Origin of the sequence: Asanoa hainanensis (assembly GCF_900188485.1) — a bacterium.
Classification (GTDB): domain Bacteria; phylum Actinomycetota; class Actinomycetes; order Mycobacteriales; family Micromonosporaceae; genus Asanoa; species Asanoa hainanensis.
Map to the genome: position 1 here is coordinate 1 of NZ_FZPH01000007.1, position 408,304 is coordinate 408,304.

Consider the following 408,304-nt stretch of genomic DNA (forward strand, 5'->3'; position numbering starts at 1 on the left):
GGCGACGCCGAGGACGTCCAGCACAGCTTGATGCAGCGCCTGCATGACGCCTTGCTCGACCCATTCGGTGAACCGGCGATGCGCGGTCGCCCGGGAGATCGGGAACGACTCCGGCAACGCGTCCCACGCGCAGCCGGTCTGCAACACGTACGCGATCGCCGCTACCGCAACCCGATCATCGATCCGCCGCCGCCCGCCACCCTGATGCCTTTGCGGGTGCTCGGGCAGCAGCGGCTGCACCAGATGCCACAACGACTCCGGGCAGTACTTCTCCACATCACTCACGCTCGTACAACGAATGATGTTGGACTACAACAACCCCAAATGAGACGCGGTCTAAGCTCTTGCCCCATGCGAATGATCGTCTCGTTGTGGGGCAAGGGGATCGGCGTCCTGGCGGTGCTCGCGATCGCGGGGTGTGCATCGCCGGCACCGGCGGCCCCGCCGCCCGCGGACCTGGCTGTCGTGGGAGCGCCGCAGGTCCACTTCGTGGACGCCGACCACGGCTTCGCGCTGGCGTCGTCGTGCGCGGACGAGTGCGGGGTGTGGCTGGCGAACACCTCCGACGGGGGTACGACCTGGCAGTCGCACCAGGTGCCGGGCCTGCGGTATCCGAGCGGCGAGGACCCTCGGGTCATGCTGCGGGTGCTCGACGGGTCTCGGGTGGCGCTGGACGGCTATGACGGTGACCGGCGCTGGTTCACGGCCGACGCCGGCGCCACCTGGACCGAGCCGCCCGTGCGCCCGGACGGCGTCGTCCAGAGCATCCCCGCGGGCGGCCTGGCGCAGGTCGAGAGCAACGCCGGCGCCCCGATCGGGATCGTCGTGCTGCTGCCCGACGGCCGATCGGCGCGCCTGGCCACCCCGCCGATCGCACCGTTGACCGAACTGATGACCGACGTGACGGTCGGCGCCGACGGCAGCGCCTGGGTCGAGGGCAGCGACGACGACCGGTCGTGGCTGTTCGTCAGCCGCGACCGGGGCCGGTCGTGGCGCGAGGTCCCGCTGCCCGCGGCGGCGGCCGAGCCGGGCCGCCCGCAGCGCACGACCGGCCGCCTCGCCGTCGCCGACGGCCGCACCGCCTTCCTCGTGGACGGGTCCGGCTACCGGTTGTGGCGCACCACGGACGACGGGCGGCGGTGGGAGCCGCTGAAGGCGCCGATCGCCAAGCCGACCGAGGACGTCGGGCTGACGGCCAGCCCCGAGGCCGATGGCGGGCTCACCGTCTTCGACGTGCTGACCGGCCGGAGCTTCACGCTGCGGGGGAACGCCTTCGTGCCCGCCGCGCAGCAGCGTCCCGCCGTCCGCGTCGGCGCCCGTTTCCTGGCCGGCAGCGGCGCGAGCGGCCGGGAGCAGCCGTACGTCCACTCGGCCGACCGGCAGACCTGGACCGAGCTGCGTTTCTGAGTCAGCGGGCCGCGGCCGCGATCATCATGACCAGGCCGGCGCCGGTCACCGCCGCGCTGACGAGCAGGAACGCCGGGTTGTGGGTGCTCCACCAGCGGATGCGGGGCTGGACGCAGCCCGGCACCTCCTCGATGCGCACGACCCGCAGCGCGAACACGTTGAGCGTCGCGGTCAGGATGCCGAGCGCGCCGATCCCGGCCACCGTCTCGGCGACCTGCGCGAACGTCGTCGGCTCCATCACCGCATCACACCGCGTGGCGCCGTCGTCTCCTGTCTCAACTTGAGACACCCGGGCGAGCGGGTCGGCCGACCGTCGAAACATTCTTTCGGAGACCTACGTACGTCTATTTGATCGTCAGAAAACAGCAGGTCAAGATGCCTGTCTATTGCTAAAAGCGCTTTCGTGGGTCATCGTCTTGGCTAGCTCCGTCCCCCTCTGCAAGGAAGGACCGACGACGTGACTATCCGACCCACCCCTCGCAGGCTCCTGGCAGTTGCCGCCGTCGTGGTGCTGACGCTGGGATTCCAGCCAGCTTCGCCGGCGTACGCCGCGGTGGACGGCATGACCGTCAACTTCTCGCTCTTCGGCGGAACGCCGACCTATCGCGCCTCCGGCTTCATCTACGGCGTGTCGACGAACGCGTCAGCGCCGTCGGTGTCGACCACCGACCAGATCAAGGTGAAGACGATGCGCGCCGGCGGGTCGCAGATCGGCTGTCCCAACGGCGGCTGGGTCAACGGATCCTATGGTCCGCGGTGGGACTTCATGCGGGCCTACTACAACCGGGCGCAGCGCACCGGCGCGCGCGTCGAAATGATCATCGCGGGGCTGTGGGGCTCCGACGGCGTCTGCAACGTCCCCCGGTGGCCCGGCGACAACGGCAACTGGACCGACTACACCAACTTCATCAACCGGATCATCGCCGATGTCCGGGCCGCCGGGATGACCGGGTCGAACGTGCGCTGGGACATGTGGAACGAGCCGAACATCTTCTTCTGGGGTCGCGGCCAGGCCCAGTACCTGGAGATGGTCCGGCGCGGCACCCAGCAGATCCGGGCGGCCCTCCCGGGCGCGGTGATCGTCGGCCCGAGCTGCGCCTGCTCGCCGAACAACAGCTGGTTCGCCACGTACCTCGACTATGTCAGGGCCAACAACGTCGTCCCGAACATCCTGAGCTGGCACGCTCTGCCGGGCGATCCGGCCGTCGACGCCGCGAACGCCAGCAGCATGCTCGCCGCCCGGGGGATGAGCGTCCAGGGCTACTCCGTCAACGAGTACGGTGCGTTCGGCGCCGAGCAGCAACCCGGTCCGTCGGCCTGGTACATCGCCCGCCTGGAGCGGTGCAACTGCGACGGCGCACGGGCCAACTGGGGCATGGTCGGCCAGACTCCCTCGCTCTACGACACGCTGGGCTGGCTCACCACGTCCAACGCCGGCCAGCCCATGGGCCAGTGGTGGGTCTACAAGCGCTACGCCGACCAGTCCGGCCAGCGCACCAACATCACCGCGGGCTCGTCGCACGACGGCATCGTCTTCCAGGACTCCGGCAGCCGGCGGTCGCTGGCCGTCTTCGGCGCCCGGGCCGGCGGCGCGCAGGGTGCCATCGACATCCGCTACACCAACATCCCGTCGTGGCTGCCCACCAACGGGTCGGTGAACGTCCTGGTCGAACGGATGCCGTCGACGAACGCCGCCGTCAGCGCGCCGACCGTGGTCTCCAACAGCCGGTTCGCGGTCAGCGGGAACTCCATCCTGGTGCCCGTGAACTGGACCAACGCCAACGACGCGTACGCCGTCACGCTCACACCGTAGGCCCGGAGGTGGCACGACCCGTGGTCCGTGGCCCGGTGGACTCGCGGACCACGAGTCGCGTCGGATGGCGGATCACCCCGCTGGTGGCCTCGCCGCCGAGGGCGTCGAACAGGTGCTTGGCGGCGGCGGCGCCGATGTCCTGCAGGTTCGTGTCGATGGTGGTCAGCGGTGGGTTGCTCTGGGCCGAGAACGCCTCCCAGTTGTCGTAGCCGACCAGGGCGACGTCGTCGGGGATGCGCACACCCATCTGGTTCAGGGTGTCCGTCACGCCCACCGCCAGCTGGTCGCTGCCGCAGAAGATGGCGTCGAGCCCGGGGTGCGCGGCGAGCAGGGTGCGGGCGGCGTGCCGGGCCCACCGTTGGGTCCAGTCACCGAACATGGCCCCGCCGACGATCGGTTGCCCGGCCCGCTCCAGCACCTCACCCAGCGCGCTTGCCCGTTCGCGGGCCGCGCGGTAGGTCGGCTCGCCGGTGATGTGCCCGATCGCCTGGCGGCCCTGCGCCAGCAGGTGCTCGGCCGCCAACGTCGCGCCATGGCGGTCGTCCGAGATGATGGACAGGTCGTCGGGGTTGTCCGACTCGCCGTAGGCGTAGACCACCGGCACCGCGACCTCGTCGACGAGCGACGGTCGTAGGTCGTTGGACTCACCCACCACGATCAACCCGTCGACGGACCGCGCGAGCAGCGTGCGCAGGTAGTGCCGGCGGCGGATCGCGTCACCCCGCGCGTCGCACAGCAGCACCGACATCATCTCGTTGCCGACGGTGTTCTCGACGCCCAGCAGGATCGGGATCGAGAACCGGCCACCGAGCTCGTCGGTGAGCAGCCCGATCGTGCCGGTCCGGCCGGACATCAGTCCTCGAGCCAGGACGTTGGGCTGGAACGCCAGCACCTCCGCCGCCTTCAGCACCCGCTCCCGCGTGGCCGGCGCGACCTCGGCCCGCTCGTTGAGTGCCTTCGAAGCCGTGGCCGTGGACACCCCGGCCAACCGCGCCACGTCACTCAAGGTCGCCGAACGCCCGCTCTGCCTAGCCACCGAAAGCCTTTCCTGTCATGCCGTCGCCCCCCATGGCAGGTCGGCCGCAGTCTACCGCCCGATCCTTGACAGCACTGGCCGACATCGATAAATTCCCGAAAGGCCTTTCGGCTTTGGGTTTCTGCACTCTACCAGGCGAAACAGTCGGCGCTCGATGGGCGCCGAAACCCCCGCGACGGCAAGGAAGCGAAGCACGCATGGCGACTGAGCTCCACCCGATGGCCGACCACCCGACAGATGTCAGCACCGCCGCCGCCGGACCTGGTCCGGCGAGCCCGACCGGCCGAGCGACGGGCCTGCGGCCGCTCGGGCTGGACGCCGTGCGGCTGGACCCGGCCGGTCTGCTCGGCCGGTGGCAGCTCCGCAACGCGACGGCGACGCTGCCCCACTGCGTGCGACAGCTCGACGAGAGCGGCGCGCTGGACAACCTGCGACGTGCCATCGGAGAGGTCGACGGAGCACACGTCGGCATGCGGTTCAGCGACTCGGACGTCTACAAGACGCTGGAGGCCGCGGCCTGGCAACTGGGCCGCGATCCGGGCGACCACGCGGCCCGCGAGTTCATCCGTTCGACGTCCGCGTTACTGGCCCGCGCCCAGGAAGCGGACGGTTACCTCAACTCGTACGTGCAGTCCGACCCGAGCCGCTCGCGGTGGGAGGACCTCGAGGAGGGCCACGAGCTCTACTGCGCGGGCCACCTGATCCAGGCCGCTGTCGCGGTCGTGCGTGCCGGTGCCGGCTCCGATCTGCTCGCGGTCGCCGGGCGGGCGGCCGACCTCGCGGTCGAGGTGTTCGGGGCCGGTGGAAGGGACGCTGTCTGCGGTCACCCCGAGATCGAGACCGCGCTCGTCGAGCTCTACCGCGCCACCGGCCGGCAACGCTACCTGGACCTGGCCAAGCGCTTCGTCGACCTGCGCGGCCAGGGCCTGCTCGGTGAGAACGAGAGATTCGGCCGGGCGTACTTCCAGGACGAGGTCCCGGTGCGATCCGCCACCGAAGTCACGGGCCACGCCGTGCGCCAGCTGTATCTGCTCGCCGGCGTCGTCGACGTCGCCGTCGAGACCGGTGACCAGCAGCTGCTCGACGCCGCCGAACGGTTGTGGGAGTCGGCGTTCCAGACGAAGACCTACCTCACCGGCGGGCAGGGCTCACGACACTGGGGCGAGTCCTTCGGCGATCCCTACGAGCTGCCGCCCGACCGCGCGTACGCCGAGACCTGTGCCGCCATCGCCAGCTTCCAGTGGAACTGGCGGCTGCTACTGGCGACCGGCGCCCGTCGGTACGCCGACGAGATGGAGCGCGCGCTCTACAACGCGATCGCCGTCGCCGTGTCCGCGGACGGCGAGAGCTTCTTCTACTCCAATCCACTCCAGTTGCGCACCGGCCACGACGGATCGCACGAGGACGCGCCTTCGCAACGGCTTTCCTGGTACTCCTGTGCCTGCTGCCCGCCCAACCTGGCCCGCCTCATCGCCTCGCTGCAGTCCTATGTGGCCACCGAAGACGCCGGCGGCACCCAGCTGCACCTCTACAGCGCCGGCAGCGTCCGCACCAGCCACGGACAGATCGATGTCGACACCCGCTACCCGTGGCAGGGCCACCTGCGGCTCACGGTCCGCTCGACCCGGTCGGAGCCGTGGACGCTCGCGCTGCGGGTTCCCGGCTGGTGCACAGCGGTCACCGTCTCCGTCGACGGCGAGCCCGTCGACCCGGCGACGGTCGATCGGGCGATGGCGGAGGGCTACCTTCGCCTCACCCGATCCTGGCAAGGATCCAGCACCGTCATCGTCGACCTGCCCATGCCGGTCCGGCTGGTCGGTGCCCATCCGAAGGTCGACGCGGTGCGGGGATGCGTCGCCCTGGTCCGGGGGCCGATCGTCCACAGCATCGAACAGGCCGATCTGCCCCCGGAAAGCTGTCTGGAAGACGTCGCTCTCGACGTCAGCGCGCCGATCACCGTCACCGACTCCGGCGAAGGAACGCTCGTGCCCGTCACGGTGACAGCGCAGGGACTCCTGCCAACCGCGGCCGGATCATCCGAGCTGTACGGCGCCTACCCCGTTCCGCCCGCCCCGCTGACGCGCCTGCGGCTCGTCGCGATTCCCTACTTCCTCTGGGGCAACCGGGAGCCCGGGCCCATGCGGGTCTGGATTCCCACCGTGCCGGCGCCATCCACCACAGGAACCCCGCTCAGTGAATCGAAGGAGAAGTCATGAGAGGCATTGCAGCGCCGCGATGCTGGTCGGGTGGTCGACGAGCGATTGCCGCCGTCGTCGCCGTCGGCCTCGCGGTCGTCCTCGCGGCATGCGGCTCCAGCGACACCGACACGACGGTGCAGGCTCCACCTGACGGAGTCGACGACGGCTCAGAGCTCACGCTGTGGACGCGCGCACCCCTCGAGAAGCAGGCCAAGCTGCTGGTCGAGGCATACAACGCCAGCCACAAGAACCAGGTCAAGCTCACGGTCGTGCCCAACGACGACTACGTGGCCAAGGTCGGCGCGGCGGCGGGGTCGAGCAGCCTGCCCGACCTGTTCGCCGCCGACATCGTGTACGTGCCCAACTGGGTGAAGCAGGGCCTGTTCAAGGACATCAGCGCCAACATCAACGGGTTGTCGTTCAAGGACTCGATCAACAAGGGCCACCTGGCCGCGGGCACCGACGGCGGCAAGGAGTACGTGCTTCCGTTCGTCCTGGACCTGTCGATGCTCTTCTGGAACAAGGCGCTGTTCAAGGAGGCCGGGCTCGACCCGGAGAAGGCACCGTCCACACTCGCCGAGTACGCCGCGGCCGCGAAGGCCGTCCAGGGCCTGAACAAGTCCGGCGTGTACGGCACCGCGACCGGCCTGAACTGCGGCGGCTGCCTGGTGTTCACCTGGTTCCCGTCGTTCTGGGCCGACGGCCAGGACGTGACGAACGCGGAAGGGACGGCCTCGCTGCTGACCAGCGACACCGCGAAGAAGGTGTTCGGGACGTGGCAGGACCTGTGGAAGTCGGGAGCGGTGCTGCCGTCGTCCCGGGACGAGGCCGGTCCGACGTGGACAGCGGGCTTCACCCAGGGCAAGGTCGGGCTCATGTTCTACCCGGCCACGTTGCTCTCCTCCACACCGTTCGACGTCGGGGTGGCCGGCATTCCCGGCGCCGCAGGGGGAGCCTCGACGTTCGTCGGTGGTGACGGCATCGGCATCTCCAAGGACTCCGCGAAGTCCGACCAGGCCTGGAACTTCCTGAACTGGATGATGACCGAGAAGGCCCAGGTGGAGGTGCTGGCCAAGAACAACGACGTGGTCTCCCGGTCCGACCTGGCCGACAACCTCTACGCGGCCAAGGACCCGCGCCTGGTGACGATCAACAAGGTGGCCGCCGACGGCCGGACGCCGGTCTCGCTGAACTTCCAGCAGGCCTACAACGCGACCAACAGCCCCTGGTTGAGCCTCGTCCGCGACTGCGTGCTGGAAAGCTGCGCGAACCTCCAGAAGAACAACGACCAGGTGTCAGCGGTTCTCGGTCAGTAGTGGTCGGGTGGGCCGGCGCGCGACGGGCGCCGGCCCATCCCTGTGCGATGCGTGGAGGAGACGTGGTGACGAAGGTCCGGCGTAACCGCGACGCCGCGGCGGGTTGGCTCTTCGCGAGCCCGACAGCCGTGTTCGTCGTTCTGCTGTTCGCCCTTCCGCTGGTGCTGGTGTTCAAGATGTCCGCGTCCAGGTGGCCGCTGCTGGCCGGCGACCAGGGCGTCAACTTCCCGGACAACTACGTGAAGGCCGTCGAGAACCGGTTCTTCGTCGACTCGATCGTCTTCACGCTGAAGTACACGTTCCTCGCCACGGTCCTCCTGCTGGCCCTCGGGCTCGGACTGGCCCTGCTGGTGCAGGAGTCCTCCCGCTGGCGCAACCTGCTGCGCGTGTCGTTCCTGATTCCGAGCGCGCTCGGTCTCGCGTCGGCGAGCCTGCTCTTCTACGTGCTGTACTCGCCGCTGGCCGGTCCGCTGGCGCCGGTCATGGAAGACCTCGGCATCAGCTTCCTCGGCACGCCCAACATGGCCCTGGGCTCGACCCTCTTCCTGATCGTGTGGCGCTACGCCGGCTTCTACATGCTGCTCATGCTGGTCGGCCTGCAGAGCGTTCCCAGCGAGGTGTACGAGGCCGCACACCTCGACGGGGCAACCCGGTGGCAACAGTTCCGACGGGTCACGCTGCCGCTGCTGCGACCGACGCTGGCCCTCACCACCGTGCTGTGCGTGACAGGCTCACTGCTGGCCTTCGAACAGTTCTACATCCTCACCAAGGGCGGCCCCGACAACAGCACCGTCTCCGTCGTCCAACTCATCTACACGGTGGCCTTCCAGGGCCAGAACGACCTCGGTGTCGCGGCGGCGCTGTCCGTGATCGCGCTGTTCGCCCTGGTGGTCATCAACGTCGCGCAGCTGCGCGCCTTCCGATACGAGGGAACCTGACATGCGGCCTACGATCGCCGGCGTCGTCCTGCGGATGCCCTACTGGGTGTTCACCGCCAGCCTCGCCGCCATCTTCGTGTTCCCGCTGGCCTGGACGGCCGTCTCCTCGGTCTCGCCGCACGCCGGCACCAACCAGGTCGACGGTTGGGGCTTCGGCAACTACGTGACCCTCGCCCAGTACCAGGCCGGCGTCTGGCGCTACCTGTTCAACTCGGCGTTCGTCTCCCTGCTCACGGTGGCGTTGACGCTGCTGGTCTCGCTGCTCGGCGGGTACGCCTTCGCCCGCTTCCGCTTCCCCGGGCGGAACCTGCTCTTCGTCGCGACCCTGGCCATCCTCATGGTGCCGTACGCGACGCTGCTGATCCCGCTCTACGTCCTGCTCGACTATGTCGGGCTGACGAACTCGCTGGTCGGCGTCGCCCTGGTCCTGACGATGTTCCAACTGCCCTTCGCGACGTTCATGATGCGGATCTCGTTCGAGGCGATACCCCGGGAGCTGGACGAGGCCGCCCGGGTCGACGGGTGCTCGCCCTTCCACGTGCTGCGGCAGGTGCTGCTCCCGTCGGTCAAACCCGGCCTGATCACCGTCGGGCTGTTCGCGTTCCTGGCCGCGTGGAACGATTTCATGGCCCCGCTGATCCTCGTCAACGACTCCGACCGGGTCACCCTGCCACTGGCCGTCGCGAACCTGCGCGGCCAGGTTCAAGGGGTGGTCGACTACGGCGCGACCGAGGCCGGCGTGGTCGTCCTCGCCCTGCCCTGCGCGATCCTCTTCCTGATCCTGCAACGCCACTACGTGCGCGGCTTCATGTCCGGCGCGATCAAGGGCTGAGGCGCACAAATGGCAGGCGACGAGCGGCAAACTCACCTAACCTCTCGGCGTGCTGGGTCTGTTCGAAAACTCTGTTGATCCTTTTCCTGCCACCTCCGAGGGCGCGCCGGCCAGCACCGTCGGTCGCTTCCTGCTGACCGAGTTTCGGCCGCTGCGGCCCGTCGTGGTCGGCGCCGTCGCCACCACCCTGCTGTGTGCGGCCATCGAGGTCTGGCTCATCTGGTACGCCGGTGCGCTGGTCGACGCCCTCGCCGCCGGCAGCCCGCGCACGCTGTGGGCCGAGCACGGCACCGAGCTGATCGCCGTCGTGGTGCTGGTGCTGCTGGTCCGCCCCGCGGTCAACCTGGTCGGCGAGGCGCTCGACGACATCGCGTTCCGGGCCAACGCCCGGCCCCTGGCGCGTTGGCGGGCGCACCGGCACGTGTCGCGCCAGTCCGTCGGCTGGTTCCGCGACGACCTGGCCGGGCGCATCGCCACCTGGGTCCGCGACGGCGGTGACGCCGCCAGCACCGCGGCGTACTGCGTCGTGCACACGCTCGTGTTCGTCGTGGCGTACATCGTCGGCTCGGTGTGGCTGATGTCCGCGATCGACGTGCGGCTGCTGCTGCCCCTGGGCGCCTGGATCGTCGCGTACGCGTTGCTGATGCGCTGGGCCGTCCCGCGCTACCGGCAGGCGTCCGCGCGCCTGCAGGACGCCGAGTCGGACCTGACGGGCCTGCTGGTCGACGCGTACGCGAACGTCGACACCCTCGCCCTGCTCGGCGGGCCGGACGCCCGCGTCGGGCACGACCGTGAGGTGTTCGCCCGGGCCCGGCGCGCCCACCTGGCCGTGCAGCGGGTCGAGGTCACGGTCAACGCGAGCATGATGGCGCTCGGCAGCGCGCTGCTGTGCGGGCTGGTCGGCTACGGGATCGTCCTCTGGCAGACCGACGCGGCGCCGCTGGGTCTGGTCGCGGCCGCGCTGGCGCTCAGCTTCCGGATCACCGCGATGGCCGAGTGGCTGCTCGACGCCGTCTCGTCGCTGTTCGGGTCGGTCGGTGCGCTGCGGCGGGCGTTGAAAACCGTCGCGGCGCCGCTCGCGGTCGCGGACAAACCCGGTGCGACCGACCTGCGGGTACGCGGCGGCGCGATCAGCTTCGCCGAGGTCAGCCACCACTACGGCCGTGGCGCGGGCGGCCTCGACCGGCTGAGCCTGGACGTCGCGGCGGGGGAGCGGGTCGGCGTCGTCGGCCGATCCGGTGCGGGCAAGTCCACACTGGTCGGTCTGCTGCTGCGGTTCCACGACGCGGAGTCCGGCACGATCACGATCGACGGCACCGACATCACGGACGTGACGCAGGAGAGCCTGCGCGGCCAGATCGCCATGGTCGCCCAGGAGGCCACCTTGCTGCACCGGTCGGTCCGGGAGAACATCGCCGGGCCCGGCGCCGTCGACGACACCCGGATCGAGGCGGCGCTGCGCCGGGCGTCCGCCGACGGATTCGTCGCCACCCTGCGGGACGCGGACGGCCGCACCGGCCTGGACGCCCACGTCGGCGAGCGCGGCGTGCGCCTGTCCGGCGGCCAGCGGCAACGGATCGCGGTGGCCCGGGCGTTCTACCGCGACGCCCCGATCCTGGTCCTGGACGAGGCGACGTCCGCCCTGGACTCCGAGGCGGAGGCCGCCATCCACGACACCATCGGCGAGGTGATGACCGGCCGCACGGTGATCGCCATCGCCCACCGCCTGTCCACCATCGCCCACCTGGACCGCATCGTGGTCCTCGACGCGGGCCGGATCATCGAGCAGGGCGCCCACGCCGACCTGCTCGACCAGGGCGGGCTGTACGCGGACCTGTGGTCACGCCAGTCCGGCGGCTTCCTGGCCGCCAGCCCAGACCCAGACGCGCGGCCAGCCATGGGCCGGTGACGCGCACCGGGACCCGATGGGGCTTAACCTAGGTTTGACCACGGCAACGCCGCCGAACGTCCTCGGGAGACCACATGCGAATCAGCGATGTGCTCCGCGTCAAAGGCAGCACCGTCATCACCGTCACCCCTGATACAACTGTCCGGGACCTGCTCGCGGTGCTGGCCGACCATCGCATCGGCGCGGTGGTGGTCTCGCGGGACGGCGCCACCGTCGACGGCATCGCCAGCGAGCGCGACATCGTACGTGCGTTGGCAGCGCAGGGCGACGCGGTGTTGGCCGGGCCGGTGGCGGCGATCCAGACGACCGACGTCCACTCGTTGGGCACCGACGCCAGGCTGGAAGACGTGATGCGCCTGATGACCGACCGCCGCATCCGGCACCTGCCGGTGATGCACGAGAGCCGCCTGGTCGGCATCGTCACCATCGGTGACGTCGTCAAGAGCCGGATCGACGAGCTGGAGTCCGACCAGGCCGCTCTGACCCACTACATCGCCGGCGACCGCTGACCCGACGCCCGCCGCCTGGTCCGCCCGTCCAGATGGGAGGCGAGCCAGGGGCCGGTGACGCTGTGCGGGTCGGCGGCGATCTCAGACGGGGTGCCGCGTGCGATGATGCGGCCGCCGTCCGGGCCGCCGCTCGGGCCCATGTCGATCACGTGGTCGGCCGCGGCCAGGATGTCCAGGTCGTGGTCGATCACGACGATCGTCGCGCCGTCGGCGAGGAGGCGGTCGAAGACGCCGACGAGGGTACGGATGTCGACCGGGTGCAGCCCCGTCGACGGCTCGTCGAGCACGTACAGCACGTCGTGTTGGCTGCTGCGCAGCCGGGCCGCGATGCGCAGCCGCTGCGACTCGCCGCCGGACAGCGACGGGGTCGGCTCGCCGAGGCGCAGGTAGCCCAGGCCGACGTCGACGATCGGGCGCAGCGGACGGGCGATCGTCGGCACGTCGGCGTAGCGGTCGAGGGCCTCCCGCACCGTCAGCTGCAGCACGTCCGCGATGGTGAGCCCGTCCACGCGTACCGCCAAGGTCTCGGGGTTGAACCGCGCCCCGTGGCAGGTCGGGCATTCGACGTTGATGTCGGGCAGGTATTGCACGTCCAGGTCGATCGAGCCGATCCCGCGGCAGGTCGGGCACTGGCCCGCCTTGGTGTTGAACGAGAAGTGGCCGGCGGCCAGGCCCGAGTGGGCGCCGAAGTAGGCCCGGATGGCGTCGAAGGCACCCGAGTACGTGCTGGGCGTCGACCGGGCGTTCAGGCCGATCGGGGTCGCGTCGATCTCGACGACCTGCCGGATCGAGCCGAGCGAGAGCGACTTGACGTGCTCCGGCAGGTCCTTGTCGGCCAACCGGGCGCGGGCCGCCGGGATCAGGCTGTCCAGCACCAGCGCGGTCTTGCCGGCGCCGGACGGGCCGGCCAGGGCCGTCAACCGGTTGACGGGGAAGCCGGCGGTCACGTTGCGCAGGTTGTAGAGCCGCCGCACGGCGATCGTGGCCCGCTCGCGGGGCAGCGGGCGCGGCGGGCGGTCGACGGCGGGCCCGCCGGACAGGAACGGCCCGACGATGGACCGGCGGCTCTTCTGGATCTGGTCGGGTGTGCCCTCGGCGACGATCGCACCGCCGAGGCGGCCGGCGCCCGGGCCGAGCTCGATGACCCAGTCCGCCGACCGGATCAGGTCGAGGTCGTGCTCGACGATGACGACGGTGTTGCCGTTGCCCGCCAACGCCGCGATCGTCTTGCGTAGACCCTCCACATTGCTCGGATGCAGGCCGACGGACGGCTCGTCCAGGACGTACAACATGCCGGTGGTGTTGGCCCGTACCGTCGAGGTCAGCTCGATCCGTTGCCGTTCGCCGGTCGACAGCGTGGCGCCGGCCCGGTCCAGGCCCAGGTAGCCCAGGCCCAGGTCGAGCAGCGGGCCGATCGCGCCGAGCAGCTCGCCGATCAGCCCGGTGGTGAGCCGGTCGAGCTCGGGCGGCATCAGCGGCGGCAGGTCGTGCGCGAACGCGACCAGGTGGTCGAGGTCCAGGGCGCTGATCTGGGCCAGGTTGCGGCCGTTGAGCGTGGAGCGCAACGCCTCCGGGCGCAGCCGGGCGCCGTGGCAGACGGGGCACGTGTGCGAGACGAGATATTTGCTCTTCTCCGACTTCTGGGCCGCGGTGATCGCGTTGTCGTAGGTGACGTTGAGCCGCACCGTGCGCCTGTTGCGTCCGGAGAGGACCACCGGCTGCTTGACCGGCTTCCCGTGCAGCACCTGGTCCTTCTCCTTGCGGGTCAGCTTGTTGTACGGCACGTCGAGGCGCACCCCGAGCTCGCCGGCCGCGTACATGGACAGCCGGCGGCCGCCGACGTTCCACGGCAGGACGGCGCCTTCCGCGATCGTCTTGGTCGGGTCGGGGACCAGAGTCTCCGGGTCGACGTCGTACCGGGTGCCGATGCCGTTGCAGCCCGGGCAGGCCCCGATCGAGTTGAACGCGAACGACTCCGCGCCCGGCGCCTCGAACCGCTCGCCGCCGACCGGGCACACGATCTCCATCGCCTGCGTGGCCACCGACGGCGGCACCGGATGGCCGTTCGGGCAGCGGTGCGTGCCGAGCCTCGACATGATCAGCCGCAGCACGTTGAGCACCTCGCTCATCGTGCCCACGGTGCTGCGCCGCCCCGGCGTCGGCGGGCGCTGCCGCAACGCGAGCGCGGGCGGCAGGTGGTCGATCCGGTCGACGTCGGGCCGCTGGTCCTGGGTGAGCCGGCGCCGGCTGTAGGTGCTCAGGCCTTCCAGGAAGCGGTGCAGGCCCTCGGCGTACAGCGTGCCCATCGCCAGGGAGGTCTTGCCCGACCCGGACACTCCGGCGATAACCACCGTGCGCCACAGGGGCACGTCGACGTCGAGGTCGCGCAGGGTGTTGTGCCGGACGCCCCGGGCCTGGATGGCGCGGGGAAGCGTATCCGGCGGCGGTGCGATCTTCATAGCTCCGGTCTAGCCGAATCCGGCCTGCGGCGCGGGAAAACCGCGACGCTACTGGCAGTGATGGTTGCCGATGAAGGGTTCCCTGAGATCACCTTACTGTGATAGACCGACTTCATTGCGTTACTTGTCGAACTGATCAAAGGAGCCGGCATGGGTACGCCTCTGCGCCGTCGCACGATCCTGGCCGCCGGTGCTGGTGCCGCCGCGGGTCTGTCCCTGCCCGCTCTGGCGGCTGACGCGGCCACCAGTGTTCGCTTCGAGCTCAACGCGGAGGTTCTCGACGGCGGGGAGCAGGTCACGTCCGTCACGCTCGACACGTCCCGCCTCGGCCACGTCGACCCTTCCTCGGTGTCGGCGGCGACCTTCAGCGTGCACGCCAAGGCGACCAGCCCCATTGCTCTCGCGGCCGGCGACCAGATCTTCAGCGTGTACGACCTGGACCGCACCGTGACGGCTGCCCGGGTCGACCGCCGCGGCGACATCGTGCTCGAGCTCAGCCACGGGGAGGGTCAGCTCGGCGGCGGGACACTGGGCTACATCCTGAGCCGGGGCCGCAACGTCCAGCTCGACCTCGTCTACACCATCACCCAGAACGCACCTCTCGTCGTACGCGGTCGCAAGCCCTTGCTTATCTCGTCGTTCGTGCAGGGGCGACTGGTCAACCCCGAGGTGGACGCGTTCAGCTACCACACGTCCGGGTCGGGCATGAAGTACCGGCTGTTCTCGCCGTCCGACTGTCGCGGGCGGCGGCCGCTGGTCGTGTGGCTGCACGGCGGGGGAGAGGGCGCGTCGCTGCCGGACAACTACTACGACAACGAGACCACGTTGCGGGCCAACCGCGGCGCGCTCGGCTTCGCCACACCCGAGGCCCAACGGATCTTCTCCGGCGCGTACGTCGTGGCGCCGCAGAGCACGTCGTTCTGGCTCGAGGACGGCCCCCGCTTCGCGCCGCTCATCCAGGAGATCGTCCGCGAGGTGTCCCGGCGGCATGACGTCGACCGCGACCGGATCCACGTCGTCGGGTGCAGCAACGGCGGATACATGGCTTTGAAGATGACCGCTCTGTATCCTTCGCTCTTCGCCACGTCCGTGCCGATCTGCGGCGTCGTCACGTCCCTGCAACCGGGCGGGCCGACGATGGTCACCGACGCCGAGCTCGTCGCCATCGACACCCCGACCTGGCTGGTCGCCTCGCGCGACGACACGACGGTGCCACCGGAGCTCAACACCGTCCACGCGCACGAGCTGATCCCAGGCTCGATCATGTCGCTGTACGACACCGTGACGTGGGACGGCTACCGGTTCCCGGGTCACTGGTCGTGGATCTACGTCGCCCGCAACGACCCTCAGCACGACGGGACACGCGTGTGGCAGTGGATGGCCCGCCATCGACGATGAGGGTTGCGGGCATGCCCGACGCTGACGGGTATGGAGCTGGGGTCGACCGTCGGGTACGTGGCTGACCTGCCGCAGGAGCGGCTGGGCCTCGGCGGTGGCCGGCTCCTGCTCGTCGGCCTGCTCCCCGCGCCCCTGGTCGGCCTCGACGCCTCGATGTGGTGGTCGCTGCTGACGCTCGAGTCGGCCCTCGCGTGCTGGTTCGTGCGCCCGGTCGGCGTCGTCGGGTCCGCCCTGCCGCTCCCGGTCTCGTTGTTGATCTCGGGTGGCTCGCTGGCGGTCGGGTCGGCGACAGCCTGGCTGGTCAACCCGTCGATCGTCGCGCGGACGTTCGTGGTGCTCGGTGTCGTCGTCGGTGTTGTGGCGCTGCGCCGCACGGTTATCGATCGGCGGCGCGCCGATCGTGACGACGGAGGAACGGTTCGGCTTCTCGCTTCACGGCGGACCACAGTGGAGCATGGTGGTGCGCGGGCGTGGTGTCCCTGGCTCGCTGGTCGCGCTGGGGCAGCCTGACCCGGTCAGCGAGGCGATCCTGGCCGGCGTCGGCGAAAGCCAGCTCGGCCCGGCTCGCGAGGCGCTGCGGGCCTGGGGCACGGTGGCGTTCGGTCCGCTGTCGGTGTGCGACTACGGGTTGGTCACCCCCGGCGGGCGGGTCGCCTGGTCCGAGCTGGTGCGCGTGCGGCTGGACGCGTGGCCGACGGGTCGGTTCTACGCTCCGCACACCGAACGGGAGACGCGGGTGGTCCGCATCGTCTTCGAGGTCTGCACGGTCGCGGACTTCGACGGTCGTCCGCCGACGCCGAACAGCTTCGACCTGCCGCACCTGACGGACATCGACGTGGTGCGGCGGGTCGCCGTCCTGGCGGACGGGCGGTTGGAGAACGCCGAGATCGTCAGCGCCGACTGGCAGCTCCCCAACCTGCCCACGTTGCTGCGGCTACTGCGCGAGCGCCACAAGCTGGCGTGACGCGCCGAACCAGCGGGTGAGCTGCTCGTCCAGGCCCCGCTGGTCGTCTCCGATCCAGGCGACGTGGCCGTCGGGGCGCAGCAGGACGCACCGTTCCCCGGTGGGGTCTGCTACGTGGTCGACCCGGTCCGACCAGCCGCCGACGGTGAGGCGTCCGGTGCGGTCGAGCAGCAGGCCGCGGCCGGCGTGCAGGAGGTCGTAGAGGCGGCCCTGTTTCACGTCGAGGTCGGGGAGGCGGCGGCCGAGCAGGTCGGGGCCTTGGCCGAAGTCGTACCGGATGTCGATCGCGGTGATCTTCTCGATCAGGCGACGGTTCACCTCGTCGATGTCCATCAGCTCGGTCAGCAGCCGGCGCACGGCCCGCGGGCCGGGCTCGGTGGACAGCAGCTCGATCTGGGCGCGGGTGTTGTCGAGCACGTCCGCGGCGACGGGGTGGCGTTCGGCCTCGTACGTGTCCAGCAGGGTCTCCGGCGCCCAGCCGCGGACCTGCGCGGCGAGTTTCCAGCCGAGGTTGACGGCGTCCTGGACGCCGAGGTTGAGGCCCTGCCCGCCGATGGGTGGGTGGATGTGTGCCGCGTCGCCGGCGAGCAGGACTCTTTTGAGCCGATAACGCTCAGCGATCCGGGTTGCGTCGCCGAACCGGGACAGCCAGCGCGGGTCGTGGACGCCGAAATCGGTGCCGGCGACTTTGCGCAACTGGCGTGTGAAGTCTGCCAGCGTGGGTGGTTCGGCGCGGTCGCTGACGCCCGCGGCCGGGACGATGACGCGATAGACGCCGGTGCCGACGGGACTGATGCTGAAACGCCGGTCGGTCGCACGCAGCTCTCGTGCCGCGGCGGCGATCTCCTCGTCGGGAACACCCACGGCCAGCTCGCCCATCAGCGTGTCGTTGCGGGACGGCTCGCCGGGGAAGCCGACGCCGAGCAGTTTGCGCACGGTGCTGCGGGCGCCGTCGCAGCCGACGAGATAACGCGTCGTGGTTTGTTCACCGTCGGCGAGCGTGACGGTCACGCCGTCGGCGTCCTGCGCGAGGTCGACGACCGCGGCACCGCGGCGGACCTGTGCGCCCAGGGCGATCGCGTGCTCCTCGAGGAGTCCCACGATGACCGGCTGCGGGATGCCCAACAGGTAGGCGTGCGCGGAGTCCAGGCCAGCGGGCGCGGGCTTGTCGATGGCGGCGAAGAACCCGGCGGCCGGACGCCGCCGGCCGTGCGGGAGGACGCGGTCCAGCAGCCCGCGCATTGCCAGGATCTCGAGACTGCGGATGTGCAGGCCCACGATGCGGGCGTACGAGGTGGGCTCGGTCAAGCGCTCCAGCACGAGAACCCGCACGTCGTGCAGCCGCAACTCGGCGGCCAACATCGCGCCGGTCGGTCCACACCCAGAAATGATCACGTCAAACATTCGGTGTTGCCTTTCGGGAGTGCCAGTGGCGCTCCCGGTGACACCTAAGCGCGTCGCCCGGAGAGCACCCACATCGGTCCAGCGTTCATGGGGTCTCACCTCCTAGGGCGGCGTCACGGTCGGTTGGAAGCTACAAGCCGGATTGGCCCCGCGTCCAGTCGTTAAAGGCTGTCGAAACCCGCCAGGCGGCTCCGACGTTGCGGTGAAGGCGCCGACCGGCGGCGCCGGGTTCCGAGGGAGACCAACGATGGCCAAGATCGTGCTGGACGTGTCGATGTCGCTGGACGGCTTCACCACGGGCCCAAACGTCCGCGCGGCCGAACCGATGGGCGACGGCGGCGAGCGCCTCCACGAGTGGATGGCCGGGACGAACGCGGTCGACGCCACGGCCCGCGACGCGATCAACGACAATGTGGGCGCCACCCTGATGGGCCGACACACCTTCGACCTGGGCCTGGTCAACTGGGGCGGCACCCCGTGGCCGGGCGTCCCCAGCTTCGTGGTCACCCACCGCACCCGCGAAGACCTGACGGGCGACAACGGCGGAGTGTTCGCCTTCGACGACAACCTGGAGTCCGCCGCAGCCCGCGCCAAACAGGCCGCAGGGGACAAACACGTCCTGGTGATGGGCGCGGACATCGCCGGCCAACTCCTGAAGGCAGGCCTGCTGGACGAGGTGCACCTGCACCTGATCCCCATCCTGCTGGGCGACGGGACGCCGCTGTTCCGCGGCGAGCAAGGCAACCTGATCCCGGACGGCACCCCGGTCACCGGAACGGCAACGCACCTGCGTTTCCGGCCGTCGCCCAAGTGACCGTCGCGCGCCTTTGCTCTGCACCCATATCCGCAACACCCCCGCTGACCTGCGGTGCGTATATGGGTGCAGAGCAAAGCCCCGTGGAGTGGTGGTCCGGCGGCCCCGTGCTCGCGGGACGCTCGACTCAGGTGAAGCGCCGTGTCGCCGCCGATGATCCGTGTTGAGGAGCCCTCAGCACGTGGTGTCGCCGGCGTTCAGGCCCTTGCCCACGTGAGGGCCGCGTCGAGGTCGGCGGCCTGGGGGAACGATGACTGGGTGCCCGCGCGGGCGACGCTGGAGCTCGCGCATGCGCAGCCCAGTCGGGCGGCGGCCGTGGGGGAGAGGCCCGCGGCCAGGCCGTAGGAGAAGGCGCCCACGAAGGCGTCGCCGGCGCCGGTGGTGTCGATCGCCGTTGTCGCTGGTGGGGTGATTCGGACGACCCGTCCCGAGCCGTCCGCGACCGCCGCGCCCGCCTCGCCCAGCGTCGCCACGACCTTGACGCCGTAGCGGGCGGCCAGGTCCGTGATCGCCGTGTCCGTCGGGGTCGAGCCTGCCAGCGACTCGAACTCGACCTCGTTGGGCATCAGCCAGTCGGTGACCGACAGCAGGTCGGGGCTGATGTCCGCCGCCGGTGCCGGGTTCAGCACCGTCAGCGCGCCGCGTTCCTTGGCCGCGCGGAAGCCCGCCGCGGTCACCGCCTGCGGAACCTCGAACTGCCCGACCACCACGTCGACTCGGGGGATCGACGAGACCGCCGATGTGGCCTGGCCTTCGGTCAGCAACGCGTTCGCTCCCGGGACCACCACGATGCGGTTGTCTCCGCCCGCCTCCACCCAGATCGGGGCCACGCCGCTGCTCGCCGCGGACGTCCGCGTCACGTAGGTGGTGTCGATTCCAGCCGCGCGGAAGTTGTCGAGGGTCATGTCGCCGAAGACGTCTGTGCCGACGCAGGCGACCATCCAGACCTCGGCACCGAGGCGGCCGGCCATCACCGCCTGGTTCGCGCCTTTTCCGCCGAAACCCAGGGCGAAGCGGTCGCCGAGCAGCGTCTCGCCTGTGTCCGGAATGCGCGGCAGGTAGGAGATCATGTCCATCATCGTGCTGCCGATGACCACGATGCGCGCCCGCTCGAGACCGGTCATGCCGCGCGGGCCCCCAATTGTTTCAAGATCTTTCACGTCTGCTTGACGGGATGCTCGCACGGATCTACGGTCCAGTGCAATCGATACCAGGGTTCGATTCCAGGGGGCTGTGACCTGCTATGTCCGAGGCGACGATCGGTGACGTGGCTCGGCGGGCCGGCGTCTCCACGACGACGGTCTCGCGGTTCCTGGCCGGTCAACCCGTCCGCGCGGAGGAGTCGATCCGCGCTGCCGTCCAGGACCTCGCCTACCGCCCGAGCCCGGTGGCGCGCAGCCTGCGCTCCGGTCGTACCCGGTCGATCGCCGTTGTCGTCCCCGACGTCACCAACCCGTTCTTCGCCGCCGTGGTGAAGGGCGCCGAAGCGGTGGCGCGGCAGGACGACTACCACCTGTTCCTCTCCAACACCGACGAGGACGTCGACCGGGAAGCCGCCGTCCTCGCGGACCTGGTCGGCCGCGTCGACGGGGCGATCCTGGCGCCGACGGTCGAGTCGGACGAGGCCCCGCTGCGCGCGCAACAGGCCGGCCTGCCGATCGTCTTCCTCGACCGCGAGATCGGCGGGACGGGAACCGACCTGTTCGACGCGGTCCTGGTCGACAACGCCGGCGGCAGCCGCCGAGCCGCCGAGCATCTCTTGGACCTGGGCCACCGCCGGATCGCCATCGTCAACGGCACCGTCAACTCGACCCCCGGCCGGCAACGCCGCGAGGCGTTCCTCGACGCGTTGCGACAGAGCGAAACCGCGCAGGTGTACGAGGAGGTCGGCGACTTCCGGGAGCAGGGCGGCTACCAGGCGGTCATGCGCCTGCTCGCTCTCGAACACCCGCCGACGGCCCTGTTCGTCACCAACAACCTGATGACCATCGGCGCGCTGCGCGCCCTGCACGACCTCGGCATCAGCGTGCCCGACCAGCTCTCCGTCATCGGCTTCGACGACCTCGACCTCGCGGCGCTGCTGATGCCGCCGCTGACCGTCGTCGACCGCCCGATGGAAGAGCAGGGCGCGCTGGCCATGCGGCTGCTGCTGCGCCGCCTGCGCGAGAGCGGCGACGTGACGGCCCGCCGCATCGTGCTGGAAACGAACCTGCTGATACGTGGCTCCACCGGCCCCAACCGACGTACGACCTGATTGGACACTGATGACCTCTCGCCGTGATTTCCTTTCTGTGACCGCGAAACTCCTCGGTGGCGGCGCGCTCATGGCCGTGTCCGGCGGGGCACTGGCCGCCTGTGGCGACGACGACGACGCGAAAAGCGCCAGCGGCGGCGTCAGCCCGGTCACCTTCCAGCTCGGCTGGCTCGCCAACGTCGAGAACATGGGCATCTACGTCGCCGACGACGGCGGCTACTACACCAAGGAAGGCCTGAAGACGACCGTCGTGCCCGGCGGCCCGTCGGTGTCCGTCGGCCCCCTCGTCGCCAGCGGCAAGGCGTTCGTCGGCCTCGACTCCGTCGACACGATCGCCCGGGCCCGCAAGGAAGGCGCCCCGCTCAAGATCGTCGGTGCCACCCTGCAGAAGAACCCGTCCGCCGTGGTGTCCCTGGCCAAGAGCCCCATCCGTACGCCGCAGGACCTGGTCGGCAAGCGCCTCGGTGTGCAGCAGTCCGGCACCGAGATCTACAACGCGTTCTTCAAGGCCAACGGCGTCGACCCCAAGTCCGTCACGTACGTGCCGGTGCAGTTCGACCCGGCCCCGCTGGTCAACGGCGAGGTCGACGCGTTCGCCTCGTTCCTGACCTCCCAGCCGATCCAGCTCAAGCGCCAGGGCGTCGACACGGAAGCCTTCCTGCTCGCGGACTTCGGCTACGGGCTGTGGGCCGACGCGTTCGTCGTCAGTGAGGCCACGCTCGCCGACAAGGAGCAGCGGGCCCGGCTGGTCAACCTGATGCGCGCCAGCGTCAAGGGCTGGCAGGACGCCGTCGCCGACCCCGCGAAGGGGGTCAAGCTCGCGGTCGAGAAGTACGGCAAGAGCCTGCAGCTCAACGCCGACGAGCAGCTGTTGACCGCGCAGTCGTTCGTGCCGCTGATCCAGACGCCGGAGACGAAGACCAACGGCCTGCTCACGATGTCGAAGGCCGGCATCGACGCCAACATCGCGACGATGGCGGCCGTCGGCATCACCGCGACCGCCGACGAGCTGTTCGACACCACGATCCTGGCGGACGTGTTCGCCGGAAAGCCGACGGTGTAAGGCATGGCGACCGAAGGATTCGACCCCTGGACCCAGGTCCGGACCCTGCATGACCTGCCGGCCGACGAGGTCATCTCCGCGTTCCAGAAGGCGATCCGGCGCGGCGAGCTCGAAGAGGCGATCCTGCTCGCGCACGAGATGTACGTGACCAGCGCCGAGCTCGAGGAGTGCCTCTGGCACCGGCTGCAGGTCATCTCGGTCGAGGACGTCGGCTCCGGGACCTTCCAGGAGCCGGTCATCGTCGACGCGGTCTACCGCATGCACGAGCGCGTACCCCGCCCGCGCGGCGACCGTTTCCTGTTCGCCGTGCACGCCATCCGCCTGCTGGCCGGCGGCACCAAGGACCGCACGTCCGACGAGCTCGCGAACTGGGCCGCCGGCGTGCGAAGGCTCCCGGTCATCCCCGACCACGCGCTGGACATGCACACCCGCCGCGGCCAGGAAATGGGCCGGGACCTGCTGCACTTCCTGCAGGAGGGCGCGCTGGTGCACAACGAGCTCCCGGGCCGGGACACCACGTACCGCGACTGGCTGCTCGCCGCGGCGGCAAAGGAGCGGGAATGACCGCGGTCGTGGCGACCGAGCAGGGTTTCGTCGCCACCAACGTCAGCAAGTCGTTCCGGCTCGGCCGCTCTAGCGTCCTGGCCCTCGACGGGGTCGACCTGACCACCACCAACGGGTCGTTCACCGCCCTGCTGGGCCCGTCCGGCTGCGGCAAATCCACCCTGCTGCGGATCTTCGCGGGCCTGGAGAGCGCCACCTCCGGTCAGGTGCTCGTCCACGGTCAGGACCCGGACAAGCTCCGCCGTGAGCACCGCGTCGGCGTCGCCTTCCAGGACTCGGCGCTGTTGCCGTGGCGCAGCGTCGAGTCCAACATCCGGCTCCCGCACCAGATCGCCGGCCGCAAGGCGGATCCGGCCGAGATCGCCGACCTGGTCAAGCTGGTCGGGCTCGGCGGCTTCGAGAAGGCGCGGCCGGGCCAGCTCTCCGGCGGCATGCGGCAGCGCGTGGCCATCGCCCGTACGCTGGCGATCAATCCTGACGTCCTGATGCTCGACGAGCCGTTCGGCGCCCTGGACGAGATGACCCGGCAGCGGCTCAACCTCGAGCTGCAGCGGATCTGGATGGAGCGCGCGACCACCACCCTGCTGGTGACGCACTCGATCGCCGAGGCCGTCTTCCTGTCCGACCGCGTCGTCGTCATGGCGCAGCGACCGGGTCGCGTGCTGTCCACTGTCGACATCGACCTGCCGCGGCCGCGTACCCCCGAGATCCTGCGCAGCCCCGAGTTCCACGCCCTCTGCGACGAGCTCGGCGAGCTGCTCTTCACGCAGGAACCGCCGCAGTGAAACGCGTCGTGCCCGCGGTCGTCGGGCTGGGCCTCGTGGTCGGCGTCTGGTTCGCGCTCGCCGCCTTCCTCACCGACCTGCGCGTCATCCCGTCGCCGGTCGACGTCGTCGGCCAGCTCTGGGACGACCGCTCCGCCCACCTGTCGAACACCGCGGTCACCCTGCGCGAGGCGATGGTCGGCTACCTGTGGGGCAACCTCGCGGCGATCCTGCTCGCGGTGCTGTTCGTCCGCGTGCCGGCCGTCGAACGGGTGCTGCTGCGCCTGGCGATCGCCAGCTACTGCGTGCCGCTCGTGGCCATCGCGCCGATCCTGGTCGTGGTGCTGCCCGGCGACGCGCCGAAGGAGGCCCTGGCGGCGCTGTCCGTGTTCTTCACGACCCTCGTCGCCACCGTCGTCGGGCTGCGCTCCAGCGACGCGACGGCGGTCAACCTCGTCCACGCGTACGGGGGATCGGCCTGGCAGACGCTCTGGATCGTGCGGATCCGCGCGGCGCTGCCGAGCCTGTTCGCGGGCCTGCGCATCGCCGCCCCGGCCGCGCTGCTCGGCGCCATCATCGGCGAGTACCTCGGTGCCAGCCGCGGCCTCGGTGTCGCCCTCGTGCAGGCTCAGTCGTCGTTCGAGGTCGACCGCACGTGGGGGATCGCGTTGGTGATCTCGGCGGTCGCCAGTCTGCTCTACGCGGTCACGGCGCTCGTGGCCCGGCTGGCGACACCGTGGGCGGGCCGGCTGCTGGACGTCGGTGTGGGGGACGGTGCGGCGCCACGGTCGAGCCGCCTTCTTCGGGCGCTCGAAACCACCGGTTTCCTCGTGCTGACCGTCGCCGTCACCATCGCCGGCTGGTACGCGCTGCTGCGGCTGTTCGACCTCAACGGCTACTTCGCCAAGACACCCGCCGACGTGTGGGCCTACGTCTTCTCGGATTCGGAGGCCGCCGCCCATCGTGACGAGCTCTTCGCGGCGCTCAAGGTGACGATGGTGGACGCCGCCGTCGGCTACCTCGTCGGCACCGTCGTCGCCGTGCTCATGGCGATCGTCGTCGTGACCGTCCGCGCGGTCGAGCAGACGATGATGCCGGTGGCGATCGTGCTGCGCTCGGTGCCGCTGGTGGCCATGGCCCCGCTGATCGCCCTCGTCTTCGGCCGCGGCCTGCTCGGCGTGACGGTGATCGTCGCCCTGGTCGTCTTCTTCCCGACCCTGGTCAACCTGTCGGTTGGGCTGCGGGCGGCCCCGGCGCCCGCGTGCGAGGTGGTCACCTCGATGGGCGGCTCGCCGTTCCACGCGGTGACCAAGGTCCGCATCCAGTACGCGCTGCCGGCACTGTTCGCCTCGGCCCGCATCGCGGTGCCCGCCGCGATCGGCGGTGCCACGCTGGCCGAATGGCTGGCCACCGGCAAGGGTCTGGGCAGCCTGCTCGTCGTCGCCTACAGCGGCTCGCGGTTCGGCACCCTGTGGGCCGGGGCGGTGCTCGTGGTGGTGGTTTCGGTGGCCCTCTACGCGCTGATCGGCGCCGTCGAACGCCCGGTCCTGCGCCGGTATTCGCCCCAATATTCGACCCGCTGATTCGCAGGTTCGAGACGAAAAAAGTGTTATCCGGTTTGGCGGTTTAAGGAACTCTTAGATCGCTTTCGGGTGCGGGAACGCAGCGCCTAACCTACCGACGACCTTGGCTTTCGTGCTTTCTGGGAAGTGAACGCGTTGTCGATCGTACGCAACAAGTGGGGCATCACGGCCGGCCTCGCCGCCGCCGTGGTGGTGGTCGGGGCCGCGGCCGTTTATCTGTCCGGCGGTGACACCGAACCGAAGCCGACGAACGTGAGCAACGCCGCCGGGTACCTCGGTGCGGAGTCCTCGCCCTCGTCGCCGTCGTTGTCGGCTGCTTCCGCTCAGCCCTCCGCCACTGCCAGCGCTCGGGCGGGCGCGGGTGCGAAGCCGTCGACGCCGGCCGACCAACCGCCTCCGATCCCCAAGGCCGGCTGGATCCCGGTCGACCGGGCGGCCTGGAACGCGCAGGTGGCCGCGTACAACGCGCTCAAAATCGATCCTGTCCCTGCCGGGGTGGGCAACCTGGCGGAGTTCCGCGCGGACTGCACCTACAGCCACCGGCTGCCGGACGACCCGATCGTCGCGCCGGGCCTGCCGGGTGCCTCGCACATGCACTCGTTCGTGGGCAACAAGGCCGTCAAGGCCAGCACGGTGGCCTCCGACCTGACGAAGTTCACCGCCACGACGTGCAAGCCGGTCCAGGACCACTCGGCCTACTGGGTGCCGACCCTCTACGACAACGCGACCAACAAGCCGGTCGAGACGACGGGCTTCCGGGTGTACTACCGCGCGCTGTCGAAGGACTCGAAGGGCCAGATGCCGATGCCCAGCGGCCTGCGCATGATCAGCGGGGACGCCAAGAAGAAGAAGCCGACCCCGCGCGGCGCCCAGGGCCAGTTCTACTGCGCCTTCTACGGCCCCGGCGACCTGGACGGCATCGCTCGCAGCACGAACGGCAACTGGCCCATCTGCGGCGGCAACGCCACGCTGCACTTCATGATGCAGTTCCCGGACTGCTGGGACGGCAAGAACCTGGACAGCCCGAACCACAAGGACCATGTCGCGTACGGGTCGGGCAACGCGTGCCCCAGCAGCCACCCGGTCAAGATCCCGGCGATCACGTTCGACATCCAGTACGGCGTCAAGGGCACACCGGCCGGCTACTACCTCTCCTCGGACAAGGAAGGCAAGAGCGCCTCCTCGATGCACGGCGACGCCTTCGTGATGTGGGACGTGGCGACAATGAACAAGCGCACAAAGAACTGCGTCTTCCAGCGCCGCACGTGCGACAACAACGGCTACCAGAAGTAGGGGTCAGCGAGCGAGGGCGCGCTCCAGCTGGGCCTTGGTCATCGTCGAGCGGCCCTTGATGTTGCGCTGCCTGGCCTCGTTGTAGAGCTGCTCCTTGGTGCGGCCCTGTGCGCCGGTGTGCGACCGCTTGCCGCCGCGGTGACCGGAGGAGACGTCCTGGACGGAGGAGCGGCTGGCGGTGCGGGACTCGCCGGCCCGCGCGCGTTCCTTGTTGACGGTGCGGGCGGCGATCTCCTCCGCCAGCCCCTCGGACACGCCGCGCTTCTTGACGCTGGACTTGATGTGCTTGTACTGCCGTTCGCGTTTGGCGTTCGATCCTGCGGGCATGGCGCTCTCCTTCGGTATCGGGAGGATCAGAGGATGGGTTTGCCGCCGGTGACGGGGACGACGGCGCCGGAGATGTAGCTGGCCTCGTCGGAGGCGAGCAGCACGTAGACCGGTGCGAGCTCGGCCGGCTGACCGGGCCGGCCCAGCGGGGTGTTCTTGCCGAAATCGGCGACCTGCTCGGGTGGCATGGTCGACGGGATCAGCGGTGTCCAGATCGGCCCGGGAGCGACGGCGTTGACGCGGATCCCGCGGTCGCCGAGCAGCTGCGCCAGGCCGGCGGTGAAGTTCGCGATCGCGCCCTTGGTCGTCGCGTACGGCAGCAGGGTGGGCTTGGGCGCGTCGTAGTTGATCGAGCTGGTGTTGATGATCGACGCGCCGGCGCCCAGGTGCGGCAACGCGGCTTGGACGAGGCGGAACATGGCGGTGATGTTGACGTCGAACGTGTGCTGCCACTCTTCGTCGGTGACCTCTTCGACGCTCTCGTGGGTCATCTGGAAGGCGGCGTTGTTGACCAGGACGTCGATGCCGCCCAGTTCCGCCACGGCCCGGTCGACGACGGTGCGGCAGTGTTGGCGGTCGGCCAGGTCACCGGGTACGAGCACCGCCGTGCGGCCGGCCTCCTCGACGAGCTTCGCGGTGGCCCGGGCGTCGTCGTCCTCGTCGAGGTAGGCGATCAGGACGTCGGCGCCCTCCCGGGCGAACGCGATCGCGGCGGCGCGGCCGATGCCGCTGTCGCCGCCGGTGATGACCGCCCGCTTGCCGGTCAGTCGTCCGTGGCCGCGGTAGCTGTCCTCGCCGTGGTCGGGCTTGCTGCGCATCGCACCGAGCGTGCCGGGCGGCTGCTGCTGCGGCTCGTGCTCCTGGTCGGTCACGGTGCCGGTCCCCTTTCACGGTGTTAAACCCTGTCCTGCCTGGGTTTCCCCGACCGGCGACGCCGAAACGCGGCCGTCAGTCCTCGTGCGGCCAGGGCGAGGAGGCCACCACGACGCCGTAGAGGACGTGGTCACCGAGCAATGCGAGCACCTCGGCCGGGTGCACCCGGCGGCTCTGGGGGAGGCCGAACACGGGGGCGATCACGAACTGGAAGCCGGTCCAGAACACCAGTCCGTAGACCGGCCCGGCCAGGGGATGCCGGCGAAGGCGGCGGGGGAGCAGTCCGAACATCGCGCCGCCGAGTGCGCCGTAGGACCAGTGCATCGCTTCGACGAGGGCCGCCCGACGCTCGACCGGGACTCGGTAGAAGACGGCGGGCGCGCCCTCGCGCAAGATCGACTCTGGTGGTGTCTGGCCGACCAGATTCAGCGCCGTCGTCATCCGCCGCAGCCCGGACATGGCCATCGCGGCGATCACGCCTCGCGCGGCACCCCGAGTCGCCCTCGTCTGCCAACCCACGCCGCGTCCTCCTGCCGCCGTACGCGCGTACCACCTGAAAGCGTACGTCCGTCGTAAATCGGTCAGGGGCGTTTCTCAGCCTTCGACCCCGGTGGCCGTGTGTGCCGAGCCGACAGGCTTGGACTCCGGCGAGCCGCGCTGGCGCAGATAGATGGAGAGCACCGCCATCGAGGCGACCGCCAGCAGCTCGGACTGCCAGTTCTGCAGGGTGCGGTTCCAGAAGTCGGGCTCGCCGAGGTAGCGACCCCAGGAGACGGTGTCCTCCAGCTTGCTGAGCTGCTGTTCGTTGAACGCGGCCACGCCGGCGATCGACTGGGCCAGCCACGACGCGAGGAAGATGCCGCCCATCACGAGACCGAGCGAGTTGGAGAAGACCGCCCGACGGAAACCGGGGGCTTGTGCCCACTTCGGGGCATCGGGTCCCGCGTGCTCGCCGACCTTCTGGTCCTTGTCGGATTCGCGCCCGGCGTCGAGCAGCGGCTTGGACTCGGGAGAGCCTTTCTGGACGAGCCAGACGGTGAGGAAGATGTAGAGGAAGAACTGGAGATATTCGGACTGCCAGTTCTCCGACACGTCGACTCCGAAGCTGGCCGACGTGACGTACCGGCCGATCGAGATCGGCTCCAGGCCCTCCGCCACCTGCTCCTGATTGAACTGCGCGTGGCCGGCGAACGCCTGCCCGACCAGGACGACCAGGAACAGCCCGAAGAACGTCAGGCCGAGCGAGTTCTCCCGCAGGAAGCGCCTCATCGATGCAGCACCCCCAACACGATGATGTACGCGAGCCCCAGCGTCACGACCACCAGCAGGATCGTGAACAGCCCACGCATCTCACACCCCCTGCACGGAGCAGTCGTACGGGCGCTCGCCCCGCGGCTGGCAGCCGGCCGCGACGACCCGCCACCCACCGCGGAAGACGGCCAGGAACACCGTGTCGGTGTCGAGCCGCACCTGTGCCCATTGCCCGTACACGTCGGTGGTGGTCACCCGTCCCGGTGCCGGCAGCTCTTGGTCGAGGACGGCCTCGGCGCATGGGCGGTCGGCCGCCTTCTCCAGATCAGCGAGCGTCTCCGGCGCCAGCGTCGCGCATGCGGCAGCGCCATCGCTCGCCGCGACCGCGTCGAGCAGCCGCACCGCCACCGCCGCCGCAGCGTCCTCGCGGCCGCCAGGGCCACCACAACCTGCCACCGCGAGCGCCGTGAGCACGACGCCGGCGGCCATCGCCCATCGCTTCACGAACCTAGTCTTCCCACCCGCGCCGAACCTCAAGCGACGCCACGCAGGCCTCAGGCCGCAACGGCGTCGTCGAATCAGTCAATGTGGAGGTAGCACGGCGACGTGCTCGTAGAACTGGCGGATCTGTTGGACGACCGACTCCAGCGCGTCGAAGTCCAGCGGCTTGGTGACGAACGCGCTCGCGTGTTCCTCGTACATTGTCGAGATGTCGCGGATGTCGTCCGATGTGGTCAGGATGATCACCGGGATCGACTGCAGGGCCGGGTCACTCTTGAGCTGGACGAGCGTCTGGCGCCCGTCCATCCGCGGCATGTTGAGGTCCAGCAGGATGATGTCCGGGCGATCATCGGTCGCGTCGGAGTTTCCGTGCAGGAATGCCAGCGCGGCCTCGCCGTCCGCGACGCGGTGCAACGTCACCGGTCCCGGAACGGCTTCGAGCGCCTCGCGGATCATCATGGCGTCACCGTCGTCGTCCTCGACTATCAAGATCTGCAATGCGTCGCGTGTCATCACCCCTCCTGCTCACTACGCGCCTTCATCTTCGAGGTAGCGGCGAAGCTTGGCCAGCGCTCGGGTGATCAGCCGGGACACGTGCATCTGTGAGATGCCCACCTGGTCGGCGATCTGTGCCTGGGTGAGGTTGCCGTGGAAACGCAGGATCACGATCCGGCGCTCTCGGTCGTCGAGGATGCCGAGGGCGGGTCCGAGGACGAGCCGGTTCTCGGCGAGCTCGAACTCCGGGTCGTCGCCACCGAGGAGCTCCCCGAGCTCCGTCGCGTCGCCGCCGTCTCCGATCGGTGTGGACAGCGAGCTCGCGCGGTAGGCGCGGGCGCCTTCGAGTCCATCGAGGACGTCGTCCTCGGAGACGCCGAGGTGTGCGGCGACGTCGGCCACGGTCGGCGAGCGTCCGAGCGCCTGGGTCAGGACCGTCTCCGCGGTCGTGATCGCCAGGCGCAGTTCCTGGAGGCGCCGTGGCACCCGGACCGACCAGGTGCGATCGCGGAAGTGACGCTTCAGCTCACCGATGATGGTGGGGATGGCGAAGCCCGCGAAGTCGATGCCGCGGTCGGGTTCGAAGCGGTCGATGGCCTTGACCAGGCCGAGCGACGCGGTCTGCACCAGGTCGTCGGTGGGTTCGCCTCGGCCCGTGTAGCGCTGGGCGAGGTGGCGGGCCAGCGGGAGCCACGCTTCGATCGCCTTTTCGCGTGCCCGGCGCCGCCCGTGGTGGTCGACAGGCAGGGCGAAGTACGCGTCCAGCAGGTCGGCCGCGGTCGACGTGCGGCGCTCAGCGACGGTGGTGTCCATCGTGCTCCCAACCGGATCGTCCTCGGCACTTACTTGTCTGGCGGCAACCATAGCCGAATGGTCGGCCCGGTGACTAGCCGAAAGTATGATGTCGCGCTGGTGGTTCGAGCCGGCGCGGTCGGGTAAAGCAGCCACACCTACCACGACGACCCGCAGCAGGAGAGTCTCGATTGATGTTCGACGGCTTCGAGTTGGACCGCGTGCACCTCGACGAGGTCACCCTGCGGGTGAGGTACGGCGGGGCCGGCACGCCGGTCGTGCTCCTGCATGGACATCCGCGCACGCACACGACCTGGCACGAGGTCGCACCCAGACTCGCTGAACATCATGTCGTGGTGACGCCCGACCTGCGCGGTTACGGCCGGTCCACGCTGCCGCCCGACCGCCCGGACCATGCGCAGTCGAGCAAACGCGCGATGGCCGGCGACGTCGTGCGGTTGATGACCCACCTCGGTCACGACCGGTTCGCCGTCGTCGGACACGACCGCGGCGCCCTGGTCGCGTACCGGGCGGCGCTGGACCACCCCGACCGGGTCTCGCACCTGGTGGTGATGGACGGGCTGCCCGTCGTCGAACATCTCGAGCGCACCGACGCCACCTTCGCGCGCGCCTGGTGGCACTGGTGGTTCCTCGGACAGACCGACAAGCCCGCCGAACGCGTGATCAACGCGGATCCCGACGCCTGGTACCGCACCCCCGACCCGGCCGACATGGGCGAGGGCAACCATGCCGACGTGTGGGCGGCCCTGCGGAACCCGGCGGTCGTGCACGGGATGTGCGAGGACTACCGGGCCGGCCTGGGCATCGACCGCGACCACGACGAGGCCGACCGGGCCGCGGGCCGGCGGATCGCGTGCCCGACCCTGCTGTTGGAGTCCGCCGACGACGACCTCGACATCCACGGCGACCCGGCGGCGATCTGGGCACCCTGGCTCACCGGCCCGCTCAGCCACCGTGTCATCAACTCCGGCCACCACCAGGCCGAGCAGGCTCCCGCTTCAGTAGCCGACGCGCTGCTCGACTTCCTTTCCGCGGTCAACGCATGGTGAGGTTCGCGACGTCCACGCTGATCGGCATGAACGAGCGGTCCGGTGTGCGGTCTTCGTTGCGTACGAAGATCTCGTGTTTCGTGGTGATTGACGCTCCGTCGACGGTGGTGCGCTCGGGCTGGTAGTGAGCCGTCGGCGCTCCGCCGTTGAGGTCCGGCTCGTAGTCGAGGCGGACCAGGTCGCCGGCGTCGTCGAAGTAGTAGAGCTGCGTGGTGCTGTGCACGTCGATGGTGCTCGGGAAGGTGACCCGCAGGACCTGCCAACGCTCGCCGTCCTCCTCCCACGGCTCGGCTTCGGTGACCTCGACACCGGCGTACGTGAAGACGAACGTCTCGATCAGATAGAGCCACGTCGCGTACGCCTGGAAATAGCAGGCCTGTGGCAGGCTCCACTGGCTTTCGACGGTGAAGCCGGCGAAGGTGGCCCTCGGGTGCTCGAGCCGGGCGACCGTGCCGTCCGGCTCGGTCACGGTGACCACATCGGACGCTTTGTCGAACTCGACGGCGCGGCCGGACGGCTGCGTCAGCTTGATGTGCTGGCGGTGCACGTCCGCCACGACATGATCGGTAGTGGCGAGCTCCGCGACACCTTTGAGGGTCCAGAACGGCCCACCGTACGTGACGTCGGCCTCGACGGTCGTCGCCAGACGCCAGCGCGCTACGCCGTGCGTCCGGTGAATCTGCTCGGTCAACATGTGACTGCTCCTTTCCGGCGAACCGGCGCATGAGAAACGTTCTCCCCACGCGTCACACGCGGTGGTCGGCGCCTGTTCCGATCACCTACCCCTTTCGCGACCGTTCAGACGGCGGGAACTGATCGGGGTCCATGGGCGACCAAACGGTGGCGCGCCAGCCGGCGCCACGCCACCTTGGAGGCCTCTTGTCCACCACGACCGACCTCACCGAACCGGGCGCGCCGAAGTCGTCGGCGACCGATCCGGGCCGCGCCGCCGCCAGCCGCCCGCGCACCATCGGTCCGCTGGTGCTTCGCCTGCACTTCTACGCCGGGATCCTCGTCGCGCCCTTCCTGGTGGTGGCCGCGCTGACCGGGCTGGCATTCGTCTTCAGCCCGCAGCTCGACCAGGTCGTCTACGCCCACGAGCTGCGGGTCGATCCGACGGGGACGGCCCGTCCGCTGGCCGAGCAGGTGACCGCCGCCCGCGCGGCGCACCCCGCCGGGGATCTCGCCACCGTCATTCCGCCGCTGGCCGCGACCGACACCACCAAGGTGGTGTTCAACCTGCCGGAACTGGGCGAGAAGCAGCACACGGTGTACGTGAGCCCGTACACCAACGAGGTCCGTGGCACCCTGACCACCTGGTTCGGCTCCACACCGTTGCAGACCTGGCTCGACGACCTGCACCGCCACTTGCATCTCGGGGTGGTGGGCCGGCACTATTCGGAGCTGGCCGCGAGCTGGTTGTGGCTGGTCGCGCTCGGCGGGCTGTTCCTGTGGCTGCGCCGCCAGTGGACCGGCCGCCGCAAGCTGCGCCGCACGGTGCTGCCGGATCTGGCCGCTCGAAAGGGCGTCCGGCGGACCCGGGGCTGGCACGCCGCGACCGGGGTGTGGCTGGTCGTCGGGCTGCTGGCGCTGTCGGCGACCGGTCTGACCTGGTCTCGCTATGCGGGCGCCAACTTCGACGTCGTGCAGGAGGCGTGGGGCGGACCGCGGCCGACGCTCGACACGGCCGTGCCCGCCGGCGGTGACTCCGGCGGCGGCCACCACGGCGGTGCCGCGTCGTCCGGTGGCGAGGTCGCCATCGCCGACGTCGACCAGGTCACGATCCTGGCGCGCGATGCCGGCCTGACCGGGCCGATCCAGGTCACTCCGCCGGCCGAGCCCGGCGCCGCGTGGGTGGTGGCGCAGAACGACCTGGCGTGGCCGACGCGGCAGGACAGCGCCGCCGTCGACCCGGTGGCCGGCGCGGTGGTCGCGCGGACGTACTTCGCGGAATGGCCCCTCATGCAGAAGCTGTCGAGCTGGGGCGTGTCCCTCCACATGGGATACTTGTTCGGGTTGCTCAACCAGATTCTGCTGGCCGCGCTCGCCCTGGGCCTGTTGTGCGTGATCGTCTGGGGCTACCGGATGTGGTGGCAACGGCGGCCCACCCGGGCCGACCGGGCGGCACTGCTCGGTGCGGCGCCGGCCCGGGGAGCGTGGCGGCAGGCGCATCCGATGGCCGTCGTGGTGATCCTGGCGATCGCCGCCGCGGTCGGTTGGGCTTTGCCGATGCTGGGCATCAGCCTTGCCGTGTTCCTGGTGGTCGACCTGGCCGTCGGGGCGGTGCGCCGCGGGCGCACCGGTCGCGTGATACCGACCTCGCCCGCGCCGGCGCAGCCCTGAACCCGAAGCCGGCCGCCCTGCTCCTAGTTGGCGGCCGGCTTCGTCGGATCAGCTCGCCCGGGCGCCGGATCGCCGCCAGGCCAGCACGGCGAAGATCAGGGCAACGGCCGCGAGCACCAGGGCGGCCATGCCCGCCACGGTCCCGGCGGACGAGTCGTCGCTGTTGTCGGCGGACGACGCGAGGTTGACGTTGGCGTTGGCGTTGGCGTTGGCCGTGCCGGCTTTGGCGAGCTTGAGGACCGGGGCCGGGTGCTCGACCTCCGTACCGTCGGTGGTCGGCTCGTCGATCCACCGCACGACCTCGTTGTTCGAGTAGGTCTGCAGCGCCTTGAAGACGATCTGATCGACCTCGGGCAGCGGCCCGGCCGACACCTCGAACTCCTGGAACTGGCCGGGCTTGACCTCGTTGCCGGCCGCCGCCGTCCACGTGATCTTCGTGATCGCCTCGGTGATGTCCTGTCCGTGCGCCTTCAACGGCGTCGGGAGCGTGGACTTCTCGGTCGTGGCCGTCCAGCCGGGCGTCGGGCGCACCGACACCGACGCGATCGCCGTCTCCGGCGGGATGTTCACCTCCACCTTGACGGTCGAGGCGTTGTCACGCTCGTTCGGCACCCGGAAGGCGAGCTTGGCATAACCGCCCTGCGTCGCACTGGCCGCGTTCACCGTCACGTGCGCCGACGCGGGCCCGATCCCGAACCCGACCGCGCCCGCGATTCCCACCAGCGCGGCCACGCCAAGCCCTGCCACCGTCCGCCTTGCTCGCATTGCCCACTCCTGTCGAAAGCGCCGCCGATCAGCGACGGCGACCACGTGCCCATCGATGAAGTGGTCGTCGGCGGCGGCCCGCGAGTTCCCGGGGTGGTCCACCCTCGGGCGATCGCGGTACGCCCTGGCGCGAATCACCGATTAGGACGATGGAACACGGTCGGCGGGAGGCCGCTTTCGGCAGAAGAGGGCCGATCGGCCGGGCCCTGGAGAAGGAGTGGCAGCTTCTCCTCGCTGAGTCCGAGCGACCGCTGGAAATGTCGTAGGGGTGCGGCATGATCCTGGCATGACGGGAGCCGGGGATCTGCTCGCTGGGGTCGACGAGGTTGGTTGGGGCCGGATGCGCCACGCGTACGGTCCGGCGGCCGACGTGCCTGATCTGCTGCGCGGCCTTGTCGCCGCCGATCCCGCCTCGCGCGAGGACGCGCTCGATGCGCTATATGCGGGAGTCCACCATCAGGGCGACGTGTACGCCTGCACGGTCGCGGTGATCCCGTTCCTGTTGCGGATCGCCGGCGATCCGGGCCGGCCGGGTCGCGCCGAGGTGGTCGAACTGCTCGCCAGCATCGGCGGCTCGGACGATCCCGAGGCACACACCGGGCACTACCGGCAGGCCAGGCAGGCGGTGTCCGATGCCTATCCGCTGTGGTCGATGCTGGTCCACGATCCCGACCCGCAGGTCCGCGCCGCCGTGCCGGCCGTGCTGCCCGTCCGCACCGAGCAGGCGACCGACCGCGTCGGTCTGTTGCGGGGTCGGTTCGCGGTGGAGCAGGACCCGCGCGTACGGGTCGCGATGGTCGACGGCGTGGCGACGCTCGCCCGACAGGGGACCGCCGCGCCGGCACTGGGGGAGTGGCTGGCCGACCTCGTCGCCCATGATCATGATGCACAGGTGCGGATCGCCGCGCTCACCGCGCTGCAGTGGGTGCCGGGGCAGGCCGCGTTGTCGACGGTGGGGGTGCGGGCCGCGCTCGACCTGATCGACGCTGTCTACCAACAGGGCACGCCGGTCGTGGAGCCAGCCGGGTTCACCACCGACACCCTCGTCGGCTCACTGCGTCGGCTGCGCGAGCACGCGGCCGTCGGCCGCCAGGCCCCGGAAGCGGGCCGTCAGGTGCGCGCGATCAGCGACGGCCTGGGCGACCGGGTGGAAGACCGCGTCGCTCTACTGTCCACACTGCTGACCTCGCCGGACTGGGAACGCCGCACCGACGCCATGTTCCCGGCGAGCGGCCTCATCAAGGAATGGCGTGGGTCCTTCGCGCCACTGGTGGCCCTGATCGGCGGCCAGCTGAGCGACGACCACCCCGAGCTGCGGTCGCGGGCCACGCAGGTGCTGGAGAACCTGGGCGAGTCCGCCCGTCCCGCGGCCGACTCGCTGTTCGCCGCCCTGTCGCGATCCTCGCCCGAGGCGCACCACTCGGCGACGGACCACGAGTTGTCGTGGGTGGTGGAGTGGACGCACGGGCTGCCCACGGTCGGCTCGGCCTTGAAGACCCTGGCCAAAGCCGGCGACGTGCGGGCGTTGCCGATGCTGCGGTGGGCGCTCGAACGCCGGCAGCTGCCCCGCGATGTCGGGCAGCTCATCGGCGGCTTCGGCACGCGGGCCGGCGACCTGTTGCCGATCATCCGCCGTCGCCTCCGCCGGCTCCGCCACGACGAGCGGCGCGACAACCTCGCGTACGCGGTCGCCGCGATGGGCCCGGCCGCCGCGGCCGCGGTGCCCGACCTGATGAAACTGCCGCCCAGCACGGCGGTGATCAAGGCGTTCGCCGCCATCGGCCCGCCAGCGGCGCCGGCCATGGGCTGGCTCCGCCAACAGGTCGCGGCGGCCGACAGCTCGATCGCGTGCGCCGCCGCCGAAGCGTTGCATGCCGTCGGCGGCGACGCGAATGCGGCGTTGGCCGTCTACGAGCGGCTTCTCGCGGGAGATGAGTACGACCAGCGCGACGCCGCCGACGGACTCGGGCGGCTGGGACCCGCGGCAGCCGCGCACGCGGGCCAGCTACGCAAGCTCCTGCGTCGCAAAGACCCCCACGGCTGGCTACGGCTGGCTGTGGCGCGGGCGCTGTGGCAGGTCGCCGGCGAGACGTCGACCGTCATACCGGTCCTGGAGCGGGTCTGGGACGCCAACCCCCACACCCGCACGGCGATCGCCGCCGTGTGGTCGAGCATGGGTCCGGCCGCCGAGGTCGCCAAACCGCTGCTGGAGGCCGAGCTAGCCCGGTCCCGCCGGCACAACGCCGACACGGGCGGCGCCAGCTCGACGCAGGTCGTCGACGACGAAGACCTGCTGCGCGCCTGCCGAGCGGCCTTGACGTCCATCGGGGCTTAAGCCCGAGGCACGTGGCTCGACCGGCTGTTCCCACGGGCACGTCTCACGCCCGGTCCGAATCACCGACCACATCGGCGATGTCCGTGGTTCGTCCGCGTGCGGATCAGCGCTCCTCGCGGAACTCGACGTGCCGGCGTACGACCGGGTCGTACTTGCGCAGCACCAGGCGGTCCGGGTTGTTGCGGCGGTTCTTGCGGGTCACGTAGGTGTAGCCCGTGCCCGCGGTGCTGCGCAGTTTGATCACTGGGCGGATGTCGGAGCTCTTCGCCATCAGATCTTCGTGCCCTTCGCGCGCAGCCGGGCGACGACCGCGTCGATGCCGTCCCGGTCGATGATTTTGAGAGCCGTCGTGCTCACGTTGAGCCGGATCGTGGTGCCGTCGGCGAGCCGGAACCGGCGCCTCTGGATGTTGGGGTTCCAGCGGCGGCGGGTGCGGCGGTGGGAGTGGGACACGGCGTTGCCGAAGCTCGGCTTGGCGCCGGTGACATCACAGACGTTGGACATGCGACTGACTTTACAATGAAAACCGTTTTCAACAAGATGGGAGGGTCACACCCGAACAGATCGGCGAGGTACCTCGAATGGCTGTGCCCAAGCGGCGCCTGTCCCGCTCCAACACCCGTCACCGTCACGCCCAGTGGAAGGCGACCACCCCGACCGTCGTCGACTGCCCATGCCCGCGCCGGGAAAAGGTGCAGCCGCACCGAGCCTGCACCCACTGCGGCCTCTACCGCGGCCGCCAGGTCACGGAGCCCAAGTGACGGCCCGGGGCGCGCACGTGTCCAGCCACGGACACGGTGTGCAAGCGCCTGGTCAGGGAGCAGGGGTGGCGGCGCCAGTGCGCAAGCTGCCCGTCACCGTGCTCTCTGGGTTTCTCGGTGCCGGGAAGACCACGTTGCTCAACCACCTTCTGGCCAACCGGGATGGGCAGCGCGTGGCGGTCATCGTCAACGACATGAGCGAGATCAACATTGACGCGGCGCTCGTGCGTGATGGTGGGCAGCTTTCGCGTACCGAAGAGCGTCTCGTCGAGATGACCAACGGTTGCATCTGCTGCACCCTGCGCGACGATCTGCTCGACGAGGTGGCCCGGCTCGCCCGTGACGGGCGCTTCGACTATCTGCTCATCGAGTCCAGCGGCATTTCCGAGCCGATGCCCGTGGCCGCCACCTTCGCGTTCGGGGTCGACGACGAGAATGTCCTGGCCGACATCGCCGAGCTCGACACCATGGCGACCGTAGTCGACGCACCCAGTCTCATCGCCCAGATCCGTGCGGGCGAGACCCTACAGAACCGTGGGCTGTCGGCCTACGAAGGCGACGAACGTACCATCGCGGACCTGCTCGTCGACCAGGTCGAGTTCGCCGACGTCATCGTCGTCAACAAGACCGACCTCGTGGCCGCCGACGAGCTGGAACGGGTCGAAGCGTTGCTCACCCGGCTCAACCCGCGGGCCCGCCAGGTCCGCGCGACGTTCGGCCAGGTGCCGCCGGACGCGCTCCTGCACACCGGCGCCTTCGACATGGAGGCCGCCGAGCTCGCCCCCGGATGGATCGCTGAGCTCAACGGCGAACACATACCCGAGACCATCGAGTACGGCATCAGCAGCGTCCTCTTCCAAGCCGAGGAACCGTTTCACCCGCAGCGGCTCTGGAGCCTCATCGAGAGCGCCGTCACCCGGTACGGCGTACTCCGGTCCAAAGGTTTCCTCTGGCTCGCCACCCGCCCGGGCATCCAGGCGCTGTGGTCGCAGGCCGGCCCGAACGCCCAGTTCGAGCCCGCCGCGATCCCGGTCGCCGCGTCCGGCATCTGGCCACCGGACCCGGCCGAACGCGCGGCGCTGGAGCGGGACTGGCACCCGACGTTCGGCGACCGCCGCCAGGAGCTCGTCTTCATCGGCGTCGACCTGCCGGCCGACGAGCTGCGCGAGGAACTGCGCCGGTGCCTGCTGACCGCGGACGAGCTCGCCGGGGGCGAGGACTCCTGGGGAGCCTTTCCGGACCCGTTTCCGCAATGGGACGAAGAAACCTCGTGAGCACGACGACGACCGGGCCGCTGGTGGTCATGGTGTTCGGGTTCCGGCCCGACGTCTGCTCCGCCGTGGCCGAGACGCTGCGGGACCGCCCAAAGCCCACCCGCGTGGTGCACTACGAGGCGTCCGGACACGGGAAGGTCGTGCGCGACCTGCGCACCCTGGCCAGCCGCCCGACCGACCCCGACGTGATCGCGGTCCTGCCACCGTCCTTCGAGCCGGATCAGCTTCGCGCGGCCTGGCCGGCGACCGGGGCCGCCCGACTCGGCACGATGGTCACCGCGGTCGCGGCCGACTGGCTCCTCGACGGGCTGACCAACGACGACCCGCTACGCTCCGTCGGCCTGCACCAGGGTGCCGACGACGACCGGTCGATCGGCGACGTGGTCGCACGACAGATCGAGCAGGCCGACGTGGTGGTCACCGCCGAGAAACCGGCCGACGCATGGGAATCCGAGCAGGCACAGGCCGTCCTGCACCGGATCGCGCCGTGGTCGGGCCACCTCGACGCCGACGACCCTCGCCTGGCCGCGCTGCTCGTCAAGGCGGGACACCAGCGCGACCCGTTGCCCGCGACCAGCCGAGGGCTGAGCGGCATGTCGGTCGGCGCTCACGAACCGCTGCCCGAGCACGGTGTGACGTCGTGCGTCTTCAAAGCCCGCCGCCCGTTCCACCCGGGCCGGCTCCACGACGCGCTCGACGACCTCACCGACCAGGTCCTGCGCGCCCGCGGCCACTTCTGGCTCGCCAGCCGACCGGACCTGGTGCTGTCGTGGGAGTCCACGGCCACGCTGACGATCGGCCCGGTCAGCGGCTGGCTGGCGGACCTGCCCGACGAGCACTGGCCCGACGTCGACCCGCAGCGGCGCCTGTTCGCCGCGTTCGACTGGGATCCGTACTACGGCGACCGCCACCACCACCTGGCGTTCGTCGGTCTGGACATGGACCCGGTCGGCATCCACCGCACGCTGGCCGGCTGCCTGCTCACCGACGAGGAGCTGTCCCGCGGCGAGGACGGCTGGCGGCAGCTGCCGGATCCGTTCGCCCGGGCGTACCCGAAACCGGCGCCCACCGTGGTGGGCGCCGGTCAGGGTCGCAGGTCAGGGCCGTTGGCCCACGGTGTCGACGATGGCGACGCGAAGGACGGCCGAGGAGCCCTTGCCCGCCCAGACGCCGAGGTACGCGAGGGTGTCGGGATCGAAGAAGATTCCACCTGACTTGCCGTCGGTCGACCACATGACCTGGATCGCCGGCCGGTCTGCGGGGTCGAGGCCGTCCCGGACGACGCGCAGCCCGGGAATCCTGGCCGCGGCCTCGAACAGCGCGGCCCTCGACTGTGGACGCACGTAGCGGCCGTTCATGAGGTACAGGATGTCCTTGCCCATGGAGTTGGCGTCGCCGTTCGGGTTCAGGTACGCGAACATCGCGTCGGGATCGGTTGGCAGATCAGGGTTGTACGCCGGTTCGGGCGTACACGACTCGGATCCGATCACCTCGTCGCCCTTCATCACGGCGCGCTTGCCGTCCCGGCAACCGGGAAGCACGCCCTTGTCGGTGCCGTCGGCGCGCTGGACCAGGCCGTCGCGGGTCCCGTCCACCGACAGCCAGGTCTCCGCGCCGTCCCCACTCCGCTGGTAGACGAACTGGTTGCCGCGTGGCTCGACGTCCGGAAGCGTGAGCGTTGCCGCTGCCGCGTCGCGGAGCACCTGCGCGGCCTCCGCCTCCGACGTGGGGCCACCCACAGTGTCGGGTGCCAGCACCACCACCGCCGCGATCGCGGCGGCGAGGGCCGCGGTGGTCCAGATCGCCGGTGCGAAGCGCCGGCGGGCCGCCGGCTTCCCGCCGCCCATCGCCTCGTCCAGTGTGGAGCGTGCGGCGGCGAGCTCGTCGAGGCTTCGCAGCGACGTGTCCGGCATCAGCTCGCGCACCATTCGCATGTCATCCATCAGCTGCTCTCCTCTTCGAGATCGGTCGTGAGATCTGATCCACCCAGCGCCTCGCGGACCTTTCGGCGCGCCCGGTTCAACCGGGATCGAACGGTGCCAACCGGGATGCCCAGCGCCGCCGCGACCTCCTCGTAGGTCAGCTGTTCCCAGGCGACGAGCAGCAGCGCGTCGCGGTCCGCCGACGACAGCGTGGCCAACGCCGTGTGCAACTCCTGCCGCGTGGCCTGGGCGGTCGCGATCGCCGCGACCCGGTCGGCGTGACACGACTCGTCCGGAGCGGGGCCCATCACCTGGTGCAACCGGAACTGCCGCACCTCGTCCCGCCGGTGTTGCGCGACCAGATTCGTGGCGATCCCGTACAGCCATGGCCGCGCGTCGCGCCGTTCCCGGTCGTACCGGTCGCGTTTGCGGAACGCGACCAGGAAGGTCTCGGCCGTCAGGTCCTCGGCGACCGCTGTGCCCAACCGCCGCGCGAGATACCGGTGGATGTAGGGGGCGTGTCGATCGAAGATCACGCCGAACTGTTCGGGAATCCGTAGCGACCGCTCGATGACGCCGGCGTCATCGGCTGGTTCCGGTGCGTGCTGTTCCGTACGACTCATGCAGGGCCCTTCACGGCGTGGATGTCTAGCACCTATCCGTTGCTCGGGGCGAAGAGGTTCACGCGCGGCGGCGGACGCAAGATCGACATGGTCTCTTCCATCAACCCCGCCCTGGTGTTCATCGGCTCGTTTCCCGCGCCCACCTAGCGTGCGGCAATGGCTATCGCGCGACGATCGCGTCTCGTACTCGTGGGCAGTGTGTTCGTGGTCGGGCTCGCGCTCATCTACCCCGCGAAGTGGCTGATCCATCCCTGGGCCGCGCCGTGGAAACCCGGCCTGGTCGGCTACTGGCAGGGCGAGGTCGCCTACGGGCCGGGCGACAACCGCACCATGGTCCTGCGCCTCAAGGACGGCGTCGGCGGTGGCGACGAAAGCTCGGAGATCGGCGGCAGCGCCACGGTGTGCGGCTCAGGGCAGCCGGTGACGTACGCGATCTCCGGCTACGCGAACGACTACCGGGGCACCAGCTTCTTCCTCAACGCCGAAATTCCGACCAACGGCGTTGGCCTCTTCCTGGGCCGGCTCGACGGCTCCTGGGACGGCCACGACTCCCTCGCCATGTCGACCGCGCTGCTGAAGATCGACGCGGACGGCACCGCCAGCCGCGTGACCTCGGGAGACGCCAGCTTCCAATTGCGTCGGGCCAGCGAGGCGGACTTCGCCGCGGCCTGCGACTCGTAGCGCCGAGTCGCCGCCTGTTCCGACGGCGCTGACCGAGAACGCTCGGAAAGCGAGGGAACCTTCCGGCCGCCGTGTTCGTCGCCTCTGTGAAGGCCACGAGCACGAGATTGGACGGCGTCCTTGAGCGATCGAGAGCTCATCCGCGACCTGTACGTCGCCAGCTACCAGCGGCTGGTGCTGCAGCTCTACCCGGTGACCGGCGACCTCGGCGAGGCACAGGACGTCGTGCAGGAGGCGTTCGTCAAGCTGCTCGCCTCGCCCAGCCAGATCTCGGCGCTGGCCAATCCCGAGGCGTGGCTGCGCACCGTGGCCGTGAATCTCGCCCGCACCCGGCGCCGGCGCGGGAAAGTCCTGCAGCGCCTGCTCGGTCGCGTCGAGGCCGCGTCCACAGACGTGCCCGGCGCCTCCCCGGATCACGTCGCCCTGATGGCGGCACTGCGCACCCTGCCCGCCGGGCAACGCGAGGCGATCGCCCTGCACTACCTCGCCGACCTGCCGATCACCGAGGTCGCCGAGCTGCTGAAGGTCTCGGTCGGCACCGTCAAGTCGCGGCTTTCGCGGGGCCGCGCGGCGCTCGCGTTGACGTTCGGCGAGCCCGGCACCGACCACACACCCGAAATCGTCTGGAACTCATGGAGGAGCGCCGACCATGCCTGAGGTGCACCACCACTACGACCGCACCGCGGTGGCCGAGCGCATCACCCAGCCGTCCTTCGACGAGCTGGTGGACCGCAGCCGGCACCGTGTCAACCGTACGCGGAAGGCCCGGTTGGCCGGGGTCGCTGTGCTGTTCCTGCTGACCGCCGCGCCACTGCTGACCCTGCCCGGCGGGGACGCATCGAACACGCTGGTCGTACCCCCGTCCGCGTCCTTGCCGGCATGGGACGCCTTCGACATCATCGTCGAGTTCTCCGACACCCGTTACGGCGTGGCGCAGTACCCGGCCGAGACGTGTGGACAGGGCTGGCTGTCGGTCACGCAGGACGGTGGGAAGACCTGGAGCGAACTGCGCCCGCACCCCAGCATCCCCACGCCCTCGAAGGGGCCGGAAGCCAACGGCGCCTGTGTGCGACCTACCGCGACGCTGGCCGCTCCCGGCACCTTGATCATGGGGGCTACCGCCGGGCCGGCGTTCATCAGCCACGACAGCGGCCAGAGTTGGCGCGAGTACCAACCCCAGGTCCGGGTCGCGGACTCGGTGCCGGACGGCATCGTGCCGCGGTGGCCCTGCGACGAGCGACAATGCAAAGAACAAGGCCTCGGCTGGTACGACCCGGCGACCGGCGACTGGATGGTCCTGAAGAACCAACCCCCGGGCACGGAGTACGTCAGCGTGTCCGTGGCCTTCGACGGCAGCATCTGGGTGGACGGCTCCGGCCCGGACGGCTCAGGCGAGTTCCAGATCGCCGCCAGCCGCGACCGCGGCCACAGCTGGACGGACCGCACACCCGCGGAAGACATCGACTGGCTCGGCCACGCGGGCCTGCTCACCGCGTACGACGCCGACACCGCCTACCTCTATCCGACCGAGCGTGATGGGTTCTCGCTGTACCGCACCACGGACGGCGGCCAGACCTGGCAGCCGATGCCCGCCGCCCAGCAGTTCACGGACATCGTGTTCGTGTGGCCGAACCGGCAGGGCGGCCTGACTCTCGCGGACCGCGCCCACCAGCAGCACCTGAGCACGGACGGCGGCAAGAGCTTTGTACCCGTCAGCCTGCCGGTGTGGGGGGCGACGCCGATCACCGGAGGCCTGCAAGGATGGCCGATCGACGTGGCCGCCGCCGACCCGGTCGACCTGTACCTCAGCGAAGACGGCCTGACCTGGCAGCCGGTCGAGGTTCCCTACTACCAACGGCCCTGACCGGCGGTACGGTCTTGAGCCATGGCTGATCATGTGACGATCCCCGGTGTGCCGTTTCCGCTCGTGCCCTCGAACGCCGAGCACTGGCGGGTCGACGAGGCGACCGGCGCCGTCACCGTCGAGGCGCAGCCGCACACCGACATGTTCATCGACCCGGGCGACACGGCCGTCAGCGCCGAGTCGCTGCTCAACGCCGCCACGCTGCTCGGGCAGCCGCCGAAGGGCGACTTCCAGTTCAGTGCGCGGGTCACCGCGGACTTCAAGTCGACGTTCGATGCCGGTGTGCTGCTGCTGTGGCTCGACGAGCGGCACTGGGCCAAGCTGTGCTTCGAGTTCTCGCCGGCCGCCGAGCCGATGATCGTGTCCGTCGTCTGCCGGGGCGTCTCCGACGACGCGAACGCGTTCGTCGTGGCCGGCCGGTCGGTGTGGCTGCGGGTCTCGCGCCTGGACCGGGTGTACGCGTACCACGCCTCACTCGACGGCAAGGCGTGGCAGCTGATCCGCGTGTTCGCCCTCGACGGCGACACATCGGGCGACCGGATCGGCCTCGAGGGCCAGTCACCGACAGGCGACGGATGCGGCGCGACGTTCGAGGAGATCCGCTTCGTACCCGAACGCCTCACCGACCTCCGTAACGGTTCCTGACTTTCAGAAGGCCCGGCCGATCTTCCGGCGCCGGGCCACGGTCAGAACGCCATGCCGATACGAGGCCGCCGGGCTCGGGTCGGAACGGTCGCCGATCTCCGTGGTGGTTCTTGACGGTCAGAGGGTCTTGGTGAGCCCGCCGTCGATCACGACGTCGCTGCCGGTCATCCAGGCCGCGGCCGGGCTGGCGAGGAAGACCACCAGCTGGGCGATCTCGTCGGCGGTGCCGAACCGGCCGAGTTTGATTCCGCCCAGGCCGTCGGCCATCGCGCGCATCGCGCCGTCGGTGTCGGTGCCGATGGCCGTCGCGAGCTGGTCGGCGAGGGCGCCGGGTGCGGTCCAGAACGGGGTCAGTACCGGGCCGGGTGAGACCGTGTTGACCCGGATGCCCTGCGGCGCGAACTCGGCCGACAGCGACTTGCCGAGGTTGGCCAGTGCGGCCTTCGTGGCGGCGTAGTCCACGACGCTCGGGTCCGGCAGCGCGGCGTTGATCGGGCCGACGTTGACGATCCCGCCGCCGCCGCCGCCGCGGGCGAGCAGGGCGGGCACGGCCGCGCGGGTGGCGCGTACCGCCGAGAGCAGGTTGAGCTCGACCGCACGCGACCAGTCCGCGTCGGTCACCGACAGGAAGCCCCCGAACCGGGGGCCACCGCCGGCGAGCCCGCCCATGTTGTTGACGAGCACGTCGAGGCCGCCGAACCGCTCGGTGGCGACGGCCACGAGGCGACCCGGACCGTCCGGAGTGGACAGGTCGACGTCGACGGTCGCCAGGGCCTCCGGTCCCGCGAGCCGGGCCAGGTCGGTGCTGGCCGCGCGGCTGCCGGCGACCACCTGCGCGCCCGCGTCGAGCAGCCGGCGGGTGACGGCGGCGCCGATGCCTTTGCCCGCGCCGGTGACGACGGCGACCTTGCCGGTGAAGTTCATGGGTTCTCCTGGGGTTTGTTGACCGTTCGGTCAAGTAAATGGGCAGGCTGAAGCCGTACCCGATGGGGATCAAGGTTCAGGGGTGGAGCTGCGCCAACGTCGCCTCGAGGCCGCGGATCAGGGTGCCGCGGTCGGTGCCGCCGGCCGCCAGCACCCGCAGGCCCTGGATCACGGCGACGGCCATCGCCGCCCAGCCGGTCAGATCGACGGTGTCGGACACCCGGCCGGCCGCGCGGCTGCGCTGGGCGGCCTCCAGCAGGGCGGTCTCCAGGCCGGCGAAGGCCGCAGTGACCCGGGTGCGCACCGCCGCATCCTCGGTGGCCCGCTCGGTGGCCGCCGCGACCAGCAGGCAACCCTCGGGCTGGTCGACGCAACTGCCATCGATCAGGGGCAGGATCGCGTCGCGCAGCGCGGTCCGCACGTCGGTGCTGGTGTCGAGCGCCTCGACGAGCGGGACGAAGAAGTGCTCGCGGTAGCGGTCGAGCGCGGCCAGATAGAGCTTCTGCTTGTCACCGAAGGCCAGGTAGAGGGACTGTCGCCCGACCCCGGTGGCCTCGGTCAGGTCCGAGAGCGAGGTGCCGTCGTAGCCACGCTCCCAGAACGTGTGCATCGCCGCGTCCAACGCATGGTCGGCGTCGAACTCCCTGTTCCGTCCCATGCCGCGACCGTAACAGCTTTCTTGACCGCCCAGTCAACTAATGTGACGCGGCAGTCAGTCGGCGTGCGGCAACCACGACCAGCCCGGTGGCCAGCAGGGTCACGACGAGCATCACGACGAAGCCGCTCCAGCGGCCCGGAGCGCTCAGGCCGTTCAGGAAGCCAGACACCGTCATGGCGACCGAGGCCAGCCACACCAGGGCGACCAGGGCGAGCAATGCGCGCTTCATCGCCGGAGCCTAACGTTCGTCGATGGTGTAGTCCCGGGTGCGGTAGCTGTGGTTGCCGTAGCACCGGCTCGGATGGCGATCTCGTTCTCGAACGGGTCGCCGGGTTGCAGGCGCCCGTCGTCGATCGCCGCACGCAGCTGTTCGGCGAGCTGGTGATAGAGCGGCACGGGCGCTTGACCGTCACATTGACCAAAGTGCACGCTACGGCCATGCGCATCGGCCTGGTAGGGGTGGGAAGGATCGGCGCCTTCCACGCCCACACGCTGGCGTCCCTCGACACCGTCGACGAGCTCGTGGTCACCGACGCGAACCTCGCCGCGGCCGGTGCACTGGGCTCCGAGCTCGGCGTCGCGGTCGCCGACTCCGTGACGGCGCTGCTGGGCGCCGGCATCGACGGGCTCGTGATCGCGGCCGCCACGCCCGCGCACGCGGCGCTGCTGTCCGAAGGGGTCGCCGCCGGCATCCCCACGTTCTGCGAGAAGCCGGTCGCCGCCACCCTCTCCGAGACCCTCGCTCTGACGGCCCTCGTCGAGCGCAGCGGGGTGCCCGTCCAGATCGGATTCCAGCGCCGGTTCGACGCCGGCTACCGGCGGGTCCAGGCGGCCGTGCGCGCCGGCGAGCTCGGCTTCGTCCACACCATCCGGGCCAACACCCACGACCAAGCGCCGCCGGCCGCGGCCTACATCGCCACCTCCGGCGGCATCTTCCGCGACTGCTCGGTGCACGACTTCGACGTCGTACGGTTCGTCACCGGGCGTGAGGTCGCCACCGTGTATGCCACGGGCGCCAACCAGGGCGCCGACTTCTTCACCGCGGCCGGCGACGTCGACACCGGGGGAGCACTGCTCACCCTGGACAACGGCACGATCGTGCTGGTCTCCGCTACCCGCTACAACGGCGCCGGCCACGATGTGCGCCTCGAGGTGCTCGGCGAGAAGGGGTCGCTCGGCGTCGGCCTCGACCGGTCGCTGGCCCTCGACTCGGCCGAGCCCGGCGTCGACTTCCCACCAGGTCCGCGGCACTGGTCCTTCATGGACAGATTCCAGCCCGCCTACCGGGCCGAGCTGGCGGCGTTCGTCGACGTCGCCCGCGGTGCCGCACCGTCGCCGTGCACCGTCCGCGACGCCCTGGAGGCCTTCCAGGTGGCGGAGGCATGCGAGCAGTCCCGGGCCTCCGGTCGCCCGATCGCGCTGGCCGAGATCGCCGCCGCATGAACCTCCCCAGCCGATCCCGCCCCGATGACGCGACCGACCCGGTGCGGGTGGGTGTGGTCGGTGTCGGTGTGATGGGCGCCGACCACGCTCGCCGGATCGCCCATCGGGTCACGGATGCGGTGTTGGCGGGGGTCTGCGACCCGGTTCCGGGGCGGGCGTCGGCGGCTGTTCCCGGGGCGCGGGTGTTCGCGTCACCCGAAGAGCTGATCTCGTCGCCGGAAGTCGACGCGGTGCTGATCGCCTCTCCGGGCGCCGCACACGAGGAGCAGGTGCTGGCCTGCCTGGCGGCTGGCAAGTATGTGCTGTGCGAGAAGCCGCTGACACTCACCGTGTCGTCGGCCCGGCGTCTGGTCGCGGCCGAGGCCGCTGGCGGGCGACCGCTGGTCCAGGTGGGGTTCATGCGGCGCTTCGACCCGGCGTACACGCGGCTGCATGGCTTGTTGCCGTCGGTGGGTCGGCTCCTGGTGGTGCACAACGTCCATCGCAACGTGTCGGCGCCGGCGTCGTTCACCTCCGAGATGATCGTGCGGGACTCGCTGGTGCACGAGGTGGACGTGTGCCGGTGGCTGTTCGCGGACGAGATCGCGACGGTGCGCGTGCTGTCTCCGACGCCCTCCGGCTTGGCTCCGGTGGGTGTCCAGGACCCGCAGGTGGCCATCTTCGAGATGGCGGGCGGCGGCATCGCGACCACTGGGGTGTTCGTCAACAGCCAGGTGGGGTACGAGGTGCGGTGCGAGGCGGTAGGTGAGACGGATTCGCTGTTCGTGCCCGCGGTCCGGCCGCTCGCCGCCTCGTTTCTGACCCGCTTCGCGTCGGCGTACGACATCGAGGTCCAAGCCTGGGTCTCGGCCTGTCGGCGGGGCGTCGTGGTCGGTCCGCGCCTCCAGGATGGACTCGCGGCCACCGCGGCGACCGAGGCAGGCGTACGGTCGTTGCGGAACGGCGGCAAGCCGGTCGCCGTCAGTGACGTCTTCTGAGGTGCGCGATGGACGAGCCGACGCAGGCCCTGCTCGCTGAGCTGTACGCCGACGGTGTGCACCACGACGCGGCGGAGCCGGACCGCCTGCTGCGCCGCCGTAACCTCGAGCCGGACACGGCCGCGCTGCTGGCGCAGCTGGTCAGGATCGCTGGGGCGCGGCGGGTGGTCGAGATCGGTACCTCGAACGGGTACTCCACCATCTGGCTGGCGCTCGCGGCCCGGGATGTCGGTGGGCGGGTGGTCAGCGTCGACACGCAAGAGTGGCCCGGGGTACGCCAGAACCTACGCCGCGCCGGAGTGTCGGTGGAGCTGCGCCTGCTGGAGGCCGGCGCCTATCTGGCCGACCGGCCGTCGGGCAGCGTCGACCTGCTCTTCCTGGACGCGGAGCGGGTCGAATACGCGAGCTGGTGGCCACATCCGCTGCGGGTGCTGCGGGCCGGGGGAGTACTGGCGGTCGACAACGTCCTGTCCCACCCGACCGAGGTAGCCGACTTCCTGGCGCTGGTGTCCGCGGACCCGCGCTGCCGCTCGGCGACCGTCCCGGTGGGGAAGGGCCTGTCGGTCACGTGGCGAGGCCACTGAGGTCTCGCACGCAGTGCTCGGTGGCCTCTTCGCGCCAGTGTGGATCGCCGGCATCGCGCGGCTGATCGATCGGGCCGGTCGCCTACGGTCCCGGGCGGGTCTCGCCGGCGCGGCCACGGGTTCGGCCCGTCGACCGATTCGAGGTGGCGTGCCCGGCCGTTCTGGTCGCGCGCGTTCGTGCCGGCCGGCGCGTCGCGGCTACCTGTCCGCTGAACGGGGTGCCGCCGTGCTCCGTCGGGTGACGAGAGTCGGCGTGACCGAGAAGAAGACCGAGCGTTCACGCCGGCGTTCGATCCGCTCGAGCAGTAGACGAGCGGCATTGCCACCCATCAACCGGCCGTCCTGGTCGACGCTGGTCAGTGAGATGGGGTCGAGGGCGGCCAGGGTGGTGTTGTCATAGCTGGCCACGGAGATGTCGTGCGGCACGGTAAGTCCGGCTTCGTAGATGGCCTTGAGCACGCCGATGGCGGCGACATCCGCGCCCGCGAAAATGGCAGTCGGCCGGATGGGGCGACTCAGGAGCTCTCGGGCGCCGGCGTAGCCGCCCTCCTCGCTGTACGCGGTCGAGACCACGGTGATCTCGTCGTCGAGGCCGCGACCGCGCATCGCCTGCCGGTAGCCCTCGGCACGCACGGTGTGCGGCATCGTGGTCGGTCGGCCGCGGCCGCTTTCCTTGTGCACGATGTGGGCGATCCGGCGGTGGCCGAGGTCGGCCAGGTGGTCGACGATCAGCGCGGCGCCCGTGGTGTCGTCGTCGACCACCGAGTCGTGGTGCGCTGACTTGCCGTGTCGGCCGATGACGACGGTGGGCACGGTGCGTGCCGTGCCGTCGAGCTGCGTCCGCGGGATCTCAGGGGAGATCAGGATAAGGCCGTCCATGCGACGGTCGATCATGGCTTCGGTGATCCGGGCCTGGCTGTCGGGCTCCACGCCGCCGGGGCCCAGCAGCACCTGGTAGTCGGTCTCCCGGAGCTCCGCCGTGATGCCCTCGACGATCTCCGGGAAGAACGGGTTGCTGAGGTCGGAGAGCATCACGCCGATGGTGTAGGTCTGGCCGCGCATGCCACGGGCGGCGTTCTGGGGCCGATACCCGAGGTCGGAGATCGCTTCGTGGACCCGGGCCTGCATGGCGGGGCTAAACCCTGAATTCGGGGTCCAAAAGTGCTTCGTGCTGAAACGTTTCATACCTAGTGGAAGGGTAGTGCGTTGAGCGACACGACGAAGGATGGGTCGAGCGTGGACAGTGCCATCTCCCGCCGAGGGGTGCTGCGGGGAGTCGCGGCGGCGGGTGCGTTGGTGGTTGCCGGCCGGGCCATCGGATCCGACCCGGCCAGTGCGGCGGGGCCGTCCGCGCAGGTCGGAACTGCCTCGAGCACCAAGCCCCGGCTTTCGCGCGGGTGCTGGAGAGCAAGTACGTCGACCCGGACCGCATCTTCAGCGGCGAGGTGCGCTGGTGGCTCGGCGATGCGGCGCACACCGACGAGACCCTGCTGGAGCAGATCCAAGCCATGTACGACGGAGGGTTCCGCGGCGTGGAGCTCTGCATGCAGAACGACGCGGGCGCGCCCGACGCCCTCTACGCGTACGGCTCCGCGATGTGGGCCCACAAGTGGAACTTGATGATGAACAAGCTCCTCGACCTGGGCATGAGCGTCCACCTCACCTCCGGCACCCACTGGGCGACCTCCAACGTGCCGGGCCTGGACCCGGACAGCCAGGCAGCCATGCAGAACCTGACCCTGGGTACGAGCACGGTGGACGCGGGCCAGGTCCTGACCGCCTTGCCGGCGCCCCCGGCGAACGCGCGGCGCACCGGAGCGCGATTCGTCACCGCGTACGCGTACAAGGTGGTCTCTGGAAATGCGGTCGATGCCGCGACCCGGGTCGACCTGCCGGTCACGCAGGGCGCGGACGTGTGGACGCAGACCTTGAACTGGACGGTGCCCGCCGACGGGACCTACCGGGTCTTCGCGATCTGGACCCAGGGTACGTATCAGGCGTCGACCCCGGCGGCGGAGCCGAGCTACGCCACCAACTACTTCGACGTGCGCGGCGTGGCGGCGCTCAGGGAGTTCTGGGAGGAGCACTACCTGGCCGATCCCGCGCTGCGGCGCAAGATCCTGCACGGCGACGTGCAGCTGTTCATGGACTCGCTCGAGATCACCCCCGGCTCGTCCGGAATCACGTGGTGGGCCGAGGACATGGCCGCGGAGTTCCGCAGGCGCAAGGGCTACGACATCATGCCCTTCGTTTTCCTCATGTCGGGCCTGCCTCAGGTCAACGCCGTCTACAACGCGTACATCGATCGCGCCAAGGGGACCTACGACCTCGCCGGTGAGGCGAGTCGGCGCGAGGGGATCATCAACGACTTCCTCGATGTGCTCACCGACCTGTTGGTGGAGCGGATGCTGACGCCGCTGAAGGAGTGGCTCAACTCCGTGGGCATCGAGACCCGGGCCCAGATCTCGTACGGCCGCTCCTTCGAGATCTCCGAGCCGATCATGGCCGTGGACTATCCGGAAGCGGAGAACTTCAACCAGTACAACCAGGTCGACATCTTCCGGCTCTGGACGGGCGGTGCCAAGCTCACGAACAAGGTGCTCTCCAGCGAGTCGGGAGCCCAACTGCCGCAGTACGCGACGCGCCAGCTGCTGGCACGTGTGGGCCGCGGAGTTCGCGTACGGCGACTTCAACTGGCCGGGGTGGAGCCGCAACTTCTTCCACCCCGGCACGCGGCACCCCAGTGCGCGCGACTACGACGAGTACAACGCGCACCTGGGTCGCGTCCAGCGGCTGATGCAGACCGGCAAGGCACGGTCCGACGTCGGCTTCATCCACAACAACTGGAACCAGGGCATGGCCTTCCGGGCGGAGAACAACGGAAGCAACCCCGTGGTCTCGCAGATGAACTGGCAGCAGGCGCACCTGGGCGTCTACTACCGCTCCACCGAGTTGCAGGACAACGGCTACACGTACGACTACTTCAGCCCCGCGTTCCTGTTCGACGACGGTGTCTCCTTCGACCACCGGACCAGGACCATCGAGCCGGCCGGCTACCGGGCGATCGTTCTTTACCAGGATTGGCTGGACGTCGCCGGCGCCAAGAAGCTCCTGGACTGGGCCAGGAAGGGCCTCAAGGTCGGCATCCTGGGCAATGCCGCCTCCCGGACGCCGTTCAACGACGGCAAGGACGCGGAGCTGAAGAAGACCGTCGACGCGTTGAAGAAGCTGCACACCGTCCGGACCGCGACCGTGTTCGACCCGATCGACGACTACTTCAGCGCCACTCCCGGCGGCTACCACGACAACGTCATGGCCAAGCTGCAGGAACTCGGCGTGTATCCGTACGTCGCGTACGCGAAAGAGAACCAGCAACTGCTCACCCAGACCCGCCAGGACGAGGACGGCAACCGGTACGTCTACAACTACGACAACGGCTCCTACCGCGACCAGAGCCTTCGCCCGGAGGTCGTCTCCGCACCCAACCCCGGCACGAATATCAAGACCGACATCAAGATGGACGGCGAGTTCATCCCGTACGCCATCGATGCGTGGACGGGCGAGGTGACCCAGCTCGCGCACTACACGTGGTCGCAGGGCCGCACTGTGGTTCCTATCGACCTCGACTACAACAACATCGCGCTGCTGGCGTTCGAGAAGGCGAAGCACGCACAGGTGCACATCGTCTCCACGGACGCCGACTCGGCGTACGCGGTCCCCGACGCGGTGGTCGTCCGCGCCATCGCCAGCGGGAAGGTGACGACGAAGCTGAGCAACGGCAAGCAGTACCGGAGCTCGGTCACCGTGCCAGCGGCCTACGACATCACCGGCTGGGAGCTGACGGTCGAATCCTGGCGGCCGAACACCACCGAGCGGGACCTGGTCCGCACCGGGACCATCGGTGAGCTCACGACCGTGAACCGGCTGACGTCGACTGTCAAGACGCCCATCAGCGTCCAGCTCGACACGCTGACCACCTGGAACAACATCCCGACCGTCGGCAGGGCGCTCTCCGGCACCGGTCACTACGAGGCCAGCTTCACCTGGGACGCCCGCAAGGCCGACGGCGCCTACCTGGACTTCGGCGACCAGCTGAACGAGACCATGAAGGTCTGGATCAACGGCAAGAAGGTCGGGGGCCGGGTGTCGACGAACCCGACCAAGGCGAAGAAGGACGTCGGCGGCGTGGGCAAGCCCACCATCGACGACGGCACCGGCCGCCAGGTCCCGCTGGTGGGCAAGGACGAGTACACGGGTGGTGTGAGCCTGACCAAGCCGGTCGTCGACGTGAGCCCGTATCTCAGGCACGGCGCCAACCGGATCGTCATCGACTACAGCTCGACGCTGCAGAATCTCCAACTCGACCGGGGTGTGCTGCCCGAGCAGGTGACGCTGCGGAACTGGTGGGAGAACGACCAGGTCTACCTGGAGTACGGGCCGAAGCAGGCGAAGATCGTGCCCTTCGTCGAGGTGAAGTACTCCGGTAGGCGCTGAGGAGCGCCTTTCTCCGGTCTCTGCCCCGCCGCCCACCAGGACGGCGGGGCACCCCTAGCCCTCGTGGTCCGGCAGCGCGGCGGTGACGTCGAGCTCGATCAGCTGGCCGGGGAAGCCGAGCCGGGAGACGCCGAGCAGGGTGCTGGCGGAGGTGAACGCGGGGGCGAGCGGGGAGTCGAGCAGGCGGCGCCAAACGTCACCGAGACTGCGGTCGGCGTCGTCGGTCACGTAGATGACGGTCCGCACGACGTCTTTCGGGGTGGCGTGGACGCTCGCGAGTACAGCTCGGGTGTTGGCGACGACCTGATCGACCTGGGCAAACACATCGCCACCCCCGACAAGATCGCCGGCCTTGTCGAGCGGACACTGCCCAGCGAGATAAGCGGTCCGCCGGGCGTCGGCGACAGTGACATGGTGATAACCGGGCGTATGGTGCAAACCGTCAGGATTCAACCGGATGATCGTCATGCCAGGCAGTCTGACCGGTACGCAAGTGACACGCGACCGGTATTGCCCCCCGAGCCGCCGCCCCCAACCTGTCGTGTACAGTTTCGCCCGTGCGTCCCGCTAAACTGGGCCGCGCAAGCAAGTCCGGGTGGCGGAATGGCAGACGCGCTAGCTTGAGGTGCTAGTGCCCGTATAGGGCGTGGGGGTTCAAGTCCCCCCTCGGACACATATCAAAGACACCATCGATCGCCGGGGATATCACCTCGGCGATCATCGTTTCTGGGCCTGGCTGGTAGGCCATCCGCAGGCCGATCCGGGAGTACAGCTCGGCTTTGTCGCGTGGGTCCGCGCCGCGGAGCAGTGCGAGCAGATTCCGGAAGGCGTCGGCGATGGCGTCGCGCTGATCTTCGGTCATGCGCTGCGGTGGCGCGTCGGTCGCTGCGAGCCTTGCCTGAGCGCTGGCCTTGATCGCGCTGGTTTCTTTGATCCAGCCGGCGATGAGAACCGGGTCGCCGCCAGCGTCGAGTGCCTCGCGGTAGCGACCGATCTTGGTGTCGCACTCTTCGACGGCCTGGCGTAGGCGGACGGTTTCCCCGCTCGGGTCGTAGGCGGCGAGTGCGGCTCGGTATTGGGCGTCGGCGACTCGACGGAGGTTGGTCGTCAACGGACGTCCGCCGAGTTCCTCTGCGAGGAAGCGGTCGATGGGCTCTGCTACTGCATCCTCGCGGAGATAGAGCAACGGAGGGTGGCTGATCTGTCGCTGGCCGACGATCTCTTCATCGCCGAAGACTCTCACCAGCGCATCTATGGCAACCGCACCGTTCTGGGCCGGTACGGCATCAGGATCGTCGGCCGCTCGCAGCGGCTCACCCTCAACTACCGGACCACCGCGCAGAACCTGCGCTACGCGATGACGGTGCTGGACGGCGCCGACTACGTCGACATCGAGGAGCAACCCGAGGCAACCGGCTATCGGTCGGCGCGCTCGGGCCCGGCGCCGGCCGTAAAAACCGCGGATTCACTCGTCGCTGAGCTCGACATGATCGCTGACCGCCTCCGGGGGTGGCTCGACGACGGCGCGGCACCGGAGACGATCGCTGTGCTTGTGCACGACAGGTTCCAGCGTGAGCGCGTCGTCAACGCGCTCAACGAGCGTGCCATCCAGGCACGCGCGGTCGAACGCGATCGGCCGAGTGAGGGTCGGGTGCTCGTCATGACCATGCACAGGGCCAAAGGCATCGAGTTCGCAAAAGTCGTGCTCGCCGACGTCGGTTTCCGATCGGCAGCCGAACAGGTCAGACTTGATGGGCTGGACAACATCGAGCGACAAGATGTCGAGCTGCGCTCCCGTTCATTGGTTACGTTGCCGCGACACGTGCTCGTGACGAACTCGTCGTGGTTCAGCGGCGATCGCATGCTCCAAGCTGACCCATGAGCACGAGGTTCACCTAGATCGCGATCGACTGTGCCACAGCTACAGATTTGGGGCGCGCAGCAAGTGACCCCGTTCGATAGAGTCAGGCATGCCGTTTGACGAAGCCGGATCCTTCGCCGAACGAGTCGAGACGATGCGCGAGATCGAACGCGGCGAGCGGCAGTACGCCGACGGCAGCCCCGCGCTCCAGGCCACCGCGTACTATCTCGACCATCTGCTGGCTGATGCGGTCGCCAGGGCTCGGGCAGCGAGCGATCTCCCCCGCCGCAAGGTCGAGGTGCTGATCAGCCTCTGCGGCTTCGCGGCGACTCCGACTGTGCTCACCTACGAGCTGCTCCGGCCGAGCCGGCTCGTCGTGATCACCTCCCGGGACGCGCCGGACAGTGTGGACCTTATCGGCCAGCGGCTGGTCGGGCCGGATCGGCTGCGGCACCAGGACTTCCGGCACCTGCCGGTGGATGCCAGTGACCCACTCGACATGTACCAGCAGATCGCCCGCGAGCTGGTCGGGCGCGACGGACGGCATGCGGTCATCGACATCACCGGTGGCCGGAAGGTGATGAGCGCCGCCGCAGCGTTGGCTGCTTGGCAGCTCAACCTTGGGCTGACCTACATCGAGAACCAGTTCGACCCGGTGACCCGGCAGCTTAGGCACGGCGAGGTCCGACTGATCTCACTGGACAATCCGACCACGCTGTTTGGCGAGCAGGAGCTCGCCAGGGCACTAGAGACGTTCCGTTCCGGCGCGTTCGAGGCAGCCCGGCGCCGCTACGACGAGATCGCCGAACGGATCGCGGTGCCTGGCCGGGCCCGGCTGATGCGTGCCCTCGCCGAGCTGTACCGGACCTGGTGCGACCTCGACCTCGCCGCGCTGCCGAAAGCGGTCGCCGAGGTCGAGCAGAGCCTGCGACAGGGCCGTCGGCACATCCGACCGGACACATTGACGACGATCGACCGGCAGCTCTCCTTCGTCCGCCGGTTGGCGGACGGCGAGGCCACCGCCTTCGTGGTCTGCTTCTACGTGCTCGGGTTGCACTACCAGCAGCTCGGCCGGCATGACTTCGCGGCGCTACTGTTTTACCGAACAGTGGAGGCTTGCCTAACCAGTCGGTTGCGGCACCACTATCCGGGATTCGACCCGGATGACTGCGACTGGTCCCGCCTCGGTGATCCCGCCAACGTGCGGGCCGGGTTCACGGCGGTGTCCCGCTCGCTCGTACCGCCCGCCTCATCCAGTCTGCCCAACAAACTGACCCTATTCGCGGCCGCCATCCTGCTCGCTTCGCTCGACGACGAACTGGCCCGGCGCAGTGGGCTGGTCGACCCACGACGGCTGTGTGAGCTGCGTGACCGAACCTGGGCTCGGAACAAGTCGGTTCTGGCGCATGGGACCGAGCCGATCGCGGCCGAGCACACGGAGTCGCTCCGGAAGGAGGCGTCGGAGCTCCTCTCCGCGTACTGGGCGCTGCACGGCGACGGGAACGATGTCGACGAGCTTTGCGTCGAACTCCGCTTCCTCCGCGACGACCGGTGAAGGAGCCGGGATGGTGCAACTACGGGTTCCGGAGTCGTGGGCCGACGAGTACTGCCGAGCTGCCGAGCCCGATTTGTTCGCGCCGAGCGAAGCAGAGCAAAGCGAAGTGTGCATGTCGTACCCGCAACGAGCCCGCTGGCTCGCCGAGCACGACCTCGAAGACATCCGGGCCGACCTCGCCGCAGGTCTCCTTATCGATGAGCTGACCGGAAGAGACGGCCGCTACTACCGGCTCACCGGTACCAGGTTGGAGGTCTACGCCCAGTCGCGCCGTGCGCGGGACAGCGGGGTGCCCCAGGCGTACATCACGTCGGTGAGGCCATCGCGCGGGCTGGGTCGCACCGAGACGGTCCGGCCTCGACAGGTCCGCCTGGCCCCGGTCTGGGACGAGGAGTACTGCTACCTCCCTGATCTGCTGGAGACGTTCAACGAGGGACTGCGGATCCTCCAACAACGACGCCTCACGCGGGAGGCGGCTCGCCGCGAACTGCACCGCATCGCCGTTCCGGCGCAGCCCCGAGGCGACCTGCACGCGCGAGTCCGGCGCCGTTACCAGCCGCTGTCGCAGCTCCTGGATTTGCTGGAGCAGCGCAGCACCCACGAGGGAACGGTGCGCGCGGGTGCGACCGTGGTCGGCGAAGGTCGCCTCGCGGGGCAGCCGGTACTCTGGCTCCGGCTCGACCGGCCGGTCACCTTTGCCGAGGGGCGCACAGTGACGCTGCGAGCGGGCGGCCAGTGCGTGGCGGTGCCGAACACCGCGGAGGCGACCGCTGAGCTACGACTGCTCTCAGTCGAAATCGATGGCGATGCCCTGATGCTCGCCGTTGCCGCACCCAGGACGCGGATAGTGCCGCAGACCTCGTTGCAGGTGGAGCAACAGGGCCGCTTCGCCCTCGGCAAGCACCGCGCCGCGCTGAGCCAGTTTCTGGGCGAGCAGGTCGAGGGCAACTGGGAGCATCTCGCATTACTGCTCTCCGAGCCGGTTCGGCTTCCTGCGGTGCAGATCCCGCAGCTGCCGGCATACTTTGACGATCGGCTCAGCTGCGAGCAGCGGGCGGCGGTAGATGGCGCTGTCGGTTCCCCGCACGTCTTCCACGTGCAGGGCCCGCCTGGCACCGGCAAAACTACCGTAATCACCGAGGTCGTCCGTCAACTGGTTGATCGGGGCGAACGGGTGCTGCTGCTCGCACCGATGCACGTGGCCGTCGACGAGGTGCTTCGCCGGCTCGCCGACCAACCGGGGATCCTCGCCCTGCGGATCTCCTGGGACGAGTCCCGGGTCGCCGAGGAACTCCGCCGGTACCTCCCGAGCGAGGTCAGCCGGACGTACCTGCGACAGACGCGCCGGCCCGCGACCTCGCAGGCCGGACGCTGGCGCGCCGAGGCTGACCGGTTCCGGGAGCAGCGCGACGCGGTGGAGGCGTTTCTCGCCGCCGACGGCCGGCGGCGGACCGCCGCCGAGCGCCTACAGTCGGCGGAGCGGGAGCGCGGTGCTTGGCGAGAACGACTCAGCGCTGACCTGACTGGCAGCCGGGCCGACGAAGTCGAAGCGACCAGCGCATTGGACCGCCTGACCGCGGCGCTGCCCACGGCGATCACCCGGACCGAGGTGCTGCGCGCGCAGCTCGAGGCCATCCCGCTGAGACGGCGGCTCTGGTCGCGTATTCGGGTCTTCCTCGACTCTCCCGACCTCGCCGCGCGGCTCGGCGAGGCCTACCGGGCGAGCGAGGCAGAACGTCGCCGGCTGGACCACGACATGCGCTCCTGGACCGAGCGGCGGAAGGCGGCACAGACCCGGACCGCCACCATTGAGGCGAAGCGGATTGCCGGGGAGCAGAAACGCGGCGCCGAGGTGAACCGCAGGCGGGCCGACACCGCGACGACTCGCGCCGACGCCGAGCGTGCCGGAGAGCGGGTACGCACGTTGACCGGCCAAGACCCGGTCGGCCGACCCGAACCCGAGGTTCGCCGGTGGCGGGAGCGGTTCGACGCCGAGCTGACCCGGCGCGAGCAGCGGATCGGGCTGGAACGGCGGTGGTTTGAGCTGTCCGGGCTAGCCGAAGGCGTGCCGGAGTCGCTGGCGGACCAGGTCGACGCCGACCTCCGCCGGTCGGCGAACCTGATCTGCTGCACCACCACGGGCGTGAATCGCGATCTCGGCGATGCCGACTTCGACACGTTGATCGTGGACGAGGCGAGCCGGGTGGTGGACAGCGAGTTCCTGATTGGCGCAGTCCGGGCGCGTCGCTGGATACTGGTCGGCGATGAGCACCAGCTGCCGCCGTATGTAGAGCCGATCGACGAACACCACCTGCACGCGCTCGCCGCGTTGCACATGGTCGGCAGAGGCGTCGCCAGCGACCTGGCGGCCGCGGTCGAGCACCTGGCCGCGATCTGGACCGAGGATGAGGAGCTGCACCGGTTCCGCACCGACACCGTGTTGGCAACCGCGGAGCGGCTGCGTGAGTCGGGCAGCTGGCAGGAGCGGTACGAGCGCACCTTCGAGACCGCCTGGGCTCGGCTGCGCCGGGACGGCGGGGACGGCGAACGTACCCTGCTGAAGGCGATGCGCGACCACCTCGTACGGAGTCTCTTCGAGGTTTCGGTCGCCACTTTGCCGACGGCGGCACGACAACGGTTGCGGGTGCAACGTCGGATGATCGAGCCGATCGCGTCGCTAGTGTCGGGCCCGGTCTACGGCGGTGACTATTTGACCCCAGACCGGCCGGAGGTGACACCGTTGCTGTACGGCGGCACCAACACTCCGGTGGTAATGGTGGACACGTCGGTTTACGGCGGCCGGGCGAAGGAGCGCACCGCTGGCAGCGGGTTCGTCAACGAACTCGAGGCGGACCTGATCACGCAGATGTGCCGTTCGTGGGAAACGCGGCTGCGGCGCTCGGGCGGGGACCCGGTCACGGTCAGCGTGCTGACGTTTTACCGACGACAGGCCGCCGAGATCAGGGATCGGCTCGGCGGGCCTACGTTCGGCGACTTCCGCGCCCTCAACTTCCAGGTCGTCGACGCGATCGACAAGATCCAGGGCCAGGAGAGCGACCTCGTTTTCCTGTCGTTTTGCCGAGCCTTCGTCGGCCGCGGTAGACCGTCGTCCCGGTACGGCCGATGGCTACAGGACATCCGCCGGCTCAACGTCGCCTGCACCCGGGCTCGCCGGGGACTGGTGCTGGTGGGGCACGCACCGACGCTACGCGGATTGAACGGTGTACGCGAGGCGGAGGAGTTCTACCGCAACCTGTTCACGCTCCTCGACGCGCGGTCCGACATGGAGATTGCGAAGGGCGTCGGGTGACCCCACGGGATGGCGGTCGAGTGATCGTGGCAGGCATCGCATGATCGAGTTCGTGCCGACGGATCCGCCCGCCGAGCCGGCGCCGGGGACGGTCGCCGTCCTGCCCGAGGTGCTGGTGCCGATCCGCTGGTGGCGCGGGGTGTCCTTTGAACGGGCCGCCCCGGTGCAGATGACACCGTTGGAGAGGTTCGTACTGGAGCTGGCGATGACCACCGGCCGGGCCGATCCGGTTGAATTCCTCGAGATAACCAACCTGCCCGGGGCGACGCTGCTGCCGGTAGCCGCACGCCGGCTGTTGGCCGCCGGCGCGTTGGCCCGGGACGGCGACGGCTATCGGCCTCTCTCGCCCGGTGCCGACCGGGCCGCCCGGACCCGCACGGTCTACCGGAAGCGGCAGGTGAGCCTGGACGTGGTACTTCTGCCGCGCACCAACGACCTGCTCGTGCTCGACCCTCGCACCTCCGGGCTGCGCACGGTCGAACGGCTCCGCTTCCGCTCGGCCGGAAAGTTCCCTGTACCGCACCCGCTGGCAAGTAGCACCCTCACTGACGAACTGCGCGCGCGGCTGGCGGCCGGCACGGTCGCCGGCATAGGCGAGGAAAACACCTGGGTGAAGGAGCTCGCGGCCCGTCCGCTGAAGATCAGCGATGACGGCTGGTGTCCGGTGTACCGGTGTCGAGGCGAGCTGTGGACCGACGGCGACCAGTACCGGCCGGCACTCACTCTGCCCGGAGCCGGGAGTCGCGATCCGGTGAGCCTCGGCCTGCCCGGTGCAACCGGGCTCGCTGAATACTGGATGGGGCTGGTCAACGCGCTCGACGACCCGGCCACCCAGGCCCGGGCATGGGACAGTCTGCTTGGTCGGCCGGAGCGGCTCGCACCTCAGACGGAGCGGACCGGCCCGGGACGGTGGCGATCCCGCATCTCCGGGGCGATCGCCGTACGCCTCGCTGAGCTGGGTCGGAACCTCGCACTGCCGCTCGGGTTGACCGGCAGCTGCGAAGACGCCGTGGTCGCGGTGGCGATCGAGCTGGTCGGTGGGGACCGGACCGCCGAAGCGCTGATCCAGATGGATCGGCGGATCACAGCCGCCAGTGAGCCAGGCGCCGACGTCATAGACCTGCCTAACAGCCCCGAACTGCGCGACCGGGCCTGGCGGCTTGGATTCCCCGGTCTGGTCTATGCGCTGCGACAGGCGGAGGACTTCCGTTATGCCTGACGGTGACCGGCGGCGAGAGGAGCTGGATCTGGGAGCGGTCACCGCGCCGGAGGGGTACTTCCTGCTGCGGCAGGCACCAGGTCGGCCGTTCCTCGACGCGCCCGACACCGATCAGGAATACCGGCACCGCTTCACCTACAGGGATTCAACCAACTCAATCCGTCGCACGGCGATCGAGCTGATCCAGGACGCCCGGCACAAGATTTTCCTCGCGAGCTTTCGGATCGGCGACCGGGAGTTACTGGAGGCGCTCTTCGCCGCCGTCGACCGACTCCGCGGCGGGGTGTACGTCATCACCTCCTGGACGGAGCAGTCGCTCACGCGCGACCTGTCCACTCTGGAGGATATCGACGAGGTCGACGTGCAGGCCCAGAAGAAGCGGTTCGACGAGCTGACCCGGCGAGGGATAGCACTACGCGGGCACGAGGGTTGCCACGCCAAGTTCCTGGTTGTCGACGACACGGTGGCGCTGGTATCCAGCGCCAACCTGGAGACCAGCGCCCTGGTCGACACGAAGCGGAAGCGGGCGACTGGGGAGAATGGGGTGGTGATCGGCGATCCGGCCGAGGTCGACCGGCTGGCCCGGTTCTTCACCCGGCTCTGGTTCGCCGGATGCACGTGGGAAGCGCTGCCCGGTGCCGAGTACGCGCTGCACCGCCGCACTCCGGTGCCAAGTCCGGTCGTCGTGGCACCGCCTGCCGGTGGACCGGGCGTGATCTGGACGTATGACACCGAGGACGCAGACGGGCCGCATCAGGAGCGGGGTATCCTCGCGGCACTGCACGACGTGATCGGTCGGGCCCGACGGGAACTGTTGCTCGCTACGTTCAGCCTCGTCGGGATCCGCGACCGGCCGGAGTTACTGCTCGAGCCGCTGCGCCGGGCCATGGCAGCGCACGCCCTCGACGTACGCCTGCTAGTCCGCGCCCGGAACAACATGCCGGGGCACCGGGCTGATACGGCGGCGCTGGCCGAGTTGGGCGTAACGATCCACGGCGATTCGGGCACTCACGCCAAGGGTGTGATCGCCGACGGCCGGTATGGGGCGCTATTCTCGGCGAACTTCGACGCTGTGCACGGGGTGTACTCCGGGGTCGAGGTCGGTACCCGGCTCGACGGCCGGCCCGCACTGGCCGAAGCCCGTCGGTACTTTCGGCACGCTATGGAGCATGCCGACCTGATGTTCGCTCCCGCACCGACGCAGCGCGAGCTCGACCACGGGCTTGGCTCCCGGTGGCGGCGCCCCTGGCCACACGGCGAACGGCTGACGGTGATGGCGGCGGAGGCCGACTGGCGCCGGCTTGTCGACGCGGCAGGCAATGGTCCGGTGCTGTGGGAGGAGGGCCCGGAACTCAGGCTGTTCGTCAGGGACGTAGTCGCTACTCTCCGACCCGCCCGATCGGCACAGTTTCAGCTTACTCTCGCGGATTGCCGACCTGACGCGGCCGCCCGCATGCGGGACTGGTGCGCCGACCGTCCCGCGGCCCGCACCTCCCGGCCGATGCGGGGCTGCTGCCCAGCTATACTTACTCGGATCAGTTGATCCGGCTTTGCTCAAGCGTGACCGCAGCAGCTGCACCCATCAGGTTTGCCTGTACTCCGGCTCCACGCGCGGCGACATCCCGGTCGAGCTGTTCACCGAATAGATCGACGCTTGTGCGCCCACCACCGCCCGCAGTCGTTTGGCCGCTCTCATGCGGAGCAGGGTTTCGTGGGCGAACTCGCAGGCTAGTGCGTGCTCGTACACCGCCCGCGGTACGTCGGACGTTGTGTCCAACCGGACCACCGAACCCGCGGGCCGCCAGCGGTGGAACACCGGATCCCCGGTCAGCGCGGCCAGGACCGCGAGCAGCGACGTGTCCAGGCGCATCGAGTGGACCGCACGGCGGTACTCCGGCCAGGTCAGGCACATCGCGAACGGGATGTTCATCAGGCACAGCGCGGTTTGGATGTCCAGCCGCAGCAGCCTCCGCCGGTGCGGCTCGGGGTCGATCGCTGGGACCTCGAGCATGTCGAAGTCCAGCGTCGCCACGGGATCCAGGCGCTGGCCGCGCAGCGCGGTCAACACCTCGTACACGTTGATGTCATGGATGATCACCGCTCGGTCGCCGAGGCCCGCCAGCGTCGTCGGGCGCAGGGTGACCAGGTCGTGGCCGCGCGGGAAGGTGTTGCGGAGCACGAAGTTCAACAGGTTCGTCTCCACCACGAAGTGCCGGACCAGCAGCGTCACCGCGCCCGGGTCGACGAACCGGCGTAGGAACCACACGCACAGCGCGTCCATCAGGCCGTGCGCCGACAGCCGGACCGGCACCAGCCATCGGATGAGCCCGACGCCGGCGACCGCGATTCGCGAGGCCACCCGTACCCATGGATAGAGCCACCGACGTGACCACCGTTGCTGATCCGCGACGACCAGCCGCAGCGTCGCCGGGTCGAGCGGCACCGTCGGGTCGGCGAGGACGGTGTCCCACACCATCCGCTCGGGGTCAGTCATGGTCGATCTCCGCGAGCTGGAAGGCGTAGAGCCGGGCCACGACACGGGCGGTCCGCACGATCGCGGCACGTGCTGTCGGGTCGGCCGCGGCCAGCCGCAGCGCTTCGTGCAGCATCGCTATGTGCTCGTCGTCGGCTGCGCCGTGGTAGGTCAGGAACCTCGTCTGGTCCTCGCGTAGCCCCAGATCGTCGCGCAGCCGTTGCGCCCAGCCGGTCGCCTTGCGGGAGCCGAGGCCTTCGATGACGAACATCGCGCCCAGCAGGTCGACCGGGTCGGGGAGGCTGGCCTGCTGGAACATGTACGCCGAGAGCGCCTCGGACCCGACGTTCTTCGGCGCCGACCGGATCCGCTCCAGCTCTCCGCCGCAGGCGACGAAGTCCTGCTCCAGCAGCAGAAAGTCCCGGTGCTCCTCGGCCGCGTGCCGGATGGCGGCTGAGCGCAGCTCGAACCAGGGCGCGGAGAAGTTCGACGCGGCGCGAGAGATCCACCGGCCGCCCTCGATCACCTGCTGGCGTAGGTGGACCAACAGCTTGCGGTAATCCTCGAGGGTGGCGTTGCCCGACTCGATTCTGGCCACGATGGGTACGTCGTGCAGTGCGCGTTCGAAGTCCGCCCATACCTGGGCCAACTCGCCGAGCAGCGCGGTCTCGGCGGAAGCGACGGGTGACCGCGGCGAGGCCGCCGCTGGTCTCGGAAGCGTCGAGTCGGTTGTCTCCGGTGCGACGCAGGTCAGCTGCGCGAACGCGAACGAGAAGCGGCCGGACTCCGGCACGATGAGCAGGACCCGCTCGCCAGGCTTGAACCGACCGGACTCCCAGCACTCCGCGAGAGCGACGTAAATGCTGGCCGCACCGGTGTTGCCGGCACTGGCCAGGTTGCTGAACCAGCGTGACTCGTCGATCATCATCCCGGCACCGCGGAGCAGATCGAAGATCCGGCCACGGAAGTGTTCGGCGCTGAAGTGGCACAGCACATGGTCGATGCCGGCCGGGTCCAGCTGGCCGCTCTCGACCAGCGCCGCGAACTCGGTCAGTCCGGCTGGGAACAACCGCGGCAGCAGGCGTACGTCCTGGCGCAGCCGAAGCATCCCGGCCGCGTCGGCCGTCGCGGCGGTCGGCTGGTCCCACCACGTGTTGCCCGTGCTGGGGCCGTCGCCGGCCGCCCCGGCCACCATGCACACCGGATGCTCGTGCGCATGGGAGACAAGCCGTACCCAGTCCACGCGCAACGACGGACGGTCGGGGCGGGGCCGCGGCTCGACGAGCACCGCGCCGGCGCCGTCGGAGAGCGTCCAGCGCAGGAACTCCGCGTCGAACGCCGGCCGGTCGGCGTATCGGCTCTGCCGCAGCGCCCGGCTGACCAGCTCGCTGCCGGCCGCGACCGCCGCGTCGTGTTCGCCCAGCCGGACCGCACGGACCGCCGCGTTCAGGGCCGCCATTCCGGAGGCACAGACCCCGCCGGCGGACAGCAGCTCCATCGACCCACCACCGACCCGCCCGTGCACCATCGACGCGAAACCGGGAACCAGGAGGTCGCCTTGGCTGGTTCCGGTCGCCAGCAAGCCGATGTCGGAGACGGTCAGCCCGCGGTCCTTTATGGTCCGACCGACCGCCTCGGCGGCGAGCTCCTCGTTGAGCATCGTCGGCTGGCCGGCCGAGTCGAGAGCGAAATGCCGGGTGCGGATGCCGTTGGCGGCAAGGATCCGGGCACGCATGGCCGCGGCAGAGCCGGTGGTTGCCGCGGCGCCGAGCCGTACGGCGATCTCGTTGTTGTCCAGCGGGTTGCCTGGCAGGTATGCGGCACAGGCCGTGACGTATGCCGTTCGCGTGACAGAAGGGGTTGGCATGCGGCCATTACGCCACGCTGCCGCGGTACGCCTCATGCGCCGCGGCACTCACCGGCCCTGGTATCGAATACTCACGCGTCGGCGTAGCTCACCGCTAATTTAGTGGACATCTGATCTGGGAGGCGCACCGTGATCGTCGACGATGTACATCCGGCCTGGCTGCCGGAGGCGGCGTTCCGGGCGATCGGTCTCCGGCGGGTGCGGGTGGACGGAGACGGCCCCCTCGTCGAGACCGTGCGTGCCGAGCTGGTCGGCGCCGGGGCCACCCTCGCGGAGCCCGCGGACCTGGTGCTGGCGCTGACCGGCTCGCTCGGAGAAGAGGGCTTCGCCATCACCCGCCGCGAGGGTGTCACGGTGGTGCGGGCGGGTGGCCAGGCTGGTCTGTTGTACGGGTTCTTCGAGGTCGTACGGATGGGTGAAGCGGCGTTCACCGGCGAGTGGGCGCAGCGGCGGTACGCGCCGGCGATGCGGCGGAGGATGCTCGACCACTGGGACAACGTCGACGTCCACCCCGTGATGGGGCAGGTGGAGCGCGGCTACGCCGGAGGTTCGCTCTTCTGGCACAACGGCGTCCCGCGCGACCTGGCCCGGGTCCGGTCGTACGCGCGGCTGCTGGCCTCCGTCGGGATCAACGCGGTCGCGATCAACAACGTCAACGTGCACCGGACCGAGGCGCACCTGCTCACCGACCGGCTCGGTGAGGTGGCCGCGGTCGCGGCCGCCATGCGGCCGTACGGCATCCGCGTCCACCTCTCGGTCAGCTTCGCGGCGCCGGTCACGCTCGGTGGGCTGGCCACGGCGGATCCGCTCGACGGGAAGGTGCGCGACTGGTGGGCAGGGACGACCTGCGAGGTGTACGAGACGATCCCCGACTTCGGCGGCTACGTGGTCAAGGCGGACTCCGAAGGGCAACCTGGCCCGTTCGGGTACGGGCGCAGCCACGTCGACGGTGCGAACATGCTCGCCGGTGCGTTGGCCCCGTTCGGCGGTGTGGTGCATTGGCGGGCCTTCGTCTACAACCACCGCCAGGACTGGCGGGACCGCTCGACGGATCGGGCGCGCGCGGCGTACGAGACCTTCGCACCGCTCGACGGCCAGTTCCGGGACAACGTGGTCCTCCAGGTGAAGCACGGCCCGATGGACTTCCAGGCGCGCGAGCCGGTCTCGCCGGTCATCGCCGCGATGCCGGCCACCAGCGTGGCGGTCGAGCTCCAGGTGACCCAGGAATACACCGGCCAGCAGCGGCACGCCTGCTATCTCGGTCCGATGTGGAGCGAAGTCCTGCGGTTCCCGCTGGCCGGTGAGGCGGACGTCGCCACCCTGGCCGACGAGCTCGTCGGCGTCTCCAACGTCGGCGCGGATCCATTCTGGACGGGCCATCCACTGGCCCAGTCGAACCTCTACGCGTTCGGCCGCCTCGCCTGGGATCCGGCGGCGGACCCCCTGCGCATCCTGGACGAGTGGATCGACCTCACCTTCGGCCCGGCCGTGGACCGGGCGGCGCTGCATGAGATCCTCGACGACTCGTGGCAGGTGTACGAGTCGTACACGGCTCCGCTCGGCGTGGGGTGGATGGTGTCTCCGGGTCACCACTACGGCCCGGACGTGGACGGGTACGAGTACTCGCCGTGGGGCACCTACCACTTCGCCGACCGGGACGGCATCGGTGTCGACCGCACCCGCGCCACGGGCACCGGCTTCGCCGGACAGTACCCGCAGCCGTGGTCGCAGGTGTTCGAGTCGCTCGATCGCTGCCCGGACGAGCTGCTCCTCTTCTTCCACCACGTGCCGTACGGCCACGTCCTGCGCAGCGGCTCCACCGTGATCCAGCACATCTACGACACGCACATCGCGGGCGCCGAGCGGGCGGTGGCGATGCGCGCGGCGTGGGAGCGGCTCGCCGGGCAGGTCGCGCCGGACCTCGACGAACGGGTCCGCGAACGCCTCGACGAGCAGGTCCGTTCGGCGGCGCAGTGGCGTGACCAGATCAACACGTACTTCCTCCGCAAGTCCGGAGTGCCGGACACCGAGGGCCGGCACATCTACGGCTGACGGAGCACCATCACGCCACGCGCGTCCAGCCGAGTTGGCTGCCCGATGTGCACGTGGGTGCCGGTGAGCAGGTCGACTCCGCCGGCCCGCGCGATCACCTCGACCGGGTCGGAGCGGTGGTTGAGCACGAAGAGCAGCCGGGTTCCGTCCCGGGTGACCCGTAGGGCGGTCTCCAGGTCGGGCACGTCCGGGTACGGGCCGCCGAGGTTGTGTCGGTCGAGCACCTGCCGGACCACCCAGCCGACGCCGACCTCGTCCAGCCCGGCGGCCACGTACCAGCCGTACCCCTGGCCGAAGGCGTTGCGCGTCACGGCCGGCGTGCCCGTGTAGAAGTCCGCCTCGTAGGTGCCGAGCACGTCGGCGCCCTGCGGGATCACCAGCTCGAAGAGCAGCCGCGCGTCGACGACGGGTCCGTTGTCGAGCCGCACCGGGTTGACGAACTCGGGGCCGCGCGCGTCCCACTCGTCGACGCGGATGCCCATCAGCGGGCCGAGCGGGCCGGGCACGTCCGTGAGGAAGGCGTTGTCGTCCTCGTCCACCCGTCCGGAGAGGAAGGTCGTCACCACCGACCCGCCCCGGCCGGCGACCTCCTCGAGCCGCTCCGCCAGGTCGCCCTTGACCATGTGCAGCGCCGGGGCGAAAACGACGTCGTAGCGGGAGAGGTCCGCGTCGACCGGCACCACGTCGATGTCGGCGCCGGCGTCCCACAGCGCCCGGTGGTAAGCGAGCACGACCTGCTGGTAGCGGACCAGCCGGGACGGCCCGTCGGAAATCTCCAGCGCCCACCAGCTGTCCCAGTCGAACAGAACCGCGACCTTCGCCGGGGTACGCGCTCCGAGCGTGACTCCGCCGAGCTTTTCGAGCTCCGCGCCGAGTTCGGCGACCTCGCGGAAGACCCGGGTGTCTGAGCGTCCGGCGTGGCCGACCACCGCTCCGTGGTATTTCTCGCAGGCACCTCGGGAGGCGCGCAGCTGGAAGAAGAGCACCGCGTCCGCCCCGTGCGCCACCGCCTGCCAGCTCCACAGGCGCATCAGGCCCGGGCGCTTGAGCGGGTTGACGTCGCGGGACGCGGTGTAGCTCGGTGTCTGCTCCATCAGCCAGAACGGCTGGCCGTCCTTGAGTCCGCGCATCAGGTCGTGGGTGAACGCCATCCGCGCCTGCGACGTGTCGTCCGGCGGATAGTTGTCCCACGAGGCGAAGTCGAGGTGCGCCGCCCAGCGGTGGTAGTCGATCGGCCGGTACATTCCCATGAAGTTGGTGGTGACCGGAGTGGTCGGGTCGGCCTCCCGAATCGCCGCCTTCTCGTCCCGGAAGTTGGCGAGCATGGCATCCGACATGAAACGCAGGTAGTCGAGCGTGATGCCCTGGAAAGCGGTGTGGTCCGGGCCGCGCCAGTGCTCGGTGAGCGCCGACGGCGGCTCTATCTCGTCCCAGCCGGTGAACGTGTGTGACCAGAACGTGGTGTTCCACGCCGCGTTCAGGCGCTCCAGAGTGGAATACCGCGCGCCGAGCCAGTCGCGGAAGGCGGCGGCGCAGAGGTCGCAGTAGCAGGCACCGCCGTACTCGTTGCCCACGTGCCACGCGATGATCGCGGGGTTTCCCGCATACCGCCGTGCGACCTGGCGTGCCATCTCGGTGGAGAGCTGGCGGAAGACCGGTGAGCTGGGGCAGGCGTTGTGGCGCTGCCCGTACCGGTGGCGTCGTCCCTCGAAGTCGGTGCGGTTGACCTCTGGATGTGCCTTCGCCAGCCAGGGCGGCAGCGCGCCGGTGCCGGTGGCCAGGCAGATGCGCCGCCCTTCCGCGGCTACCCGCTCGACGATCCGGTCGAGGGTGGTGAAGTCGTACTCGTCCGCGCTCGGCTGGGTCCGTGCCCAGGTGAAGACGCCGACGGTGACCGTGTCGATCCGGGCGGCGTCGAAAAGCCGGTGGTCCTGCTTCCAGACCTCCTCCGGCCATTGCTCGGGGTTGTAGTCCCCACCGTACGGAATTCTCATGCGGTGAACTCCGCCGTGATCGTCGTGATCATCGGACGGGCGGTGAGCAGGAGCACCAGCGCGAAGACCGAGGCGAGCAGGAGGGTGATGACCTCGGAGGTGACGGCGGTGAGGAGGATCGCCAGCCCCGTCAGGCAGGCGGTGCCGATCGTGACGCCGGGTGTGCGGGCCAGGAACAGCAGCGCGAGCCGGGCGACGTCGACCGTGCGGAAAGCGAACAGCGACGTGATCACAAGAGCGTTGGCCAGCCAGAGCGTGACCCCGACGCCGACGGCGACGAGCAGCGCCGCCCACCAGGCGGGCACGTTCGCCGCGCGGAAGTTGGTGAGGTTGAGCCCGATGACGGCGAGCCACACCAGGCCCGGAAGCCAGACCTTGAGGCTGCCGGCGAAGTTGAGCCGGTAGCCGCGCCAGAACGCCGCCGCGGGACGCAGGTCGGTGATGTCGTCACGGCGGTGGCGCAGCGCGTACAGGGCGGCGGAGACGGCAGGACCCAGCGGCAGGGCGCACGCGGCGGCGAGCGGGACGTTGCTGCCGTCGGCGCGCAGCAGCAGGAGCGGTACGAGGCCGGGCAACGCGGTGAGCAGAAGCAGCAGCTCGACGGCGAGCAGCGTGTAGACCAGCGACGCGACCTGGGAGAGGGGTCCGGTGCCGAACCTGCGGCTCTGGCTGGCGAGCTCGGTCATTCAGGGTCCTTTCCTGCGCGGGGGTAGCCCGGCCGCGCCCGGTTTGACGGGCGCGGCCGGACGCTCATCTCAGCCGTGCTCCTTCTTGTACCGGTCGTAGGCCTTCTGCTGCAGTTCCATGTACTGGTCCATGTTCTTGGACCTCAACTCGCCCAGGTACGCGTCCCAGTCGGTGAGGGGGCGCTGGCCGAGGATGAAACGGAGCGTCTGCTGGTCGACGTAATCCCGCAGCGTGGTCTCCCAGAGGGTCGCCTGCTCGCGCTCCTCGTCGGTGAACGGTGCCGGCGGCGGGACGACCCACGGGGCTCGGGGCCGAGCGTTCAGGACCTTCTGGTACTCCTGTTCCTCGGGCGAGAAGAAGGCCTGCACCAGCTCGGGGTTGCCGCCGTAGGCGAAGACGCCGTTGTAGAAGCCGAAGTCCTTCTGCAGGTGCTTGGTCGCCTTGGGGTGCAGGCCGGCGACGTTGATGTCGTCGACGATCTGCGCCTTGCCCGAGGCGTCCTTGGTGAAGGTCGTGCCCTCGACACCGAGCTTCGCGAACTCCTGACCGGTGTCCGAGTAGAACAGCCAGTCGATGAACTGCATCATCGCCACGAAGTTCTTGTTGTCCTTGGCCTTCGTCGAGATCATCACGCCGTTCTCCAGGCGGCTGGAGGGGTTCACCTCACCAGCCGGCCCGATCGGCAGCGGGATCTTCTTCATCTGGGCCTTCGGATTCTTCGCCAGGTCCGGCCGGTAGTCGTTCACGAGGGCCTGGGCGTTACCGGTGATCACGAAGGACTTGTCCGTGGCGATCTTCGAACGCGCCTGGTCGTCGGTCTGGGTGAAGCTTTCGGGGTCTAGCAGCTTCTCCGAGACGAGCTTGTTGAGGAAGGTGACCCATTCCTTCCAGTTGTCGCTTGCCGCGGTGTAGACGTACTTGCCGGCGCTGGCATCCCAGATGGCGTGGTTGAATCCCCAGCCGCCGGGAGCACCGTAGGAGGAGCCGAGGATGTTCCAGAGGTTGCCGGTCGGCTTCGGCTGGCTGTAGCGGTCGGTCATGGGGTAGAGGTTCGGGTACTTCGCCTTCATCGCCTTGAGCATCGCGTAGACGTCGTCCCAGGTCTTCGGCTCCGACAGGCCCAGCTCCTGGAGGACGTCGGTGCGGACGACCAGCGAGTAGTCCTGCCACGCCTTCTCGTGCAGGCCAGGCAGCAGGTAGTACTTGCCGTCCGACTGCCGGATCGCGTCGATCTCGGGCCCGAGGCTCCACTTCTCCATCTTGTCCTTGAAGTTGGGCATGAGATCGATGTAGTCGCTGACCGGCAGGATGGCGCCGGAGGAGACGAACGCGTTCTCGTCCGGGTGGTACGTCTTCGGAATGATCAGCGGAGCGTCGCCGGCACTGATCAACACGCTGCGTTTCTGGTTGTAGTCGCTCCCGGGCACCTCGACCTGCTCGAGGGTGACGTTCGTGCGCTTCTTCAGCTCGTCCCAGAAAAGCCAGTCCTTCTTCGCTGGGTAGTTCGCGTTGTTGAGGAGAAGTGTCGAGAAGGAGACCGGCTCGGTGGCCTTGAACTGGTCGCCGACCTTGTAGCTTTCCATGGCGCCGGCCCGGTTGGCGGAAATCTCCTCGGTGGGGTCGCTGTCGTCACCACTGCAGGCGACCAGACCCAGCATGACAGCGAGCGCGCTGGTAGCGGCGACCACCGCGCGGCGGCGGGATCGTAGGAACATAACACCGTCCTTTCTGGATGATGGGGGTTTCCGTTGCGCCACGGGGGTTCGGGGCTATCCCTTCACCGCGCCGAGCGTGATGCCGGAGACGAAGTACCGTTGGATGAAGGGATAGATGGTCAGGATGGGCAGAGTGGTGAGCACGATGGTCACGGACTTGATGGTGGCGTCGACCTGTGCCTCGTCCGACTCCGCGATGGCGCCCGACATCTCGGCACCGGTCGACCCGGCGATGAGGTTGCGCAGGTAGACCGTCACCGGGAAGAGCTCCTGCCGGTCCATGTAGAGGAACGCGGAGAACCACGAGTTCCAGAAAGAGACGGCATAGAAGAGCACCATCGTGGCGACGATCGCCTTCGACAGTGGCAGCACGATGCGCAGCAGGACGCCGTACGTGTTGAGACCGTCGACCGCGGCGGCCTCCTCCAGCTCGGCGGGGAGGCTCTCGAAGAACGCCTTCATGACCAGGAGGTTGAAGACGCTGATGGCGTTCGGCAGGGCGATGGCCCACACCGAGTTCTTCAGGCCCAGGTTGGTCACCAGGATGTAGTTGGGAATCAGGCCGCCGTTGAAGAACATCGTGAAGACCGCGACGGCGACGAGGAACGTGCGGCCCTTGAGGTGCTTCTTCGACAGCACGTAGGCGTAGGTCGTCGTGAGGACCAGAGCGACGCCGGTCGCGACGATGGTGTAGAACACGGTGTTCCCGTAGTTCCGCCAGAACATCGGGTCGGAGGTCACGTGTCCGTACGCCTGGAGGTTGAAGCCCTTCGGGAGCAGGTTCACCTGGCCCGAGATGATGTACGCCTGGTCGCTCATCGACCGCGCCACGATGTTGACGAACGGATAGAGCGTGACCAGCACGACGCCGGTCAGGATGATCGCATTGACCACCACGAAAGCGCGGTAACCCCGGGTGGGCCGGATGCCGGTCACCACAGGCTCGTCCCGACCGTGCGACGGGAGATCAGGTTCGCGGAGAGCACGAGGGTCAGCCCGATGATGGACTCGAAGAGCCCGATCGCCGCCGCGTAGCTGAGGTTGCCGGAGACGATGCCGACGCGGTACACGTAGGTCGAGATGACGTCGGCGGTCTCGTAGGTCAGCGGGTTGTAGATCAGCAGGATCTTCTCGAAGCCGACCGCCATGAACGTGCCGATGTTGAGGATCAGCAGCGTCACCATCGTGGGGCGGATGCCGGGAAGCGTCACGTGCCACGTCTGTCGCCACCGGCTCGCGCCGTCGATCCGTGCCGCCTCGTACAGATCCTGGTCGATGGTCGTCAGCGCGGCGAGGTAGAGGATGGTGCCCCAGCCGACGGTCTGCCACGCCTCGGACGAGACGTAGATGGCGCGGAACCACTCGGGTCGCTGGAGGAACGCGGAGGGTTCACCGCCGACCGCGCTGACCAGCTGGTTGATGACGCCGTCGATGGACAGCATCTGCATGATCATGCCCGCGACGATCACGATCGAGAGAAAGTGCGGCAGGTACGACACCGACTGGACGAACCGCTTGAGTGAGCGGGTGCGGACCTCGTTGAGCAGCAGCGCCAGCACGATCGGCAGCGGGAAGCAGACCAGCAGCGTCAGCCCGCCGAGGATCAGCGTGTTGTTGAAGACGCTCCAGAACGTCGGGTCGCCCAGGAACATCTTCACGTAGCGCAGGCCGACCCAGTATTCGCCGAAGATGCCTCCGCCCGGGCGGAACCGTCGGAACGCGATGACGTTTCCGATCATCGGCAGGTACCGGAAGATCACGAAGAACAGCAGCGGGAGGATCGCGAGCGAGTAGAGCTGCCAGTCCTTGCGGATCGCCCGCCGCCAGCTCCGGCGTCCTTTCCGGACCGTGCGGCCGGCCGGCGGCAGCGGCGGGTCGGCGAAGGTCGTCGGTGGTGGATCCAGAATCCGCGGGGCACTCATGAGCCACCTTCCTTCTCGCGCCGTCCTGCCGAGGAAGTGAGCGCTCGAAAGTTTCGTAACAACCCCGATACATCTGGCGGCAACTTAGGCTTCGGCGCCGATCGATGTCAAGAGTATCGATTTCAATGCTCAAGTTGACTATTGTCGGGCGGGACATGCTTGGACCTCGGTGTCCGCGGTCTTGGCGACGCTGTCCAGGGACGGGCCGGCTATGGCAGAGGCTGCCGAAACTTCCGAGAGGTGCTGGTGAGTTTCGATGGCCGTTCCCCGTCGGGTCACCGAGCCCGGTTCCGCCACGATCGCGATGATCGCCGATGAGGTCGGCGTCTCGGTCACGACCGTGTCCAAGGTTCTCAACGGGCGTGTGGACGTCGCACCCGAGACGCGTGCGCGGGTCGAGGAGAGCCTGGAACGCCACCGCTACCGGCGCAGAGCCAGCCGGCAGCCGACCACCCCGCGGCAGATCGACCTGGTCTTCCACGAGCTCGACGCGGCCTGGGCCATCGAGATCATCAAGGGTGTCGAGGCGGTCGCGACCAGCGCCAAGGTCGACATCGTCCTGTCCCAACTCGACGGTGCGCACAGCCCCTCGCCGCAATGGCTGGACAGTCTGCTGTCCCGACGGCCGCTCGGGCTGCTGCTCGTGCTCTGCCACCTCGCGCAGACCCAGCAGCGGCAGCTTCAGCGGCGGCGGATCCCGTTCGTGGTGATCGACACCGACAGCGCGACCTCCGCGTCGGTGCCGACCGTCGGCTCCAACAACTGGAACGGTGGGCTCCTCGCCGCCCGACACCTGCTGGAGCTCGGCCACCGCCGGATCGCTGTGATCTCCGGCCCGCAGGACGTGCTCTGCAGCCGGGCCCGGGTCGCCGGGTTCCGCTCGGCGCACGACGAGGTCGGGGTGGCCGTCGATCCGGAGCTCGTGCGCTACGGCAACTTCGCCGCGTACAGCGGCAACGACCACGGCTTGGAGCTGCTCCGGCGTCCTGACCGTCCGACGGCCGTCTTCGCCGGTTCGGACATCCAGGCCATGGGGGTGCTGCGGGCCGCACGCCAGCTCGGGCTGGACGTACCCCGTGACCTCTCCGTCGTCGGGTACGACAACCTGCCGGTGGCGACGTGGATCGGGCCGGCGCTGACCACCGTCAACCAGCCGCTGCGAGAGATGGCCGGAACCGCTACGCGGATGCTGCTCGAGCTGGCCCGTGGCGAGGAGCCGGCCACCAGCCGGATCGACCTGGTGACGGAGCTGGTCGTCCGGGAGAGCACGGCCGCGGCTCCGGGAGCGCGATGATGGCGCTCTTCGACCTGCCCCTGGACCAGCTGGAGCGTTACGCGCCGGACGTGCGCGAGCCACCCGACTTCGACGCCTTCTGGCGCTCCACCGTGGAGGCTGCCGCGGCCTGGCCCGTCCTGGTCGACCTTCGGCCATTCGAGCACGAGTTGTCGCTCGTGGACTCCTGGGACCTGACGTTCGCGGGCTACGGCGGTGACCCGGTTCGCGCCTGGTACACCCGACCGGCCGGGGTGGCTGATCCGATCCCCGCGGTCGTGGAGTTCCTTGGCTACGGGCGCGGCCGAGGGCTGCCGCACGAGCGGCTGCTCTGGCCCGTGGCCGGGTACGCCCACGTGCTGATGGACTCCCGGGGGCAGGGAGGCCAGTACGGCACTGGAGGCGACACCCCCGACCCGCACGGCGACGCGCTCGGCGGTCCTGGTCCGGTGACGCGAGGGCTGCTCGATCCGCGCGACTACTACTACCGCCGGCTGATAACCGACGGGGTGCGGGCGGTGGAGGCCGTTCGCTCCCTGCCCGGCGTCGACGCCAGCCGCGTGGCGGTCACCGGCAACAGCCAGGGCGGAGGGCTCGCGCTCGCGGTCGCCGGTCTGGCGCCCGACCTTGCCGCCCTGCTCACGACCGCACCGCTCATGTGCCACATCCAGCGTGCGATCGACATCACGGACGCCGGGCCGTACGGGGAGATCGTCAGGTTCCTCGCCGTGCATCGCGAGGCCGAAGAGGCCGCCCGGCACACTCTGTCCTACGTGGATGGAGTGGCCTTCGCCCGCCGGGCCACGGCGCCGGCACATTTCGGGGTCGGGTTGCGGGACACCATCTGCCCGCCCAGCACGATCTACGCCGCCTACAACCATTACGGAGGCGACGACCGTACGCTCTGGGCGTATCCGTTCAACCACCACGAAGGTGGAGAGGCCGTGCACGTTCGTCGGCAGCTCAGGTAGCTCCGCGATCACCTGAAGGAACCGACCGCCTCGGCCAGGTGGTCCGACGGCCATGCTGGCGGGTCGGCGCCGTAGGGCACCAGGCGGTCGGCAGCGGGCAGGGTCAGGTTGGTGAACGTGACCGCCGGAGCGAGGAAGGTCACGGCACCATAGGTGGTGTCGACGGAGAGCGTCTCCGCCGGGTAGGTGTCGGTTTCTGGGACCTCGTCCTGGGTCGCGACATCGAGCAGGCCGAGCTCCTGGACCCACATCACACTGCGGGTCAACGACAGCTTCACCTGGTACGAGCCGCCCTCCGTTGCCCGCAGTAGCAGGGCCGCCATCATTCCGGCGGCGGCGCAGTACCCGGTGATCAGATCCGCCACGTAGAAGACGGGCGAGAACTTCGGCGGGCCGCCCTGGCCTTCCTCCAGCGCGAACCCCGAGGTCACCTGCCCGTTCTGGTCGAACCCGGGACGGCGCGCCCACGGGCCGTCGTGGCCGTAGGCGTTGGCGGACATGTAGACCATCCCGCGTTCGCTGGCGGCGGCCAGTGCTTGCGGCTCCAGGCCGAACCGCTCGATCACCGCGGGGCGGTACGTGCAGGCGAACACGTCGGCCGTCGCGGCGAGCCCGCGCATCGCCGCCAGGTCGTCGTCGGAACGCAGGTCGAGGTACGCGTCGTACTTGCCGGCGTCGACGCCGAGGTGCTGCGCGAGCGAGTCGGCGAACCACGGCGAGCTGATGTGGAGCACGTCGGCGCCGTACTCCGCGAGCGTCCGGGCACTGCGGGGGCCCGCCAACACGTGGGTGAAGTCGAGCACCCGTACGCCATCCAGGGGTGAGGTCGGGTTTTCCGCGAAGGGGACCGGGTCGCCGTCGGCGAGCTTGACGATCTCGATCTGTGGCACCGCCGCGAGTGCCTGCCCCTGCGGGTGGGCGAGCCACTCCGCGCGGGTCCGGGCCCGGCAGGCGGGAAGTCCAGCGTCCGAGAGCGCCTGCACCAGATCGTCCGCGGCCCAGGTGGCGACCTCGCGGGCGAAGGACGTCTTGTTGTTGCCGCAGTCGAAGAAGTTGAGATAGCCGTTGAGCAGCTCCTGGTACGGCGGCCCGGCCTCGAGCATCACATGGTGGCCGTCGCGGGTCGGGAAGACGCCGTTGACCTGCACGAACTCGGCTCCGACATTGCTGGGGTAGCCGGCCTGCTCGACGAAGTGGGTCGGGTGCAGATGATGCAGCCCGTGGACGACGTCCATCGAGATGTCGGTGGGCTCGCCGCCGCGGTGCTCCCAGATCGCCGCGCCCGCGGCGGCGATCAACAGGTGGGCGGTGCAGGACGCCTCGGCGAGTCGGTGCGGCGAGCGGATGACCGGATCCGACCCGAAAATGGTCGCCTCACCACTGAACCGCCCGGCCAGTCCGACCTGCGCCATGAGGTCTGCCAGCGGCCCCAACTCACCGCGCCGAAGACGGCGCGCGTCCATTCCCATGACCTCCACCATTCTTCACCAATTGCGGCCGATCTGGAGCGCGGATCCGTGGTCCACGCCCCACGCCTGCGCACCATCGGCCTCTTGCGCGACATGGCGCTCGCTACACCGGCTGCGCACGTCCATTCTCCGCAGGCGTCCGAAAAGCCGTCATAAAGCGATCTCCAAGACGATGAGCGGCAACGCCGACCTGGCGGAACCGTCGCGCGCGAGCTGTCCCGTGGACCCGTGGCACATCGATCATTCGCGGAGGACACGTGGGCTGGGGGGAAGGTCATGCACGTAGTTCGGTTCAGTACCGCTGATGTGCCAGAAGACGTTCGGCTTGCCACGTGGCACGAGATGACCGCGACCGCTCTGATCGGCTCAACGGTCGCGGAGGACGATTTCTCGGCTGCGGTCGAGTTGCTCGATCTCGGGGGGTGTGCGGCTGTCGAAGATCAGCTATCCGCCGTTGCGGGCCGAGCGGTCAGCCAGGCGCATTCGCCGGTCGGATCCCGGCTGGTTCTACCTGACGGTCCCTTCGGGGGAACCGTTGGCGGTCGACCACGCCGGCGGGCAGCACGCTGCCGGGCCGGGTCAGTTCGCGATGGTCGATACGTCGTTGCCTGTTGTGGTGGCGGACCGCGAGCCCGTTCAGCAGTTGATCATCCAGGTCTTGCGTACCGAGTTGCCGTTGCGTCATGCCCAGCTGCGTCCGGGGCTGGCTCGGGGGTTTCCCGTTGGTGGTGGGTGGGGGGCTTTGCTGGTCGGTACGGCGGCGCAGATCATGGAGTCGGCGGATCAGTACTCGCCGGACGACGCCAAGGGCCTGGCGCAGGTTCTCGTTGATCTGGTGGTCTCGGTTCTGGCGCAGTTCGATGCCGCGTCAGACGCACAGCATCGCTTGCTCCACCTCAAAGCCCTGGACTTCATCGAGAACCACTTGACCGACCCGGGCTTGACGCCGGAGGGCGTCGCGGCGGCGCAGTCGGTCTCGCTGCGGTACCTGCAGATGCTGTTCCGTGAACAGGGTTGGACGATCGCCGGTCTGATCAGGCAACGCCGGCTCGAGCGTTGCCGGCGCGAGCTGTGTGAGGACACCTTCCGGCGCCGTTCGGTCGCGGCAATCGGCGCTCGCTGGGGGTTCGGAGACGCTGCGGCGTTCAGTCGCGCATTCAAGCGGGCGTTCGGCACCCCGCCGGGTGAGTACCGGCAGCGGCACGCCACACGGTGAAGTGTGCGGTGCGCTCGGAGTCAACCTCTGTGCGCTCCTGGCCAATGACGCCATGCGGGTGCCGCCCGGAGGATGAAGCTCGATCTTATCCGCGCTCGCGCAGGGAGAAACAATGCAAAAAGTGGTACGGGGACTCCGCCGAATCGGCGTCGGGCTTGCGATGCGACCTACCACTTCATCGACATCCTGATCGACGCGCATTTCGGCTGCGAGGTCGAGTATCGACTGGTCGACGTCCGCAACCAGAACGTCGTCGACTACTACCGCGCGGCAACGACCGCGCTCGGTCGGTCTACGGCCTTTACAGCTGGTACCGCCTGGACGTCACCGCGTACGGCGGTTGCGGCGGATACTTCAAGATCGACGACGACATCGCGTTGCCGTAACGACGAGCGAGGGGTGGATGATGCGTAGAAAAGCACTCGCGGTCGCGGCTGCGATCGGCGTGCTGGCAACCACACTCATGGCGACGCCGGCGCTGGCTGTCAACAACGCGTACTGCCAGATCGGCAGCTGGTCCTGTGTCTCGGCATCGATTCCGGTAAACGCCAACCATGAACTCGGGTACCAAGTGCGCGCTGTCCGCGGGATCCTGTGCTACTACGTGGTCCGGGATGTCGGCAACGGTGTTGCGGTCGCATCGGGCTCGACCACGACCATCGTGGGCTGGAACACGATCCCGGGCCTCTACCTCGAACTGGCGGGCCGCGCCGAGTCATGAACCCGGAGTGGCCCGCCAGCCCGGTTCTAGAGAGCGAAGCCGATTCCTTGGTTGTCGCCGGTGACGAGGGCGGTCCGTCGAAGCTCTTGACTCTGTCGGGTTGGCCCAACCTGGTTGATACTGGTGCTCCACGAATACCGCCGGCATTCCCTGAACGGGGTATATAGGTGATCGACAGAGGCCTGGTGATCGGGGACGTGCGCCAGGCGGCTCGCTGGTGGGCGGCGAACGGAAGCTGCGCGATGCCAGACCGCGATGCTCTGGAAGCGGCAGTCGATGCGTCCCTGTCAATGCTCGAGGGTGAGGCGGCGCCGGCCGACGAGCAACGGGCACGGTTTTGTGTCGTCACCAAGGGTCCGCATCTGCGGAACGAACAGGCGCTGGCATGCCTGATGGCACGGCTCACCGCCTTCGGTGTCCATGTTCGTCTGCTGCGCCGGATTGTTGGCACGGGTGACGCGATCGTGCAGGCTCTGTATCCGCTTGCCGTTCGCTACTTCGACCACCGACCCACGACACCCGCGCAATGGGATCTTCTCGCCCACCGGTTTGACACCGCCGAGTTCAAAAAGATCTTCGGTCGCCGTTATGATCCCGATCTCGTCATTCCCGCCTCGACCGCTATCCGCGAGAATCGGCTGACTGCTGGAGATCTGACCGCGATATGGGAGACTGGGCGAGATCCCATCCACCGCGCCACCTTGGTCGCGCGGTACGGCGCAACCGTGGCGCCGTTCGTTCTCCAAGGCGCCGACTCCTACGGGTGGTTTCGTGGCCCCCTTCCACTAGGAATCAGTCGTATCGCGTCCTCTATGACAGCATTCGCGCTGCGCCATGAACGACTCTACGGCGGGGAGCCGGTCATCCTCATGAACGGCCACGTTCCGGCGCTGGCCCATCTGTTCGCGCCTGCGGCGTGGGTTCTTGACCTTGGGATCGCGCGACACGGCGCACAGATCGACGCGGTCAGGTCGGCCATCGCCGGTGCCGACGGCCGGCCGGAGCGGTGCCTGGCCGGCTCGATTCGCCGTGACGCCATCGACGGTCGGCTACCGCTGGCATCGCCTGATCCGGTGACGTCCCGCAACAACCTTCTCCACTGCAGCGACGGGTTGCTCATCGGCGCCATCGAGACGCGGGCCTTGGTTCCAGAACAGGCTGACCGCGGCGACCTGCTGACCGAGGAACTCGACCGAGCGGGGCTGACCCGCGCTGAGATCGAGCGCATCGTCCTCCAGGACCCACGAGTCCGGCCACGTCACCCGGACGGTCACCTCAGCGACGTGACCCGGGGCGTCGATCTCGACCGTTGTGTCGCCGAGATCTTGACAGCGGTTCCTCCGATCTTCGGCGTCGAAAACGGTTACGCCGACGGCCTCGAGTTCGATGTGTTCGACAGAGCCATCAGCGCGGCCTTGACCGCGACAACAACGGTCGTCGGCGCCGCGAGGCCAGAACCCGCGCCGGTCACCGTGCCAGTCAGGCACACCGGACGCGACGCGGAGCTGGGGCGCAGGGCCATCGCGGACGGCACCGTCGCGGCACTGGTGCCGGCGGGCGGTACGGGCGGCCGATTCGGCGGCTACGGCGTTCCGGAAGCGGATCCGGCCCGCCAGAAAGCACTGCGACGCGCTTTCCTGGTGTCAGAGCGGCAGTGTTCCAGTCTGGACATTCGGCTGGCGAACCTGCGGTACTGGGCTGACGGAGAACGAGATCGCCTGCCCGTGGCGGTGATGGCCTCGCCGACGAGTGAGACCGCTCTTCGTCAGTGGCGGGACAGGTTGGACGAGCCGTTCCGAAAATCGCTGCGCATCTTCACGCAACACGGCGTCTACCGCATCGACCGGTCCCTGGCCGCTGACGTCCCGCGTCGTCGATGGGTCGACGCGGTGCTCAGGGATTCGGCCGGCCGCCCCTGTCTGAAACCGGGCGGCACCCTGAACCTGTGGTCTTGCTTCATTCTCGCGGGCCTGCTCGACGCATGGGAGCAACGCGGGATCGACTTTCTCGCGTCAGCCAACGGCGATGACGCGGCCTACCGGTTGAACCCGGCCGCCATCGGCTACTTGGCCCGCCATCCAGGTGTGGACTGCGTCCTGGTCGGCATTCCGTGGGGGTATACGGCCACGATCCGGCGTCGGGGCAGGGAGTTACCCATCCGCGGCGACCTGTCAGGGTGGACGATGGACGAGGCCGGACTCCCGGTCGACGAACCCGTACCCGATGCCGCACGACGCTTCGACGCCGGTGGTGCCATCTGCCACGAGATCGGACACTCGGGAGAGCCGTGCCTGCGGATAGGGCAGCCGCCACACCCGCCCCAGACCTTGTTCAACACAAGCCAGCTGTATGTGCGACTGTCCGCCGTGCGTCGTGCCATCGAGCGAACGGGCACGACTGACCCGCTGGGCGCCGTCCGCCGGCTCGTGGCCGGCCAGTCGTTCGCCATCGAGAACAAGACCGTTGTCGTGGATGGCGAGACGGTCGACGCCCGGCAGATCCACCAACCGCTCCACGGAATTCTGTCGTGGTTCGACCGGTGTGACGTACTTACCACGACCCGCCGGATCGGGCCGACGAGTTGGGGAAGTTATGCGCCGCTGAAGGAACCGACCGACCAGCACTTTGTCCAGTTGCTGCTGAACCAGCTGCAGGCCCACGGTGACTCCCTTGTCTTCGCAGACTAAGAAAGATCATTAGTTAGGTCTGGCGCAGGCGCTTCAGGGCGAGCACGCTGGTTTGCAGGCAGAGCCCGTACGCGCAGAAGAAGAAGCGTTCGAAGCCCAAGCCAAGACGGCCGGTGTCGCGCGTCTCGGACATCTCGATGAAGTTGTTCGCGTCGGCCCACACCAGCGGACGGTAGGACGCCGTCTCCTGGGGCAGGTGCTCGTCGCCCTTCTCCAGCCAGACGACCGCGTTGAACATCGTCAGTTTCTCGACGCGCGGCTGGCCGTCGCTGGTTTCGCCGATCACGCTGATGCCCTGCGAGGCGGCCAGCGACTGGATCCGGAACCTTATTTCGCCTCGTTCCTGGCGGTCGGCCAAGCCAAGTTTGCGGCTGAACAGCGTGGCCACCTCGTCGTGCAGGTCAGAGCGCCGGGAAACCGCGGTGTGTCGACGGAGGCGGAGCGCCCAAATCCACCGATGCGCGATGGCTGGGTGTATTCGGCGCGTCGGAACACTGGCCACGTTCTGGTGGTAACGGTTGGACTCGGGATCGCGCACACCGACAACGATCTCGGGTGTGGTCGCGGCGCTGCGCAGTATGGTGAGCGCCAGGACCGGCTTGTAGATGCCCAGCGGCCGGAACGCCCCCGGCAGCAGACGGCCACCACCCCATGTGTCCGCCCGCGGCCGGGACCGAGACCTGGACCTGGACCTGGACCACAGATGGTCGAGCACCATCATCGCTTCGCCACCTCTAATCTCTGCATCAATTCAGTCAGGAAGCCGCTTTCCAGGGCCGTCACAAGAAAGGTGTTGAGGCGGCCCTGCGCGGCGAACTCGGCGATGTCCTCGATGCCAACCGCCTCGCTGTCGGCCGCGTTGGACAGCACGTCCAGTTCCGGCTCAGGACCGGAAGTTTCGAGCGTGAGGACGAACAGGGAGGGTACGACAGCGGCGCGGTTCGTTCCGTCCGAACCGGGCTTGCGGATCAGCCGAAGCTCCGGCGGCAGCGGTACGCGTTTCAGCCTCGTGTTCGTCACGTCGAGTCCGAACATCTTGAGCTCACGCGCGGCGGCAAGCTGTGAGGCGAGTTCGGGAATGACGCCGTCGTTGGCGGTCAGGTAATCGTTGATGTCCAGGGTGGCGGCCAACGCGCTGCGGGTAGAACGCATCCTGTCCGGCTCATTGCCGCGCTCAAGTGCTCGGGCCGTCCGGATGTCCGTGTCGTCGACATTGTTGCTGAAGAGCGACAGCAGCCCGTGGTCGTGCCGCGAACTCGGTCGCTTGTACATGATCACGCGGTTGCCGACGCCGTAGTGTTTCCGCGGGCAGAGCGCGATGGCCATGACGAGAGACACCGCGATGCCCTCGTCACCGGCCACGTCATCTTCTTCGTCCGTGCCGACCGCGAAGTAGCGGGTGAACTTGGCATCGGTCGAACCGCTGTCGAAGCGGCACAACGCCTCGTTGGTCCGCAGCGGCTCAATGTCCTCCAGCAGGTAGTCGATGTGGGCCTTCATCTGCTCGTTGGTCACGTTCGAATCGGTGATCATGGCTGGCACCCATGCTCCGTGGATGCCGCCCTTGGTTTGCACCGCCGGCCACAAGATCGATTGAGTTCCGGTATGTGTACTTGCCACGACGGCGCAACCGGTCACGCGATCCGATTCGTACACCTGGAGGTTGCCGGCCGGACCGGCTTCGCCGCCCTGTAGATCGACGAGGTGCTTGATTTGATACTCGTAGTAGCCCCACAGCGGATTGCCGCCGTACAGCTGCTGCTCCCGATCGGCGCTCGGAAAGACGATCTTAATCTCGCGGGCGTCGAGCCGCATGGCGTCGCGACCGGCGTCGTAGATCATGCTGAAGACGTCGAGATCGTCGGCGACTACGATGCTCACCGACGTCAACGTCGGCGTTTCTCGCAGCAGGCTGCTCACCACAGTGTCGCGCAGGCTTTCCGTGTTACCGGCCGCCTTGTGTAGTCGGCGGACCAGCCCGGCCAGCTCAGTCAGGTTCAGAATCCGATCGAGCTCATCGGCCTCGTCGACGGTGACGTCGAGTTCACCCTTCTCGAGCCGGATGATCCGGTAGCGGTTTTGGCCCAGCGCGGACCCGAGCTGAGCCTGGCTAAGGCCACGGTCACGTCGGGCCTTCCGAATGAGATCACGAATTTGCGCGCGGAGCTCGTGCGCGCGGTCGGCAGGGACGACAGGCCCTACTCCAGTATCGGGCATCCCGGGCTCCTCAAAGGAGGGGTGTGCACATGTGCGGATCATCCCGCACACCGGCCATCGTAGACTATCCGCGCGCGTCGGCGCACTGCAACGGCCCGCACACATAGACCGTGAAACGAATCTCATGAGTAGTGTTCACGTCTTTTCACGCATGTTGTGCGCAGCCGCGAAAAAGTTGACTCAATGTGCGGACCGGCGCACACTCAGTTCTAAACGAGGCACTCGTGCCGCACACTTACTCGCAAACCCGTAAATCATCCGGAGGCAAAGCAAGCACCAGGACCGAGGCGGTGATCATGATGACGCAAGAGCTGATCACCTACCTTCCTTATGCCTTGCCTGTGATCGCCAGCCTCCTCGGGCTTGGCCTGCCTCGACTCCTACGGGAGGTACGCGGCCTCATCTTCGCCCGCACCGTTAGTCGTCTGGGTCGAGCCGCGACCGAGAACCCGAACTGGAGCGAGGAGCGGTTCGAGCTTGTGCTCCGGCTGATCCGCGATGTGGACCGCAACTCTTCCTCGCCGCACTCCGCCTCGGACGATCGGTCTGGCGAGTCGAGCCCACCGAGCCGCGGCAACCGGCGAAGCGATAAGTAGGCTCTCCTGGGTGAGCACCGCGGTGATCGACGCGGACGTGGTTCTCGACGACGTCCTGCGCGCCAGCGAACATTGGCGCTTGGCCGGCAGGCCAACGTCGGACGACCACCAGCTGCGGTCGGTCGTGGAAGGGGCCCTAGCCGGCGACGTCGACCCGGACGACCCCCAGCGGACGCGCTTCTGCATGGTCACGAAGGGCCCGCACCTGCTCGGCCCTGTCTCATTGGCGTGTGTCGAGGCTCGGCTTCGCGCCTTCGGCGTCACCGTCCATGGCCGGTATGAGATCAGCGGGCGTGGTGCCGACGTCGCAGCAGCGCTGTACCCGCGCGCCACCCGCTACTTCCGGCACGGCCCGACCCTGCCCGCGCTGTGGGATCGGCTAGCTCACAGATTCGACACTGACGAGTTCGCGGAGATCTTCGGCGTCCGCTACGACACATCGTTGGTCGTCCCCGCCGCGCAGGCGATCGCCGATAACGGCCTGAGGGCAGACGACTTCGTGGCGCTTTGGGAGCTCGGCCGGGCGCCGATCACCCGCGCGGACCTGACCGAACGTTACGGCGTCGCCGCAGCCAATTTCGTGCTGCCGAGCGAGGACCGCTACGAGTGGTTCCGGGGGGACCTGCCCCTCGGCATCTCCCGGGTCGCATCCGGTATGACCGCGTTCGCCATGCGCGACGAACGCCTCTACGACGGCTCTCCCGTGATCGTCGTCAACGGCCATGTGCCGGGACTGTCCGCCCTCTTCGAGCCAGCCGCCTGGCTCTTCGAGCTGGGTATCGATGGCGATAACACGCGGATTGCCGACGTACGCCGGATGCTCGCGGGCGAGGACAGCGTTCCTGCCAAGTGCGCGCAGGGATCGCTGCGCCGCGACGGCGTCGATGGGAACCTGCCTCTGGCCAGTAGGTCCATCGTGAACTCCCGACACAACCTCGTGCATTGCAGCGACGGGCTTGTCGCCGCGCTCTCCGAGCTGCGCGCGATCCGACCGGGGCCAGCCGGATCAGATCGGCTCACTGTTGAGCTCGCTGAGGCCGGTCTTACCCAGTCGGAGATCACCACCTTGGTCGCAGCCGACCCGCACGTAGTGGCCGATCAGTCGACGGGTCATTTGTCCGACGTCACCGCCGGACTCAGCCTGCGGGACACCGTCGATATCGTCTTGCGTCTAGTGCCGCCGGTCTTCGGGGCAACTAACGGCTACGCGGACGGCGTCGACCTCCCGATGCTCGACGCGGCCTTCACTGACGGTCCGCCCAGCGCGCGGCCAGGGCCGCCGGTGGACATCGCCGCACCAGCCGAAGCTGATGTCGCAGCCGGCCGGGCAGCACTCGTCGCGGGCACCGTCGGCATGCTGACCCCGGCCGGCGGTACGGGTGGACGATTCGGTGGCTATCACTTGCCGGAGATCGATCCGAACCGACAGAAGGTGCTGGCGCGGCTTTTCAGAGTCGAGGCACGCTCGCTGTCCGCGCTCGATATCAGGCTGGCCAACTCACGCTTTCTGGGAGCGGAGAACGGCCACCGGCCTCCGCTAGCGGTGCTCGGCTCGGAGACCTCCGCAGCCGGATTACGCGACTGGCGGGACGGCCTCGACCAAGCCGACCGGGTGGCCGTGGACCTGTTCTGGCAACACGGGATCTACCGGCTCGACCGAACGCTGGCTGAGGCCGCGCCTGGCCGCTCGTGGACGAACGCAATCTTGCGCGACCGCGCGGGCCGACCGAGTCGCAAGCCCCACGGCAGCATGGGCCTGTTCTCAGCGCTGCTGATTTCCGACCTGTTCGAACGGTGGGAGCGCGTCGGCGTCGAATATCTCGCGGTGGCCAACGCCTACGACGTGCTGTTCCGGGTCGACCCGGCGGTGGTTGGCTACCTGGCCAACCGGCCGGCGACGGACGCCGTGATCGTCACCATGCCATGGGCGTGGTCGGCGACGCTTCCGCGTCCAGACGGTCACCTCGCCGTGCGCGGCGATGACGAGGGCTGGCTGATGGACGAGCATGGCCGCGTCCTCAGCGACACGGTGCCGCACGACGCGCGACACTACGACGTAGGCGGTGCGGTGACGACCCACGACGGCCGGTTGTGGATCGGCGAACGGGAGCGACCAGCCGGCTCGCGGTACAACACCAACCAACTCTACGTGCGGGTCTCGGCGCTTCGTCGCTTGATCGACAGCACGGGTACCGGCGACCGCGTGCAAGCCGTTCGCCGCCTCATCGCCGGGTTGCCGGCCCGGCTGGAGGACAAGACCGTCGTAGTCGACGGCGTGCCACGGCAGGCACGGCAGTTGAGCCAGCCGCTGCACGGTCTGCTGACCTTGATGTCACGATGCGCTGTCGTGCGAAGCACACGGATCGGACCCGGCCGGGGCGGCTACGCACCGCTGAAGCAGCCAGCGGATGTGCGCTTCGCCCAGCTGGAACTCGATCGCCGGCAGGCCGAAGGGGATGCACTTTCGCTACCCGGCCGCTGACGTCAACCATCGGCCGGCGTCGCGCCTCGGGAGCCGGCCGCGACCCCGTCAGGGGCCGCGGCCCGGCTCGCTAGCTCATCAGTGGCGCGGAAGGATGGCCTTGGCTGTTCGGTAGTTCCGGCGGTGGCCGCCGGGCCGGTAGTCGTCCTCGACGTTGCCGGCCGCGTCGACCGAGAACCAGTTGATCGTCGTGCCGGCCCGCACGGTCAGCGTCTCCGCGCCCTCTCGGATGCCGGCCGAGCCGTAGAGCGTCGACGAGTACGTCGGCGCGCTGCGGTCGAGGGTGTAGTAGACCGCCGCCGGCTCGTTCGTTTCGAACGTGACGCTGACCATGCCGTGCGTCGGGCTGGGGGAGACCTTCAGTTTGCTCTTCGGGCTGCGGCGGTCCTTGTCGAAGTCGCGGGCCACGCGGAACAGCTCGACCAGGCCGTTCGAGAACTCCATCGTCTCGTCGTGGGCTTCCACCCACTCCGGCTGGAACGAGGTGCCGACTTCGAAGTTCCACGCGTAGATGTCGTACTTGTACCAGAGCATGTCGCCCGAGTTGCCGGCCGCCGAGTAGAGGACGTCGGAGATCGGGCCCGTGCGGGCCGGCGTCACGGCCAGGTTGCGGTGCCGTTTGATCGACGTCAGGATGCGCGACGAGGCGCTCCAGAAGTACGACTCCTCGGCCAGCGTCGGGCGCGGTGCGGAGATCCGGCCCGGCACCGCGTACGCGCCCGGCGACCACATGAAGTAGTTGCCAGACGAGTGCAGGTTCATCGCGAACTTGATGTTCGGGCGGGCGGCCAGCCAGTCGAGGTTCTTGTTCTCCGGCTCCGAGAGCTCGCTCGGCCCGGAGAACGTGTCGCTCGTGCAGCTCGCCGACGCGCCGGAGTAGCCGTCGAACCGGCTGTATTCGGTGTAGTTGCGGTTGTTGTCGACGCCCCACGAGTCGCGCGCGAGGAAGTCCGCCGACCCGGTCGGCGCGCAGTGGTTGGTCATGTTGCGGCGCTGCGAGTTGTCGTCGTAGAACGCGTAGTGGCCGCCGTCCGGGTTGATCGACGGTGCGATCCAGATGTCGAGGTTGTCCAGGAGCTCCCGCGTACGCCAGTCGTGCTTGTAGTTGCGTAGCAGGCGTTCGGCGGTCTCGATCGTGACCAGTGGCGGCACCCACTCGCGGGCATGCTCCTGCGCGTACGCGAGCACGCCCAGTTTCGAACCGTTGCGATGCTTGCCGATCCGGATCGCGTAGACCGGATGCGGTTCGCGGGACACGCTCGCCGGCGCGGTCAGGTCGTCGGTCAGCAACGTGCGCGCCGCGGGCGCGACCACGCCCGCACCGGTGTTGCCCCGATAGGTGTACGCCTGGATGAGCCCGCTGGCGCCCGGGCTGGCGTTCAGCGCGGCCACGACCTCGGCCGCCGTGCTGGTCACCGCGCCGGCGGTGTCGGAGGCCAGGGTCACCTGGATATCGGTGCCCGTCACGCTTACCGACAGCGGACGGCCGGCGCCGCCGGGATCGACGATCTCGATCGCGATGGAGTTGCCGCCCTCGTGGCCCCACGCCAGCGAGTCGACCGCGACGCGGCTGGCGCTCGCGGAACCGAACACGGCCTGCGCCTTGCGGCGATAACCGTTTGTCTTGTACGGCAGTTCGACGATCTCCGCCAGCTTCGGGTGTTCGGCGGCGATCGCCTTGATGCGGTCGTACAACTCCGTGGGGGTCAGATAGCTGGTGATGAAGTCCTTCTGATAGCCCGGTCCCTCCGGATCGTGGCCCGGCGTCGGCAGCCACTCCTTCACCTTGGCGACGGCGATGCCGCCCGTCGGGCTGGTGATCCGGATGTAGTCGGGTCGGGCGGTGACCTGCGCGGCGCCGCGGTGGTAGAGGTAGACGCCGGCGTCGACGAAGCGGGAGATGGTCTGCGTGCCGCCCGAACCGATCGCCGTGCCCTTGCCACTGTCGCGTTCCACGGTGAGCGTGTCGGTGGCCGTCTGGCCCTGGGCCCATTTCGCCTCGACCGAGAGCACCATGGTGGTGCCCTGCGTGTAGTAGTCGGCGCGGATGATCTTGACGTCGGAGGCGGTCGCCGTCCGGCCGGTGGCGGACGCCGAGAACTCCTCGTTGGCCGCGACGTGGCCGGCGATAGTCGCCTCGCGCTCGGCGAGGCGGGCCTTCGCGTCGGCCGGGGTGTAGATCACGTTGCCCAGGGTGAAGCCCATGGCGGTCAGGGTCGCGCCCTCGTTCGGTGAGATGACCGCGTGGACGACGAGCCGATCGTCGACGAGGTTCACCTGGTGGTCGAGGTCGACGCCGGTCGCGACCAGCCGGTCCAACTCGTCACGATCGGGAAGCACGACCTCGATGACGCTGGACTGCTCGCCCGCGACATGGCCGAGGTCGATGTCGGGGGCGGCGGCGGAGTCGTTGGGCGCCGCCTCCGACCGGCTGACCAACGCGCCTGTTGCGACGGCCCCGGCGGCCCCGGCGGCCGCGGCTAGAACGTTTCGACGGGTGAAGCCGTTGGTACCAAGATGCGGCATACTCGCCACCTCTCTGTGGCAGGCAAACGGACATCCGGTCGCGCCGATCGACCAGCTTCGACATAGGGTAGCGGCAATGCACGATGCGTAGTTCCACATTGGATGGTGCACAGGCCGCCTAGAAGGAACCGTTTCTAGGCGAACACGAAACAGCGGAGCCACAGGTACGGGGTTGACACGGCGACGGTGACCACCGCGACGACGAGCCCGTACTTCGTGAAGTCCCAGAAGGTGATCGGCCGGCCCGCGCGTTCGGCGAGCCCGAGGACCACGACGTTCGCGGAGGCGCCGATGGCCGTGGCGTTGCCGCCGAGGTCCGCGCCGAGCGCGAGTGCCCACCACAGCACGTGCGACTGTGGCGTGTTCCCGTTGGCGTGGACCAGATCGGCGACCACGGGACTCATCGTCGCCACGTACGGGATGTTGTCGACGACCGCGGACAGGATCGCCGAGCCCCACAGGATGACCATGCTCGCGAGGAGCAGCCGGTCCTCGACGGCGCCGGCGATCGCGTCGGACAGCTCGCCGATGACGCCGGTGTTCACCAGTGCGCCGACCATCACGAACAGGCCCGCGAAGAACGCCAGTGTCGGCCATTCGACGTCCTTGGCGACCTCGGTCGCACCGCCACGAGCAGCACGACGAGCGGCGCGAGATGGACGAGGAGGTCCAGGTAGGTCAGGCCGCCGCGGCTACCGATGATGATGTTCGGCGGGTCGCCGACGAGCGTCGAGGTGCCGCCGATGTTGCTGGCCATCGCTTCGGCGATGAGGAACGGCGCCACGGGCACCTCGAGGCGCTCGCAGACGAGGAACGTCACCGGGGCGATCAGCAGCACCGTGGTGACGTTGTCGAGCATCGCGGAGGCCGCCGCGGTGACGACCACCAGGACGACCATGAGCCGGAACGGCCGGCCGCGGGCGCGTTTGACGGACCAGATGGCCACGTACTCGAACGCGCCGGTCCGTTTGAGCACCGCCACCACGAGCATCATCCCGAGCAGCAGGAAGATGACGTCCCAGTCGATGCCCGACTCCGCCGAGAAGAACGCGTGGTCCGCGTCGGTGGCGCCGACCAGGAGCATGAGCACCGCGCCGCCGAGCGCGGCCGCGACGCGATGGATCTCTCCGTGGCGATCAGGGCGTAGGCGACGGCGAAGATGCCGATCGCCGCGTACGCGGTCGGGCTCACAGGCGCCGTTTGTCCCTCGGGCGCCGGAAGGCCGACGCGCTGTGGTAGCGCACGACCGTGCCGTCGGGCGCGGTCTCGCAGCTGTAGTGCTTGAGGAAGTCCCACATCAGCGGCGACTCCTCGGGCATCGTGTTGTGCGAGCGGTAGACGTTGCGCGTCAGCTTGAGCACGGCGACGTCCGTGTCCGGTTGGTGCCAGGTCCACGTGCGGAAGCGGTCGTGCCAGCCGCTGCGCTCACCGGCCGCGTTGTCCACATCGTATAGATCGAGACCGTTGGCCGCGAGGTGGTAGCGCGCCCAGCTGTCGAGCGCGTTGTCGGTGCCGTCCCACAGGTCGCCGGCGAGGAAGCCGAGGTCGCCGTACCCGTACAGGTGGTAGTTGGGGATCATCCGGCCGCTGGCCGGATGTTCGGCGCCGTCGCGGAGCTGGCGGTAGAAGGCGTGTGAGTCGCGGTGGCTGACCGACACGGAGGTGTTGCTGTACTGCTCGCAGACGGTGACGAGGACGAAGCCCTCGCGCTCGGCGACCTTCCACCACTGCGCGGCGTCGAAGAACACCTTGTCGGTCTGGCTGTTGCCGGGCCAGACGAACACGACCGGCGCCCGGTCCCGTTCGAAGAACTGGTTCCCGTACGCGAAGAAGTTCTCGTAGCGGGTGTAGCGGGTCAGGAAGTCGACGATCTGCCGTGTCGTGGTGCGGCCGTACGCGGGAAGCCGCCGGTCCTGGACGGCCACCTGGGCGATCGGTCCGGCATACGACGTCATCCAGCGGTCGGAGTCGCGGCGCTGGGTCCAGACGGTGCCGAGTGTGCCGTCGTGGCGGGCCCGGGTGCCGGCGTCGTTGGCGGCCTTCCAGTAGGCGAGGCTCGCCCCGGTGGTGCTCCGGTTCGGGTGGACGTACCAGGTCGGCAGCACGGTCTGCGCGCACCGGATCAGCGTGAACCCGGGCGGGAACTCGACGGGGGTGTAACCGTCGGTGCGCCCGTCGAACTCCCGGTCCGCATAGGACGCGAGGTAGGCCGCGTCGAGGCCGGTCGAGTCGAGGTACACCTGGGCGATGACCTGCAGGGGGTTGGCGACCGCCCACGCCTCCAGGGCCGGGGCGCCGCCGCCGTACCCGACGAGTGTAGTAGGACCGGATGGGCGTCTCGGGGGAGAGGTAGACCTTGGCCGTCCTGGCTGTGCCGGCGACGTCGAACGACTTCGTCCAGTAGCCGCTCATCTCGCGGGGCAGCTTGTTGGCGCGCGAGTAGTCGTAGGCCGGGAACGGCCGGCCGTCGAGCGGGCCCGGCTCGCCGATCCCTCGTGGTGGGTGGGCGGCCGCCGGCTGGCCTACCACAGTGGAGGTCACCGCGAGTGCGGCCGTTCCTTGGAGCAGTCTGGGCCGGTCGACTGTGCCCATCGCGACCTCATCCATAGAGTGGATCTGATGAACTGCTAGGCAGACCATAGCCATCTGCGGATCGGGTAACAACCGCTCCTTGGTCCATTCAGGCGATAAAGCGACCGCTCCGTGGACCGCCGACTTAACTAACTATCTGGTACGTTCACATCCGTCGCCGGGCACCACGGCGGTGCTCGCCCACCGGTGGGAGGCACGGTTCGCATGGCGTACGACATCGGTCACCATCCCTCGATCGCCACGGTCTGCCTCTCGGGCACGCTGGAGGACAAGCTCGCCGCGGCGGCGGCCGCCCGCTTCCGTGGTGTCGAGATCTTCGCGAGCGACCTCGTCGCGTCCGCCTGGTCGCCGGAGCGGGTGCGCCAGGAGTGCGCCCGGCGCGGGCTGTCGATCGATCTCTACCAGCCGTTCCGGGACTTCGAAGCGGTCCCGCCGGACGTGCTGGCCGCCAACCTCCGCCGCGCCGAGCGCACCTTCGACGTGCTGGAGCGGCTCGGCGCCACGACCCTGCTGGTCTGCTCGACGGTGTCGCCGGACGCGGTCGACGACGACGACCTCGCGGCCGAGCAGCTGCACGAGCTGGCCGAGCGGGCGCACCGGCGCGGGCTGCGCATCGCGTACGAGGCCCTGGCGTGGGGCCGGTTCGTCAGGACGTACGCGCACGCCTGGCGGATCGTCCGGCGAGCCGGCCACCCCGCGCTGGGCCTCTGCCTCGATAGCTTCCACGTGCTCTCGGGCGCCGACGACCCGGCCGGCATCCGCGTCGTGCCGGGTGACCGGATCTTCCACGTGCAGCTCGCGGACGCGCCGCGGATGACCGCGGACGTCGTCGAGTGGAGCCGCCACCACCGGCTGTTTCCCGGTCTCGGCGCGTTCGACCTCGCCGGTTTCGTCGGCCACGTGCTGAGCACGGGCTACGCCGGGCCGCTCTCGCTCGAGGTGTTCAACGACGTCTACCGCCAGGCCGATCCCCGGCATGCGGCCATCGACGGCATGCGCTCGCTGCTCGCGTTGCAGGAGGCGGTGGGTGACGCGGCGCCGCCGGCGGTCCGGGACCGGGTGCGCCCGGTCGAGCTGCCGTCGGCGCCGGCGCTCGGCGGGCACGTGTTCACCGAGCTCGCCGTCGACGAGCAGTCCGGCCCGGTGGTCGGGCGCGCGCTGTCCGCGCTCGGGTTCGCCCACACGCGCCAGCACCGGTCGAAGCCGGTGGAGCTGTGGGAGCAGGGCCGCGCACGGGTGCTGCTGAACTTCGCACCACACAGCCGGGTGGCGCCCGGCACCGCGGCCATCTGCGCTCTCGGCCTGGAGAGCGCCGACCCGATGCGGTCCGCCCGCCGCGCGCAGCGCCTGCTCGCGCCGGTGCTGCCGCGGCTGCGCCAGCCCGAGGAGGCCGAGCTGGTCTCGGTCGCCGCGCCCGACGGCACCGCCGTCTTCCTCGTCGGCGCCGGGCCCGGCAGCGACAACTGGCTGCACGACTTCGCGCCGACCGAGACGACCGGGACGACCGGGACCACCGGGACGACCGCACCGGGCGACGGCCGGATCACGGCGACGGACCACGTCTCGCTCACCGACTCGGTCGACGACTTCGACGAGACGACACTGTTCTACCGGGCGGTGCTCGGCCTGCGGGCCGGAGAGGCCACCGAGATCGCGGCACCGTTCGGGCTCATCCGCGGTCGCACCGCGGGCGACATCGCCGGCCTGGTCACGATCGCCCTGAACACCGCGCCGCTGCGCCGCGGCGACTGGGCGCCGGCGATACCGAGCCCGCAGTACGTAGCGTTCCGGACCGAGGACGCCGTCGCGAGCGCGAAGGCGATGCGGGCGTTCGGCGCCCCCGTCCTGAGGATCCCCGACAACTACTACGCCGACCTCGACGCCCGGCTCGACCTGCCGCCTGACCTGCTCGCCGACCTGCGCGCGCACTCGATCCTCTACGACCGCGACGAGACCGGTGCCTACCTGCACTTCTACACGGAGATGCTCGGCTCGCGGCTCTTCTTCGCCGTCGTCCAGCGGGTCGCGGGCTACCGAGGTCTCGGCGACCCGGGCAGCGCCCCGGTCCGCATGGCGGCGCACCGTGAACGCCGGCTGCTGGCGCTGCGGGACACCCCGCAGGCGCCCGAGCGGCACGACTACTCGCTGGCGCACCTGACCGCGCTGAGCCTCTCCCCGCCGGAGCTGGTCGACGCGGCCGCCGCGGCCGGCTACCGCTACGTGGGCCTGCGGCTGACCCGGGTCACGCCGCAGGAGCCGCACTATCCACTCGCGACGGACCCAGCGCTGATGCGGTCCACCAAGGCCCGGCTGGCCGCCACCGGCATCGAGGTCCTCGACATCGAGCTGGCCCGGATCAGCCCCGAGGAGGACCCGCGCGACTTCCAGCGGTTCCTGGAGACCGGCGCGGAGCTCGGCGCCCGCCACGTCATCGCGCAGCTGCCCGACCCGGACCGCGCGCGCAAGGTCGACCGGTTCACCCGGCTGTGCGAGCTGGCGCGGCCGCTGGGTCTGACGGTCGACCTCGAGTTCCCGTCCTGGACTGAGACGCCGGACCTGCGCGAGGCGGTGCGGGTGCTCCGCGGAGCCGACCAGCCCAACGCCGGGATCCTGGTCGACCTGCTGCACTTCGCCCGGTCCGGGTCCAGCATCGCCGACCTGCGCGCGCTGCCGCCGCAGTGGTTCCACTTCGTGCACGTGTGCGACGCCCCGCCGGGCGTGCCGGTGACCGACGAGGAGCTCATCCACACGGCCCGCTTCGAGCGGCTGTTCCCGGGCGAGGGCGGCATCGACGTCCGGGGCATCCTGGCCGCGTTGCCACCGGGACTGCCGTTCGCCCTGGAGATCCCGCGCGCGACGCTGGTCGCCCAGGTGGGTGCGCAGGAGCACGCCCGCCGGGCGGTGGCGGCCGCCCGCGACTACCTCGACACCCCGTTGCCCGCGCCGGCCGCCGCCTAGCGGCCCGCGGCCAGGAGCTCGGTGGAGTGGCCGAGCATCGACTCCGCGTCGGCGGGCCGGCCGGTGAACAGCTCGAACGCCGCCACCGCCTGGAAGACGCTCATGCCTCCGCCGTGCAGGGTCGGTGCGCCGGCCGCCCGTGCGGCGCGCAGCAGGGGTGTGTCGATCGGGCGGTAGACGATGTCCGCCACCCACAGGTCGGGGCGCAGGTCGCTGACCGCGACCGGCGAGCCGGGGTGGTGCGCCATCCCGACCGGGGTGGCGTTGACCAGGCCGTCGGCCGCGGCCAGCAGGTCCGACAGCCGGGCATGTCCCGCGGCGGTGACGCGCTCGGCGCCGAACTCCCGGGCCAGCGTCTCCACGAGCGGGCCGGTCCGCGTGGCGTCCGTGTCGACGAGCGTGAGACGCCCGATGCCGAGGACCAGCAGCGCATGCGCCACGGCCGCACCGGCACCGCCCGCGCCGAGTTGCACGACCCGGTCGCGGGCGGCATCCGGGAAGGAACGGGCGAAGCTGAGCCGGAACCCGGAGGCATCGGTGTTGAAGCCGCGCGTCGCGTCGTCGTCGAACACCACGGTGTTGACGGCGCCGAGGACGGCCGCCTCGCCGCACAGCTCGTCCAGATGACCCACGACCTGCTGCTTGAACGGATGGGTGACGTTGAGCCCGCGGTAACCGAGCCGCCGGGCCCAGCGCAGCAGATCCGGCAGGTCCGCGTCGGCCAGGCCCCGGTGCTGGCTGTCGATGGTGGTGTAGAGCAGGCGGATGCCCTGCCGGTCGCCCTCGCGCTGGTGCAGCAGCGGGGCATGCGACTGCTGGATGCCGGCACCGACGAGTCCGATCAGGACAGACGTCACGCTACCTCCTGTAGGAAAGAGGGCCGACGTCGCCGCCGGCCCTCCCTGAACGGTGTCGCGGTCAGCTCGCGGTGGCCCGGATGCTCTTGTAGAGCTCGAGGTCGGCACCCTTGTAGTAGGTGTTGAAGTAGGCCTCGGCCTTGGCGATGAACGCCGCCCGGTCGACCTGGTCGATCTCCACGACGGTCCGGCCGGATTCGGCGCGCCAGCCGTCGAGCACCTTCTCGGTCTCGTCGTCGACGCACTTGCGGTTCTCGGCGCGGATATCGTGGATCGCCTTGAAGAGGGCGTCCTTCTGGGCCTGGCTCATCTTGTCGAGGGTCTTGTCGGACACGACCACGTAGTGGGTGCCCACCTGGTGGTTGGTCAGGCTGGCCACCTTCAGGATCTCGTCGAACTTCTGGGCGTGCGTGGCCACGACCGGGTTCTCCTGGCCCTGCGCCACACCCTGCTGCAGCGCGAGGTAGAGCTCCTCGAGCGCGATGGCCACCGCGTTCGCGCCGAGCGCCTTGGCGTTGGCCAGGAACTGGGGCGTGTTCGGGAAGCGGATCTTCAGGCTGGCCAGGTCCTCGGGCTTACGGATGGGCGCTGTCGTGGTGAAGGTCCGCATGCCGAAGTACCACGCGTCGACGATCGTCGTGTCGGTCGCGGCGTTGAACTCGGTGAAGAACTCCTTGCCGTTGGAGTCGACCCACTTGAAGAAGTGGTCGATGTCGTTGAACGCGTACGCGGCGTCCAACACGCCGATCTTCGGGAAGGCGGTGGACATCGCCGAGCCGCCCTGCAGGTCGATGTCGATGTCGCCGGCCTGGACGCCGGCGAACCGCTCGGCGTCGGGGCCGAGCTGGCTGTTCGGGAACAGGTCCAGGGTCAGGTTGAGGTTCTGCCCTTCGACCCGCTCCTTGAGCAGCTTCATCCCGCAGTAGAAGTTCGGCTGGCTCTCCGGCTGCGAGCTGCCGATCTTGATGGTCAGCTGGGGGTTCTCGCCGGCTGTCGGCGCGGTGTTGTTCTGTGTCGTGCAGGCGGTGGCGAGAGCGACGGGCAGGGCTAGGGCGAGCGCGGCGGCGGTCCGGCGCCAGCCGACGAAGGGTCGATGCATGGGTCTACCTCTCTTGTCAGGACAGCGACCGCTACGGGGATCAGAAACCGAGCACTCCGGGGAGCCAGAGGGCGAGCTGCGGGAAGGCGGTGATCAGGACCAGGACCGTGACCAGGGGTACGAGGAACGGCGCGACGCCGCGGAAGACCTGGTCGACCGGGCGGCCGGTGACGGAGCTGGTGATGTAGAGGACGCTGCCGACCGGCGGGGTCAGCAGCCCGATCATCAGGTTGATGATCATCACGACGCCGAAGTAGATCGGGTCGATGCCCAGGTCGGTGGCGATCGGCAGGAGCACCGGCACCGTGACCAGGATGACCGCGGTGGCGTCGATCAGGGAGCCGAGCACCAGCAGGATGAGGTTCACGAGGATCATGAAAACCAGGGGGCTGTCGGAGACCGACGTGAGGAACTCGGCGACGTCCCGTGACACGTGGGCCCGGGTCAGGATGAGGCCCAGCAGCGCGGCGGCGCCCAGGATGAGCGCGATGCCGCCCGTGATGACCGCCGTCTCGCGCAGCGACTGCAGCAGCACGCGCAGGTTGATCGCGCGGTAGAACAGGCCGAGCACGAGCATGAACAGCACGGCGACGGACGCCGCTTCGGTCGGCGTGAAGGTGCCGGACAGGATGCCGCCGAGCAGGATGACCGGCGTCAGGCCTGGGCCGATGGCGCCGACCGCGGCCCGCGCGAACCGGCCGCGGTCGAACGGCACGGTGGTCAGATCGCGGCGGCGGGCCGTCCAGAAGAAGATGTAGACGCAGAGCCCCGAGGCCATGATGAACGCCGGTGTCACCGAGGCGGCGAAGAGCGCGCCGGTCGACACCGTCGCCGTCGCGGCGTAGATCACCGCCGGGATGCTCGGCGGCATCACCGGGCTGATCAGCGACGACGACGCCGTCAGGCCGGCCGCGAAGCTGAACGGGTAGCCCGCCTTGACCATCTGCGGGATCTGCATCTTGCCCAGGCCGGCCACGTCGGCGAGGGCGGAGCCGCTCATCCAGGAGAACCCGACCGCGGAGCCGACGTTGACGTACGCGAGGTTGCCGCGCACCCGCCCCAGCGCCGCGAGGCAGAACTCGTAGAGGCGGTCGGCGATGCCCAGCCGGTTGGCCATCACGCCGACCAGGATGAACAGCGGCACGGCGAGCAGCGGGAAGCTGTTGAGCCCGTCGAACGTGGTCTTGAGCGCGAACCCGCTGGACGTGCCGTCCGCCAGCGCCCACCAGAGGCTGGGCCCGAGGAACGCCAGCCCGACCGGCACCCGGATCAACAGGAGGAGGGCGATCACGACGCCGACCATCCAGAGCTCGAGGATCATCGTGCCTCCGCCGCGTTGAACACCACGTCGTCCCGGCCGGCGTAGAAGATGCGGACCACCGCCCGCACCGTGCCGGAGGCGAAGCCGAGCAGGGGGAACGCGTACATGAGCCAGATCGGGATGCCGAGCGCGGCGGTCCGCCGGGTCGGATAGGCCCGGATCAGCTCGAACGCCTCCCAGACCAGCAGCGCGCAGATCACCGCGGTGCACATGGCCGACACCGCGCGGACCACGACGAGCGCCCGCCCTTTGGCGATGTAGTCGATGATCTGGATGGTGATGTGGCCGTTGTTGCCGATCAGGTAGCCGACCATGATGAAGGTGAGGGCGATCAACGAGTAGCCGGCCAACTCGCTCACTCCCGGCCAGTTCAGTGCCGGCACGAAGCGGCTGACCACCTGCCACAGCACGCTGACGAAGATGACGACCAGTGCGACGCAGGCGATGGCCAGCTCGACCGAGGCCCAGACCCGCAGCACCGCCGGCTCACGCCGCCGCGACACCGCGGTGCCGTCGGCCGTCATCGGCTTTCCCTCGTGCGATGCGTGCACACGACGGCCTCACTCTCCAATAGGGACGATGCGAGCCGCGGGGTGTGCGACGGAACGAGGGAGAGGCGGCTCGCGATGCGAGGGGTAGTGGACCACCAGACGGACCATTCGGACCATCTTGTGGACTGGCTGTAACCTACGTGGCAACCCCGTCTGTGGCAAGGCATTGAGTCCTGACCGTTACGCATGCGTGAAAAGCCCGGTGCGGATCGGCGTGCGGCCGGTGCACCGCTGGTCGGTGCGGTCGGTACCATGACGCGGAGCGCGAGGAGGGTGTGTCCAGGTGGAGGCGGCAGATCAGCAAGGTGTCCGCAGCGTGCAACGCGCCTTGGACATCCTCGGGCTGCTGACCCCCGAGCGTCCGGCCATCTCGATCCGGGAGATCGTGGACGCCACGGGCCTGGCGAAGACGACCGTGCTCCGCATGGTCTCCACGTTGGAGCAAAGTGGACTGCTCTGGGCGACGCCCGGCGGCTACATGGCGGGGCCGGGCCTGTGGCGGTGGGCGCACCTGGCGCAGCGCAGCTGGGAGCTGCCGCCCGACACGCAGCGGGTGATGCGGGAGCTGGCGGCGCGCCGCCGCGAGACCGTCAACGTCTACGTCGCACGTGACATCTACCGGGTCTGCATCGCCCAGCAGGAGGGGCCGCAGCCGCTGCGGCACGTGGTCCACGTCGGCGACGAGCTGCCCATGTGGGCCGGCGCGTCGGCGAAGATCCTGCTGCGCGACGCGTCGCCCGCGTTGCTCGACCGCGTCGCCAAGAGCTCGCCCTACGGCGCCGGCCACGTCAAGCGGCTGCGGGAGTGGATCGACGAGGCCGCGGTCCGGGGCTACGCCGAGAGCCATGGCGAGCGTGAGGAGGGCCTGTCCGCGGTCGCGGCGCCCATCCTGGGCCAGTCCGGCGGCGTCATCGCGGCGCTCGGGCTCAGCGGGCCGACGATCCGCTTCACGGAGGATCGCGTGGCCGAGTTCGCCGCCGACCTCAAGCAGGTCGCCCGTGAGCTGTCCGAACGGGGCTTCGCCCACCCGTTCGGCGACGGTCGCTGACCGCCGGAACCCTTCGTGCACGACGGTCACCTCCCGTGTGCGGTCGGCGCTTGTTATACGAACTGGTACGTTAGTTAGCCACTCTGGCACCATCAAGTCAAGAGTCGATGCGGAGGATGCGATGGCAGGACCGCGGACCGCGGACGCCCCGGAGCGGGTACGCGACAGCGCCCGTACCCGTGCGGAGATTCTCGACGTCGCGACGGCCGAGTTCGCCGCCAACGGCTACGACGGTTCCCGGGTCGACGAGATCGCGGCGCTGACCCGCACGACCAAACGCATGATCTACTACCACTTCGGCGGCAAGAAGCAGCTCTACATCGCGGTGCTCGAGCGGGCGTACGCGCGGATCAGGGCCGCCGAACGCCAGGTCGACCTCGAGGACCTGAACCCGGTCGACGCGGTGCGCCGGGTCGCGGAGGTCACCTTCGACCATCACGGCGCGCACCCGGAGTTCATCCGGCTGGTCTCCATCGAGAACATCCACAACGCCGAGCACGTCAAGGAACTGGTCGAGATGGTCGACCTCGGCGGGCCGATCGTCGCCCTGCTGGAGGACATCCTGCGCCGCGGCCGGCAGGAGCGGCTGTTCCACGCCGACGCCGACGCCGTCGACGTCCACATGATGATCAGCGCGTTCTGCGTGTTCCGGGTGGCCAACCGCCACACGTTCGGCACCATCTTCGGCCGCGACCTGGTCGACCCGACCCGCACCGACCACTACCGGGCGATGTGCGGCGACCTGATCGTCCGCTACCTGACCGCCGACCCGACGTCCACCCAGCCGCCGGCACGCGACGAGCGGTAGACCGCCTCGACGAGCTCGAGCGACCGCAGCGCGTCAGCCCCCGTGACCGCCGGCTCGCGGTCGTCCCGCAGCGCGGCGACGAAGTCCCGGATCTGCTCCGCGTGGTACGGCGCGAGGTGGTCGTGGATCTCGCCGAGCGGCAGGTCGCTCATCGCCGGCCCGGCGGCGGGGCCGACGAGCACCCGGTCGCCGTCCACGGTGGAGACGTCGGTGAACGCGACGCCTTCCGGGAACTCGGACAGGCCCATCGTGCGCCCGGCCGCGTCGCTCACCCAGACCTGCGCGCCGAGCCCGGGCCGGAAGGTGGTGCCCGCCTGGACGGTCGCGATGGCGCCCGAGGCGAACTCGACCACCGCCGCGGCGGTGTCCTCCACCTCGATCACGCCCCGCAGGGCGAGGGTGCCGTAGCGGCCGCACACGCGCCGGGCCGGGCCCAGGTACCACTGCAGCAGGTCCAGGTGGTGGATCGCCTGCGTCATCAGCACGCCGCCGCCCTCGGTCGACCAGCGGCCGCGCCACGGCTCGGCGTAGTACGCGGCGTCGCGGTTGAACCGGGCGACCACGCCGCCGGCGATCGGCACGCCCAACCGGCCGTCGTCGAGCGCGGCGCGGATCGCGCGTGCCGCGGGCCAGAACCGGCGCTGGAAGACCACGCCGAACCGGATGCCGGCGGCGGCGGTGGCCGCGACCATCCGCCGCGCCTCGTCGACCGTCGTCGCGACGGGCTTCTCGCAGAGCACGTGGACGCCGTGCCGGGCGGCGGCCAGCACGCCGACCTCGTGCGCGCCGTGCGGGGTGCAAATGGTGACCGCGTCGAGCCCGGCGGCCAGCATCGCGTCGACGTCGATGTACGCGCGAGAGACACCGTGCTCGGCGGCGAACACGCGGGCCCGGGCCAGGTCGAGGTCGGCGACGGCGGCGACCTCCACGCCCGGGATAGCGCGCAGCGCGCTGACATGGTTGCGGGCGATCTTCCCGCAGCCGGCGATGCCCACCCTCACGGCGGCCCACCGTCGCGCAGCGCGCGGACGCCGCGCATGCCCAGCTCGTAGCCGGTGGCACCGAGGCCCGCGACGAAGCCGTCGGCGGCGCGTGCCGTGACCAGGTCGCTGTGGTACACCGGGTCACGGGCGAACACGTTGGTCAGGTGCACCTCCACGACCGGTTGCCCGATCATCTTCAGCGCGTCGAGCACGGCGACCGAGCGGGTCGACAACCCGGCCGGGTTGATCAGCACCGCCGCGTCCTCGTCGAACGCCCGGTGCAGCCAGTCGACGAGCTGGCCCTCGTGGTTGGACTGGCCGAAGAACAGGTCGAAGCGCAGCTCCGCGGCCAGCGCCCGGCAGCGCTTCTCGATCTCGGCGAGCGTGACCCGGCCGTAGACGTGCGGCTCGCGGCGGCCGAGCATGTCCAGATTGGGGCCGTTGAGGACGAACAACCGCTCCGCCACTAGAACACTTCGATCTTCCCGGTCGACCGCGGGCTACCCGGGTCGTTGAAGAAGTACTCACCGGCCTTCGTGAAGGTATGGGCGAACGACTGCCCGGGTGCCAACCGCACGTCGAAGAGGCCCTCGAAGAACTGCGTCACGCCCCGCTCGCCGGCGTTCCCGGCGTGGTTGACGAACGTCACGGTCGTGCCGACCTGCACCCGCAGGTGGGTGGGTGCCATGCTGCTGACCCCGAACGACTCGGTGGCGCTGACTCCGCCGCTCGCGCTCCAGGTGCGGCCGATCACCACGGTGTCCGCGACCGCGGCGCCCTCGACCGGGCCGCCCGAGACCGGCCGGCGGATCACCGGCGGCGGGGGAGTGGGCGCCGGACCGAGGTCGCCGCCGACCTCGAAGGACCAGAGGAAGTCGCCGCGCGGCGCGGAGTTGCCGAACGGGATGCTGGTGCCCCCGGCGTAGACGGCGAGGTACTGCTTGCGCCCGACCCGGTACATGATCGGGCTGGAGCTGATCGCGGCGCCGGTCTGGAAGCGCCACAGCTCGCGGCTGGTGCGCGCGTCCAGGGCCAGCAGGTTGCCGTCCGGTTGCCCGATGAACAGCAGGTCGCTGGCGGTGGTCAGGATCCCGTTGCCGTGCGCGAGCGAGTACGGCGTCCGGCGCTTCCACGCGACCCGGTTCGTGCTGACGTCGACGCCGACGATCGCGCCGGTCTGGTACTCGCCGGGCGGCCGGAGCCCGTTGCTGCTCTCGGTCAGCGAGTGCGCGGCCGCGACGTACCCGAACCCGGTGTAGACCATTCCGGTGCGGTGGCTGAACGACATGTGCGACCAGTCCGCGCCGCCGCCGTGACCCGGGATCGACAGGATCGGCACGTCCCAGTGCGGGTCGTAGAGCGCACCCCGCACGTAGTTGGGCACCGCCCGGTTGGGATCGCCCGGCACGGACGTGCCCAGCGGCTGGTCGACCACCCGCTGCTCGGTCCACCCGCCCTGCACCGGGAACGGCTGTGTCGGCCAGGTCTTCTGCCGCGGCTCCTGCGGCACCGGCCGCTCGACGATCCCGAGCGGGGCCGTGCCGTCGACCCGGTCGAGCACGAAGAACATGCCGGACTTGCTGCCGTACACGACGACCTTGCGCAACCGCCCCCGGATCCGGACGTCCGCGAGCACCGGCGCCATCACGTTGTCCATGTCCCAGATGTCGTGGTGGATGGACTGGAAGTGCCACCGCCGTTCGCCGGTACGCAGGTCGAGCGCCACGATCGAGTTGGCGAACAGGTTCTGGCCGCCGCGGGCCGAGCCGTCCTGCGACGAGTTGTTGCCCCGCGCGTTGCCGAACGTCCAGTAGGTCAGGCCCAGCTCGGGATCGACGGCCGGGTGGATCCACGGTGTGGCGCCACCGTCCATCCAGGACTCGTCTTCCCACGTGTCGTTGGCGAACTCGCCGGGGCCGGGCGTGCCCCAGAAGTGCCAGAGCACGTCGCCGTTGCGGGCGTCGAGCGCGATCGCGGCGCCGCGCGGGCCGTCGTTCGTGCCGCAGAACAACATGCCGCCGTGGTAGACGACGGCGACCTTCTCGATGTTGCCGAAGCCCTCGACCTGGCGCTCCCAGGCGACCTGCCCGGTCTCCTGGTGCAGGGCGATGACGTAGTTCTCGTTCGACTTGGTGAACACGTAGCCGCCGCCGACCGCGACACCGCGCCGGGTCAGGCTCCCGCGCACCTGGTCGTAGCGCCATTTCGTCAGACCTGTGGCCCCGTCGACGGCGACGACGTTGCCCAAAGCCGACTCGATGTAGAGGACGCCGTCGACGGCGACGGCTGTGCTCTGGCTGTTGCCCGACGTCAGGCCGCCCTCGATGCGGTTGACCCAGGCGCCCCGCAGTCGGCGGACGTTGCCGTGGTGGATGTCGTCCAGCGACGTGTAGTTCTGGTTGCCGAGGTTGCCGCCGACCTTCGGGAAGTCCCGGTCGCCCGGTGTGTCGAAGCGCGCGAGGTCGGCGGCCGCCGGTGGGCGGTGTCCGCCGGCCGCGGCCGGCGCGGCGACGGCGGGGGCGGCAGCGGCGGCCACCGCCGACGCCGCGGCGCCCTTGAGCACGGTTCTGCGGTCGATGTGTGCCACTGCCGCTCCTCCTCCTGGCCGCGCGTCGGCGTCCTACTCGAATACGCCCTGGTAGATGTCCTTGATGTTCCAGTGACCGGGGGTCGGCACCGGTTCGTTGACCATGGGTACGTCCAGCACGGCCGGCCGGCGGGCGGCCAGGGCGGCGCGCAACGCCTCCCCGAAGCCGGCGGCGCTGTCGACGGAGTAGCCGTCGGCGCCGCAGGCCCGGCCGTAGGCGGCGAAGTCGGGGCTGTAGGGCTGGCCGTCCGGCCCGGCGAAGTCGCAGCCGAAGCTGCGCCCGAAGTTGGCCGCCTGCAGGTCGGAGATGGTGCCGTGGGACCGGTTGTTCATGACCACGAACAGCACCGGGGCGTTCTGCTCGACCGCCATCGGGACGGCCGGCAGCTGCGCGCCCATGCCGCCGTCACCGATCAGCGCGACCACGGTGCGGTCGGGCTGGGCGATCTGCACGCCGACGGCGGCGGCGGGGCCGAAGCCCATCGTGGACGCGCCTCCCGGCGTGATGAACCGGCCGTCGTCGGGCAGCTCGTAGCACTGCGCGACGCCGTTCTTGTTCCAGCCGACGTCCGTGACCAGCACGGCGTCGGGCGGCAGGATCGCCCGCAGGTCGGTCAGGATCCGCTCCGGGCGCAGCGGGAACTGTTCGCTGGCACCCCGTTCGCGGCTCTCCGTGAACAGGGTGCGGCGGGTGGCGCCGATGGTCTCGCGCAGGCCCGGACGCCGCGTCGGCGCGGGTTGCCGCTCCACGACGGCGCGCTCGATGGCCTGGACGGCGTCCGCGACGTCGGCGACCGCACCGACAGTGACGGGGAAGTTGCGGCCGATCTCGGCCGGGTCGATGTCGATCTGGACGAGCCGGGCGGGCGGGAACTGCCACGTGTAGCGGCGGTCCCAGGAGCTGGCGTCGGTCTCGGCGAAGCGGGTGGCCAGAGCCAGCACCACGTCGGCCTCGCGGGTGTAGCGGTTGGTCAGCTCCAGCCCCCAGAACCCGGGCATGCCGAGCAGCAGCGGGTGGCTGTCGGGCAGCGTGCCCTTGGCCATCAGGGAATGGGCGACGGGAATGTCGAGGTGTTCGACGAGCCGGCGCAGCGCGTCCAGGCCCGGCCCGCGGCGCAGGCCGCCGCCGAGGTAGACCAGCGGGCGCTGCCCGCCGATCAGCAGGTCGGCGATCCGCCCGGCGACGTCGGCCGGCAGCCCCGGGCGTTCCGGCACCGCCAGCGGGTACGCCGCCGCCGGCACCGGCCGGGAGAAGTGGTCCATCGGGACGCTGAGCAGGACGGCACCCGGACGGCCGGCCGTCGCGGTCCAGAACGCGCGCTCGGTGTAGCGTGCGAGGTCCTCGGCGCGGTGCACCTGCCACGCCCGCTTGACGAACGGGCGGTAGATCGCGGTCTGGTCGGCGTCGGCGTGGAGGTTGACCTCCTGGTGCGGGTGCCGTCCGTGGTAGTAGGACGGGATGTCGCCCGCGATAACGACCAGCGGGACGGAGTCCATGGCGGCGGTCAGCACGCCCGTCACGGCGTTCGTCAGCCCGGGCCCGACGTGCACCAGCAACACGCCGGGCCGGCCGGTCGCGCGGGCGTAGCCGTCGGCGGCGTGCGCCGCCGCCTGCTCGTGCCGGGCGATGACGAACCTGATCCGGCTGCGCCCCATCGCGTCCAGCAGCGCGATGTTCGTGTGTCCACAAAGGCCGAAGACCGTGTCCACGCCGTACGACTCGAGTTGCGCGACCATCGCCTCCGCGGCGGTCTGGTCGAGGCTCATGCGATGCCTTCCTGGTCGCCGAAGAGGGACATGCCGCGCAGCAGCAGCGTCTTGACGCTCGTGTAGTCGTCGATCATCCAGCGGGGCGACTCCCGGCCGAACCCGGAGTCCTTGACGCCGCCGAAGGGCACGTGGTCGAGCCGGAAGTTCGACGAGCCGTTGACCACCAGGCCGCCGACCTCCAGCTCGCGCCAGGCCGTCAGGATCCGGCGGACGTCGTACGTGAACAGGCCGGCCTGCAGGCCGTAGCGGCTGTCGTTGCACACCGCGAGCACGTCGTCGAAGTCGTCGTAGGGCAGGACGCTGACGGCCGCGCCGAACACCTCGTCGCGCACCAGCCGGGCGTCGGGCGGCGGTGCCGCCACCACGGTCGGCAGCACGGTCGCGCCGTCGCGCCGCCCGCCGGTGGTGATGGTCGCGCCGGCGGCCGCCGCCTCCCGTGCCCACGCCACCACGCGCTCGGCCGCGTCGTCGTCGACCATCGACCCGACGTCGGTGCCGGGCGCGAGCGGGTCGCCGACGCTGAGCCGCTCCACCTCGCGGGTGAACGCCTCGACGAACTGGTCGTAGCGGGCCCGTTCGACGTAGACGCGCTGCACGGAGATGCAGCTCTGACCGGAGTTGCTGTAGCCGGTGGCCGCGCAGAGGCGGGCGGCGGCCGCGATGTCGGCGTCGCCGCAGACGATCGTCGCGGCGTTGCCGCCCAGCTCCAGCACGAGCCGCTTCGCCCCGGCCGCGCGGGCCACGGCCGCGCCCGTGGCGGCGCTGCCGGTGAAGCTGACGACGCCGACCTCCGGAGCGGCGCACAGGGCGGCGCCCACGTCGCCGCCACCGTGCAGCACCTGCACCGCCTCCGGCGGCAGGCCGCAGTCGAGCAGCAGCGCCACCACGGCGGCGGAGGCGGCCGGGGCTTGCAGCGGCGGCTTGACCAGGGTCGTGTTGCCGGCCGCGAAGGACGCGGCGAGCTTGTGCGCGAGCAGGTTCGCCGGAGCGTTGAACGGGGTGATCGACAGCGCGACGCCGACCGGCGCGCGGTGCGTCAGCGCGGTGTTGCCGACGCCGCGGGCCCAGCCGGCGACCGGCAGCACCTCGCCGCCGATGCGCCGGGCCTCGGCACCGGCGACCGCGAACGTGTCGGCCACCCGGTCGATCTCGCCGCGGCCGTCCTTGACGGGCTTGCCGAGCTCCAGCGCCAGCAGGCGGGCCAGCTCGTCGCGGCGCCCGTGCACAGCGTCGGCGGCGCGTTCGAGCACCGCGGCACGGGCCGCCGGCGACATCCGGGCGACCGCCTTGGCACCGCGTCTCGCGTACGCCAGGGCGTCCCGGACGTCGTCGTCGCCGGCCTGCGTCGCCGTGCTGACGACGGTGCGCGTCCACGGGCCGACGCGGTCAGCGGTCGGCCCGCCGGTGCGCCACTGTCCAGCCACGAGACACCCGACCGGCTCCATCCCGCTCCTCAGGTCGTACCACCAAGCGGCCCTTCTGGACCGTCCTGCGGACTACGTGTAACGTACGGGCGGCGGGGGTCCCTGGCAATAGCCGGTTCTGAATCCAATACGGCGACCGGCTTTCGGGCGCAAACCTCGTCGACGACCGAGAGGCGACGCATGGATGATCGACCGCTGCGTGGAATCCGGATCCTGGACCTGACAAACGTGCTGGCCGGCCCGTACTGCAGCTACCACCTGATGCTGCTGGGTGCCGAGGTCGTCAAGGTCGAGAAGCCGGGCCACGGCGACCTGGCGCGCAACCTCGGCCCCGACCCCAGCCTCAACGAGGCCGGCATCGGCGCCTCGTTCCTCGCGCAGAACGCGGGGAAGAAGTCGGTCGAGCTCGACCTGAAGGTCCCGGGCGACCGGGCGGCCTTCGAGGACCTGCTGCGGGAGTCGGACGTGCTGCTCGAGAACTTCCGGGCCGGCGTGCTCGCCCGCATCGGCTACGGGTGGGACGTCCTGCGCGAGCTGAACCCGCGCCTGGTCTACTGCGCGATCTCCGGCTTCGGCCAGACCGGTCCGATGAGCCAGGCGCCGGCGTACGACCAGATCATCCAGGGTCTGTCCGGGATGATGAGCATCACCGGCACGCCGGACACCGCACCGCTGCGGGTCGGGTTCCCCGTCTCCGACTCGGTCGGCGGGTTGGTCGCGGCGATGGCCATCTGCGCCGCCCTCGCGGGGCGGGCTCGCACGGGCGCGGGCGTGTTCCTCGACGTGTCCATGTTGGAGGCATCGCTGTCGGCGATGGGCTGGGCGGCGTCCAACTATCTGGTCAGCGGCATCGCGCCCGAGCCGATGGGTGACCAGAACGCGACCGCCGCGCCGTCGGGAACCTTCGACACCGCGGCCGGCCCGCTCAACATCGCCGCCAACCGGCAGGAGCAGTTCGAGATCCTGTGCCGCCTGGTCGACCGGGCGGACCTGGTCACCGACCCCCGGTTCGTCGACCGCGAGGCCCGCAAGGCGCACCGGGCCGCCCTGAACCAGGAGCTGACCGCGGCGCTGCGGCGGCGGACCGCGGTGGAGTGGGAAGAGCTGCTCTCGGGCGCCGGGGTGCCGGCGGCCCGGGTGCTGACCGTCCCGCAGGCCGTGGAGCTGGAGCAGTTGCGGGTCCGCGGCTTCTTCACCGAGCTGCCGTTCCCGGGACATCCGGAGCGCACGCTACGGGTCAGCGGCAACGGCGTGCTGGTCAACGGCGCGCCGCTGCGCCCGACGGCACCGCCGCCGCTGCTGGGCGAGCACAACCCGGTGCCGACGCGATGAGCGAGCCGACCGTCCAGGACGTCGCCGACTGGTGGGCCACGGCCGTGTCGCGGGTCGAGCCCGACGTCATCGAGCTGCGCGGGCGGCCCATCCAGGAGCTGATCGGCACGACGAGCTTCGTCGGCGTCATCTGGCTGCTGCTGCGCGGCGCACTGCCGACGGACGGGCAGCAGCGGCTCCTCGAAGCCGCCCTGGTCAGCTCGGTGGACCACGGCCCGCACGCCCCGTCGATCGCGATCGCCCGCATGGCGGTCACCTGTGGCATCGGGCTCAACGGCGCGATCGCCAGCGGGGTCAACACCTTGGGCGACGTGCACGGCGGCGCGGGCGAGCAGTGCATGGAGCTGCTCGCCGAGGTGCACCGGCGCGGGCCGGACCTCGACGCCGCCACCGCGGCGGTCGTCGCGGAGTGGCGGGACCGGGTCCGGTACCTGCCCGGCTTCGGACATCGGTTCCACCGCGTCGACCCCCGCCGGGACCCATTGCTGGGCCTCGTCCGGGAGTCGGTCTCCGCCGGCGTCGTCGACGGCGCGTACCTGCGCGCCGCCGAGGCGGTCGAGCGGAACCTGGCCGCCGGCCGAACCCGGCCGGTGCCGATCAATGTGGACGGACTGACCGCGGTCGTCTACGGCGAGCTGGGCTTCGCCCCGCCGCTGGCCCGCGGGCTGTTCGTCCTGAGCCGCAGCGTCGGCATCCTCGCCCACGCCTGGGAGGAGGCCGGCCAGGGGCGGCGCAACAAAGGCCCGATGCCACCGTCGGTCCTGCCGAAGTTCCTGACGACCTAGGAGCAGCCCATGCCCGTACGGCGTAACACGGTGTTCGCCGCGGCCCTCGGCGCCACGCTGACCGCCGCCGTTCTGCTCGCCGGCACGTCCCTGCCCAGCTCGGCCGACCGTTCCGCGCCCCGGCCGAAGGACAGCGGCGCGCAGCACCTCGGCGATCCCGACTACGGGGTCTGCCGCGGCACCGATCCCGAGTGCTACCACGACTGGGGCAACTTCGACCCGGCCAACGACGGCTACCGCATCCTGGTCTACAGCCGCACGGCCGGTCCCCGGCACGCCCACCTCGGCCCGGCGCTGCCGCCCGGCCTCAACCCGCCCCTGACCGCCGCCCACGCGGCGCAGAGCGCCCTGGTGAAACTGGGGGCAGACAACGGTTTCGCCGTCGACTGGACCGAGGACGTCACCCAGCTCTCGTCGCCGTCGCGGCTGTTCCGCTACAACGCGGTCGTCTTCATGAGCACGACCCGCGACACCCTCGACGACCCGGCGCAGACGGCACTGCGCCAGTACATCCGCGGGGGAGGTGGTTTCGTCGGCATCCACAACGCGTTCGGCACCGAGTACAACTGGGAGTGGTACGAGGGCCTGCTCGGCGGTGCGAACTACTACGACCACGGCCGCAACCAGCCGGGCGTCGTGGAGACGGTGAACCGCCGCGACGCCTCGACGGCCGGCCTGCCGGCCCGCTGGGAGTTCGCCGACGAGTGGTACAACCTGGTGCCGTTCCCGAGCCGGGTGCGGGTGCTGGCCAAGGTCGACGAGGCGACGCTGCCCGACGGCGCGCGCGGCGGCAGCGGCCATCCGGGCCACGGGCGGGACCATCCGGTGTCCTGGTGCCAGTACTACGACGGCGGTCGCTCCTGGGTGACCACGCTGGGCCACGCTGTCGAGGCCTGGACCGACACACCGATGCCGGGCGACGAGCACTTCACCCGGCACGTGCTGGGCGGCATCGAGTCCGCGATGGGACGCCGTCCGTTCTGCCGCTGACCGCCGCGCCTTCCTTGCCCACCGGGCAAAGGCTCCAGAAGCAGTCCGCCGACCCCGATCGCCCGCGTACCGTGGCCGGGTAACGGTCTGGTAGTTCGGGGTCGGCGATGCGGAAGACGGTTCGCGGTCTTGACGAGTTCGACGCTGTCCTGGCCGATGGGCTGGTCGAGCCGGTGTTCCAGCCCATCGTCGCGCTCGCCGACGGACGTCCGGTGGGGTTCGAAGCATTGTCGCGAGGGCCGAAAGGGGACCTCCACGAGGCCTCGGCCCTCTTCGCGGCCGCGGCCGAAGCCGGGCGGGGACCCGAGCTGGACCGGATGTGCGTACGCATCGCTGCCGAGTCCTTTCGGGCCTCCGACATTTCTGATCTTGCCTTGTTCGTCAACATCAACCCGGAGACGCTGGCCTTCGGACTACCCGGTGACCTGACCCGCTCGTACGCGGAGCTCGCACAGGGACGCGACGTCGTCATCGAGGTGACGGAGCAGTCCGTGATGCGCCAACCCTCCCAACTGCTGAAGGCCGTGCGCGACTCCCGGCTGTTGAACGTGTGGATCGCTCTCGACGACGTCGGCGTGGAGCCGGCCGGGGTGGCCGCCATGCCCCTGGTCAACCCGGACATCGTCAAGCTCGACCGGTCCGTCGTCCACACAGCCGCACCGTCACACATCGTCGACGCGGTCCTCGAGGAGGCGCGCGGCCAAGGCACACAGGTGCTCGCCGAAGGCATCGAACGACCGGAACACGTGGCGGTGGCGCGCTCGTTGGGTGCCACCCTCGGACAGGGCTGGCTCTTCGGGCGTCCAGGACCGTTGCCGCGTCACGTCCAGCGGTCGACGCAACCGCTGACCCGCGTCGGATCCCGCGCGATGTCGACCACCACCCCGTTCGAACTGCTCTCGATGATCTCCGAGGTACGAGCTGTGTCAACGGCACAGTTCGCGGGGCGGGCCGCACAGGTCGAGAGTCACGCGGCCCAGGCCGGAGGGCCGGGCGTCTTCGCCGTCAACGTCGGAGACGACACCTACGGCGAGGCGCACCGCCGCTACGACTACCTGACCTCGCACGACCTCGACGTGGTGTGTTTCGGCGGCCGCCTGCCGGTCCACGTCGCCGGTCGCTTCCGCTGTGTCCCGGTGGCCGACACGGACCCGCTACGCCGCGAGCGCGGCGTCCTGTTCGTCGGCGTCCGCGACGGCAGCGGCGTCGTCGCGCGCCGCGCCGCCCACCTCGGAGACGGCAGCGTGCACACGGTCGTCAGCGACCAGGCCGACCACGTCATCAAAGCCATGCTGACGCTCATCCCGCGATACACCGCATAAGACGCGCGTGTCAGTGCCTGTCGGCGTCGATATCCCGCTCGTGGTTGCGAACGAGTGTCTCGATCAGCTGGTCGGACAACGGATGTGCTTCTTCGACGCGGTGAAATAAACGAGTGCCCGCTTCTTGTATTTCAGGGCCGGCATGCCGTAGTAAATGGCTTCTTCGGCGTCGGGCACGAGCCTCTTGACCAGTGCGCGGATCCGTTCGAGTTCCGCACGCCGCGGTGCATCGACGTCTCTGAGATATTCGTCAATGGTCTTCGGCTTGCTAGTCATGGCTCGCACGCTACACGTTTCAAGCACCAGAACCCGTTCAGGCTGACCGGCCCTTGGGGCGTCCACCTGGTTGCCGGTGTTCCTCCGCGAACAGGTCGTGCAGGAGTTGGATGGCTACCGAGCCTTCGCCGACGGCTGAGGCGACTCGTTTGACCGAGCCGTGGCGGATGTCGCCGGCGGCGAACACCGCCGGCATGCTGGTCTCCAGGAACATCCGGGTGCGGTTCAGTGGCCACGGATGGGCGTCGGTCACGTTCTGTCCAGTTCGGACGAAGCCTCGGTCGTCGCGCTCGATCTCCGGCGGTAGCCAGTCCGTCGACGGCTTCGCGCCGATCATCAGGAACAGGCCGGCGGCTTCGACGGTCTCCTGTGTGCCCTTCGCGTTGTCCCGCAGGACGAGGTGGTCCAGTGCTCCGTCGCCGCCTCCGCCGACGACTTCGGTGCGCAGGCGGACCGAGACGTTCGGCGTCGCTTCGACCTCGCGTACGAGATAGTGCGACATGCCCGCGGTGAGGGAGTCGGCTCGTACGACCAGAGTGACTGTCTTGGCGTAGCGGGACAGGTAGATGGCGGCCTGGCCGGCCGAGTTGGCGCCGCCGAGCACGAAGACGTCGCGGCCCGCCATGGCCGGCGCCTCCGAGGTGGGACCGCCGTAGAAGACGCCGGCGCCGTTGAGGGCTTCGAGCTCCGCGACGCCGATCCTGCGATAGGTGGCTCCCATCGTCAGGAGGACCGCCCGGGCGTGTACGTCGCCGCTGTCGGACAGCGTGACGGCCAGCCGGTCGCCGTCGCGGCGCAGGTTGGTCGCCACCTGCATGAACGCGAAGTTCGCTCCGAAGATCCAGGCCTGGTCGTACGCGCGTTGCGCCAGTCGCCGGCCGCTGACCCCGCGCGGAAACCCGAGGTAGTTGCGGATCATCGAGCTGGAGGTCGCCTGCCCGCCGACCCCGCCCTCGTCGACGACCAACGTGCTGAAGCCCTCCGAGGCGCCGTAGACGGCCGCGGACAGGCCCGCCGGGCCGGCGCCGACGATGAGCAGGTCGTAGTCGATCCGCGCGGGGTTCACCGCTGACCCGGCGGCCAGGGCGATCTCGGCGTTGCTGGGGTTCGTCAGCGCCTTCCCGTTGGGAAAGATGACGACGGGGAGCTGGTCACCACGGCCTTCGAGCAACACCCGACCCTCGTCGGAGTCGGCCAGGCAGAACGAGTGGGGGAGCGCGCAACTGACCAGTGCCTTGCGCAGCTCGTACGCACGCCCGGACCACGACTCGCCGACGATGTGCACCATGTACGGCAGCGTGCGCCGCGCCTCCGCCCAGCCGAGCAGCAGCGCCGAGACCTCCTGGTGGAATGCCTCGTCCGGTGGCGCTGACGGCCTGAGCAGGTAGTGGTCGATGAGGCCACGAGCCATCGATTCGAAGATCAGCTTCCCGATCGAGGGTTTGCCCCAGTCGCCCCACGCGATCACCAGGCCGCGCTTGGCCTGCGGATGCAGCCGGCGCGCCGCCTCCAGCACCGGAATCCCGGTCGTGCTGGAGAGCCGCTGACCCGACAGCACCAGCGCGATCTCCTCACCGGAGACGGCAAGCTCCTCCAGACGGGCGTACGCCTCGTCTGCCGAAGGCAGCGCCACGACGCGGTAGTGCCGCTCGTATCGATCCCGCAACTCCCGCTCGAGATCGAGCAGCGCGGCCAGATCGTCGTCCACCGCGACAAGCACCGGCAAAGTCACAAATCCAGAATATTGTCCTTTCAGCCACTGGTCAGGTTGTCCGGCAGTACCGCCGCAGGCCGTGCTGTGCGATCACCACCGAGACCACCGCGAGCGCGGTCAGCAGGCCGAGCCGGAGCACGACCGCGCCGCCGAGCGAGCCGTCGAACCCGGCCCGGCATGCCTCGACCGCCCAGTTCACCGGGTTCACGGCGACCCCGGTGGCGACCCAGTCCGGCACCAGGTTGGCCGGCATGAACGCGGTGGACAGGAACGACAACGGCATCACGATGAAGTTGACCATGGCGATGAGCGATTCCTCGCGGCGCACCAGCATGGCCACGGCGTGCGAGAGCGCGGCGAACGCCGCCGAGATCGCCGACAGCGCCCAGAGCGCCGCCAACGCACCGACGAGTCCGCCGTGGAAGCGGGCGCCGAGCCCGTAGCCGATGGCCAGCAGGATCGCCGTGGGGATCAGTCCGCTGACGACCTGCTGGGCCAGCGGCCCGACGATCAGCGCCGGACGCCGCACCGGCGAGGCCAGCAGGCGGTCCAGCGTGCCGCGTTCCATGTCGCCCAGCAACGTCAGCCCGTTCCAGCTGCTGGCCAGCAACGCGGTCATCACGATCAGGCCCGGGAGGAAGAACTGGGCGTAGTTCTCCTCGGCGAACCCAGGCAGGTCGGTGATGCTGTGGAAGGTCGCGCTGAACAGCAGCAGCCACAGGAACGGCTGGACGAGGTTGATCGCCACGAGCCAGGGCTGCCGCGCGACCTGGAGTAGGTGACGGCGGGCGATGGCGGCCGAGTGACCGATCAGCTCCGTCATGGCAGACCTCCGATGGTCGGCCCGACGGCGGCCGATGCGGTCTCGTACCTGCGTCCCGTGTGTCGCAGGTAAACGTCGTCCAGCGATGGCCGTGCCACCGTCACGGAGACGACGGCGATCCCCGCGCGGGCGAGGCTGTCCAGCACCACGGGCACGGCGGCGCCGCCGTCGTCGGCCCGCGCGTGCAGCCTGGTGCCGTCGACGGTGATCTCGCTGACGCCGCCCAGGCCGGACAGGGCGTCGCCGACGACGCCGTCGCGCGGCGCACGGGTCAGCTCGATGCGCAGGGTGTCGCCCCGCAACTGCTGCTTGAGCTGCTCCGGCGAGCCCGTCGTGACGATCCGTCCCCGGTCGATGATGGCCACCTGGTTGGCCAGCTCGTCGGCCTCCTCCAGATAATGGGTGGTGAGCAGGATGGTCAACCCGTCCCGCCGCACCAGGTCGGCCAGGTCGGCCCAGAGCCGCTGGCGGATGTCCGGATCGAGCCCGGTCGTCGGCTCGTCGAGGAACAGGATGCGCGGCCGGTGCACGATTCCCATGGCGATGTCGATCCGGCGCTTCATGCCACCGGAGCACGTCCCGGCCTGGACGGCGGCGACCTCGGCCAGTCCCAGCCGCGCCAGCACGTCGTCCGTGCGGCCGGCCAGCTCCCGGGAGCGCAACCCGTACATGCGGCCCTGGAGCATGACGTTCTCCCGCACCGTGGCGGTGGGGACGGCGCTGAGTTTCTGGCCGACGAGGCCGATCCGGCGGCGGACCTCGCGCGGGGTGCGGGTCACGTCGTAGCCGGCCACCAGCGCCTCGCCGGCATCCGGCCGGGACAGCGTCGACAGGATCCGGACGGCCGTGGACTTGCCCGCGCCGTTCGGGCCGAGGAGCCCGAAGAGTGTGCCTTCGCGAACGTCGAAGCTGAGGCCGTCCAGGGCGCGGACCCCCGACCGGTAGGTCTTCACCAGGTCGCGGGCGGAGATGATGGGGCCGGTCATGACGCCGCCGCACCGAGCAGCTCCGTGGCGAGCGTCCGCCCGAGCCAGCCGGTGGCCGCGCCGAGGAAGTCGTGACCGCCGGGCAGCATTCGAAGGGTGAACTCACGGCTGGTCTGGTCGCGCCACATCAACAGGTCGCCGAGGTCCACCGTGGTGTCCTCGTTCGCCCCGATCGCGGTGATCGGCAGGTCCAGCCGGGCGCCGGGCTCGTACTCCCACGTCTCGAAGGTCTCGAAGTCCGCCCGTACGCCGGGCTCGAACATGGCGAACAGCGACGCGTCGGCCAGGATCAGCTCCGGGGTCACCCCGGACCGGCGCAGGTAGTCCACGAGCGTGTCGTGGTCCTGGTTGTGCATCCACCGATCCGGCGCGACGACCCGGGGGCCCGGAGACGCCACGGCGATCAGCCGCACCGGCGGGCGGCCGCGGTCGACCAGTTCGCTGGCCACCGCGTACGCGCTGATGGCTCCGGAGCAGTAGCCGAGCAGGGCCACCGGCAGGTCGTCCAGCTGCTCCAAACCCTGGACGATCTCGGCCACGATCTCGTCCATCCGGTGCAGCGCCGGCTCGCGGCGGCGGGACTCGCGGCCGGGCAGCCGCACGGCGCACAGGTCGACGCGGGGTGGCAGCTCCGGCGACAGCGGCCGGAACGTGGCCGTGCCACCGCCGGCGTGCGGGACGCAGACCAGCCGGACCGCCGCCGACCGCGGCTGGCCCAGGCGGACGATCGCGTTCTGCGACAGGGTGGTGGTCATACCTGTTCGCTCTCCATCTCCCGGCGCAGGCTGAGCGGCCGCATGTCGGTCCAGACCCGCGCGATGTGGTCCAGACACTCTTGCTTGGGCCCCGCCGGACCGGTCGCCGTCCAGCCGTCCGGTGCCGGGCGATCCGCCGGCCAGATGGAGTACTGCTCCTCGTGGTTGACCACCACCTGGTAGGTGCGGTCCTCGTCGTCGAACATTCACTCACCTCTTCGGTACTGTTGCCCGTCCACGCAGACGAGCCGGAACTCGCAGGTGTAGCGCTGACCCACCCCGTCGGTCAGCCACAGGTCCGCTGGCCCGGGAAGCATCTCCGTCACCGTCACGACTCCCTCGGGCGTCCGCTCCCGCGACCGCCGGAGTTTGGCGAACACCGCGTCGACGCCCGCCGCGTCGGCGAGGTCGACGTACATCGGCTTCGGCTCGCCCGGGATGACCCAGAAGGTGTGGTCCGGTAGGCCCGTCGTCGCGGCGACGTCCCGCATCAGCGCCAGCACCTGTTCCAGACGCGCCTGGCGCGGCGCGGCGAACCGGTCCAGCGGCACCGACCACCGCTCCCGGCTCACCACCAGACGGTCGACCCGCACCCGGGGTCGGTGCGACGCCGGTTCGAGCAGGCTGAACCGGTTGAACGCGGCCAGTCCGAGATAGTCGTCGAGGATCTCCACCAGTGGTGTCGCCTCATCCGTCACCGCGGACCTGACCAGGAGTCGGCCGTCCTCGTCATGGACCCGCAACCCGCCGGCGGCCACCGTCCGCGCCCGCCGCGGCGCGTACGACGGCTCCGTCCCGATCCCCAGGTAGGTGTAGCCGGGGGAGTGGTACGCCTCGGGTGGCGAGGTCTGCGAGGTCACGATGCGGTCGCTCATCTGGTAGAGCGGCACCCATCGGTGCGGCATGTCGGTGTCGATCCACCGGCGCAGCGCCGCCTGGTCCGGATGCGCGTCGTAGAAGCTGAGCTGGTCCACCGCGTTGATGCTGGGATGCAGCTCGCCGAGCACCGCCAGATAGCGACCGGCCCGCAGGTCGTCCACCGTGGAGGCGGCGAGCATCACGTCCGGGCTGTGCCAGCGGGCCGAGGGCCAGCCGGGGCCGGCGGCGGGAAACGCCTGCCGGACGGGCCCGGCCAGGTCAGCCGCGGTCAGGTGGACAGCGGTGTCGCCGGTGCCGGGATCGAGCAGTGCGGTCCACCGGCGCCGCAGGTCCGCCACGGCGTCGTCGACCGGACCCGGGACGGTCCCGGCGAGCATCGGCGCCAGTCGCGACAGCAACAGGGTCAGTGGGTAGCCGTCGCGGGCCTGCCGGGGCTCGGCCCGCAGCACGGCCGCAGCCGCGGTCAGGTACCCGGCGGCGACTCGGGTCGTGAACCACCGCGCGCTGTGCAGCAGGAGCTCCAGCGCCGGGCCCAGCTCGGCCAGGACGTCGACGCCGACCTCGGGGCGCGGGTCCCCCACACAGTCCTCGAACGCGACCGTCCGGGCCGCGTAGTACTCGGCCTCGCGCCGGTGGGCCGGCCGCTCGGTGAGCCGGCTGAACGTGTCGTCCAAGGCGGCGAGGGCGGCGGCGAGCGGGGCGGGGTCACCCAGCGCGTCCGCGACGGCCTCGCCCGCGCTGACCAGCGTGCCGAGCTCACCCAGCGCGGCCTCCCGCCGCTGGGTGTCGGCCACCCGGGCGAGCTGTGCGGCGAGCTGCCGTTCGGGCCGGCGGCCCTGGGTGACGTGGAAGCCCTTGGTGAGCAGCCCCATCGCCTGCAGCACGCGGATCTCGGCGACCACCTCCTCGGTCGTCTCCGGGCCGGCGCACTCGGCGGCGAGCTCGCTCACCGTGGCGAAGCCGTCGACCGCGGCGAGGACGCGCTGGCGGACGGGGGAGAGCGTCAGGCGGGAACCGTCGGCGAGGTGGGCGCCGTCCGCATCGAGGGCGACCACCGGGGCGACCGTCGGCACCGCCCAGGGGCGCAGGCCGTGCCGCTCCACCAGCGCGTCCGCGACCGCTTGCAGCGCCCAGATCTCGAAGAAGACCGGTCCGCGGTCGACCGGCTCGACAACGCCGATCTTCGTCGCGTGCTCGGTCCAGGTGCCCCAGGACAGTGGTCCGAAGAAGCCGATCGAGTCGTTCTTGGCGCAGTAGCGGGTCCGGTAGCCGGCGACGGTGCGCTCGACGCGGCGCTCCGGCGGGCGGTCGGCCAGCCGGCGCAGCCGTTCCGCGACAGGCGGGTTCTGCCAGGTGAGCGCTTCCAGGAACAGCGGTTCGTGGGTGATGTCGGGCCGAGCCGCCCAGTCGAACGGCAGGCCGGCCCGCCGAAAGCACAGGGACCGCCAGACCGAGAACTCGCCGGAGCCGATCGCGATCAGGTGCTCGGCGGTCACCGGCGATCCGTTTCCCGGGCCAGGTCCCGCACCAGACTCCAGATGGCGGCGATCCCGTCCGGCGAGTCGCCGGCCGCTCCCGCGGGCGCCACCGCGATCTCGTCGACGCCGGCCGAGCGGTACTCGACCAGCCGTTGGGCGATCTCGTCCGTCCCGAACGCGGACAGCGCCGAGACCATGGCGTCGTCCGGCCGGCCGGCGGCCACGGCGGCGCCGAACCCGCTGCGCTCGAACAGCCGGCGGTACGTCGCCACCCGCAGATAGGAGGAGAGCCGCCGGGCGAACAGCCGCCGGTCGGCCGCCGGGTCCGGGCCGTCGGCCGCCTGCAGCATGGCCACCACCCGGAAGCCGGCCGGTCGGCCACCGCGCCGCTGCCAGCCACGCCGCAGCGCCGGCATGGCCTGCTCGGCCACGTACCGCGGGTCGCACATCCACAGGATCGCGCCGTCGGCCTGCTCACCGGCCAGCTCCAGCATCCGCGGTCCGAAGGCGCCCAGGTAGACCGGCAGGTCGGCGCGTCGGTGCCCGGTGTAGGCCGCCCGGCCGCTGTGCCAGCGACCGTCGACGCTGACCTCACCGTCCTGGATGAGCGAGGTGACGATGGTCAGGTACTCGCGGGTCGCCGGCAGCGCCGGCATGGGTTCACCGCCGACCATCCAGTCGCCGACCCCGCGGTGCCCGAGGCCGAGCCCCAGCACCAACCGCCCGCCGGCGAGCTCGTCGGCGGTCAGCGTGGCCTGCGCCATCACCACCGGCGGTCGGCTGTACATCGGCAGGATCGCGGTGCCGACCGTGACGCGATCCGTCGCCATGGCGATCGCGACCTGCAGGGTGCCCATGTCGAGCTGGTTCGGCAGCTGTGGCAGCCACACGCCGTGCATGCCGTGCTTCTCCGCCGAGGCGGCCATGGCCACGATTCCGCGGGTGGTGCCGGCGGAGCCGTCGACGACCGCGCTCACCGCCAGCCCGGCACCGCTGTCCCGCTCAGCCATCGGCGCGCGGCCCCATCGTCCGCAGGGAATCCTCGGCCTGTTGGTCGGACAGCCCCGACACCTTCTCGACCAGCGCCTGCTCGATGACCGTGGCCAGAGTGCGGACGTCCCGGGCGTCGAACAACGTCGCCGCCGACATCTCCACCGAGAACCACTGGCTGATGCGCGACACGAGCTGGACAGCGAACAGCGAGTTGCCACCGAGGTCGAAGAAGTCGTCGTCGATGCCGACCTGGCCGACGCCGAGCCCTTCGGACCACAGCCGGGTCAGTTCCCGTTCCAGGTCGGACGTCGGCTCCGCGTAGGGAGTGCTGAGGGTCCGGGCCGCTTCCGGGAGGCCGCCGCCCGCGTCGAGCTGCTCGGTCAGGGCCGTCCTGGTGATCCGGCTGGTCCGGTCGATCCGGTTGTCCAGGCCTTCGGGGCACCAGATCACCTGCGGGCCGGCCGCCGCCCCGAGGACGAGCCGTAACGCCTCCTCGCCCTGCTCCGGCCGGACGGCGTCCGGCGCGGCCTCCGCGGGCGTCGTGGCCGCCGCGGTGACCGCCAGGTCGTCGGGCACCCGGACCAGGCTGAACTGGTCGATCGCGATCAGCTCGCGGCCGCTGTCGTCGACGATGCTGATGTCGCTGGTGGTGACCTCGCCCCGGGTGTCGTCCAGGTGCCGGATCACGGCGTGGACCCGCCCCGGCAGCGGAGCCCGGACCGTCACCCGCGCGTAGGTGAACGGCAGGTAGCTGCCTTCGCCGGCGATGGTCTGCCCGATCGCCACACAGCAGTCCAGCACGGCGGGGTGCAGGTAGTAGTCGTCGAGGTCGGCGCGGAACTCCGCCGGCAGGTCGATGGTGACCAGGTCGAGGCCCGGGCCGACCCGCCGTTCCCGGATGCCGGACCAGCGCGGCCCGAACGAGATCAACCCGAACAGGCCGTCGATCACCGGTACGGCGTCCGGTGTCGACTCCGACCGGAGCCGGGCGAGGTCGCGGCGGACGGCTTCGCCAGGTGGCGCCGCACCCACCTGGCAGCGTGCGTACTCGACGCCGTCGCTGCCGCGCATGGTGACGTCGTACCGGCCGTCGCCGCGGTGCCGCAGCTCGAGGAAGGCTCGCAGGCCGGGCACGGCCGTCAGCGGTCGCAGGAACGCGAGCTCCGTCAGCTCCGCCTCCTCGTGCCCGGTGAGCGCGGCGTGCGCCGCCCGGACGAGTTCGACGGTGCCCGTGCCGGGCATCGTCGGGACACCGGAGAAGCGGTGCTCGCCCAGCACCCACAGGGCATGGCCCAGCTCGACCTCGAAACGGGTCAGCTCGGTGTCGTCGACGCGGCCGCGGAGCATGGGATGCGTGGTCGGCGTGCTCGTGGCCGCCTCCGCGGTGCCGCCCCAGGCGACCCGCGCCGCCTCCGCGGTGCCGCCCCAGGCGACCCGCGCCAGCACCGCCGGGGCCTCGACCTCCTGCGCCATTCCGACCTCGGCGAACGGCGGCCAGTTGATCGCCACCGTGTGTCGTCCCTCCGCCCAGCGGGCCTGCGCGAACGCGTCGAGGACGGCGTTGGCGCCGACGTAGTCACCCAGGCCGAAGTCGGCCGACAGCACGGCGATGGAGGAGTACAGCACCATGAGCTCGGGCGCGAACACCCGGTCCAGCAGATAGGTGCCGTGCACCTTGGGCGCCAGCACGGCGTCCGCGTCGGCGCGGGTGCGGGTCTCCAGCATGCCGCCGCCCGCCACCGCGGCCAGGTGGAAGACACCGTGCACCGGGCCGAACGTGCGCAGGATCCGCTCGTGCGCGGCCCGCATCTGCTGCTCGTCGGTGATGTCGGCGGCCAGCACCAGCACCTGCCCGCCGGCCGCCTCGGCCGCCTGCACGCCACGGATCCGTCGCGCGACCGCGGAGTCCGGTGTCTCGGCGAGCACGGTGGGCCACTCGAACCGCTCCGGCAGGCCGGTGCGTCCGATGAGGACGATGCGGGCCGACGCCAGGTGCGCCAGCTGCCGGGCCAGCAGCAACCCGAGGCCGCCGAGGCCGCCGGTGACGACGTAGACGCCACCGTTCCGCAGGCTCGCCGGCACCCCGTCGGGCGCGGCCAGGTCGATCCCCGCGTACGACCAGGCCCACCGCTTGCGGCTCCGGTAGGCGACCTGCTCGCCGGTGCCGGCGCTGATCTCGGCGTACAGCTGCCCCGCCGCCCGGTCCGGTGGACTCGTGGGGTCGATGTCGATGCTCCGGCAGGTGACCGACCGCATCTCCTTGCCGGCCAGCTTCACGACGCCGAGCACGGCGGACTTCGCCGGCTCGATCCGGCCGTCCCCGGCCACGTCCTGCATCCGGGTCGACACCACCACCAGGTCGAGCGGAACACCGGGCATCCGGCGGGCCGCCCCCTGGAGCACCCGCAGCACGCTGTGGAATCCGCGATCGAGCCACGCTCCGGCGTAGTCGGCCTCGCCGATATCGGCCGGCCGATCGCCGGCGAGCAGGGCGTGCACGACCGTGAGCCGGTCCCAGCCACCGGCCGCGAGCTCGGTCATGGCGGCGAACACCTGGTCCTCGGTCTCCGCCGCGACCAGCTTCGCACCGGACCGCTCGGCCAGCTCACCGAGCCGGGTCAGGACCGGGTCACCGGGCTGGGCGAGGGTGATCCAGATGCCGTCGACGGCCTTGGCGGCGGGCGCCGGCGTCTCGTTCCACAGTGGAGTGGTGTACGGCGCGGTGACGCGGATGACGTCCGCTGCCGGTGTGTCGTCCGGGTCGATCCAGTACCGCTCGCGCTGGTAAGGGTATTCGGGCAGCGGCACCAGCCGGCGCGACTCGCCGGCCCAGAATCGCGACCAGTCCACGGGGACGCCTTCGGCCCACGCCCGGCCGACCGCGGCCAGCATCGTCTCGACGTCGGAGTGCTGCTGGCGTGGGTGGCGCATCACCCCGACGGCCACCGCAGCCCGGTCGTGCGCGGTGACGTAGCCCGTCAACGTGCGACCCGGACCCACTTCCAGCAGCGCCCGGTCACCGTCGCCGGTCAGCAGGCGCAGCGTGTCCGAGAACCGCACGCACTCGCGCAGGTGGCCGACCCAGTACCGGGGATCGGTGGCCTCCTCGTCCGCGATCCAGGTGCCGGTGCGGTTGGACACGAACGGGATGGCCGGTGGCCGGGGCGCGGCGGCCCGCACGGCCTCGGCGAACTCATCGAGGATCGGGTCCATCATCCGCGAGTGGAACGCGTGCGACGTGTGCAGCGCCCGGCACGCGATGCCCTGCAGGGTCAGCTCGTCCTCGAGCCGGCGGACGTCCTCGGTCGGGCCTGACACCACGCAGACGCCGGGGGTGTTGACGGCGGCGATGTCGACGGTTCCGTCGAGGTACGGTCGCAGCAGCTCCTCCGACAGCGGGACGGCCATCATCGTCCCGCTCTCCAGCCGCTGCATCAACGCACCGCGCTCGGCCACCAGGCGCAGCGCGTCGTCCCGGGAGAACACCCCCGCGAGGGTGGCCGCGACGTATTCGCCGATGCTGTGTCCGGCCATCGCGGTCGGCTCGACTCCCAGCGCCATCAACGTGCGCGCCAACGCGTACTCGATGGCGAAGAGCATCGGCTGGGCGTGACAGGTCTGTCTCTGGGTGTCGGCGTCCGCCTCGAACAGCAGGTCCAGCAGGTCCAACCCGTGCGACTCCCGCAGCACCGCCGCGCAGGCGTCCAGCTCCGTGCGGAACACGGGGTCCACCGCGTACAGCTCCCGCCCCATGCCGGGGTGCTGCGCACCCTGACCAGGAAACAGGAACGTGGCGGTCCGGCCGGCGGCGGCGGTGAACGACGGCGCGCCGGTGCCGAGTCGCTCGACGGCCGCGCCCTGGTCTCCTGCGACGACGAACCGGCGTACGGGTAGGGCGGCCCGGCCCTTGGTCAGGGTGTGTGCCACATCCGCCAGCACGTGTGCGCCCTCGGCCAGGTGCCGGCTCAGGTCGTCGGTCGCCTGGTCCAGCGCGGCCGAGGTCTGGGCAGACAGGGTCAGCAACTGCGCGGGACGGCGAGCGGCTGCCGGAGCCGGCGCCGGTGGCGCCTGTTCCAGGATGACGTTGGCGTTGGTGCCGCCGATGCCGAAGGAGCTGACCGCCGCGCGCCGCGCGCGACCGTCCTCCTCCCATGTGGACAGTTGCTGGTTGACGTAGAACGGGCTCCGCTCGAAGTCGATCCGTGGGTTGGGCCGGGTGAAGTTGATGACCGGGGCGAGGAGCCCGTCGCGGACCGTGCAGACAGCGTTGATCAGGCCGGTCGCGCCAGCCGCCGCGCCGAGGTGCCCGACGTTGGCCTTCACCGAGGCGATGGCGCAGTAGCCGGTGCGGTCCGTGTGCGCGGCGAACGCGTCGCCGAGCGCGCCGACCTCGATCGGGTCGCCGACCAGCGTGCCGGTGCCGTGCGCCTCGACGTAGCCGATGGTGTCCGGGTCGACGCCGGCGTCCGCCAGCGCGGCGTTCACCACGGCCACCTGACCGCGCCGGCTGGGCGCGAAGAAGCCGTTCTTGTCGTTGCCGTCGTTGTTGACGGCCGAACCGCGGATCACCGCGTGGATGGTGTTGCCGTCGGCGAGGGCGGCGTCCAGCGGCTTGAGGACCAAGGCGGCGCACCCGCTGCCGAACACGGTGCCGCGCGCGTCGGCGTCGAACGGGCGCACGTGACCGTCCGGCGAGAAGATCCCGCCCTCCTTGTACACGTAGCCGTTGACCTCTGGTATCCCGATCTCCACGCCGCCGGCGAGCGCCACCTCGCACTCGCCGGAGCGCAGCGCCCGGACGGCCGAGTGCACCGCCACCAGCGAGGTGGAACAGGCGGTCACCATGCTCACCGCGGGCCCGGTCAGGCCCAGGCGGTACGCCACACCGGTGGCGAGATAGTCCGTGTGGTTGTTGATGATCGCCATCAGGTTGCCGGTGGCACGCATCAACGCCTTGTTGCGATTGACGTTCTGCGCCAGGTAGTCGTTGTCCTTGGCGCCCGCGTACACGCCGATCCGCACGGCCGGGTCGCCGGGCACCACCGCGGCGTGCTGGAGCGCGGCATGGCAGGACTCCAGGAAGACCCGGAACTGCGGATCGAGCAGCTGTGCCTCGCGGGCGTTGAGACCGAACAGCGCCGCGTCGAACTGGTCGATGTTCCCGATGACCGGAGCCGCCGGAACGTAGTCGGGATCGGTGCGGTGGACGTCCTCGACCCCGTTGGCCCGCAGCTCCTCCTCGTCGAAGAAGGAGATTGACTCGACGCCGTCGAGCATGTTGTGCCGAAAGCCGTCGACTGTGGACGATCCCGGGAAACGGCCCGCCATGCCGACGATCGCGATCGGCTGTCCCTGCAGAGGCATGCGGCCATGCTGGTACCGGGCCGACGAGGCCAACAAGGCCGGCCGGCGTTGATGGCGACAACTCGCCACACCCTTGGCGAACGCCTGGCCGGCTTGCATCCTGGCGGGGTGATGGCCGGACTGCGGCAACCGATCGCGCCGACTCCGGTGTCGGAGCTGGGAATCACCCTGCGCGGGTCCCGGCATCGGTTGCTGCTCAAGCACGAATGCCACAACCCGTCCGGCTCGGTCAAGGACCGCACGGCGATCGGCCTGCTGCGCGCGCTCGACCGGGCGCGACCGCTGCGGCCGGGCACGACGGTCGTCGAGTCCACCTCGGGGAACCTGGGCATCGCACTGGCGACCCAGCTGGCCCGCCTGGACTGCCATCTCATCGCGGTCATCGACCCGAAGACGCCACTGGTCACCAGGCAGACGTTGCTCGCGGCAGGAGCGTCGATCCGCCTGGTGGACGAACCGGACGGGCAGGGCGGTTACCTGATGAACCGGTTGTCGACCGTACGGGAGCTGTGTCGGCGCAACCCCCGGTATCGCTGGACGAACCAGTACGAGAACCCGGCCAACCCGGACATCCACGCGCAGACCACGGCGCCGGAGATCCTCCGGCAGGGCGGCCCGGACCTCGACGCGGTGTACGTCGCCGTCTCCACCGGCGGAACGATCGCCGGCATCGCGCGGCACATCCGGCCACGCAACGGCGGCGTGCGGCTGATCGCCGTGGACGCCGACCCCTCCCTGGCGACGGCTGGCCCCGACCTGGGCGGCCAACCGGCCGGCGGCTCACCGCGGGCCAGGGCGGTGCCGGGGATCGGCGCGAGCCGGCGGTCGTCGTTCCTGGTGGCCGACAGCTTCGACAGACGCGCCACGGTGCGCGACCCCGACGCCATCGCGATGTGCCGCATCCTGCGCGCGGACACCGGCGTCGGGGTCGGCGGGTCGACGGGGTTCGTCCTGCGGGCCTGCGTGGCCGACCTGGCCGGCGCCGAGCCGTTCCGGTTGCCGCTGTGTCTTTCACCGGACGACGCGAGCAAGTACGAGGACACCGTCTACGACGATCGGTGGCTCGACCACGTGGGCCTGACCGACAGCGTGGGCCGGGCGGTCGACCGGCTCCGCGCCGACGGCCTGACCATCGAGCTCGTCCACGGCCCGACTTCCTGGCGGGGCGCAGCTGACGGTTCTCCCGTGCTCAGGTCACTGTCGTGAACCGGGTCGTCGCGCGCCGTCGACCGGGTTCGTCACGTGGCGACCTGCAGCGGGAACCGTGGCGGCGAGATGCCGAGTGTCCGATACAAGGTGTGCGCCTCGGCGAGCAACCGTTCCGCGGCCGGGTCACGGGACCGCTCGGCGGCGACGGCCAGTGCGAGGAGCGTGCGGGCGCGCAGCACCGGAACCTCGTTCTCGCTCCAGAACAGCAGGGCCCGGTGGAGCCGCTCGGGCCCACCGTCGAGGCCGTAGCGGACCGCCAGCTCGCCGTGGGAGAGCTCGGTGAGCGCGAGCCCCCAGTCGTACCCGCGGCTGGCGAACATCTTCCGCGCGGCGGCGTAGGTCCGCTCGGCCTCGGCGGCCCGGGCCGGGTCCTCGGCGAGAACCTCACCCAGCACGCGGAGGCTCTGCGCGGCCCCGATCAGGTCGCCGATCCGCTCGAACAGCGTCGCGGAGCGGCGCGCCGCCAGCTCGGCCTCCGCCAACCTGCCGACCGCTCGCAGCGCGCCGGCCAGCCCACGGGAGGTCTGCCCGATGAGATACGGATCGCCGGCCTGTTCGGCGAGCTCGGCCGCCTCGGTGCTGTGCCGGACCGCCCCTTCGCCCTCGCCGCGCTGCCGCAACAGGAAGGACAGGTTGCCCAGCGTGATGACCAGTGCCCCGGCCAGACCGAGCCGCCGTAGCGACCCGGCGGCGACGTGCAGTTCCGTCACAGCCTCGTCGAGGTGGCCGGTCAGGCTGTACCTGAAGCCCAGCTCCTTGCGGGCCAGGGCTGTCCCCACCGGGTCGGCGAGCCGCTCGGCGAGCTGCCACGACTCCCGCAGGGCCGCTTCGGCGGCCGCCCAGTCGTCGAGTTCGACCAGGCAGCTGCCCAGCCCGCGCAGCATGGCGACGACACCGTGGTCGTCCCCGGCGGCCCGACACGCGTCCAGGGCGGCCCGCATCGTGCGATGCCAGTCGTCGTAGTAGCCGCGCAGTTGGAAGAACTCGGCGCAGCCGCCGGCCAGGTCGCGCGCCACGCCGGCGAGGCCGGCGGCGGCGGTGGTCGCGATCAGCACGGCGAGGCAGTCCCGTTCGGCCTCGAACCAGTCGACGGGATGTCCGGTCACGATGTCGACCGTCCGCGGGTCCACCGCCGCCTCGGCCTCCGCACCGCCGTCCAGATAGAGGCGCTCGCAGCAGGCGTGTGCCCCGGCGTGCCTCAGCAACCCCAACCAGCCCCGCGCGACGCGCCGCAGGGCGCTGGTCCAGACGGCGTCGGGAATCTCCGCCTCCCGGCACTCGCGTGCGAACAACCGGGTCATCTCGTGGTAGCGGTAACGCGGCTGGTGGACCCGGTCAGGCCCGGCCGGCTCCAGCAGCCGCGCGTCGAGCAGTTCGTCGAGGACGGCTGCGGCCTCCGCGGGCGACGTGTCCAACAGCGACGCGACGACCCACTCCGGGAAGGACCGGACACCGAGCGCGCCCAGCAGGGCGAACGCGCGTGCCGCGGGCGGCGTGAGCTGGCGATGGGCCATCTGCAGGGTCGGACGCACGGCGAGGTCACCGTGGCGCAGCTCGTCGAGCCGTCGCCGCTCGTCCGCGAGCCGTTCGGCCAGTCTGCCGATCTGCCAGTCGGGCCGCGCGGCCAGCCGCGCCGCGGCGATCCGGACGGCCAGCGGAAGGTTGCCGCACGCGGCGACGAGCTCGGCCGCCGATTCCGGCTCGAGCTGGACCCGCTGTGTGCCGGCCACCTTGCCGAGCAGCTCGATGGCCGCGGAGGTGGGCAGCGGTGGCAGGTCGACCGCCGCCGCCCCCGGCAGCCCGGTCAGCGGCAGCCGGCTGGTCACCAGGACGGCCGCTCCCTCCGCCGGCAGCAGTGGGGTCACCTGGTGGTGGCCGAGGGCGTCGTCGAGGACCAGCAGCACCCGTCGCCCGGCGACCCGGGCCCGGAATGCCGCGGCGCGCGCATCCAGCCCGTTGGGGACCGCTGCGGCGTCCACGCCCAGCATCTGCAGGAGCTGGGCCAGCGCGTCGGCGGGGTCGACCGCTGTCTCGCCCCTCCGGCCGAGCACCACGTAGAGCTGGCCGTCCGGGAACCGGGAGGCCAGACGGTGACCGGCGTGCACGGCGAGCGCGCTCTTGCCGACTCCGGGCGGGCCGGAGATCACCGCCAGGCGTGGCCCGGCCGCGTCGGGGTCGAGGATGTGGTCGAGCACGGCGAACTCCGCGTCCCGGCCGACGAAGTCGGCCGGGTCCGCCGGTAGCTGACGGATCTGCCCGTCGGGCGCGGGCGGGCGATCCGGTCGCACCACCCGGTTGCTCCAGAAGAGCGTCTGCCCGGACGCCACGAACTCGAGCCTGGCGTTTCCCTCCAGCCGCAGCGCTCCCGCGAGTCGGTCCAACGTGTCTGGTCGGGGGCTGCGTCCCCGGCCTCGCTCCATGTCACCGATCGACCGGGGGCTGATCCCGGCCTGCTCGGCGAGTGCCTCCTGGGTGAGTCGCTGTGCTAAGCGATGTTGGCGCAGTAGCTCGCCGAACCCGACTGCCACGTTCTCGCACTCTACGCCGCCGACCGCTGTCACACCGTCCCCGACGGGCCGCGGCGTCGATCGAATCCGCATTGGACGTCCGCTCAACGTCCGCCTCAATGTCCGCCTCAACGGCCTGTTCGGATGGATGATCGTTGGCTGTCATTGGTTTCGCCGGTCCAGGCGGTTGCCCAGGTTCGAAAGGATCCGCGTGTCCGAGGCAGAGTTGTCCCACGACCATGATCATTGCGCCCCGCGGCTGCTTCCCGACCATTTGCGACCGATCCTGGCCGCGCTGCTCAGTGGAGCGACCGATACCGCGGCGAGTCACCGACTCAACGTCTCGCCCCGGACCTTCACCCGCCGGATCACCGAGCTGCTCGACTACTTCGACGTCCAGACGCGGTTCCAGGCGGGTGTGAAGATCGGTCTGTCAGGCATCACCGAAGAGCTCGAGAGCGCGCGCAAGACCGACCCGCGGCAACCGCCGTTCGGCGTGGTCCCACCGAGGTAGCACTCTCCTACCCGGCCAGCAGCGGCGCTCCGGCGTCGACCTGGGCGAGGAACCGCAGGATCTCGGCGTTCACCGCGTCGGGCCGCTCCAGGAAACCGAAGTGCCCGAGGCCGGCGAGCTCCACCCAGCCACAGTGCGGAATCACCTCGTGGACCTCGGCACCGAAGGCGGGGGGCGAGATCAGGTCCAGCGCGAACGCGATGACCAGGCATGGCCGGCGGATGCCGGCGAGCACCTGCCGCCGGTCAGGAATAGCGGTCAGCTCGTACTGTGCGGCCGGGCCCGGTCCGCTGACCGGGAACCGCTTCAGCAGCTCCATCCAGTCGCTCACGCGTCGGTCGTCACCGAGCGTCAGCGGCCCGAAGAGCTGGCCGAGGTGCGCGACGACCTCGGCATCGGTGACCGGGCCGGCGGCGCGGGCCCGCGCCGCCAGCGCCCGGGCCAGGGACCGTCGGTAGTGGTCGGTGCGTGCCCTGGTCCCGAGGAGGACCGCGGAACGGACCAGCTCGGGGCGGGCCGCCGCGAGCTCCTGCGCCACGAACGCGCCGAGCGAGGCGCCGACCACGTGACAGGGGCCCTGGCCGAGATCCTCGATCAGCTGGGCGGCGTCGGCCACCACGTCGGCGAGCCGGTACGGCCCCTGCGGTGCGGGGGAGGGTGCCAGGCCGCGGTGGTTGGCCACGACCACCCGGTATCCCGCCGAGACGAGCGCGGGCACCTGGTGGGCGTTCCACACCTCGCCGCGGGTCGCCGCGGGTGGCAGGAGCACTACCGGCACACCGGTGCCGTTGGACTGCCGGGAAAGCACGACGGGAGCCGGATCGTCGGTACGCACGCAGCGAGCCAATCGCCGGGTCCGACAACGGTCAAGCGGCTGACGAGTTCTCGCCAACCTGGCCCGCAGGCGTTGTTCGGGTGCTCGGCTCGCGGCGAGGCTGTCTGCCGTGCACGTCACCTCGATCATCGACCTCGACGACCGGGACCTGGACTACCTGGTGCGTCGCTCGGCCTGGTACGCCGACCCCGACACGAACCAGCACCGCCCACTGCTCGGCTGTGTGGTGGGCAGCTACTTCCGGGCCACCTCGACCCGCACCAGAACCGCGTTCGCCAGCGCGGCCCTGCGCCTGGGCGCCGGGCACATCGCGTACGGGCCGAACGACCTTCAGCTCAACACCGGCGAGTCCATGTCGGACACGGCGCGGGTGTTCGGGTCCATGTTGGATGCCCTGGTCGTGCGGACCGCCGGCGACCCGCTGGAGTTGCGGACCCTGACCGAACAGGGTCGCATGTCGGTCGTCAACGCGATGACCGCCGACGAGCATCCCACCCAGGCGATCGCCGACCTGTCCACGATGCTGTGCCACTTCGGACGGATCGCCGGGCTCCGGGTGCTCTACCTGGGCGAGGGCAACAACACCGCGGTGGCCCTGGCGTACGCCCTGACCCACTACCCGGGCGTCGAGCTGTGCCTTGCCACACCGCCGGGCTACGGGTTGCCGCCGGAGGTCTCGGCCCGGGCCAAGGCGATCGCCGCCGAGCACGGCGCCACCTTCGTCGAGTGCGCCCACCCGGATGCCGCGATCGACGGCGCGGACGTCGTCTACACCACGCGTTGGCAGACCACCGGGACGACCAAGCCCGATCCGGACTGGCGCCAGGCGTTCGCGCCGTTCCAGGTCGGCGACGCGGTGATGCGGCGCAACCCGGGTGCGGCGTTCATGCACGACCTGCCGGCGCATCGGGGCGAGGAGGTGACCGCCTCGGTGCTCGACGGGCCGGACAGCATCGCGTTCCGGCAGGCCGAGCAGAAGATGCACAGCGCCAAGGCGGTGCTCGAGTGGTGCCTGCGCGGCCGAACGGCTGACCTCCCATGACGACGGACGGCGGCCCCGGCGGCCGCGCGACGGCCGAGGCGTTGTTGGTGGAGTTGGTGGGTCGGCGGGTGGTGGGGTCGCCGGGTGGGGTGGCGGTGTGTGGTGTGGATGGTGTGTTGACGTTTGAGCAGTTGCATGAGCGGGCGGGGTTGTTGGCGGGTCGGTTGGTGGGTTTGGGGGTGGGGCGGGGTTCGGTGGTGGGTGTGGTGATGGGTCGTGGGGTGGGTTTGGTGGTGGGGTTGTTGGGGGTTTTGTATGCGGGGGCGGCGTATGTGCCGGTGGATGTGGGTGATCCGGTGGTGCGGCGTCGGGAGCGTTTGGTGGCGGCGGGTGTGGGGGTGGTGGTTGCTGATGATGTGGCGGGTGTGGAGTCGGTTGTTGCGGGTTTAGGGATTGTGGTGGTGGGTGTTGATGGGGGTGGTGGTTCGGTTTTTGTGGGGAGGCCGGGGCCGTTGGATTTGGCGTATGTGATGTTTACGTCGGGGTCGACGGGTGGTCCGAAGGGGGTGATGGTTTCTCATGGGGCGGTGGCGAGTTTTTTGGGTTGGTTGGCTCGTTGTCATCCTTTGGGGCCGGGGGATCGGGTGGTGTTGAAGACTCCGTTTACGTTTGATGTGTCGGTTCCGGAGTTGTTTTGGCCGTTGGTGTGTGGTGCGACGGTGGTGGTGGCGCCGCCGGGGGTGCATCGGGAGCCGGTGGCGTTGGCGGCGTTTATGGGTGAGTTTGGTGTGACGCACGCGAATTTTGTGCCGTCGATGTTGGATGCGTTTTTGGAGTTGGTGCCGTCGGTGCCGGCTGGTTTGCGGCATGTGTTCGCGGCGGGTGAGGTGTTGCGGCCGGGGACGGTGGAGCGGTTTCGGCGGCGGTGTGGTGCGCGTTTGTACAACTTTTATGGTCCGACGGAGTCGACGGTTTATGCGTCGGGGTTCGCGGTGGGTGAGCGGGTTCCGGTGGGGGGTGTGCCGATCGGTGGTCCGGTGGGTGAGGTGCGGGCGTATGTGTTGGACGGGGATTTGTGTCCGGTGCCTGATGGTGTGGTGGGTGGTTTGTTTTTGGGTGGTCCGCAGTTGGCGCGGGGGTATGTGGGTCAGCCGGGTTTGACGGCGGGGGTTTTTGTTCCGGATCCGTTTGGTGGGGGTGGTGGTCGGCTTTATTGGACGGGGGATTTGGCGTGTGTGAATGGTGATGGTTTGTTGGAGTTTGCTGGTCGTGTTGATGATCAGGTGAAGATTGGTGGGGTGCGGGTTGATCCTGGTGAGATTGAGGGGGTGTTGTTGGGTTATTCGGGTGTGGTTGGTGCGGTGGTGACCGTTGCGGGTGATCAGCGGTTGGTGGCGCATGTGGTGTTGGCTGATGGTGTGGTTGTGTCGGGTGTGGAGTTACGGCGTTTTGTGGCGGGGTGTTTGCCGGCGTTGTTGGTTCCTGCTCATGTGTTCGTGTTGGGTGAGTTCCCGTTGACGTCCAGCGGCAAAATCGACCGGCGGGCCTTGCCGATGCCGGAGGCCGAGTCGCCGACGGAATACCTGGCTCCCCGCAACGCGCGGGAAGAGCTCATCGCCGAGGTGTGGCGGCGCGAGCTGCGCTGTGGCCCGGTCGGTGTGGACCAGGACTTCCTCGCCCTCGGCGGGAACTCGTTGGCCGCCATGCGGATCGCTGTCAGGCTGGCCAAGGACCACGGCCTCAAGGTCTCGGTGGCCCACGTGCTGCAGTTCCGCACCGTCGCCGCCCTGGCCGCGACGCTGGGATCGACCGACGACGCCCCGCCCGCCGCGACACCCGAGGAGGACCGGACCCGGGCGGTCCGCTCCAACGTGATGTCCACCCTGGCGTCCGCCGCCGATGCCAGCCTGGTCTGGTTCCGGCGTTCGGGCGAGTCGACTCCGCTGTTCTGCGTCCACCCGGGCGGTGGCAGCGCGCACTGGTACCAGCACCTCACCGACCAGCTGCCGGCCTCCGTGCCGGTGGCCGGATTCCAGCACCCGGGGCTGCTCGACCCCGTGGACGCGGCCTGTGGCACCGAACACCTCGCCGCCCGGTACGTCGACGAGCTGCGGGCCACCCGGCCGAGCGGACCGTACCGCCTGTTCGGCTGGTGTGGCGGTGCGCCGATCGCCTGGGAGATGGCCATCCGCCTGCGGCGCCTCGGAGCCGACGTCACGCTGGTCCTGCTCGACCCGATGCTGCAGGTCGCCGGCCTCACTGTGGACGGTGGGGAGAACCTACGGGTGCTCACCGCCTGCGACACCGCGTACCGGCGGCTCGCCGTGGAGACGTCGCCGGACCGGGTCGCGTCGTTGCGGGCCGAGATCGCGGAACTGTTGCCGATGATCGTCGCGGAGCCGCACCACGCGCACCTCGACGATCCTGATCTCGACGAGGTCTGGCCGGTCGCGGTGCGCAGCTGGCGGCGCCAGATCGAGGCGCGGATACCGTACCGGTACGCCGCCTACGACGGTGCCGTCCACCTGGTGGCCAGCGACGAGCTCGTCGGCGGCTTCCACGAGGCTCTCGCCGGACTCACCTTCGACGACTACGTGCAGCGGTGGCGGCATCTCACCTCGGCCGAGGTCACCGTGCGCCGCGTGAGCGGTGGAAACCTCACGGCGATGCTGCCGCCCCACGTGAGCGAGCTGGCGGGGCACCTGGTGGACATCTTCCCCGACGAGCCGTGACGGCCTCCCTGTTCGCGGTCAGCGACCTGCATGTCTCCCACCCGGAGAACAGAGCGGTCGTGGACCGCCTGCGCCCCGAATCGGACGGTGACTGGCTCATCGTGGCGGGCGACGTCGGCGAGATCTTCGGTGACGTCGAGGCGACCCTGCGCCTGCTGCGTCGCCGCTTCCAGACCGTGATCTGGGCGCCGGGCAACCACGAACTGTGGACGCACAACAGCGATCCGGTCAGGCTGCGGGGCGTGGCCCGGTACGACGCGCTGGTGCGGATGTGCCGCGACAACGGGATCGTCACCCCGGAGGACGAGTATCCGGTCTGGCGCGGGGCCGGCGGTCCGGCGATCGTGACACCGTTGTTCCAGCTCTACGACTACTCCTTCGCCGCACCCGGCACGACGACCAAGGAGGATTCGCTGCGGCGGGCGTACGAGGTCGGAGTGGTGTGCACCGACGAGGTGCTGCTGCACCCGGACCCGTACCCCGACCGCGAGTCGTGGTGCCGCGCCCGCCTGGAGCACACCGAACGCCGGCTCGCGGCCACGGATCCCGCGCTGCCCACCGTGCTCGTCAGCCACTGGCCGCTGGTGCGGGCGCCCACGGAGGTGATGTGGTACCCGGAGTTCGCGCAATGGTGCGGCACCGTCGGCACCCGCGACTGGCACGTCCGGTTCCGCGCTGCCGTGGCCGTCTACGGGCATCTGCACATCCCGCGGACCACCCACCACGACGGCGTCCGGTTCGAGGAGGTGTCGCTCGGCTACCCCCGCGAGTGGCGCGAGCGGGGCACCGTCCCGCGGCCGATGCGGCGCGTCTTCGAGGCGGCCCCGTGATCGAGCGGCTACTGCCCTCGTCGGTCTCGTCGGCCGAAGCGTTCGCCGACGTGCCGGGCGAGCCCGTCCACCCGGGGGAGCAGGACCTGGTCCGGGACGCGGCGGCGATCCGGCGCGGCGAGTTCGTTACGGCGCGACGCTGCGCGCGGGAAGCGTTGGCCCGCCTCGGCTACCCGCCCGCGGCGATCCGGCCGGGGCCCCGCCGCGAGCCGCGCTGGCCCGACGGTGCGGTCGGCAGCATCACCCACTGCGCCGGCTACCGGGCGGCCGCGGTGGCGCGCGCGGTCGACCTCGCCGGTGTCGGCATCGACGCCGAACCGCACGGGCCGCTACCGGACGGCGTGGCCGACGTGGTCGCCGGCCCGGACGAGCTGGCCATGCTCGCCCGCGCGCGGCCGGGGACGCACTGGGACCGGGTGCTGTTCAGCGCCAAGGAGTCGATCTACAAGGTCTGGTACCCGCTGACCGGCCGCTGGCTCGGCTTCGAGGACGTACACCTGGCCATCGACCCGGTGACCAGCACCTTCCGCGGGCGGATACTGATCGACGGCACCCGTGCCGATGGCGGGCCGCCCCTCACCGAGCTGCACGGCAGCTACCTGATCGAGCACGGTCTCGTCCTGACCGCGGTGGCCGTGTCGTGCGGGGCACTATCGACATTGGGCGCCCGGGTGGAGTTCCAGGCATCCCATAGGCGGGAGTAGGTGCCCTGCGCCGCTACGAGGTCCTCGTGGGTGCCCGCCTCGATGATCCGGCCGTGCTCCATCACCACGATGTGGTCGCAGGCGGCGGCTTGGGAGAGGCGGTGGGCGATCACGAGGCCGGTACGGCCGGCCAGTGCGGCCTCGGCCGCCCGGTCGAGGAGGCCGGCGTGGGTGGAGCCGGCCTCGGCGGTCGCCTCGTCGAGGATCGCCAGATCCGGGTTGGCGAGCAGCAGCCGGGCGAGAGCGAGCTGTTGTGCCTGGGCGTCGGTGAGGGGATGCCCGCCGGTGCCGACGATGGTGTCCAGCCCGTCGGGGGCCTGGTCGAGGATGCCGGTGGCCTCGAGTGCCACATCGAGGTCGTGGTCGGTGGCCGCGGGTGCGGCCAAGGTGAGGTTGTCGCGCAGCGTGCCGGCGAACACGTGGACTTCCTGGGTGATGACCGCGGTGCGGTCGGGGCTCGCCACCGTTCCCGTCGAGGGCGGGTGGATGCCGGCGATCACGGCGGCGAGCGTGGTCTTGCCGGCCCCGGAGGCGCCGACGACCGCGACGTGCTGACCGGCGGGGATGTCCAGGGTGATCCCGTCGAGCACGAGCGGGCCGTCGCCGTACCGGAACGCGACGTCGCGGACGCGTACAGCGGCGCCCGTCTGCCTTTGCTCGTCCGCGGCGCCCATCGTGGCAACCCCGATCATGCGGCTCAGGGAGGCCAGGGCCGACTGCAGGGTGTCGATCACGAACATCAGCTGGTTGACCGGCCCGAGCAGGCGCAGGACGAGCAGCATGGCGGTGGTGGCTCCGCCGACCGTGGAGGCCCCGCGGTCGACGAGGAAGAAGCCGACGACCAGCACGGCCGCCAGGCTCAGGCATTCGCCGAGGTTCAGGCGGGTGTTGAACATGCTCTGCACCGCGCGGGCCCGCAGCCCCTGCACCGCGACCGCCCACGAGTTCGTCATCACGGCCTGGTGCCGCCGCGGGGCGAGTCCGAAGCCGCGCACGGTGGCCCAGCCGCGCTGGGACTCGACGATCTGCTGCGCGCGGGCGCTCATCGCCGCACGCTCGGCGCGGTACACCGCCGGCCCGGTGCGCAGATACCAGCGCAGGGCGAGCACGTAGACGGGCAGCACGACGGCGAACGCGACCGCATACGGCCATTCCAGTGCCGCGAGCCCGCCCAGCGACACGACGATGGTGAACACGGCGACCGTGACGGCCGGGAGCACCGTGGGGGCGGCGTCCGCCACGGCGGTCACGTCGTCGCTGCTCCGGGAGATCAGGTCGCCGGTGCCGGCGCGTTCGACGACGTGCTGCGGGAGTGCCAGGCCACGCTCGACGAGGCGTTCGCGCAGCGCGGCCAGGATGTGGTTGAAGACGCGCGTCGCGAGGACGATGGTCGCCGCGGTGCCGGCGGCGCCGAGGACCGCCGAGGCCAACATGGTCGCGGTGAGCGTCAGCACGGTGCCGAGATCGGCGGTGCCGGCCTGCACGCGTTCGACGAGGAGGCCGATCACCACGGGGACGACCAGGTCGACGGCGGTGCTGGCGAGTCCCACCACGGCGACGGCGGCGAGCCGGAGCCGATGCCCGCGGCTGAGCCGCCATATCTCTCGGGCCGCCTCCCGCCGGTTCGCCACGGGAAGCGTCATCTCGCGTCCGTCCGTTCGAGTACGGGCGTGTCCGCGAGCAGGTCGACGATCCGGTCGCAGCAGCCCAGCAGCGCCGGGGACGAGGTGATCAGCAGCGTCGAGCGCCCCGCGCGGAAGGTGCGCAACCGTCCTGCGATCGTCTGCTCGGTGACCGAGTCGACCGCGGTCGTCGGCTCGTGCAGCACCAGCACCGGCGCGTCGGTCGCCAGGGCCCGCGCGAGGGCGATGCGCTGGCGCTGGCCGCCGGAGAGCCGGTTGCCGTTCTCGCCGACCGGGGCGTCGAGATCGGCCGCGAAGTCGGCGCAGGCCGCCGCGCGCGCCGCGGCCCTCAACCGCTCAGGCGAACCGCCGATGTTGTCGCGGATCGTGCCGGTGAACAGCGTCACCCGGTGCGGCGCGACGGTGACCCGCGAGTGGTACTCAGCCGGGCGCACGTCGAGGCGCACCTCGATGCCGTTGTTCCTCACCACCAGAGGTCCCTCGTCCCGCTGCCTCCAGTCCGTCGAGCGCAACCGCCGACATGCTGCTTCCCGCGGAGGTCCTGGGCCGCGACTGGATCGCCATGGATTCGGCGGAGGTCCCACCATGGCCGTGGGTTCAGCCGGACTGCCCGACCTATCGTGACGCCGACTACGCCGCCCAATCTCATCGACTCCACGCGAGCCAACGCCGGTACACCAACGCGGCCACGGACCAGTCGGCGTTGAACATCGTCGAAACCTACGAGCCAGGCTGGGCGGCACGAGCGATGGCCGACCTACATCGCGTGCTGCGCACCTGCAGGAGCTACCAGGCTTCGGGAGCCGACATCTCGCTCAGGGCGGTGCCGACGACCAACGTCTGCGACGAGACAGTCACCGTGCATGGGCAGCTTCGCCGCCCGGGCAAGCCCCCGTCCACCGCGTACTTCGTCATCGTGCGCTGCGGCGATCAGGTCACCACGCTGGAGATCCCGTCGCTCGACGACACCGACCCCGCTGCGCACGACCTCGGCCGCCGATTGGCCGCGCGAATCCGGAACCGGCGTGGGCGGCCGCCGCGGCCGACGGCGAGATCGCACCTGCCAGCAGGCTCCCCGACCTCGTGGGCTGATATTTTGGCGAGCTGATGACGCAACGATTCGGTGACCGAGCCAGATTCTGTGTGGAGATCGGCGAGATCACGCCGCCCAGCATGCGCACCGTCGATCTATGGGCCGGCGGCAAGTGGCTCACCACAGACGACAACACGGTCTTTCTTCCCGTCTTCATCAATTTCCTACGGTCTACGGCAGCCCAGGTGGATCGCCGCGACGTCAGCCCGTGCCCGTTCCCGGAACGTTCGCCAGAGGAGATTTTCCGGCTGCTCTACGCGGACGACGAGACGGACTTCCGGGAGCAGTTCTGGCTGTTGCACTGGGGGGAGACCGTTGACAACGTGACGAGCTACGTCTATCTCGACGGTGACGACCTGGTGATCGTGTTCAGCTTCTGGCGAGCCGACCGTCCAATACCCGAGGACTTGGGCAAGGTTTTCGTTGCCAGAATCCCGCCGGACGAGTTCGTGGTCGTCCTCGAGCAAGCAGCTGATCTGTTGGATCAGACCACAGGGGTTTTCTGACTGAGTGCGCAGCGCCAGCGTCCATGCGAAGGGATGTAGACCTCGCTGATCCACTCGTCAGCCACGTACGGCACGTCGTCCCAGGCGCCAGAGCTCGCCTTGCGCGCCGTGAGGAGAACCGCGTCACCGGCGCGCACCGCGCGGTCGGTGCCGACCACGACCATGGTGTGATGGGTCAGCCGGCCCGACGCGATCCAGCCGATGATGTCGGACTTGGGCGTGGCGCCGTTCGGGCCTACGTAGACCCAGTCATCCGTCATGAAGCTCGCGACCAGGGGCGCGTCGTTACTGATCAGCGCCTCGTCCCACGCCGCCGAGATAGCGCGCACTTCGTCTTCGAGTGTCATCGTCCCTCGGCTGGCTGCCCCACGCTCCTCCTCGTCGCTGATCAACTGTGTCGGGTTGGCCGGTAGGTCAGCACCTGCGTGTCGCCGTCGAAGGTCTGGGCGTCGAGCAATTCGAGGTCGAAGTCGTCCGCCCCGTCGAAGACCCGGTCCACGCCAGTCTTCCCGGAGATCACCGGGAAGACCGTCACCTCGATGGTGTCGATCAGGCCGGCGTTCAGCAGCGTCCGGTTGAGCGTCAGACTGCCGTGGGACCGCAGCGGCAGCTGAGATTCGGCCTTCAGGCGCGTGACTACCTCGACCGGATCGCCGGACTCGATGGTCGTGTCCTGCCATTCGAGTGGCTCGGTCAGCCGGTTGGAGAGCACCGTGACGGGGGAGTCGAACATGCGCGTGATCCACCCGTCGAACTGGCTGCGGTCGAAGGCGGGGTTCAGGAACGGCGCGTTCGACAGGTAGGTCTTGGCGCCGAGCACCATGCGCAGCGGGTCGCGGTAGCCGGCGGCGCGATGCGCCAGGAACTCGGGGCCTTGCTTGCCCCAGTAGCCGCCCCAGTCCCCGTCGTGATTGGCGAAGCCGTCGAGCGTGGAAAAGATGTCGAAGGTGTACGTGGCGGTCACGGTGTCTCCTAGCGTGAAGGTGGTCGCGTCGAGCCTTGTGGTGGCGGCCTCAGCCTTGCTGCGAACGCCCCCGCCCGGTCGGATGAGCCGGTTGCGCCCGCATCACGCCCGCCGTGGGTCCTGGCCGGCCTCTTTGACCAGCCGGTCGCCGGGTTCGATCTGCTTCCACAGGTCTCTGGAGACCCTGATCTTCTCCTCCCGCCCGTCGTCGTAGCGGACTGTCACCCGCCGGTACAGATTTGACCCATCCAGCAGGCCTCGGGACTTCGCCGTCACCACGGCGTTCCATGCGTGTTCGCTGCTCATCTGGTCTCCGTCGTCGATCCGATAGGACCTCGACACGAAGGTTATCACCGATAAGCATCGACTGTGTGTCGGTAGGCTTCAGGCATGCCCCACCCTCGGCGCACGGACCGCCGCGCGATCGTGTCAGCAGCTATCGAGGTTCTGAACGACCGAGGCCTTGACGGTTTGTCCCTGCACGTGATCGCCGGGCGCCTGGGAATCCAGCAGCCGGCCCTGTATCACCACTTTGGGAACAAGGCAGAGCTGATGACCGCGGTCGCGGACGAGGTACTTGACCGGTGGCACACTGACCGGACTCCCGCCGCCGGCGAGCGCTGGCATGACTTCCTGGTCCGCAACGCCCGTAGCCTGCGGCACGCGATGCTCTCCGTGCGCGATGGGGCACGGCTGATCGCATCAGGCGGGCCCAGAACGCCGAGTATTGACAACGCGATCGCGCAGATCGGATTGCTGGAACGTAGCGGCTTCACTGGCCCCGACGCGATCCTGGCCTTCATCGCGGTGTCCCGATACACCATCGGCGCCGCCCTCGAACAGCAGACCGCCCGCGACGGCGGAGCCATCATCGTGCCTACCGAACCGGCCCATGCAGGGGCCGCTCACGTCGCGGAGATCGGAGCGAAAGTCACCGCGCTCGGGCCGGATCATGAGTTCGAGGTCGGCTTGTCGGCCCTGGTTCACGGTCTCGGTGGTCTAATCGGCAACCCGACATCAGAGACGGCCAGAGGCAAGGCCGACGCCAGCACCAGCCGATGACCACCCTCAACTGGAGCAACAAGCCGAATCAGGGTCAAGAATGTGAACGGGATCCCGCCTCGATTGCGGCTGGATGGCCGCCACGGTAGCGTGCGTTCACGTTGGTGAACTGAAGTCCGTAACCTGGATGCGCGGGAGAGGTGGCGCCATGCCTAACATCACCGTCGAGTTGCTGGCGGGGCGGTCCGTGGAGCAGCGTCGGGCCTTCGCTCAGGCTGTGACCGCGCACGCGGTCGAGATTCTTGGTGCTCGTCCGCAGGACGTTCGCATGGTGTTCAACGAGATCACTCCGGACATCGTGGCCAACGGGGGAGTGCTGGCCAGCGAGGACCCGAGTCGCGCCGCCGTCGTGGCGGCGTTCGACAAGGGCTAGCGCGTCGCCGACAGGCGGGCCTTGACGCTCAGCAGGGTCTCGATGATGAAGTCCTCGCGGCCCTGGTCGAGGCGGCTGATCGGGACCGCGACACTCACCGCGTCCGCAGACCGCTGCGAGAACGGCAGCGCGACGCCGAAGCACCGCACGCCCAGGCAGGACTCCTCGCTCTCTTCCGCGTACCCCAGCTGACCGGCCTTGTCGATGATCGCCAGCAGGGCGTTCCGGTCGGTGATCGTCTGGGTGGTGACCGGCTTGATCTGGTGGGGGATCAGCGGGTCGCGGACGTCTTCCGGCAGTTCGGCGAGCATCGCCCGGCCCAGGGCCGTCATGTACGCGGGCAGGCGGCGCCCGACGGCCGAGTACATCCGCAGCGGGTGCTTGGACTCCCGCTTCGCCGTGTAGATGATCTCGGCGCCTTCCAGGCGTCCCAGGTGGACGGTCTCTTCGGTCGCCGTCGCGATCTCGTCCATGACCGACCTGGCCTGCGAGAGCACCGGGTCGCCGTCGAGGTAGGCGGAGCTGACCGTCAGGGTGTGCACGCCCAGCCGGTAGACGCTGCCGGTCTGGTCGGTGTCCAGCCAGCCGCGGGCGCACATCGTGCGCAGCAGCGCGTGCAGGCTGCTCTTCGGGATGCCGAGGCGGGTCGCCAGCTGCAGCTGGGTGCCGGGGCCGTTGGCGGCGATGTCGTCCAGGAGGTCCAGGACGCGTGCGGCCGACTTGACCTGCGAGGTGGCGGAGCCGCCGCCGGCCGTCTTGTCCGTGTCCACCCAGACCTCCTCATCGACAGTGGCGCGCCTCAAGCATGCGCTCATCGCGCCGTGAGCGGTACCAGACTCAACCACAGTTCACATACGGGGACCAACTTCAAGCTCTTGACCTGTGATCCGAGCCATAGGTATCGTCCCGATTGGTTCACGTAGCTGAACGCGGTTCACAAACGAGGAGCGAAGTTGATCGAAGTGAGGTACTCCGCATCGCCGTCCGCCGTGGAGACGGCGACGAATGCCGACCTGCGAAAGAACTTCCTCGTGGAGCAGCTGTTCGCCACCGGCGAGGTCCGGGGGGTGTACACCCACGACGACCGGCTGGTCATCGGCGCCGCGGTGCCCGGCACCGACCAGCTCGAGCTGCCGGCCTGGGACGACGTGCTCGGCGCGACCTCGCACCTGGCCCGCCGCGAGCTCGGCATCATCAACGTCGGCCAGCCCGGCCACGTGCTGGTCAACAACGAGAAGTTCGAGCTGCGCCACCTCGACGGCCTGTTCGTCGGCCGCGGCAACGAGGTCACCTTCGCCGGTCCCGACGCGCAGTTCTACTTCGTCAGCGCCCCCGCGCACGCCACCTACCCGACGACCCTGCTGAGCCGGGCGTCGATCGAGCCGGTCAAGCTCGGCACACCGCAGGGCGCCAACGAACGCAGCCTCTACCGGTACGCCTGGGGTCAGGAGCTCCAGACCGCGGTGCTGCAGTTCGGCGTCACCGTCATCGCCGACGGCTCGGTCTGGAACACCCTCCCGCCGCACCTGCACGACCGGCGCACCGAGGTCTACCTCTACGTCGACCTCGACGAGAAGGAACGCGTCTTCCACCTGATGGGCCAGCCCGGCGCCGCCCGCCACCTGGTCGTGCGCAACCGCGAGGCGGTCATCTCACCGCCGTGGTCCATCCACTCCGGAGTCGGCACCGGCTCGTACGCGTTCATCTGGGCGATGGGCGGCGAGAACAACGACTACACCGACCTGACCCCGGTCGCGCTGGAGGAGTTGTGAGCGACCCGTTCGACCTGCACGGCCGCCGCGCCCTGGTCACCGGCGCCGGCCGCGGCCTCGGGCACGCCATCGCGGTCGGACTCGCCCGAGCCGGAGCCGACCTGGTCCTGCTCGGCCGCAAAGGAAGCCAAGAGCAGACCCGAGACGAGATCACAGACCTCGGCCGCGATGTACGGGTCGTCGACCTCGACGTCAGCGACCACGACGCCATAGAACGGGTCGCCGACGAGGTGACCGAAAGCGTCGACATCCTGGTCAACAACGCCGGCGTCATCGACCGCGCCGACGCCGCCGACGTCACCCGCCAGGCCTGGCACCGCGTCGTCGACGTCAACCTCCACGCCGCGTTCTTCCTCTGCCAGGAGTTCGGCCGCCCGATGGCAGAACGCGGCCACGGGAAAATCGTCAACGTCGCCAGCCTGCTCTCCTTCCAGGGCGGCATCCGCGTCGCCGCCTACACCGCCAGCAAGCACGCCGTCGCCGGCATCACCAAAGCGTTGGCCAACGAGTGGGGTCCGCGCGGCGTCCAGGTCAACGCCATCGCACCCGGCTACATGGCCACCGACAACACCACCGCGCTGCGCGCCGACCCCGACCGGTCCCGCGCCATCCTCGAGCGCATCCCCGCCGGCCGCTGGGGGACCGCCGCCGACATCGCCGGCGCGGCCGTCTTCCTGAGCTCCGCCGCCGCCGACTACGTCAACGGCCACGTCCTGGTCGTCGACGGGGGGTGGCTGGCCCGCTGACCCCGCACTATCGTCCCCTACGAAGAATTGAGGATCGACCATGAATGTCACCCCTCGTTCCGCCGCCGCCATCCTGAGCCTGTCGCTGGCCGCCGCCGTCCTCGCCGGTTGCAGCGAGCAGGCCGGCGGAGGCAACGGCACCGCGGCCGCCGGAGAAGCAACCTGCGAGCCGTCCAAGGTCCGGCTGGTCGGCCAGGTCCGCAACGAGTCGAACCCGTACGAGGCCTCGTGGCTGGCCGGCGGCGACGAGTTCGCCAAGTCCGTCGGCCTGACCCAGGAACGCCTCACGTACGACGGTGACTCCACCAAGCAGCAGGAGCAGATCAGCCAGATCCTCGCCGGCGACACCAAGTGCCTGGTCATGAACGTGCTCCCCAACGGCGACTCGGACACCCCGCCGATCGTCAAGGGCGCCGACCAGGCCGGCGCGTACCTGGTCACGCAGTGGAACAAGCCCGCCGACCTCAAGCCCGCCGACTACAAGACCTGGCTGAGCCACATCACCTACAACGGCGTCGAGTCCGGCCAGCAGATCGGCGACGCGCTCGCCACCGCGATCGGCGGCACCGGCGGCATCATCGCCCTGCAGGGTGTGCTCGACACCGCCGCCGCCAAGGACCGGTTCGTCGGCCTGCAGAACTCCCTCAAGAAGAACCCCGGCGTCACCCTGCTCGACCAGCAGGCCGCCAACTTCTCCCGCGCCGAGGCGCTCACCGTCACCAAGACCCTGCTGACCAAGCACGGCGACCACGTCAAGGGCATCTGGGCCGCCAACGACGACATGGCCCTCGGCGCCCTCGAAGCGCTGCAGCAGGCGGGCAAGGCCGGCAAGGTCGCGGTCGTCGGCATCGACGCCGTCCCCGACGCCGTCACCGCCGTCAAGAACGGCACCATGACCGCCACCGTCTCCAGCGACGGCTCGTGGCAGGGCGGCATCGGCCTGGCGATCGGCTTCTGCGCCGCCACCGGCAAGCTCAAGGTCGAGGACATCGCCGCCGCCAACCGGGCGTTCTTCGCCGAGCAGTTCCTCATCACCAAGGACAACGCCGGCGAGTTCGCGGCGCCGAAGACGAACCCGGCCGACTTCGAGTGCGGCAACGTCTTCAACCGTGTGGCCGGGCCCCTGACGTGACCATGACGTCCGAGGTCGTCACCGCGCCTCGCCGCCAGTCCCGGCGAGGCGCGGCGTTCCGCGACGCCGGCCCACCGGTCGCGCTGATCGTCATCTTCGCGATCTTCTCGGCCCTGAGCCCGCAGTTCCGCAGCACCGACAACGTCCAGAACATCGTCGACGCGGCCGCCGTGCTCGCCGTCGTCACCTGCGGCATCACGTTCGTGCTGATGATGGGCTCGATCGACCTGTCCGCGGCCGGCGTGATGGGCGCCTGCGCCCTGACCGTGTCGCTGCTGGTGGCCAACAATCGCAACGACAACGGCTTCGGGCTGCTCGGCATCGCGGTCGCCGTCCTGCTCGGCTGCGCGTTCGGCGCCCTGAGCGGCCTGGCCCTAGTGCTGCTGAAGGTGCCCTCGTTCATGGCCACCCTCGGGATGTCGGCCGTCGGGCTCGGCGTCGCCACCCTGATGTTCGCCGGCGTGCAGCCCAACATCACCGACACGATGGTCAAGGGCCTGGCGATCGAGCGGTTCCTCGGGTTCTCGTACCTCACCTGGATCGCCGCCGTCTGTGTCCTGCTCGGCTGGCTGATCCAGCGCTACACCCGCCTCGGCCGCTACGCCTACGCCATCGGCGGCGCCGAGGAGGTCCTCGCGCTCTCCGGCGTCAAGGTCAAGCCGTACAAGGTCGCGGTCTTCGCCCTCGCCGGCGCCTTCTACGGCCTCGGCGGCGTCATGGTGACCAGCCAGCTCGGCGCCGGCCTCGTCCAGGCCGGCGACGGCTACGACTTCTCCGCCATCACCGCCGCTGTCGTCGGCGGCACCCTGCTCACCGGCGGACGCGGCGGCATCCCGCACTCCGCCGTCGGCGTCCTGCTCGTCATGGTCCTCACCAACGGCCTCGTCCAGGTCGGCGTCAGCCCGTACTGGCAGGGCGGGGTCGAGGGCCTGATCGTGGTCGCCGCCGTCGCCGCGGCCGTCATCCCCCAACGTCGACGAAACCAGGTGGTCAAGTGAACGCCTTGGAGGTACGCGGCCTCGTCAAGCACTACCCGGGCGTCACAGCCCTCGACGGCGTCGACCTCGCGGTGAGACCCAACGAAGTCCTCGGCCTGGCAGGGGAGAACGGCGCCGGCAAGTCCACATTGCTCAAAGCCCTCGTCGGCCTCGTCACCCCCGACGCCGGTACGATCCACGTGCGCGGCGAGCAGGTCAAGCTGCGCAGCGTCGTCGACGCCGCCAACCACGGCATCGGGATGGTCTTCCAGGAACAGTCCCTGGTGCCCAACCTGACCGCCGCCGAGAACATCGTGCTCGGCAGCGAAGGCCCCGCCGTGCGCCGGGGCATCTACCGCTGGGACGTCATGCGCCGCCTCGCCCAGGAGCAGCTCGACAAGATCGGCTCACCGATCGACCCGCTCGCGCGCACCGACTCGCTCTCCTTCGCCGACCGGCAGATGGTCGAGATCGCCAAGGTGCTGCGGATCGAGGAGCGCAGCCAGCACCCGCCGGTCGTCATCCTGGACGAGCCGACCTCGGTCCTGGAGTCCAAGGAGATCGAGACGCTGTTCGCGCAGATCCGAAGGCTGCGTGAGTTCGCCACCGTCATCTTCGTCTCCCACCGGCTCGACGAGGTGCTCGACGTCTGCGACCGGGTGTGCGTCCTGCGCGGCGGAAAGTCCGTCGGGGAGGTCGCCGCGGCCGGGGCGGTCCCGCGCGAACTGCACCGGATGATGATCGGGTCCACCGGATCCGACGACCACTACCACGGCAGCGCCGCCACCACGGTCGTCGAAGAGCAGCCCCGGCTGTCCGTACGCGGGCTGTCCGGTGCTTCATTCCATGACATCAGCTTCGACGTCGCACCCGGTGAGATCGTCGGGATCGTCGGCGTCCACGGCTCCGGCCGCGAAGACGTCTGCCGCGCCCTGTTCGGCGCCGAACCGACCACCGCCGGCGAGATCCGGATGGACGGCACGAGGATCGACCTGCCCAGCACCCGGGCCGCCTGCGCCGCCGGCATCGGCTACGTGCCCGCCGAACGCAAGACCGAGGGCATGGTCGGCGCCCTGTCCGTCGCCGAGAACATGACCCTGGCCAAACAGCAGGCCCGCTGCGCCGGACCGTTCGTGGCGCCCAAGAAGCAGGCCACCCTCGTCGACTCGTGGATCCGCCGGCTCTCCATCCGCACCCCGGGCCGCGACACCCCGATCCAGCGCCTGTCAGGCGGCAACCAGCAGAAGGTGATCCTGGCCCGCTGGCTGGTCGCCGGCGACATCCGGCTGCTCCTGCTGGACCACCCGACCCGCGGCCTGGACGTCGGCGTCCGCTCCGAGGTGTACCGGCTGATGCGCGAGCTCGCCGCCACCGGAGTCGCCACCGTGTTGCTCGGCGACAGCCTCGAAGAGGCCGTCGGCATGGCCGACCGCATCCTGGTCATGAACGACGGCCGGGTCGCCACCGAGGTGCCCTGCCCCACCGGCGCCAAGCCGACCCCACTGGACCTGGTCAAGGAGATGGTGTGAGCACCGCCGTCGCAATGAAGCCCGCCCAGCGGCTCACCGGGTTCATGCCGCTGATCGCCCTGGCGGCCCTCGTCGCCGCCCTCACCATCGCCGACCCGGACTTCCTGACCCAGCGCAGCCTGATCGCGGTGGCACGCACCGCCGCCCCGCTGATCGTGCTGGCCGCCGGGGCGACGCTGGTCGTGCTCTGCGGCGGCATCGACCTGTCCATCGCCGCGCTGGCGTCGCTGTCGACCGTCTTCCTGGCCCTGTGGCTGCCGAACCTCGGTGGCCTGGCCACCCCGGCGGTCATCGCGGTCGCGGCGGCGATCGGCGCGGTGCAGGGCGTCGCGCACGTGCTGCTGCGGATCCCGTCGTTCATCGTCACCCTGGGCGGCATGGCCATCCTGTCCGCGGTCGCCCTCGTGGTCTCCGGCGCCGGCACGGTGCGGGTCGTCGACGACTCGCCGGTCCACTGGCTCGACCTGTATCTCGGCGGCTACGTGCCGATGTCCGCCGCCACGGCCCTGATCGTCGTCGCCGTGATCGCCGTGGTCCTGCGCGTCACCCCGCTGCGGAGCTGGATCTCCGCCACCGGCTACTCCGAGTCGGCCGCGCGGCTCGCCGGTACACCCGTCGACCTGGTCAAGATCGGCGCGTTCTGCGTCTCGGGTGCCTGCGCCGGCCTCGCCGCCGTCATGCTGGTCTCGCGGCAGTTCAGCGGCGGCCCCACGATGGCCGACAACCTGCTGCTGCCGGCGGTCGCGGCGATCGTGGTCGGCGGCACCGCCATCACCGGCGGCCACGGCAGCGTGTGGCGCAGCCTCGCCGGCGCGCTCGTCGTGACCCTGCTGCGGGTGGGCCTGCCGATCGTCGGCGTGCCCTCGGCGTACGAGCAGATCCTGTACGGCGCCATCATCGTCGTCGCGGTCGCGCTCACCCTGGACCGCTCGAAAGTGTCGATCGTCAAATGACCCTCTATGGAAGGCAACCATGACTCTCCTGCCCGCCGTCAGCGCGTTCCTGTCCTCGCCCAAGCAGCTGCTGATCGACGGTGAGTGGGTCGACGCGAAGGACGGCCGCACCTTCGCCACGATCAACCCGTCGACTGAGCAGGACCTGGTGCAGGTCGCGTACGCGTCGAGCGTCGACGTGGACCGGGCGGTCTCGGCGGCCCGCGCCGCGTTCGAGCCCTGGTCCCGGACGACCCCGCGCGAGCGCTCGCACCTGCTGTGGCGCATCGGCGACCTGGTCGACGCCCACGCCGACGAGTTCGCCCAACTGGAGGCCCTCGACAACGGCAAGCGGGTCGAGGCGGCCCGCGACGGCGACATCGCCATCGCCGCCGAGCTGTTCCGCTACTTCGCCGGCTGGGCGACGAAGATGGAGGGCACCTCCATCCCGATGTCCGTGCCGGGCCGCGAGTTCCACGCGTACACCCGCCGCGAGCCGGTCGGGGTCGTCGCCGGCATCGTGCCGTGGAACTTCCCGCTGCTGATGGCCTGCTTCAAGATCGTCCCGGCGATCACCGCGGGCAACACCGTCATCCTCAAGCCGGCCGAGCAGACGCCGCTGACCGCGCTGCGCCTCGGCCAGCTGCTGCTGGAGGCGGGCGTGCCGGCCGGCGTCGTCAACGTGCTGCCCGGCTTCGGCGACACCGGCGCCGCCCTGGTCGAGCACCACGGTGTCGACAAGGTCGCCTTCACCGGCAGCACCGAGGTCGGCAAGAAGATCGCCGCGGCGGCCGCCGGGAACCTGAAGAAGGTCTCCCTCGAGCTGGGGGGCAAGGCCCCCAACATCATCTTCAACGACGCGGACATCGAGGCGGCGATCGCCGGCGCGGTGCTGGGCGGCTACTTCAACGAGGGGCAGTGCTGCGTCAACGGCTCGCGCCTGTACGTGCAGCGCGGCGTCTTCGACGAGGTCGTCGCGGGGGTGGCCGCAGCCGCCGCCGCGATCAAGGTGGGCGACGGCTTCGACCCCACCTCGCAGATGGGTCCGCTGGTCTCGCAGGAGCAGCACGAGAAGGTGCTCGGCTACATCCGCGGCGCGGTCCGCGACGGCGCCGTGCTGACCGCCGGAAGCGCCGACCGGGTGGGGGAGCGCGGCTTCTTCGTGCAGCCGACGCTGATCACCGGCGTCCACGAGGAGATGGCGGTGCAGACCGACGAGATCTTCGGCCCGGTGGTGACCGCGATCCCGTTCGACACCGAGGACGAGGTCGTCGCGGCCGCGAACAACACGGTGTATGGCCTCGCGGCGGGCGTCTGGTCGACCAACATCGGCACGGCGCACCGGGTCGGCGCCCGGCTGCGGGCCGGCACGGTGTGGCTGAACACGTGGCACGCCGACGACGTCACCCTGCCGCGCGGTGGCTTCAAGCAGTCGGGGTGGGGCCGCGAGCTCGGCTCGTTCGGGTTGGACGACTACACCGAGCTGAAGACCGTCATCGCCGAGCTGCGATGACCATGATGGCGATCACGATTCACATATAGGAACCTGTCGCACTTAAGTTCAGAAATATAGACAGAGTTCTTCGCGTTGGGTTAACCTTCGGCCGGTGGCAGTGTCCGTCCTCACTGCCACGTCAGCCGAACCTCAAGGGGATCTCTGATGAAAGTGCCCCGCAGGTCTGCCCGTCCCCTCACCGCGGCCCTTGTGGCCCTGATGCTCGTGGCCGCCCCCGCCACGGCCAACGCCGTACCCCGGGCCGCCGCCCTCGTCGACGACGGCCGCCTCAACGTCCTGCTGTTCTACAAGCCCAACTTCCACGCCTCGAACGTGCAGGCCCGCCAGGCCGTGCGCGACCTGGCCGCCCAGCTCGGCACCCAGTACAACCAGCCCGTCGAGATCCAGGAGACCGACGACCCCGCGGTCTTCAACACCGCCAACCTCGCCGCACGCGACACCGTCGTCTTCGCCCAGACCGGCGGCGTGCTGTTCAACGCCGCCCAGCGCACCGCGCTGGAGTCCTACATCCGCGCCGGCGGCGGCTTCATGGGCCTGCACTACACCGGGTGGTCGGTCGGAGAGAGCGAGCACGACGTCAACCCGTTCTACGCCCGGCTCGTCGGCGCCGCCTCCGAAGGACACCCCGAGGACCCCGGCGTACGCCCGGGCCGCGTGTTCGTCCGGGACGCCGCCCACCCGCTCACCCAGGGCGTGACCGCCTCCCTGACCCGCAGCGACGAGTGGTACGACTGGGTGGTCAACCCGGCGCCCAACGTCCGGACCCTGATCGAGGCCGACGAGTCGTCGTACGGCGGCGGCCGCCAAGGCACCTCCCACCCCGTCACCTGGTGCCAGAAGATCGACTCCGGTCGGTCCTGGTACACCTCGATGGGCCACGAGGGCACCGCCTACTCCGAGTCCTACATGCGCGCCCAGATGAAGAACGGCCTCGCGTACGCCGCCGGGCTCCTGCCCGCCGACTGCACGCCGCCCGTCAAGGACCGGGCCGGCGCCTGGAGCGGCGTCACCCCGTGGCCGCTGGTGCCGATCAACATGTCGCTGACCTCCGACGGCAAGGTCCAGTCGTTCGGCAGCGTCGGCGGCTGGAGCACCGACACCACGCCGTACGACTGGACCGGCGACAGCTCGCTCACCCAGGGCGGCCAGATGGAGGTCGACATCTGGGACCCTGCCCAGCCGCGCAACCTCTCGAACCTGCGCGCGGGCATCCTGCCGAACACCACGTACACCGACCTGTTCTGCGCCATGCAGGTGCAGAACCCGCACGACCACTCCACGATGACCGTCGGCGGTGACGACGGCCTGGGCGGCAACGCCCCGAACGACGCCGCGATCGGCGTCACCAGCTACACGACCAACAACGGGCTGCAGAACAAGGCGCCCATGAACTACCCCCGGTGGTACCCGACCGGCACCACGATGCCCAACGGCGACATCGTCGTGCAGGGCGGCAGCCTGCGCGGCGGCCCGGGTGGCCCCGGTGTGCTCACCCCGGAGATCTACACGCCGCAGTCGGGCTCCGGCTGGAAGACGCTCGACGGCGCCCGCAGCCCCGCCGCGTACGGCGACGGCGGCTCCGACCACGCCGGGCAGGACGAGAACCGTTGGTGGTACCCGCGGGCGTTCGTCGCCCCCGGCAGCGGAACCCTGTTCAACATCACCGGCACGCAGATGTACGAGCTCAACCCCGCCGGCACCGGCGCCATCACGCTGCGGGGCACGCTGCCCGCCGCGATCGCCAACCAGGGCGCCAACGGCAACCCGGTCGGTGCCACCTCCACCGCCACCATGTACCGCCCGGGCAAGATCCTGCAGGTCGGCGGCGGCTGGTGGGGCAACGGCGGCGGCCCCGACGGCGCCCGCGCCGGCTTCACCGTCGACATCACCGGCGGCACCGCCAGCCCGGTCATCACCGCGACCCGGCCGATGAAGTACCAGCGCCACTGGGCGACCTCGACGCTCCTGCCCGACGGCGACGTGCTCGTCACCGGCGGCGGCCGCGAGAACAACGGCAACGGTGGGTACGTCACCAACGCCGAGATCTGGGACCCGGACGCCGGGAACTGGACCGAGGTCGCCGTGCCGTACGAGCACGCCCGGCTCTACCACTCCACGGCGCTGTTGCTGCCCGACGGTCGCGTGATGATGGGCGGCGGCGGCACCCCCGGCCCGCGCAACTACACCGACGTCGAGTACTACTCGCCGACGTACCTCTTCAACGGCGACCAGCTCGCCCCGCGCCCGGCGATCACCACCGCGCCGGCCACCATCGGCTACAACGGCACGTTCCCGATCACCGCGTCCGGCACCGTCTCGCGGGTCACCCTGGTCCGCAACGGCTCGGTCACGCACGGCTTCAACAACGACCAGAACTTCCAGGACCTGGCGTTCAGCCAGTCCGGCAGCACCGTGACTATCACCGCACCGGTCAACGGCAACTACGCGCCTCCCGGCTCGTACATGCTGTTCGTCTGGGATTCTGCTGGCACCCCGTCGGTTGCGAAGATCATCAAGATCGACCCGGCGGTCAAGCTGACCCAGCTCAACCCGCGGGTCGTCGACCAGTTCGAGTACCCGCGCCTGCCCGCGGAATGGCGCACCGCGAACCCGCCCGCGACCGTCGACGTGCCCGCCGGCAACACCCGGATGTCACCGTGGACGGTCGACAGCCAGGTCCAGCTCGTCCGCGGCACCGTCTCCGGCCAGGGCGGCCTCGGGCTCACCGGCTACCAGCTCGGCCTCGGCAGCGCCGGCAACATCCGGCGTACGCTCAGCTCGCTGACACCGGGGACCACGTACCGCGTGTCGTTGCGGTATGCCCGGGACAGCCGAGTCTCGGGGACCGGTGCGGCGAGCGCGAACCTGACGGTCGCCAACCTCAACGCCACCCTCATCGCGACGACGGCCCTGCCGTCGACGGGCGCCTACGGCACGTACGTCGGCACCTTCACGGCTGCGACGGCCACGCAGACGCTCACCCTGCGCGGCACCGGCGGCGCCATGATGATCGACGACCTGGTCGTCGGCGACGACGCGCCGCCGACACCCGTCGGTGTCCCGGCCCGCTACGAGTTCGAGGAGGGCACGGGCACCACGGCCGCCAACACCGGCGGCGCGGGCGGGCCGGGCGCCGCCATCCTGACCGGCACCACCGGCTGGTCGACCAACGGCGTCATCGGCAAGGCGGTCAACCTGCCCGGCGGCAGCACCGCTAACGCGGTGGACCTGCCCGACAACCTGTTGCAGAACGCGGCGAACTTCACCACCGCGCTCTGGGTGCGCCCCGACACCAAGAGCAACTGGACCGGCCTGTTCCACATTGGAGACGGGCTCGGCTCGGCCGGAAGCTACTTCCAGCTCCAGATGCAGACCCAGGCGTCCGGGAGCACCGGCCTGGCCGCGACGTTCAAGGCCAAGACCGGCCCCGAGGAACGCGTGTACGCGAGCCCCGCCCAGGACGTCGTCGCCAACCAGTGGAACCACGTGGCGTTCACCCGCCAGGGCTCGATCGGCACGCTGTACCTCAACGGCGTGGCGATCGCGAGCCGGTCCGACCTGACGGTCGACATGACCGGCATCGGCCCGACGGCCAACAACTGGCTGGGCCGCAACGGCTACGGCGACGCGGCCTTTGACGGCCTGATCGACGACGTACGCGTCTACACGTCCACATTGACCGGTACGGCCGTGGCGGCGATGTACAACGAGGGCAACGCGGTTCGGTACAGGTTCGACGAGAACACCGGCACCACCGCGGCGAACTCGGGCACGAAGACGTCTCTCGGCGCGGCCACGCTGCCGGCGACGGTGACCTGGGCCGGCGGCCAGAGCGGCAGCGCGGTGAACCTGCCGGGCGGCGCCGCGACCTCGGGCAACGAGGTCAGGCTGCCGAACAACATCCAGGCCGGCCTGACCAACCAGTTCACCGTGTCGTTCTGGGCGCGCCCGGACGCGCTCCCGAACTGGGTGCCGCTGCTGCAGATCGGCAGCAGCACCGACACGTTCTTCCTGCTGCAGTCGGCCACGAACGGCGGCACCACCGGTTTCGGGGCCACCTTCAAGGCGGCGGGAGTGGCGGCGCAGGAGCGCCTGCTGCTCGGCGCCGGCAGAGACCTGCCGCTGGGCCAGTGGACCCACGTGGTGTTCACGATGAACGGCTCGACCGCAAAGATCTACTTCAACGGAGTCCTGCAAGCCACCCGCTCCGACTTCCCGATCGGCATGGGCAACGTCGGCGTGGGCGGCACGACCACAGCCAACTTCCTCGGCGGAACGAGTTGGGGAGACCCGCGCTTCGACGGGTTGATCGACGACTTCCGCCTGTACGCCTACGAGCTCAGCGCAGACCACGTGACCCAGGTGTACGCGGGTCGCCGCTAGCCGACGAGCCGACGTGGGCCCCGGGAACGCCCCCGGGGCCCACGTCGCGTCGTGTCCACCCTTAGCCGCGGGAGCAGGTCGGTGTCCGAGAAGATCTGCGTGCTCGGGGTTTCTGTCCGCAAAAAAAAGCTGACCATCGATGGCTTCGTGTGAACGTAGTTCGTCGAGGTGGTGCAGGATGTCTCTGGTGATCGTTCGTGCTTCGTTGGCCGCCGTGGAGGTTCTCGAGGAAGCGATTCGGCGCTTCGTCGGAGTCGCCTCGGGCGCTGCCCGGTTTGTGCGGTCGCCGGGGACCGTCGCGTTCATCGCTGTGGACGGTCACGAGGTTCAGGGCTGGTGCTGGGGATATGTGTTGGCCAGGCCGGACGGGGCCAGCATGCTTTACCTGCACAACCTTGAGGTGGCCGAGTCCCATCGGCGCCGTGGTATCGGCCGTCGGCTGTTGCGCTCGTTCATGGAGGCTGGCGCGCAGCTCGGCGCTGGCAAGATGTTCCTCATTACAGGCGAAGGAAATGCGCCGCGCGCAGCCTCTACGAGTCGATGGGGGCAGGCTTGGCAGCCCAGGGTCCGACCGTGAACTACTGGTTCGTCTTGCCGCCGACTTCCTCCGGACCTGGTGACGCTTCTTCGGGAGAAGAGTCATCGAGCGGGTGACACGCGCTTGCGGAGCAGGGCGAAGCCGGCTCGACCATAGATTCGTCGTTGACCATGTGATTCGGGTTGGCGCTGCCCTCGACCGGTCCGGAGCCCAATGGCCGGACTGAGTCCAGCGGGTCACGGCGTCGAAACTAGTGGAGGCTGTTGGGGTGCCGGCAGATCCAACCAGTGATCTGCCGTCGACAACGATCTCGGCGTCGTCCGGAGGTCTGGCCACGAGCGGTGCATTGATGGGGCCAGGCCTCGTCTGGGTGTCGGGCTGTGCCTGCCAGCCAATACTCCGGTTGGGTATTGGGTGCTGTCGCCTCGGCGCAGATGATCAAGCTCCGGCATCGGCAACTTGAAGCCCCGCAGCGGTTGGGGGAGTCGCCTTCGGCTGGTGTTGGAGCCCGCACCGATGCGCCTTTCGCGGCGTATACGAATCGTATACACTGGGTTGGTGCCGTACCACTGGTTGGCCGTGACTCTGGCCGCGCTGCGGGGCGTTGAGCCTTATGAGGTGCTGCAGGCTTTGGGATCTGATCGACGGCTCCCTGTCTCTGCTGTCGGTCTAGGTCCCAAGGTGCTCGGAATATTCGCGCGGACCGGTGCGGGTCGTCCGCTGGTGGTGACGGTCCGGCGCGGCGACGGCTTCGACTGGTGGATTCTGGGCGCTCGCGACATGACTGACGATGAGTTCGCCACGTTTGAGGCATGGGAGGCAAACCAATGAACGACGAGCGTGAGATCCCGCACCGGGACCTAGCCGAGAGTGAGGAACTAGCCAATGCCGTCGCGGCCGGCGACGTTGCGTTCGACCTGTCGGCGCCGACGCCCGAGCTGCCGCCGCGACTCACTGATGAGCCAATGGTTGTCATCTCCGCGCGGGTACCAACCTCTACGTACGTTCGGATCCGCGACGAAGCAACTGCCCGCGGCGTTGCGCCTTCTGTTGTCGTCCGGGAGTGGTTGGAACTCCAGCAGGCCGATCGGGAGCCTGATCGAATGGTGCGGCTGGGCGACTTGCGGCGAGCCATCGCACATCTTGAGGACGCAGCCGCGTAGACGCGGCATTGGCTTTGTGGCGATCGCGGTGGCGCCAGGCGGCTGTGTCGATCTTGGGATTCTGAGTGGTGGTATCGCTGCGGCGGTGCGCCTCGACCATGTGACCCACCAAGAGATGCCTGCGAGCGAACTGTGAGTGTTGAGATCGACGGTGCGGCGGTCGTTACGCCTCATGTCTCGGCGCCCTTCCGGTGATGACCGTTTCCCTCCGGCATCGAACTCCGCCAGCCGAAGCGGTTGCTCGATCGCCGGCATGCACCTGGGAGCCGAATGCAAGCCACGTCGTTAGCGCACGTCAGATGGTGTCGCTCCAGGTGCGGGTGTTGTCCTCCAGCCACCGGTCGATCGACGGGTTGTCGTAGATCGAGGTGCCGTTCGCGACGATTCTGACGCCCGCCAAACGCCAGCCGCCGTTCGAGCCGTCCGGGGACTTGTCGACGCGTACCGCGGTCAGGTCCCCCAGGCGTAGGCCCGGGCCCGGGTCCAGAACGAAGGTGTCGGTGTTGCCGCGTTCGAAGTCGTCGCGGCCCGGGTTGTCCAGGTCCCAGCTTCGGCCGCCCAGGGTGAGGGTGATGTCGTCGTCCGTGCCCGCCCAGGAGACGTCGCCGGTGGTGATGCGGACCTCGAGCTCGTTGACCAGGTCCGTGGCGGAGACGCAGCCGATCCAGACGCGGGTGTCGTCCTCGAGCCATCGGTCGATCGACGGCTGGTCGCAGACGAGGGTTCCCTCGTGCCAGAGCCGCAGGCCGGCCAGGCGCCACCCGCCGTTGCTCCCGTCCGGGCCCTTGCGGATCAACACCCGGCTGATGGCCTCGCGCGTGACGTCCGGCGCCCAGAGCGCGTAGCCCTCGCGGTTGTCGCGCTCGCGGTCGTCGTGGGAAGCGGTGTCCAGTTCGAACTCCCGGTCGCCGATGTCGAGCCAGACGTCGTCGTCCGTGCCGGCCCAGTCGACGTCGCCGGTGGTGAGCTCGACGAACAGGGTGGACCAGCCGATCTGGCCCCGCGTGTACGCGCAGATCCGGCGGTCGTTGCCGCCCATCATGCAGCTCTGCTGGGGTCGCGCGCACGAACCGCAGTTGCCGTTGGGGATCTGGTCGCAGCCGTGCAGCGAGTCGCATGTGGAGCATGGTGTGCCGCTGCCCGTGTACTCGTCGGCCGCGCCGAACAGGTGGGCCACCTCGTGCGCGGCGATGCGGTCGATGGAGGAGCGGCCCCAGTTTCCCCAGTCGTTGTGGTCGGCCAGGACCACTCGGCCGCTGCCGGCGTACGCGTGCCAGCAGTTCGCGTACGGCGTCACGAAGATGACCAGGGCGTGCGCGGAGTCGTTCGCCACCCGCATGTCCTCGCGATAGCGGCCGACCGACGCCCACTCCGCCGCGTACACCGTGCCGTTGAACGTGACCTGGCCCATCGCCGGGTCCCGCCAGCCCGCCTCCAGCGCGGTCGACACGCCGTCGTCGCCGCACACGTCCTCGTCGCCGTTGGGGGCGCCGATGCGGGTGAACTGCAGGTCGTACACCCACGACAGGTCACCGCCGGGATGCGCGGCGGCGAGCCAGTTCAGGCCGTCGAGGATCTCCTGGCAGACCTCGTCGCGCTCCGAGTCGTCGAACCGCGGGCCGTCCGGGTCGGCCGACTCGACGAAGACCAGGCCGACGGAGATCTCCCCGGTCATCTCCCAGCAGGTGGCCTCCGCCTGAAAGAACCGGTGCAGGAGGGCGGCGAGGAACTCCGGGTCGATGCGCAGGAACAGGCGGCGGTACGTCGGTCCGAGCCGCCACGCGATGCGGGCCAGATGGTAGGCGGCGGTGGGATCGTCGAGCCGCTCGGCCAGCAGCCGCTCGTAGCGCTGGAACGTCTGGCCGACGAACGGCTCGGGTCGGCCTCCCCGCTCCGGCTCGTCGGGCCGATCCGGAAAGGCCCGGCGCCCGGTCCGCTGCTCGTAGTCGGCCACGAACGCGTCGAGCTCGTCCTGCTCCACCGGGGAGTACGGCGCCGGGAAGTCCGACCGAGGATCGCCCCAGGACCGCCCTAGCCGGGTACGGTCCCGCCGCAGCTCCCGATATCCGGCGGTGAACCGGACGTTCCACTGGCGCACAACCGTCCGCTGTTCGTCGGTGAGGCGCTCGAGGTGCTCGGCCTTCATCGCGGTGCGCAACACGTCGGCGAAGGCACCCCGTACCCGGGCGATCTGCTCGGTGGTCGCGACGACCTCCACGGCGACGCGGCCGTACTGGGCGACGACCGTGATGCCCGCCTCGCGCAACTGCCGGGCGGCGTCGCGGCGCGCCGCTGTCGACGACTGGGCGAGCAGGAGCAGGTAGGGCGTAGCCCGCCGGTTGCCGACTGGTTCGGACATGGTCGCCGCCCTTCAGACCTGGTCCGGCGGCAAGCTCCGGAACCGGAACGTGTAGAGGTCGAAGTCGTCGTTGTCGAACGTCTCGTTGTCGTTGTCGGCCACGACGAGGTAGAGCACACCGGAGGGATGCACGACGATGCCTTCGATCTCGTCGCCGCGCCCCGGGAAGTCCCACTCCCGCCCAGGACCGAACCGCCGCCCGGTCAGGACGCTGTAGGCGTACACGAAGTTGTTCCAGGGGCCGTCGCCCAGCGACCGGGTGACGTACGCGCGCCCGTTGACGGAGAACGCGAAGCCCTGCACGCCCTGGGCCTCCGGCTCGCCGCCCGGTGTCCGCAGGAGAAGGTCGGCTAACGGGCGCCGCGGCATAAGAATCGGCCGACCCCAGTCGGCCGGCCGGGCGAGCCGGTCGCGGAACCCCGCCACGTCGTACGCCTCGAGCCGACCGGGCACGGTCACGCTCGGCACGTAGAGGAGCCCGTTCCACGGGTGGACGGCGCATCCGGACTCGCCTGAGGTGTCCGCGAGTCGCGCGCGACCGACGACGCGCAGGTCGGGGGAGAGGCCAAAAATCTGATGCGGTGGCTCGTGGCTCTCGTGGCGGATCGGCGCGTAGACGACGCCTCCGGCGTGCCCGAGGTCACCGATATGGTCGAACTCGTCGGGCAGCCCGGCCTCGTCCAGGAGATCGTCGATGTGGCGGCTGGCGCCGTGCACGACCCGGGTGGGCCCGAACGGGTCGGCGGCGACGATGCGGACGCCGCGGACGGTGAACTGGCTGGACAGCACCCAGCGTTCCCCGCCCACGTACGCGAGTCCCTGCGGATCCTCGACCTCGAACGACTCGAACGTGTGCGGGTCGTCCGGCTCCAGATCGGCGGTGGACGGGTCGGGCAGGTTCGCGGCCCGCAGCAGCTCCCGAAGCCCGGTCGGGCGCACGGGGAACGCGTCGCGGATGCCGCCCGATCCGTCGACGCCGAGGCGCCGCAGGCTCTGTTGCAACGAGAACATGTCAGTGCAGGGTGACCAGGATGGGGACGAGACCCGTCCCGGCCGACAGCGCGCCCAACGCCTTTCCCACCGTCGCACCGAACGCGCGCGCGGGATCGGTCGCCTTCATGGCGTGCCCCCGGGTCTGCGACGACGTCAGCAGGTCGCCGACGTCGATCGCGCCGTATCCGGCGTCGACCTTGCAGTAGGCCCGGCCGGTCAGCGCCAGCGCGGGTCGGCGGTCCGCCCCGTGACGGGCGCCCAGCACGACTCCCGGCCGCAGCCCGCCGGCGCCGGAGAGCACACCGGCGACCCGCCGGTCGTACCCTGCGGCGCACGGTTCGAGCAGGCCAGCCGGACCGATGGACATGACGTCTCCCGGCCCGGCCGGTAGGCGTCCATCCACATCGAACTCCTCGGCGCAGTCGCCGCCGAGCAGCCGGATGTCGCCGCTCGCACCGTCCAGGTGGATCGTCGGTTGGCCGTCGGACCCGAAGAGTCGCAGGTCCGCCTCCGCCCCGTTGCCGCCGAGGCTCGGACCCAGGTCGAGCAGGGAATGGGCGGCGTCGAACCGGAAGACCGTGACGCCCTCGAGGTTCGTGACGGTCACCAGTTGCCGGCCGCCATCGATGGCGATCCTCGTCTCGCCGTCGTCACCGCGCAGCCGGAGGTCGCCTTCGTTGCCAAGGCCGCCGATGTCGAGAACGGCGAACCGCGAGTCGAAGCGGAAGACCTCCCGGCCCTGCCCATCGACGACGGTGACGACCCCAGAGAACTGTTCGGACATGCCGACACACCTCCCGGCCCATTTGTCTCCTTCGCACGGTAGGCCTGGCGGTGCGTGGTGGGTGGACCCGTGTCGCCAACCCGACCGGGCTCACTCCCGCGGCACCGACAGTTCCCGGCGTGAGCTGATGTCGAGCTTCCGGAAGATCTTGCGGAGGTGGTAGTCGACCGTGTTCGGGCTGATGAACAGCTCTGCCGCCACCTCGCGGTTGGACGCGCCCGTCGCGACCCGGCGGGCGACCTCGCGCTCCTCGTGGGTCAGCTCGCGCCTCTGCGCGAAACGGTCGGTCGTGTCGTGGCAGGCCAAGGTGTTGCGCAGTTCACGCCGGGAGGCGACCCCCAGCCGGCGGAACACCCCGCGGAGGTGGTGTTTGACCGTATGGGCGCTGATGACCAGCCGCGTGGCGACCTCGACGTTGGTGGAGCCCGCCGCCACCAGCAGGGCGATCTCCGCCTGTCGTGGGGTCAGGACGCGGACGGCTGCGGCGCAGGCCATGGTGCTCCTCGGGGCGAGGGGTCGGGTCTTGACGACCATCCGACCGCCCCGCCGTGCACGACGAGTGCAGAGCGAGTGCGCGCCTACGATCCGCCGAGCAGCAGGCTCAGCCGGGCCCGGACATAGGCGACCATGTCGCGGTATCCCTCGGCCTGCTCGATGCCGGAGACCTCGACGAGCTCGTGGAAGCCGTTGCCCGCGATCAGGCTCTCGAACCGCTGGCACCCCCGCTCCGCGCGAAACCGGTCACCCAGCTCGAACGCGGCCCGCGCGAGCACCGCCGCGACGGCACACCGGGGAGCGTTCGTCTCGGAGACGCCTTCGGCCAGCCCCCACTCCGCGACCCGCACCGCCTCCTGGAGCCGGCCGAGCCTGAAGGAGGACTCCGCGACGAGCTGTGCGTAGGAGATCTTCAGGTGGTCGAGGTGCTCGGCCACCGCGATGGCCAGCCCTTCGTTCGCGACCCGGGCGCCATCCTCGAACCGATCGGACCCCAGGCGCGCGTCGGCGAGGGTCAGCAGCGAGACGGCGAGCAACTCCTGGCGCCCGGTCTGGCGGGCCAGGCCCACCGAGCGTTCACCGTAGGCGTTGGCGGCGTCGTGGTCGCCGCGCGCCGACGACAGCGTGGCGAGGTTCCGCAGCACGTCGGCCTGCCCGGCGAGCTCTCCGGCGCCTTCGAAGATGGCCAGCGCGCGACGCAGGTAGCCGTCGGCCTGCGGGGCGTCGACCTCACCGACGGTCCGCAGCAGCTCGGCCTCGACGAGCGGCTCGCTGACCAGGTCGAGGATCGCGAGGACGGTCCGGGTCCGGCCCGCGGGTATGGCGGTGCTGCCCGGCGCAGACGCCGCGAGGACCATGGTGGCCGCCTCGCGCGGCAGGTCGTGGGCGAGGGCCAGATCGATCGTCGCCCACAGCGCGGTCCGTTCCCGGGCGTACCAGGCGGCCGCCTGCGGGACGCTGTCGAACGACTCGGGTGTCACGTCCGGCGGCGGCTCGTCGACGCTGCCGACCGGCTGTCGGTGGTGTCGGGCGTACGCGGCGCGGGCGGAGTGCAGGTAGTGCGAGATGAGACGCCGTTCACACGCCGGTCGTTCGTGGGCCTCGTCGAGCAGCTCACCGCCGTAGGCACGCAGCAGGTCGTGGAGGGCGTACCGCCCGGGCTGCGACTCGTCGAGCAGATTCGCGGTCACCAGCTCCGTGAGCGGTGGGCGAATGCGTCCGACTCCGGCGACGCTGGCCGCCGACTCCCGCGAGATCAGTGGACCCGGATGGGCGGCCAGGGCACGAAACGCCCGCGCCGTCCGCGGATCGAGGGCGTGGTACGACCACGAGAACACCGACCGGACATCGTCCGACGAGTCCACACTGGACAAGACGTCGAGAGCGGATGGCGCCGAGACGTCGCTCAACGACAGGGCCGGATTCAGCGCTACCCGGGCCGCGACGATCGCCAGCGCGAGGGGCAGGCCGGCACAGAGCGCGATGACCCTGTCCAGCGCGTCCGGGTCCGTGTTGGCGCGGCGGGCGCCGAGGCGGTTGACCAACAGCTGCCGGGACTCCGCCTCGGTCAGCCGGTCGACCTGCAGGTACCGTGCGCCCTCCCGGGTGACCAGGCTTGTCATCCGGTCGCGGCTGGTCACGATGACCAGACAGCCGGGGGAGGCCGGCAGCAGCGGGCGGACCTGGTCGGAGTCGCGGGCGTTGTCCAGCAGGACGAGGACACGGCGACCGGAGAGGCGACTGCGGTAGCGGGCCGCCTGCGCGTCGACGGTCTCCTGCGGCGACGAGACCGCCGGCTCGCCCAGCGACGCGAGCAGGCTGGCGAGCGCGTCCTGCGGTGACATGACCCGCCCGTCCGGATCCAGGCCCCGCAGGTTCAGGAACAACTGGCCATCGGGAAACCTGTCGGCGATCTGGTGGGCCCAGTGCACGGCGAGGGCGGTCTTGCCGATGCCACCCATGCCGCCGAGCACGGTGATCCCGCCGGTCGCGGCGGTCGCGTCGTCGAGCGCGGCGGCCACGTCGTCTCGTCTGACGAAGCCCGCGACCGGCGCCGGCAGCTGCGCGGGGCGGGGCGCGTCTGACTGCACCCCGCCGCCGGCGAGCAGGTCCCGGTAGGCCTCCCGCAGCTCCGGCCCCGGATCCACCCCCAGCTCCTCGGCGAGCCGGTCGCGGGCCCGCTCGAAGACCCGCACCCCTTCGGCGCGGTGACCGGTGGCCACGTACGCGCGCACCAGGCACGCCTGCAGCGCCTCATCCAGCGGCGCCGCGGCGGCCACGCTCAGCAGGGGAGTCACCACGGCGCCGGCCATCCCGTGGGCGATCCCGGCTTCGCTGGCCGCGAGCGCCACCGCGAGCCGCTCGCGTTCGACCGCGACGAAATCGGGTGAGCTGCGCGCACTGATCGGCAGGTCGGTGAACGCGGGGCTGCGGCCGAGCTCCAGCGCGGTCAGGTACTCGCGCACACCGGCCACGACATCCCCGCCGGCGAGGGCCGCGCGTGCCCGCCGGACCAGCTCGCGATGCATGGCCAGGTCGGACTCCTCGGTCGCGAGGGTCAGCCGGTAGCCCGTACCGGCCGGTAGGAGGTATCGACCGGTTTCGCGTACGTCCAGGTCCGGGTCGAAGATCCGCCGGATGTGCCCGACGTGCCGGTGGATCTGGTTGGCCGCGCTGGCCGGCGGTCGCTCGTCCCACAGGCCGTCGACGATGCTCTCGAGGCTGACCGCGTCACCGCCGGCGGCGAGGAGCTTGGCCAGAATGATCCGCTGGCGGACCGGGCCAAGATCGACTTCCGCGCCGTCCTTGCGGCAGCCAAGACCGCCGAAGACCTTGAACTCGCAGCGGGACCGCGGCGCCTCCGCAGGCCTGCCGTCGGGCGTTTTCACCATTGCCATCCTAGTGACGGAAGGGCAGCGCCTTCGCAGGTCAACAAACACAGGGGACTACGTGACTCGGGCGATTCGGCAGAGGGGTTTAGGTCCGTACCTTCGGCGAGGTTCCAGAACGGAACGCAAGCCCGAGGAGTGCGCATGCCCCACGTCACCGTCGGCTCGGCGGGAGCCGACCCGATCGAGATCTACTACGAAGACCACGGCAGCGGTACGCCCGTCGTGCTCAGTCACGGCTACCCGCTCAGCGGGCGGGCCTGGGAGAAGCAGGTCTCGGCTCTGCTCGCGGCCGGCTATCGCGTCATCACCTACGACCGGCGTGGTTGGGGCGACTCCAGCCAGCCCGCCACCGGGTACGACTACAACACGTTCGCCGCCGACCTGGACGTGCTGCTCGCGAAACTGGACGTCCGCGACGCCATCCTCGTGGGTCATTCGATGGGCACCGGCGACGTCGTGCGGTACCTGGGTCGCTACGGCACCGGGCGGGTCGCCAAGGCCGTCCTGCTCTCGCCGATCCCGCCGTTCCTGCTGAAGACCGACGACAACCCGGAAGGCGCACCGCAGGCCCTGTTCGACGGGTTCATCGCGGCCGCGACGGCGGACCGGTACGTGTGGCTCAAGGGCTTCCTGGAGAACTTCTACAACTTCGACGTCTACGGCGGTTCGCTGGTCAGCGACGAGGCGTTCCGGGCCAGCTGGAACGAGGCCGTGGCCGGATCTCCCATCGCCGCGGTGGCCTGCATCCCGACCTGGCTCACCGACTTCCGTCAAGACCTGTCGGCGATCGACGTGCCGGTGCTCGTGATCCAGGGTGACCAGGACCGGGTCCTGCCCATCGGCGTGACCGGCCAGCGCCTTTCCGCCTTCCTCAAGGACGCGCGCCTGCTCGTCATCGAAGGCGGCCCGCACGCCATCGCCTGGACCCACTCCGACCAGGTCAACGGCGCCCTGCTCGACTTTTTCCAGCAGTGAAAGGAAACACCGTGAAAGCCTCTCTCCGGCGCCGTCTGATCTTCGCAGGCGTCGCCATCGGTGCCCTCACCATCGGTGGCATCGGCACCGCACAGGCCTCGACGAGTCACACCCACCCCGCACCGGCCAAGCCGACCGTCGTGCTGGTGCACGGTGCCTGGGCGGACGGGTCCAGCTGGGACAAGGTGACCGCCAGGCTCCAGCACGACGGCTACCGCGTGGTCGCGCCGCCGACCCTGCTCACGGGCGTGGACACGGACGCCAAGAACCTCCGCTCGTACCTGAGCACCATCAGCGGGCCGATCGTCCTCGTCGGACACTCGTACGGTGGCATGGTCATCACGAACGCCGCGACCGGCAACAGCAACGTCAAGGCCCTCGTGTACGTCGACGCGTACATCCCGGACCAGGGCGACACCGTGAAGTCGTTGACCGGGGCCGTTCCGGGCTCGGTCTTCGCGGCCGACCCGACCACCCTCTTCGACTTCGTCGGGATCCCGGACAACGCGCAAGCCGCGAACCTCTACGTCAAGCCGTCGGTCTTCGCCAACGCGTTCGCCGACAAGAGCATCTCCGCCAAGGACGTGGCGGTGCTGGTCGCCCGGCAGCGTCCGCTGGCGTCGAACGCCCTGGACGAGGCGTCCGGCGAACCGGCCTGGCGCGCGATTCCCTCGTGGTCGGTGGTCGGCAAGAAGGACGCCATCATCCCGGCCGCGGAGCAGATCGCGATGTCCAAGCGGGCCAAGGCCCACACGGTCGAGCTCAACGCTCCGCACCTGTCCCTGGTCACCGACCCGGGCGCCGTCACCAACCAGATCGAAGCGGCCGCCACGGCGACCGACTGACCGCGACGGTGGCCGCGTGGGCTCTGCCCACGCGGCCACCTTGTCGGATCTCAGATCGACCGGGCCGCCTCGATGATGACCGCGGTGACGTCGTCGGGGTGCGAGATCAGGCCAAGGTGCCCGGCGTCGATCCGGGTGATCGTGGCCCCCGCCCGCTTCATCATCATCTCCTGGCCGGCCGGCGGGATGACCAGGTCCTCGGTGCCGATCACCGCCCAGGAGGGGATCGTCTTCCACGCCGGCTCGCCGGACGGCTCCATCAGCGCGTTGGTCGCGAGGGCGCTCTGGGACACCGCCAGCACCGCCCCCTGCGCCCGGGGCAGGTCGTTGGCGAAGCCGGTGATGAACACCTCCGGCAGGACGTACGAGTCGACCGCACCCTGCGGAGCACCGGGGAACGGCACCAGCTTGAAGACGCTCGTGGGGTCGGTCAGGGCCGGCTCGAGGATCGAGCCCGAGCCGGCGGTGAGCGCCGCCAGGGTCTCCCCTTGGTCTGGGGCGAAGGCGTCGACGAACACGAGCGCCTTGACGTTGGGGTTGCCGGTCGCGGCGTTGCTCGCGACAAAACCGCCGTACGAGTGGGCGGCCAGCACGATCGGGCCCTCGATCGTGGACAGAAAGTCCTTCAGGTAGCCGACGTCGACCGACGGCCCCCGGTTGGGTTGCGGCGCGACCTGGACCTCGTACCCGCGTGCCTGGAGATTGGCGACCTCCTGACTCCAGCTCGAGCCGTCCGCCCAGGCGCCGTGCACCAGGACGATGGTCGGCTTGGTGCCCTGATCGTCACTTGGCGGTCGCAGCCCACCGTCGGCGAGCGCATTCGGGGTGGCTGAGCCGACCGCCGTGAGCAGCATGGCGGCGGCGAACGTTGCGGCGATGATCTTCGGCCGACGTAGCGAGATGCCGAGCATGTATCTCTCCTCGTTGGTCAGAGGTCTTCGAACGCGGGCAGGTGGGTCTGGCCGCAACGTGACCAAGCCGAGGCCGCAACCGGTCGGGAGCAGCATCGAGCGGCACGCGGGCCTGCGGCGGCGGGTCCGGTGCCGCGATGGGTTCCCTTTCTTTGGTCGCCTGAGCCTCACCGTACTGGCGCGCAACAGGCCTCCAGGACAGAAGCAGAGAATCACTCAGGTTCCACGCGGCTAGGCTTGGACGCACGTCGATGGAAGACCTTGCCCGCGTAGGGAACGTCGTGGACGACACCTACCACCACGTCACGAAGACGGTGGTGCCCCGGCCGGCGCTGGAGCTTCCGGACGCCTACCTGAAGTGGTACGACCTGCACCGCCCGGACCAGCAGATCCGCGCCGACGTGGACGGCGAGGCGCGCACCTTCCTCGCCGCCGAGGCCGCGACGGGCCGGCTTCTCCGGCGACCTCGGCTTCGTCGTCGACCACCTCGCAGGCGAGCACATCCACCTGCTGCTGGTCTTCACGTGGCGCAACAACAACGAGATGTGGGAGTCGGCGTACTACAAGGACCTGCGCGAGCAGCTCCCGTTCCAGCTGATTCCACAGGGGACCCACCGCGCGACGATCTGCGTCTGGGAGTTCGGAGCCGTCGCGCACGAACACCTGGCCTGGACGACATACCTGCGCTCGAACCGCGACGAGCAGGCCAAACAGGCGTACATCGAGGATCGGTACGCCGGCCAGATCTAGCCGCGGCGCGGCAACAGGACGGCGTCCGGTGCTTCCGGTGTGGCGGAGTCGAGAGCGGTCAGGGTGGTCGGTGGGGCGCAGGTGAATGCGCGAGGTCGCAACACCGGTACGGCGACCCGGACTAGTTTCGAAGGAGGCGCCCGCTGCAGCCAGGCCGGGAGGGGGGCGCGTCGTGGCGACCTCGCATGCCTTGCGTGTGCAGATTCTGGGGCCGCTGCGGCTCTGGCGTGATGGTGTCGAGCAGGACGTCGGGCCGCGGCAGCAGGCCTATCTGCTGGCGTTGCTGCTCGCCATGGAAGGCCACCCCATCAGCACGGCCGAGCTGGTCGACCTGATCTGGGAGCATGATCCGCCCAACAGCGCCACCAGCGTCATCCAGAAGTACGTCAGCGTGCTGCGCCGGATGTTCGAGCCCGCGCTGCCGGCCCGCCTGGCCGGCTCGTTCCTGCACCGCCGCGGCGACGGCTACCTGTTCGTCGCCGGCGACGGCATGCTCGACCTGGTCACCTTCCGCCAGCTCGTCGACGCCGCCCGGACCGCGGACGGCGAGGGACGACACGCCGCCGCCCTCGACCACTACGTCGAAGCCCTCGGCCTGTGGCACGGGTCCGCCGGGGAAGGGTTGACCCACGGGCCGACGGCGATCCCGGTCTTCGCCGGCCTGGACGACGAGTTCTTCGCCGCGTGCGTCGCCGCCGCCGAACTGGCGGTGTCGACGGGCCAGCCGGAGCGGGCGCTGCCGGCCCTGCACCGTGCCGCGACCATGAGCCCGTTGCACGAACCCGTGCAGGCCAGCCTGATCGTCAGCCTCGGGGCCGCCGGGCAGCAGGCCGAGGCACTGTCGGTGTTCCGCACGGTGCGCGCCCGCCTCGCCGACGAGCTCGGCATCGACCCGGGCCCCGCCCTGCGCACCGCGCACCAGCGGGTGCTGCGTCAGGACGACACCCCGGCGATCGAGGAGGCCGACGGGGGAGTGGTCGGCCGGTTCGACGAGCTCGCCGCCCTCCGGCAGGCGGTCCAGGTGGGCTTCGCCGGCGGCACGGGGCTGGCCATCGTCGAGGGCGCGCCCGGCGTCGGCAAGACCCGCCTGCTGGAGGAGGCCACCGCCGACGCGGGTCGGCACGGTGCGCTCGTCGCGTGGGGCCGCTGCCTCGAAGGCGACGGCACGCCATCGCTGTGGCCGTGGGAGCAGGTGCTCGGCACGGTCCTGGACGCGCTGCCGCAAGCGGCGCACCAGCAGTGGCTGGCCGGCGACCTCGGCCGCCTGCTGCGGGCCCGCGGCGGCGCCGTCAGCCGCCCGGAGCCGGACCGCGGCGCCCAGTTCCGCCTCTTCGAACAGGTCACCGCGGCGGTCGGCCAGGTCGCGGCGCGGCGGACGCTGGTGCTCGTGATCGACGACCTCCAGTGGGCCGACGTCGCGTCGCTGCGCCTGTTCGCCCACCTCGCGGCGCGACTGCCCGCCCACACCGTCCTCATCGGAGCGTTGCGGGACCGCGCCCCGGTGCACGGGGCCGAGGTCGGAGCGATGCTCGCCGCGAGCAGTCGCCTGCCCGGCCATCGCCGGCTGTGGCTCGGCCCGCTCGACCAGGTCGAGGTCGCCGAACTGGTGCGCGGCGAGACCGGGCAGGAGCCGAGCCCCGGGGCCGCCGCGGGCATCCACACGCGTACCGCCGGGAACCCGTTCTTCGTGCGCGAGCTCTCCCGGCTGCTCGCCGACAGCGGCGACCTCACCGAGGAGGCCGTCGCGCGGGCCGGGGTTCCGGCCTCGGTCCGCGACGTCGTCCGGGCGCGGATGACCGGGCTCGACGAGGGCGCGACCGGGCTGCTCCAGCTCGCCGCCGTCATCGGCCGCACCGTCGACCTCGGGGTCCTCGCCTCGGCCGCCGACCTCGCCGGCCAGACCTGCCTCGACCGGCTCGAGCCCCTGGACGGAGCCGGCCTGCTGGAGCCCGCTCCCGGAGACCCGCGCTCGTTCCGCTTCCCGCACGACCTGGTGCGCGACACGGTCCGCGCGACCACGCCGCCGCGGCAGGCGACCCGGCTGCACGTGCGGGTGGCGGACGCGCTCGACCGCAACGACGCCGAGGCTCTCGCCTATCACCTCTGGGAGGCCGGCCCGCTCGTCGACCCCGCCCGCACCGCGAGCGCGCTGATCCGCGCCGGCGAGGCCGCCACGGCCAAGCTCGCCTTCGAGGCTGCCGAGCGCCACCTGCGCACGGCCGTCGACGTCGCGCGGACAGCGGGCCTGGCCGAGCTGGAGCTCGCCGCCCTGTCGCAGCTGGCGACCGCCGTCTGGATGCGGGTCGGTCCCGTCGGCTCGGCCCCCGAGGTGCTGCAGCGCGCCGCCGACCTGGCCCGCAGCCTCGGCCGCGAGCGGGACGCCGCCGACTTCCTGTTCTCCCGCTGCGTCGGGGCCTCGCACGGGCTCGACGTCGAATACAGCGGCCTGCTGGCGCGTCGACTGCTCGACGAGGGCGAGGCCTCGACCGACCCGGTCGTCCGCGCGTACGGCCTGATCGCCTGGGGCATCCACCAGTGGGACATCGGTGCGATCGGCGAGGCGTTCCGCTGCCTGCGCCGGTACGACCGCGCCGTCTTCGACCGCGACCGGCAGCAGCTGCGGCAGTTGGGGCACGCGATGCAGGCGGTGACGACGGCGATGCACGGCGACCTCGACGCGGCGCGCGCCCAGTTCGACGTGCTCGTAGCCGAAGCCGGCGACGACCCGTACTCCGTCGCGGCCGCGGCCCACTTCAGCGCCATGGCCGCGGCGACGGCCGGCGACCCGGGCTGGCTGCTGCGCGTGACACCACGCGGGCTCTCGATGACCTCCGAAAGCCGCATGGTCCATTTCCACACGTACCTGCGGCTCGGCCGATACTGGGCGCAAGCAATGACGGGCGGCGACGCCCGGGGTGGGCTCGCCACCGAGGCCGAACGCCTTCTCGACGCCATGCTGCTGGACCCGCCACGATCGGGTCTGGCCCTGCACACCGCGCTGATCGGCGAGATGCACCTGGTCGAAGGCCGACCCACCCAGGCCCAGGCCACCCTCGACCGGGCCGACAGCCTCATCGACAAGTACGGCCAGCGTTCGGCCAAAGGCCTGGTGCTGCTGTTGCGGGCGCGACTCGCGCACGCCCAGGGGAAGCCGATGCGCAGCGCCGCGGAGCGGGCCCACGCGCTGTCCACCGCGCAGGAGGCGCACCTGTTCGCGCACCGCGCCCGGGATCTATTGGCAATCAACCAGCGGTAAAGACGGTCGCCATACGTTCGCCGGGACGTCGAGACTCCGGGAGCGCAGCATGCCAATCGCGACCATCGACCCGACCACGGGCCAAACCGTGAAGACCTTCGAGGCGTACGACGCGGCAGAGGTGCGGCGGCGGTTGGACCGGGCCGTCGACGCCGCCGCGACGCTGCGGGAGACGCCGATCGCCCAGCGCGCCGACTGGATGCGCGCCGCGGCCGACATCGTGGAGAACGACCTGGACCGGTTGGCCCGCATGCTCACCCAGGAGATGGGCAAGCCGATCACACAGGCGCGGGCCGAGGTGCACAAGTGCGTACGCGCCATGCGGTTCGAGGCCGACCACGTCGAGGAACTGCTCGCCGACCAGCCGTTGGCGGAGCCCGACGCCGTCGGTGCCTCGCAGGCGTGGACGACGTGGCAGCCGCTCGGTGTGGTCCTCGCCGTGATGCCGTGGAACTTCGCCCTGTGGCAGGTGATGCGGTTCGCGGCGCCCGCGCTGCTGGCCGGCAACGCCGGACTGCTCAAGCACGCCTCCAACGTCCCCCAGGCGGCGCTGTACCTCGACTCGCTCTTCGAACGGGCCGGCTTCCCGCCAGGCTCCTTCCAGGCGCTGCTGATCCCGTCGTCGCAGGTCGCTGGCCTCATCCAGGACGACCGGATCGCCGCCGTGACGATCACCGGGTCGGAGCCGGCGGGCCGCTCGGTGGCGGAGACGGCCGGCAAGGCCATCAAGAAGTCGGTGCTGGAGCTCGGCGGCTCGGACCCGTTCATCGTCATGCCCGGCGTCGACCTCGACACCGCGTCGAGCACGGCCGTGCGCGCCCGCGTCCAGAACAACGGCCAGTCCTGCATCGCCGCCAAGCGCTTCGTCGTCCACACGGACATCTACGACGACTTCGTCGACCAGTTCACCGCGAAGATGGCCGACCTCGTCGTCGGCGACCCGATGGACGAGGCCACCGACGTCGGACCGCTGGCCACCGAGTCCGGACGCCGCGACCTGGCCGAGCTCGTCGACGACGCGACCGCCAAGGGCGCCGACGTGCTGGTCGGCGGCAACGTGGGGGACGGGCCAGGCTGGTTCTACCCGCCGACCGCGCTCGCCGGGCTCACCGACGACATGCGCATCGTGACCGAGGAGGCGTTCGGTCCGGTGGCCGCGATCTACCGGGTTTCGGACCGGGACGAGGCGGTACGCGTCGCGAACCAGACCAGTTTCGGGCTCAGCTCGGCGGTCTGGTCGCCGGACGCCGACGAGCAGGCCTGGTTCGTGCGCGAGCTCGACGCCGGCGCCGTGTTCGTCAACGGGATGTCGGAGTCCTCGGCCGAGCTGCCGTTCGGCGGCGTCAAGGCGTCCGGGTACGGGCGCGAGATGGGCACGGCAGGCATCCACGAGTTCTGCAACCTCAAGGCCGTCTGGAAGGCCTGAGGGCCCGTGAGCGCCTCGCCGTCGGTGGACGCCGCCCCGCTCGGCCTCGCGGCGTTCGGGACCACCGTGTTCATGCTCAGCTTCTTCACGGTGGGGTTCCACACGGCGTTGCTGCCGACCGCGTTCGGGGCGGCGTTCTTCTTCGGCGGGCTGGCACAGCTCATCGCCGGGATCGTCGAGTTCCGGCGGGGCAGCACGTTCGGCGGGACGGCCTTCACCTCGTACGGCGCGTTCTGGATCGCTTTCGCCTTCTTCGGGCTGCTGATCCGCCCGACGCTGCCGGAGGCCGAACGGCACATCGCGGACGGCCTGGTGAACCTGCCCTGGGCGGTGCTGACGCTGTATTTCGCGGTGGCCACGCTGCGCATCAGCGGAGTGCTGGTCGTGCTGTTCAGCACGACGACGATAACCCTGGCCCTCGTCACCGCCGCGAACTTCACGGAGTCGCGCGTGCTGTTGGCGGCCGGCGGCGCGATGGGCTTCGTCAGCGCCCTGATCGCCTGGTACGGCTCGTTCGCCGGGCTGGTCAACGGCACCTGGGGCCGGCACATCGTCCCGATCTTCCCGGACCCCGGCAGACGACTCGCGAGATTCGGCCACGGGCGACCACGGATCCACTCGATCACGTCGTCGGCCGGCGAACGCGAACTCGACAGCTGATTTTGGACAGCAACCGATTGGGAGGGAACGCAATGCCGAAGAAGATGAAGGCCGCATTCATCTGGAAGTTCGACGAGCCGCTCCGGTTCGACGAGGTCGACGTCCCCGAGCCCAAGCCTGACGAGCTGCTGCTCAAGGTCGGCGCCTGTGGGATGTGCCGCAGCGACTACCAGCAGATGCACGGCTACTTCGAGGCGGCGCTGCCGACCGAGCTGCCGATCATCCCGGGCCATGAGATCGCCGGCCACATCGTGGACAAGGGCGAGCTCGTGCCCGACGGCGCGGGGCTCGACGAGGGCGACCTCGTCGCGGTCGATCCCGGCTGGGGTGACGGCACCTGCGAGCAGTGCCGCAAGGGCAACACGCAGCTGTGCACCGGAAGCGGCCGCTGGGTCGGGTTCGGCCCGCCCGGAGGCTACGCCGAGTACGTCGCCGTGCCGTACCAGCACGCTGTCACCGTGCACCCCGGCGACGGGCAGGGCCCGGAGTTCTTCGCTCCGCTGACCGACGCGGGCGCCACCCCGTACCGGGGCATCAAGAAGCTCGTCGAGCGGGGCAACTTCACCGCGGGCCACACGGTGGTCGTCACGGGCATCGGCGGGCTGGGCAGCTACGCCGTGCAGTACGCACGGCTGTTCAGCGGCGGCGCGGACGTCGTGGCCTTCTCCCGCACGCAGGACAAGCTCGATCTCGCCCTGAAGTACGGGGCCGACCATGTCGTCAACACCCGGGACGCCACGCCCGACGACGTGCAGGCGCAGCTCGAGAAGCTGACCGGCCGCCGCCGCGTCGACGCGATCCTCGACTGCTCGGGCGCGCAGGCGTCGATCGACATCGCGTACCGGATCCTGAACTCGGGCTCGGACGTGGCGCAGGTCGGTCTGATGTCCAGCAACGCCACGTTCCCGGTGAACCTGGTGGTCGGCACCGAGCTGACCTGGCACGGGTCGTTCTGGAGCAACCACCAGGACATCGCCGAGGTGTTGGCCCTGGCCGCCGCCGGCAAGATCCACAACACCGTCACACCGGTCAAGTTCGAGGACGTCAACGAGAACCTGGAAAAGGTCGCCCGCGGAGACGTCGTCGGCCGCCAGGTGATCGTCTTCTGAGGCGGGGCTCATGGAACTGAGCAAGAAGTACAACGGTCACTGTGCCTGCGGTGCGGTGAGCTACGGGTTCGACACCGAGCCGACCTTCATCGCCAACTGCCACTGCACGAACTGCGGCTCGCGGGTCTACACCGACAACCTGAAGGACTTCCCGGGGACCGTCTTCGTGCAGGAAGGCACCCTGGACCGGCTCGACGAGTGGATCCCACCCAACGCCGAGATCTTCACCTGGAGCCGGCAGGGGTGGGTACGGCCGCTCGACGTGCCGCAGTACGACCACCGCCCGCCGGCTTAGCCCTACCGGCCGTACCAGGTCGCGACGGCGAAGGGTGGGACCACCAGGGTGTTCGTGCTGGTGTCCACGATCGCGATGTCTACGGTCGTGGCCCCCAGAGTGACCACGTACAGCCGGGTGCCGTCCGGGCTCAAGGCCAGGCTCGAGGGGCGCTCGCCGACCTTGATCGGTGGGCCGAGGGCGGCGCCGGTGGCCCCGTCCGCGGCGGTGACGGTGTCCGCGTTCTCGCAGGCGACGTAGACGTGGTTGGTGAGCCGGCCGGCGGCGACGGCGATCGGCTTCGTGCCACAGGCCGGTCGGAACTGGCGGATGACCGTGCCGCGACGGGGATCGATGGTCGAGATCGTGTCGGACCCGTGGTTCGCCACGTAGAGGCGGGTGCCGTCGCGGCTCGTCGCGATCGCGCGGGGGTCGTCACCGACGCCCACGTAGTCGTTGAGCGTCTTGCCGGTGGCGGTGTCGATGGTGACGACGTACCCCGTGCGGACCGCTACGTACAGGCGGGTGCCGTCCGGGCTCATGACCATGTCCTGCGGGGCGTCGTGCAGCGTGATGGCCTTGCCGACCGCGTCTTCGTGCGGGTCGGCCGGCCAGATCGCGGAGGCGCCGGGGTCCGCGACGTACAGCCGGCGCCCGTCGTCGCTGATCGCCATCCGGCGGTGCGTGTCGGCGCTCGCGGTCGGGGCTGGGAGCTCGAAGCCGCCGATGCCCATCGGGTTCGCGCCGAGTTGGAAGATGTTGACGACACCGTAGTTGTCGACCGCGACGTACATCTGCTTGCCGTCCGGGCTGACGATCCCGTGACCGGCCCCGGCCACGAACCAGAACGGGTCGCTGGCGACGCGGGTCTGCGCGTCGACGGCCACGACGGCGCCCCGCCAGCCCGGGTTGTCGCCGCTCGCCAGGTGGTAGTTGACGGTGACGTAGAGCCACTGGCCGTCCGGACTGACGACCACGCCGGGACGCGCGTACGGGTAGGCCGGGTGCGGTGCCGCGCCGGCGTTCGACTGCTGGCGGCCGGCGGAGTAGACCACGATCGCTCTGATTCCGATGGCCAGCACGACCACGGCCAAGGCGGCGGCCACGTACCGCCATCGCACCGTGAACCTGGGCCCCCGTGGTGTGTCAGGCGGGGGCGCGTCCTGCGGTGGGGCTGGCGGCGCGATCCCGGCGAGGTCGGCCAGTCGGGACAGGAACTGGGGACCGGGCAGGCTGCCCGTCGTGACGTCCTCGTAGTGGACGTCGGCGAGGCTGAAGAACGGTCGACCGGACCTCAGGAGCGGCAGGATCTCCTTGCCGGCGGCGCGGGCGTGGAGGATCTCCCGGCCGACCCACTCCGACTTGCTGGCTGCGGGCGTCATCACCACGACGACAGCGGAGCACGCGTCGAGTTGCTCCTCGATGGTCCGCGTCCACCGCTGCCCCGAGACGATCTCCCGGTCCATCCAGGCCGGTATCCCGGCCTCGGCCAGGTTTTCGACCAATCGTTGGGCGTACTCCCTGCCGTCGGTCTGGCTGTAACAGACGAAGACGGCGCCTGGCTTCACCGGGCCGCCCGCCCCGGTCGCCGACGTTCGGCGCGGTTTGACCTCGATCGGCTGGCTGGCCCACCACGCGAACGGGCCGGCCAGCAAGGGAGCGGCCGCCAGCGCCACGGACAACGCGGTCGCCCGGTCCAAGCCGCCCCACGCGCCGGCGATCCAGAGCACAACGACGAACCCGGCGGCCGTCACGCCCAGCGCGATCAGCCACCGCACCAACCGCCGCACCGGCACGCGCGACCTCCCCGCTTCCGCGAAGTATCGCTCCACACCACCACACCGCGGCGCGCGGCGGTATCCGTGGACCGGTCGGGCTGCCGACACCAGCCAGCACGGTCACCCGTCGGCGCGCCGCGATGGCATGCTCGGTCCATGTCGAAATCGTTGCGGGACGCCTTGGCCGGCCTGGACGGCGTCGTCGAAGCTCGGTCGGCGTTCAAGGACGAGACGGCGTACTGGGTCAACGGCAAGGAGATCGCCCACTTCGAGGGTGAGCGGGCGATCGACATCCGGCTGACGAGGGCGGGCATCCGCGATCGGCGGCAGGAGCTGCGGGCGGATCCACGCGTGCGGCTGCGCCCGACCGCATCCGACTGGCTGACCGTCGAGTTCGCCGCGGCCGACGAGGAGTTCGTCGTCGCGCTGGTGGAGGCGGCCGCCGCGGTCCACCGTGCGCCGACCGGCACGATCGCCGAGCCGCCACCGACCGGCAGCGACCTGGCCCGGCGTCGACGATTCCATTGAGCAGCTGCTCAGGAGAGAGCTGTCGTGGGGTGGTCCGCCCGGGTTCCCTCGTCGGCCGGGGCTTTCCGGCGGGTGACCAGGTAGCCGAAGCCCGCCGCGGTGAAGAACATGACGATGCCGTAGACGGCCGCCGGGATGGCGATGCGGGTGTTGTCGAGCAGGGCCGGGCTGACCGCGATGGCGATCGCGAGCGTGCTGTTGTGGATGCCGATCTCCATGCCGGCGGCGATCGACTCGGGCTTGCCCATGCCGGCCAGCCGCGGCGCGCCGTACCCGATGGCCAGGCTGATCAGGTTGAAGACCAGGACGACGGCGCCGACGGCGAGGAAGTAGTCCGCGAGATTCGCGCGCTCGTTGAGGATGGCGCCGGTGATGACCGCGACCAGCACGACCGCCGAGACGATTTTGACCGGCTTCGCGAGGCGGTCGGCGAACCGGGTGAAGCGGGAGCGGATCAGCATGCCGAGCGCGACGGGGATCAGCACGATGGCGAAGACCTGCAGGACCTTGTCGACCTGGAGGCCGACCGACTGGCTGTCGGGTTGGAAGTAGCCCGTCGACAGGTTGACGACCACCGGAAGCGTCACGACCGCGAGGACCGAGTTGACGGCGGTCAGCGTGATGTTCACGGCGACGTGGCCGCCGAAGAGGTGGCTGTAGAGGTTCGCGGTCGTGCCGCCGGGTGAGGCGGCCAGCAGCATCATGCCGACGGCCAGGTCTGGTTCCAGACCGAAGGCGAGCACCAGCCCGAAGCAGACCCCGGGCAGGACGACGACCTGGCAGACAAGGGCGATGAGCATGAGCAAGGGGTACGTCGCGATGCGCCGGAAGTCCGCGATCGACAGCCCGAGCCCGAGGCCGAGCATGATGATCGCCAGCGCGATCGGAAGTCCGACGGTGGTCAGCCAGGAATCCATGCACGGGATTTTGATCGACAGGTACGTCGCGCGATATCCACTGGATCGACGATTCTCGTTGACCGCGCCCGGCCCGATCTTTCGTCGGGCCGGGCGCGATCAGCGGGCGCTACGCCACGAAGCGGGCCCGGCGCCGGCGGCCGATCACGTAGCCCGCGCCACCGAGGAGCAGCAGCGCACCACCGATGCCGGTGACCAGCGCGGTGTTGGCACCGGTCACGGGCAGCCCGCCGCCGTCGCCGTCGCCGTCGCCCGGGGCGTCCGGGTCACCGGGGGGAGCGGTGGTGGGAGCGGTCGTGGGCGCGACGGTCGGTGTCGGTGTGGGCTGAGCCGCGCAGTCGAGCTCACGTGCGTCCCACAGGCCCTCGTTCAGGTAGGCCAGGTAGGCGTAGAAGGACCCGTCGCCGGCGAGCACCTGCTGCGCGGCCGCCTTCACGTTGGGCCCGGCGTCCGGCAACGTCCGGGTCACCGCGAGCCGCAGATCCGCCCGCCAGGCTTTCTGCATGTCCGCCTTGAGGAAGGCCCGCAGGTCGTCCTCGTCGCCGTCCAGCCGTTCCTGCAGCGCGTCAGGCAGGATGACCAGGGAGTCCGCCTTGGCCGCGGCCTGGAGCTGGTTGGCCAACACGCGAATCTCCACAGTGGTCGCCGTGTCCAGGTCGATGGTGACGAGCTCACGGAGGTCCGTGTACACCTTGCGCTCGACCGTCTGACAGTTCGCGTCGAGCCCCGGGCTCGGCGGTCTGTGCCACCGCCGGCGCCGCCGGAATCAAGAAGGCCAGCGCCACCAGGACGCCGGCCGCAATCTTCAAACGCATATGGGTCTTCCTCCCCGTTGCACGCCAAAACACAGGGGATCCTAGCGTCAGCGGGCGCTTTCCCGCTGCCCTCCACAAAGGAGGGACACTCGCCTCGGCCGAGCGTCAACATGCCGGTCGGGGTCTTTACATTGTGGCCAAGTCGCGCGCAACCGTGATGTTGATCACGCTGGGCTGCCAGCAGGGGGTATCGAAATGCACCGATGTGACGGGTCGTCGGCATCCGGGGCATTGACCCTAGTCTCTCGATGGCGTTCGCGACGTAGAAGCTGGGGAGGAGGAACGGCCGTCGTGTCGCCAACCTCGAAGTCCTTCTGTCAAAGGAATCCGCGATGCGAATCCTCAGGAGTCTGACTGTCGCCCTGCTGGTGACGGTGGGCTTGTTGTCCTCCCCGGCGGTGGTGCAGGCCTCCGCCAAGGCTGCCATTCCGCAGAACTACATCCAGAACTTCAGCGAAACCATCAACATTGGTGTCATCCACAATTTTGACTTGAACTACACGCATGGAAACTATGACACGCTGCTCGGGCCGGGTCACAGAACAACTGAGTTCTGGAACAACGCTGAGGGCTTCTACATCGGCCCGGGTTGGTGTGCGCGCCTCTACATGTTTGACCCCTACGAAAACTCCTGGGTATACGACTGGTACATCAATGGACCCACCATCCGCAGCGTCGTCCCGAACTACAGCTGGGGTGTCGCTCCCGTCCGCTGTTCGTCGTGACCGCTTTCGAGTGATGCTTGACCACGGTAGGAGTCCGTCATCGTGGTGACGGATTCTTACCGTGCATAGAGACGCACGATCCAGCCGAACGCACCGGACGTCCGGGTCAGCGGATCCGGGTGTACTCGTCCGCGTCTGTTTCGCTGACGACGCTCAGGGAGTCGCCGACGCATAGGCGACGGTGTTGCCGCCGCCTGGGTCTCGCCGCCTGGCGCCGCGGGTTCCGCGCCCAGGCTGGGGATGACCGTGCTGGCCGCCGCTGCCAGCAGGGCAACCGCCAACCCCGCCACGAGTACGGTGCGCCTGCGTGGCCGCCGGGTCGGCTTCGGCGCGGGCGCCGGGTCCGCCGGTGGGGCCTCCCATAGGCTGCCCTCCGCGACCACGAGCTCGGGCTGCTCCACGAGCGTCGGCGCGACGCCGAACGCCCGGTGCAGCGTGGTCGTGACCGCCGGCATCCGGGTCGACCTGCCGGCCAGGTAGATCGCCTGGACCTCGGCCAGGACGATCCCGGCGGTGGCGACGGCCGCGCGGGTGGCCTCGACGGTACGCGCCAGGATCGGGGCCGTCAGCTCGTCCAGCTCTTCGCGGCCGAGCGTCGCGTCCACGTCCAGCAGCGGCACCGTGACGAGCGTCGACGTGCTGCGGGAGAGCATCTCCTTGGTCGCCCGCACGTTGTCCCAGAGCTGCCGGCTGGCCCGACGGTCCACGGTGGATGACGGTGCGACCAGTCGGGCCTAGCTCGCCGGATCGGCCAGCCCCACGGTCTCGCCGAGCCGGGCGACCAGGGCCGCGTCGATGTCGAGGCCGCCGCAGTCTGTGCGCCCGTCGCTGGCCAGCGTCTCGAAGCCGGTGTCGCCGCGCCGGACGACCGAGGCGTCGAAGGTGCCCGCGCCCAGGTCGTAGACCGCCGCACAGCGACCCGGCGCCAGCCGCTGACCCGCGAAGTGCTGGGCGGCGGCGACGGGCTCCGGCACCAGGTCCACGGCGGGCAGCACCCGTTCGGCAGCGGCCGCAGCGTCTGGCGCCGTTCGGCTCCCCAGGCCGCCGGGTACGTCACCGTCGTCGCCGTGATCGGCGCTTCGGAGATCCGCGCCGCCTCGTCGCGTACCCGGGACAGGGTCGCCGCGATCAGCTCCTCGACCGTGAGCTCGCGCTCGCCCAGCAGCACCGTGCCGTCGTCGATGCGCCGCTTGGGGAAGGGCTCGAACGCCGCCGGCATCGCCAGCCCGGTGTGCAGCGCGTCGCGCCCGACCAGCAGCCGACCGGCCGGATCGACGCAGACGGCCGACGGCAGCAGCGGCGAGCCGTCGAAGAGCACGGCGCGGGGGCTGCGTCCGTCCGACACCAACACGGCCACGGTGTTCGACGTGCCGTAGTCGATGCCCAGTCGCACCCGCTCCGCACCCACGCACAAACCCTACGGGGTCACGTTCTGTAAGGACTCTTTACGATAGCTGGCTTCCGCGCCTACCATCAACGGACGTTGATCGCTTGCCCGGAGCACGGAGGTCTGACATGCGGACGCCGAACACGACCGGGGGTACGCGAACCAGACGGCGGCTCGGATCGATCGCGCTGGTCGTCACCCTCGCGATCCAGGCGGCCGGTCAGGTGGCCACCCCGGCGCTGGCGGACACCTCACCGGTCACCGCGTCGCAGCTCGTGCCGGTCCCGGCCAACATGGAGGCCGTACCCGGGGAGACCTTCGTCGTCGGGCCGACCACCAGGATCGTGGGCGCCGAGGAGACGCGGGCGGTCGCGGACGCGCTCGCCGCGACCATGCGGGCCTCGACCGGCTATCCGCTGCCCGTGTCGGCGGCCGCGCCGCAACCCGGTGACATCGCGCTGAGCCTGACCGACGCCGCCGACGCCGCGGACCTCGGTGACGAGGGCTACCGGCTCGACGTCTCGAGCACCGGCATCCGCATCGAGGCGCGGCGGCCGGCCGGGCTCTTCTACGGCATGCACACCCTGCGCCAGCTGCTCCCGCCCTGGATCGACAGCCCGACCGTGCGGCCCGGCCCGTGGACGGTGTCCGGCGTAAGGATCACCGACACGCCCCGGTACGCGTACCGCGGCATGATGCTCGACATCGCCCGGCACTTCCAGCCGCCGGCGGTGGTCAAGCGGGTCATCGACCAGGCGTCCGCGTACAAGCTGAATGTCTTGCACCTGCACGTCAGCGACGATCAAGGGTTCCGGATCGCGATCAACGGCCGGCCCGAGCTCACGACCATCGGCGGCCAGTTCTCGATCAACAACGACCCGGGCGGGTTCTGGACCCAGGCCGAGTACGTCGACGTCGTCAACTACGCGGCCGCGCGCTTCATGACCGTCATCCCGGAGGTGGACTCGCCGGGACACACCAACGCGATTGTCATGTCGTACGCGGGGCCCGAGGCGAACCCGGTGCTGCCCGACGTCAACTGCACCCGCAACAACCCACCACAGTGGAACCTGACCGGAGCGGTCGGCTACAGCGCGCTGTGCCCCGAGAGCCCCAACACCTGGGCGATCCTGACCGACATCGTCAACCAGCTCAGCGCGATGACACCCGGACCCTACTACCACCTCGGTGGTGACGAGGTGCCGACGTCCACACTGTCCAGTGCCCGCTACGTCAGCTTCGTCGACCAGGAAGCACAGATCGTCAAGGCGCAGAACAAGGTCGTCATGGGCTGGGCCGAGATCTCACAGGCGAACTTCGGCCAACCTGACTCGCCAGCTGCCGTCGCCCAGTTCTGGAACAACGGGAACCCGGCCGGCTCCGGCGGCGACACAGCCCGGCGGGCCGTGCAGAAGGGTATGAAGGTCGTGATGTCGCCGGCCAACCACACGTACCTGGACATGCAACAGTTCGTCGGCAGCCCCCTCGGGCTCAGCTGGGCCGGCCGCCTGGACGTCTCGCAGTTCTACAACTGGTCCGGCACCAGCAGCGACCCGGCGACCTACATCCCGGCCCGCACCACCGGCGGCGTCACCCTGCCGGCGGTGACCGACGCGGACATCCTCGGCGTCGAGGCGGCGTTGTGGTCCGAGACCCTGCGCACCGTCGACGACATCGGTTTCCAGATGTTCCCGCGCCTGCCGGCGACCGCGGAGATCGGCTGGTCGCCGCAGGTCCACCCCGACCGCAACCTGGCGTCGTTCGTCAGCCGCGTGGCCGGGCACGGACTGCGGTGGCAGCTGCAGGGCCAGAACTTCTACCCGTCACCGCAGGTGCCGTGGGGCATCGACGTGGCGGCGCCGTCCCGCGCTGTCGACGTGCGGACCGTCGCGGGCGAGATCGCCTCCGTGTCGGCTCCGGGCGCGATGCTGGAGCAGGTCTCCGCGACGGTCGACTGGGGTGACGGCACGAGCTCGCCGGCGACCCTGAGCGGCACGGCGGGCACGAACAAGACCGCCAACGGCATCTACTCGGCTACGGGGAGCCACACGTACGGGCGCAACGGCGTCTACCAGGCGACGATCACGGCCACCCGGCCGACCGGCACCGCGACCGCGGGGTTCACGGTCGTCGTGGACACCTGCACCGCGACGGTCACGGGCACCCACCCCGGCCCGCTGGTCGTGGGCGCCGGGGTCACCTGCCTGGCCCCGGGTGCCACGGTGTCCGGGCCGGTGACTGTCCGGACGGGCGGCTCGCTGATCGCCACGGGCGCCTCGATCCAGGGCCCGGTGAGCGCGGCCGGCGCGACCTTGGTCGAGCTGATCGGCGGCTCGGTCAGCGGACCGGTCAGCCTCACGGGCACCACCGGCGAGATCGAGGTCGAGGGGGTACGGATCAGCGGCCCACTCACCGTGACCGGCGCGAACGTCGCGGCGGCACCCGTGCTCGCCGGCAACACCGTCAACGGTCCACTGTCCTGCGCGGGCAACACCCCCGCCCCGGTCAACAACGGCCAGCCGAACACGGTCCGAGGGCCCGCGACCGGGCAATGCAAGGGTCTCTGACCCGGTCGTACGATTCCGCGATGCGCCTGTCAGTCAAGGAGCGTGACGGGTTCCGGGTGCTCCTGCTCGGTCCGGAGGGATGGACCGAGCAGGCCGCGGCCCGCTACGCCGCCGACGGCTGTGACGGTGTGGTCCTGACGGGGCGCCCGACGGATCGACCGTTGCGGGATCTGGACTTCGTGCGGTCGCTTCAGGGGTTACGGTCGTTCGCGGTCGGGGCGACGCCGGTCAAAGACGTGTCCGCGTTGTTCGACAAGCCGGAGCTGGAAGACGTCGGGTTCGGGCTCAACGTCCCTCACCTCCGCGGGATCGGGCGGTTGACCCGGCTGCGGGCGTTCGCCGGCCCCTTCCGCCCGGGCATCGAGGAGCTGGCGGGCGTCCGCGGCCTGGAGACGCTCTCGATCGAGGAGTGGCCCAGGAACACCCACCTCGACGTGATCGGCCGTCATCCCACGGTGACGCGGTTGTGGCTGCACCTGCGGCGCGGCGCCGACCTCGCCGGCTCGTTAACCATGGCGTTTCCCGCCTTGACGAGTTTGTCGCTCTACTTCGGACGCCTGGCCGAACCCGACGGCCTGCGGGGTCTGCATGGGCTGCGGGAGCTGCGGTTCGCTGGCACCAAGGTCGCCGACCTCGGTTTCGTCGCCGGTCTCCCTGAGCTGCGCTCGCTGGAACTGGACGGCAGCGGTGACGTCGCGAGCGTGCGCCCGCTGGCCGACCACCCGCGACTCGAAGAGCTGTTCGTCATCGGTGACACGACGATCGTCGACGGTGACCTCGACCCGCTGCTTCGGCTGCCCGCGGTGCGGGTGCTGGCCGTCGAACGCGGACGCTCCCACTACAACCGCTCGCTGGTCTCCGTACGAAGATGATCGTAATCGGCGGCGGTAGCCGGCGCAGTGTGAGTCTGGGCCCTTGCGGACCGTTAGTACGGTGCCGGATGATGACCAACGCAGAAGGTGGTGGTCACGGGCTGTGAGCGGATTCGACGTTCAGATCGCTCAACTGCGGAGTGCGGCCAAGGCGGCCGGGTCCGCCGCCGACCAGGCCAGGGTCGTGGAGCCCGGCACCGGCCTCGAAGCGATCGCGACGGCGTTGCCGGGCGGGGTCGCGGCCGCGAGCGCGCCTGCGCTGGCGTCGACGTTCAACCAGCGCGGGCAGGCGTGGGCCGGCGAGATCGACACGTGGAGCGAGCGGGTCACCGCGAACGCGGACGCGTACGCCGCGAATGAGGACGATGCGAAGGCGGCTTTCGGGGGATGACTGTCGGCTACGACGACGTGCGCAAGTGGGACGCTGCGGCGCTCGACAAGTCCGCCGACGGGCTGCGGGGCCGGCGGGACAAGCTCGTCGGGCTGCAGGACGAGCTCGACGACGCCCGCAGGCTGCCTGATTGGAAGGGCGTCGCGGGGGAGGGTGCGCGTAACTCGCTCGGAGTGACGCGTAACAACGCCGAGGTGCTCGTCGCCGAGCTGTCCGCGGTCGAAAAAGCGCTGCGCACCGCGTCGGACGACGTGACCCCCCTCAAGAGCCGGGTCGCCAACAACGACTCTCTCGCCGCGACCTACCAGTTCAGCATCGCCGCCGACGGCTCCATCGTGGACATCAAGCCTCCCGACCCGCCGCCACGCTCGCGGTTCGAGGCCGAGGAGCGCCTTGAGGCCCAGCGCTACCGCCAGGGCATCGCCCGGCAGCTGCAGCAGGAGACCAAGGCGATCCTCACCGCGGCCACCAACATCGACGACGCCCTGGCCCAGGTGATGCGGCTCGCGCAGGACCGCAAGATCAGCGACCACGACGCGACCACCCTGGCCGGCGCCCGCAAGGGTGGGGAGCTCGACGCCGGGGTGTCCGAGATGGAGGAGGCGCTGCGCGACGCCGGGCTGCTGACCGGGCCCGCCGCGTCCGGTCACTACCGGCAATGGCTCGAGAACGCCGTGCTGCGGGGCGTACCGGTCGAGACGATCGTGAAGATGGCCGCCGACCACCACATCAAGCCGGAGGACTTCGCGATCCTCGACCGGCTGGAGGAGATCCGCGAGGACGAGGACCACAACGGGATCTACAAGTCGTACTTCCTCATGCCCACCGACATCAGCGGCGACGACGCGGCCAAGGCCGTGCGGATGACCTACATCCTGAACGCGGGCACCGACTACGGCACCGAGGGCGAGGCGACCGACTTCGCGCCGACCCCGTACGGGTCCGACGAGCTGCGGCGCATCACCGAGCGGCAGCAGGCGAACGACTGGAGCTACGACGACGACGTGGGGTTCGTGCACGACAACGGTGGGCGGCTGGTCACCACGCCGAACGGGATGATGATGGGCCTGGGCGGCAACCTGATCCAGGACCAGTTCAGCCAGCGCGGCGGTACGACCTGGGGCGACACGTTCATGCTGAACATCGACGACACGAAGGATCCCGCGCAGCAGCTCCGCGATGTGGCGTCGTCTGGCACCTCCTGGTACGAAGAGGACGGCCAGACGAAGCAAGGCACGCTGGACATGGACCGGCTGCTGCACCACGAGGAGCGCCACTCCCAGCAATGGGCGCAGGAGGGCTACACCGGCTTCCTCGCCTCGTACGTGTGGGAGTCGGTCACCGGCGGCAACGAGACCGAGGAAGACGCGGGGCTTTCCGATGGCGGATATCGCTAGATGGCTGCGCGTCGCCTGCGCCGCGATCCTGGTGGCGGGGGCGACGGCAGCCTGTGACACCAAGTCGCAGTTCGCGCCCTCGCTGCCGGTGGAGGCCGGGTTCCGCGTCGACGACGGCGTCCTGAAGCTGTGGACGGGCACCCCGTGCGAGGGCGTCGTCGGCCTGAGGTTGATCTTCGACACCGGCACGCAGCAGACCACCGAGCAGGCGTGGACCGCGCCGAAGCCGGGCGTGCTGGTGGAGCGCATGGACCTGCTGGGAGGTGCGCCGGACACCGGCGGACTCCAGGTCCAGAAACCGCTGCCCGCGGACTACGACTGGACCAAGGCGGAGTCCCTCAACTTCTCCGTCGACGGCCCGAAGGCGTTCGGTGCCCGGATCGACGTCGCCCAGGTGCTGCGCGAGTCCGCCGAGCACCCGTCCGGCAGCTACCTGTTCGGCGAACGCGGCTGGATGGACGAGTCGGACGTGCGACGCGAGAACACGAAGTCGTTCCTGACGGTCTGCACCCCGGACCCCGGGTGATGGCCGTCCTCCGCTACCTCGTGCTCGGCGCGTTCGCCTGCACCACCGCGGTGATCGCGCTGCTCGTCGTCGTGGCGGTGCTCAGCGCCACCGGCGCGTCGTCCGATCCGCACGGGTACGCGATGATCGGCGGAATCCTGTTCGCGGCGGTCCTGACACCGGTCGCGGTCGCGCTGTGGCTGCTGCACCGGTCGATGCGACGACGCGGCCGTTGAACGTCCCGGAACGAGCAGGACCTTCCCCGACGGGTTGACTACCAGTCCAGCGCGGCGGCCAGGAACGGTGCGTGGTCGGGCGCCGCCTTGCGGGCCGCCAACGTCGTCGTGGCGCTCACGCCGACCGGGATCCGGAACGGTGCCGTGCCGCCTTGCTCGATCGTCGCGGCCACCGCGTCGGCGACGTCCTCGACCGAGACCGGGCTGGCGCGAAACGGTCCGATCTTGTCCAGCAGGGGTCGGTAGGGGCTGTCCTCGTCGAGGTACACCTTGGCGAGCTCCGCACCGCCGGAGGTCACCCCGGGCGGCTGCACCACGTGCACGGACACGCCGAAGTGGCCGGCCTCGATGGCGATGGCCTCCGCGAACGCCTCCAGCGCGTGCTTGGTCGCGCCGTAGGCGCCGATCAGCGGAATGACCAGCCGACCCTGGATGCTCGACATGAAGACGAGCTGCCCCGATCCGCGCTCGCGCATCTGCGGCAGCACAGCCTGGGCGACCCGTAGGGCACCGAACGCGTTCAGCTCGAACAACTCCCGCAACGCGTCGAGGGGAATCGACTCGAGCGGGGCCCGTACGGTCGCGCCGGCGTTGCTGAGCAGCACGTCGACGCGGCCGGCCTGGGCGATCGCGGCGTCCACCGAGTCCTGGTCGGTGACGTCGAGCCGCAGCTTCACCGCGGCGGGAAGGTCGTCGAGAGTGGACAGATCGCGGGCCGTCGCGATGACCTCGTGGCCACCGGCGGCCAGTGCGATCGCGCTGCCCCTGCCGATGCCACGCGATGCTCCGGTGATCAGTACCCGTGCCATGGATTGTGGTCCTTTCCTGGTGGCGCAGCCCGGGAGGGCGGCCTGTTTTCCGTAACTATGTATGACGACCGGCATAGTTCGCCGGCATGCGAAAGGCCGCCGACGGCGGGTGTCAGTGACGCGAGCCGCCGGCCGCGAGACTGACCAGGGCGGCTCGCACGGCGTCGAACGGAGTCGGGCTCCGCAGGGCGCGGGCGGTGACCAACGCGCCCTCGACGCCGGCGATCACCGCGTCGGCCAGCACGCGCGCCTCGGGCTGGTCGAGGCCGAGCACGATGAAGTGGAACGCGAGCCGGTCGATCATCTGCGCGAACGCGCGCCGACTCGTCTCGCCCATCTCGGCGGAGTCGCGAGCGGCCCCGTCGACCACCAGCGGCGCGATGCCGCAGCCGCGGGCATAGTCGCTGGCGACCATCCCGTCGCGGGCCAGCCCGAGATAGCGCTCGACCAGCTCGCCGGCCGAGCGGGCCTGTTCGGCGGCCTGGTCGATGACGACGACCTGGTCGTGGGCGTGCGCCTCGGCGGCCGCCATCGCCAACTGTGCCTTGCCGCCGGGAAAGTGGAAGTACACCGAGCCGCGTGGTGCCTCGCTGAGCGCGAGCACATCGGAGAAGGCCGTCGCCTCGTAGCCCCGCTGCCGGATGAGCTGCTTGGCCGCCTCGACCATCTTGTGCTTGGCGTCCGACCGACGAGCCACGGTCCCACCCCGCCTTCCCTCGTGCTGAGCACCTCGTCCCGAGTATGTATGCCGGCCGGCATAGTCGCAAAGTGACGGGCACCATAGGCCGTGGTTCAATGCTCGGCATGATCCTGCGGCGTGCCCTGGCCGTCCTCCTGCTGCTGGTCGCCCTCGTGGCGCTGGCCGTCTCGCGCGCCTCCCACTACAGCGACGACCTCTCGGACTCCGCGAAGTCCGGTATCGCTGTCGGTGCCGCGGTGTGCGTCCTGGCCGCGGTGCGGTTCTGGCTGCGCAAGGCCCCGGAGCAGTAAAAGGGTCAGCCGAACAGGGCCGCCTGGACGTCGGCGTAGAAGGTCGCCGGGTCGCCGGCGAGGGCGGCCTTGACCTTCGCGGTGACCGGGTCGCCGATGACTTCGAGTTGGCCCGCCTCGAGACCGTCCAGGGCCAGGGCCACCACGGTGGCCGGCGGGAGCTTCGGGATGTCGTACGCGGCCATCATGTCGGTGTCGGCTATCGCCAGGGCCAGCGCGGTGACCTGGGTCTTCTGCTCGGCGAGCTCGACCCGCACGCCGTTGGTCAGGGACCACTGCGCCGCCTTGGCCGCCGCGTAGCCGTTGCTGTGCGCCCCGTAGACGTACCAGGACAGCGCCGAGATCACGTTGAGGATCGCGCCGCCGGCCAGCCGCGGCGCGAAAGCCCGCGTCACGTTGAGGGTGCCCCAGAAGTGCGTGTCGAACTCGCGGCGCACGTTGTCGAGGCTGTCGCCCAGCAGCGGCGCCGGGGTCGAGATACCGGCGTTGTTGATCAGGATGTCCAGCTCGCCGACCTCGGCGGCGGCCGCCTCGATGGAGGCCGCGTCGGTGATGTCCAGCCGCAACGGGATGACGCCGGGCGTGGAGACGAGCTCGGGGCGGCGGGCGGTGGCGTACACGGTGGTGGCGCCGCGGGCGACGAGGGCCTCGACGAACGCCTTGCCCAGGCCGCGGTTGGCGCCGGTGACGAGTGCGGTGGCTCCGGTGATCTGCATGCGGTTACGCTAAAACCTGACGCTGACGTCAGAGGCAAAGGTGCGAGACGGGGGTCACATGCGGATCGGCGATCTGGCGGCGCGGGCCGCGGTGAGTGTCCGGGCCCTGCGCTACTACGAGGAGCAGGGGCTGCTGGCCTCGACCCGCAGCGTTAGCGGGCAACGGCTTTACACCGAGACCGCGGTGGAGCGGGTCACACTGATCCAGTCGCTGTACGGCGCCGGGCTCTCCAGCAGGACGATCGCCGACCTGTTGCCGTGTGTCGACGCCCAGGTCAGCACGCCGGAGTCGCGGGCCGTGCTGGCGGCCGAGCGCGAGCGCATCGACCGCCAGATCGCCGAGTTGACGCTGACCCGGGCCAAGCTCGACGCCATCATCGAGCAGACCTCGCGCCCGCATCCGCGGTGTGACTACGTCACGGAGCCGGGACCCGCTCGAACCGCACCCGGCTCAGGAAGCCCGGCAGGTCGCTGAGCACGTAGAGCTCGCCGCGCGCGTCCGTGCCGATCGCGCTCGGCTGGGTGGGGAAGTAGCCGATGACCGCGGACTCGTAGCCGCCCTGGGGCTTGGGGCGCACGGCGAAGACCCGGGTCGAGCAGTAGTCGGCCGCGACGTACGTGCCGCGTGCGTCGGGCGTGCGGGACCCTCGGTACACCACGCCGCCGGTCACCGCGCAGTTGTCGTTGTAGTGGTCGTACTCGAAGACCGGGTCGGTGTACCGTCCGCCCGGCCGGCACTGCTGCGGGTCGAACACCGGGGTGCCCTCGCGGCACGACCAGCCGAGGTTCGCCCCACCCTGCCACGGGCGGATGTGGTTGACCTCCTCGACCAGGCCCTGGCCGACGTCACCGATCCACAGCGAGCCGTCGGCCTGGTCGACCGAGAACCGCCACGGGTTGCGCAACCCGTAGAGCCAGATCTCCGGCCGGGCGCCCGGCGTACGCACGAACGGGTTGTCGGCGGGCACGCAGTAGGGCTTCAGGCCGCAGCCGCGGTTGACGTCGATCCGCAGGATCTTGCCGAGCAGGGTGCCGAGGTTCTGACCGGCTTTGAACGGGTCGTACGCGTGCCCGCCGTCGCCCAGGGACCAGTAGAGGTAGCCGTCGCGGCCGAACGCCACCTGCCCGCCGTTGTGGTTGCCGTACTCGGCGTGCTCCTGGGTCAGCAGCACCTGGAGCCGCTCGGGTGCGCCGAGCCGCACGCGGGCCAGGGTCAGCGCGCCGGCCGGCAGGCTCGTGTACGCCACGTACAGCATCCCGGTCCACGCGAAGTTCGGTGCGGGGGTGATGCCGAGCAGGCCGCGCTCGTTGTCGGAGGTGTCGATCCGGGCGGTCAGGTCGAGGACCGGCTCGGCCGCCAAACCGGTGTCGGGGTGGTAGGCGCGGACGGTGCCGTCCTTCTCCGCGATCAGCATCCGGCCGTCCGGGAGCCCGGTGATCGCGATGGGCCGCTGCAGGCCGTACGCCACCTGTTCGGACACGACCGTCAGCTCGGTCAGCGGCACGGCGCGGGCGGGGGACGCGGCGCCGGCCGCTGACAGTGACAGGGACGCGGAGAGGACCAGAACAAGCAGGCTGGCCAGCAGGGTGACCGGGCGGCGACGCCGTCGCGACATGGTGGCTCCTCGATGCGGAGTGGGTGTGGGAGCGTTCCCACCATACATCGATTCTCGCCAATATCAAGGGTGGTGTCAGCCGTTGGCCGCCAGGAAGTCCGAGTAGAAGAGGCCGAGGCCGATCGCCACACAGACGCCGGCCACGATCCAGAACCGGATCACGATGTTGATCTCGCTCCAGCCGCCGAGCTCGAAGTGGTGGTGCAACGGCACCATCCGGAAGACCCGTCTGCCGGTGGTCCGGAAGGAGACGATCTGGATCACCCAGGTGGTCGTGATCAGGACGAAGAGCCCGCCGATGATGATCGCGAGCAGCGTCGTACGGGTCGCGACCGCGAGCCCGCCGATCAGGCCGCCGAGCCCCAGCGCGCCCACGTCACCCATGAAGATCCGCGCCGGGGACGTGTTCCACCACAGGAACCCCAGACAGGCCGCGGACCCCGCAGCGGCGATCATGGCGATCTCCAGCGGATCCCGGACCTGGTAGCAGTACTCGTTCGCCCGGGCGTACGTGTCGTCGGCGCACCAGTGCCGGTACTGCCAGTAGCCGATGATCGCGTACGCGCCGAGCACCAGGGTCGACGCCCCCGTGGCCAGGCCGTCGAGGCCGTCGGTGAGGTTCACGCCGTTCGACATCGCCGTGATCACGAAGACGAACACGAGCACCGAGCCGACCTTGCCGACGTCGAGCCAGCTGATGTCACGGAACAGCGAGATGTGCTCGCTGGCCACGGTCTGACCGTTGGAGCTGGCCACGTAGAGCGCGGCGACGCCGAACCCACCGGCGACGAGCGCCTGGCCGAGCAGCTTGCCCCTGGCGGACAGCCCGTCGGAGTTGCGGCGGCGCACCTTGAGGAAGTCGTCGAAGAAGCCGACCACGCCGCAGAAGACGAACAGCCCGAGCAGGACCAGGGCCGTCATCGTCGGCCCCCGCTGCGCGATCTGCCGCTCGGGCAGGGTGGTCAGGGCGAGGTGCCCGGCGACGTACGCGAAGACGGTCGCGATGATGAACGCGACGCCCCCCATCGTCGGGGTGCCCTTCTTGCCCTGGTTGCTGGCGAGCCCGATGGACCGGATCGGCTGGCCGGCCTTGAGCGCGGTGAACACCCGAATCGCCACGGGCGTGCCGAACAACGAGATGAGAAACGCGACCGCGGCCGCGGCGATGACCGCCTTCACGACCGGGCCGCTTCCTGAGCCGCCCGCTCGACCATCGCCCAGTACGACTCCCGGGCCGCCGGATCGATCGGCTCCTCGTACTCGGGCGCCACCCCGGTGCGTCCGTCGAGCTGCTCACGCAGGATGTCGGCGTGCCCGGCATGCCGGGTCGTCTCCTGGAGCACGTGGACGACGATGGTGAACAGCGTGACGTCAGGCCGCGACCACCACGGCACGTGGCCGGGCGCGTCGACCGGAAGCTCGTCGATCGTCGCGTCCGCGTGCGCACAGGCACGCTGGTAGAAGTCGACGACCTGCGCGCGGGTCTCGCCGGGGGTCACCCACAGGTCGCTGCCGTCCGCGTCCTGCCAGCGCCCCAACGACTGCGGGAAGGGGCGGCCGAAGACCTCACCGAAATACCAGGCCTCCAGGGTCGCCAGGTGCTTGACCAGGCCGAGGAGGTTGGTCCCGGTCGCGGTCAGCGGACGCCGCACGTCGTACTCGGACAGGCCGTCAAGCTTCCAGACCAGCGTCTGACGCATCGACCGGAGCCGGTCGTGCAGATGGTCCTTCGGGAGATCATCGATCACGGGACCCGAGCTTGCCATCTGGCACCAAGTGGATCAGCAGTGGCCCTCACTTCGAACCGGCACGGCGCCCTCCGGAGGGAGAGCGCCGTGCCGGTGACCGTTATCGCCAGGGTTCGAAGTAGGCGACCGTCGTCATGTCGACCTCGACTCCCGTGTCGAAGCTGCCGGCCGTCGTGCTCTGGCCGGTCACGTACATCCGGACGCCGTCCTTGCCCGCCGCCATTGCGATCGCGTGCGCGCTGTCGGACGCGCCGACCAGGCCCTCGTACCTGCCCAGCCACCGTTGCCGGCCGGTGGCCGTGTCGTACGCGATCGTCACGTAGTCCGTGCCGGCGTCGCTGTCGGCGCTGGTGCCGGTGATCACGACCTTGCTGCCGTCCGGCGTGACCGCGATGCCCCACGAGGTGTCGTCGTAGTGGGCCTTGCCGTCGTACCGCTGTGTCCACAGTCGACGCCCGCTGGACTGGTCGTAGGCGATCGTCGTCAGGTCGAACCGGGTGCCGTCGCCTTCGGTGTTGCCGGTCACGTAGACCCGACCGCCGGCAACCGTGATGGCGTACGGGTTGTCGGTCGCGTGACCCGGTCCGTCGTAGGAGTCCGTCCACCGCACGGCGCCAGTGCGCGTGTCGTACGCCACCGTCGTGAGGTCGACCGACTGGACACTGCTGGCGCCGGTCACGACCAGCGACCGGCCGTCGGCCGTCACTGCCATCGCGGACGGCATGTCATACCCGTGCGTCGCGCCGTCGTACCGGGCCACCCACTTCTGCTTGCCGGTGGCCGTGTCGTAGGCGACCGTGCCCCAGTCGTAGCCGGTCGCCTCCGTGCCCGGGCTCTGGCCGCCGACGAACACCGTCCTGCCGTCCGGGGCCAGGGCGATCATCCGCGCGTCGTCGGTCGCCTTGCCCGGGCCGTCGTAGCGGCTGACCCAGGCCTGCTTGCCGGTGGCGGCGTCGTACGAGGCCGTGAAGAAGTCGTCGATGCCGCCTTCCGCGAGGGTCGTCATGCCGGTGACGTAGACGTGCCGGCCGTCGCGGCTCACCACGACCGCGTTGGACCAGGCCGTGAACGCTTCCGGACCGGTGTACCGCGCCTCCCACCGCTTCGCGCCCGTCGCCGTGTCGTACGCGATGGTGACCGCGTCGTTGCCGGTGTTGTCCGCCGCGGTGACACCGGTGACGTACAGCGTGCGCCCGTCCGGGCTCAGCTTGGTGTCGTTGGGCTCGGCGTAGGTTCCCGCCGGGCCTCCATAGTGGGCGGTCCACAGCTCCTTGCCGGACTTCGGGTCGTAGGCGACCGTCTGGATGCTCAGCGTGTACTGCCCCGGCACCGCCCCGTAGTTGACGCCGGTCACGTATACCCGCTTGCCGCCCGGGTCGGCGACGACCTGCTCTCCGGAGTCCTGCACGCCGGCGACACCGTAGTCCGCGGTCCACGCCTCCGCTACCGGGCGCACCACTAACGGGATCCGCACCTGGTGCTTGCCGTCGCTCCACGTGAGCTGGCCGGACACGTACGCGTTCGTCGGTGCCGTCGTGTGGGTGAGCGTCACTGTGAACGACCCGGTCTGGCCGGGCCGCAGCGTGAGCCGCTTCGGCGACACCTTCACCGACACCCCGGCAAGACCGGAGACCGACGGGGTGTACGTCGCCTTCGCGCGACCGACGTTCGTCACCGACCGGGTCACCTTGCGGGTGCCCGCGAGCCGACCGACGGCGACCGACGGCGTGTTCAGGTCGGCCGTCTTCCCCTTCTTCGCCACGGCGGCGCAGGCACTCGCCGACACGCCCTTCGTGGTGCCGCACAGGAAGGCGGTCCAGTCGTCGGCGCCGCTGTCGTACACCAGGCCCGGGTCCACGGCACTGTTCGGCACCACGTGGCCGGCGCCCTGCGCGAACGGTGCCGCCGGCCCGCCCAGCAGGTCGCGGCCGGTCGTCATCAGCGCCGACTTGACCGCCATCGGCGACCAGTCCGGGTGCCGCTGCATGAGCAGGGCCGCGAGCCCGGCCACGTGCGGCGCCGACATCGACGTGCCGCTCATCAGGTTGAAGTCCAGGCCGCCCTGGCCCGGGGGAGCGACCGCGGCGAGGATGTCCTGACCGGGCGCCGCCAGGTCGGGCTTGAGCAGGTCGCCGCCCGCCGCCGTGGACGGTCCGCGGGAGGAGAAGTCGGCGATGTACGGCGCCGGCGCGTCGTACGCGATCGTCGCCGCCGAGATGGTGGCCGTGGCGTCGGACCCGGCGGCATAGGCACGGATCGCGGCCAGGTTCGCGGCCGGCAGGTGCACCGACGGCACGGAGTGGACGTCGGCGACGATCCCGTCGTCGGCCGGGTCCGTGTTGACCAGGATCATGCCGACGCCGCCGGCCTGCTTGACGGCCAGGCTCTTGTTGACGCGCGGGTTGTTGCCCCGCTCGCAGACGACGATCTTGCCGGCCACCTTGGCGGGGTCGAGCACCGCCTTGCCGCCGTTGTCGACCGCCGCGTAACACAGCTTCACCAGGAAGTCGCTGGCCTTCGGCAGCCCGATCGTGGCCGCGCTGGCATACACCAGCGGCGCCGGGCCCGCCGAGGTGCTCGCGAGCGAGGCACCGGTGTGCGCGACGCCGTTGCCCAGGGTCGCGGCGGCCGTCGTGGCCCGGTTGTGGGTGTCGGCGGCGACCGTCGTCACCCACGGCGACGGGTGCGCGACCGTCGTGGCCGCCGGGCCGCTGTTGCCGGCGGAGGCCGAGACGAACACGCCCGCCTTCGCCGCGGCGAGGAACGCGACCTCCATCGGATCGAGCAGGTCCGACGTCGTCCCCGACACGGAGAAGTTGAGCACGTCGACACCGTCGGCGACGGCCTGGTCGATGGCGGCCACGATGTCGGAGGTGGAGCCCGACGCGGTCGAGCCGTCCTGCGCCGACCACAGCGCCTTGTAGGCGGCGATCCGGGCGCGCGGCGCCATGCCCGTTATCTTGCCGAGCACCGACATCGGCCCGGTGGCCGCCACGCCGTGGTTCCCGCCCGCGGTCGAGGCCGTGTGGGTGCCGTGCCCGTTGTAGTCACGGGGCGAGAGGAACTCCCACGGAAGCTGGCTCTTGACGCCCGCGTCGCCGCCCCACGAGGCGTTGAAGTGCCGCGCGGCCACGATCTTCCCGGCGCAGTCGCCCGCGTCCCACGAGTCGTCGGTCGTCGTCTCGCACGTGCCGTGGAAGTCGGTCAGCGGCGCGTACGCCTTGCCGCCCGCGTCCGGGTTGGCGAAGCTGGCGCTGTCCGGCCAGATGCCGGAGTCGATGACGCCGATGACCAGGCCCTCGCCCGCGTCCTCGGGGCCCTGGAGCTGGTCCCACAGCCCGCCCGGCTGGTCCAGGCCGAGGAAGCCGGCCGTCGAGGAGGTCTGCGTGGTGACCTTCCGGTCCGCGGTGACGGCGACGACGTCGGGCAGCGCGCGCAGCTTCGCCGCCTGGGCCTTGGTCAGGTCCGCCGAGAACCCGTCGAACGAGTAGACGTACGCGCCGCGCTTCTTCGCGCCCACCGTCCGTGCGACCCGGTCCTGCTGGCCCAGCACGTGGTCGGCGTACCGCGTCACGTCCGACGACCGGGGGTTGACCTTCCTGCCGTGACCCGGCCTGGTCGCCGCCATCCCGGCCACACCGCCGTCATAGGCGACGACCGGATCCAGGGCCAGCTGGACGATGTAGGTCTGCTGCTGGTCACCGGCGGGTTCGGCCAGGGCAGGCGCACCGGGCACCTGCACGACCAGTGCGACCGCGACAGCGGCCGGCAGCCACCATCGCGCCCTTGAGAACGTGGACACCACTCACCTCCGCGTACGAGTTCCGCTGACGCTACGGATGGCCGCACGGGGAACCATCCGTACCGCACACGGAAAAATGGCGGTAACCTTTGGCCGACCAGGGTGAGTACGGAGGTTGATGCATGACCTCGGGAAAGCTGGTCGGCCGGTCCGCGGAGCTCGACCTGTTGCGGGCGGCGACCGCCGCCACACCGTCCGTGGCGCTGGTCGAGGGCGAGGCCGGGATCGGCAAGAGCCGCCTGGTCCGCGAGCTGCTGACCGTGCCGTCGGGTCGTCGAGTCCTGATCGGACAGTGCGAGCAGCTGCAGGAGCCGCTGCCGCTCTCGCCGTTGCTGGACGCGTTTCGGCAGGCCGGACCCGCGCTCGGCGGGTCACTGAACCCGCTGACCGGCGCGCTGGCCCCGCTGCTCCCGGAGCTCGCCGCGCACCTGCCGGCGCCACCGCCGGCCCTCGCCGACCCGGGCGCCGACCGGCACCGCGTCTTCCGGGCGGCCGTTGCCCTGCTGGGGGAGCTGGGCCCGCTGCTGCTGGTGCTCGAGGACGTGCACTGGGCCGACACCGTCACGTTCGACTTCCTGGCGTTCCTCGCCGCGCACCTGCCACCGGACCTGGCGCTGGTCATCACCGCGCGCACCGAGGCTGGCCGGCTGCCGATCCGCGAGGCGCTGGCCCGCGCCCCGTCCGGTGCCGCCCGCGTCGTCGGCCTGCACCCGTTGCGCCCGCCGGAGGTGGCGCAGCTGGCCGGCGAGATCCTCGACGCGGCGCCTGCGCCCGCCTTCGCCGACCGGCTCTACGAGAAGACCGGTGGCATCCCGTTCGTGGTCGAGGAGGTGCTCCGCACGTACCTGGAAGCCGGGCGCCCCGACACGCTCGACGACCTCGCCGTGCCGACGGCGCTGCGCGACGTGGTCCTGCACCGCCTGTTCTCCCTCGACGACGACGCCCGCGAGATCGTCGAGGCCGCCGCGGTCGTCGGTCGCTCGACCGACGACCGGCTGCTCGCCGAGGTGACCGGGCGGGACGCCGCCACCATCGCGCGGGCGCTCGCCGGCGCGCAGGGCGTCGGTCTCCTGCAGGAGGACGGGTTCCGGCACGCGTTGGCCCGGCAGGTCGTCTACGAGTCGGTGCCCGCCGCGCGCCGGCGGTGGCTGCACCTGCGCACCGGTCGCGCGCTCGAGTCGACGGGCCGCTCGGCCCGGCTCGCCCACCACTACCTGCGGGCCGGACACCACGCCGAGATGGCGACCCATGCGGAGGCGGCCGCCGAGACCGCGTTCGCGCACGGCAACGACGCCACCGCCGCCCGGTTCCTGCTGACGGCGCTCGGTGCGGACGGGGTGCCGCAGGAGACCCGGGTCCGGTTGGCGGTCAAGCTCGGCCGGGCCGCCGTCGACGGACTGGCCCACGCCGAGGCCCTGCCGATCGTCGCCCGGCTGCTGGCCACCGAGCGGTTGCCCGCCGCGGTACGCGGTGAGCTGCGGTTCGCGCACGGCCGACTGCTGCGCCAGTCCGGTGACGCCCGTGCGGGCCATCTGGAGATCGAACGCGCCGCCCGGGACCTGGCCGGCGCGCCCGCGCTGCTCGGCCGGGCGCTCGCCGTCCTGGCGGCGCCGGAGACGGTCACCGACCGGCACGTCCGCGAGCACCTGGCCCGCTGCGACGAGGCCGCCGAAGCGGCGCGCCGCAGCGGCGACCCGAGCGTCGACCTCGCCGTGCGGATCACCCGGTCGGGGCTGCTGCTGGAGCTGGGGCAGCCGGCGGGCTGGCCCCTGGTTTTCGACCTGCTCGACGGGGACGACCTGCGGTCGGCTCCCCGGGAGCACGCCCGCGCGTGCCTCAACTGGGCGCAGGGCGCGCTGCACGCCGGCCGGCTGGACCACGCGGAGGCGTTGCTGGCCAGCGGGCGGCGGGTCGCGGACCAGGTCGAATACCTGCGGATCGCCGTGGTCCTCGACCTCGTGACCGCCCTCGTCGACCACGCCGCCGGCCGGTGGGACGGGCTGCTGGACCGGGCGCGGCTGATGGCCGAGGCGCACACGGCGTTCGGCGCCGCGTCCCTGGACTCACGGCTGTTGCTGGGCGCCCTGCTCGCGGCGATCGGACCCGCGGAGGAGGCGGCCGACTGCTTCAGCGACGTGATCGCGGTCGCGGAACGGGTCGGCGCCGCGTGGCCGCTGATCTCGGCCCGGACGGCGCTGGCCCGGTTGCTGCTGACCCTGGACGACGCCGGCGCCGCGGCCGACCACGCCAGGGCCGCGATCACCCAGGTGCGGGCCAAGGGCATCTGGGTCTGGGGCGCGGAGGCGGTGCTGTGCCTCGTCGACGCGGTGGGGCACACCGACGAGGCTTCGACAGTGGTCGCCGAGCTCGCGGCCGGCCTGATGGGGACCGACGCACCGCGCGCCCGGTCCGCGTTGCTGGCCGCGCAAGCGGTGCTGGCCCCCGGTGACGCCGACGGGCTGCTCGTCGCGGCCCGCGCGGTCGCGGGCGACGCGGGACTGGTCTACGACCAGGCGCGGGCCACCGAGCGGCTCGGGAGCCTGCGGGGCGTGGCCGGCGGGGAAGACCTGGAGTCCGCCCTGCGCCTGTACGGCGCCCTGCACGCCACCCGCGACATCGCCCGCGTCTGCCGCACGATGCGCCTGCACAACGTGCCGATCCCGTACCCCTGGCGGGGTGGTCGACCCGCGTTGGGCCAGACGCTGTCGGCACAGGAGCACCGGGTGGCGGTGCTGGCGGCCGCGGGCCGGACGAACCAGGAGATCGCGACGGAGCTGTTCCTGTCCCGGCGCACGGTCGAGAGCCACGTCTCCAGCGCGCTGCGCAAGCTCGGCCGCACGTCCCGCAAGGACCTGACGGACGATCAGTTGTCGCGGTAGATGGCGTAGCCGCCGGTGCCGCGGTGTTTGGCCTCGTACATGGCCAGGTCGGCGCGGGCTACGAGCTCGGCGGGCTCGGGTCCGTCGGTGCCGCACAGCGCGACGCCGACGCTGACGCCGACCCGCAGCGCGTGCTCGCTGACCCGCATCGGCTCGGCCAGGGCGGCGACGATGCGCCGGGCCACGGCGGCGGCGTCCTGCGGTCCGTCCACCCTGGACAGCATCACCGCGAACTCGTCGCCGCCGAAGCGGGACGCCGTGTCGCCCGCGCGTAGCTGCGCGGTGATCCGGTCCGCGGTCAGGGTGAGCAGCTCGTCGCCGGCGGCGTGCCCGAGCGAGTCGTTGATGTCCTTGAACCGGTCGAGGTCCAGGAACAGCACCGCCAGCGTGTGGCCGTCGCGCTCCGCGACCGCGAGCTGCGTTGCGAGCTGTTCGAGGAACAGCCCGCGGCTGGCCAGCCCGGTCAGCGGGTCGTGGCGCGCCTGGCGCATGCGCACCAGCGTGTTGGCGTCGGTGAGGGCCAGGCTGACGTTCTCCGCGAACGCGCTCAGGATCTGTTCGTCGGCGGGGGAGTAGCGGCGGGCGGGGTCGCAGGAGGCCACAACGAGGGCGCCGGTCAGCACGCCGCTGTCGTGCACCGGGGCCGCCATCGAGTTGTGGACCACGCCCGGCACGAGGAGTTTGAGCATTCGGGACTGCAGGTCCTGGCCGTGCCGCACCGCCACCCGGTCGGTGACCATCGCCTCGCCCGCCGAGGACGTGGCGGTGAGGTCGACGACGGGCCGGTCGGCCGGGTCGATGGGCCGGGTGCCCGCCGCCGCCGCCAACCGGGCGCGGCCGGAGTCGGGGTCGTCGCGTACCCACAGCAGCCCGATCTGGTCGCCGAGCAGGTCGCGGGCGCCGGCGGTGATGGTGTCGAGGATGTGCTGGAGGTCCTCACGGTGGGAGATCGCGCGCTGGATCGCCGACAGGTGCTCCAGCAGCCGCTGGCGTTCCTGCAACGACTCGCGGATGGCGTGCTCGGCGACCAGGGTCCGCAGCATCGTCAGGGTCAGCTCCAGGACCCGGGCCATTCCGCGTACGAGGTTCTGCTCCTCGACCTGGAACGGTGCGCCGTAGCGGGCCAGCACCAGGTGTCCGGGGTGGCTACCGGCCCAGGACGCGGTCACCGCGGGACAGTCGCCCAGCCCGGGAACGTACAGGTCGGACTGCTGTCTTTGGGTCATCGCGACGATCTCGTCGTGCGGGACGGTGCCGGGCGGAAACCCGATCGACGCCACCACCTTTCCGTCGATGACCGCGGCGGCGACCTCCGCCTCCAGCGCCTGCGCAGAGCGCTCGACCGCGTTCTGCACGGCGGTGGTCTCGTCGGGCGACGAGGACACCACGGCCAGCAGCTCCACGAGCTGCTGGATATAGAGGGAATCCGCGGACCCGGCCATGTCAGCTCAGTGCCAGCAGGGCGAGCGTCTGGTTGTGGAACCCGTCGATCCCGTGGTTGCGGGCGATCTCGCCGTACGTGTAGAAGCCGGCGAACGGCTTCGTGCCGGCCCACTGCCGCAGCCGGTCGCACTCGCGCCGGATGCCGTCGTCGCCGAGCACGGCGCGCGACGCGGCGCAGCTGAACGTGAGCATGCCGACGGGCTCGTTGCCGCCGAGCCGATCCAGGGTGTCCCGGCAGACCGCGTCCACCGACTCCAAGATGGACTGCTCGTCGCCGGTCATCACCCACGTCAGGCCGCCCGGGTCGATCGCACCGCCGCCGCCGATGGTCCGGCCCTCGAGGTCGACCTCGGTGGAGAGGTTGCGGGCCTCGACGCCGCTGCGCCGCTGCACGCCGAGCGGACGGGGCAGCACGAAGGCGGTGAACTCCGACGCGTCCGTGTACGCCTCCGGCGGTGCGTTCAGCCGTTCCAGGTAGACGTCCAGCGCCGGCCGGTCGTCGAGGGTCAGCACGCGCCCGTCGGCGGCGCGGGTGACGATCATCGGCTGGCCGACGGTGCGGTACCCGTGGCCGACCCCCACCGCGATCGGCGCCTCGGAGGCGATGGCCACGCCGATCACCGCGTCGGTGAGCACGCGCCCGTCCTTGAACAGGTACGCGCCGTTCATCCGCCAGCCGTCGGCCGCGGCCCCGCCGAACAGCGGAGTGCCCGCACCCAGCGCGCGATAGCTGCCGCGCACGATGCTCTCCTGGTCGCGGACCAGGCCGTCGGTGAGCAGCATCAGCACCCGGTGCGGCTGCCGGACCTCGTCCATGCAGGCCGCGACCTCGTATCCCGCCTCGGCCTGGCGACCGGAGACGTGCTCGGCGGTGCGGGTGGCGATCTCCACCCCGGTCCCGCCGATCGCGGCCACGGTGACCGTGCCGTCGGCGGGCCCGTCGACACAGATCTCCCCGTGCGTGGTGCACCCGATGGCGGGCACGCCGGGCGCGGCCCGCGCGATGCCGGCCAGGACCGCGTCGATGTCGTGGGTGATGGCCGCGAAGACGATCAACAGCTTCGGGTCGGGTCCGGTGCGCGCCGCACGCACGGCCGTGGCCGCCGCCTCGGTCGAGTCGGCCAGCGCGCTGCGGCCGACGCCCAACCAGCGCCGGTTATGAACCTTCTCGCCCAAGATTCCACCTTACCGCCCGTTTTAAGGCTTCTTGGTAGACATCGGTTCCCGGTTAACACCGTACTACCAGGCATTTCGCCGCCGGCCAGGCTGAACCGCACGGCAGCGCGCGGCCGGTGCGGTAGGTCACGGCGAGATAACTGTGGGATACATGGACGCCAATGATCATTAGCATCGATGCCTGACCGGACGATCTCGTTCGGAGTTAGGTGGAGGTTGGATGACCGTTCGGAGGAGGATGGCCCGGCCCGTCGCGGCGGCGGGTGCATTGGCCATCATCGCGAGCCTCGCCACGGGCCTACCCTCGGCGGCGCAAGCCGCCCCCATGTCCGGCGCGCCGATCACCCACGACGAGAACCCGCGGGTTCCCGAAGGGGCGGCGTGGACGCAGGCGTACTTCCCGTCCTCGGACGGCAGCGGCGTCGAGCTGCATGCCGACATCCTGCGACCGGCACACCTGCCGGCGCGGGCCAGGACCCCGGTGATCCTGTCGGTGGGTCCGTACTTCTCGCACGCCGGCGAGACGTCACCGGGCGGGTTCGACCAGGTCGGGCCGTCGGGCCGCTTCCAGGACCTGATCGACGGCGCCCGGCTCATGGAACGCGGCTACACCTTCGTGATGGTCGACCTGCGGGGGTTCGGCGGCAGCACGGGGTGTCTGGACTTCCTCGGCCCCGGCGAGCAGGCCGACATCAAGGCGGCTGTGCAGTGGTCCGCGCGCCAGCCGTGGTCGACCGGCAAGGTCGGCATGTACGGCAAGTCGTACGACGCCAACACCGGGCTCGCGGCCAACGTGCTCAAGCTCAAGGACCTGCGGGCGATCGTCGCCCAGGAGCCGACCTGGGACAGGTACAACTACCTGTTCAGCAACGGCGTGCCGCGCTCCAACGCCACCAGCAGCCCGCGCAGCTACTACTCGATCGCGACGATGCCGCAGCTCGTCGACGACAGCGACCGCTACAAGGCGAACGCGGACTACGAGAAGACCCACCCCGAATGTCAGATCAACAACAGCACCGACACCCAGGATCCCGACCCGACCTCGGCATTCTGGCGGGCCCGTGACTTCGCCTCCCGCGCGGCCGGCACCCGTACACCGTTGTTCGTCACGTCGGGCTTCATCGAGGACAACACCAAGCCCGAGGACATGCAGCAGTACCTGAAGAACCACCACGGCCCGGAGCGCGGCTGGCTCGGCCAGTGGGAGCACGTCCGCGGCAACGAGACCGACAGCAACGGTCAGCTCAAGATGGGCCGGGCCGGCTGGTTCGACGAGGTGATGCGCTTCTACGACGAGCACCTGCGCGGCATCAAGCCGAAGGTGAAGGACCCGGCGTTCTCCGTCGAGGACAGCCTCGGCGACTGGCGGGCCCAGCCGACGTGGCCGGTGACGCACGACTCGTACACGGCGCGGTTGTCGCCCGGGCAGTATGTCGACGACGGCGGCCAGGCGACGCAGCGGACCGCCGAGACCCAACCCCCGGGCTGGGACATCGAGTACGCCGGCGCTGGTGCTCCGACCAGCACGCCGCTCGCCGCCGCCGAGCCGGGCAACAGCTACTGGACCTTCTCCACACCCGCGGCCAAGCAGGTGCGCCTGACCGGCACGCCGGAGATCGCGCTCAAGACCAGGGGCGAGGGCAATGTCTGGGTACGGCTGTGGGACGTCGCGCCGGACGGCACGGCGACGATGTTCAACGAGATGGTCGCGGCGCTGAACGACCGGTCGACCTCGTTCCCCCTGAAGGCGAACGACTGGACGTTCGAGCCGGGCCACCAGCTCGGTGTCCAAATTGGAACCATCACCTCCCGCGGCTGGCGGCCGGTTCCCTCGGGTCAGACGGTCACAGTGACCGACGCCCGGCTCGACCTGGAGGTGCAGGACCCGCGGTTCGACTCGCCCACCCAGGGCGACCGCTCGCCGTTCCTGGACCGCTACGTGACCGCGAACACCGTGACGCTGGACGCGGTCGGCGCACCGACGTTCCCGCTGCGCGTCTCCAAGAAGCACTGACGCCCGACCCTACGCGCGGTTCACCCGCGAACCCTCCGACGGCGCCGCGTAGGCGGTGGGGACGCAGGGAGTGGCCCAGGTGGACCGCGCGGTAGGGCGGCGGCAGGTGTAGGTGAGCGCGGGCGGCAGGTTGCGCCACACCGAAGCGCTCGCGATCACCTCGTCGAAGGTGCCGTGCAGGAGGCGGCGCAGGCCGCGGGCGCCGGCGAGCGGCAGCGCGTGCAGATACGCGAACGTCGCGAACCCGGCGCCCGGGGCGAGCACCTGGGCGACCGCCGTGATGATCCGTTGCTGCGTCGCGGCCGGAAACAGCGACCACGGCAGGCCACTGACCACGGCGTCGACGCTGTCCACGCCACGCGCCCACAGGATGGCGCGCAGGTCCGCCGCGTCAGCGACCACGACCTCCAGATCGGGCCGACGCGCGCTCAGCCGATCAGCCAGCAGCGGGTCGATCTCGATCGCCAGGTGGCGAGAGCCGGGCGGCAGCCGCTCACCGATGGCATCGCTGACCGCGCCGGTGCCGGCACCGAGTTCCACGACGGTCGAAACGTGCGTCCGGGGCACGATCTGGGCCAGCCGGCGACACAGCCGCGGGCCGCTCGGCGCGATCGCGCCGATCGACCGTGGGTTGCGGCTCGCGGCGTCGAGGAAGGCCAGCAGGTCAGGTGGTGTGGTCACGGCGACCAGCCTCTGCGGCGCCGGGCGCCGTGACGTCCGCCACGAAGCCCGTCCCGCCGGCCCGCCGCACGAGCGCCCTCCTACCGAAGGAGGAACCGGGCACCCAGCGTGGCGTTCTAGGGTCGGCGGGTGCCACCCCCCACCGCACCGTCGCGCCGCGGACTCTGGCTGCGCCTGGTCCCGACCGCCCTGGCGGTCAGCTACCTGCCGCTGGCGGACCAGCCCGGCAACCCCGTCGACGGCTGGGCGTGGGCCTTCGGCCTCGGCGCCGCCGCCCTGTTCGCGTTCGGCCGCCGGATCCCGCTCACGATGGTGCTCTGTCTGGCATCCCTCCTGGTCGTCTGCGACCGGATCGGCACCCACGCCGACGTGGTGGTGATCCTGGCGACGTTCGGAGCGTTGATCGATCTGGCGCTGCGGCGCGACCGCCGTTGGATTGCCGTCGGCGCGATCGCCGCCGGGGTCGGCTTGTTCGTCAGCTTCGTCGACGTGCCCCTGGCACCGCTGCAGCCACCGTTCTTCTTCGTCGTCACCGGCGTGATCGCCAGCCTGATCGGCGCGCCGATCCTCCTCGGTCTGCACTTGAAAGCCGCCCGCCTCGCCACCGCCGAAGCCCAACAGCGCGCGATCGAGCTCGAACAACGACAAGAATCCGAGAAAGCGATGGTACGAGCGACCGAGCGCACCGCCATCGCCCGCGAGCTGCACGACATCGTCGTCCACCACGTCGCCTCGATCGTGCTGCGCGTCGGGGTGGCCCGCCACCTCGACCCGCGCGCGGATCCGGAGACGGCCGCGGCCCTGGACGACGTGCACGCCACCGGCACCGCCGCCCTCGCCGACCTGCGCCGCCTGGTCGCGGTGCTGCGTGACCCCGCGACCCTCGACGAGGAGGCCCACGCTCCGCTGCTCGACCCCGGCGACCTGCCCGACCTGCTGCACCAGGCCGTCGCCCGCAGCCGCAACGCCGGCCTGTCCCTCGACGCCTCGGTGGACCCGACGGTCGCCAGACTCGACGCGGTGCGGGGCCTGGCGCTGCTGCGGGTGGTCCAGGAAGGGCTGACCAACGTGCTCAAGCACGCCGGACCGCGGGCGACCGCCATGGTCACGGTATCGGCCACCGCGGACGGCGCCGTCCGGATCGACATCGCCGACGACGGTCACCCCGCGGCCGCGCGGCCGGCCTCGGGTGGGCACGGCCTGCTCGGCCTGCGCGAGCGGATCGACCTGCTCGGCGGACAGTTCGACGCGGGACCCGCCGCGTCCGGCTGGCGGGTCCAGGCGGTCCTGCCGGCGCCGACCACGGGGTCGGCGTGACCATCCGCCTCCTGCTCGTCGACGACCAGCGCCTGGTGCGGGCCGGCCTGCGCGCGCTGTGCGCCGCCGAACCCGACATCGAGATCGTCGGAGAGGCGGTCGACGGCCGGGACGCGGTCCACCTCGCCGATCGGCTCGCGCCCGACGTCATCCTGATGGACCTGCGCATGCCGAGGATGGACGGGATCGAGGCGACGACGGAGATCCTGCGCCGGCGCCCGCACGCGCGCATCACCGTGCTGACCACGTTCGACGACGACGACCACCTCTACCCGGCGTTGGCCGCCGGCGCCTGCGGCTTCCTGGTCAAGGACGCCACCCCGGACGAACTGCTCGACGGCATCCGCCGCGCCGCCCGCGACGAGAACCCGTTCAGCCCGACGGTGCTGCGGCGGCTGGTCACCCAGGCGATGTCCGCACGCACCACGCCCGTCTCGGTCCCGGCGCTGACGGGACGCGAACGCGACGTGCTGCGCCTGCTCGGCGAGGGTCTGTCCAATGCGGACATCGGAGAGCGGTTGCACCTCGGTGTCACCACGGTCAAGACCCATGTCGGCAACCTGATGACCAAGACAGGGTACGCAAACCGGGTCCAGCTCGCCGTGTTCGCCGTGCGCGCCGGACTCGTCGACGAGCCGGCCTAGAGGTAGAGACCCGTGGCGACCGGCTCGCGCTCCTCGGTCAGGCCGTAGCCGTCGCGCAGGGCGTAGAGCTCGGCCAGGGTGGCGCCGTCCGCCGGCACCCCGGCCGAGGTGCCGAGCCAGGCGGTGGCCTCGCCGAACGGCAGCGCCGGCACCTCGATGCGGGCCAGGCACCGACCGGGCCGCACGACCGCCGGGTGCAGGCGGGCGAGGTCCTCGTTGGTGGTGATCGCCACCAGCACCTTGCGGCCCTGACCGAGCAGGCCGTCGGTGAGGTTGAGCAGCCGCGAGAGCGCCTGGCCGGTGTTGTGCTTGGCCTCGCCGCGGATCAGCTCGTCGCAGTCTTCGAGCAGCAGCAGCCGCCACTTGTCGTGCCGCTTGTCGGGGCACCGGCAGTCACCGGAGCTGCTCAGGGCGACCTCCATCAGGTAGGCCGGGTTGGTGAACAGCGCCTCCGGGTCGAGCACGCAGTCGAACTGGCACCACTCGTGCCACTCGCGCGCCAGCGCCCGCAGCACCGTGGTCTTGCCGGTGCCGGGCGGGCCGTGCAGCAGCAACAGCCGGCCGTGCACGGACTCGCGGTCGACCTTCATGAGCCGGTCGAAGCTCGCCGCGGCCGCACCGGCGTAGTTGGCACGCAGGTCGGCCCACGAACCCGCCGTGATCGGTCGCGGGTGCCGCTGCGGGCCCTGCGTCCCGGCGTACCAGAAGCCCATCTGCACCGACTCTTCCACCGGCGCCGGCTCCTCGGTCATCCCGTCGACGGCACGCTCCATGATCTCGGCGGCCAATGCGGCCGTGACCGCGGTGACCGAGACCTGGGCGCCCTTGTTGCGCGGCCAGTGCACGGACCGCAGCGTCCAGCCGTCACCGGCGGCGAGGCGGGCGTGCTCGGTCGCGCTGGTGCTCTCGCGCAGCGCGGTGACGCCGGCGGGAAGCAGCGTGGCGTCGGGACGCACGTCGGTCAGGTCACGCGTCGTCGCGTGCGGCTGATGACCGGCGACGAACGCGGTGAGCGCGAGCGCGTCGATGACGTCACGAGGGGAGTCGGAGTCGTCGACGGTGAGCACGACGGGCAGCACCGACTCCGGCGCGACGCCGGGGGCGCCGAGCTCGAACGGAACCTGCCGTGGGATCTGCACACCTCAATGATCACCGCTGAATCCGTTTGTGGGTAGCGATTTTCCGGCGGCCCGACGCCCCGCCGCGACCTCGGAGAACTCATAAATTAATAATTAATATTGACTTGCGGTCGTAACAAGATGGAAGATCTTCGAATCCGTCCCTCGTTCGGCAGCGAAGGAACTCGATGTGAATCGATTTGTGCTCACTGCTCTGCTTGCTGTCACGGCCGCGCAGCTCACCGTGCCGGCGGCTGCGCAGGCCGCCGGTCCACCAACGACAGCGGCGCCCCTGCAGGCGACGCCCTACATGGGCTGGAACACCTACTACGGTCCTCGGTGGCGATCCCACCGAGGCTGAGGTCAAGGCCAACGCCGACTTCCTGGTCAGCAGCGGGCTGCGCGACGTCGGCTACCGCTACGTCTGGATCGACGGCAACTGGGCCGCGCCCACCCCGCGCAGCGACAGCGGCGACCTCGTCGCCAACCCCGCGCAGTTCCCCAACGGGCTCGCGCCGCTCGTCGACTACATCCACGCCAAGGGCCTCAAGGCCGGCATCTACACCGACGCCGGACCGTACATCCCGGGCAAGTGTGGGCTCGGCAGCGGCGGCGGATACTACCAGCGCGACGCCGACCAGTTCGCCGCCTGGGAGTTCGACGCCGTGAAGGTCGACTATCTCTGCGGCATCGCGGCGGACCTCGACCCGAAGACCGTCTACACCGAGTTCGCGGAGGCGCTGCGGCACAACGCCAGCGGCCGGCCCATGGTGTTCAACCTCTGCAACCCCGTGACGTCGCCGGACTGGGGCAACTATCCCGAGTCGCAGCAGTCGACGTACTCCTGGTCCTACGCCCCGGCGATCGCGCAGTCCTGGCGCACGTACACCGATGTCGGTTTCCTCGGTGACATCAAGTTCAAGGACGTGCTGCGCAACTACGACGCGAACGCGCGGCATCCCGAGGTGGCCGGGCCCGGGTACTTCAACGACCCGGACTACCTCGGGCCGCAGCTCGGGATGAGCGACGAGGAGTTCCGCACGCAGATGACGCTCTGGTCGGTGGCCGCCGCGCCCCTGGTGATCGGAAGCGACCTGCGCACGCTCAGCAAGTCCTCATTGGACATTCTCGCCGACCGCGACGTGATCGCCATCAACCAGGACCGCGCCGGCGTGCAGGCCGTGCGGGTCGGTCCCGCCGGCACGACCGAGACCTGGGTCAAGCGCCTTGCCAACGGTGACCGGGCCGTCGTGCTGCTCAACCGGGGCGACACCCCGCGGACGCTGACGGTCGACGCGAAGGCGACCGGCCTCGACGGTGGAAGGCTCACCCTCCAGAACGCGTGGACCGACCAGGTCACCGAGAGCTCCGGCACGATCAGCGCGGCCGTCGCCGCACACGGCGCGGCGCTGTTCCGCGTCAGCCGCGCCCACGGCCTGCCGGGCATCCCGCACGTGACGGCCAGCCTTCCGACGTTGCCGGCCACGGCGTCGGTGGTCGCCGGTGGCGAGACCGTACGGGTCGAGGTCGCGGTGCGGAACGACGGCACGCTGCCGGTGCTCACGCCGGCCGTGCGGCTCGCGGCGCCGGACGGTTGGACGGTCCAGGCCCAGGGCCGGGCGCCGAAACTGCTGGCGCCGAAGAGCAGCACCACGTTCGTCTTCGCGGTGACGCTCGCGGCCGACGCCCCGGCTGGCACCAGCCAGTTGACCGCGACCACGTCGTACACGGTGATCGGGCATGGAAAGCTGAGCCAGACGACCGCGACCGGCGTGGTGGTCGCGCCGGCGGCCCCGGACGGCGAGGTCGTGCTGTCGCACCACGCGTGGATCAGCGCCACCAGTGGGTGGATGAGCCCGACCGTCGACCTGAGCGTCGGTGGCTGGTCGCCGATCAGCATGCTCGGCCAGGTCTACCCGACCGGGATCGGGGTGGCTTCGCCGTCGACGGTCCGCTACTACCTCGGCGCAGCGTGCACCCGCCTCGCCGCGGTCGTCGGCCTGGACGACGCGGTTCGCAACGTCCGACCCGAGGGCGCCACGTCGACGTTCCAGGTGGTCGGGGACGGCCGGGTCCTGTTCGACAGCGGCGTGCTGACGCGTGACGACCTGCGCCAGGTCGACGTCGACCTGACCGGCGTCCGGGTTCTCGACCTCGTGGTCGGCGACGCGGGCGACGGCGGCTACAACGACCGCGCGAACTGGGCCAGCCCGAACGCGTCCTGCTGAGCGGGCCAGTCGCACCCAGGTGGGCGGTTCGGCACCTGGGTGCGACGACCGGCCCGCGGCGCCGGTAGGCTTTGCACCGGTGTGCCGGGAAGCCTGGTCGGCGATCGAAACCGTATGCCGGCCGGCGGGGGCACAAAGATGAACTTCTCCACGTTCCTGCGCCGGGTCTCGGAAGGCGGCCGTCGTCCGCGCACGGACCGCACGCTGCGTTTCGACCGCCGGCTCCGGACCGTCCTGGTCACCGAGACACGCGGTGCGGCGGTGCTGCTGGTCGCGACCGTGCTGGCCCTCGTCTGGGCGAACATCCCGGGCGGCGGGTACGAGACGGTCTGGCACACCGAGATATCGATCGGGTTCGGGCATGCCGCGATCACCGAAGACCTCCGTCATTGGGTCAACGACGCGTTGATGGTGTTCTTCTTTCTCCTCGCCGGCATGGAAATCCGCCGGGAGTTGAGTCTGGGTGCGTTGCGCGACCGCCGGGCAGCCATCGTTCCGATCGTGGCCGCGATCGGCGGGATGGCAGTCCCTGCGGTCATCTACGCCACGGTCACGATCGGTAACCCGGCCCAGAACGCCTGGGGCATGGCGATGGCCACCGATATCGCCTTCGCGCTCGGCGTGCTGGCGCTCGTCGGCCCGCGATGTCCCGAGAACGTACGCGTCTTCCTTCTCACCCTCGCAGTCGTCGACGACATCGGCGCGATCCTCGTCATCGCGATCGTCTACACCGAGGCCGTGCACGTCGTCGCGCTGCTCGTCGCGGTCGCGTTGATCGCGGTTGCCGTGGCGATGCGAGCGGCCGGAGTCTGGCGCGCGACACCGTACTTCATCGTGGGTGTGGCGCTGTGGGTCGCCACGTACGAGTCCGGTCTGCATCCGACGATCGTCGGGGTCGTCTTCGGCCTGCTCACCCCGGCCTTCCTGGCCCGCACCGCGGACCTCGACCGGCTCGACCGCATCATGAAGCGCCTGCGTCGCGAGCCGGGGCCGGAGGCCGCAAGAGCGCTGTCGATCGCGGCGCAGGGCTCGGTGTCCGCCAACGACCGCCTGCAGTACCTGCTGCGTCCGTGGACCAGTTTCGTGATCGTGCCGTTGTTCGCCCTGGCCAACGCCGGTGTGGCGCTGAGCCCGGAGTTGTTGGCGCGCGCGGTGACCTCACCCGTGACGCTGGGTGTGTTCTTCGGACTCGTCGTGGGCAAGACGGTCGGCATCTGGGGCGCGTCGGCCGCGGTGGTCGGTGCGCGACTCGGCCGGTTGCCGGCCGGTGTGCGCCTCGGGCAGGTGCTGCCGGTCAGCGCCGTGGCTGGAATCGGCTTCACCGTGTCGCTGTTCATCGCCGAGCTCGCGATCTCCGATGACCGGACCCGTGACGAGGCCACCATCGGCATTCTGGCGGCAGCGGTCGCCGCGACCGCGCTCGGCTGGCTGCTGTTCCGCCTGCCGAGCCGCCGGCGTCGTGACCGCGAACCGACTGAGCTGCGACCGGGCACCCAGCCCACCGGGGAACATGGCAGGGGCCCGGCGGGCGCCCCCGTCGAGCTGGTGCAGTTCGGCGACTACCAGTGCCCGTACTGCCGCGAAGCCGCTCCCGTCGTCGCGGCGCTGGTCGCTCGGCACCCCGACCAGCTGCGCTACGTGTGGCGGCATCTGCCGCTGGAGGACGTGCATCCTTATGCGCGGCGTGCCGCCCAGGCCGCCGAGGCGGCCGCCGTCCAGGACGCGTTCTGGCCGATGCACGACCGGCTGTTGTCCGCGGACGACCTATCGGACGAGGCCTTGATCGAGCTGGCCCGCGCGGCCGGACTGGATGTCCGACAGTTCGCGTCTGACCTCGACACTGCCATTGTGTCGGCGGAGGTCGACGCCGACGTCCGCAGTGCGGCCGACAGCGGCGCCGACGGGACCCCGACGTTCTTCCTCAACGGCGTCCGCGTCGACGGGACTCTCGACGACGTGACCGCGGCGGTCGAACGGTCCCTCGACACCGAGACCCCGTGAGTCGGGCGGCAGGGTCCGGCTAGGCGGGCGCGGGGAGCGCGCCCAGGGCGCGGCCGGCCGCGCGGGCCGCGCCCAGCGCGCCGGTGTGCATCTCCGCGGCCTGCTCGGTGAACGGCTCCAGGGCGGGGTTGACGCCGACGAGGGTGAACTCCCGCTCGACCACGGACAGGTCGGCGCCCCAGCAGTCGGCGAGGATGCGACGCAGGTACGGGGTCGAGTGGTCCCAGCCCTCGCGCGGCGTGCCGCCACCATAGGCACCGCCGCGGACCGTGGCCAGCACGACCGGCTTGCCAGCCAGGAATGGTGTGCCGTTCGCTCGTGGGTCGGTGCAGACGAGGTCGATGTAGGTCTTGAAGTGTTGGGAGACGCCGTAGTTGTAGAGCGGCACGGCGAACAGGATCGCGTCCGCCGCCAGCAGCTCGTCCACCAGCATCGCGGCGAGGGTCACCGCCATCCGATGCTCCTCTGTCCGCTCGTTCGGTGGGGTCATGCCCGCCATGACGGCCGCGGCCCAGGCGGTGGACGGCAGGGCGTCGACGCCGATGTGACGGCGCGCGACCGGGTCGCCCGGGTGGGCGGCGAGCCACTCCTCCTCGACGATGTCCGCGATCTCGCGGCTCGCAGAGCCGTGCGTGCGGATGCTGGCGTCCAGCCGGAACAGGGTCACGATCACTCCTTCAGAAGGTTCAAGCTTGAAGTCGAGGCTACCTGGCTGACTTCAAGCTTGAACCGACTGCGGTGTGTGTTTCACTTCACGGTTGAAGCCGGGTCATAAGCTGCGGGTGTGCGCGACGAACCGCAGTGGCTGACCGACAGCGAGCGCGACGCCTGGCTGGCGCTGGCCAAGCTCATCTTCAACCTGCCCGCGGCGCTGGACGCCCAGTTGCTGCGGGACAGCGAGCTGACCCTGTTCGACTACTTCGTGCTCAGCAACCTGTCGATGGCGCCGGGCCGAGCGTTGCGGCTCAGCGAACTGGCCGCCCGCAACGGCAGCTCCCTGTCCCGTCAGTCGAACGTAGTCAAGCGCCTCGAACAGCGGAACCTGCTGCGTCGTGAGCCCGACCCGGCCAGTCCCCGCTACACCAGGGCAGTGCTGACCGATGCGGGGTGGGACGTCGTGGTGGCCGCGGCGCCGGGCCACGTCGCGGCGGTGCGCCGGCTTGTCATCGACGGGCTCACCGCACAGCAGGTCGAGGTTCTGCGCGACGTCGCGTGCCATGTCACGCAGCGAATCGAGGCGGCCGCACCACGCTGAGACTTCCCTGGCCAACGAGGTCACGGTGAAAGCGAACCTCGTGCCGTCCCCGTTCCCGTGTTCCCGCGCCCCTTGTCGCCTCGATCCGCCTCGCGGACGTGGTGGTGTCCTGACCTGGATCAGCCAGCATGCGTACGACTCTGGCGCAGGCCAGGGCCAGCCAGGATCGCGAGCCCCTCCGGCCCGATGTCGTGGCCGTCGTCGCACACCAGCCGCGCGTGCGCGGGTGCCTGGCAGCCGCGATGGACGGCTTGGACCGGCGGCCCCTCGGGGTCGGCGGACCAGGCGTCGCCCCAGTCCCGCAGGGCTGTGATCACCGGGAGCAAGGCTCGCCCTTTGGCGGTCAGCTGGTACTCGTATCTCGTGCGCTGGCCGGCGTCCTGGTACGGCACGCGTTCCATGAGGCCGGCCGCGGTCAGGTCCTTGAGCCGGGCCGCGACGGCCGGCTCGCCGATTCCCGCACGGCGCGCGATGTCGTCGAACCGGCGCGCGCCGAAGAACGCCTCGCGGATGACGAGAATGGCTGAGCGGGTGCCGATGATCGCGAACGTCCGCGCGATGGAGCAGTTCTCCATCGACCAGGCGTCTCGATCCTCGAGCAGATCGTTCGTCACGTGAAGCCCCTACCGGTCGAGATTCGTTCAGCGAAGGAAAGCCAGCACCTCGCGGCCGAAGTCCTCGGCGTGCTGGAACAGGAAGCCGTGGCCCGCGTCGCCGTAGATCACGAGCTTGGTGTTGGGCAGCTTCTGCGACATTGCCCAACTGCCCCACGCGTCGATCATCACGTCGTGCGCGCCGTTGGCGACCAGGATCGGCTGGGTGAGTTCCTCGACGCGGTCCCAGTACCCGCCGAAGGTCGCGATGGCCCGGATCTGTCCTGCGAGGGTCTCCGGGCTCACGCCAGCCTTGGCTTCCGCGAGCCGGGTGTCGAGCCGGCGCAGCGACGCCAGGCCGGACTCGCGGCCGGCGTCGTCGGCCGGGAAGAACAGGTAGAGAAAGTCTTCGTCGACGTTGTCGGGCTTGCTGGCGACCTCCCAGGTCCGCGCGCTCATCCGCGGCATGTCGGGCACGGGGCCGCCCGGCGCGCTGCCGGCGACGACCAGGCGCCGGACGAGTTTCGGCCGGCTGAGCGCGACGCCCTGGGACACGTATCCGCCCATCGACCAGCCCAGCAGGTCGACCTCGTTCAGGCCGAGCCCGTCGAGGAAGTCGGTGACGCCGTCCACCAGGTCGTCGACGGAGGTCGCCGGTATGCCCGTGGAGGAGCCCAGGCCGCGGTTGTCGAAGACGATGACGTCGCGCTCGGCTGCGAGGACGTCCAGCAGGGCCGGGTCCCAGTGGTCGATGGTGCCGCGGAAGCGCATGACCAGGACGAGCGGAACCCCGCCGGCCGGACCCTGGCGCCGGTACGCGTAGGTGGCGCTGTCGGTGGTGACGAACTGTGTGTGTGTCTGGTCCGCGACGTATGTCGTGGTCATCGGCCGGATCCTCTCAGGCTCGGTCAGCGCGGCGGGGCTGACTTCTGTTAACCGAAGCTAGCACTGGCGGGGCGCCCCGAAGCTGTGACAAGGACCCCATCGGCTGGAGCGGGAGAGATAACTGTCCGAGATGGACAATCAGGACCGGCGCCGCGGGCTCATCTGGTCCGAGTGTCGAAGGCGTCCCGCGCCTGCTGGATCTCGGGAGCGTTGCGCTCGGCCCACCACGCGAGGCCCAGCACCACATCGAGCAGGCTCAGCCCGCGGGGCGTCAGGGCGTAGTCGACCCGGATGGGTCGGGCGTCGTGGACGGTCCTGGTCACAATGCCGTCGCGCTCCAATGCGTGCAGCGTCGCGCTCAGCATGCGCTGGGTGATGGGCTCGCAGAGGCGGCGCAACTCGTTGAACCGCTTCGTCGTGTCGCCGAGCTGGCAGATGACGACGACCGACCATTTGTCGCCGACGCGTTCGAGAACGTCGCGCACGAGCTCGCGGCCGCGTCCACACAGCTCGGGCGCACCGTGCGCATCCATCGCGCCAGTATACAACGAATACCTGGTACGGAACTGGCAGGTATCGCCAGGTATACCAGGTCATGTCGAAGTGCCTTCTTGTCGACCTTGTCTGGACGAAGCAGTATTCGCCTCGCGGCCGTCCTGGCCACACCTTCTGATCTAGAACCATCCAGGGAGCAGTCATGTCCGAGCGCTTCGCGGCCAAAGTCATCGTGGTCACCGGCGCCACCTCCGGCATGGGGCGGGCGGTAGCCGAGCGTGTCGCATCGGAGGGTGCGAAGGTCGTCCTCGCCGCTCGTGGCAAGGAGTCCGGCGAGGAGCTGGCCGAGCTCCTACCCGACGCGATCTTCGTGCCGACCGATGTCACCGTAGAGGCCGACGTGGCTTCCCTGGTGCATCAAGCGGTCCAGAAATACGGTCGAATCGACGGCGTCTTCAACAACGTCGGCGCGGCCACGGCGATGGGCCCGCTCCCGACCGTCAGCGACGAGGACTGGAACGCCGAGTTGTCGCTGAACCTCAGCAGCGTCTTCTACGGCCTCAAACACGAGATCCCCGCGCTCGTGGCGAGTGGGGGCGGTGCCATCGTCAACAACGCCTCCAACCTCGGCGTGGTCGGGGCTGCGGGCATGGCGGCGTACAGCGCCGCCAAACACGGCGTCGTCGGGCTGACCCGCTCGGCGGCCTTGGAGCACGCGGCCAGCGGCATCCGCGTCAACGCGCTGGTGACCGGGGGCGTGGACACGCCACTGCTGCGCCGCAACATGAGCGGCGTATCGCCCGAGGAAGCGATCCGCTTCGCCGGCGGGATGCATCCGGTCGGCCGGATCGCAGCGCCTCAGGAGATTGCCGCCTTCGTCGCTTTCCTGCTCAGTGACGATGCGACGTTCATCACCGGTGCGGCGCTCGCCATCGACGGCGGACTCACCGCCGCCTGAGCGTGCTCGACAACGGACGGCCCGTCGCGGCGACGTAGAGCCCGCCGCCGATGATGGCGCCGATGACCCAGGCGAAACCGCTCAGGTCGGCCAGCGCGGGCGTCCAGACGGTGGCCACCGAGAACACCGCGGCGACGGCGAACGCGGCCAGGGCGCGGATGTTCCAGCCCGACCGGTAGTGGTAGCGGCCGGCCGGATCCATGCTGTAGAGGTCGGCGACCACGAGCTCGCGCCGGCGCACCACGTAGTAGTCGGCCACCAGGATCCCGTACAGCGGGGCCAGGACCGCGCCGAGCGTATCGACGAACTTGGGCAGGCCGATCTCGCTGATCGCGGCCACCCACAACGCGCCGATGACGAACCCGAAGACCGCGGTCAGGTAGCCGCCGCGCTGGAAGCTGATCCGTTGCGGTGCGAGGTTCGACAGGTCGTACGCCGGCGGGATGAAGTTGGCCACCAGGTTGATCCCGATCGTGGCGACCACGAAGGTCAGCGCCGCGATCACGGTCAACGCCGTGTTGCCGACCTGGCCGACAATGTCGGCGGGGTTGGTCAGGGGCTCACCCTGGCCGTCCTGGTAGACGACGTACGCGCCGGCGGTGATGAACAGCGAGAGGAACGTGAAGAACGCGAGGCTCACCGGCAGCCCGGTGAAGTTGCCGATGCGCATGCCGCGTTGGGTACGGGAGAAACGCGAGAAGTCGCCGAAGTTGATGATGACCGCGGCGAAGTAGGCGATCATCGTGCCCACGACGCTGAGGAAGGCGCTGACGGTGCCCCAGCCGCGCACGTCGTCGTTGCTGAACAGCCCGGAGACCGCGGGCAGGAGCCGGTCGCCGGCCTGCACCCAGATCGCGACCAGCAGCAGCACCATGACGACGTAGACCGCCGGCCCGGCCACGTTGAGAAACTTCTCGATCCAGGAGATGCCGCGGATGAAGAGCACGACCTGGATGACGGCGACGATGACGTACGACAGCCAGTCGACGGCCGTCATGCCCAGCACCGTGGCGCCGCCCGGCGAGCCCAGCACCGCGTTGAGCGCCAGCGCGACCGCGGTGGAGGCAAAGTAGGTCTGTGCGCCGTACCAGAAGATCGCGACGATCCCGCGGACCAGCGCCGGAAACATGGCGCCGCGGACGCCGACGCCGCTGCGGGCCATGACCGCGTAGGGAATCCCGTACTTGACGCTCGGCTCGCCGGTGAGGTTGACGAGCCAGTTGACGAAGAGCCCCGCCACGATGATCGCCGCGAACACCCACCAACCGTTGATGCCCGCGGTGATGAACAGGCTCGCGGCCAGGGTGTAGCCGGCGAGGCTCTGCACGTCGTTGGTCCAGACGTTGAAGATCTCGAACCAGCCCCAGCGGCGTTTCTCGAGGGGGAGCGGGGCGAGGCCCGCGTTGTAGAGCGAGGGGTGTGGATCGGATCCGACGGCCAGCGCGTCGGTGGTGGTATCGGCCGACATCGCGATCACCTCCGCGGGAGACGACGGGCACTCAGGATCGCGGTTGGAGATTGCTCGACTTCGATGGCATGGTTAACCCTGTGTTTCCGCGTGGGCGCCGAGGATGACGGGACATTCGTGGTCGTCGTCGGGCAGTGCTCCGTCCGCGACGGCGGTAACGGTGAGGTCGGTCAAGGTGGCCGCGCCGGTCAGCACGGTGCCGAAGGCGACGTCCGCCGCGTCGCGTCCGGTGGAGACGCGCAGGAGGCTCGACCGCGGCGCCAGCCGGGTCGCGTCCCAGACCAGCCATGCGCCGTCGACGGCGGTCTCGGCGACAAGATGGAAGTCCATCGGAGAAAGACCTGGCGCGTACACCGCGACCACCCGCGCCGGCACGTCCACCGCCCGGCACAGGGCGACCGTCAGGTGCGCGTAGTCGCGGCACACGCCGCGCCCGGCGAGCAGGGTGTCGACCGCGTCGGTGGTGGGCCCGCTGGCCGCGCCGTCGTAGACGAGCGAGTCGTGCACCTCGGCCACGATTCGCTGGACGGTGGCGAGGTCTCCGCCGCCGCGGAACCGCGCGGCATAGCCGGTGAGCCGGTCCGACGGGCAGTAGCGGCTGGGGAGGACCGCCTGGATGCGGTCGCGGAGGTTGGGCGCCGGGGCGGCCGCGCCCGTGCCGTTTCGTTCCATCGTGTACGTGAGCAGCAGCCGACCCGCACGCGCGGAAACCAGCTGGGTCGGGCCGTTCAGTGGGTCATCGGTCTCGGCGATCGAGGCGACCTCGACCGCGGTGCCGTCGACGGTGGCGGAGAGGCTCTCCTGTTCGGCGGAGCCGGCGACCGCGACCTGGACGGCGATCGTGGCGGTCTCGGTGACGTCATAGGCCAGGATGGCCGTTGCCGCGTTCACCGCCACAGTGTGGCCGCCGCACGTTTCCAACTCGGTCCTCGGGCGGGTGCAAAGCTCGGGAAGTATGGCGGTTCCGGGCCGGACGTGGCGACCCCATCCCGTCGTTTTCATTGATCGACGGCAATAGTTGTCGAACTTCATTGATCTGTTGAGGCCCCACCTGGACGATCACCCGCGTTGGTGCCACCACCGAAACGGGGAGGTAGTTGTGGCCTTGCGCAGCTCGGATCACCGGGCACCGCCGGAAAGCTGGCCGTCGCGCGTTCGTCGGCGCCGGTCGCGATGCTGACCGGTCCGCTGTCGGTGCCGGTCGGCACCGGGCCGATCCGCAACGGCTCGTTCACCACGTTCGCCCTCACCGACCGGGTCAGCCTCGAGGTGAACACCGGGTCGGGCAACCTGCTCATCCGCAGCGCCGACCTGATGCTGCCGGGGATCGCGGAGAACCTCGTGGTCGGTGCGGCGTACAACAGCCTGTTCACCGGCAGCGACCTGGCGGTGGGCTCGCTCGGCCACGGCTGGCGTACCCGGACCGGCGTCGACGTCAAGCTCGTCAAGCACACTGGATGGAAGCTCACCGAGCACGAGAGCGGCCGGGAGCTCTACTTCACCTCGGCCGGCCTGCTCGACCGCACGCTCGACCGCAACGACAACGTGACGGACTACAGCTACGACGGCAGTGCACGGCTCACCTCCGTCAAGTCCGACCGTGGCGCGACCGCCGCACGGACCGCGACGGTCCACTATGGCTCCCACGGGTTCATCTCCAAGATCGAGCAGTCCTCCGAGGGTGACTACCGCCGCGTCGAGTACGCCTACGACGGCAACGGCAACCTGACGGAGATCTGCTCGCTCAACCAGAACGACGTGCGCTTCGAGTACGACTCGCAGCACCGGATCACGAAGATCACCAGCGCGATCAGCACCACCGACGTCGGCGCGGTCACCCGGATCGGCTACGACAGCGGCCACCGCGTGGTCTCGGTCTCCCGGGTCATCGACGAGACGGTCGACCCGAACGCGAGTGCGGTCACCCGGTGGGCCTACCCCTCCGCGACGCAGACGCTGATCGCCGACGCGAACACCAACTACTCGCAGCCGGTGACCTCGGTGCCGCGGTCGACGTTCACCATCAACGCCGACAAGCGGGTGACCAACGCGGTGGATCCGGAGGGCAAGAGGCGCAGCAAGTCGTACACCCCGTACTTCGACGTGGCTACGGCGACGAACGGGACCGGCGGGTTGACCACGAACGCGTACGGCGCGAACGGCGGGCAGTCCTTGACCACGTCCACCGGCCCGACCGGCTTCGACACGAGCTACACCTATGCCAACGCCGCGACGCCATCGAACCCGACAGCCAACTACCAGCCGTCGTCCTTTTCGGACTCACAGGGCAACACCAGCACCTACACCTACAACGGCGCCGGCAACCGGCTGTCCGCCACCGATGCGTTGGCAGCGGAGGCCAAGGTCGAGTACAACAGCGACGGCACCGTCAAGTCGTCGACCGACCCCGGCAACGGCACCAACAAGACGCTCTACGCGTACAACGGCGACAAGCAGCTGACCACGATCACGCCGCCGACCGGCACGACGCTGGGTGTGCGTACGTTCACGTACGACCAGTTCGGCCGTCTCCACGAGGCCTACGACGGTGCCGGCCGGATGAGCCACTACGACTACGACTACGAGGACCGGGCTACCAAGATCACGTACTCGGACGGCACGCCCGCGGTCGAGTACCGCTACACCCCGGGCGGCAACATCGTCCGACGCATCGACGCCACCGGGACCGCGTCCTTCAGCTTCGACCGGCTCAACCGGATGGTGGTACGACAGGGATCGCAGACGTACACCTACGACCCGGTCGGTAACCTGAAGACGCTGACCGACCAGCGCGGAACCTCGACCTACAGCTACAACACCCGAAATCTGCTCACGTCGCTCGTGGCCGCGAACGGCACCTACACGCTCGGCTACGACGACGAGGGCCGGCGCACCTCCACGACGCTGAAGGTCGCCGGTGCCACCGTCGCCCAGACCAGCAACACGTTCGACTTGTCCGGGCGGCTGATCCGCACGACCAGCAAGCGCTGGCAGGGCGGCACGGAGTCCATCGTGTACGACTCGTCCTCCTGCTACGCCAAGCGCGTCGGTAGCAACCCGTGCTCGACGGCCAAGCCCGACGACACCGGGCTGCGGCAGTGGCAGACCGACCACCATCGCGCCGGCGCCGTCAGCGTCTACACCTACGACAACGGCAACCGGCTGACCAAGGCGACCAACGTCGAGGGCCAGACCTACGACTACGAGTACGACGCGAACGGCAACCGCAAGACCGCCAAGGTAAACGGAACCACGACACAGTCGTTGACCTTCAACGCCGCCAACCAGATCACCAGCTCCGGATACGCCTACGACGCGGTCGGCAACCAGACCGCGGGCTCGACCGTCCGCACGCCCGTCTACAACGCGGCCGGCCAGCTGACGAGCGCCAAGGACACCGCCGCCAACACGGTCAGCTTCAAGTACGCCGGACCCAACCAGAACGAGCTCGGTTACCGCAGCACGCAGACGTTCCAGGGCCGCTACTTCTACGGCCTCAACGACGCGAACGGCCTTCCGATGCTGCAGTACTACACCGTTCCCAGCTCGTACGCGAAACACTACGTCGAGCGCGACCAGCAAGGCACGGCGCTGGGCTTCCGGGCCGAGACCAACGGCACCGTACACCACTACTTCTACGTGTTCGACGCCCTCGGCTCGGTCGTGGCGCTCGTCAAGCACGACGGCACCGTCGCCGGAACCTACCGCTACGACCCGTACGGCAAAGCCACCGCGACCGGCACCAGTGACGAGGTCCGCGAGAACGCGATCGGGTTCGCCGGCGGCCTGCGCTCGGACGACCAGGTGAAATTCGGCCGGCGTTGGTACGACCCCAACACAGGCCGCTTCACCCAGCAGGACAACCTCAGCTTCGTGGGCAACCCCGCGGAGGGCAACTGCTACGCGTACGCGGCGTGCAATCCGGCCACCTACGTCGACCCCACTGGCCAGTGCTCGACGAGCTCGATCCTCGGTGCCGTCAGCGCGATCGTCTCCGGCGGCAGCGCGGCGATCGGCACCTGGATGCTGGCCGGCGTCGTCACGGTGCCGTTCACGGCCGGCGCCGTGCTGATCGTCGGAGGCGCCCTCGGTGCCCTCCTCGGCGTCGGTAGTTTGATCTACTGCGCACTCGGCGACTGATGCGTACACGCTGGACCGCGATCTGGATCTTGGCATCGCTCAGCGTTGTCGCAGCCGTGGCGACGACGGTGAGTTCGGTGCCACCCTGGACCAAGGTTCTCGTCGGAGCGGTCGCCCTCGGGTTCCTGACGCTGGCGATCACCTCGACGAAGAAGTCCTAGCAGCTGGGTGCGGCCGCTCCTCGCGGCCGCACCCACTGTCGGCCTGTGGATCGGAGTCGGAACGACATGACCAACAGCTTCCTCATCGCGTTGCGGGGATACGACATCGGCCAGGTGGACGACGCGCTGGCCATGGCCGACCAGGCCCTGGCCTCCGGGTCCGAGTCCGCGAGAGCGGAGGCTGGGCGCACGCTGCGGTCGCTCTCGTTCCGCACGCGCCTGCGTGGCTACGCCCGACACCAGGTCGACCGTGCCGTCCGCGACCGGCTGGCAGCGCTGGACCGCGGTTGACGATTCAGCGTCCCGCACGCCAGCAGCTTCGCGCTGTTCCCGCTCGGCATCGGCGTCCTCCGCGAGGAAGTGGAACAGCGTCGCCTCACCGGCGCCACAGCCGTCGTCAGCGGCATGATGGCGACCGGCTCCGGCCTGGTCCTGGTGCAGCCACCGGTGGCGGCATGACGACGATGCGACGCGGGTGGCCCGGCCGGGTGGGTCCTGACCGGTCCCGCGCCGCGGTGCGCGTGCAACCAGGATCTCGATGACTGCCTGGTGTCGTGGTCCCACGACGGCCACCGCCGAACGGGGCTCATGATCGTGTGTGGCTCATCGAGGAGCGACACCCCCGATCGCATGATCAGGTGTGTCTGGTCGAGTTGCCGGACGGCGTGTCGACCAGATCAGCCACACCCGATCAACGACTACAACGCCGGTCTCCCAGATGCCGCACACCGGATCACGGCCAGCCCCGGCATCCGCCGAACCGGCCCCGTTTCATCGGCGTCCCCGAACCGCGGTGCCGCTGCCGAACGCGGTCAGCGTGCTCGCGGCGGACACCGATCGACCTCGGACCTACTCGTCTAGAGCAGATGGGGTACGAGCGCCCGCCGGTCGGCCGGGTAGTCCGGGAAGCGCTCGCGGTACCAGGCGTGGTGGTCGAACGCCCTCGGCGCGAGGTTGGCGGTCGTGTAGACGGCGAACGCCAACCCCGCCGGGGACCAGGTCGCCAGCGCCCACCCGAACCACTGCACGATCTCGCCGCTGTAGTTCGGGCTGCTGACCCAGCGGAACGCGCCCCCGTACGGGATGCGGTAGCCGGTCTCGCCGGGGGCGCGCAGCCGGCGCAAGGTGCGGTCCGAGCGCATGTGGACGACCAGCCCGGCGAAGAAGAGCACCGCTCCGGCGAGGAAGCGCGGATCGCTCAGCCAACTGGTGGCGTAGCCGCCGAGCTCGGCGATCCACCACGCGTTGACGGTCGCGTTGAGCAGGTTGAACGCCAACGCGAGCGCCACGACCAGCCACGGCATCCGGGTGCCCGGCCGCATCAACGCCGGATAGACGAACGCCCGGTACACGTAGTGGCAGAGCCACATCGCGAGCAGCACCAGCGGAACGAGGTCCGCCCGGTGCGCCCCGAACGCGAACACGGCAGCGAAGACGACCACCGAGGGCGACTCCATCACGAGCCAGCCGACGCGGGCGGGCACCGTCGGACCCCAACCGCCGCGCCGGTAACGCCCGTACGGCGCCCGGATCCACAAGAGAGCCACGACGGTCACGGCGGCGAGCCCGAACTCCAGCGCCACCAACGCGCCGTACCACCCGAAGCTGTTCATGACATCGAAGTCTACGAAGCGTCGTTGTACGAAGGACATGCCACGACGAAAGGGATCCGCGACATGACCGACGCCGAGCTGCCGGACAACTGGGGTCGTTGGGGTGCCGACGACGAGCTCGGGACGCTCAACCTCATCACCGACGAGGTACGCGCGAAGGCCGCCGCCGAGGTGCGGGTCGGGCGGTGGGTGTCGCTGGCCCAGCCAGTCACGCCCAACCCCATGGTCAGCGGCCCGTTCGCGCCGACGACCGTGGACGTCTCGCCCGTGCAGCAGCTGGTGTCGCACACCGGCGTCGGGGTGGCCGCCGATCTGATGCTGGTCACGAACCACCACGTGAAGTCCACGCACATCGACGCGCTCGCGCACTGGTCGCAGGACGGTCAGGTCTATCCCGGTCGGCCGCGGGCCCAGGTCGTGACCGCCGAGGGTGTGACGCACGCGTCGACGGCCGCGTTCGCCGCCGGGATCGTGACCCGCGGTGTCCTGCTCGACCTGGCCGTGGGCGGGCCGCTCGCACCCGCGTACGCGGTGGGCTCCCACGACCTCGACCAGGCCGAGAAGCGCCAGGGCGGCCAGGTGGATCCCGGCGACGCGCTGGTCGTGCGGCTCGGCTGGCCCGCCACCGCGACACCCGGCACGCCGACGCCGGGCATCACGGTCGACGCGCTGCGCTGGATGCACCGCCGCGGCGTCGCCCTCTTCGCCGGCGACCGGGGCGACGCGTCCCCACCGCTCGGCCCGGACGGCCCCATGCCCCTGCACGCGGTGGGCCTGGGCCGGATGGCGATGCCACTGGTCGACGGGGTCCACCTCGACGACCTGGCGGCCCTGTGCGCGGAGCTGGAGCGCTACACCTTCCTGCTCACGATCGCCCCGCCGCGCATCCACGGGCTGACAGGTGTCCCGGTGAACCCCGTCGCGCTGTTCTGAGAGCCGCTCAGGGCAGGTCGATCGGGCGGAGCACCCGGTCGATGCCGTGGGCGATCTGCCGGTTGCCCTTGTTCACGTCGAACCTGACGACGCGCGGGTCGCGGTCGGTGCGGTTCGTGTCGACGAGCCTGACCCGCTTCCACCACCAGCCGTACACGTCGACCTTGATCGTGGAGCCCGCCGCGGTCGTCAACACGGCGCCGTCCGCCTTCAGCGCGGCCTTGCGGGTGATCGTGGCGCCGGGCACCACGTGGTAGAGCAGCACCGCCTCGACCGTGTCGATCCCCAGCCCGGCCACCGCGGTGAACGACGCGCGCTCGCTCGGTAGCCGCTTGGCGTGTTGCAGGTCGGCGACCAGCGTCTGGAACGCGCGGTCGTTCGGGATGAACGCGGTCAGCGCCGTGCTGCCGTCGGTGAGCACGCCGACCGCGCTGGCGGGCTTGGCCTCCAGGACCGCCAGCACCGCGGCCGTCAGGATGTCGTAGTCGCCGCCGTTGCGGTCGAACCCGCTGGTGTCGGCGGTCAACACCGCGGCGAGTGACCGGGTGCCCACCTTCCCATGGGCGTCAGCGGGAGCGGCGACCAGTGCGGACGTGACGATCGCCGCCGCGGCGACGGCGACGGTTCGGAGCAACCTCATCGTCGTGAGTCCTTTCGAAGTACGGGGCGGTGGCTTCGCTGCCACCACCCGGTACTTCGGCCGGATCGGCCGCCCTGGATGCAGCTAATAGGTCAGCGTTCCGCGCAGCAGGCTGCGGCCGGAGTGGGCGGCGTCGCCGTCGTGGGGCTCGTCGCTGATGTCGACCAGGCGGTAGCGGTTCAGGTCGATGCCGGGCGGCACCGTGAGCACCACGTCCGGCTTGTCGGACAGGTTGCCGACCGCGACCATCTTCGTCAGGTCGTCCGGGTCGATCAGCCACACCTCGTGGAAGCCGGTGGTCAGCGGTAGGTTCCGCACGTCGACGCGCATCTCGCCGGCCGCCAGCACCCGCACGCTGCCACCCGCCGCCGCGGGCACGGACGGCAGGGGCGACAGCGTCGCCCGGGCGGTGACCCGCTCCGGCGGGGCGCGGTGCGCCAACCGGTCGACCACGACCGTTCCGGCGACCGCGAGCACAGCTGCCGCCGCCGCGGCGAGCACCGGCAGCAGCCAGCGCGGCCGTGGCCGGGAGCGTCGCTCGGGAACGGCCGGAACGGGAGCCTGGCCGATGCCGACCTCGATCGACTGCCAGATCCGCTCGGGCGGCGGTGGCAGGTCCCGCAGGTCCTGGCTTTCGGTGCCCAGGTCGGCGACGGTACGCAACGCGTAAAGCTCGTGGCGGCAGACCGCGCACTCGGCCAGGTGGTCGAAGTCCAACGGGCTTTCGGTCTCCTCAGAGAGTGCGAGAAGGACCAGCCGATCGGGATCCAGATGTTGCACCGTCCACCTCCCAACGGCGTCGCAGGTTCGCCAGTCCACGGCGAATGTGGCTCTTGACCGTACCGAGCGGAAGCCCCGTGACGGCCGCGATCTGTGGATGGGTCAGGTCGTCGAAGAACGCCAGTTCCAGCGTGCGTCGCTGCTCGGCGGGCAGCCGGCCCAGCTCGTCGGCCACCACCAGCCGGTCGACGATCCGCTCCGGGAGCTCGGCCTCGTCGGGCGTGACGAGCTGGGCACGGACCGTCTGGGTGACCCGCTCGTCGCGGGCGGTCGACCGGATCCGGTCGATGGCCTTGCGCCGGGCGATCCCGAGCAGCCAGCCCAGCAGCGTGCCACGTCTCGGGTCGAACGTGTCGCGCCCCGCCCACGCGGCCACGAACGTCAACTGCGTGACGTCCTCGGCGTCGGCGAGGCTGCTCAGCAGGCGTTGCGCCAGGTAGAGCACGGCGGCGCCGTGCCGCTCGTACGCCGTGCGCAGCGCCTTCTCGTCACCGTCGCGCAGGCGCTCGGCCAGCTCGTCGTCGGAAATCATCGACCTCCTCCCGGCAGCGCTTCTCTCTACTGTTCGCTCCGCGGACCCGCGCCGGATGCGGCGACTTTTGACCCGCGCGGACCGCATCCACGGGCGACGGCCAGGACGAAGACCCGGGTGTACGGAATTCACGACGATCTGTTCGAGGTGTTTCCATGCGTATCCTGCACCTTCGCCGCGCCGCCGTGGTCGGCGCGGTAGCCCTGGTCGTGCTCGGACTGTCCGGCCCGGCGTTCGCCAGGGCGAACTCGCAAGTGTTCGTGGTGCACGGCATTCCCGGGCAGCCGGTGGACGTCTACGTCAACGGCGAGAAGGCCCTCCCGGACTTCCAGCCGGGCAAGGTCGCCGGTCCGCTGAGCCTGCCGGCCGGGCAGTACGACATCGCGCTGACCAAGCCCGGCGAGCCCATCGCCGACGCGCTCCTGACCGTCGACAACGCCGACGTGCCCGGCGACGCGAACATCAGCCTCGTCGCCCACCTGAGCGCGGACGGCGAGCCCGTGTTGACCCCGTTCGTCAACGACATCGCCAAGCTGGGCGCCGGCAAGGCCCGCGTCATCGTGCGGCACACCGCGGCCGCGCCGGCGGTCGACGTGCGCGCCGGCGGGCAGCCCGTCTTCGAGGACCTCACGAACCCGAACGAGGCCAAGGCGGACCTCGACGCCGGCACGGTGTCCGCCGACGTCGTGCTCGCGGGCACGTCGACCCGGGTGCTGGGCCCGGCGGACCTGAACCTCAAGGAGGGCACAGCGACCATCGTGTACGCGGTGGGCTCCGCCGACGACCAGACGCTCGGTCTCGTCTCGCAGACGATCGCCGGGCTGCACTCCGCGCCGGGCGCGGTGCCCAGCGGTGACGGCGGCGGCGCCGACCGAGGCGTGCCGTTGCCGTGGTACGCCGTCGGTGGCGCCGGCATCCTGCTTCTGCTGCTCGGCCTCGCGCGGTTGGCGACGGGCCGCCGGTGAGGGGAGGCGTTGGCGCGTCCCGGCCTGTGCCGGGGCGCGCCCTGCTCCTGCTGGCGGTCGGCGCGGTCCTCACCGGGTCCGCCGGCGTGGCGGCCTGCCAGGCCGAACCGCCCGGCGACTTCGGCCGGCCGACCGCGGTCGCGCCCGCCCCGTCCGTCCCGACCGTGTCCACACAGGATGGTTCGATGCCCGGTATGGACAAAGTGGACGCACCGACTCGCCTGACCGTCCCCGCGTTGAAGCTGAAGGCGACCGTCAACGCCGTCGGCGTCGACGCGGACACCGGCGACTTCGCGGTGCCACCGAGCGTCGACGCGGTCGGCTGGTACCGCTACGGCCCGGGATTCTCGGCGACGGCCGGCTCGATCGTCGTCGCCGGGCACGTCGACAGCGCCGCCGAGGGCCAGGGTGCGTTCTTCCGGCTGGGCTCGCTCGAGGCCGGCGACGAGGTCACCCTCACCGGACCGGACGGGCGGAGCCGGGCGTTCCGGGTGACGTCCCGCGAGCGGTACCGCAAGACAGCGATCCCGCTGGAGAGGTACTTCGCCCGCGAAGGCCCCGTGCGACTCACGCTCATCACGTGTGGCGGCCCGTTCGACTCACGCACCCGGCACTATCGCGACAACGTGGTCGTCACCGCCGTGCCCCGTACCTGAAATCGACGTCTCGGCCATCCTCAGCCTCTAGCCTCGGCTGAGGGGGTGTGTGCGGCGATGTCCGAGCAACCGATGATCCTCACTCCGGATCAGCGGTTGCGGGTGTTCGTCAGCTCGTCGATGACCGAACTGGCCGCCGAGCGTGCGGCCGTGAGCGCCGCGGTGAGCCGAATGCGGCTGGTCCCGGTGATGTTCGAGCAGGGCGCCCGACCGCACCCGCCACGCGACCTCTACCGGGCCTACCTCGCGCAGAGCCAGATCTTCGTCGGCGTGTACGGCGAAAGCTACGGCTGGACCGCGCCGGGCGCCGACCGTTCCGGCCTGGCGGACGAGTTCGACCTGGCCCGCACCCTTCCGCGCCTGATCTACGTCAAGGAGCCGTCGCCCGGCCGGGACCCCCGGCTCGAAAGGCTGCTGGCGGCGATCCGGTCCACCGGGCACGTCACCTACCGCCGCTTCGGCACCGCTGACGAGCTCCGCGCGTACGTCGAGGAGGACCTGGCGCTGCTGCTCTCCGAGCGATTCCTGCCAAGTCCGTACGTCGCCTGGCCGGAGGCGACGGGCGGTGTCCCGGTGGCGCTCACCCCGCTGGTCGGCCGCGCCGACGACCTGGTCGCCGTCGAGGCGCTGCTGACCGACGAGCACGTTCCGCTGGTCACCCTCGTCGGCCCGGGCGGGATCGGTAAGACCCGGCTGGCCATGGCGTCCGCCGACCGGGTGGCGGAGCGGTTCCCGGACGGCGCCCGCTACGTCGACCTGTCCACTGTGTCCGATCCGGAGCTGGTGGGCGAGGCGCTCGCCCGTGGCCTGGGCGTGCGCACCTCGGGCAGCGTGCCACCGGTGGCGGACATCGCCTCGTGGCTGCGCTCCAAGCGCCTGCTGATGGTCGTCGACAACTTCGAACAGGTCACCGACGCCGCACCCACAGTCGGGCAGCTCCTGCGCGCGGCGCCCGGGCTGACGGCGCTGGTGACCAGCCGGGCACCGCTGCGGGTCGCCGGCGAGTGGGTCTACGCGGTCCCGCCGCTGCCGACCGTCGCCGACGACCAGGCGAACTCGCCGGCCGCACAGCTGTTCGCCCAACGGGCGCGGGCCGTCTCGGCCAGCTTCACGCTCACCCCGGCCAACTCCGCCGCGGTCGACGAGATCGCGCGTCGACTCGACGGGCTGCCGCTGGCCATCGAGCTCGCCGCGGCGCGGACCGTGCTGCTGCCGCCCGCCGAGATCCTCGACCGGCTCGGCGACCGGCTCGGCCTGCTGACCACCGGCGCGCGCGACGTGCCCGACCGGCACCGGACCCTGCGCGACACCATCGCGTGGAGCTACCACCTCCTCGGCGCCGACGAACGCGACCTCTTCGACCGGTTCGCCGTCTTCGCCGGCACCTGCGACCTCGCCGCGATCGAGGCGGTCGCCGGACCGCGCCCCGACCCGTTCGCCGGTGTCGAGGCGCTGGTCGAGTCGAGCCTGCTCGTCCAACGACCCAGCCCGGACGGCGAGGCCCGGTTCGCGATGCTCGACACCATCCGGGCCTTCGCGCGCGAGAGACTGCGGGACAGCGGCGACTGGCCGGCGGTGTCCGCCGCGCACGCCCGCCACTACCTTGAACTCACCGAGGAGTTCGCGCCGCGGCTCAACACCTCCGCCGCACCGCGGCTGCTGCGCCGGCTGGAGCTCGAACACGACAACGTGGTCGCGGCTATCGACTGGTTCCACGCCCACGACGACCCCGTCGCCGTGCTGGAGATCATGTGGGCGACCTGGCTCTTCTGGTGGCGCAGCGGGCACGTGGAGCAGGGCGACCGGTACATGTCCCAGGTGCTCGACCGCGCCGACCTCCTCGACGACGTGCAGATCGGCATGGCGCTGATGCTGGCCGGCGGCGTCGCGTTGGTGTCCGGCCAGTCCGAACGGGCCGAACGCATGCTGGAGCCGGCGCTGCCGCGGCTTCGGGCGAGCGGCAACGGACCACTCGCGGCCCTCGCCGCGGTGACGATCGCCCAGCTCGCGCTCGAACACGGCGACGAGCAGCGCGCCGACCGCTACCTGCGCGAATGCGGCGAGCTCGCCGCAGGGGCCGGCGACGGCTGGGAGGCGAGCCTGTTCTACAGCCGACTCGCGCTGATCGCCCTGCGCCGCGGCCGGCTGGGCGACGCGCGCGACAACCTGCGTGCGGCCCGCGAGCGGTCGGGCACGGACCAGCTCGCGATGGTCGTCGCCGAGTACCTGTCGGCGATCTGCGCGGTCGCCGAGGGCAGGCTCGACGAGACCCGGCGGCACCTCCTCGACGGCCTGTCGGTCACCGTGGCGGCTGGCGACGAGGGCGGCCTCGGTACCTTCCTCGCCGCGGTCGCCGACCTAGACACCCGCACCGGGGACCTCGAACGGGCGGTGCGGCTCGCGGCGGCGGCGCAGGCCCTGCACACGCCGTCGAACGAGATGTGGATGCGCGGGTTCGTCTCACCGTGGCCCGTCACCGGCCTCGACGCGGACACCGTGCGTGCGCGGCTGGGCCCGGCCACCTACGACGCTGCCTGGCAGACCGGCGCAAGGCTCAGCATGGCGGACGCGGCAGCGGACGCCTTCGGGTCGTCGCCCGAAGCGGCCTGAACCTGGTGGCCGAGAGCCGTCATGGCCGGTCCTTGGCGTTGGTGCTGAGGAAGACGATGTCGAGCTCGCGGAGCCGGTCCGGGTCGGCGTCGAGTTCGATGCTGGTGATCTTCCCGTCCGTGACCGTGAACGTGAAGACGGCCTTCGGCAGGCCGCGGTGCGCGTAGACGGCCGCCGGAACGCCGTCGACCAGGGCCGGCCGGGCCGCCTGCGCGCGTCCGGCGAAGAACGCCGCCACGGCCTCGGCGCCGCGGACCTCGCCGGTCGCCGCGTCCGGGTCCAGGAGCGCGAGCAGCGCGTCGAAGTCGCCGCTGCGGGAGGCGGCCAGGAAGGCGGCGATGACCTCGCGCTTGCGGGAGTGTGCGGCGTCGGTCGCGGCGGCCGCCGTCTGCACCCGGCGCCGGGCGCGGCTGGCCAGTTGCCGCGCCGCCATGGGTGAGCGGTCGATGATGGTGCCGATCTCGCCGAACGACACCGCGAACACGTCGTGCAGGACGAACGCGAGCCGTTCGGCCGGGGTCAGGGTGTCCAGCACGACCAGCAGCGCGACCCCGACCGAGTCGGCGAGCAGCGCCTCGTCCTGCGGGTCGACGGAAACGTGGTCGGCCGGCTCGGGTGGCAGCGCTCCGGCCGGTTCCTCCCGGCGGGCCTTGCGGGACTCGAGCATGTTCAGGCACACCCGGGCGACGATCGTGGTGAGCCAGCCGGCCGGGTTCTCGATCTGCTCGGTGTCGGCCCGGCTGACCCGCAGCCAGGCCTCCTGCACCGCGTCCTCGGCGTCGCTGGGGGAGCGCAGCATCCGGAGCGCCACCGCGTGCAAGCGGTCGCGGTGCTCGGCGAACTGCTCGCTCAGAAAGTCCTGTTGGATCATCGGTCACATTCCTCCGTCGGGGCCTGTCATACCGAATGACCGGCGAAACCACGCCGGTGTGACGGAGGAGAGAAACATGTTGAGTGCCATCATGCTCGGTGTCGAGGACCTGGACCGGGCCAAGACCTTCTACGCTGACGGTCTGGGCTTCAAGATCGACAAGGATACCCGCGGCTTCGTCTCGTTCGACCTGGGCGAGGGATCGCCGCAACTCGCGCTCTACCCATGGGACGCGGCGGCGAAGGATGCCGGCGTACCGCCGGAGGGTTCCGGGTTCCGGGGTGCCTCGTTCCACCTCAATCCTGACTCCCGGGACGTGGTGGACCAGACCATCCGCGCCGCGGTCGCCGCCGGTGGCAGCGTGGTCCGGGAGGCGGCCGAGGCCCGGTGGGGCGGATACTTCGGCTACTTCAGCGACCCGGACGGGTACCTATGGAAGATCACCACCTACGCCACCGCCTAAGGAGCAACCCGTGAAGTTCCGTACCCTCGTCGAGCCGCCCGAGCCCATGCGGGGCCTGGAAGTGCCGCCCGCGGTGGTGGAGGCGCTCGGCGGGGGCGCGCGGCCGCCGGTGACGATCACCGTCAACGGGCACACCTGGCGGAGCCGGGTCGCCATCATGCGCGGGCGGCACCTGCTCGGCCTGAGCAGCGCCAACCGCACGGCCGCGGGCGTCGCGGTCGGTGACGAGGTCGAGGTGGACCTCGTGCTCGACACCGAGCCGCGCGTCGCCGTCGAGCCCGCGGACCTCACCGCGGCGCTGGACGCCGACCCGGCCGCCCGCGCCGCGTACGACAAGCTCACCTCCAGCCAGCAGCGTGAGCACGTGCGGGCCATCGAGAGCGCGAAGAAGCCCGAGACCCGCCAGCGCCGCATCGAGAAGGCCATCGCCACCCTGCGGGGCTGACCTACCGATCAGGGGGTACGAAGACGAGCTTTTCCCGCAGCCGCAGCTTGCCGGCGGTCGTCGTGCAGCGCATGTCGGCACCCATCTCCCGGTACGGCGTGACGAAGCCGTCGCGCAGCAGCGGCACCACGAGCCGGCGGTCGCGGACCACGGTGAGGACCACGAGCCCCAGGTAGACCACCGACAGCACCACCAGCTCGCGGCCCCGCCACGACGAGGGCACCGCGGCGCTCAGCACGAACTGGGCCACGAACAGGCCGAACAGCAGCAGCGCGGACCGTACGCTCAGCGTGCGCCCGATCAGCAGCGTGACCGCGAGCAGTGACTGGGCCGCGGTGAGCAGCAGCTCCTCGCGCTGGGTGGCCTCGATCGGCAGCCCGGACCAGCCGCCGCTGGCTACGGCGAACACGATCGGCAGCGAGCCGACCAGCAGCGTCCACTGGTTGACCTTCGAGGAGATGAGCGCGCCCAACGCGTCCGTGGTGTGCAGCCGCCAGGCGTACAGGCCCGCGACCAGCAGCTCGGGTGCCTCCGAGGCCAGCGGCGCCAGCCATTGCACCAGGAGGAACTCGCTGATCCCGAACTCCGCGCCGGTGGCCACCAGCGACTCGGCGAAGTGCTCGGCGGTGAGCAGGATGACCGCGGCCGCCCCGACGAACATCGCCACGACCGTCAGGCGGCGCGGGCGGCGCGGCAACCCGCCGACCCACGCCGCCGGGCCGATCAGGTCCGGCTCGCCGGCCGGGGCGCGGGAGATCCGCCAGCTGTAGACCACGAAGATCGACAGCAGCACCGCGGTGTCGACCAGCGACAGCGTCCGCTTGAACGGCAGCACCAGGCAGTACAGCGAGGCCACCGCCAGGAACGCGATGGCGACCGAGTCCGGCCGGCCGACGGTGACCCGGCTCGCCGTCGCCGGCGGCTCCCCGCGGGCGCGCATGCGGCGCCAGGCGATCAGCACCACCAGGGCCCAGCCGACACCGACCAGGATCCGGTTGGCGCCGGTCATGTTGGCCAGGGCCAGCGAGCAGTTCGAGGTCTCCTCACCGGGCGCCAGGCACGACGGACCGTACGCGGCGACCGCCTCACCACCGCGGGCGGTGAACACGAAGTCCACGGCGTACTCGGGCAGCACCGCGATCAGGGCCAGCAGCGCGACCGCCAGCCCGGCGGAGATGTCGACCTGGGCCGCCTCCGCCGCCCACGCCAGCAGGAACGCCGCACCCACGATCGCGAGTCCATAGACGACGGCCGCCACCGGTGGGGCCGGATGCAGCCCGGCGACCGCGACCACCACACCGGGGACCGCCAAGAGCACGGCGACCAAGCCGGCGACGGGTGGCCGGCGCCCGGTACCAGCGGACATGCTCACGACCTTAGGGTGGGGCCGGGATCTTGGCGAGGTTCCCGTCCATTTGGGCGAAATGTCCGCAATACTTGGTGGGATGCAGCCTATCGTCAGCAGTCCGCTCAACCAGACGCTCGGCGAGCTCAACGACGCCGTCCGCCAGCTACCGGCCGCCGCCGAGCATTCCGCGCCGGCCAGGTTGCGCCGGGAGGCCATCGCGCTGGCAGACGTCATCCACCGCGACGGGGAAAGCGCGCACACGGACGAAGCGAATCGCCTGCTACGAAGGATCCGTGGTTATCTCGTGGACGCGGCGAAGGACCCGGCCGCCAGCTGAACCCGTCGGTCCCGAATGACGTCGGTGTTTCGGGTACGCCGGTGGAGTGAAACGATTACCTGATGACGGTTGTGGAGCGACGCGGCCTGGTGGTCAACGTGCGGCCGGAACGGCGCGAGGAGTACCTCGCACTGCATCGGGCGGTCTGGCCTCAGGTGGAGGAGACCCTGCGCCGGGCGCACGTCACGAACTACACGATCTTCGTGCTCGACGACACGCTGTTCGCCTACTACGAGTACGTCGGCTCGGACCACGACGCCGACATGGCGCTGGTCGCCCAGGACCCGGTGACACGAGAGTGGTGGACCCACACGGACCCGTGCCAGACCCCGTTCGGCGGCGACGGGACACGGGACGGCGGGTGGCGCGCGGCGGAGGAGGCCTGGCACCTCGACTGAGGAACATTCTTGTCGTACCCCTCGGTCAGAATGACCCTCGTGCGTGAGGTGACGGACGACGAGCGCCGGGCCCGGCTGGGCGTGCGGCACGCGCTGGCGGGGTCGGCCCGGGTGCGCTCGCCCGAAGACGCCGCACGCGCGGTGGTGTGCCTGCACGCGACCGAGCCACCGAGCGTGCACCTGTCATGTTGGGCGCGGGTTGGCGACGTGACCGTCGACGACGTCGAGGGGGCGCTCTACCAGGCCCGCTCGCTCGTGCGGCAGCTCTCGATGCGCGAGACGCTGTTCGTCTTTCCCCGCGACCTCGTGCCGGCGGTGTGGGGGAGCGCGGCGGCCCGGGTGGCCGCCGTCCACCGCAAGCGGCTCCTCAAGGACCTCGCGCGGTGGGGGCCGGCCGGGCATGACGTCGACTGGCTCGCGGGCGTGGAGCAGGCGGTGCTGGCCCACCTCGCCGACGGTGTGCCGCGCTCGTCGAAGCAGGTGCGCGAGCAGGTTCCCGAGGCGGGGGGCGTCATCGTCCAGGCGCCCGACAAGTCCTGGGGTGGGCCGGTCGCGATCGCGCCGAAGGTGCTCACCCAGCTCAGTCTCGACGGGGCGCCTGGTGGCTGGGTGCCACCAAATCCGTCGTGCGGGAGGCGCTGGACGATCTCGGCGCCGTGCGGGTGTCCTTGAGCGACGGCGCGGTCGGCTTTCTGCGCCCCGACGATCTTGACCCGGTTGCCGCTCCCGAGCCGTGGGTCGCGTTGCTTCCGCTGCTCGACCCGACCGTGATGGGCTGGAAGGGGCGGGCGTTCTACCTCGGCCCGCACGCACTCCAGTTGTTCGACAGCGCCGGCAACGCCGGGACCACCGCCTGGATCGACGGGCGGGTGGTCGGTGCGTGGGTGCAGAACCCGGCCGGGGTGGTGGAGCTACGGCTCCTCGAGGAGGTCCCGCCGGCGGCGCACGCGTTGTTGCGGGCCGAAGCGCGGCGCCTGACCGAGTGGCTGGGCGGCCAGCGGGTCTTCACCGTCTACCCGTCGCCGGCCATGGTCAACGACAGTATGTAGTAGACACTGATGACCCGTCTGTGTAGCGTCAACGACGACGTGTAGTAGACGGGAGTCAGCGATGCGGCGACGGGCGAACTCTCTCGCGTCCCTGCCGGGTCGGGCCGGGCACCAGGTCGAAGACCGGCTCGGGGTCGCGACGCCGCTGCGGGCGATCCTCAACAAGGTCTTCCCCGACCACTGGTCGTTCCTGCTGGGCGAGATCGCGCTGTTCTCGTTCATCGTCCTGCTGCTGACCGGCACGTTCCTGTCGCTGTTCTTCGACCCGTCGATGCGCGAGGTCGTCTACGACGGCAGCTACACCCCGCTGCGCGGGGTGCACATGTCCGCCGCGTACGCCTCCTCGCTCGACCTGTCCTTCGACGTGCGCGGCGGCCTGGTCATGCGGCAGTTGCACCACTGGTCGGCGTTGCTGTTCATGGCGGCGATCGTCGTGCACATGCTGCGGATCTTCTTCACCGGCGCGTTCCGCAAGCCCCGCGAGATCAACTGGATCATCGGCTCGCTGCTGTTCTGGATCGGCTTCCTGGCCGGCTTCACCGGCTACTCCCTGCCGGACGACGCACTGTCGGGCACCGGCCTGCGGATCGCCTCGGGCATCCTGCTGTCGATCCCGGTGATCGGCACCTGGGTGACCTCGTCCCTGTTCGGCGGCGAGTTCCCCGGCGACCTGATCATCGGCCGGTTCTTCATCCTGCACGTCCTGCTGATCCCCGCGCTGCTGGTCGCGCTGATCGCGGTCCACGTCGGCCTGGTGTTCAAGCAGAAGCACACCCAGTGGCCGGGCCCGGGACGCACCAACTCCAATGTGGTCGGCGAGCGGATGTTCCCCCGGTACGCGATCAAACAGGCGGGCTTCTTCGTCATGGTCGCCGGCGTCATCGCCCTGCTGGCCGGGCTGCTCCAGATCAACCCCATCTGGCTGTTCGGCCCGTACGAGTCGGCGGTCGTATCCGCGGCGTCGCAGCCGGACTGGTACGTGATGGTGCTGGACGGCGCGATCCGCCTGATGCCGGCCTGGGAGATCACCCTCCCCATCGGAGACGGCTACGTCATCCCGCCGATGTTCTGGCCCGCCGTCGTCCTGCCGGGACTGCTCACGACCCTGCCGATGGCGTACCCGTTCATCGAGGCGAGGCTGCGCCGCGACAACCTGGCGCACAACCTGCTGCAGCGCCCGCGCGACGTCCCGGCCCGCACGGCACTGGGCGCGATGGCCGTGGCCTTCTTCCTGGTGCTGACCCTCTCGGGTGGCAACGACGTGATCGCCGACAAGTTCCAGATCAGCCTCAACGCCCTGACCTGGGCCGGCCGCATCGGCATGCTCATCGCGCCGCCGATCGCCTACTGGGTGACCTACCGGATCTGCCTGGGCCTGCAACAACACGACCGCGAGGTGCTGACCCACGGAGTCGAGACGGGCATCATCCGGCGCCTGCCGGACGGCCGGTTCGTCGAGATCCACCAACCACTGGGCGCCGGCCACGCGTACGCCGGCTGGGTCGTACCCAAGAAGATGAACCGGCTCGGCGCCCTCGGGCCGGCCCTCAAGGGCTTCTTCCGGCCCTTGGAACGACCGGCCGAGGCCCCGGTCTCACCGGGCCACCCACCCGTCGACGCACCCAGGGAGCGGCAGGAGATCAAGGGCGGAGCAGGACTTTGATCGCCTCGCGGGTGTCCATGGCCCGGTAGCCGTCGGCGGCCCGCTCCAGCGGCAGTTCGAGGTCGAAGACCTTGCCCGGGTCGATGCGGCGGTGCCAGATCCGGTCCATCAGGTCCGGCAGGAACCGGCGGACGGGTGCCGGGCCGCCGTGCAGGTGCACGTGGGAGAAGAACAGCTCGTCGCCGGGCAGCTGCACGTCGTGGGCGACGCCGACGTAGCCGACGTGGCCGCCCGGGCGGGTGGCGCGGATGGCCTGCATCATCGACTCCTGGGTGCCGACGGCCTCGATGACCGAGTGCGCGCCGAGGCCGCCGGTCAGGTCCTTGATCCGGGCCACGCCGTCGGCACCGCGTTCGGCGACGAGGTCGGTGGCCCCGTACTCCAGGGCGAGCTTCTGCCGGTCGCCGTGGCGGCTCATCGCGATGATGCGCTCGGCGCCAAGCTCGCGGGCGGCGAGCACGCCGAGCAACCCGACGGCGCCGTCGCCGACCACGGCCACGGTCTTCCCGGGGCGGACCTGCGCGGCGACGGCGGCGAACCAGCCGGTGCCGAGCACGTCGGAGGCGGCCAGGAAGCTCGGGATCAGGTCCGCGTCCGGGACCTGCGGGGTCGCGACCAGGGTGCCGTCGGCCAGCGGCACGCGCAGCCGCTGCGCCTGGGCGCCCTCGCCGCCGACGCCCTCGCGGTGTACGCACGAGCTCTGGTAGCCGGCCCGGCAGATGGCGCAGGTGTTGTCGGAGGCGAAGAACGAGCCGACCACGAACTGGCCCGGCTTGACCGTCGTGACCTCGGCGCCGACCTCTTCGACGATGCCGGCGTACTCGTGGCCCATCGGCGAGGGGCCGTTGATCGGCTCGGCGCCCCGGTAGGGCCAGAGGTCCGAGCCGCAGACACAGGTCGCGGACAGGCGAATGACCGCGTCCGTCGGCTTGGTGATCCGGGGGTCGGGCCGGTCCACGACCCGAACGTCACCGGGGGCGTACATGACCGCTCCGCGCACGATCGTCTCCTTGCTCTGGGTGAGACACCCAGGAAACGCCCATGCGGGTGCCAACGGGAGTCCCTGCTCTGACGGGTACTGACAGGGATCCCCTCCCGGTTCGTGGCGGCCGTAGTGTCGATGGCATGGACAACCGCGCCGAGGTCCGCGAGTTCCTGATCTCGCGGCGGGCGAAGCTCACCCCCGACCAGACGGGTCTGCCCGACATCGGCAGCCGCCGGGTCCCCGGGCTGCGCCGCGGCGAGGTCGCGGCCCTGGCTGGGGTGAGCGTGGAGTACTACACCAAGCTCGAACGCGGGGCGCTGGCCGGAGCGTCGGCGTCCGTCCTCGACGCGATCGCCCGGGCGCTGCAGCTCGACGACGCGGAACGTGCCCACTTGTTCGACCTCGCCCGCGCCGCGGACGGCACCAGCGCTCTCGCCCGGCCCGCGCGGCGCACGACGAGAGGCTGGACACCGCGGCCGGCGTTGCAATGGGCGTTGGACGCCTACGCCGCCGGCCCGGCGATCGTGCGCAACGGCCGGATGGACCTGCTCGCCGCCAACCACCTCGGGCGGGCGATGCACTCGTCCATGTACGAGAGCGATCCGGGCCGCACGCCGAACTTCGCCCGCTACACGTTCCTCGACAGCGACGCCCGCCGCTTCTACCCGGACTGGGAGCGCGCGGCCGACATCGCCGTGTCGATCCTGCGCATCGAGGCCGGCCGTGACCCGCACGACCGGGGCATGCACGACCTGGTCGGTGAACTGTCGACCCGCAGCGACGAGTTCCGCCGCCGCTGGAGCGCCCACAACGTGCGCCTGCACGGCGCCGGCACCAAGCACTTCCACCATCGGGCTGTCGGTGACCTGACGCTGGCGTACGAGAGTCTGGAGCTGGTCTCCGAACCGGGCCTGAACCTGACCCTGTACTCGGCCGAGCCCGGCTCGCCGACCGAGTCCGCCCTCGCCCTGCTCGCCTCGTGGGCCGCCACGCAGGACGCCGACGAGGCCCGCCGAACGGAGCTACCGACATGAAGATCACCCGCAGCTCCATAGCCACGGCCAAAGGCCCGACCGACTGGTTCACCGGCGACGTCTACATCGACGCGATCGCCGCCGCCCCGGCACCGTCGCGGCTGCGCGCGAACCTGGTCCACTTCATGCCGGGCGCCCGCACCCACTGGCACCGACACCCCCTGAGCCAAACCGTCTTCGTCACGGAGGGAATCGGCCGCTGCCAACGCCGCGGCGGCCCGATCGAGACCATCCATCCGGGCGACCGCGTCCTGTTCGAAGCGAACGAGGAACACTGGCACGGCGCCGCCCCCGACCGCCTCATGGTCCACATAGCCATCAACGAAGCCGACGACGACCATCCCGTCGTCCACTGGCTCGACCCGGTAACCGACGAGGAATACACCGCAGGCTGAGGGGTCTGTGCTTCGAAGACGGGCAGAATTCGGGTGTGTCGGGACGGCGGTTCCCATGGCTGAGGGTGGCGGTTTTCGCCACGTTCATCGTCTGTGGTGCGCTCGTCCTTGTCCTTGGAGATCTTGAGGCGCTGGACAAGTGGCTTGGGATCACGGGACTGAGTACGGCGGCCCTGGGCGGTTGGGTGCTCAAGGGCATCCAGGAGTGGCGAGCCGGAAGCGATCTGCCGGACGCTCGTCAGCTGGAGGTCGCGGCGGCCGACCTGGCCACCGCGGTGCACCGCACGTGGAGTCGAGAGGCCGTCAATCGGGGGTTGACTTCGCCGTTGCCGATCGCGGTGCGGATGCGGGCCGCCGATCCGCGCATCGCGGCACACCCCGCCCAATGGCACGAGCCGGTCGGCGCGCCGATGACAGCGGACGTCGCCGGTGCCACGCTCGCGGGAACAGTTGCCGACGTGGTTGGCCTGTATCGGCGAGTGGCGACCGGGCGGTTGGTCATCGTTGGTGAACCCGGCGGTGGCAAAAGCGGTGCGGCGGTCTTGTTATTGCTTTCACTGAGCGCCAGCCGCAGCGGGGACTCCCTGATCCCGGTCTGGCTGCCGCTCGCGTCGTGGGACCCGGCGGCCAGCACCGTAGAGGCGTGGATGGTCGGCCAGCTCATCACGAGCTATGGCACGCCACCGAGCGCGGCCGCGGAGCTTGTCGCGCAGGGCAGAGTCCTGCCGGTCCTCGACGGTCTCGACGAGATACCACAGATCCATCGGGCAGCGGCCGTGACCGGCCTGGGCGGCCTCGGCACCGCACCGCTCGTGCTGACCTGCCGCACCGAGGAGTACATCGCCGCTGTCGCTGCGGGTGTCCTCGCCGCGGCGGCGGTAGTCGAGGTGGTGCCGGTGGGCGTCGACGTCATGGTTGCCTACCTGACCCAGTCCGGGTCCGCCGACACCGCCCGCTGGGACCGGTTGATCGCCGCGTTGCGTGCCGGCCCACCCAGCCCGTGTTCGCAGACACTGAGCAGTCCGCTCATGCTGAGCCTCGCCCGCGTCGTGTACCAAGCTCCGACGTCCGACCCGAGCGAGCTTCTCGACTGTTCGACCGCGGAGCAGGTCGAGGACCGGCTTCTGGACGGGCTCGTCCCCGCCGTCTACGGCCGTGACGCCGACGACACGCCACCTGACCGGGCCAGCCGATGGCTGTCCTTCTTCGCCGATCGGCTGGCCCTCATAGGACCTGGCGTCATCGCCTGGTGGCGCCTGCCGCAATGCCTGGCCGACCGGCACCTGCGCAGCATCGCTGGTCTCGGGTACGGGTTGGCAGCAGGGCTTTGGGCCACGGTGGCCTTCGCATGGCTGGGCCCGTTCGCGCTGTTCGGCCCGGCGTGCATCGTGGTCGGACCCATCGTCGGCCTGCTGGCGGCACGCCTGCGCACGGAACTCCCGGGTGTGCCCCGGCCTGCGTTGTGGCGTGTCCCCAACAGGCGAGATCTGGTCGGTGGACTTCGGTCAGGGGCGCGGACCGGGATTGTCGTTGGCCCTGCTTGTGGCCTGGGCCTGGGAGTCCTCGGACTGACCTATCAACTGGAGTCCTTCCGGCTCGAGGACGACACCGCACTGGCAGTCGTGCGCTACCTGCTGTGGATCATTTGGTACTCGATCCTCATTGGTCTCTCCGTCGCCGTGGTGAGAGGGCTCACCCTTGCCCTGGCCGGACAGCCACGCGACAGCGTCACACCACTGTCATCGCATCAGGCCGATCGACGGGCCGGCCGCCAGACGGCGATCATCCTCGGCCTCGCCATGCTGTTGATCCTAGAGTTGGCACTCCTCGCAACCGATCCGTCAATGGACAGTGTCCTCTTCGGGCTCGTTGTCGGGCTGCCGATCGCTCTGGGAATCGTTGTCTGGGTCCAGCTGAGAGGATCGGCGCACGCGTGGTTCGCGGTCGCGGCGATGCTCCTCGTTCGCCAGGGGCTGCTTCCGAAGCGGCCGCTGCTGTTCCTCGAGGATGCCTACCGGCGTGGCGTGCTGCGCAAGGTCGGGGCGGTGTACGAGTTCCGCCATTCCCGTCTCGCCGAGCGCCTCCGGACCACCGGTCAAGACATCGCCGAGGTCAGACCACCGTCGCCGCGGCCTTGAGGATCACCTCCGTGACCGCGGTGAGGGTCGCCGGCAGGTCCGCGACGAACGCCTCGTGGAACAGGTCCACGTCGATCGACAGCTCGCCCAGCACCTCGCCGCCGGGTCCCACCGGGTAGTCCGACTGCCGCAGCGCCGTCGGGAGGACGCTGTCCCGCGAGCCCGCCTCGATCTGCTGCAACGTCTCGCCCTCGTCCGGGGCGAACGCGGCGACGTAGACCAGCCCGACGACGTTGTCCGCCAGCGCGGCCGCGTTGGTGATCGCCGCGCCGCCGTACGAGTGGCCGACCGCCAGGACGGGCCCCGGCACCTGGTGGAAGTCGACGCGACCCCTGGTGCTGGTCGTCGACGACCTGCACTGGCTCGACCGCCACAGCGCGGACGTGCTCAGCTTCGTCGTACGCAGGCTCGGCGGCAGCAACGCCGGTTTCCTCGCGGCGGCGCGGACCGCCACGATCGACGGCTTCGCACCCGCGGGTATCGCCCGCACGAACTGTCCACATTGGCCCCGGAGGCGGCGCGAGCTGCGCGAACGGTTCCCGAGCGTCGCACCCAAGGGTCGGGCAGCGGCTGCTGGACGAAGCCCAACGGAACCCGCTCGCCCTCCTGGAGCTGCCGCCGGTGCTGACCGGAGAGCAACGCGCCGCCTGGGAGGGTCGTCTGGGTGAGGTTGACCCCTGACTTGTTGGTCACGACGCCACCGACCATCACCACGCCGGTGATCATCAGCTGGTGGGCGTCGCCCGAGTGGCTGCTGACGAGCTCGGCCAGCCCGATCGTGCCGGCTGGGAGCCGGTCGACCTCGCCCAGGTGGCGCGGGACGTGCTCGACGCGCGGGTTTCCGATGGCATCCGCGTCGACGCCACGCTCGAACCGGCTGTCGTGCACGGCGATCCCCGCCTCCTCGCCAGCCTGGTGGCTAACCTGGTCGACAACGCCCTTCGGCACAACAGTGGGCCGCACGTACCGCTGGCGGAGATCTCCCGTCTCTTCCAACCGTTCCAACGTCGGCCGGCCGGACAGGTCGACGGGCACGGGCTCGGGTTGGCCATCGTCCGGACCATCGCCACCGCGCACAGGGCCACGCTGTCGGCGACCGCCCGCACGGAAGGCGGCCTCACGGTAGCGGTCGCCTTCGGCCCGTGTCACCGCCCGATGACATGACGAGCTGCTTACACGCGGCTCGCCAGTGCCGGATCGGGCGTCGGCGCGGATACGGGAACGCGCAGCGCCAGCCCGAGCCAGGCGATGGTGGCGCCCGCCAGCACGTGCAGCACCGGTGGCAACAGCGAGTCCTCCGGCAGGCGGGCGGCGAGCGCGAACAGCGGCAGCACGACCACGTAGCCCCAGGCCGGCACGCGCGGCAGTAGCTTGGCGCGGATCATCGAGATTCCGAACAGCACCGTGCCGATGATGAAGATCGCCACCGAGGCCAGCAGGGCGGCCCTGGTCGGGCCGGGCACCACCAGGTCCGGGTCGAGGAAGAAGACGGCGAGGTTCAACGTGTACGCGGCCCCGCCGAACAGGCCCAGGCCGATGACGTTGACCGCGTACCCGATCGTGGCCAGGCGAGTGCCGCGTTGGGTGACGAACACCGCCGTGAGTAGTGGGACGGCTAGTGCCGGCGAGATCCCCAGGAGGACACTCGTCGCGGCGGTCTCACCCGTGAACGCCTCGATGGCACCGGGGACAGCGATGAACACACCACACAGGGCGCCGCTGACGGCGCCGAAACGTTGAAGGAAATCCATGGCCCGACGGTAGGAACGCGCCCGCACCTCGGGTAAGTGCCGGCAGGCACGTGCCGTCCGGCCTATCGATCCGCGGCGTCCCGCGCCGTAGCCTGCGAGGTGTGTCCCCGTCGCGGCCCGTCCCGTGGGTGTCCACCGCGCTCTACGGCGCGGTGCTGGTCGGCGGCCTGTACGCGTGGATCGCCGGCATCGGCGCCACCCAGCCGATCGTGTTCGTCGCCGCGCTCGGCGCCCTGTTCGCGCTGGACCTCGCCGAGCTCCGCCGCTATCCCGTTCGCACCCCCGCCGGGCCGGCCGCCACGCTGCTCGCCGTGCGGCTGGCCCTCATCCTCGCCGTCACCGCCGCGGACGGGTCCGGCCTCGCCCGCGCACTGTTCGTCCTGCTCCCGTTCACGGCCTACTTCGCCTACGGCCGTGCGGTCAGCATCGCGGTCGCCCTGGGCTGCGTCGCGCTCGTCGTCGTGACCTTCCACCTGACGATCCCGCACTGGTACGCCGAGGCAGAGCCGGTCTCGGACCTCCTGATGTTCAGCGTCGGTCTCGTGCTGACCATCGCCATGGCCTCGGTCGCGGTCGCGGAGCAGCGCGGCCGGGCCCGGGTCGCGGACCTGTCCGCGGCAGCCGAACGCAACCGGGTCGCCCGCGACATCCACGATGGACTCGGCCACCACCTCACCGCGATCACCCTGTTGCTGGAGAAGGCCGAGACCTTCCGCGACCTGGACCCGCCGGCCGCCGACCGCGCGGTCCAGGAGGCGCGGCAGTCCGCCCGACGCGCGCTGCAGGACGTGCGGGAGTCGGTGCGCGCGCTGCGTCCCGGTGGACCGCCGTTCCACCTCTCGACCGCCCTCACCGACCTGGCCGGCCAGGTCGACGACGGCCGAACGGCCGTCCGCGTCGACGTCACCGGCGACGAACGGCGATATGACACCGAGGCCCTGATCGCCCTGTACCGGGCCGCGCAGGAGGGAATCACCAACTCCCGCCGGCACGCCGGCGCCAACCTCATCTCGGTGAACGTCGCCCTCGGCGCCGCGTCCGCGCGGCTCGTCGTCGCCGACGACGGGTGCGGCTTTCCGGCGTCACGCGAGGGCTTCGGCCTGACCGGCATGCGCGAACGGGTCCAGTTGGCCGGCGGCAGTGTGGCCATCTCCAGCGGCCCGGGCGCCGGCACCACGCTGACGGTGACCGTCCCGTCGCGGACGCCGCGATGAGCGACGCCGTGCGGGTCCTGGTCGTCGACGACCAGCAGCTGATCCGGGAGAGCATCGCCTCCCTGCTGGAGGTCCAGCCGGGCATCGTCGTGCTGGGCACCGCGGCCGACGGCCGCGACGCCGTCGAGAAGACCCTCGCCCTCGCGCCCGACGTGGTCCTCATGGACGTGCGAATGCCCACAATGGACGGCGTCGAGGCGGCCGCCATCCTGCACCGCCGCGCACCCACCTGCCGCGTGGTCATGCTCACCACCTTCGACGACGAGGAGTACGTGGTCGAAGCCCTGCGCGCCGGCGCCACCGGCTACCTGCTGAAAGACCTACCCGCCAAGGACCTGGCCGACGCCGTGCGCCTCGCACACGCGGGCGTCGTCCAGTTCGACCGGGCCGCCGCCGCCCGGCTGGCATCGGCCCTGTCCCGCCCGATCCGATCGGCGGCGCCGGACCCGGCCCGACACTCGCTGACCGCCCGCGAGCTCGACGTGCTCCGGCTACTGGCCGGCGGCGCGACCAACCGCGAGATCGCCCAGCGGCTCTACCTGAGCGAGGGCACGGTCAAGAACCACATCTCCCGGGTGCTCACCCGGCTCGGCCTACGCGACCGCACCCAGGCCGCGATCTACGCGCGCGACAACGGGCTGCTCTGACCTTCGCCGGCTAGGCGGTCCATCCGAGCCAGGCGTCGCCGGCCGACACGACCGCGAACCAGACGACGACGGCAACGAGCGGGACGACCAGGGTCCAGGGTGGGCGGGTCCGTAGCAGAGCGATCGCGACCGCGAGCAGGCCCGCCCAGATGACGACGAGAACGCCTACCGCCCACGCCGGCATGACCAGCCCGCTGACCACGTAGAAGAACAAGACCACGACGTGCGCGACGATGCCGACCCACGCCAGGAAGCGCCCGACGAGGCTCGGCCGGACGGCCTGACCCGATGGATCCCTCATCCGCCCAGTGTGGATGAGCGCGACCCGGGGTCCGGGGCCAGGACGATGTCGAAACGTACCCGTGACCAGGGTTGGCCGTTCAGGTCTCGGCCGTCGGGGGTGGGGGTGGTCGCCGGCTGGGGTTCGAAGTCCTTGACCAGCGAGTCTCGGACGCCGAAGACGCTGTCGCTGGTCAGGAGGGCGTCGCCGCGGACGAAGATGTGGGTCACCAATGTCCGGCACTCGGGGGCTTCGACCAGGAAGTGCAGGTGCGAGGCGCGCATCGGGGAGCGGCCCGTCGCGGACAGGAGGCGGCCGACCGGGCCGTCGTGGGGGATCGGGTACGGGGTCGGCTGGATCGCCCAGAAGCGGTAGGTGCCGTCGGTGTCCGTGTGCAGGTGACCGCGGGCGGCGACCCGGTCGTCGCCGTACTGCACGTCGTAGAAGCCCTCGTCGTCCGCTTCCCAGACCTCGATCCGGGCGTTCGGCACCGGCTTGCCGGCGGCGTCGCGGACCGTTCCCTCGACCAGGCACGGTTGGCCGCTGGCGCTGCCCGCGATGTCGCCGCCGTGCGGGATGTGGGGGGAGCCCTCCACGAAGAACGGGCCGAAGACCGTCGCCTCCGTCGCGTCGCCGTACGCCTGGTTGTTGACCGTCACCGTTTGCATCGACGCGCCCAGCACGTCCGAGAGCAGGATGAACTCCTGCCGTCGGTCGTCCGTCATGTGGCCGGTGGCGGTCAGGAACTGGATCGCCTGTTGCCACTCCTGCTCGGTGAGCCGGACCTCTCGGACGAACGCGTGCAGGTGCCGGGTGAGTGCCTGCATCAGGTGCCGCAGGCGCGGATCCGGGGTGTCGTCGAACGACGCTACGACCCGGTCGACCAGCTGGGCCTCGCGGCTCTCCTGCTCCGTGCTCATCGCTGCTCCTGTCCCGCCCACGCGTGACGCAGTAGTTCGTGCAGGTTCGCGGCCGTGACCGCGGTCGGGTTGTCCGGCGGCACGACCGGCAGGATCGCCTCGACCGCCGCCGGGATGTCGGTCTCCTGGAAGCCGTAGTCCCGCAGGGCGGTAGGTGCGTCGACCGAGGAACGCAGCCGGCGCAGGCCGTCCACCGCGGACGACGCGTCAAAAGCGGACGCCACGCGCTGCGCGACCGCGGGCACCGACGGGGCGTTGAAGGCGAGGACGTGCGGCAGCACCACCGCGTGGGTCTGGGCGTGCGGCAGGTTGAACCTGCCGCCGAGCACGTGGCAGATCTTGTGGTGCAGGCCCGAGCCCGCCGACGCGAACGCCACCGCCGACAGGTACGCGCCGTACAACGCCTGCTCCCGGCCCTCGATGCCGGTCGGATCTCGCACCACCTGGGGCAGACCCGATCGCATGGCGCGGATGCCTTCCAGGGCGAGCGCCTGGTTGATCGGGTCCGCTCGCGGCGCCCACATCGAGTCGACGCAGTGCGCGACGGCGTTCAGCCCCGAGGCGACGCTCAGGTCCACCGGGAGCGTCAGCGTCAGCGCCGCGTCGTAGACGACTGTTCGCGGCAGGACCCGTCCGTCAGATCCGGTGGTCTTTCGCCCGCCCGAAGTCAGGCCCCACACATCCGTGGCCTCCGAACCGGCGTACGTGGTCGGGACCGCGACGATCGGCAGCCCGCTGGTCAAGGCGACCGCCTTGGCCAGGCCGGTCGTCGACCCGCCGCCGACGCTGACGAGGACGTCCACGCCGTGCGCCGAGGCCGTGGCGCGGGCCCGCTCGGCGACCTCCACCGGGACGTGCATCGCCACCTCGCGGTAGTGGATCGCCCCCGGAAGGACGTCGAGCTCGTCGCCGATCACCATGGGCTCGCTGCCGAGCCGGGCCACCTCGGCCGCGAGCTGCCCGAGCGACCCCGCGCCGAAGACCACGCGCTGCGGCAGCGTCTCGTGCGTGAAGCTGATGCTCATGCGTCGCCGGACCGCCCGAGAATCGAGGCGAGACCAGAACGCAGCGCGGTGTACGGGTCGGCCGCCAGCGCCATCGACCGCCACCCGATGTGCTTGTCCGGACGCACCAGGATCGCTCCGTCCTCGGCCACCTCGCGCACCCGCGCCCAGTCGAAGTACAGGTCGGTCGCCGCGCGGCCGGGGCCGATGACCACCGCCTCCAACGGTACGCCGAGCTCCTGGCCGACCTTCGCCGCCGCTCCGACCCACGGCTCACCGGCGATCCCGGTGAACAGGGTGAACCGGGTCAGCGGAGCCAGGTCCAGGGTGGACACCCGGTGACGGGCGTCGCCGACCCAGACGTGCGGCAGCTTGGCGCCCGGCACCGTCGACGGCTCGAAGTAGAGCTCGGCGTCCCGACTCGGCGCGGGGCGCGAGCTGCCGTCGGGCACCACCGCCGTCGAGGCGTAGAACTGGCCGAGCTCGACGCCGTGCGCGTTGAACTCGTAGTGCTTGAGCTCCATCGCCGACACCAGGGCGGCTCGCTTCGCGGCACCCGCCGGGGTGTTGGCCTTGCGTTCCTCGATCCGCGCGGCCATCTCCGCCTCGTCCTCGGCGTCGAGCAGGCCGAGCACCTCGAAGAACTGCACGAACTCGCGGCTGGACTTGTTGGCCCGCTTGACGATCTGCTGGGCCACCGGCGCGCGCTCGGCGGTGAAAGTGTCCAACAAGGATGGTGCGGCCTGACCGCGCAGGACCGCCGCGAGCTTCCAGGCCAGGTTGTACGAGTCCTGGATCGAGGTGTTCGAGCCGAGCCCGTTGGACGGCGGGTGCCGATGGACGGCGTCGCCGACGCAGAACACCCGTCCGGAGTGCAGGCGCGTCGCGTACATCTCGTTGTTGCCCCACAACGACGTCCCGGTGATCTCGACCTCGAGGTCGGGCAACCCGACGAGGTTCCGCACGATGGCGGTGGCCGCGGCGTCGTCGACCACCGGCGGCTCGTTGATGTCGTAGCCCCAGACGATCAGCCACTCGTTCCACGGCCGCACCGTGCGCACCAACCCGGCGCCGATCCCGCCGACGTTCGACCCCGGCTGGATGACCCAGTAGAGGATCGACGGGCGGTGTCCCACGTACGCGGCCAGGTCCGCCTTGAAGGTGATGTTCATCGACCCGGCGATGTCCATCGCGCCTTCCATCGGCAGGTCGAGATCGGCGGCCACCTGCGAGCGGGCACCGTCGGCGCCGACGAGGTACTTGGCGCGGATCGAGTAGACCTGGCCGGTCAGGCGGTCCCGCACGGTCACGTCGACGCCGTCGGCGTCCTGCTGATGCGAGACGTACTCGGTCGAGAACCTGGCCTGGGTGCCGCGCTGGGTCGCGTTGCGTACCAGGATGGGTTCCAGATAGGTCTGCGGGATGTCGACCGGCAGGCAGGGGGAGGCGAGCTGGTAGTCGCCGCGCCGGCCGGGATGGGTTCCCCAGGTGAGGATCCGGCCGATCTCCTCGCCGGCGATCGACGTGCAGAAGACCGTGTCGCCCATCAGGTGGTGCGGCGTGGCGTCGGCGAGGACCTGGTCCTCGATGCCCGTGTCCCGGAAGACCTCCATCGCACGCTGGTTCGTGATGTGCGAGCGCGGGGTGTTGGCCGTCCACCGGTACTTCGTGATCATGATGTTCGGGATGCCCAGAGTGGACAGCAGCAGCGCCGCTCCCGCCCCCGCCGGACCCGATCCCACGACCAGGACGTCGGTGGTCACCGCCGGCCCGCCAGCCACATCTGTCATTCGCTCAGTGTCGAGAACGGACCCGGTGCCGAGGCAAGCGTCAGGGCCGTAACTGGGCGGAAAAACGACGGTGTGGCGGAATCCGGAAACTACCGCGCGCGCCGCAGGTCCGTGGCCCGCATCCCGAAGTGCGCCCGGAAGGCCTGCGAGAAGTAGGCCGCCGAGCCGAATCCACAGCGCGACGCCACGTCGGCAACCGTGGCCTGTGGACACGTGACGAGCAGCGTGCGGGCGCGTTCGAGCCGCTTGGCCAACACGTACTGCGGCAGGCTCGGGCCGGCGGCGGCGAAGGCCCGCGACAGGTGCCGCTCGCTGATCCCGATGCCGGCGGCGACCCGCGACGCGCTCAGCCCTGGGTCGGTCAGGTGGTCCTCGATGAACGCGCGCGCGTTGGCCAGGTGCGCCGTGCCCGGGTCGACCGCGGTGCGTCCGGTCATGCTGGCGAGCAGCTGGAGCACGGTCGCCTCGTCCACCGGCTCGTCCCCGTCGGGACGCAGGGCGCGGTCGACCAGCCGCGCGAAGGTCCGGGCCGCGATGTCGCCGTGCGCGAAGTCCCGCACCAGGGGCGCCGGAAGCGCGTCGAGCCCGGTCACCTCCCGGAACGTCGACCGTGGCACCTTGACCGCCAGCTCCTCCAGCCCGTGCGAGAAGCCGCGCATGAACGGGCGGTCCGCGTCGCAGAGGAGCGCCTGGCCCGGACGCAGGGTGAGCACGCCGCCGTCGTGGTAGAAGAACGCCTCACCGACCAGGGTCAGGTAGACCGCGATCGAGTCGGTGGGGCTCCGGCGGATCACCTCCGCCGGCCGTTCGACGACGTGGGAGCTGCCGCGTACGCGGGCCAGGTGCATCCGGTCGAGCTGGAGGTTGAGCTCGGTCCCGTCGAACGGCGTCTCGCTGAGCAGGTGACAGCGCAGCCCGATCAGCGCGGTGCGGTTGTGGTCCTCCCACAGCCCGACCCGCTGGCCGGGAGGCAGCTCAGCCGTGCTGAAGCGCGACATGCGCCGGGGCTGCGTCACGGTCCACCCCCGTCCATGGGTCGGCAGTCACGAATATTAACCCCTGACGGAATCGCGCAGCCCGGTCTTTCCGCTCGTGGATGTTGGCTACGGTGACCCGATGCCACCTTTGTTCGTCATCGCGGACATCCACGGCCACCGGGAGGAGCTGGTTTCGGCTCTGCGAGCGGCCGGGCTGGTCGACGGTGCTGGTCGATGGGCCGGAGGAGATGCCCGGCTGTGGCTGTTGGGCGACTATGTCGACCGCGGCCCCGACGGTCTGGGGGTCATCGACGACATCCGCGCGCTGGAGTCGGCAGCGGCGGCCGCGGGCGGGGAGGTGCGGGCGCTGCTCGGCAACCACGAGGCGCAGTTGCTCGCCGCGCATCGGTTCGGTGCCGCACCCGTACCCGGTTGGGACGATCCTGACGGTTTTCGCGGCGGATGGGCCCGGTTCGGCGGAAGGGAGGCGGACCTGCGCCGCCTGACCCCCGACCACATCTCCTGGATCGCGCGGCTGCCCGCCGTCGCCCTCGTCGACGGCCATCTGCTGGTGCACTCGGACACGCTCGGCTACCTGGAGTTCGGCTCGACGATCGCACAGATCAACGCCGCCGTGGGTACGGCGTTGCGGAGCACCGACGTGGCCAGCTGGTTGACGTTCTGCGGGCGGCTCAGCGGCCGGAACGCGTTCCGCGACGCCGACCCGACGCCCGCGGTCTCACGACTGCTGAGCACGCTCGGCGGCGACGTGATCGTGCACGGCCACAGCACGCTCACGAAGCATTTCGGGGTCCAGGAGGTCAAGGAAGGCCTGTGGTACGCCGACAAGCGGGTACTCGCCATCGACGGGGGCGTGTACGAGGGCGGCCGGCTCCTGCTCACGCGGTTGATCTCCCCCGTGCGGGGGAGCGGGATGGCTCTCGGAGGTGAGTTCCGGGCCGCTGGGGCCGCCTATTGTCGATCGCATGGCCACCGCTGTCTTGTCCTCGTCCGCTCCACATAGGACCGCGTTGGACCGTTGGGTCGTCCTGCGCCTGACGCGTCCGTGGTTCTGGCCCCTGAGCTGGGCGGGTGCGTACTTCGGCATGGTGGTCGCGACCGGAGACCCGGTGCCCGCCCGCGAGGCCGTGCCGGCGACCGTCGCGGCCGCCGTCGTCCTCGGCCCGCTGGTGTGGGCGTGGGTGTTCGCCCTCAACGACCTGCACGATCTGCCCAGCGACCGGCGCAACCCCCGCAAAGCCACCGCACCCCTGGTGACCGGCGAGCTCACCCCGGCGGACCTGCGTCGCTGCGCCCGCTGGTCGGCCGTCGCCGCCATCACGCTGGCGACCGTGGCGGGCTCGACGTTCTTCGTGGGCACCGTCATCGTGCTTGTCTTCGGCTGGCTGTACAGCGTGCCGCCGATCCGGCTCAAGACCCGCCCTGGTGCGGACGTGGCCGTCAACGCGATCGTCGTGGGGGTGGTCGGTCCGCTCGGCGGCTGGTCGCTGTCTCGTCCGGTCCTGGACTACCCACCCGTCCTGGCGGTCCTGGGTCTGCTGCTGGCCGCCGCCCTCTACCTGCCCACCACCGTCATCGACCACGTCGCCGACCGCACGGCCGGCTACACGACGGCGGCGGTGCGGTGGACCGCGGCCGCGTGCTACCGCGCCGGCCTGGGGTTGTGGGTGGCGGCGAACGCTCTCTGGCTGGCGTGCTGCCACCTGGACGTGTTCGTGGACCGCGACTCGTGGCTGCTCCAGACGGTCGCGGCGCCGCTGCTGGTGCTGGTGTACGCGGCCGTGGCCCGCCGGCCGTCGATACCGCGGCTCGCGGTTGTCGCGATCGCGTTCGCGATCCCAGCCGCGGACTTCCTGCTCGCCTACAGCCTCGCCTGACCTGGTCATTGCTTTGTCAGAGGCTGCGGGCGGTGATGTTGCCGAGTGAGGTGGTGGCGCGGATGTCGAGTGCGGCGGTGCCGTCGTTGCGCAGGGCGTTGCTGATGCGGCCGGAGGCGGTGCTGGCGTCCAGCGTGGCCGAGACGCCGGGTGCGGCGCCGATGGTGATGTCGCCCATCTGGGTGGTGAGCACGACCGTGCCGCGTGCCGCTTCGGTGATTCGGATGTCGCCGCGCGGGGTGCTGATCTGGGCGGGGCCGCCGAGCCGGCCGATCTGCACGTCGCCGTCGACCGCGGTCAGGTGCAGGCTGGCGGTTTCGTCGATGGTGATCTGGCGGTAGGCGCCGTCGAAGGTGACGTCGCCGAGGCGGCCGGTGCCGCGGACCTCGCAGGCGCCGGTCTTGGCGTCGACGCGGGAGCCGGCGGGCAGCTCGACGGTGATGTCGACGGAGCCCTTGGAGCCGATCAGTTTGTGGTGGGTGGTGGAGTCGGTGATGCGCAGGACGCCGTCGTGGTAGTCGACGGTGGTGCGCTGCGCGGCCTGGACGTCGTGGCTCTTGGCCGCGTTGACGGGCTGGACCCGCACGGTGGTGACGGCCTGGTCGGCGGCGATGAGCTGGACGCGTCCGGCGGGGATCTCGAGGATGGCGGCGATCGGGGCGGGGGTTGCGAAGTTCTGCTCGTTTGTCATGCGTCGACTATCGGCACCGGTGCTGCCACGGCCCCGCCACGGACCTGACACCACCCCTGACACGCTCCCCCGCGCGGGGGAGGCGATTCCCGCTGTGCGGGGAAGGCCGCACCCCGGCGGCTTGGGACGGTGACAACGTCAGAAGCGTGCCACCAACTCGGCCCGGGAGAGAACCACGATGACCAGCAGCACCCGCCGGCGCAACCTCCTGGACCTGACCTCGCAGGAATGGAGCAGGCCCGAGCGCCGACGCCGTTCCCGAAAGGCCTGGTTGGTCGCAGTCGGCGGCCTGGCCCTCAGCGGCCTGGGCTTCGCGCTTCTCCTCGCGGCCCGCGCCGACCCGGAGGGGTTCAGGTCGGACGCTGGCCGATGAGCGCGTCGTATTCAGCGACCGGCCAGGGAACCGTGAAGTACTGCCGTTCGACCGCCCGTCGCACCAGGCGCTTCAGATCCTCGCCGCCGATCTGGAGGAGCCGGAAGTGCGCCGGGTCGCCTTGGCGCACGTTCTCGACGATGTAGATCCAGAAATCAGGATTGGTGTCCGCCTCAGCCCGCTGCCGGGACTCGAGCCACAGATCCTGCCCGCGGGCCGACGCTCCGCAGGCCTTGACCTCGATGGTGCGACCGCTGCTGGCGACATCGGCCGGGGCCCCGGTGCCGCGAGTGTCTTCGGCGGGGCGTCCGTGGTCGGCCTCCCACCGCAGCACGAACGCCACCGCCGCGTCCTCGATCGCCCGATTTCCACTGAGCCGCGAAGGTCCGGTCATGGCTGCCACCATTCGCTGGAGTAGGTGCCGTCCTGATCGAGAAGGACGACGTGGATGTTCGCGGCGTGGCGACCGGTGCGGGTGCGGGCGGCGAGGTCGCGGTAACGGTCGTGGGCCGGCAGCACCATCAGTGACTCGCGCTCGGGATGGCTGTCCAACAGCAGCATCGCCTTGAACAGGGCCTGGCTGAACCAGTGCCCCGCCTGCGTGCTGGGCTGGGTCCGTTTCGCCTCGGCGGCGCGACGCGGGTCCGCGTAGGTGTCGGACGGCCAGCCCTTCACCTCCGCACCCAACGCCCGGCCCGGCGCCTCGGCGAGCAGGTCGACGCCGCGGGCTTTCGTGGCGGTGTCGGCCATGGCGGTGACCGACCAACCGCTGCGTTGGAGGAGGTTGGCGAACACCTGCTGCACGGCGCCTTCCCACGGCCAGCCGGTGCTCGCGTGCCGCTCCACGGGTGCGACAGCCGGCGGAGCGGGTCGCCCGCTGCCACTCACGATCTCGAACCCGAGCGCCCGCAGGTGCCGCAACGCGATGTGACTGGTGAACTCGGTGCGGTCCAACCCGAGCGCGCGCTCGAACGCCTGCTGGACCGGGTACACGATGCCGGCGACGCGCACCCCGTGCTTACGCACAGCTTCCGGCGCGACATCACGCAGCCGCGCCGTGACCGTCGCGGCGTCCAGGTCGCGAGCGAGCCCGTTGAGCACGAACCGCACCAGCCGCCCTCCCCGCCCGCGAAGTCTGTGGTCGCCCACCGTATGACCGGGAAGCCGCCAACGACACCGGATGACCAGCCAGACAACGGCAACGATCAACCATCGACGGCGGTGAGGTCGTTCAGTCCCACCAGAAGTTCCACACTCGCGCTTCGAGCACCTGCTTGGCGTACGGGCCGATGGCGCCCGGTCCCTGGTAGATGTTGTCCGGGCAGAAGGCGAGGTGTTCCGCCGAGATCACCAGCGCCTCCTCGATGGTCCGCGGCGGCGCGGCGATGCTCAGGGTGAGGGTGTCGAAGCCGAGACCGATCGCGCGGGCGCCGAAGCGGCTCTCCCAGCTGCACAGCACGGCGCATAGCTGCGCGGTGTTGTTCGTGTGGTTCGCCGGTCCGTGCCAGCCGCACGCGGCCAGGGTGTCGCTGCCGCGTGGGGCTGGCACGAACCCGATGCGCAGCCAGGGCTGCCGGTGCAGGAGCGCGTCGGCGGCGCGGTCGGCTTCGTCGTCCGGGTCGGCGATCAGCGCGCCGGCGGGTGCGAGACCTGGCCAGCCCTTGTCCGGCGCACCGACCGCAAAGAGGTGGGCCAGCACGGTCTCGGCGTCGTAATCGTCCGGTGCGGACGTCTCCGGCTGCCCCAGCTCGCCGGACTCCCACGGCCGCTGCCCGTCGCGGTCAAGGCTGTCGAGCAGCAGCGGCCACAGCCCGGACCTGTGGTGGTCGGCGCGCGCTGCCGCCCACGAGCCGGGCGTCGCGGGCGCGTCGCTGATCCACATGGCCTCCGCACCCCCGTCACGGTTTGGCTGTCGAAGTTTGGTCACGGCTAGAGGCTAAACCGAGCCACCGACAGAAACGGCGGCTACGGGCGCACCCCCGAATCCGGCGGCTTGCCCGGCGAGACCGGGTCGGGGTCGGCCGCCGGTTTGACCGGACGTTCGCCCGACTCCAGCGGGCCCGGTTCCGATGTCGGCGTTTTGAGTGGCTGGACCGGCGTGGCGTCCGGGTCCAGCGACGGGTCGATGAGGCGCTCACCCGACTCCGGCGCGATGTAGACCTCCGAGTCCGGGTGCGGGGACCACTCCGGGTCCGAGCCAGGGGGATCGGCCGCTGGGGGCTCGGGGCTCGCGGGTGATTCGACGATCTCGACCTCGACGTGGGATGGCGGCTGGTATTCCTCCGGGAACGTCGGGCTGCGCAACGTGTCCGGGACATCGGTCGGGCGCACGCCCGAATCCGGGCTCGGCTCCGGCCTCACCGGGGCTTCCGGCGCGGTCGGGTTCTGCGCCGGGACCTCGGTCGGCACCTGGGTGCCCGGTGACTCCACGATGTCGACCCGCACCGGGCGTTCCGGTGGTTGCTCGACCGGGAACTCGGGGCTGCGCACCGTGTCCGGGATGCCATCGGCGGCACTGACCGTGCGTGCCTCGGCGCCTTCCATCGCGCCCGATGCGGCCGCCTCCGCGCCGCCGACTCCGGCACGGGCGGCCAGGCCCTCGGCCAGTCCCGCTCCGCCGGCGACCATCAGGCCGAGCTGCGGTACGTCCATCGCCAGGTCGGTGAACGCGCTCGCCAGCTTGGCGGTGGCGTCGGGGGCGTTGCGGACCTCAGGATCGATCGCGTACGTCATGGCCATCGCCTCGGCGTCCACGATGCGCTCGGCCATGCCGCCGACTCCCTTGGCCAGGCCGACCACCTCCCGGACCGGTTCCTTGAGCGCGTCGACGGCCTTGTCCTGGGCGCCGGGGGCGGTCGGGTCCATCGCGTACGCGACCAGGTCATGCGCGTTCCGGCCCGGCTGCAGGGCCGACGAGACGAGCCCCTCGGCAAGCTCCTTGCCGCGGTGGCCCAGGTTGTCCATCACGGCCGCCTGCATCGGGTGCTCCGTGCGGTCGGGGTTGACCGCCGCGTCCAGACCCTCGAAGACCGCGCCGCCCGGACGCAGCGTCTCCCGGACCGCGTGGTCGGCCCCGTCGACCGCCTCGAACACGCCACCGCCCGGCTTGACGGTCGCCGACGCGGCCGCGACGCCTTCCTTCGCCACGTCCTCGACCTTCGTGACGCCCTGCGCCACGGCGTCGGCCCCGCGAGTGGCGGCCTGCTCAACGGTCACCGCGCCGTGGGCGACGGTCTCCTGCACTTTTGCCGCGCCGTCGGCAACGGTCTGTTGGACCTTCGCCGCGCCGTCGGCGACGGTCTGCTCCATCCTGCCCGCGGCGTCTGCGACGGCTTGCTGCGCCTTGGCGGCTCCGTCGCTCAGGGTTTCGTGGACCGTCGCCGCGACCCCCGTCACGGCGTCCCCGGCCTTCACCGTGCCCTGGACGACGGTGTCGGCGGCCTTCCCGGCACCGGTCGCGACCGCGTCGTAGGCGTGGCTCACCGCACCGGCCATCGCGTCGCGCCCCGCCCCGACCTGCGCTTGCACGGCGGCCACCAGCCCGGCCGCAGTGTCGCGTGGGTGGGCCAGCATCTCGCCGAGCGGCCGGGACGCGGCCTCCTTCGGCACCTCCGGCGGAGGCACCTCTGGCCGGCGCTCCGGCGTACCAGGCGGCACCGGCTCCGGTGGCTTGGGTTGTTCGGGCGGTGGCGGCGGGCGTTGGTCGACGGCCATCAGGGCTCAGCCTTCCGTGTCTCGGTGGACGTGCGTTACCAGGACGTGGGTGGGCATCAGCCCGCCCGCGCTTCGGCGGCCCGACGGCGGCGGGCCTGCGGCACGAGAAACTGGGTGGCGAACCCGCACTCGGAGAACCCGTCGATCGCCTCGGCGAGCCGCCCATCCCACGCCTCGTCCGCGGGCGTCCCGCCGACAACGGCCTCCACCGTGGACGGACGCCGGGTTCCCAGCCCGATGGCGTCCAACCGACGTTGGTCGGCGAGCGCCGCCTGCCACCAGCCGGCCACAGCCGTGTGCTGCTCGACTCGGGTCCGCCCAGGGATCCGTCGGCGCAGCCAGGTCTCCCACTCACCGGTCGCCGGATCAGGCCCGGACCCGGCGGCCGGCGACGACTCGGCCGCGATGCCAAGAGCCAGCTCGACAAAGACCCGCAACCACCGCAGATGGTCGGCGAGGTACGCGAAGCCGTCCGAAGCACACAGGTCGGAAGCGCCACCCACGACCGCGCGCATGACGGTCACGCAATGCAGCGCGAGACCGGTCGCCGACACCTGGGGATGCAACTGCCCCGAGCGCACCGCGACGGCATCGTCGACGGCGTGGCCGAGCGCGCAGTCCAACAGCCGGGCATCCAGCCCGGCCAACGACCGCACCAGCGAAGGGTCCGGCACCGGTGGTCGCTGGCCGACCAGGTGCGCCAGCACGGTCAGCTCCGCCCACAACGCCAGCCACGGCCGCTCCGCCAGCAGGTGCTGCGCCTCGCGCATCTGGCGCAGCGTGCAGACAGCGGAGCGGCAGTCGAGGCCGCACGTCTCGCTGCGCGGGGAGACGATCGCGTCGACTCCGGCAGCGGCGAGCGGCCCCTCCTCGGACCCGGTGCCGTCGGGCATCCGGACCAGCAGCGGGCGGTCCATGCCGTCGGTGAACACGGCCGCGGTCCCCGGGCGCAGCGACACCACGTGCCGGGACTGCTGCTCGTCGAGGTTCATCGTGGCACCGACGGCCGCGCGGTCGTCGCGGGCCGGCAACCGGTGCACGATCTTCACGGCGGTGTTCTTGATGACGTCCGGGATGAGCTTGCCGGGGATCTGCTCGGCGATGATCAGCCCCTCGCCGTGCGCGCGGACCTCCGCGAGCATCCCCGCGAACAGCTCGACCGCGTGCTGGGCCGGCCCCGAAGCGCCGTCGGAGGCGCGGCGCAGCAACCGATGCGCCTCCTCGATGACGGTGAGGTGCGAGAGCGGTAGCTGCGCACCGCCGTGCCGCTTCGACCGGACCCGCAGGTGCTCCGAGAGCCGAATCAGCACCGCACCCATCAGGAACGCCTTGTCCGCGTCGTCGCCGACGTTCTCGATCTCCAGGACCACGTTGCGCTCGCGCAGCAGGCGGAAGTCGAGCCGGTGCCCGCCCTCGAAGAAGCGGCCCGTCGTGCCGAGCCGCAGGCTGGCCAGGCGTACCTTGATGAAGCCGCTCACGTCCGCGGACGCCTCGGCGCCGTAGCCGATGTCGGTGACCACGCTCGCCGCGATGCGTTGCAGGTCGCCCAGCGTCGGATAGCGCGGCGGGCGGTCGCGCGGCACCGGCTCACCCAACGCCAGGTCCCAGCCGAGCTCCTCGTACCCCCGGGTCAGGGCGGTCGCGATCACCTGCGGAAACGGCTCGGCCGACTGGAAGACCGCCAGGAACAGCGCCCGCAGCAGGTCCAGGTGGGTCTGCAACGGGAAGCCGGGCTCGGGCTCGAGCGGGTTGAAGCCCGCCGGCGGCTGCGCGGGGTCACCCGGGCGGATCACGATCACGTCCCGGCCGTACGGGGCCAGCCGAGCGGCCATCCGCGCGTACTCGGCCTTGGCGGGCTCGACGGCCAGCCACGGCAGGCCGATCCGGGCCGCCTCGGTCAGCATGTGCCGCACGGTCTGCGACTTGCCGGAGCCGGTCGCGCCGCAGACGAACGTGTGCCGGTTGAGGGTGTCGCGATCCAGCGTCAGCGGGCTGCTGGGCAACGACGCCTGGTCGAGCACCGCACCCAGCGACAGCTCGAAGTCAGCGGGGGACCCTTCCGGCGTGACGTCGAACGTGTGGGGCTCGACGAGCCGCAACCCGGGCAGCTCGCGCGCCGGCGGCCGGGCCAGGGCCGCGAGCACCTCGGTGGTCGCGACCGGGGCCTCGTACGCGCGGGCGGCCGAGATCCCCGTGCCCGGCCCGGCGGGCGCGACGACGTACGGCAGCCCGTCGAGCTCGGTGACCGCGCACAGCCCGGCCGCGAGCGTCGCGACCCGCGACGGTGACCCGCCGACCAGCACCGACACCCGCCAGCAATCGCCGGCCTGCGCTCGGCTGAGCTCGCGGTGCCGGGCCTGCAGCCGCTCCAGCCTGATCCGCCGGGCCTCGCCGACCTCCCCACGCGTCAACGGCAGGATCTGGTTGACGAGCAGGTCCAGCTCGGGCTGGACGACCTGCGGCGCGAGCGGCTCGGCCAGCACCAGCCACGCGAACGGGGCGTCCAGGTGCGCCACGTGCCGGTCGAACCCGCCGCGACGGGCCGGCTCCCAGAGCGCGTCCGGCCGCACCGCGCACGGCACCCACGCGTCGAACCGGTCGAGCAGCCCCGCGGCCTCCGTGGCGGACAGGTCCGCGGCGACCGCCCCGGGCGGGAACAGCACCTGGCGCCGCCCCGGCCGGTCCGAAAATAACGAAGGCGGAAAGCCCGGCCTGCCCCCGACGAGGAAGCGCAGCTGCCGCTCGCCCGGCGCACGCAACCACACCGCACACAGCTCGCCGCCCGCTCCGAGCAGAGCGGGATGGGCACCACCGAGCGCGGCGATCAGGGCCCCGGGGAGGCCGTCGTCGGGCCGCGGCAACTCGACGAGCTGATGGAACTGGTAGTCCGGCCAGATCGACACTGAAAAAATCCCCTTCAGCCGAGCAGCGCGATGCCCGGGTTGCCGTCCGCGAGCAGGACCCGCCGCCCGGACGTGGAGTTGTCGACCAGGATGAACGCCGTCTCCGGCATGCCGAGGATCTGCTGCGGATCGACCAGGAACTCGTGCACCCGGCCGAACGTCGTGGACGTGCCGACGTTGTCCGCGCTGGTCCAGTTGCGGGTGCCGGTCCAGGTCTGCCCGCGGCTGTCGGTGAGGTTCCGCTTCTTGCGCAGGCCCGTGCTGACGCCGTCGCTGTGCGAGGTGTTGACGTTGAAGCTGTCCCCGCCGCCGTCGGTGAAGGTCTTGCCGACTTGTTGCGTCACCTGGTTGATGACGAACTTGTGGCCCTTGCCGACGAAGTCCGCGGCGACGGCCGCGTCGCGGTGGTTGTACATCTTCATGATGCACACGGCGCCGCCGGTGCCGGCGCTGCGCTCCAGGTCGCCCTGCGGCTGGTCGATCATCAGCACGAGCCGGACCCCGGCTCGCCGGGCGTGGTCGGAGAGCCGGTTGAGAGTACGGGCACCGAGGTGGTCGGCGCCGCAGATGACCAGCACCCCCGTGATCCGATCGCCGTCGACGGCCGCCTGCGCGACCTGGGTCAGCAGCCGGTCGAGCAGTTCCTTGCGGTCGTCGAGGCCACCGGGCGTGGCGACCACGTCAAGGTGGGCACTGGTCCACAAAGGAGCGCCGGGAGAGAACCCGGCGAGGATCTCCAGCTGGTTCACGATGAACCGCAACTGCCGCGCCGTCCATTCGTTCTGGTCGAGGTCACCGATGTGCCCGGCGAGCCGGCTCACCTCGGCGTCGCTGAGCACAGCGCCCGCGGGACTGCCCTGCCGCAGCACCCGGACCCCGGCGGCGAGCCGGTCGAACGTGACCGGACCCTCCAGGGACGACAGCACCCACCGCAGCACGTCTACCGCCAATGCCCGCTCCTGCCGAAGGTCCGCCCCGTCCACCAGGGCATGCGCGAGACAGTCGGCCAGGGCGGACGGCCCGACGCCGTCGAGCAGGTCGGCGGCGGCACCGGCGGCCAGATCGAGGCGGTTGGTACGCAGCCCGTGCGCGCGGGCCACCCCGAGCAGCCCGCCGGCGACCTCCTGGCCGGTGAGGTCCAGGACAGTGACCCGGCTGCCGGCGGCCAGCAACGACGTGCCGAACGTGAGCAGCAGGCTCGCCCAGCCGTGCCGGCGCGGATCCCCACCGAACACGTCGACGCGGGCCGGATCCGAGATCGGCCCGGCCGGATACCAGCGCGGGCCGTTGGCGAGCTCGGCGGCGATCCGCGCCGCCTCCGCGGTCTGCGCGCGATGCTGCGCCACCGCCTCCCGCCACTCCCGCTGGGCCTGGTTGTGCCGTTCGCGCTCGGCGGCCCGCAGCGCCAGGTACGGCTGCTCGAAGTGGCGGATGGCGGCGCTGGCCCGGCGGACGCCGTTGAGCGCCCGCAGGACGCCGATGCCCAGCAGCGCGGCGACGACGAGCACGGCGATCGGGAAGATCTCGCTGGCCTCGGAGCCGCCGTACTCGGAGACGGTCTCCTCGAGGGTGAACTGGTAGGTGGAGAACAGGACCACGGCGGCGACCGCGACCACCAGCCGGCGGACCATCGTGGTCACGGCCTTCGACCGCTCGGCGTGCAGAGCGGATGCGTCCGGGCGGGGCGACTCGACCCACGGTGCCGGCTGTGCCGGCATGGGCGGCGCCACCGCCGCGACCGGCACGGGTGCCGCCTCCCAGCCCCACCGTGCCGGCGGGGCGAACAGCCGGACCGCGAGCTCGGCCGGCCAGACCCGCTCCTCCTGGCGGTAGCTGGCGGCCGCGCTGCGACCGGCGGAGACGGCGTCCTCGCGCCGACCGCCGCCGCGCTCGGTCGCGGCGGCGGCGGATGCGGCGGCGGCGACCTCGTCGACGTCGCCACTGATCAGGGTGTCGGAAAAATAGCGCTGCCAGTCCATCGCAACCCCGTCGTCGGCATCGGTTGACACCGGTACGGAGGAGCGAGGAGCCCCGCTGATACAGAGAAACAGGGCGGCGGCCGCAAGAGGCGCGGCCGCCGCCCCGAGGGAGCTAGCTGACAGTCACCCGCGCCTTGAGCGAGGCCATCGTCTCCGGGGTGTTGGCCACCCCGGGAGTGGCGTTGCCGGCGTCCGCGTACCCGTTGGCGGTCCCGAAGTTCTCGGCACCGACCCGGGCCACGCAGTGGCAGTCGCCGGAGATGTTCATAGTCGGGACGTTGAAGCCGCTGACGGTCACGACCGGGTCCTGCCGGCCCAGCTCCGAAGCGGCGTACGTCTGGCTGATGGTCTGTGATTGCCCGGGCCACAACGTCACGTAGTTGTCGCTGTAGCTGGCCGGCCGGACCTGACTGTCGCCGGGGCCGGGGCTGGACCCGTGCCCCCGGTGCACGTCGACCCGCACCATGAACGCCACGGTGCCGGAGGTGTTCGTCAGCGTGACGTCGGTGGCGGTGTCCTGCCCGTCGGACAGACCGGCTTGGCGATGCGTGACGGCGGTCGCCCGGATCGTCGTCGAGGGCAGCAACCCGTTGGCGGGGTCGGACGACGGGCTCTGCAGGTTGCGCAGGTCCCCATAGGTGGCGAGGTTCGGATAGGCGCTACCGGTGTACGTCGGAACGTCGTTGACGGTCGACAGCCAGTAGACGTTGCGGTCCACGACGTGCCCGCCCCGCTTGAGCAGCAGCTCCAGGAAGTAGGTCCGCTGCGGCTTGCCGTCGACGTCCGGCAGCGTCGGGTTCGGCACGGTCAGGAGCTGGTTCATGACGCCCTGGCTGGGCATCGTGATGCCGGACGCGCTCTGGGTGGTCAACACGGTGCCGCGCATGTCATAGGTCCGCGCGGTCACCGACAGCCCGCTCTGCGTCTGACCGGTCAAGTTGGACACACCGATGGTGCGGTTGCCCGGGTCGGCCTCCGGCGCCGGGTGGGCGTAGTAGACGTGCAGCGACTCGTTGGCCTTCTTGGCACCGAAGAACGTGCCCGCCTGGTCGAAGTCGTACCCGTAGAGGTTCCAGAGCAGGCTCGGCATCGGCTTGTTCATCATCCAGTAGACGAGGCCGGTCGACGGCGAGTCGGTCCTGGTCGAGTGGTCGAGGTACGCCTCGAACTGCGCCCGTACCGTCTCGTAGTTGATGGCCTGGGCCTTGCGGACGAAGTCGTCGACACTCGGGTTGTCGCTGTAGAGGCCCGTGGCGCCGGGCGGGTTGGTCGGGCACGTGACCGGGGTGGCCGTCCAGGTGCCGTATCGCTGGCAGATCGCGGTCGCGAGCACGCCGACGTGCTGGAAGCTCGAATAGCTCGTGCCGCTGGACTGCTCGCCGCGCCCCGAGTTGAACTGCGCCAGGTTCGGCGAGGTGACCAGGGCGGTCTGGTCGGCAGGCGTCATGAACCGGTCGAGCGAGTCCTTCGTCGGGATCGTCGACCCGGGGCTGGACTCGGTCTGGAACGCCCAGGCGCCGCCGCGGTTGACGAACTCACCACTGGTGCACGGGTCGTTCCCGGTGCGGCCTTTACAGTTCGAGCTGTAGGCGTAGCTCGGCGGGAACCAGTTGTACGGCCCTTCCTTCATCCCGGACGGTCCGAGGGTCGGAGTCGACTTGTACTCGGCCGAGGCCATCACGGGAACGGAGAAGTCGGTCTCGGCGAAGCCGCGCAGCACGCCGGCCTCCTGGCTGGCCGACGGCACGTTGTCGCTCCAGCTGTAGAAGACGACGCTGGGGTGACTGCGCTGCTGACGGCCGAGGGCCACCGCGGTGCGGTAGTTGGTCTCCTCGTCCTTCGCCGTCCACCGCGAGCCCTCCTCCCAGTAGTTGCAGCACAGGAACCCGCCGTAGATGAGCAGCCCGGCGCGGTCCATCTGCTCGTAGAAGTCGTCCGGCTGGTCGTCGCCCTCCAGCCGCAGACCGTTGAGGCCCATCGACTTGATGAGCTGGACCTGGTCGGCGATGTTCTCGCGTGAGTACCGCAGGAACATGTCCTGGTCCATCATCCCGCCGCCGCGGAAGACGAACGGCTTGCCGTTGACGGCGAACCACCGCGAGCCGTCGTACGCCTGGCTGCCGGGGGAGGAGAGCCAGGAGGTGATGGTGCGGATCCCGAACGTCTGGCTGTCGGAGTCCGAGACCTGCCGGTCGCGCGAGACGTTCATCGCGAGGGTGTAGAGGGGCTGGTCGCCCATCTGGTACGGCCACCACACCTGCGGGTGCCGCACGTGCAGGGCGGAGTCGGTGCCTGGGTCGAAGACGACGGCGCGTGACTCGCCGGCGCCCAGGGTGATCGTCTTGCGCAGGTTGATGGGGTGCTTGCCCCGCGGGTCGGTGATGGTCGCGTTGACCGTGGCGGTCCGCGACTTGCGGGACGTGTTGGTCACGGTGCCCTTGACCGTCAGGTCGGAGCTGCTCAGGTCGGCGGCGTTGGCCTGCACGACGTGCGCGTCGTCGAGGCGGAACGTGTCGGAGACATGCAGCCGGACCGGGTACTTGATGCCGGTGTTCTGGTCGCGGGCGGCCTGGGTCCAGTCGTTGAAGTCCTGGGTCAACATCTCCCCGGGTACGTTCGGGTAGATCTGGAACGCCAGCGCGTTCGGGCTGTTGCCCTTGACCAGGTCGGTGATGTCGAACGTGTACTCGGGCTCGGAGCCCTGGATGACGTCCTTGGTGGCGAGCTGGACGCCGTTGACCCACAGGTCGGCCTGACCCATGATCCCGCGCACCTCGAGCACCACGTTCCGGTCGCCACCGGGCCGGGGATGCGCGCTGAACTCGGTCCGGAACCACCACGGGTGGTTGTACTGGTCGTTCGGTGCGCCGTGCGCGTCGGGTTGGGGTCCCTGGCAGGTGGTGAGGTTCTGCGAGTAGAAGATGTTGTTCGCGCCGCACTGGTCATCCGGCGGGATGTTCTGCAGTTGCGCGGCCACGACGCTGCCCACCGCGTGCGCGTCGTTGGTGCGCACCGACAGCCAGCCGCGCGGGGAGTAGGCGCGCCGGGAGATCAGGTCGCCGGTGTCGGGGGTGGCGGTGCTGCTCTGCACCTGCCATTGCCCGGCGAGGTCCACTGTCGACTCGACACCGGCGGGAGAGGCGCTGCTGGGGGTGGCGGGGACGGATGCGAGAAGCGAGCTGACCAGGAGTACGGGTAGGGCCGCTGCGACGTTTCTGAATCTGCGGTTCATGGGGGGTTGCCTCCTCGGCACAATCAACGCATTTCGGAACCGACGGACCGTGCTCCCTCCTCTCCGGGCCCTCGCAGGCCCGCGGTGATCAAACGGCTTCGACGGCCAGGGCCAGTGCGCCCAGCAGGGGTGCGTCGTCGATGAAGGTGGCCGGCACCAGCTCCGGCGGGAACGGGACCGCCCGGGGGAGCAGGGCGGCGACGCGGGGCAGGATGCGCTCGGCGGCGCCCATCATCCCGCCGCCGATCACCACCCGCGCCGGGTCGAGGGTGATGCACAGGTTGGCCACGGCCTGCGCCAGCGTCCGCAGCGCGCTGTCGATGAGCGCGTCCACCCGCGGGTCGCCGGCGATGGTGAACAGCTCCGCGGCGGCCACCGGGCGGCCCACCAGCGCGGAACCCTGGCTGGCCAGCGCGCTGCCGGACACCAGCTCCTCCAGCGGCGCGTCACCGTCGGCGTAGCAGCCGTCGCGGGCGGGGTCGAGCAGGTAGCCGATCTCGCCGGCGGCGCCGTGCGCGCCGCGCACCACCCGGCCGTCGACCACCAGCGCCGCCGCCAGTCCCGTGCCCAGGTTGAGGTAGACACCGACGTCCACGCCGCGCAGCGCACCCCAGCGCAGCTCGGCCGCCGCGGCGGCGTTGACGTCGTTGTCGATGACGACCGGGGTGTCGCCGTACTCGTCGCGCAGCAGCCGGGGCAGCTCCATGCCCTCCCAGCCGGGCACGTTGGGCGCAAGCCGGATCCGGTCGTCGCGGACGACGCCTATGGTGGACACACCGACGGCGAGCGGTGCGGCGGCCAGCCCCCGAGCTGCCTGCAACGACCGCCGCACCACCTCCTCCGCGCTCCCGGTCGTCGGGATCCTCAGCCGGTCCGAGGAGACCACGGGCGACCATCCTGGATCCGCCGTGGCCAGCGCGACCTTCGTGCCGCCGAAGTCGATGCCGAGAACCTTCACTGCTCACTGCCCCGACGCGACAGCGAGTCGATGGCCACGGCGGCCGCCAGCACGACGGCGGTGACCATGAAGCGGATCGACGAGTCCACATTGAGCAGCAGCATCCCGTTGGTGATCGACTGGATCACCAGGATGCCGAGCAGGGCCGCGTACGGACGGCCCCGGCCGCCGAACAGCGACACCCCGCCGATGACCGCGGCGGCGATGGCCATCAGCAGGGTGTCGCTGCCCCCCGAGCTCTGGTTGACCGCGGCGAGTCGGCTGGCCGCGAGCAGACCGCCGAACGCGGCCAGGGTCGAGGCCAGCACGAACGCGACGATCCGCAGCCGGGTGACCGGGATGCCGGCGCGCCGCGCCGCCTCAGCGTTGCCGCCGATCGCGTAGATCCATTGCCCGAACACGGTGTTGCGCAGCACCAGGTCGAGGGCCACGACCAGGGTGCCGAAGATGACCAGCAGCAGGGGTACGCCGCGGTCGGCACTGAGCACGAGCACGGCGGCGCCGAGCAGCACCGCGAGCCCGGCCACGCGCAGGACCGTCCGGCTCAACGCGGGCAGGGGCAGGTCGGCGCGGCGGCGCCACCGCCGGTTGAGCACGGCGCTGGTCGCCACGGCGCCGACGATGAGCACCACGATCAGCCAGCTCGCCCAGGGCGGCAGCCAGGTGTCGCTGAGCTTGGCGATCGCCCCGTCGAACGGCAGGTTGATGGTGCCGCCGCGGCCCAGGACGTACAGCAGCAGTCCCTGCCAGCCGATCAGGCCGGCGAGGGTCACCACGAACGACGGCATGCGCAGCTGCGTGAACATCAGCCCGTGCACGAGGCCGATGACCGCGCCCAGGGCGAGGGCGACGACGACGGCGAGCAGGGCGGACTGGCCGTGCCGGACGTGCACGATGGCCAGGACCGCCGCGCACAGCCCGCTGACCGACCCGGCGGACAGGTCGATCTCGCCGAGCAGGAGCACCATGATGATGCCCAGCGAGATGGTCCCGGTCGCGGCGAGCTGCAGGGCGAGGTTGGAGAGGTTCTCGGCGGACAGGAACTGCTCGTTGAGCGAGCCGAACACGATCGCGATGACGACCAGCCCGCCCACGACCGGCCAGCTGCCGACGCCGCCGGGCCGCGCGGGCCCGTCCGTCGTGCGGCCCGGCCAACGGATCGCTTTGGTCAACGTGGTCACGCGGCGGCTCCGGTGATCGCGGCCACGATGGCCTCCGGGCTGGTCTCGGCGGTGCGGAACTCGCCGGCGTTGCGGCCGAGCCGCAGCACGACCGTGCGGTCGCTCACGGCGCGGACGTCGGCGAGGTTGTGGGAGATGACGAGGACGGCCAGGCCGCGGTCGCGCAGGCGCCGGATCAGGTCCAGCACCTGCGCGGTCTGCTCGACCCCGAGCGCGGCGGTGGGCTCGTCGAGGATGACCAGCCACGGCTCGCCCACCAGCGCGCGGGCGATGGCGACGGACTGCCGCTGGCCGCCGGAGAGCATCGCCACCGGCACGGCGATGTCCTGGATCCGGACGTCCAGCGAGGACAGTAGTGTCCGCGCCGACCGTTCCATCTCGATCTTGCGGAGCAGCGACCAGCGGCGCCGTTCCGAGCCGAGGAACAGGTTGCCGATCACGTTGAGGTTCTCGCACAGCGCGAGGTCCTGGTAGACCGTGGAGATGCCGAGGCTCCTGGCCTGGTGCGGGTTGTTGATCTGCACGGGCACCCCGTCGCGTTCGAGCTGTCCCTCGTCCGCGGTCACCGCGCCGGAGATCACCTTGATCAGGGTGGACTTGCCGGCGCCGTTGTCGCCGACCAGCGCGACGACCTCGCCCGCGCTCAGGTCCAGGTCGACCGCGTCGAGCGCCCGCACCGCACCGAACCGTTTTGACACGCCTCGCGCCGCGAACATCTACTGGATTCCCGCCTTGGCGCAGGCGGCGGCGACGGCGCCCGTACAGATCTCGCTGGCCTTGTAGAACCCGTCCTTCACGATCGTGTCCTTGATCTTGTCAGCGGTCACCGCGATCGGGTCCAGCAGGAACGACGGGATGTCGGCCGCCCCGTTGTTGACCTTGGTGGTGGCCGCGGCCTGCTCGCCCTTGGCCAGTCCGACCGCCAGCTCGGCGGACTTCTCGGCCTCGCTGCGGATGTCCAGGTAGATGGTCATGTACTGCTCGCCGGTCAGGATCCGCTGCACGGCGGCCAGCTCGGCGTCCTGCCCGGTGATCGGCGGCAGGGTGGTGTAGCCGGCCCGCTTCATCGCGGCGATCGCGCCGCCGGCCATGCCGTCGTTGGCCGAGAGCACGCCGACGATGTTGTCCCGGCCGAGGGCCGTGATCGCCTGCTCCATCTGCTGCTGCGCCTTGTCCGGGCTCCAGTCCGGGGTGTCGAACTCGCGTCCGATCTGGACCTTGCCGTCGAGGATGTTGTGGGCGCCGGTCTTGTAGTCCGCCGAGCTCGGGTCCGTCGGCGCACCGTTGATCATCACGATCTTGCCCTTGTCGGCGGTGCCCTTGGCGGTCAGGGCGTCCAGCAGCGCCTGCCCCTGCGCCTCGCCGACCCGCACGTTGTTGAAGGACACGTAGTAGTCGTAGGAGATGTCGGAGATCAGCCGGTCGTACGCGATGACCGGCACCCGCTTCTGCTTGGCCTGGTTGACCAGGGAGGCGGCGGCCTTGGCGTCGACGGCGTCGAGCACCAGCACGTCGACGCCCTGGGCGAGCGCGGCCTCGACCTGCTGCTGCTGCTTGCCGGCGTCCTGGTCGGCGTTGTTGTAGAGCAGCTTGCACGTCGGGCACAGCGCCTTGACCTTGGCCTCGAACAGCGGCCGGTCGAACGCCTCGTAGCGGGTGGTCTTGGACTCGGGCAGGAACAGCCCGATCGTCGGTGCGTCTTCGGCTTTGGTGCCCGAGTCGGAGCCGGAGTCCGACCCGCTGCCGCAGCCCGCGGTCGTCAGCGCGGTCACCAGCGCGGTCGTCAATAGGACACGGAACAACGTGGGTCTCATGGCGTACCTCTCGTCGGAGGTTCAGGCCAGCAGGATGCGCCCCGCCCGACACATTTGGCAAGGTCCCTAACGAAATTTGTATTGGACCTTTACGAACGCGTGTGAGACCGTGAGCCGATGCCGACCGACCACCAGACCGCGAGCACGACCAGCATGTTGCGGGTCATGAACGAGCGGGCGGTGTTCGGCGAGATCTTCCGGCTCGGCCCGGTCTCGCGGCCTGAGCTCGCCCAGGCCACCGGCCTGTCCAAGCCGACCATCTCGGTCGCCCTGGCCAACCTCGGCCGCGCCGGCCTCGTCCGCGAGGTCGGCCTGCGCGCCGGACCCGCTGGCCGGTCCGCGCTGCTCTACGAGGTCCGCCCGGAGGCCGGCTGGGTGCTCGCCGTCGATATCGGACGGTCCTTCGTGCGGCTCGTCCTGGCCGACCTGGCGGGCACGATCGCCGCCCGCGTCGACGACCCGTCCGGCAGCCGCAACCCGGCGGACCTGCTCGCCCAGCTGACGGGGCTGGCCGACGATCTGACCGCGCGGGTCGGGATCGGGCGCGCCGACGTCACCCTGACCGTCTTCGGCACCCCCGGCATCCACGACAAGGACACCGGCGCGCTGCACCTCGCGCCCAACCTGCCCGGCTGGTCGCTGCCGGGCGCCGTCGACCGGCTCTCGGCGGTGTCCCCGTCGCCGTACCTCGTGGAGAACGACACCGACCTGGCCGCGGTCGGCGAGGCGACCTACGGCCTGGGCCGGGACGTCGCGCACTTCGCCTACGTGTCGATCGGCACCGGCACCGGCATGGGCATCGTGATCGACGGCAAGCTCTACCGCGGCGCCCGGGGCTGCGCCGGCGAGATCTCCTACCTCCCGATCGGCGAGGGCGACCCGCTGCAGGACGACCCGGCCGCCGCCCGTCGGGGGATGTTCGAGACGGTGGCCTCCGCCGACGGCATCGTCGCGGCGGCCCGGCGGCTGGGCTGGGCGGGGGCGACCAGCGCCAAGGAGGTCTTCGACGCCGCCCGGGCCGGCGAGCCGCTCGCCCGCCGCGCGGTGGAGGTCGAGGTCAACCACGTCGCGCACGCGCTGGCGGCGGTGACCGCGGTGCTCGACCTGGAGCTCATCGTGCTCGGCGGCGGCGTCGGGGTGCAGGGCGGCGACCTGCTGCTCGGCCCGGTCCAGGAGCGCCTGCCCCACCTGGTGGCGCTGGCGCCCCCGCGGATCGAGGTCTCGACGCTCGGCGCCGACGCCGTGCTCATGGGCGCGGTCGCCGTCGGCCTCACCGAGGCACGCGACCTGGTTCTCGCCCGAACCGTCGCGGCCACGCCCTAAGAACGAGAAGGCCCCAGCGCCTGGCTGGTGGCCTTCTCCAGAATCCGACAGTCGTTTTACGTCGAAGCGATTTCTCTTACGAGCCATTTCAACACGGAATACCACGACCTTAAGTGCTGCCGGTCCGATCAGCGTACGCCCGGGCGGCCGCCGCCACCTGTCACGTTCAGGACACCCCGAACGCCACCACCAGGTACGCGTGCCGCACGTCCGCGGCGACCAGTTCCGTCCACGGTGCTGAGTCGTCGCGCTTGAACTGCAGCGTCCACTCGCCGACCAGCGGCGGGCGGGGCTGGGCGGTGACGTCCAGGTGCGCGTGCGGCAGGTCGCCGTACGCCGCCTCGCGGGCGGCCGGCGCGTCCGCCGATGGCGCCGCGCCGGGCAGGTCGACCCGGGTGTCGAAGGCGCCGTCGTACGGAGTGTCGATCACGAGGTCGACACCGGTGACGCGCAGCGTCGTCGTGGCCGACCGCACCTGTGCCCAGAAGGGGAGCTGGTCGACCCGCACCGAGAAGGTCAGCGCCTGCTCGTCGCCCTCGTCGGGATGGAACAGCCGCGCCCACTCGGTGGCGAACTCCTCGTCGAGCACCAGCAACTGGATCCCGCGTCGCGGCAGCGCGGCGTCGGCGTTGGCCCGGGCGAGGTCGGCGAGCTCGACGCTGCCGGCGGTCGCCGTGTAGTCCAGCCGCAGCACGAGGTCGTCGACCGACGCCAGGCTGAACTGGTTGTTCTCCCGCGGCAGGCTGATCGACCACTCGCTGACCGCACCGGCACCCTCGAACGGCCGGTAGCGCTCGTCGGCGAACCGCAGGTCGAGCACCCCGGAGTCGTCGACGCCCTGGCTGGTGGCCACCGACGCGGTCAGCACGGGGTTGCGGGCGAAGCGCGTGTCGCCGGCCACCAGCGGATCGCCGTAGCCGCCGACGGTGGAGTCGGTGAGCCGCACGCCGTTGTTGGTCATCGACAGCGTGCAGTTGACCGACGTGTAGGGCCCGGTCACCGCCGAGACCGTGACCGCGACCGAGGTGAGCCGGCGCCGGATGTGGCCGGGGTGGTCGAGGTCGAAGAGCCACTCCGGCAGCGTGACGGTGCACGCGCCCGTGGTCGTCAGCGCCAGCAGGGCCAGTGGGTCGAACTGGGCCAGCGACACGTGCTTGGTGAGCTCGAACTCGCGCCGGTGCCGGTCGAGGTACGCGGCCTCCATCCGGCGCACGTCGTTGCCGAGCCGGTCGGCCGCCAGCAGCCCCTTCTTGAGGCTGTCCCAGTATCCGAACTGGACGAACGTGTCCGTGGTGGCGAGCTCGAACTGGAAGCTGCTCTCCGCGCGCCGGGCCATGTCGTACGCGAGCTGGTAGCTCTGGAAGTACACGGTGGACAGTTGCTTGATGGCCCAGTCGTAGAGCTGCTGGTTGGTGTACCGGGCCGACAGGTACTCGTCGACGGCCTGCGCCTGGGTGATCGCCAGGTCGTGGTTCTCGAGCTCCTTCTCGGCCATCAGGTAGCGGATCCGCGCGGCCTCGATCTGCACGGTGAGCTGGTCGCGTTCGGCCTGCGCGATGTCCTTCTGGAAGGCGTTGGCGGCGTCCTGCCGGGTGAACGAGCCCTGCGCGTCGAGCATCATGCCGGCCTGGTGCAGGATCCCGGCCAGGCTGTCGAACATGCCGGCGAAGTTGTGGCTGGACTCGCCCACGTTCTTCCCGCCGTACTTCACCGTGACCTCCGGCGACCCGCCGAACCCGGAGACGCCGACCTCGAACTCGGGCACGAGCGGCGCGACGCCGGACACGGCGGCCAGCACGGCCGCGACGGCCTGCGACACGATGCCCAGGCCGTGGCTGATCGCGCCGCTGATCTCCCACGCGTTCATCCGCGGGATCGACCCGTAGTAGGTGATCCGCTTGTCGACCGTGGCGATGCCCTTCTCCAGGGCCGCCCAGCTCTGCTGCGCCTCGTCTACCGCCTGCGCGCGGACCTGCCGCACCGCCTGCTGCAGGCTCACCTCCTGGGCCGAGCGCAGCATCGCCAGTCCCTCGGCGTCGTACCGTTCCAACAGCATGAGCATCCGGTCACCGAGCGCGCGCACGTCCACGCACAGCTCGACGGCCTTCGCCGCGAGCGTCCGGAACCGGTACTGGCTCAGCTCGACGCTGCTCGGGCTCAGCACGCTGGACAGGTCGACGCCGGCCGCGGCCGCCTTGACCAGGGCCGCCGGGTCGATCGGCGGCTCGAACAGCGGTAGCTGCCGCACGACGCCCTCGATGTTCATGCAGTGGCGCACCTTGAAGAGCCGGTCGGCCACGGTGTCCCAGTACCCGAGCAGGTCGGTGTTGGCCGGGATGCGGAAGTAGAGCAGGTCGAGCTGCGGTAGGGCCTCCGCGTCGGGACCGGCCGGGGTGACCGCCAGCGGCGGGCCGACGACGTTCTCCATCAGCACCTCGACCCGCTTGTTGCCGAACGGGTCCAGCGCGCCGTCGGCGACCAGCTCCCGGTAGGAGCGGTCGGCCCGCTCCGGCGCCGGCACCTTGACCGGTCGCTTGCCGAGCAGCTCCTGCGCCAGCACGTAGAGCAGTGTCGCCTCGTTGATCAGCTCCATGGTGTCGCCGCGGAAGAGCTGGTCGGCCCACGCGATCAGGTTGTCGAGGTACGCCATCAGGACCGACTTCTGGTACGCGACGGGCCGCGTACGCGCGATCAGATGGGGTTGGAAGGGGTTGTTCTTCCACGCCCGCAGCTGGTCCAGGTTGGCGCCGATGTCGCCGAGCAGCTCCTCGATGCGCTGCGTGCGGTAGTCCTCGGCGTTCTGGTCGAAGAACGGCTTGGTGATCCAGTAGCGCTGCGGCGCGTCCACGGCCGTGGTGTTCGTCGGGTCGAAGATCCGGTGGAACCAGTCCATCGCCTCCTGGAAGCGCTGGTTCTGGCTCAGCTTCGTGGCGACCAGCATCGGCGCGTGGAAGAAGATCTCCCAGTTGTAGAGGGCGTACGCGCCGTATGGGCTGAAGTCGACGGTGTCGGCCGCGGCGGACTCGTCGACGGCGCTGCGGCTCGACGGCCCGTACGTCCCGGCGAACGCGAACGTGTTGACCGGGGGATAGCCGGCCGGAGCGGTCTGGATGAGCCGGTTGAGCAGCCCGTCGAGCCCGCCGCGGTTCAGCTCGCGGATGAACAGCGCCGTGTACGGGTGGTAGAACGGATACCAGCGGTAGGTGAGCTGCCCCGCCCCCTGCAGCACCGCCGTCCACTCCGGACGCACGAAGTGCGCGCGTGCCGAGTCCTGGTAGAAGACCGGGCCCCGGTCGGCGGCGGTGTCGAACTGCGGCCGGTGCGGCGAGACGACCAGCTCGAAGGGCGCCTTGGCCCGACCCAGCAGGTTGACCGTCCGCCCTGACTCCAGTACGCCGAACTGGTCGAGGTTGGGCGAGGCGGTGTTGTTGACCAGCCGCGTGTTCGCGAAGTGCATGCCGTTGGGCAGGGTCAGCCGGCCGGCGATGTCGGCCGCGCGGGTCAGCGCCCCGATCGCCCGGCCGTCCTCGCCGAAGCTGTCGTGCACATAGCGGTACGAGGTGGTCGGCACCAGCCTCGTGGACGCGATACCCTCCGCGCCCAGCACGTGGTACTGACCGTGCAACGGCTTGAGTCGCAGGCCGACCACGTCGCCGTCGAACACGAACGACGAGGAGTGCCACGGCAGGGCGGTCTCGTTGAACCGGAACGCGGTCACGAAGGCCCGGGTGTCGGTGTACGGGTCGTAGAACTTCGTGTTGTTGAACTCCGGCGACGTCGACAGGTAGACGTCGAGCCAGAGCTGGTTCTCGGCCTCCCGGTAGCGCGGCTTGAGCAGGTACGACGAGCGCGGCCGCTGCCACGGGTGGATGAGCTTGTGGGGAGCGAGCCGCCGCGACGTCCAGCCGCCGTCGCGCCGCACGCTCCAGGCGAGCTGGATCTCCAGTTGCCGGGGCGGCTCGGGGCTGTCGGTCGGCGCGGACGACGCCTTCGCGGGCGGCTGCTTGGCCACCTTCTGCGGTTTCTCGGTGAACGTGAGCCAGAACAGGTGCAGCCGCCGGTTGTAGACGACGGGCACAACGTGGTCGCCGGTGATGTCCAGGTCGATCTGCTCCCAGGGCGTCCAGGTGGCGTACGACAGGTCGAAGGTCCGGTAGAAGTACTGTGCCGGCTCGACGCGGCCGCGCGCGATGACGTGCAGGATGTTCGTCGCCGGGGGCAGCGCACCGGTCGGGTCCACGTCGGCGATCTCGTGGTAGCTGCCGACGACGGTCAGCCGGGACACCTCGTGCACCTTCTGCAGGTAGTGCAGGAACGCCGCTTCACAGTTCGCGGTGGTGATCTCGTTCTGCAGGATCTCGTTCTCCAGCTCGACGAAGAACGGGCTCTTGTCGTCGCGGAGCTCCGGCAGGATCCAGTTCTCCGGATACAGGAAGACCTTCCGGTTGGCCTCCCAGAGCCGGTAGCTCTTCATCCACTTCCACTGGCTCCACGCGTCCAGCGACACCTCGTCGGCCCGCTGTTCCGTGCTGACCACGACGAACGCCGACTCGAGGTTGAGCAGGCAGCGCTGCACGAACATCTGCACCGCGCCGATCGCCTGTTTGATCCGGGAGGTCAGCTGGCACGCCGCCATCTCGGTGTCGATCAGGAACCAGCGCATCAGGTCGGCGGCGTCCCGCCAGTGCCGCGGGTTGGCCCACTCGGCCCCGTCCACCGTGATGGTCGCCGGAACCGTGCGCATCGAGTGCTCGACCAGGTAGGCGGCGAGCGCGTCGCGTTTGCGCTCCCGCAGCGCGTCCTGCAACGGGGTGACCGTGGTCAGCCAGGCGTCGTCGGTGTACCGCGCCCGGGCCGCCTGGCGGATCTCCTGCGCGGCGCGGGTGCGCGCCCCGGCGGCGGTGGTGTCGCGGTCGGCCCAGGCGACGGCGGTGGCCGCCGCGACCCCGAGCCGCTGGAGGTGGCCGAACGCGGTGGACAGCCGGCGCCAGACGTCCATGTCCCGGTAGCCGGCGCGGTTGGCGCCGTCGAGCGCGGCCAGGTCGGTCACGCTCCAGCGGGTCAACGCCGACACCGCGGTGCGCACCTCGTCCACCGTGGACGTGTTCGTGCGGGCGAGGTCGAAGATGCCGGTGAGGGTGACCCCTTCCGGTTCCGGGTGGCGGGCCCGCAGGCTGACCCACGCGGCCAGGTTGCGCCAGGCGCCGAACAGCGGCGCGGCCGGCGGCGCCGCGACGGGCAGGTCGTTGACGTCCAGTCCTGCGTACGCGGTGGCGTGGTCGACGAGCCAGGTGAGCACGGTGGGGTCGTCGCCGGCCCGCAGCCGGGTGACCAGCAGCGTGGTTTTGTGCAGCAGGCGCCACGAGGCGAAGATGTCCGGGAAGGTCGCCTCGGTCACGGCGTCGACGTAGGCGTCGTCCGCGTCGCGGGCCGTCAGCGCCGGGTCGGCGAGGTGGGTGAGCACGGCCGTGCCGTCCACCGCCAACCTCGCGACCAGCGTCGAGGCCACCGCGTCGAGGATCCCGAACGTCGACGCGACCTGGGCGGCGATCTGGCCGTCGCGCTGGTCGTCGGGCGTGCTGCGTAGGCTCTCCCGCAGCCCTTCCACCTGTTGGGTAATCACGTCGTCGCGCGGCCCGGCGGCGGCGTCCGGGCGGTGGTTGAGCAGGTAGTCCAGCTCGGGCACGGTGGCGCCGGCCGCGACCAGGTCGTCGTACCGCTCGATCAGGGCGGCCGTCGCGGCGGGTGAGGCGAACGGGTCGGGCACGTCGCCGGCGACCAGGTCGACCAGCGTCAGGGCGTCGGCGATCGGGACGCCCAGCCCGGCGGCGAGGCCGACCAGGCGCAGCGGCACCGACAGGTTCGGCACCGTCAGCAGGGCGCCGGTGCGGGCCAGCAGCAGGAGCAGGTCGGCCTCGGTCACGCCGAAGCCGGCACAAAGCGCGGGGTGGTGTGCCGACAGCGGCTCCGTGCCGGGCAGCGGCAGCGCGAACGCCGGGTCGACGGGGTTGACCACGGCCGGGTTCTGGAACCGCGTCTCGTAGAGGGACGGGTAGACGACGGTGGCGTCGTCGGGCGCGGCGCGGGTCTCGGTGTTGACGTCGGCGTAGAGCACGAGCGCGGACTCGAACGTCAGGGCGAGGCGCTCCGTGACCCGCCGGAAGTGGTAGAGCGCGACGAGCGCGGAGGCGTTCAGCGCGCCGGCGGCGACCCGCGGGGCGCGCAGCAGCAGGTCCAGCTCCCACATCTGCCAGCCGGTGCGCCGCCACAGCCGCAGGAACCGGTGCAGCTTGTCGAACGCGGCGAGGGACAGCCCGCTGAGCGTCTGTGCGCCCACGTCGCAGGTGCCGCCGGGCCGCTCCAGCGCGATGCCGGCGAGCCATTTGACCTGCAGCAGGGCGAGCAGCTCGGCGTACCCGATCCGGGCATGGTCGAGGAACTCCGATACGGGCACCGTCGCGCGGGTGGTGTCGAAGCCCCAGAACCGGTTCTGCGCGGTGGCGGTCGGTGCGCTGCTGACGATCAGGTTCGTCTCGTGGGTGGCGATGCCGAAGTACTCGCCGGCCACGGAGACCGCCGTCGGGCTGCCGGCGCGCCGCAGGGCCCGCATCAGCTCGTGGCGGGGCGTGCCGAGGTGGCCGAGGAACGCCCGCGCCTCCTCCTGCGCGAGGTCCAGCACGCCCGTGAGTGGATAGTCGGCGGCGGCGAGCACGTCGTACGCGGCCGCGCGCTGGTGCTCGGGGAAGGCGCGCAGCTCGGCGGCGTCGCGGGTGGTCTGGTAGGCGAAGTCCGGCTGAGTCGCGGGGGCCGGCACCGCGCACTCCAGGATTTCGTTGACCAGGTCGACGTACGGCAGCGGCGTGTCGGTGTTGGCGCAGTTGAGCTTGATGTTGCCGAGATCGCCGCGCCGGTCGAACAGCACGTCGCGCACCGTGCGCCCGGCCAGTTTCGCCGGGTGCTGTTCGAGGAAGCGCAGCACGTCGGCCAGGTAGGCCGCCGGCCCGTAGACCGACTGGCAATGGCTGCAGTCGCAGTAGTCCAGCGAGCCGAACAGCATCTCCAGGTTGGGGATGTCGCCGAGGACAGCCTCGGCCTCCTCCGGCGTGAACGTGCGCGGCATCAGCGCGGCCGGGTTCCCGAGCTGCAGCTCGAAGCGGTACTCGCCGAGGCGCTGGAGCACCTGGGCGTACTGGAACTCGGCGTTCGCGTGGATGGTCAGCGCCGTGCGCCGGTCGACGCCCTCCGCGTCGAGCGTCTCCAGAAGGCGTTGGCGTCCCATCCCGACGATCTGTGCCGAGCTGTGCAGCCGGTGGTCGAGCAGCGCCCGCGCGGTGGCCGCGTCCGGGGTGAGCCGGTGTGCGCGCTGCATCACCCGCAGGTCGCTGGTGACCAGGGCGTCGGTGTCGGGCGCGTGGTTCGCGACGAACGCGTCGACGTTGTCGGCCCGCAGGTCCAGCTCGGGGAACCGGTCGATGAAGCGGCTCGCGTCGGCGACGTGGGTCAGCCCGTGTGCGTCGTCGCGGCCCAGCGCGGCGGCCAGCGCCACGGTCGGGAAGACCTGTTCGGCCCGGGTGGCCAGCGCGGTCGCGTACGCCCGCAGCTGTTGCTCCGGATCGGACCCGGGCGTGCCTGCGGGGACCCCGCCGCCACCGTCGGCGACCAGCGTCGCCCACTCGTCCACGCTCAGCTTGGCGACGTCGTGGCTGCGCCGCAGCTCTCCACCCGGCGCGGCGATCGTCTCCTTGAGAAGCGCCAGCGTCGGCGGATGGTTCGCGGTGACCTGGCCGAGCGTGACGGTCGCCTCGAGGTCCGCGACGGCGGCCGGGCCGCCGAAGTCCGCCGGCCGGCTGCGCACGTCGGCCCAGAACGCGCTGTCGAAGCCGCCGTGCGTCACGAACGCGTCGGCGACCGCGGTGTGGTCGTCGGCCGGGACCGTCGAGGCGTCCAGCAGCCCGCGCAGCGTGCCGTCACCGGTCAGGATCGGCTGGTCGAGCGCGTACGACCGGCGGCGCTCGGCCAGGGCGGCCAGGATCTCGTCCCGCTGGCGGACCACGGTGATCGCGACCAGGTTCTCGGCGGCGGCGTTGTCGAACGCCTGGGCCGCCAGGGCGGGGTCCAGGAAGGCCAGGCCCGCGGCCGCCGCGCCCACGACCTCGTCGATCGCCCGCCACTCGTGGGTGCCGGCCAGCAGGTCCTCGGGCAGGCTCGCGGGCAGGTTCTGCCGGACGAAGGCGTAGCATGCCGCCGGACCGAGGGCCGGATGGTCGAGCACGGCCGCCACCCGGTGCGACAGCACGATCCGCATCACGTCGTCCTGCGCCAGGCCCGATCCCAGGGCGGCGCGGGTGATCTCGTGCTCGCGGGTCGTCTCCCGCAGGTCGGCGATCGGCACGCCGGCGAGCACCTTGGCGAGGGCGCCGGCGCGGGCGTCCAGCTCGGCGACGCCGCGATAGGGATCCGGGCCTAGGGTCAGGTTCGCCCACGCGATCAGCGGCGGGTTGAACAGCAGCCGGCGGCCCAACTCCGTGCCGTCGCCGCTCAGGAACGTCACGGTGAGCCCGAACGGGTCCCGGACCTGCTTGGTGGCCGGCTCGCGCGGCGGGTCGTAGGCCAGGTCGAAGAAGCCGGTCGAGGTGGTCGGCCGTTCGGCGAGCACGTCGCCGTCGCCGCGCACGAGCCGTTCCCGCACGCGGACGGTGACGCCGGCCATCCCCTGCCACAGCTCGTCCCGGACCGTGCCACGCAGGCGGTAGGGATGCTCGACGGCGCCCAGCGGGTTGACGTGGGCGATGTCGGCGTTGAGCGCGCGCAGCGTCAGCCGATCCACGTGGCCGGTCGGGAGCAGGCCCTTGCCGCGCTGGTAGGCCTCGACCGCCGCCCGGGTGCTGCGGCCGAACGTGCGCCCGGTGAACTCGGCCCGGGCCACCGGCTGCCCGAGGAACGCCAGCGCCCGCTGGACCGCTCCGACTCGCGGGCCGGTCATGTTCAGGCGCACCTGTTGCCGCACCGGAGCGAGCGTCCGCGGCGACCGGACGGTCAACTGCCGCGCCGGCTTCGCCCGGCTCGCCGCCACCGATCGCAGCCGGTCCATGGTGTCCGGGTCGACCTCGCCGGTGGCGGGCAGGCCGGACCTGGCCTGGAAGGCGCGGATGGCGTCGCGGGAGGTCGGCCCGAGCTGCCGGGCCCGGCGCTCGGCCGGGTCGAGATCGGCGTCGATGCCCCGGATGCGCAGCGCGCGCACGAGCGTCTGCTGCAGCAGGGCCACCTGGCGCTTGCTGGACAGGCGGGCGGCCAGCGCGTCGGCCCGGAGCCGGTCGACGAGACCGGCGTCGAGCAGCCCGTCGGGTGGCAGGCCGTAGCGTTCCGTCAGCGCCGCCCGGGTCGCCGGCCCGGCTTCGCGCCGGGCCCGTTCGGCGGCGGGCAGGTCGACGCCGAGCTGACCCAGCAGCGCGTGCAGCCGGGCGGTGCGGGTGCGGCTGTCGACCACGTACGCGTGCTCTAGCTCCGCCCGGATGCGGGCGAGCGTGGCCTCGGTCGGCTCACCGGTGACCGGCAGGCCGGCGCGTTCCTGGATCGCGCGCAGGGCGCCGGCGGTGGTGGCACCGAGCTCGCCGCGGCGTGCCTCCGCCTCGTCGATGTCGCCGCGCAGCTTCCGCAGCGCCCGCTGCAACCGCATGACGCCCGCGCGGCCCTCGACCGGGCCGGTGAGGCGGCGGATCGCGTCGATGCTCATCTCGGCTCCATCCACGTGCGTTCGGTGGTTCACCAGGTGGCGATCAGACCGCCGATGCCGCCGGCCACGGCTCCGACGACGCCGCCGATCACCCAGCCGGCCACGTTGCCCGCGCCGGGCAGGACCGTGCCGATCAGGGCGCCGACCAGCGCGCCGGCGGCCATGCCCGAGGCGACCCCCGCCAGGATCTGCGCGCCGCGTCCGCCGCCGTTCGCGCGCACGACGGCGCCCGCGGTGCCGCCGACGAACGAGCCGGCGACGAACCCGCCCGCCGCGGGCGCGACGTAGGCGCCGGCGGTGCCGAGCGCGGATCCGGCGGCGGCATACCCGTGCCCGTAGGCCCAGATCGAGCCGCCGAGGAGCACGGCCTCCGCCTCGGCCACGTAGGGGACCAGGCCGCGGGTGAGGGTCAGGGCGGTGTTGCCGCCGAAGGTCAGGGCCGTCGGTAGCCAGATGTAGGGGAGTCGGGGGCCGGGACTGCCGGTGATGTCCCGTTGGACCGCCCGGCCTGCTTCCGCGTGCGCCACGCGCTCGGTGATCGCCTTGCCCCAGCGCTGCTGGATGCGGCGGTAGTAGTCGAAGTAGAGGCCGCGGTCGGCCCACTTGTGCGGGTTGCGGAAGGTGCTGCCGTTTCCGTTCCAGGTCTGGCCGCCGCTGTTCTTGTTGTAGGACTGGATCGGACCCATCCGCCGGGGGTCGTTGGTGATGTTCGGGTCCAGGTTGGTCCGCTGGCCCTCGCGCCACTTGAGGTAGTGCTGCGCCTGCTCGCCGTTGGCCCAGACGTGTCCCTGGTTGGCGTAGTAGGTGCGGGCGTTCGTGCGGCCCGCGGACTCGGCGTTCCGGAAGTTGGTGCCGGCGGGCGCCTGCGGCAGGTCGATGGGGGCGGTGGGGCTGACCTTGTAGAGCGGCGCCTCGGGCGGCGGCTGCAAGGCGCCGCGCGGGATGAAGCCGCTGCCGGCCGAGCTCTCGCCCTCGCCACTCGACCCGGTCTCGACCAGGATGTTCCAGCCGCCGTTGCCGCCATCGACGCCGGGCTCCCAGCGCTCCCGGTAGTTCTCCGGCGTCAGGGTCGGGTCGAACGCGTACCCCGACACCTTCCCGGCGGCCTCACGCAGCTCCTCGAAGCTCTCGTTGCCGGTGTAGGTGCCCGGCTGCACGACGTGGAAGTCCGTCGACTGGGTGCCGCTCGGGTCGATCGACCCGACGGGGTCGTTGTCGCAGTAGCGGAACAGGTTGGTGCCGTCGGCGAGCCCCGCGGGGTCCGGGCTGGTCCACCGTCCGAGCCAGGGCGCGTAGTAGCGGACGCCCATGCGGTAAAGCCCGGTCTCGGCGTCGAGGTGCTGGCCGGCGAAGCGGTAGCGCTTCAGGCTCAGGTCGGCGGACGGCTGGCTGGACCGGTATGCGGTCGTCCCGAACGGGTGGTACTCCTCGTAGGAGATCGGCAGCCCGGCGACGTCGGTCTCGACGACGGCCGAGCCGAGGTGGTTGCCGTACTGGTAGCGGATCACCGACGTGCCGACCGGCGCGCCGGGCGTCGTGGTGTCCACGGTGGTCGTGTCGACCTGGGCGATCCGGCCGGCCTCGTCGCTGATGTGCACCGTCTGCCGTTCCAGACGCAGCACGCCGTTCATCCACTCCTGGTAGTACTCGACGGGCCCGAGGAACCGGCGTTCCACGGTCAGCCCGCCGCGCTGGATCACCGTGCGCATCCGCTGACCGCCGGGGCCGTACGCGTAGAACGCCGTGCCCCCACCGCCGAGGTCGGCGCTTTGTAGCTGGTCGAGCACGCTCCAGGTCAGCTCCGGCAGGTGCGGCAGCGCGCTCATGTTGCCGTAGTCGTCGTAGTCGTACAGCGCCGAGTACGGGCCCGCCGGGTCGTCGCCCGGCACGCTGGTTGCGGCGAGCCGGTTCGTGCGGTCGGCGGGGTCGTCCTCGTAGCGGTAGCGGTAGCGGCGGACCCAGGTCGTGGGCCCGGCCGTGTGCCGTACCGAGGTCAGGTTGCCCAGGCCGTCGTAGCCGAACGTCTCGGTGTAGCGGCGCACCGCGGCGACGTCGTTCGGGTGCGGCAACGGGCGGCCCGCGATGTCACCGGCGTCCGGCTGCGCCGCCGTCGCGTGCTCCCGTCCCGTCGCGGTGCGGAGCTGGTAGAGCGGGTCGTAGGTGAACGCGAGGTCGGGCCCGACCTCCGCGCCCCCGAAGAAATGGGTCTGCTGCGCGGCGTCGGAGACGTGGGTGACGTTGCCGACCGGGTCGTAGGTGTAGGCGAGGCGTTGCAGCGCCTGGGTCTCGGAGTCCGCCTCACGCCGGGTCACCACACCGGCGAGCCGGAACGTCAACGGGTCGTAGCCGCGGTCGGTGAGCACGCCGTTGCCGTGGTGTGCGGTCAACCGCTGACCGCGGGCGTTGTAGGTCTGGCCCGTGAGGAAGGGCCGGGCGGCGCCCTGGCCCCGGATCTGGGCGGTGAGCGCGCTGAGCCGGTTGGCGACGTCGTAGGTCGGCTCGACGAACGTGCCCTCCGGCAGCCGGGTCCACAACGGACGCCCGAGGGCGTCATAGGCACACCCGACGTCGTACGACCGGGCCTCCAGCAGGGGCGCGGCGGCGTTCGCGATGGCCGTGACGCCGGTCAGCGTCGCGATCGGATCCCAGTCCACCGTGGACGTTCCCGATAGGGCGAACCGGCGGCCGACCTCCTCCGGGTTGCCGTCGACGTCGTAGCGTTCGACGGTGGCCACCCCGACCTGGTCGTACGCCTGGTAGACCCGGCCGACCAGGTTGCGGTCGGCGGCCTGCGGGTGGCGCTCGCCGTAGACGACCCGGCTGACGGCCAGCTCTCCGGCCACCGCGTCGGTGCACCGGACGGCGAGCGGACGGTGCAGCTCGTCGTAGCTGGTCTCGAACACCCGGTCGTGCTCGTCCCACACCCGCACCGGGTTGCCGAGCACGTCGTGCAGGGCCCACCGAGCGCCCCGCTCGGCGCTCTCGGACCACAGCGTCGCACCCAGCAGGTCGGTGGTGGCGCTGTCGACCAGCCGGTCGCGGGCGTCGTACCGCGACCGGAACCGCCCGCTGAGGTCGAGCTCGATCCGGCCGTACCGCAGGCCCTCGGCACCGGCGTCCTCGACCGCGAGCACGACCCGGCCCAGCGGGTCGGTGTGGGTCGTGGCCGGCGTGCCGGCGTGGGCGGCGGCCAACCAGGCGGCCCGCTCCTGCGGATCGGTGGGCTCCGGACCGGCCGGGTCCGGTGAGCCCCGCTCCGCGTACCAGGTGCTGTCGAGCACGGTGTCGTTGCCGTCGAAGCGCGCGGACCGCCACGCGCCGTGCTCCTGGCGCTCGATCGTGCCGTCGGGCAGGTCGATCCGCACGACCCGGCCGATCGGGTCGTAGGTCGTGCGCGCGCTGACCCCGACCGCGGTGCTGTCGTAGTCGGCGGTGGTGGCGAAGTACGGCTCGAACTGCCGCACGACGGCGCCCTTGTTGTTGAGCACCGTGCGACCGGACCCGATCCAGCGCGGCTCGCCCCCGGGCCCGGGCGGTGCCGGCGTCTTGACCATCAGGGGCGTGCCGGCGCCGTCCAGGTGGGTGTGCCGTTCCTGCCAGCCGGTGTTGGCGGCGCCGTGGCGTTCGCGCTGGTAGGTCCGCACGACGTTCGGCTCGCCCGTGGTCTGCCAGCGGAACAGGTCGTACTCGATCCGGATGGTCGGGTCGGCGAGCGAGTCGAGGCCCGTCTTGCCCAGCGCGGCCGTGGCGACCGCGATGCCCAGCTCGTCGTACTCGATGGCGACGCGGTTGCCGTTGCCGTCCGTAGCCAGGTCCGGCGCGAGCAGGCGCAGGTCGTACTCGGCGGTGTTGACCGTCTGCAGTGGATCCGTGGTTGTGGTGACCAGCAGGTCGTGGAGGCGCTCGACGCTGGTCTCGGCGCCGCGCGCGTCTCGGAACCCGCGCGGCTGGTAGAAGTGGTCCTGCGCGTCGGTGTCGTAGACCGCGTGGCCGGAGGGCACCCACCAGTCGTCGTCGCCGCGGTGCACGTATCCGGCGGCGGTGAGGTCGCTGTCGGTCACCTGGGCGCCGTAGACGTCGGTGACCAGCTTGGCGGTCAGCGCGAGCTGGTAGCTCTCGTGGCCCAGCGCCAGCTTTGGCAGCACGCCCAGGGCGGCCGGTCCGGCGAGGTCGTCGGTGAGGAACACATTCTGACTGCGGGTCAGCAGCCGCCGCACCGTTGCCCCGCCGGGTGTCGCGGCGTAGTCGATGTCGGTCGCTTCGTCCAGCGCCGTCCGGATGGCATCGGCAGTCAGGTAGCCGGTGGCCGGGTTGGTGTGGTCGTGGAGCTCGTAGGCGCGGGTCTCGTAGGCGACCCGGATCCGGTGCGCGTCCGGCTCGTCGCGGTCGGCCGTGTGGTCGTGCTCCGTGACGGCGATGTAGCGGGCGGCCTGCGCGAGGGCGGTCGTCGGGGGTACGTCGGGGTGCGTGCCGTGGCGCGGATATGCCACGTCGGCCGAACGCACCACGAGGCCCAGCTCGTCGGTCTCCAGGACGAGGGTGTGCGCCGTGCGCGGGTCGGCCGGGTCACGGTCGTACTGGTAGGAGATGGTCTCGGCGGCGGTGACGAGGAAGCAGGCGTGCCGGTTGGCGCCGCGCTCCTGCACCAGGTCGACGGCGTGCGTGGCCTCGGTGGCGGTGTAGGGCGCTGCGGCGTCTGGGGTGCCGTCGAGCCCGTAGACCTCTTGGCGCAGCAGCGCGCCCTTGAGCGCCCGGCACGCCTCGCGGTATTCGCCCGCCGTCAGGTCGGTGGGCAGGAACGGCTCGGGCAGGGCGTGCTCGGCGACGGTCGGGTTGGCGAAGTACTCGTCGCGGCGGCGGTGCAGCAACGGCTCACCGGGTGCCGGCGGCAGTCCCGTGTGGTACCAGGTCCGGGTCAGCACGGGCGCCTGGTCGAGGTCGTCGCCGGTGTAGTCGGCGGTGTCGAGCTGGTCGACCCGGGCGAACCCCCGGAATTCCCGCTCCACCGGGTCGTAGTGGCCGTCGTGGTAGCTGGTCTCGCTGGTGAACGCCACGTCCCGGACGGCGTCGGAGACGGTCACCCGGTGTACGCAGTGCACCGGGAACGGCAGCCTTGACCGCCACGGCCGCCCTTGCGCCGCGTCGGTGCGGGCGAAGAACGTGGACGGCTGGTACGCGATCTCGACCGACAGCCCGGTCCCGTTGGCGTACCCGGTGAGCAGGTGTGGTTTGCCGTCGGCGAGCAGGTCGACGTAGCGCAGCGGGGTGTCCGGTGACCGCGGCTCCGACCAGACGAGGCAGGGGGTGCCGGTGCCCAGCAGGTCCACGGCTCGGGCGCCGCCCGGCACCGCGGGTATTGCCGTGGCCGGGCTCCAGCCGTCGCCCGACCGGTTGACGTAGAGCCGGGCGCCGTCACCGGCCAGGTAGACGGCGTCGACCAGGCCTGAGCCGTCGGCGTCGACGAGCAGGAGCCGGTCGGGATCGAACAGGTCGGGCGCGTCGAACCACGGCGCGTCGGCCATGGTGACCTTCGACCCGAACCGGCCGTGGCCCAGGTTGGGCCAGTAGCAGGCGGTGCCGTTGCCGACCGCGACCAGATCCGGCATCCCGTCGCCGGTCACGTCGGCGAACCGCACCGTCGCCGGCGCACCGCCGTCGGGGATCGCGCCGGACCGGGCCGGGTCGAAGGTGCCCGCGCCGAGCGCCTGGTGCCACCGCAGCCGCTCGCCGTCGAGCAGCACGAGGTCGGCCGTGCCGTCGCCGGTGAGGTCGACCAGCTGGGGCGGCGGGTCCGTCGGCGCTGCCGGGAACGGGACGAAGGGCCCCCAGTCACGGGGCCCCGTCCGTGGCGCGAACCCGGACGACCGCACCAGGTCGAGGTCACCGTCGCCGGCCAGGTCGACCAGCGTGCCGTCGACGATCCCGGTGGGCGCCGGGTCGACCGCGGTGCGGGCCGCGAACCGGGGCTCGCGCGAGCCGTCGGCGAGGCTGAGGTTGCGCTGGTAGTGCCAGGCGCCCCGGTGCCGCGTGAGCAGCCCGGGAGCGCCCTCGCTGTCCAGGTCGACCCAGACGGCGCCGGCGTGCGCCGGGCCTCCGGGGACCGTGCGGACGGTCGGGTCGAGGGTCGCTGGTGCGTAGTCGAACGTGACCGCGGGCAGCGCCTTTGTCGCATAGCCGGCCACGGGGTCGCCGCGGTGGCCGGCCTGCGTCACCCCGGCGAGCTGTGTGAACTCGGCGGCGCCGGCCTGCGTGTAGGACAGCTCGGTGGAGCGCACCAGGCACGGTTCGTCGCCGAGCTCCGGGAAGCGGTGGAACATCAGCACGCGCTGGCAACGCCGGTAGGTCCGCAGCTCGAACCCCGACCGGTAGCTGGAGAACGGATCCGGCCGGCAGGGCCAGCCGGGCGCGGCGACCGGGTCCGGCGTCGGCGCCTCCGGGTCGTGGTCGCCGTAGTCCAGCACCACCTCGAAAAGCCACTCGCCCGGTGCGGCGGGCCACGGGGCGTCTGGCGAAAGGACGGGGAAGTACGGCACGGTGTTGCCGTAGCGCACCCGTTGGGGATAGCGGTTCGCGGTGCGGTCGGCGTCGGTGCGGTGCCGCTCGTGCACGTCGGCCACGGGGACGTTGACGGGGTCCTCGGCGCGGTAGCCGATGGCCAGCGCGTTGCCTTTGTCGTCGTGGCTCTCACAGGCCAGCCAGGAGAAGATCCGCCGGTCGTCGGCCGGATCGAAGATGCGGCTCTCCGCGGTGCGCCCGTACCAGGTGGTGATGTTGTCGCGGGAGATCGACCGCCAGAAGGTGACCGCCGCGTCGGTGGTGCGGGTCCACCGCTCGATCCGGGCGAAGAGCCCTTCGACCCGGGGCCGGTAGCGGCGCACCCGGTAGTCGACGTGGTCGACGGTGCGCACGTCGTCGGCCGGCACCGGCACGAGGTCCTCGGCACCCGAGAGCACGAACACGTCGGACTCGGCGCCGTCGTCGTAGCGGGGAACGCCCCGGTCGGTGCGGCGGGTGATGGCCGGCAGGGTCAGGTGCCAGCCGAGCCCGAACGGCCCCTGCCCGGCACCGGAGTCGTAGGTCAGGCTCAGCTCGGGATCGACGCCACGGCCGGGACTGACCGCCAACGGCACGCTGAGCGTGGCGGTCCCGGTGACCGCGTTGGCGGCGAACGTCTCACCGAGCCCGCGCAGCCCACCGCCGCCCAGGGGCCCGCTGACCGGCGGCCGCCCACCGGCGTCGGCGGCCGGCGGGGGAGCGCTCGAGCTGGAACCGCGTGCGGCCATCCGAGCCTCCCCACCCGTACCCCCTGTGGGTCAGCCTGCCCTGCTCATCGCCGACGTTCAATGTCAGATCTTGTACGGATATCGCCGACGCGATTGGAGCGTTACAGGCCCGCGGGGAAGGTGTAGGTCGCCGGCGGGCTGGTCTGCTGGGTGGCGGTGCCGTAGACGAGTGCGATCTCGTCGTGGGCGTGCAGCACGATGGCGGCGGGGTCGCCCTGGACCGGCAGGCCGTTCACGTACGCCTGCAGGACCTTGTCGTTGCCGGCCTGGAGGCTGCCGAGGTGGTCAGCGGCCAGCGACACGTCCCACTCCGTGAAGAACTGACCCAGGCTGAACTCGGCCTGCACCGGCGACTCGACGTGGATCACACCGCTGGTGTCGTGGGTGTGCAGCGGGCTGAGCTGACCGGTGTTCTGGTCGATCCCGACACCCGCCGGGACCGTCACGGGCTTGCCGTCGACGATGACGTCCAGGTGCGCGTGGATGTGCACGACCTCACCCTCGTTGTCCAGCATCGGCAGCCCGGCCGCCTTAACCCGGGTGGTGGCGTCGGCCGGCGCCGCCCACGGCGGCGGGTTCGGGTCGCCCTGGGCGGTCGCAGCCGGCGTGGTGGGAATCCCGGACGCGGCGGCGGGGCTGGAGCCGCGGGTCAGGGTCACCGCGAGCACCACTCCAACCACAATGAGCACGACCAGCCCCACCATGCTGTACGAGAAGAGGTGCCGCCGCCGGCGGTCCCGCTTGTTGGCCGCCGCGAGCGCCTTACGGGCGGCCTCGGCACGCTTCTTCGCGCTTCCACTGGTCATGCGCGGACGTTCCCCTCGCTACGTCGCGCGCCGGCGGTCCCAGCGCGACGCTCAACGATGCGTCGGCCGCCTGAGAAAACCCGCCGAGCCACCTGAAAACTCGATGTGTGACCCCGGTCATCGGATGGTGATCGGGTTGATGACGTCCGCGGTGATGGTCAGGAGGGTGAAGGCGCCGCCGATCAGGACGACGGCGTAGGTCAGCGGCAGCAGTTTGTAGTAGTCGACTCCGCCCGGGTCCGGGCGGCCCCGGCGGGCCGCGACCCACGAGCGTGCGCGTTCGAACCAGGCGATCGCGATGTGGCCGCCGTCGAGGGGGAGCAGCGGCAGCAGGTTGAAGAAGACCATGAAGACGTTCAGGCCGATGAAGATCATCAGGACTGTCGACCACATGCCCAGGGACGCGGCCTCGCCGCCCAGGAGGCTGACGCCGACCACGCTGATCGGGGTCGCCGGGTCCCGCTCCTCGCCCGTGATGGACCGCCACAGGGCCGGCACCTTCTCCGGGATCCGCTTGGCCGTTTCCCACGTCTGGCCGGCCATCCAGCCGGTGTAGGTGGCCGTCGCGCCGAACGCGCCCGCCGGGCCGAAGGTCACCTCGCGGGGTGCGCTGACGTGCAGCGCCACGCCCAGGGCCGCCACTGTGGTCGGTGCGGCGGTCGGGTCGCTCAGCGGCGGCCGCAGCACCGCGCTCAGGTCCGCCCGCACGGTCCCGGCGCTGCCGTCTCGGACGTACGCGATGTCGGCGGGGCCCGGCCGGGTGTCCCGGAGGACGCGGAGCATGTCCGCGTAGTTGGCGATCGTCGCCCCGTTGATGGCGGTCAGGACGTCACCATCGCGCAGGCCCGCGGGGCGGGCCGGTGACACCGGGTCGCCAACAGCGCAGGCTCGCGCGGTGTCCGGCGTGACGCACTCGGTGAGCACGATCGCCGCCGGCTGAGCGCCGAACTGCTCGGCGGTCTGCGGGTAGGCCAGGTTCGGCACCCCCACGAAGGCCGCGGCGAACCAGAGGCCGGTCACGGCCAGTACGAACTGGACGGTCACCCCGGAGACCATCACGACGATCCGCTTCCACACCGGGAACCGCCACATGGCCCGATGCTCCTCGCCTGGATCGGCATCGTCGTCGTCCCGCGTCATCCCCGAGATCGTGCAGAAACCGCCGAGCGGGAGAGCCTTCAGGCCGTACTCGGTCTCGCCGCGACGCCAGGAGAAGACCGTGGGTCCATAGCCGACGAAGAAGCGCGTGACCCGCATCCCGAACCGCTTCGCCGACACCATGTGGCCGACCTCGTGCAGGGACACCGACACGAGGACGGCCACGGCGAACGCGATGGTGAACAGCACCTGCGACATCGCCAGAACGTACCAAGACGCGTTAGGGGAACGGGGTCTCGTCCGGCTGGCAGACGGACCCGGGCGGCGGCGTGACCAGGTTGACCAGGAAGTTCACCCGCGCCGCGTCCATGCACGCGCTCGGCACCTGGTAGCTCGGGTGCCCGTACCCGTCGAGGGTCAACAGCACCGCGTTGCCGAGTGCCTGTTCCGCGAACTGCGCGTTCTTGTACGGGCTGCCCGCGTCGTACACGGCGCTGAGCAACAGGATCGGCGTCTCGGTCCACGCGTCCCACGGGCCCGCGTAGCGGCTCTCGGTGCTGGCCGGCCAGTTGGCCGCGCACGGTGCCCACAGCCACCAACCCAGCACCGGCCCCCACAACCTGCCCGACTGGGTGAAGCGCTCGATCGCCTGCGGCCACTCCGACACCGGCAGCTCGGCCGGACCGTCCACACACGAGATCGCGGCTGACGTGGTCGAGGCCGTCATTCCCTCCGGGCTCTGCATGGCGGCCGCCGCCGTCTCCAGGGCCGAGGCGTCACCGTTGACGGCGGCCTCGAGGTCCATCGCGAACTGCGGCCAGGTCAGCGGCAGCCGCAGCGGTTGGAAAGTGGAGACCAGCAGGTCGCCGTAGCTGAGCTCGCCGGGCGGCGTCGCGTTCGGCGCCGGGATCGGAGCCTGGCGCGCCCGCTCGAAGAGCCCCTCGACGCGCTCGGCGACCGTCTCGCCGTGGCCGGCGAGAGCGCACGCGCCCGCTGCGGCGTTCTGGCACAGCTCGACGAACTGTTCGAAGACCTGGTCGGCCGAGGAGACGTTGTTGTCGGTGCGCACCTCGGCGCTGGCGGTGTAGTCGACCGGGTTGACGACCCCGTCGAGCATCATCGCCCGGATGGTGCCCGGGAACAGGTTCGCGTAGGTCTCGCCGATCATCGTCCCGTAGGAGATGCCGGCGTACGTCAGCTTGTCGTCTCCGACGAGCTCGCGCAGCCGGTCGAGGTCGCGGGCGGTGTCGGCGGTGGAGATGTGGCTCAGCAGGTTGCCGCTGACGGCACCGCACCGCTGGGCGAGCTCGGCGGCCTTCTGGGCGTACGCCTCGGACTCGGCCTGGTTGCTCGGAATGCTCACGCCGGCCCAGAACGCGTCCTGCTCGGCGTCGCTGGTGAAGCAGCGCACCGGCGCGCTCCCACCGACGCCCCGTGGATCCCAGCCGACGACGTCGAAGCGGCCGTCACCCCAGGCGTCGATGTCCGCCGCGCTGTTGCGGATCAGGTCGACGCCGCTCTGTCCCGGGCCGCCCGGGTCGGTGAACATCGATCCGATGCGCTGCTCGGGGTTGCTGGCGAGGCGGCGCATGACGGACAGCTCGATCTGCTCGCCGTTCGGCTCGGACCAGTCCAGGGGTACGGGCACCATGGCGCACTGGAACTCCGCTCCCAGGCCTTCGCAGCTCGTCCAGGCGATCGCGGGGAGGGTAGGCACCGCCGGCGGTCCGTCCGAACGCGACACGTAGTGCGTACCCGCCGCCAGCAGGCCGGCGACGGCGAACGCCGAGGCCGCGCGGAGCTGAAAACGCGCGCGTTTGAGTAGCGCCAAGGCCATGACCCACCCCGTCCCCCGATGACCAGACTCCACTCAGGCTAACTAGCGAAACTTCCTCACTATCGGTCTTTTGCCGCATCCCGGGCATCGATCAGCGGGATGAAATCGAATGTATGCAATCGTATTCATTGAGAGTACGGTATGGACGCGCCCCTTCCCCCGGGCAGTCCCGACCGCAGAGCGGAGGACAACCATGCGCCATCGGACTCTCTTGCACACCGCCATCCGGGTCAGCGCCTTGGCCGCGCTCGCCGTGACGGCCGGCGCCTTCAACGCGGTCCCGTCGAGTGCCAGCGACCGCTCTACGATCAACAAGGAGTTCTTCGGCACGACCCCCGCCGGTGAACGCGTCGACCGCTACACGCTGTCCAACGGGCGGATGCGGGTGCGCATCCTGACCTACGGCGGCATCCTGCAGACCATCGAGACCCCCGACCGGCACGGCCGCCTCGGCAACGTGACCCTGGGCTTCGACAACCTCGCCGACTACGTGGCCCGCAGCCCGTACTTCGGCTGCATCACCGGTCGCTACGCCAACCGCATCGCGGCCGGGCGCTTCACCCTCGACGGAGTGGCCTACCAGCTGCCGATCAACAACGCGCCGAACAGCCTGCACGGCGGCACGGTCGGCTTCGACAAGCACGTCTGGGCCGCCACACCTCTTCGGAATGCCGACAGCGTCGGCCTGCGGCTGACGTTCACCAGCCCGGCCGGCGACCAGGGCTATCCGGGAACGCTGCGGGTCACCGTCACCTACACGCTGACCGCGGACAACGGCATCCGGATGGACTACCGCGCCACCACGGACGCGCCCACGGTGGTCAACCTGACCAACCACGCGTACTTCAACCTGGCCGGCGAGGGCTCGGGCAGCATCGAGAACCACGCGCTGCGGCTCAATGCCCGTCGCTACACGCCGGTCGACGCCACCCTCATCCCGACCGGCGCCATCGACCCGGTCGCGGGCACGCCGATGGACTTCACCCGCGCGACCCCGATAGGCGAGCGCATCCGCGACGGCTTCCCGCAACTGGTGATCGGCCGGGGCTACGACCACAACTGGGTCCTGGACCGGCGCGACACCTCGTACACGAAGCTGGAGCTCGCCGCCCGGGTCGACGACCCCGACACGGGCCGCGTGCTCAGCATCCTGACGACCGAGCCCGGCATCCAGTTCTACTCGGGCAACTTCCTGGACGGCACGTTGGTCGGCACCAGCGACCGCATGTACCGCCAGGGCGACGGGTTCGCGCTCGAGACGCAGCACTACCCGGACTCGCCCAACCAACCGACCTTCCCGTCGACCGAGCTGCGCCCGGGCCAGACGTACCGGAGCAGCACGATCTACCAGTTCGGCGTCAGTCGGTAAGTGCCGGTTCCGCGGACCGCGGCGTGAAGAAGCGCACGAGGTCTTCCGCCGCGGTCGCGGACAGCATCATCGCGTGCACCCGGGCCGACATCTCGGCGATCGGCTGGATCCGGGCGAACATCGCCTCCTCGTACGACCGGATCGCCGCGTCCGGGTCGGTCGGGTTCGCGGCGAGGGCGGCGGCGAGCTCGGCGCCGTCGAGCATGGCCTGGTTGGCGCCCTCACCGACCGGAGGCATCAGGTGCGCGGCGTCTCCGATGAGGGTGACGCCGCTCCGGCCCGGCCAGCGCGTGCCGGTCGGCATCGCCTCGACGGTGCGCGTCGTCACCGGGCCGTCGCCGGCCTCGATGAGCGCGGTGACGCGCGGGCTCCAACCGTCGAACAGGTCCAGCAGCGCACGCTTGTCGTCGAACTGTCGATGCCGCCCCTTTAAGGAGATCCCGACGCGTACGCGGCCGTCGCCGAGGCGCTGTGCGGACAGGACCTGGTTGACGCCGACGCACCACAGGTTGCCGGCGCCGACCAGCTCGGCCAGCTCCGGCCGGACGTCGCTGATCTCCAGGTCGGCGTGGGTGGACCGATAGGACGGTTCGGTGTCGGTGAGCAGCCGCCGGACGACCGAGCGGGCGCCGTCCGCGCCGACGAGGATGTCGCACTCGGCGCGGTGTCCACTGTCGAAGGTCAGCGCCCAGCCTCCGTCGGGCCGGGGCGTGGCCCCGGTGAGGCGGCGCTGCCACGTGACCGTGTCGTGGGGGAGTGCGTCGAGCAGCAGGTCGCGCAGGACGGTGCGGTCGATCTCGGGCCGGCCGTCGAAGGAGCCCGGCCGCGGCTCGTGGTGCACGAGGGTGCGGCCGGCCGGGTCGAGGATGCGGTGCTCTTCGCCCTCGGGTCGCGCCTGCGACCGGAACCGGTCGGTCAGGCCGGCCTCGGCCAGCGCCCGCTGACCGGACTCCGGGTGCAGGTCGAGCATGCCGCCCTGTGACCGCGCGGTCCGGTCTGTCTCACGTTCGTACACCGTCGCCTCGATGCCGTGCCGGTGCAGGACCCGGGCCAGCGTCAGGCCGCCCAGGCCGCCGCCGGCGATCGCGATTCGCATGTCCATGACCTTAGCGTACGCTGTATCGCATGGATACGCCGTACGCTAACGTCTGGGAGCGGCCCGAGCCCCAACCGCGGGCGGCGCCGGTGCCGTTGACCCGCGCGAAGATCGCGGCCGCGGCGATCCGGCTCGCCGACGCGGACGGCCTCGACGGCCTGTCGCTCCGCAAGCTCGCCAACGACCTCGGTGTCGGTCCGATGCGGCTCTACGACTACGTGGGCAACAGGTCCGAGCTGCTCGATCTGATGGTCGACGTGGTCTACGCCGAGATCGCCGGCGCCGGCGCCGTCGCTGTCCAGCCGCCCCAGTGGCGCGCCACGGTGCTGGCCATCGCCCGCGCGACCCGGGCCGCCGGTCTCGAGCACGAGTGGTTCGCCGACCTGATCGGCGGCCGGCCACACCTGGGGCCACACGCGCTCGCCGTCGGCGAAGCGACCTCGGCGGCGCTCGACCAGGCCCCCGGCGTGCGGGGCATCGACGACCTGCAGCGGGCCGTGGGCACCCTCAACGCCTTCGTCATCGGCGCGCTCCGCCGCGAGGTCACCGAGCGCCGCACCTACCGCTCGACCGGCACCGACGAGGCCGCCTGGCAGCGCAGCCTCGGCCCCTACCTCGTCCGCATGCTCGACACCGGCCGCTATCCCACCATCGCCCGACTCGTCGTCGACGGCGCCCACCTCGACCCCGCGGAAACCTTCGAGCGCGGCCTGGCCACGGTGCTGGCCGGCGTCACGGGCGCGCGTTAGCGACCTGCTCAGAAGGTCAGCGGCGCCGGCGGGGTGTCGAGCACGTCGCCGGGTCGGATCTCCGCGGTCCCGGCCGCGACTGTCACGCGGTAGCCCTGCACGCGCGCCCAGTCCAGCACCTGCTGGTCGGGCGGGGTGAGGACGATGTCGGTCTTGCCGTCGTTCATCGCGATCAGTGCCTTCAGCAACCCGAGATCGGGCGTCCAAGTCAGCATGGTCCGATCATGCCCAGCGGGTCCTGTGAGTGGGATCGGCCGGCGAGATCGAGGGGTTGCCGTGGCGGCTGACGCCCTGACCGCCAGCCGAACACCCGACCGGTGATCGTCCATCCGGCCAGTTGATGGGCGACAGTTCAATGGTCGGCATGGAGGTATCGGACAGCCCCGTGAACCGCGACCTGCTGGCCTACCTCCGGGCCAACGCGACCCGGGGGACCGGCGGCCCGTACGAACAGGACGGTTGGCAGCTGCACACCCACCCCGACCTGATCGAGCGGCTGGGTGAGATCGCGCGCTCGGACCGGGCGGTGGTTCCGTTGTACGGCTACGTGGTGCTCGAACAGCGCGGCGTCGCGGTCGTGGCCGCGATCAGCATGCACCACCTGCTGTTCCGGCTGCCGACGCCGCCGGACGGAGTCGAGGCCGCGTCGCCGATCGACCCGCTGTGTGACCGGGGCTGGCACGCGGTGCACGCGTGGGCCTCCGACCTTGGGCGCCTGACCCGCCTCGTCAAAGAGGCCCGCCAGCACGGAAACACGCTCGCGGCGCGAAGCGAGAGTTAAGGAACATTTAGGAATGTAAACCAATCCGTATGAACCGCCCCGGACGTACCTACCGTTGCTGCAACTCGGCAGCGGAACGTGCGAGGAGCGATGTATGTACAGGACGACCGGCCGGGGACGGAAGCTGATCCTGGGGGGCGCGGCGGCGGCCCTGCTCGCGGGCGGGTTGGCGGTGACCGGGTTGAGCAACGCCGGTGAGAGTTGTGCCGGCCTCGACACCGCGCTGCGCAACAACCTGAACTTCATCGCCGACCAGCGCGCCAACCCGGACGTCCAGTCCGAGGCGCGGATCGCCAACCGGCAGGCCGTGGTCGACCTCATCCAGCAGCGTCGCGTCACCGCCGGCTGCACCGCCAACGTCGTAGCCGACCCCGTCAAGGCGCCGCCGGCCAAACCCGCTGCCGCTCCCACCACCAAGGCGCCGGCCGCCGGTGGATCGGGCACCGGCGCCGGGGTCGTCTGCAAGGGCTCGACCGTCACCTTCTTCAACGAGAACGCCGGGCCCGCCGCGTCCAGTGGCACGTTCCCGATCGGGACCCGGCTGCGCGTCACGAACCTGGACAACAACAAGAGCACGACGGTACGGGTGACCAGCCCGTCAGGCAGTTGCGTCCTGCTGAACAACGCGGCCTACGAGACGGTCCGCGAGCCCGGCAAGAACCTGATCCGGCGCGCCCTGATCGAGCGGGTGGGCTGACCGCGCCATGAGGAAGAGCATCCTGGCCGCGGCCGCTGTCGCCTCGGTCGTCGCCGGCGGCCTGTGGCAGCCCGCGTTCGCGGACACCACCCCGTCGGCGGCTCTTGACGGCTTTACCGGCACCTGGGCAGTGGCCCCGCACTCCAGCGGCGCCACGTTCAACCGGCAGACGATCCGGCAGATCGTGCGCACCAGCATCGGCGGCAGCGCGGCGCGGATCCGCCTGTCGAACGCGTTCGGCAATCAGCCGCTCACGATCGCCAACGTACACCTGGCGAAGCGCACCTCTGGCTCGTCCATCGACGCCGCGTCCGACCGGGCCGTGACGTTCGGCGGGGCCACCCAGACCACGATCCCGGTCGGCGGCAGCGTCGTCAGCGACCAGGTCGCCTTCGCCGTCGGCGCGCTCACCGACGTGGCCGTGAGCTTCTACCTGCCGGCGGCCACCGGCAATGCCACCGCCCACGACTACGGCTTCCAGACCAACTACGTGGTCGCCGGCAACGTGGCCGGCAACGCGACGTTGTCGAGCCCGCAGAACCGCGGAAACTACTTCTTCCTCACGAACCTCGACGTGCAGAACGCTAATGCGGCCGGGGCCGTGGTCGCGCTCGGTGCGTCCATTACGGACGGTGTGTCGTCGCCCGACAACGCGAACCGGCGCTGGCCCAACGATCTGGCCGTCCGGCTCAACCAGTCCGGGCGTACGGTCGGCGTGCTCAACCAGGGCATCGCCGGCAACGGCCTCGTCGTGCCCGCCACCGGGCAGACCGCGTCGGTCCGCTTCGACCGCGACGTGCTCGCGCAGGCCGGCGTCAAGTGGGTCATCTTCTCCGACAACCCGCTCAACGACCTCAGCAACAGCCGCGGCAGCGTCACCGGCGCGCAGCTCATCTCCGCCACCACCCAGCTCATCACCCGCGCCCACCAGGCCGGCGTGAAGTTCCTGTGCTCGACCCTGACGCCGTTCCAGGGCGCGGGCGGCTGGACGCAGGCGGGCGAGACGGGCCGGCAGGCGTACAACGCGTTCGTCCGCGGCGGAAGCAGCGGCTGCGACGGGGTGATCGACCAGGACGCGGCGACCCACGACCCGGCGCGCCCGACCTGGTTCCTGCCGGCCTACGACAGCGGCGACCACCTCCACCCGAACGAGGCCGGACTGCAGGCCATCGCGAACGCGGTGAACCTGACCCTCTTCGATGCCACGGGTACGCCGCCCGCGAGCACCGTGGTCTCCTACCGCGCCCGCGCCAACGGCCTGGTGGTCAGCACGTCGGGCACGACATTGGTCGCCAACAAGAGTTCGGTCGGCGGCGCCGCGGAGCAGTTCGACCGCGTCGACCTGGGCGGCGGGCGGATCGCCCTGCGCGCCCGCGTCAACGGCAAGTACGTCACCGCGCCCAACGGCGGTGCGGGAGCACTGATGGCGAACGGCACCGCCGCGGAGCCGTTCGACGAGATCCGCAACTCCAACGGAACGGTCACACTGCGCGCGGTGGTCAACAACAAGTACGTCTGCGCGGACAACGTCGGCGCCGCACCCCTCATCGCCAACCGCACCGCGATCGGCCCATGGGAGCAGTTCGACCAGCTGTCTTAGGTTGTGACGGCGGACAGGGCCGCGGTGGCGAGGCCGCGTGCTTCGTCGTCTTCGGCGATGCCGCGCCAGCCTCCACTATGGATAAAGCGTTCGTCCTGCTCGACGGCTTCGCGCAGCAGAGGCGCGAAGCCGGCGGCAGCCCTGCCGATGCTGCTGAGACATTGCAGCGCCCGGCGGCTGACCGGCAGTTGACGGTCGTGCCGCAGCGATTCGAGAGCCGCCCCCAGGACGTCCAGGCACAGCGTCGGGTCGCCGGTTATCCGGTAGTGGGCGAAGCCCAACTCGACGCTGTTCCAGGTGGGGTGTTGCTGCGGATCGGCCGCCAGCCGTCGTTCGATGCCCGGCGCGTACCGGGCCGCCAGCGGCCCGAGGTCGCCGAGCTGCCGCACGGCCTGCCCGCTGTGCCGCTCCGTGTCGAGAAGTCCTTCGTGGGCGAGGAACGGATCCGGGTCGCCAGTGATCCGGAACAACGCCCAGGCGGCTGCGGCGGCACCGCGCCCGTCGGAGCGGGCCACGGCGGTCAACGCCGGGCGGGCGTCAGCGGCCGCCGGGCCGAGTCCGCCCAGGACGGTGCACGCCAACTGGGGATGGTCGGAGCCGAGCATCCGCGTCAACTCCGGCAGCGCGGGCAGTGCCGCTGCCTCGAAGGCGCTGAGCACCTGAGTGAGGTGGTACGCGGTCGGAGTGGCCCCGTCGTTGCGCAGCCGCCACCGGATGGCGGGCACGAGCTCGGCGGCGTGTGCGGCCATCGGCAGGCAAACATCCGCCGCGCTGGGGTCGTCCCCGTCCAGCCAGTAGAAGTCTTCGGGGTAGTGCGTCGAACCCATGCGGAAGACCTCCGGGTCGCGGCGCAGCGATCGCGCGACCACCGGAACCGCTCGAGAGTCACCCCACCGTGCCAGAGCCCAGGCGGCCATCGTTCCGGTGCGGCCGGGTTCGTCGATCAGTGTTGCGACGGCGTCCGACCAGGGGCGACCGGCGTCCCCCGTCGCGGCGAGCAGATGCAGAACGGCGGCATGTATGGCGGGCGGCCCATCGAGAGCGGCCGCGAGGTCGGGGGCCAGTTCGGCCGTCGCCGATCGCCATCTCAACATGACGGCGCCAACCTCGGCGAGTTCCCCCGGCTCCCGCGTCCGGACCGCCTGGCCGATCGCGGTTCGAGCCAGCGCCGTCCGGGGCACGCGGTCGAAGCCGATCTCGCGGCCCAACCAGTTGACGGTCCGCTCCGGAGAGGCGTTGGCGTACGCGGCGACCAGCTCCTCCGCCCGTGCGGCCGCGCGGCTGATCCTGCGGGCGGCGACCAGGTACGTGAGTCGTCGCGGATCACCTGGGGGAGGGGTGTTGTCGGCCAGCCAGGCGGCCGCGACGCTCCCGCCGACGGTGCCCAGCGCGAGCACGTAGTCCGCGGGATCCGCCTCGCCCGGGATTCGGCGAATCAGCTCATGGACAACGTCGTGGGCCCGCTCGCCCAGCTCGACCAGAACCTCGACGACGCTGTGCCGGATGGCCGGATCTGGTTCGTCGAGCAGCCCGACCAGGCGATCGAAGGCGGCCAGCAGCGCGGCCCGGCAGGTCTGGGCAGCAGGCTCCGACTTCCACGGCTCGCGCATCTCGTTGTGCAGCGCGGCGAAGCAGGACAGCAGGTCCAGGATGTCGGGCCGGCCAGGGACCGCGGGGTCTGTCGCGAAACGAATCAGGAACGGCACCACCGCGGCGCCCGCGGAGTAGACCTCCCCGCCCTGGTGGTATACCGCCGCGTCGAGGTCGCCGAGAGCGCCGCCACTCGTCGCAGGGTCCGTCATCGCGGCGAGCCAGCGCGGGACGTCCTCCGCCGACCCGTACGCGTGGTCGAGTGCCGACCAATCGATCTCGGACACCCCGTCGAGCAGTTCAGCCACTCCCCACTACGCCTTCGGGTCGGCCACGGTGGGAGTTTCGGTCGCGGCCGCCGGTTCCTGCTCCGTGCCCGCGTCGGTGTGCTCGGCCTTGTCGGTTGACTTGGCTCGGTGGAACGTCACGCTCATGAGGGCCACGATCAGCGCGCCCACGATCAGGCCGACGATCGCGCTGGCGAGGGTGTTGACCAGCCAGCCGACCACGCCGCCGAGGGCGCCCGTGGCGTCGTGGGCCGCCTCCTCCAGGTGGTGCACCGCCTCGTACACGGCGTGCAGTCCGAGCTCGTCCGCACCGACCAGCAGGATGTGGCCGCCGACCCAGAGCATCGCGGCCGTGCCCACGATCGTCAGCACCGCGAGGACCCGGGGCATCGCCTTGACCAGGCCGCGGCCGAAGCGGGCGACGGCGGCGCCGGGGAGCTGGGACAGGCGCAGGCCGACGTCGTCCATCTTCACGATCAGGCCGACCGCTCCGTACACCAGGACCGTCATGGCGATGGCGACGATCACCAGGATCGTCAGGCGGGCCACGAACGACTCGTCGGCGACCTCGTTCAGCGAGATCACCATGATCTCCGCCGACAGGATGAGGTCGGTGCGGATCGCGCCGGAGACCAGCGTCTTCTCGTCCGGCTGGCGTTCCGCGGCCTCGCCGTGCGCGTCATGGTGCGCGATCTTGGCCCAGACCTTCTCGGCGCCCTCGTAGCACAGGTAGGCGCCGCCCAGCATGAGCAGCGGGGTCAGCAGCACCGGGAGGAACTGGCTGAGCACCAGGATCACCGGCAGGATGATCAGGAACTTGTTGCGTAGCGAGCCCAGCGCGATGCGCTTGATGATCGGCAGCTCCCGCGATGCCGCCAGGCCGCGCACGTACTGCGGGGTGACGGCCGCATCGTCGATGACGACCCCGGCGGCCTTCGAGCCGGCCTTCGCGGCGGCCAGACCGACGTCGTCGATCGACGCGGCCGCCGCCCGCGCCAGGACCGCCACATCATCCAGCAGTGCCGCCAGGCCAGCGCTCACCGAAGCTCCTTCGCAATCGACGGGTACGTGTGAGGGACCATTCTCGTCGGCCACCGCAATACGCGCAGGACTGGGGGACGAATGAGCTGGTTGGCGGGTTCGAGAACGTCGTCGTCGGCGGCCGGACCGTTGGACAAGTGGCTGAAGCCCCGGCGGAGCCTGTCCTGGCGGCCCAGCGCGAACCCGATCGACCGGCCGGTGCCGAAGCTCGGCGGGCAGCCGGTCTGGCTGGACGAGCCGTTCTGGCCGGTGTCGGCGCAGTTCGGGATCCCGATGACCTTCGTCGGACAGTTCCCACTTCCCGGCCCGGAGCCGCGGATGAGCTACCTGTTCCTGACCCAGGACGAGCTCTACCTGGCGGCGACGTTCATGGCCGAGGGCGGCGAGAACGCGCTGCTCGTCCAGCCCGGCGGCCGCATCCCGTCGTTCGTCGAAGGCGTGGCCGAGCGGACCGGGCCGACGCTGTGGCGCCGCGGCGACCAATGGGAGGACCGCGTCCCGGTCGAGCTCGAGCTCGACCTGGGGCCGCGGAAACGGGGCTCGCACAACTATGTCGGCGGGAAGCCGAGGATGTGGCAGGAGTGGGACGACGAGCTAGACGCCTCGTGGCGGTTCTTCTTCCAACTCGACCACGGGGACGGCTGGGACGGCGACGCGTTCGCGCTGAACCTCGGCGGCGGTTCCGGGTACGCGTTCCTGAGCGCGGACCAACGCGAGGGCCGCTTCCTCTGGGACTGCGTCTGACCCGTGCTGGGGGTCCGCCCGGTTGGTCGACGACGGGCGGGCAAGACGCCAGACCCGAGTGGCCGCACAGCCGATCCGGACCACGCGGAAGGTTCATAACCTCTCGTGCGTGGGATTTTCGATAAAGCTCGCCCCAGGGGTTCGCATCAGGGCGTCGTCGCGAGGAGTCCGGACCAGCATCGGCCCCCGCGCAGCCCGTGTGCACATCGGTGGTGGCCGGACCGGCGTGTCGACCGGCGTCGGGCCGGTCAGCTTTTACACCTCGTTGGGTGGTTCGCGTCGCGGTGGCGGCAGCCGGGGTGGTGGCTCCGCGCAGGCGTCCTATCAACGCCAGTTGGCGGCGCATCAGCGGCAGATCGCGCAGGCCGATCGCGCGGCAATGGCACAGCAACTGGCGGACGCCTTCCTGCGCATCCTGAACCTGCACCGGGTGGACTTCCCGAACGCCCAGCGCCCCATCGCACCTGAACCGAATCCACCTGACCGCGCGGCGATCTATCGGCACTATGAGCAGCACACGCTTGCCGGCGTCGGTGTGTTCAAGCGGGCGGAACGGGCCTCGGCCAAGCAGCAGGCCGCGGCCTGGACGGAAGCGGAAGCGGCCCGGCAATGGGCGGTGCTCAAGAGCCAACAGGCACATTGGCAGCAAGAGCTCGACCGGCAATGGCAGGCGTTGGTCAGCAACGACCCGGACTCGGTGCTGCGGACGTTGGCCGAGGCATTCGAGGACAACGAAGCCGCGTCTGCCGCCGTCGGCGTCGACGCGGACGAGGTGTCGCTGGTCGTGTTGGTACCACCGGCGTCGCAGGCGATACCCGAACAGATGCCGGGTCGTACGGCTGCCGGCAACCTGTCGATGAAGAAGATCACCCAGACCGACAAGGCCGACTTCTTCAAGCAGTTCGTCTGCGGGCAGGTTCTCGTCACGCTGCGGGAAGCATTCGCCGTGGCCCCGGGTCTTCGGGCTGCCAGGGTGATCGTGCTGCGAAACGACGGCCACGATCCGTACGGGCGACCCAACATGCCCTGTCTCCTCGCCGTTTCCGTGACTCGCCGAGCGCTGGAGGGAGTGCGGTGGCACGACGCTGATGCGATCGACATTCTCAACGCGGCCGCGCACGAGACGCTCATGGCCCAGAAGGGACGAAGCAAGGAGCTGAGCCCGCTCGACCTGACGGACGAACCCGACATAGCCGCGCTCATCGCCTCCGTCGACCTCGAGGAGCTCGGCGCCAGCACCTGAGAGTTCCTCGCCTGGGCGCTCACCACTCGACCGAATAGGTGACCCTGTGTGTCGTTACCAACACTTAGCGAGTTGGTCTTGGACACTCAGCGAGTGGACGGGTCGATGGTCAGCAGGCGCAACGTCATCGTCAGCGCGACAGCAGGGGTGGCCGCCCTCGTGGCGGCCGGAGCGGCGGGCGCCGCCCGCGGGAAGGACGCCGACGCGGCGCCACCCGCGGCCGCGCCGGCGACCGGGCATCCAGGTCACACCGGTCACGCGGTCCCGGTGGCGGCCCGGGCCGTCGCGCCCTTCAGCGTGCGCATGCCGGTGCCGAAGGTGCTCAAGCCACAATCCACCAAGGGCGACACCGACGTGTACGCCATCACCGCCAAGAAGGCCAAGGTCGAGATCCTGCCGGGTACGCGCACCGAGGTGCTGACGTACGCGGGGATGTTCCCGGGGCCGACGCTGCGGGTGCGCACCGGCCGCACGGCCGTCGTCAAGCACACCAACGACCTCGGCATGGGCACCGTCGCGCACCTGCACGGGGGCGTCACGCCGGCCGGCAGCGACGGGTTCCCGATGGACACGGTCGCGCCGGGCAAGAGCCGCGAGTACACCTATCCGAACCAGCAGCGCGCCGCCACCCTGTGGTACCACGACCACGCGCACCACATGGAGGCCGAGCACGTCTACGGCGGGCTCGCCGGCTTCTACCTCATCGACGATCCGGCTCAGGACAGCCTGCGCCTGCCCAGCGGTGACTACGACATCCCGATCATGCTGCGCGACGCCCGGTTCGACGAGAAGGGCCGGCTGGTCTTCCAACTGCACGACTTCGAGCACCGCAACACGATCCTGGCCAACGGCAAGCCGCAGCCGTACTTCCCGGTCGCCGCGCGCCGCTACCGGTTGCGCTTCGTCAACGCGTCCAACCTGCGCACGTTCACGCTGCGGCTCGGCAAGGACACCCAGGTCGCCCAGATCGCCAGCGACGGCGGCCTGCTCGCGGCGCCGGCGGCCGTGCGGTCGTGGCGGATGACGCCGGGGGAGCGGATCGAGGTCGTCGTCGACTTCAGCCGGTTCAAGGTCGGCAGCAAGGTCGTCCTGACCGACGCCGAAGCCGGGCCGGTGATGCGCTTCGACGTCGGGCGCTCGGCCACCCCCGACACGAGCCGCGTGCCGGACCGGCTCAGCACGATCCCCGCGCTGCCGGCCGCCACGGGCAAGCGGAAGATCGTCCTCAGCTTCGACCCCGTCAGGAACCGGTTCCTCATCAACGGCAAGCAGTTCGACCAGAAACGCGTCGACGCGGAGATCAAACGCGGCACGACCGAGATCTGGACGCTGACGAACGACGCCGGCAACTTCGCCGTGCCGCACAACTTCCACCCGCACCTGGTGCAGTTCCGGGTGCTGGACCGCAACGGAAGGCCGCCGGCCCCGGCCGAGGCCGGCGTGAAGGACACGGTCGCGGTCGGCCCGGGCGAAACGGTCCGTCTACAAGCGACCTTCGGCCCGTACACGGGCCGCTACGCCTACCACTGCCACATGATCGACCACTCCTCGAGCGGCATGATGGCGCAGATGAAGATCGTCTAACGCGGCTGGCCGGCCAGCTTCGCGGCGTAGAGGGCGGCGCCGACGACCGGTGAGTACAGGGGCTGACGAAGGTCGTACCGGTCGTGCAGGCGGGCTTCGAACTCCGTGCGCACCGCGGTCGCGTTGAACGTGCCGCCGGAGTACGAGACCGGCACCCGCTCGTCGGCGCCGAAGCCGAGCTGGATGCGGGTCGTGTCCACCAGCAGGGCGAGCTCCCGACCGGCCTGAGTCAGGATCGCGGCCGCGGCCTCGTCGCCACGGTCCGCGGCGGTGACGACCTGCGGGCACAGGCTCGCGATCCGGCCTCGGTCGCCCCGCCACCGGTTCATCACCACGTCGATCAGGTCCAGGTCCGTGGAGAGATCCAGGTGCTCGCGCAGCACAGCAAGCAGCGGGCCGGCCGGCGCCCGCCCGTCGCTCATGCGGGAGAACAGGCGCAGGCCGCGGGCCGCGATCCAGTACGCCGAGCCCTCGTCGCCGAACAGTTCGCTCCAGCCGCCGACGCGGTGGCGGCGTCCGGCCCGCTCGCCGTACGTCATGGATCCGGTTCCGCTGATGACGTTGATCCCGTCGGCGGCGCCCAGCGATCCCGACCAGCCGCAGACCATGTCGTTGTCGACGCGGTAGCGGTCGTGGCCGAGGACCTTCCTCGGCGCCGCCCGCAGGGTCGCCACGTCCGCGCTGACCTCGCCAAAGGCCGGCAGCCCCACGAAGGCGAAGTCGATGCCCGCCGGGGTGATGCCGGCCGCCGCGCAAACGGCGCCGACGCCCTCCTCGAGCACCCGGCCGACCAGCTCGATGCCCGCGCCGAAGTAGTAGGTGCTCGGGGCCACGCTCTGCGCCGCGACCGAGCCGTCCGGTCGCAGCAGGCAGAAGGCGGTCTTGGTGCCACCGCCGTCCACACCGAGGAACATCGCTCTCGCCTCCACTTGCCGTTTAGCCCCCATGATCCGGGGAAGACGCCCGTTCATGCGGATCGCAGGTTCGGTGGCTCTCGTGACTGGCGGTGGCCGTGGGTTTGGCCTGGCGATGGCCGAGGAGCTCCAGACCCACGGCGCCAAGAAGGTGTACGTCGGTGTGCGCAACCCGGCCGACGTCGACCACCCTGGTGTCGAGGCGGTAGCGCTCGACGTCACCGACACCGGCTCGGTCGCCGCTGCGGCCCAGCGGTGCGACGACGTGACGCTGCTGGTCAACAACGCCGGCACCGGAGCTCTCCACGTCGAGGGCACGGCCGACCCGGACATGATCAAGAGCATGCAGCGCGTGTTCGACGTCAACCTGTACGGGACGATCCGGGCGGCGCAGGCGTTCGCACCGGTGATGCTGCGTAACGGCGGCGGGGCGATCGTCAACGTCGTGTCCGACCAGGCGTGGTACGCCCGCCCCATCCTCGGCGCGTACGCGGTCAGCAAGTCGGCGGTCTGGAACTTCACCAACGCCCTGCGGGTCGACCTGCGCCCCAAGGGCGTCCAGGTGCTCAGCCTGCACGTCGGTTTCATGGACACCGACCTGGTACGCGACCTCGACGTGCCCAAGAACGACCCGCACCAGGTAGCCGCCGCCACCCTCGACGCCCTCGAACACGGCGACGAGGAACTGCTGGCCGACGACCAGTCGAAGCTGGTCAAGGGAACGCTGTCGACCGACCAGGGCTACTACCTGGACCCACCCGCCCTGGGCTAGGCACCCTCACGCACGGACGACGGCCTCGGCGACGACGAGGTCCTCCCACGCCATGCCGACGCTCTTGAACAGCAACGGCCGGTCCTGTGGGGGTTGAACCCGCCCGGTGACGACGTCCCGCATCGGCACCAGGTCGTCGGTCCGCAGCGCGCCGTCGCGTACCGCCAGGCAGACGTCGCCCGCTTCGCGCAGGGCGGTCGCGACGTCCTCGACGACGACGGTGGCCCGTGCGCACAAGGCGGCCGGGACCTCGCGGGCGTCCGGCTCGTGGGAGCCGACGGCGATGACCACGGCACCGTCCTGGATCAGGTCGGCGTCGAACAGCGGGGTCCGGGCCGAGGTGGCGCAGACGACGACGTCCGCCGCGCGCAGGACCTCGTCGGCCCGGGCGGTCCCGATGCGTACGCCGTCGCCTGCTCTGACCAGGTGCGTCACCGAGGCGAGCGGCACGACCGCGGCCAGCGTCTCGACGTGGCCGTACGCCTGCGGCCCGGCGCCGAACACGGCCACCCGCAGCGGAGCGAGCAGGCGCGACCGCACGGCGGCCACGGACACCGCGGGCGTCCGCAGGGTGGTCAGCGCGGTCCCGTCGAGCACCGCGCGCAGGCCGAGCGTCTCGGCATCGAAGAGCAGATACGACGCCTGGACCCGGGGCAGGCCCCGAGCCGGGTTGCCGGGTGCGACGGTCGCCACCTTGATCCCCGCGTACGCCTGCGCGCGTTCGGAGGGCATCAACAGGAACTCGCCGCCGCGCAACGGGACCCGATGCCGGGGGAGGTCGGCGCCCGGGTCGAGACCGGCGACCAACGCGGCCGCGAGAGCGTCGACAGCGGCGAGCGGCCCACACGCGGCGCGCACCGCGGAAGCGTCGAGCACCAGGGGCGCTGTCACAGCGGCAGGGCCGGCTCGTGCAGCCACGCCGTGAACAGGTCGTCGAGCGGCCGCGAGCTGTGGTGCTGCGCCAGCGCGGTGAACTGCGATGTCGTCACCGTGCCGTTCTGGTTCGTTTGCGTCCAGTCCCGGACCAGTGCGAAGAACGACGCGTCGCCGATCAGGGTGCGCAGGGCGTGCAGGGTCAGCGCGCCGCGCTGGTAGACCCGGTCGTCGAACATCCGCCGTACCCCCGGATCCGCCACCCGCAGGTCCTGAGGCAGTCCGGCCAGCAACCGCCGCGACCGGGCCGCGTGCATCGCTGCCGGCTCGCCGCCGGAGAGCTCCGACCAGAGCCACTCCGCGTACTTCGCGAAGCCCTCGTTGAGCCAGATGTGGCGCCAGTCGGCGACCGTCAGGCTGTTGCCGAACCACTGGTGCGCGAGCTCGTGGGCGACGAGCCGCTCCGATCCGCGCCGGCCGTCGACGTGGTTGGTGCCGAAGATGGACAGGCCGTGGGCCTCGACCGGCACGTCCAGCTCCTCGTCGACCACCACGACCGCGTATTCGCCGAACGGGTACGGGCCGAAGAGGCGCTCGAACGTCGTCATCATCTCCGGCTGCCGGGCGAAGTCGTGCGTCGCCGTGGCGAGCAGTCGCGGCGGGACGGCCGCCCGCTGGGGCACCGGGCCGGCGGCGAGGTCGACCTGCGCGTAGCGTCCGATCTGGACGGTCGCCAGGTACGTCGACATCGGCGCCGGCTGCTCGTACACCCAGGTCGTCCGGCCGGCGGCGGTGGAGCGGGAGACGAGCGATCCGTTGGCGACGACGGTGAACCGTGACGCCGTGGTCAGCGCGATCCGGTACGCCGCCTTGTCCGCCGGGTGGTCGTTGCACGGGAACCAGGACGGCGCGCCCGTCGGCTGGCTCGCGACGAGCGCGCCGTCGTCGAGCCGTTCCCAGCCCAGGTCACCCCACCGGCTCGGGATCGCTCGGGGCGCGCCCTCGTACCGCACCGTGACCGTGAACGGCCGGCCGGCCCGAAGCGCGGACGCCGGCCGGATCCGCAGCTTGCCGTTGCGATGGCTGTAGCGGGCCCGGGCGCCGTCGACCAGTACCTGCTCGACCTGGAACATGCCGAGGTCCAGGCTGAGCTCCGCCAGGGTACGGTCGGCCGTCGCGGAGATCGTCGCCCGGCCCGAGAGGCGCCCGGGCCCGGCCCGGTAGTCCAGCTCCAGGTCGTAGCGCGTCGTCCGGTAGCCGTCGTTGCCGTGCCTGGGCAGGTACGGGTCCGCGCCCACCTTCAGTCCGCTTGCCACGCGGAGATCGGGTTGCCCAGCCAGCGGCCGCCGCCGGGCACGGTCTCGCCGCGCATCACCAGCGACGCCGGCCCGACCGTGGCGTGCGCGCCCACCGTCGCGCCCGGCAGGACGATGCCGTGCGGGCCGAGCGTGGCGCCCTCCTCGAGAGTCACCTGGTCCATGCGCATGATCCGATCATGGAACAGGTGCGTTTGCACGACGCAGCCGCGGTTGACGGTCGCGCCGTCGCCGAGGCGGATCAGGTCGGTCTCCGGCAGCCAGTAGGTCTCGCACCACACGCCGCGTCCGATCCGCGCGCCGAGGCCGCGCAGCCACAGGCTCATCAGCGGCGTGCCGCCGACGGATCCGGCGAGCCACGGCACGGCGAGCACCTCGACGAAGGTGTCGGCCAGCTCGTTGCGCCACACGAAGCTGCTCCACAGCGGCCGCTCGCCGACCCGGAACGCCCCGACCAGCAGCCACTTCGCCGCGAGCGCGACCACACAGGCGGCGATGCCGGCGGCGAACAGCAGCGGTCCGACGAGGGCGATGGCGACGACGAACCCGTACGCGGAGGCCAGCGCGGCCAGACCGGCGAGGGCGAGCACCGCGAGCGCCACCGAGCTCATGACCGGGACGACCCGGCACACCTCGACGACGGCGCGGGCGAGCATCAGGCGGGCCGGCGGGTCGAACGTGCGGCTCTGGTCGCCGTCGGCCACCGCGCGCGGCACCTTCATCGGCGGCATTCCGAGGTACGAGCTGCCGGCCTTGGCCTTCTTCGGCGTCGCGGACAGCACGCCGACCAGCCCGCGGTTGGGCACGGCCCGGCCGGGCGCGGTCATCCCCGAGTTGCCGAGGAACGCGCGCTTGCCGACGCGGGCGGCGCCGATCCGCAGCCAGCCGCCGCCGAGCTCGTACGAGGCGACCATGGTGTCGTCGGCGAGGAACGCGCCGTCGCCGACGGTGGTCATCGCCGGCACCGCCAGCACGGTGGACGCCTCGACCCGGCGACCGACCCGCATGCCGAGGGCGCGCAGCCAGACCGGCGTGAACAGGCTCGCGTACAACGGGAACAGGCCGACCCGGGCCAGGCTCATGAGCCGTTCGGTCGCCCACGCCTGCCACGCGACCCGCCCGTGCACGGGGTGGTAGCCGGCCCGCAGGCCCAGGCTGAGGGCGCGCACGAGGGCCAGGATCAGCAGCGCGTACGCGGCCATCACGGTTACGGTCGCCAGCGGCACACCGAGCAGCGCCTGCCCGAGGGCCGTTTGGAGCGTCTCGGTGCCCTGCACGAACCGGCCGAGCACCAGCAGCCCGGGCACCGCCGCGAGCGCGGGCAGCAGACCCAGCAAGAACGAGGTCAGCCCGTACGCCACGGTCCAGCGGACCACGCGGTCGGGGCGCTGCTGCGGCCACCGGCGGGCGGCCCGACCGGACCGGCTCGCGGGCACACCGGCCCAGCGCTGCGCGGCGGGCACGGACCCGAGCACGGCCGACCCGGGCGCGACCTCGGCCCGCTTGCCGATCCGCGCGCCGGGCATCAGCGTGCTGCGGGCGCCGACGGTCGCGCCGGCACCGATCCGGATCCGCCCGACGTGCACGACGTCGCCGTCGACCCAGTGGCCGGACAGGTCGACCTCGGGCTCGACCGCGGCGCCCTGCCCGATCCGGAGCATGCCGGTCACCGGCGGCAGCGAGTGCAGGTCGACGCCGGCGCCGATCTTCGCACCGAGCGCCCGGGCGTAGTAGGTGATCCAGACCCCGGTGAGGTTGGTCGCCCCGCTGGCGGCCGCGAGCTGCTCGGCGGCCCACAGTCGCAAGTGGACACCGCCGCCGCGGGGATAGCTGCCCCGCCGCACCCCGCGCAGCAGCAGGCGGGCGCCGCCGGCCGCGATCGCGAGCCGGCCCGGGGGACTGATGAACAGCAGCCAGCCCGCCAGCACCCACCACCACGACACGGTCGGTGCCCACGGGTACGAGCCGAACATCGCGAGGACGTTGCTGAGCGCGGCCAGCGTCACGACCCAGCGCAGCCCGACCACGCCGAGCAGCGGGACCATCAGCGCGGTCTGGGCGACCCCGGTGCGCCTCGGCGTCGGCGCCACGGTGCGGGTGGCCGCCTGCGCGGCGGTGAAGTCGTCGAGCCGGCGGGCCAGCGCGCGCAGGGTCGGGTGCTGGTAGACGTCGCTGACCGACGCGCCGGGGAAGCGGCCGCGCAGCAGCGTGACGAGCTGGGCGGCGCCCAGGCTGGAGCCGCCGGAGGCGAAGAAGTCGTCGTCCGCACCGCCGGGCGCGACGCCGAGGACCTCGCTCCAGCACTCGGCCAGCCATGCCTCGGTGCCCTCCAGCCGCAGGGCGGTATCGGCGGCCTCCAGCTCCGGCAGCGGCCACGGCAGGGCGGCCCGGTCGACCTTGCCCGAGGTGCGGGTCGGCAGGCCGTCGACGACGGCGATCAGGGGCACCAGCGCGGCCGGCAGCGCGGCCCGCAGCCGCTCGACCGCGGCGGCCTTGTCGAAGTCGGACGGGGAGGCCGGCACGACGTACCCGACCAGGAGCTGGTTGCCGTGCCTGGTCGTGCGGACCGCGGCGGCCGCGGCGGACACGTCCGGCAGGGCCTGCAGCGCCGCGTCGACCTCGCCGAGCTCGATCCGGCGCCCGCCGAGCTTGACCTGCTCGTCGGACCGGCCGAGGAAGACCAGCCCCTCGGGCTCTGCCCGGACCAGGTCGCCGCTGCGGTACGCGCGCGTCCAGCCCAGCGACGGCATCGGCGCGAACTTCTCCGCGTCCTTGTCGGCGTCCAGGTAGCGGGCCAGCCCGACACCGCCGATCACCAGCTCGCCGATCTCGCCCATCGCGGCCGGATGCCCCCAGGGGCCTATCACCGCGAGCTCCCAGCCGTCGAGCGGCAGCCCGATGCGCACCGGACCCTCACCGGTCAGCTGCGCGGCGCAGGCGACGACCGTCGCCTCGGTCGGCCCGTACGTGTTCCACACCTCGCGGCCCTCGACGGCCAGCCGCTCGGCGAGCTCGGGCGGGCAGGCCTCGCCGCCGAAGATGAGCAGCCGCACGTCGTCGAGCGCCTCGGCCGGCCACAGCGAGGCCAGCGTCGGCACCGTGGACACCACGGTGATGCCCTGCTCGACCAGCCACGGGCCGAGGTCCATGCCGGTGCGTACCAGCGAGCGCGGGGCGGGCACCAGGCAGGCGCCGTGCCGCCACGCGAGCCACATCTCCTCGCAGGACGCGTCGAACGCGACTGACAGGCCGGCGAGCACCCGGTCGTCCGGCCCGAGCGGCTCGTCCCGCAGGAAGAGCCGCGCCTCGGCGTCGACGAACGCGGCGGCGGAGCGGTGGGTGACCGCGACGCCCTTCGGCTTGCCGGTCGAGCCCGAGGTAAAGATGATCCACGCGTCGTCGTCGGGACCGGGGCGGCGGGCCTTGCCGGTGGGCTCGCGGCGCGGGGTCAGCGAGCGGTCCGGCCCGAGGACGGCGACCACGTCCGCCTCGGCGAACACGAGCTCGGCGCGCTCGTCCGGGTCGTCTGCGTCCACCGGCACGTACGCGGCGCCGGCGGCCAGCACGGCGAGGATCGAGACGTACAGGTCGACGGTGCCGGACGGGACCCGGATGCCGACGCGGTCGCCGACGCCGACGCCGGTGGCGACCAGGCGCTGCCGGAGCTCGCCGATCTCGGCTTCGAGGGCGCGATAGCTGAGCTGGGTCGTGCCGTCGTCGAGGGCGTTCGCGTACGGGTGGCGCTGGGTGGTTTGGGCGAGAATGTCGAGAAGTGTGCGGGCCGGTGGGGCGTTCTCCGCGTTGTACAGGGCCCACGGCTCGCTGGGCGCGGCGGGCGGGTCGACGACGAGTGGCTCGACGGGTGCTTCGACCAGGTCGACCTCGGCCACGTACCCGCGCATGCTCCACCCTCCGCTGAACCGACCGAGAAGCTTAACGCGGGAGTGAACGCTTCCTGTCCCGTTGTAGCCGATCCGGTGGTTGGTATCACAGAGGTGGAATTGTCCCGGGACGATCGAACGACCGCCCCGGGACGCTTCCTGGCAGGGGTCTCAGCAGTAGAGGTTGTTACCGGCGGCGACACCGAGGATGCCGACGAACTGCTGGTAGCGGGTGACGCGGCTCTGCACCTGGGCGGGGTTGCCGCCGTTGCACTCGATCGAGCCGTTGATGCTGCGGATCGTCTGGCCGAAGCCGGCGCCGTTGACCATGGCGTTGTGCGCGGTCATCGTGCCGGGGCCGTTCTGGGTCATCCAGTACCAGATGCCGGTCTTCCAGGCGACCGCCGCGTCGTTCTGCACCAGCCAGGGGTTGGTCAGCAGCGGCAGCCCGAGGGCGTTGCCGGCGGCGTTGTAGTTGAAGTTCCAGCTGAGCTGGATCGGCCCGCGGCCGTAGTAGGCGGCCTGTCCGGCGGGGCAGCCGTACGACTGGCTCGGGTCGCAGTAGTGCGGGTAGTTCGCGGTGTTCTGCTCGACGATGTAGACGAGCCCGCCGGTCTCGTGGTGCACGTTGGCGAGGAAGGCCGCGGCCTCCTGGCGCTGGACGGTGGTGCTGCCGGTCCTGGCGAACGCGGGGTACGCGCTGAGCGCGGCGACCAGCCCGGAGTACGTGTAGAACGAGTTCCGGCCCGGGAACATCTGGTTGAACTGCGCCTCGCTGACCACGAATCCGCCCGTCGGTGGTGGGTTGGTCGGGCCGCCACCGCCGCACGTGTAGGGCTCCCAGTACCAGGTGCTGATGATCGGGTCGTAGCCCGGGTTGTCGTGCTCGGCGATGTAGTAGAGACCGTTGGTGTAGCGGACGATCGCGCCGGTGGCGTAGAAGGTGCCGGCGGCCCAGTTCGGGTAGTTGCAGCTGCCGCCGGGGTTGCCCGGGTTGCCGCCACCGCCGTCACAGGCGCCGAGGTCCTGCCACACGCCGGTGGTGCCGGGCGGGGCCTCGCCCTGCGTCCACCACTTCGCCTGGTAGTTGCGACCGTTGCGAGAGGCCTGGTTGCCGCCCCAGTAGACGGTCGAGGCCTGCCACGCGGCCGAGCAGGCGGCGGCCGACGCCGCGGTCGCGGGGATGATCGCGACCACTCCGCCGGCGACGACCATGGCCAGAGCCATGAGAACGGCACGCAGTCTCGACATGCGATCACTCCTTTCTGGAGGATGCCCCTGCATGCGGAACAGGAGCCACGGATCGATGTCCGTGACTGTAGCACTGTTCGTAAAGTTTCCTAATAGTTGACGACGACCCGCATTGCTGCCGACGCCGCGAGGGCCACGTCCGACCGGCTCGCGCGCTCTGCCGACGGGCGCGCGTAGTGGAACGAGAGCACCCCGATCGGAGCACCGGACGGACCGGCCAGCGGGTACGAGTACACGGACCTCGTGCCGGCGTCCCGCAGCGCGGCCAGGCTCCCGCGTCCGGCGAAGATCGGATGGCGGGTGACGTCGTCGATCTCGATCGGGCGGTTGAGCCTCAGGGCTGCCGCGCACGCCGTCGGGTCGTCGACGTCGACCTGGGCGAAGAAGTCGAGGAAGGCGCGGCCGAACCCGTGGTGCCCGACGATGTGCAGGCTGCCGTCGCCGGGCTCGACCCGCTGCACGTCCACCGCGGTGGCACCGGTGCTCGTCAGCGCCGCCTCCAGCACGGCCCCGATGAGCAGGGGGCGATCCGCGGTCGCGAGGAAGTCGACATCCGTCAGCGCGCTGACGCCGGGGTCGAGGCCCAGGCTCAGCGCGCGGCGGTCGTCCGGCGGCTCGACCCGGCGACGCGTGCCCGCCGGTGCCCGCAGCGTCGGGAGGTGTGGGCCGGCCCGGCGTATCCCGGGCAGCGGCACGACCGCGTCGCCGGTCAGCAACGCCAACGTGCCGGTCGCGTCGAGGACCCGTCCGATGACCCCGTGCACACCCGTCAACCGCAGCTGGCGTCCCTCGTGGGCCGCCACCCAGAATCCGCCGACCAGCACGCTGACGGCGCGAGCGTCCAGGAAGGTGGCCGCCGTGAGGTCGACCACGACGACCGGGGTGGGCTTCGCCAGCGCGGTCCGGATGGCCGCGAGCAGGGCCGTCTCCGCCGCGATGTCCGCGTCGCCGACGACCGTGACGACACCGTCGTCAGTGCAGGTGATCTCGACGGTCGCGGTCCGCCAGACGTGCGGACGCGGTGCACCCTCGCGCGGCGAAGCCATGGGCGACTCCCAATGTCAGGACCGCGACCATCCTAACTAGCCGCCACGCCGAGCGGCTTCGCCCTTCACTCGTCAGGGTCGGCGGTCAGGTGGGGGAGCCGCACGGTTTCCATGATCAGGTGGGCGGTGCTGCCGGGCGGCGCGTAGAGGCGCAGGTTCGCCCGGTTCGCGGCGCTGAGGGCGGCGACCCGATGGAGCGCGGCCACACCGATGCTGGCCAGGAGCGTCACGCCGGTCAGGTCCACGGTGAGGCTCCGCGTGCCGGAGGCGGTCGCGGTGACGAGCTGGACCTCGAACGCGGGTGCGGACTCGGCGTCGACGGCCCCGTCGACCCGGATGCGGGGTCCGTCGGCCCAGGGCTGTTCGAGCATCAACAGGGGGTCGGCGTCCGGGCGCGGGATCAGCTGGTAGTCGGTCACCATGCGCGCCGGCCTGGAGAGCCGATGGCGTACGGTCGCCCGCGTTCCGTGCTCGTCGTGGTCGATCACCACGGTGTCGGCCAGGTTCGTGGCCAGCGTCAGGCCGAGCCCGCGCCCCGGCGACGGCTCGTGGTCACGCCACCGGCCGTGGTCGCGGACCTTGGCGGTGACCCGACCGTCGCGGTGCAGGGTGGCGTTGATCGTTACCTGTGGCGGCCCGGTGCTGTCGACATAGGCGTGCTCGAGGGCGTTCGCGGCCAGCTCGTTGACGGCGTGCAGCAGCACCGAGACGTCGTCGTCGGACGCTCCGGCCGCGCCGAGCCACGCCGCGAGCTCGTGCCGGACGGTGGCCAGCACCCCCGAGGTGAGGCCGGTCGTCAGCGCGAAGTCCGGTGGTGGCTCGACCAGCTGCGCGACCAGCAGCGTGATGTCGTCCGCGTGTCCGGTCGCGCGGGTCAGCAGTTCCAGGCTCTGGGTGCAGACCCGCTCGGCGGCCGTGCCGGCGTCACCGCGCAGCGCCCGGTCGGCGGCCACGTTGGTGGCGACCTGGGCGAGCTCGACGGTCGACTGGGCCACCGTCCGGCCTGGACGTTCGAGGATCCCGTCGGTGTAGAGCACGACCATGTCACCGGGTGCGAGGCGGTCGCGGCGGATCGCCACGGGCTCCTGGTCCGGGTCGATGCCCAACGGCCCGGCCCCGGAGGCCGGCAGGTAGCGCCCGTCGCCGTCGCGGGGCAGGACCAGCGGTGGTGGGTGCCCGGCCGTGCAGTAGCCGAGCTCGCCGCTGGCCGGGTCGAGGACGGCGACGCACATCGTGGCGGCGAGCGCGCCGGGCACCCGGGCCGCCATGCGGTCGGTGGCCGCGACGGCCGCGGCGATGTCACCGGTGGCGGCGAGCCGTTCCTGGATGAGGATGCGCAGCTGCCCCATCACGGCCGACGCCGTCACGCCGTGCCCGACCACGTCGCCGGCGACGAGCCCGAGCCGACCGTCGGGCAGTGCGATGGCGTCGAACCAGTCGCCGCCGGCGGCCGTGTCGACGTCGGCGAGCAGGTAGCTCGCGGCCACCTGCACCCGTGGCAACACGGGCACGCCGGAGGGCAGCAGCTCGACCTGCAACGCGTGGATGACGTCGCGGGCCTGCGCGTACCGCTGCTCCGCCTCGACCGCGCGTTGCTGTGCCGCCCGCCGCGCGCGCACCTGCTCCGTCTGGTCGACCATCTCGACGATCAGCATCGCCACCTCGCCGTCGGGGGAGCGGTGCGGCCGCACGCTCACGTCGAGGAAGATCTCCACCCGGTCGGGTCGGTCGATCTGCACCCGCAGGTCTTTCAGGAACGCCGGCTCCGCGGTGGCGCGTACGTCGTCGAGAATGTCGAACACGTGCTGTCCGAGGGCTTCGGGAAACACCTGCCGGATCGGCATGCCGATCATCTCGGAACGCCCGGTGTACGCGCGGTAGGCGGCCGTGGCGGCGACGACCGTCAGCTCCGGGCCGGCCAACGCGACCACCATCGGCTGCTGGGCGTCGAAGACGGTCCGCACAGCCTCCGCGTCGCCGACCGTTCGCGACACCGGGTCACCATCGGGCATGTATTCGGCCTCCGCGACGAACCTACCCGCATCGCGGGGCGGGCTACCCCGCTTTCTGCGGCCGGTCGTCGCGCGACACCCGTCCGTGCTCCGTCGTCAGCAGCGTGAACACGGCCATGACCTCGAGCACCCGGCGTACGACCGGCTGGACGTTCGTGACGACCAACGAGGTGCCGCATTCCTCGGCGCGATGGTGGCCGGCGAGCAACACCCTGATCCCGGTCGAGTCGAGGAACGGCACCCCGGCCAGGTCCGCGACGACGACGGACACCCCGGGCCGCGCGACCCCGTCCTGGAGCGCGCCGTCGAGCTGCCAGGCGCTGTCGATGTCGACCTCACCGGCGACGGCCACGGTCAAGGTGTCCTGGTCCAGATACCGCTCGATGAAAAGCTCGAGCACCTCGTGCGATCCGCTGGTCATGACAAAACTGCCGATCATGGGACGTTCACCCGATTGATAGCGCTGGAGTGTGCCCCACGCACGCGGCCGTGGACATCCACCGGTACGACACCGGTGGATGTCCACACAGCCGCTTACTTGTTGTGGATCAGGTGTAGCTCCGCGGGCTCCGGCGGGAGGTCCTCGACCCCGGCGGCGACGGCCTGGTCGTGGCGGCGGCGCGCCGACGGCAGGGCCAGCGAGGCCAGGACCGCGACGAAGCCGGCGCCGGCGCAGACCCAGAAGCCGTAGGTGAACGCGTCGTCGGTGGGCAGGCCCTGCGGAGTGCTGTGCGACGTGATGACCGCCGCGACGACGGCCGTGCCGATGCTGCTGCCGATGGTCCGCGCGATCGTGTTGACGCTGGTCGCCTCGCCGGTCTGGGTGGCGGGAACGCTCTCGATGATGGCGTTGGACATCGCCGCGAACGCCAGGCCGATGCCGGCGCCGGTGAGGATGCCCGAGGCCAGCATCTGCCAGATGGCGCCGTGGCCGACGGCCGGCAGCGCGAACGAGACGACGACCAGGACGACGCCGAGGAACATCGGGACCTTCGGGCCGAAGCGGCGGTCCAGCAGGCCGGCGATGGGGCCGAAGACCACCATCGTGGCCACGGTGGGCAGCAGGAACAGGCCCGACTGGGTGACGGACTTGCCGAAGCCGTAGCCGGTGGCCGCTGGAAGCTGCAGCAGCGTGGGGATGAGCAGGAACGTTCCGAACATCGCGAAGCCGAGGCCCAGGGCCACCACGTCGGTCGCCCAGACGCCGCGCAACTTCATCAGGCGCATGTCGACGAGGGGCTCGCGTACCTTCCGCTCGACGAGGACGAACGCGACCAGGGCGACCAGGCCCACGACGAAGAGGACGACGGTCGAGGCCGCACCCCAGCCCCAGCTCTGGCCCTTGCTGATCGCCAGCAGCAGCGCCACGAGGGCCACGGAGAGGATCCCGGCGCCGAGGACGTCGAGGCGCCCGGGTGTGCGTACCCGCGACTCCTGGATGCCGAAGATCGCGCCGGCCAGGGCGACCGCCACGACGACCAGCGGCAGCCAGAACAGCCAGTGCCAGGAGAGGTGCTGGACGATCGGCCCGGCGGCGACGATGCCGACGCCGGCGCCCACGCCGAAGATCGCCGACAGCAGCCCGACGGTCACGCCGACCTTCTCGCGCGGAAGCTCGTCGCGGACGATGCCGATCGACAGGGGCAGGATCGCACCGGCCGCGCCCTGCAGCGCCCGGGCCACGATCAGCACCATCAGGTTCGGGGCGATCGCGGCGAGCAGGGTGCCGACCAGCAGGGTCGCGAGGACGCCGATGAGCACCCGGCGCTTGCCGACCATGTCGCCGAGCCGGCCGAGGATGGGCGTGAGGACCGAGGCGGAGAGCAGGTACGCGGTCAGGATCCAGCTCACGTCCGCGGTGGAGGCGCCCAGGTCGCGCCCGATGGTCGACAGCGCGGGCGCGACGAGCGACTGCAGCACGGCGAACGCCAGCCCGCCCAGCGACAGGTACAACACGAGCAGGGTGGAGTTGGCGCGGCGAGGCTCGGACATGGGCTCCCCTTGTAAACAACTGCTGACTTACCAGTATGTGCACGTCAGACCGCAAGTCAACGATGGTTTACATCACATCGGCGCGGTCGCTAGGCTGATCGGATGACCGCCGTACCGCGCCGCCGTGACGCGGCCGCCACCCGGCGGCTGCTGCTCGAAGCCGCCCGCCGCCGCTTCGCCCGCAACGGCTACGCGGCCACGACGGTCCGCGACATCGCCGACGAGGCGGGCGTGAACGTGGCCTTGATCAACCGCTATTTCGCGTCGAAGGAGGGCTTGTTCGAGGCCTGCCTGCGCGGCGTGGGCACCGAGCTCGGGGACGCGGTCGAGGGCGTCGACCAGGTGCCGCGGATCATCGCCCGGCAGCTTTCGGGCCAGCACACGCGCGAACACCCCAACCAGTTGTTGCTGCTGTTGCGGTCGTCGGGCGACACCCGGGCGGAGGAGATCAGGCTCGGCATCCTGCGCACGTTCGCCGAACGCCTGGCGGCCGCGGGCGGCTGCCCGGATGCCGACGACGCGTGCGTGCTGCGCGCCCAGGTCCTGCTGTCGGCCGCGCTGGGCCTGGCCCTGCTGCGCTCGACGACCACGATGGAGCCCCTGGGCTCCGCGGACGAGAACGCCCTGCTGCCTCCACTGCAGGACCTCTTCGACGCCCTACTACCGGGCCGCTGATTTAGCGCCACCGCGTTCTGGGTATGTCCACCATCGCCGGAAAGGTGGTGGTCCGTGATGAGAACGCCGAGCTGGAAGATCTACCCGTTCGTCGCCGCGGCGACCGCGGTGCTGCTCGCGATGGCCATCGGAGACAAGGTAGGCCGCGACGCGGCGTGGATGTTCGTGGTCGTCCCGCTGCTCGCGGTGGTCGCGGTCGCGTTGACCGTCCGCCGCGTGGGCCGAGGCACCTGAGAAATCGAGGCGTTCCGTTAGACAGCCGACACCATGACATTCATCGTGACGGTTACGCTCGAAGCTGGCCCGCTACGGAGGGGACGCTTTGACGGCCGCACCGCGTTGGTTGCCCGGTGAGCGTCAGACGGACTTCTCGCCCGAGGGCATCGTCGAGTGTGTACGGCGCTTTCGTGAGCCCGTTCACCTCGTGCGCGCCGAGGCCGGCTACGAGCCTGGGCTCGGGATCGGCGGACACGTCGGTGCGGACGGCCCGTTCGAGCTGCTCGGCACTCTGCCGCCGCTCTACCCCGAATGGCTCGGTGACCGGTCCTTCAATCGCACCCACGGCGTTCGGTTTCCGTACGTCGCGGGGGAGATGGCCAACGGCATCGCCACCGTCGACTCGGTCGTCGCGATGGCCGAAGCGCGGATGCTCGGCTTCTTCGGCGCCGCCGGGCTCGCGCTGCCCGTCGTCGAGCGCGCCGTCGGCGAGCTCGGCCGCCGGCTGAAGGGCCGCGACAACTGGGGCGTCAACCTGATCCACACGCCGGCCGCGCCCGAGATCGAAGACCGGCTGGTCGAGCTGCTGCTCAAAGCCGCCGTGCCCAAGGTCTCCGTGTCCGCCTACATGGACCTCACCCCCGCTGTCGTCCGATGCGCGGTCGCCGGGATGAGGCCGGAAGGGCGCGCCCGGCACCTGTTCGCGAAGGTGTCACGGCCCGAGGTCGCCGCCAAGTTTCTGTCGCCCGCGCCGCCCGAGATCCTGCGTGCGCTGGTCCAACGCGGGCAGATCACGCAGGCCGAGGCTGACCTGGCAGCGCGGGTTCCGCTTGCCGACGACATCACCGTCGAGGCTGACAGCGGAGGGCACACCGACAACCGGCCCCTCGCGGTGGTCCTCCCCGCCATCCGGGCACTGCGGGACGAGCTGGTCCGCCGCCACGGCTACACCAGCCCCGTGCGGGTCGGTGCCGCGGGCGGGCTCGGTGACCCCGCCGGTGTCGCGGCCGCCTTCGCCGCCGGCGCCGCCTACGTCGTGACCGGCACCATCAATCAGCTCTCCCGCGAGGCGGGGCTCTCCGACGCCGCCAAGGCCCTGCTCGCCGAGGCGGACCTCGCCGACGTTGCCATGGCTCCGGCCGCCGACATGTTCGAGTACGGCATCAAGGTCCAGGTGCTCAAGCGCGGCACCCTGTTCGCCTCCCGCGCCGGGCAGCTCTACGAGACCTACCTGGCGCACCAGTCCCTCGACGACATCCCCGACGCGATCCGCGAGCGCATCGAGAAGGACATCCTGCGCGGCACCTTCGACGACTGCTGGGAGCAGACCCGGCAGTTCTGGCTCGACCGGGACCCCAGCGAGGCCGAGCGCGCCGAACGCGACCCGCGGCACCGCATGGCGTTGGTCTTCCGGTCCTATCTCGGCCTGTCGAGTCGGTGGGCCATCACCGGCGAGCCGACCCGGCAGAGCGACTACCAGATCTGGTGCGGTCCCGCGATCGGCGCCTTCAACCGTTGGGCGGCGGGCAGCCCGCTCGCCGACAAGACCCATCGCACCGTCGTGCAGATCGCGCTCAACCTGCTCGAAGGTGCCGCCGCGGTGACGCGTGCGCATCAGCTTCGTTCCTACGGCGTCCCTGTGCCCGACGACGCCTTCGCACCGCGTCCGCGGCTGTTGTCCTGAGGAGGACCGATGGTGCCGATCGCCGTCGTCGGGATCGCCGCGCTGATGCCCGGCGCCCGGGACACGGCCGAGTTCTGGGACAACATCGTCACCGGCAAGGATCTGATCACCGATGTGCCACAAGGCCGCTGGGCCTCCGAGGACTTCTACGACCCCGATCCGGCGACGCCCGACACGACGTACAGCCGCCGGGGTGCGTTCCTTCCCGAGATCGAGTTCGATCCGCTCGCCCACGGGCTGCCGCCGGCCACGCTCGAGGCCATCGACCCCGCGCAGCTGCTGGGCCTGACCGTCGCGGACGCCCTCCTCGGCGATCTCGACCGGAACCTGGCCGGCCCGCTCGACGGCGAACGCGTCAGCGTCATCCTCGGCAGCTCCACCCTCAGTCGCGTCGGCACGATGGACGCCCGCATCCAGCGTCCACTGTGGCTCAACGCGCTCCGGGAGCAGGGCATCGAGGAGAGCCAGGCGCAACAGATCTGCGACCGGATCGCCGACCAGTACGTGCCCTGGCAGGAGGACTCGTTCCCCGGCCTACTCTCCAATGTGGTGGCTGGCCGGATCGCGAACCGCCTCGACCTGCACGGCACGAGCTGCACCGTCGACGCCGCCTGCGCGAGCTCCCTCGCGGCGGTCTCGGCCGCCGTGAACGAGCTCGCGCTGGGCACCGCCGACCTGGTCGTCACCGGCGGCGTCGACGCGACCAACAACCCGCTGATGTACGTGTGCTTCAGCAAGACCCCGGCCCTCTCGCCGACCGGCGACGCGCGCCCGTTCTCCGCCGACGCCGACGGCACGCTACTCGGCGAGGGACTGGCGATGCTGGCGCTCAAGCGGCTGGACACCGCCGAACACGCCGGCGACAAGATCTACGCCGTCATCCGCGGGCTGGGCACCTCGTCGGACGGGCGCGGTGGCGCCATCTACGCGCCGATGCCCGAAGGGCAGGTGCGGGCGCTGCGCCGCGCGTACGACGCCGCCGGCTACGGCCCCGACACGGTCGAGCTCGTGGAGGCGCACGGCACCGCCACCCGCGCCGGCGACGCCGCCGAGTTCGAGGCGCTCCGGCACGTCTTCGCCGAGACCGGACGGCCCGACACCGGCTGGTGCGCCCTGGGCAGCGTCAAGTCCCAGATCGGGCACACCAAGGCCGCCGCCGGAGCCGCCGGGCTGATCAAAGCCGTCCTCGCCCTGCACCGCCGCGTCCTCCCGCCGACCATCAAGGTGCGCGCGCCCAGCCCCGGCCTCGGCATCGAGGACAGCCCCTTCTACCTGAACATCGCCGCGCGTCCGTGGACCCGAGACCCGGAGCACCCGCGCCGGGCGTCCGTCTCGAGCTTCGGCTTCGGCGGCGCCAACTACCACGTCACCCTCGAAGAGCACCCCCGCTCCGAAGCCCGGGCCACCGTGGGCGTCGTCAGCGCGACCCAGGCAGGCGACCCGGGCCGGATCGCGTTCGTCTTCCCCGGGCAGGGATCGCAGTACGTCGGCATGGGCGCCGACATCACCATGGCCTTCCCCCAGGCGCGGGAGGTGTGGGACCGCGCGGCCGGCTTCCGGTTGCACGACGTCGTCTTCCCCCCACCCGTCTTCACCGACGACCAGCGCGCGGCCCAGCAACGGCGGCTCACCGACACGCGCTGGGCGCAGCCGGCCCTGGCCGCCCACAGCCTTTCGCTGCTCGCGCTGCTGCACGAGGCCGGCATCCGGCCCGACTGCGTGGCCGGCCACAGCCTCGGCGAACTCGTGGCCCTGCACGCCGCCGGCGCCATGGACGCCGAGAGCCTGCTGCGACTCGCCCAGCACCGGGGCGAGCTGCTGGCGGGGATCGACGCCGAGCCCGGCGCGATGCTGGCCGTGAGCGCCGACGCCGACACCGTGCGGGCGGCCATCGTCGAGGACACCTGGATCGCGAACCTCAACGCACCACGCCAGACCGTCGTGTCGGGGACCGTCGCCGCCATCGAGGCACTGCACCAGCGGCTGAGCGCCGGCGGTGTCAGCGCGGTCCGCCTCAACGTGTCGGCCGCGTTCCACAGCCCCATGGCCCGCGCCGTCGAAGCACCGCTGCGCGCGTTCCTCGACAAGCTCGATCTGACCGTGCCGCAGATCGACGTCTACGGGAACACCGACGCGGCGATCTACGGCGACGACCTGAGGGGCACGCTCGCCCGACAGGTCGGCGCGCCGGTCAGGTTCCTCAACCAGATCGAGACGATGTACGCCGATGGCGTGCGCACGTTCATCGAGGTCGGCGCCGGATCCGCGCTGACCGGCCTCATCGGACAGATCCTCGGCGACTGCCCGCACCTGGCCGTCAGCCTGGACCGGCGCGGCCGCGACGGTGTCTCCACCTGGCAGGAGGCCCTCGGCCGGCTCGCGGCGCACGGCGTGCCGATGCACCACGAGCGCACCGACGAGCCCGCCCAGCCGCCCGCGCCGGCCCGGATGACGGTGCGGGTCAACGGATCCGGCTACGTCCCACCCACCCCTGCCCGCCGGCCGCCGGCGCCCAACCTCGTGGAGGCCCCCGCCCTGATGACCGAGCCCCAACCGAGCGCCGAGTGGCTGGCCGCGGTGCAGGAGGTGCAGCGCCAGACCGCCGAGGCGCACATGCACTTCCAGCGCGTACTCGCCGAGTCACACCAGGCCTTCCTGCAACTGGCCGAGAACACCTTCGCCACGTTCGCCGGCCAACAACCACCACCGCAACCCGTGCCACGGCAGGCCCCGGCGCCGGCTCTCCTGCCACCGGCACCCGAACCCCAGCCGCTGCCGCCTCCGCCGGTCGTGCGACAGCCCGAGCCCCCGCCCGCGACCACTGAGCCGGTGAGCCTCGCCCTGCTGCTCTCCGTCGTCGCCGACAAGACCGGCTATCCGGTCGACATGCTCGACGGCGGCATGGACCTGGCCGCCGACCTCGGCATCGACTCGATCAAGAAGGTCGAGATCTTCGCCGCGGTACGCGAGCGCACCCACGGCCTGCCACCGACCGACTCGCCGCAGATGGCCGACCTCTTCCAGGCCCGCACGCTCGACGAGGTCATCCGCCTGGCGACCGCTGCGGACCCCGCGACCCCGTCGGTTGTGGTCCGCCGATTACAGGTCCAGCCGGTCCCCGCACCGGCTTCCGGACAGGAGATGGCGGGCGTACGCCAGGGACCGATCGCGGTCGTCGACGACGGCAGCGGACTGGCCGCCGCCGTCGTCGCCCGCCTGACGACGCACGCGATCACCGCCACCGTCGAGCACGCGCCACCGCCCGACGCGTGGGGCGTGATCCTGCTCGGCGGAGACCACCACGCCGCCTTCCGCGCGGCCCGCACGGTGGCGGCCGCCATGGGCCAGCGCGGCGGCGTCTTCGTGACCGTCCAGGACACCGGCGGCACCTTCGGCCTGTCGGATCCCGACCCCCGTCGCGGCGGCCTCGCGGCGTTGGCGCGGACGGCCGCGCAGGAGTGGCCGTCGGCCGCGGTCAAGGCGATCGACTGCCAGCGCGGCGACCGGCCCGCAGACGCCGTGGCCGCGGCGCTCGTCGACGAGCTGCTGACCGGCGGCCCGACGCTCGACGTCGGCCTGCGCGCCGACGGCACCCGCTGGACGCTCGCCGAGCGCGACGCGCCAGCCGAGGAGCAGCTGACCATCACCCCGGAGTCGGTCCTCGTCGTCTCCGGGGGCGCCCGTGGCATCACCGCCGCAGGGCTGCGGGCGCTGGTAACAGTGGCCAAGCCACGCCTGCTCCTGCTCGGCCGCACCGCGCTCGCCGCCGAACCCGGCTACCTGGCCGGCGCCCGCGACGAGCCGTCGGTGACCCGCCTGCTGGCCGAGCGTGAGCCCGGCAGGCCGGCAGAGCTGGCAGCCAGGGCCCGCACGATCCTGGCCCGCCGCGAGGTGCGCGCGACCCTGGGCGACCTCGAACGGGCCGGAGCGACGGTGCGCTACGTGGCGCTCGACATCACGGACCGCACGGCGCTGAGCCGTGAGCTCGACCGTGTTCGACGCGAGTGGGGACCGATCACCGGAATCGTCCACGGTGCCGGCGTGCTCGCCGACAAGCGCATCGTCGACAAGACCGACAACGACTTCGACCGCGTCTACGCGACGAAGGTGAACGGGCTCGAAGCCCTGCTCGCGGCCACGGTGGACGACCCGCTCGACGTGCTCGTCCTCTTCTCCTCCGTGGCCGCCCGCTACGGCAACGCCGGGCAGAGCGACTACGCGATGGCCAACGAGGTCCTCAACCACATCGCCGGTGTCGAACAGCGGCGGCGACCGTCCTGCCGGGTCCGCGCCATCGGCTGGGGACCGTGGGACGCGGGCATGGTCACCACCGCCCACGCCGCGCACTTCACGAGCCTCGGCATACCGCTGATTCCGCTCGACCAGGGTGCGAAGGCCTTCGTCACCGAGTTGGGCACCACCGACGGCACCGCAACCGTACTGATCACGGCCGGCCCGCACACCGAGGCGGTCAACGCGACGACCCACCGCTTCCTGGCCGACCACGCTCCCGCGGGCACCCCCGTACTCCCGCTCGCGATGGCCGTCGAATGGCTCTCGACCGGATCCCTGGCCGACGTGCGCGTGCTGCACCGCGTCGATCTCCCCGACCTCAACGGGCGGTTCACCATCGACGGGACCGATGACCTACGGCTCACCTCGACCGCGGGCCGCATCCATTACTCGGCACGCCGGATCCCGGGCGCGCCGGCCGGACGGTGGGCCACCCCCGACGGCCTCGGCGACCCGATCACCGAGCCCTACGCCTCACCCGCGTTGTTCCACGGCCCCGGGTTCCAGGTCCTGCGGCGGGTGCGCCTGTCCCCGCACGGCGCCGAGGCGGAGGTTGTCGGCGCGCGGGTGATGGGTTGGCCCGGCCGCTGGCGCACGGACCCGGCCGCGATCGACGGCGCACTGCAGGCGGCGGTCCTGTGGGCCGCGCACACGACCGGCGACGCCACCTTGCCGATGGGCCTCGACCAGGTTCACGTCCACCGCGCGGGAGCCGCCCCGGGAACGCTGCGCTGCATCGTGCGCGCGGGCTCCCGGACCACCGACCAGGCCCGCTGCGACGTCGCCCTGCTCGACGAGGACGGCAGGGTCCGCACCGAACTGCTCGGCGTGCGCCTCGTCCGCCGGCCCGACCTGGCACCGGCGTGAGCACCTTCGCACCGGTCGCGATCGTCGGCCGCGGCTGCGTGCTGCCCGGAGCACACAACCCCGACCAGTTCTGGGCCAACATCGTCTCGGCGCGCGTCAGCATGGGTCTCGTCCGAGGTTTCGAGACCGGCGACAGCGCGTACGACCCGGCCCTGCGATGGGTGCTGCACGCGGGCCGGGCCGCTCTGCGCGAGGCCGGCGACCGCGCCCGCCCGGAACGCAGCGGCCTCGTCCTCGGCAACCTCGGCTACCCGAGCCGGAGCCTGGTCGCGTACGCCGAGCGCGTGTGGCGGGCCGACCACCCTGGCGACCCACACGGCCGGTTCTCGTCGGGCCTCTGGGCCCACCAGGCCGCCAGCGCGCTGAACCTCAAAGGCGGCTCGCTCGCCCTCGACGCCGCCTGCGCCTCCGCCCTCTACGCCATCAAGATCGCCTGCGATCGGCTGCACGACGGCACCGCCGACCTCATGCTCGCCGGTGCGGTCAGCGGCTGCGACGGGCAGATCATCAACTCGGGGTTCGCGGCCCTCGGCGCGCTGAGCCCGTCCGGCCGCAGCCGGCCCTTCCATCGCGGCGCCGACGGACTCGTCCCCGCCGAAGGAACGGCCATCGTGGCGCTGATGCGCCTAGGCGATGCGGTGGCCCAGCGCGTCCCTGTCCTCGGCGTCATCCGCGGCATCGGCCTCTCGAACGACGGCCGCACCGGCGGCTTCCTCGCACCGGCCGAAGAAGGCCAGATCCGGGCCATGCGCGCCGCGTACGCGCAAGCCGGCTTCGGTCCGGAAACCGTGGAGCTGCTGGAGTGCCACGCCACGGGCACACCGCTGGGCGACGCAGTCGAAGCCCGCTCGACGGCCCGTGTCTTCCAAGCCCGACCAGAGCCGTTGCCCGTAGGCTCGGCCAAGTCCAATGTGGGCCATCTGCTGACCGCATCGGGCGCGGCCGGTCTGCTCAAGCTCCTCGCCGCCATCCACGACGGGACGCTCCCCGCGACGGCCGGCGCCGACGACCCGATCGACGAGCTCCGCGACGGCCCGCTGCGACTGCTGGCGGCAAAAGAGACCTGGGCAGGACCGCGCCGGTGCGCGGCGATCAGCGCGTTCGGCTTCGGCGGCAACAACGCCCACCTGATCGTCGAGGCGTACGACGGCGCGCCGAAGAGCTTCAGCGCTGCCGCCCCGCCAGCCGAGATCGCCATCGTCGCCGTCAGCGGCCGCGTCGGCGACGACCCGCTCGAGGACGCTGTCCTGCGCGGCTGGATCCCACGCCCGACCACGAACGACATCGAGGTCGGGCTCGACGGCCTGCGCTACCCACCGCGCGACCTGCGCGAGACGCTGGGCCAGCAGCTACTCGTCCTGGAGGTCGCCCGGGACGCCGTCGAAGGGATCGACCTCCCGCCGGAGCGCACGTCCGTCCTGGTCGGGATGGGCTGCGACCCCGAGACGGCCCGGGTGCGCAGTTTCGGTCCACCGCTGACCGCCTCCCGCGTCCTGGGCGCCATGGCCAACATCGCGGCCAACCGCATCGGCGGGCAGCTCGGCCTGTCCGGACCGGGCTTCGCGGTCTTCGCCGAGGAGGCGTCCGGCGTCGTAGGGCTGGAGTTGGCCGCCCGCGCGCTGCGGGCCGGCGAGATCGACGCGGCCCTCGTCGGCGCCGTCGACCTCTCCGACGAACCGGTGCACCGCGCTGCCATCGCGGAGCTGGACCCGCTCGCCGAACCCGCCGACGCGGCCGTGGTCCTCGTGCTCAAACGCCTCGACGACGCCCGCCGCGACGGCGACCGGGTCCTCGCGGTCCTCGATCGCACCGACCGGCCGGCCGACGCCTTTCCCACGGGCCTGTTCGGTGCGCCACACGCCGCCCGCGGCCTGCTCGACGTCGCAGCGGCGGCCATCGCCCTCCACCACCGCGCCTGGCCCGTCGCCCGACAGCGCGCGCAGCCCCGCCTGGGCGGGACCACGGCCGACGTCAGCACGCCCGTGCTGGGTGCTGCACCTGTCCGCGTCGGCCTCCGCGCCGCGGATGCCGCCGCCTGGGCCACCGAGCCGATCACCGCGCTGCACGTCTACTCGGGCGCGAACCGTGCCGAGGCATTGGCGGCGGCCGCCGATGGACGAGAGAGCGACACCGGCCCGGCCCGCCTTGCCGTCGCGGCCCGCGACCCCGCGCACCTCGCCGAGCAACTGATGGCGGCGCGTGGCTGGCTCGACGGCACCGCCCTGCGGCCGCCCGGGGTCGCCTTCCGCGAGCGGCCGATCGGCGGCGAGACGGCGTTCGTCTACACCAAGGGCTCGGCCTTCTACCCGGGCATGGGTGCCGACGTCGCGCTCGCGTTCGCGCCGCTGGTCGCCGGCATGGACGAGCACGCACAGGTCTCGTGGCTCTACGAGGGGCGCGACGTACCCGACGACTCCCTGGACCAGATCCTCGCCGTCGGATTCGTCGCCCGCCTGCACACCAGGATCACCCGCGAGGTGCTGGGCGTCGCACCGCACGCCGCGATCGGCTACTCCTCCGGCGAGTCGGCGGCCCTCGTCTCGCTCGGCGTCTGGAACGACGTGACCGCGATGTCCGCCGACGCCCGAGCCAGCGGCCTGTTCACCCACGACCTGGGCGGCGACCTGCGCGCCGTGCGCCGCTTCTGGGAGCGGCACGGCATCGCGGGGGAGCGCTGGGCGGGCTATCTCCTGTCGGCCGATCCCGAGCAGGTCCGGGCGATGCTCGCCGACCAACCAGCGGTGCACCTGACAGCGGTCTGCGCCCCCGGCACCTGTGTGGTCGCCGGCGAGGAGCGGGCGTGCGCGGCCTTCGTCGAGCGCTTCGACCCGGCGTCCCGCATCCGGATCCACTACGACCTGGCGGCGCACGCCCCGGAGCTGGCCGAGGTCCGCGACCGCTGGCACGCGCTGCACCGCCGCCCCACGACCAAAGTGCCAGGCATCCGGTTCTACCGTGGCGCGACCGGCCAGTCGTACCACCCGACCGAGCAGTCCGCCGCCGACGCGATCACCGAGCAGATGCTCTCGCCCGTCGACTTCCCCAACGTCATCCAACAAGCCTGGGACGACGGCGTACGCGTGTTCGTCGAACACGGACCCGCCGCCCAGTGCACCGGCTGGATCCGCCGCATCCTGGGCGAACGCGAGCACGTGGCGGTGGCCCTGGACTCCGTGCGGGACCGCGGCCTGTGGTCGCTGTCGGCAGCGGCCGTGGAGCTCGCCGCCGCCGGCGTCCCGTTCCGCCACGACGCCCTCGCGACCTACCTCGAGAGCCCCCGCCCCGCGCGCGGCGAGACGATCAGCGTGCCGAAACGCCTCGCGGCCCCCGTCGCGTACGCCGTGATGGAACCGGCCCCGGAATTGGCACCGATGCCGACCCGCCACCGTCCGCGAACCAGCGCCCCGGCGCACGACTGGCGCGCGTCCATCACCGAGGCACACCACCAGTTCCTCGACCTGCAAGCCACAGCCCACACGCGGTTCCTGGCCGGACGCGCCGAGGCCCTCCGCGCCCTCACACCCGTGGGCAACCGCGAGCACCCCGGCCCCCGATTCGACCGGGCCCAGCTCGAACACCTAGCCAAAGGCCAGATCTCGGACCTGTTCGGCCCCATGTTCGCGGTCCAGGACCTCGACGTGCGGCAGACCCGCATGCCCGGCCCGCCCCTGCTGCTCGCCGACCGGGTCACCGGGATCGACGCCGCACCCGGCTCGCTCGGCAAGGGCACCATCTGGACCGAGACCGATGTGGACACCGGTGCCTGGTACCTCGACGCCACCGGTCGCATGCCGCCCGGCCTGGTCGTCGAGGCGGGCCAAGCCGATCTGCTCCTGATCAGCTGGCTCGGCGCCGACCTGCACAACCGGGGCGAGCGCGTCTACCGCCTGCTCGGCAGCGACGTGACGTTCCACGCCCCGCCACCCGCTCCCGGCGCGACCCTCACCTTCGAGATCCGCGTGGTCGGGCACGTCGTCCACGGCCCGGTCCGCCTGTTCTTCTTCGAGTACGACTGCCACGTCGGCGACACGCTCCTGCTGACCGTCCGAGAGGGACAGGCGGGGTTCTTCGACGACGACGAGCTCGCCAACACCGGCGGCGTCATCTGGGACGCGGCCGCCACCCGCCCGGGCGACGCCCCGTACGACCCGCCCGCGGTCACGTGCACGCGCACCGGGTTCGACAGGTCCGCGGTCGACGCCTTCGCGGAGGGCCGCGCCGCCGCCTGCTTCGGCCCCGGCTGGGAGCCGACGCTCGCCCACGTTCGCACGCCACGGATCGGAGCCGGCCGGCTGCGCCTGCTCGACGAGGTCCCCGTCTTCGACCCGACCGGCGGTCCCAACGGCCGCGGTTACCTGCGCGCCGAGACAGCGGTCAGCCCCGACGACTGGTTCTTCGACGGCCACTTCCACAACGACCCGTGCATGCCCGGCACGCTGATGTCCGACGGCTGCCTCCAGGCGGTCGCCTTCTACCTGGCCGCCTGCGGCCACACGATCACCCGCGACGGCTGGCGGTTCGAACCGGTGCCCGGCCGCACCGCCCGCATGCGCTGCCGGGGCCAGGTCACCCCCGACAGCAAGCAGCTCACGTACGAGGTCTTCGTCTCGGAGGTGTCCGCCGGCCCGTTCCCGACCGTCGTCGCGGACGTGCTGGTCACGGTCGACGGCGTCAAGGCCCTGCACGTCGCCGACTGCGCCGTGCGCCTGGTGCCGGACTGGCCCCTCGACCAGTGGCGGCACCTCGGCCCGCCCACCACGGTGCTCGCGCCACTCGCCCGGCTGGGTGGCCTCGTCGGGCACCGCGACGCCGGCCCCGTCGCCGAGGTCGAGGGGCTACCGCTCGGCTACGCCTCCCTGCTCGCCTGCGCCTGGGGCAGACCCACGGACGGGCTCGGGCCGATGGCCGAGGCGTTCCTCGGCACCCGCCGCCCGCCCCGGCTGCCCGGGCCGCCGTACCACTTCATGAGCCGGATCGCCGCCGTCGAAGGCCCGTACCAGGGTATGGCGGTCGGCAGTGCGGTCACCGCGGAGTACGAGGTGCCCGCCGAGGCCTGGTACTTCGCCCACAACGCCGCACCCACGATGCCGGCCGCGGTCCTGATGGAGGTGGCGCTCCAGCCGTGCGGCTGGCTCGGCTGCTACGTCGGCAGCCCCACCCAGATCGACGCCGAGCTGCTCTTCCGCAACCTGGACGGCGACGTGCGGCTGCTGCGCGAGGTGCGACCGGGCACCCGCCGCATCCGCACCCGCGCCGAGCTCACCGACGTGTCCCGCGCCGCCGGCATGATCATCGAATCGTTCCGGATCGAGTGCCACGCCGACGGTGAGCCCTTGCTCCGCGGCACCGCCGTGTTCGGCTACTTCCTCACCACGGCCTTCGCCGAGCAGCCCGGCCTGCCCCCGACACCTGCCGAGCTCGACCGCCTGAGCGAGCCGTGCGAGAACGTCCCCGCGCTGTCCGCACGGCGCGGGAGCATGCTGATGATGCTCGACCGGATCACCGGCTACTGGCCCGAGGGCGGGGCCGCCGGCCTCGGCCGCCTGCGCGCCGAGAAGGACGTCGACCCCGACGAGTGGTTCTTCAAGGCCCACTTCTTCCAGGACCCCGTCATGCCCGGCTCCCTCGGCGTCGAGGCGGCCCACCAGCTGCTCCAGTGGTACGTAGCCGAGCGGGGCGGCCGCTGCGAATCCGTCGCCGTCGACGAGCCGCTGACGTGGACCTACCGCGGCCAGGTCGTGCCGACCGACCGCCTGGTCACCGTCGAGCTGGAGATCCTCGAGATCCGCGACCGGACCGTGTTCGCCACCGCCTGGCTCTGGATCGACGGCCGTCGCATCTATCGCATCGACCGGCTCGGCGCGAGGATGGTCGCATGAAGCCCGGGGTCGGAACCGTCGAAGAGGCACACGCTGGCCACCTCGAGACCATGCTGGCGTACGTGGACGGGCAGGCCCTGGACCGCCAGGAGACCTTCCACGAGTGGGAGGCGGAGCTTCCGCCGGACGCCCGCGCGGCGTTCGCCGGCCTCAAGGACTCGGCCGCGATCCGGGCGAGCATCCTGGAGGCGTTCCCCGGCAACACTGTCCACAATGTCAGCGGCATGAACGAGGTCTACGTCTCGAACATGGGCGCCAAGGGCTCCGACCGCGCCTTTCTCCAGCAGCACATCGACGGCCCGTTCGGCCTGCTGCCGTTCGTGACGCTCCTGCGCTGCCTGGTCGTCGTGCGGGGGAACGACCGCGTCACGACGGTCTTCGCGGTCCAGAAGGCCCGCAACACCCTGCGGACGGGCGAGTTCTGCTGGCTCGACTACAACCGCGACATCCACCACATCGTCAAGAGCGGCGACCCGGACGACCTCCTCGCCGACAGCCGCATCTGCCTCAAGGTGCACTACGCGGTCGTACCCCGCTGGCTCGCCCCGGTCCGTGCGCTGTTCGCGGGGTGGAACGAGACCTACAACCGGCGGGCGCGCGAGCTGTTCGTCGCGAGCAAGAACCCGCAGTCGGCGATCGGCAAGCTCCTCGGCGCCGTCGTCAACGCCGGCACGTTCCTCTATCCGCTGTTCTTCCAGTACGTCGGGGTCCTGAACCTGCTCGTCCTGCTGCTGTTCTGGGGCGTGACCGCCGGGCACCCGACCGAGCGGGTCTACCTCTTCAGCTTCGTCCACTACGCCCTCTACGCCGTCGCCCACCTGTTCCGCACGGTCGAGCCCGGCCGGTTCGCCCGCGACGCGACCCTGTTCCAACTCGTGGCGCTAGGGACCCTGTTCTGGCAGTACGGGCAGGCGGGGTTCGACGCACCGTCGCTGGCGGTCGCGGCCCTCGGTTTCGGGCTCTCCGGGCTCGCGTTCCTGCGGCTGGGCTCCGACCGCACCTACTTCGGCGCGGAGCTCGGCGTCGTACCACCCGGCAAGGTCTCGGGCTTCCCGTACGGCGTCATCCCGCACCCCATGATCGTCGGAAAGCTGGTCGGCTTCGCCGGGCTGGCGCTGCACGCCCCCTTCCGCGCGGCGTGGTGGCCGCTGCTGCTGGCCCACGTGGCGTGCTACGTGGTCGTCCTGTGCCAGGAGGTGGCGGGCCGGCACCTCGGAGACACCTACCGGTTCGAGGAGACGTACCGCGACTTCGCCCGCTTCCACCAGAAGACCGGCAACGTCGTCGTGCACCTGTTCTCGACGGGCATCGGCCTGCTCGGTGTCTTCGGCCTCGTCGGCGCCGCGGCCCTCGCCCTCGGCGCGACACCCGCCGTGGTCGTGGCGTTCGTCGCGGTCCTCTACGCGTACTTCTGCGCCTACACGGCACCGGACCAGACCGCCCTGGCATCGATCCTGTACGTGGCCGTCGTGCTCGCCGCCTACCTCGCCCTCCCGACGACGCTCGGCTGGCTCGTCGCCGCCGGCCTGCTCGTGCTCGGCACGGTGGCCCAGGACGTGTCCCACATCGTGTTCAGGGAGCGGACGTATATGAGCTCGTACCAACGCGGGCGCGGCGCTGTCGGGCTGTTCGTGCTGCACACCGTGCTGCTCGTGCCCCTGCTCTGCCGGGCGGCCTTCTTCCGGACGGCCGTCACAGCCCGAGCCGCTTGACCGCGTCCACGATCTCCATCGGTCGCTCGTAGGCGATCGCGTGACCGGTGTCCGCCAGCACCGTCAGCCGCGCCTGCGGGAGGCGGGCGGCCAGCACGCGCGAGTTGCGCGGCGCCAGCATCCGGTCCTCGGCGCCGACGATCACCTCGACCGGCACGCGGACGGCCCCGAGCCGGCGATCGGTCCGGTGGAACGACATCGCCAACGCCTGCAGAAGCGAGTTGAACCGCGAGTACGGCTCGGTCCGCTGGATCTGCCGGAGCGGGGCCAGCAGGCCGTGCGCGCGGTCGCCGTCGTGCACGAGCAGCCGGTCGCACATCGTCCACACCCGGACGTCGTTCGAGATCGTGGCCGCGGCGGTCAGCGGCAGCGAGCGTAGAAAGGCCGGCGACACGTCGCCGCGCGCCGCGCTGGCGGACAGCACGAGCCCGGCGACCCGGCGCGGGTGCCGGAGCGCGAGATGCTGGGCGACCATCCCGCCCATCGACTCGCCGACCACGACCGCGGGCGCGTCCCCGGCGCCGTCCCGGATGACGACCGCCGCGTCGTCGGCCAGCGTCGCCAACGTGTACGGCCGACGCGGACGCCCCGACTCGCCCGTGCCCCGGTGGTCGACGAGCACGACGCGGTAGGGGAGGGGACCGACACGGCCGAGCCAGGGGAGCCAGCTGCTGCCGGACCGGCCGTACCCGGCCAACAGCACCAGCGTGGGGTCGCCGCGCTCCCCGGCGACCTGGTACGACAGCCGCACCCCGGCGCGCTCCACCCAGTGCCGGGAGGTCATGCCGGGAACCGCGCGACGACGTAGTAGCGCAGCGGGCCGTGTTCGACGTGGGTCGCGCCGTGGCGGTGCAGCAGGTCGTCCGGCACGGCCTCGACATGGAAGGCGGACAGGAACGGGCGCATCGCCCGGGCCGCGAGGTCCGAGAAGTCGACCACCCACAGCTCGCCGCCGGGCGCGAGGTGCCGGCGCGCGTTGTCGATCGCCCGGTCCTTGTCCACGAACATCGACAGGCAGTACGACATGAGGATGCGCTGCGGTGGCACACCAAGGACGGCACCGATGTCACCGTCCTCGGCGAAACCAGGGGAGATCCGGGCCCAGGGGCACCGGCGTGCGGCGTGCGCGCGCATGACGTCGCTCGCCTCCAGCCCGCCGAGCGCCGCGTCCGGCCGTCGGCGGTGCAGCCGGGCCAGGTTGCGCCCGGTGCCTGGGCCGATCTCCACGAGCGTGGCCCAGTCCCCGGCCAGCAGGCGGTCGAGCACGCCGTCGCGGCCGAACAGGAAGTACTTCCGGGACACGTCGTAGACGCGATGGGTGGCCCGGTAGTACCGGTCGAGGAACGCGCGGTGGTCCGCCTCCCAGGTCATGCGGCGCCGACGACCCGGTAGACGTCGACGCGTCCGTACAGCCGCGTCCGCTCCTGCTCGCTCGCGAGGGTCGACGCCGGCTCGACGCGCTCGTAGAGCCCCGACAACCCGACGCGGTCGACGACGCACGCGTCCTCCACACTGCGCGTCAGGACGACCGCGCCCTCCCCGCCCACGCGGGCGATCCGGTGCAGCAGCTCCCGCTGGGCGGAGGCGGGCAGCCAGTCCAGCACGTCGCACAGGGAGAAGTGCGACCACTGTCCCGGCGTCGCACCGGCGAGCATCCGCTGCAGCGAGGCGTGATGAAAACCGACCCGCGTCGGTGCCACGAGCGACTGCTTGTGGCTCTGCTCCCGCAGATAGGGCGGCACCGCGTCGGGATGGTCGTGGTTGAACTCGCCGGTCAGGCACGACCAGACGAACCAGTTCGTCTCCAGGTCCGTCCGCACCAATCGTTCGAAGTGCGCGGTGACGACGTCCATCATGGACGCTGCCCGGTTCGCCCGCAGGTTGCGCCGCCGTTGCGCGAAGTTGACGCCCACGCCGAGCTGGAACAGCGGCGTGTTGACCAGGACGCGCATCGGCCACCATCGCCGCAGCGACGCGAAGATCGGGTCGAAGCGCGCCAGCCGCTCGGCGGGCGGGAGCGCCTGCACGGTCCGCAGGAAGTCCGCGTCGACACCCACCTTCTGGCGCAGCAACCGTTGGAAGGTGCCGACCAGACCCTCCGCGTACAGGTTGTGCCGGAACCGGTGGTGGTTCGTGCTCCAGTAACGCCCGACCCAGGACGGGAGGGCCGCCATGAGCGGCCGGAGCACCCCCGCGGGATCGTCGTGTCGTCCCCGGCCGAGCAGCTGGTAGAACTCGGCGTGGGAGGTCATCCGGCGGGCAGCGGCGACCTTTAGGGCGGCCAGGGCGAGGTGGTGCCGGTTGGTGTCGACGGCGTCGATCCGGGCGGGATGGGCGGCCAGCAGACCGGCCACGCCGCAGCCGGCGCCGCTGACCGCCAGCACGCGCGCACGGGAGTCGAGGTCCAGGACGCGGTTGTCCACCTCCGAGTCCTCGTAGAGCAACGAGAAGGTGAAGACGTGATGGAAGGTCGCGGCGAACGCGCGATCGGCTAGGTCCGGCACTGGCGCAGCTCGTCGCCGAACCGGGCCATCCACTCGTCGATCTCCCCGCCGGACCACCCCAGATGCCGCGGGGAGTAGTACCAGTCGACGCGCGTCGTGCCCTCGACGACGGAGCACTCGACGTACAGCGGCGGCTGTTTGACACCGCCCTCGGGGTCCCACATGTCGCCGAGGTCGTCCGCGCGCAGCGAGAAGAGGCCACTCCGGCTCCGCGTCGGCACCTCGCCCTGGAAGTTGAACCAGAGCATCGGGGCCGCGGCGCTGACGTCCGCGTAGCCCAGGTACCTGAGCGGGTCGAACGACATGCCCGCCGAGGGGACCTCCGCGAGTCGTCGGCTGACCGCGGTCAGCGTCTCCGCCGGGCTTTGCGTCGAGCTGTCGTCGAAGGCGAGCGGGAAGGTGCAGTGCAGGTCGCCGACGGTCCGCGAGACGTCGAGACCGTGCACCGCCGACTGCCGGCCGGAGCTGGAGAGCTTGACGGCGAGCCGGTCGCCGTCCCATTGGCGCTGGGCGGTCCGCACCAACGCGGCGAGCAGGGTCGTCGCGACCGGTGCGCGGCGGCCGTTCGTGGTGATGCCGCGGAGTGCGCGCGTCTCGTCGGGGCCGAGGTGCTGGTGGGCGCTGGTCAGGTCCTTCATCGTGACGGCCTCATGCGTGCCGGCGGCGTCGAGCTGCCGATGCCAGAAGTCCAGGTCGGCGATGGCGGCGCCGCGCGCGAAGTCGTTCATCCAGCGCGTGAACGCCGCGAAGGGCGCCGAGGTCCGCGCGATGTGGAGGCGTTCACCGCGCTCGTCCTGCTGGCAGAGCCGGTCCAGGTCGTCGACCAGGATGCCCAGGGTGGCGGCGTCCATGACGAGGTGGTTCACGGTGATGAAGAGCTTTTGCCGGTCGCCGGTCTCGATCAGCAGGAGGCGCAGCACCGGGCCGTGCTCGACGCTGAGCCGGCGATGCTGGTCGTCGAGCGACGGCTCGGTGGTGGTCTCGACGGCGAAGCTGCCTTCGACGTCGCCGTAGCGCTGGGTGAAGCGTCCCTCGTCCCTGCGGAACCGCAGACGCAGCGCGTCGTGCCGGGCGACCAGTGCGTAGGCGGCGCGGTGCAGCCGCTCCGGGGTGAGCCGGCGGTGCACGTCGAGCATGACCGCGCGGTTCCACCAGTTCCATTGCCCGAGCTGGAGGGCCTGGGTCTGGGCGGCGCTGAAGGGGATCTCGCCCGGATCCGGCGCGGCCGGCCTCTCGCTCGGCTCGGCTGGGGACTGCGCGAACTGCCGCACGACGAGCGTCGCCAAGTCCCGCAGGGTGGCGCCGTCGGTGACCTCGGACGGGGGTACGACCGCCCCGGTCCGGTCCTCGACACGTGCGGCGAGGTCCATCGTCCCGAGCGAGTCGAGGCCGAGGTCGCGGAGGGAGACATCGACGGGCACCTCGCCGGGGTACTGGAGGAGCGCCGCGAGGTCCGCCTGGAGCAGCCGGATGACGTATTCGGCGCCGCTGCCCTGGACCTCCGCTCTCGGCTTCTCCTTTTCCGCGAGCGGCTGGAGCGACCCGCTGGTCCAGAGCTCCTTGCACTCACCGCGTCGCAGCTTGCCGCTGGTCGTCTTCGGGAGGGAGTCGGCCCGCAGGAGCAGGACCTCGTGGCACTGCACGCCGCAGTGGGCGGCCACCGCGGCCCGGATCGCCGCCGCCGCGCGGTCCACCGGCACGGGCTCCGTGCCGGCGAGGGCCTTCTTCCGTAGCTCGGCCGCCACCACGACCCGCTCGACGCCGTCGACCTGGACGCCGAACGCGACCGCGTTGCCCGGCCGCAGGATCGGGTCGGCGGCGACCACCGCCGCCTCCAGGTCCTGCGGATGGATGTTGCGGCCGCCGACGATGATGAGGTCCTTGAGGCGGCCGCAGACGAACACCTCGCCGTCGTCGCCGACGACCCCGAGGTCACCGGTGCGCAGGAACCGCCGCTCGTCGCCGGTCGCCAGGCGGGCCGCGAAGACGGCCGCGTTCTCCTCGTCGGTCCGTCCCCAGTAGCCGGTCGACACACTGGGGCTGGAGACCCAGAGCTCGCCGACGACGTGGGGTGGCTGCGCCAGGTGGGTGGCCGGGTCGACGGCGACCACCGTCACGCCGAGCTCGGCGTCGGGGACGCCACTGCCGACGAGCGTCACCGCGGGAGCGTCGGCCGCCGGCGGGACGATGACGCCGTCGCGGTCGAGCACGGCCCGGTCGCCCCGCAAGAGCGTCGGCCGCTTGCCGACCTGCGCGCTGACGAAGAGCACGGCTTCGGCCATGCCGTACACGTTGCAGAACGATGCCGGGTCGAAGCGCATCGGCGCGAGCGCGGCCTCGACGCGGTCCATCGTGGACGCCAGCATGGGTTCGCCGCCCTGGAGCGTGGCCCGTAGCGACGAGAGGTCGAACGCGTCGCCGTCGCTCAGCCCGCGCAGCACGTACTCGTAGCCGAAGTTCGGTCCGGCGATGTGGGTGCCGCGATAGCGGTCGATCGCCTCCAGCCAGAGCCGCGGCGCGGCCAGGAACGTGAGGGGGGAGAACGCGACGCAGCGGGCACCGGTGTACATGGCGTTGAGGATGCCGCCGGCCAGCCCCATGTCGTGGAAGAGCGGCACCCACCCGACGAGCACGGACGCGCTGTCGACCCGGGTGTTGCGGGCGATGAGCTCGAGGTTGTGCACGAGGTTCCGGTGCCGCAGCACGACACCCTTGGGCGCGGACGTCGAGCCGGACGTGTACTGCAGGTAGACGATGTCGTCGGGGCCGAACCGCTCTGCCGCGCGGGCGAGCGTTTCCGCGGCCGTCGCCGGGTCGGCCCGTTTGGCGCGGTTCGACACCAGCCAGGTCAGCTTGGGCCAGCCCGCGCGACCGCGCAGGCGGTTGGTCACCGACGTGACCGTGGCGAGCGCGCGGTATTTCGCGTGCGTGAGCGCGAATCGGGCGCCACTGTCCCGGGCGACGTGCCGGAGCTTCGGCAGCTCCCGGTCGAGGTGCCGCGGGTCGGGGCTCGCGACCGGCACCGCGATCGCGCCGAGCAGCACGCACCCGAAGAATCCGGCGACGAAGTCCAGCCCGTCGTCCGGCGGGAAGATCAGCAGGACGCGATCGCCACGCGAGACCCCGGCCGCCTGGAGAAGGTCGGCGGTCCCGGCCGCGCGCCGCACGACGTCTTCGTAGTCGGCGGAGTCCGCCTCCGCACCGCGCCGGTCGAGGAAGGTGTAGAGCGGCGCCCGAGGAGTGACGCGCAGGCGTTCGACCATCGTCGTGAGGAGGCTCGCGGTCATCGACCATCATCATAGATGGATGCCGACAGCCCTCGGGTTCAGCCGATCGAGCGACGGCGGCGTGAGCTCTTGGCTGTTGAAATGGCTCCGTGAGACTGGCTGAGTGGACCCGGGGGTGCGATGGCGGCCAGGAGGCGTGCGACCGGAGCCTTCGACTATCTCGCGTTCGTGCTGGGCGCCGGCGTGGGACTGTTCACGAACCTCGCCACGGCGCGGGCCGATCGGTGGCCGGGCTGGTTACAGCCGTTGTCCACGTACTCCGCCGTGCTGGGTGGCCTGCTGGTCTTCGGTGTGACGGCTTCGTGGTGGTGGCAGCGGCGTGGCCCACTCCGACCCGCGCCGCGCTGGACCGATCTGGGCGGCAACCCGTATCCAGGTCTCACGCCGTACACGAGAGATCGTGAGGCGGTCTTCGCGGGACGCGGGCAGGAGATCCGCGATCTGACCGATCGCGTTCTGAGCGCGGACGCCCCGGGTCTGCGGTTCGTGCCGATCGTCGGTCCGTCGGGGTCGGGGAAGTCGTCTCTGGTCCTCGCCGGTCTGCTGCCGCGGTTGGACCGTCGGTGGAAGGTCCTGCCCGACTTCGCACCCCAGGGCGATGCGCTCGCCCAGCTGGAATCGATCGTCGGCGGAGTCGACCTGGCCGACGTGGCGAAGCGAGTCGCGGTGGAGCCGAGCCTGGCCGCGGACAGCCCACTGATGCGGCCGCTGCTGCGGCGCCTCAGCGACCTGCGCCGGCCGGCCGACCGCCTGCTGATCGTCGTCGACCAGTTGGAGGAGCTCGTCAGCCTGCAGACGCGGGAGGAGCTCGACCGTTTCATGGGCCTGATGTCGAGGCTGGTCGACCTCGACCGCCGGCTGCACGTCGTCGCCACGTTGCGCTCCGAATACATAGGGGCGTTCCAGCAGGGGGCAGGTTCAGAGCTGTTCACCGCACCGTTCATGGTCAATGCCATGACCGTCCGGCAGCTGCGCCAGGTCGTCACCGAGCCGGCCGACGAGACCGACACCACCTTCGAGGACGGCCTCGTCGAGGACCTCCTTACGGAGGTCGGCGCGGGCGACGCATTGCCGCTGCTGAGCTATTTCCTCAGCGACCTGTACGACCGGCGCGGGCCTGACCAGCACATCACTCGCGCGGACTACGAGGCGGCCGGAACGGTCGGCGGCATCATCACGCGGCGCGCGGAAACCGCCGTCGCCAACTCCGGGCATCCGTTGCGGCGGTGTCTCGAAGTGTTGGCCGGCTTCGTCTCGTACGCCGGGCCTGAACCCACGCGCCACAGCGTCCGCGCGGCCGATCTGGACGACGCCGGTGCGCAGGTCGTCCAGGCGTTCCTGGCGCAGCGGCTGATCACCAGCGACAGCCGAGACGGCGAGGTCGTCTTCGCCCTCGGCCATGAAGCGCTGCTGCGGCGTTGGCCGGACCTGCGTGACCATATCGAGGCGCACGCCGAGCAACTGCGCAAGGCGACCGAGCTCGCCGCGCTGGCCGCCGCGTGGGACGCCGCCGGCAAGGATCCGGAGTACCTGATCGACGGCCGTCGCCTCGACGACACGACCCGGTCGATCCAACTCACAGCCTTGCTTCCCCCGGCTCGGGAGTATCTGTCCGCGGCCGTGGAGCACGCGGCCGCCGGCCGGGAACGCCGGGCAAACGTGATCGCACGCCAAGCCCTGGCCACCATCGCCATTGACCAGCCACGGGCGCTGGCGATGGCGCGCGCCGCGTACACCGAGCTCAAGCCGACACCCCTCGCCGCGTACGCGCTCCAGGCCGCCCTCCCCGCGACCGAAATCCCCATCTGGGACGACCTGGACGCTGTTCTCTCCGTGGCGTTCGTGTCGGACCTGCGCATCGCGACCGGTTCCCGCAACACGGTCAGGATCTGGGATGCCAACGGCCGGCTGCTTCATCGCTTCGCCGGCCGTAGCGTGTCCGCGATCGCCGTCGCGCCTGACGGAAGCCTCGCCACCGGGTCGTTCGACAAGACCGTCAGGATCTGGGACTCCGAAGGACGTTTGCTGGACACCCTGACCGGCCACGCGGACGAGGTCCACGCGGTGGCATTCGCGCCCGACGGTCGCCTGGCAACGGGGTCCGTCGACCACACCGTCAAGATTTGGCACCGCGATCGTTCGCCGCAATACACGTTCGGCGGTCAAGCCGGCCCCGTCAGGTCGGTCGCGTTCGCTCCCGACGGGCGCCTGGCGTCCGGGTCCGCCGACTGCACGGTGTGGATCTGGGGTCTCCATGGCGAGCTGCTCCGCGTGCTTGCCGACCACACCGACGAGGTGTCATCCGTGGCGTTCGCCCCCGACGGGCGGCTGGCGGCCGGGTCCGCCGACGGCACCGTGCGGGTCTGGGATCTCGACGGCGAACCGCTCCACACGCTGTCGGGCCACGCCGATGACGTCGGATCCGTGGCGTTCGCGCCCGACGGGCGTCTCGCCACCGGATCTGACGACCACACGGTCAAGCTATGGGATCGCGACGGCCGCCTGCTCGACACGATCAGCGGCCACCAGGGCGCTGTCACCTCGGTCGCTTTCGCGTCCGACGGTCGTCTCGCCACCGGATCCTACGATCACACCCTCAGGATCTGGGCGCCGGACGGTCGCGAACTGCGGGTCTTCACCGGGCACCCACCAGCCGAGGGGGAGGTCGCCACCAGGACCAGGCGACCGCCTCGAGCCGGACAGATCGCCGTGATCAAGAGCTCCAGCTTCGTCGTGGCGGTCGCGTTCGCCGCCGACGGCCGTCTGGCGATCAGCGATCGGGACACCGTCAGAATCTGGGACGTCGACGGGTCGCTGCTCCATACGCTCACCGGCCAGAGCGCCACTGTTCGGTCCATGGCGTTCGCGCCGGGCGGGCGCCTGGCCACTGGTTCCGCGAACCGCACCGTCGAGATCTGGGGTCTCGACGGTCGTCTGGTGCGCAGGATCACCGGCCACCGTGGGGTGATCTCGTCGGTGGCGTTCGCTCCCGACGGGCGCCTGGCCACTGGTTCCGAGGATCGCACCGTCAAGGTCTGGGATGTCGACGGTCGTCCGGTTCGCACCATCACCAGTCATGGCGAGGCGATCTCCTCGGTGGCGTTCGCGCCCGACGGGCGCCTGGCCACCGGGTCCGTCGACCACGCGGTCAAGATTTGGGAACCCGACGGTCGTCTGCTCCGCACCATCGCCGCGCACCCGCCCGCCGACGGCCGCCGTCGTCTCTTTGCCGGCTTCTCAGTGGCGTTCGCGCCCGACGGGTGCCTCGCCACCGCATCCCACGACGGCAAGGTCGAAATCTGGAATCGTGACGGCAGCCTGGCCCATACTCTCGCCGGCCATGACGAGATCGTTACCGGCGTGGCATTCGCGTCCGACGGGCGCGTCGCCACCTGCTCCGACGAGAGCACGGTCAAGATCTGGCACCGCGACGGTCAACTTCTCCACACCATTGCTGGCCCCGAGCTGGACGTCACCTCGTTGGCGTTCGCGTCCGACGGCCGTCTCGCCACCGGTTCCAACGACGCGCGGACCAGGATCCATTTCTGGCCAGTCGACGGAAGCGCCTTGGCGGACCTGGCATCGGCACAGGACGTGACGCTGACGCCGCGACAACGCGCCGAGTTGGGCTTGCCCGCCGAGGCGCCACGCGCGCACCACATCCCAGCGGACACGGTGGTCAACTCGGAGCTCAGACGGAGAAGGGCCCCCGCACCGTGACGCCTCCGTCGACGACCAGGCTCTGCCCGGTCACATAGGACGAGAGCGGCGAGGCCAGGTAGACGGCGGCCGCGGCGGCATCGTCGGGCACGCCGAGGCGCCGCAGCGGGATCTCTGGCACGTCGTCGGCGGCCTGGCCGGTGTTGGCCACCGCCGTCGCGATGGCGCCGCACGTCACGACGTTCATCCGAATCCGGTCGGCGGCGTACTCCGCGGCGACGGTCTTCGCGAGACTGACCAGGCCGGCCTTGGCGGCCCCGTAGGCGGCCTGCATCGGTGCGGCCATGACGCCGCTGACCGAGCCGACGCTCACGATGGACCCGCCACCGCCCTGGGCCAGGAAGGCCCGGAGAGCCGCCCGGACCGCGCGGGCCACATAGCCCAGGTTCATCTCGTACGCGAGGTCCCAGTCGTCGTCGCTCATCTCGTGCAGCCGCACGGCCGGCACGAAGGCGACCTGTCCGCCCACCACGGTGACGAGCGTGTCGAGCCGGCCGAACGCGGCGACGGTCGCACCGACGAAGTCGTCAGCGGCCGACGTGGACCGGACATCACCGGCGAGGGCGAGCGTCTGGCCGGTCAACTCCTCGACGGCCTCGCGTGCGCGACCGAGGTCGATGTCAGCTACGGCCACGTTCGCACCGGCGGCGGCGAACGCCCGCGAGATCGCCCGGCCGATGCCGTGGCCGCCACCTCCGACAACGAGTGCGTTCATCCCGTCGAGCGGCCGAGTCCAGCTGTTCATGATCCAATCTTCCATCACCCCGAGTAAGATCAACTCGTGGACCTGCTCGAAACGGTGCTCGCCGCGCACCGCGCGTACCTGCTCGGCTGGAACATCGGCACCACCGGTGGAGATGATCTGGTCACGTACCGCAGCGGCGTGCGGCACGCGCCGCTCAATGGAGTCCTACGCGCCTCCGGACGCCCTCCCCAGGACGCGCTCGCCGAGGCCCGTGTGCGACTGGACGGCGTGCCGCGAATCTGGTGGGCCGGGCCTGACAGCGACGCGGGCCTGGCCGACAGCCTGGTTCCGCTCGGCGCCGTTCCGCTGGCCAGCCTGCCGATCATGACGGCGGAGACCGGCAGCGTCGTCCCCGTCGCTACCCCTGCGGGATTGCGCATCGCCGAGACCACCGACCTGGCCGAGTTCGTCGCGGCCTACGGCCGGGTCTCGGGCATCCCCGCCGACGCGACCGCGACGGCCATCGCCCGCGAGCAGGCCTTCGCCGGCGACGGCACGGTGATCCGGCTGGCCGGCCGCTTCGACGACGGCCCGATCGCGGGCACGGCCGTAGCCTGGCTGAGCCACGGCGTGCTCACCCTCTATTTCGTCGGCACCCAGCCCGAGCACCGCCGCCGCGGCGTCGGCGCCGCGATGACCGCCGCCGCGGTCGACCTGGCCCGCCGGCACGGCATCAGCACGGTCGCGCTCACGTCGAGCGAGGCCGGCAAGGCGCTGTACGACCGCCTCGGCTTCCGTACGGTCGGCGTGTTCCAGCTCCTGTCGTTCTGACCACCGTCGGTCAGAGTCGCGGGTCCACCGGCTCGGACTCCAGGGCGAGGATCCCGAAGACCAGCTCGTGTACGCGCCACAGGGGCTCGCCGGCAGCGAGGCGGTCGAGTGCGCCCAGGCCGAGCATGTGCTCCCGCAACGCCAGGCTCCGCTTGCGGCCCAGGTTGCGGTCGCGCAGGCCCGCGAGGGTGTCCGGCGCCGTGTAGTCGGGGCCGTAGATGATCCGCAGGTACTCGCGGCCCCGGCACTTCAGCCCCGGCTGGACCAGCCCGCCCCGGGCGGTGCGGACCAGGCCGTCGGCGGGCTTGACCACCATGCCCTCGCCACCCGCGCCCGTCAGCTCCGACCACCACGCCTCGGCGGCCTCGGCGGTCGCCGGGTCGTCGAGGTCGACGTGCCTGCGGGCCGTCGCCGTGAACAGCGTGCCGTCCGCGGCGACCAGCCGGTCGGCGACCGCCAGGTGCCAGCCGTTGTCCCTGGTGGCCAGGTTCGCGCCCTCGGCGGCCAGGACCGCGAACGGCGCGACCGTCACCCCGGCCAGGTCGCTGGTCGGGCGCACGTAGCGCTGGTAGGCGGCGGTGAACAGGGCCGCGTTGGCGGCGCGGACCTGGGTGCGGTCGCGCAGCGCGGTGAGGTCCAAGCCGCGGTCGATCGCCGCCGACAGGACGTCCAGCGTCGCCGGCAACGCGGCACCGGCGGCGGCTCCCACGCTGGCGTACTGGCCGCGGATCAGCTCGCCGGCCTTGGCCGACCAGGGCAGGATCTCGCAGTCCAGGAGCAGCCAGTCGGTGTCGAGGTCGGCCCACAGGCCGGCATCGGAGATCGCGGACCGGACGCGGGCGAGCAGGTCGGCGGTGAGCGGCGGGCTGAAGAACGGCCGGCCGGTGCGGGTGTAGACGGCGCCGGTCTCGCCGTCGGTGACGCCGAATCGGCGCGCGGCCGCCGCCTCGTCGCGGCACACGAGCACGAGCGCGCGCGACCCCATGTGCTTCTCTTCGCAGATCAGCCGGGTCACGCCGGTGGCCCGGTAGCCCTCGAACGCCTCCCGCGGGTGCTCCAGGTAGCCGTCCGCCTTCGAGGTCGGCGCGGGTGCCATCGTCGGCGGCAGGTAGACCAGCCAGCGCGGGTCGATGGCGAACCGGCCCAGGACCTCCAGCGCGGCGGCCGCCTGGGGCGCCTCGATCGGGATGTGCCCGTACGGCGTCTCGAGCTGGCGGCGGCCCGAGCCGGGCAGCACGTCGGCGACGTCGAGCAGGTCGCCGGGGCGTTCCCGCACCGCTGTCGGCAGCGGCCGGGCCGGCGCGTAGTGCTCGCGTTCGGCCGGCACGGCGACCAGCGTGCGTTCCGGGTAGCGCAGCGCGGTCAGCGCGCCACCGAACACGCAGCCGGTGTCGATGCAGATGGTGTTGTTGACCCACTGCGGGTCGACGGTCGGCGTGTGTCCATAGACGACGGTGGCGGGGCCGCGGTAGTCGTCGGCCCACGGGTAGCGCACCGGGAGGCCGTACTCGTCGGTCTCGCCGGTCGTGTCGCCGTAGAGGCAGAACGCCCGTACGCGGCCGGATGCCCGACCCTGGTATTCCTCCTTGATGCCCGCGTGCGCGACCGCGAGCTTGCCGCCGTCGAGGATGTAGTGGCTGACCAGTCCGTCGACGAACCGGGTGGCGTCGGCGACGAACTCGCCGTCCTCACCGTCGAGCTGCTCGAGGGTCTCGGCCAGGCCGTGGGAGACGGTGACCTGCTTGCCCCGGAGCTTGCGCAGCAGCTTGGCCTCGTGGTTGCCGTTCACGCACAGGGCAGTGCCGGCCCGCACCATGCCCATGACGAGGCGCAGCACGCCGGGGGAGTCAGGTCCGCGGTCGACGAGGTCGCCGACGAAGACGGCTGTGCGCCCTTCGGGGTGCTCGGCGCCGACCGGCCGACCGGCCTCGTCGCGGCGGAGAGTCCAGCCGAGGCGGGTCAGCAGCGTTTCGAGCTCGGACCGGCAACCGTGCACGTCGCCGATCACGTCGAACGGCCCGGTCAGCTCGCGGCGGTCGGTGTAGAGCGGCTGCAGCCGGATCGTGGCGGCCTCGATCTCCTCGCGGCCGCGCAGCACGTGCACGGTGCGGAAGCCCTCCCGGTTGAGCCGTTTGAGGGTCCGGCGCAGGTCGCGGGACTGGCGGGCGAGGACCGCACGGCCGAAGGACCGGTCCGGGCGGGCTTCGGTGCGGGCCCAGGCCTCGTCCTCGGGCAGGTCGAGCACGATGGCCGCGGGCAGCACGTCGTGGGCGCGGGCCAACGCGACGAGCGAGGAGCGGGCGTGCTCCTGGACGTGGGTGGCGTCGACCACCGTGAGCCGGCCGGCCGCGAGCCGCTTGCCGGCCACGTAGTAGAGCGCGTCGAAGGCCGCCGCCGATGCGGACTGGTCGGTCTCGTCGTCGGCGACCATCGCACGGAACGCGTCGGACGAGAGCACCTGGCTCGGCGCGAAGTGGCGCCCGGCGAAGGTGGACTTCCCGGCACCGGAGATTCCGACCAGGGCCACGAGGCTCAGGGCGGGTACGGGCAATTCGGTCATGCGACGCCTCCGGCGGCGGTGAAGACGGCCAGCTGGGTCGGTGCGCCCAGGTCGGCATCGGCCGGACCGACACCCTCGATCGAGACGGTGTAGCCGTGGGCCGCCGCCACCCCCGCCGCCCAGTCGGCGAACTGGGCCCGGGTCCATTCGAACCGGTGGTCGGTGTGGCGCATCGCTCCGGCCAGTCCCGCGTACAGGGAGTTGTATTCGGCGTTGGGCGTCGTGATGATCACCGTGCCGGGTCGGGCGGCGCCGAAGACGGAGCGCGCGAGGGCCGGCAGGCGGGACTCGTCGACGTGCTCGATCACCTCCATCAGCACGGCCGCGTCGTATCCGCCGAGCCGGGCATCGCGGTAGGTCAGCGCTGACTGCACCAGCTTGATCCGCTGCGTGTCCCGTTCGGCGATGGCACCGGGTCGGTCGAGCCGGAGCCGCCGGGCCGCCACGGCCAACGCCCGTGGCGCGATGTCGACGCCGACGATCTCGGTGAAGCGTCGGTCAGCCATCAGGTCGGCGAGCAGCGCTCCGGGACCACAGCCGAGGTCGAGCACCCGCTGCGCGCCCGAGTCACGCAGGGCCCGCAGCACCGCGGTGCGACGGACTTCGGCGAGCGCCGGGGCGTCCTCGTCGGCGTCCTCGCGCGGTGCGTCCTCGACGCTGTCCGCGACCACCAGGTCGTCGGACTCCGCGAGCCGTTCGAGCGTGGGCTCGGACAGCGCGCGGCTGTGCGCGAGGTAGCGCCGCACGATGAGCTCGCGCTCCGGGTGGGCGGCCAGCCAGCCCTCACCGGCCCGGACGAGCTTGTCCATCTCGTCGGTCGACACCCAGTAGTGCTTGGCGTCGTCGAGCACGGGCAGCAGGACGTACAGGTGGTGGAGCGTGTCCGCGAGCCGCAGCGTGCCGTCGAGGCGAAGGTCGACGTAGGGGCTCGCGCCCCATTCCGGATGTCCGGCGTCCAGCGGGATGGCGGTTGCGGTGACGTCGTAGCCGAGCGGCGCGAACAGGCGGTCGGCCAGGTCGGCACCGCCCCGGCACCGCAGCACCGGGATCCGGATCTCCAACGGGATCGCGGTCGCGGCCAACTCGGGGCGCTCCTTCGACCGGCCCGTCATCGCGGTGCGGAACGCCTTGTTGAGGGCGGCCGACAACAGGCTCGACGCCGCGTACGGCCGGTCGTTGACGAAGCGCCCCAGCGTGAAGCCGTCCGGCGCGGCACGCCGGTCCGGGGCCGCCACCTCGAGCACCAGCGCGGCCGTGCAGCGCTCCTCGCCGGCCTCGGGGAAGCACACGAACGCGCGCCCGGTCGGCAGGTCGAGCTCGTGCACCCGGTCGGGGTGCTTCATGAGCAGATAGCCGAGGTCGGTCGCGGGCCGGTGGGTGGTCCCGATGGTCAGCAGCACGCCGCCATCCTGCCAGCGCCCCCGAGATGATCTCTACGATTTTTGTCTGGCCAGCAGCCCGCTCGGTGCGACCGACAGCACGGGTGCCGGGCGGGCGGCGTGCCTCTCGAGGATCGCGTTCGCGGCGAGCAGGGCCGAGGAGGCGGCGCGTTCCATCAATGCGCACGGGAAGGGCATGCGAACCCAGTCGCCGGCGAGGTAGAGGCCGCCGAGGTCCGTGCGCACAGCTGGGCGGGTCGCGTCGCTTCCGAGGTCGAACGCGGGAGCGTCGTGCCCGACCCGGTGGTCGCTGTCGACGATCGCTAGGTCGCGCACCTCCGGCCAGATCGTGGTGAGCTCCGTGCGCATCCGATCAGCGATCTCCGAGGCGTCGACCCCGGCGGGGGCCGCGTACGCGTGCAGCTCCAGAACGCTTCCGCCCGTCCGGGCCGCCCACTGACCCGATTCCCGCTCGGCCCGGTGGTACAGCGTGACGGAGTCGAGCGTTGCCTCCCCGGAGATGCTGGTGAACGGCGCGCGGTCGGCTGCCACGTCGCCGTCCAGCCAGATCCGGTCGACCGCGTACGGCGCGGCGGTGCGCAGCGCGGCGACGCGCGCGGCGAACAGCGGGCTGGTGCGCACGACGTCGGGCGACGCGGCGACGATCTCGCGCGCCGCTGCGGGGTCGACCGCGAGCACGACGTGCTCGGCCGCGATCCGTGCGCCGCCGACGAGGCAGACCTTCCAACCGGGTTCGAGGTGGTCGACCGGTGCGGCGGTGCGCACGTCGGCGCCGAGGGCGGTCAGCCGGGCCGCCAGCGGTGCCCAGATCGCGGCCTCGTAGTCGCTGTCGGGAGCGTCCATGTCCAGTCCTTCGGGGTTGCGAAGGAAGTAGAAATGGAACTGCATGATCATTTCTGCGGCCGACATCTCCGCCTGATGGTTGAAGAACGAGTGGGCGAAGACGTCGAACAGCATCGCGCGGGCCCGCTCCGGCAGGCCGAGGCTGTCGAGGAAGGCCGCCGCCGACATCGCGTCGAAGCGGCGGTACGTCTCGCCGCGGGCGAACGCGAGCAGCGGCAGGGCGGCCCGGCTGTCCATCCGGCGCAGCTCCCGCCACTTCAGGCTCGGCGACCGGACGAGCAGCGACAGCAGGTTGACCGGCGGGATGCCGAACAGCCCGGTGAAGTCCTCCTCGGGCCACTGCCGGGAGACGACGGGATAGCGGCCGAGCGGTCGCAGGAACGCCAACTCCGGGTCGATGCGGCGCAGCACGTTCCGCCAGTTGTAGTACTGCCGGAAGAAGCCGTGAAAGCCGTGCTCGACCACCTGCGTCTCACCGTCGCGGAGCTTCTTCGGCCAGGTGGTGAGGCGACCACCGAGTCGGGGGCCGCGTTCGAGCAGCGTCACCGCCAGGCCACGCTCGGCCAGCGTCAGCGCCGCGGTGACGCCGGCTATCCCGCCTCCGATGACCACCACGCTGGCGCGGCGGTCGACGGAATGCCCCAGCCGGGTGTGGTTGGCGTCGAAGCGCCGGGGAGCGTTGCCGGTGATCCGGCGTAACAGTGTTGCCATGCGGCTGACTCCCCTGGTCGCGGGTCCCGTCACCGAGACTGCCACGTTGCCGGCCGCCGTGCAGCGGATGTCAGCCCCGGAGGGCCTCCGGATTAAGTGCGACAAATCAACCAGAAATTGTCCGGCGATCGAAGTGCCGCTGTGCCGCCGGCACGGTGACGAGTACCACGACCACGAACACGGCCAGCGTCGCGATGATCGTGCCCGCGATCTGCGAGGCGAGCAGGATGTCGTGAGCCGTCGTGCTCTCGAGATAGAGGGCCTCGTCGAACGGCGAGTCGGTCCAGAAGTGCGCCTGGGGAGACTCGGATCCGGAGAGTGCCAGGACCAGCGCGCCGGAGGCCATGCCGCTCGCGCACGACTCGACGCCGATCAGGAGATGCATCCCGGCGACCACGAAGACGAGCGTCCGGGCCCGGCTGCTGCCGCGGCGGATCGGCCACGCGGTGGCGGCGAGGCAGATCGCGGCGGCGACGAGCAGGCCGGCCACGATGGCGGCCGTGCCGACGTTCACGGTCCGTTCGGCGCGGACCTCGTCCGGGTCGCTGGGCAGCACGTCCGCCACGTACGTGATCCGCTCGTCGAACTCGACCGCCAACGCCACGGCCACCGCCGCGAGGGCAAGCAGCAGGACCACGGCGGTGAGCTGCAACCAGAACGCGACAGTCACCGGCTTCGGCCGAGCCGGCCGGTGCTGAGCGGCTAGGTTCCGCATTCGATTTTCGCGGCGGGTCGGTCGCCGCTCTCCGGCATCGGTCGGCCCACGAAGAAGGTCTCGACGCCAGCGAGTGCGGGGATCGGGCGGATTTCGGCGCAGGTCAGGTTACGGCGGGTGATGGTCGTGTTGAACGACTCCGGGAGGTTCTCCGCGGTCATCTGCTCAAGGGTCTCCGGGTAGTCGCGAAACATCTCCTGCGCATCGGCGGCCGCTTCTTCCTTGGTCTTGAAGGTGACCGCTTCGATCGGAGCAAGAGCTTCCAGCGCGGCGCGTACGGCGTCCTTCTCTGCCTGGGTCGCGTCCTTCTTCATATAGACAGAGATCTTGTACTCCTCCTTGCCCGGGCGGCCGACGAGATAGCCCGCCCCGAACGCCGAGCCGGTCACCAGGCCGAGGGCGACCGCGGCGGCCAGGATCCACAGGATGGTGCGGCCGCGCCGCGACTTCACGGCCGGCGCCGTGTCGGTGTCGGTCGCGGTCGGCGGCGGCGCCGGCTCTGGGTTGGTCACGCCGGAAGTTATACGCGAACGCTCATGTTTCCGCTGACCCACGAACGGTGGCGTTCGACGAGGTCGGTATCTGGCGCCACTGCGGCCCGCTCCGCAGGGGCAAACCCACCACCGAGGAGAGTCAGATGGGCATCAAGCGACAACTCGCGATCGGCGCCGGAGTGCTGGCGTCCCTGCTGCTGGCGCCGACCGCCGCGCACGCGGCGCCGGCCGGCAAGCACTGCGTGGTCAGCGCCTCTACCGGGGCGGCGATGGTCTGCTACTCGTCGTTCCGGACGGCGATCTCGAACGCGAGTGGCGGCCGGGTCACCGACGCACCCGCCGACGCGAAGGTGGCGCTCAACGACCAGAAGTTCGCCAAGAAGCTCGACGATCTCCCGTCGGCCCGGTCGAACGCGCCGACGGCCGCCGCAGCGAGCAACATCATCATCAGCATCGAGTACACGGGCGAGGACTTCGGTGGTAGCTCCCTGACCGTCACCGGCACGCACGCCTGCGACAACGCCCTCAGCCCGGTCGAGTTCACGCTGGCCAGCATGCCGTCCGGGTGGAACGACGACATCGAGTCGTTCCGCGCCTTCGCCAACTGCGCCGCCAAACACTTCCTGCACATCGGCGCGACCGGGCCGTTCAACGACAACGCCTTCTTCTTCTCGCGTACCGAGTTCGAGAGCTGGCTCGACGACGAGGTCAGCTCCATCGCCTGGACCTGACGACCGCCACGGTGCGGACCCCGCGAGCCGCGGGGTCCGCACCGTGCGCTGACCTCGGCAAACCTCGCACAGAACACCGCCCGGCCGTGGCATGCTGAGGTGATCATGGCTGAGACGAGTCCGCGAGATGCCTGCTGCGGCGAAGGCGGGTCCTGGTCCCCGAGACCCGGCAGCCCCGTCGCCGCCTCCTGCATGCTGTGCCGGCGCTCTCCCACCTACTGGCGAGGCGCGTCCGTCGACACCGACCGGCTCACGGCCCGGCTGTCCGGGATCGCCCGCGACCCCGACTGGCCCGATGCCCTGCGCGCCGAGGCCCGGGCCGCCGCGGCCGAGGGCCTGGCCGTCGACGACCTCACCGACAGCGCCATCATCACGGCCCTCAACGCGCGGATCGTCGCGCGCGGCTGACGCCCCTACAGCAGGGTGACGTCGTCCAGGAGGAAGCCCTCCGTTCCCGAGGTCGTCTCGACGTAGAACGTTGCGGCGGTCAGCGTGCCGCTCCACGCGACGGTCGCGGTGCCGGTCAGCAACGTCCAGCCGGACGAGGTGACCGTCGTCGCCGGGGTCAGTGACACGTAGCTCGTCGTGCCGCCCGCGGTCAGCACCAACGTGGCCTTGGCGGCCGGCGTGCCGCTCTGGGCCCGCACCCACCCGGTCGTCGTGTAGGTGCGCCCGTTGGACAGCCCACCGGTCACCGACTGGCTCGGACCCTGCCAGGACGCCGTGCGGCCCGTGACCGCCAACGAGCTCGCACCGCTGTGCACGACGCTCGACGTCGACAGCGTGCCACCGCCGAACGGTGCCCATCCGCTGGTCCCGCTCTCCATCGTGCCGTTGGCCAAAAGGCTGCTGCCGCCACCGCTGAACTGCCACCAGTTCAGGTTGAAGAGCGCTCCCGACCCGCCGGTGAAGCGCAGGTAGAGGTCCCGCGTCCCGGTCGCGCCGCTCACCCCGCACGACACCGTCGTCCAGGTCTGCCAACCCCCGGTGCCCGGCACCGTGCACCGGCCGGCCACCGTGCCGCTCGTGCCGTCGAGGCGCACCTCGATCTGGCCGCCGGTGGCGGCGGAGGCCACCCGCGCGCTGAACGACGCGGCGCCGGCGCCGAAGGCGACCCCCTTGACCTTGATCCAGTCGCCGTTGTCGATCCAGCCGACGTTCATGCCGCCCTCACTGGACCGTTCGGTCTCGACTCCCGACGTCCAGGCGATCGTCTCGGCCTCCTGGCGCGTGTACGGGTTGAGCGTGCCAACCTGCGGCGCGCCGGAGGTGGTCATCGTGATGGTCGGAATCGTGCCGTCGGCGTTGTAGGCGAACCGTTCCACCGCCACCGAGCGGGTGAAGCCGCCGCCACCGGGCAGCGCCCCGTTGTGGTAGAAGAAGTACGAGCCACCGTTGAAGTCGACGATCCCCGGATGGTTCGTGAAACTGTTGCCCTGCGTGGGCATCACCGTCCCGCGATAGGTCCACGGGCCGGTGGGTCCGGTGGCCGTCGAGTAGGCGATGAACTCGGAGCAGCAGCGGGCCGCGAAGACGTTGTAGTACAAGCCGTTGCGCTTGTAGACCCACGGCGCTTCCTCGTAGAGGGTCGGGCGGCTGGCGTTGCCGGTGCGGGTGCCGAAGCCCGCCGTGGTCAGCGCGATCTGCGTCGGGCCGCCCGAGAACGAGGTCATGTCGGTGTTGAGCCGCACGTACCACAGCCGGGGATTTCCCCAGTAGAGGTAGGCCTGGCCGTTGTCGTCGACGAACGCCGCCGGGTCGATCTCGCCGTTCTCCACCAGCGGGCGGCCGAGGGCGTCGCTGAACGGCCCGGTGGGGCTGTCCCCGACGGCGACGCCGATAGCCATCCCGCCGGTCGCCCGGTTGCGGACGGGCACGTACCAGTAGAAGCGGCCGTTGCGGGCGATCACGTGGCCGGCCCAGGCGTTGGCGTCGGCCCACGCGAAGCTGGCCAGGTTGAGCGGAGAGCCGTGGTCGGTCCAGTTCACCATGTCGGCCGAGGAGTAGACGCGCCACTCGTTCATGGTGAAGTTGGTGGAGCCGTCCTCGTCGTGACCGGTGTACAGGTAAACGCGTCCGTTGTGGACCAGCGGTGCGGGGTCGGCGGTGTAGATGGTCTGCACGATGGGGTTGTCCGCGTACGCCGGCGCCACCGTCAACGCGCACAGCACGCCCAGCGCGGCGGCCAACACCCGCCGGATGGCTCTCCTCATGATGTCCTCCGGGTCAGGCGTTGGCGACCAGCCGCCAGCTGTTGTCGGAGTCCTGCACGGCCGGGGCGCCCGTCGACCGCCGCCGGCGGCGCGGTCAGAACCGCGCCGCCGGTGGCCGAGAGGACCGTCGCCTGGAGCAGGCCGCGACGGGTGATGGGCATAGGAGCGAGCGCCGTTCAGCGCTGCAGGGTCAGCAGACCCGGCCGGTAGGGAAGCAGGCCGTAGTCGCCGCCGGAGTTCGGGGAGCGGCCCTGGTAGAGCAGCTGCAGGTTGCAGGTGTCGACGGTCATGGTCTGGTCGGCGTTGCTGCGGATCAGCTCGCCGTGGCTGATGTCGTTGGTCCACGTGGCGCCGCTGTTGACCTTGCCGGCGAATGGGTTGCTCTCCGACGCCGCCTGTGGCGTCCACGAACCGCCGAGGCTGGTGGCCGTGAACGAGCGGAAGTACCGGCCCTGCGAGCCGATCGCCTCGACGATCATCAGGTAGCGGTTCTCGTTGGCCAGCTTGTAGACCTGCACCGCCTCGAACAGGTTGTTCGTCGAGTCGGTCATGATCGTCGTGTACGAGGAGCCGAAGCTGCCCGGGAAGTTCCCGATCGGCATGCTCGCGCGGTAGATCCGGCCGTTGTCGCCGGCGAAGAACAGGTACATGTTCGAGCTGTCACCGATCAGGGCCTGGTCGATCGGCCCGGTGCTGGAGTTGGAGATGCTGCCGGTGAACAGCGTCTGCTGCGCAGACCAGCCATTGGCGTTGGTCGGGTCGCTGGACGTCCGGTAGGAGAAGGCGGTGCCGCCCCACTGATACGCCAACACCCAGATGTTCCGGGGCGCGAAGTAGAACAACGACGGCGCCACCGTGGCGTTGGACATCGTGTTCTGGGTCGCCGAGCCCATGTCGGACCAGTTCGAGAAGAGGCTGAAGTTCATCGAGCCCCACGCCGTCCCGGTGTTGTGCGTCGTGGCATAGACCAGGTGCCGGCCGTTGTACGGGGCGTAGGTGAAGTCCTTGAGCGACACCCAACCCGACTTCGGCTGCGCCAGAGCGCCGGTCGACGACCAGCGGTACGTGGACGGAAGCCCACAGGAGCCGCTAGGGGGAGGCGTGCTGCCTCCGTCGACGCGTACGAGCTGCCACTGCTGGTTGGCGCCGTTCCAGTCGTCGTACTGGACGATGCTGCCGCCGTCGGCGGTCGAGGCGCCCTGGACCTCCACGACCTTGTTGCTGTGCCGGCTGACCAGCCGGACGTAGCCGCTGTCGGAGTCGGCGAGCCGGAACTGCTGGTTGGTCCCGTTGCCGTCGGTCCACTGCACGATGGCGCCGCCGTTGGCCGTCGACCAGTTGTAGACGTCGAGCACCTTCCCCGACAGCCGCGACTTCAGCCGGTAGTAGCCGCCGCCCGAGTCCACGAACTGCCACTGCTGCTGATTTCCGTTGTTGCGGGCCCACTGCACGATCCGGGCGCCGTCGTTCGTGGCCAGGTTGTAGACGTCCAAAGCCTTACCGCTGTTGCGGTTGACCAGCACGTACCAGGCGCTCGTGTCGACCGTCGCCGCGGCGGCAGGCGCCGCCACCACCGTCGCGCCGATCGCACCGACCAGCAGTGCCGCCAGGCCCGCGGCGAGCCAGTGCATTCGCTTGTGGACTTTCATGACGTCCTCCTCATCCGACTCGTACGAGCTGCCACTGCTGGTTGGCGCCGCCCCAGTCGGCGTACTGCACGACGTTGGCGCCGTCGGCCGTCGAGGCGCCCTGCACCTCGACCGCCTTCCCGCTGTGCCGGCTGACCAGCCGCACGTAGCCGCTGGAGTCGGCCACCCGGAACTGCTGGTTGGCGCCGTTGCCGTCGGCCCACTGCACGATCGCGGCGCCGTCGGCGGTCGACCAGTTGTAGACGTCGAGGACCTTCCCGGACAGCCGGGATCGGACCCGGTAGTAGCCGCTGCCGGAGTCGACGAACTGCCACTGCTGCTGGTTGCCGTTGTTGCGGGCCCACTGCGTGATCCGGGCGCCGTCGTTGGTGGCCAGGTTGTAGACGTCCAACGCTTTGCCACTGTTGCGGTTGACGAGCACGTACCAGGCGCTGGTGTCGACCAGGCTCCCGCTCCCGCTCCCGGCGTTGAGGGCGTTGAGCACTGCGTCGTACGCGGCCTTCTTGTTGCCGTTGCCGTCGAACAGCAGCGGGTTCTGGCCGGTGCGCCAGGAGTCGCTGTCGCGGATGCCCCAGACGGTGATCCCGGTGCAGCGGCTCACGGCCAGGCAGGCGCGGGTGACGGCGGCGTACGCGTTGGCCTGGTTGGACCCGGAGATGTCGAGCTCGGTGATCTGCACGTCGACGCCGAGGTCGGCGAACCGTTGCAGGTTGGCCTGGTAATCGCTCGGCGCCGAGTTGGTCAGGTGCGACTGGAAGCCGACGCAGTCGATCGGCACGCCGCGGGACCTGAAGTCGCGGACCATGTTGTAGATGCCGGTCGACTTCGCGTTGACGCCGTCGGTGTTGTAGTCGTTGTAGCAGAGCTTGGCGCTCGGGTCGGCCGCCCGTGCGAGGCGGAACGCCACCTCGATCCAGTCGTTGCCGGTGCGCTGCAGGTTCGAGTCGCGCCGGCCGCCGCCGCTGCCGTCGGCGAACGCCTCGTTGACCACGTCCCAGGAATGGATCTTGCCTCGGTAGTAGGAGGCGACCTGGGTGACGTGGTTGTTCATCGCGTTGCGCAACGCGCTGCCCGACATGTTCTGCGCCCAGCTCGGCTGCTGGGAGTGCCACAGCAGGGTGTGGCCGCGGACCGCCATCCCGCGGGAGCGGGCGTGGTTGACGATCCGGTCGGCGTTGCCGTAGCTGAAGCTGCCCTGCTGCGGCTCGGTGTACGCCCACTTCATCTCGTTCTCAGGGGTGACGCTGCCGAACTCGCGGTTCAGGATCGTCGTGTAGGCGCTGTCGCCGAGCTTGCCCGCCGCGACGGCCGCGCCGAAGTAGCGGCCCTTCTCCGCGGCGGACGCGCCGAGGGTGCTGGCGGCCGCGGCCGCTCCGGGCAGCGCGACCGCCAGCAACACCGCGACCGCGACCGCCCACCAGGTTCGTCTCATCGTGCTTCCTCCGTCCTTGGTCAGGGGGTGGTGAGGTCGAAGCGGCGGACGGTCACAGCGCCGCCGAGCGCCTGGGTCGCGTAGTTGAACATCGCGAACCGGTAGCCCATGAAGAACTGCCAGGCGTTGTTGAGCGTGAAGGCGGAACCCAGGCTCGTGTACGTGCTGCCGTCGGTGCTGTAGGAGAAGCGCGCCTGGCGGCCGGACCCGGGGCGGATGTCGGCGTTCACCCGCAGCCAGATCCGGCCGCCCGACACCGGCGCGCTGGCCGCCTCCGTACCGGTGCTCGTGGTGTTCCAACTGCTGTTCATGGTCAGGTTGTTGGTCATGGCGACCCTGGTCGCGCCGTTGTCGCGCCGCACGCCGATCCAGGCCGACGAGTCGCGCAGCATGGCGAGCCCGGCCCGGTCGCCGTTGGCCATGGCCGAGTAGTCCAGCTCGATCGTCGCGGTGGAGGACGGGCCCTGGATGCGGTGGGTGAGCGTGTTGCGGGCGGCGTACAGGTCGTTGGTGACGGTCGCGGTCTGCAGCCGCAGCCCGTTGCCTGCCGACCAGCGGCTGTTGTCGGGGTTGTGGTTCCACTCCCACCGGTGGCCGAGCGTCGCGGCGCCGAACGTGTCCGGACCGATCATCGGTTGTACGGTTCGGCCCGACGCGGGAATGTTCGGCTTGGGATACGTGCTGCCCCAGGCGCCGTTGACCGTCTGGATGGTGGGCCAGCCGTCGGAGCTCCACGAGATCGGCGCGAGCGCCGGCACGCGTCCGCCGGGGTAGGCGTCCACGAAGGACATGTAGTACCAGTCGCCGTTCTGGGTCTGGACGAGCCCGCCCTGGTGTGGCACGCCGCCGCCGGAGATCGGGCCGGGCATGTTCAGCAGCACCTGGCGCATCTCGTACGGGCCGAACGGGCTGTTGGACTTGAGCACGTACTGGCCGTTGGCGGGTCGGGTCAGCCAGATGTAGTAGCTGCCGTTGCGCTTGTAGAACCGGGCGCCTTCGAGGGTGCCGACACTGGACGGGGTCTGGAAGACCTGCTGGGCGCGGACCTGGCTGAGCCCGTCGCTTGCGAGCTGGGCCACGCTGATGGTGGTGTTGCCGTAGGCCACGTACATCGTGTCGTTGTCGTCGACCAGCAGCCCGGCGTCGTAATAGCACGTGTTGAGCTGTGCTCGCTTCTGCCAGGTGCCGTCGACCGCCGCGGCCGTGTAGACGTAGGTGCGGTTGAACTCGACGCAGCCGAGCCAGTAGTAGGTGGAGTTGCTGCGGCGGTAGTTCAGGGTCGAGGCCCAGATCCCCTTCACGTACGCCCGGCCGCCGCTGAGGTTGTAGGCGTTGGACCCGAAGTCGAGGCTGGGCACCGAGTGGCCGGCGTACTCCCAGTTGACCAGGTCGTACGAGCGCAGGATCGGTGCGCCGGGGGAGTAGTGCATGGTGGACGCCGAGTAGTAGTAGGCGTCACCGACCCGGATGATGTCACCGTCGGCGAAGTCCTGCCAGACCACGGGGTTGTTGTAGGTGCCGGTGCTGCCTGTCCCTGTGCGCACCAGCTGCCATTGCTGGTTGGCCCCACCCCAGTCCGTGTACTGCACGACGTTGGCACCGTCGGCCGTCGACGCGTTCTGCACCTCGACCGCTTTGCCGCTGTGCCGGGCGATCAGCCGCACGTAGCCGCTGTCGGAGTCGGCGAGCCGGAACTGCTGGTTGGTGCCGTTGCCGTCGGCCCACTGCACGATCGCGGCGGCGTCGGCGGTCGACCGGTTGTAGACGTCGAGGACCTTGCCGGAGTGCCGCGACTTCAGCCGGTAGTAGCCGTCACCGGAGTCGACGAACTGCCACTGCTGCTGGGTGCCGTCGTTGCGGGCCCACTGGGTGATCCGGGCGCCGTCGTTGGTGGCCAGGTTGTAGACGTCGAGGGCCTTGCCGCTGGTGCGGTTGACCAGGACGTACCAGGCGCTGGTGTCGACGGTGGCGGCTGCGGCGCTCTGCGGTTCCAGGACGACACTGATAAGGACGACGGCGACGGCCGCGCGGAGCATTCTCGACACACGCATGTTAGCGCTCACATTCGACGTCAGGCAGCGTGAAGGTCGCTTTTCGGTGCGGTGGATAGACCGTTCACATCGAGTGACACCGATGTTGCCAGATGGTTTCGGAAAGTTTCAAGAGGTGTATCGGAGGCTGGGCCGGGACTATTTTGGGAGCGCTACCGTAACGAAAAGTCGTGGCTCTTTTTCTGTTACGGCGCCCATGGCGGACGCACGAAGAACGAGCTGTCCGCGCCGAAGGTTTGCGTTCCGTCGTCGCGGTCCACCCACAGCTGGCCGCCGCGATGCCGCAGGAACCAACCGGGATAGTTCGACGACTCCAACGAGACAGAGCCAGGGATCGCACCCGGTCGTACGCAGAAGGTGGCGTCACCCCGGAAGAGGGCGGTGTCCTCGTCGAGGCTGGCGCGCAGCCGCCACGACATGTGCCGCAGGTAGCCGCCGTCCTGCGTCCGCAGCGTGGAGCACTGAGAGTCCGCGATGCCGGCCGTGACCTCGAACGTGGCCCGCCGCCGGACGGATTCGGCGCTGCTCGCGTCGACCTTGGCCAGGACGCCGAGGGTACGGCTCGTCGTCGCGTACTGCCCGGGCTGGTTGGCCACCTCCAGCGCGGCGGGGCCGAGGGGGAGCGCGGTCCCGGTCTCGGCCTTGGGCGGCGGTGCCGCCTCCGTCTCAGCCGACCAGGGAACGGCGAACGCGACGACCACAGCCAGCAGCCCGGCGGTCGCGGACGTAGCGACGGCGGGGTGCGCGCCGAGCGCCGACATGACCTTGGCCAACAACGACGCCCTAGCCGGACCCACGGGCCGCCCGTCCCCGATCACCGCGGCCGCCACGGCCACCGGCACGGGCAGCAGCGCGAAGTCCAGCAGCCGCTCGATGGGAACCTGCCCACCGCCGGCCTGCTGGCAGGCCGGACAGGACCGCACGTGCCGAGCGAGCCGCTTGCGCCACAGCGGGCTGGGCGTCCCGTTCCACCTGGCGCGCTCGGAGTCGAGACCGCCGCACCGCGGCGCCGCCGCCAGGGCGGCGACCACGGACCGACTGAGCTCGAGCTGCTCCCGCATACGCTGGAGCCGCACCCGCACATGCGCCCCGCGCGCCCCGATTGCCTCCGCCAACTCGGCCCGGGTGAGATGACCGACCTGCTCGAGCCACCAGAGCGACAGCAACATCCGATCGGCAGGATCAAGCCACCGCGAGGCCCGCGCAACCTGCCGGCGCTGCTCGGACAACACGGCGTGCAGCATGGTCGGATCCTCGACCGGAAGATCGTCGGCGTCGTCCAACGGCGCGGAGCGGGCGTCGGCCACCCGCCGCCGATGCAGGTGGGTGCCGACCTGCCGCACCACGATCGCCATGAGCCAGGCCCGGAACTGCCCAGGCTCACGCAGGGCCGGCAGCTCCCGCACGGCCCGCACCATCGCGTCCTGCACAACGTCGTCCAGGTCCGGATCACCGGGAAGCGCGCGAGCGACAACGGTGTAAACGAGCGGCAACACCCGCCCGGCAAGCTCGTCGAGCGCCGCCTGATCACCGGTGCGTGCCAGGGTGGCCAAACTGGTCAGGTCCGTGTCGACGACCGCCATCCGCACCTCCCGATCGGCGCTCGCCACTGTGAACGAGTCGCGCCTCTGCGTCAACAGCCACCGACCGTGTCACGGAAGGGGGACATCGGATCTGGTACCCATCCGGGCCTACGTTGGCTCCGAATCCCTAGCGCAAACCAGCACCTTCGAAGGGATTTATCGATGCGTCTCCCCAGGTTCGTCGCCGTTGCCGCCGTGGCGGTGTTCGCTTTCAGCGTTGCCGCGTGTGGCAGTGGCGACGACGCGCAGACCGCGAGTCCGCCGGCGGCACCGTCGGCCGCGATGTCGTCGGCTCCGGCTATGGCTGACGGCGAGTTCGGTGCCGGTTGCGCCGCGGTGCCGACGGACCCGGCCAACGCGGGCAGCTTCGAGGCGATGGCGCAGGTGCCGGCCGCGACCGCCGCGTCCGGCAACCCGCTGCTATCCACGCTGGTCAGCGCGGTCAAGCAGGCCGGACTGGTCGACTCGCTCAACGGCGCCGACAACGTCACCGTTTTCGCGCCGACCAACGACGCGTTCGCGAAGATTCCGAAGGCTGACCTCGAAGCGGTCCTCGCGGACAAGGAGAAGCTGACTCAGATTCTGACCTATCACGTGGTCCCGGGCGGTCAGCTCGCGCCGGAGAAGCTGTCCGGAATGCACGCGACGCTCGAAGGTCAGCAGGTCGACGTGAAGGGCAGCGGCACCGACTTCAGCGTCAACGGGACCTCGAAGGTGGTCTGCGGCAACGTCAAGACCGCGAACGCGACGGTGTACATCGTGGACAGCGTGTTGATGCCGCCCGCCTGACGCTGGCCAGCACCGGCCGTTCGCCGCGCCCGGCCGTCGAGCCACGACGGCCGGGCGCTCCCTCGACCGAGGAGGACTCCGTGCGACCCGCACTGTGGCCGTGCTATGTCGGTGTGGTCTCCGCCGCGATCGGCGTGTCGACCGGTCAGGTGATCGCCGCCATCAGCAACCCCGAGTCCGGACCCGTGTACGCGGTGGGTGCCATGACCATCGACGCCACACCGGCGCGGGTCAAGGAGTTCGCCGTCCGCACCGCCGGCACCTTTGACAAGCCGCTGCTGCTCGCCGGAGTCGTGGTCGTGCTCGCCGCCGTCGCCGCGTTCGTCGGCCTCGCCGCAGCCCGGCAGCGGTGGCCGGGTTTTGTGGGCATGGCGGTGCTCGGCGGCATCGCTGTCGTCGCAGCGGTGACACGGCCTTCGGCCTCGCTCGTGGACGCCGTCCCGGCCCTGGTCAGCGCCGCCGTTGCCAGCGCCGCGCTGCTGGTCATGCTGAGGCGACCGGGTGCGCCGCCCGAAGCTGCGCAGCGGCCAAGGCTCCTCGACCGGCGGGCCTTCGTCGGTGGCGTCGCGCTGGCCGTCGCGGGCGTCGCCGCGGCCGGCGCCGCTGGAACGTCGCGGGTCGCGTGGCGGGCGGCCGCCCGTAGCCGCGACGACGTGCGCCTGCCGCCACCGACGCGACTGGCCCCGCCGCTGCCGGAGGGCGTCGAGCCGGGATTCGTCACCTCGAACGCCGACTTCTACCGGGTGGACACGGCGCTGACGGTTCCGCGCGTCGACGTCGACCGGTGGACGTTGACCGTACGTGGCATGGTCGATCGCCCTTTCGAGATCTCGTTCGACGAGTTGCTCGAAGAGCCGATGATCGAGCAGTACGTCACGCTCAACTGCGTCTCGAACGAGGTCGGCGGCCCGTACATCGGCACTGCCAAGTGGCTCGGCGTGCGCCTCGCCGACCTGCTGCGCCGCGCCGGCGTCCAGGCCGGCGCGGACCAGATCGTCGCCCGCTCGGTCGACGGCATGACCATCGGGACACCCACCGCCACCGTGCTGCACTCGGGGACCACCCGCGGCACCCAACCCGCCCTGATCTGCGTCGGCATGAACGACGAGCCGCTGCCCCTCGAACACGGCTTCCCGGCCCGGATGCTGACCCCCGGTGTGTACGGCTACGCCGGCTCCTGCAAATGGCTCACCGATATCGAGCTGTCCACCTTTGGCGACTTCGACGCCTACTGGGTACGCCGCGGCTACGCCGCGCAGGCGCCCGTCAAGACCAGCTCCCGCATCGACCGGCCACGCCCGTTCGCCCGCGTCAGCGCGGGGCGCGTCGTCGTCGCCGGTGTGGGGTGGGCACAGGGCAACGGGATCTCGACGGTCGAGGTCCAGGTCGACGACGACGCCTGGCAGCCGGCGACGTTGCGCCCAGAACCGAACCTCGACACCTGGGTGCAGTGGACCCACGAGTGGCAGGCGGCACCTGGATCCCACACACTGCGCGTCCGCGCCGTCGACCGCACCGGAACCGTGCAGACCGGCGACCGGGCCGAACCCTTCCCGAACGGCGCCACCGGCTGGCACACCGTCGCAGTCACGGTCACCTAGCCGCCGCCGGCTGCACGGATGCGTGCCAACCGGGATCCATCCGTTGCCGTTCCGGCTCCGAATCACCCGGTGGAACACGATCGCGAGGGAACCACATGCAACGACATCGACGCGACCAGGCGTCACGGGCCGAGCGGCTCTCGGTCGTCCCGCCGACCCCCGACCGGCCGGCCAACGCCGACGTGCTGCTCACCGCCGTCGGTCGCGGCGACGAGGCCGCGTTCGTCCAGCTTTACAACCTGGTCGCCCCTCGCGTGTACGGCCTGGTCAAGCGGGTGTTGCGGGACCCGGCGCAGGCCGAGGAGGTCGCCCAGGAGACCCTGGTCGAGATTTGGCGCACCGCCGCCCGCTTCCGCGCGGGGCGGGGCTCCGCCACCGCGTGGGTGTTCACCATCGCCCACCGACGAGCGGTGGACCGGGTCCGGTCCGAGCAGTCCGCCACCCGCCGCGAAGAACAGGCCGCCACCTGGGCCGAACATCGGCCGTACGACCAGGTCGCCGACGAGGTCCACGACCGGCTGGAACGCCAGCAGGTCCGGCGCTGCCTCGACGGCCTCACCGACCTGCAACGCGAGTCGATCACCCTGGCCTACTACCAGGGCTGCACCTACCCCGAGGTCGCCCGCATGCTCGACGTCAGCCTCCCCACCATCAAGAGCCGGATGCGAGACGGCCTCATCAGATTGCGTGACTGCCTCGGCGTGGAGGTGCGGCCATGACGACCAGTGACGTCCACGCACTGTCCGGCGCGTACGCCCTGGACGCGCTCTCCGACACCGAACGGGCCTCCTTCACCCGACACCTCGACGACTGCGCCACCTGCGCGCTCGAGGTCGCGGAACTGCGCGAGGCGGCGGCCAGGCTCGCCGACCAATCCTGGGCTGTGCCACCGCCGGGCCTGCGGACCCGGGTACTGGCCGAGATTGCCAACACCCGCCAGGAACATCCGGGATCCAAACCCCGGCCCGGCTGGTCCCGCAGCCGTGTGTCCCGACACCTGCTCACCGCAGCCGCCGCCGTCCTCGTGGCCGCCGGCGCCGCCACCGGCACGTACGCCATCCAGGAACATCGGGTCGACGAGCAGCGCGCCGAGACCGTGGCCGCCCGAGCCGAGAACGACGGCGTCAACACGATCCTGTCCGCGCCCGACGCCACGGTCCGCTCCGGCCCCGTCGACGGAGGTGGGCGGGTCACCGTGGTCGCCTCGGCCAGCCACGACGCCGCCGTGGTGACGCTGACCGCGGACCACGCCCCGGCCGCTGACCACGCCTACCAGCTATGGCTGACCGGCGACGGCGGACCGGTGCCAGCCGGGATGCTGCCTGTCGGAGCCACCTCCGTCACCCGGGTTCTGTCCGGCACCGCCGCGGCACAGGGCATCGCGGTGACCATCGAGCCCGCGTCCGGATCGCGTACGCCGACGTTCCCGCTCGTGGCCAGCGTGCGCCTTTGATCACTAGAGCGGTGCCGTCGACTCCCGCTGGACCAGGGTGAAGTCGTCCGCCAGCAACAGCTCCACCTGGGCGTCCGGTGGGGTGTCCAGGAGGCTGCGGACCGCTCGCGCGCCCAGTTCGCGCAGTGGCATCCGGACCGTGGTCAGGGCCGGCATCACGTGCGACGCCAGCTCCGTGTCGTGGGTGGTCACCACCGACACGTCGCCCGGCACCGACAACCCCAACGCCGACAGCTGGTGCAGCACGCCGACCGCCGCCGCGACGTTCGCCACGTAGATGGCTGTCGGGCGGCGGCGCGACGACATCAGCTTTGCCGCCGCCTCGGCGCCACCATCCATCGTGTACTCGCCGACGACGATCCGGGACGCCGGCGTACGCAGGCCGTGTTCTGACATGGCCTCCGTGAAACCGGTGAGTCGCCGCTGGGCCGTGTCCGTCGTCTTCGGGCCCGCGATGTGCGCGATCTCGGTGTGGCCGAGCTCGACGAGATGCTCGACGGCCATGCGCGCCGACTTCGCGTCGTCGAGGATGACGTAGCGGCGGCTCTTGCGGTCGCGGCGGTTGACCAGCAGCCATGGGATGTCGAGGCTGTCGAGGATCCGCTGCTCCTGCGTGGACGGTGCCCCGCCGGCGATCAGCAACCCGTCGACCCGCCCGTTGCCGAGCAGGTCGAGGTAGGCCGCCGGCGAGGCCGCGCCGGTCGCCGAGCCCGTCACCAGGACGTTGCCGCTCGACACGGCCGCCGTCTCGGCGCCCGCGATGATCTGGGCGTAGACCGGGTTGCTGAAGTCGGGGATGACCAGGCCCAGGATCCCCGTCTTGGCGGTACGCAGGGAGCGGGCGCTCAGGTTCGGCCGGTAGCCGAGCTCGGCGATCGCCGCCTCGACCCGTACCCGGGTCTCCGGACGGATCAACAGGGTCGGGTCGCGGTTGACCACCCGCGAGACGATCGCCTTGTCGACACCGGCGGCGGCGGCCACGTCGACCAGCGTCACGCGCTTCGTGCCGGCGCGGGGGCCTCGCGTCACGGGTGCTTCTCCTTCAGGTCAACGGGCCGGGGGCTGGACGAGCTCGAGCGTAATGTCGTCCGGGTCCAGGAAATAGCATGTGAACCCGCCGCGGTTCACCCCGGCGGTTATTTCCTGTGGTGGACTGACGAACTTTACGCCCAGCCCGGTCAGCCGGCGGTGCTCGGCCAGCGCGTCACCCACGCAGAACGCGAGATGCGCCGCACCCGGCCGGTGCCGCGCGGCGCCGAACGGCTCGCCCCGGGGCACGACGTACTCCACGAGCTCCAGGTCGTGCGTCGAGTGCGTGCGGTCCTGGCCGGGAATCGCGAGCTGCGCGACCCGCAGCTCCGCGTCCGGATAGCCGACCAGGCGGCGGGTGTACTCATTGGACTGCGCCTGCTGGTGCACGAGCGTCAGCCCCAGCACGTCGCGGTAGAACGCGACGCTGCGGTCGACGTCCGCGACCGTGAAGCTGAAGTGCCACATGCCGTTCATCGGCCCACCGCCGCGCGTAGGCCGCCGACGATGTCGTCCTCCTGCGGCAGCACCGCGGCCGCGAGGCCCACCGCCGCCGGGATCCGGCTGTCGCGGGCACCGATCCGGCGCGGCGGGCTCTTCAGGGACGCGCCGCTCTCGACGACCCGGGCCACGATCTCGGCACCGAACCCGCCCGTCGTGTTGGCCTCGTGCACGACGACCAGGCGCCCGGTGCGGGCCACGCTCGCGGCAACGGCCGCGTGGTCGAACGGGTTGAGCCAGACCGCCTCGATGACCTCGGCGTCGATGCCCTCGGCGGCGAGCCGGTCCGCACCGGCCAGCACCCGGCTCGTGATGGAACCCCAGGTCACCACCGTGACGTCCGCACCAGGGCGGCGCAGCCGGTGCCCACCGATCGGCATAGGGTCACCACCGATCTCGATCTCCGCCTTCGGGCCCGCGTACAGGGAGCGGTTCTCGATGACCACCACCGGGTCGTCGCAGGCGACGGCGGAGCGCAGCACGTCGTACGCGTCCTGCGGTGTCGAGGTCATCGCCACCCGGATGCCGGGCACGTGCAGGAGCAGCGCCTCCATGTTCTGCGAGTGCTGCGCGCAGGCGCCGGGCGCGTTGCCCTGCTGGGTGCGGATCGTCAGCGGCGCGGTCAGCCGGCCCTCGGACACGTAACGGACGTTGGACGCCTGGTTCACGATCTGGTCGAACGCGACGAACATGAAGTCCATCCACATGATCTCCACGATCGGCCGGCGGCCCATCATCGCCGAGCCGATCGCGGCGCCGAGCATCGCGGTCTCGGAGATCGGGGTGTCGAAGACCCGCGCGCCGAAGGCCTTGCGCAGGCCGCGGGTAACCCCGAAGACGCCGCCGGGCAGGGCCACGTCCTCGCCGAAGAGGATCGCCTCCGGGTAGTCCTCGAGCGAGCGGGCCAGGGCGGCGTTGACCGCGCCGCCGTAGTTGAGCTTGACGGTCTCACGCATAGAGGTGCTCCAGGGCGGTGGCGGGGTCGGCCGCGGTGGCGGCCAGGGCACGGCGGGCGGCTTCCTCGATCTCGGCGACGGCGCGGCGGTGGGTGGCCTCGACGGTGTCCGCTGCGACGCCGGACGCGATGAGCTGCTGGGACAGCCGGACGATGGGCTCGGCGGCGAGGTCGGCCTCGATCTCGCCCTCGGGCCGGTACTGCTGCGCGTCGCCGATGTAGTGGCCGACGATCCGGCGCGTGTGCGCCTCGATGAAGGTCGGTCCGAGGCCGTGGCGGGCGGTCTGGATCGCGAGGGCGGTCGCAGCGGCGACCTCGGCCGCATCGTTGCCGTCGACCCGGGTGGCGGGGATGCCCAGCGCGGTCGCCCGCGCCGACAGGTCGGGGTTGCGGACCATGTCGTTGATCGGCGTCAGCTCCGAGTACTTGTTGTTCTCGCAGACGAAGATCACGGGAAGGTCCATCGCGGCGGCGAAGTTCATCGCCTCGGGCACGGCGCCCTGGTTCATCGCGCCGTCGCCGAAGACGGTCACGACGACCCGGCCGCTCTTGTCGAACGTGCTCGCCAGGGCGGCCCCGGTGGCGATCGGGGCACCGGCGCCGACGATGGAGTTCTCGCCGTAGAAGCCGTACTCGGGAGCCGAGAAGTGGGCCGATCCGCCCCGGCCGCCGTTGACGCCGGCCGTGCGGGCCAGCACTTCGGCGAGGATGGGGTACGCCGGGACGCCGCGGGCCATCGCCCACCCGTGCCCGCGGTAGGTGGCGAAGACGGCGTCCTGCTTGCGCAGCTGGCCGCAGACGCCGACCGCCACCGCCTCCTGGCCGTTGCTGAGGTGTACGGAGCCGACGACGTCGCCGGCGAGGCGCAGCTCGAGGATCTTCTCCTCCAGCACGCGGATCCGCCACATGGCGTGCAGGTCGGCCAGGTGGTCGTCGGTTGTCATCCGTGCTCCCTGTTCAGTCCATCTCGAGGCCGCCGTCGACGTTGACGGCCTGTCCGGTGATGTAGGCGGCGAGGTCGCTGGCGAGGAAGGCCACGACGTCGGCGAGCTCCTCGACCTTGCCGAGCCGTTTGAGCGGCGTCTTGGCGGTGACCTCGTCGAGGTAGCGCTGGCCGGCACCGGGCCCGTACTCGCGGTCCCGGTCCTCGACGATCCCGCGCCACATGTCGGTGAAGAAGACCCCGGGGCAAACGGCATTGACCCGGACCATCGGCGCGTACGCGAGAGCGGCGGACTTGGTCAGCGACAGCAGCGCGGTCTTGCTGGCGGCGTACGCGGGCGCCGCCGGGCGGCCCGAGCGGGCGGCGACGGAAGCGATGCTGACGACGGAGCCGCCGTGCTCGGTCATCAGGCCGCAGGCCGCCTGCACGGTGTGGAAGACGCCGGTCAGGTTGATGTCGATCACCCGCTGCCACTCGTCGGCGGTGACCTCGGCCATGGGCTTGGTCTGCATGATCCCGGTGGCGTTGACCAGGGTGTCCAGCCGGCCACCGAACGCGTGCGCCCGATGCGGCAGCTCCCGGCAGGTCGCCACGTCGGCAAGATCGACCCCGATGGCCTCGACCCGGCCGCCGGCGGAAGCGAGGACCTCGGCTGCGCCGCTCGGCTGGTCGGCGGTGGCGCCAAGCTCCGCGGCCGCGCGCGGCTGGTCGGCGGTGGCGCCAAGCTCCGCGGCCGCGCCCGGCAGGTCGGCGGCGGCGTCCAGCTCCGCGCCCGGCGCGCCGCCCAGGAAGCTCAGCTCGCCGTCGGCTTCAGCGGCGAACGCGCGCAGCTCGGCGGCGACCCGCTCCAGGCGGTCGCCCGGGAGATCGGCCAGGACGACGTTGCCACCGGCCGCGAGATAGGCGCGGGCACAGGCCGAGCCGAGACCGCCGGCTCCACCGGTGATCAGCGCCCACCGGCCCGCGAAGTCGATGCGCGGCGCGCGCTCGGTCATGTGCCGTACCCCGTTCAATCGTTTGAATCTGAGGCTAGAGGGCGGTCGCGCCCACGTCAAACCCCTGGCGGGGCCGGCCGGCGTCGCCGCCGGCCGGCCCCGGTCGCTACTTGGCCGGTTTGCCGATAAAGGTCAGGTAGCTGGAGTCGCCGCGGCCCGAGATGCCCGTGTTGGGTCCCAGGAGCAGCCTGCCTGCCGGTGCGTCCTTCTTGAAGACGACCAGCGGCACGTCCTGGCGGGTCGCGGGGATGTCCCACTGCGCCAGGTCACCCGTGAACTCGTCCTGGAACAGCGGTGCGCCGTCCGGGGACGTGACGGTGATGCGGTCGTACTCGCCGACGTCGCTGCCCCCGAGGTTGACCCCGACGCGGCCGCCGGCGAACGTGGTGTCGATCCGGTCGTCCACCAGCTTGCCGTCGATAAAGGTGCGCAGGTGGTTGCCGATGGCCTCGATCCGCAGCGTGTACTCGTTGCCGGCGCCCGGCCCGATCGGGATGACCGAGCCGATCAGCGTCGACTTGCCGTTGACCACGGTGCTCATCCGGAGCTGGCCGAGACCACCGGCGCTGCCGAGTGGGCCGCCGATGTTCCACACGTACCCGTTGCTGGCGTCCGTGGCCCGGAACATGACGCTCGCGCCCACCTGGATCTGGCGGACCTTCGCCTCGATGACCTGGTCACCCCAGCCGGCGCCGGCCTTGGAGAGGGTCGCGCCGCCGCCCGAGGCACGCAGCCGGTCGCCGTCGACGATCTCCAGGCGCCGGGCGAACTCGCGCTTGCCGACGGTCAGGTCGGTGCGGGTGAAGCCCTGCTCCTGGAGCCAGGACGGCCACCAGGTGCCCTCGCCGCGCTGGTCGAACGCCACGTACACGGGTGCGGGCTTGGCCAGGTCGACGGTCAGGTAGGGGTTCGGGGTGTTGCGGGACGCGTCGCCGTTGGCACCGCGCACCATGGTCGTCCCGGTCAGCTCCTGCGGCAGCGAGGCGACCTGGTCACTGCGGTCGACGTACGCCGCCACGCCCGGCCGGGCCGTCACCAGCGCGTGCAGCTTGTCGGGCGCGGCAACGGCCACGTTCGGGTCCTGGATCTGCGGTGCGGTCGCCGCGACGCCGAGCGTCTGGGTGCCCAGTCGCTTGACGGCGGTGGCGGGCTTGCCCTCGACCCGCTCGAACCGGAAATCACGATCGGCCCGCTGCAAGGTGTACGCCTTGCCGGCGTCGACGCGGACGTCGACGGTGCCGGCCTTGGTGCTGCGGACGACGCTCTTGCCGCGGCCGTCGACGACCTCGATCGCCTTGCCGGGCCAGGGGTTCGCGATCCGGATCGTGTCGGTCGAGCCGGCCTCGATGCCGACCTCGTTGGCCTCGCCGCCGCTGACCTGGGTGCTGATCCGGTGCCCGCCGGCGATCACCACGGTGCCGTCGACGGTCCAGCCGGCCGGGATGGCCGAGCCGACCCGCACGGTGCCGCCGTTGGTCTGCACCAGCGCGTCCTGGAGGGCGTTGGCGACGACGGCGTTCCACGAGCTGTACATGTTGTGGATCGACGCGGGGTCGTCGTTGCGGCCGTGCCCGGAGAAGCCGTTGGGGTACTTCTGGAGGTCCGCGGTGCCCTGCACGATCAGGCGCCGCATGTCGTCGGCCCGGCCCAGGTCGGCCGCCCAGACCGGCGACTCGTCCCACTCGCGGGTCAACGGGAAGCCGCGCTGGACGAAGGTGTCCTGCATGACCGCGTCGTCGGGGCCGGTGATGCCCCAGGGCGCGAGCGGCTCCAGGTCGGTGTTCTGGGTGTTCTTGGCGGGCTCGTTGCTCGCCGACCAGGCGTACACCTGCTTGCCGTTGCGGGTCGTGGTCGGCAGGCCCGGCAGTTTGGTGAGCGCGGCGCGCAGCTTGCCGGCGAGGTCGGCGTCACCGCGTTTCGCGGCGAGGTCGGCGATGACCGGGAACATCACCGACATGCCGGCGAGGTCCGGCGTCGGGTCGGTGGCGTCCCACTGGGTCTCGAACGAGTTGACGTGCTCGAGGTGGAGCTTGCCGTCCGTGCCTTCCTTGAGCTGGGAGAGGTAGAACCGGGCGACCTCGCTCATCAGGGGGTAGCCCTGGTCGAGCACGGCTGTGTCCTGAGTAAACTCGTACTGGCGCCACAGGTCGTGCGAGACTTCCAGGCCGCCGGTGAGGATGGCGTTCGTCCATGTTGGAGCCTGGCCGCTGACGCAGCCGTCCGGGGTGCCGTCGTACTTGATCAGTTCCGGCACGCAGGTGCCGTCGGCGCCCGTCCAGTGGCTCTGGGTCCAGGCCTTCATCTGTGCGAGGTGTGACGTGTAGAGGTTCAGGTAGGGGGCGTTGAAGCTCGCGGTGCCGGCGCCGTAGTTGGCGTTGACCTGCTGGCGCAGGTTGAAGTGGAACCAGGTCGACGGCGAGACCGGCACGTCCTGCCACGGGTAGAGCATGTTGGCCGCACCCGCCTGCCCGGTCGGCAGGGTGTTCCGCTGGGTCGCGGCGGTCGTGTAGAGCTGCTGGGCGCGCAACGCCTCCGCGTACTCGCCGGTGCCGTCCTTCGACGTGATCTTCATTGGCGCGGCCTGGCGCCAGAAATCGTGCCACCAGTCGAGGTGGGCCCGGTCGACCCGGTTGTCCGTGGCGCCTTCAACGGCGCTGGTGCTGGCCGCCGCGAGGTCGCCGCCGGTGTAGGACGGGACACCGACGACGATGCGGAACGTGCCGTTGGCGTTGGGCTTGAAGGTCAGCCGGACGGTGTCGGCGTCGACGACGGTGGCGCGCACGTCGCGGGCGTCCGCGGTCAGTGCGGCTACCGCGCCGCCGGCGGCGAAGGTCTCGGCCAGGGCACCGACCTTGCCGTCCGCGTACGTGGTGGGCTTGCGCCCGTCCCACAGGTTGAGGTCGGCGGTCTGCTCCTTGCCGGGCTTGGCGCCGGAAACCTCGAGGACGAACTGGTCACGGTCGGCGCGCACGAAGGTACGCGCGGACATGCCGCGGCCGCTCTGCTCCAGGACGGCGTCGCCGATGTTCAGCCGGCCTTTGTAGTTGGGGGCGCTGGCGAGGTCGAACAACCCGGGCACGACGAGCCGCCCGGCGGACTTGAGGTCGGGAAAGGTGTCGTTGCGGTTGAGCTGCGCGGTGAACCCGTCCTGAGCCCAGACGGCCGCACCGAGGCGGCCGTTGCCTAACGGCATGCTCTGGTAGTCACGCCAGGCTGGTGCCTCGAGCACGAGATCGGACCGGGAAACAACACCGGCGGTGTCGACCTGCAACGCCCCGTCCCGCCAGGCCGAGGTCGCGTGCGTGTCGTGCCCGGGAGCGGCCCGCGCCGCCGGAGCGACAGCACCGAGCGCCGCCGTCACAACGACCGTGATTGCCATCGTGGTGAACGCCTTACCCATCGGACCACCATTCTGTTTGGTCAACCTCTGGTCAAACGTTTGACTGGATCATGCTAATCTTCGGATCGTCACGGGTCAATCGTTTGACTGAACGGAGGCCACCATGATCGAGTTCCTGACCCAGGCGACGGTGTCCCCACCAGCGGGAATCCCCGCGGACGAGCTCGCGGATCTCCGCCAACGGGAGGCGGCCCGGGCGGCAGAGCTCGCGGCCGAGGGCCGACTCGTCCGGGCCTGGCGCCCGCACGGAGTCGCGGGCTGGGCAAACGTGTGCCTATGGCGGGCGACCGACGAGCAGGACCTGAGGCAGCTGCTGGCCACGCTGCCGTTCTTCCCGCACATGACCATCGAGGTGCGCCAACTAGACCCACACCCGAACGACCCGCACCCAGCAGTCGATCACCCCTAACGGCCGCGGCTCAGGCTGGCCCCGGCGGCGCAAGTCTTGGTCGGCGGCGAGGCTCATGGTGCGACGATCTGCGGGTGAACCACGAGGAGGAGGCGGAGCAGGCGACTGCCGGGGCGCGGCCGACCGCGGGGAGTGACGAGGCGCCGGCCGACATTCGCACCGAAAGTCGTCGGCTGGCTGCCGCGATGGTTCGCCGCAATACGTCGGTCAGCCGGCCGACGCCGGAGCTCCAGCGGGGACTGGTCACGGACCTGGCGGCGGCCGGTGTCGTCGTCCGCGATGTCGCGGACCTCGTCAACACCGGACAGCGGTACGTGGCCGCGATCCCGATCCTCATGGCCTGGCTCGAACGCCTTGATGCGCTGGCCGCGAGCGAGGAGTTGGAGCGGTTCCGCGAGGGGCTCATCCGGGCGCTGAGCGTCCGCGACGCCCGACCCGCCGCCGGATCTCTCATGGTCAGCCAGTTCCGCACGGTGCCGACCGATTCGATCCGCTGGGTAGCCGGCAACGCGATCAGTGCGGTGGCCGGCCCTGACGTCTTCGACGACGTCGTGGGCATCGTGCGGAACCGTTCGTTCGGTGTGGTCCGACAAATGCCGGTCGACGCGTTGCCCCGGATCGGCGGAAAGCCGCATCGCGGCGCCGTCATCGACCTTCTCGTCGAGCTCCTCTCCGACGATGACGTGACGCTGCACGCGATCTCGGCGGTGCGCCGGATCCGCGCCGCCCAAGCGCGCCCGGCCCTGCGACACCTCCTCGACCGCCAGAACCCGACGATCCGTCGGCGGGCGCACGAGGCCTTGAACCGGCTCGGCTGACGCGCGCCGATGCGGATCGCGTCGGCACGCAGTGCCTCGCATCCGCTCGTTTTGACACTGGAACTGCTAGGCGTCAAGCCGTTGCGAGCGTGGGCCGGTATCGCTGGGCGACCACACCCGACCGGAACTCGTGGCGGTCCACGAGCTCGAGTTGGATGCGCTCGCGCAGGCCGGCGAGCAATGTCGGTCCGTGTCCGGCGAGGATCGGCTGCACGACGAACACGTACTCGTCGATCAGTCCCAGGTCCGCCAACGCCAGGGGGAGGGTCACGCCACCCACGAACAAGCCTTTGCCCGGCTCCTGCTTGAGCCGCTGAACCGCTGTTCGCAGGTCGTCTCGCACCAGCTCGGCGTTCCAGTCGACGGCGCTCAGCGTGCTCGACACGACGTGCTTCTTCGCTCGGTCGATGGTCTCGCCGAACGGGATCTGCCACTCGGCCATCCAGTCCGGCCACGTGCCTGTGGCCGGCCGCCGCCACGCCGACTCCATCATCTCGTAGGTCACCCGGCCGAACAGCAAGGCATCGGCTCGTTCCAGCTCATCGGTCCAGTAGCGCATCGACTCCTCGTCCGGGGGGAGCCCTGCCTCGTGATGGCAGCAGCCGTCGAGCGTGACGTTGATGGCGTATCGGAGTGGTCTCACATCCCGGACGCTACTTGACCTGAAAAGGGCTTGAGCTCAAGCCGGGTTCAGCTCTTACGGTGTGGCGCATGCTGCCCCGGCCGTTCTGGTTTCTCTGGTTCGGGACGCTGATCAACCGGTTCGGCTACTTCGTCGTGCCGTTTCTGACGCTCTATCTCGTGCGTCATCGGGGATTCGATCCCGCTCTCGCGGGCGCCGTCGTGTCGGCGTTCGGGGCCGGTTCGCTGGTCAGCCAACCGCTCGGTGGCTGGCTCGCCGATCGGGCCGGGCGACGGCCGACGTTGGTGGCGGGGCTGCTCGCCACGGCGGCCGCGTATCTCGCGTTGGGAGCGGCCGCATCCCCGGCGGTCCTGGTCGGGTGTGCGGCAGCGGCCGGGCTCGCCACCGACCTCTATCGGCCGGCGGTCGCGGCTGTCGTCGCCGACCTGGTGGCGCCCGAGCACCAGCGGCGGGCGTTCGCCCTGCTCTACTGGGCGATTGTTGCGGCAACACGAGATCCGCGGCTCGTCGGGCTCACCGCCAGCACGTTCGCGGTCGCCGTCGTCTTCTTCCAGGGTTTCGTCACGCTGCCGCTCGCGATGTCCGCCGACGGGCTCGACGCGGGCGCCTACGGCCTGGTGGCAGCGCTCAACCCGGCGGTGATCCTGCTCTGCCAGCCCGTCCTCGTGCGGCTGGTGGCCGGAGTTCCCCTCACATTTCTCTATGCGGGCAGTGGAGTGGCCACGGGCGTCGGATTCGGGCTCAGGCTCGCGGCCGACAGCATCGCCGGCTACGCGGTGACCGTTGCCGTGTGGACGCTGGGGGAGATCGCCCTCAACATCGCGGCGCCCGCCATGCTCGCGGTGATCGCGCCCGCCTACCTGCGCGGTCGCTATCAGGGCGTGTGGGGCTCGTCGTGGGGACTGGCCCTGCTGGTCGCGCCGGTGGCCGGCACCTGGACGTGGCAACGGTTCGGGGCGGGGCCGCTGTGGCTCGGCTGCCTCGCACTGGCGAGTGCCGGGACGAGCTCACTTCTCGTCTGGAGGTCGAGATGGACAGCAGTGGATTCGCGGATCTCATGAGGACCATCGAGCGGGCCTGGAGTACGGGCGACGCCGCGGCGGCCGCGGCCTGCTTCACCGAGGACGCCGTGTACGTCGAGCCGCCCGACCGGCAGCGTTACGTCGGCCGCGCCGAGCTGGTCGAGCTGTCGGGTGGCGACGACCCGCGGCCCATGTCAATCACCTGGCACAACCTGGTGTTCGACCCGGTGCGGCAGGTCGGCGTCGGCGAGTACACGTTCCGCGGCCGGCGACAGTTCCACGGCATGGCGATCGTGCAGGTCGAGGAGGGCAAGATCCGACGCTGGCGCGAATACCAGTTTGAAAGCCAACTCGACTGGCCCGACTTCGCCGGCGACAGCCACTTCTAGTCCTTGCGCAGCAGCGCGTCCAACCGTTCGTGGGCCTCGGTCAGCGCCGCGTGGCCCGCGCGGTGTTCGATGACCTGGATCATCATGTCGTTGAGGATCAGGGCCATCTCCGGCCAGCGCGGGTCGACCGGCACCGAGCGCGAGTCCTGGTGCGCGTCGGCGAGCACCCCGTAGTACGGCGCCAGCGACGACACCCGCGGGTCCGCCCACGAGTCCAGCCGCGTCGCCGAACCGCCGGACTGGGCCGTAACGACGTCCATCTCGCGCGTGGTCAACTGCCGGATCAGCTCGGCCGAGTGGGCCGGGTCCTTGGCGCCGGCCGGCACCGCGAGCACCCAATAGGCGTTCATCGTCACCCGCGAGGTGCCACCCGGCACCGGCGCGCAGCCGACCAGGCCGTGCGTCGGCGAGTCCGGGGGAGAGGACAGCGACGCGAACCCGCACCAGTTGACCATCATCGCCCCGGCACCCGCGGCGAACCGGACGCCCGACTCGACGCTGTCCCAACCAGCGGCCGCCGGGTCCACGACCTGGGAGCCGTGCCACAGGTCGTCGATGAAGTCGATCGCAGAACGGGCGCTGGGGCTGTCGAGGCCCGAGCGCCCGTCGACCACGAGCTCCCCGCCCCGGCTCCACAGGTGCATCAGGAAGTCGTAGACGTTGTTGTGCTCGTCGGGGAAGCCGGCCAGCACCGTGCCGTAGAGACCGGGCCGGGTGAACCAGATCGCCTGGTCGCGGTATTCGTCCCAGGTCGACGGGACGGCGAGGGGGTAGCCGAACCGGTCCGCGAACCCGGCCTGCTCGACCGGGTCGCCGTAGAGGTCCGTGCGGTAGAGAAACAGCATCGGCCCGTCGTGGTACGCGACCCCGTAGGTCTGCCCGTCCGGCCCGGTCTGGAGTGCCCGCAGCGCCGGCACCCACTGGTCCGGCCAGCCGTCGGGCGCGTCGACGGAGAAGTCGAGCGGCAGCACCTTGCCCGACTCGATCAGGCTCGGCAGCCAGTCGGTGACGACCATCAGCACGTCGTACGCCCCGGAGGTGGCCGCATCCCCCTCGATCAGCCGGTGCTGCAGGTCGGAGATCTCCAGCAGCTCGTAGCGCGCCGGCAGGTCCAGCGAACTCAGCTGTGCCGTCAACGACCGGTGGAAGCCGTCGAACTCGCGGCCGACGACGACCAAGGAATCAGGCACGGGGCCACCGACCTTCCGGGCAAGCGTTCAAACGATTGACTATGTATAGCAGCCGGTGGTCTGATGGGGAAACCCCCTTCCGTGAGCCACCAGGAGACCCGATGCTCGACGCGCTGCGGCCCATCGCGCAGGCCTGCGACCTGTCCATCCCCCCGGAGCACCACCGCGGCATCGCCGTCGTCGGCGCCGGTGCCATCGTGGAGGTGGCGCACCTGCCGGCGTACCAGCGTGCCGATCTGCCCATCAAAGGCATTGTCGACCTCGACCGGGCGCGGGCCGAGCGGGTGGCTGAGCGCTTCGGCCTGCCACGGGTTTACGACAGCCTCGACGACGTTCTCGACGACGACGAGGTCGAGGTGCTCGACATCGCCGTCGTGCCGAACGCCCAGCCCGAGATCGCCAAGCGGGCGTTCGCGGCCGGTCGGCACGTCCTGGCCCAGAAGCCGATCGCCGTCGACACCACGCTCGGGCGCGACCTGGTCGCCGTCGCCGAGAAGGCCGACCGGGCGCTCGTGGTCAACCAGCAGATGCGCTACGGCGAGGGGATCGCGGCGACCCGGGCCATCGCCGAGGCCGGCTGGCTGGGCGAGGTCACCGCGCTGACCATCGACGTCAACATCACCACCGACTTCACGGCCTGGGACTGGCTGGTACGCAGCGAGCGGCTGGACCTGATGTACCACTCGATCCACTACTACGACTCGGTGCGGTCGCTGCTCGGCGACCCGGACAGCCTCTACTGCGTCGCCGGGCGGCGGCCCGGTCAGGTGCCGACCGGCGAGACCCGGTCGATCACCACGATGACGTTCCCGTCCGGGGCGCGGGCCCTGGTCAACGTCAACCACGAGAACGTCACCGGCGACCCGTACGCCACCTTCCGGCTCGATGGTTCGCAGGGCTCGGTGCGGGGGAGCATCGGGCTGCTGCTGGACTACCCGCACGGTCGGCCGGACACCGTCGAGGTGCGCAGCGCCGTGCTGCCGACGGACGGTTGGCTCCCGTACCCGGTGACCACGCGGTGGATCCCGGACGCCTTCGCCGGGCCGATGGGCGCGCTGCTGCGCCAGGTCGCCGGAAACGGTGCGGCCCCGACCAGGGGAGCGGACGCGGTGCGCACGCTCGCCCTGGTCGAGGCCGGTTACGAGTCGATCCGGACCGGTGAGGTCACGCGCCTGTCTTGGTGAGCACCGGCGCGGGTTCCGCGGGAGCCTTGCGGGCCACCCGTTTCCGGAACAACGCCCGGTCCCGCTGGCTGGTCGCGGTGTAGAGCGAAGCCGCCGCGACCAGCACTGTGCCCTGCACGACGTTCTGGTAGTTCGAGCCGATGTTCAACACGTTGAAGCCGTTGCTGAGCGTGAACAGGATCAGCGTGCCGATCACCGACTTGACGACGACGCCGGACCCGCCGAACAGCGACGTGCCGCCGAGCACCGCGGCCGCGATGACGGTGAGCTCACCACCGGTCAGCACCGTCGGGTCGACCGAGTTGAACCGGCCCGCGTAGAGCACGCCGACGACCGCGGCCAGCACGCCGTTGAGCACGAACGCGCCCATCTTGTAGCGGTCGACGTTGATGCCGGACAGCCGCGCGGCCTCGGCGTTGCCACCGACGGCGTAGAGGTTGCGACCGATCACGGTGAACCGCAGCACGAGGCTGGCGACCAGGGCGAGACCAATCATGATCCACACGGGTACGGCCTGGTCGAGCAGATTCGGCCGAAAGCCCGCGATGGCCAGCACCAGCAGGCCGGCAAGCCACAGCGGCCAGGCCGCCACGAGCTTCTCGCGGACCGCACCCGAGCGGACCGCCAGCACCACTGCGAGCGCGATCAGTGCGACGCCGATGACCAGAGCCACGGCGACCGGAAGCTCCCAGCGCCCGGTCGAGAAGTCCAGCAGGGCGGTGTTGTGCGCCGTGATGCTCTTGCCGTCCAGGATCGCCTGCACCACGCCCCGCACGGCGGTCAGCGTGCCGAGCGTGACGATGAAGGCGTTGACTCCGACCTTCTGCACGAGCAGCGCGTTGACCAGCCCGACCAGGGCGCCGCAGGCGATCGCCGCGAGCACGGCCACGAAGGTGCCGTTGCCGTCGATGAGCTTGAGCGCGACGGTGCCGGCGAGCGCGGCCGTCGAGGCGACCGAAAGGTCGAAGTTGCCCGAGATGAGCACCACCGTCATGAAGATCGCCAGGATCCCGATGAGGGCGGACTGCTCGAGGATGTTGCTCAGGTTGACGCTGCTGAGGTAGCTCGGCCGGCCCTGCGCCGACGAGGTGATGGTGAGCACCGCCAACAGGGCGATGAAGGCGTAGACGACGCCGGCGGCGCGGGGGGCCAGTGCCTTCCGCCAGGCCGGTGCCTTCGCTGCCGGGTTGGTCATGAGACTGCTGCCTTTCGGCCAAGGGGATGATCGCCGTGGCTGCCGAAGCCGCTGGCGATGGCGGTGACTTCGTGGACGTCCGTCTCGGCCGAGGCGAGGTCGGCGACGAGCGCCCCACGCCGCAGGACGAGGATCCGGTCGCAGGAGCCGATCAGCTCCTCGAACTCGGAGGTGACGATCAGGACGGCGGCCCCGCGAGCGGCGAGGCGACGGATGAGGTGCAGGATGTCGGACTTGGCGCCGACGTCGACGCCGGCGGTGGGCTCGTCGAGCAGGAAGATCGAGGCGTTCCCGTACAACCATTTGGCGAAGACCACCTTCTGGGCGTTGCCGCCGCTCAGGTCCCCGACCTTCGAGTCGATCGTCTGGGTCTTGATGCCGAGGTCGTCGACGGCCTGGCGGGCCTGCTCGCGTTCGCGGGCCGCGTGCGGGAACATCCGCCGCCAGGACAGCCGCGGCAGGTCCGGCAGCGAGATGTTGCGCCAGATCTCCCAGTCGGCGAGGAAACCCTGCCGGGCGCGGTCCTCGGGCACGAGGGCCATGCCCCGGCGCACAGCTTGTTGCGGACCGCGCGGCCGACCGCGCCCGTTGACCGTGACCGACCCGGTCGCGGCCCGATCGGCCCCATACAGAGCCTGGAGCAACTCGGTACGGCCGCTGCCGAGCAGGCCGGCGACGCCGACCACCTCGCCGGCCCGCACGTCGAAGCTCAGCGGGCCGAACGCCGTACCCGAGGCCAGGTCCTCGACAGCCAGCACGACCTCACCCAACGACCGCGCCGCGACGGGTGCCTCCGCCTCGAAAGCCGCGAGCCGTGACCCGACGATCGCGGTGATCAGCGCCGCCTCGTCCGTCGACGCGGTCGGTGCGTCGAGCACCACGAGGCCGTCCCGGAGCACCGTGAGGTGGTCGGTCAGGTCCAGCACCTCGTCGAGGAAGTGCGAGACGTAGATGAAGGTCGTCCCGGTGTCGCGCAGCCGCCGCACCGACGCGAACAGGATCTCGCGCTCGCTCGGCGAGAGCGCCGCGGTCGGCTCGTCGAGGAGCACGAGAGCCGGGCCGCGGGCCAGCGCCTGCAGGATGGCGACCATCTGGCGGGCGCCGATCGACAGGTCGCCCACCAGGTCGTCGCCGTCGAGCGGGTAGCCGACCCGATCGCACAGCTCGGCCAGCTCCCGGGTCCGCCGGGCCCGGTCCCACCGCAGGCTGCCGGTGTGCCCGAGGAAGACGTTGTCGAGGACGCTGAGGCTGGGTACGAGCGGCATGTGCTGGTAGACGGCGGCGAGCCCGTCGGCCAGCGCCTGCGAGGGTGACGTCCACTCAGTTACGGAGCCGCGCCAGGCGATCTCGCCGTCGGAGACCGTCTGCGCCCCCGAGAGAATCTTGATGAGGGTGGACTTGCCGGCGCCGTTCGCGCCGATCAGCCCGTGAACGGTGCCCGGGCGGACCCGCATGCTGACACCGCGGAGGGCGTGCGTACCGGTCCGGTAGACCTTGTGGACATCTCGGACATCGAGAATTGGCGGGATTCCGCCCGGGTCACTGCTCATGAGCTCACCTGACTCCGCTCACCACTGCGGGACGCACGAGTCGACGTTGTCCTTCGTGACGCCGGGGGTCTCGTAGAAGTTCGTCTTGGGCGCGCCGGTCAGCTTGCCGGTCAGCGCGTCGTACATCTGCTGCACGGCCTGGCCACCCTCGTCGAACGGCTTGTAGCAGACCGTCCCGTACATCGTGCCGTCCTTGATCGCGTCGATGCCCACCTGGGCGCCGCCGATGCCGATCACCTTCGCGGTGGAGTTCGCCGCCTTGATGGCCGCGCCGCACCCGACGGCCATGTCGTCGGAGATGGCGTAGAAGAGCGCGACGTCCTGGTTCGCGGCCAGGATGTTCTGGCAGGCGGCCTGGCCGTCCTGCTTGGTCCAGTTGCCCGGCTGGGTCGCGACGACGGTGAAGCCGCCCTTGGTCTCCAGCGCCTTGGTGAAATCGCTGACCCGTGTGGTGTTCTCCTGGAAGCCCGCAGCACCGGTGATCACGGCGACCTTGCCACCGTTGGGCACCGCCTTGACCGCCATCTCACCCGCGGTCGCGCCGGAACCGACCTCGTCCTCGGTGACGATGAACTTCAGCTTCGAGTACGGGTCCTCGGGCTTGCGGTCGGCGCCCACGTAGCCGTGCGCGGTGCCGACCGCGATGCCGGCCGCGTCGGCCTGGTCCACCAGCGCCTGCGCGGGGCCGGGGGACAGCGGCACGAGGATGATGCCGTCGACCTTCTGGGCGATCAGGTCCTGCACCTGGCTGGCCTGCTTGGCCTGGTCGCCCTGCGAGTCCAGGGTGACCAGCTTGACGCCGAGCTCGGCGGCCTTCTTCTTGGCGCCCTCGGAGATCGCGGCGGGGAACGTCACCGACTCCTGCTGGTTCGCGAGGCCGATGGTGAGCTGCTTCTGCTGGGCCGGCGGTTCTGCTGAGTCGCCACTGCTTTCCGTGTTGCACGCGGCGGCGGTCAGGGCCAGGGCCAGGCCCACACAGATGGCGCCGGCTCGGCGGACAGTTCTCATGAAAATCTCTCCTGGGGTACGCGGAGATCCGCTGCTGCTGGACGACGTGGTGCCGGATCTCCAGGGGATAGGGGTGTGCGGTTGTTACGCGCGCGTTCGCCAGGTGCTCAGGGCGGCCGCGCAGAGCTCGGTGGCGTTGCCGAGGTAGGTGTCGGGTTCGGGCAGGACGGTGGCGATCCGGTCCCACAGCTCGGGTGACACGCTGCGCCGCAGGGCCTCGGACAGGGGCAGGTCGTCGGCCCGGGAGAGCAGGACGGCCTCGTAGACGCTCTCGTGGGCGACGTCGCGCCCGAGGTGGTCGGCCAGCGTGATCATGTACGCCTCGGCCATGATCCGTCCGCCGTCGCGGGCGAGGTTGGCGCGCATCCGGTCGGGGAAGACCAGCAGGTGCTCGGCGGCCTCGCGGGCGACGTCCAGGGCCGACGCGGCGGCGATCAGGCAGTCGGGGACGGCCCGCCACTCGATCTGCCACTCGCCGGCCGCGCGTTCGTGACCGGCTTCGAGGGCCCGCAGCATCGCGTTGGCTGAGTTCTGCGCGACGACGCCGAACCCGATGATCGCCTCGGCGGAGATGGGGTTGGACTTCTGCGGCATGGTCGACGACGCGCCCCGGTACTTGCCGGTCGCCTCGGACACCTCGCCCACCTCGGTCCGCGACAGGTCGACGACCTCCCGGGCGAACCGCACGCAGGTGCCGGCGACGAGCGCGGCCGCGTTGGTCAGCTCGGCGACGCGGTCCCGGGCGACGTGCCAGGGCAGGTTGGCGTCGGCGAGCCCGAGGTGCGCGGCGAGCGCTGTTCGTACCTTCGGACCGTTGTCGCCGAGTGCCGCCGATGTGCCGCCGGCGCCGTAGGAGGAGACGACCGCGGCCCTGGTCTTGGCGCTTTCGAGCCGCGCCCTGTCGCGGCCGAGCTGGTCGAGGTAGACGGCCAACTTGAGGCCGAAGGTGGTCGGCACCGCCTGCTGGGCGTGCGTGCGGCCGGGCATGACCGAGTCGGCGTGCCGCTCCACGAGCGTGGCGATCGCGTCGCCGAACTGGCCCGCGAGCACGACCAGCCGGTCGGCGGCGTCGCGGAGCTGGAGGGCCAGCGCGCAGTCCATGATGTCCTGGGTGGTCGCGCCGTAGTGCACCCAGGCCGCGTCGTCGTCGGACAGCGCGCCGACGATCTGCTTGACCAGCGGCAGGATCGGGTAGCCGACGTTGCGCGTCTCTTTCCAGAGCCGCTCGCGGTCGATGACGTCGAGCCGGCAGGCGGCGGCGATCCGCTCGCCCCGGGCCTGGTCGATGACCCCGGCATCCGCCAGCGCACGAGCGAACGCGGCCTCGACCGCGAGCCAGTCAGCGACCGCGCGCTCCTCGGAGAAGACCGCGCCCATAACGCCGTCCTCGCCGAGTTTGCCGAGCAGATCGAAGGCCATACACAGCTCCTAGGTACGCTCAAACGATTGAACGTAAGCTACGGCCGTGTCCCGCGCTGAGTCAAGCGTTTGAACGAACGGCGCGGCCTTTCGGGTCCAGCAATGGCTAGGCGTCCTTCAGCTCGCCCCAGCCGTGCCAGCGGTCGATCTCAAGGTGGGCGGTCACGCGGGGACGCACGCGGTCCGCGTACGGCCGGCCGGTGTAGTGCGTCGCCAGCCGGTCGATGCCGCGCAGGCCCTCGTCGTCGGCGATCTCGACGACGCGGCCCTGCAGGCTCACGTGGGTGTACCAGTCGTCGCGGGCCAGGACGGTCAGCGACACCCGGGGGTCGGCGTGCAGGTGCTTGAGCCGCGCCCGCTTGGCGTCCAGGCCGAGCAGCACGCGGCCGTCGTCCTCGAGCAGGTACCAGGTGGCCACGGTGACGGGACGTCCGTCCGCGGCGACGGTCGCCATGACCGCGGGGTTCGGCTGACGCAGAAGTTCGACCACGCGCTCCGGCAAGGGTGTGTTCGGCATGGTCAAAGCCTAGAACTCAAGATCCGCCGGGGTCGCGCCGGTCGCCGGACGGGAACACCCCGCGCGGGGGACACCGCACGCGTGGCGGCCTTAATCGCCCCGATTCGGGCCGGAGAATGCCCGGGTGAAACGACGACTCACCATCCTGGCCGGCGCGCTCGTGCTCGCCGCTGCCGGCTGCTCGACACCTGCCGCGGAACAGCCGCCCGCACCGGCGGCGACCGTCCAGATCCTGCCGCGGGCCGACGGGGCGCCGAGCGCCCAGGACGTGGTCGACGCCTTCGCCGCCGCCGGCCTGCCGGTGCCCGCACCCCGGGACAACACCGCCGCCTGCGCCAGCGACGTGGTGCGCTGCTCGGAGCTGGTCACCACGGACGCGATCTCGGTGTACGTGTTCCCGGACGAAACGACCGCGGCGGAGTTCGCGACCGCCGACACCCACCGCGCCGGCGTCGTGGTGCTCAGCTACGCCACGGCACACACCCCGGAGAGCGACCGCCCCGCGTACGAGAGCACCCTGACCAGCCTGCTCTGACGTCAGTCGTCAGGCTCCACGGTGAACCACCAGTTGCCGACGATGTGGACCTCCAGCCTGGGGCCGAGGTTCGTCTGCGTCCGCTTCTCGACGGGGGCGTTCGGCGGGGTGTCGGGAACGTAGGAGTAGTACCAGTTCCACTGCCAGGAGTTGTCGCGGAGATGGAACGACGTGCCGGGGCCCCAACCGCCCTTGTCGATCCGGTCCACGTCGACTCCGGAGCGCTCGATCGCCCTGGTCACCCGGGCGAACGCCGCCTCACTCGCGGCGTCGAACGGCAGCTCGGGGTCGGTGGCGTTCGCGCAGTCCGCGTGCCTGTCCCGGTAAGCCCCCTGCGACCAGGTGAACGCCCGGCAGCCCGCGCGGCCCCACGCTCCCGGATCAGCGAGGTAAGAAGTGACCCCCAGGTCAACGGTCGTCGTCAACACGAGCGCCAAGCTCGAGGCGTCGTCGAGCATCCGGTCGGCCGGGTAGATCGGCGGGTCACCCTCGTTCGGAAGCGAGCGGGTGTCGTAGCCGAACGGTGCGGGGAAGACGCCCGGCAGGTCGACCCCGCCGATCGTCGTGAGCCCGACCACGGCCGCCATCGCCACGGCCAGGCCGCCGGCGAGCGCGCGCCGGCCCCGGCTGCGGCGCAGCGCGCGTCGGGCGGCGACGAGCGTCCGCCCGGCATCGGGCCCGGTCTCCGGATAGCCAGGGTCGCCGGCCCGCAGCCGGGCGACCACATCGTCGTCGTGGGTGTTCATCGGAGTTCCCCTTCCGCGAAGATCTCGCGTAGCCGCGCGATCCCCCGCGCGTTGTGGGACTTGACCGTGCCGACGGAGATCTCCAACTCGCTGGCGACGTCGGCTTCGCTGAGGTCGAGCAGGTGGCGCATGACCACGACCCGGCGCTGCGTCAACGGCAGCCGGGCCAGGGCCCGCACCACGGTGTTGCGGACGACGACGGCACCCGTGTGGTCGGGACCGGCCCGATCGGGCAACGCGCGCGGGTCCAGCAGGACCTCGTGCCGGGTCCGTCGCCAGCCGTCGATGCGCAGGTTGACCAGGATCCGCCGGGCGTACGCCTGGGGATCGCCGTCGCGGGCCGACCGCCAGGAGCGGTAGGTGCGCTCGTAGGTGGCCTGGACCAGCTCCTCGGCCCGGACCGGGTCGCCGCAGAGCAGCACCGCGGTGCGCAGCAGGTAGCGACCGGACGCGGCCACGAAGTCGACGAACTCCTGGTCACGCGTACGGGCCGCGCTCTCTCTGTCCCTGCTCACATCAGCCACCACGCAGCAGCATCGCCGAACGTTGTCACAGCCCGGTGGTCGATTTAACGGCCGTTCGGCCAGATCAGGCACCCGACCACCGGAGGTCGACGGCGGCCCGGGCCCATGCACACTCGCTGATGTGGATCCTGACGAGAGCTTGCGGATCGAGGACTTCGTCCCCGCGCCGGGCGGTGAATGGCACGGGTTGCTGTTCGACAACCCGTCGACCGGCCTGCCGCCGCGCTTGACGTGGTGCTTCACGTTTCCTTTCGCGGACGTCGAGCGCGACGACGACGAGAGCCCGCTCAGCCTGACCGTCGAGTGGGTACCCGTGCCGGCGGAGAGCTGGCGGCGGTTCGCCGGGCGGCGGGTGGCCAGCGCGAGCTTCGCGGAGCCGGCCGAGGCGAGCGTCTACTACTACCTGCACCACCGCTTCGACGCGGTCACGCTGGACCTGGCCGAGCAGCGTGGGGGCGCGTTGCGGGTCGTGGCGGAGGTGTCCGGAGACCTCGACCGGCTCGGCGTCGACCCGGTGCGGGCCGAAGCGTGGCTCACCTTCACCGGGATTCTCGTGTCGCTCCACGACGCGGCTTCTCCGGATGTCGCGTTGGCCCGGTTGGGGGCGTTCACGGACACCGACGGCCTGGCGTACGACCCGGGCAGCCGTGACGGCGTTCCTCGATTCACGGCACAACCCGACGAACTCGCGCGGACGCTGCCGTTTCCCGCCTTAGGGTGATTGTTCTTCGTATACAATTATCGCTTAACGTCATTGTGAAAGGCGGTCGGGTGGACACGGACCTACCGGCCAAGATCGGCGCTCAGCACCTGCCGCTACGCGACCAGGTGCTCGCTGCTCTTCGGAAGGGCATCATCAGCGGCGACTATCCCCCGGGCGAGCGGCTGACCGAGGATCGGCTGGCGGAGGACTTCGGCGTCTCCCGCAACCCGGTCCGCGAGGCGTTGCGCGTCGCGGAGGCCGAGGGCTTCGTGGTGATCCTTCCGCGCAGGGGAGCGGTGGTCGCCTCTCCGAGCAGTGCGACGATCCACGACATCTTCGCGGTACGCGAGCGCCTGGAGCCGTTGGCCGCCCGCCTCGCGGCTGAGCGGGCGGCCCCGAGCGACGTAACCTCGTTGCGGGGCGTGCTGGAGCAGGCCCGGCAAGCAACCGAGAACCAGAACCTGCGCCGCGTCGCGGAGCTGAATAGTGCGCTGCATCTGCAGATCCTCGAGATAAGCGGCAATCCGTGGCTGGCCTCGATCGCCAAGGCCTTGTATCTCCATGTGCAGTGGGTCTTCCAACTGACCGCCGAGGTCCGGGCTCCGCACTCCTGGGACGAGCACATCAAGCTGGTCGACGCCATCTCGTCGGGTGACGGGGACCTGGCCGAGTCCGTGGCCCTGGCGCACGTGGGCGCTGCCTCCGCCGCCGCTCGTGAGACCACCCACGGGTAGCGGGTGTGTCACCACGAGCGGTCACCGCTCGTGTTCTCGGGTGTCGCTTCGTTGTTGGTCGCGGTCTTGGTCGGGGGAGGATGTTGTGGGTGCCGACAGGCCGCAAAGAGCGCGACCTCTATTGTCGGCACCCACAACATCCTCCCCCGCCCTGACCTACTTCACTGTTGGTCGACTTCGATGCCGGGTCGCGGGACACAGTCCATTGGCTGGCCTTCGCTTTGCGGACTTTGCGGTGGTCGAGGGTGTGGGGTCGGCGGCGGGCAACGGAACGCAACCTTCAACGTCTCGTCGGCGTCGCCTCCATCGATGTCATCGATCGGGCTGTGAGAGGTCGGGTGCGGTCCCCCGTGTCGTTTCGTACTGCCGTCGCCCGCGCCTGTGGCGACGCGGGGTGATCACCGTCTCGCCGTCAGCAGACACCACTGCCAGCCGAGGTACCGGGTGGGCGCAGCATGCCGTAGTTAGCCGCACGCCATGATCAACGAGTGGGTCGGAGCGGCTTAGCCTTGGCGGACTGCGCGACTACAGCTCGTGCCATTCGCCCGAGCTAGCCGGTGAGCCTGTGCGCACGAACTCGCGCATGGCGTCCCATGCTCGGTCGACAGTCATCACGAAGCGTCCGGTGAATATCGCGTCACCCTGCAGGTGCGGCACTTCGACTGTGTCGTCCCACGGGATGCTGCCGTCACCAACCAGTAGAAGGGACTTCGGGTCCTCGTCCAGCGCACGGAGCTGTTCGACGACCGCATGAGCTCCCCGAAAGCCCAGGGCAATCTGCGGTGAGTCCTCGATGGACAGCGCGACCTCGATGAAGCCCTCGCCTAGGGCGCGCAGCATGGTGAAGTGGCCCTCCAGCTCACTGGGGCCCGAGCGCACCACTGCCGACGAAACGCGGCCCGTCTCTGGTGACGTCGCGGACCACTCCACCGTCATCTCTTCGCCTCTGGCAATGCCCGGCTACGGCGACCGGGCGTCGGATCGTAGCAACCGGCTGACGCCGAGTCAGGCCAGACCACGCGGTGCCGGGTGCGTCCGGAGTTTGTGATGGCGGTGCCGCGCCGCTGCCAGCTTCGGACGTGTTTTTGCATGTAGCTACGCGCGAGAACATGTGCGGGCACGGAAGATGCCACCTCTCGGGGGATGACTCGCTCGGCGGTGAAACGCCCGCTGAGCGCCGTCGGGCCGGCTCAGACAGTCGGGAGCACGGCCGGGAGTGTGGCTAGCGGCCCGTTGCGTAGCCCTGCATGCCTCTTGGGTTTGCGCCTGCGGACAGGATGCCCGTGGCTGGATCTCTGGTTACGGCGCACATTCGGCCCAGGCTCCAGGGGTCTGACACTCGTACGTGGTGGCCGAGGGCGCTGAGTTCCGCGCGGATCGGTTCTGGTACTCGGTCTTCCAGCACCAGGACGCCCGGCTCGGTTTCTCGGGGGTGGAACGACGACGGGAAGCTTGTGGTGTGCCACGTGGGCGCGTCGATGGCCTCCTGCAACGACTGGCCGCCGGCCAGGTGGCGGAGCAGGAACAGTAGCTGCCACTGGTCCTGTTGGTCGCCGCCTGGGGTTCCGCAGGCCAGCACCGGCTCCGAGTCGCGGTAGACGAGCGTTGGACTCAGCGTGGTCCGGGGTCGGCGGCCCGGGGCCAGAGACGACGGTAGGCCCTCTTCCAGCCAGAACATCTGTAGCCGGCTGCCCAGGGGGAAGCCTAGTTCTGGGATCGTGGGCGAGCTCTGCAGCCAGCCGCCGCTCGGGGTTGCGGAGATCATGTTGCCCCAGCGGTCCACCACGTCGACGTGGCAGGTGTCGCCGCGGGTTACGCCGGAGGGCCCTACCGTCGGTTCGCCGGTGGTCGGGTCGGGTGCGGAGCCGCCGCTGCCACCCTGCGTCACATAGCCGGGAAGGTGGGGAGTCGCGCCGCCTGGGGAGCCTGGCCTCAGCTCCGTGGCCGCGCGCGAGCCGATCAGCGCCGCCCGTTCCGTCGCGTACTCCCGGGACAGCAGCGTCTTGAGCGGCACTTCGCCCGTGTCGCCGTACCAGGCCTCGCGGTCCGCGAAGGCCAACTTGAGCGCCTCTGCCTGCACGTGGATGCCGTGCGCGGTCGACGGGTCATAGGCCCCTCCCGCCGCATCCAGGATGGACAGTGTTTGCAGCAGCACCGGGCCCTGGCCCCATGGGCCGGTTTTGGCCACTGTATGGCCGTGCCAGTCCAGGGTGACCGGCTCTTCCCACGTGGCGGACCAGGCGGCCAGGTCGGCGCCGGTCAGTACGCCGGCGTGCGAGCGGCCGCTCGAGTCGCGGAGCGGCTCGCGGGCGAAGCGGTCGATCGCGTCCGCTACGAAGCCTTCGCGCCACGTGTGGCGGGCCGCCTCGATCTGGGCCTCGCGGTCCGGGCCCGCGCCCTCCGCCGATCGGACCAGGCGGGCCAGCGTGTCCCCGTACGCCGGGTTCTTGAACAGGCCGTCCAGCGGGCCCAGCCAGAGCGCAGCCGACGTCGGCCAGTGTTGTTCGAAGAGCGGGCGGACCGCCGCGACGGTGTCGGCCACGCGTGGGACCAGGGGGTGGCCGGCCGTCGCGTACTCGATCGCCGGGGTCAGCACCTCGCGCAGCGACAGCGTGCCGTGGTCGCGCAGGAGCAGGAGCCAGGCGTCGACGGCGCCCGGCACCGTGGCGGCGAGCAGGCCCGAGCCGGGTATCAGGTCCAGGCCCAGCGAGCGGAAATGCCCGATCGTGGCTCCGGCCGGCGCCACGCCCTGTCCACACAGGACGCGCGGGCGGGGGTCGGCCGCGGTGGCGACGATCGCGGGTACCTCGCCGCCCGGGCCGTTCAGGTGTGGCTCGACGACGTGCAGGACGAAGCCCGCGGTCACCGCCGCGTCGAAGGCGTTGCCGCCCAGTTCGAGCATGCGCATCGCTGACTGGCTGGCCAGCCAGTGGGTCGAGGAGACCATGCCGAACGTACCCTGCAAGGTGGGTCTGGTCGTGAAACTGGAACTCACTGCTTGACTCCCGCGCGCACATCAGGGCGTGTCCCGTCCGCCTGCACGAGGTGACACGCCGCCTCTCCGTTACCGATCTTCACGTGCGGCGGCACCTCGGTCGCGCACTTGTCGAAGGCGAGGGGACACCGCGTCCGGAACCGGCAGCCGGAGGGCGGGTCGAGCGCGGACGGCAGGTCGTCGCCGAGCAGCACCGGCGTGCGGGCCCGTTGGGCCACCGGGTCCGCGACCGGGGCCGCCGCCAACAGAGCCTGGGTGTACGGGTGGGCCGGGCCGGAGAAGATCTGCGACCGGGTGCCCTTCTCCATGAGCTGGCCGAGGTACATGACGGCGATCTCGTCCGCCAGGTATTCCACCGCGGAGAGGTTGTGCGTGATGAACAGGCAGGCGAACCCGATGTCCCGCTGGAGGTCCGCGAGCAGGTTGAGCACGGACGCTTGCACCGACACGTCGAGTGCGCTGGTCGGCTCGTCAGCGATGAGCAGGGACGGCTTGGAGATCAGGGCGCGGGCGATGCTCACCCGTTGCCGCTGGCCGCCGGACAGCTCGTGGGGATAGCGGCGGGCCACCTCCGAGCGCAGGCCCACCTGGCCGAGCGACTCGTCCACCCGCCGCTGGCGCTCGGCGCGGGAGATCCGCGAAGACGACAACCGCAGCGGCTCGGCCACCACGTCACCGACGAGCATGCGCGGGTCCAGCGAGCCGGCCGGGTCCTGGAAGACGATCGACACCGTGCTGCGGTGCGGTCGGAGTTGGCGCCGCGTCAGGGACGTCACGTCCACGCCGCCGATCCGGACCGTGCCGCTGGTCGGCTTCAGCAGCCGCACGACGCATTTGCCCACCGTGGACTTCCCGGAGCCGCTCTCGCCGACCAGCGCCGTCACGCCACCGCGTGGGATCGTCAGCGAGACCCCGTCGACCGCCCGCACCGGGCCGAAATGCATCACCAGGTCGGAGATCTCGAGCGCGTTGGTCATGTCGCCTCCACAGGATGCCAGCACGCGACGAGGTGGTCCGGCGAGCCGAGCGCGGACAGCCCAGGGGCCGAACCGCGGCACGTGTCGGAGGCCGCCGGGCACCGGTCGGCGAACGTGCACGCGTCGGGCTGCTTCGACAACACCGGGACCAGGCCCGGGATCTCCTGCAACCGGTCGGTGCCGGCGTGCCGGCCGGGGGTGGGGGAGGCGTTCAGCAGCCCGTGCGTGTACTGGTGCTGCGGCCGCGCGAACAGCGACGTCACCGGTGCCCGTTCGACGACGCGGCCGGCGTACATGACGACGACCCGGTCCGCGATGTCGGCGATGACGCCCAGGTCGTGCGTGATGATCAGGATGCTGGTGCCGAGCCGGTCGCGCAGGTCCCGCAGCACCTCGAGGATGCCCGCCTGCACGGTGACGTCGAGCGCGGTCGTGGGCTCGTCGGCGACCAGTACGGTCGGGTTGCAGGCGACCGCCATCGCGATCATCACGCGTTGGCGCATGCCGCCGGAGAGCTGGTGCGGGTAGTTGTCGACGCGCCGCGCCGCCGAGGGGATGCCGACCAGCGACAGCAGCTCGATCGCGCGCGCCTTGACGGCCTTGCGGGAGAGCCGCTCGTGCACCTGGAGCACCTCGCCGATCTGCCGCCCGACGGTGAGCACCGGGTTCAGCGACGTCATCGGCTCCTGGAAGATATAGGCGATCTCCTTGCCGCGTACGCGTCGAAGCGAGGTTTCCGGGGCACCGATGAGCTCCGTCCCACGGAGCCGGACCGAGCCCGTGACGCGGGCGCTGCGCGGCAGCAGGCCCGCGAGGCTCATCGCCGTGACGCTCTTCCCGCAGCCCGACTCGCCGACGACGCCGACGATCTCGCCGGGTGCCAGGTCGAGGGTCACGTGGTCGACCGCCGAGACGTTGCCGCTCTCGGTCACGAACGACACGGACAGGTCGGCGACCTCGAGGATTTTGGTGCCGGCCCGAGCGCCGGCGGTCGAGGTCGTCATCGGTCGCCCTTCGGGTCGAGCGCGTCGCGCAGGGCGTCGCCGAACACGTTGAACGTCAAGGCGAGGATCATGATGACCAGGCCCGGCAGGGTCGCCGCCCAGGGTGCCCGCGCGGCGAACTGCTGCGCCGTCGCCAGCATCGTGCCCAGGCTGGGATCGGGTGGTTGGATGCCCAGGCCGAGGAACGACAGCACCGCCTCACCGAGGATCGCGGCCGGCAGCGCCACGGTGGCCTGCACCAGGATGACCGAGGTCGCGTTGGGCAGGATGTGTCGGGTCAGGACCCACAGGTCGCTGGCGCCGTCGACCACCGCCGCGGCCACGAAGTCCAGCGACTTGAGGCGCAGGGTGTCGGAGCGGATGACCCGGATGACGCCTGGGATCTGCGCGATGCCGATCGCCACGGCCGCGTTGCTGAGGCTGGCACCCCGGATCGCCGCGAGCCCGACCGCGAGGATGAGGAACGGAAACGCGAGCAGCAGGTCGGTGAACCGGCCGATGATCGCGTCGAGCGCGCGGAAGTAGCCGGCGGCCAGGCCGAGCGGCACGCCGACGACGAGCGCGGTGAGCACCGCGAGCAGGCCGACCTCGAGCGAGGCCCGGGCGCCGAACATGATGCGGGACAACACGTCCCGGCCCAGGTCGTCGGTGCCGAGCAGGTGCCCCGGCGTACCCGGTGGAGCGAAGATGTTGGCGAAGTCGGTGTCCTCGACGGCGTGCGGCGCGATCCACGGCGCCAGCAGCGCGACCGCCACCGCGATCGCGAGGACGACGAAGCTGATGACGGCGAGCGGGTTGCGGCGCAGCCGCCGGAAGACGCGGGTGCGCCGGGTCAGGCTCGGGTTGGTGTCGGCCTCGGGCACGGTAAGCACAGTCATGCCGCGTCACCCGCCACTCGGATGCGGGGGTCGATGAGCGAGTACACCAGGTCCACCAGAAAGTTGATCACGATGTACGCCGTGGCGGTCAGCAGCACGACCGCCTGGATCACCGGGTAGTCCCGTTGGAACACCGCGTCGATCGTCATCTTGCCGAAGCCGGGCAGCCCGAAGATCGACTCGGTGACGACCGCGCCGGAGATGAGGCCGCCGAGCTGGAGGCCGACGATCGTGACGACCACGATGAGGCTGTTGCGCAGGGCGTGCCGGCCGATCACGGCCCGGGGGGAGAGGCCTTTCGCTTTGGCGGTACGCACGTAGTCCGCCGAGAGCGAGTCGAGCATCGCCGACCGGGTCTGCCGCATGATGATCGCCGCCAGGCCGGTGCCGAGGATCAGCGCCGGCAGGATGATGTGGTGCAGGTTGCCCACCGGGTCCTCGAAGAACGGGACGAAGCCCGAGGCCGGGAACAGCCCTGTGGCCACCGACAGGTAGAGGATCGCGAGCAGGCCGAGCCAGAAGTGCGGCACGGACAGGCCGACGAGGGCCAGGAAGTTGGCGGCCCACTCGGCCGGGCGGCCGCGGCGCACGGCCGCGACCACCCCCGCGCCGATTCCCAGCGCGGCCGCGATGAGGATGGCCAGCACCGACAGCTCGATCGTGACCGGCAGGGCCGTGCGGAGCATGTCCGACACGGGTATGCCGGTGCGGATGGAGTTGCCGAAGTCGCCCTGCGAGACCTGGGCCACGTAGTGTCCGAACTGGACCGTCAGGGGACGGTCCAGCCCGTACTCCGCGCGGATGGCCGCCAGTGCTTCCGGCGAACGGTCCTCGCCGGCCAGCGCGAGCGCGGGGTCCCCCGGGAGCGCACGGATCCCGAGGAACACCACGACCGACGCCAGCACCAGGGTCAGCGCGGAGTGCCACGCGCGGGTCAGCAGGTACCTGGCCATTGGGGGAACCTACTTGGCGAAGCCGGCGAACGCTGCCCGGATAACGCCGTCCGGATAGACCTGGACCCCCTTGACCTTGTTGGAAAATGCGGTCAGGTTGGCCTGCCGGTACAGGTAGATCAGCGGGTTGTCCTCCTGAAGCAGCCCGACGGCCTGACCGTAGAGCTTCTTGCGCTCGTCGACGTCGGTCGACTGGCGGGCCTGGTCGAGGACCGCGTCGAGCGCGGGGTTGCTGCTGCCGCCGACGTTCTGGCTGCCGCCGGTGCCCACGAAGTTCACCATGTTGGCGTCGGGGTCGATGCGGCCGCTCCACCCGAGCTGCAGGAGCTCGAAGTTGCCGCGGTCCTGCTCGTCGAGCAGCGACGAGTACTCGACCGGGTTGATCTCGATGTTGAAGCCACCGTCCTTGACCATCGACTGCAGCGCCTGCGCGAGGCGCAACGTGTCAGGGGTGTTGGAGACCAACATCTTGATGGTGTACGGAACCTGCACGCCCGCTTCCTGGAGGAGCTGCTTGGCCTTCGCGGGGTCGTGGTCGCGGCACTTCTGGGCCTCGTCGGACGAGAAGGCGCTCGCCGGCGAGATCGGGCTGCAGGCCGTGCTGGGGATGCCGTTGAACACCGCGTCGACGAGGGCCTTGCGGTCGATCGCGTACTCGAAGGCCTGTCGCACCTTCTTGTCCTTGGCGATCGGGCGGTCGATCGGCTTCGGCGGGGTGCCGACGCCGTCGACGTTGCCGATGTTGATGGTGAGGCCCTGGTAGCCCAGCGACTTCGACTGCAGCACCGTCAGCGACGACTCCTTGCGCAGGCTGTCGACGTCCTGGGTGGAGACGCTGTCGGCCACGTCGGCGTCACCGGAGCGCAGGTTGGCCGCCCGGATGCTCCCGTCGGTCAGGATGCGCCACGAGATGCCGTCGAGGTGCACCTTGTCGGCGGCGTAGTAGTTCGTGTCGCGTACGACGTCGATCGAGCTCTGCGGCACCCGCTTGTCGAACTTGAACGGGCCCACGCAGACCGGCGCCGAGGCGAAGTTGGTGCCGAGCTTTTGCAGCGCGGCCGGGCTCATGATCATGCCCGCCCGGTCGGCCAGCGCGCCCACCAGCGGCGCGAACGGGTTCTTGAGGTGGATGACGACGGTCTGCGCGTCGGTCGCGTCGACCGTGTCGATCGGCCCGAGCTCGCTCTTGCGCGCGGACTCCGGCAGGGTCAGGTGCCGTTCGAGCGTGGTCTTGACCGCCGCCGCGTTGAACTCCGTGCCGTCGGCGAACTTCACGCCCTGCCGCACCTTGATGGTGACGGTCTTGCCGTCGGGGCTCACGGTCGGCAGGTCGGTGGCCAGTTGCGGCACGACCTGCGCCTGCTCGTTGACGTCGTACAGCTTCTCGCACATGGCCTGGAAGACGTAGCGCGAGTAGAGGCTCCGGGACAGGGAGGGGTCCAGCCGGTCGGGCTCGGCCGACAGGGCGATGTTCAGCGTGCCGCCCTGCTTGACCTCGTCCGGGTTGGCCGGCGATCCGAAGGAATCCTGGGTCTGCGAAGGCTTCTGCTCGCTCGATCCGCCGTCGTCAGACACGGGTGAGCAGGCCGTGAGCGTGCAGACGACCGCGACCGCACCGATGGCGGCCCGACCGATCGCGCGCGAGATGTTCGTCATGAACGGGCTCCTATATCGACGATTGTCGGAGCGTATGTTGTATACGAAGATCGCGCAAGGCACGTTTTTGATCACGGATCGAAGCATGTGAAAGGGCGGCGTCGCGACTTCGCGACGCCGCCCTTCAGGGCACGGTCAGTTGCCGTGGTAGAGCTGCACCCCGGCCTTGGCCATCGCCTTGATGATCTGCGCGGACTCGCCGAATCCGATGAGGAGCACGCCGTCCGGGCCGGCGGCCTTGAGCTGGCTGGCGTCGCCGGCGAAGTCGATGTCCGGCGCGGCGGGCGTCGGCGGCTCGTACACGAGGGTCTCGACCTTGTCGGCCGGGAAGCCGGCCTTCTCCAACTCGGAGATGACGTTCTCTTGCAAGCCGACCCCGTACGAGTCGTTACGGGCCACGATCGCGATCTTGTGCGGACCGTCGCGGAGGATGACGTCGGCCAGCGCGCGGCCCTGCAGCGTGTCGGACGGCGAGGTGCGGAAGAACAGGCCCTTGTCGTCGATGGTGCTGAGCCCGGCGTCGGTGTTGCAGGGCGAGAACAGGATCAGCCCGGCCTTGACCACGTCGGGCAGCACCTCGCGCGAGATGCTCGACGCGCCGGCCCCGATGATCACGCTGACCTTGGCGGCGACGTGCTTGGCCACGGTCTCCTTCGCGACGTCGGGGTTGGTGCCGTCGTCGCCGGGCACCCACTCGACGTCCTTGTCGAACACGCCGCCGGCCTCGTTGACCTCCTGGATCGCCAGCGCGGCGCCGGCCTCCATCGGCGGGTTCGCCAGCGCCAGGTCGCCGGTCTCCGGCAGCAGCCCGCCGATCTTCAGTGCCGTCTTCGACCCGCGCGCCGGCTCGGCCCGCGGCGGCTTCTTCGTGGAGGTGGCCGACTCGTCGCCCGCGCCGACGTACTCCGTCTTGCTGTCGTCGAGCTTGTCCTCGGGTCCGAAGTGGAGCGTCGCGTAGCTCGCGGTGGACGGCTCACCGGCGTCGGTGAACCCGCCCCGGGTCAGCGAGATCCCGCGGTAGTTGAGGTCGGTGCCCGCGCGGGCCAGCGCCAGGCAGTCGGCCACGGTCGTGCACTCGGTGCCGCCGGTGGTGACCGAGTTGATCTGGCGGGCGATCGCGCTGGGCTCGTCGCTGCCGGCCTGTTCCGCGGCCAGCGCGCTGATCACGACGGCGTCGTAGGTCTCGCCCGAGAACAGGTAGTCGGTCAGCCCGGGGTGGACGGCGTTGAGCCGCGACTTGAAGTCCTCGGACAGCGGGGTGAGCGGCGTGGTGCCCTTCATCCCGGCCAGCAGCCCGGCCTGGTTCGCGAACTCGTCACCGAAAGTGTTGATCATATTGCCGTCTGTGCCGTACAGCCGGGTGAGGCCGGTAGCGGTGCCGGTGTCGGCATCCTGCGCCGGGGTGCCCTGTTGGCAGGCGGCGACGGACAGCAGCAGCGCGGCGGACATGGCGGTGGCCAGGCGGCGCGCGCCGGTGGAGACGTGCATGGGGTTGTGTGTCCTTCCTCCCCCAGGTCAGAACCGGGAAAGCCTGCCACATTCAACATGTTGCATGGCAGGTCAGGCCGCCCGCGTACGCTTGGCCACCGGTTCGCGGCGGGGCAGGACGGAGACGGACGGGGATGCCGAAAACTGGCGTACGGGCGGCGCTCCTGCTGTTCCTGGTCGGCTGCATCAGCCTGGCGCTGGGCGCCTGTTCAGGCGCCAAGGTCACACCCACGGCCCGGATCGTCACCCCGTCGACGGCGCCGCCGACCCCGTCACCGTCGCCCTCGCCCTCGCTGGCCCCGTCACCGACGCCCACGATCTCCCGGGTGGGCAACGCCACTGCGGCCCCAACCTGGCTGGGCACGCGGGTTGTCAAAACCGGCGTGGCGCAGCCCACACCGCCGGAGCTGCGCAACCGCTCGATCGTCACCGTCGACGACCTGCCGCCACCGGCCGACGGCCGCTTCCACGCCACGAACCGCGCCGTACCCGCCGACGTCCTGGCCCGGTCGAGCTGGACCAAGGCCTGCCCGGTCGCGGCGACGGACCTGCGCTACCTCACGGTCAGCTTCCGGGGCTTCGACGGCCGCGCCCACACCGGCGAGCTGCTGGTCAACGCCAAGGCGGCGACCGACCTGATCAAGGTCTTCCGGCAACTGTTCGCCGCGAACTTCCCGATCGAGCGCATGCACATCTCCAGCGCCGCCGACATGAACGCGCCGTCGACGGGCGACGGCAACACCACGGAGGCGTTCGCCTGCCGGCCGGTCCGGGGCCAGAAGGCGTGGTCGCAGCACTCGTACGGGCTCGCCGTGGACGTCAACCCGTTCCAGAACCCGTACCAGAAGGCCAAGGTCGTGCTGCCAGAGCTGGCGACCTCATACCTCGACCGGACCAACCTGAAGCCGGGCATGGTGGCCCACACCAACGCAGGGGTCAAAGCCTTCGCCTCGATCGGCTGGCAGTGGGGCGGCGACTACCACTCGCTGAAGGACTACATGCACTTCTCCGCCAACGGCGGCTGAACCGCGTCAATCGACACGCGCACGGCGGCGGGGTCTTACTGCTCGTCGAAGACATCCTCGAGAACAAGTCGGGCCCGCGCCGGAACCGGCTCCTCGGGGAAGATTTCGGTGCACAGAGCGACGTCGTCCACGTTGTGAAGCTGAAGGTGGTCGATGAGAAAGCGGATGTCGTCGGCGTCACGCCGCCGGGCAGCGAGCACTTTCATGGCCAAGAGATGCTCCGGCGATGCCGCTGAAACCCGCAGCCCTGGGTGGTCGAATACGGGGGGCGCGTTCGCATCCTCACCGCGGGCAACATAGCTGCTGGCCTGCTCGTTTGAGCCACCAGTTTGGGAGGCCTAGTTCCGCCGCGACTGCCCTGGCTTCCTCGAGGACGACACCATGCGGTTGGAACACCGCATCGATGTCGCGGGTTGACCGACGTGCGTCGTACGCGAGCGCCATCGCCGCTCCGCCGAAGACGTAAAGGTCCGCGACGACCCCTCGCCTAGCCAGGCGGTCGCCCAGCTTGCGGAAAGCATTTTCAATGGCGTGACGGTCGAGAAGCCGATCGTCGGCGGTCATGCGACGTTCAGTTCCTGTGCGGCGACGTAGACGCCGCGTCGGCGGAAGGCCGCCGGGGCGTTGACCACGGCGTCAACCCGCGCCGCTCGCGTGTTGAACGGAAACCAGAATCGGCGGAGCGCGCGGGAATCCGCCCACTCCGGTGCTGCACGATCGTCTTTGGATGCCAGGTGCTCGGCCAGCGCGGCGAGAAAAGCGTCCCAACGCTCGTCTCCGCTGGCGGCAGGCTCAGCGGACAGGAGGGCCTGCCGCGTCGCTTGCGGCTCCCACCGATACTCCTCCAGGAACTCGGCGATGAGGCGCCATCGAGTGGAGTCGTCAGCACGAGCCAGCAGCGTGCCCAGATGCGCGAGCGTCATCGGCTCGTACGGCTTCGCCACCTCCATGCGCACGACGGTAACAGCCCGCGAGTAGGCCGCTTGGGACTCGCCCGAACGGGGCGTCGGTGCGGGACAAGCCCTCAGCTGGGCGGTTCGTGGGCAGTGGCGACCGCTTCCGGGCGGGTCAGGCGGCCGCCCTTCGCGAAGAGGATGTCGAAGTCGGCCTCGCCCAGGGCCTCGCGCAGCCGGCCGGTCAGCACCGCCTCGCGCTGGCGCAGCGACGGGTAGACCCGCAACCCCGCCCGTCGCCGCAGGCCGTCGGCCGCGCCCGCGAGCAGGGCCGCTCGTTCCGGGTTGCCCTCCGCGAACACCAGCTGCGCGAACGTCGCCAGGCACAGCGTCACCAGCTGCGTGCTGTAGGCGGCCAGGCTCAGCTCCAGCCCGTCGTCGAGCAGCATGCGGGCGTTCAGCTTCTCGCCCCGCACCAACGCCAGCCCCGCCAGCAGGACCTGGGCCGTCGCCGCCAGCCAGGCGTTGTCCTGGCGCATCGCCCAGTCGTACGCGTAGCGCAGGTGCTGCAGCGCCTCGTCCTGGCGGCCCGTGCTCGTCTCCAGCGAACCCGCCGTCAGCGCCGACGAAGCCGTACCCAATGGCTCGTTCTGGGGTTCGAACTCCGCCAGCGCGGCCAGTGCCTCCCGCAGCGCGCCTTCGATGTCGCCCATCATCGTCGACGTCCAGGCCATCGAGAGCAGGGTCGCGGCGTGCAGGTACGGGTCCTGGATCTCCGGCAGCAGCGGCGCGAGCCGGGCGCGGTGGGCCAGGGCCGCCTCGTCGTCGCCGACCTCGCGGGCGGTCACCGTCGCCGTCCACAGCAGTTCGGCGCGGGCCTGCGGGTCCAGCGAGTCGGCGGCCGGCAGGAGCTGGTCGACCCAGGTGCGGGCGTCGGCCAGGTGGTCGCGCTGCGACCAGAACGGCCACAGGATCCGGTAGAGGTGGGGGAGCGGGCGCTGGTCGTTGGCCAGGTGCCAGCGGACCGCGGCGGCCAGGTTGCCGGCGTCGGCCTGGAGCCGCTCGACCCAGTCCCGCTGCCCGACGCCGCGCAGCGGGCGGTCGGCGGTGACGGCCAACGCCGCGTACGTCTGGGCATGGCGGCGCTGGATGTCGGCGGCGTCGGGGCGGGCCGCCAGCCGCTCGGCGACGAACCGGCGCACGGTCTGGAGCATCCGGCAGCGGGTGCCGACGTCGGCGTGGTCGAGCTGCACCAGGCTGTGCCGGACCAGCGCGTCCGTCAGGTCCAGGGCCTCGTCCTCGCTGATGCCGGCCACCTCGGCCGAGGCGGCGATGGTCCAGCCGTCCACGAAGACGGCCATGGTCTCCAGCAGCGAACGCTCGGCGGCGTCGAGCAGGTCCACGCTCCACTCGACCGCGGCCCGCAGCGTGCGCTGCCGCACGGGCAGGTCCATCGCACCTGTTCCGAGCGCGTCCAGCGAGGTCTCCAGGCGTTCCAACAAGGCCGCGGGACTGAGCAACCGGGTACGCGCGGCGGCGAGCTCGATGGCCAGCGGCAGGCCCTCCAGCCGGCGGCAGATCTCCGCGACCGCTACCGCGTTGTGTGGGGTGAGGGCGAAGTCGTAGCGCACCGCCCGGGCCCGGTCGACGAACAGCCGCACGGCCGGCGTCTCGGCCAGCTCCTCGATCGACATCGTGGCGGGGTCGGCGGGCAGCGGCAGCGGCGGCACCGGGTACTCCCGTTCGGCCCGCAGCTCCAGCACGCTGCGGCTGGTCGCCACGATCGTCAGGCCCGGGCACCGGGTGAGCAGCTCGCCCAGGTCGCTGGCCGCGCCGATCACCTGTTCCAGGTTGTCGAGGACGAGCAGCCAGCGTTCGTCGCCGAGCTGGCCCGCCAGCGCGGTGATCGGCGTGGCCGCGCTGGCGACGTCCGCGCCCACCTGCCGCGCGATGCCGGCGACGACCTGGTCGGGATCGGTCACGTCGGCCAGCGGCACGAACACGACCCGCGCGCCGAAGTGGTCGCGGGACCGTTCGGCGGCCGCGACGGCCAGCCGGGTCTTGCCGACGCCACCCGGGCCCGTCAGCGTCAGCAGCCGCACCTCGGGCCCTTCGATCAGCCCGGCCACCTCGTCGATGGCCTGGCCGCGGCCCACCAGCGACGTGCGCCCCACCGGCAACGGCTGCGTGCCACCGCGCGGGCCCACCACGGCGAGCCGGGCCGCGGCGAACCGCTCGCTCAGCAGGACCGCGAGGTCGTCGCTGACGAGCCGGTTCAGTTCGTCGGAGGTACGGAAGTGGCGGAAGGTGACCAGCGCCTGGTCGCCGATGCGGGTGATCAGGTCGGCGAGCCGCGGGTCACGGTTCGGCGCCGGGACCTTCACGTAGACCAGCCGCGGCAGGCCGGTCGCGAGCTCGAACTCGTCCTCGAGCCCCGAGACGTCCATCTCGGGCCCCATCCAGCCGTACTGCTCCCAGTAGAGCCCGACGAAGATGTCGCTCTGCGCCAGATAGGCCTGGTAGACCGCTCTGGGCGGATGCGGGCGGGCACCCTGTTCGAACATGACCGGAATGAGCCGCAGGGCCTCGATCGCCCGGCCCACCACCCCGCGCTCGTCGGCCAGTTCGGTCAGCGTCGAGCTCACGAAAACCCGTACACGCTGATCCGGGGTGCGGATCACGGACTCGGAGGACTGCCCCACCGACCCAGTCTCACGCCTTACCGGAAGGTAAGAGCGGCCTTTCCGTACAGTCCGGTAACCGTCACCTCGCGAGCATGTCTTCGGACATCGACCCACCGCCATATTGGGCGCATGAGGAGTTCGTTGCTACTGGTCGCCGCCGCGGCGACCGCGTTGGCCCTGACTGGCTGTGTCCCTCGGTCGTCGGGTGGGTCAGGGGCGCCCGCCGAGACGACCGAGCCCGCGGCGGTGACCGAGATCCAGATCGACAAGTCCTACTGGTACGCGGGATTCAAGGTCACGTTGAACGTCGCGCGCGTCGTGGCGTCGTCCACCGGCGCCGGCAAGTCCGTGACGATCGAGGGCGTCTTCCAGAACCTGAGCCCCGAGCACGAGGGCACGCCGACGGAGAACGCGTTGCTCACGGTCGGCGACCGCACCTACGCCGAGCTCGACAACCCGCTGCTGGACCTGCCCGAGGTCCCGGCGCAACGCAGCCAACCGGGGATGTACGCCTTCGCGGTCGACGAGCACTTCGTCCTCCCCGAAGCCGTGCTGATCGTCGGCAAGCCCACCAACCGCCAGGCCACGGTGCCGTTCAGCGGCCCGGACGGGCTCGTCGCGCTGGAGCCCGTGCCGGTGCCGGTCACCGGGAAGGTCCAGCGGACCGCCACCGGCAGCGTATTCATGAGCGTGTCCGCCGTGGAGGTGCGCTCCGACGAGCCGCTCCTGCACCAGCAGGCCCCGACCGGCCAGGAGTTCGTGCGGCTGGCGTTCTCGGCCACGAACAACTCCGCCGCCGGCTTCGCCTGGGTGTTCGACCGCGACCTGCAACTCAAGCTGCCTGACGGCACCTCGGTCGGCACCGACGACAACTGCAGCCGGGCCCAGATCTACCCGCCCCCGCACGCGACGGCTGATGGCGGGCTCGCCTGCTTCCTGGTCCCCGCCCCGGCCACCGGCACGTACCTGCTCAGCTGGGACCGGTACGAGAAGGGCGCGCTGCGCGTACCCGTGGATTGACGGTCGTTAGAATGCCGGCGATGACGCTGGACGCCGGTGGCGCGACGCAGCGGACCGGCGCTCCGGCGCCGGTCCTGCAGCCGGGCGACCCTCGTCGGGTCGGCGGCGTCGCGCTGCTCGGGCGCCTCGGCGAGGGCGGCATGGGCGTCGTGTTCCTCGGTCAGGACGACACCGGTCGCCTGGTGTGCGTCAAGCTGATCAGGGCGGAGTACGCCCGGGACGCACTGTTCCGCGCCCGCTTCGCCGCCGAGGCCGCGGCCGCCCGGCGCGTCGCCCGCTTCTGCACCGCGCAGGTCCTCGACGTCGGCACGGCCGGCGACCTCGCGTACCTGGTCACCGAGTACATCGAGGGGCCGACGCTCACGGCCGCCGTGAAGCAGGACGGCCCGATGCACGGCTCCACATTGGACAGCCTGGCGATCGGGATCGCGGCCGCGCTCAACGGGATCCACGCCGCGGGCGTGGTCCACCGCGACCTCAAGCCCAGCAACGTCCTGCTGTCGCGGGTCGGTCCGAAGGTCATCGACTTCGGCATCGCCCGCGCCCCGGACGTCGACGAAAGCCTCACGGAGTCCGGCCACATCGTCGGGACGCCCGCCTACATGGCGCCCGAGCAGTTCCGCGGCGTGGTCACCACCGCCACCGACGTGTTCAGCTGGGGCGCGGTCGTGACGTTCGCCGCGACCGGTCGGCCACCGTTCGGGACCGGTGCGCCGCTGGAGCTGATGCACCGCGTCGTCTCGGATCCGCCGTCGCTCGGCGCGCTGGAGCGCCCGCTGCGTGACCTGGTCGAGCGGGCCCTCGACAAGGACGCCGCGCGGCGGCCGAACGCGCGGGAGGTGCTGCTAGCCCTGGTCGGGGAGACCGCCGACCCGATCGACGCCAGCTCGCGCATCCTGTCTACACAGTGGACTCCGCCGCCGACCCGGCTCGACGACAGCGGCGTGGCCGGGCCGTTGCTGGAGCGGCCCCTGGTCGAGGTCGGATCGGGTCGTCGCCGCCGTCGGCTGACGCTGCTGGCGGTGGCGGCCGTGGCACTGGTGGCGGCGATCGCCTCGGCGCCGCTGCTCCAGCAGTGGGAGGGCGACAAGGAGACGCCCGGTCCGTCGACCTCGACGTCGAGCGCGCCAGGGCCCGGGCCGGGGCCAACCACCCGGGCCGCCGCCTCCATCACGATCGGGGCACGGGTGCCGGAGCAGGGGCTCATCGAGCTGGGCATCGGCGACGAGCGCCGCTACCGCCTGCACCTCGACACCGACCTCGACGTGTACGTGACCGGCGAGAGCTGCGCCAGCCCCGTGCCCTGGCAGCTGTTCCACTCCGAGCGAGGCCTGGTCAGCTCCGGCACGCTCTGCCAGCAGTCAGGCCCCTACCCGCTCACCGCCGGCGACTACGAGTTGCGTGTCGGAGCCCCGCGCGTGGGTGGCAAGTTCGCGGTGAAGCTGACCGGCCGATGAACGCGTATCTGGAGGTCTGGTCGGCCACCGGCGCGTCGATGATCCCGCTCGACGGCGACCGGATCACGCTCGGCAGCGCCGACTCCAACGACCTGGCCGTGCCCACCGACCGCCGCCTGTCCCGCCTGCACGCGGTGTTCGAGCGGTACACGGCCGGCTGGTCGGTGCGTGACCTCGGTTCCCGCAACGGCACCTTCGTCAACGGCCAGCGCGTCTGGCACGAGCGCGTCCTCGCCGACGGTGACGAGATCCGCGCCGGTGGCTCCCGCTTCGTGCTGCGCTCCGGCCGCGCGCCGAAGGCGCCGGCCACCGAGGCGGGCGCACCGGCGCCGGAGCTGACCAACCGCGAACGGGACGTCCTCGTGCAGCTGTGCCGCCCGCTGCTGACCGGCGCGCTGTTCACCGAGCCCGCCTCCAGCCGCGAGATCGCCGCCGCGCTGGTCGTCACCGAGGCGGCGGTCAAGCAGCACCTGCTGCGCCTCTACGACAAGTTCGGCATCGCCGGCGAGGGCGAGAAGCGTCGCGTGCGCCTGGCCAACGAGGCGATGACCCGCAACGCCATCACCCGCGCCGACCTTCAATGACCGGTGCCGCTCGCCGGTGCTTACCGGGCTCTGCGACGATCAGCTCGTGGAGGACACCAAACGGCAGCGGCTGACGGCCGCCCTGCGCGGCTGCGACCGCATCCTTTCCGGCACGCGACCGCTGACGATGCGCGAGCAGCTCGCCGCCCTGGAGGGGTCCGGGCTGCTCGACGACCAGCCCGACCACTACGGCGACGGGCCGGTGGCCGTGCTCGAGGAGCGGGTGGCGGAGCTGTTAAGCACCGAGGCCGCCGTGTTCTTCCCGACCGGCACGATGGCCCAGCAGGTCGCCTTGCGCTACGGCGCCGACCACAGCGGCCGCGACGCCGTCGCGCTGCACCCGCTCGGGCACCTGGAGAAGCACGAGCGGCACGCGTACGCCCAGCTGAGCGGCCTGCGCGCCGTCTGGCCGACGACCGAGCCGCGCAACCCCACCGCCGACGAGATCGCCGCGCTCGCCGAGCCGGTCGGCACCGTCCTGGTCGAGCTGCCGCTGCGCGATGCCGGGTTCGTGCTGCCCACGTGGGACGAGCTCGTCGCCGTGGCCGCCGCGACCGGGGCCGCCGGTGCACGGCTGCACCTCGACGGCGCCCGACTCTGGGAGTCGACCGTTTACCTGGGGCACCCGCTGCACGAGATCGCCGGTCTGGCCGACAGCACGTACGTCTCGTTCTACAAGACCGTCGGCGCCATCAGCGGTGCCGCGCTGGCGGGCAGCGCGGACCTCGCCGCGTACGCCCGGGTCTGGCGGCACCGTTATGGCGGTATGGCCTTCCAGCAGTGGCCGGCGGCGCTGACCGCGCTCGCGGGTCTGCGGCGCGAGCTGCCGCTGATCCCGCGCTACGTGGAGCACGCGCGGACCGTCGCCGCCGCACTGGCCACGTTGCCCGGGGCGCGGGTCTACCCGGAGCCGCCGCACACCCAGCGGTTCCGCCTCTGGCTGCCGGGCACGGCCGAGGCCCTCGACGAGGCCGCGCTGACCCTGGCCGAGGACGAGAAGGTGTGGTTTGCCGCCCGCTGGCAGGACGCGGAGGTGCCGGGGCTGGCGATGACCGAGATCACGGTCGCCGCGCCCGGGCTCGACTGGACCGCCGACGACGTCGCCGAGGTCGGCGCACGGTTCCTGGCCCGGGTCGCCGGGCGGGACTGAGCCCCGCCCGGCGACGGGGAGTCAGCTCTCGCGCTTGAGGCGCTCGGCGAGCCAGGCCACCGCCAGCGGGTACCGGTAGTCGATGGCGCCGTGCGCGGCCGGGAACAGCTCGAACGCGATGCGCTCGGCCGGGACGCCGATCCGGTCGAGGCCGGCCTTGAACGCCTCGGCGCCGAGGTCGAGGAACCACTCGTCACGGGTGCCGGCGTCGATCCAGACGGCGCGCAGCGAGCGCAGCTCGTCGGCGTACTTGTCGATCATCCGGATCGGGTCCCAGGCCAGCCACCGCTCCCACAGTTCCGGGATGAGCTCGCCGGAGCGGGGGTCGACCGGGAGCCGCGGCGTGCCGTCGGGGTCGGGCGAGAACGCGGCGGCGCAACCCAGGGCGAGGATCAGCACCATGTCCTCCTCCTTGGTGAAGGAGACCCGGCTCTGGAAGTCCTTCCACCAGTTGAGGATGTCGTGGTCGTAGGCGCGCAGCGCCCGCACCGCCTTGCCGAACTCGTTGAGGTAGCAGTACTCGTAGAGCGCGTCACCGGCGTGCGTGGCCAGCGCCCCGAACAGGTCCGGGCGCAGCATCGGCGTGATCATCGCACCGAAGCCGCCGGACGACTTGCCGCTGATCGCCCGCGACTCCCGGTCCGCGATGGTGCGGTAGTGGGCGTCGACGAAGGGCACGACCTCGTCACAGAGGTACGAGTGGTAGTTGCCGGTGCCGACCGAGTCGACGAACTGCGAGCCGCCGTACGCGGTCCAGGCGTCGACGTAGACCAGGATGCACCCCGGCGCCTGCCCACTGGCGAACACCTGGTCGGCGGTCGCGACGAACGGCTGCCGGAACGGGGTGCGGTTGCCCCACATGGCCACCTGGCCGGTGTAGCCCTGGATCACGTAGATGCTGGGATACCGCTCGTCGGACTCGTCATACCCGGGCGGCGTGTAGACCCACAGGTCCCGAACGTGCGGGTCGCCGAGGGGGTTGCCCCGCAACAGCTCCGACTCGATCGTCCCCTGATGCAGGGTGCCGGCGAGGTCACTGAACGTGTTTGGTGATGTGGGCTGGCTCATCTCCTAGTAGTAACACCAACGATGACCATGCCGGGGCCCCCGGTCGGCACCTCGGCTACCACCAGAATGCGTTCTCGCGGCGCATCATGTTCTGGGCGGGCACCAGCAGCACCTGGGCTCCTCGAGCGGCGACCGCGGCCGCCGCCTCCGGGAAACGGGTGTCGTAACAGATGTTGACGCCGAACCGTACGCCGTGGTGGTCGAAGACCGGATAGTCGTCGCCGGCCGTGAACACCGCCTCGCCGGCGGTCAGGAAAGTCTTGCGGTAGCGGCCCACGACCTTGCCGTCACCGACGACCACCGCGGTGTTGTAGAAGCGACCGCCGGCTTCCTCGATCATCCCGAGTACGACCAACGGCCGGATCCCGGCCAGCCGGGTCAGCACGGGGTCGTCGATTTTCAGCGCGTGATCGCGTACGTGCTGGTCCGTGACCAGATAGCCCTGCAGGAAGCACTCGGGGAACAGCAGCAGGTCCGCTTCTCCTTTGGTGGCCACGTCGTGGACGAGCTGGATCGCGGCGTCGACGTCGCCGAGGATCTCGGGTGTCTGGCAGGCGCCGATGTTAACGTGCGTCAATGGCCACCCACATCCGGAACGACGACCTGCCGGGCAACGCGACCTCGCGCACCTTCCTCGGTCGCGACCACGGTGGGGTGCCGGTCTCGTTCTTCATCCAGGCGAGCCCGACGGGCCACGGCCCGGAGCCACACACCCACCCGTACGCGGAGGTGTTCGTCCTGCACGAGGGCTCGGGGACCTTTCTGGCCGGCGAGGAGACCATCGAGGCCGAGGCGGGCTCGGTCGTCGTGGTGCCGGCGGGCGAGGTGCACGGCTTCAAGGCGTCCTCCGAGGGACCGTTGCGCATGACCTGCATCCACACCAGCGACGCGATGACCACCGAGTGGCTCTAGACGAGTAATTCCTAACGGGTTCAGTGGTCGTAGGCGATGAGTGACCTGGTCACGGGCTGGCCGGTTGCGCGGTTGTGCCAGATGGCGGCGGTCATCGCGAGTAGTCGTTGAGCGATGCGGGCACCGACACCTTCGATGGTGCGTCCGCCGTGTAGTTCGAGGTCGAGTTGGCCCTTGAGGGTGTCGTTGACTGACTCGATGAGTTGCCGGACGGGTTTGAG

General features: G+C 70.7%; 337 protein-coding genes, 1 tRNA gene and 6 pseudogenes. 162 read left to right on the forward strand and 182 right to left on the reverse strand.

Annotated features, from left to right (window positions below; translation table 11 throughout):
• On the reverse strand, nt 1-285 hold a 285-nt coding region (locus CHC05_RS18375), incomplete at its 3' end, for a transposase (RefSeq protein ID WP_144022648.1).
• A 66-nt stretch (nt 286-351) separates the two neighbouring features.
• Here CHC05_RS18375 and CHC05_RS18380 point away from each other — a divergent pair.
• A complete protein-coding gene (locus CHC05_RS18380; RefSeq protein WP_089250437.1) occupies nt 352-1,407 on the forward strand; it encodes a hypothetical protein in 1,056 nt (351 codons plus the stop codon).
• A 1-nt stretch (nt 1,408) separates the two neighbouring features.
• Here CHC05_RS18380 and CHC05_RS18385 read toward each other — a convergent pair whose 3' ends face one another.
• Nucleotides 1,409-1,645, reverse strand: coding sequence for a hypothetical protein (locus tag CHC05_RS18385; protein WP_089250439.1), 237 nt, complete (start codon nt 1,643-1,645; stop codon nt 1,409-1,411).
• A gap of 219 nt (nt 1,646-1,864) precedes the next feature.
• Between CHC05_RS18385 and CHC05_RS18390 the strand changes: the two genes are divergently transcribed.
• Nucleotides 1,865-3,220: a beta-xylosidase gene (locus tag CHC05_RS18390; protein WP_144022649.1), complete on the forward strand. Its 1,356-nt coding sequence runs from the start codon at nt 1,865-1,867 to the stop codon at nt 3,218-3,220.
• Here the strand turns inward: CHC05_RS18390 and CHC05_RS18395 are convergent.
• Nucleotides 3,210-4,217, reverse strand: coding sequence for a LacI family DNA-binding transcriptional regulator (locus tag CHC05_RS18395; protein ID WP_245871012.1), 1,008 nt, complete (start codon nt 4,215-4,217; stop codon nt 3,210-3,212). The genes CHC05_RS18390 and CHC05_RS18395 overlap by 11 nt on opposite strands.
• A 236-nt stretch (nt 4,218-4,453) precedes the next feature.
• Between CHC05_RS18395 and CHC05_RS18400 the strand changes: the two genes are divergently transcribed.
• The 6 genes from CHC05_RS18400 to CHC05_RS18425 all read left to right on the forward strand — a co-directional run bounded on the left by CHC05_RS18400 (nt 4,454) and on the right by CHC05_RS18425 (nt 11,958).
• Complete coding sequence (locus CHC05_RS18400; RefSeq protein WP_245871014.1) at nt 4,454-6,472, forward strand: glycoside hydrolase family 127 protein; 2,019 nt, start codon at nt 4,454-4,456, stop codon at nt 6,470-6,472.
• Nucleotides 6,469-7,770, forward strand: a complete 1,302-nt coding sequence (locus tag CHC05_RS18405; protein ID WP_089250445.1) for an extracellular solute-binding protein — start codon at nt 6,469-6,471, stop codon at nt 7,768-7,770. Before CHC05_RS18400 ends, CHC05_RS18405 begins: the two co-directional genes overlap by 4 nt.
• A 65-nt stretch (nt 7,771-7,835) precedes the next feature.
• Entirely contained in the window at nt 7,836-8,708 is an 873-nt protein-coding gene (locus CHC05_RS18410) for a carbohydrate ABC transporter permease (protein WP_245871017.1), read from the forward strand.
• 1 nt (nt 8,709) lies between these two features.
• Complete coding sequence (locus CHC05_RS18415; RefSeq protein ID WP_089250447.1) at nt 8,710-9,540, forward strand: carbohydrate ABC transporter permease; 831 nt, start codon at nt 8,710-8,712, stop codon at nt 9,538-9,540.
• A gap of 49 nt (nt 9,541-9,589) precedes the next feature.
• Complete coding sequence (locus CHC05_RS18420) at nt 9,590-11,449, forward strand: ABC transporter ATP-binding protein (RefSeq protein ID WP_089250449.1); 1,860 nt, start codon at nt 9,590-9,592, stop codon at nt 11,447-11,449.
• 74 nt (nt 11,450-11,523) lie between these two features.
• Entirely contained in the window at nt 11,524-11,958 is a 435-nt protein-coding gene (locus CHC05_RS18425; RefSeq protein ID WP_089250451.1) for a CBS domain-containing protein, read from the forward strand.
• Here CHC05_RS18425 and CHC05_RS18430 read toward each other — a convergent pair.
• Entirely contained in the window at nt 11,937-14,417 is a 2,481-nt protein-coding gene (locus tag CHC05_RS18430) for an excinuclease ABC subunit UvrA (protein WP_089250453.1), read from the reverse strand. The two genes, CHC05_RS18425 and CHC05_RS18430, sit on opposite strands and share 22 nt — an antisense overlap.
• A 150-nt stretch (nt 14,418-14,567) precedes the next feature.
• Here CHC05_RS18430 and CHC05_RS18435 point away from each other — a divergent pair, with 150 nt between their 5' ends.
• The 3 genes from CHC05_RS18435 to CHC05_RS18445 are packed head-to-tail and all read left to right on the forward strand — an operon-like array spanning nt 14,568 to nt 16,779.
• Nucleotides 14,568-15,815: a prolyl oligopeptidase family serine peptidase gene (locus tag CHC05_RS18435; RefSeq protein WP_089250455.1), complete on the forward strand. Its 1,248-nt coding sequence runs from the start codon at nt 14,568-14,570 to the stop codon at nt 15,813-15,815.
• A gap of 30 nt (nt 15,816-15,845) precedes the next feature.
• On the forward strand, nt 15,846-16,325 hold the full coding sequence (locus CHC05_RS18440; protein ID WP_089250457.1) for a hypothetical protein: 480 nt from the start codon (nt 15,846-15,848) through the stop codon (nt 16,323-16,325).
• Nucleotides 16,276-16,779 (forward strand): hypothetical protein, encoded by a 504-nt coding sequence (locus tag CHC05_RS18445; RefSeq protein ID WP_144022650.1) that lies wholly within the window; start codon nt 16,276-16,278, stop codon nt 16,777-16,779. Before CHC05_RS18440 ends, CHC05_RS18445 begins: the two co-directional genes overlap by 50 nt.
• On the opposite strand, the gene CHC05_RS18450 is transcribed toward CHC05_RS18445, so the two are convergent.
• On the reverse strand, nt 16,750-18,183 hold the full coding sequence (locus tag CHC05_RS18450; RefSeq protein ID WP_089250461.1) for an FAD-dependent monooxygenase: 1,434 nt from the start codon (nt 18,181-18,183) through the stop codon (nt 16,750-16,752). The genes CHC05_RS18445 and CHC05_RS18450 overlap by 30 nt on opposite strands.
• 247 nt (nt 18,184-18,430) lie before the next feature.
• Here CHC05_RS18450 and CHC05_RS18455 point away from each other — a divergent pair, with 247 nt between their 5' ends.
• The gene (locus tag CHC05_RS18455) at nt 18,431-18,997 is read left to right on the forward strand and encodes a dihydrofolate reductase family protein (protein WP_089250463.1); all 567 of its coding nucleotides are present in this window, start codon (nt 18,431-18,433) and stop codon (nt 18,995-18,997) included.
• Nucleotides 18,998-19,194: 197 nt separating this feature from the next.
• Here CHC05_RS18455 and CHC05_RS18460 read toward each other — a convergent pair whose 3' ends face one another.
• Complete coding sequence (locus tag CHC05_RS18460) at nt 19,195-20,121, reverse strand: ribokinase (RefSeq protein ID WP_089250465.1); 927 nt, start codon at nt 20,119-20,121, stop codon at nt 19,195-19,197.
• Nucleotides 20,122-20,240: 119 nt separating this feature from the next.
• On the opposite strand from CHC05_RS18460, the gene CHC05_RS18465 reads away from it, so the two are divergent.
• The 6 genes from CHC05_RS18465 to CHC05_RS18490 all read left to right on the forward strand — a co-directional run bounded on the left by CHC05_RS18465 (nt 20,241) and on the right by CHC05_RS18490 (nt 26,518).
• On the forward strand, nt 20,241-21,251 hold the full coding sequence (locus tag CHC05_RS18465; RefSeq protein WP_089250467.1) for a LacI family DNA-binding transcriptional regulator: 1,011 nt from the start codon (nt 20,241-20,243) through the stop codon (nt 21,249-21,251).
• Between the two features lie 37 nt (nt 21,252-21,288).
• Nucleotides 21,289-22,314 carry an ABC transporter substrate-binding protein gene (locus CHC05_RS18470; protein WP_179266251.1) on the forward strand — a complete coding sequence of 342 codons (1,026 nt, stop codon included), beginning with the start codon at nt 21,289-21,291 and terminating at the stop codon, nt 22,312-22,314.
• Nucleotides 22,315-22,317: 3 nt separating this feature from the next.
• Nucleotides 22,318-22,878 (forward strand): AAA family ATPase, encoded by a 561-nt coding sequence (locus tag CHC05_RS18475; protein WP_089250471.1) that lies wholly within the window; start codon nt 22,318-22,320, stop codon nt 22,876-22,878.
• Nucleotides 22,875-23,663 (forward strand): ABC transporter ATP-binding protein, encoded by a 789-nt coding sequence (locus tag CHC05_RS18480; protein WP_089250473.1) that lies wholly within the window; start codon nt 22,875-22,877, stop codon nt 23,661-23,663. Before CHC05_RS18475 ends, CHC05_RS18480 begins: the two co-directional genes overlap by 4 nt.
• On the forward strand, nt 23,660-25,225 hold the full coding sequence (locus tag CHC05_RS42080) for an ABC transporter permease (protein WP_089250475.1): 1,566 nt from the start codon (nt 23,660-23,662) through the stop codon (nt 25,223-25,225). Before CHC05_RS18480 ends, CHC05_RS42080 begins: the two co-directional genes overlap by 4 nt.
• Nucleotides 25,226-25,360: 135 nt before the next feature.
• A complete protein-coding gene (locus CHC05_RS18490) occupies nt 25,361-26,518 on the forward strand; it encodes a DUF1996 domain-containing protein (RefSeq protein WP_144022651.1) in 1,158 nt (385 codons plus the stop codon).
• 3 nt (nt 26,519-26,521) lie between these two features.
• Here the strand turns inward: CHC05_RS18490 and CHC05_RS18495 are convergent, their stop codons facing one another.
• From CHC05_RS18495 to CHC05_RS18525, 7 genes are all read right to left on the reverse strand, one after another.
• Nucleotides 26,522-26,845 carry a plasmid stabilization protein gene (locus tag CHC05_RS18495; protein ID WP_089250479.1) on the reverse strand — a complete coding sequence of 108 codons (324 nt, stop codon included), beginning with the start codon at nt 26,843-26,845 and terminating at the stop codon, nt 26,522-26,524.
• A gap of 26 nt (nt 26,846-26,871) precedes the next feature.
• The gene (locus CHC05_RS18500) at nt 26,872-27,663 is read right to left on the reverse strand and encodes a glucose 1-dehydrogenase (RefSeq protein WP_089251031.1); all 792 of its coding nucleotides are present in this window, start codon (nt 27,661-27,663) and stop codon (nt 26,872-26,874) included.
• A gap of 130 nt (nt 27,664-27,793) precedes the next feature.
• Nucleotides 27,794-28,195: a hypothetical protein gene (locus tag CHC05_RS18505; protein WP_218824587.1), complete on the reverse strand. Its 402-nt coding sequence runs from the start codon at nt 28,193-28,195 to the stop codon at nt 27,794-27,796.
• Nucleotides 28,196-28,312: 117 nt separating this feature from the next.
• On the reverse strand, nt 28,313-28,987 hold the full coding sequence (locus CHC05_RS18510; RefSeq protein WP_089250481.1) for a DUF6766 family protein: 675 nt from the start codon (nt 28,985-28,987) through the stop codon (nt 28,313-28,315).
• An 81-nt stretch (nt 28,988-29,068) separates the two neighbouring features.
• Nucleotides 29,069-29,473, reverse strand: a complete 405-nt coding sequence (locus CHC05_RS18515) for a hypothetical protein (RefSeq protein WP_245871019.1) — start codon at nt 29,471-29,473, stop codon at nt 29,069-29,071.
• A gap of 78 nt (nt 29,474-29,551) precedes the next feature.
• Nucleotides 29,552-29,983, reverse strand: coding sequence for a response regulator (locus CHC05_RS18520; RefSeq protein ID WP_089250485.1), 432 nt, complete (start codon nt 29,981-29,983; stop codon nt 29,552-29,554).
• Nucleotides 29,984-29,998: 15 nt separating this feature from the next.
• Nucleotides 29,999-30,778 (reverse strand): RNA polymerase sigma factor SigF, encoded by a 780-nt coding sequence (locus CHC05_RS18525; protein ID WP_089250487.1) that lies wholly within the window; start codon nt 30,776-30,778, stop codon nt 29,999-30,001.
• A gap of 173 nt (nt 30,779-30,951) precedes the next feature.
• On the opposite strand from CHC05_RS18525, the gene CHC05_RS18530 reads away from it, so the two are divergent.
• Complete coding sequence (locus CHC05_RS18530) at nt 30,952-31,827, forward strand: alpha/beta fold hydrolase (RefSeq protein ID WP_089250489.1); 876 nt, start codon at nt 30,952-30,954, stop codon at nt 31,825-31,827.
• Here the strand turns inward: CHC05_RS18530 and CHC05_RS18535 are convergent.
• A complete protein-coding gene (locus tag CHC05_RS18535) occupies nt 31,814-32,521 on the reverse strand; it encodes a hypothetical protein (RefSeq protein WP_089250491.1) in 708 nt (235 codons plus the stop codon). The genes CHC05_RS18530 and CHC05_RS18535 overlap by 14 nt on opposite strands.
• Before the next feature lie 185 nt (nt 32,522-32,706).
• Between CHC05_RS18535 and CHC05_RS18540 the strand changes: the two genes are divergently transcribed.
• Nucleotides 32,707-34,170 carry a PepSY-associated TM helix domain-containing protein gene (locus CHC05_RS18540; protein ID WP_245871023.1) on the forward strand — a complete coding sequence of 488 codons (1,464 nt, stop codon included), beginning with the start codon at nt 32,707-32,709 and terminating at the stop codon, nt 34,168-34,170.
• Between the two features lie 48 nt (nt 34,171-34,218).
• Here the strand turns inward: CHC05_RS18540 and CHC05_RS18545 are convergent, their stop codons facing one another.
• Nucleotides 34,219-34,935, reverse strand: coding sequence for a YcnI family copper-binding membrane protein (locus CHC05_RS18545; RefSeq protein ID WP_089251035.1), 717 nt, complete (start codon nt 34,933-34,935; stop codon nt 34,219-34,221).
• A 286-nt stretch (nt 34,936-35,221) separates the two neighbouring features.
• Between CHC05_RS18545 and CHC05_RS18550 the strand changes: the two genes are divergently transcribed.
• Nucleotides 35,222-37,270, forward strand: coding sequence for a PBS lyase (locus tag CHC05_RS18550; protein WP_144022652.1), 2,049 nt, complete (start codon nt 35,222-35,224; stop codon nt 37,268-37,270).
• Nucleotides 37,271-37,373: 103 nt separating this feature from the next.
• Here the strand turns inward: CHC05_RS18550 and rpmG are convergent, their stop codons facing one another.
• Both rpmG and rpmB read right to left on the reverse strand, forming a co-directional pair.
• Nucleotides 37,374-37,541 (reverse strand): 50S ribosomal protein L33, encoded by a 168-nt coding sequence (gene rpmG / locus CHC05_RS18555; protein ID WP_089250497.1) that lies wholly within the window; start codon nt 37,539-37,541, stop codon nt 37,374-37,376.
• Nucleotides 37,541-37,774: a 50S ribosomal protein L28 gene (gene rpmB / locus CHC05_RS18560; RefSeq protein ID WP_089250499.1), complete on the reverse strand. Its 234-nt coding sequence runs from the start codon at nt 37,772-37,774 to the stop codon at nt 37,541-37,543. Before rpmB ends, rpmG begins: the two co-directional genes overlap by 1 nt.
• 77 nt (nt 37,775-37,851) lie before the next feature.
• Between rpmB and rpmF the strand changes: the two genes are divergently transcribed.
• The 3 genes from rpmF (at nt 37,852) to CHC05_RS18575 (ending at nt 40,519) form a co-directional block, all read left to right on the forward strand.
• On the forward strand, nt 37,852-38,031 hold the full coding sequence (gene rpmF / locus CHC05_RS18565; protein WP_089250501.1) for a 50S ribosomal protein L32: 180 nt from the start codon (nt 37,852-37,854) through the stop codon (nt 38,029-38,031).
• 65 nt (nt 38,032-38,096) lie between these two features.
• The gene (locus CHC05_RS18570; protein WP_245871025.1) at nt 38,097-39,305 is read left to right on the forward strand and encodes a GTP-binding protein; all 1,209 of its coding nucleotides are present in this window, start codon (nt 38,097-38,099) and stop codon (nt 39,303-39,305) included.
• Entirely contained in the window at nt 39,302-40,519 is a 1,218-nt protein-coding gene (locus tag CHC05_RS18575; protein WP_179266252.1) for a GTP-binding protein, read from the forward strand. Before CHC05_RS18570 ends, CHC05_RS18575 begins: the two co-directional genes overlap by 4 nt.
• On the opposite strand, the gene CHC05_RS18580 is transcribed toward CHC05_RS18575, so the two are convergent.
• Both CHC05_RS18580 and CHC05_RS18585 read right to left on the reverse strand, forming a co-directional pair.
• Nucleotides 40,403-41,248 carry a CU044_5270 family protein gene (locus tag CHC05_RS18580; protein ID WP_089250507.1) on the reverse strand — a complete coding sequence of 282 codons (846 nt, stop codon included), beginning with the start codon at nt 41,246-41,248 and terminating at the stop codon, nt 40,403-40,405. The two genes, CHC05_RS18575 and CHC05_RS18580, sit on opposite strands and share 117 nt — an antisense overlap.
• Complete coding sequence (locus CHC05_RS18585; RefSeq protein WP_089250509.1) at nt 41,248-41,850, reverse strand: RNA polymerase sigma factor; 603 nt, start codon at nt 41,848-41,850, stop codon at nt 41,248-41,250. The genes CHC05_RS18580 and CHC05_RS18585 overlap by 1 nt, the downstream gene beginning before the upstream one ends.
• A 156-nt stretch (nt 41,851-42,006) precedes the next feature.
• Between CHC05_RS18585 and CHC05_RS18590 the strand changes: the two genes are divergently transcribed.
• From CHC05_RS18590 to CHC05_RS18605, 4 genes are all read left to right on the forward strand, one after another.
• Entirely contained in the window at nt 42,007-42,531 is a 525-nt protein-coding gene (locus CHC05_RS18590; RefSeq protein WP_144022653.1) for a hypothetical protein, read from the forward strand.
• Between the two features lie 120 nt (nt 42,532-42,651).
• On the forward strand, nt 42,652-43,188 hold the full coding sequence (locus tag CHC05_RS18595; RefSeq protein WP_089250513.1) for an RNA polymerase sigma factor: 537 nt from the start codon (nt 42,652-42,654) through the stop codon (nt 43,186-43,188).
• Nucleotides 43,181-44,395 (forward strand): sialidase family protein, encoded by a 1,215-nt coding sequence (locus CHC05_RS18600; RefSeq protein ID WP_144022654.1) that lies wholly within the window; start codon nt 43,181-43,183, stop codon nt 44,393-44,395. The genes CHC05_RS18595 and CHC05_RS18600 overlap by 8 nt, the downstream gene beginning before the upstream one ends.
• Before the next feature lie 21 nt (nt 44,396-44,416).
• Nucleotides 44,417-45,040 (forward strand): DUF1349 domain-containing protein, encoded by a 624-nt coding sequence (locus CHC05_RS18605; protein WP_089250517.1) that lies wholly within the window; start codon nt 44,417-44,419, stop codon nt 45,038-45,040.
• A gap of 117 nt (nt 45,041-45,157) precedes the next feature.
• On the opposite strand, the gene CHC05_RS18610 is transcribed toward CHC05_RS18605, so the two are convergent.
• From CHC05_RS18610 to CHC05_RS18620, 3 genes are all read right to left on the reverse strand, one after another.
• On the reverse strand, nt 45,158-45,964 hold the full coding sequence (locus CHC05_RS18610) for an oxidoreductase (protein ID WP_089250519.1): 807 nt from the start codon (nt 45,962-45,964) through the stop codon (nt 45,158-45,160).
• A 76-nt stretch (nt 45,965-46,040) separates the two neighbouring features.
• Nucleotides 46,041-46,622 carry a TetR/AcrR family transcriptional regulator gene (locus tag CHC05_RS18615; protein ID WP_089250521.1) on the reverse strand — a complete coding sequence of 194 codons (582 nt, stop codon included), beginning with the start codon at nt 46,620-46,622 and terminating at the stop codon, nt 46,041-46,043.
• A gap of 37 nt (nt 46,623-46,659) precedes the next feature.
• The gene (locus tag CHC05_RS18620; protein ID WP_144022655.1) at nt 46,660-46,851 is read right to left on the reverse strand and encodes a hypothetical protein; all 192 of its coding nucleotides are present in this window, start codon (nt 46,849-46,851) and stop codon (nt 46,660-46,662) included.
• Nucleotides 46,852-47,060: 209 nt separating this feature from the next.
• Here CHC05_RS18620 and CHC05_RS18630 point away from each other — a divergent pair, with 209 nt between their 5' ends.
• Genes CHC05_RS18630 through CHC05_RS18640 form a run of 3 tightly spaced genes read left to right on the forward strand, consistent with a single transcriptional unit; the run spans nt 47,061 to nt 49,626 of the window.
• Nucleotides 47,061-48,065, forward strand: a complete 1,005-nt coding sequence (locus CHC05_RS18630) for a Gfo/Idh/MocA family protein (RefSeq protein ID WP_089250527.1) — start codon at nt 47,061-47,063, stop codon at nt 48,063-48,065.
• Nucleotides 48,062-49,042 carry a Gfo/Idh/MocA family protein gene (locus tag CHC05_RS18635; RefSeq protein ID WP_089250529.1) on the forward strand — a complete coding sequence of 327 codons (981 nt, stop codon included), beginning with the start codon at nt 48,062-48,064 and terminating at the stop codon, nt 49,040-49,042. The genes CHC05_RS18630 and CHC05_RS18635 overlap by 4 nt, the downstream gene beginning before the upstream one ends.
• Before the next feature lie 8 nt (nt 49,043-49,050).
• The gene (locus tag CHC05_RS18640) at nt 49,051-49,626 is read left to right on the forward strand and encodes an O-methyltransferase (RefSeq protein WP_089250531.1); all 576 of its coding nucleotides are present in this window, start codon (nt 49,051-49,053) and stop codon (nt 49,624-49,626) included.
• Between the two features lie 198 nt (nt 49,627-49,824).
• Here the strand turns inward: CHC05_RS18640 and CHC05_RS18645 are convergent, their stop codons facing one another.
• The 3 genes from CHC05_RS18645 to CHC05_RS18650 all read right to left on the reverse strand — a co-directional run bounded on the left by CHC05_RS18645 (nt 49,825) and on the right by CHC05_RS18650 (nt 51,457).
• Nucleotides 49,825-50,754 carry a LacI family DNA-binding transcriptional regulator gene (locus CHC05_RS18645; RefSeq protein WP_245871027.1) on the reverse strand — a complete coding sequence of 310 codons (930 nt, stop codon included), beginning with the start codon at nt 50,752-50,754 and terminating at the stop codon, nt 49,825-49,827.
• Between the two features lie 59 nt (nt 50,755-50,813).
• Nucleotides 50,814-51,131, reverse strand: a complete 318-nt coding sequence (locus CHC05_RS40790) for a hypothetical protein (RefSeq protein WP_144022656.1) — start codon at nt 51,129-51,131, stop codon at nt 50,814-50,816.
• A 71-nt stretch (nt 51,132-51,202) separates the two neighbouring features.
• Complete coding sequence (locus tag CHC05_RS18650; RefSeq protein WP_144022657.1) at nt 51,203-51,457, reverse strand: hypothetical protein; 255 nt, start codon at nt 51,455-51,457, stop codon at nt 51,203-51,205.
• A gap of 827 nt (nt 51,458-52,284) precedes the next feature.
• Between CHC05_RS18650 and CHC05_RS18660 the strand changes: the two genes are divergently transcribed.
• A complete protein-coding gene (locus CHC05_RS18660; protein ID WP_089250539.1) occupies nt 52,285-54,120 on the forward strand; it encodes a hypothetical protein in 1,836 nt (611 codons plus the stop codon).
• A gap of 54 nt (nt 54,121-54,174) precedes the next feature.
• Here the strand turns inward: CHC05_RS18660 and CHC05_RS18665 are convergent, their stop codons facing one another.
• On the reverse strand, nt 54,175-54,588 hold the full coding sequence (locus CHC05_RS18665) for a RidA family protein (RefSeq protein WP_089250541.1): 414 nt from the start codon (nt 54,586-54,588) through the stop codon (nt 54,175-54,177).
• A 121-nt stretch (nt 54,589-54,709) separates the two neighbouring features.
• Between CHC05_RS18665 and CHC05_RS18670 the strand changes: the two genes are divergently transcribed.
• The 7 genes and pseudogenes from CHC05_RS18670 (at nt 54,710) to CHC05_RS18695 (ending at nt 63,608) form a co-directional block, all read left to right on the forward strand.
• Nucleotides 54,710-54,793 (forward strand) — tRNA-Leu (locus CHC05_RS18670).
• A complete protein-coding gene (locus tag CHC05_RS40795) occupies nt 54,767-55,147 on the forward strand; it encodes a hypothetical protein (protein ID WP_144022658.1) in 381 nt (126 codons plus the stop codon). The genes CHC05_RS18670 and CHC05_RS40795 overlap by 27 nt, the downstream gene beginning before the upstream one ends.
• A 186-nt stretch (nt 55,148-55,333) precedes the next feature.
• A pseudogene (locus CHC05_RS18675) lies at nt 55,334-55,995 on the forward strand (3'-5' exonuclease); the annotation flags it as partial.
• A 95-nt stretch (nt 55,996-56,090) separates the two neighbouring features.
• Nucleotides 56,091-57,536: a hypothetical protein gene (locus CHC05_RS18680; protein ID WP_089250543.1), complete on the forward strand. Its 1,446-nt coding sequence runs from the start codon at nt 56,091-56,093 to the stop codon at nt 57,534-57,536.
• A 577-nt stretch (nt 57,537-58,113) separates the two neighbouring features.
• A complete protein-coding gene (locus CHC05_RS18685) occupies nt 58,114-60,846 on the forward strand; it encodes a DEAD/DEAH box helicase (protein WP_179266253.1) in 2,733 nt (910 codons plus the stop codon).
• Between the two features lie 40 nt (nt 60,847-60,886).
• Nucleotides 60,887-62,065: a hypothetical protein gene (locus CHC05_RS18690; protein WP_089250547.1), complete on the forward strand. Its 1,179-nt coding sequence runs from the start codon at nt 60,887-60,889 to the stop codon at nt 62,063-62,065.
• Nucleotides 62,058-63,608 carry a phospholipase D-like domain-containing protein gene (locus CHC05_RS18695; RefSeq protein ID WP_179266254.1) on the forward strand — a complete coding sequence of 517 codons (1,551 nt, stop codon included), beginning with the start codon at nt 62,058-62,060 and terminating at the stop codon, nt 63,606-63,608. Before CHC05_RS18690 ends, CHC05_RS18695 begins: the two co-directional genes overlap by 8 nt.
• A gap of 39 nt (nt 63,609-63,647) precedes the next feature.
• On the opposite strand, the gene CHC05_RS18700 is transcribed toward CHC05_RS18695, so the two are convergent.
• Together CHC05_RS18700 and CHC05_RS18705 are read right to left on the reverse strand one after the other, a co-directional pair.
• Nucleotides 63,648-64,559 carry a DUF6999 family protein gene (locus CHC05_RS18700; RefSeq protein WP_179266255.1) on the reverse strand — a complete coding sequence of 304 codons (912 nt, stop codon included), beginning with the start codon at nt 64,557-64,559 and terminating at the stop codon, nt 63,648-63,650.
• A complete protein-coding gene (locus CHC05_RS18705; protein WP_089250551.1) occupies nt 64,552-66,405 on the reverse strand; it encodes an iron-containing redox enzyme family protein in 1,854 nt (617 codons plus the stop codon). The genes CHC05_RS18700 and CHC05_RS18705 overlap by 8 nt, the downstream gene beginning before the upstream one ends.
• A 129-nt stretch (nt 66,406-66,534) precedes the next feature.
• On the opposite strand from CHC05_RS18705, the gene CHC05_RS18710 reads away from it, so the two are divergent.
• Nucleotides 66,535-68,457, forward strand: a complete 1,923-nt coding sequence (locus CHC05_RS18710; RefSeq protein WP_218824588.1) for an alpha-glucuronidase — start codon at nt 66,535-66,537, stop codon at nt 68,455-68,457.
• Here the strand turns inward: CHC05_RS18710 and CHC05_RS18715 are convergent.
• The 5 genes from CHC05_RS18715 to CHC05_RS18735 form a co-directional block, all read right to left on the reverse strand.
• Nucleotides 68,448-70,451 (reverse strand): beta-galactosidase, encoded by a 2,004-nt coding sequence (locus CHC05_RS18715; RefSeq protein WP_089250553.1) that lies wholly within the window; start codon nt 70,449-70,451, stop codon nt 68,448-68,450. The two genes, CHC05_RS18710 and CHC05_RS18715, sit on opposite strands and share 10 nt — an antisense overlap.
• A complete protein-coding gene (locus tag CHC05_RS18720; protein WP_089250555.1) occupies nt 70,448-71,137 on the reverse strand; it encodes a DUF624 domain-containing protein in 690 nt (229 codons plus the stop codon). The genes CHC05_RS18715 and CHC05_RS18720 overlap by 4 nt, the downstream gene beginning before the upstream one ends.
• 69 nt (nt 71,138-71,206) lie before the next feature.
• Nucleotides 71,207-72,853 (reverse strand): ABC transporter substrate-binding protein, encoded by a 1,647-nt coding sequence (locus CHC05_RS18725; RefSeq protein ID WP_089250557.1) that lies wholly within the window; start codon nt 72,851-72,853, stop codon nt 71,207-71,209.
• Nucleotides 72,854-72,907: 54 nt separating this feature from the next.
• A complete protein-coding gene (locus tag CHC05_RS18730; protein WP_245871030.1) occupies nt 72,908-73,789 on the reverse strand; it encodes a carbohydrate ABC transporter permease in 882 nt (293 codons plus the stop codon).
• A complete protein-coding gene (locus CHC05_RS18735) occupies nt 73,786-74,775 on the reverse strand; it encodes an ABC transporter permease (RefSeq protein ID WP_089250561.1) in 990 nt (329 codons plus the stop codon). The genes CHC05_RS18730 and CHC05_RS18735 overlap by 4 nt, the downstream gene beginning before the upstream one ends.
• 256 nt (nt 74,776-75,031) lie before the next feature.
• On the opposite strand from CHC05_RS18735, the gene CHC05_RS18740 reads away from it, so the two are divergent.
• Together CHC05_RS18740 and CHC05_RS18745 are read left to right on the forward strand one after the other, a co-directional pair.
• On the forward strand, nt 75,032-76,069 hold the full coding sequence (locus tag CHC05_RS18740; protein ID WP_089250563.1) for a LacI family DNA-binding transcriptional regulator: 1,038 nt from the start codon (nt 75,032-75,034) through the stop codon (nt 76,067-76,069).
• Complete coding sequence (locus CHC05_RS18745; RefSeq protein ID WP_089251039.1) at nt 76,069-77,019, forward strand: acetylxylan esterase; 951 nt, start codon at nt 76,069-76,071, stop codon at nt 77,017-77,019. The genes CHC05_RS18740 and CHC05_RS18745 overlap by 1 nt, the downstream gene beginning before the upstream one ends.
• An 8-nt stretch (nt 77,020-77,027) precedes the next feature.
• Here the strand turns inward: CHC05_RS18745 and CHC05_RS18750 are convergent, their stop codons facing one another.
• Nucleotides 77,028-78,488, reverse strand: a complete 1,461-nt coding sequence (locus CHC05_RS18750) for a CoA transferase (RefSeq protein WP_179266256.1) — start codon at nt 78,486-78,488, stop codon at nt 77,028-77,030.
• Nucleotides 78,489-78,912: 424 nt separating this feature from the next.
• Here CHC05_RS18750 and CHC05_RS18755 point away from each other — a divergent pair, with 424 nt between their 5' ends.
• The 4 genes from CHC05_RS18755 to CHC05_RS18765 all read left to right on the forward strand — a co-directional run bounded on the left by CHC05_RS18755 (nt 78,913) and on the right by CHC05_RS18765 (nt 83,112).
• Nucleotides 78,913-79,704 carry a helix-turn-helix domain-containing protein gene (locus tag CHC05_RS18755; protein ID WP_089250567.1) on the forward strand — a complete coding sequence of 264 codons (792 nt, stop codon included), beginning with the start codon at nt 78,913-78,915 and terminating at the stop codon, nt 79,702-79,704.
• Between the two features lie 72 nt (nt 79,705-79,776).
• The gene (locus tag CHC05_RS40800; protein WP_144022660.1) at nt 79,777-80,118 is read left to right on the forward strand and encodes a hypothetical protein; all 342 of its coding nucleotides are present in this window, start codon (nt 79,777-79,779) and stop codon (nt 80,116-80,118) included.
• Between the two features lie 31 nt (nt 80,119-80,149).
• Nucleotides 80,150-80,425, forward strand: a complete 276-nt coding sequence (locus tag CHC05_RS18760) for a hypothetical protein (protein ID WP_179266257.1) — start codon at nt 80,150-80,152, stop codon at nt 80,423-80,425.
• Nucleotides 80,426-80,592: 167 nt separating this feature from the next.
• Nucleotides 80,593-83,112 (forward strand): hypothetical protein, encoded by a 2,520-nt coding sequence (locus CHC05_RS18765; protein ID WP_144022662.1) that lies wholly within the window; start codon nt 80,593-80,595, stop codon nt 83,110-83,112.
• A gap of 13 nt (nt 83,113-83,125) precedes the next feature.
• Here CHC05_RS18765 and CHC05_RS18770 read toward each other — a convergent pair whose 3' ends face one another.
• Nucleotides 83,126-83,833, reverse strand: a complete 708-nt coding sequence (locus CHC05_RS18770) for a hypothetical protein (RefSeq protein WP_089250573.1) — start codon at nt 83,831-83,833, stop codon at nt 83,126-83,128.
• Nucleotides 83,830-85,329, reverse strand: coding sequence for a helix-turn-helix domain-containing protein (locus CHC05_RS18775; RefSeq protein WP_144022663.1), 1,500 nt, complete (start codon nt 85,327-85,329; stop codon nt 83,830-83,832). Before CHC05_RS18775 ends, CHC05_RS18770 begins: the two co-directional genes overlap by 4 nt.
• Before the next feature lie 224 nt (nt 85,330-85,553).
• Between CHC05_RS18775 and CHC05_RS18780 the strand changes: the two genes are divergently transcribed.
• On the forward strand, nt 85,554-85,925 hold the full coding sequence (locus CHC05_RS18780) for a hypothetical protein (protein WP_144022664.1): 372 nt from the start codon (nt 85,554-85,556) through the stop codon (nt 85,923-85,925).
• Between the two features lie 10 nt (nt 85,926-85,935).
• Nucleotides 85,936-88,407 carry a hypothetical protein gene (locus CHC05_RS18785; protein ID WP_089250579.1) on the forward strand — a complete coding sequence of 824 codons (2,472 nt, stop codon included), beginning with the start codon at nt 85,936-85,938 and terminating at the stop codon, nt 88,405-88,407.
• A gap of 78 nt (nt 88,408-88,485) precedes the next feature.
• Here CHC05_RS18785 and CHC05_RS18790 read toward each other — a convergent pair whose 3' ends face one another.
• From CHC05_RS18790 to CHC05_RS18800, 4 genes are all read right to left on the reverse strand, one after another.
• On the reverse strand, nt 88,486-90,933 hold the full coding sequence (locus CHC05_RS18790) for a M14 family metallopeptidase (protein ID WP_089250581.1): 2,448 nt from the start codon (nt 90,931-90,933) through the stop codon (nt 88,486-88,488).
• A gap of 134 nt (nt 90,934-91,067) precedes the next feature.
• Nucleotides 91,068-91,520 (reverse strand): sodium:proton antiporter, encoded by a 453-nt coding sequence (locus tag CHC05_RS43055; RefSeq protein ID WP_281257687.1) that lies wholly within the window; start codon nt 91,518-91,520, stop codon nt 91,068-91,070.
• Nucleotides 91,493-92,017: an SLC13 family permease gene (locus CHC05_RS43060; protein WP_281257688.1), complete on the reverse strand. Its 525-nt coding sequence runs from the start codon at nt 92,015-92,017 to the stop codon at nt 91,493-91,495. The genes CHC05_RS43055 and CHC05_RS43060 overlap by 28 nt, the downstream gene beginning before the upstream one ends.
• Nucleotides 92,018-92,120: 103 nt before the next feature.
• Nucleotides 92,121-93,173: a hypothetical protein gene (locus CHC05_RS18800; RefSeq protein WP_089250583.1), complete on the reverse strand. Its 1,053-nt coding sequence runs from the start codon at nt 93,171-93,173 to the stop codon at nt 92,121-92,123.
• Nucleotides 93,174-93,729: 556 nt separating this feature from the next.
• On the opposite strand from CHC05_RS18800, the gene CHC05_RS18805 reads away from it, so the two are divergent.
• Entirely contained in the window at nt 93,730-96,483 is a 2,754-nt protein-coding gene (locus CHC05_RS18805; protein WP_179266258.1) for a TIM barrel protein, read from the forward strand.
• Here CHC05_RS18805 and CHC05_RS18810 read toward each other — a convergent pair.
• The 4 genes from CHC05_RS18810 to CHC05_RS18825 all read right to left on the reverse strand — a co-directional run bounded on the left by CHC05_RS18810 (nt 96,480) and on the right by CHC05_RS18825 (nt 100,284).
• Nucleotides 96,480-97,340 carry a shikimate dehydrogenase gene (locus tag CHC05_RS18810; RefSeq protein ID WP_089250585.1) on the reverse strand — a complete coding sequence of 287 codons (861 nt, stop codon included), beginning with the start codon at nt 97,338-97,340 and terminating at the stop codon, nt 96,480-96,482. The genes CHC05_RS18805 and CHC05_RS18810 overlap by 4 nt on opposite strands.
• 61 nt (nt 97,341-97,401) lie before the next feature.
• Nucleotides 97,402-98,439, reverse strand: a complete 1,038-nt coding sequence (gene dctP / locus CHC05_RS18815; protein WP_089250587.1) for a TRAP transporter substrate-binding protein DctP — start codon at nt 98,437-98,439, stop codon at nt 97,402-97,404.
• 40 nt (nt 98,440-98,479) lie between these two features.
• On the reverse strand, nt 98,480-99,760 hold the full coding sequence (locus CHC05_RS18820; RefSeq protein ID WP_089250589.1) for a TRAP transporter large permease: 1,281 nt from the start codon (nt 99,758-99,760) through the stop codon (nt 98,480-98,482).
• Complete coding sequence (locus CHC05_RS18825; protein ID WP_089250591.1) at nt 99,757-100,284, reverse strand: TRAP transporter small permease; 528 nt, start codon at nt 100,282-100,284, stop codon at nt 99,757-99,759. Before CHC05_RS18825 ends, CHC05_RS18820 begins: the two co-directional genes overlap by 4 nt.
• Before the next feature lie 343 nt (nt 100,285-100,627).
• On the opposite strand from CHC05_RS18825, the gene CHC05_RS18830 reads away from it, so the two are divergent.
• Both CHC05_RS18830 and CHC05_RS18835 read left to right on the forward strand, forming a co-directional pair.
• The gene (locus CHC05_RS18830; RefSeq protein ID WP_245871032.1) at nt 100,628-101,359 is read left to right on the forward strand and encodes an IclR family transcriptional regulator; all 732 of its coding nucleotides are present in this window, start codon (nt 100,628-100,630) and stop codon (nt 101,357-101,359) included.
• Between the two features lie 121 nt (nt 101,360-101,480).
• Nucleotides 101,481-102,167 (forward strand): TetR/AcrR family transcriptional regulator, encoded by a 687-nt coding sequence (locus CHC05_RS18835; protein WP_089250595.1) that lies wholly within the window; start codon nt 101,481-101,483, stop codon nt 102,165-102,167.
• Here the strand turns inward: CHC05_RS18835 and CHC05_RS18840 are convergent.
• From CHC05_RS18840 to CHC05_RS18860, 5 genes are read right to left on the reverse strand one after another with little or no spacing between them, the layout of a single operon-like run.
• Nucleotides 102,113-103,168 carry a Gfo/Idh/MocA family protein gene (locus CHC05_RS18840; RefSeq protein WP_089250597.1) on the reverse strand — a complete coding sequence of 352 codons (1,056 nt, stop codon included), beginning with the start codon at nt 103,166-103,168 and terminating at the stop codon, nt 102,113-102,115. The two genes, CHC05_RS18835 and CHC05_RS18840, sit on opposite strands and share 55 nt — an antisense overlap.
• Nucleotides 103,165-103,617: a type II 3-dehydroquinate dehydratase gene (locus CHC05_RS18845; RefSeq protein ID WP_089250599.1), complete on the reverse strand. Its 453-nt coding sequence runs from the start codon at nt 103,615-103,617 to the stop codon at nt 103,165-103,167. The genes CHC05_RS18840 and CHC05_RS18845 overlap by 4 nt, the downstream gene beginning before the upstream one ends.
• Nucleotides 103,617-105,737: an outer membrane protein assembly factor BamB family protein gene (locus tag CHC05_RS18850; RefSeq protein ID WP_218824589.1), complete on the reverse strand. Its 2,121-nt coding sequence runs from the start codon at nt 105,735-105,737 to the stop codon at nt 103,617-103,619. Before CHC05_RS18850 ends, CHC05_RS18845 begins: the two co-directional genes overlap by 1 nt.
• Before the next feature lie 33 nt (nt 105,738-105,770).
• On the reverse strand, nt 105,771-107,504 hold the full coding sequence (locus CHC05_RS18855) for a thiamine pyrophosphate-binding protein (protein ID WP_089250601.1): 1,734 nt from the start codon (nt 107,502-107,504) through the stop codon (nt 105,771-105,773).
• Nucleotides 107,501-108,952, reverse strand: coding sequence for an aldehyde dehydrogenase family protein (locus CHC05_RS18860; protein ID WP_089250603.1), 1,452 nt, complete (start codon nt 108,950-108,952; stop codon nt 107,501-107,503). Before CHC05_RS18860 ends, CHC05_RS18855 begins: the two co-directional genes overlap by 4 nt.
• A gap of 159 nt (nt 108,953-109,111) precedes the next feature.
• Between CHC05_RS18860 and CHC05_RS18865 the strand changes: the two genes are divergently transcribed.
• From CHC05_RS18865 to CHC05_RS18880, 4 genes are all read left to right on the forward strand, one after another.
• Nucleotides 109,112-110,263 (forward strand): CaiB/BaiF CoA transferase family protein, encoded by a 1,152-nt coding sequence (locus CHC05_RS18865; protein ID WP_089250605.1) that lies wholly within the window; start codon nt 109,112-109,114, stop codon nt 110,261-110,263.
• A complete protein-coding gene (locus tag CHC05_RS18870; RefSeq protein ID WP_089250607.1) occupies nt 110,260-111,048 on the forward strand; it encodes a citryl-CoA lyase in 789 nt (262 codons plus the stop codon). Before CHC05_RS18865 ends, CHC05_RS18870 begins: the two co-directional genes overlap by 4 nt.
• Before the next feature lie 9 nt (nt 111,049-111,057).
• A complete protein-coding gene (locus CHC05_RS18875) occupies nt 111,058-112,038 on the forward strand; it encodes a ThuA domain-containing protein (RefSeq protein WP_089250609.1) in 981 nt (326 codons plus the stop codon).
• A gap of 107 nt (nt 112,039-112,145) precedes the next feature.
• Nucleotides 112,146-113,360 carry an EAL domain-containing protein gene (locus CHC05_RS18880; protein ID WP_089250611.1) on the forward strand — a complete coding sequence of 405 codons (1,215 nt, stop codon included), beginning with the start codon at nt 112,146-112,148 and terminating at the stop codon, nt 113,358-113,360.
• Between the two features lie 63 nt (nt 113,361-113,423).
• Here the strand turns inward: CHC05_RS18880 and CHC05_RS18885 are convergent, their stop codons facing one another.
• From CHC05_RS18885 to CHC05_RS18925, 9 genes are read right to left on the reverse strand one after another with little or no spacing between them, the layout of a single operon-like run.
• Nucleotides 113,424-113,636 carry an iron chaperone gene (locus tag CHC05_RS18885; protein ID WP_089250613.1) on the reverse strand — a complete coding sequence of 71 codons (213 nt, stop codon included), beginning with the start codon at nt 113,634-113,636 and terminating at the stop codon, nt 113,424-113,426.
• A 37-nt stretch (nt 113,637-113,673) separates the two neighbouring features.
• Nucleotides 113,674-115,368 carry an NAD(P)/FAD-dependent oxidoreductase gene (locus CHC05_RS18890; protein ID WP_089250615.1) on the reverse strand — a complete coding sequence of 565 codons (1,695 nt, stop codon included), beginning with the start codon at nt 115,366-115,368 and terminating at the stop codon, nt 113,674-113,676.
• A gap of 31 nt (nt 115,369-115,399) precedes the next feature.
• Nucleotides 115,400-116,173: an ABC transporter permease gene (locus tag CHC05_RS18895; RefSeq protein WP_089250617.1), complete on the reverse strand. Its 774-nt coding sequence runs from the start codon at nt 116,171-116,173 to the stop codon at nt 115,400-115,402.
• Nucleotides 116,170-117,159 (reverse strand): ATP-binding cassette domain-containing protein, encoded by a 990-nt coding sequence (locus tag CHC05_RS18900; protein ID WP_089250619.1) that lies wholly within the window; start codon nt 117,157-117,159, stop codon nt 116,170-116,172. The genes CHC05_RS18895 and CHC05_RS18900 overlap by 4 nt, the downstream gene beginning before the upstream one ends.
• Nucleotides 117,156-117,914, reverse strand: a complete 759-nt coding sequence (locus CHC05_RS18905; RefSeq protein ID WP_089250621.1) for a thioesterase II family protein — start codon at nt 117,912-117,914, stop codon at nt 117,156-117,158. The genes CHC05_RS18900 and CHC05_RS18905 overlap by 4 nt, the downstream gene beginning before the upstream one ends.
• Nucleotides 117,911-118,120, reverse strand: coding sequence for an MbtH family protein (locus CHC05_RS18910; protein WP_089250623.1), 210 nt, complete (start codon nt 118,118-118,120; stop codon nt 117,911-117,913). The genes CHC05_RS18905 and CHC05_RS18910 overlap by 4 nt, the downstream gene beginning before the upstream one ends.
• Nucleotides 118,121-120,289: a lantibiotic dehydratase gene (locus CHC05_RS18915; RefSeq protein WP_179266259.1), complete on the reverse strand. Its 2,169-nt coding sequence runs from the start codon at nt 120,287-120,289 to the stop codon at nt 118,121-118,123.
• Nucleotides 120,286-121,281 (reverse strand): LLM class flavin-dependent oxidoreductase, encoded by a 996-nt coding sequence (locus tag CHC05_RS18920; protein ID WP_089250627.1) that lies wholly within the window; start codon nt 121,279-121,281, stop codon nt 120,286-120,288. Before CHC05_RS18920 ends, CHC05_RS18915 begins: the two co-directional genes overlap by 4 nt.
• The gene (locus CHC05_RS18925; protein WP_179266260.1) at nt 121,274-126,628 is read right to left on the reverse strand and encodes a type I polyketide synthase; all 5,355 of its coding nucleotides are present in this window, start codon (nt 126,626-126,628) and stop codon (nt 121,274-121,276) included. The genes CHC05_RS18920 and CHC05_RS18925 overlap by 8 nt, the downstream gene beginning before the upstream one ends.
• Before the next feature lie 111 nt (nt 126,629-126,739).
• Here CHC05_RS18925 and CHC05_RS18930 point away from each other — a divergent pair, with 111 nt between their 5' ends.
• On the forward strand, nt 126,740-127,834 hold the full coding sequence (locus tag CHC05_RS18930; protein ID WP_245871070.1) for a pyridoxal-phosphate dependent enzyme: 1,095 nt from the start codon (nt 126,740-126,742) through the stop codon (nt 127,832-127,834).
• Nucleotides 127,835-127,866: 32 nt separating this feature from the next.
• Here CHC05_RS18930 and CHC05_RS18935 read toward each other — a convergent pair whose 3' ends face one another.
• On the reverse strand, nt 127,867-130,365 hold the full coding sequence (locus CHC05_RS18935) for a helix-turn-helix domain-containing protein (RefSeq protein ID WP_179266262.1): 2,499 nt from the start codon (nt 130,363-130,365) through the stop codon (nt 127,867-127,869).
• Between the two features lie 190 nt (nt 130,366-130,555).
• Here CHC05_RS18935 and CHC05_RS18940 point away from each other — a divergent pair, with 190 nt between their 5' ends.
• The gene (locus CHC05_RS18940) at nt 130,556-130,858 is read left to right on the forward strand and encodes a DNA-binding response regulator (RefSeq protein WP_144022666.1); all 303 of its coding nucleotides are present in this window, start codon (nt 130,556-130,558) and stop codon (nt 130,856-130,858) included.
• A gap of 7 nt (nt 130,859-130,865) precedes the next feature.
• Here the strand turns inward: CHC05_RS18940 and CHC05_RS18945 are convergent, their stop codons facing one another.
• The gene (locus tag CHC05_RS18945; protein WP_179266263.1) at nt 130,866-131,693 is read right to left on the reverse strand and encodes an alpha/beta fold hydrolase; all 828 of its coding nucleotides are present in this window, start codon (nt 131,691-131,693) and stop codon (nt 130,866-130,868) included.
• Between the two features lie 109 nt (nt 131,694-131,802).
• Here CHC05_RS18945 and CHC05_RS18950 point away from each other — a divergent pair, with 109 nt between their 5' ends.
• Genes CHC05_RS18950 through CHC05_RS18965 form a run of 4 tightly spaced genes read left to right on the forward strand, consistent with a single transcriptional unit; the run spans nt 131,803 to nt 136,941 of the window.
• Entirely contained in the window at nt 131,803-132,735 is a 933-nt protein-coding gene (locus CHC05_RS18950) for an ornithine carbamoyltransferase (RefSeq protein ID WP_245871034.1), read from the forward strand.
• Nucleotides 132,732-135,407, forward strand: coding sequence for an amino acid adenylation domain-containing protein (locus tag CHC05_RS18955; RefSeq protein ID WP_089250639.1), 2,676 nt, complete (start codon nt 132,732-132,734; stop codon nt 135,405-135,407). Before CHC05_RS18950 ends, CHC05_RS18955 begins: the two co-directional genes overlap by 4 nt.
• Nucleotides 135,404-136,237 carry a metallophosphoesterase family protein gene (locus CHC05_RS42515; RefSeq protein WP_089250641.1) on the forward strand — a complete coding sequence of 278 codons (834 nt, stop codon included), beginning with the start codon at nt 135,404-135,406 and terminating at the stop codon, nt 136,235-136,237. The genes CHC05_RS18955 and CHC05_RS42515 overlap by 4 nt, the downstream gene beginning before the upstream one ends.
• Nucleotides 136,234-136,941, forward strand: a complete 708-nt coding sequence (locus CHC05_RS18965; RefSeq protein WP_089250643.1) for a 4'-phosphopantetheinyl transferase family protein — start codon at nt 136,234-136,236, stop codon at nt 136,939-136,941. Before CHC05_RS42515 ends, CHC05_RS18965 begins: the two co-directional genes overlap by 4 nt.
• On the opposite strand, the gene CHC05_RS18970 is transcribed toward CHC05_RS18965, so the two are convergent.
• Together CHC05_RS18970 and CHC05_RS18975 are read right to left on the reverse strand one after the other, a co-directional pair.
• Nucleotides 136,833-138,584 carry an ABC transporter ATP-binding protein gene (locus CHC05_RS18970; RefSeq protein ID WP_089250645.1) on the reverse strand — a complete coding sequence of 584 codons (1,752 nt, stop codon included), beginning with the start codon at nt 138,582-138,584 and terminating at the stop codon, nt 136,833-136,835. The genes CHC05_RS18965 and CHC05_RS18970 overlap by 109 nt on opposite strands.
• Nucleotides 138,581-139,054: an ATP-binding cassette domain-containing protein gene (locus tag CHC05_RS18975; RefSeq protein ID WP_425426796.1), complete on the reverse strand. Its 474-nt coding sequence runs from the start codon at nt 139,052-139,054 to the stop codon at nt 138,581-138,583. The genes CHC05_RS18970 and CHC05_RS18975 overlap by 4 nt, the downstream gene beginning before the upstream one ends.
• A 233-nt stretch (nt 139,055-139,287) precedes the next feature.
• On the opposite strand from CHC05_RS18975, the gene CHC05_RS18980 reads away from it, so the two are divergent.
• Nucleotides 139,288-139,692 carry a hypothetical protein gene (locus CHC05_RS18980; protein ID WP_144022667.1) on the forward strand — a complete coding sequence of 135 codons (405 nt, stop codon included), beginning with the start codon at nt 139,288-139,290 and terminating at the stop codon, nt 139,690-139,692.
• Nucleotides 139,692-140,183, forward strand: a complete 492-nt coding sequence (locus CHC05_RS18985) for a hypothetical protein (protein ID WP_089250651.1) — start codon at nt 139,692-139,694, stop codon at nt 140,181-140,183. The genes CHC05_RS18980 and CHC05_RS18985 overlap by 1 nt, the downstream gene beginning before the upstream one ends.
• Here the strand turns inward: CHC05_RS18985 and CHC05_RS18990 are convergent.
• From CHC05_RS18990 to CHC05_RS19000, 3 genes are all read right to left on the reverse strand, one after another.
• A complete protein-coding gene (locus CHC05_RS18990; protein ID WP_089250653.1) occupies nt 140,162-140,530 on the reverse strand; it encodes a nuclear transport factor 2 family protein in 369 nt (122 codons plus the stop codon). The genes CHC05_RS18985 and CHC05_RS18990 overlap by 22 nt on opposite strands.
• A 41-nt stretch (nt 140,531-140,571) precedes the next feature.
• Entirely contained in the window at nt 140,572-141,147 is a 576-nt protein-coding gene (locus CHC05_RS18995; RefSeq protein WP_089250655.1) for a dihydrofolate reductase family protein, read from the reverse strand.
• A gap of 102 nt (nt 141,148-141,249) precedes the next feature.
• Nucleotides 141,250-141,453: a DUF7489 domain-containing protein gene (locus CHC05_RS19000; protein ID WP_089251045.1), complete on the reverse strand. Its 204-nt coding sequence runs from the start codon at nt 141,451-141,453 to the stop codon at nt 141,250-141,252.
• A gap of 84 nt (nt 141,454-141,537) precedes the next feature.
• On the opposite strand from CHC05_RS19000, the gene CHC05_RS19005 reads away from it, so the two are divergent.
• Together CHC05_RS19005 and CHC05_RS19010 are read left to right on the forward strand one after the other, a co-directional pair.
• Nucleotides 141,538-142,209 carry a TetR/AcrR family transcriptional regulator C-terminal domain-containing protein gene (locus CHC05_RS19005; protein WP_089250657.1) on the forward strand — a complete coding sequence of 224 codons (672 nt, stop codon included), beginning with the start codon at nt 141,538-141,540 and terminating at the stop codon, nt 142,207-142,209.
• Nucleotides 142,210-142,357: 148 nt separating this feature from the next.
• Nucleotides 142,358-142,582: a tautomerase family protein gene (locus CHC05_RS19010; RefSeq protein ID WP_089250659.1), complete on the forward strand. Its 225-nt coding sequence runs from the start codon at nt 142,358-142,360 to the stop codon at nt 142,580-142,582.
• On the opposite strand, the gene CHC05_RS19015 is transcribed toward CHC05_RS19010, so the two are convergent.
• Nucleotides 142,579-143,352: an IclR family transcriptional regulator gene (locus CHC05_RS19015; protein ID WP_218824590.1), complete on the reverse strand. Its 774-nt coding sequence runs from the start codon at nt 143,350-143,352 to the stop codon at nt 142,579-142,581. The genes CHC05_RS19010 and CHC05_RS19015 overlap by 4 nt on opposite strands.
• A gap of 192 nt (nt 143,353-143,544) precedes the next feature.
• On the opposite strand from CHC05_RS19015, the gene kduI reads away from it, so the two are divergent.
• From kduI to CHC05_RS19070, 11 genes are all read left to right on the forward strand, one after another.
• Nucleotides 143,545-144,354 (forward strand): 5-dehydro-4-deoxy-D-glucuronate isomerase, encoded by an 810-nt coding sequence (kduI, locus tag CHC05_RS19020; protein WP_245871071.1) that lies wholly within the window; start codon nt 143,545-143,547, stop codon nt 144,352-144,354.
• On the forward strand, nt 144,351-145,100 hold the full coding sequence (gene kduD / locus CHC05_RS19025; protein WP_089250665.1) for a 2-dehydro-3-deoxy-D-gluconate 5-dehydrogenase KduD: 750 nt from the start codon (nt 144,351-144,353) through the stop codon (nt 145,098-145,100). Before kduI ends, kduD begins: the two co-directional genes overlap by 4 nt.
• A gap of 40 nt (nt 145,101-145,140) precedes the next feature.
• The gene (locus CHC05_RS19030) at nt 145,141-146,232 is read left to right on the forward strand and encodes a sugar ABC transporter substrate-binding protein (protein ID WP_089250667.1); all 1,092 of its coding nucleotides are present in this window, start codon (nt 145,141-145,143) and stop codon (nt 146,230-146,232) included.
• Between the two features lie 2 nt (nt 146,233-146,234).
• Nucleotides 146,235-147,230 (forward strand): ABC transporter permease, encoded by a 996-nt coding sequence (locus CHC05_RS19035; protein ID WP_089250669.1) that lies wholly within the window; start codon nt 146,235-146,237, stop codon nt 147,228-147,230.
• Nucleotides 147,227-148,738 carry a sugar ABC transporter ATP-binding protein gene (locus CHC05_RS19040; RefSeq protein WP_218824591.1) on the forward strand — a complete coding sequence of 504 codons (1,512 nt, stop codon included), beginning with the start codon at nt 147,227-147,229 and terminating at the stop codon, nt 148,736-148,738. Before CHC05_RS19035 ends, CHC05_RS19040 begins: the two co-directional genes overlap by 4 nt.
• Nucleotides 148,735-149,691, forward strand: coding sequence for an ABC transporter permease (locus CHC05_RS19045; protein WP_218824592.1), 957 nt, complete (start codon nt 148,735-148,737; stop codon nt 149,689-149,691). Before CHC05_RS19040 ends, CHC05_RS19045 begins: the two co-directional genes overlap by 4 nt.
• Nucleotides 149,692-149,710: 19 nt before the next feature.
• A complete protein-coding gene (locus tag CHC05_RS19050) occupies nt 149,711-151,183 on the forward strand; it encodes an aldehyde dehydrogenase family protein (RefSeq protein WP_089250675.1) in 1,473 nt (490 codons plus the stop codon).
• A gap of 147 nt (nt 151,184-151,330) precedes the next feature.
• Nucleotides 151,331-155,569 carry a LamG-like jellyroll fold domain-containing protein gene (locus CHC05_RS43065; RefSeq protein WP_089250677.1) on the forward strand — a complete coding sequence of 1,413 codons (4,239 nt, stop codon included), beginning with the start codon at nt 151,331-151,333 and terminating at the stop codon, nt 155,567-155,569.
• A 178-nt stretch (nt 155,570-155,747) separates the two neighbouring features.
• Nucleotides 155,748-156,146, forward strand: coding sequence for a GNAT family N-acetyltransferase (locus tag CHC05_RS19060; RefSeq protein ID WP_218824593.1), 399 nt, complete (start codon nt 155,748-155,750; stop codon nt 156,144-156,146).
• Nucleotides 156,147-156,665: 519 nt separating this feature from the next.
• Nucleotides 156,666-156,938, forward strand: coding sequence for a hypothetical protein (locus tag CHC05_RS19065; RefSeq protein WP_089251047.1), 273 nt, complete (start codon nt 156,666-156,668; stop codon nt 156,936-156,938).
• Nucleotides 156,935-157,270, forward strand: coding sequence for a hypothetical protein (locus CHC05_RS19070; RefSeq protein ID WP_089250679.1), 336 nt, complete (start codon nt 156,935-156,937; stop codon nt 157,268-157,270). The genes CHC05_RS19065 and CHC05_RS19070 overlap by 4 nt, the downstream gene beginning before the upstream one ends.
• A 295-nt stretch (nt 157,271-157,565) precedes the next feature.
• On the opposite strand, the gene CHC05_RS19075 is transcribed toward CHC05_RS19070, so the two are convergent.
• The 5 genes from CHC05_RS19075 to CHC05_RS19095 all read right to left on the reverse strand — a co-directional run bounded on the left by CHC05_RS19075 (nt 157,566) and on the right by CHC05_RS19095 (nt 164,798).
• Complete coding sequence (locus CHC05_RS19075) at nt 157,566-159,629, reverse strand: PLAT/LH2 domain-containing protein (protein WP_089250681.1); 2,064 nt, start codon at nt 159,627-159,629, stop codon at nt 157,566-157,568.
• A gap of 12 nt (nt 159,630-159,641) precedes the next feature.
• Nucleotides 159,642-160,640 (reverse strand): hypothetical protein, encoded by a 999-nt coding sequence (locus CHC05_RS19080; protein ID WP_089250683.1) that lies wholly within the window; start codon nt 160,638-160,640, stop codon nt 159,642-159,644.
• A 1-nt stretch (nt 160,641) separates the two neighbouring features.
• Nucleotides 160,642-161,406 (reverse strand): hypothetical protein, encoded by a 765-nt coding sequence (locus CHC05_RS19085; RefSeq protein ID WP_089250685.1) that lies wholly within the window; start codon nt 161,404-161,406, stop codon nt 160,642-160,644.
• Nucleotides 161,407-161,496: 90 nt separating this feature from the next.
• On the reverse strand, nt 161,497-161,901 hold the full coding sequence (locus CHC05_RS19090) for a response regulator transcription factor (RefSeq protein WP_245871038.1): 405 nt from the start codon (nt 161,899-161,901) through the stop codon (nt 161,497-161,499).
• 83 nt (nt 161,902-161,984) lie between these two features.
• Nucleotides 161,985-164,798 (reverse strand): AfsR/SARP family transcriptional regulator, encoded by a 2,814-nt coding sequence (locus CHC05_RS19095; protein WP_089250687.1) that lies wholly within the window; start codon nt 164,796-164,798, stop codon nt 161,985-161,987.
• Between the two features lie 135 nt (nt 164,799-164,933).
• Between CHC05_RS19095 and CHC05_RS19100 the strand changes: the two genes are divergently transcribed.
• Together CHC05_RS19100 and CHC05_RS19105 are read left to right on the forward strand one after the other, a co-directional pair.
• A complete protein-coding gene (locus tag CHC05_RS19100) occupies nt 164,934-165,767 on the forward strand; it encodes an alpha/beta fold hydrolase (RefSeq protein ID WP_089250689.1) in 834 nt (277 codons plus the stop codon).
• Nucleotides 165,768-165,778: 11 nt separating this feature from the next.
• Nucleotides 165,779-166,612 carry an alpha/beta fold hydrolase gene (locus tag CHC05_RS19105; RefSeq protein ID WP_218824594.1) on the forward strand — a complete coding sequence of 278 codons (834 nt, stop codon included), beginning with the start codon at nt 165,779-165,781 and terminating at the stop codon, nt 166,610-166,612.
• A 50-nt stretch (nt 166,613-166,662) separates the two neighbouring features.
• On the opposite strand, the gene CHC05_RS19110 is transcribed toward CHC05_RS19105, so the two are convergent.
• Nucleotides 166,663-167,523, reverse strand: coding sequence for an alpha/beta fold hydrolase (locus CHC05_RS19110; RefSeq protein ID WP_245871040.1), 861 nt, complete (start codon nt 167,521-167,523; stop codon nt 166,663-166,665).
• A gap of 543 nt (nt 167,524-168,066) precedes the next feature.
• Here CHC05_RS19110 and CHC05_RS19115 point away from each other — a divergent pair.
• From CHC05_RS19115 to CHC05_RS19140, 6 genes are all read left to right on the forward strand, one after another.
• Nucleotides 168,067-168,273 carry a hypothetical protein gene (locus CHC05_RS19115; RefSeq protein WP_089250691.1) on the forward strand — a complete coding sequence of 69 codons (207 nt, stop codon included), beginning with the start codon at nt 168,067-168,069 and terminating at the stop codon, nt 168,271-168,273.
• Nucleotides 168,274-168,445: 172 nt separating this feature from the next.
• Entirely contained in the window at nt 168,446-171,529 is a 3,084-nt protein-coding gene (locus CHC05_RS19120; RefSeq protein ID WP_245871041.1) for an ATP-binding protein, read from the forward strand.
• Between the two features lie 49 nt (nt 171,530-171,578).
• Entirely contained in the window at nt 171,579-172,955 is a 1,377-nt protein-coding gene (locus CHC05_RS19125) for an aldehyde dehydrogenase family protein (RefSeq protein WP_089250695.1), read from the forward strand.
• Nucleotides 172,956-172,961: 6 nt separating this feature from the next.
• The gene (locus CHC05_RS19130; RefSeq protein ID WP_089250697.1) at nt 172,962-173,615 is read left to right on the forward strand and encodes an acetate uptake transporter; all 654 of its coding nucleotides are present in this window, start codon (nt 172,962-172,964) and stop codon (nt 173,613-173,615) included.
• Between the two features lie 32 nt (nt 173,616-173,647).
• Entirely contained in the window at nt 173,648-174,724 is a 1,077-nt protein-coding gene (locus CHC05_RS19135) for an NAD(P)-dependent alcohol dehydrogenase (RefSeq protein WP_218824595.1), read from the forward strand.
• A 10-nt stretch (nt 174,725-174,734) separates the two neighbouring features.
• Entirely contained in the window at nt 174,735-175,019 is a 285-nt protein-coding gene (locus CHC05_RS19140) for a GFA family protein (protein ID WP_218824596.1), read from the forward strand.
• 2 nt (nt 175,020-175,021) lie between these two features.
• Here the strand turns inward: CHC05_RS19140 and CHC05_RS19145 are convergent, their stop codons facing one another.
• Entirely contained in the window at nt 175,022-176,794 is a 1,773-nt protein-coding gene (locus CHC05_RS19145) for a TIR domain-containing protein (protein ID WP_179266265.1), read from the reverse strand.
• A gap of 138 nt (nt 176,795-176,932) precedes the next feature.
• Between CHC05_RS19145 and CHC05_RS19150 the strand changes: the two genes are divergently transcribed.
• Nucleotides 176,933-177,304, forward strand: coding sequence for a luciferase domain-containing protein (locus CHC05_RS19150; RefSeq protein ID WP_144022668.1), 372 nt, complete (start codon nt 176,933-176,935; stop codon nt 177,302-177,304).
• A gap of 8 nt (nt 177,305-177,312) precedes the next feature.
• Here CHC05_RS19150 and CHC05_RS19155 read toward each other — a convergent pair whose 3' ends face one another.
• Both CHC05_RS19155 and CHC05_RS19160 read right to left on the reverse strand, forming a co-directional pair.
• Nucleotides 177,313-178,221, reverse strand: coding sequence for a bile acid:sodium symporter family protein (locus tag CHC05_RS19155; RefSeq protein WP_089250703.1), 909 nt, complete (start codon nt 178,219-178,221; stop codon nt 177,313-177,315).
• 109 nt (nt 178,222-178,330) lie between these two features.
• A pseudogene (locus CHC05_RS19160) lies at nt 178,331-179,036 on the reverse strand (LPXTG cell wall anchor domain-containing protein).
• 332 nt (nt 179,037-179,368) lie between these two features.
• Here CHC05_RS19160 and CHC05_RS19165 point away from each other — a divergent pair.
• Nucleotides 179,369-179,761, forward strand: coding sequence for a hypothetical protein (locus CHC05_RS19165; RefSeq protein WP_089250705.1), 393 nt, complete (start codon nt 179,369-179,371; stop codon nt 179,759-179,761).
• A 56-nt stretch (nt 179,762-179,817) separates the two neighbouring features.
• Here CHC05_RS19165 and CHC05_RS19170 read toward each other — a convergent pair.
• Nucleotides 179,818-180,756: pseudogene (locus CHC05_RS19170) on the reverse strand (Hsp70 family protein).
• A 72-nt stretch (nt 180,757-180,828) separates the two neighbouring features.
• Here CHC05_RS19170 and CHC05_RS41545 point away from each other — a divergent pair.
• From CHC05_RS41545 to CHC05_RS19210, 7 genes are all read left to right on the forward strand, one after another.
• Nucleotides 180,829-181,137 carry a hypothetical protein gene (locus CHC05_RS41545; protein ID WP_179266267.1) on the forward strand — a complete coding sequence of 103 codons (309 nt, stop codon included), beginning with the start codon at nt 180,829-180,831 and terminating at the stop codon, nt 181,135-181,137.
• 139 nt (nt 181,138-181,276) lie between these two features.
• The gene (locus CHC05_RS19185) at nt 181,277-183,715 is read left to right on the forward strand and encodes a family 20 glycosylhydrolase (RefSeq protein ID WP_089250713.1); all 2,439 of its coding nucleotides are present in this window, start codon (nt 181,277-181,279) and stop codon (nt 183,713-183,715) included.
• Nucleotides 183,716-183,735: 20 nt separating this feature from the next.
• A complete protein-coding gene (locus tag CHC05_RS19190; protein WP_089250715.1) occupies nt 183,736-184,587 on the forward strand; it encodes a leucine-rich repeat domain-containing protein in 852 nt (283 codons plus the stop codon).
• Between the two features lie 103 nt (nt 184,588-184,690).
• Entirely contained in the window at nt 184,691-184,978 is a 288-nt protein-coding gene (locus CHC05_RS19195) for a hypothetical protein (protein WP_089250717.1), read from the forward strand.
• Nucleotides 184,975-186,375 (forward strand): hypothetical protein, encoded by a 1,401-nt coding sequence (locus CHC05_RS19200; protein ID WP_089250719.1) that lies wholly within the window; start codon nt 184,975-184,977, stop codon nt 186,373-186,375. Before CHC05_RS19195 ends, CHC05_RS19200 begins: the two co-directional genes overlap by 4 nt.
• A complete protein-coding gene (locus CHC05_RS19205) occupies nt 186,359-186,901 on the forward strand; it encodes a hypothetical protein (protein WP_089250721.1) in 543 nt (180 codons plus the stop codon). The genes CHC05_RS19200 and CHC05_RS19205 overlap by 17 nt, the downstream gene beginning before the upstream one ends.
• Nucleotides 186,898-187,116 (forward strand): hypothetical protein, encoded by a 219-nt coding sequence (locus CHC05_RS19210; RefSeq protein ID WP_218824597.1) that lies wholly within the window; start codon nt 186,898-186,900, stop codon nt 187,114-187,116. The genes CHC05_RS19205 and CHC05_RS19210 overlap by 4 nt, the downstream gene beginning before the upstream one ends.
• Nucleotides 187,117-187,154: 38 nt before the next feature.
• Here CHC05_RS19210 and CHC05_RS19215 read toward each other — a convergent pair whose 3' ends face one another.
• Entirely contained in the window at nt 187,155-187,925 is a 771-nt protein-coding gene (locus CHC05_RS19215; RefSeq protein ID WP_089250725.1) for an SDR family NAD(P)-dependent oxidoreductase, read from the reverse strand.
• Nucleotides 187,926-188,037: 112 nt separating this feature from the next.
• Complete coding sequence (locus tag CHC05_RS19220) at nt 188,038-188,622, reverse strand: TetR/AcrR family transcriptional regulator (RefSeq protein WP_089250727.1); 585 nt, start codon at nt 188,620-188,622, stop codon at nt 188,038-188,040.
• Nucleotides 188,623-188,729: 107 nt separating this feature from the next.
• Between CHC05_RS19220 and CHC05_RS19225 the strand changes: the two genes are divergently transcribed.
• Nucleotides 188,730-188,915 (forward strand): hypothetical protein, encoded by a 186-nt coding sequence (locus CHC05_RS19225; protein ID WP_144022671.1) that lies wholly within the window; start codon nt 188,730-188,732, stop codon nt 188,913-188,915.
• 5 nt (nt 188,916-188,920) lie between these two features.
• Here the strand turns inward: CHC05_RS19225 and CHC05_RS19230 are convergent, their stop codons facing one another.
• On the reverse strand, nt 188,921-189,631 hold the full coding sequence (locus CHC05_RS19230; RefSeq protein ID WP_089250731.1) for an SDR family oxidoreductase: 711 nt from the start codon (nt 189,629-189,631) through the stop codon (nt 188,921-188,923).
• A 58-nt stretch (nt 189,632-189,689) separates the two neighbouring features.
• Here CHC05_RS19230 and CHC05_RS19235 point away from each other — a divergent pair, with 58 nt between their 5' ends.
• Entirely contained in the window at nt 189,690-190,106 is a 417-nt protein-coding gene (locus tag CHC05_RS19235; protein ID WP_089250733.1) for a MerR family transcriptional regulator, read from the forward strand.
• Here the strand turns inward: CHC05_RS19235 and CHC05_RS19240 are convergent.
• From CHC05_RS19240 to CHC05_RS43070, 4 genes are all read right to left on the reverse strand, one after another.
• Nucleotides 190,048-191,247, reverse strand: coding sequence for a PQQ-dependent sugar dehydrogenase (locus tag CHC05_RS19240; protein WP_089250735.1), 1,200 nt, complete (start codon nt 191,245-191,247; stop codon nt 190,048-190,050). The two genes, CHC05_RS19235 and CHC05_RS19240, sit on opposite strands and share 59 nt — an antisense overlap.
• 75 nt (nt 191,248-191,322) lie before the next feature.
• Nucleotides 191,323-192,426, reverse strand: coding sequence for a phospho-N-acetylmuramoyl-pentapeptide-transferase (mraY, locus tag CHC05_RS19245; RefSeq protein WP_089250737.1), 1,104 nt, complete (start codon nt 192,424-192,426; stop codon nt 191,323-191,325).
• Entirely contained in the window at nt 192,423-192,995 is a 573-nt protein-coding gene (locus tag CHC05_RS19250; RefSeq protein WP_089251059.1) for a DinB family protein, read from the reverse strand. The genes mraY and CHC05_RS19250 overlap by 4 nt, the downstream gene beginning before the upstream one ends.
• 100 nt (nt 192,996-193,095) lie before the next feature.
• Nucleotides 193,096-196,797: a S8 family serine peptidase gene (locus CHC05_RS43070; RefSeq protein WP_179266269.1), complete on the reverse strand. Its 3,702-nt coding sequence runs from the start codon at nt 196,795-196,797 to the stop codon at nt 193,096-193,098.
• 122 nt (nt 196,798-196,919) lie between these two features.
• Between CHC05_RS43070 and CHC05_RS19260 the strand changes: the two genes are divergently transcribed.
• The gene (locus CHC05_RS19260) at nt 196,920-199,676 is read left to right on the forward strand and encodes an ATP-binding protein (RefSeq protein ID WP_089250741.1); all 2,757 of its coding nucleotides are present in this window, start codon (nt 196,920-196,922) and stop codon (nt 199,674-199,676) included.
• Here the strand turns inward: CHC05_RS19260 and CHC05_RS19265 are convergent.
• Both CHC05_RS19265 and CHC05_RS19270 read right to left on the reverse strand, forming a co-directional pair.
• Nucleotides 199,661-201,118, reverse strand: coding sequence for a sensor domain-containing diguanylate cyclase (locus tag CHC05_RS19265; RefSeq protein ID WP_089250743.1), 1,458 nt, complete (start codon nt 201,116-201,118; stop codon nt 199,661-199,663). The genes CHC05_RS19260 and CHC05_RS19265 overlap by 16 nt on opposite strands.
• Before the next feature lies 1 nt (nt 201,119).
• Nucleotides 201,120-202,295, reverse strand: coding sequence for an FIST signal transduction protein (locus CHC05_RS19270; RefSeq protein ID WP_089250745.1), 1,176 nt, complete (start codon nt 202,293-202,295; stop codon nt 201,120-201,122).
• A gap of 220 nt (nt 202,296-202,515) precedes the next feature.
• Here CHC05_RS19270 and CHC05_RS19275 point away from each other — a divergent pair, with 220 nt between their 5' ends.
• Complete coding sequence (locus CHC05_RS19275; protein ID WP_089250747.1) at nt 202,516-204,309, forward strand: CocE/NonD family hydrolase; 1,794 nt, start codon at nt 202,516-202,518, stop codon at nt 204,307-204,309.
• 9 nt (nt 204,310-204,318) lie between these two features.
• On the opposite strand, the gene CHC05_RS19280 is transcribed toward CHC05_RS19275, so the two are convergent.
• Entirely contained in the window at nt 204,319-204,990 is a 672-nt protein-coding gene (locus tag CHC05_RS19280) for a class I SAM-dependent methyltransferase (RefSeq protein ID WP_218824598.1), read from the reverse strand.
• A gap of 129 nt (nt 204,991-205,119) precedes the next feature.
• Between CHC05_RS19280 and CHC05_RS42085 the strand changes: the two genes are divergently transcribed.
• Both CHC05_RS42085 and CHC05_RS19290 read left to right on the forward strand, forming a co-directional pair.
• Nucleotides 205,120-206,307, forward strand: a complete 1,188-nt coding sequence (locus CHC05_RS42085) for a sensor histidine kinase (RefSeq protein ID WP_089250749.1) — start codon at nt 205,120-205,122, stop codon at nt 206,305-206,307.
• Nucleotides 206,304-206,951 (forward strand): response regulator, encoded by a 648-nt coding sequence (locus CHC05_RS19290; protein ID WP_089250751.1) that lies wholly within the window; start codon nt 206,304-206,306, stop codon nt 206,949-206,951. Before CHC05_RS42085 ends, CHC05_RS19290 begins: the two co-directional genes overlap by 4 nt.
• On the opposite strand, the gene CHC05_RS19295 is transcribed toward CHC05_RS19290, so the two are convergent.
• On the reverse strand, nt 206,948-208,090 hold the full coding sequence (locus CHC05_RS19295; protein WP_245871044.1) for a DUF5925 domain-containing protein: 1,143 nt from the start codon (nt 208,088-208,090) through the stop codon (nt 206,948-206,950). The genes CHC05_RS19290 and CHC05_RS19295 overlap by 4 nt on opposite strands.
• Before the next feature lie 197 nt (nt 208,091-208,287).
• Between CHC05_RS19295 and CHC05_RS19300 the strand changes: the two genes are divergently transcribed.
• Both CHC05_RS19300 and nhaA read left to right on the forward strand, forming a co-directional pair.
• Nucleotides 208,288-210,297 carry an NPCBM/NEW2 domain-containing protein gene (locus CHC05_RS19300; protein WP_218824599.1) on the forward strand — a complete coding sequence of 670 codons (2,010 nt, stop codon included), beginning with the start codon at nt 208,288-208,290 and terminating at the stop codon, nt 210,295-210,297.
• A gap of 138 nt (nt 210,298-210,435) precedes the next feature.
• A complete protein-coding gene (gene nhaA, locus CHC05_RS19305) occupies nt 210,436-212,298 on the forward strand; it encodes a Na+/H+ antiporter NhaA (protein WP_179266271.1) in 1,863 nt (620 codons plus the stop codon).
• A 19-nt stretch (nt 212,299-212,317) separates the two neighbouring features.
• On the opposite strand, the gene CHC05_RS19310 is transcribed toward nhaA, so the two are convergent.
• The gene (locus CHC05_RS19310) at nt 212,318-212,965 is read right to left on the reverse strand and encodes an FMN-dependent NADH-azoreductase (protein ID WP_089251063.1); all 648 of its coding nucleotides are present in this window, start codon (nt 212,963-212,965) and stop codon (nt 212,318-212,320) included.
• A gap of 117 nt (nt 212,966-213,082) precedes the next feature.
• Between CHC05_RS19310 and CHC05_RS19315 the strand changes: the two genes are divergently transcribed.
• Nucleotides 213,083-213,553 (forward strand): MarR family winged helix-turn-helix transcriptional regulator, encoded by a 471-nt coding sequence (locus CHC05_RS19315; protein WP_245871046.1) that lies wholly within the window; start codon nt 213,083-213,085, stop codon nt 213,551-213,553.
• A gap of 119 nt (nt 213,554-213,672) precedes the next feature.
• On the opposite strand, the gene CHC05_RS19320 is transcribed toward CHC05_RS19315, so the two are convergent.
• The 3 genes from CHC05_RS19320 to CHC05_RS19330 form a co-directional block, all read right to left on the reverse strand.
• Entirely contained in the window at nt 213,673-214,167 is a 495-nt protein-coding gene (locus CHC05_RS19320) for a winged helix-turn-helix transcriptional regulator (RefSeq protein ID WP_245871047.1), read from the reverse strand.
• A 27-nt stretch (nt 214,168-214,194) separates the two neighbouring features.
• Nucleotides 214,195-215,031 (reverse strand): alpha/beta fold hydrolase, encoded by an 837-nt coding sequence (locus CHC05_RS19325; protein WP_089250755.1) that lies wholly within the window; start codon nt 215,029-215,031, stop codon nt 214,195-214,197.
• Nucleotides 215,032-215,189: 158 nt separating this feature from the next.
• Nucleotides 215,190-215,564 (reverse strand): winged helix-turn-helix transcriptional regulator, encoded by a 375-nt coding sequence (locus CHC05_RS19330; RefSeq protein WP_089250757.1) that lies wholly within the window; start codon nt 215,562-215,564, stop codon nt 215,190-215,192.
• Between the two features lie 194 nt (nt 215,565-215,758).
• Between CHC05_RS19330 and CHC05_RS19335 the strand changes: the two genes are divergently transcribed.
• Nucleotides 215,759-216,484, forward strand: a complete 726-nt coding sequence (locus tag CHC05_RS19335; protein ID WP_245871048.1) for an SDR family oxidoreductase — start codon at nt 215,759-215,761, stop codon at nt 216,482-216,484.
• Here CHC05_RS19335 and CHC05_RS19340 read toward each other — a convergent pair.
• On the reverse strand, nt 216,471-217,952 hold the full coding sequence (locus CHC05_RS19340) for an NCS1 family nucleobase:cation symporter-1 (RefSeq protein ID WP_089251069.1): 1,482 nt from the start codon (nt 217,950-217,952) through the stop codon (nt 216,471-216,473). The genes CHC05_RS19335 and CHC05_RS19340 overlap by 14 nt on opposite strands.
• 72 nt (nt 217,953-218,024) lie before the next feature.
• Nucleotides 218,025-218,843 carry a transglutaminase-like domain-containing protein gene (locus CHC05_RS19345; RefSeq protein ID WP_218824600.1) on the reverse strand — a complete coding sequence of 273 codons (819 nt, stop codon included), beginning with the start codon at nt 218,841-218,843 and terminating at the stop codon, nt 218,025-218,027.
• A 282-nt stretch (nt 218,844-219,125) separates the two neighbouring features.
• On the opposite strand from CHC05_RS19345, the gene CHC05_RS19350 reads away from it, so the two are divergent.
• Both CHC05_RS19350 and CHC05_RS19355 read left to right on the forward strand, forming a co-directional pair.
• Nucleotides 219,126-222,092, forward strand: coding sequence for an RHS repeat-associated core domain-containing protein (locus CHC05_RS19350; RefSeq protein ID WP_089250763.1), 2,967 nt, complete (start codon nt 219,126-219,128; stop codon nt 222,090-222,092).
• Nucleotides 222,093-222,298: 206 nt separating this feature from the next.
• Nucleotides 222,299-222,544, forward strand: coding sequence for a hypothetical protein (locus tag CHC05_RS19355; protein WP_144022673.1), 246 nt, complete (start codon nt 222,299-222,301; stop codon nt 222,542-222,544).
• Between the two features lie 566 nt (nt 222,545-223,110).
• On the opposite strand, the gene CHC05_RS19360 is transcribed toward CHC05_RS19355, so the two are convergent.
• Nucleotides 223,111-223,866: a methyltransferase gene (locus CHC05_RS19360; protein ID WP_089250767.1), complete on the reverse strand. Its 756-nt coding sequence runs from the start codon at nt 223,864-223,866 to the stop codon at nt 223,111-223,113.
• Nucleotides 223,867-223,929: 63 nt separating this feature from the next.
• Here CHC05_RS19360 and CHC05_RS19365 point away from each other — a divergent pair, with 63 nt between their 5' ends.
• Complete coding sequence (locus tag CHC05_RS19365) at nt 223,930-224,799, forward strand: cyclase family protein (protein WP_089250769.1); 870 nt, start codon at nt 223,930-223,932, stop codon at nt 224,797-224,799.
• Between the two features lie 7 nt (nt 224,800-224,806).
• Here the strand turns inward: CHC05_RS19365 and CHC05_RS19370 are convergent, their stop codons facing one another.
• The 3 genes from CHC05_RS19370 to CHC05_RS19380 all read right to left on the reverse strand — a co-directional run bounded on the left by CHC05_RS19370 (nt 224,807) and on the right by CHC05_RS19380 (nt 226,751).
• Nucleotides 224,807-225,439, reverse strand: coding sequence for a fasciclin domain-containing protein (locus CHC05_RS19370; protein ID WP_089250771.1), 633 nt, complete (start codon nt 225,437-225,439; stop codon nt 224,807-224,809).
• 84 nt (nt 225,440-225,523) lie between these two features.
• Entirely contained in the window at nt 225,524-226,219 is a 696-nt protein-coding gene (locus tag CHC05_RS19375; protein WP_089250773.1) for an anti-sigma factor, read from the reverse strand.
• The gene (locus tag CHC05_RS19380; protein WP_089250775.1) at nt 226,173-226,751 is read right to left on the reverse strand and encodes an RNA polymerase sigma factor; all 579 of its coding nucleotides are present in this window, start codon (nt 226,749-226,751) and stop codon (nt 226,173-226,175) included. Before CHC05_RS19380 ends, CHC05_RS19375 begins: the two co-directional genes overlap by 47 nt.
• 155 nt (nt 226,752-226,906) lie before the next feature.
• Here CHC05_RS19380 and CHC05_RS19385 point away from each other — a divergent pair, with 155 nt between their 5' ends.
• From CHC05_RS19385 to CHC05_RS19395, 3 genes are read left to right on the forward strand one after another with little or no spacing between them, the layout of a single operon-like run.
• A complete protein-coding gene (locus CHC05_RS19385; RefSeq protein ID WP_089250777.1) occupies nt 226,907-227,716 on the forward strand; it encodes a DUF4397 domain-containing protein in 810 nt (269 codons plus the stop codon).
• Nucleotides 227,713-228,372: a class F sortase gene (locus CHC05_RS19390; RefSeq protein WP_245871049.1), complete on the forward strand. Its 660-nt coding sequence runs from the start codon at nt 227,713-227,715 to the stop codon at nt 228,370-228,372. The genes CHC05_RS19385 and CHC05_RS19390 overlap by 4 nt, the downstream gene beginning before the upstream one ends.
• A 57-nt stretch (nt 228,373-228,429) precedes the next feature.
• Nucleotides 228,430-230,982 (forward strand): DUF4062 domain-containing protein, encoded by a 2,553-nt coding sequence (locus CHC05_RS19395; protein ID WP_089250779.1) that lies wholly within the window; start codon nt 228,430-228,432, stop codon nt 230,980-230,982.
• A 19-nt stretch (nt 230,983-231,001) separates the two neighbouring features.
• Here the strand turns inward: CHC05_RS19395 and CHC05_RS19400 are convergent, their stop codons facing one another.
• Nucleotides 231,002-231,853 carry a sigma-70 family RNA polymerase sigma factor gene (locus tag CHC05_RS19400; RefSeq protein WP_089250781.1) on the reverse strand — a complete coding sequence of 284 codons (852 nt, stop codon included), beginning with the start codon at nt 231,851-231,853 and terminating at the stop codon, nt 231,002-231,004.
• Between the two features lie 76 nt (nt 231,854-231,929).
• Between CHC05_RS19400 and CHC05_RS19405 the strand changes: the two genes are divergently transcribed.
• Both CHC05_RS19405 and CHC05_RS19410 read left to right on the forward strand, forming a co-directional pair.
• Entirely contained in the window at nt 231,930-232,316 is a 387-nt protein-coding gene (locus tag CHC05_RS19405) for a VOC family protein (protein ID WP_089250783.1), read from the forward strand.
• A gap of 10 nt (nt 232,317-232,326) precedes the next feature.
• Nucleotides 232,327-232,761 carry a YdeI/OmpD-associated family protein gene (locus CHC05_RS19410; RefSeq protein WP_245871050.1) on the forward strand — a complete coding sequence of 145 codons (435 nt, stop codon included), beginning with the start codon at nt 232,327-232,329 and terminating at the stop codon, nt 232,759-232,761.
• A 1-nt stretch (nt 232,762) separates the two neighbouring features.
• Here the strand turns inward: CHC05_RS19410 and CHC05_RS19415 are convergent, their stop codons facing one another.
• On the reverse strand, nt 232,763-234,127 hold the full coding sequence (locus CHC05_RS19415; RefSeq protein WP_089250785.1) for a sodium:proton exchanger: 1,365 nt from the start codon (nt 234,125-234,127) through the stop codon (nt 232,763-232,765).
• A 79-nt stretch (nt 234,128-234,206) separates the two neighbouring features.
• On the opposite strand from CHC05_RS19415, the gene CHC05_RS19420 reads away from it, so the two are divergent.
• The 5 genes and pseudogenes from CHC05_RS19420 (at nt 234,207) to qcrB (ending at nt 237,556) form a co-directional block, all read left to right on the forward strand.
• Complete coding sequence (locus CHC05_RS19420) at nt 234,207-234,446, forward strand: hypothetical protein (RefSeq protein WP_144022674.1); 240 nt, start codon at nt 234,207-234,209, stop codon at nt 234,444-234,446.
• Nucleotides 234,447-234,508: 62 nt separating this feature from the next.
• The gene (locus tag CHC05_RS19425; RefSeq protein WP_089250789.1) at nt 234,509-234,844 is read left to right on the forward strand and encodes an L-rhamnose mutarotase; all 336 of its coding nucleotides are present in this window, start codon (nt 234,509-234,511) and stop codon (nt 234,842-234,844) included.
• A gap of 30 nt (nt 234,845-234,874) precedes the next feature.
• Nucleotides 234,875-235,180, forward strand: a pseudogene (locus CHC05_RS42090) (DNA glycosylase AlkZ-like family protein); the annotation flags it as partial.
• A 74-nt stretch (nt 235,181-235,254) separates the two neighbouring features.
• Nucleotides 235,255-235,893: a DNA glycosylase AlkZ-like family protein gene (locus CHC05_RS42095; RefSeq protein WP_425426805.1), complete on the forward strand. Its 639-nt coding sequence runs from the start codon at nt 235,255-235,257 to the stop codon at nt 235,891-235,893.
• Between the two features lie 61 nt (nt 235,894-235,954).
• A complete protein-coding gene (gene qcrB / locus CHC05_RS19435) occupies nt 235,955-237,556 on the forward strand; it encodes a cytochrome bc1 complex cytochrome b subunit (RefSeq protein ID WP_089250791.1) in 1,602 nt (533 codons plus the stop codon).
• On the opposite strand, the gene CHC05_RS19440 is transcribed toward qcrB, so the two are convergent.
• Nucleotides 237,534-238,556: a zinc-dependent alcohol dehydrogenase family protein gene (locus CHC05_RS19440; RefSeq protein WP_089250793.1), complete on the reverse strand. Its 1,023-nt coding sequence runs from the start codon at nt 238,554-238,556 to the stop codon at nt 237,534-237,536. The genes qcrB and CHC05_RS19440 overlap by 23 nt on opposite strands.
• A 125-nt stretch (nt 238,557-238,681) precedes the next feature.
• Here CHC05_RS19440 and CHC05_RS19445 point away from each other — a divergent pair, with 125 nt between their 5' ends.
• The 3 genes from CHC05_RS19445 (at nt 238,682) to CHC05_RS19455 (ending at nt 242,108) form a co-directional block, all read left to right on the forward strand.
• Nucleotides 238,682-239,575, forward strand: coding sequence for a helix-turn-helix transcriptional regulator (locus tag CHC05_RS19445; RefSeq protein ID WP_089250795.1), 894 nt, complete (start codon nt 238,682-238,684; stop codon nt 239,573-239,575).
• Nucleotides 239,572-239,970: a (R)-mandelonitrile lyase gene (locus CHC05_RS19450; RefSeq protein WP_089250797.1), complete on the forward strand. Its 399-nt coding sequence runs from the start codon at nt 239,572-239,574 to the stop codon at nt 239,968-239,970. The genes CHC05_RS19445 and CHC05_RS19450 overlap by 4 nt, the downstream gene beginning before the upstream one ends.
• 65 nt (nt 239,971-240,035) lie before the next feature.
• Nucleotides 240,036-242,108, forward strand: coding sequence for a hypothetical protein (locus tag CHC05_RS19455; RefSeq protein WP_089250799.1), 2,073 nt, complete (start codon nt 240,036-240,038; stop codon nt 242,106-242,108).
• Here CHC05_RS19455 and CHC05_RS41555 read toward each other — a convergent pair.
• Entirely contained in the window at nt 242,083-242,598 is a 516-nt protein-coding gene (locus tag CHC05_RS41555) for an alpha/beta fold hydrolase (protein WP_179266272.1), read from the reverse strand. The two genes, CHC05_RS19455 and CHC05_RS41555, sit on opposite strands and share 26 nt — an antisense overlap.
• Before the next feature lie 242 nt (nt 242,599-242,840).
• On the opposite strand from CHC05_RS41555, the gene CHC05_RS19465 reads away from it, so the two are divergent.
• Nucleotides 242,841-243,272 (forward strand): sensor histidine kinase, encoded by a 432-nt coding sequence (locus CHC05_RS19465; protein WP_245871051.1) that lies wholly within the window; start codon nt 242,841-242,843, stop codon nt 243,270-243,272.
• Nucleotides 243,273-243,280: 8 nt separating this feature from the next.
• Here the strand turns inward: CHC05_RS19465 and CHC05_RS19470 are convergent, their stop codons facing one another.
• A complete protein-coding gene (locus CHC05_RS19470; protein ID WP_089250803.1) occupies nt 243,281-243,859 on the reverse strand; it encodes a hypothetical protein in 579 nt (192 codons plus the stop codon).
• A gap of 101 nt (nt 243,860-243,960) precedes the next feature.
• On the opposite strand from CHC05_RS19470, the gene CHC05_RS19475 reads away from it, so the two are divergent.
• Nucleotides 243,961-245,073, forward strand: coding sequence for a sensor histidine kinase (locus tag CHC05_RS19475; RefSeq protein WP_089250805.1), 1,113 nt, complete (start codon nt 243,961-243,963; stop codon nt 245,071-245,073).
• Nucleotides 245,070-245,720, forward strand: coding sequence for a response regulator (locus CHC05_RS19480; RefSeq protein WP_089250807.1), 651 nt, complete (start codon nt 245,070-245,072; stop codon nt 245,718-245,720). The genes CHC05_RS19475 and CHC05_RS19480 overlap by 4 nt, the downstream gene beginning before the upstream one ends.
• A 10-nt stretch (nt 245,721-245,730) precedes the next feature.
• On the opposite strand, the gene CHC05_RS19485 is transcribed toward CHC05_RS19480, so the two are convergent.
• The 5 genes from CHC05_RS19485 to CHC05_RS19505 all read right to left on the reverse strand — a co-directional run bounded on the left by CHC05_RS19485 (nt 245,731) and on the right by CHC05_RS19505 (nt 250,730).
• On the reverse strand, nt 245,731-246,021 hold the full coding sequence (locus CHC05_RS19485; protein ID WP_089250809.1) for a hypothetical protein: 291 nt from the start codon (nt 246,019-246,021) through the stop codon (nt 245,731-245,733).
• On the reverse strand, nt 246,018-246,920 hold the full coding sequence (locus CHC05_RS19490) for an intradiol ring-cleavage dioxygenase (RefSeq protein WP_089250811.1): 903 nt from the start codon (nt 246,918-246,920) through the stop codon (nt 246,018-246,020). Before CHC05_RS19490 ends, CHC05_RS19485 begins: the two co-directional genes overlap by 4 nt.
• The gene (locus tag CHC05_RS19495) at nt 246,917-247,945 is read right to left on the reverse strand and encodes a maleylacetate reductase (RefSeq protein WP_089250813.1); all 1,029 of its coding nucleotides are present in this window, start codon (nt 247,943-247,945) and stop codon (nt 246,917-246,919) included. Before CHC05_RS19495 ends, CHC05_RS19490 begins: the two co-directional genes overlap by 4 nt.
• Complete coding sequence (locus CHC05_RS19500; RefSeq protein WP_089250815.1) at nt 247,942-249,714, reverse strand: FAD-dependent oxidoreductase; 1,773 nt, start codon at nt 249,712-249,714, stop codon at nt 247,942-247,944. The genes CHC05_RS19495 and CHC05_RS19500 overlap by 4 nt, the downstream gene beginning before the upstream one ends.
• A gap of 89 nt (nt 249,715-249,803) precedes the next feature.
• The gene (locus tag CHC05_RS19505) at nt 249,804-250,730 is read right to left on the reverse strand and encodes a helix-turn-helix domain-containing protein (RefSeq protein ID WP_144022675.1); all 927 of its coding nucleotides are present in this window, start codon (nt 250,728-250,730) and stop codon (nt 249,804-249,806) included.
• Between the two features lie 100 nt (nt 250,731-250,830).
• On the opposite strand from CHC05_RS19505, the gene CHC05_RS19510 reads away from it, so the two are divergent.
• Together CHC05_RS19510 and CHC05_RS19515 are read left to right on the forward strand one after the other, a co-directional pair.
• A complete protein-coding gene (locus CHC05_RS19510) occupies nt 250,831-251,715 on the forward strand; it encodes a metallophosphoesterase (protein WP_089250819.1) in 885 nt (294 codons plus the stop codon).
• The gene (locus tag CHC05_RS19515) at nt 251,678-252,589 is read left to right on the forward strand and encodes a UbiA family prenyltransferase (RefSeq protein WP_089250821.1); all 912 of its coding nucleotides are present in this window, start codon (nt 251,678-251,680) and stop codon (nt 252,587-252,589) included. Before CHC05_RS19510 ends, CHC05_RS19515 begins: the two co-directional genes overlap by 38 nt.
• Nucleotides 252,590-252,605: 16 nt before the next feature.
• Here the strand turns inward: CHC05_RS19515 and CHC05_RS19520 are convergent, their stop codons facing one another.
• The 12 genes from CHC05_RS19520 to CHC05_RS19580 form a co-directional block, all read right to left on the reverse strand.
• Nucleotides 252,606-253,280, reverse strand: coding sequence for a DUF4097 family beta strand repeat-containing protein (locus CHC05_RS19520; protein WP_089250823.1), 675 nt, complete (start codon nt 253,278-253,280; stop codon nt 252,606-252,608).
• Nucleotides 253,281-253,630: 350 nt separating this feature from the next.
• Entirely contained in the window at nt 253,631-254,047 is a 417-nt protein-coding gene (locus tag CHC05_RS19525) for a protein NO VEIN domain-containing protein (RefSeq protein WP_089250825.1), read from the reverse strand.
• The gene (locus CHC05_RS19530) at nt 254,044-254,763 is read right to left on the reverse strand and encodes a hypothetical protein (protein ID WP_089250827.1); all 720 of its coding nucleotides are present in this window, start codon (nt 254,761-254,763) and stop codon (nt 254,044-254,046) included. Before CHC05_RS19530 ends, CHC05_RS19525 begins: the two co-directional genes overlap by 4 nt.
• Nucleotides 254,764-254,884: 121 nt before the next feature.
• The gene (locus CHC05_RS19535) at nt 254,885-255,580 is read right to left on the reverse strand and encodes a DUF4253 domain-containing protein (RefSeq protein ID WP_218824602.1); all 696 of its coding nucleotides are present in this window, start codon (nt 255,578-255,580) and stop codon (nt 254,885-254,887) included.
• A 38-nt stretch (nt 255,581-255,618) separates the two neighbouring features.
• The gene (locus tag CHC05_RS41560; protein WP_179266273.1) at nt 255,619-257,367 is read right to left on the reverse strand and encodes a hypothetical protein; all 1,749 of its coding nucleotides are present in this window, start codon (nt 257,365-257,367) and stop codon (nt 255,619-255,621) included.
• Nucleotides 257,368-257,423: 56 nt separating this feature from the next.
• Entirely contained in the window at nt 257,424-260,270 is a 2,847-nt protein-coding gene (locus CHC05_RS19545) for an ATP-binding protein (RefSeq protein WP_089250831.1), read from the reverse strand.
• Nucleotides 260,271-260,284: 14 nt separating this feature from the next.
• Nucleotides 260,285-262,249, reverse strand: coding sequence for a hypothetical protein (locus CHC05_RS19550; protein WP_179266274.1), 1,965 nt, complete (start codon nt 262,247-262,249; stop codon nt 260,285-260,287).
• Between the two features lie 112 nt (nt 262,250-262,361).
• Entirely contained in the window at nt 262,362-265,481 is a 3,120-nt protein-coding gene (locus CHC05_RS19560; protein ID WP_144022677.1) for a glycoside hydrolase family 2 protein, read from the reverse strand.
• Between the two features lie 88 nt (nt 265,482-265,569).
• Nucleotides 265,570-266,439: an ROK family protein gene (locus CHC05_RS19565; protein ID WP_089250839.1), complete on the reverse strand. Its 870-nt coding sequence runs from the start codon at nt 266,437-266,439 to the stop codon at nt 265,570-265,572.
• On the reverse strand, nt 266,436-267,620 hold the full coding sequence (locus CHC05_RS19570) for a sugar ABC transporter permease (RefSeq protein WP_245871053.1): 1,185 nt from the start codon (nt 267,618-267,620) through the stop codon (nt 266,436-266,438). The genes CHC05_RS19565 and CHC05_RS19570 overlap by 4 nt, the downstream gene beginning before the upstream one ends.
• Complete coding sequence (locus CHC05_RS19575; RefSeq protein WP_245871055.1) at nt 267,617-268,318, reverse strand: ATP-binding cassette domain-containing protein; 702 nt, start codon at nt 268,316-268,318, stop codon at nt 267,617-267,619. Before CHC05_RS19575 ends, CHC05_RS19570 begins: the two co-directional genes overlap by 4 nt.
• An 18-nt stretch (nt 268,319-268,336) precedes the next feature.
• Entirely contained in the window at nt 268,337-269,434 is a 1,098-nt protein-coding gene (locus CHC05_RS19580; protein WP_089250843.1) for a sugar ABC transporter substrate-binding protein, read from the reverse strand.
• Between the two features lie 117 nt (nt 269,435-269,551).
• Here CHC05_RS19580 and CHC05_RS19585 point away from each other — a divergent pair, with 117 nt between their 5' ends.
• Nucleotides 269,552-270,757: an ROK family transcriptional regulator gene (locus tag CHC05_RS19585; RefSeq protein WP_089250845.1), complete on the forward strand. Its 1,206-nt coding sequence runs from the start codon at nt 269,552-269,554 to the stop codon at nt 270,755-270,757.
• A 166-nt stretch (nt 270,758-270,923) separates the two neighbouring features.
• Here CHC05_RS19585 and CHC05_RS19590 read toward each other — a convergent pair whose 3' ends face one another.
• From CHC05_RS19590 to CHC05_RS19610, 5 genes are all read right to left on the reverse strand, one after another.
• A complete protein-coding gene (locus CHC05_RS19590) occupies nt 270,924-280,490 on the reverse strand; it encodes a Tc toxin subunit A-related protein (protein WP_089250847.1) in 9,567 nt (3,188 codons plus the stop codon).
• Nucleotides 280,491-280,519: 29 nt separating this feature from the next.
• Complete coding sequence (locus CHC05_RS19595) at nt 280,520-287,773, reverse strand: SpvB/TcaC N-terminal domain-containing protein (protein ID WP_089250849.1); 7,254 nt, start codon at nt 287,771-287,773, stop codon at nt 280,520-280,522.
• Nucleotides 287,774-287,874: 101 nt separating this feature from the next.
• Nucleotides 287,875-288,579, reverse strand: a complete 705-nt coding sequence (locus CHC05_RS19600; protein WP_179266275.1) for a hypothetical protein — start codon at nt 288,577-288,579, stop codon at nt 287,875-287,877.
• Between the two features lie 117 nt (nt 288,580-288,696).
• Nucleotides 288,697-289,935, reverse strand: coding sequence for a M50 family metallopeptidase (locus CHC05_RS19605; protein ID WP_089250851.1), 1,239 nt, complete (start codon nt 289,933-289,935; stop codon nt 288,697-288,699).
• A gap of 22 nt (nt 289,936-289,957) precedes the next feature.
• Nucleotides 289,958-291,514 carry an alpha/beta fold hydrolase gene (locus tag CHC05_RS19610; RefSeq protein WP_089250853.1) on the reverse strand — a complete coding sequence of 519 codons (1,557 nt, stop codon included), beginning with the start codon at nt 291,512-291,514 and terminating at the stop codon, nt 289,958-289,960.
• Nucleotides 291,515-291,707: 193 nt separating this feature from the next.
• On the opposite strand from CHC05_RS19610, the gene CHC05_RS19615 reads away from it, so the two are divergent.
• Entirely contained in the window at nt 291,708-292,883 is a 1,176-nt protein-coding gene (locus tag CHC05_RS19615) for an aldose epimerase family protein (protein ID WP_089250855.1), read from the forward strand.
• Here CHC05_RS19615 and CHC05_RS19620 read toward each other — a convergent pair.
• Nucleotides 292,873-293,985, reverse strand: a complete 1,113-nt coding sequence (locus CHC05_RS19620) for an FAD-dependent oxidoreductase (RefSeq protein ID WP_245871057.1) — start codon at nt 293,983-293,985, stop codon at nt 292,873-292,875. The two genes, CHC05_RS19615 and CHC05_RS19620, sit on opposite strands and share 11 nt — an antisense overlap.
• 23 nt (nt 293,986-294,008) lie before the next feature.
• On the opposite strand from CHC05_RS19620, the gene CHC05_RS19625 reads away from it, so the two are divergent.
• The gene (locus CHC05_RS19625; RefSeq protein WP_089250857.1) at nt 294,009-294,728 is read left to right on the forward strand and encodes a TetR/AcrR family transcriptional regulator C-terminal domain-containing protein; all 720 of its coding nucleotides are present in this window, start codon (nt 294,009-294,011) and stop codon (nt 294,726-294,728) included.
• Nucleotides 294,729-294,736: 8 nt separating this feature from the next.
• Here CHC05_RS19625 and CHC05_RS19630 read toward each other — a convergent pair whose 3' ends face one another.
• On the reverse strand, nt 294,737-294,943 hold the full coding sequence (locus CHC05_RS19630) for a hypothetical protein (protein ID WP_089250859.1): 207 nt from the start codon (nt 294,941-294,943) through the stop codon (nt 294,737-294,739).
• A 149-nt stretch (nt 294,944-295,092) separates the two neighbouring features.
• Here CHC05_RS19630 and CHC05_RS19635 point away from each other — a divergent pair, with 149 nt between their 5' ends.
• The 3 genes from CHC05_RS19635 to CHC05_RS19645 all read left to right on the forward strand — a co-directional run bounded on the left by CHC05_RS19635 (nt 295,093) and on the right by CHC05_RS19645 (nt 297,806).
• Complete coding sequence (locus CHC05_RS19635) at nt 295,093-295,509, forward strand: hypothetical protein (protein ID WP_144022678.1); 417 nt, start codon at nt 295,093-295,095, stop codon at nt 295,507-295,509.
• Nucleotides 295,510-295,603: 94 nt separating this feature from the next.
• Nucleotides 295,604-296,206, forward strand: coding sequence for an RlpA-like double-psi beta-barrel domain-containing protein (locus tag CHC05_RS19640; RefSeq protein WP_089250864.1), 603 nt, complete (start codon nt 295,604-295,606; stop codon nt 296,204-296,206).
• A gap of 7 nt (nt 296,207-296,213) precedes the next feature.
• The gene (locus CHC05_RS19645) at nt 296,214-297,806 is read left to right on the forward strand and encodes a GDSL-type esterase/lipase family protein (RefSeq protein WP_089250866.1); all 1,593 of its coding nucleotides are present in this window, start codon (nt 296,214-296,216) and stop codon (nt 297,804-297,806) included.
• Here CHC05_RS19645 and CHC05_RS19650 read toward each other — a convergent pair.
• Both CHC05_RS19650 and CHC05_RS19655 read right to left on the reverse strand, forming a co-directional pair.
• The gene (locus CHC05_RS19650; protein ID WP_089250868.1) at nt 297,803-299,704 is read right to left on the reverse strand and encodes a hypothetical protein; all 1,902 of its coding nucleotides are present in this window, start codon (nt 299,702-299,704) and stop codon (nt 297,803-297,805) included. The genes CHC05_RS19645 and CHC05_RS19650 overlap by 4 nt on opposite strands.
• Before the next feature lie 6 nt (nt 299,705-299,710).
• Entirely contained in the window at nt 299,711-300,724 is a 1,014-nt protein-coding gene (locus CHC05_RS19655; protein ID WP_089250870.1) for a DUF808 domain-containing protein, read from the reverse strand.
• 81 nt (nt 300,725-300,805) lie between these two features.
• Between CHC05_RS19655 and CHC05_RS19660 the strand changes: the two genes are divergently transcribed.
• The 3 genes from CHC05_RS19660 (at nt 300,806) to CHC05_RS19670 (ending at nt 304,295) form a co-directional block, all read left to right on the forward strand.
• Nucleotides 300,806-301,468 (forward strand): hypothetical protein, encoded by a 663-nt coding sequence (locus tag CHC05_RS19660; RefSeq protein WP_089250872.1) that lies wholly within the window; start codon nt 300,806-300,808, stop codon nt 301,466-301,468.
• 226 nt (nt 301,469-301,694) lie between these two features.
• Complete coding sequence (locus CHC05_RS19665; RefSeq protein WP_144022679.1) at nt 301,695-302,711, forward strand: hypothetical protein; 1,017 nt, start codon at nt 301,695-301,697, stop codon at nt 302,709-302,711.
• 78 nt (nt 302,712-302,789) lie between these two features.
• On the forward strand, nt 302,790-304,295 hold the full coding sequence (locus tag CHC05_RS19670) for a multicopper oxidase family protein (RefSeq protein ID WP_218824603.1): 1,506 nt from the start codon (nt 302,790-302,792) through the stop codon (nt 304,293-304,295).
• On the opposite strand, the gene CHC05_RS19675 is transcribed toward CHC05_RS19670, so the two are convergent.
• A complete protein-coding gene (locus CHC05_RS19675) occupies nt 304,292-305,209 on the reverse strand; it encodes an N-acetylglucosamine kinase (protein ID WP_089250876.1) in 918 nt (305 codons plus the stop codon). The two genes, CHC05_RS19670 and CHC05_RS19675, sit on opposite strands and share 4 nt — an antisense overlap.
• A gap of 55 nt (nt 305,210-305,264) precedes the next feature.
• Between CHC05_RS19675 and CHC05_RS19680 the strand changes: the two genes are divergently transcribed.
• Nucleotides 305,265-305,981, forward strand: a complete 717-nt coding sequence (locus CHC05_RS19680) for an SDR family oxidoreductase (RefSeq protein WP_089250878.1) — start codon at nt 305,265-305,267, stop codon at nt 305,979-305,981.
• 6 nt (nt 305,982-305,987) lie between these two features.
• Here CHC05_RS19680 and CHC05_RS19685 read toward each other — a convergent pair whose 3' ends face one another.
• The 8 genes from CHC05_RS19685 to CHC05_RS19720 form a co-directional block, all read right to left on the reverse strand.
• Nucleotides 305,988-306,872: an ornithine cyclodeaminase family protein gene (locus CHC05_RS19685; RefSeq protein ID WP_089250880.1), complete on the reverse strand. Its 885-nt coding sequence runs from the start codon at nt 306,870-306,872 to the stop codon at nt 305,988-305,990.
• The gene (locus CHC05_RS19690) at nt 306,869-308,170 is read right to left on the reverse strand and encodes a M1 family metallopeptidase (RefSeq protein WP_089250882.1); all 1,302 of its coding nucleotides are present in this window, start codon (nt 308,168-308,170) and stop codon (nt 306,869-306,871) included. Before CHC05_RS19690 ends, CHC05_RS19685 begins: the two co-directional genes overlap by 4 nt.
• The gene (locus tag CHC05_RS19695; protein WP_089250884.1) at nt 308,155-312,072 is read right to left on the reverse strand and encodes a Pls/PosA family non-ribosomal peptide synthetase; all 3,918 of its coding nucleotides are present in this window, start codon (nt 312,070-312,072) and stop codon (nt 308,155-308,157) included. The genes CHC05_RS19690 and CHC05_RS19695 overlap by 16 nt, the downstream gene beginning before the upstream one ends.
• A 150-nt stretch (nt 312,073-312,222) precedes the next feature.
• Nucleotides 312,223-313,302, reverse strand: coding sequence for a glycoside hydrolase family 19 protein (locus tag CHC05_RS19700; RefSeq protein ID WP_089250886.1), 1,080 nt, complete (start codon nt 313,300-313,302; stop codon nt 312,223-312,225).
• Between the two features lie 89 nt (nt 313,303-313,391).
• Nucleotides 313,392-314,348 (reverse strand): STAS domain-containing protein, encoded by a 957-nt coding sequence (locus tag CHC05_RS19705; RefSeq protein ID WP_089250888.1) that lies wholly within the window; start codon nt 314,346-314,348, stop codon nt 313,392-313,394.
• A gap of 65 nt (nt 314,349-314,413) precedes the next feature.
• Complete coding sequence (locus CHC05_RS19710; RefSeq protein ID WP_245871059.1) at nt 314,414-316,342, reverse strand: SpoIIE family protein phosphatase; 1,929 nt, start codon at nt 316,340-316,342, stop codon at nt 314,414-314,416.
• A 61-nt stretch (nt 316,343-316,403) separates the two neighbouring features.
• Nucleotides 316,404-316,799, reverse strand: coding sequence for an STAS domain-containing protein (locus CHC05_RS19715; RefSeq protein WP_089250892.1), 396 nt, complete (start codon nt 316,797-316,799; stop codon nt 316,404-316,406).
• Nucleotides 316,800-316,894: 95 nt separating this feature from the next.
• The gene (locus CHC05_RS19720) at nt 316,895-318,352 is read right to left on the reverse strand and encodes an MFS transporter (protein WP_089250894.1); all 1,458 of its coding nucleotides are present in this window, start codon (nt 318,350-318,352) and stop codon (nt 316,895-316,897) included.
• 102 nt (nt 318,353-318,454) lie between these two features.
• Here CHC05_RS19720 and CHC05_RS19725 point away from each other — a divergent pair, with 102 nt between their 5' ends.
• The 6 genes from CHC05_RS19725 (at nt 318,455) to CHC05_RS19745 (ending at nt 333,678) form a co-directional block, all read left to right on the forward strand.
• Nucleotides 318,455-319,027 (forward strand): TetR/AcrR family transcriptional regulator, encoded by a 573-nt coding sequence (locus CHC05_RS19725; protein WP_089250896.1) that lies wholly within the window; start codon nt 318,455-318,457, stop codon nt 319,025-319,027.
• 57 nt (nt 319,028-319,084) lie between these two features.
• Nucleotides 319,085-319,261, forward strand: coding sequence for a hypothetical protein (locus CHC05_RS40820; RefSeq protein WP_179266276.1), 177 nt, complete (start codon nt 319,085-319,087; stop codon nt 319,259-319,261).
• A gap of 190 nt (nt 319,262-319,451) precedes the next feature.
• Nucleotides 319,452-320,927: a PfaD family polyunsaturated fatty acid/polyketide biosynthesis protein gene (locus CHC05_RS19730; protein WP_245871062.1), complete on the forward strand. Its 1,476-nt coding sequence runs from the start codon at nt 319,452-319,454 to the stop codon at nt 320,925-320,927.
• Nucleotides 320,928-320,936: 9 nt separating this feature from the next.
• On the forward strand, nt 320,937-326,087 hold the full coding sequence (locus CHC05_RS19735) for a type I polyketide synthase (RefSeq protein ID WP_089250900.1): 5,151 nt from the start codon (nt 320,937-320,939) through the stop codon (nt 326,085-326,087).
• Nucleotides 326,084-331,966: a polyketide synthase gene (locus tag CHC05_RS19740; RefSeq protein WP_218824605.1), complete on the forward strand. Its 5,883-nt coding sequence runs from the start codon at nt 326,084-326,086 to the stop codon at nt 331,964-331,966. Before CHC05_RS19735 ends, CHC05_RS19740 begins: the two co-directional genes overlap by 4 nt.
• Nucleotides 331,963-333,678 (forward strand): methyltransferase, encoded by a 1,716-nt coding sequence (locus CHC05_RS19745; RefSeq protein ID WP_089250902.1) that lies wholly within the window; start codon nt 331,963-331,965, stop codon nt 333,676-333,678. Before CHC05_RS19740 ends, CHC05_RS19745 begins: the two co-directional genes overlap by 4 nt.
• Here CHC05_RS19745 and CHC05_RS19750 read toward each other — a convergent pair.
• Genes CHC05_RS19750 through CHC05_RS19765 form a run of 4 tightly spaced genes read right to left on the reverse strand, consistent with a single transcriptional unit; the run spans nt 333,659 to nt 339,469 of the window.
• Nucleotides 333,659-334,462 carry an alpha/beta fold hydrolase gene (locus tag CHC05_RS19750; RefSeq protein ID WP_089250904.1) on the reverse strand — a complete coding sequence of 268 codons (804 nt, stop codon included), beginning with the start codon at nt 334,460-334,462 and terminating at the stop codon, nt 333,659-333,661. The genes CHC05_RS19745 and CHC05_RS19750 overlap by 20 nt on opposite strands.
• Complete coding sequence (locus tag CHC05_RS19755; RefSeq protein WP_089250906.1) at nt 334,459-335,049, reverse strand: class I SAM-dependent methyltransferase; 591 nt, start codon at nt 335,047-335,049, stop codon at nt 334,459-334,461. The genes CHC05_RS19750 and CHC05_RS19755 overlap by 4 nt, the downstream gene beginning before the upstream one ends.
• A complete protein-coding gene (locus tag CHC05_RS19760; RefSeq protein WP_179266277.1) occupies nt 335,046-336,182 on the reverse strand; it encodes a DUF3419 family protein in 1,137 nt (378 codons plus the stop codon). Before CHC05_RS19760 ends, CHC05_RS19755 begins: the two co-directional genes overlap by 4 nt.
• A complete protein-coding gene (locus CHC05_RS19765; protein WP_089250910.1) occupies nt 336,170-339,469 on the reverse strand; it encodes an AMP-binding protein in 3,300 nt (1,099 codons plus the stop codon). Before CHC05_RS19765 ends, CHC05_RS19760 begins: the two co-directional genes overlap by 13 nt.
• A 120-nt stretch (nt 339,470-339,589) precedes the next feature.
• Here CHC05_RS19765 and CHC05_RS19770 point away from each other — a divergent pair, with 120 nt between their 5' ends.
• Nucleotides 339,590-343,189, forward strand: coding sequence for a WD40 repeat domain-containing protein (locus CHC05_RS19770; protein ID WP_089250912.1), 3,600 nt, complete (start codon nt 339,590-339,592; stop codon nt 343,187-343,189).
• Here CHC05_RS19770 and CHC05_RS19775 read toward each other — a convergent pair.
• Complete coding sequence (locus CHC05_RS19775) at nt 343,161-343,904, reverse strand: SDR family oxidoreductase (protein WP_089251083.1); 744 nt, start codon at nt 343,902-343,904, stop codon at nt 343,161-343,163. The two genes, CHC05_RS19770 and CHC05_RS19775, sit on opposite strands and share 29 nt — an antisense overlap.
• Before the next feature lie 66 nt (nt 343,905-343,970).
• Between CHC05_RS19775 and CHC05_RS19780 the strand changes: the two genes are divergently transcribed.
• Nucleotides 343,971-344,705: a GNAT family N-acetyltransferase gene (locus CHC05_RS19780; protein ID WP_089250914.1), complete on the forward strand. Its 735-nt coding sequence runs from the start codon at nt 343,971-343,973 to the stop codon at nt 344,703-344,705.
• A 10-nt stretch (nt 344,706-344,715) separates the two neighbouring features.
• Here the strand turns inward: CHC05_RS19780 and CHC05_RS19785 are convergent, their stop codons facing one another.
• The 5 genes from CHC05_RS19785 to CHC05_RS19805 form a co-directional block, all read right to left on the reverse strand.
• Complete coding sequence (locus CHC05_RS19785) at nt 344,716-347,265, reverse strand: polynucleotide kinase-phosphatase (protein WP_089250916.1); 2,550 nt, start codon at nt 347,263-347,265, stop codon at nt 344,716-344,718.
• Nucleotides 347,262-348,665: a 3' terminal RNA ribose 2'-O-methyltransferase Hen1 gene (locus CHC05_RS19790; protein WP_089250918.1), complete on the reverse strand. Its 1,404-nt coding sequence runs from the start codon at nt 348,663-348,665 to the stop codon at nt 347,262-347,264. Before CHC05_RS19790 ends, CHC05_RS19785 begins: the two co-directional genes overlap by 4 nt.
• A 33-nt stretch (nt 348,666-348,698) precedes the next feature.
• Nucleotides 348,699-350,219: an FAD-dependent oxidoreductase gene (locus tag CHC05_RS19795; RefSeq protein ID WP_089250920.1), complete on the reverse strand. Its 1,521-nt coding sequence runs from the start codon at nt 350,217-350,219 to the stop codon at nt 348,699-348,701.
• Nucleotides 350,220-350,325: 106 nt separating this feature from the next.
• A complete protein-coding gene (locus tag CHC05_RS19800; RefSeq protein WP_089250922.1) occupies nt 350,326-350,889 on the reverse strand; it encodes a hypothetical protein in 564 nt (187 codons plus the stop codon).
• Nucleotides 350,890-350,921: 32 nt separating this feature from the next.
• The gene (locus CHC05_RS19805; protein ID WP_218824606.1) at nt 350,922-351,488 is read right to left on the reverse strand and encodes a permease-like cell division protein FtsX; all 567 of its coding nucleotides are present in this window, start codon (nt 351,486-351,488) and stop codon (nt 350,922-350,924) included.
• 83 nt (nt 351,489-351,571) lie between these two features.
• Between CHC05_RS19805 and CHC05_RS19810 the strand changes: the two genes are divergently transcribed.
• Nucleotides 351,572-352,159, forward strand: a complete 588-nt coding sequence (locus tag CHC05_RS19810) for a hypothetical protein (protein WP_144022681.1) — start codon at nt 351,572-351,574, stop codon at nt 352,157-352,159.
• Between the two features lie 105 nt (nt 352,160-352,264).
• Complete coding sequence (locus tag CHC05_RS19815; RefSeq protein ID WP_144022682.1) at nt 352,265-352,567, forward strand: hypothetical protein; 303 nt, start codon at nt 352,265-352,267, stop codon at nt 352,565-352,567.
• A 5-nt stretch (nt 352,568-352,572) separates the two neighbouring features.
• On the opposite strand, the gene CHC05_RS19820 is transcribed toward CHC05_RS19815, so the two are convergent.
• The 5 genes and pseudogenes from CHC05_RS19820 to CHC05_RS19840 form a co-directional block, all read right to left on the reverse strand.
• Complete coding sequence (locus CHC05_RS19820) at nt 352,573-354,372, reverse strand: family 43 glycosylhydrolase (protein WP_089250930.1); 1,800 nt, start codon at nt 354,370-354,372, stop codon at nt 352,573-352,575.
• A gap of 176 nt (nt 354,373-354,548) precedes the next feature.
• Complete coding sequence (locus CHC05_RS19825; protein WP_089250932.1) at nt 354,549-356,021, reverse strand: non-reducing end alpha-L-arabinofuranosidase family hydrolase; 1,473 nt, start codon at nt 356,019-356,021, stop codon at nt 354,549-354,551.
• 16 nt (nt 356,022-356,037) lie between these two features.
• Nucleotides 356,038-357,453, reverse strand: a pseudogene (locus tag CHC05_RS19830) (glycoside hydrolase family 10 protein); the annotation flags it as partial.
• A 20-nt stretch (nt 357,454-357,473) separates the two neighbouring features.
• A complete protein-coding gene (locus tag CHC05_RS19835; protein WP_245871075.1) occupies nt 357,474-359,489 on the reverse strand; it encodes a family 43 glycosylhydrolase in 2,016 nt (671 codons plus the stop codon).
• 200 nt (nt 359,490-359,689) lie between these two features.
• Nucleotides 359,690-361,087: a sigma-70 family RNA polymerase sigma factor gene (locus CHC05_RS19840; protein ID WP_089251085.1), complete on the reverse strand. Its 1,398-nt coding sequence runs from the start codon at nt 361,085-361,087 to the stop codon at nt 359,690-359,692.
• Between the two features lie 162 nt (nt 361,088-361,249).
• On the opposite strand from CHC05_RS19840, the gene CHC05_RS19845 reads away from it, so the two are divergent.
• The 4 genes from CHC05_RS19845 to CHC05_RS19860 all read left to right on the forward strand — a co-directional run bounded on the left by CHC05_RS19845 (nt 361,250) and on the right by CHC05_RS19860 (nt 364,930).
• Nucleotides 361,250-361,876 (forward strand): fasciclin domain-containing protein, encoded by a 627-nt coding sequence (locus CHC05_RS19845; RefSeq protein WP_089250938.1) that lies wholly within the window; start codon nt 361,250-361,252, stop codon nt 361,874-361,876.
• 80 nt (nt 361,877-361,956) lie between these two features.
• Nucleotides 361,957-363,477 carry a molybdopterin-dependent oxidoreductase gene (locus tag CHC05_RS19850; protein ID WP_089250940.1) on the forward strand — a complete coding sequence of 507 codons (1,521 nt, stop codon included), beginning with the start codon at nt 361,957-361,959 and terminating at the stop codon, nt 363,475-363,477.
• Nucleotides 363,478-363,572: 95 nt separating this feature from the next.
• The gene (gene sigK / locus CHC05_RS19855; protein ID WP_089250942.1) at nt 363,573-364,196 is read left to right on the forward strand and encodes an ECF RNA polymerase sigma factor SigK; all 624 of its coding nucleotides are present in this window, start codon (nt 363,573-363,575) and stop codon (nt 364,194-364,196) included.
• Nucleotides 364,193-364,930, forward strand: coding sequence for an anti-sigma factor (locus CHC05_RS19860; RefSeq protein ID WP_089250944.1), 738 nt, complete (start codon nt 364,193-364,195; stop codon nt 364,928-364,930). The genes sigK and CHC05_RS19860 overlap by 4 nt, the downstream gene beginning before the upstream one ends.
• 3 nt (nt 364,931-364,933) lie before the next feature.
• On the opposite strand, the gene CHC05_RS19865 is transcribed toward CHC05_RS19860, so the two are convergent.
• The 6 genes from CHC05_RS19865 to CHC05_RS19890 all read right to left on the reverse strand — a co-directional run bounded on the left by CHC05_RS19865 (nt 364,934) and on the right by CHC05_RS19890 (nt 372,753).
• On the reverse strand, nt 364,934-365,959 hold the full coding sequence (locus CHC05_RS19865; RefSeq protein WP_089250946.1) for a LacI family DNA-binding transcriptional regulator: 1,026 nt from the start codon (nt 365,957-365,959) through the stop codon (nt 364,934-364,936).
• A gap of 18 nt (nt 365,960-365,977) precedes the next feature.
• Complete coding sequence (locus tag CHC05_RS19870; protein WP_089250948.1) at nt 365,978-366,436, reverse strand: VOC family protein; 459 nt, start codon at nt 366,434-366,436, stop codon at nt 365,978-365,980.
• Nucleotides 366,433-367,416 (reverse strand): alpha-ketoacid dehydrogenase subunit beta, encoded by a 984-nt coding sequence (locus tag CHC05_RS19875; protein ID WP_089250950.1) that lies wholly within the window; start codon nt 367,414-367,416, stop codon nt 366,433-366,435. The genes CHC05_RS19870 and CHC05_RS19875 overlap by 4 nt, the downstream gene beginning before the upstream one ends.
• Nucleotides 367,409-368,359: a thiamine pyrophosphate-dependent dehydrogenase E1 component subunit alpha gene (locus CHC05_RS19880; RefSeq protein WP_089250952.1), complete on the reverse strand. Its 951-nt coding sequence runs from the start codon at nt 368,357-368,359 to the stop codon at nt 367,409-367,411. Before CHC05_RS19880 ends, CHC05_RS19875 begins: the two co-directional genes overlap by 8 nt.
• A gap of 13 nt (nt 368,360-368,372) precedes the next feature.
• Nucleotides 368,373-369,353 (reverse strand): SDR family NAD(P)-dependent oxidoreductase, encoded by a 981-nt coding sequence (locus CHC05_RS19885; protein WP_089250954.1) that lies wholly within the window; start codon nt 369,351-369,353, stop codon nt 368,373-368,375.
• A gap of 106 nt (nt 369,354-369,459) precedes the next feature.
• Nucleotides 369,460-372,753, reverse strand: coding sequence for a glycosyl hydrolase family 95 catalytic domain-containing protein (locus CHC05_RS19890; RefSeq protein WP_089250956.1), 3,294 nt, complete (start codon nt 372,751-372,753; stop codon nt 369,460-369,462).
• Between the two features lie 103 nt (nt 372,754-372,856).
• On the opposite strand from CHC05_RS19890, the gene CHC05_RS19895 reads away from it, so the two are divergent.
• A complete protein-coding gene (locus tag CHC05_RS19895) occupies nt 372,857-373,162 on the forward strand; it encodes a muconolactone Delta-isomerase family protein (protein WP_089250958.1) in 306 nt (101 codons plus the stop codon).
• Nucleotides 373,163-373,236: 74 nt separating this feature from the next.
• Nucleotides 373,237-373,980 (forward strand): HEAT repeat domain-containing protein, encoded by a 744-nt coding sequence (locus tag CHC05_RS19900; RefSeq protein WP_089250960.1) that lies wholly within the window; start codon nt 373,237-373,239, stop codon nt 373,978-373,980.
• Nucleotides 373,981-374,053: 73 nt separating this feature from the next.
• Here the strand turns inward: CHC05_RS19900 and CHC05_RS19905 are convergent, their stop codons facing one another.
• Entirely contained in the window at nt 374,054-374,623 is a 570-nt protein-coding gene (locus CHC05_RS19905) for a dihydrofolate reductase family protein (protein WP_089250962.1), read from the reverse strand.
• Nucleotides 374,624-374,691: 68 nt separating this feature from the next.
• Between CHC05_RS19905 and CHC05_RS19910 the strand changes: the two genes are divergently transcribed.
• Together CHC05_RS19910 and CHC05_RS19915 are read left to right on the forward strand one after the other, a co-directional pair.
• Nucleotides 374,692-375,684, forward strand: coding sequence for an MFS transporter (locus CHC05_RS19910; protein WP_089250964.1), 993 nt, complete (start codon nt 374,692-374,694; stop codon nt 375,682-375,684).
• Nucleotides 375,681-376,034 carry a nuclear transport factor 2 family protein gene (locus tag CHC05_RS19915; protein ID WP_179266279.1) on the forward strand — a complete coding sequence of 118 codons (354 nt, stop codon included), beginning with the start codon at nt 375,681-375,683 and terminating at the stop codon, nt 376,032-376,034. The genes CHC05_RS19910 and CHC05_RS19915 overlap by 4 nt, the downstream gene beginning before the upstream one ends.
• Here the strand turns inward: CHC05_RS19915 and CHC05_RS19920 are convergent.
• Nucleotides 376,031-377,224 (reverse strand): extracellular solute-binding protein, encoded by a 1,194-nt coding sequence (locus tag CHC05_RS19920; protein WP_144022683.1) that lies wholly within the window; start codon nt 377,222-377,224, stop codon nt 376,031-376,033. The genes CHC05_RS19915 and CHC05_RS19920 overlap by 4 nt on opposite strands.
• Nucleotides 377,225-377,325: 101 nt before the next feature.
• On the opposite strand from CHC05_RS19920, the gene CHC05_RS19925 reads away from it, so the two are divergent.
• On the forward strand, nt 377,326-378,408 hold the full coding sequence (locus CHC05_RS19925) for a Gfo/Idh/MocA family protein (protein ID WP_179266280.1): 1,083 nt from the start codon (nt 377,326-377,328) through the stop codon (nt 378,406-378,408).
• Here CHC05_RS19925 and CHC05_RS19930 read toward each other — a convergent pair.
• The 5 genes from CHC05_RS19930 to CHC05_RS19950 form a co-directional block, all read right to left on the reverse strand.
• Entirely contained in the window at nt 378,389-379,603 is a 1,215-nt protein-coding gene (locus CHC05_RS19930; protein ID WP_089250972.1) for an ABC transporter permease, read from the reverse strand. The two genes, CHC05_RS19925 and CHC05_RS19930, sit on opposite strands and share 20 nt — an antisense overlap.
• On the reverse strand, nt 379,600-381,153 hold the full coding sequence (locus CHC05_RS19935; protein ID WP_089250974.1) for a sugar ABC transporter ATP-binding protein: 1,554 nt from the start codon (nt 381,151-381,153) through the stop codon (nt 379,600-379,602). Before CHC05_RS19935 ends, CHC05_RS19930 begins: the two co-directional genes overlap by 4 nt.
• An 18-nt stretch (nt 381,154-381,171) precedes the next feature.
• On the reverse strand, nt 381,172-382,161 hold the full coding sequence (locus CHC05_RS19940; RefSeq protein ID WP_089250976.1) for a sugar ABC transporter substrate-binding protein: 990 nt from the start codon (nt 382,159-382,161) through the stop codon (nt 381,172-381,174).
• A gap of 84 nt (nt 382,162-382,245) precedes the next feature.
• The gene (locus CHC05_RS19945; protein ID WP_089250978.1) at nt 382,246-383,580 is read right to left on the reverse strand and encodes a class-II fumarase/aspartase family protein; all 1,335 of its coding nucleotides are present in this window, start codon (nt 383,578-383,580) and stop codon (nt 382,246-382,248) included.
• Between the two features lie 106 nt (nt 383,581-383,686).
• Nucleotides 383,687-384,097, reverse strand: coding sequence for a TIGR03618 family F420-dependent PPOX class oxidoreductase (locus tag CHC05_RS19950; RefSeq protein ID WP_089250980.1), 411 nt, complete (start codon nt 384,095-384,097; stop codon nt 383,687-383,689).
• A gap of 124 nt (nt 384,098-384,221) precedes the next feature.
• On the opposite strand from CHC05_RS19950, the gene CHC05_RS19955 reads away from it, so the two are divergent.
• A complete protein-coding gene (locus tag CHC05_RS19955; protein ID WP_089250982.1) occupies nt 384,222-384,632 on the forward strand; it encodes a hypothetical protein in 411 nt (136 codons plus the stop codon).
• Nucleotides 384,633-384,634: 2 nt separating this feature from the next.
• Here CHC05_RS19955 and CHC05_RS19960 read toward each other — a convergent pair whose 3' ends face one another.
• Both CHC05_RS19960 and CHC05_RS19965 read right to left on the reverse strand, forming a co-directional pair.
• Nucleotides 384,635-385,378 carry a hypothetical protein gene (locus CHC05_RS19960; RefSeq protein WP_089250984.1) on the reverse strand — a complete coding sequence of 248 codons (744 nt, stop codon included), beginning with the start codon at nt 385,376-385,378 and terminating at the stop codon, nt 384,635-384,637.
• Nucleotides 385,375-385,893 (reverse strand): SigE family RNA polymerase sigma factor, encoded by a 519-nt coding sequence (locus CHC05_RS19965; RefSeq protein WP_218824607.1) that lies wholly within the window; start codon nt 385,891-385,893, stop codon nt 385,375-385,377. Before CHC05_RS19965 ends, CHC05_RS19960 begins: the two co-directional genes overlap by 4 nt.
• Nucleotides 385,894-386,023: 130 nt before the next feature.
• Between CHC05_RS19965 and CHC05_RS19970 the strand changes: the two genes are divergently transcribed.
• Complete coding sequence (locus CHC05_RS19970) at nt 386,024-386,623, forward strand: hypothetical protein (RefSeq protein ID WP_089250988.1); 600 nt, start codon at nt 386,024-386,026, stop codon at nt 386,621-386,623.
• Between the two features lie 50 nt (nt 386,624-386,673).
• A complete protein-coding gene (locus CHC05_RS19975; RefSeq protein ID WP_144022684.1) occupies nt 386,674-387,339 on the forward strand; it encodes a GntR family transcriptional regulator in 666 nt (221 codons plus the stop codon).
• 525 nt (nt 387,340-387,864) lie between these two features.
• Here CHC05_RS19975 and CHC05_RS19980 read toward each other — a convergent pair.
• From CHC05_RS19980 to CHC05_RS20015, 8 genes are all read right to left on the reverse strand, one after another.
• On the reverse strand, nt 387,865-388,275 hold the full coding sequence (locus CHC05_RS19980) for a response regulator (RefSeq protein WP_144022685.1): 411 nt from the start codon (nt 388,273-388,275) through the stop codon (nt 387,865-387,867).
• 286 nt (nt 388,276-388,561) lie between these two features.
• Nucleotides 388,562-390,334: a gamma-glutamyltransferase family protein gene (locus CHC05_RS19985; protein ID WP_245871066.1), complete on the reverse strand. Its 1,773-nt coding sequence runs from the start codon at nt 390,332-390,334 to the stop codon at nt 388,562-388,564.
• On the reverse strand, nt 390,331-391,311 hold the full coding sequence (locus tag CHC05_RS19990; protein ID WP_089250996.1) for an ABC transporter ATP-binding protein: 981 nt from the start codon (nt 391,309-391,311) through the stop codon (nt 390,331-390,333). Before CHC05_RS19990 ends, CHC05_RS19985 begins: the two co-directional genes overlap by 4 nt.
• A complete protein-coding gene (locus CHC05_RS19995) occupies nt 391,308-392,315 on the reverse strand; it encodes an ABC transporter ATP-binding protein (protein WP_089250998.1) in 1,008 nt (335 codons plus the stop codon). The genes CHC05_RS19990 and CHC05_RS19995 overlap by 4 nt, the downstream gene beginning before the upstream one ends.
• Nucleotides 392,312-393,193, reverse strand: coding sequence for an ABC transporter permease (locus CHC05_RS20000; RefSeq protein WP_089251000.1), 882 nt, complete (start codon nt 393,191-393,193; stop codon nt 392,312-392,314). The genes CHC05_RS19995 and CHC05_RS20000 overlap by 4 nt, the downstream gene beginning before the upstream one ends.
• Entirely contained in the window at nt 393,190-394,146 is a 957-nt protein-coding gene (locus CHC05_RS20005; RefSeq protein WP_089251002.1) for an ABC transporter permease, read from the reverse strand. The genes CHC05_RS20000 and CHC05_RS20005 overlap by 4 nt, the downstream gene beginning before the upstream one ends.
• A 9-nt stretch (nt 394,147-394,155) precedes the next feature.
• Nucleotides 394,156-395,802, reverse strand: a complete 1,647-nt coding sequence (locus CHC05_RS20010; RefSeq protein ID WP_089251004.1) for an ABC transporter substrate-binding protein — start codon at nt 395,800-395,802, stop codon at nt 394,156-394,158.
• A 135-nt stretch (nt 395,803-395,937) separates the two neighbouring features.
• A complete protein-coding gene (locus CHC05_RS20015; protein ID WP_089251006.1) occupies nt 395,938-397,290 on the reverse strand; it encodes an ABC transporter substrate-binding protein in 1,353 nt (450 codons plus the stop codon).
• 134 nt (nt 397,291-397,424) lie between these two features.
• On the opposite strand from CHC05_RS20015, the gene CHC05_RS20020 reads away from it, so the two are divergent.
• Nucleotides 397,425-398,315 carry a M15 family metallopeptidase gene (locus CHC05_RS20020; RefSeq protein ID WP_089251008.1) on the forward strand — a complete coding sequence of 297 codons (891 nt, stop codon included), beginning with the start codon at nt 397,425-397,427 and terminating at the stop codon, nt 398,313-398,315.
• Nucleotides 398,316-398,350: 35 nt separating this feature from the next.
• Here CHC05_RS20020 and CHC05_RS41565 read toward each other — a convergent pair whose 3' ends face one another.
• The 4 genes from CHC05_RS41565 to CHC05_RS20030 all read right to left on the reverse strand — a co-directional run bounded on the left by CHC05_RS41565 (nt 398,351) and on the right by CHC05_RS20030 (nt 401,853).
• Nucleotides 398,351-398,521 (reverse strand): hypothetical protein, encoded by a 171-nt coding sequence (locus CHC05_RS41565; protein ID WP_179266281.1) that lies wholly within the window; start codon nt 398,519-398,521, stop codon nt 398,351-398,353.
• 76 nt (nt 398,522-398,597) lie between these two features.
• Nucleotides 398,598-398,879 carry a DUF6036 family nucleotidyltransferase gene (locus CHC05_RS40825; protein WP_144022686.1) on the reverse strand — a complete coding sequence of 94 codons (282 nt, stop codon included), beginning with the start codon at nt 398,877-398,879 and terminating at the stop codon, nt 398,598-398,600.
• Complete coding sequence (locus tag CHC05_RS20025; protein WP_089251010.1) at nt 398,876-399,265, reverse strand: hypothetical protein; 390 nt, start codon at nt 399,263-399,265, stop codon at nt 398,876-398,878. The genes CHC05_RS40825 and CHC05_RS20025 overlap by 4 nt, the downstream gene beginning before the upstream one ends.
• 74 nt (nt 399,266-399,339) lie before the next feature.
• The gene (locus CHC05_RS20030) at nt 399,340-401,853 is read right to left on the reverse strand and encodes an ATP-binding protein (RefSeq protein WP_179266282.1); all 2,514 of its coding nucleotides are present in this window, start codon (nt 401,851-401,853) and stop codon (nt 399,340-399,342) included.
• A gap of 168 nt (nt 401,854-402,021) precedes the next feature.
• Here CHC05_RS20030 and CHC05_RS20035 point away from each other — a divergent pair, with 168 nt between their 5' ends.
• The 4 genes from CHC05_RS20035 to CHC05_RS20050 are packed head-to-tail and all read left to right on the forward strand — an operon-like array spanning nt 402,022 to nt 406,103.
• Complete coding sequence (locus CHC05_RS20035) at nt 402,022-402,912, forward strand: hypothetical protein (RefSeq protein WP_144022687.1); 891 nt, start codon at nt 402,022-402,024, stop codon at nt 402,910-402,912.
• 20 nt (nt 402,913-402,932) lie between these two features.
• Nucleotides 402,933-404,369, forward strand: coding sequence for a serine/threonine-protein kinase (locus CHC05_RS20040; protein WP_179266283.1), 1,437 nt, complete (start codon nt 402,933-402,935; stop codon nt 404,367-404,369).
• Nucleotides 404,366-404,953 (forward strand): FHA domain-containing protein, encoded by a 588-nt coding sequence (locus tag CHC05_RS20045; protein WP_089251019.1) that lies wholly within the window; start codon nt 404,366-404,368, stop codon nt 404,951-404,953. The genes CHC05_RS20040 and CHC05_RS20045 overlap by 4 nt, the downstream gene beginning before the upstream one ends.
• 46 nt (nt 404,954-404,999) lie before the next feature.
• Nucleotides 405,000-406,103, forward strand: coding sequence for a threonine aldolase family protein (locus CHC05_RS20050; RefSeq protein WP_245871068.1), 1,104 nt, complete (start codon nt 405,000-405,002; stop codon nt 406,101-406,103).
• A gap of 21 nt (nt 406,104-406,124) precedes the next feature.
• Here CHC05_RS20050 and CHC05_RS20055 read toward each other — a convergent pair whose 3' ends face one another.
• Together CHC05_RS20055 and CHC05_RS20060 are read right to left on the reverse strand one after the other, a co-directional pair.
• Nucleotides 406,125-407,171, reverse strand: coding sequence for an alpha/beta hydrolase (locus CHC05_RS20055; RefSeq protein ID WP_089251021.1), 1,047 nt, complete (start codon nt 407,169-407,171; stop codon nt 406,125-406,127).
• Between the two features lie 55 nt (nt 407,172-407,226).
• Nucleotides 407,227-407,748 carry a carbon-nitrogen hydrolase family protein gene (locus tag CHC05_RS20060; protein ID WP_089251023.1) on the reverse strand — a complete coding sequence of 174 codons (522 nt, stop codon included), beginning with the start codon at nt 407,746-407,748 and terminating at the stop codon, nt 407,227-407,229.
• Between CHC05_RS20060 and CHC05_RS20065 the strand changes: the two genes are divergently transcribed.
• Nucleotides 407,748-408,083 (forward strand): cupin domain-containing protein, encoded by a 336-nt coding sequence (locus CHC05_RS20065; RefSeq protein WP_089251025.1) that lies wholly within the window; start codon nt 407,748-407,750, stop codon nt 408,081-408,083. The genes CHC05_RS20060 and CHC05_RS20065 overlap by 1 nt on opposite strands.
• 20 nt (nt 408,084-408,103) lie before the next feature.
• Here the strand turns inward: CHC05_RS20065 and CHC05_RS20070 are convergent.
• Nucleotides 408,104-408,304, reverse strand: a pseudogene (locus tag CHC05_RS20070) (IS982 family transposase); the annotation flags it as partial.

Excerpts from the sequence above, each read along its gene's own strand:
- CHC05_RS18545 (WP_089251035.1), bottom strand. The coding sequence starts at position 34,935 with ATGCGAGCAAGGCGGACGGTGGCAGGGCTTGGCGTGGCCGCGCTGGTG.
- CHC05_RS18695 (WP_179266254.1), top strand. The coding sequence starts at position 62,058 with ATGCCTGACGGTGACCGGCGGCGAGAGGAGCTGGATCTGGGAGCGGTC.
- CHC05_RS18430 (WP_089250453.1), bottom strand. The coding sequence starts at position 14,417 with ATGAAGATCGCACCGCCGCCGGATACGCTTCCCCGCGCCATCCAGGCC.
- CHC05_RS19795 (WP_089250920.1), bottom strand. The coding sequence starts at position 350,219 with ATGGCAACACTGTTACGCCGGATCACCGGCAACGCTCCCCGGCGCTTC.
- CHC05_RS20035 (WP_144022687.1), top strand. The coding sequence starts at position 402,022 with ATGAGGAGTTCGTTGCTACTGGTCGCCGCCGCGGCGACCGCGTTGGCC.
- CHC05_RS19585 (WP_089250845.1), top strand. The coding sequence starts at position 269,552 with ATGCCGACCGACCACCAGACCGCGAGCACGACCAGCATGTTGCGGGTC.
- CHC05_RS18620 (WP_144022655.1), bottom strand. The coding sequence starts at position 46,851 with ATGAAGCGCGCATTGCTCGCCCTGGTCGCCCTGGTGTGGCTGGCCTCG.
- CHC05_RS18930 (WP_245871070.1), top strand. The coding sequence starts at position 126,740 with ATGGCCGGACTGCGGCAACCGATCGCGCCGACTCCGGTGTCGGAGCTG.
- CHC05_RS19915 (WP_179266279.1), top strand. The coding sequence starts at position 375,681 with ATGAGGACCATCGAGCGGGCCTGGAGTACGGGCGACGCCGCGGCGGCC.
- CHC05_RS19500 (WP_089250815.1), bottom strand. The coding sequence starts at position 249,714 with ATGACAGATGTGGCTGGCGGGCCGGCGGTGACCACCGACGTCCTGGTC.
- CHC05_RS19050 (WP_089250675.1), top strand. The coding sequence starts at position 149,711 with ATGACTCTCCTGCCCGCCGTCAGCGCGTTCCTGTCCTCGCCCAAGCAG.
- CHC05_RS19595 (WP_089250849.1), bottom strand. The coding sequence starts at position 287,773 with ATGGCCGCACGCGGTTCCAGCTCGAGCGCTCCCCCGCCGGCCGCCGAC.
- CHC05_RS19590 (WP_089250847.1), bottom strand. The coding sequence starts at position 280,490 with ATGAGCATCGACGCGATCCGCCGCCTCACCGGCCCGGTCGAGGGCCGC.
- CHC05_RS18775 (WP_144022663.1), bottom strand. The coding sequence starts at position 85,329 with ATGCCCGATACTGGAGTAGGGCCTGTCGTCCCTGCCGACCGCGCGCAC.
- CHC05_RS18855 (WP_089250601.1), bottom strand. The coding sequence starts at position 107,504 with ATGAGCCTCGACCAGACCGCCGCGGAGGCGATGGTCGCGCAACTCGAG.
- CHC05_RS19215 (WP_089250725.1), bottom strand. The coding sequence starts at position 187,925 with ATGGCACGGGTACTGATCACCGGAGCATCGCGTGGCATCGGCAGGGGC.
- CHC05_RS18510 (WP_089250481.1), bottom strand. The coding sequence starts at position 28,987 with ATGAGGCGCTTCCTGCGGGAGAACTCGCTCGGCCTGACGTTCTTCGGG.
- CHC05_RS18740 (WP_089250563.1), top strand. The coding sequence starts at position 75,032 with ATGGCCGTTCCCCGTCGGGTCACCGAGCCCGGTTCCGCCACGATCGCG.
- CHC05_RS19100 (WP_089250689.1), top strand. The coding sequence starts at position 164,934 with ATGCCCCACGTCACCGTCGGCTCGGCGGGAGCCGACCCGATCGAGATC.
- CHC05_RS19875 (WP_089250950.1), bottom strand. The coding sequence starts at position 367,416 with ATGCGTGAGACCGTCAAGCTCAACTACGGCGGCGCGGTCAACGCCGCC.
- CHC05_RS19165 (WP_089250705.1), top strand. The coding sequence starts at position 179,369 with ATGCGAATCCTCAGGAGTCTGACTGTCGCCCTGCTGGTGACGGTGGGC.
- CHC05_RS19995 (WP_089250998.1), bottom strand. The coding sequence starts at position 392,315 with ATGACGACCTCGACCGCCGGCGCTCGGGCCGGCACCAAAATCCTCGAG.
- CHC05_RS19260 (WP_089250741.1), top strand. The coding sequence starts at position 196,920 with ATGACCTCGGGAAAGCTGGTCGGCCGGTCCGCGGAGCTCGACCTGTTG.
- CHC05_RS18955 (WP_089250639.1), top strand. The coding sequence starts at position 132,732 with ATGACGACGGACGGCGGCCCCGGCGGCCGCGCGACGGCCGAGGCGTTG.
- CHC05_RS19810 (WP_144022681.1), top strand. The coding sequence starts at position 351,572 with ATGGGCATCAAGCGACAACTCGCGATCGGCGCCGGAGTGCTGGCGTCC.
- CHC05_RS19370 (WP_089250771.1), bottom strand. The coding sequence starts at position 225,439 with ATGAGGTTGCTCCGAACCGTCGCCGTCGCCGCGGCGGCGATCGTCACG.
- CHC05_RS18720 (WP_089250555.1), bottom strand. The coding sequence starts at position 71,137 with ATGACCGAGCTCGCCAGCCAGAGCCGCAGGTTCGGCACCGGACCCCTC.
- CHC05_RS19525 (WP_089250825.1), bottom strand. The coding sequence starts at position 254,047 with ATGACCGGACCTTCGCGGCTCAGTGGAAATCGGGCGATCGAGGACGCG.
- CHC05_RS18875 (WP_089250609.1), top strand. The coding sequence starts at position 111,058 with ATGCCCGTACGGCGTAACACGGTGTTCGCCGCGGCCCTCGGCGCCACG.
- CHC05_RS19750 (WP_089250904.1), bottom strand. The coding sequence starts at position 334,462 with ATGACCTCCCGGCACTGGGTGGAGCGCGCCGGGGTGCGGCTGTCGTAC.
- CHC05_RS19150 (WP_144022668.1), top strand. The coding sequence starts at position 176,933 with ATGTCGAAATCGTTGCGGGACGCCTTGGCCGGCCTGGACGGCGTCGTC.
- CHC05_RS19115 (WP_089250691.1), top strand. The coding sequence starts at position 168,067 with ATGTGGGAGTCGGCGTACTACAAGGACCTGCGCGAGCAGCTCCCGTTC.
- CHC05_RS18535 (WP_089250491.1), bottom strand. The coding sequence starts at position 32,521 with ATGTTGACCGAGCAGATTCACCGGACGCACGGCGTAGCGCGCTGGCGT.
- CHC05_RS20005 (WP_089251002.1), bottom strand. The coding sequence starts at position 394,146 with ATGGCCAGGTACCTGCTGACCCGCGCGTGGCACTCCGCGCTGACCCTG.
- CHC05_RS20020 (WP_089251008.1), top strand. The coding sequence starts at position 397,425 with ATGCCGAAAACTGGCGTACGGGCGGCGCTCCTGCTGTTCCTGGTCGGC.
- CHC05_RS19625 (WP_089250857.1), top strand. The coding sequence starts at position 294,009 with ATGGATACGCCGTACGCTAACGTCTGGGAGCGGCCCGAGCCCCAACCG.
- CHC05_RS19515 (WP_089250821.1), top strand. The coding sequence starts at position 251,678 with ATGGCCACCGCTGTCTTGTCCTCGTCCGCTCCACATAGGACCGCGTTG.
- CHC05_RS19610 (WP_089250853.1), bottom strand. The coding sequence starts at position 291,514 with ATGGCCTTGGCGCTACTCAAACGCGCGCGTTTTCAGCTCCGCGCGGCC.
- CHC05_RS19695 (WP_089250884.1), bottom strand. The coding sequence starts at position 312,072 with ATGCGCGGGTACGTGGCCGAGGTCGACCTGGTCGAAGCACCCGTCGAG.
- CHC05_RS20010 (WP_089251004.1), bottom strand. The coding sequence starts at position 395,802 with ATGACGAACATCTCGCGCGCGATCGGTCGGGCCGCCATCGGTGCGGTC.
- CHC05_RS19520 (WP_089250823.1), bottom strand. The coding sequence starts at position 253,280 with ATGACAAACGAGCAGAACTTCGCAACCCCCGCCCCGATCGCCGCCATC.
- CHC05_RS19185 (WP_089250713.1), top strand. The coding sequence starts at position 181,277 with ATGCGGACGCCGAACACGACCGGGGGTACGCGAACCAGACGGCGGCTC.
- CHC05_RS18525 (WP_089250487.1), bottom strand. The coding sequence starts at position 30,778 with ATGGACACCACCGTCGCTGAGCGCCGCACGTCGACCGCGGCCGACCTG.
- CHC05_RS18835 (WP_089250595.1), top strand. The coding sequence starts at position 101,481 with ATGGCAGGACCGCGGACCGCGGACGCCCCGGAGCGGGTACGCGACAGC.
- CHC05_RS18450 (WP_089250461.1), bottom strand. The coding sequence starts at position 18,183 with ATGTTTGACGTGATCATTTCTGGGTGTGGACCGACCGGCGCGATGTTG.
- CHC05_RS40820 (WP_179266276.1), top strand. The coding sequence starts at position 319,085 with ATGAGAACGCCGAGCTGGAAGATCTACCCGTTCGTCGCCGCGGCGACC.
- CHC05_RS19785 (WP_089250916.1), bottom strand. The coding sequence starts at position 347,265 with ATGACCGAATTGCCCGTACCCGCCCTGAGCCTCGTGGCCCTGGTCGGA.
- CHC05_RS41560 (WP_179266273.1), bottom strand. The coding sequence starts at position 257,367 with ATGGCCGTCGACCAACGCCCGCCGCCACCGCCCGAACAACCCAAGCCA.
- CHC05_RS18495 (WP_089250479.1), bottom strand. The coding sequence starts at position 26,845 with ATGCCCGCAGGATCGAACGCCAAACGCGAACGGCAGTACAAGCACATC.
- CHC05_RS18615 (WP_089250521.1), bottom strand. The coding sequence starts at position 46,622 with ATGGGACGGAACAGGGAGTTCGACGCCGACCATGCGTTGGACGCGGCG.
- CHC05_RS20015 (WP_089251006.1), bottom strand. The coding sequence starts at position 397,290 with ATGCACGTCTCCACCGGCGCGCGCCGCCTGGCCACCGCCATGTCCGCC.
- CHC05_RS18825 (WP_089250591.1), bottom strand. The coding sequence starts at position 100,284 with ATGACGGCCGACGGCACCGCGGTGTCGCGGCGGCGTGAGCCGGCGGTG.
- CHC05_RS19820 (WP_089250930.1), bottom strand. The coding sequence starts at position 354,372 with ATGAGGAGAGCCATCCGGCGGGTGTTGGCCGCCGCGCTGGGCGTGCTG.
- CHC05_RS18630 (WP_089250527.1), top strand. The coding sequence starts at position 47,061 with ATGCGCATCGGCCTGGTAGGGGTGGGAAGGATCGGCGCCTTCCACGCC.
- CHC05_RS19445 (WP_089250795.1), top strand. The coding sequence starts at position 238,682 with ATGGACAACCGCGCCGAGGTCCGCGAGTTCCTGATCTCGCGGCGGGCG.
- CHC05_RS18725 (WP_089250557.1), bottom strand. The coding sequence starts at position 72,853 with ATGTTCCTACGATCCCGCCGCCGCGCGGTGGTCGCCGCTACCAGCGCG.
- CHC05_RS19365 (WP_089250769.1), top strand. The coding sequence starts at position 223,930 with ATGACCGACGCCGAGCTGCCGGACAACTGGGGTCGTTGGGGTGCCGAC.
- CHC05_RS18500 (WP_089251031.1), bottom strand. The coding sequence starts at position 27,663 with ATGCGCAGCAAGCCCGACCACGGCGAGGACAGCTACCGCGGCCACGGA.
- CHC05_RS19880 (WP_089250952.1), bottom strand. The coding sequence starts at position 368,359 with ATGACAACCGACGACCACCTGGCCGACCTGCACGCCATGTGGCGGATC.
- CHC05_RS18610 (WP_089250519.1), bottom strand. The coding sequence starts at position 45,964 with ATGAACTTCACCGGCAAGGTCGCCGTCGTCACCGGCGCGGGCAAAGGC.
- CHC05_RS19470 (WP_089250803.1), bottom strand. The coding sequence starts at position 243,859 with ATGGATTTCCTTCAACGTTTCGGCGCCGTCAGCGGCGCCCTGTGTGGT.
- CHC05_RS19240 (WP_089250735.1), bottom strand. The coding sequence starts at position 191,247 with ATGTCGCGACGGCGTCGCCGCCCGGTCACCCTGCTGGCCAGCCTGCTT.
- CHC05_RS19030 (WP_089250667.1), top strand. The coding sequence starts at position 145,141 with ATGAATGTCACCCCTCGTTCCGCCGCCGCCATCCTGAGCCTGTCGCTG.
- CHC05_RS19580 (WP_089250843.1), bottom strand. The coding sequence starts at position 269,434 with ATGAGACCCACGTTGTTCCGTGTCCTATTGACGACCGCGCTGGTGACC.
- rpmG (WP_089250497.1), bottom strand. The coding sequence starts at position 37,541 with ATGGCGAAGAGCTCCGACATCCGCCCAGTGATCAAACTGCGCAGCACC.
- CHC05_RS19265 (WP_089250743.1), bottom strand. The coding sequence starts at position 201,118 with ATGGCCGGGTCCGCGGATTCCCTCTATATCCAGCAGCTCGTGGAGCTG.
- CHC05_RS19630 (WP_089250859.1), bottom strand. The coding sequence starts at position 294,943 with ATGCTGACTTGGACGCCCGATCTCGGGTTGCTGAAGGCACTGATCGCG.
- CHC05_RS19495 (WP_089250813.1), bottom strand. The coding sequence starts at position 247,945 with ATGAGCATCAGCTTCACGCACGAGACGCTGCCGCAGCGCGTGGTCTTC.
- CHC05_RS18885 (WP_089250613.1), bottom strand. The coding sequence starts at position 113,636 with ATGACTAGCAAGCCGAAGACCATTGACGAATATCTCAGAGACGTCGAT.
- CHC05_RS19060 (WP_218824593.1), top strand. The coding sequence starts at position 155,748 with ATGTCTCTGGTGATCGTTCGTGCTTCGTTGGCCGCCGTGGAGGTTCTC.
- CHC05_RS19815 (WP_144022682.1), top strand. The coding sequence starts at position 352,265 with ATGGCTGAGACGAGTCCGCGAGATGCCTGCTGCGGCGAAGGCGGGTCC.
- CHC05_RS20065 (WP_089251025.1), top strand. The coding sequence starts at position 407,748 with ATGGCCACCCACATCCGGAACGACGACCTGCCGGGCAACGCGACCTCG.
- CHC05_RS19825 (WP_089250932.1), bottom strand. The coding sequence starts at position 356,021 with ATGAAAGTCCACAAGCGAATGCACTGGCTCGCCGCGGGCCTGGCGGCA.
- CHC05_RS19870 (WP_089250948.1), bottom strand. The coding sequence starts at position 366,436 with ATGAACGGCATGTGGCACTTCAGCTTCACGGTCGCGGACGTCGACCGC.
- CHC05_RS18640 (WP_089250531.1), top strand. The coding sequence starts at position 49,051 with ATGGACGAGCCGACGCAGGCCCTGCTCGCTGAGCTGTACGCCGACGGT.
- CHC05_RS19840 (WP_089251085.1), bottom strand. The coding sequence starts at position 361,087 with ATGGCGGTCGTCGACACGGACCTGACCAGTTTGGCCACCCTGGCACGC.
- CHC05_RS18645 (WP_245871027.1), bottom strand. The coding sequence starts at position 50,754 with ATGCAGGCCCGGGTCCACGAAGCGATCTCCGACCTCGGGTATCGGCCC.
- CHC05_RS18405 (WP_089250445.1), top strand. The coding sequence starts at position 6,469 with ATGAGAGGCATTGCAGCGCCGCGATGCTGGTCGGGTGGTCGACGAGCG.
- CHC05_RS18790 (WP_089250581.1), bottom strand. The coding sequence starts at position 90,933 with ATGCCGCATCTTGGTACCAACGGCTTCACCCGTCGAAACGTTCTAGCC.
- CHC05_RS19765 (WP_089250910.1), bottom strand. The coding sequence starts at position 339,469 with ATGACCGCGAGCCTCCTCACGACGATGGTCGAACGCCTGCGCGTCACT.
- CHC05_RS18400 (WP_245871014.1), top strand. The coding sequence starts at position 4,454 with ATGGCGACTGAGCTCCACCCGATGGCCGACCACCCGACAGATGTCAGC.
- CHC05_RS18605 (WP_089250517.1), top strand. The coding sequence starts at position 44,417 with ATGGCTGATCATGTGACGATCCCCGGTGTGCCGTTTCCGCTCGTGCCC.
- CHC05_RS18530 (WP_089250489.1), top strand. The coding sequence starts at position 30,952 with ATGTTCGACGGCTTCGAGTTGGACCGCGTGCACCTCGACGAGGTCACC.
- CHC05_RS19485 (WP_089250809.1), bottom strand. The coding sequence starts at position 246,021 with ATGAGGGATCCATCGGGTCAGGCCGTCCGGCCGAGCCTCGTCGGGCGC.
- CHC05_RS19415 (WP_089250785.1), bottom strand. The coding sequence starts at position 234,127 with ATGTCCGCTGGTACCGGGCGCCGGCCACCCGTCGCCGGCTTGGTCGCC.
- CHC05_RS19940 (WP_089250976.1), bottom strand. The coding sequence starts at position 382,161 with ATGAGAACTGTCCGCCGAGCCGGCGCCATCTGTGTGGGCCTGGCCCTG.
- CHC05_RS19770 (WP_089250912.1), top strand. The coding sequence starts at position 339,590 with ATGGCGGCCAGGAGGCGTGCGACCGGAGCCTTCGACTATCTCGCGTTC.
- CHC05_RS43060 (WP_281257688.1), bottom strand. The coding sequence starts at position 92,017 with ATGCTCCTGGTCGGCGCCACCGACGCGGACCACGCGTTCTTCTCGGCG.
- CHC05_RS19910 (WP_089250964.1), top strand. The coding sequence starts at position 374,692 with ATGCTGCCCCGGCCGTTCTGGTTTCTCTGGTTCGGGACGCTGATCAAC.
- CHC05_RS19405 (WP_089250783.1), top strand. The coding sequence starts at position 231,930 with ATGTTGAGTGCCATCATGCTCGGTGTCGAGGACCTGGACCGGGCCAAG.
- CHC05_RS19895 (WP_089250958.1), top strand. The coding sequence starts at position 372,857 with ATGATCGAGTTCCTGACCCAGGCGACGGTGTCCCCACCAGCGGGAATC.
- CHC05_RS18435 (WP_089250455.1), top strand. The coding sequence starts at position 14,568 with ATGGGTACGCCTCTGCGCCGTCGCACGATCCTGGCCGCCGGTGCTGGT.
- CHC05_RS18680 (WP_089250543.1), top strand. The coding sequence starts at position 56,091 with ATGCCGTTTGACGAAGCCGGATCCTTCGCCGAACGAGTCGAGACGATG.
- CHC05_RS19620 (WP_245871057.1), bottom strand. The coding sequence starts at position 293,985 with ATGGACATGCGAATCGCGATCGCCGGCGGCGGCCTGGGCGGCCTGACG.
- CHC05_RS19400 (WP_089250781.1), bottom strand. The coding sequence starts at position 231,853 with ATGATCCAACAGGACTTTCTGAGCGAGCAGTTCGCCGAGCACCGCGAC.
- CHC05_RS18705 (WP_089250551.1), bottom strand. The coding sequence starts at position 66,405 with ATGCCAACCCCTTCTGTCACGCGAACGGCATACGTCACGGCCTGTGCC.
- CHC05_RS19325 (WP_089250755.1), bottom strand. The coding sequence starts at position 215,031 with ATGACCACGACATACGTCGCGGACCAGACACACACACAGTTCGTCACC.
- CHC05_RS19330 (WP_089250757.1), bottom strand. The coding sequence starts at position 215,564 with ATGGATGCGCACGGTGCGCCCGAGCTGTGTGGACGCGGCCGCGAGCTC.
- CHC05_RS18600 (WP_144022654.1), top strand. The coding sequence starts at position 43,181 with ATGCCTGAGGTGCACCACCACTACGACCGCACCGCGGTGGCCGAGCGC.
- CHC05_RS18820 (WP_089250589.1), bottom strand. The coding sequence starts at position 99,760 with ATGATCCTCGAGCTCTGGATGGTCGGCGTCGTGATCGCCCTCCTCCTG.
- CHC05_RS19200 (WP_089250719.1), top strand. The coding sequence starts at position 184,975 with ATGACTGTCGGCTACGACGACGTGCGCAAGTGGGACGCTGCGGCGCTC.
- CHC05_RS19275 (WP_089250747.1), top strand. The coding sequence starts at position 202,516 with ATGACCGTTCGGAGGAGGATGGCCCGGCCCGTCGCGGCGGCGGGTGCA.
- CHC05_RS18985 (WP_089250651.1), top strand. The coding sequence starts at position 139,692 with ATGACGCAACGATTCGGTGACCGAGCCAGATTCTGTGTGGAGATCGGC.
- CHC05_RS19000 (WP_089251045.1), bottom strand. The coding sequence starts at position 141,453 with ATGAGCAGCGAACACGCATGGAACGCCGTGGTGACGGCGAAGTCCCGA.
- CHC05_RS19350 (WP_089250763.1), top strand. The coding sequence starts at position 219,126 with ATGCTGACCGGTCCGCTGTCGGTGCCGGTCGGCACCGGGCCGATCCGC.
- CHC05_RS18900 (WP_089250619.1), bottom strand. The coding sequence starts at position 117,159 with ATGACCGGCCCCATCATCTCCGCCCGCGACCTGGTGAAGACCTACCGG.
- CHC05_RS19890 (WP_089250956.1), bottom strand. The coding sequence starts at position 372,753 with ATGGGTAAGGCGTTCACCACGATGGCAATCACGGTCGTTGTGACGGCG.
- CHC05_RS18585 (WP_089250509.1), bottom strand. The coding sequence starts at position 41,850 with ATGAGTCGTACGGAACAGCACGCACCGGAACCAGCCGATGACGCCGGC.
- CHC05_RS20025 (WP_089251010.1), bottom strand. The coding sequence starts at position 399,265 with ATGGAGGTGGCGAAGCCGTACGAGCCGATGACGCTCGCGCATCTGGGC.
- CHC05_RS19090 (WP_245871038.1), bottom strand. The coding sequence starts at position 161,901 with ATGGCCTGCGCCGCAGCCGTCCGCGTCCTGACCCCACGACAGGCGGAG.
- CHC05_RS18920 (WP_089250627.1), bottom strand. The coding sequence starts at position 121,281 with ATGGCTGAGCGGGACAGCGGTGCCGGGCTGGCGGTGAGCGCGGTCGTC.
- CHC05_RS20040 (WP_179266283.1), top strand. The coding sequence starts at position 402,933 with ATGACGCTGGACGCCGGTGGCGCGACGCAGCGGACCGGCGCTCCGGCG.
- CHC05_RS18925 (WP_179266260.1), bottom strand. The coding sequence starts at position 126,628 with ATGCCTCTGCAGGGACAGCCGATCGCGATCGTCGGCATGGCGGGCCGT.
- CHC05_RS19480 (WP_089250807.1), top strand. The coding sequence starts at position 245,070 with ATGAGCGACGCCGTGCGGGTCCTGGTCGTCGACGACCAGCAGCTGATC.
- CHC05_RS19490 (WP_089250811.1), bottom strand. The coding sequence starts at position 246,920 with ATGAGCACGGAGCAGGAGAGCCGCGAGGCCCAGCTGGTCGACCGGGTC.
- CHC05_RS19775 (WP_089251083.1), bottom strand. The coding sequence starts at position 343,904 with ATGAACGCACTCGTTGTCGGAGGTGGCGGCCACGGCATCGGCCGGGCG.
- CHC05_RS18590 (WP_144022653.1), top strand. The coding sequence starts at position 42,007 with ATGGCTATCGCGCGACGATCGCGTCTCGTACTCGTGGGCAGTGTGTTC.
- CHC05_RS19700 (WP_089250886.1), bottom strand. The coding sequence starts at position 313,302 with ATGTCGAGACTGCGTGCCGTTCTCATGGCTCTGGCCATGGTCGTCGCC.
- CHC05_RS18460 (WP_089250465.1), bottom strand. The coding sequence starts at position 20,121 with ATGACCGGTCTCGAGCGGGCGCGCATCGTGGTCATCGGCAGCACGATG.
- CHC05_RS19340 (WP_089251069.1), bottom strand. The coding sequence starts at position 217,952 with ATGTCGGCCGATACCACCACCGACGCGCTGGCCGTCGGATCCGATCCA.
- CHC05_RS19935 (WP_089250974.1), bottom strand. The coding sequence starts at position 381,153 with ATGAGCAGTGACCCGGGCGGAATCCCGCCAATTCTCGATGTCCGAGAT.
- CHC05_RS19945 (WP_089250978.1), bottom strand. The coding sequence starts at position 383,580 with ATGGCCTTCGATCTGCTCGGCAAACTCGGCGAGGACGGCGTTATGGGC.
- CHC05_RS18750 (WP_179266256.1), bottom strand. The coding sequence starts at position 78,488 with ATGGGAATGGACGCGCGCCGTCTTCGGCGCGGTGAGTTGGGGCCGCTG.
- CHC05_RS19950 (WP_089250980.1), bottom strand. The coding sequence starts at position 384,097 with ATGCCGAACACACCCTTGCCGGAGCGCGTGGTCGAACTTCTGCGTCAG.
- CHC05_RS40825 (WP_144022686.1), bottom strand. The coding sequence starts at position 398,879 with ATGACCGCCGACGATCGGCTTCTCGACCGTCACGCCATTGAAAATGCT.
- CHC05_RS19560 (WP_144022677.1), bottom strand. The coding sequence starts at position 265,481 with ATGAACCGCAGATTCAGAAACGTCGCAGCGGCCCTACCCGTACTCCTG.
- CHC05_RS20000 (WP_089251000.1), bottom strand. The coding sequence starts at position 393,193 with ATGACTGTGCTTACCGTGCCCGAGGCCGACACCAACCCGAGCCTGACC.
- CHC05_RS19845 (WP_089250938.1), top strand. The coding sequence starts at position 361,250 with ATGCGTCTCCCCAGGTTCGTCGCCGTTGCCGCCGTGGCGGTGTTCGCT.
- CHC05_RS19605 (WP_089250851.1), bottom strand. The coding sequence starts at position 289,935 with ATGTCGCAGGTGCTGTTCACCATCGCGTTCGCCGTGGCCGTCCTCGTG.
- CHC05_RS18865 (WP_089250605.1), top strand. The coding sequence starts at position 109,112 with ATGGATGATCGACCGCTGCGTGGAATCCGGATCCTGGACCTGACAAAC.
- CHC05_RS18475 (WP_089250471.1), top strand. The coding sequence starts at position 22,318 with ATGGCGACCGAAGGATTCGACCCCTGGACCCAGGTCCGGACCCTGCAT.
- CHC05_RS19635 (WP_144022678.1), top strand. The coding sequence starts at position 295,093 with ATGGAGGTATCGGACAGCCCCGTGAACCGCGACCTGCTGGCCTACCTC.
- qcrB (WP_089250791.1), top strand. The coding sequence starts at position 235,955 with ATGCGGCGACGGGCGAACTCTCTCGCGTCCCTGCCGGGTCGGGCCGGG.
- CHC05_RS18905 (WP_089250621.1), bottom strand. The coding sequence starts at position 117,914 with ATGACCACCACCCTGTCGCAGAACGCGATCGTCCGCCTGGGCCAGCCG.
- CHC05_RS19010 (WP_089250659.1), top strand. The coding sequence starts at position 142,358 with ATGCCTAACATCACCGTCGAGTTGCTGGCGGGGCGGTCCGTGGAGCAG.
- CHC05_RS19550 (WP_179266274.1), bottom strand. The coding sequence starts at position 262,249 with ATGGACTGGCAGCGCTATTTTTCCGACACCCTGATCAGTGGCGACGTC.
- CHC05_RS19705 (WP_089250888.1), bottom strand. The coding sequence starts at position 314,348 with ATGGCTTCGCCGCGCGAGGGTGCACCGCGTCCGCACGTCTGGCGGACC.
- CHC05_RS18455 (WP_089250463.1), top strand. The coding sequence starts at position 18,431 with ATGGCCAAGATCGTGCTGGACGTGTCGATGTCGCTGGACGGCTTCACC.
- CHC05_RS19675 (WP_089250876.1), bottom strand. The coding sequence starts at position 305,209 with ATGTTCCTCGGTGTGGACGGCGGTGGCACCAAGACCGCCTTCTGCCTG.
- CHC05_RS19925 (WP_179266280.1), top strand. The coding sequence starts at position 377,326 with ATGCTCGACGCGCTGCGGCCCATCGCGCAGGCCTGCGACCTGTCCATC.
- CHC05_RS18665 (WP_089250541.1), bottom strand. The coding sequence starts at position 54,588 with ATGACGATCATCCGGTTGAATCCTGACGGTTTGCACCATACGCCCGGT.
- CHC05_RS19140 (WP_218824596.1), top strand. The coding sequence starts at position 174,735 with ATGGAACTGAGCAAGAAGTACAACGGTCACTGTGCCTGCGGTGCGGTG.
- CHC05_RS19190 (WP_089250715.1), top strand. The coding sequence starts at position 183,736 with ATGCGCCTGTCAGTCAAGGAGCGTGACGGGTTCCGGGTGCTCCTGCTC.
- CHC05_RS18735 (WP_089250561.1), bottom strand. The coding sequence starts at position 74,775 with ATGAGTGCCCCGCGGATTCTGGATCCACCACCGACGACCTTCGCCGAC.
- CHC05_RS19510 (WP_089250819.1), top strand. The coding sequence starts at position 250,831 with ATGCCACCTTTGTTCGTCATCGCGGACATCCACGGCCACCGGGAGGAG.
- CHC05_RS41565 (WP_179266281.1), bottom strand. The coding sequence starts at position 398,521 with ATGAAAGTGCTCGCTGCCCGGCGGCGTGACGCCGACGACATCCGCTTT.
- CHC05_RS18690 (WP_089250547.1), top strand. The coding sequence starts at position 60,887 with ATGATCGAGTTCGTGCCGACGGATCCGCCCGCCGAGCCGGCGCCGGGG.
- CHC05_RS19885 (WP_089250954.1), bottom strand. The coding sequence starts at position 369,353 with ATGACCGAGCGCGCGCCGCGCATCGACTTCGCGGGCCGGTGGGCGCTG.
- dctP (WP_089250587.1), bottom strand. The coding sequence starts at position 98,439 with ATGCATCGACCCTTCGTCGGCTGGCGCCGGACCGCCGCCGCGCTCGCC.
- CHC05_RS43065 (WP_089250677.1), top strand. The coding sequence starts at position 151,331 with ATGAAAGTGCCCCGCAGGTCTGCCCGTCCCCTCACCGCGGCCCTTGTG.
- CHC05_RS18700 (WP_179266255.1), bottom strand. The coding sequence starts at position 64,559 with ATGACTGACCCCGAGCGGATGGTGTGGGACACCGTCCTCGCCGACCCG.
- rpmB (WP_089250499.1), bottom strand. The coding sequence starts at position 37,774 with ATGTCCAACGTCTGTGATGTCACCGGCGCCAAGCCGAGCTTCGGCAAC.
- CHC05_RS19715 (WP_089250892.1), bottom strand. The coding sequence starts at position 316,799 with ATGATCGGCAGTTTTGTCATGACCAGCGGATCGCACGAGGTGCTCGAG.
- CHC05_RS18440 (WP_089250457.1), top strand. The coding sequence starts at position 15,846 with ATGGAGCTGGGGTCGACCGTCGGGTACGTGGCTGACCTGCCGCAGGAG.
- CHC05_RS18770 (WP_089250573.1), bottom strand. The coding sequence starts at position 83,833 with ATGATGGTGCTCGACCATCTGTGGTCCAGGTCCAGGTCCAGGTCTCGG.
- CHC05_RS19075 (WP_089250681.1), bottom strand. The coding sequence starts at position 159,629 with ATGTCCGAACCAGTCGGCAACCGGCGGGCTACGCCCTACCTGCTCCTG.
- CHC05_RS19005 (WP_089250657.1), top strand. The coding sequence starts at position 141,538 with ATGCCCCACCCTCGGCGCACGGACCGCCGCGCGATCGTGTCAGCAGCT.
- CHC05_RS19990 (WP_089250996.1), bottom strand. The coding sequence starts at position 391,311 with ATGACCAACGCGCTCGAGATCTCCGACCTGGTGATGCATTTCGGCCCG.
- CHC05_RS19615 (WP_089250855.1), top strand. The coding sequence starts at position 291,708 with ATGCGCCATCGGACTCTCTTGCACACCGCCATCCGGGTCAGCGCCTTG.
- CHC05_RS19385 (WP_089250777.1), top strand. The coding sequence starts at position 226,907 with ATGCGTATCCTGCACCTTCGCCGCGCCGCCGTGGTCGGCGCGGTAGCC.
- CHC05_RS18990 (WP_089250653.1), bottom strand. The coding sequence starts at position 140,530 with ATGACACTCGAAGACGAAGTGCGCGCTATCTCGGCGGCGTGGGACGAG.
- CHC05_RS19755 (WP_089250906.1), bottom strand. The coding sequence starts at position 335,049 with ATGACCTGGGAGGCGGACCACCGCGCGTTCCTCGACCGGTACTACCGG.
- CHC05_RS18415 (WP_089250447.1), top strand. The coding sequence starts at position 8,710 with ATGCGGCCTACGATCGCCGGCGTCGTCCTGCGGATGCCCTACTGGGTG.
- CHC05_RS18715 (WP_089250553.1), bottom strand. The coding sequence starts at position 70,451 with ATGAGAATTCCGTACGGTGGGGACTACAACCCCGAGCAATGGCCGGAG.
- CHC05_RS19080 (WP_089250683.1), bottom strand. The coding sequence starts at position 160,640 with ATGTTCTCGTTGCAACAGAGCCTGCGGCGCCTCGGCGTCGACGGATCG.
- CHC05_RS18520 (WP_089250485.1), bottom strand. The coding sequence starts at position 29,983 with ATGACACGCGACGCATTGCAGATCTTGATAGTCGAGGACGACGACGGT.
- CHC05_RS19110 (WP_245871040.1), bottom strand. The coding sequence starts at position 167,523 with ATGCTCGGCATCTCGCTACGTCGGCCGAAGATCATCGCCGCAACGTTC.
- CHC05_RS19095 (WP_089250687.1), bottom strand. The coding sequence starts at position 164,798 with ATGGCAATGGTGAAAACGCCCGACGGCAGGCCTGCGGAGGCGCCGCGG.
- CHC05_RS19425 (WP_089250789.1), top strand. The coding sequence starts at position 234,509 with ATGACGGTTGTGGAGCGACGCGGCCTGGTGGTCAACGTGCGGCCGGAA.
- CHC05_RS18870 (WP_089250607.1), top strand. The coding sequence starts at position 110,260 with ATGAGCGAGCCGACCGTCCAGGACGTCGCCGACTGGTGGGCCACGGCC.
- CHC05_RS19725 (WP_089250896.1), top strand. The coding sequence starts at position 318,455 with ATGACCGCCGTACCGCGCCGCCGTGACGCGGCCGCCACCCGGCGGCTG.
- CHC05_RS40800 (WP_144022660.1), top strand. The coding sequence starts at position 79,777 with ATGAAGCTCGATCTTATCCGCGCTCGCGCAGGGAGAAACAATGCAAAA.
- CHC05_RS18580 (WP_089250507.1), bottom strand. The coding sequence starts at position 41,248 with ATGGATGACATGCGAATGGTGCGCGAGCTGATGCCGGACACGTCGCTG.
- CHC05_RS18385 (WP_089250439.1), bottom strand. The coding sequence starts at position 1,645 with ATGGAGCCGACGACGTTCGCGCAGGTCGCCGAGACGGTGGCCGGGATC.
- CHC05_RS18805 (WP_179266258.1), top strand. The coding sequence starts at position 93,730 with ATGGCGTACGACATCGGTCACCATCCCTCGATCGCCACGGTCTGCCTC.
- CHC05_RS19155 (WP_089250703.1), bottom strand. The coding sequence starts at position 178,221 with ATGGATTCCTGGCTGACCACCGTCGGACTTCCGATCGCGCTGGCGATC.
- CHC05_RS18425 (WP_089250451.1), top strand. The coding sequence starts at position 11,524 with ATGCGAATCAGCGATGTGCTCCGCGTCAAAGGCAGCACCGTCATCACC.
- CHC05_RS18550 (WP_144022652.1), top strand. The coding sequence starts at position 35,222 with ATGACGGGAGCCGGGGATCTGCTCGCTGGGGTCGACGAGGTTGGTTGG.
- CHC05_RS19720 (WP_089250894.1), bottom strand. The coding sequence starts at position 318,352 with ATGTCCGAGCCTCGCCGCGCCAACTCCACCCTGCTCGTGTTGTACCTG.
- CHC05_RS19380 (WP_089250775.1), bottom strand. The coding sequence starts at position 226,751 with ATGATTTCCGACGACGAGCTGGCCGAGCGCCTGCGCGACGGTGACGAG.
- CHC05_RS18910 (WP_089250623.1), bottom strand. The coding sequence starts at position 118,120 with ATGTTCGACGACGAGGACCGCACCTACCAGGTGGTGGTCAACCACGAG.
- CHC05_RS19085 (WP_089250685.1), bottom strand. The coding sequence starts at position 161,406 with ATGTCCGAACAGTTCTCTGGGGTCGTCACCGTCGTCGATGGGCAGGGC.
- CHC05_RS18860 (WP_089250603.1), bottom strand. The coding sequence starts at position 108,952 with ATGGAGCCGGTCGGGTGTCTCGTGGCTGGACAGTGGCGCACCGGCGGG.
- CHC05_RS19070 (WP_089250679.1), top strand. The coding sequence starts at position 156,935 with ATGAACGACGAGCGTGAGATCCCGCACCGGGACCTAGCCGAGAGTGAG.
- CHC05_RS19600 (WP_179266275.1), bottom strand. The coding sequence starts at position 288,579 with ATGACCAGTGGAAGCGCGAAGAAGCGTGCCGAGGCCGCCCGTAAGGCG.
- CHC05_RS18465 (WP_089250467.1), top strand. The coding sequence starts at position 20,241 with ATGTCCGAGGCGACGATCGGTGACGTGGCTCGGCGGGCCGGCGTCTCC.
- sigK (WP_089250942.1), top strand. The coding sequence starts at position 363,573 with ATGCAACGACATCGACGCGACCAGGCGTCACGGGCCGAGCGGCTCTCG.
- CHC05_RS19960 (WP_089250984.1), bottom strand. The coding sequence starts at position 385,378 with ATGAACACCCACGACGACGATGTGGTCGCCCGGCTGCGGGCCGGCGAC.
- CHC05_RS19640 (WP_089250864.1), top strand. The coding sequence starts at position 295,604 with ATGTACAGGACGACCGGCCGGGGACGGAAGCTGATCCTGGGGGGCGCG.
- CHC05_RS19235 (WP_089250733.1), top strand. The coding sequence starts at position 189,690 with ATGCGGATCGGCGATCTGGCGGCGCGGGCCGCGGTGAGTGTCCGGGCC.
- CHC05_RS18635 (WP_089250529.1), top strand. The coding sequence starts at position 48,062 with ATGAACCTCCCCAGCCGATCCCGCCCCGATGACGCGACCGACCCGGTG.
- CHC05_RS19930 (WP_089250972.1), bottom strand. The coding sequence starts at position 379,603 with ATGACCAACCCGGCAGCGAAGGCACCGGCCTGGCGGAAGGCACTGGCC.
- CHC05_RS19035 (WP_089250669.1), top strand. The coding sequence starts at position 146,235 with ATGACGTCCGAGGTCGTCACCGCGCCTCGCCGCCAGTCCCGGCGAGGC.
- CHC05_RS19745 (WP_089250902.1), top strand. The coding sequence starts at position 331,963 with ATGAAGCCCGGGGTCGGAACCGTCGAAGAGGCACACGCTGGCCACCTC.
- CHC05_RS19420 (WP_144022674.1), top strand. The coding sequence starts at position 234,207 with ATGCAGCCTATCGTCAGCAGTCCGCTCAACCAGACGCTCGGCGAGCTC.
- CHC05_RS19395 (WP_089250779.1), top strand. The coding sequence starts at position 228,430 with ATGTCCGAGCAACCGATGATCCTCACTCCGGATCAGCGGTTGCGGGTG.
- CHC05_RS19205 (WP_089250721.1), top strand. The coding sequence starts at position 186,359 with ATGGCGGATATCGCTAGATGGCTGCGCGTCGCCTGCGCCGCGATCCTG.
- CHC05_RS19450 (WP_089250797.1), top strand. The coding sequence starts at position 239,572 with ATGAAGATCACCCGCAGCTCCATAGCCACGGCCAAAGGCCCGACCGAC.
- nhaA (WP_179266271.1), top strand. The coding sequence starts at position 210,436 with ATGAACTTCTCCACGTTCCTGCGCCGGGTCTCGGAAGGCGGCCGTCGT.
- CHC05_RS19860 (WP_089250944.1), top strand. The coding sequence starts at position 364,193 with ATGACGACCAGTGACGTCCACGCACTGTCCGGCGCGTACGCCCTGGAC.
- CHC05_RS18745 (WP_089251039.1), top strand. The coding sequence starts at position 76,069 with ATGGCGCTCTTCGACCTGCCCCTGGACCAGCTGGAGCGTTACGCGCCG.
- CHC05_RS19660 (WP_089250872.1), top strand. The coding sequence starts at position 300,806 with ATGAGCTGGTTGGCGGGTTCGAGAACGTCGTCGTCGGCGGCCGGACCG.
- rpmF (WP_089250501.1), top strand. The coding sequence starts at position 37,852 with ATGGCTGTGCCCAAGCGGCGCCTGTCCCGCTCCAACACCCGTCACCGT.
- CHC05_RS19645 (WP_089250866.1), top strand. The coding sequence starts at position 296,214 with ATGAGGAAGAGCATCCTGGCCGCGGCCGCTGTCGCCTCGGTCGTCGCC.
- CHC05_RS19980 (WP_144022685.1), bottom strand. The coding sequence starts at position 388,275 with ATGACGGTGGAGTGGTCCGCGACGTCACCAGAGACGGGCCGCGTTTCG.
- CHC05_RS19735 (WP_089250900.1), top strand. The coding sequence starts at position 320,937 with ATGGTGCCGATCGCCGTCGTCGGGATCGCCGCGCTGATGCCCGGCGCC.
- CHC05_RS19225 (WP_144022671.1), top strand. The coding sequence starts at position 188,730 with ATGATCCTGCGGCGTGCCCTGGCCGTCCTCCTGCTGCTGGTCGCCCTC.
- CHC05_RS19680 (WP_089250878.1), top strand. The coding sequence starts at position 305,265 with ATGCGGATCGCAGGTTCGGTGGCTCTCGTGACTGGCGGTGGCCGTGGG.
- CHC05_RS18480 (WP_089250473.1), top strand. The coding sequence starts at position 22,875 with ATGACCGCGGTCGTGGCGACCGAGCAGGGTTTCGTCGCCACCAACGTC.
- CHC05_RS19835 (WP_245871075.1), bottom strand. The coding sequence starts at position 359,489 with ATGCTCCGCGCGGCCGTCGCCGTCGTCCTTATCAGTGTCGTCCTGGAA.
- CHC05_RS20045 (WP_089251019.1), top strand. The coding sequence starts at position 404,366 with ATGAACGCGTATCTGGAGGTCTGGTCGGCCACCGGCGCGTCGATGATC.
- CHC05_RS18970 (WP_089250645.1), bottom strand. The coding sequence starts at position 138,584 with ATGACGCTTCCCGTGGCGAACCGGCGGGAGGCGGCCCGAGAGATATGG.
- CHC05_RS19125 (WP_089250695.1), top strand. The coding sequence starts at position 171,579 with ATGCCAATCGCGACCATCGACCCGACCACGGGCCAAACCGTGAAGACC.
- CHC05_RS18895 (WP_089250617.1), bottom strand. The coding sequence starts at position 116,173 with ATGACGGAGCTGATCGGTCACTCGGCCGCCATCGCCCGCCGTCACCTA.
- CHC05_RS19230 (WP_089250731.1), bottom strand. The coding sequence starts at position 189,631 with ATGCAGATCACCGGAGCCACCGCACTCGTCACCGGCGCCAACCGCGGC.
- CHC05_RS19360 (WP_089250767.1), bottom strand. The coding sequence starts at position 223,866 with ATGAACAGCTTCGGGTGGTACGGCGCGTTGGTGGCGCTGGAGTTCGGG.
- CHC05_RS18380 (WP_089250437.1), top strand. The coding sequence starts at position 352 with ATGCGAATGATCGTCTCGTTGTGGGGCAAGGGGATCGGCGTCCTGGCG.
- CHC05_RS20055 (WP_089251021.1), bottom strand. The coding sequence starts at position 407,171 with ATGAGCCAGCCCACATCACCAAACACGTTCAGTGACCTCGCCGGCACC.
- CHC05_RS18880 (WP_089250611.1), top strand. The coding sequence starts at position 112,146 with ATGCGGAAGACGGTTCGCGGTCTTGACGAGTTCGACGCTGTCCTGGCC.
- CHC05_RS19135 (WP_218824595.1), top strand. The coding sequence starts at position 173,648 with ATGCCGAAGAAGATGAAGGCCGCATTCATCTGGAAGTTCGACGAGCCG.